Raw genomic sequence first — 410,946 nt, 5'->3', positions numbered from 1 at the left:
CCATGCGGAGCATGCAATGCTTCCATGTAGCTTGGTGGACTTCGTACAGCTCCTCCCTAAATCCCTCCATAGGAGGGACCCCAAAGGGCCGCCGGCCCTCTGGACACCCGGAATTTGAATAACGTTGGTGTTGCAGAGAAACGCTTGGTTGATGCTCCCTGCATGGATCGTTTTCGTCCCTTTGGGACACACTTCCACGCGGAGCTCCCAAGCCGCTTGGTGGACTTCGTACAGCTCCTCCCTAAATCCCTCCATAGGAGGGACCCCAAAGGGCCGCCGGCCCTCTGGACACCCGGTATTTGAATAACGTTGGTGTTGCAGAGATACGCTTTATTGATGCTCCCTGCATGGATCGTTTTTCGTCCCTCTCGGGACACACTTCCATGCGGAGCATGCAATGCTTCCATGTAGCTTGGTGGACTTCGTACAGCTCCTCCCTAAATCCCTCCATAGGAGGGACCCCAAAGGGCCGCCGGCCCTCTGGACACCCGGTATTTGAATAACGTTGGTGTTGCAGAGAAACGCTTGGTTGATGCTCCCTGCATGGATCGTTTTCGTCCCTTTGGGACACACTTCCACTCGGAGCTCCCAAGCCGCCTGGTGGACTTCGTCCCTTACTAACGTAGGAGGGACTGTGATGTTCAGGAGCGGCTTCCCTGCCTGGATCGTTTTCGTCCCTCTCGGGACACACTTCCATGCGGAGCATCCAACACTCCGTCCCCTAATAATATAGGAGTTACAGACAATGCTTGGGGTGGCTTTCTCATCCCTTTTGAATTACTGCGGTACACCCGCAATTCTTAATGTTTTTGCTGCTGCCAGGAATATCGAAAAGAATAAGTCATAATCTTTTTTATAGATGATCGAATCATCGGCATCTTATATAGATATGCCGACCCGCAGAAAAAAAACAGGAACCCTTCCTCCGGATCGAGGTGGATTCCTGTTTTTTTAGTGCATCTATGCGGCCGACGGGTTCGTTCGGGCATTTTTTGAAGAATTGGGTTAGCGGGCCAGGAAGGCAGCGACTTCGGCCAGCCGCGAGGCAAAGCCCCATTCGTTGTCGTACCAGGTGGCAATGGATAGAATCTCTCCCTGAACCTGCGTCAGCGGAAGATCAATAATGGAGGAATGCGAGTCTCCTACAATTCGGGAAGAAGCCCATTCGCCCTCCAAAACATCGATAACTCCCTTCAATACACCCTCTGAAGCAGCGCTTCTGAAGATATCGTTAATTTGCTCAACGGTACAGGACTTCTCCGCCACAAGATTCAATTCGGCAATGCTTCCGGTACGGGTCGGCACCCGGTAGGCCTTGCCCGTAATTTGCAGATCGGGCCAGATAAATTTCAGAGCTTTCGCCGCTCCTGAGGAGGAAGGAATGATGTTTTCCGCTGCTGCCCAGGAATCCCGGCGGTCCTTCATAGGCTGATCCGTCAGCGATTGGGTGTTCGTATAGGAATGGACCGTTGAAAAAAGTCCATATTTAATGCCGAAATTTTCTTTAATGATTTTGACAACAGGCGCCAATGCATTTGTCGTGCAGCTCGCCATGCTGATGATTTTATGTTTTTCCGGATCAAATGTATCCAGATTGATGCCCTTAAGCAGAACAGCATCGCAATCGTCAAGACTTTTGCTTGGCCCGCTTACGAGCACCCGCTTGGCCCCCCTGTCCAGATGAATCTGGGCAACAGCACGGGTAACGGCGCGGCCGGAACAGTCGATAACAAGATCCACATCCATGGCCTTCCAATCCGGCACTTCCTTGGATGAGTTGATGAACTGGATCTCTCTTCCGCCGATAACCAGCTGACCTTCACTTCCGGAAACGGACTCGTGCCAACGTTTGTAGTTGGTATCGACCTCGAATAACGCTGCGAGTGTCCCTTCGTCCTTGATATCGGAAACCGATACCGGAACAAATAGTTCTTCCTTCAGCGCCACCCTTAATAATTGTCTGCCTATCCGGCCAAATCCAAATACCGCAATTTTACCCATGTTACTTCCTCCCTGTATTCAATATGGTTTGCAGCTCCTACCCTAAAACCTGGGAATTCGTTTAGCTTGTCTTCAAATTCCCTCTCTCGCTAAATAACCAGCAATCTAGTTATACCGCATAATTTATTTCCTTGTCAACGCACAAAACCAATAGTTATTATGGATATTAGGAAATATAGATGTATAATATAAATAGTTAACTAGGTATTTGGGGGTTATATAGAATGGAAAACAAGATATGCCTACAGGTCGATCACCGCTTGACGTTCAGTGTGAATACGCAAATCAAGGAACAGCTCAAATGGCTGATCGGCACCGGGCAAATAGAAACGGGAGATATGCTGCCTGCCGCCAGCCAGTTGGCTGCCACACTGGGTCTTAATCGGAATACGGTCAATTGGGTCTATACCCAGCTGCGTGACGAAGGTCTTGTCTCCATGCAAAAAGGCAAGGGGACGCAGGTGCTGGGCAATGCGGAAACGGAGCAGCTGCGAAAGGAGCGCTCGCCGATGCGGCAGCTGCTCGAGCGCGCGATCAAGGAAGCGCAGGCTGACGGCATCAATCTGCACGATTTGTTCGTAGCCGGGCTTGCCTACAGCCTGCTGCAGAACGAACAGCCATCGGCTGCGCGGATCCTGTTTGTGGAATGCAAGGGACATGCTTACACCTTCTACCGGAGAGAAATCGAGAAAGCTACCGGCCGCGAAGTCCAAATGGTTTTCCTGGAGGATTTGTTGTCCGGGGGATTAAGCGCAATCGGAGAGGCCGGGCAAGCCGATATCATTGTTACAACCCTTAACCAGGCGGAGGAGGTCAAAGCCGTACTTGCGCCTTTTGATAAGAAAGTGCATGTGATCGGCGCCACAGCCGAACCTTCCGTCCTCCTGGAAATTGCCAGGCTGCAGCCGGATATGGAGGTATCATTTGTCTGTCTTGGTAAAAAGGGCGGAGAATGGATGGCGCGGCGCGTTAACGATGCCGGCATTACCAGAATCAAGTCTGCAGCATTCGGTCTCCTGGACAGTGAGCATCTGTCGGAGGCGCTGGACCGGTCGGCCAAAATTTACGCTTCCGAGGCCGTATTTCCGGAATTGATGAAAATGGCGCCGGACAAGGTCGAGCTCTTTCCCATGCGCCTGGAGCAAAGCAGCGTAAATCTGCTGCGGGAACTCGTTGGGACTGATCATACGAAGCATGCAGCAGGCATTAATCCTTAACATTTCAAGATTAGCAGAAAAAGCTTCGCTCCCATTCGGGGGCGAAGCTTTGTTTGCGCAGCCTGGCTGCGTCTATTTGAACCCATCCTGGTAGAGGCTTCAACAGCTCTTAGCCGCCGGAGTCTCTGTCCCTTACATGCATCAGCAGGACAAATAAATTTCCGGCAATTCTAGCCTGCCATCTTTTCTTTCAATCTTAAGGCGATGAGGCGGGCGCCAGCATTTTGCCAGTTGTATAAGGTTCGCTCGGGCACGTAAGCCCGGAACCACTCCAGAGCTTCGAGCGATGTGGCGTCCAGGAGCTCTTCGGAGAATTTGCGGTTATATGGCTTCAGTCCCGCAAGGTAAGGAAAATATAACGCATTGTAGTACCTCCACTCATCCGTAGTGCCGAACGGCTCATTCTGGCGGGGCTTCAGCTGCTCTATCGATTCGGTCAATACGGCCTTCAATTCTATGGCGCGTTCAATGACCTCTCCCTGTCCGTTTTGGCTCTGCATCCGCTGATCAATCAGCTTAAGCCGCGTCAAAGGATTGGATGCCAGACGCTCCAGATCGCCGAAGCTTTTCAGGGCGCTGCGGGTAAAGCGGAACAATGCCTCATCGTCCAGCTGCTCCGGAACCGCTTCTTCGTCCACACGGGGCGCAGCGCGGTCCACCATCCGCAGTTCGGCACTCTCTTCGCGGAGAGCGGGAAATGTCGCATATGCCACATTATCGAGCAGGGTGCGCAGCTGGTGCGAGAACACCTGCAGCCCTACCGACAGTGCGATAACCCCCGATAATAACCCCAGCAGCGTGATGTCGCTGCCTGTACCCCATATAATCGCCAACACAATCATACCGGAGAAGAGCAGCGCGTAGAAGGCGGAATAGTCGAGCGAACGGAAGAAATCAGGCAGCCAGGCCTCGCCCTGCCGCTTGATTTCGATTGAAACCGCTGCGGCTCCAAGCAGCAATAGCGCCACTCCATTTCCCAGCCAAGGGCCGCTATTGGTCATGTCAGCGTCAACGAGTCCGTTATACACACCAGCGAATAAATAGAGCAGAAGCAGCAGTCCGGCCAAACCCTTTGCGGCGGCGAGCTGTTTTCTCAGATAAGCCGAAATCATAAAAACAATAGACAAAAGAAGCAGTATGAGAGTGACCACAGCCGAAATATGATGGATTGCTGAAAGAATGGTTTTGGTTATTCCTCCCGTGGAAAACCGCATTAAAATAGATGAATTCAAGGAGACCGCGAAGGCAGCAAGAGCAGCGCCGGTGACAGACAGGCGCGGCTGGCCCGGTATTCGATTGAGCATATATAAGCCTAGCCAGAAAATAATCCCGAAACAGAAAAATTGATAAATCAGCAGTCCGTTTGACATCATAACACCCGTCCTTAAGCGTCAGGTTCAATGGGCGCTTGCCCATCCATTAGAGTTTACAGGGTTTCGCGGCAGAAAAAAAGAAGGAACGGGCGAAACAGTTTCCATTTTATTCAACTTGAATTCATCCGGATGCAACAGCAAAAAGACCACAATCCCGGGTTGGGGAGTGGCCCTTCCGTATCTTATTACAGCAATGCCTACTTCCGGACAACCTGTACTTTATCGACAAGCGAAATCAGCTTGCGCTCCCGCAATACCTGCTCCATCGTTTGCTCGGCCTCCACCATGACACCCTGGATCAGGCACTCTTCGCTGTTATGCTCCAATCCGCAATGGAACAATGAAGCCGTTCCTTCTATGGCATGGATCACGTCCAGGAAGGAAATGTCCTCTTTCCTCCGGATCAGCTTGTAGCCCCCGCCTGCCCCGGAAGCCGATTCAATCATGCCCGCTTTGACGAGCTTGGTCAATATTTTGGAAAGATAGGTTTGCGATACCTGCTGAATCTCGGCCAGCTGCTGAACGCCAACCGGATTCTCGGCAGGAGATGCGACCAGATGAAGCATAGTGTGCAGTGCATAATTCGTTGCTTTGGAATATTTCATATCACCGGGCTCCAATGCTAGATTTGATGGATTTATATTAACCTTGTTGATTGTTCAAGTCAATGAAACGTCCCAGTCCTTCCATTCTTTGGATAAGAGGAATAATCGGAGATTTCATGATAAAATAAGAGTTATCTATGGTCTGTACTGGAGGTTTTGCCTGTGAGTTTGCCCTCATGCCTGGTTGTTGAACGCGGTTACCCCTATGAATGCGGAACAATTCTGCCCTGCCATCCCTCTCATACGATCCTCGGAAGAAAAGGAGAGCAGTGGGAGCCTGACATGGCTTTCGAGAATGCCTTTGTTTCCCGGAAGCAAGCCTCGATCTATACCGAGCATAATCAAACCTTTATCATGGATCTGGACAGCAAGCACGGAACCGATTTGAACGGGAACGCGCTGATCCCGTTTCAGCCTGTGCCGCTAGAGCCGTCCGACAATATCTCCTTTGCCAAAGGCATGGTCGTTCTCACGTTCTCCCCGGTAAATTTGGAGGAGACGCTGGACTTTACACTTCTAAGCTCGGAGAACCGCAGTCTGCGCAGCGATTTCATGTTTGATCCCATCAGACAGACGATCCGGCTGCATGATCAGGATTATCGTTTTTCGGAAAAAGAATATAATTGTCTGGAGCTGCTTGTCCGCAAAGAGCATCAATTCGTCGGCAAGGACGAGATTATCCGCTGCGTCTGGCCCGAGCGCATGACCGGTGACACCGCGTCGCAAGTGTCGCCGGAAGAATTGAATTCGCTGCTCTACCGCATCCGCAAAAAAAGCAACGACACCTTTGCAATTGAAAGTATAAGGGGAAAAGGATATATCCTCCATGTTGTTCCGCCGCAGCAAATGCCCGTCGTTCCACCCCGCCTTCAAACAAAATAAGGAGCTGCGAATCGATCGCAGCCCCTCGCGGCCTACCCGTTATTCTGGAGCTGGAGCGTTTTTAAGAAAATATGCTTCACCTTCGGAGTCGTGTAGCCGCTCCCCCCGCGTTCCTTCACATCTTCGATCATCATCGCCAGCAGCAAATTCGGATTATCGGCATTAAAACCGGCAAACCAACCGTTCTCGCTGCCCTCTCCGCCTTTGCTCTGCTTCAATTCTGCCGTTCCCGTCTTGCCCGCGATGGAAGCCCCGGGGATATAGGCGCCGTGGCCGGCACCACCCGCGGTGCTCACTGCTTTGACCAGATCGCTTTTCAGAAGCGCTGCCGTTTCAGGCGCCATGACGTGTTCCTTCCAGTATTTGGCACTGTCTGCCCGGTCATCCTCCGACAATAACGGGTAGACCATATTCCCGTCATTGACGAGAGCGGAGAACATCAGCGCCACCTGCAGGGAGGTCATCGTCAGCTCCCCCTGTCCATATCCTGTATCCGCCAGTTGAATGTCATTTTGAATGCCGTCGTTGGCCAGCTGCGATTTCTTCAGAGGATAGGGAACCGGAATGGCTTCGCCCACACCGTATTTGGCCGTCTCCTCCGTAAAGGCGTCACGGCCGATGCCGAGCGCCGTCTGGGCAAAATAAATATTATCCGAATATACCAGGGCGTCCTGAAGATTGACCGGGTTCACATCATGCACCCGTTTCACATAATAATTCCCCCACGAGGGATCGGCGCTCCAGGTCAGACCGGAAATATTCTTCTTCTCCGCCGGATCAAGCTTCTTGGTATCCAGACCAATGGCGGCCGTTATCACTTTAAAGGCCGAACCCGGCGCGTAGCCCTGCGCGAAGCGGTTCAGAAAAGGTTTATCCGGATCATCATTCCACTGCTGGTACTGCTTGCCCAGAATTCCCCGCTGGAAAGCGTTGGGATCATAGGACGGACTGCTCACAAGCGCCAGCACGTCTCCGGACTGCGGATCGATCGCCGCTGCAGAGCCCGTATCGGATTTGAGCTCATCATAGATCGTCTGCTGCAGCTCTCCGTCTATGGTCAGGCGGATCGTCTCGCCGGCTGCGGCTTCACTCTGTGCGAGAACGGCTTTTTCCTTGCCCGCTTCATTGGCGATAATAATCCGCTTGCCGTCCTTCCCCCTAAGCCGCTTCTCGAATACCTGCTCCAATCCCGACTTTCCGATGAGGTCGCCCGTTTTATAGCCTTGGTCCTTATTCTGCTCCAGCTGCTCGGCGCTGATCTCGGCAATATAGCCAGTCAGATGGGCGGCGGCGGCTCCATACGGATAGGCGCGCACCGTTTTCTTCTGATAATCCACCCCGGGGATGTCCAGATACGGCTGCAGCGATTCTTGCGGAACAACGGCAATCGGGACGAAAAGATTATCCTTGACCCAGGCTGCGCTGAGCTTCTTGTTTATATCGTCCACCGTTATATCAAGCTTCTCTGCCAGCCTGGCTTTGGCCTCTTCGGGCTTGTCGCCTAATTTCCCGGGTACGATGCCGATTTGCGGAAGCTCGGCATTGACAGCCAGTCCATTCTCGGACCGGTCATAAAGCTCGCCGCGCTGACCTTCCGAGGTCAGCACACGAACTTTATCGCCCTCCGCCATTTGCGGAAAAATAAGCGACGGTTCCCACGCGATGAGCCACTTCGTTTCTTTATCGATGACGGACTTGAGCAGCTTTGCAGCGTGGCTGAATGTCACGGGACCTGCTGCCGTTTCCATTTTGACATTATACGTGTAGCTGATCTCCGCAACTTCTTCGCCTGGTTTGTCCTCCTCAGGAGGAACCGTGCCCGTAACCGACAGCTGACTGGCGGAAATGCCCTCATATATCTTGCTGTAGCGCTCGGCGAAATCCGTCTCTGTGATGGCGGTTTTGGCTGCCGGCGTCAATTTCGTATACATGCCAGTAAAATTCTGCTGCTGCCAGTCCGTCAAGTAAGCCTGAAACACATCCGAAGGCTTCTCCGTTTCTTCCTTGTCGCAGCCCGTGAGAAGCGCGAAGAGTACAACCAGCGCACCTGTCAAATAAAGCAACCCTTTTTTCAAGCTTCTCTCTTCCTCTCTCTATTATGTCTAAATAACCCATCCTCTCTAATCATAGCCTGCTGCGGGAAATCCGTACAATAGAGAAAGCATCATAATTTCGTGATAATGGCAGACAAATGTGAAAAAAACAAAAAACAGACGGTGAATCCGCCTGTTTTCCTCATGAAATAGAAGCAAAGTATAGCTATTTTCGACCTTTCTTATTTGTTGGAGCAATCGCTTCCTCTGCTAGCGCAGCAGCGCCGGATCAATTTCCGGAACCAGTCCTTCCTTTGCCGCTCTGCCGAGCAGAGCCGTAACGGCCGCATATCCATCCTCGCCAAGATTGGCCGTAAATTCATTCACATACAAGTCGATATGCGCCTGGGCAACCTCGGGAGACATCTCCTGCGCATGCTCAAGCACATAACCCTGTGAAGCATCGGGATGCGCCCAGGCATATTCGACAGAGGCGCGAATCCAGCCGGCGATGGCATTCAGATCCATGGAACGCCGGGCAATGATAGCGCCGAGCGGGATCGGCAGCCCCGTATCCGCTTCCCACCAGCTTCCAAGATCGGTTTGCAGAGTGAGGCCGTAGGAGGGATACGTAAAGCGGGCTTCGTGTATGACCAGACCGGCATCGATCAAGCCATCCCGCACAGCGGGCATAATTTCATGGAAAGGCATGACGACAATCTCGCCGACGCCCCCAGGAATATTCTGGGCTGCCCATAGGCGGAACAGGAGATAGGCCGTTGATCGCTCGCTGGGCACAGCTACGCGCTTGCCGCTCAGCGATGCCGGATCACTCGCGCTGCCATTACCGCCAGCGGTAAGAACCAGCGGCCCGCAGCCTCTGCCGAGCGCTCCCCCGCAGGGCAGCAGCGCATAGTCGGACAGCAGCCACGGCAGAGCTGCATAGGATACCTTCATGACCTCGGGCCCGCTGACCTTGGCAGCAAGATTATTGGTTATGTCAATATCCGCATAGGTTACATTCAACTCAGGCGCGTCCGGCAGGAGGCCGTGCTCCCATGCATGAAAAACAAAGGTATCATTGGGACATGGTGAAAAAGCAATATTCATTGTAACACCTCCGTTAAAATTGAGCTTGCAGCTTCCAGCGCTTTGAGCGCGTCCCCGATCCGCCAGGCGTCACGGTCGCGGGGGCCGACAATATTGGAGATCGCCCGGATTTCCAGCACCGGCACGCCACGCTGATATGCGGCAGCTGCAATGCCATAGCCTTCCATGGCCTCAGCTGCGGCACCGGGTACACGCTCGGCCAGCAAAGCGGCTGTCTCCGCTGTCCCGGTAACGGTGGATAAGGTCAGCACCGGACCGGTCTGAACGCTGACACCCGCCGCGCGGATTGCTTCCGTCAAGGCAGCCAGATGGCCGGAATTCACCTGAAACCGCGAGCTGCCGAAGCCAAGCTCGTCCACGCTGAGGAAGCCATCCGGCGTCTCGGCCCCCAGGTCGGCAGCGATAATCTCGCTGGCCATGACAATCGTGCCGATCTCCGCCTTATCCTTGAAGCCTCCGGCAATGCCTGCGCAAATAATCAAATCATAACGGGATAATGCCAGGGCGCCTGCCGTGCTGGCTGCCGCAGCGGCCACGCCGACTCCGCCAACGAGAACTTCGAACCGTTCTGCTCCTGTACCGCCGAGCCCCCGCAGTACGGCATCTCTCTCCGCGTTCACAGACGTTACAATAAGCACGCGCAAGCCTTGGCTTGTCTGTGCGGGCGGTTTCTGACTGTTTTCCATATCCGGTTTCTCTGTCATCGTCTAAATCCCTCCATTAGGAATTTTACACGATTTCCGATGCCTATACCAACAAAAGACGCTGTCAATCCCATGCAGCGTTGCCGCAGATCAGCCGACTGCCAAGCCGCCAAGCGCGATAGAATCACCCACAGCAGGCGTAAAAAGCCTGTGTCAGCTCCGCGGCGCCCATAAAATGACCGAAACGCCAACGAGGCAAATAAGCGCTCCGACCCAATCATACAGATCGGGCGTTTTCTTATCGACTGCCCATCCCCAAAGCACCGCCAGCACCACAAATACGCCGCCATATGCGGCATATACGCGGCCAAAGCTGGGGAACTGCTGCAATGTCGGGATAATGCCGTATACGAGGAGAATCAATCCCCCGACAATGCCAAACCATAGAGGCCTGGATTCACGCAGCCACAGCCATACGAGGTACCCGCCTCCTATTTCGGCCAGACCCGCCAGAACGAATAAACCGATAGCCATGCCGATCGCTCCCCTTTCTTTAGCAACTATTAAGAAGAGACAGCCCGGGCGAGTATGTTTCTTCCCTCATACTTTATAGAAATGTATAGGCGTGGACCTTATATTTTCTACAACGTAGAAAAAACACAGATCAGCCAATTACAAATCAGGTTTCTTCCGTCCCCGTATGCATCTTCATAATCGACTAACCTACCAACAATCCTAATGCGCGCATCCTTGTTTGACAAGCTGTTATTCACGAGTCCGGAGCAAGCTGCAAGAGAACCGTCAGCAGGAGTGCAGAGGCACATAAATAGCCGGCCTTCCTCTCCTTGGAGCGGAACACCGGCTTCAGCTTGCTATTTCATGAAGAGATCAATCATTACTTCATCATATGATTGCGCCATCCGCCGGAAGCTGTGATGTCTTCCGCGCCGGACAAGGCATATCCTTCGCATACAAAGCCGGGAACCTCCGTCCCGTCCTCCAGCTCGACCTTGCCGATCCCAAGGGGTGCGGGAATGGACGCCGCGAAGGAGCCGAATGCGGCAAGCGGCATCTCCCAGACCTCCAGTAGAACGGCAGAACCGCCGTCATTCACCTTGATCATGCCCGGTTTGGCAGGCGCCGTCGGCAGCTTGACCAGCTTATATTTCGCTGCGCTTGCCGCCTCGCGTACGAATCGCGCACCGCATGCCCGCATCTGCTTCTCCAGCGGAAACCCGCGCATATGCAGTCCGCAAACCGCCACCAGCGTTGCTGCTTCCTCCAAGGCAGCGGCAGCTTCCGGAGCTGCGGAATGATCAACTGCAGCATGCCCGGCGGCCGCCTTAACGAACCACTCTGCAGCTTCGCAAATCATCCCCTCTTCCCCCGAGAGGCCAAAGAACGTAATGCCGAAGGGAAGCCCGGCGGCCGCGTCACTTGAAGGAACTGCCACTGCCGACAAATCCAGCAAATTGCAGTGATTCGTATAACGTCCCATATCGCTGTTGGTGCTGACGGGATTTTCTCTGACCTGATCGCGCGTCCAGGTTCCGCCGCATGTCGGCATTACGAGAACGGCGTCCTTCAGCAGCCCGCCGGCTGCAAGCTTCAGGCGCTGCAGCTTGTGCATAGCCTGGAATACGGATGCCGCCGTGAAGCGGGGCGCTGCTCCGGTACGCAGTACCTGAGCGGTTACCGGAAATATGGCGTCCGGATATTCTTCGACGAACCCGCCCAGGCTCGCCCAGCGCTCCGCCACCAAAGGGCCGCCATACAGGATTTCGGCAGCTTCCGCGAACAGGTCCGTGTCTATATATTCAACAGGAATCTTAAGCTTCTCCACCGTCCTGACGGAAGCTTCCCAGGCCTGCCTGTAATCCTCCGCATAAGGTCCGAAGAATTCGAGCGGACCGCGCGGCAGGTAAATGAGGGCTGGCTTGCGGGCCTTGGGATGAGGCACGCTTCTGGACCACGGGTCTGTGAGATCCACGCCGCGCGCAATGGAATCGACGGATAATGCATCGGCCAGACTATGTGTGAACACCGTGATGCAATCCAGGCTTGCGCAGGCGGGCACAAGGCCCTTGGCCGGCCATGCGCCGAGGCTTGGTTTGAAGCCGACCAGGCGGTTGAGCGCTGCCGGCACCCGCCCCGAGCCTGCGGTATCGGTACCGAGGGCGAATGCCGCTTGCCCGCAGGCAACAGCCACGGCGGAACCTGAGCTGGAGCCGCCGCTGATCAGCTCTTCCCGCAGGGAATTACGGGTTTCGCCGTATGGGCTTCTGGTTCCGACGAGTCCCGTCGCGAACTGGTCCAGATTCGTTTTGCCCAGCGGAATGGCGCCCGCAGCCGTAAGCCGCGCAACGACCGCCGCGCTGTCATCCGGCGTATAGGCATATTCCACGCAGCCTGCCGTAGTCGGTATGCCGGCCAGGTCAATATTATCCTTGATGGCAAAAGGGATGCCCCACAGCGGCGAGCTGGCCGGATCAAGCGAATCCAATTTCGCCAGATAAGGCTCTATCTGCTCAATCGCCGGAGGAGTGATCCAGATATTCATTTCTTTGTCCCTGTCTGCACGCTTTAGAATTTCTGCGATTACCTGCCTTGGCGTCGCTTCCTTGCTGGCATACATCCGCCGCAGCCCGCTTATCGTGAGCTCCCGGGGAAGCTGAAAGGGTTTCATACTGCAGTCACCACGCTTTCGCTTTCATTGGTAATCCCTACAATCAGCTGTCCTGTAAACACTTCATCGCCCGGCTTCACCAATACGGCAGCGACAATGCCGTCGCATGGCGCCAGCTGGGAGAATTCCATCTTCATGCTTTCTTCGATGATCAGCACATCGCCTTTCCGGACTGCCTGACCGGGAGTGACAAGCACCTTCCACACGCTGCCAGGCATGGAACAGCGAACAGCCGTAGTGCCCGGCGGAAGTTCGTCCTCCGGCTCATTCTTCCCTGGCGATTCATGCTCCGAGATATATTCGGATAGCCCAAGCTCTCTCCAGCTTTCCCGTTCCGCATGAAAAGCCGTCTGCTGCTGCTTGCGGAAAGTATCCGTGCTCTCGCTGATGGAGTCCAGAAATTGCAAATATTCGTTCAGGTCAAAGGTCGTCTCCGTGATATCGGCTTCGAACCTGCCGCGGGAGAAATCCTCCCGCAGTTGAAGCAGCTCCTCCGCCTCTACCGGATAGAACTGGATCTGATCAAAAAATCGCAGCAGCCAGGGCTTCCCGGGCTGAAAGCTCGCGTTCTGCCGGTTCAAATTCCACATCTGGATCGTGCGGCCGACAAATTGATAGCCGCCAGGCCCTTCCATGCCGTAGACGCACATATAGGCTCCGCCGATACCGACAGCGTTCTCCGGCGTCCATGTGCGGGCCGGATTATATTTGGTCGTAACCAGACGGTGGCGGGGGTCCACAGGCGTCGCCACAGGCGCGCCCAGATAAACATCACCCAGACCCAGCACCAGATAGTTCGCGTCGAAGACGACTCTCTTCACTTCATCGATGGATGCAAGGCCATTCACACGCCTGATAAATTCCAGGTTGCTTGGACACCAGGGAGCGTCCGGCCTGACATTTTGCTGGTAGCGTTCAATGGCCAGCCGGGTCGCCGGATCATCCCAGGAAAGCGGGAGTCTGACGATCCGGGAAGGAACGCGAATGGAAGCAAGCGGCGGCAGCTGGCTGTCCAGCTCCAGAATGATCCGGCAGGCTTCCTGAACCGTTATCCGCTTGGAATCGATATGAACCTGCAGAGAGCGGATGCCCGGCGTCAGATCCAGCACCGGAATATCATCCCGTTCCTGGATCGCCTCCATCAGGGCATGCGCCTGAAACCTCAGCAGCAGATCCAGCTCCATGCTGCCGTACTCCACCAGCACATTCTCATCGCCGCTGCAGCGTATCGTGATCGGAAAGCGGCGGCCCCCCTTCTCCTGCACCAGCAGCGGATAGTCCGCAGACAGCTCCTCAACCTGGAGCGGAAGCTCTGCCGGGACAAGCTTCTCCCGGCTGCCGCTGCCGATAAACCCGAGATTCAGGTCCTGCAGCCTCCGCAGCTCATCAGCCTGCTCCAGCGTAAGCAGCCGGAAGCGGACCCTGTCGCCCGGATGAAGCTGGCCAATCTTCCAGAACTCGGCCGAAGCCGTCGTCACCGGGCAGACGAAGCCCCCAAGACTGGGACCATCCGGCCCCAGCAGAATCGGCATATCACCGGTTAGATCCAGAGTTCCGACGGCATAGGCATTATCATGAATATTGGATGGATGCAGCCCTGCTTCACCGCCGTCCTCCCTTGCCCACAATGGCGCAGGTCCGCTCAGACGGACGCCGGTCCTCGAGCTGTTGAAATGCACCTCGTAGCTTGTCGCGGCAAGCTCCTGCAAATAATCGGGCTGCAAATACTCTTCCGTACAATGCGGGCCGGGAATAACCCCGATCGTCCACTCCCTCGTCATTTGCGGGCGGTGGCTCTCTGCCAGCTCGACCCGGTTGACAGGGGCATCCGCTGTCTGCCTGACTGCCAGCACATCGCCGGTGCGCAGCGCCCTGCCGCCATGGCCGCCGAAACCGCCAAGCGTGAAGGTGGAAGAGCTGCCAAGGATGCGGGGCATATCGAAGCCGCCTGAGACAAGCAAGTACCCGCGCATGCCAACGGCTGCTTCACCGAAGCTGAGCACCTGGCCCCGCTCGGCATATACCGGTCGGTACAAAGGAAGAGGCTCTTCATCAAGATGCGCATCCATGTCGGCGCCGGTCACACAAAACCACATGCCGCCGCGGAAACGGTACGATCCTCCGCGCAGCGTCAGCTCAAGGCCGGATGCGTCGTCCGGATTGCCAAGCAGCTTGTTGCCGGTCCGGAAAGCCAGCGGGTCCATAGGACCGCATGGCGGCACGCCCACATCCCAGTGCCCGACCCTGCCCGGCCAGTCCTGAACGGTCGTCTGTATGCCGCCATCCAGAACCTCAACCGCGCGCTCGGACGGCTGGAAGCCATTTAACAATCGGGTATATACATGGCCATCCCGCACTTCCTCTTCTTTCAGCAGCTCCTGCACATAAAACAAATTAGTCGTTATGCCGTAAATCCGGGTCTCATCCAGCGCACGGATCAGGTTGTCAATCGCTTCCTCCCTGTCTCTTCCAGTAACGATGATCTTGGCGAGCATGGGATCATAAAGGGTCGTAACCGTCATACCGTCCCGGAGCCAGGTTTCGATGCGGGCATTCTCCGTGAACACGGCCTTATCCAGCTTGCCGGCGCTCGGACGAAAATCCTGCAAGCAATCCTCGGCGTAAATACGCGCCTGAATGCTGTGTCCCACCGGCCCCCGGACCAGCGAATGGATTTCCTTCAGCTCATCCGCCGCTTCCCGGACCATCCATTCCACCAGATCGATGCCCAGCACCTCCTCGGTAACGCCGTGCTCGACCTGCAGACGGGTATTCACCTCCAAAAAATAGAAGGCAAGAGATTCCGGATCATAAAGATATTCCACTGTGCCTGCGCTGCGGTATCCGGTCTCGGCCGCCAGACGCTTCGCCGAAGCGAACATTTCCTCACGCACATGCTCCGGCAGATGAGGTGCGGGGCTTTCCTCGATGACCTTCTGATTTCTGCGCTGGATAGAACAGTCACGCTCACCGAGCGCTGCTACCTCGCCAAAGCGGTTGCCGAAGATTTGCACCTCCACATGACGTGCCCGGGCTATATATTTCTCCAGAAAAATACCGCCGTTCTTGAAATTCGTCTCGGCCAGATGGCGCACGCCGTCATAAGCGGAGCGCAGCGCATTCTCATCCGCACAAACGCGCATCCCGATGCCGCCCCCGCCTGCGGTGCTTTTCAAAATAACGGGATACCCGATGCGGGACGCTTCCCGGACCGCTTCCTCCAGCTCCTGGATAAGCGGGGTTCCCGGCAGCAGAGGAACCTCGGAGCGCTCTGCCAGCTCCCGGGCGGAATGCTTCAGTCCGAACATCTCCATCTGCTCGGGGGTAGGACCGATAAACACAATCCCGCGCTCGCGGCAGGCGCGGGCGAATTCAGCGTTCTCACTGAGGAAACCATAACCGGGATGAATCGCCTCTGCGCCGGTTTCGACAGCGGTTTGCAGAATAAGCTCCGCATTCAGATAGCTCTCTTTGGCTGGCCCGCTTCCAATACAAACCGCTTCATCCGCGAATTCGACATGCAAGCTGTCCTGATCGGCTTGCGTATATACAGCAACGGAGCTAATTCCCATCCTGCGCAGCGTTCGTTCAATACGGACTGCGATGGCTCCCCGGTTGGCGATTAATATTTTCTTGAACATACTGTCCACTCCTCAATGTCGTATCTGCTTACCGTAATCCGCTGTCCCAGATCAAGAGCTGAATCGGCGTCGGATTATAGGCATTGCAGGGGTTATTCAACTGCGGACAGTTGCTGATGAGCGCCATTGTTCTGCACAGCGATATCAGTTCCACATAACAGCCGGGCGCCGAGACCCCATCGGCGAATTCCAGCCCCCCGTCAGGCGTTACCGGCACGTTCATGAAGAAATTGATGTTGGGGGCAAGGTCCCTCTTCGAGTAGGAAGCTCCCCCATGCCGGGAAAGCTGCAGCATAAACATGTCGCGGCAGTTATGCATTGGCAGCTTGTCGTGGGCGTAACGGACAGTATTGCTCTGCGCCGAGCAGGACCCGCCCAGTGTATCGTGCCGCCCGCAGGTGTCCGCCACGATGGACAGCAGCTCCTTGCCGGACTCGGAACGCAGGACAGATCCCGTTGTTAGATAGATGTTGCCTTGTCCGGCTATAGTAGCGACAGCGCTGTAGTGGTCCTCCGGGTTATCTGCATCATAGAACAACGTATCTGCAGCCTGGTTGCCCTCCAGATCGACAATCCGCAGCACCTGTCCAGGGAGCAGCTCATGCATCCAGCCCTCACCTGCGGGTATAATTTGACTATAAATGGCATCTTCAGCAAGAAGCGTGCTCTCTGCGCGGTTAAAACCAGTCATAAGATTTCCTCCTCCTTGAATATGGATCTTTAACCTGTTCAAGCCTTATGTGGAAAGAACGTAATAGTCCCAGGTATTCTCGAATGCCCGGCGGTTCTCCGGCCGGAAGTTCAGGCAGTAATCATCGGCTTCAAGCGGACTGGCCGCTCTGATATTAATTTCAACCGGTACGGATGGATAGACGGCGGCAGGATCAAGCGGATGCGGCGTGTTGGACAAGAGCAGCAGGACATCCATCTCGGTGCGGAGCGTGACGCTCGCCCCCGCCGCGCAATGACCGGAGCTGAAGTGCATATCGCCGTTCGCGTCGCAGATTACCTTCGAGAACAGATTCACGACAGGCACAAGATCCCTCGTGCCCAATCCGTTCCTTAGCAGCTCGACTGCAAAATTCTCCTGCCCGCTGCGCAGCCAGTCATTTCGCAGCTCCTGATAGGTGGTGACTCCATATTTCATATCCGTATGCTGGCGTGTGGTGTAACCGCTGATGGGATCATGCCATCCCAGTTCGTCCTCAACCAGACTTGCCATGGCGAGTCCATTGTCGCTCATCAGCACATGTCCTTTGCTTAAATGCGAGGTATGCTGCGCTTTGAGGGTATCGGACATATTGTAGCGCTCGGTCAGGTCTCTGGCGTTGTACAGCAGCATGGATAGATTGGCGCCTCCGCCCAAGGCAGTCAGCTGGATCAGCTTGCCCTTGCCTATCACGGCCGACCACTTTCCCCCGGCAGGCAAGGTCTTGCTCCATTGTTTGTCCATGTGTGATTTCCTCCCATATTCATCCTGTTATCCGGTTGAAAGCCCCGGATTTACAACAAAAAAGCCTGGGAGATCAATCTCCCAGGCTTTTATCCTTCCGTGTTATACAAAAGAGACAGCTGCGCTGACATCCTCTGTACACTATCTCTTGGACCAGACTTGACTAGCAGGCAGCGCCCGATAAATCGGTGAAACCCCTAATCAACGGAACCCTAGACAGTTTATCGTTCTCCATTCCGCATAGGGAGGAGAACCGATATGCAGTTGTTGAGTGCTGATATCCGTATTATAGGAGGTGAAAATCGGTGTGTCAATGTTCATGTTAGGTTTTATTACATAATGTTAAAAAGACCTTTGGCCCAAATCCATAAAAATCCGAAAATCAATAAACATCCGATAAATAGATACGTATCCCTCCGCTTCCAAAACTGGCTCCGGATAAAGGTCGGCTGGCGTGTGCCGATTCCCCGGCTCTCCAGGGCATCCGCCGCATGCTCGCCCAGACGGAACAGGGCAAGCATGAAAGGTATGGCAGTGTCTCTAAGCTGGCCGACAGCTCCAAGGATTGTTACCCGCGGGGCTTTGCCCCGGGCAACGGCGATACGGGAGAATCTCTCCCATTCCTCCAGCAGAATCGGCACGAAACGGAGCAGCAGCGTTATCGTCAGGATCAGGCGCTGCGCCCAGGGCGGAACACGTCCCGCCCAGGCAAATAATTGCTCCAGCGAGCGGCGAAGGCGCAGCGGCGTTATGGCAAGTGGCAGGCCAAGGCCAAGCAGCATGACAAGCCACGGACGCGCCAGCGATTGGAGCGATACCAGAAAGGCATCCGTATTCCACCAGCCGCCGCCTGCCGAGTTCCCCGCACCTGACAATATCGAGATCATGATCATAAAGAATCCGAAGCTTATAATCGGAATGCGCCAGCGGGCCAGAGGAATGTGAAATAAGATAATAGCGGTTAACACCAAGATCAATGACCATCCGGTTCCGGACCAGGATTTCTGCATAAATATGCCGCTGGAGACGAGTATATAGGACAGCCACACCGACCGGGGATCGAATAAGGGGAGCCGCGATTTTGATCTGGCAGCTGCCCCTGCTCTCGCAGCAAATGCAAGCGGCAGCTGTGCTTGATCTGCTTGATCTGCTTGATCTGCTTGATCTGCTTGATCTGCTTGCAGCGGCAGGCTCTCTGCCGGCGACCCACCGCTTTCAGATCTTCCCTGCATCTTCCGGCCGAGAGCCGGAAGTACGTCCGCCAGATCGGCCGGAGACCAAAGCTTGTCAGCCGGCACGCCTCTTTTCCACCATTCATGTGCGATTTCAAGCCATGCAGGGATTGGCATCCCGGCCTGCACCAGCCACTCCGGGTGAACGATTATATCATTCCTGCCGCATAACCTGGGCGAACCGCTGCTGTTCATGATCAGAATATAGTCCGCCAATGCCGCCGCCCAATCGCTTTCATGAGAAATCAGCAGAATTCCCTGGCCTGCGGCAGCCCGCTGCTTCAGCTGCTCTGCCAGCAGCTCATGTCCGGCGGCATCCAGACCGGCTGTCGGTTCATCCAGCAGCAGCCATCTGGCGGGAACGGCGAACAGGCAAGCGAGCGCCGTCCGTCTGCGCTCCCCGCCGCTCATGGCATACGGGTCCTTCTCCAGCCATGTATGATCCCAGCCGACCGCATGCAGGGCTGCAGCTATACGGCGGCGCTCATCCTGCTCAGACAGGTTATAGGGTTTGAGTACATAACGCAGCTCGCTCGCGACGGAACGGGCAAATAACTGCTCCTCCGGCGATTGCGATGCATATCCGTATGCAAGAAGCGCGGCTGGATTCCGGCGCCGTCTGCTCTTTCTGCCCCTAAGCCACATCCTTTCGTCTCCATAGGAAATATTCCATTCTTCCGTGTATCTCAAGCCTGCAGCCATCTCCAGCAGCCGGGTCTTCCCTGCGCCATTTGGTCCCATTACCAGCGTTATTGTTCCTTGGTTTAATTCCAGCCCTGTTCCCGGAGAACGCTGCGGATTCAACCCGTCATTGTCTCCGGTTAATCTAATCCCGTCTATTGTTAAAGGCAGCAGCCGTTCGCTCATGGACGCTTCAATACCTCCCGCCATTCTTCCGCCGTAACCGGAAGAGGTGAATGGGGATCCAGCTTGCCGAGCCGGTTCATCTCAATGGCCAGCGAAGCCAGGTACGGCAAGCGCAGCCCGCACTGCTCGCAGGGTGTTTGACCCTTGCCGCCAAGGCCGTCGCCAAGCAGGAACTGCCGACCTGTTCCGTCATAGACGATTTTGCCTCCGGCCAAGGCGACCACGCGCGAGTAAGGATCCAGTTCATTCAGCCGTTGGGTAACCCAGACAACCGCCGTTCCGCTGCGGCGTAGACGGTCGGCAACCTGCTGCACGCGTCCACGGGAGGCATCGTCCAGCATCGAAGTCGCTTCATCGAACACCAGCAGCGGTGTTTCCGCCGCGCCCGAAGCCGCGACCGCCGCAAGCTGGCGCTGTCCTCCCGACAGCTGATCCCATGGCCAATCCGCAACTGGCAGCAGCCCCGTCCAGGACAGAATATGTTCAGACCTGTCCGGAATTTCATCAGCCGGTACGCCCCGCCACTCCAGGGCAAAGCTGACCTCCTCCCTCGGATTCTCGCCGAACAGCTGCGCATCGGGATGCTGCATCACATAAGGCGACGGCCCGAAGCCGGCGAATCCGCGGTCCATCTCTCCATAGACGCCTTCCATCGTGAGTCCTGCCAGCAGACGGGCAAGTGTCGTCTTGCCGCTGCCGTTCACGCCGACCAGATTCAACCACTCGCCGGACGCCAGGAGCAGGTCGATTTGTTCCAGTCTTGCCGTGCTTCCCTCAGCCTCCGGATCTCCCGGGACCTTAATGCCTGAGAGCTTAAAATATCTATTCTTTAATTGCTCATTCACAAAATTCACTCTTCCCAAGTTGATGATCCCATGATAAAATGCGAATTGTTAACCTCGAATAAATAAAAGGTTAACATATGAAAGGGGATTAAACAATGTCCACATCGAATCCAATCTCACCTGCTACAGCATCCCAACCCGGCACGATCTACCGGATACGCGGGATCGTATTCACCGCGCTGTTCGCCGCATTATTCATTGCCTTCAGCTTTATTCAAATTCCGCTCTGGTACACGGCGGTCCCCATCACGCTTCAGACACTTGCCGTTATGCTGGCTGGCGGGCTGCTCGGAGCCGTGTACGGATTCTGGAGTATCGCTCTTGTCGTGCTCCTGACTGCCACCGGACTGCCGCTGCTTCATGGCAGCGGGGGCATGTCCGTGCTTCTGGGTGCCACTGGCGGTTTTATCTGGATGTTTCCATTTGCCGCTCTGCTGATCGGCTGGGTCAGCGATCTTGTGTTCCGCAGCGGCAATAAGTTAACCACCGTAAAATGGATCGCTCTTATAATCAGCATTATCGTCTTTGGCGTTCTGTTTGTCTATGCGTCGGGTGTTTTATGGTATGCGCATTTTGCCCATGTCTCCCTCGCCAAAGCCTTGGCGGCATGCTGTTACCCGTTCCTGACAGGCGATACGATCAAAACCGTCATCGCGGTCATCCTGATTCCGATCCTGCGGCCACTTCTTCCCAGGCTGCGCGCGGCCCGGCGTTAATAAGGAACAAGTAGAAACGCCCAATGCCCGTCCTCTCGCGGCCGAAGCAGGCTTCTTCCCACATAAATGCAATTTATGGTTAAGCTGAATTTCAATACTTACTTAATTTTTTAAGAAGAAACGGCTTCGTCGCCCTTTTGCGGCAGAGTCAATTTCTTCGCTCAAACCTTATGAAATGGATAAAAATGAAATCTTAAATTTTATAAGATCAAAAAATAAACCCGGCCGCAAGGGATTTCCCTGAGGACCGGGTTCAACTTGTTGACCAAAAAGATTAAACACTCAGCTTCCACATGGCGGTATCTGCTCCGTCTATTTGTTGATTGATTAACAAACGCAGCGTATTTGAGAATTCCTCCGCATTAAAGGCCGATCTGTCCATCGACGATACCATTATCGCTCCGCTGATAAGCATACGAAGCTGCGCAGACAGCACTTTGGCATCCTTCGCTCCAGCTTCACGGGCGATCGCCTCAATTCCATCCCACAGCTCCTGACGGAAAGCGGCAGCCTTCCTGTTGCCGGGATGATCCTTGTCCGGAAACTCCACAGAGGTGTTCATGAGCGGACATCCCCGGTAAGCTGCATTCTCCGCCTGTACGACCAAACCAAGGGCCAGTTCATACAGCTGTTTGACCGGATTATCCGGGTAATGGCGCTTCGCCTTGTCCATATTGTCCATATTGATTCCGTGGCGATATTCCAGATAAGCGACGACAAGATCGTCCTTCGCCGCAAAATTGCGGTAGAAGCTGGCTTTGGCTACGCCGGATTCCTCTATAATACGGTCAATCCCTACCGCACGCACACCCTCGCTGTAAAATAAGGCGGATGCTGTCCGCAGGATGCGCTCCTTGGCCGATGCTTTTTTTTCCATGCATTTACATCTCCATTCCCCGTGCCCCAGAGACGCCTGCGGCAAATTTAAATATTGACACGGTACAGATCTGTCTGTATCATTCAATTTACGAAGTGAGACAGAACTGTCTCTTTCATTTTATAAATAAACCCGTCTGCTGTCAACCTGGGTCATGATTCGGCCCTCGTCAAGCAAGGATACGGGTATAAAGGAGCAGATCCCATGTCAACATTAGTAAAAACAGCCGCACAAGCTCACCCTGCCCCGGCGAAAGAAATGCGTCCGCGGCCCCGTATTATGCTGAGCGTGATGCTGTTGTCCGTATTTATGGCTGTCGCCAATATTTTTGTTGTCAATGTGGCTACGCCTGCCATTCAAAACGGACTTCATTCCAGCTTTTCCGGCGTGCAGTTCGTCATAACCGGCTATACGCTGGCTTATGCTATCGCCCTGATTATTGGCGGAAGACTTGGTGACCGCTATGGACGGAAACGGATGCTAATGATTGGAGTTGCGGGGTTTACGCTCGCATCGCTGCTGTGCGGTGTCGCTTCCGGTGTCAATATGCTTATACTGGCCCGTATCATTCAGGGTCTGAGCGCCGCATTGATTTCGCCGCAGGTGCTGTCTCTGATCCAGGTCAATTATCCGGCCGAGAAACGCGCTTCCGTCTTCGGGCTGTACGGCGCCTCGCAGGGAATAGCGGCGTCAAGCGGTCAATTAATCGGCGGACTTCTGCTGTACTGGAACCCGTGGGACCTGGACTGGCGTATGGTATTCTTCTTCAGCGTTCCGCTTGGTCTGATCATCCTGTCCATGATTCCCTTCATTCAGGAATCGAGGGAACCGGTCAAGACCAGGCTTGATCTCTCCGGTGCCGTGCTTGTCGCAGCCGGCTTGCTGATGCTCGTTTACCCTCTCGTGCAAGGACAAAAAGAAGGCTGGCCAGCCCTGCTGATCATCAGCCTTATTATGTCTGTACCCGTACTTGCCGTATTCGCCTGGTTCGAGAAAAGGCTGCTGAAACGCGGACGGATGCCTTTCATGAATGTACAGCTGTTCCGTCATAAAATGTTTACAGTCGGCATGCTGATTGTCTTTATTCTGCTGTGCTCGCAGGCTGCATTTTTCCTGGTCACCGCTTATCTCCTGCAGGTAGGACTCGGTTTCAGTGCATTGAAAGCGGGATCCGTTATTCTGCCGATGGGACTCGGGTATTTTGCCGCATCCCTTATGTCTTCCAGAATTTCGGCCAGAATCGGCCCTCATGTGCTGACCATCGGCTCTGCTTTGACAGTTCTCGGCTTCCTGACCCTTGCATTGTCCGTCCATGCAACCGGAATTGGCTTCAACGGCTATGAATGGATACCTGCGCTAGCCGTGCTTGGTATCGGACAGGGGTTCGTCGCAGCTCCGATTACGAATATCGTGCTCTCCAAAATACGTCCTGGCGATATTGGCTCCGCCTCCGGGATTCTGACGACCGGCATGCAGGTCGCCTTCGCAATCGGCATCGGCCTGATCGGCATCGTGTGGTTGAACGCGCTGGGCAGCCCGGCAGCGAACGACGGTCCGCAGATATTCGCGCAATCGTATGCCGACGCCTATCTGCTATGTCTTTATTTGCTGGCTGGACTCACCGCTATCCTGCTCCCGCTTGTCCTTGTTCTGGCCAACCGGAGGAAATCTCCGGCGGATGGATCTGCGGCGGATTAAACTTTTCAGCAAGAAGAAACGCCCGCAGCCACCCTTCGTCGTGAAGGGGGGTCGCGGGCGTTCTTTTTATAATCCGTCGCGATTCTTTTACTTGTTCACGATTTTATTAAAGGACTGCACGGTCAGCACATAATAGATCAGATAAATAACAACATAAACAGCCATGGAAGTCATAATGGGCGTGGTCAGGCTGCCGTTGATGAGATTAATGCTGGACAAGGCTTTCAGAATCATGGAGCTGTGCAATATGCCTATGGCAAGCGGAAGCGCGAATACGAAAAAGGTTTGCTTCGCGACAGAGATCCGGATGTCTTTTCGGCTGACGCCGATTTTCCTCAAAATATCATAACGCCCCTGATCCGACCGGGCTTCGGTCAGCTGCTTGAAATAAATGATGCTGCCGGTTGCCGCCAGAAACACCAGACCCAAAAATCCAAGGACAAATATATTCAAGGCGGCATCTTCGAGTCCATCCCGGTATACCGCATAATAGGAGGACATCTGATTCTCTTCCGTCGCAAGCCTGGCTAATTGTTCGGAAGAAGCTTTCGCTGTCTGTTGATCCTCGACCTGATACACATGATAGACATCCGGGGGCACTTGCCCTGCTATTTCGTCAAACAACCGGTCGCTGACGACAATGGTCACATCAGGAAAAGTCCAGCGAAGCACATTGCTTTCAAGGAATTGTACGAAAGAGACATCCTTATCCCCCTGAGGGGCTTTAATCGTGATGGACCGGCCCGCATAATCGGAAGAGGTCAAATCCGTCGCATACCTTGGACGGATAGCAGCTGCCTGATTATCCGTCAGCTGAGCCCGTCCCTTCCGGCCGATCGCCGCGGAAACCTCATTGTATTTGCTTGCCGCAATCAATTTCAAAGGCGTGTCATCGGGCGGGAAATTCGATGGATTATAAGCCAGCGCTGCTGTATTCGCCTTTAGCCTTATAACCGGAATGGCAAAATTCTTCCTGACCGGATGCTCCGTATCCGCCGCCAGAATTTGCTCTACCTGCTTATCCAACGCGCCTCCATCCGAGATATAGCTGTAGCTGAAGGGAGCGGCGTCATCCGCATTGTTCTCATTGCTGTAGTACATGCTGTAGCCTACGCCGACCGCGCTCAAGGTGACCGCGCTGAGCAGGGCAATCATGGTCAGCGTACGCGTATTTCCCTTAATCCGGAACAGCAGCTGAGAGGTGGCGATAACGTTCATCCCGCGATAGTAACGCGACTTGTTGCTTCGCGATGCACGGAGCAGCCAGACGATGGCCGAGTGGAACAGGAAATAGGTTCCGGCAATAAGCGCCACAATGAACAACAACATATTCCTTCCCATTTGTTCACTGGTCGTCATCGGCTGGAAAACAAGCCAGTAGCTGAAGGCAAGCAGCAGAACGGCTAGAGACGCCACCATTACCGAGGCTTTGGGCGCTTGATCGCCTTCTTTTTCGGCCTGAAATAATTCAATCAGCCTGAAGCGGTATATCAGGCGATAAGCCTGAACCGATGTGAACAGAATCAGCACCGCAAATACGATGACCGTATTCAAAATCGCCTGCAGGGAGATACTGAAGCTTACATTGATCGCTGAATCCAGCAACTTCAGGAAAATCATCGTAAACAATTTGGACAATAATGTCCCGAACACGACGCCAATCGCCACACCGACTGCTCCCATGATGAGGTTCTCGTAAAACAGCATTTTGCCGATTGTCCGTTTCCTCATCCCAAGGAGCGAATACAGCCCTACCTCCTTTTTTCTTTTCTTCGTGAAGAAGGAGTTCGAATACCAGATAAATACAGCTACGAACAGAATCAATACAATGGATGCCCCCATAAATACCGAGCTCATGACCTGCGACGACTGCATCGTTGTCTGGATTTCTTCGGAATATTGCAGGGAAACGAAGGTGTAATAAATTACAACGCTGAAGATCATGGATACAAAATAGAGCAAATAGCTTTTAAAATTCCCGGTGACATTTTTCTTCGCGATATCAAACAACGTCACTTACGCCACCCCCGAGCACGGACAGCACATCGAGCACTTTATTGAAAAATTCCTTGCGGGTGGTGGCCTGCCCCTTCACCAGCTCCGTGAACATACGGCCGTCCTTGATGAACAGCACCCGCTTGCAGTAGCTTGCGGCAAAAGCGTCATGCGTGACCATCAGAATGGTCGACTGCGCCTGCTCATTCAAATCTCTGAGACTCTCCAGCAAATCGGTGGCCGATTTGGAATCGAGCGAGCCTGTCGGCTCATCCGCCAGAACCAGGCTCGGACTTGCCACGATCGCGCGTGATGCCGCCGTGCGCTGCTTCTGACCGCCGGATATATGATAAGGGTATTTGTCCAGCAGCTGCCTGATGCCGAACTTATCGGCGATCTCGTCCACTCTCCGCTCCAATTCCTTTACATTCATTTTGGCCAGCGCGAGCGGCAGCAGAATATTTTCTTTGACCGTCAGCGTATCGAGCAAATTAAAGTCCTGGAAGATAAAACCCAGTTTTTCCCTTCGAAAAACCGACAGCTGCTCCTCATTCATCTTCAGAATGCTGGTTCCATCAATGACAATGTCCCCTGAAGTCGGCTGATCGATGGTGGCCAGCATGTTGAGCAGCGTCGATTTCCCCGAGCCCGACGGACCCATAATCCCGACGAATTCCCCTTCCTGTACTGTAAGATCAATGCCGTCCAATGCCGTAAACACATTTCCTTTGGTTCCGTATATTTTTTTGATTTGCTTCGCTTCCACGATGGTTCTGCTCATCTGCGGCGCCTCCATTGCTATCATTTGTCGTGCTTATGGATTTATTCTACAAGATTCAAACCGCATGCGGACTTACAACATCCCCGCTTAACCTTACAAAACTGTCACATGGATTGCTTTCAAATCCGGTAAAATGGTATGTTTCATCATACAGCAGGCTTTATCCAGGGAGGTGCAGGCGTGAAAATAATGATCGTGGAGGATGACCGCGTAATTGGCGATCTGGTAGCGGAGACGCTGATCAAATGGGGCTTCGAGGTTGCCCTGGCCGATGACTTCGATCATATTCTGCAGCTGTTTGTCAAAGAAAATCCGCAGCTTGTCCTGATGGACATTAATTTGCCGGCGTTCGACGGCTTCTACTGGTGCAGTCAAATCAGGGAAATCTCGAAGGTTCCGATCCTGTTTATTTCCTCCCGGAACACGCCGATTGATATGGTTATGGCGATGAATATGGGCGGAGACGACTTTATCCAGAAGCCCTTCTTTACCGAGGTGCTGATCGCCAAAATCAATGCCCTGCTGCGCAGAACCTACTCCTATACCGAAAATGCCCTGAACGTGCTGGAGCATGACGGCATTGTCCTGCATCTGGGCGACGGAACGATCGCGGCCGGGGGACAGCGGGTGGAGCTGACCAAGACCGAACTTACCATTCTGAAGCTGCTGATGCAGCAGAAAGGTACAGTCGTTCACCGCAAAAAAATCATGCGCAGTTTATGGGAAGATGAAAGCTTCGTGGACGATAATACGCTTACGGTCAATATCACCCGGGTTCGCAAAAAACTTGCGGAGCTAGGCAAGGATTCCTTCATTGCCACCCGGAAAGGAGAGGGATATATCATCTCATGAGCTTTCTCGCCTATATGCAGGACAAGCGTTATTTTCTTGGCTTCTATGTAATCATCATGCTGTTTGTCAGCTCCCTTATGCTTGTGAGCGTCGGAGAACGTCAGCCTATCTATCATAATATCATGTATGCCAATGCGGGATGCTTCTTCTTCATGGCGCTGTACATCGTGATCGGCTACTTTTACCGCAGAGCCTTCTTCCTGGAGCTGAAAGCGCTGACCGGGAATGATTCGGAGCAGGCGATTGCAACCCTCTCCGAATCCCAAAATCATCAGCAGGCGCTTTACCTTGAGCTTGTAAAGACGCTTTATGAGGCCCATTCCCGGCAGCTGCAGCGCTCGGTCGACGAGCAGCGGGATCATCAGGATTTTATTATGTCCTGGATTCATGAAGTCAAGCTGCCGATTGCGGCAAGCCGCCTGCTGATGGATAACAGTTCAGGCAAATCGGTCGATTATCTGGTTGACAAGCTGGAGGATGAACTGGCTGAAATCGACAATTATGTGGAGCAGGCGCTTTATTACTCCCGGATCGATTCCTTCTCCAGGGATTATTTCATCACAGAGGTTCAGCTGGGTCAAAGGGTTAAAGAAAGCGTGAAAAAATATGCCAAGCTGTTCATCAACAAGGACATCGGCCTGCAATTGAACGATGTGCAGCAGTTTGTACAAAGCGACAGCAAATGGCTTGTTTTTATCATCGACCAGATCACCTCCAATGCCCTGAAATATACGCCGGGGGGCGGCAGCATTGTCTTCGGCTTCGAGGAGGACGGCAAAGAGAAACGGCTGTTGATCAAGGATACGGGAATCGGCATCAAAACGGAGGATATCCACCGCGTGTTTGAGAAGGGCTTTACGGGAGCAAACGGAAGAAGCCATGCCAAATCGACGGGAATGGGACTGTATCTTGCCAGGCAGATGGCTCTCAAGCTGGGACATGATCTATCCATCCAATCGGAAGAAGGCATATCGACAACTGTGACCATTCATTTTCCCAAATTGAGCCATTATTATCGGATGCAATAAGAAGAAGCCTGCGGCTGTCGCAGGCTTCTGATCGTTAATATACAGGCTCGCCGCCAAATGACGGTTATAGCTTCTTCATGTGCGGATTTATTTGTAGAATGCAAAAGACTCGAAGTTAATCTCATGGATCACAAGCCGCGGATCCATCTGCAGAACGAACAGCAGCACCTCCGCCACATCTTCGGCTGTCATGAATTTCTCCCTCGGGACCTGGCGCGTTCCCCAGAAGCCGGTATCCGTCGCTCCCGGATTCAGGGTCGTGACGCGAATATTCCGCTCGATCATCTGCAGGGAGAGCCCTTGCGAGAACATATTGACCGCTGCCTTGGCCGTGCAGTACAGGGGAGCATTGGCATTCGCGCGTTTGGCCGCCATTGATCCGACATTGACGATCAATCCCCCCGCTTCCTGATCCACGCAGGGAATAAAATGCTTCGAGCAAAGAAAGGTACCTCTCAAATTGACATCCATCGACTGTTCATACTGCTGGATCGTCATCTCCGAGATGGCTGAGGGTATACTGAGACCGGCCAAATTGAGCAGGGCATCGCATTGTCCGAACGCCGCGGCCGCATGCCCGAAGAATGCCTCTACCTCCTGCTCGTTTGTCACATCCACTTTCTTGTACGCCGCTTGGGCGCCGCTGCTTATCAGTTCTTCGGCCAGAGTCTGCAAAGCCGGCTCGTTCCGCGAACCGAGCACTACCCTTGCTCCCTGCGCGGCAAGTGCTCTTGCGGCCGCCTGCCCCATCCCGCCGGCAGCGCCTATGATTACGATCACTTTATCCTTCAACCGCTCATCCTGCACGTCAAATGTCTCCTTTCTCTAATCATGCCAGTCCTAAAATTCGATCAATATTTTTCCGGGAACTGTCCCTTCCTTCATCGTCTGGATAGACTGCGCGAGCTCCTCCAGGGAATGAACACCGCTGATAAGCTTCTCCAAATCATAGTGACCCGCCGCCTCCATACTCTCCAGAAGTCTCACGGCTTTCTGAAAATGGGAGTAGGTATACACGCGGCTGCCCACCATGGTCAATTCCTTGAAAATCCCCTGCATCACGTTAAACTGCGGAATGCCTCCGGGAAAACCGACAAAAACAACTGTCCCTCTGATTCTGCAGGCTTGCGTCGCCAACAGGAGGCCTGCCTGGGAGCCCGAAACCTCGATGACAACGTCGAACCCTTCTCCCTCTGTCAGCAGAGCAGCCTCTGCGGCGGCATCATTCTCGATCGGGTTAATGATGTCCGTAAAGCCAAAGGACCTCACCTGATCAATCCGGATCGGGTTGATCTCCGAGAACGCGACCTGTGCGGCTCCGCCTTCACGGGCAACAAGTCCCACGATCAGTCCGATCGGCCCTGCGCCGATCACCAATACACGGTCGCCGTTCTTGACCCCTGCCCGCTGGTTGACATGAAAGCCTACCGCAAAGGGCTCGGCCATCGCTGCGATCCGGTCAGACAATCTGTCGTTCACCTTGATGACCTTGCCTGCCGGCGCTCTCAAATACTCGGCGAACCCGCCGCCAGTATGAATGCCAAGCAGCTTGAGATTTTGACATACATGCCAGTTCCCTTCTCTGCACGCACCGCAGCTGCTGCAGCTGATTAAGGGCTCAACGACAACGCGGTCTCCTATCTTAAGGCTAACGGAACTTTTTGTGTTGATCCGCTCAATCGTGCCGACGAATTCATGTCCCAGGATAACCGGAGTTTTCGCCGTAGGATGGTGACCGCCATAAATATGAAGATCCGTGCCGCAAATCCCCGCATACCTCACCTTGATCAGACATTCCTCTTCCCCGATTTCGGGAACCGGAACATCCTGAATCTCAATATTTTCCCACGCTGTCAATACGGCCGCTTTCATCAAATTCCTCCCTTCATGAATATGCACATTCCTTAAAAGTAGCCGCCTTTTTTGATCACTTCAGAGGGGGTCAATCCTTCGAGAACCATCTGCTTGATCGCTTTCTCATTCTCTTTAATATATTCCGATTTGAGCAGCACATCATAAGCGATATCCCTTGGAATCACGATTACGCCGTCGATATCGCCGAAGATAATATCCCCCGGATAGATGAATACCTGGCCGATCATGACGGGAATTTGCCAATCGATCATCCGGAAGCGGCCGAGCATGCCGTTGGAGGTGCGGTACCTGCAGAAGACGGGAAAATCCAGCTCCAGTACCTTGTTCGTATCGCGGACGCCCCCGTCAATGACAGCCCCCCTGCAGCCCCGCTTCTGCGAAGCCATCGTCATCACCTCGCCCCACTGCGCAGACTCGTCATCCCCGCTCGTATCCCAGACGACAACGGAATTATCTCCGATTTCCTCCAGCATCTTGGCGCGCTGCTCCATCTCGCTTTCAATCGTCAGATTCTTCGAACCCTTAACCGTAAAGGCGACGGCGCATACTTTCATTTCCGGCTTCAAGGGCGCAATATTGCTGGGCAGCACCTGATGCAGCAGCCCATGCTCTCTTAATACATCGTTCACGGCCGCCGTAAACACCTCCTGGAAGCGATTGCACAGTTCTTTCTCCGGTATGGGAAGGGCACTTGGCTCCCTCCTGCCGCGTTTGGCTTTCAGATCGTCCAGATTCATATGATTTCCTCCTGTTTAGAGATAGACAATAATCCTGCCGCATAATTATAATGAATACCATGATCCCATTGGGCTGGAGCGATGCGTATATGTCTGGTATCCATGTACAAGATGATTTAGATTTCAACATACGGTTCATCGAGCACATCAATGAGAAAGAGCCTGATCCGCAGTGGCGCATTGATCAGATTGTTTATCACAATACCTACGTCATCGCATTTTGCTCCTCCGGCGAGGCCGTCTATCGTTATTTGAACCGTGAAGTTCCGGTTAAGGAAGGCGATCTGCTCTTCTTCCCCAAGGGATTGGTCCGCTCCGCAAGATCCAACCCGGACAATCCGTGGTCGTTCTATACGGTTTCCTTCGACATTGAATTTCTGAATGACAGCACAAGGGATTTCTTCAAGGGGTTCAAAAATGTCATCCGCAGCCCCCATCCCTTCAAGCTGCAGTCCCTGTTCGCCGAACTCAGCATGGTCTGGAGCGGCAGGCGAAGCGGATTCACGATCAAATGCAAGAGCATCATGATGGATATCCTGTACCAGATCATCAAGGAACAGGATCGGGCCGAGCATGGCGGCGCCCACTACTACGCGATTGAGAAAATCGCCAACCTCATCCTGTCCAGCTACAGGGACCACTTCTCGATAGACGAGCTGGCTGCGCTAAGCGGGTTAAGCTCCTCTCATTTCCGGCTGCTGTTCAAGAAAATAATCGGGATGACAGCCGTACAATACCAGAATCAGATTCGTATTTATAAAGCCAAGGATCTGCTGCTGAGCGGCGACTGCAATGTATCGGAAGCAGCAAGATCCGTCGGTTTTGAAGACATCTATTATTTCAGCAGGCTGTTCAAAAAGCTGACGGGCGCGTCCCCTTCCTACTACTTGAAGGACTAGCCTGTTGCCTCAATAGAAGTTCAATGGCTGGAATAGCAGATGGTCCGGACATTGCCATCCGGATGGCTTCTGACGACAAGCTCATCATTCTCCCCAAGCTCCAGCGAATAGCCGGTTAAACCGGCGGGCGGCTCCACATAGAACTGCCGGTCCGTCAGCGGAAGGATATGCCACTCTTTCACTGCCTCCGTATCGTCTCTGGCAGCGGCATATACATGGATGTGCTCCGACTGGCAGGAATCGCTTGCAAAGCGAAACGTGGATGCGTTCATTTCCACCGGCCCGCTGTAGGGCATATCTCCTATCCAAAGGCTGCTCCGGCTGGCTTCTCCTCCGGATGTGGCGCTAACCTGAAAGAACTTCATTCCCGCTGCGTTCCGCCTCAGAACAAGCTTCGTTTCGGCCGCCGCCTTGACCTTCATCCGGTTGTCGTCATCGTTAAGCATGAATGTGCTGGCGACCCTGACCGGCCTCTCCGCCTTCAAGCGGTCTATAATAAACAGGGTATGTGACATCGCAGTAATCCAGATCCGCTCCGCTTTAATGATCGGATACCCGTACAGCTCCGCCGCGTCCGAACGGATCACCTCAATACCGTCCCGCTCTGTGACCATACGCGCCGGTTTATGCGGCAATGCAGCTCCTTCCTTCTTCCATGCTTCCTCCACGGGCAGCTGCCTGATTCCATCCTCATCTGCCGCTTCAAAGCTCCATGTACCGGTATTCAACTCATGCTCATCTTTGAAAAAACGCTCCTGCAGATGTGGCAGCATCCTCTCATCCCTCCTGAGTGCAGCTTCTTGCATTCCTGGCACATGACGTTACACTTCAGATTTGTGGGGCAAATCGTACAGACCGTTCCGGTAAGCCTCCACCATCGCAAACATCAGAGGGGCGAAGCTGTGATGCTCGTCGCGGTGGGGAAGCATCAGCGTCACATAGGATTTGACCGTGCCTTTCTCGTCGCCTTCACCGGGACACAGGCAGCCCGGGCAGCTTCGCTCCGTTGAGAAGTCAGCATTAATGCTGATCTGATTCAAGCCCTCGACTCCCTTGCGGAATGCGGGCGAATAGATATCCCTGTCCAACAGTCCGCATCGCATGCCCACACCAATACCATAAAGGAACAACCCGGTGCCTGACGTTTCTTCATACGAATATTCGAAAGGAATTTCCTGTCTCCACAGTCCTCTCTCCGATTGATGAGGAAGGAGGGCAGCCGCCAAATCCCTGAAATATTTCTCCGCCTTCGGCCTGTGGCGGGAATGCTGCGGCAGATGCTGTACAAGCTCCGCAAGAGGCAGAAACCCCCAGCCATTGCCTCTTCCCCAATGATCCTGCGAGTATTTGCCGGGTCCTGCGAAGTTCTTGCTCTGATGGAGCAGGCCATTCTCGGGGTCACGAAACTCCTCATACATGAGAAAGCTTTGATTGGCCGCCTCATCGATCAATCGCTCTTCGCCAAGCGCCAAGCCTGCGAACAGCAAATACGGCGTTACCGCCATCGCAACGTCAATCCAGATCAATTCTCGCTCGGGTTCATAAGGGTTTGACATGATGCCGCTGCGGTCCCTGGCTGCCGTCATCATTTCCTCCGCATACTGCCTGACCTGATCCTCCGCTTCGGGCATATAGCCCTTCATTAACGCATAAGCCTTTGGAATTCCCCCGATCCGGTAGCTGGGAAAATTATAGCCCGGATGTTCAATCCGGTCAGGAAAGCGGGACAGGATCGTTTTGCATTTTTCCAGTAAAACGGGATCCTGCTTTTCTTCAGCGGTCAACAGCAGTGCATAGATGGCCAATAACCCGTAATAGTGTTTGACCTCTTCGACATGCTCATAGTGTTCATACAGCTTTTGTGAAATATAAAGCGGATTCACGAATCATTAGCCTCCTTGGCAGTGCGGACTGAATTACAACCCCATTCTATAATTTCAGGGCGCAGGGGAACATGAAGGAAACAACTAATTTTTGTCTCATTCGCTGAACAGCCGAAAAGAAAAGGAGCCCGCGAGGGGCCCCTATTATTTCTGCCCAGCTAAATAGTTGTCACATGCAGCGATCTGGGGTTAATGTTTGATAAATTTTCAAGAAGCAGGGGAGACAGGTTCTTTCCTCTCCGTGCAAAAAATCTCTCTGCCAGCATCCCCGGACTATGCCTGCTCCAGCTGTTCCTGTCCTTGCTGCTCCTGCGAACTATCTTCCTGCGCTGGTACCGGCTGCTCATCCGCCGGCTGCTCCTGCGGTGGCTCCTCCTGTGCCGGCTGCTCCTGCAATGGCTGCTCCTGTGCCGGCTGCTCCTGCGATGGCTGCTCCTGTGCCGGCTGCTCCTGCGATGGCTGCTCCTGTGCCGGCTGCTCCTGCGACGGCTGCTCCTGTGCCGGCTGCTCCTGCGATGGCTGCTCCTGCGATGGCTGCTCCTGTGCCGGCTGCTCCTGCGACGGCTGCTCCTGTGCCGGCTGCTCCTGCGACGGCTGCTCCTGTGCCGGCTGCTCCTGCGATGGCTGCTCCTGTGCCGGCTGCTCCTGTGCCGGCTGCTCCTGCGACGGCTGCTCCTGTGCCGGCTGCTCCTGTGCCGCTTCTCCTTGCGGCGCCTGCTCCTCCGGTGGAAGCTGTTCCAGCAGCTCCTGCTGAAGTGACAACTTTGGCAAAGCCAAAACCCTCAATTCAGTTACCGCCGCAAAATTCACAGCTTTAACGAACCTGATATACCGGAATGATTGTGAGGGCAAATCAACGGCCCAGGTTGCCTTGAAGGGCAATACTTCATCATTCTGGGAGCCCAATACGGTAAAATCAGCAAAATTGCTTTGGTTTGATCCTTGTATGGTAAATAATTTTCGTGTTGGCGGCTGATCGGCGTCCAACCGGGTTACGAATTCAAGACGGCTGAAATCGTAATAGCGATACGATTCTCCCAGATCAACGGTCAACGATCCCGTTCCACTGGTTACCCATAGCGTTCCGTTATTTCCATCGACTGCTTTCTCTGCCCCATAAGCCGCGCTGTATGCGGAAGTAGCAGTGGCAGGTTTCTTTTTGGCCAGATTAACGACCGCCGGTTTGGTTTGACCTGCTGCAACGATGAACACATCAAGTGTCGTCCTGAAAGTGCCCTCCTCATGTGTTCCGGTTATCTTTATTTGAGTATCCCCGCTTCCGACTGCATGAACTGCGCCGGTTGCGGGATCGGCTGTTGCGATAGCGGGATTAAGCGATTCATACTGCCAGGCTGTCGTTCCGGCAACAACGGTTCCGTCAATGTTTGTCAGGTTCGGCTCAAGCTGCAGCGATTCCCCGACATTCATAATTGGCGAGCCGCTCATTTCAAGTCCTATATAATAAGGCGGCCAATGCGCCATAAAGGTGGTGGACGGGCCATTCCTGCTTGACCGGCCAGACGTATCAACCGCCTCGACCTTGACCGTCACCGGGATGTTATCCGGCCAATTATTGATCGTTGTCGTATAGACGCTGCCGGCAACCGTCACTGGCGCAAGTCCGCTCATCGAGATGTTGTACGAGGCAATGTTCAGCGAAGGATCCAGCGGCGTCCAATCCAGACGGACCTTGGCGGCTTCATCCTGTTTGACTGCCTGCACCACGCTGCCAGCCGGCCAATTCAAGGATAAATCCTGGCCGGTGTCGAATTCGGCCCATACCCGCAGTTCGGCCACGGCGGCATAATCCGAAGGTTTGGAGAAACGGATAAACTGATAGGACTCGGGCTGATCCAGTGTGGCAGTAAATGTGGAACGATAAGGAAGAATATCTGCTCCTTGTCTGCCCAATACCTCATAAGTGGCGAAGTCCTTGCGGTTGGAGGCTTGAATTTCAAAATTTCGACGGGGGAACGAATGGTCGACATCTTGTCTTGTGACGACTTCTATGCGCTGAATTTTATACAAATGATACAAATCTCCGAGGTTCACTGTAAGAGTCGCTACTCCATTCGTCGTCCATATGGTTTGAATGCTGCCGTCTACCGCTTTCTCCGGACCGTAGCCCGCTCCTGCCAGCGTACCGGTATAGGTCCCGCTTTTCAGCTTGGCGATGTTAACGAAAGCGGGTTTGACCTGTCCGGCGGCAAAGACATATACATCCAGCCTAGCGGTAACCTCGATATCCTCATGAACGGTCGTAATCGTAATAAACGTCTCTCCGGGGGCCACAGCCTGGATATCGCCGGTCTGCGGGTCTACCGCAGCGATCGCGGGATTCGCCGATACATACTCCCAGCTGTCAGGTCCTCCTGTCACAGGCACATTGTCCCGCGTTTTCACAAAGGGCTCGACGGCGGTCGTTTCGCCTACGGTGAGAATGGTGGAGCCGGTAAGCTCCGCGTCGATCAGAAACGGATTTTGCACCTGATTCGTAACAAGAAAGTCCTCAAGAGGTGAGTTGTCATTCAATGCTGCGTCCTGCACCGCCCCCTGCTGCAGCGATAATGTAATAGGATGCAAATATTCCAGCTGTCCGTAGACATGCAGAGTAACCGATTTGTTATTGGGTATTGCGCTTGCGAACTCGACCGATTCGACGGTTGCGGCCGTTCCGCCCAGTACGAACCGATCCGGAACAAGCGATGTTGACGCTACCGCTTCACTGAAGGTGAGCTCGATTTTGGTTCCTTCCTCATCCGTAATGGCCTGCACGAGCTCCGGACGCAAATAATCGCGCGCTTTGGTGGAAACTGCCAAATCCCTGTATGGCTCTGTTAATCCCGCGTTGGCCTTGACCGAAGCGGAATCCCCGTAATTGTCGATATAGCTGTTTGCTCCCTGCTTGAAGCGATTGGGGAAAATTAAAGTGGGGACATCTATTATAACGTTCCGTTCAACCGCAAACCCCTCAGTGGCCTGATCCAGGTAGATTCCGACAACGGGGAACCAGTTGTTCGTAGGCACGGTTGGCGGCGCAGACCAGGGAGAGCGGTCAAAATCGTGAATGTAGTTTTCGTATATTTGTGAGTTTGGCTGTTTGGAAAGTGTATAAATGGCGCCTCCATCCACTAAAAGACGCATCACGCGATGAATATTATTGTATCGGATAATGTTCGAATCAGACGCAGTCGTATTTGTTGTCCATCCCCATCCAACGGAGATCGCGCTGTATGGTAAATCTGTCAGCTCATTGTTCTCGACTACCAGTCCCTGCGTATATCCTCCGAATATTCCAACAGCCCCATAATAATCCTGGCCGACCTTGGAAATAAAATTATTGGATACATGCGTCTGCTTGACTATCGTTCTCAAATCGGACGGTATCTGTTTGAGCGGAGACAATACGCTTTCTATATTCATGCCGTTGCCGGAAATATCCTTAAACAGGTTGCCGACAATATCCACATTATTCGTGGCGGAGACCAAATCGAGCCCAGTCCCTCCAAGATGCTGAAAATAATTGCGGTTGAAGGAAATATTCTCGGCCGCTTCGACCCAAACGGCAGACGGCACTTTACCGTCATCAATTCTCATAATCGGATAGAAGGTCGCTTGCGTGTTGTTGTAACCCTGCTCGGTCGGCAGATTCCATCCGCTGTGCTCGAACGATATACCGTTAAACTGTATATTTTTGACCGGATTATCAAGCGTTCCGTTCAATTTGACCAATGTCTCCAGGACCGGTGCAACCACATAGGATCTTGCCATTTCTTCACCGCTGCGCGGCCTGTAATAAAGCATTCCGGCAGCTTCATCCAGATAAAACTCGCCCCCGCTGTCCATAAATTCCATCGCATTCTCAAAATGGTAGGAGGCTTTGTTGTCAAGCGTCGGCGCAGTCCGGTTAAAAATAATATCCTTGCCCGGATTTCTTGGCAGAATGGTCGCTTCGCTGCCGCTGATATTCATGGATTCAACCAGCATATGCTGATCGGACCAATGCGTCTGGACAACCATCTCAACCTGCAGCGGATTTTGGAGCGATTCCACATCTGAAGCATTGACGATAATAGTCCTGTTCGTTTTATCCCAGCTTTTGACCCGGAAGAATTCGTCTATATTGGGTGTTCGCGCACGGATAGCGCGTCTGTCGTTAACGTACAGCTGGCGGAATTCCAGATCGCCTACAGGCGCTTTGAATGCCCCGTTGCCTGCGGCCTCCCATCCCGAAATTTCCCGCCCGCCGCTGATGACGGGGCGCTGCCCCGGATAGGCCTGATAGATGACGCTTTTCCCGTCTTTTCCCGAATCCTGCTGGTCCAGGAGGAACGTATCGTCCAGATAGTAGGTTCCGCCGTGAAGATACACCACGATATCCTCCGTTTGTGTGCCTTCCGCAAGCGTCTCCCGTACTTCATCGCGCGCTCTTTCCAGGGTTTGAAAAGGAGCCTCCTCCGAACCATCTCCAGAATCAGAGCCTCCGGGAGACACATGAATAGCTCCGGGAACGACCGCCAGCGTCGAAATCGTCGCCGCGGCAGATTCCATTGCGTCAGGCTCCTGCCACTCGACAGTTCCTTCCTCGCTCCCCGGCTCATACGCGTCCCCAGTTCCTCCTTCTCTCACCTGCTGCTCTGCTTCGCCGGCTGCTTCCTGGCCCGACGGCTCCTGTACTTCGCCTGCCTCACCCTGACTTCCGGGTTCCTGCGCGCCTCCATCTTCCTGCAGACCGGTCGCTGCCTGCTCGCTTCCACTCTCGAGCTCGCTAACAATTACGGCAGCATCGCCTTCTTCCGCAAAGGATCTCTCCGGCATGATCGTGATCGCCGAGAGAAACGTCAATCCAATCATGATCCATAACAGCGCTTTTTGCACTTTATACGGTATTGCCTCGTTGGTAAACATCCTCAATCACCCCTCATGAAGTCATATTTTATCCGTCTGAAGTTGTCACCCAGGCTTTTAGATGCATAGAATCCCTCCCTTCTATAATTTCCTTTTAAAATAATAATTGGTAATGACTGCGTTTTCATATATAATAAGAAAAAGAAGAAAGTACGACGGACATGTTTCATTTATGCGAATGTTCTCTGTAGCTGCCCGGCGTGATTCCTTCAATTTTCTTGAATATGCGTATAAAATAGGTTGGTTGATATCCGACTTTCTCCGCGATCGCGTTAATTTTCATATCCGTTGTGCACAGCAGCTCCTTGGCCTTCTCCAGACGGGTGGTCGTCAAATAATCGATAAAATTCGTCCCCGTATATTGCTTGAACGCCTTGCTCAAATTATAGGAAGTCACGCCATGCTCATCCGCACACGATTCCAGTGATATGGGAGTGGAATAATGTTCATGAATCGCTTCCGTCACCTTGCTGACAATCTGCTCCAATATCGTCTCCCTGGTCTCCGATAGCTCCTCGATATAAGGTTCGATAATGGTAAAGCGCAGCCAGCCTAGCATTTCATCCTGGTCCTTGATTCCGCTCAATTGTTCATAGAGATTGCCGCTCTGCATAACGGACGAGTATACTCCAGACCTCAGCAGCTCGTGTATGATGCTTCCAAGCAGCTGCAGCATCCCCTGCTGAAACTGCATTTCCCTGGAATGATTATGCTTTATTTGTTCGGCAAAATGGCCCAGCTCCCTGACCGCCTCATCTCTGAGCCCCATTTTCATGGATTGGATGATGGCATTCTCAAGGTTGAACGGATAGTTTACTTGAATGGTTTGCCGGGGCAGCAGATCGTCCATATCCAGAATCTCTTCGTTTTTGTCCAGATCCCTGAACTGGAGAGCGGCCCGCGTTTCCTCCAGGGATTTGTGAATATCCCGCGGATCATCTACCAGTTTTCCGACCCCTACCGTTATCCGCATCGTCGTATATTGAGTCAGCATCTGAATGAGCTCGCTGGAGAAGTGAAACAAATCGCTTTTGACCTGCTCCCTGGTCCGCTCTGCCGGAAAGGCAAATATGACAGCGAGGGACAGATCATGAAAATTAATCACTTCGGCGTCCTGCCGGCTGCTTTGCAGCACTTCCTGCGTGATATTGGCGGCTGCGAAGGTTGCCAGCTGTTCGTCGCCTTCATTAAACTTCCCTTTGTTATGGGCGAATCTGTCCATACGCACCAGCAGAATGGCGAAGATTTTATCGCTCGCCTTCCAGCCGTGAAACGTCATTTTTTCTTTGAGCTCCGTCTCTGTGAAGAAGTAGAGATGCCCTTGCACCAATTGAAGCAGGAAACCTTCCTTCAAAGACTGCCTGTTCTGCTCAAGCTTTGTCTCCAGCTGATGGCTTTCATCGATGAGCTTGCGCCACCTGCCGGCAATAAATTGGAACTCGTCGCTTTTATCGGATGTGGAGGGTATTCCAACTGTGTCCTTAAACAAACCGACAAGATGTTTAACCGGTCTGTATATGCGTCTTGATGCGAGCCAGGAGAGGATGACGGCAACCGCAAGGCCTATTAGACTGAAGACAAGGCCCAGCTTGGATACCAGAATGACAGGGGATGTTAGTTTGGAGAGCGGAGTGGCCACGACATACTTCCATTCGTTCCGCGATAATGCGCCTACTGTGACAGAATAACTGATACCTTTGCGGTTGAAGATAAAATCGCCTACTTCAAGCTTGCGGTCGATGACCTCGCTGCGGACGGCTTCGTCCAGATCGACGGCCTTCGCGCCTTGATTTCTGCCCTTTGTGATCCAATCGCCGTCCTGCCGGAGGATATAGGCTACACCCTCCCCATCGGGATTCAACGGGTACAGGAAATCGTCAATTTGGCTTTTGTCGAGGTACAGAATGATCGTTCCCAGAGGTTCTTCACCCGCGCCGAGAACCTTGTGGACAAGCGCAGCGTTCACATTGTTTTTATACTTTAGCGGACTAATGGGCTCATTCCACCACATCAAGGAGGATTTTCCGCTTTGCAGATCCTGGAATGTCCGCTTGACTGCCTCGTCTGTGATGGTATAGATGCCTTCTTCATCCGAAACAAGCAGCTCTTCCTTGTTCAGATAAAGCACGGCATTGCCGATGAGCGGATTCGATTCCTTCAAGATCCGCAGCGATACGAGCAGCTCCCGTGTCGTATTCGGCTTCTGCCTCAGATCGCCTTCAAGCAGCTCCTGATTGAATACCGGATTGAATACCCATTGATTCCCGATGATCTCAAGCTGGGACAGCTGCTTCTCCATGCTTTGGTATATTTCATCCAGCTGCAGCCGGTGATTCCGCTTCACTTCTGCCTCAATCTGTTTGACCCCGATAAAATAATTGCTTGCCGCAATGATTGCCATGGGAAGGCAGGTAACCATGAACACAATGATCAAATTCTTGTAGAAAAAATTCAGGTTAAGCTTCCTCATGGCAATCCGTCCATCCTTTAATCAACTTCATAATATTCCCATTATATCAAACCTTGCCTATCTATTTGCCTGCTTTTTTATGGTAAGCGTCATTTAATTCTTCCAGCGATTTTTTCCAGTTCGGATCCGCAAGCAGTTCAGCCGTTAAGGCATCCCATTTGTCCAGCGGCTCCGTGCCGAGCATGATTTTCACCTGCAGGTCGGTAATCTTCTTGAGAAAATCGTTGCGGTACTTGGTCCAGGTTTCCGAGTACAGCCCAAAGCTTGGATTGGAGACGCTGACCTTGCCGATTTCGTCAATGATGCCTTTGTTGCGGTTGTAATAATCTGCCGGAATATTCGGCGCTTTCGCATAGGCGTATTGATCATAGCGGGTAAATACTTGACCGAATGCGGAGGTGGAGACGATATCCTTCTTCGCCTGCTCCGTCTGCACGTAGAAGTCCCCGTCCTTCGTAAAATGCACATCCTTGAAGCCGTAAGCGCCAAGCTCATACCCTTCCTCCGACGCACCAAAATCGAGGAACGCGAGAATTTTTTTCATTTTCTCTTCGGGCACGGACTTCGGAATCGCGAAAACGCCGTTGAATCCAACGCCTTTGCCCACATACGGCGTGCCTCCTGGTCCGGTTAAGGAAACCAGTGGAAGCATATCGCCCGCAGGATTGGTGGTGCGGATTCCTTCGGTCATTACCCACGCCGCCGACACGGCTTCAAAGGCAATGCCCGCTTTGCTGGTCATGACAGCTTCCCTGGCCTGGGTATTCTTCAAGGTGGCAAAATCGCTATGGATTAGTCCTTCCTTATAGGCCTTGCTCAGCCAGGCAAGCGCATCCTTGGTTGATTTATCCCCTACCATATTCACCAAATTCCCGCTGTCGTCGACCTTCCAGCCGTCATTGGCGCCCTGGAACGCATTCAGGATCGGTGCGAAGCTTCCCAGATTCAAGCCATCGGAGCCGATGCTTCCGACAAGTCCCACGGTATCCTTCTTGCCGTTGCCATCCGGATCGTCGTTGGTGAAGGCCTGCATCACTTTATACAGATCATCGGTCGTTTGCGGTACGGGCAGGTTCAGCTTATCCAGCCAGTCTTTGCGGATGGAAGCAATACCTGCGTCCAGCCCCCTGACCCGGGGAATCGCATAGATTTTACCGTCCTGGTACTTGGTATTTTCCCAAGCCTCCTTGGGATAGGCATTAAGGTTCGGATAATCTTTAATATATGAGCCAAGCTCCCAAAAAGCACCCTGGGTTACCATTGTTCTTACATTCTGGGCAAAATTGTCCCCGATCAGCGTAAGATCCGGCATGTCCCCGGAGGCAAGCGTGACATTCACCTTCTCATTGTAGCTGTTGGGGGATACCCATGTAATGGTCAGCTTGGTATTGGTCCGTTTTTCGACTTCCTTAATCACCACATTATCCGGACCCGGCGGTTCCTCGCCAAAGAACTGGGTCATAATGCTGATGCCTGTTGGCTCTTCCTGCTTCTCGGGCTCCACGGCGGGCTCATTGGTTTGATTGCCGGTCTGGTTACCCGTTTGGCTGGCGGTGTTGTTGTCCGTTTGATCCGTATTGCCGGTGCTTGGTGTGTTGTTCGATGGGCTGTTGCTGCCGCTGCTGCAAGCGCTGAGCAGAGCCATGCCGGCAAGTGTGAAAACCAGAAGCACCGCAGCCATAGACCGCATCGATAAATGATTCTTTTTCTTCAATTTGCTTCCTCCCTTTGAAATATATTCTATCTGTATGTCATCATTCCTTCACAGATCCTACCATAACTCCTTTGGTAAAATGCTTTTGCAGGAATGGATATACCATCATGATGGGAACGGTCGCAATTATGACGGCTGCCATTTTGATTGATTGGGGATTAATGATTTGCCCTTCCTGGAGCACATTGCCGCCGCCCGCCGATGTATTGGAATCAATCAGCATTTGCCTCAATACAAGCTGCAGCGGCCATTTGCGGAAATCATTAATATACAGCACCGCATTAAAGAACACATTCCAGTGGGCAACGGCGAAGAACAGGCCGAATGTCGCCAGGGCCGGCAGAGACAATGGCAGAATAATGCGCCACCATACATGCAGATCGTTGCAGCCGTCTATGACGGCAGCCTCCTCAAGGCTTGCGGGAATGCTGTCAAAGAAGCTTTTCATCAGAAACACATTCCATCCGCTGCTGAGCGCGGGAAGAATGAGCGCCCATAAGGAATTCATCAGATTCAGATCCCGTATCAGCAAATAGTTCGGGATAATGCCGGGATGAAACAAAATCGTAATCAAAATTACCATGAGAATTGTTTTTCTTCCCAGTAAGCGCTTTCTCGATAACGTATAAGCAAGGGCCGATGTGACGATCAGCCCAAGCACCGTACCGGCTACGGCCAGAAAGGTCGATACGCCGATGGAGCGGATAAACAGCGGTGTAGAAAACAAATACCGGTAATTCTCCAATGTGAACCCGCGTGGATACCAGATGATTCCGCCCTTCAGATACTCCCTCGGATCCGTGAAGGATACGCTGAGCACGTAATACAACGGAAACACCATAACCAGACTGAGCAGGAGAAGCAGCAGCACATTAAGCCGGGAATATATTTTTTCGGCAAAGGTTTCTTTAATCATGATTTCTCCCCTTATGGATTTGCTTGAGCCAGGCAAGAGCCCATCCTCTTAATAGAGGCCATCCTGACCGAATAATTTGGCACATTTATTGGCTGCCATCACCATGATTAAACCGACAATCGATTTGAACAAACCGACTGAAGCGGTATAGCTGAACTCCCCGTTCAGTACGCCATTGCGGTAGACATAGGTGTCGAATACGTCGGATACATTCGATACTGCAGCGCTGCCCATCAGGAATACCTGTTCGAATCCGACGTCCATCACATCTCCAAGCTTCAGAATCAGCAGTACAAATATGACATTCCGGATACCGGGAAGCGTGACATGCCAGATCTGTTTCCATTTGCCGGCGCCGTCCATCTTCGCTGCTTCATACAAGGTAGGATCGATTCCGGAGACCGCCGCCAGGAAAATGACCGTCCCCCAACCGGCGTCCTTCCATATATTTTGCAGGGTCAGCATGGGCCAGAACAGATTGGGCGAGGTCAGGAAGGCTATTTTATCAATCCCCAATAACGCCAGGATGCTGTTAATGACCCCCTCCGACTGCCCCAGCATTATGAAGCTGATCCCGGCTATGATGACCCAGGAGAGAAAATGAGGGAAATAAATAACGGTCTGGATCAGCCGCTTCAGTATCACCTGCCGTACTTCATTGAGCATAATGGAGATGACAATCGGCGCCGGGAAAAACAGCAGCAGGTTCAGGAAACTGATCGCTAATGTGTTGCGCAGCAGGATATAGAAGTCCGAATTGCTGAAGAAGCGGATAAAATGATCCAGCCCCACCCATTCGCTGCCCAGAATTCCGGCGTATGGCGAGTAATTCTGGAACGCAATGACCAGGCCCCACATGGGGACATATTTGAAAATAAGAAAAAACAATAATCCGGGCAAAGCCAGCAGATATAAATAACGGTCCCGGAACAACACCCTCATTCGTGAATGGCCTTTACTGCTACTGCCCAAATTTGTAGTTGCCAGCGTTTTACCCATGAGCTTTGGTCCTCCTGTTCTTGTTCGGTCTCTGCTGCGGAATCTGGCTCGGACGTTTGGTAAACCCAATTTACTTGATGGATAAGCTCACCGTCTAGACGACTTTTTTGCCCTGGTGCAGAAGGAGAAAACCCTTGTTTTTCGCTGGTTGCATGAGCTGAGGGACTCCGGCGGCAAAAATGTTCACTGCTCCCCCACTGCACTTTTTTGCCATAGTGTTGGCTGTGCATGAAAGTGCAGTTATAAATTACGACAAAAGAATAAGGCTTTAGTCCGATTAACAAAATATGGATGTGATGGCATGCTGTTGTTAAGAGGCTGGCCAGCTGATCATGAGTATGAAGGAGGAATTATTTTGAAGCTCAAAAGCGTTCTTCTTGCTGTCTTGACAGGAGCCGTTCTTATGACGGCACAAACCGCGGCCGCTGCCCCCGTCATTCCGAAATCCTTTCTGGAAACGGTGGACTATGGCAATGAATTTGAGCTTGGCGCCGTCCGTTCCACTTTATCGAATCAATTCAATATGGGCTATATCGGCAACAGCGATGATCCTGCGGGATGGGATTTTGACTGGTACAGCTATACAAATACGACGGACCGCTATCAACGTGTGGAAAGCTGGCTGTATGTGCCGGCAGGATATGACTATGAGTTTCTCGAGGGGGCATACCGGCCCAGAGGCGATTCAGAGCGCATTGGCCAATATCGCCGCTACATCAGCTATTTGTCCCCGGGGCAAACGATTGTGCGCGGTGTAACGGAATGGGATTATCCTTACAAGACCAGCAAGACCAAAAATTATGTATTCTGGGTATTGGCGGAGCCTTATGACCTTTCAGCTCGATAAGTTTCGATAGGCTGTAGAAACAAATTATTTATTGCAAACGCAAGGGCTGCCTTGCGGCAGCCCCTATGAGTGTGGTACAGGTATAAACCGTTCTGCCTGGATGCTCTGGACTTATCCAAGCAAGCGGGCCACGTCGATTTCGCCGACAACCGCCAATCGGCCGGGCAGCGTGTTGACCAGAACCTTGCTGCCGTCCCGGGAGAAAACGGGATGATGGCATACCCGGTGAGGATTTCTGCCGCTGATTTCGGACTCTCCCAGGGTACGGGGAAGGAATAGACTTTTCACAACCGTGTCGGTCTGCAAATCTATGAACACCACTTCCCCCGGAATTCCTCCTGTATCGGTAACAAGCAGATTATAATCCGTTGGCGATATGCTCGGATGCCCTCCGCTGTCATGTTTGCTTATTTTCCTGTAACCGCTCCCATCATATCGGACCTGAGCCACGCACAGCTTCGCCCTGTCATCCGGGTCCTGCCCGTACCCGATCAGATGCTCCCCGTCAGGATGCCAGGACCAGTGAACGCCCGATCTGCCATAGCTTAAATCGAGAGCCAGATGAACGTCCTTCATGTCATGATCCGAAGTAAATACATACGCCAGCCGCGGCTCTTCCCGTCCCGCGTCCACGCAATGATTGCCAAAATAAAATAAAAAACGGCTGCTGTCCGCATTCCATCGGACGCAGTAGCACATCAGCGTCAATCCTTCTACATCCCCCAGCTTCTGTCTGAGCTCAAGCTCTGAATGCATCAGACGATCCAGCCGGGGATGCTTCTTGAGTATATCGGCCGTGCTCATGACCAGCGATGCTCGGTCCGGATCGAACGAGAACCGGAAAAGTCCGTGCTCACCCCGCCGCTGAAAAGGAACCGGACTAAGACCAGGCTCATAAACGCCAGTTCCGTACCCCGCCGCATACAGCATCCCCATCAAGCCTGAAATAATCGGCTCGCCGCGCGGCGGAACTCCTTCCATATCGCCCTCCAGAATTCGCTCTTCTCCCGTTTTCAACTCGCGCCTGACAATAAGGGGCCGGTTTAATGTGCCGCTCTGATAATATACATATCGCCCGTCCGGGCTCCAGGATTGCCATAGACCCGTATGGAAAAAGCCGGCATGCAGCGCAGTCTGTCCGAATCTGTCGACTACCTCTCCGTCCGAAGATACGACAAGCACCTCTCCAAGCCCACTGTCCAAATCTCCTCCGGCCAGCAATAACAATCCCGAGCCGTCCGGCGCATACGGACTAATCGTGTAGTAGGCATGCACGCACCAGCGATCTTGTACCGGAATCGGCCTGATAGAGGATAGCTCCGGCATTCCTGTCAGATTCATGACAACCGCCTCCGCCTTATAGGATAGATAAACCATTTTTCTACTTGTATTATTATATGCTCCTTTACAGCTGCGGACCATTCATGAAGTGCCCGCTGTTTGCACAAAATGATTTTCCCGATTTTTCTATCAGGTCGAAACCTTCTCTATTAAATATGCGTCTATTCTATTGGATGGCGGTTATATAAGCCCGTTATCTGCTCATATCCTTGTGCTCAAATGTTTACAAGCTTGAAACATTACTCGCCAGTCTCGAAACATCTGGCTTATATAATGGGTACAGATCATTCGGGAGGTATCGACAGATGAGAAAAAGAACGAGAAAAAAATCCGGCGGCCGTATAGCTGTCCTGATTGTGCTGATTTGTGCGGTTATCGCAGTTGTCACGATTCAGGAGATTAAAGCAGGCTCGGATTCAGTCAAAACCGGCCAATCGGCAAATGAGAGCCCTGGCCAGAATGAGAATGCTGCTGCCGGCTCATCTGACAGCAGCACCTCCGGCGAACCCGTGCAATCGGGCACGGACGAGCCCTCCAATACAGGTCAGGAAGAGCCGCCAGCAGATGATCAGCAGCCTGCTGACGCGAACCAGACTCCGGCCAAGCCGCCTGTGTCTGATTCAACTAACGATGATGACTCCATCGTTGTCGTTGCACAGCCCGATAGCGTCACCGCACTCATAAACAAACACTTTGCGCTGCCCGAGGACTATGAACCGGCCGATCTGGTCTATCCGGATGTTCCGTTCACATTCTCGGAGAAAATCGAAAAACGCAAAATCCGCCAGGTCGCTGCCGACGCGCTGGTTCAACTGTTTGCGGGAGCCAAGGAAGACGGCGTTCCGCTGGCCGGCGTATCCGCCTACCGTTCCTATTCCAGACAAAAGACGTTGTTTGATAATTATGTCCGCGAGGATGGATTGGAAAAAGCCCGCACCTACAGTGCGGTGCCGGGGACAAGCGAGCATCAGACCGGTCTTGCCATCGACGTGACCGGCAAGGATGGCAAATGTGCCGCATCAGACTGCTTTGCCGGTACGCCCGAAGCCAAATGGCTAGCCGAGCACGCAGATGAATATGGATTTATCATTCGCTACCCCGAAGGAAAGGATGACATTACCGGCTATAAATATGAGCCTTGGCATATCCGTTACGTGGGTAAAGAAATAGCCAAAGTGGTTGCATCCGAGGATTTGACGCTGGAGCAGTATATGGACAAATATGGAGACGGGGCGGTGCTCGTTACCGGGCAATAATCAATGGCCGCCGTATTATTTTCTGATATTCCAAGTCCAAGTCCCGTATGGATTAACAGTCGTTACCCATGCTGGACCTGGACGCTTTGATAGCGCAATTTCCAAATCATATCGGCAGCATCCGTTGCCGCCTGCCGCTTGGCAATTTGTCTTGCCTGCTCCCTCATCCGCCCCAAAATGGAGGGCTGACTGAAGCATTCCCTGATTTTGCTGCCTAAATCCCTGGTACTGTTTGCCAGCAGCGCCGTACCCGACCGGAGCAAATAATTGACGTTGTCTTCCTCCTGGCCGGGAAGCGGCTTGAAGACAATCATCGGCAGCTCCATGTTCAAGGCTTCCGAAATTGTCAGCCCGCCTGCCTTGGTCACCAATAAATCGGCAACCGCCATCAGTTCATGTACATAGTCGATATAACCCAGAATAAGCACCTTGTGACTGGATGATTTGAATTTCTCGGTTAATTGCTGCTTCAGTTTATGGTTATGCCCGCAAATAATAATGACCTGAATGGGATCTCCAAGCGATTCCAGCGCTTCGATCTGATGGGGACCCTCGCCGAAAAAACCATCTCCGCCTCCCATAAACAGCAGCGTTGGCCGGCCGTCATCCAGATGATGCTTTCTCCTCAGCAGTTCCAAATTACCCCTTTGGCTGAATTCCAGCCGAAGGGGTATTCCTGTTACAGATATGCTTTCACCCGGTATATGATGGCGGATCAGTCCCTGCTTGACCTCATCGGAGCCCACAATATAAAGATCCGTAAACGGATAAACCCAATAACTGTGAACGGTATAGTCGGTCATCACCGTTACGGTCGGAACATCCGTCAGACCGTGAGACTTGAGCAGCGACATTAGACCGGCAGCACCGGGGAATGTGGAGACCACGACGGATGGACGCATGCTCTCAATCAAATCCAACAGCTTCTCCTCGCCGAACCGGTTGAGTTTTTTGAGAAAATCCGACAAAGAATTCACATGCCTCGTTTTGCGATACAAATATCCGTACATAGAAGGAACTTTCTTCAAGCTTTGCAGAAAAAGATAACGGCCAATGGAATGAAAATAGGGGTGCGTCAAATCCATCACATCGACAATGACGGTTTCGGCCTGCGGATAGCTGAGCTTTAAAGAATGGCTGACAGCGGCTGCCGCCTGTTGATGGCCATCTCCGTAATTGCCGGTCAAAATCAGAATTTTGTCTTTATGCATGTCGATGAACTTTCCCCTTTCATAAACAGATAACCCTTATTCTATGTATTCTATTATTCCATTTTCCCATTCATTCGCATTTAACCAAAACATTATATTTCCTGGTGCTTTCATCCCATGCAGTCATAATAAATCTATTATTGTAATAATAGTTTCCTGCCTTGTCCACACCCAAACCATGAAGATTTTCTAATCAAAATCTCATAAACTCCTAAAAGCCGCAGAATCGCTCAAAATCTATAACACTATGTAAATAGTGGAAAAAATTAACGTGTTATAGTGGTTTATGCAATCCTTTACATTCTTGATTCATCCATTACATCCTTGGGAGGCAGAACAAATTGAATAAGAAAAACCTGTTTCGGAAAAGCATCGTCGGCATCACATTGAGCTTGGCCGTCCTGGCAAGCAGCACATTGGCAGCACCGCCAAAACCGGTTGCAGCGGCATCCGCTACCACAAGCTCAACTTCATCCAAAATCATCGCAAACGCCAAAAAGTATCTGGGCGTAAAATATCAGTTTGGAGCTTCGACAAGCACAACGAAACGCTTTGACTGCTCATCTTTCACCAAACGCGTATTGTCGACTGTCGGCGTGACTCTTCCGCGCACATCCAAAGCCCAGTCCAAAGCCGGTAAATATGTTTCGAAAAGCAACCTTAAAGTCGGCGATCTGGTATTCTTCTATTCCCCCATCCACCATGTAGGCATTTACATCGGGGACGGTAAAATCATCCATACATATGGAGCCCCGGGAGTTACCATCTCCAGCATCAACTCCGGCTGGTGGAAAGATCACTACGAAACTGCGCGCCGCGTACTGTAATCCACGTACCGCAAAGGGGATTATCCGATATCCTGTCGGATCGTCCCCTTTTTTTTGTTTCCGTATCCGAAAAGAGAAGTCCAGTGAAGAATCTGGCTGCGCATGCGAATGGAGGCATTATCGCTCTTCCAGTAAACCGACAATGAAGGCCATCGCTTCTTCCTCGTCATTTCCTTTTGTTTCAATCCGGATCTTCGTACCCGAATCAACTGGCACCAGCATGACGCCAACAAGGCTTTTGGCATCCACCGCATGCTCGATATAATGATGGTCAAAATAAATATGGATGTCGGAGGTGAACTGTGCAGCCTTCTGAAAAACCGCAATCAAATCCTCGCGTTGAATCTCGGAATGGATAATAAATTCATAAACCTTCATAGTATCAACCTCTTCATATCGTTTCGACTTGACGCGCTGCTATGGCAGCAGCCCGCTTAAATCCTCCAGCTTGGGCTTCTGGAACTCTACGACAAGGCTTCCATTATGAATCCTGATGTTTCGGACAACCAGAACTTCTGGCAGTTCTTCCCCGATTGGAATCACGACATTCCCGAAGTAACGGATGGGCAGCGTGATATCTCTCATCCGGGCCTCTTCGATGACAGCTGTCAGGTCCGGATTCCGCCACTCCAGCCGGTAGGTCAGCTTCAGTGCCGCGGGGATCCGGTCCTTGACACGAATGTTCAGATCGGCGATCAGCCTGTCCCCGGCCAGTTGAAATTTTGCACCCGTTACCACAATTCCGCTGCCGTACCGGGGTGCTTGAGCAAGCGCCTGTTTTCCAAAATTGTTAATATCCGTCTCTGACAGCATTAATTCCGTAGATAACCGTCTGACCATGCTCATAGCCCTGTCCATGAGAGGCACTTCCTCATAAGCCAAATCAAGCTTCTGGCTTGGGGAGACATACCATATGGCGCCGGTGACCGCCAGAGCTATGATAATGACGAAAATAACCAACGAAATCAACAACTTTTTCACGATTTCCTCTCAACTCCAGGTCTGCCGATCGTCCTGCTTATTCCAAAATCCGTTTCTGACACGATTATATCATGTTGAATGAGACGATGCACCGAGAGAGGGTGTTTCTCTATTCTAGACGATATTGCTCCGCTTAAGGTTGCGAAAGAAAAGCCGAACCACCGGCGCCTTAGCGCCTCGATGATCCGGCTTGAGCTGGATTTAAAAATAAATAACATACACAATGACGGCAAGCACGATCCGGTATATTGCAAATGGAACAAGCTTGACGCGGTTGATCAGCTTCAGGAAGAAGCGGATGGAAATGAGGGCGAAGACGAAGGCGCTCACGAAGCCGACAATAAAGAACGGCAGGGAATCCATGGTGAAATACTCCCAATTCTTGACCAGCGAGAGCATGCTCGCCCCCAGCATAATCGGCACTGCCATAATGAAGGTGAAATCGGCTGCCGCCCTGTGGCTCATCCCGAGGAGCACACCGCCGGAGATCGTGGAGCCCGATCTGGAGAATCCCGGCCAAAGTGACAGGCATTGAAAAAGACCGATCATGATGGCTTGTCTGTAGGAAATCTGGTCGACAGTTTGAATACTCGGAACAGCCGGAGCGAACCGGTCGGCTGCAATCATCAGAACCGCACCAAGCACAAGTCCGATCAGCACTGTTCCCGTGGAGAACAGATGATCGTCAATATAACTCTCCGTCAATACTCCAAGCACGCCGGCTGGAAGCAAGCCAACAATGACCTGCGACAGTCTCAGACGCTGTCGCGGGGCGGCAGCTTGACCCTCGCTGCGACGCCGCAGCCCAAGCAGGTCCATGAACCTTTTCCAGAAAATAATAACGACGGCTAATATGGAGCCCAACTGAATAACAATCTTGAACGTATTCGCCACATATTTGGTCAGAAATTGCTCGGACTGCAGCCACATATCATCCACGATAATCATATGTCCTGTCGATGAGACGGGAGCGAATTCCGTTACGCCTTCCACCAGGCCCAGCAGCAGTGCCTTCAACAATTCAATAAAATTCATTCCTGGCATCTCTCCCGTCCCGCTTAAGCTTAAGCTTTTCTCTGTCTGCGGATAAATAAGAATACTAATACGATCATTCCGGCACCGATGGCCGCATACGCAGCATGGGAATACAAGTCCATGAAATGGAGAATATCCGCCCAATTCTCTCCCAGCGCTGCTCCAATCATCACCAGAATAATGTTCCAGATCAACGTCCCCAGGGTAGTGAAAAGAAGGAACAGCCAAAATTTCATCCGCGACATGCCCGCCGGAATGGAAATCAGACTTCGTATTAGCGGAATCATCCTGCAAAATAACACGGTCCAATATCCATATTTTTCGAACCAGGTATTCGCTTTATGGATATCTGCCTTCTTGAGCCTCAGAACATGACCCCAGCGTTCGACGATTTTCTCCAGTCTTTCCACGTGAAGCAGCAACCCGATGCCATACAGGACAACGGCTCCCAGCACAGAGCCCGCCGTAGCAAAAGCGATGACGCCGGGTACTGTCAGACTCGTGTTGGTCGTCATAAACCCGCCAAAGGTAAGAATGACCTCCGAAGGAATGGGAGGAAAGACATTCTCCAGGGCGATCATCAGCATGATTCCCCAATAACCAAACTGCTCCATAAAATCAGTTATCCAGTTCTGCACCTTCTTTAGCCTCCTCACTAGTCAGGTGAAAGCCAGGCTGCGCAGGTGGAAACGTCTTCCGATCGCTGTTGTACCCTGAAATTTTTTTATTGTGGATACCTGTATCGGTTAAATTCGGGGTACAAAGGCGAACGCTTACGCTTCTCCAGACTATTTTCCGCCTGCTCCGCCAGTTATTCACCTGCCTTTAAACAAGCGTCTTCTTCAGGTTCCGCAAATAGCGGTTGCGGATGAAGAAGAAATATACTATCTGTGCCATGAAAAAGCTGATCAGCACGATCCCCATTTGATTTGCGATCGACAGGAAGAAAAACTTCTGCAGAGCAATAAACGCGAATATGCTGTGCACAACCGCAAACATAATCGGAACGAAGAACAGCAGGGCAAGCTGCCTTGTAACCATCCTCGACAGCTCTTTTTCCGTGAGTCCAATCTTGACCATGGTGAGAAATTGGCGGCGGTCATAATCCAGATCCGCATAAAGACGAAAGTACAGGAAGCTGCCGGCGGCAATAAAAAACACAGTGCCGACGAGAAGGGCAACGAACAGCATAATGCTGTACAGGCTGTTTTGCGCGGCCTGCAGCGTTCCGCTTACTGTAATTGCATAAGGCTGGCCCATGTCATAGCGCATCACCCCGAAGTCCGCAAGACCTTCCAGCATCCCGATCGTTTGTTCAATATCCTTGACATAGAAGCCGGTATAGTAATCGGTTTGGACCGGGGCGGTGATTCGGTTGAAAAGCTGATCGCTTACGACCATTCCGCTGAATTCTGTATCGATATCCTCCTCCAGCTCGGCCAAATCCCGATCATCGTCGAGATCCGTCATCAGATAATCCGGTATGGCAACCCGCTTGGTGTAGCCGGTCTCGCGAAGGCTTATACCGCTGTCCTTAAGGGTATATGTCAAGGGCTCCCGAACTTGGATATAGGCTTTATCCCGCAGCGAGCTCATCAGAACCAAGGCTTCATTGCCGCTTAAAGCCTGTTCCGCCGTGGGCACGCCCGCCAGAAGGGTCACTTCTCTGTAATCCGAGAATGAGATCAGATGCAGCTCTCTTTCTTGAGAGGAATCCGCTGCCGAATGGGTCTGAACCGCGACATATTTGACCGGCATGCGGTAGCTTTCATAGGGAATAGCTTTGTCGGCTAATTCATCCCTGATCTGCTGCAGATGCCCTTCCTCAAGCCCGCTTCCATCCTTGGCCACGTAGCCGATGGCGGCCGGATAATCATCGGCGAATTGACTGGTCAGGGTTTGCAGGGAGGTGAATGCGCCGACGCTGCAGAACGAAACAGTCGAGATGATGGTAACCATAAAGAACATCCGGGCATTGTCCTTCACCCGGTAAGCCAGGCTGGAAACCGTTATAATGTTCGTTTTCCGCAGGAAAAAGGAACGCTTCTTCTGCAGCAGCTTGATCGTGTATACACTTAGCTGCGTGTAGAAGAAATAGGTGCCGGTTATCGTCATCACGATAACCGGAATCATCCGCAGGATCACCGTGGACACGCTCGCGGACGCCGATAAATAATAGCTTGCGGTAAGCAGGACGACGGCAAGCAGAGACAGCAGAACAGAGCTCTTCGGCTGCGCTTTGGGCTTCTGGCCGGATTGAAACAATTCAATTAATTTGTTGGTGCGGATCAGGACCGCGGTACATAAGGAAATCAACAGAAACAAGACGATGAAGGACAGCGCCGTGAGCGCAAGAGCCTTACCCGACAGATAGAACGGCAGCGACGACAAGCCTACGAATTTCGAGCCGATCATCAGGAACAGTTTCCCCGTCAGCAGCCCCGCTGCAATCCCCGCGGCAATCGCTCCCAGGCCAATCAGCATATTCTCAAAGAAAATCATCCGGTTGAGCTGTCCTTTGGTCATGCCGTGCATCATCAATATGCCGAACTCACGCTTGCGCATTTTCAGAAAAGAACTGACAGAATACAGAACAAAGAAAAATGAGAACACATACATAATGCCTTCCGCTGCCACAAGCGCCTGTATCGCGGCATTGAAGATCATGCCCTCCTGAATGCCCGGATTAAAGATGAACAGCGCGCAGATGCAAAAGATCATCACCGAGAAGGAGCTGCTCAGAAAATAAGCCGCGTAGGTCCGCTTGTTCCGCATTACATTCCTATAAGCGAACTGACGAAAGGTCATGGCTGTCCCCCCCTAACAGCGACAGCATATCGATGATTTTTTGAAAAAAAGCCTGACGATTGTTCCCGCGGTAAATCTCGTTGTAGAACCTGCCGTCCTTGATGAAGATGACCCGGCGGCAAAAGCTGGCGGCCAGCACATCATGAGTGACCATCAGAATTGTGGCTCCATCCTGCTCGTTAACAGCCGAGAAGGTCTCCATCACATCCCTGGAAGCCTTGGAATCCAGATTGCCCGTCGGTTCGTCCGCCAGAATAAGCGAAGGGGCATGGATGATCGCCCTTGCTATCGCAGTCCGCTGCATCTGTCCGCCTGAGATTTCATAGGTCCGTTTCTTCAATATGGCCTGAATCCCAAGCTTCGCTGCCACTTCTTGGAGCCTGCGGTCCATCTCCGGCACAGCCACGCCATCGAGGGTCAGTGTCAGCAGAATATTTTCTTCCACTGTCAGCGAATCGAGCAGATTGTAATACTGAAAGACAAAACCCAATTCATGGCGGCGAAAAAGGGCGGTCTCCTGCTTGTTCAGCTGCTGCGGATCCTTGCCGTTGATGATGATTTCTCCTGATGTCGGCTCGTCGATGGTCGCCAGAAGATTCAGCAAGGTCGTTTTTCCGCTGCCCGACGGGCCCATGATCCCAACGAATTCGCCTGCCTGAACGTCGAAGTGGATATTATCCAATGCCCTGTACGCCACCTTGCCCTCATACAGCTTCGACAGATTACGAACCTTCAAAATAGACAATGGGCATAACTCCTTGTGCAGTGGAATGTCCTTATTATATAAAGGCAGGAGAAGTCTCTGCTATCGTTCAAGATTACATTAGCTTACAGCTTTGTAAGACTTGAAAAGAATCCGGACGGTCGTTCCCAGCCCGGCAGTGGATTCAAGCTTCACATCATGGCCCAGCTTTTCACAGATTTGCTTCACCAGATAGAGTCCCATTCCCGTCGACTCCTGGAACTGCCTCCCGTTCTCCCCGGTGAAATAGGGATCGAAGACACGCGGCAGATCGCTTTCGGCTATGCCTACCCCTTCATCGCGTATTTCCAGAACTGTTCCTTCCGTGCCGGAAAATCCCCGAAAATAAAGATGACGGTTGTCCTGTGCCGTATAACGGACAGCATTCGTAATGAGCTGATTGATGACAAAGGACAGCCACTTGTCATCCGAGGCGACTGCAAGCTTCCCCTCGATATGAATGACCGGAAAAATACGCCGGCGGATAAACAAGCGTTTCTGGCTGCTGGCCGCCGCACGCACGACGGCTTCCAGATCAAGCTGCTCCACGTAAAAATCATGCTCGAACATGTCCAGACGGGCAGTGTACAGGACCATCTCAAGACCTTTTTTGAGCTTGTCCATCTCGTCGCCGATGGCTGTAAAACGGGGCTCATCCTCGTTTTGGATCATCAAGTGAATGACCGACACCGGCGTTTTCATTTGGTGAACCCATTGGTTGATGAATTGAATATGATCCTCAATCCGCTGCTTATACTGCAGCAGATCCGTTTGGTAGTGCCGGAATTGGCTCTTGAGCAGAGCCTGCAGGCTTTCAGTCAGAGGGGTTTGATGGCGGGCTTTGAACAAATCTTCATTCGAGGCGAGCGGCTGCTCGAGCCGCTCATAGAAACTGCGGTTTGTGATATACCGGAAAGCCAGGTAGCCAATCAGCATGCAGGTGCCCAGCAGGGCGGCATATAAGCTGACGGCCGTATGACGGTAACCGTCCAGCCAATAGATAAAACCGATAACAAGCAGCTGCGAGAAATACAAATAGATAAAGGGCAGCTGCTCGCGGAAGAATAGCTTCATGCCTTACTCACTCCCCCAGTTCGGGTAAAGCCGATACCCCTGGCCGCGAATCGTCTGAAGCGAATCGTGAATATTCAGAGCCGTTAGCTTCTTGCGGACACGGTTCACATATACATTCAACGTATTATCGTCCACAAAAGTTTGCTCATCCCATATTTTGTCCAGCAGCCGGTCCCGGCTCACTACTTTCTCCGCTTTCTTCATCAGCTCATCCATGATCTTCGCTTCCGTATGGCTGAGCTCGATTTTCACATCATGCAGGGAAAGCAGCAGCCGCTCCACATCCAGCGTAAGTCCGGCAACGGAAATGGTCCGCTCGTTAGCAGCAATGGCATAGGAGCCGTAAGCCCGGCGAAGCAGACTACGGATCTTGGCGGTTGCGAGTTCATAATCGAAGGGCTTGGTAATATAGTCGTCCGCGCCGTTCTCCAGGGCCATCACCTGATCCATCTTGCTCTCGCGGGCGGAGATGAACAGAATGGGACATGTCGAGCTGCTGCGGATCTGCCTGCACCAATAGTAACCGTCGAATTTGGGCAAATTCACATCCATCAGCACAAGATGCGGCTCGAACTGTTCGAATTCAGCCAGAACCGCTTCAAAATTCATAACGGCCCTGGTCTCGTAACCGAAATTATGCAAATGCTCCTGCAGCAAGCCCACCAGTCCCTTGTCATCCTCAACAATAAATAACTTGAACATCGGCATTCTCCATTCTCTGGGGCGATCCTTTTGGGTAAAATCCTTATGTCATCTTCCCGTCTTTATTGACATCCAGGCATGCCTGCGCACGCGGAGGCCAACTATTCACGGGTATCCAATCAAGCTCTGCACATTGCCGCCAGCTTGTTTACGGTTTGCCAGTTGCGGGTCGTTGCGGTCACCTTGAGCTTCTTCTCGAGAAAGGCATTGGAGAATTGGGTAGTTCCGTAGTTGGTGCGGCACCAGAGGTAAACTTCCTTTCCCTGGACGCGGAGCTCGTCGGTCCCGTTCTGGAAGGAAAGCAAATTCTGAGTGGACTCTGCAGCCGGTTCATTAGCAAGAAACGCAATATACAGCTTCCCCTCGTCGTCATTGCCGTAGGAGGCAAATGGATTGCGGCCGATGACCTCGTCCAGCTCTTCCATGGTACGCACGATCACCGGCACATCGAATGAGAGCGAGTCCGCAAGCTTGTTCCCGATCTCTTCGGATAGCAGCTTCGTCTGCTTCTTTTGAGCCTGGAAGACCACATTTCCGCTTTGGATATAGGTTTGCACCTTCTGGACAGGCATGGATTCCATAATGCTTTTCAGTACATCCATCTTAATCTGTTTCTTCCCGACATTAATGCCGCGCAGCAAAGCAATATAAGTGGTCACGCGCATTCCCCTTCCCTGCAAGCTTTTCATATGCAAAATCGTAACACGTTCCCGTTCATGGAAACAAGCCTGCATCCGTATGGCCTTTCTTCACCCCTTAAAAACAGCCCCGGCATAACAAGAGCCTCTGGTCGACTGGACCAAAGGCTCTTGAGGGCAAGAATTTGCTTTTCTTATTGGGTTAATCCAGATTCAAATCGGTCACAGCCCCCGTCGAAGCGGAGGAAACAAGGCGTGCGTACTTGGCCAGAACGCCTGTGGTGAATCTGGGTATGGGCCTGGTCCAGGTCAGTGCGCGTCGTTCCAATTCCTCGTTGGAAACCGCAAACGAAATCTCCCGGGTTTCGCTGTCGATTGTAATCATATCCCCATCCCGCAATAAACCGATGGGGCCGCCAACCTGGGCCTCGGGAGAGACATGCCCGACTACGAAACCGTGCGAGCCACCGGAGAACCTGCCGTCTGTCATCAGGGCTACTTCCCCTCCCAGTCCTTTCCCAACGATCATGGCTGTTACAGAGAGCATCTCCGGCATGCCGGGGCCTCCCTTGGGACCGACATAACGGATGACCACGACGTCCCCCTTCAGTATTTCATCATTCATAATGGCCTGCGTCGTCTCTTCTTCGCTGTCAAACACGCGCGCAGGTCCGGAGAAGCGGAGATTCTTCAGTCCCGACATCTTGGCTACGGCACCCTCGGGAGCCAGATTGCCCCGGAGTACGACGAGCGGACCGCTCGGCTTAAGCGGATTATCGAAAGGCCGGATGACGGCTTGTCCGTCAGCCAATGGCCGGGCATCCGCCAAATTCTCAGCCAGGGTTCTTCCCGTGACAGTCAAACAATCGCCATGGAGCAGTCCTTCAGCCAGCAGCAGCTTCATGACGCCGGCGACACCGCCCACGTCATTGAGATCCTGCATGACATATTTGCCGCTTGGCTTCAAATCCGCCAGATGCGGCACCTTCAAGCGGATGCGCTCAAAGTCGTCAAGCTTCAAATCGACCCCGACGGAATGTGCCATTGCAATCAAATGCAGGAAGGCATTCGTCGAGCCGCCAAGCGCCATCACGACCGTGATCGCATTCTCAAAAGCTTTTTTGGTCATGATATCGCGCGGACGGATATTCTTCTCCAGCAGCTTGAGCACCGCTTTGCCCGCTTCCGCGCATTCCAGAGCTTTATCGGGCGAAATCGCGGGCGTGGAAGACGACCCGGGCAGGCTCATACCCATGGCTTCGACAGCGGATGCCATTGTATTGGCGGTATACATGCCCCCGCAAGCGCCAGGACCCGGGCATACCCGGCATTCCACCTGATGCAGCTGCTCATCGTTGATTTGACCGTTCTGATGCTGTCCTACCGCTTCAAAAGCCGTAACGATATCGACGTCTTTGCCGTCAAGCTTGCCGGGCTGAATCGTCCCCCCGTATACATAGACGGCAGGCAAATTCATGCGCCCGATCGCCATGAGGCACGCCGGGGTATTCTTGTCGCAGCCTCCGATGGCAACCAGCGCGTCAAAACGCTCCGCCTGGGTCACAATTTCAATGGAATCGGCAATCACTTCCCGGCTGGGCAGCGAGAACAGCATCCCCTCATGCCCCATCGATATTCCGTCTGATACGGTGATCGTATTAAAGATCAACGGAGCGCCGCCGTGGGCCTGTACGCCCTTCTTGGCTTCCCTGGCCAAATGGTCGATATGCATATTGCAGGGCGTCACTTCACTCCAGGTGCTGGCAACGCCGATCATCGGCTTTTTGAAATCGTCATCATTAAATCCCACAGCACGGAGCATCGCACGGTTTGGAACCCGGTTGACGCCTTCGCTGATCACGATGCTGCGAATCCTCAGATCCTGATTATCCGCCATTTTTCCACCACTCCTTCTCCATTGCCTGTATATCCGTTATTCCTTCATTAATACTGCCGCTAACATTCTGCCCTTCGCCGAAAAAAGTATACCGTTTCCCGATGCTATTCTCCGCTTCCATAAGATAATATAAAGTAATGGCACATTTTTCAAACCGGGAGGATAAGCCAATGGATCGATTTCTTGATGTCAAACAGGCGGCAGCCTTCACGGCCTACTCTCCGCCGCATCTGTTCGCTCTTCTTATTTTCGGCCTGGCCGTTATCCTGCTGTACCTGTTCCGCCGCTGGCTTCAGAAGGGCAGCCGGAGCCGGAACGGCCGGTATTTCCTGGCGGCTGTATTAGTGATCTGCGAAGCATCGCTGAATATCTGGTATACCGCGGAAGCCGTTTATCAGGTGAAAAGCTCTCTGCCGCTTGAGCTGTGCAGCATCACCTTGTATCTGTGCATCCTGATGCTGCTGACCCGGAGCCGCATGCTTTTTCAAATCGCATATTTTACGGGAATCGGCGGAGCCATTCAGGCCTTGCTTACGCCGGCGCTTGATTACGGCTACCCCCATTTTCGCTTCATTGAATTTTTCACCGCCCATATTGCCATTATTCTGGCCGTTCTCTATATGGTATGGGTTGAGCGTTTCCGGCCGACACTGAAATCCATAGGGCTTACCATGATCGTTCTGAATGCTCTGCTTGTTGTTGTCCTGTTCGTTAATGCCGCAACCGGGGGGAATTACATGTTTCTCTCCAGAAAGCCCGATTCCGCGTCGCTCCTCGATTTCCTTGGCCCCTATCCCTGGTACCTGCTTTCGCTGGAGGTCGTGGCTTTGGTGCTGTTCCTACTTCTATATCTGCCTTTCATTGCCATACCTTCTCACGGCAGGAAGAAGCATTCCTCCGAGAAATAGGCAATTCTACAGCAGAAGCCTGCTCGTCGATTCGGCAATCATCAGAATCTGCTCCATTATCTCTTCTTCCGGGGGCTGCAGATCATTTTTGAGCCAATACGTAAATACGCCGATAGCCCCGCCAATTATCCAGTTGATATAAAGCTCGGGGTTTACCTTGGTATTAACCGTGGCTGCTTTCCGGTAGCTGTTGTACATGGCCTGGTAGATGCGCTCATGGAACCTGGTTGCGAAATCCGGGACCCCCTGCGTCAGGAGCATGACTTTATAGAAAGGTGCATTATCCTTGATATGCCTGACTGACAGCTGGACGGCAAGGAACAAATCCGTCGGGGATGGAGCCGAAATGGCGGACATTTGATCGATTATTGCCGCATATTCGTTCAGAGTTCCGTCCATTACCTCTGACAGCAGCTCCTCTTTGGAGGAGAAATGATCATAAAAAGTGACCCGGTTGATACCGGCACGATCGGCAATTTCCTTTGTTTTCAGCTCATGAAAGCCTTTTTCCATCATCAAGCCCAGCAGGGCTTCTATTAGCAGCGCGCGCGTCCGCATAACGCGGATATCCGGATAAACACTCCCGTGCTTCAACATTCAATAACCACCCGTAAACATTAATTGACAGATTTCCGGCTTCTGTCGTAAAAACGACTGAATCGCTTGTTGTGTCATTGACCATTTGAAAGCTGTTGCTATCATTATAGATAACACCCTTAACACAAACAACTTTTGAATTCGAAGGGATGGGATTTAGATGAAACTTCAATCCAAATCAGCCGTCATCACTGGCGCAGGGTCAGGAATGGGACGGGCCATGGCGCTTTTGTTTGCCCAGGAGGGGGCCAGCGTCATTGTCGCTGATGTGAACGGCGATGCGGTTGACAGCGTTGTGCAGGAAATTACGGCTGCAGGCGGCAAAGCTGTCGGGGTCATATCCAATGTGTCCAAGGAAGAGGATGTACAGCGGATGATCGATCAGGCAGTGGACAGCTTCGGTTCTCTCGATATTCTGGTAAACAACGCAGGGATTATGGACAATATGGTTGCTGCCGGAAATTTGACGGACGAGCTGTGGAACCGTGTCCTCGATATTAACCTGACCGGCCCGATGAGAGCGATCCGCAAGGCGCTGCCCATCATGATCAAGCAAGGCAAAGGGGTCATCGTCAATACGGCCTCAATCGGCGGGCTGTTTGGTTCACGAGCGGGACTCGCTTATACAGCCTCCAAGCACGGCGTTGTCGGTCTGACCAAAAACGTCGGCTTCCAATATGCCAAGGCCGGAATCCGCTGCAACGCCATTGCTCCCGGTTCTGTCGCAACCAACATCGGCACCACCATGCAAACCCCGGATCCTTACGGTATGGAAAACGCCATGGCCGGTATGGGCCTGAACCGGGCCGAGCCGGCTGATCCCGCTCAAATTGCCCGTGTCGCCCTGTTCCTCGCCTCCGATGATGCCAGCTACATTAACGGCACCGTGGTGACTGCGGACGCTGGCTGGACCGCTTACTAAGCTTGTAAAGCTTCTAAATAACGAACAAAAACACCTCTTGCAAAAGAGGTGTTTTTGCATTTACAAAAGCCAGCCGTCAAGTCTGGTGCTCGTCAGCCTTCTTCCAGATATTTGACCATTTCGGGTGTGAGCCTGACTTCTGCCGCCTGCAGAGCCTCTTCAATCTGGGTCTGGGTATGGCTGCCGATGACAGGAATAACCGGGAATGGCTGGCTGATCAGATAAGCAAGGGCAATGGCGGATACCGGAACCGACAGCTGCCCGGACAGCTCCAGCGCTCTCGCGAGTCTGCCCAAATTGATCTCGTTATAGTAGGTTTTTTTTGTGGAATCCCGCAGAGACTCTCCGCCGCCTGCCGCCATCTTTGAAAAAAAACCTTTGGCCTGCGACGTGAAGGCGAAAAGAGCCATTTCCGATCGCTTGTGAAAATTCAGCTCCGCCCTGTCCATAACCACCATCGTGCGGTCGCCAATAGCCTCCTCATTGACTTCCGCGAGGCTCCATTGAATTTGACTGGCAAAAAAAGCTTGAATTCCTTTATCCTTCGCATAGGCATTAGCTTCCTCTATACGGTCGGAACGCCAGTTGGAGCAGCCAAAATAACGGATTTTGCCCTCCCGCACAAGCTGGTTCAAGGTTTCCAAAATTTCGCCGGCCGGTCTGTTCCGATCATCCCGGTGCAGCCAGTACAGATCAATCTCATCGACGCCGAGAGCGGCCAGGCTCTCATCCAGATCGGAAACAATATCCCGTGGCGACAGCCTGGATATGTTCATGGTCGACAGATCGGGATGGGCGCCCTTGGTGGAGATCTGAATTTGCTGCCGCTTGCCGGAGGCTTTCAGCCAGGCTCCGACCGTTTTCTCGCTCATCCCGTGACCGTCAGGCAGCCAGTCCGCATAGACACGGGCGCTGTCCACCACGCTGCCTCCGCCATCAACAAACTGGTCAAGCAGGCGGAAGGACTGCTCCCGGGATACAGCCGTTCCATAATCCGCCGTGCCCAGCGCGACAGGAAGCAGGGAGAGCTCGGTACCCTTGATTGTGATTCGGCTCATTCGTGGTTCCTCCTATTCGATTCCATATCTCTCGTTGATGATCTTCCTGTGATGGAGCTCATGACCGGCAATGATATAAGCCAATGCGAGAACATTGATTTCCTTCCCGTTGAGAATCCCCCTTCTGGACGGGGCATCCTCGGACAACCCCTTCAGCAGACATAAAGTGGACCGCCGCACCAGACTGTATTCCTCCATTAATTCAGACAATAGAAGCGAATCAAAATTTGCTGCCTCCACGTAATCGTCCTGTTCGAAGCCGGGGAGCGGCGTCTTGTCTCCTCTGGCAATCCGCAGCAGCCGGTAGCTCATGATTCTTTCGGTGTCCGAGATGTGGCCGATGACTTCTTTCAGACTCCATTTACCCGGCGCATATCTGAAACTCCCCTGATCCTCAGACAAATTCCTGAACTGCTCCAGCGTTTCCTCCAGCTGCTGTTCAAGAATTTTCGTGACGCTGCCATCCGGCACTAAGCCTATGTACGTACCATAATAGGGGTCATAATCTTGCTTTGATAACCGATAAGACATAAGGGCTTTCGCATCCTTCCATATTGGGATCCCAGCAAAAAACAATATTCGATGTATCCACTATAAACCTATCGCAAGGAATTCAAAAGCAATTTCATTAAAAAGGACCGGGGATCATGCAGATCCCCGAGTCCCTTCCCTCCATGAATACCCTTGTTCACAATCTGGATCGGCGGTGCCGCCTGTGATGGTCCGCTCAGGTCACGATAGCCGTAACAATATTAATAACAAGCGTCAAGCTGCCCAGACCGATATTTACCCATCCCAGCACATGTGCGATTTTATGCTCCTTTTGCAGCTTGTCCTTGGCCTGCTTTCTTCCATCGAAGCGAAGAATCAAGTAACCCGAGCCAATAAAAGTCAAAATAATAAAATTGACATACCCCACATTTTGAAGCAATTCATCACCTCATTTGATAAAAATCAGCTTGCCTTCATCCCGACCCTCCGCATCCGCACCTGGCATTGAATATCGACGGACAAGGTCTTGAAGGTCTCCGTCCATTTCTCATCCGTCCGGATATTGCGATTCCAGTAACCCGGCATCTTCGCCCGAAACTGTTCGCCAAAGCCGAATATATCCGACCCTGCTGCCTGCAATTCTTTAACGAATTCCGTGGTTCCCTTCACAGTCATGGAAGCCGAGGTGACAGCAAGCTCCTCCAGGCTCGCCTGTTTGTCGATTCTGGAGTTCTCGTTCGCATTCTCCTCAATTACCTCTTCCAGGAGCACATGCACCTGCACATGCGGCTTTCCATCCTTCACAGATACCTGCGTTCTGGTTCTTCGCTGCGTGGCTCTGATCATAATCATGTCCTGGCTCCCCTCTCGCCTTGGAATAAAGGCTGTATAACCTCCCCGCTTCCTGCCGGTCAAAGCCATATAAAACCCGATTTCAAGCGGCTTGGTGCTTCCAACCATTTTATCCGCTTTAAAATAGGCAAGTCCGGCAACTTCAATGCTTCCTTCCCTGTTCATATTGAGCAGCGGCAGGATCGGCTCTACCCCTTTGCTCGTACTCTTGCTCCAGAATATCCCGATAAATTCATTAGGGTATTTGCCCATCTCCACAGCATGATCAAACATGGCCAGCAAATACAGCGCAGGAACCCTTTCCAGCTGCGGAGCCGCCCTTACCACCTTCTCGGCTCTGCCTTTGGATATACTGAGCCATGCGAGTCTTCGCACCTCCGCATTTCTTCTCAGATAATCATTCAAATTCTCAAGTCCCACGCGTGCTACCTTCTCGGATACGATAATGACGCGAAGATGGCCAAGGAACAGCTTATCCGCCAGCTGTTGCTGCAGCACACTCATGGCATCATCCAAGGTATGTCCGCTTGCCGACAAGATCCAGACCGGCTTCTGCGAAGCCCCGGACCCCCCGCCTCCTTCGTTGCTTGGCCCCAGCGGAATACGTCCCGGCACAGCGATTTGCGCAGTAAGCTGGTACCCGATGCCCTCCGGCTCCGGAATGGAGTCCTTGACATGCGCCACCTCCGGTTCCTCCTCCTCCCCTTGAGGAGTTGCAACATCAATCGCTATAGCGAGCACAACTGCCCGCTCTTCGATTTCCAGGCGGTCCCAGCAGCCCGTCAGCAAAGGAACGAAGATGCTCACAAGCAGAAGTGAGCTACAGGTTCTTTTGATGGTCTGAACCGACATTTTCTTCGCCCCTTTTCTTGCGGATCATGGCCAGTATCAATAGCAGACACGGATACCCGATCGTAAGGATGAGTCCGGTTTGGCCAACAATATCAATAAAATCATACATTTGCAGCACGCTTTGCGGCAGCATGGCGCTCAGAAAGATAAATGGCAGCAGAAAATAAGAGAACATCTTGTGATCGCGGAGTCGGAACATTTGCGTAATGGATTTTATCGTCAAATAATAGGTCGAGAACAGCGTCGTGAAAACCGCGGTTACCCAGACAGCCAAAAATGCCGCATCCAGTCTTTCCAGGATATTGGCGGGAAGAGCAGTCGTTTTGGCCAGCTCCAGTGTTGGCCACATCAATACTTTTATTTCTTCAGGACCGAATACGGCAACTGCCGCAATTACAATCAGCAGATATAACACGCCAGATATTCCCCATCCCCATAGCATCGAAACATAGGCTCTTTTGGGGGAACGCATGAAGGGAATAATCAATGTGATGACGAAGGAACACTGGAACAGCGCCGCAATCGTCAGCAGGCCGCTGAATATCTGATGGTGCTCGTTTCCCCATATCGGAAGCAGGTTTAAGGCAAAACCATTTTTGAGCGAAAAAATAACGATGGCAATTCCCGGAACGAACATGAAAGGCAAATAGAACAGATGGACGCTGGTAAATGTGGCGATATCCGTTCTTACAATCACCGCTGCCAGCAGCAGCATCATGATCACCGTCACTTCCAGCGGAGTGCGCTTCAATACGGAGGTCACGACCACCTCTCCAAACTCGCGCGAGGCCAGAGCGGTCAGGATGGAGAAGAAAACGACGAGTGCCATATTGATAATGAAGGCAAGCCATCTGCCTATAATATCTTCACTGTATTGAATCAACGACTTTCTGGGAAAACGTACGCCAAGCACGGTTGTCAGTATCAATCCGACTAATCCGATAAGAGCTCCGATAAGCGTAAACAATGGAGCTCCCGAATCCATGGCATTAACGGACAGACGGGGCAGTTCAAGCACACCGACCCCAATGATGGTGCTAGCGATAACCGCTGCCGCCTGAACCATCGTTATCTGACGAGCTTCCATCCTGATTCCCTCCTTCCTCCGATTCGGTATTCTGCATCGGATCAAGCACATTGGATTGCTGTTCATGGTTGGGCTGCGACTTCTCCCCTACCCGGGTCGGATCAGGAGAATGGAGCATCGCGGGCCTCAGCTTCATCGACCAGATCGGAGCACGCGTAACCAAATCCTTGAAGCCTTGCATATCAACCGGAACTGCCGGGCTCATATACGGAACACCAAAGGACTTCAGGGAAAGCATATGATTCCCGATCACGATCAAGCCGATTACGACGCCATACAAACCAAACATACCGGCCATGACGATAAGCGGAAACCGCAGCATGCGCAGCGCGAAGGCTGAGTTATAGGCGGGCGTTGCGAACGATCCGATTGTCGTCAGCGCGATAACGACAACGGTAATCGGGCTTGCGAATCCGGCCGCAACCGCCGCTTGGCCAATAACAAGCACGCCTACGATGGATAATGCACCCCCGACCTGCTGCGGCAGCCTGATGGTAGCTTCCCGCAGCACCTCCATGGAGATCTCGACAATAAGCACCTCAAAAAAAGACGGGAACGGCACTCCCGCTCTCCCCCCGGCTACGGCAACGGCGAACTCCGTAGGAATCAGTTCGGGATTGAAGGAGATGATGGCAACATATAACGATGGAAATATGAGAGAAAAAACCAAGGCTATGACACGCACCACCCTGATGAAGCTGCCCTGCAGAAAACGCGATGTATAATCCTCGGTTACCTGGTAGAACTGGTTGAACACCGCCGGCACTATAAGCGCGAAGGGCGTTCCGTCCACCAGAATGGAAACCCTTCCTTCCAGCAGATTGGCAACGACTTTATCGGGCTTCTCGGTATTCTGCACCTGAGGGAACGGGGACAGATAGTTGTCTTCGATGAACTGCTCCAAATAGCCGGCATCCATAATTCCATCGATATCGATATTGGACAGCCGCTTTTCCACTTCCTGAACCAGCTCCGGATTTACAATCCCGTCCAGATACGTAATCGCGACATCGGTTTTGGTCACCCGTCCAAGCGTAATCACCTTTACCCGCAAATCCGGGGTCATCAGCCGGTACCGGATCAAGCCCAGGTTGTCGTCCAGATGTTCGATGAAGCCTTCTCTGGGACCTTGAATCACCTGCTCGGTCGGCGGCTGCTCGATCGCTCTCTTGCCAATATCCCGGCAGCCCATAATAAGCACTTCATCCAGACCGTCTATGGCAAGGACCGTTGATCCTCTTGAGATGCCATCCACCAGCTCGCTGATCTTGGAGGTCGTCTTGATGGGACTGTAAGTCAGCGTCTGCCGCTTAATCATGTCCGCAAGCTGTTTGGGGGTTTTGCGTTCCTCCTCTGGCGTCTCCACAATCCTCATCAAAGGCCGCAGCACGTCCTCATTGATTTGCGTTTTATCGGCCAAACTGAAGTAATAGAACAAAACCGCCGGATAATGGCCGTGAATATCGAATTCACGGATAATGAAGTCATCGCTGTCTTTAAGCAATTCCTGCAAGAAAAGAACCGTTTCATCAATTGACCGATGAGTTGGCTCATCCCCCAGCTTCTCCATAATCTTGTTGGGCGTCTCTATTTTCCTTCTCGACTGATCAGACCTTTGGATATGATTTGACTTTTGCTTGGATCTATTAATCATGGATCTCCAGACGGACATATCCGTTCCCCCTCACATACCGGAATAGAAAGCTTGCTCATCATCGATATTCTTCTCCCTGATAGGCTTCCATTTATTTCATTCGATTATGCATGCGGGCCTGTAACGGGTACGCAGGAAGCGGCGGCCAAAGTCATCTGCTGGCGGCAGAAGCAGGTTTCTTCGCTTATGCCTGACAGAAATTTATAGGGGTGAAGCCCATAACGCTGTGAGGCAGAAAAAAAAGCCAACCGGAAACCGCCGGTTGGCTTGATCAGACAAAAGACTGCCTCGCGGCAGTCCGTTATATATTCGTATTCATTTGGCATAAGCTTTCTGGTGAAATGAAATGATATAGCGGAATAAAGCTTCTCCATCAACAGGCAGACCGCTGCCAGGCTCAAACCAGTTGAACATGGCCCTGTATGGCTCAGGGACCCATCTGTATTGATGGACATAATCCGTTAAGGTAAATCCGCATTTCTCCCAAAAGCGGATCCGGCTGGCGTTTACGGCCGTCTCATCCGCTTCCGCCTCAATAACGATTCCCTCCAGAGCCTGCTCCTCCTGCGCCCAGCGGGAAATGGCCCGGACGAAGTCCGCCCCCGCACCTTGACCCCGCAGGTCTTCCCGAACGGCAAGATAATCGATAACCAGCACCCTGCCGTCATCGCTTCTGGCAGATATCGCCATAGCGGCCGCTTTCTGGTTAATCGACCCGATGTGCAGAAAACACAAATGCTTGTCGAACATCCGCTTGATCACCGCATCCGATTTCCGGCCTTCCTGCGCAAAAGCTCCGTGATAAATCCGCAGCGCCTCTGGCCATAACGGATGGTGCAAATCAGCTGATGTTATCATAATCAAATGGCTCGTACCGGCACCCCCTGCTGTGTTGGAGCTCCTTGCTCCTATTGAAGGAGAAGAACTATTTTCCCAGTGACATGTCTTTGCGATAATCGGGTCAGCGCTTCCGGCACCTGCTCCAGCGAGATAATCTCACTGACCATCGATTTGATCTTCTTCTCCAGCATCAAGGCCATAAACTCGTCCGCCATGGCTGCCAGATCCTCCTCGGCCTCCCGGCTTCCAGATCCATGGGCCCCGCTTAACATGATTTTGTGCAGCGTGAACGTCTTGGAGGAGGGCTGAAAATCCGCTACGGTTTCCGGAGCCCCCGCGATGCAGGCTAATTGCCCGCCGAACTTCAAAGCGGACAGATCCTCCTGCGCGGTTGCTCGGTTGACGGAATTCAGGATCAGATCCACGCCGCCTCCGTCAGTAAGCTCTCTGATCCGGCTGTACGTATCCTCCTTATTATAATCAATTCCGACATCGGCACCAAGCGCCCTCACATGCTCCATGCTTTTCTGGGAAGCCGTTGTCAGGATCAATGATGCTCCGGCCAGCTTGGCAAGCTGAATGGCATATCCGCCTACGCCTCCTCCGCCGGCATGAATCAGGATCGATTGACCCGCTTGCATATGCATTTTGCGAAATAACACCTGATAAGCGGTCAGGCCAGCGCATGGAAAAGCCGCAGCCTCGACGAAGGAGACGCCTTCAGGAATTCTCGCAGCCGTATGTGCGGTGGTCACGCTGAATTCAGCATATCCGCCCGGTTTGGTAAAATCGCCATGATAAACAACGCGGTCGCCAATCTGCCACTTCGTCACGCCATCCCCAAGCTCCACGACTTCGCCCGCAACATCCACACCCGGGACAAAAGGGTACACCCATGCGGGATGGCCGTTCAAAGCGAGCTTGTAATCAACCGGATTCAATCCGGCCGCGATTACCTTGACCCGGATTTCACCCGGTCCGGCCGCCGGAACCGGCAGCTCCGTCATTTCCAGGGATTCCGGCTTTCCCGGTCTGTTCCATACAAGTGCTTTCATAACGGTTACCTCCTGTGTGTTTTGCGCAGTAAAACCCTGGCTTCGCCAGCAGAAAAGCTTGAGTTTTACGCCGCAAAACCTGCTTCTTTCAGATACAATGCTATTCTGCCCATAATTCATATAACTAAGGAAAAAACAGGACCGGATAAGAGCCCTGTTTCCATTGTATAGGTAATTGCTCAGCATTGTCTATTCGGAAGCGGCAGGACCTTGCATTTACATTCTATAAGGTAAAAAAAAGACCCGCTCGGTAACCGAGCGGGCCTATGTATAGCCGTAAGCTGACAATTAGGGGATATACTGCTGAACGATGCGGACAACCTTCCCGTCCTTAATCGTCAAATGATAAGGAAAAGCGCTCAAATCCACGATATGCTTATCTCCAAAAATGGCATTAAACTTCTCGAGCGGGATTGCCTGATTAAAGACGGGCTGAAGATCTTCAAGCACACCATCCTGATCATAAATCTGCATCTCTACCTGTGCGTCTGGATCGATCTCGACCGCTCTGGTTTGATTATCGGAATTGACAATATAATAGCCATCCGGCGCGCCGTCCATTCCGGAATCCGGTTCATTCTCTAGAAAGGCCTCATCGGCGGCGGCACCCTCAAACCACTGAATATCGTCAACTGTCAGATACAGCTTGCCCTCCTTGTGATCAATATGATTGATAAAAGCGGTCACCGTTTCAGCTGACTGCCCGGCTGGCGCGCTTTCTCCCTTGCCTACGGCATTTGCACTTGGGATGGAAAATGCCAGAACGACTGCTATTACGGCTGTACATAACGATAATTTTTTCATACTTAAGCCACTCCCTATCAAGGACATCTGGTTATAGAATAACTATAACCGGGAATAGGCTCCAAATTGTTTCGAAAAGGTAACAATACCGTATAAATTAATTAAGATTGTAATAAGCCGTGAGCGCTTGAAGAAGTCCCAGCGGATTTTTGCGCAAATCCTTGGCGCTGAAGAACAGGTCGCCGCTGACTTCTTTAATCGAAGTATTGTAAGACAATTGATCGATAATCTCCTTGGCATTCTGCCACCCTGCCTCGGCAGTCCCCAGCTTGTAAGGTGAATGGCCGATATACAGCTTAACGTCTGTGCCGCGTACCTCATTCGCCCACCAATCCACCAGCGTGCCATAGGGAGCCGCCGTGAAAGAGAAGCTCCAGTATATCTGCGGAACGACATAATCGATCCACTCCTGCTTGATCCAGGTGCGTACATCCGCATACATGCTGTCATAAGCGGTTATACCAGCCTTGGTATCCGAGCCTGTCGCATCCAGCGCCTTGTTGCGCCACACCCCGAACGGACTGATGCCGAACTGCACCTGCGGCTTGGCGCTGTGGATGGATTCGCCCAGCTGCCGGACAAATTCATTAATATTATCCCGGCGCCAGTCGGCGAGCGTGGCGAGATTCTTGCTGTTGTATGTCCGGAAAGTAACATCATCGCCAAAGGTGCCGCCGGATGGATAGAAATAATCATCCAGATGGATGCCGTCCACATCGTATTGATGGACCACTTCCATGATCGTATCGATAATATGCTGCCGCGCCTCCGGGATGCCGGGATTAATATAAAACATGCTGCCGGATTTGACGATCCATTCGGGATGCTGCTTGACCACATGATTGCCGGCCAGCTTATCTGTTTTCGTATCAGTCGTTGCGCGGAACGGGTTGAACCAGGCATGGAATTCCATTCCCCGCTTATGTGTCTCCCCGATCATAAACGCCAGCGGATCATAATCCGGCGCTTTCCCGCTTGTTCCGGTCAGAAAGGCAGACCATGGAACAAGCGTGGAGGGGTATAAAGCGTCCCCTGCCGGGCGAACCTGAACAAATACCGCGTTCATGCCCATTCCTTGCAAATCATCCAAAAGCTTGATGAACTCATCCTGCTGCTTCGCCCTGTTTCCGAATGAACCCGTTGATGGCCAATCCAGATTGAAAACGGTCGATACCCAGGCTCCTCTGAGGCCTGCGCCGATGCCCCCCGTATTCCCGCCGCCGTTATTGTCAAGGGGCGGCAATGGAAAGGCGGGATCGACCGGCGGCTTTGGCTCCGCCGGGGCAACAGGATCGACAGGCTCGGATGGAGGCGGCTCAGCCAAACCTCCGCTTAGCATCGTGATCGTATGCACGCTCTGATTCCAGTTTACCTGCAGACCGAGCTGCTCTCCGACAAAACGCAGCGGGACCATAACTCTGCCCTGCTTGACTGTCACAGTCGTTCCCAAGGCAATCTTGCTCCCGTCCACGAGAGCGTAGGTTTGGCCGGCCGTCAGCGCAATCGACGTTTCAGGCCAGCTGATGGTCACGCTCTTGCTGCTCTGCTTCCAATCCACCGCCGCTCCCAATCCTTCGCTGATCACCCTGAGGGGAACCAGGGTTGTGTTCACTTTAGGAACAATATAAGGAGATACATCGCTTATGATTTCCTGCCCGTCCAAAAAGATCTTAATCGTACTGGAATTCTGGGCATGCACACTCAGGGCCGCAGCTTGCGACCATAAGACAACAAACAGCAAAACAGCCAGGCACTTGCGCAAGTTCATTAATAAATCCTCCAAATTTCGTTAGACTCTGCTTCTTCACTTATATATGGACGCATCATAATGGAAATTGTTGCTTCCCGAACAAGAAGAAACGGCTGAAGCCGTCTTTTGGCGGCAGAGTTAGTATCTTCCTCAAAAATATCAGAAAAGGTGAGGCCAAATTTAATAATTTCTGATATATCAAAAAAGAGACCTCCGAAGAGGTCCCTTATATGGGTTCGTATATGATTTTATTTAAGCTCCGGTTAGTAACGCGTGCATATCTTCGTCGCTTCTTTCAAATCTCAGCACTTCTTCCGCATGGATATCCCGCCTGTCAGGCTTCATAAACTTCTTCCCCTGCAGGTAGTACCCGTTCTCCCTTGCCATGGAGTAAAAAGCGCAGAGCTGATTGGCAATCCGAACGGCCTGTTCTTCCGTATGCGCGGAATACAGCGTGTTGCCGGAACCGAAAGGACTGTTATTGCTTTGAATGTTGACATCATATTGCCCAATGCTGTCATCTTCCTGCTTCACCGTAATGGTTGTGTTATAGCAGTTCACAAGATATCGGACCGTCATGTCATTCACCGCCTTGATTCAGTTTGTTTTCGGCTTGCCGTATTCCTTATTACACACATTGCTTCATAATTAACCATAATCGTATAATAAATATAGCAAAGGGGTAATTTCACTTTGACAAAAGTGGTATAATCCAATTAGTATTACTAAGCACACGCTTATGCAAATAAAAATCAAATATGTGAACAGGAGATAAACATGGCGCTTAAAATTCATATCAAAAACCTTGTAGTGGTGGACAGCAATGAAGCTGAAGGGCTTTACCATTTTGTTGCCACACTGACGGACAACACCAAATGCCGGCTTATTTACAGCAAAAAACCGGATTGGGAGTTAATCGGCGTTAACCGCCTGCTTACCGTTCCATGCCCGATTTGCCGTAAAGACTACTATTGCAACTGTATGTCCAAGCACGCTTCCGAGTTTGAGAATGAAATCAAAGAAAAAGGGCTGATCAAGATCTAACCCTTCATTCCCTGTCGACCCGCTAAACGCTTCGATCCGTTTGATTTGATGAATTCCTGCATTAGGCTTTACGATCAAATCATACGGGTCCAAACGTATGCGGACCCGCATTGCAGCCGCTCTTCCGCTAAGCTTTATTCAGTCCTTTGTCCGCATGCAGCAAATTCTCTCTCAGTTTCTTATCCGCCCTGTAATAGCTTTGACGCACAAGCTCATCCGCGCATGGCCGCTCCAGCTTATTTTCCTCTTTATTCTGATCCGGATTCGTACGGTTTATGATTTCATACAAAATTCCCATTCGGTCGCCTCCTGTCTCGCTGCCTTATTGCCTGCCTGGCCAGGAACAATGACTGCATTCGCCGGCACATGCTTTTTCTATGTATATGCGGCTGTATTCATTTTAATTGATAATGATTATCATTGTCAATTAAAAAACGGATTCGCCGTCCTTTAACGGCAAAGCAAATTTCTCCCGGAATTTAATTGCAAAAAAAAAGAACCGTACAGACTATGCTGCCGGTTCCAGGGTTAACGCTGTTATTCTTTTTCTCCCTGATTTTTTTCCTCGTGATCTTCCCATCTCTTCGAATACGCCTTATTGGTTACCCAAATGGTCAGCCAGACTACAATGACCCCAATAACAATTGCTCCAATCCAGACGCCTGCCGGTACCCCCATGCTGATCCTCCTTTATTGTTGGTATAATGGTAGCTATTTTCGATTGGGGAGAGAACGGACATATTGGTCCGAAAGCTCCATCAACTTGAGCACGTAATCGTAGTCTTTGCGGTAAGCGGAGAAATCAGTCACGGGCTTCAGCGTTGACAATGATGTAGCTTTGCCGTCCTCGAACCCTTTGCCGGGAACAAACAGGATGTCATTGTTAAAAAATGAGCCCGTCGGCAAATAGTAGCGCATGCCGAACACATTGTGATCAATATTCAGCAGATCGTGGCCAAACGCTGTAAATTTCTCTTCGCTGAGGGAGACTCCAAGCAGATTGGCGATCGTCGGCATGATATCAAGCTGTCCGCCAACTGTGTTTACAACCTTGCCGTCCGTCTCTCCGGGCATGTGGATAATGAGCGGGATGTTAAACCGGGAAACCTGCGGATCATACGTAATGCCAAGCTCAGAGCTGATAAGGGCGGGATCAATTTGATCGGGCTGCAGGCCGAAGTGATCTCCGTACAGAACCAGCACCGTGTTGTCCCACATGCCGTTTTGCTTCAAGCGGTCAATGAGCGTGCCGACCGCATAATCCGTATAGTTGACGGCGGCCAGATAGCTCCCAAGCTGCGTGCCTTTCAGCGCGTCCGGTATTTTCATTTTCAAACGATCCTCCGGCACCTCGAACGGGAAGTGGCTGGATACGGTGACGAATTGGGCGTAAAACGGCTTGCCCTGCTTGCTGAGCTCCGACAGCTTCTCTACCCCGATCCGGTACAGCTCCTCATCGGAAGCGCCAAAGCTGTTGAAATGATCATTGGTATAAAACGGCTTGTCATAATAATGATTGAAATTAAGCGCCGGATAGAGCTTGCTCCTGTCCCAGAAGCCCACATCATTGACATGGAACGTATCCGCTTCGTAATTGCGTTCCTGCAGCAGTCTTGGCATACTCGGCAGCATGCGGTTCCCGTAGCCTGTCGACATCGCAATTTTCCCCGTTGGATAAATGGACGTGTTCGACATAAACTCGGCATCGGACGTATTGCCCTGTCCGATTTGCTGGAAGATATGGGGGAAGTACATGCCCTGATCAGCCAATCCGTTCAGGACAGGCGTCAGCTCCTTCCCGTCAAGCGACAGATGGATCGGAAAATTCTGAAACGCCTCCATCTGGATGACAATGACGTTCTTCCCCTTGGCCTGCCCAAAAAAAGCAGGCGCTTCCCCCGGTTGATCCTTATACGCATAGGATGCCTGAAGGTCACTAATTTCCTGGGCGATCTCATCCGTATTGCCTTCCGCTGCTATGCTGTTATCCTTCACGGCCTTGATGGCCGACGCTACCTGATAATTTAGAAATCCATCGGTCTCGGCCGCCACCAGCTCATTCTCAATGGGCATGCCCAGCTGGATGTATCTGGCGGATATCGCGATGCAGACGACGAAAGTGATGAGTACGCCTATTTTCCAGATGGAACGGTTGGCGGGCAGGTGCACTCCGGTGATTCTGAGCACAAGCCAGCCTATAACGGCAATAACGATATCGATAAAATAGAGATAATTGCTTAACTCAATCGTGGACTGAACGCTTGATTTGATTTGCAGCACCTGATCCAGATTATAAAGCGCCGTATAGGTCGGCACCGAGCCAAAATGCGAGAAATATAAGGTGGCTGCAAACAAGGTGAGCGAATAGATGAAATTAAACAGCCAGAATACGATGGACTTCACCCTAAGCGGCAGAGCGAGCTCGAACAGGCTCAAAATAACCAGTAATGCGGCGGCGTCTGTCGTCAGCCGGCTCCAGGCAATATCATGAAAGAAAAAGCTGCGCAGCAGAATCATTTTCAGAAGCAGCAGCAGGAATATGATATAAAAGAGAGGAATACGGCGCCGCTTCTCATCCTGGAAGGACAGCGTATATCGTTGTTTTCTGAATAAAGCTTTTTCCACGAAAATCCAGATCCTTTCCTGTTCATTATTCATGTCCTCCAGTATAACATTTACGGACAGGCTCTTCTATAAGATCCGGCCCAATCATGCGCCATATGCCCCCAATCTGCAAGATTGACAAAAAATAGACACTTGGATTGATCTATTTACCAAAAGGGATAAATCTTTTATACTTAATCGTAATCCTTACTAGTTACGAAAGGTCGGTCCAATATGCCCAATTCGATTTACCGCTGGAGCCTGAACATTGTCACGGTCGGGATATTGGCCGCTCTGCTGCTGGTCTTCACAGGACATCGTATGCTATTGGCGGATCTGTTGCCTGATATTTCGGCAGCCCAGTGGCAGAGCCTGAAGACGGTTTTCGTCAGTATTTTTCTGGAGGCGCTGCCCTTCATTCTGCTTGGCGTGCTCGTTTCTTCCTTCATGAACCTGTATATTTCCGAGGAGCGAATGCGCAAATTTATCCCCAAGAATCCGCTGCTGGGCGTTGTATATGCCTGCCTGCTGGGGATTCTGCTTCCCGTATGCGAATGCGGCATGATTCCCATTGTGCGCCGGCTGATCAGCAAAGGCATGCCTGTCTATATCGGAATTACTTATATATTGGCTGCCCCGATCATCAATCCCGTCACTTTCGCAGCGACCTATATGGCCTTCCGGCTGAATACGGACATGGTATATTTCCGGATGGGACTCGCTTTCGCCGTTTCTGCCATAGTCGGTCTGGTGCTGTATCACCGGGTGAGAACCAGCCCGCTTAAGTTGGCCGCCGCTTCCCTGGAAGCGGGCGAATCTGCTGACGCCCTTTCCGGCCGTTCGCATGACCGTAATTCGCAAGTTCCAATTCATAGTGATTCCGCGCTCCGGCATGGCGCTCATGAACATGTCAGCGGCAGTCATCATCAGGCGCATATGCATGATCATCATATTCACGGGCATGGACATGCGCATGATCACGACCATGATCACAGCCATGCATCGGGAGGCAAATTCCTCTCCGTATTCACGCATGCCGCGGATGAATTTTTTGAAATGGGCAAATTTCTGATGCTCGGCGCTTTCCTGACAGCCCTGATCCAAACCTTTGTCAGCCGGGATTATCTCGTTTCGCTCAGCGGAGGCGATCTCGGCGCGCATGCTCTGATGATGGCTTTTGCCTTCCTGATCTCGTTATGCTCAACCTCCGATGCTTTTATCGCCGCTTCCTTCAACGGGGTATTTCCCAAAGGAGCCCTTTTTGCTTTTCTGGTCTTTGGACCGATGGTTGATTTCAAAAATACGCTCATGATGCTGGCGGTTTTCCGCTCGCGTTTTGTGTTTGGGCTCATTGCCCTGATTACAGCTGTCGTATTGATCCTGTCTATCGTTGCCGGACAGCTTTGGCCAAATCCATAATCAAGGAGGCGCAAGCCATGGAAGAACAATCCGTTGGACGCCAGGTCATCCATCCGATCATCCGTGCGGTTATACTGGGAGGTATCGCGTTCTATATTGCCCGGCTGCAGCTGACGGGGCATCTGACCTTGTATATCGCCCCGCGTATGACGATTTACGTCAGGCTCGCTGCAATTGCCCTCTACGGCGTAGCCGTTGTACAGATCTACCAGGCTTTCAAGCTGTGGAACGGCAAAGAAGACGACTGCGGCTGCGAGCATCCGCCTTCGCCTTCTCTCATCCGCAATATACTCGTATACGGCCTGTTTGTCGTCCCGCTTGCCGTCTTCATTTTCACCCCGGACACAACCATCGGCAGCGCGATGGCCGCCCAGAAGGGCATGACCTTGAGCACATCGGGCAGCATCAGGACGAAAGAAAAAAACGCCGCTGCCGACCCATCGCCGCTATCGGCTGACGCAAGCGTTCAAGCCGCCTCTGCTCCGCAATCAACGCCCGGCAGCCCGGAAGATGCCTCGTCAGCTGACGGTCCCCAATCGGAGCTTGCGAAGCTGTTCCCGGCAGATGAGTTCACCGAGGCATATTCCAAATACGGCATGGAGCTCTACCAGAAGCCGCTCATTACCGTTACCGAGAAGAATTATATGGAAATCCTTACTACTATCGATTTGTATCTGGATAACTTTATAGGAAAGAAATTGACCATGGAGGGCTTCGTTTACCGCGACGAAACGCTTGCTGCCAATCAATTCATTCTGGGCCGCTTCGCCGTCCAGTGCTGTACGGCGGATGCTCTCCCCTACGGCGTGCTGGTCAATGCGGCAGATGCCGGCGCGTATAAGAACGATACCTGGCTAAGAATGACCGGGACGATTAACAAAACCCAGTATAACGGCACAGATGTCATCCTCTTTACAGCCGGCAAATCCGAGAAAATCAAGCCGTCCGATGATCCCTATGTATATCCGGACTTTGATTTTGGCCTATAGTCATGGTTGCCCGTGTTTATCGCGCAGGTAAAAGCCGGACTGCATCAGCAGCCCGGCTTTTACCTGCGCGATTATAGCGATTATCTCGTTTCCCGGTGAATCGTGAATTTTTTCAGCCGCGGACTGTATTTACGCAGCTCCAGCCGCTCGGGATGGTTGCGTTTGTTCTTGGTTGTCGTATAGTTGCGGTCTCCGGTTTCCGTGCAGGCAAGTGTAACAACGACTCTCATGGTTATCAACCTTTCTTGGTTTTAATGATTTTGTTTTAGTGAAGCACTGCTTGCTCTTCCTGAACCGGATTCGGCAGATCATCCTGGAAGCTTCTCCAGTCCTGCTCAAGCTCCTCGTCCGACAGCAAGCAGTCGTCCAGGGTAGAGATGATCTGCGGTCCGTCCATCTCGATGCCGATGAATACAACCTTGTTAATCCGGTCCCCATGCACTTCATCCCAGTCGGTGAGCAGCTCCTGATCCTCAAGCAGAACCGCCTGCCTCTCATCCTCGGGCAGTGCGGCAACCCAGTAGCCAGCTGGTCCAAACTGGATGGATGGGCCTGCCTGGCTGATATTCTGGGCCATATCATTACGCGAGGACAACCACATCATCCCCTTCGCGCGGACTATGTCAACCGGCCAGTTCTCCATCCACTGCAGCAAGCGTCCGGGATGGAACGGTCTATGACGCTCGTAGACAAATGACGAGATGCCGTATTCTTCGGTTTCCGGCACATGAACAGGCTTGGCCATTTCCTTCATCCAGCCTGCCGACGTGCTCGCCGCGTCGAAGTCGAATAATCCGGTGTTCAGAATTTCCGCCGGGTCAATCATCCCTTGACTGCTGCGGATCAGCCTGGCGCTCGGCTGCAGCCTGCGCAGCACGCCTTCCAGCTCCGTCAAATCCTCTTCATCCACCAGATCGCATTTGTTCAGAATAAGCACATCGCAGAATTCAATCTGATCGATGAGCAGATCGACGACATCGCGGTGATCGTCGTCGCCAACCGCCTGACTGCGCTCCAGCAGCGTATCGCCCGAGGAGAAGTCATGCCAGAACCGGTAGGCATCCACAACGGTCACCATGCAGTCCAGCCGGCAAAACGCAGTCAAATCGATTCCATGCTCCTCATCGATGTAAGTGAAGGTCTGGGCGACCGGAAGCGGCTCGCCGACGCCCGTCGATTCGATGAGAATATAATCGAACCGGTTATCCCTGGCCAGCTTTTCCACTTCCTTGAGCAGATCCTCGCGGAGCGTACAGCAGATACAGCCGTTGGACATCTCCACCAGCTTCTCATCGGTCCGGGAGAGGCCTCCGCCGTCCTTGATCAGGTCCGCGTCAATGTTTACCTCGCTGAGATCGTTCACGATTACCGCAACCTTCAAGCCGCTCCGGTTGTTCAGAACATGATTCAATACCGTGGTTTTGCCTGCTCCCAAATAACCGCTCAATACGGTTACGGGAATTTTGGTCGTATTCATTAATCACAACGTCCCTTCAATTACGTAATTATTACGATAATGACCGAAATAAAAAGCACTATTCATTCAACGCTTTCTCCAGGCCTTCAAGATTGGATTTCATAACGGCGATATAATCCAGATTTTTGCTGATTTCTTCATCAGTCAGCCCTTCCAGAGGATTAAGCACATCTGTTTTGGCCCCTATTTCATCCGCGATGGTTTGAGCGACTTTCGGGTCAACCAAGGTTTCGAAGAAAATGGTTTTCACTTCGTTTTGTTTGGCGAACTCCACAATTTCAGCCATTTTTTCCGGAGACGGCTCTTCCTCCGGCGACAATCCGGCAATCGGAATCTGGGTGATTCCATATTCCTTGGCCATGTATCCAAAAGCCGCATGCTGGGTCACAAATCCTTTTCGTTTCGTATTGGCAAGGCCTGTCTTATAGGCATCATCCAGCTCCTGGAGCTTGGCAATATAAGCTTCGCCATTCTTCGTGTAATCCGCTTCATTGGCAGGATCAGCCTGAATGAGCGCAGCCTGGATGGCAGCCACTTCCTTCTGGGCAAGCGCCGGGTCAAGCCATACATGGGGATCAAGAACGGGACCGGCATCCGCTGGCGCCTCTTCCCCTTCTTCTTCCTCCTCCGCCGTTCCTTCCATCAGAGCAAGGCCCTTGCTGGCTTCAACGACAATCCGGTTGTCATTGGTTGTGCTGCTTATCGCGTCGTCCGCCCAGCCTTCAACGATTCCGTTGTAAACAAATACATCGGCTTCCTGCACCTGAACCATATCCTTGGCGCTTGGCTCCCAATCATGGGGCTCCGTACCGGAAGGGATCAGTCCAACGACATCGGCGTGATCGCCGGCCACCTGTTTGCTGAATTCCACCATCGGATAAAAGCTGGCGACGATTTTCAGCTTCTTGCCGCTATCCACACTTGAGCTGCCGTTTGCCCCATTCGAAGCAGTTGTGCTGTTTGCAGCCGCTGCATTGTTTTTGCCTGTGCTTGCCGTATTGCCCGTATTATTCGTATTTCCCCCGCAGCCCGCGATCAATACCGCTGAAGCAGCCACCACTGCCAAAGATTTGCTCAACCCGAATTTCATTTCTCTTCCTCCTTGTGATCTTTACCGGCCAGAAGGCGCCCGATTCGGCATCCACATACCCTATCGGGCCTTCAGGCCGGCTTGTTCTCTTTATACGGCTTAATGAAGCGATGAATCTTTAGAAAATCGGGGCAGCTGCCCTATTACGGCCGCCTCCGGTTCCTTCCTGGTTTTGCTCCTGCTTCTAACCAGCCATGCCGCGAATTTCTTGACGCCGATGCCGGTGATCAGAATGAACAGCAGCAGCAATGCAATCGTTCCGCCGGGCGGCGTGCTGAATTGATAAGAGGCGGTCAAGCCGGAGAAGACGCCAATCAATCCGATGATCATCGCGTAAATCAGCGCCGCCGTGAAGCTTGGGGCAATCCGGATCGCGAGCGCCGCCGGAAGAATGATGAGCGAGGAAACAAGCAGAACGCCGACAATCGGCATGGCCGCCGCCACAATCATGCCCGTCAGCACGCTGAAGCCAAGCGATATCCATTTTACGGGCAGACCGCTTGTTCTGGCTGTCTCTTCGTCAAACGTAATTTGATAGAGGGGTCTCCTGCAGAGAAAGAAAAATAATCCCCCGGCGATTGCCACCGCAGCCATTAATTTCAATTCCGTACTGTTTACAGCAACGACCGACCCGAACAGATAGGAGGAGAAGCTTTTGTTCACGCTATGGTTAAGACTCATCAGCACAACCGCGCTGGATAAGCCGCCGACCATAATAATGGCAATGGAAATCTCGCTGTAGGTTTTATAAGAGCGTCTGACATATTCCACTGCTATTGCGCCAATGATGGCAACCGCAAATCCGGTCAATGTCGGATTGATATGAAGATAAGCGCCGCCCGCAACGCCTGCAAGCGAAACGTGAGAGAGCATGTCTGCCATGAGCGCCTGGCGGCGCAGCATCAAATAAACGCCAAGCACCGAGGCCACCAGCGCAATCAGCCCACCGGCATAAAATGCCCGCTGCATGAAGTCGTAGTGCAGCATTTCCATCCGCCATCCTCCTTCCGAACGAGCTCGATCACCCGGTCCAGATAAGGACTGACCTCCGATAATCCATGGGTCACCATAATAACAGTCCTTCCGTACTCTTTCACCTGATGTCGCATGAGCTCATAGAGGCCGAATCGGCTCGCCTGATCCATACCGGTCGTAGGCTCATCGAGCACAAGCAGGTCCGGCTCCTGCGCCAGCGCCCGGGCAATACAGATACGCTGCTTCTGCCCGCCTGACAGCTCTCCGATCCTGCGGTGCCGCAAATCCCACATGCCGACCTGGCGGAGAGCCTGCTCGGTGCTGTCATGATCCTTGGCTTTCAAACGGCGCAGCCATGAACCGTGAACATACCGACCGGACCGCACAAATTCTGCGATCGTACTTGGAAATCCGCTGTTGAAAGCAGCAATTTGCTGCGGAACATAACCGATGACAAGCTTGTGTCCTGTGGCATTCATGGGGGATAAACGGACGTTCCCCTTCCACGGATCCAGCAGGCCCAGCACCAGCTTGAGCAGTGTCGTCTTGGAGGCGCCATTGGGTCCGGTTACGGCAACAAACTCATCCGAGTGGATCTCCAGACTTACATCTTCCAGACAGGGCACATCCCGGTATCCGAACTCAACGCCTTGCATTTCGGCAAGCAGCATGCTTGAACCCCCCTTCCTTTCTCTGATAGCACAAATTCATTCTATTTATATGTAAGTTTTACGATTTTAAGACAAGCAAGAAGAAACGGGTTTCTCCGTCCCTTGGCGGCGCAGTTCATTTCCTCCAACAGGAATATAAGCAAAGTATCGAGGTGATACTTTCTTATATTTTAAGAAGAAACGGCTCCTGCCGTCCTCCGTTTTTCTTAATCGTAATATTTACTTAATGAAGTTTACCAGCTAACACAGCATTAGTCAATGCCGCAGTCCGGCCGCCTTTTATTTCCTTTTCCGTGGCGGCGCAAGCCGTTCTGCCTCTCCAGCATGAACCTCAAAAAAATAAAAAGGGCCGATTCCCGCGTGGAAATCAACCCCTTAACCGCTTGCCGTCCTTTATTTAAACCGATTCCTTGCTGCAGCAAGGGGATCAGGCCGATGCTTCCACCTGGCAGGTTTCACATATCCCGTAAACCTCGAAGCGATGATTAATGATTTTGAAATTACCCGGCAGCTGCAGGGAATTTTCCATGGGACAATAATCAAAAGTCAACGTTTTCTCGCAGTTGACGCAAATGAGATGGTGATGGTGATGCGTGGTGCAGCTGCCCCTGAATTTGAGCCCGCCGTCCATAAAATAAAACTGCTCCAACGCTCCCATCTCGCTAAGCAGCCGCAAATTGCGGTATACCGTATCAAAGCTGAGGCTCGGATATTGGACAGTCATCAGATCATAAACGTCTTTTGGGGACAAATAGCCTTCACGCTTCGTAAAAATCTCCGCCATCATGCGGCGCTGCTCCGTTATTCTCCAGCCGTTCTTCACCATAACATCGATAATCTGCTGCATCCTATTTTGTTCAGCCATAGTAGCAATCCTTTCAAAATGAGTCTTCATTTCATCATGCCGCACTTTATGAAGATATGTCAAGACTATGAACGTTTACACGCGCCATCATGAGCCAGATGCAGGAAGGATTGTATATTCAAACCCAATTTGCAAAAGCTAACCCCGTGCCGAGAGCGATCGGCAATATGAATGAGGAGGCAACTGACAGTGTCCAATAACGTGAACAAGGATCGGAACCGCCACGGCGGAAGCGATAATAACGGGCAAAGCCAATCCGAAGTGCATGGCGGCGAGTTCCGCAATGGACGAAAAAGCATGTTCAAGAATAACAATCCCCAGGGGGATGAAATACCAAACGAATACATCAGCAAACTTGAGGACGATATTGAGGAAGAACAAAAGTAATCTTGCATCGCAAGTCGGGCAGCCGGGAAGCTCTTCAACATGGGGGCTTCCCTTGTCTGCTGCGGCATTATAAATAAGCGGAATAAACATAAAAAAAGAGCACCCTGTTTGGGGCGCACTACATCAATAAGATAACTTACCGGAAAGAAAAAGTCTACTCTTTTTTCGTTTTTTCCGTTATATTTTTTATGCTGCTTTCGCAGGCCTGCAAACAGCACCAATATTTCCGGGACTTCCTGACGGCAAGATAGAGGAAATCCTGAGAGACGGAGTGTGCGATATTGAAACAACATGCCCATATCAAATGGATTACAGCCGGGCTGCTGCTTGGCTTGGTACTGGCTTCCCTGGATCAGACCATCGTGTCCACTGCCATGCCGACAATTGTTAAAGATTTATCGGGACTTCATCTATACAGCTGGGTATTCGCAATCTACATGCTGGCCTCCACTACGACTATTCCCATCTATGGAAAGCTGGCCGACCTGTTTGGACGCAAAAAAGTGTATATGGCCGGCTTACTGGTATTTCTGGCAGGCTCTGGTCTGTGCGCCATGTCCGGAACGATGACGGAGCTCATTATATTCAGAGCCGTTCAAGGCCTGGGTGCCGGCGCTTTAATGCCCGTTGCCTTCACCATTGTCGGCGATCTGTATCCGCCTGAGCGGCGGGGAAAATTTCAGGGATTGTTTGGCGGCGTTTTTGCGCTGACCAGTACCTTAGGCCCCACGCTCGGCGGAATCATCGTCAATTATTGGCATTGGGGATGGATTTTCCTGATTAATCTGCCTATCGGGATCGCTGCGGTACTCATTATTCTGATCGCCATGAAGGAGAGCAAGGGCGCGGAGAAACGCTCCATCGACTGGTATGGGGCGGTCACGCTGAGCGGTGCGGTCGTTTCCGTTCTGCTCGCTCTGGTGCTGGCAGGCGGAGGACAGGAGGACGGGACTCATTTGGGATGGGGCTCCTGGCAAATCGTGTGCCTATTCGCAGCCAGCGCCTTGCTGTTGGGATTGTTTCTATGGATTGAAACGCGGACCCATGAACCGATTATCCCTCTACAGTTGTTCAAGCTGCGGGAAATCGCGTTCGGCAACATCGCCGGCTTCTTCATGAGTGCGGCCATGTTCGGAGCTATTGCCTACATTCCCTTGTATATTCAAGGCGTTATTGGCGTGAGTCCTTCTGTAGCCGGATATGTTCTAACCCCTCTGATGCTGTCTGTCGTTATCACATCAACCTATGGCGGACGGCTCATGGGCAAGGTATCCTTCCGGACCCTGCTTCTGCCAAGCCTGGCCATGATGGCCGGGGGTCTCCTGCTGCTGAGCACAATGACCGCAGAGACAACCCTGGCGCAAATTATTCTCTATATGATTGTGACCGGCCTTGGCATAGGCGCCGTTTTCCCTGTCCTTGGAACGGCCGCCATGAGCGCCGTGGATTTCAAAAACCGGGGAGCCGCCACCTCATCCTCGCAGTTTTTCCGTTCGATCGGGGGGACAATCGGAGTCAGCGTGTTTGGCAGTCTGCTGGCACAGCGGATGACTCTCGATCCGCAGCTGCTGCTGGATGGGGATTCCCGAAGCAAGCTTTCCGGCAACGAACTGCTGGAGCTTCAGCAGTTATTCAGCAGCGCACTGGATCATCTGTTTGCAATCGGCAGCGTGCTCGTCCTGATTGCGCTCGCGGCGAGCTTCTTCATGGGCAATGCGCGGCTTGTGCAGCGGCCCATCCGCACCAGCCCGCCTGCCGAGCAGCCGGCTTCCCTTACTGAATAACCTCATGCTCGCAATAAAGCATATCCCGCAGCAGATAAGGATCAATCAATCAGCTCATTTAGATAGCTTTTCCTGTTTTCCAGAAATCTTCGGGTGATCTGATAATGATCGGTATCCTCATAACGGATCATTGCCGGCGGCCTTGCGTCAAAGCTGTATATATCGGCGTTCGGATAGCCCAGAAGAATCGGGGAGTGGGTGGCAATAATAAGCTGCGCATAACGCTGCAGCTCATGAATCATGCTGAGGAACACCAGCTGTCTTGCCGGAGACAGCGCAGCCTCGGGCTCGTCGAGCAGATAAATTCCCCGCTGGCCGAATCGGTTCTTGAACAGGGAGAGGAAGGATTCGCCATGCGACTGCTCATGCAGCGATTTGCCGCCGTAAGCATCATAAACGGATGCGTGCTCCCTGGCAATGTCGTCGATATGGTTGGCAAAATTATAAAAGGATTCCGCCCGCAGAAAAAAACCATTGGTCAATTTGGGCATCCACGATAGCCGGATATAATCTCCGAGCTGTGCTCCCGCGGAGGCAAGCTCATATTGATTATTGCGCCCGCCTCCTGCTGTGTTGAAATGGCATTGATAAGCGATCGCCTCCAGCAGCGTTGATTTGCCCGATCCATTCTCTCCGACCAGAAAGGTTACATTCCTGCCAAAACGCAGCCGATCCAGAGACTTAATGGAAGGAATATTGAACGGATACCTGTTTCCCGCAGGTATCTTTTCTTTAAGCGTACTCACTTCAAGCAGCATCGTCAGCTTCCCTTCGTTAGACAGGATTGAGCAGCTCGTCACATTTCGACCCGATATCCGTCTCAGAATAACCTACATCCAGCCAGGACACGAGTAAATAATTGTAAAAAATATAAATTTTGCGCAGTTCATAAATAAATTTTTTATGAAAAGGTTCTGTTATTATTTACATTAATCATTGTAAATGATACGATTTGTATCGTAATAAACAAAACTAAATAGTAGGAGCTGGTGATATTGAAGAGAATGATTAAATTATTCTTAAAAAAACCGATTCTGCCAGCAGGGTTTCTAGTCATCATTCTTGTTTTCACATTATTTTTAGGCAGTCAAAATTTGCAGAACAAAATCAGGATGACCTCGACAGTAAATGCCGCTTCCCTACAGATTCAGCCAAATTCCTCGAGTGTGTACGACAAAATGAAGACAGGCTCATTCATCAACTATCTGGTGATCGGAGATGCTATCGGTCAAAGCGACGGGGCAGGCCGCAAGCGGGACAAGTGGTTTTACCGGTTCGAGGATCAGATGAAAACAACCCGCCAAGTGACGGCGCTGCGAACGCTGGTCACCAATCCCGCAGGTACTGTTTTCGGAGGATGGTATGACTACTGGAAGCTCTTGAGCGTCAATGCCAAATATGACCTGGCCATCATCAGCTTCGGCCAGAATGATCAGGCTGCACTGGACCCGCAAACGTACGGTGCGATCTACGAGAGCTTGATCCGCAATATCAAGAACCGTAACCCAAAAACTGAAATTCTGCTGTTTATCGAGAACACCGTGAAGAATAACGCTTACCCCGATATACTCAAAAAACTGAGCGCCTATTACGGGCTCACCGCAATCGATACCAGAAACGAATTCCTCTCCAACCAAAAAGAAGAACTGACGGATAACGGCACTCTTCCCAATAGCCGCGGATATGAGCTGTACACCAACCAAATCATGCAAGCCCTGGAAGCCAATCTGAACGCTGGCAAAACCATAACAGCGCTTCCTGAAACGCCTCTTTTCCCGGATTCGGAGCTGTTCCATACAGGAAATGAAACGATGATTTCCCCTTCTGACATGAGCTCGCAAGGATTTGTTGAAAACAACAACCGCTATACAGGCAGCCGCCCGGGGGACTATATCAGCAGTTCCTTCGAAGGGAACGTGCTGGGTCTCAATATCGAGACTTCAAACAGCGGCGGAATCGGCAAAGTATATATAGACGGAAAGTTCGCAGGCCTGGTGGATGCCTATTCCAAATTCTCCACGACAAAAAAGATGTTCATAACCAGCGGTCTGACATCGGGCACGCATTCATTTAAGCTGGTCGTCACCGAGAACAAAAAGAAAGAGTCCGCAGGGACGACGATCAGACTGCTTAATCTGATTACCAGCGATGACAAGTCATAAAAAAAAGCAAAAAGCTGTTCAGTTCGGCCGATATGCGCCAAGCTCATTGCCGAACGGATCGACGAATTTGATTACCCAGCCGAAGCCTTCATCCTGATACATACGGATGAAGGTATTATTTTTGTCCAGCTGCTGCTTCAATTGAACCATATTCTCCGTAATGAACATAAAAGCCGGCATTGGAAAATCCTCCTCCGACAGCCATTGAACCTTCGTTTCCTTATTGCTGTGGTGGAGCATCAAAAAGGGGCCTTTGGCAAAACGCAGCCATGCTGCATGCTTATGTACAGATTTAACCTCGAGTCCGAGCACCTCGGAATACCACTGTGTCGCTTTCTTCAAATCATTGACGGGCAATTGAACATGGTCTACTCCCTGGATGTAATGAGTGCGCAAGAAATTCCCCTCCCCAGCCGCTTCATACCCCTTTGACAGGGCAGTACAGATTATTGCAATCATACCATATTTGGCAATAATCTGAAAATAACCCTTTCAAAATCCTTACATGGAAGAAGCGGCCTTGCCGTCCCTGGGGGAAGGGCTGTCCCTATTAATTATCCGTCCGGTCGATTTCGCTCGTCCTGTCCTCCCATCTGCGGGAATAGGCTTTGTTCGTTACCCAAATGGTTATCCAGGTTACGATAATGGCAATAATAATGGCACATATCCATACAAAAGCAGGTACACCCATTTTGTACACCTCCCTTATCTATTGTGAAGCAGGCTGCCGCCAGGTCCTATCCCTTAAAACGGACGATGCTCTGCTTCGACTCGTTAACGGTCAGCTGGAACACGTCAGGACGGCTGTAATGGCCGACTGCGTCAAAGTCAAACCGGCTCTGCGTTACCAGCGCCATGTCCAGCTCGGCCATAATAAGGCCTTCTTCATCATACAAAGGCTGGGCGACATATTCGCCCAGCGGCCCTACAACCGCGCTGCCGCCACGGCACAGCACCTCCGGATCGCCTGCGATATTGTCATAGCCGTATAAATCCCCGGGATAGGTCGATTTTGTTGCATATTGATTGCTGGATATGACGTAGCAGCGTCCTTCGCAGGCAATATGCCGGAGGGTGGCCTGCCATGTGTCGCGGGCATCCGCAGTAGGCGTGACCAGAATATCGATACTTTTGGCGTACATGGCCGTTCTCGCCAGGGGCATATAATTCTCCCAGCAGATCAAACCGCCAATACGGCCAAAAGGCGTGTCGATCACCGTCAAGGTGCTGCCGTCCCCTTGCCCCCACAGCAGCCTTTCGGCTCCTGTCGGCATCAACTTCCGATGCTTGCCCAACACTTCCCCGTCCGGCCCTATATACAGGATGGTGTTGTAAAGCGTAGCGCCGCTGAATTCCCCGTCGCGCTCAACCACTCCGATAACCAGATAAAGACCGGTCTCACGGGCAATCTCTCCCAGGCGAAGCGTATCCTTGCCCGGAATATCGACAGCGCTCTCCCAGTATCTTGCGAAGTCCTTGCGGCCTTCCATCGTTCTGCTGCCGACCCGGGCGCCGAAGGAAAGCCCTCTCGGATAGCCGGCGACAAAAACTTCAGGAAACACAAGCAGACGGGCATCTTGAGATTGCGCTTGTGATGCGTAATCGGCGATACGCTCCAGTGCCGACTCCTTGTCAAATAGAACCGGCGCCGCTTGAACGACTGCAATCCGTACATTTTGCCCCATCCTGACCATCCTCTCCCGCAAGCCCTTATTCATGTCTGTTGAAGATGCAATTCTGTTCGATATGCCCTTATCATAGAAGCAAATGATCCCCTTGTAACCAGCCAATTGGATCAGAATAAACCCATCCATTTGAGGTGAATTGATGAATTGGATGGTCAATTGCAAATCCAATCGGCAGGCTGTATGATAGCTTGAGCCGGTTATGATTCGTTTGTATCGTTCAAAGCCTGTATTTTATTTGTCAGAGGTGTGACTTCTAGATGTGGAAACCTGACCGGAATTCGAAACAGCCGATATACCGGCAAATCGTGGAGCATTTGGAGCGGAGTATTGCATGCGGCGAGCTTCCTCCGGGCAGTCTGCTTCCGTCCGAGCGGAAAATGGCGGAGCAGCTGGATGTGAACCGCAGCACCATTGTTCAGGCCTATGAAGAGCTGCGCGCATCAGGATTGCTGGAAAGCGCTGTAGGCAGAGGCACCAGCGTCAGCCGCACCAAATGGGGGCTCACTCCATCCCATACGCCAAATTGGCGGCAGTATACGGAGGGAGGAGCTTTCCTGCCCAATCTCCCGCTGATGCGGCGTATCCGCGAAGTGATCCGTCATGACGCGAATTTGATCGATATGGCAAGCGGCGAGCTATCGGCCGATTTGTTTCCCAATGAACTCGTCCAGGAGCTGCTTCGGGAGCAGCCCTTTACGGAGCATCTGGGCTATGATCATCCCCAGGGAAGCCCGGCATTGCGCACGACTCTGGCAAGGTTTCTTGGCCGCCGCCACGGGATTGCCGCCACGGAATCCTCCATATTGATTACATCGGGTTCCCAGCAGTCCCTGTACTTGATCACCCAATGCCTGTTATCACCGGGAGATGCGGTAGCGATTGAGGATCCCTCCTACTGCTACTCCCTGCCGATGTTCCAGTCTGCGGGTCTTCGCATATGCCGGCTTCCAGTTTACAAGGACGGCATTGACCCGGAGGATGTCGCCAGGCTTTACCGCGAGCACCGGATTCGAATGGTCTTTCTGAATCCCAATTTCCAGAATCCCACCGGGAGTATTCTCAGTCTGACGAAGAGGAGACGTCTTCTGGAAATCGCCGCAGAACTCAGGATTCCCATTGTCGAGGACGATCCTTTCAGCCTCACCTCGATGCTGCCGGAGCCTCCGCAGACATTGAAAGCACTGGACAAGGACGGCATCGTGATGTATATCGGCTCCTTATCCAAAATTGCCGCCTCCGGCCTGCGGATTGGCTGGCTTGCTGCCCCGCAATCTGTCGTCAGCCGGCTCGCGGATGCCAGGCAGCAAATGGATTTCGGGCTCAGCATCGTGTCGGAATGGCTGGCGGAACAACTGATGCGCTCCGGACGTTTTGATGACCATATTATCCATTTGCAGATGGCGCTGCAGCAGAAGCGGGACGAGATGATCGACACCCTGAACAAATATTTGCCGGATGCCGTCACCTTCGACCTTCCGCATGGCGGTCTGAACCTTTGGTGCAAAATCAACCGGAAGGTAAATGACAGCCGTCTGCTGGAGGAAGGAATCCGCAGCGGAGTCGTATTCGTCCCGGGGACCGTATATGGATCAGAGGAAGGTTATATCCGGCTCAGCTACGCCAAGCCCAGGCTTGAGGATATAGAACCGGGGATCAGGGCTTTGGCCCAAGCGCTGCTTGGACAGTCAGCTGTCCGCTGAGCTCCTTCAGTAACAACCGGTATTTTCCTCCCTCCGAAATAAGCAAAGCCTAGCCAAATACACGCTTACTTATATTTCAAATAAGCCTTTCGGAACTGCATCCGAAAGGCCATAGAAATGAAGGGGGGATTCATTATATCTTATTACCGGCAATACGGCGGAGCAGATCGTCCCTTACATAAACATAGGCGTGCTCGTCATTGGTTCTGGCATAGAACCGCAGAGCATCAAGACCCTTGCACAGCAGAGCCGAGAGAAACCTCTCTTCAAAATGCCTGATCTCTTTGCCTTCGGCTTGACAATGCTTATAATAAAGCTCGGGAAGCCTGACATGCGGCGACCACAAATCAAAGGTGGCCAGGTCGTACATATAATCGCCATACATCGCCATTTCCCAGTCAATCACGCCAGTCAAGCGCGGCCCGTCTGCAATCAGATTTCCTGTATGAAAATCGCCATGAACCAGATAACGTTCCTCCTGGCTGTACGCAGCCAGCCTCATCATCCTGCCGTATAAGGCATCGAACAGTCCTTTATCCAGGAAACTCCCTTCAAACAAACCATGCCAGCCCTGCCAGAATCCCGGCTCTTTCTCATCGAAGGACGATTCCAGATGCGCCTGCCAGCTTGCTTGGCTGCCATTGCCGGAAGGCAGAATCCATCCAAACCCCTGTGTCTCCCCCACATTCAGCTTGTTTATCCCGGCAAAAAGCTTAATCAGCATGGATTGGAGCAGGGGCAGTTGATCCGCATCATATTGAACCAGGGTTTTTCCCGCAGCGCGCTTGGAGATCGCGAAGTACATCCCGTTAACTGGCCCGATTTCAATAATTGCCGGAATTGGCAGCTCATCTGAAGCGAAATGGTCGGACAAATAACGCTCTTTTTGAAATCCGCTCTCCCGGGCATTAAAACGAACAACATAATCCTGCTCCCTGAACCGGAAGAAATATGCGCGGTTGACCTCTCCCTGTTCAATAGCCTCCAATCCTGAAACAGGCTCTCCCCAATAATCCTGCAGAAAAGCAGCGGCGGACTGGCCGTCCATATCAGACTTGATGACAGACATATAAATCCCTCTTCTCTTTTTTTTAAATTGTCAGCTATTTGGTTAAACGGTAGATCGCGGGCTGAATCCCTTTCAGACTGATCCGCATCAGCTCCGTACAGTCAAGCCCGTATTTCTCCGCTGCCGAGCGAAGCAGTGCGCCGTCTTCCGCAAGAAGTACAGCTCTGCCCACAGGGTCAAGCAGCCTGGACATTTCCCTGAGCAGAGCGCCATACAGCTCCTGCAATGACTCGCGCTGGCCTATTTGCCTGCCGAACGCCAGGTTGCTGATAATCGTGCTGGCCCAGCCGTTGTCAATCGGCAGATTCCTTGCATCCCATTGATGAATAGCTGCCGGGAACCTCCCGGGCAAATTATGCCTGCTGGCCTGAACCGCATTCGCGGAACAATCCCCTCCCCTGATTTCCCGAAGAGGATAAGCCAGGCGTTCGCCTACTAATGTTCCGGATCCGCAGCACGGGTCGATGATGCGGTCGGCAGGCTGCGGCGATGACAGCCACACAAGCGCGTGGGCAACGGTTGGGCGAAGGGCACCGGGAGTGAAGATGCGTTCCCTGGAGCGGTATCTGAAGGTTGAATCCGTCATACGGAATGAAAAAACAGCCGCATCATCATCAATATCCAGGCGAAATTCGCAGCCGTGACTCTCAGGGCTTCCCTTTCTCCACCAGGGATAATGCCTCCCGATGCCGTACATGGCCGCCTCAGCCGCCTCAAACCGGCTGTAGCTGTGCGCACCCTTCCGGCTGGCATTGACCACGAATCCCCCCTCGCGCAAGCCGGCGGTATCTGCAAAAGACAGATCGCATGCCGCGACATTCTTCTGCAGACTGGGCAGGTCCGAGCGGTGCAGCCCAACGGAAAAGCAGCAGATTACACGGTATATATTATCTGCGGTGCGCAAGGACAGAAGGTCGCGGGCGGGCAAAGCCGTTACAAAAAAGATTTTTCCCCGTTTAATCGACTTGATTTGCGCCTCCGGAATTTTACGGCTCATTTCATCAGCCAGGACAGCTTCTATTCCGGGAAGCACCGTGGCCATATAACGAATTCTATTCATGCTGGGTTCCTCCGATAATGGAAAATCGGAAAACCGGCTGAACGCAAAAAAAGCCACAAATGAACAAATGTCCATTCACAGCTCAGGCATACAACGGGTAATAACTGAAATAACCCTGTTTATTTGCAGGAGCAACCGATTGACCGTAATGTTCAAGACATTTCCGGTATCCCAATCAAGCCATGAAAAATCAATCCGGCCATTCGACCGAATCTTCTCATCCCAACTTGGAAATACCGTCTATTCAGTTTATTAGGACTGAACAGCTGTCAAGAATACGGTCATCATCATCACGGCAAACTACCTCCTGCTTCAACGTACTTTTTATTCTATAGGAAACGCTTGCAGCAATCAAGATTTTTTGAGATAACGCCTGTAGCCAAGCTTTCCCAATATAAACAGGACACTTCCTGCCAGGACAATAAATATGAACATGCAGACCTCTTGATCCGGACTCTCCACCCGGCCAAAGGAAACCTCGCTTGCAGCCGGCTCCACTGTATTGTACGCCTCGGCAATGTCAGGCACATATTTCATGGTCATGTAGACGCCTTGTCCAATCTGCACCGCCAAATAAATAACGGCGAGCGCAGCACCTGCCAGCAGACTTTGCAGAATGGTCCTGATCAATTTCCCCCAACTCCTTTATGCAGATGCCAAAAGTTCACTTTTACAATTGTACCACAATCTGGGATTGCTCTCCTTCAAAATCCTGTAGAGACAAGGACTACAACAGGAATAATAAAAAGCCGCCGGCGCAAAGGCCGGCGGCTGCTCTATTGAATCGATTGGGATTACCAGTTGTTCAACGTATCCGTCAGAACAGGGACGATTTGCGATTTGCGCGAAACAACGCCCTTGAGGATTGCTTTGTTGTCGGCAAGCTTGACGTTATAAGCTTTTTCAACAGCACCGGATACTTTGCCAAGCGCAAGCGCAACGGAATCGTTATTGAGAATGTCGGTCACAACCAGCAGGAACAGGTCGAGTCCTTTATCGGCGATAATGCCGCTCAGTGCATCTTCAAGCTCGGCTTGGCGGGAAATCACATCATTGGTATCCACAGCGTTTACTTGAGCGATTTCCACTTTATAGCTGCCCATCGTAAACTCCTTGGCGTCAAGGGAGATCAGTTGAGCGATCGTTTTGTCGCTAAGGTCCGCTCCCGCTTTGAGCATTTCCAGTCCGTAGCTGTCGGCGTCCACGCCGGCAATCTCGGCAAGCTCGCGGGCTGCCGCAATATCCTGCTCCGTGCAGGTCGGGGATTTGAACAGCAGGGAATCGGAGATGATGGCGGAGAGCATCAGACCGGCAATCTCTTTGCCGATTTTCAAGCCGTTTTCCTTGTACATTTTATTGAGAATCGTCGCTGTACAGCCAACCGGCTCAGCGCGGTAGTATAAGGGCTGGCTTGTCTCGAAATTGGCAATACGGTGATGGTCGATAACCTCCACAACGCGAACCTGATCAATATCGGCAGCGCTTTGCTGGCGTTCGTTATGGTCAACCAGGATAACGCTGGAAGCTTCACCGGCAACCGTCTCCACAAGACGGGGTGCTGCGGTGTTGAACTGTGTCAACGCATATTGCGTTTCTCCGTTCACTTCACCGAGGCGAACGGCTTCAACATTCAGACCCAGCTGAGTTTTCAGATCGGCGTAAGCGATTGCGGAACAAATGGTGTCCGTATCCGGGTTTTTGTGTCCGAAAATAAGTATTTTTTCCATGGTTGTTCTCCTTAATAATGAAATTTTTGACGAGATCCCTTATATTATAACGAATTATTCGCCTTATTCCTATGCTTTATGTAAGAAATTGAAGAGCGGTTTGTTCACATTTCAGACGATTATGAATGCGCGGTCTGTTTCGCCGGTTTAATTACGGTCCCGTAAATCCATTTAAGAACGTCGCCATATACCTGCTCACGGCCAATCTCATTGAGGATTTCATGCCGCATGCCTTCATACAAGGTCATCCCCAGCTCCATTACCCCGGCTTTACCGAATGAACGGTAGGCTCTTTTCACCGTTTTGCCGTAGGCGCCAACCGGGTCATCCTGACCGGAGAGCATGACAATGGGCAAATTGCGCGGCATGTGCCGGATGTTGGATTTCTTCGTAATGTAGAGCAGTCCGTCAAACATATCCCGAAAGCCGGCGGCTGTAAAAACAAATCCGCACTGCTCGTCATCAATAAAACGATCCACCTCCGCTTCGTCGCGGGTGAGCCAGTCCTGGAGCGTTCTTGCCGGTTTAATCCGGCGGTTGAAGGATTTGTAGGTCAGCTTATTGAGAAAATGACTGCGGTACATGCAGCCCTTGGTCATGATCTCCCAAGCCGCAATTCCTCTTCCCAGATGAAGCAGCACCCGGGGCTGATGCGCCGTTCCGATCAAAATCATACCGTCCAGCTCCTCACCGGCTATAATGGCATAATGCCTGGCGAGAAAGGACCCCATGCTGTGCCCGACCAACGTCAGCTTCAAATCCGGATGCTCGGATCTGGCCAGGGCTGTCACACGCCTCAAATCGCTCACCATGCCCGCCCAGCCGTTCCGTTCTCCGAAGAAGCCGAGCTCCTCCCGCTTCTCCACTGACCAGCCATGACCACGCAGATCGCTGGCATAAACAACCAACCCCCGTTCTGTCAAATATCTGGCAAAATGCTCATAGCGCCTCGCATGCTCGCAGGAGCCATGGATCAAATGAATCAAACCCGTAATCTCTTCGCCTTCATCCGGCTCCCATTTGTACAGATGAATAGATTCTCCCGGCAATTGATGATGAGTGCTTCTCATGCAGAATTCCTCCGTTCTTAGAGTACTCCGTCTTTATTTTGCCGTTATTTTCAACATTTCAGTCTGAATAATCAACTCATGTTCAGCTGCCAAAGAAAAAGACCAGGATCTTGATCCCGGGTATCCAGTACACAACCCGCTTCATGCTAACCCCCCTTAAATTTATCGCGTGCGTGACGCACAAATCAAGCTTCCGGAACAAAAAAAAGATGTCACCCGTGTTTAGCGGCGACATCCCGTTTATCTATATAAAACGCAAGAGGCCGGTGATTAACCGGAGAGCAGGCAGAAAATTCTGCAGAAGCAGTTTTCTCCATTATTCAATCGTCATCATCATCATCTTTATGTTTGTCGTCTTTCTTATGTCCACCATGCTCCCGGTCGCGGGGATGATCATCATCTTTTTTCCCCCACGGGTTATGCCATTTTGGTTCCTTCTGATCCTTATCCGGGTTCTTGTGCCCCTTCTGATCCTGATTCTCAGCGTTGTCATCGACGTGACCGCCATGCGAATTGCCGCTTGATGTTCCAGGCGGATCAGGGAAATCCATGACCGGCTCGCCCTGCAGCGCTTCAGTCATCAGCACCTGAAATACTGCAGCCGCGGCTTTGGAGCTTGTGGTTAAATAATGATCGGCGTCCGTATGATCGTATCCGAGCCATACCGCTCCCACCAATTGAGGCGTGTAGCCGACGAACCAATTGTCCTTGGCTCCCGCCCCTCCGGTTCCCGGCATCTCCGTCGTTCCCGTCTTCCCGGCAGCCGGACGGCCAGCCAGTGCGGCGGCTTCCCCGGTTCCATCCTGCACGACCCCTTCGAGCTCTGCGGTCATCATGCGGGCAATAGCCGGATCGGTCGTCTTCTCTCCGGTTATATCTCCTGCATCAGCGAGAACCTCGCCGCTCGCAGTCTCGATCCGGATAATCGAATGTGCCGGCATACGGGTACCATCATTGGCAAATACCGCAAAGGCTTCGGCCATCTCAAGCGGGGATACGCCTTCCTGCAGACCGCCCAAAGCAAGTCCCAGCGTTCGGTCGGCATCCGTCAGCTCAAGCCCGAACCGGGCCGCCGCATCCATCCCCGCATCAATGCCCATATCGTTAAGCAGCCGGACCGCAGGAATATTATAGGACTCGGTAATCGCCTTATGAATCGTCACCTCGCCATGGTAAGCCCCTCCCGCATTCTGCGGCTGGTACCCACCGTAATTAACCGGTTCGTCGACGATTGTGTCTTCCGGGCGGTAACCCTTCTCGAAGGCCGGAGTATAGACCGATATCGGCTTCATGGCTGATCCCGGCTGCCGCTTCAACTGAACGGCGCGGTTGAAGCCGCGGAACGGCTGCTTGCCCCTGCCGCCGATAAGCGCCTTGATACCGCCATCGCGGGGATCGACCAACACGGCTCCGCTCTGGATCAATTGATCCGCCGCGCTTGGGGGAAACAGCTCCTCCTGCGCATAGACTTGTTCAGCCGCCTGCTGCATACGCGCATCCAGCGTCGTATAGATCCGCAGACCGCCATGCAGAATTTCATTCTCTGTCAGTCCGTATTTGGCGGACGCCTCGCGAATAATTTGATCGACATAATACGGATACTTCAATGCCGTATCCTGCTTGGAAGCAGGATTCCGCAGTATGATCGCTTCCTTGACCGCTTGATTGTAAACCTCCTCCGTAATCCGGCCCTGGTCCTTCATAAGCTGGAGCACGACATTGCGCCGGGCTTTGGCCTGGTCCGGTTTTTTGTAGGGAGTAAGCGCAGACGGGGCCTTGACAAGGCCTGCCAGCAGCGCAGACTCCGATACTGTCAGTTCCGGGGGGGATTTGCCAAAATAGGTTTCCGCGGCATGCTTGATCCCCCATGCCCCTTCTCCGTAATAAATCTGGTTGACATACATCTCCAGAATGTCGGATTTATTATAATTCTCCTCTATCTTCTTGGCGAGCAGCACCTCGTTCCACTTGCGGGACCATGTCCGCTCCTGGGACAGGAACACATTCTTCGCCAGCTGCTGTGTGATGGTGCTTGCGCCCTGTCTGGTTTCTCCGGATGTAAGATTGGTATAGAGCGCCCGGCCGATCCCCCAAATATCCATGCCGTCATGCTCGAAGAAACGCTTGTCCTCGACCGCCACCACAGCATCGATGAATGACTTGGGCAAGCTTTCGTAACGGACGGCTTCGATGGTGCCCAGGGCGATCCGGCTGGCCTCCTTGCCGCTCGCTTCATATAGAATAGTCGCCGCAGGCAGCGGCTCTGCCAGCTTTGAAATATCCTGCTTTGCAACCATCATGCGGAATATCTCCCAACCAGCCGCCGCCAAAATACATACGATCACAAATGCAATCATTATCACTTTCCAATGTGTATGCTTCGTCTTGTTCTTCATAACCGGATTCATATGCTGCCTCCAACCTTGATATCCCTTATGCCGTTCCTATAAAGATTCGCAGGAATCCGCCATTTTCAGTACGTTCAGGTTGTTATCGACGTGCATGGCATTCATGCATGCGGCTTGAGGATGTGGTTATACCCCGGGTTGCACCGCCGCACAGCGCTCTTCTGCCCGCACAGGGCGCAAATGAAATACACCCGATGCCATCGCGTAGATGACATCAGGTGTATGGGGCGGACTGGATTGCTGTTTACTTGCAGAGCGTGAAGATCCGTGAAGATCGCTGTCAGCCCTTGATTGCGCCGGCTGCAATCCCTTTTATAATATATCTCTGCATGAACAGGAAGAACACGATAATCGGGATCATCCCCATTACGGCGTAAGCAAAGGCCAGATTCAGGTCGCTGCTGTATTGGCCGAAGAAAAAATACTGCTGCAGCGGAATGGTGCGGTATGCCTTGTCCTGCAGAAACAGCAGCGGCAGCAAGAAGTCATTCCAGATATACAGCGCATTCAGCACAATGACAGTCGCGGTAACCGGCTTGAGCAGCGGCATAATGACCTTGATGAAGATGCCCGGCGTCGAGCAGCCGTCAATACGGGCCGCCTCTTCGATTTCCCTGGAGATGCCGCGGATGAATCCGGTATAGAACAGCACTCCCATCTGTACGCCGAGGCCTCCGTAGATAAGCGTGATTCCCCAGTGCGTATTGATCAGATAGAGCGTCTTGCCCATTTTGTACAGCGGCAGCATCGTCACCTGGAAAGGCACCATCATTCCCGAGAGCAGAATGACAAAGATCGCATTGTAGAACGGCTTGTTCCTCCTGGCGATCGAATACCCTGCCAGCGCCGAAGAAATGATAATCAAGGCGACGGAGATGACGGTTACGATCAAGCTGTTGGAAATGGCCGTCGGATATTTCGATGTATCCCAGGCATGCACGAAATTGGACAGGTTAAGTCCGGGCGGCAGCGCGTAAAAGGAAACGAACGTCTGCTGTGAGGTTTTCAGTGACATAAGCAGCGCGACATAAAGCGGGAACAGGAACACAACCGCCAGAATCGCGACGAGGATGAAGACCGTTATTCGGGATGCTTTCATATCAGAATTCCACTTCCCGTCTTCTGAAGATGCCCAGCTGGACAATCGTAACGATGACCAGGATGAGGAAGAAAATCATCGACAGCGCCATTCCGTATCCGGCTTTGAAATTGGCGAACGAGGTTCTGTAGATGAAGGTCGTCATCACATCGGTGGCAAAGCCCGGTCCGCTGTTTGTTGTGACGAATACAAGATCAAACACTTTGAGCGCTCCTGTCAGCACCAGCAGCAAATTGATGGTGACCGAAGGCGCCAGGAGCGGCAGCGTCACGCTTCTGAACGTGCGGAATACGCCCGCCCCGTCAATCTTGGCGCTCTCGATCAATTCGCCCGGGATGCCCTGCAGCCCGGCGATATAAATGATCATCGGAGAGCCGATGCCCTGCCAGACGGCAACCACGATCAGCCCAAACAAGGCATAATCGGGATTGCCCAGCGGACTGGTGACGTCCAGCCCGAAATAGGCTAGCAGCTTGGGAAAGCCGTTGCTGTAATTGTAGTTCCATACGAATCCCGACAAGACGACGGATATAACGCTTGGCAGGAAGAAGATCGTCCGGAAGAGATTCCGGAATTTCAGATAGGAATCAAGCAGCAGGGCGAGCAGCAGCGATAGAACATTAACGAGAATGGTGAGGATAAACGCATATTTGAACGTGTTTCCGAGTACTCTCCACAGATCGGAATCCTGAAGAGCTTGCACGTAATTGTCCCAGCCGATATAAGTAAGCTTGGGCGATATTCCGTCCCAGCTTGTAAAGGAATAGCGGACTCCGAGCAGCAGCGGAATAAACACCGCGATCAAAAATAAACAGATCCCCGGCACTAGGAACAGCAAATACCATGCCTCGCCGCGTATCATTCGTTTCAGGTTTCCCATAGGCCAAGTTCCCTTCCTTAAAGCTGACGGCATAGGCATCTCGCGCCTATGCCGTCAGCTGCTGTTTGCATCTGTTATTTATGGTTTTTGGCAATCCAGTCGTCAATATTCTTGATGACCTGATCCTCGGTTTCCTTGCCGAAGAACAGATTCTGCATATCCTGACCGAGCGGAGTCAGCCAGTCGATTGTCGTACGTGCCATATAACCTTGAGAATCATAGGTTTCGCCATTATCGAAGTAAGGCTTCAAATCATTAATGGCCGGCGCAATATCAGTCGAGGAGCCTTTTACATAGCTCAGGGAGTTGATGTTCTTCACCCATGCGTCGCCGCCTTCTTTACTCGCCATGAAGGCCAGGAATTTCAAGGCTGCTTCCTTATGCTCGGACTTGCTGTTGACCGCGAGCGACGCATCCGGATTGAATTCCAGCTTGTTCAGGCTTTCGTCATTGCTGAACGGGTAAGGGAAGACGCCCATACCGCTATTGTACAAATCGGGATTTTTCTTCTGGATATCAGCCAGCGGCCATGTGCCGGAGTACAGCATGGCGGCTTCGCCCTTGGCGAAGAGATCCACGCTGCCGTTGTAGTCTACGCCGAGCTGGTCCTTGTTGCCGTATTGGTAGAGCTGCATCGCATGCGCCAGTGTAGTTTTGATCGCCGGATTGTCAGCGAATTTGGCGGCGCCCGTCTCGATTTTGTCGAAGAAGTCGGGGATGTTGCCTACAAGCACCGTGTTGCTCGGCAGATCCCGTCCGATCCACATATTAAGCGTCCACAGATCTTTCCAGCCCAATGCGAAAGGCGTTTTGCCGGAATCCTTGATTTTCTGGGCCGCCGCCATCAGCGCGTCGTAGGTTCTTGGAATTTCAATACCCAGATCGCTGAAGATTTTTTTGTTATAGTAAACAGCGATAGGTCCTGCATTTACAGGCATAATGTAGTTTTTGCCGTCTGTTGCCTGCGCCTTCAGTACGCTGTCGTCGAAGTTTGACAAAAAGTCCTTGCCGGTCAAATCCTCCAGATAACCGCCGTCCGCGAACAGCTTCGTTTGGGCGCCGGAGTTCAGGGTAAACACGTCAATGATATCGCCGCCGGCCATCTTGGTTTTGAGCAGCGTGTAGTAATCATCATATTTGACAGGCTGCACATCGACTTTAATGTTTGGGTTCTCGCTTTCGAACTGTTCGACGATTTTGGCGACGCCGTCGGTCACATCGCTCTTGAAATGCATGAACGAAATGGTGACAGGCTCCTCGCTCGCAGCAGGCTCATTCGCTCCGGCATTGCCGGCGCCGTTCGCCGGTGCTGCCGGGGTATCTGCAGCAGGCTGCGGATTATTGTTGCCGCTTCCACATGCGGACAGCGCAAGCATCAGAAGAAGCGCGCAGATGCCAAGGCTTAAAAACTTTTTCATTTCGTTTCCCCTTCTCTTGTTTGGTTTGGGTTGAACGTGAAATTCCCCGTTCTGCCTTTATCTTACTTCCGCTCATGTACGCTGGTAATAAAATAAATGGTGCTTCCGATGTTCAATATTTTGGAGCATCATGTCCCAGGGGCATGATGCTCGCGGTACTCGGATGGCGTCCGGCCGGTGAATTTCTTGAATACCTGGCTGAAATAACGCTGGTTCTCGTAGCCTGTAAGCTCGGCGATTTCGTTGATCTTGCGGTCGGAGCCGCCGAGCAGCTCGCATGCTTTTTCCATCCGCTTGCGCGTGAGATACTCAATAAAATTCTCATTGGTCACGGTCTTGAACAGCTTGCTGAGATAGCTGGGGTCCATATGAAACCTTGTTGCCACATCGATCAGGCTGACATCCTCAAAGTAGTGCTCATCCATAAACTGCACCACTTCCCGGATTGTATGAACTGATTCCGATACGCCCAGACTTGCCCCGTAGTGACCCAGCGCCTCCGCCAGCTGGTCCAGAAACAACCGGAGCTGCTCCGCATCCAGAATAACCGCAATAGCCCTTGGATCAAAAAGCGATGGATGGGCCGCTCCGATGCCCTTCAGCTCCGAAGCGGCGATATCCAGTATTTTATGAAGATCCCGGTGGATGCCCTGGATCGTGATTGCGGGATCAGCAGCAGCCTTGCATAAAAAAACCTGCAGCAGCCTGCTGCTCTCCGCCGCTTTGCCTGCAGCGAAGGCCTGATGGAGTGTTTTCAGGTCAAATGAAGACAGCAGTTCCCCGTTCGTTGTCCCGGCAGGGCCGGCGGCGGAGGATATGCTCAGCCCGGAGTAATTCAACCGATTCCGGAACAGCTCGTCTTTGGCTTCGCGAAAGGCTTCCGGCAGTTTGTCCAGTTCCCGGTAAACCGAGCTGATCCCGGCAGCAACATCCGTTTTGAGTATCGAGTGCACGGCATGATGAAAGGCCGCTACCAGTTCCCGGCTCCGCGCGTCGTCAAAAACTTGCTCGGGAAGGATCAGGCAAATCCGCATCCGGTCGTCGGACTTGTACACCAGAGGCGGACTGCCTTGCATCGCCCCGGCGACGACTTCATTTAATATATTTTCGACGCTGAACATGAAGAGGTCCGCATTGCCGTGGAATTTGGTAGCGGAAATCTCATTGAACTGGCGAAACATGCAGATGGCCAACCGGTAGCTTCCGGCTGTCCGGGATATCTGCAATTCCTCCGCCTGCTTGCGGATATCCGACAAATTCGTGATGCGTCCGCCCGCAACATGCTGCAAGAATTCTTCACGGCGCAATTTTACGATATCCTGCGTTGATTTCTTCTGCTGCTGAAGACTTGAATAGTTGCGGCAGGCTTCGATCGCCTTGACCATCGCGTCTCTCAAATCGGCAACGGATACGGGCTTCAGCACATATTCGCATGCCTGATAGGTCAAGGCCGCCTTCAAATATTCGAATTGGGAGTATCCGCTCATCACGATCGTTTTGATTTCGTTATAATGCTTGTACAGGTTCTCCAGAAACAGCTGCCCGTCCATAATGGGCATATTCATGTCCGTCACCACGATATGCGGCTTATTGATCCGGATCAATTCAAGCGCTTCTTCCCCATGCTTGGCCTCTGCAATGACAAGGACATCCAGACCAAGCTCGCTGATCATCTTGCTGACGGATTTCCTCCCTACAGTCTCGTCGTCTACCACCATTACTTTGTACAAGCTCAAGCCCTCCGCTTTCTGTAAGGGATTCGTATCCGGATTGTCGTACCCAATCCGGGCTCGCTGTCAATCTCCAGTCCATTCGGACCGCCGTATACGAGCCGGATCCGTTCATGAACATTTTTAAGCCCGATGGAAATGCCGGAGAACACATCAAGCGACTTGCGGTCAAGTCCGGACCGCAGCGCGGCCAGCTTGTCAGGGGCCATGCCCGGACCGCTGTCTCGAAGCGTAATGATAACGGAATCCCGCTCGTGGATGGCACCGACACTGATCCGGAGCTGATCGCTCATCTCTTTGTCCCAGACGTGCACAATCACATTCTCCATGATCGGCTGGAGTACGAAGCGGATAATGGAGCAGTCCATTAAATCCGGCTGCACGTCAAAATCCGCTGACAGCGCATCGTCAAACCGGAACTGCTGGATATATAAATAATTGTTCACATGGGTAAGCTCCTGCCTGATCGTCGACTCCATATTGCCCTCATAGAAGCTGTAGCGGAACATATCCCCCAGCGCGCGGCACATCTCATGGATCTCATAGTCTCCCAACAGAACGGCCTTGCCGCCTATCGTTTGCAGGGTATTGTACAGAAAATGCGGATTGATCTGCATCTGCAGCGCGAGGATTTGCGCTTCCTTGCTGCGCAGCTGCATCTGGTAATCCTGCTCGATCAGATCGCGAATTTTCTCCGTCATAAAATTGAAGTTGCGCGTCAGCTCGGACAGGTCGTCCCTGTACTTGTAAGGCTTGAGGCTGACATGGAAATTGCCTTTGCGGACATCCTTCATCGCCCTGCCCAGCAGCTGGATCGGCCTGGTAATGTACTGCTGCGCCAGGATGGAACAAAGCAGGATGACCAGCATGACGAACAGGAAGGCTCCGACTGTAATATGCAGTGTATTTTTACGGTTTTGCGCCATCTCCGTGCTCGGATAAACAATTGTAAGTCCCATATTTGCATGATCGAGATAGGACGTGCTGACAAGGAGATTCGGCGTTTTGGAGAAGCTGATATCATAATCGTCGTTCACGTACGGGTTGGCGGGCCGCTTGAACGCAGCCACGACATCCGCGTACTTATCGTTCGTCCGATAGAACGCCTCCCCGTTGGCATTTTGCAGGACAATGACATTGGGCGGACGGTTGTTGGACTCCACGATTTTCGTCAGCTGCTTTTGCTGGATGTAGAAAACGAGCGTGCCGTATTTCTCTTTATAGAAAGGATTGTAGATCGTTATCGCGTATACAAAAAAATTCTGCTTCATGGTTTCGTCATAATAGGAAAGCATCATCGATTGCTGGAACGGCAAATCGAGCATCTCCTTGTAGCCCGGAATGCTCTTGAAATCAATCTGGTCATAGCTTCCGGCAATGGACCAGGAATCCTTCAATGTATTGTCCCTGCCGTAGATCATCGTCCTGATAATGTCCTTGTTGTTGTTCTGGATGAGCAAATAATAGTTCTGCAGCGTGTCCTTCAGATTAATGAAATCGGGGTCGTCATAGTTGACGCCATGCTCCATCAGATTGATGATCCGGGCGAACTTGTACACCTGAAGCGCCGATGTCGCGATATTATGAAAGTATTGATCCAGATATTTGGACAAATAGACAGCATTCTGATCGGAGCTGCGCAGCATCGTCCGTTCCAGAGAACGGGTGCTCGTCTCATAGAAGAGATAAGAAAGAATAAGCATCGGGATCAGTGAAATAAGGACGCTGCTCAAGACGATTTTGGTGCGGATGCTTCTGTTGATGAACAGCCATTTAAACATGAGCCTTCTCCCTGTCCGGCCTCGTACTGCCGCACAGCCTTCCTGCAGCAGCCAATTGTTCCGGAGCTTTGCCCTGCCTGGCAGGAATGCTCATTGTCCCGTCTTTCATAAATGCCCCTCCCTTGAAGCGGTTCCCAACATTCTACAATTCCCTCAACGAGGAAACAATAAAACAATTTGTGTTTAGGATGTTCAAAATCTTGACAGATACACATTTAATTTCTGCTGTGCTGCCCATTTTGAACAGACCTTTCCCATAATAAACGGACGGCGAATAAAAGAGCAAGATAGCAGCAGCACATATTTTGATTATTTGTGGTTTAATAAAGCTATACGAAAGGCGGGAATTTCTGCAATGACGAATAAAATGAACTTGAAAAAATGGTCCGACCATATAAGCAGCATGCTCCTTTATCCTCCAAAGCCATTCAGCTTCGATGCTGTTCTCGGTTATCTCAGCCGCTCCTCCAAGGAATGCATGTTTGCCATCCAAAACAGACAGGTCACCCGGCTTGTTCCGGTGAATGAAGAGCATGTGCTCATCCGGATCTCCGACGAGGATAACGCAGCCGTACGCATCGAATTCCTTGGCGATGCCCCGCTTCCGGAGCCTCATGCGCGCGAAGCCGTCGCCGCTTACGTGTGGGAGTGGTTTGATCTGGACAGCGATTTGACTCCCTTCTATGAGATGGCTGAGAGGGATCCTCTTCTGAATCGGGCCGTGACGGAGCATTACGGACTGCGGATTATCGGAATTCACGATTTATTCGAGGCTTTATGCTGGGGAGTTATGGGGCAGCAGATCAATCTTGCTTTTGCCTATACGCTGAAAAAAAAGTTCGTCGAAGCTTTCGGTGAATCCGTAGAATGGGAGGGCCGCTCTTACTGGATTTTTCCCAAGCCATCCACGATTGCGGGTCTCTCCGTCGATAACCTCACACCGCTTCAGCTCACGGGCAGGAAATCCGAATACCTGATCGGTATCGCATCCCTGATTGCCGGCGGACAGCTATCCAGGGAAAAGCTGCTTGAGCTCGGCGGACTGCAAGCGATCGAGAAAGAACTGGTCGGCATCCGGGGAATTGGCCCCTGGACGGCTAATTATGTTCTGATGCGCTGCCTGCGGATTCCTTCGGCCTTCCCTATTTCCGATGTGGGGCTTCATAATGCCATCAAGCATGTTATGCAGCTCGAGCAAAAGCCTACAATTGCAGAGATCAGGCAGCTCTCTTCGGCTTGGGGAGATTGGCTTTCCTATTCAACCTTCTACTTGTGGCGGATGATAGATTAGCCACACACAAAAAACCGGAAATCCGCTTTGTGGCGGAAGTCCGGTTTTTTTCTGCTGTAAAGTCCGTTTTATACCCAAGGCTTAGGGCTGTTTGACCTTCACCCATGACTTGCGCCGGTAACTTTCAACAATGGCCTCATTGATCAGCATAATGTAATGGCCATCCTCCATCGATGCGAATGTTCGGGGCTGCGCGGCAGGCTCGCCCTGCCCGGCGCGTTCCACCGCGTCATAGAAATCAATAAACAGATTTTTGACGCCATCAGGCCAGCCCTCTTCGTGGCCTCCTGGATAATGCACCATGGCAGCAGCCTCATCGGACAGCTCTTCCCGGTCGCTGCCAATTTCCCGATTCGAGGAGCCGCGCCGCCCGCTCCACAGCCGGTTCGGCTGCTCCTGATCCCACTGCAGCGATTCCGATGCGGCGGAAATTTCAAAGTAAAGCTTGTTTTTCCGCCCGGCGCTTACCTGCGAGACCGTGAAGACGCCTTGAGCGCCGCCTTCCATATGGATCATGACGATCCCGCAGTCCTCCGTATGAACAGGCACCTCCTTGTAAGTCTCCTGTCCGTTCTCCCCGGTCAGCACCTTGCGGACCGGATAGACGGTTTTCAGATCGGCAAAAACCTCCATGATCCTCTCCCCGGTCACATGCTGAACCAGGTCGCACCAATGGGAGCCGATATCGGCAATCGCTCTCGTTGCGCCGCCTCGCTCCGGGTACATGCGCCAATTGCTGTCCGTCTCCTCCAGCAGCCAATCCTGCAAGTACCCGCCTGTCACCAGATGGATCCCGCCGATTCTTCCCTCGGCTATACGACGCCTGGTCTCCGCGACCAGCGGATAATGGCGGTAATTATAGCATACGCCGCTAATAACAGGGGTCGCCTTGGCGAGGGCCACAAGAGCCTCCGATTCCTTGCTGTCCATAGCAAGCGGCTTCTCGGAGAGCAGATGCTTGCCTGCAAGCAGCGTCAGTTTGTTGATTTCATAATGAAGGTCATTGGGCGTGCAGTTGTGCACCGCTTCAACCTCCTGATCGCGGATAAGCTCTTCCGCAGAGCCGTAGGCCCTGGGTATTTCATATCGTGAAGCCACTTCCCCGGCCCTCTCCAGATTGCTTCCCGAGATTGCCACCACCTCAACATGCGGCAGCCGCCGGAGCGCCTCCAGATGAAAGCTTGCGGAAAATCCGGTCCCAACAATGCCAATTTTGATTTTTCCCATCACGGTTCACCCCAATCTCCACTCAGGCTAAATTCCCTCTATTTCAACACTGTTCCCATAATCAGAGCCTCCACGAAAGAAGCAAAAACCGCACCCACGCGAGTTGGCAGGAGCGGTTCCTTATTTTCTGTCTTCATCATCCTGGCAGCGGATGATCAGATCGCCGCATTCTGCAGAGAACGTATGCTCTCAAGGCAGATCAGCTCTTTGCAAATGCCGGCTATCGAACCTGCGGCCAGCGCTTCCCGCTTTTGTGAAAATTGTTCATACTGCATGCGTGCTATGTCATCCTCCGGGTAGCGGTCGAGGTAGATTTCAAGCTCAGCCAGCGTATCTTCCACTTCCTGCAGCGCATCCTTCTCATCGACTGTGCTCTCCGGGAGCGTATCCCATAGGTTCATTGCGTTATTCATATATTGTTACCTCCTGATAATAGATGGTGAAGTTGTCCCTCCTTCTATTACCACATTATTGCGGCTTCAAACCTTCTTCCGGCTGAATATCCGAATCCGGGTCGACAGTCCCGTCCGAGCTGCCGAAGCTCTCCACTTCCTTCCAGGCATCCGCATTATCGAATCGGCCCGCATGATTCTGACGGTTGGCGCCAGCCCCCTTCGGCGGCGGAGTCATAACCTGTTCTTCCACCGGCCGCTCCTCATTGAGTCCGGGACTGGAAGCATCCTTGATACAGGTTTGTGCGGTCGGAAGCGCCTGCAGACGTTCATATTCAATCGTCTCGCCGCATTCACGGCATTGACCGTAAGTCCCTTCCTCCATCCGGACGAGCGCTTCGTTCACTTCTCTTAGTTTATTCTCCATTGATTCGTCAACAGCCATGTCCCGCCCCCGCTCAAAGGTTTCCGTGCCCAGATCGGCCGGGTGATTGTCGTAAGCGGATAATTCCCCGGTGGAATCCGTCATCGTGCCCCTCTCATCGGCGTCTTCAAGCCTGAAATGGCTCTCCAGCTCTTCCTTTTCCTCCGCAAGCCTATGCTTCAGATCTTCCAGCTGCTTTTGCTTCAAATGTGTCATATCGGGCTTCCCCCTAACAAGGAATTCGGAATCCCGCCAAAGCGGATGCCGTTCTTTTCCTTACCCGTTAAGAGCAGCCGGCTAACAAGCTTGATGATGATCGACGGGCCAAAGCTTCAATCAGCCGGGCGCCATAAGCCCCGTATCCAGGCCAGCGTACCGCCGGTGACAGCATCCGGGCCGATCTTGTCCGCCGGAATGCGGATCTCTTTTCCTTCCACCTCAATAAAGGCAAATTCCGCCTCATACCGCAGAAAAACCGCTAGGCGTCTAATCACGCATTTCTCATTATCATCCATTATGCCAGGCCTCCTTTTACAAAAAAAACCAGTTTAATCCACGGTCCGGACGGCAAGAACTGGCCATGGGCACATGGGCAGTTGCGGCGAATAGCCATCTTCCCCATGACTTGAAGATCCGTGTCTTCCCCTGTCACTAGTTTAACCGCTGTGCCTGGCTTACTCAATCGCAGGCATATAATCGGCGAAGATAACTAAAAAAGCCCGCGATTTTGGAGCTGTTGTCAACAACCCCTAAATCGCGGACTTTAACTCAGACCAAGATCATGCCACCCGACAGAAGTGAATGATAAATGCCACCGGCAATGTCACAGTGAAGGTGGCGAAGCAGCTTTGAACTCCTTCAATGTGATCACTTCATCTTAGCAGCAAGCTGACGGCGATACTCCAGCACAGGCAGTCCGCCCCAACCCCAATTCTCGGTGTCAACCTCTTCGACAACGACGAAGGTAGCTTCTAACGGCTTGTTCAGAACGTTAAGCAGCAGCTCGCTGGCCCCTTTAATGAGCGCAGCCTTTTCCTCCGCCGTAACAGCCTGACGATCTGGAGCTGTGCCCTCGCGGGTCACTTGGATCGTAACGATTGGCATGGATATTCTCCTCCTTTTGTGTCTACTGCTGCCTTTGCTTAGTGACCAGCATTCTGACCGCCGTCGACATGAAGAATCTCACCCGTTACGAAGCTGGCTGTCTCCAGATACAAGACGGCATCGACGATATCATGCGGCTCGCCCATGCGTCCCATAGGATGAAGCTTGGCCAGGGCATCGTGGGTTTCCACGGGATGCATCGGCGTTTTGATATGTCCCGGAGAAACTGCATTCACGCGGATCCCCCTAGAAGCATACTCGATCGCTAATGATTTCGTTGCCGAGACCAGCCCCCCCTTCGTCAATGAGGCGAGTACCGAAGAAATGCCAGCTACCGGTTGGTCGACCAGACTCGTTGTAATGTTAATGATATGTCCCGTTCCCTGTTTCAGCATCTCTACCACCGCTCGTTGGGTAACGTGGAAGAATCCGGCAACATTAGTGGATAAAATCATTGCAAAGTCTTCTTCCGAATACTCCGTAAATGGCTTAGCCATGAAGATTCCGGCGTTGTTAACCAGAGTATCAATGCGTCCAAAATGAGCCAAACCTTCGTTGATTAAGCGCTGCGCGATCTCTGGATCCGCAATATCACCGGCAACAAAACGTACTTGTTTTCCTGCAGGATCGATTTCTTTTGCAGCCTCAACCAGCGCTTGTTCACGACGTCCATTGATAACTACATTCGCTCCCCGATTCACCATCTCAATGGCCATCGCTTTTCCAAGACCGCTGCTGCCGCCAGTTATGACTGCTACTCTTCCCTGAATATCCATGTGTTAGTTTACTCCTGTTTATGAAATTTTATTATGCCTGATAAATAGCCTGCATGTGTGACCGCAATAAGTGATGATTATTATGATTGTTCTAAGCCGTTCTTCATGGATTTAGCAACGGATACGGTGCGTTTTGCCTGATGTTCCGCAGCAGCGCGCACGTCTTCCTTCATCGCTCCATTTTGATCCACTGTCACACTTGTGCCATACGGATTCCCTCCGGCAGCAAAAATCGATGGATCAGTAAATCCGGGTGCTGCCACAATCGCACCCCAATGGTACATTGACGTATACAACTGAAGTATCGTTTGTTCCTGTCCGGCATTCGGATTTTGGGCGGAAGTCATGGCACTCACCACTTTATTCACCAGTTTGCCCTGGGCCCAAAGACCGCCTGCCGTATCGATGAACTGTTTCATTTGAGCTGGAAGATTGCCAAATCGGGTCGGCATACTGAAGATTACCGCATCGGCCCATTCCAGATCTGCCAAAGACACGGTTGGGATATGTTTGGTCGCTTCAAGATGAGTTTTCCAGGATGGACTGCCGTCAATAACGGATTGTGGCGCAGTTTCCGGTACTTTTAAAACTTTCACATCCGCCCCGGCTTGAAGACCTCCATCCGCTGCCCATTGGGCCAATTGAAAATTAGTTCCATTTGAGCTGTAATAGATGACGGCTAAATTCACTTTTGAAGATGACATCGATTTAATCTCCTTTTTCATTAATTTTTGAAATATACTCATTGGTATCGCTCCAAACTTTATTTGTTGTCGGCCAAACCAATATCCGCCGATATGATTCCTGTTTTTCATTTGTTCCCGAAAAATGCAACGTTCTTCATAAATATACTTTCTTGTCTGTTAACCAACGCACCGTCAAGCTCTGTAACTCGTTTTAATTCAATCCATTCAGGATCGTTGCGAAAACGATCATAATTAAGGTTGCGCATTGCCAAATCAGCATGCTCAACAACATAATAGAGGCGGTTATTCGCTTCATCTGAATCTTCCCAGAAGTGTGTTATCTTCATATTGTGTTTCATGAATAATTGAATGACATGATCTCTGAACCTATTTTGGATAACCTTCATTTTGCCTGGATTAACATGATAAATCCGCAGCTCATACAGCATCTTCTCACCACCTTCATTTCCTATTTTATCTATCTATTAAAAGGTAGATTGTACTTGTAAAAATATCCGCTTTCTTTTTAAGTTAAAGCGGATATTAATCCATCGGCAATTCTGTCAAACCTGCTTACATCCCGAAAACTTCTTGCAAGTAATTGTGCACCTTGAAGCGATGCAAGAAACTGATGAGCTTGAGCTTCCGCGGTACCTTCGAAATTTAGATGTCCTCCGGCCCGCCCCTGATCCAACACTCGTTCCAGCCACTCCAAATTGGCTGCGAAAAACTGAGCTACCCCTTCTCTTACATTGCCTGATAACGTAGCCAGGTCAGTAGCGAGCATTACGCTCAAACAAGTACAATACTCCTGAACAGGTGCATCGTAAAGTAAAACGAATTTGCGCAGTTTTTCCAAATTGTCCTGTGTGTCGGTATCAATTTGGGCGACTGAGGAAATAAAATTTTTGTAATACCGGGCTATCAGCGCTTCTCCCAAATCCTCCTTGTTAGGGAAATAGTAATGAATACTGGCAGTACGTATCCCTATTTTTTCTGCAATATGCGCATAGCTGAATCCGTTGAACCCGAATTCCTGAACAATCGACTGAGCAACGTCCAAAATAAGCTCTGCTGTATTTTTGTTTTTGTTCATGTTTGTCATTCTACCTTTTAGTAGATAGTCTGTCAACCCCGGTTAACCAGATTTAATCCGGCTGCTGCTCTATGAAAGGAAACGGTGTCGCCCAGCTACAGGCAATAATCAAACATATCAGGACACGCGGTATAAATGGAATGCGATAAGTCAATACTTGAGACACCTCTGCGAGGAAAGGAGCGCTGCGCGTAGATGGAAACAACGGAAAAAATCACGGGAACCCAGCTGGGCTTTTTACTATTTACCTTCGTCATTTCCACGATCATGTTAACCGTTCCCGGTATTATGACCATGTTCGGCAAACAAGATGCCTGGATGTCGGTTTTCCCTGCTTCTCTGACAGGCTTGCTGAGCATATGGGTGATGATTACCCTCTCGAATCGTTATCCGGGGTTGACTATTATACAATACAGTTCAAATATCGTCGGGAAATGGTTAGGGAAGCTTTTCGCAATTAATTACATTTATTATTGGTTTATTTCGATTTCAACTATTACCATGCAGCACGCCGGGTTTATCAATACGCTGCTATTGCCAAAAAGCCCTTCCATCGTTGCGAGCCTGATGTTCTTGTTCTTATGCGGTCTGGCCGCCAAAGCGGGAATTGAGGTCATGTCAAGATGTAGTGAGTTTATTACGGTAATCATTCTGTTTTTTTTGATTCCGCTCTTGATTCTGACAATCGGGGAAGCGAATCACAATCAACTAAAGCCGATTTTGGAAGAAGGAATTCTGCCTGTATTACAAGGTGCAGTCAGCCCCGGAGGCGGATATATGAATCAACTCTTTATTCTCGGATGGCTCCTGCCTTATTTGAATCAACCGAAAAAGGCCCGCAAGGTTTCGCTGATTGCGCTTTCCGGAATTGTCGTGCTTATTTTTATTATTGTATTGCTTACAATTATGGTCCTCGGTCCATTGACGGGTAAACTGACCTTTTCTTTTCTAAGCGTCATCCAATATATCGGTATTGCCGGATCCTTCGAACGTCTGGAAGCAATAGCGGTTTCAATGTGGGTAATGGGTTGTTTTGTGAAGGTATCGGTATCGTTGTTTATATTATGCCATTGCATAAGCCAGCTTTTCGGAATGAGAAGTTACCGCGAAATCGTATTTCCCATAACACTGTTATCCCTCATTGGATCAGTCTGGATATTCAAAAACGGAGCGGAGCTTCTTAATTATCTTGCTTTTACATTCCCGCTCTTGGCTTTCTTCAACCAAAGTTTCTTACCGCTGTTACTTCTGGTGATAGACACGATAAGAAGAAGAGTGGAGAATTCACGGCTCTGACAGCATTTTCCCGATGGGTTCAAAAATAATTTTGAAAGGGACAGTAAAGCCTGGCAGGTCGACCCGCGCGATTAATAAGGAGCCGATAATAGAGGCTGCTCCCATTAAACCACCGTATACGGCTGCTTCTTTGTTTCTTTGCTTGCTTAGCAAGGATTGTATACGAACGAAAGACCATCCCGCCAATAAAAGTACATAACCCGCTATTTGCACGATCATTTCTTGATCTCCTTTTCATTCAATTGCAGAGGGGGACCTCCCATGCCGGCTCCGTTTAAACTCAGCTTTGCAGCAATCGAAACGTCTACCTGAGGAAACTTCTTATCCCATTGTTCCTTCAACGATTTCCACTGTCTTGGCTTATTGCGGTGGATTTCTTGGCCGAAACCCACGCTATCTACTTTATAGCGCCCTTGGACTTTGAATAAAGCATCCCGAACTTGTTTCTCAACCGCTGCCTCCAATACTCGCTGCACAAGCTGGAGATTCTTCGGCCGACTGATATCCAGGGGGGTGTTATTTTCAACGAGACTTCCTTCCCCCTGCAATTGAATCTTCATTTTAATCTTATCCCCGTTTATATCGAAGGCAATTCTTCGTTCTGCATGATTTAACAACATCCCGACCATTCCGCCGCCTTCCGGTAAATAGGCATTGATCCTGCCGTTCTTCATCTGATTGGTAACCCAAATAAATCCATTGGTCTCATTTTCGTCTAAAAACCCGACTACTTTTAAATCCTTTAAAATGGCTGACCCCGAGAGCTTAAACAGGTCGTTTTTGCTTTTTTTTGTTCCTTCCGAATAATCCTTGGCCTCGATAACGCCCATAACCGGACTGATGCCTTCGCTTGATGCCGCGATGAAAAAGTCACGCAAGGTAACCGCCAGTTCGGTCTCCAGACTTTCCATTTCCTTGACCGCTTCGACAGGCACTTGTTCAAAGGGGTATTTCGCTTCGAGAATTTCCCGTCCTTCTCCTCCTTTTACCATCATGATATAGGTTCTTAACCGTTGGCGCGGATCATGATTGAAAACGTCAAGAATATCGTTGATCCCATGTCTGCCTAAGGATTCGCCTATAAAAATAACGCTGCGATGGGCGGTAAATAACCGGCGGGAGCTTTTTTTCTGAATCTTGTGGAACGCATCGTCGGCATTCTTTCCCGCGGCGGACAATACAAAAAACTTTTCTTGCTGTCCGCCTCCTTCGCTCCCCGCCCCCCCCAGACCGGAAGATGGGATTGCGATTTGTACCGACAATAAATACTCCCCGTCATCCGTCAAGTCAAATGCCGTACCCGAAATGAACGCAAGGTCATTGATCTCCGTTCGGTCCCAACAACCGCTTGTCAGCAATACGGTAAAAAGTAAGCCGATGTATAGGAATGCTTTCATTCTGAAGTTCCTTTCCTCACAGCGTTTCACGTCCTAATTGCTCTCGGATGGCCGCTTCCCTCGAGTTGGACTTGGTTTCTGTCCAGCAGGTTCGCGCACTGGATTGTTGAAATCCGCTGCCTGTGGACGGCGGGTTTTAGCCCATACGGGTGCACGTATGAAGATATCCTTCACATTCATGAAAGTGAGCGGTGCTATTGGTGTAAAATAAGGGATGCCGAACGAACGCAAGGAAGCAACATGCAGCAGGATGCCAAGAAATCCAAGTACAATCCCATAAAGTCCAAACGTACCGGCCAAGAACAGCATCGGAAAGCGCAGTAACCGGATGCCATTGGCAAAACTATATCGTGGAATCGTAAACGCCGCGATACCGGTGATGGATACGATAATGACGACCGGAGCAGATATAATTCCCGCCTGCACGGCCGCCTGGCCGATAACCAATGCCCCTACGATGCTTATCGCTTGACCAAGCTGTTTGGGTAAACGAATTCCCGCTTCCCGCAGTGCCTCGAAAGTGATTTCCATCAGAAAAGCTTCGACCAGAGCCGGGAACGGAACAGCCTCCCTTGAAGACGCAATACTCAGCACGAGATTAGTCGGAATCATTTCCTGATGGTAGGTCGTAACCGCAACATAGAGGGGAGGAGCGAATATGGCGATGAATATGAAGAGGAATCGAATCCATCGCACAAAGGTTGCAATGGGCCAGCGATCATAGTAATCCTCACTGGCTTGAAGTCCAGTCCAGAACGTCATGGGGACAATTAATACAAATGGGGTATTATCAACTAGAATAGCTATTTTTCCTTCCAACAGCTCTGCAGCTACCACATCAGGCCGTTCCGTACTATGTACTTGTGGAAAGGGCGAGTAAGGCAAATCCTCGATAAATTCCTCCACGTAGCCTGAGTCGAGAATTCCGTCAATTTGAATCCTAGTTACCCTTTTTCGAACTTCCTCGACTAATGATTCGGGAACAATACCCGCGATGTAAGTGATGACAACCTGGGTTTGAGAAAGCTCCCCAATCGTATTGGATTCCATTTTCAATCGCGATGTTTTAAGCCTGCTGCGCAGTAAACCTATATTCGTTGAAAGGTTCTCAATGAATCCATCCCTGGGACCACGAATAACGGGTTCTGAAGAAGGTTCTTCAAGACTTCGCTGTTTATTGCCATTTACCTTGACCATCATGGCATTGCTGTCCGCTCTCGTAAGAACGATAGCATGACCATTTAACACGTGACGAACAATGTCGGTTACGTCTGATGTAATATCTGTCGTCCCTACGGAGATAATCTCATCATCCAGAGCTGCTGCTTTTTCATTTATAAAATCATCTTTAGTGGAAAATTTAGCAATCATTGGCTTTAAAATATGATCGTCAATCATCTTTTCATCAACAAGACTTGGGAAATATAGGACAAGCCATTGATTTTCTCCAGCCAGCCGAACTTTACGGAACACGATATCGGAGCTGTTTTGAAATATACGCTTAAAAATCAACTCATTTTGCTCTAAATCCGATGTTAGCCTGGAGTTCTCTTCATCCTCAGAATAGTCCTCCTCCGGTATATTTAGATACCCGGGTTTAATGCGTACTCTCTTCTTAAACCGTTTCACTGAATAGGCCCCCCAAAGCAAACACTGATACATGTATTTTCCCAATTTTCGTCAGAAGTATTCTCGAGCTCACGAAGGTCAACGTATACCTATTTTCGTTGAATTCCGGAAGAGCCGGCAGACGTTATCGATTTAGTGAATAAATGAATACATTATTAGAACCTGCAAATAGGCCAAGTGGATAAGTCCCCTGCATGGGAATATCCATTTGGCCTGTTTTATTGGAATCATTAAGTCTTTATCCGACTGTTGCAGTATTCCCTATCTGAAGAAAGCTGCTGCTATATAGTAAAAGATTATGCCAGGTCGATTTTGGTTATTTTGCCGGGAAGCTCTTTGTTCATAAAATTGCTCATGGCCTCTGCAGCGATCATTTTTTTGATCTCCAGCTTGTCCTCAGCAGACAACTGCTCGAAGGTTTTCGTATCGCGCTTCTCCACCTTGATAACATGGTAGCCGAAATCCGATTTGACCGGCGCCCCGACCGTCCCGATTGGCTGTGTATTGGCTGCATCCTTGAATTCGGCAACCCATGCATTGGACTGCTCATTCTCATATAAACCGCCATTGCCGGAAGATCCGGGATCATCGGAATATTCCTTGGCCAGCTCATTCCAGTCCCCGCCGTCATCCAGCAGCCCTTTCACCTTATTGGCACGCTCCAGTGCTTCCGCATCCGTACGTACGGTCTCGCCTGTTTGGGGATCGGACGTGGTTACCAGAATGTGCCGGACGGAAACGATATTATAATCGCTTTTGGTCTGGTCAAACCGGCTCTTGATCTGCGCATCCGTTACTTTCTTCTGCATGCTGCCGAGTGCGACGGTAATCATCGTGTAGAACTTCTTCACATCGCTCTCGGCCAGCCCTGCCTTCTCGTTGCTTGCCTTCAATTCCGCATTTTGTGCGATGTAGGCATTGTACTGCTCCATGAACTGGGTTAACCCGTTCTGGTCTTCCGCACTCAGCGGTTTACCCGCAACCGGCCCGTACAGCAGCTTGTAGCCGATATATTCACGGAGGAACTGCTCTTTAGCCGCCGGATCATTCAAGTAAGCCGCGGTATCCGGGTTAACAATGCTGAAGAATAAGGCATATTTCGCAAATTCCGTGTTGGTGACCTTGCCGCCGGAGTAGGTAGCAATCACTTTCTCCGCAACAGCGCCGGGTGCGGCTGCGCCGCTTTTAATCTCGATGGTTTTGAGCTTCGTGTTCCAGTTCACACTTGCCCCGACCAGCTTCCCGATATCCTTCAGATAAACATAAGTTTTACCGTCGTAGGTTAAGGTGGGGTTTGCCAGAGTCGCGGCTTTGCCATTGACTGTAATTTTCGTGTTTTTGTTCAGCATTGCCTTGATCGCCTGAATGCCGTCATCGGCAAAAACGGCTGAGGAAGCGGTTAATAATGAACCGACAACCGCGCCGATTACAAACGGCCTTATGGACTTCTTCATTATGTAATTCTCCTTTCGGGTATAAAGAGCTCTGCATAATTATAGCATTATACCTATGGAAATATAGGCGGCTGCGGCAAATCTTTTTGCCTGCGGAATCGGTTCCTGTCAAGAGCGGATTCAAAGGGCCCGACAAGCCCACAGGCAGCAGACAAAAAAACCGCGCCATCCTTCCGGCGCGGTTCAATCCATTAATCCATAGGGCTTTCTCAGGCCTGGTAGAAGTTGCGGATCCAGCGATGCGCTCCCAGCTTCGCCACCTGCTCCTTCGGCAATCCATTGCCGTCGCCGAAGCTCATGTTGCTCTCGACATTGCGGATCGAACGCATACCCGGGATGACTGTCGAGACGGCCGGATGACTAAGAACAAAACGCAGCGCGGCTTCGGGAACCGCCTCCACTGCAATGCCCAGATCTGCGGCAATCTGCTGCACTCTGTCAAATACCTGCTGCTTCCGGTCGCCGCGGAAATAGCCGTTGCGGAAGTCTCCCTCTTCGAAGGTCGTTTCCGGCGTGATCCGTCCTGTCAGTCCGCCTTCATCCAGCGCTACACGGACAATAACGCCTACATCATGCTTCTCACAGGCCGGCAGCAGCTGATCCTGCGGACTTTGGTCGAAAATATTATAAATAACCTGAACGGTATCCACGATACCGGATTCCACCAGTTTAATCGCGCTCTCCGGCTGATGGTCGTTAATCGATACACCGAAGAAACGTATTTTGCCCTGCTCCTTCAGCTTGCGGACACCCTCGAGCCAATCCCCCTGCTCCAGCCAGTCATCCAACCATACATGAAACTGCTGAACGTCGATGCGCTCCAGACCCAGGTTGCTCAGGCTCTGTTCGGTGCTGGCAATTACATGCTCGGCTGTGAAGGTTTCATTGGCGGGAACACCTGCGCGTGCAGGCCATTGAAAGTTCTTCGGCGGAATCTTGGTGGCGACGTAGATCGTTTCCTTCGACTCCCGGACAACTTGTCCAACCAGCTTCTCGCTGTGCCCGTTGCCGTAACCAAGCGCGGTATCGATGAAATTAAGACCGAGCTCAATCGAGCGGTTCAATGCTTGCAGGGATTCCTCGTCAGATGCCCCGATCCACGACGTCTTGCCAATGCCCCATGCGCCGTATCCAATCTCCGATACCTTCAGTCCGGTCTTGCCAAGGGTTCTATAGTTCATCTATCCTGCGCCTCCATTTCATTTGGACCGGCAGCCCGTGCAAGCTCCGGTCTATCATCATTATAGAGAATACCATAATCTGTGGTAAGAGCTGAAATAGGATTCACTTACTTACTTTCAGTTTACCAAGAAGACGTAAAAAACAAATCCCCCTTCATTTCCTGCAGAAGAAAATGAAAGGGGATGCGATAAATGGATGTCAGGCGGGTGAGGCAACGGTATTTATTTGAACAGAGACAAATATTGCCCGTAGCCTTCCTGCTCCAGATCCATCTTGGGAATGAACCGCAGCGCGGCGGAATTGATGCAGTAGCGCAATCCGCTTGGACCGGGACCATCATTAAACACATGACCCAGATGGGAATCCGCTTCCTTGCTCCGTACCTCCGTGCGGATCATCATATGGGTGAAATCCTGTTTCTCCTTCACATGTCCGCTGACGACAGGCTTGGTGAAGCTCGGCCAGCCGCAATTGGAATCGAATTTGTCCAGCGAGCTGAACAGCGGCTCTCCCGAAACAATATCCACGTAGAGGCCTTCGCCGTTAAAATCCCAGAATTCATTGCGGAAGGGAGGCTCGGTTCCGTTATTTTGCGTCACCTCGTATTGAATCGGGGTTAGCTGCTCCCTGCGTTTTGCTTTATCCTTATCTGTATTCCAGCGGCTTTTGATAAACGCGTCGCGGCCGGAGCCCTTGCGGTACATCCGGTACCGCAGCGGATTCTTCTTGTGATAATCCTGATGGTAATCCTCTGCCGGGTAGAAAGGCTTGGCTGGGACAATCTCCGTTACGATCGGTCCGTCGAACCGCCCGCTCTCTTCAAGCTTGAGTCTGGATTTCTCCGCCGTCAAACGCTGCTCCTCCGTGTGATAGAAGATCGCCGTCCGGTAGGAGGAGCCGCGGTCGTGAAATTGCCCGCCGGCATCGGTGGGATCAATTTGCATCCAATACGTATCCAGAAACTTCTCATAAGAATAAATCTGTGGATCAAACGTGATTTGAACCACCTCGGCATGGCCTGTCGTTTCGGAGCACACCTCTTTATAGGTCGGGTTGACGGTATGTCCCCCCATATAACCGGAAACGACGCTGATAATGCCCGGCGTCTCCTCGAATGGAGTCACCATGCACCAGAAGCAGCCGCCGGCGAAAGTTGCCAATTCATACAGATCCGCTGCTTCATCCAGTTGCTGTTCATTTTCCAAACTCATTTTTATCCCCTCGCTTTTTTCTGGCTGAGCCAGAATGATTATATGCGGAACAATCCATAGCCATTGAGCGGAACTATCGGCTGTTCATCAATCTTGAGACCATCTTCCTGAGAGTCGAGAGCTACCTTCACGAGCCACTTGGTAAAGCCGGCTACATTCATCGTTGCCATTTCTTCAAGATTGTAAAACCCGGCCGCATCCACTTCAAACTGGTCGGGAGTCGGCTCGCCTGAGACATATTCCATTGAGAACGCAATATAAACATTATGAATCCGGCTTGGCTGATCGCGGACCGCTACAAGACTTTTCACCACGGCCTCAACGCCCGTTTCCTCAAGAACCTCGCGGCAAATCGTCTCATGAATAAGCTCGTTTTGTTCGATATAACCGCCTGGCGTGGTCCAGTATCCTTTGCCCGGCTCCTGGGCCCGCCGCACGAGCAGCACCTTGTCTTCCTTCACGACAAGCGCACCGACCCCTACGCTGTAATTACCCCAATGAACGAAGCTGCAAGCGGTGCATGCGCTGCGGGGTGTGCCGTCCACATCCCGGAGTTCCATCGCGCTGCCGCAGGTCATGCAATATTTTGCCTCCATAAGTGCTTCACCCTGTTCCATGTTTTATATATAGCGACTGTCACCCTGTGATATCCGTATGCCAGATTAATTATATACCATTATGTTCCCCAGCAAAAACATCAAAAAAATCCGCACCTGACAGGGCGGATTTTAAAGTTCGGGCATGCTTGCTGCTAGACGGCGAAGGAATGGCTGCCGATCTTCTCAAGGACCTTACGCGTAAAGATCCATTTCGAAGTGGCGGTATCAGGATTATAGTAATAAAGCGCATTATGAGTGGGATCCGAGCCTCTGACGGCGTCACGGGCCGCCTTAAAGGCAGTCTCGTCCGGAATCAGCCAATATTGGCCGTCAGCAACAGCCGAGAACGCATGAGGCTCCATGATGACTTCCGAGACCGAATGCGGAAACAAGGGAGAATGCAGCCTGTTCATCACAACGGCGCCGACGGCAACCTGTCCCTTGTAGTCTTCTCCCCTGGCTTCGCCGTAAATAACCCGGGCCAGCATCGCAAGCTCCGGCTTGCTGACCGTAACCTTCCTGAGCGCCGCCCAAGTCGCCGGTCCTGCGATTCCATCGCTGGTCAGCCAGTGAGCTTGTTGAAAACGCATAACGGCCTGCGAGGTCTCTTTACCAAAGGACTGCGTTAATGCACCTTTGAAATAATCCAGAAGCTGCAGCCTGAACTGCAAATCCGGCACATCCTGACTCTTGCTGCCAAGCTGAAGCGTCTTGGGGGCCATTGCCTCGGAATGACTGCAGGTTGCAGCCAGCGCTGCGGCCGTTAACAATATGACGAGCAGTGAAATTCGTTTGAACATTCCTGATAATTCCTCCATACTCCATTCAATTTGCCCGGTTCATCTCCTGCGGAAACGTTCGGCTGATGAATTGTAGCATGGATGCTGGTAAAAGATGCTTATTGCTAGTTTTTTTTAATCATCTTAAAAATCTCTCATATGGCCGGAAATATCATAACCTGCCACCCAATCCAGCCGGTTGGCCAGAAACCCGGGTGGGAGCGCCCGAAGGATCATATTGCGAAGGCCAAGCGCGGCCGGATGTTCCAGCTGAACCATCCTTGCCATGCGGCGGGACTGTCTGACGATCCGCGCCGTACGGGGAATTCGGCTCAGCTCGTAGTCGCGCAGTGCCGACATGATATCATCCCCGGACATGGAGACCTTCCGTAAATGATAGGCCAGCATAACAGCATCCTCAATAGCCTGCGCGCCTCCTTGACCAAGGTTCGGCAGCATGGGGTGCGCAGCGTCGCCAAGGAGTGTAACACGCCCGCTGCTCCAGGTATTAAGAGGCTCACGGTCAAACAGATCATGGGAGAGAATGGCTTCTTCGTCCGTGGCCGCTATAACGGCTTCAATCGGACTATGCCAGCCTTTAAAATACGTTAAAGCCGCCTTTTTCCTCTCTCCCGGCAGAGCCTGCGTGCCCCTCGGTGCATTGACGGCTCCAAACCAGAAGACGCGTCCCTCACCCAAATGGGAAAATCCAAAGCGCCTGCCTGGGCCCCAGGCCTCGAATCCGCCGCCAAGATCAATGGGATACCGGCTGTCCTGGAATTCCGCAATCCCTCTCAGCGCTGTGAAGCCTCCATATTGGAGAGGACTGCCGTCAAGTCCCAGGATCTGCTCCCTGACGACGGAATTCACCCCATCGCAGCCGATCAGCACAGCCGCCTCATGCTCTTCACCATTCTCAAATACGGCATGGACGCAATGTCCGCGGTTCTCCAGCCCCTTAAGTTTGACGCCCAAATGTATATCCGTCTCCGGCATCGATGCAAGATGATTATAGAGAATATGCTGAAGCGCTGCCCGGTGAATCAGATAGCCAGGTGTTCCATACCGGAGAGCTTGTTCTGCAGCCGGTAGAACGGTCAGTACCCGTCCGTCATGCGTGCGGATCTCTGCTTTGCCGACCGCGGCTCCCCTGAATCGGATCTCTCTACCCACACCCAGCAGATCCAGCGCTTTCATCGCGTTGGCCGCAAGCACAATACCGGCGCCAAGGTCAGCCAATTCATTCGCTTTATCAAACAACCTTACATGCCAGCCGCTCTGCCGCAGAGCTATGGCCGCGCTCAATCCGCCAATACCTGCGCCAATCACAATTGCCTCTCTGCTGATCGGCGGTGCAGCTGCAATCACATCGTTGTCCCCCTTATAACTCTCAGCGCCGGTTTTCCTCACTTACATTGGAACGAAGGTTTAAATTGCGATATCCGTCATGCGATCAAATGTTCCCCATTCCGGTTTACATCGACCAGTACCTGCATTACAATGAAGCTATCATCATACATATTGCTGCAACCTGCATCATGGATTGAAAGAATCATCCCAAGAAAACCTGAGGTGAGATGAAGTTGAATGTAATCAAGCTGAAGGACCGGCAGGAACTGGACCGCAAAACGCCTTCCATGCCATGGTATATAGAGAAATTTATCAATTATAAATTACCGGATCTTTCTCCGTCCTCCCTGCTTGAATACGTCAGGGACTACGAGACTTTTCTATCCTGGATGCTGGCGGAAGGGCTTGCTGCAGGTCCATCTATGCGGGATGTGCAATTGGAGGAGCTGGAGAAGCTGCATATGGACAGCATCGATCAGTTCAAGATGTTTCTGGCTACCCGCCGGGAGCATGCCAACAGCAGGACAACCATATCGCGCAAGCTTTCCTCCCTGCGCTCGCTTTTTCATTATTTGAGCCAGATTGCCGAGGACGAAGAGTTTTATCCGCTCTTGAAGCGCAATGTCATGGCCAAAGTCTCGATCAAACGGGCGAACAAGCCCAAGGATACCGCGGCCAAGCTTGAGGGCAAGCTGCTGCAGGAGCGGGAAATTGACGAGTTTATCCGGTATATTCATGAGGATTACGGTTCGGACGCCGCGGCGAACAAACAGGCCATGTATTCCTATATGCTCAACCGGATCCGGGATACCTGCATTGTCAGTCTTATCCTCAATTCCGGGCTGCGGGTGTCGGAGATCGTCAATATGAATACCGATGATCTCGATTTGAAGAAGAAGCTGCTTTATGTGTTTCGAAAAGGGAAAAACGATGACACCTTCAAAACGCCGGTTTATTTCCGTCAGGAAGCCATGCATGATCTGCAGCTGTACCTCTCCCAGCGCGAATCGCAATACAAGGCGCCGAAGAGGGAGAAGGCGCTGTTTCTGGCCATCGCCAACGGCAGAAGCGAGGGCTCACGCATGACCAAGCGGGCCATCCAGGAAATGGTGATCAAGTATGCCAAGCGGTTCGGCAAGCCGTATCTCTCGGTACACAAGCTGCGGCATTCCTTTGCAACCGATTATTACTTGCGCAACGACCTGTACAAGACGCAGGAGCAGCTTGGCCACGCTTCGCCGGAAACGACACAAATCTATGCCCATCTCACGGACCGTACCATGGCAGAGGCAATCGACCGCCAGAAGCGCGACGATTAATTGCTCAAATAAAGTCGATCTGCTGGTCCAGAATAATTTCCTCAACAGATGTTTCCGGAAACACCTGGGCAGGTATGAGCGAAAATTCCAGGGTCTTCAGGTCATCCGGCAGGGCAGGCGCAATATGAAAGGTCATTGTCGTCTGCGCTCCGTTACCGCCCATGCTGCTCCGCCTTACGGCATAATCCTGATCCCCTATGATTTCAAGGGTCAGATTTGCTTTAATGCGCGTATGGCTGCTGCTGTCGGCATTTTCTCTTCTGTTATTTATTTCCAGATAAGCGACACTTACATGCTCATGCTGCATGGCATGCGTCAATATATAGTCTATATGATCTTTTGTCACCTTCTTCATAATGGAAACCACACCCTTCAAATCGCCGGTACTGTCAGGCATAACGGGCCGGGTGCGTTCCTGGATATTCTGAAAAAAATAACTGATCTGCAAGTCCGCCATTTGAAACTGCTCGCCCCAGGCCTGCACCTGCTCCCAAGGCGGAAAAAACCTGCGGTTTCCGGTGAGTGTCTTCCTCTCCTTTATAAGAGACAACAGCTTCTCGTCAATTGATTTGATTTGATCATTATATTCGTTCGGAATTGCTCTTAGTTCGGACCACACCATTCAACATTCACCCTTTCGTAACATAATTGGCGGACCCTATCACCATCGCAGCCGTATAGATAGTAGAATCATATCATGATACGAAACGTGGAGGTATTTTAATTCAATGCTCAAAACTGCAATCGGACGATTAAGATGGATCGGCAATGTGGAAGGCGTCTCCTATCTCGTACTGCTGCTCATCGCCATGCCCCTCAAATATTGGGCCGACATCCCCATTGCCGTAACCATCGCAGGCGCGCTGCATGGACTGCTCTTCACGCTGTTTCTCCTGGCTCTGCTTCATGCCTGGATCGTCAGAAAATGGTCCTTCCTGTTTGTCTTTATCGCTTTTCTTTCCGCCTTTATCCCGCTCGGAACCTTCTTCCTGGACGCCAGGCTGCGCAAGGAAGCCTAGCGTCTAGCGTCTTCAGCCCATTCGCCTGCTAGTGCTCATAGATCATTTTACGGGTCATCCCGCCATCTACCGTCATGTTCAGGCCTGTCACAAAATCATTCTCCGGATCCGTCAAATACATGCATGCACGGATGATGTCGCCGGGATGTCCGACACGTCCTGCGGGATGCTGCTCATGATCAACCGGACGCAGTTCCGCATAATTGCCTGTTTCGATCCATCCCGGACTGATGCAGTTGACGGTAATATGATCAGGCCCAAGCGACACAGCCAGCGAATGAGTAATGGAGACTATGGCTCCCTTCGTAGCGGCATAAGCCTCGCTGTTAGGCTCGGACATGGCCGCCCGTGTAGAGGCAATATTGACAATCCGGCCGCCGCCGCCGGATTTCATCCGCTTCGCAGCCTCGCGGGAGCAGAGGAAGGTGCCGCGCAAATTGACATGAACGACACTGTCCCATTCGTCGACCGACAGCTCGTAAGGGGATTTCGTGATGCCGAATCCGGCGTTGTTAATAAGAATATCGACCGTTCCGTACAATTCCCCGATACTCTCAAACAGCTGCACAATCTGACCGGGCTGGCTCAAATCCGCTTCAATGAATTGGGCCAGAGCGCCGGTTTGCGTGAGTCTCCGGGCCAGAATTGGCCCCTTCTCGTTCTCGATGTCCGTCATAATTACCTGCGCTCCCGCTTCGGCGTAGGCTTTGGACAGTTCACTGCCAATGCCTCCTGATGCTCCTGTCACCACAACTACTTTCCCTTCATATTTCATGCGGATTTCAACTCCTTATTTTGTAGAAATTTAAGAACCTCAGCTGCTGCTTGACAAGACAACGCTAGCGGATACGTTGAATGCATTCCATGCGGTTGCCGAAGGGATCCCGAAATTCAAACCGCTCATAGCCCGGTATGGGTATTCCATCCAGAATCCCAATCCCCCGCTGGGCAAGCGTTCTTTCGATAAGCTTCAAATCTGTGACTTCATAGGCCATATGGGCCTTGGTACGGGTCCGGTCCACGCCGTCCTCCGTCCCGATATGCAGGGCAAGCAGCCCTACTTCAACCCAGAAACCGCCTCTCCCGGCAAGAGAATCCGGCTTGGGAATCTCCTTTAGCTGCAGCACCCCGCAATAAAAAGCTCTTGCCTGCTCCTCCTGACCGGGCGGAATCGTAATCTGGGCATGATGGAAGCCGATAATCATGATATTTCACCCTTTCCCCATCGCTAAATCTGTTCGAAATTGAAGTCATTCCAGCGAAGCTGATCGTATCGCGCATACACGGTCTATTACCTCTCCATGCCCGATTTGAGCTCTCTCGCCGGTTCGCTCCTTCAACTCCACCAAGCCCTGGACTATTCCTCTGCCGACCACAATCCGGATGGGCAGTCCGATCAGATCGGCATCCTTCAGCTTAACGCCCATCCGTTCTTCCCGGTCGTCGTAGAGCACATCGATTCCTTCCCGCTTCAGCTGTTCGTACAGAAGCTCAGCTGCTGCGAGCTGGGCTTCATCCTGGAGGGAAACGACAATCAGATGCACATGATAAGGCGCGGTCTCGATGGGCCAGATCATCCCGTCTTGATCATGATGCTGTTCCACTATTGCCGCCAGCAGCCGGGTGACGCCAATGCCGTAGCAGCCCATAATGACCGGCCGTTCCACGCCGCCCGCATCGAGAAAACGGGCATCGAAAGCATCACTATATTTCGTTCCGAGTTTAAATACATGTCCGAGCTCGATACCCCGCTCCATAACCAGCTCCATTGAGCAACGCGGGCAGCGGTCCCCCTCCTGCGCGTTGCGGAAATCGCCGACTTGTTCAAGCGGAAAATCCCGCCCGGGAAGCAGATGCCGCAAATGATAATCCGCTTCGTTCGCTCCCGCTACCGCATCGTCCATCGCCGCCACATCCCGATCGACCAGAACGGGAATAGAAGCTGCAAGTCCAACCGGGCCCGCAAAGCCCGGAACGGTTCCAGTCACGGTCTGAACGGCCGCGGGATCAGCCAGCTCCAGCTTTTCCGCGTTCAGCCACAGCTTGACCTTCGTTTCGTTCACTTCATCGCAGCCCCTCACGAGCACGGCGGCAAGGCGCCCATCTGCGGCGTAAATCAGTGTCTTGATCATCTCCTGTGGCTGCTGGCCGGTGTGAGCGGTAAGCTGATCAATGGTCTTGATGCCCGGAGTGTGGAATTTCACCGCAGCGGGAGTAACTGAGCCCTTGATGGCGGTAGAGCCGGAGCTTTGGAACTGGGCCTTCTCCAGATTGGCGGAGTAGCCGCAGGAGCGGCAAGACATAATGACATCCTCACCCGATTCGGCCAGAGCCATGAATTCATGCGTGCCGCCTTCACCGCCTATGGAGCCCGCATCTGCTTCCACCGCCCGGAATTTCAGCCCGCAGCGTTCGAAAATGCGGTGATACGCCTCATACATGGCATCGTAAGTCCGGCCCAGCCCCTCCCAATCGGTATCGAAGGAATAGGCATCCTTCATGAGAAATTCGCGGCACCGCAGCAGACCAAAGCGCGGACGGCGCTCGTCCCGGAACTTGGTCTGGATTTGATAAAGCAGAAGGGGCAGCCGTTTATAGGAGTTCACTTCCTGCTGAACGAGCGTCGTGATGACTTCTTCATGAGTCGGTCCCAGTACAAATTCTCTTCCGCTGCGGTCATGCAGCCGGACCAATTCGGGGCCATATCTATCGTATCTTCCGGATTGACGCCATAAGTCGGCCGGTTGAAGCGCCGGGAGCAGGATTTCCTGCGCCTGAACCTTGTCCATCTCCTCGCGGACGATCGTCTCTACCCTGCGCAGCGCCTTCCTGCCGAGCGGCAGAAGCGAATAAACTCCTGCGGCAAGCTGCCTGATAAATCCGCCCTTCACCATCAGCTGGTGGCTGATCGCCTCCGCGTCGGCAGGAACTTCCCGCAGTGTCGGGATAAACGAATGACTTTGTCTCATTTCTTTAGCACCTCCGCTACTATTGAAGTTCTCAGAATCCATCGGATACAATAAAACGCGCCCGTCCCCGGAAAGGGACGAGCGCGCTGTCTCGTGGTACCACCCTAATTTGACTATGCCAAGATTCGGCACAGCTCTCATTAGCGGATAACGGGAATTTCCCGGCTGCAGATACTATGATTTCCCTGCAGCAACTACAAGGCGGGGAGCAACAGGCGGATGCCGGGAATTTTTCAGCCGATGAATTCCCTCTCTGGACGCAGGCCGCAAGCTTTTCATGATGCTTCACTACCATCCGTTAAGGACGGCAAGTATGCAATCTATCGCTCATATCCTTGATAATCGTTGTTAACTATGCCTGGGGGCCAAACCCTGACCTTTTCCCAAGACCTGCAAATAAAATAACCCATCCCCATGGCAAAGTCAATCCCGGTACCTTACGCCAAGCCGTTTCCTCAGATATAGAATTGTAATTCGTAAGCGACGATATAAATTTTAATTGATAACGTATAATATTCCATGTATATTTGAACATATAGTAATTAAACATGTCATTTTGCATTCAAAAAGTCATATAACGGCCAGTACTTCTTTTAACCATCCCTATACTTCTATTGAAAGGAGCCTCCATTATGCAAATCTTGCCAAACGCAGGGAATCCCGCGATTCAGATCGATGAAACAGACCGTAGGATTATTAAAGCCCTCAACATGAACGGGAGAATTTCATACACCGATCTGGCCAAGGATATCGGACTTTCCCGGGTTGCGGTGCAATCCAGAATCAATGCCCTGATGGAGAACGGCGTGATCGAACGTTTCACCGCCGTCATTAATCCGGAGAAAATCGGCATTCTCGTCTCCGCCTTTTTCAACGTGGAAGTGGAGCCCAAGTTTCTGCACGAGGCCGCGACGGCGCTTGCCGATGAACCTGTCGTAACCAGCCTTTACCATATGACGGGTCCCAGCAAGCTTCACATGCACGGCCTCTTTACGAATAACCAGGAGATGGAGCAGTTCATGAAGGACGTGCTCTATAAGCTTCCCGGAATCATGAGCGTGGATTGTCAGGTACTGATCAACCGATACAAAAGCCGGATGGGAATGAGGCTATAGACGATGGCAGACTCTATTCAGAAAACCAGCAAACAGGATTATCGGGATTTGTCATGGGCCATGCTCAAAACCGGCATTATCGGATACGGCGGCGGTCCATCCGTTATTCCGCTCATCCAGTATGAAGCTGTAACCAAGTACAAATGGCTGGACCAAAGTGAATTCGGCGAGATATTGGCGCTTGCCAATGCGCTTCCGGGTCCTATTGCCACCAAAATGGCCGCTTATCTGGGATACCGGCTGCGTAAAAGTCCCGGCGCCTTAATCGCTCTGCTGTCGCATATTATGCCTACAGCTCTTGCCATGGTGGCACTCATCTCCATTGTCCGATGGCTCAGCGGCTCGGCTGTAATCGCCGGTATGATCGGAGCGGTCACCCCGGTGATCGCGGTTATGCTTGGAGTCATGGCCTATGAATTCGCAAACAGGGCGGTCAAGGGGCTTGGCATGACAGCAGGCCTGTTCTTCTTCCTGCTGGCTTTCCTGATGATGAACGTGATCCATATTCATCCGGCTATTGTCATTGCCCTTTTCATAGCATACGGGATTGTCCATATCCGGACAGTAGCCTATCTGAAGAGCAAACGGAAAGTGAGAATGCCGGATCAGGGAAATTAACAGTGGCTTTAAAAGTCCGGTGAAAATACAGGCTGCGCATGCGGAAACGTCTTCCGATCGCTGTTGTACCCCTGAATTTGTTTTATTTTGGATACCTGTATCTGATAAATTCGGGGTACAAAGGCGAACGCTTACGCTTCTCCAGACTATTTCCGCCTGCTCCGCCAGTTACTCACCGGACTTTTAAACCCCTCGCAGATTAATTAAAGTAACGAAAAAAGGATGTAGCGCATGGACTGGATAGAATGGATTCATCTTTTTCTGGGCTTTCTGATTTCCAATGTATTAGGCTATGGAGGCGGACCGGCTTCCATACCGCTGATGTATCAGGAGATTGTCACGCATTACGGATGGCTGACAGACCCGCAATTTTCCAATATGCTGGCGCTCGGCAATGCCCTTCCCGGTCCTATTGCGACCAAGATTGCCGCTTATGTCGGCTATGAAGTGGCAGGCTGGGCCGGCCTTGTCATTGCCTTGGCGGCTACCATCCTGCCCTCGGCGATAGCACTCATTCTGCTGCTGCAGCTGCTGCAGCGATTCCGCAAATCCAATGCGGTGAAGGGGATCACTATACTTGTACAGCCGGTTATCGCCATCATGATGGTAACCCTGACCTGGCAGATCGCCTCCTCGTCGATTTCTCTTATCGGCATCTGGCAGGCGTTAATCATCGCAGCGGTTGCCTTCTGGCTGATGCAGCGCAGGAAGATCCACCCTGCACTTGTCATTCTCTGTGCGTTTGCCTATGGCGGCATCGCGATTGGCGTGTTTCATTTATAGGCGCAGACGGGTTTTCGTAGAATGCAAACAAAAGAACCAGTCAACTTGGACTGGTTCTTTTTGAGCTCTTATTTTCTGGTCCGTTCGCTCATGTTCGGGAAGTGATAGGTAAGATGCGGTATTCAAATAATTACCGTTCAGAACGGCATGTTCATGCGTTGTCCGCATCCGCGCTGACCGTTGCGACCGCCGCTTCCAGCCCGGCGTCAAGCTCCGCTCTATAGCTTGAAGACTGAGCTTCCGTCCAGTTCAGACGTTTGCCCATCCAGGCATGAACGGCTTCCTTCCAGCGGTACACCCGCGAGATATCGAAGAACAGCGCGCCTGTCCGGCGGATCCAGAAATCCATCGGCGTGAGGGTCATTTCCTCATTGAGCGCATACTCCACAGACGCAAACAGCTCCAGAGGAAGTCCGGATTGTACCTGCTCCTGCTTCCGGTCCTTCATGATCTGATGCAGCGAGCCGACATTGGAGCCGTAGAAACGGGCGAGCCGCTCCGCCGCTTCCGTCGACAGACCAAGCTTGACGCCCCGGGATGTCTGATCCGCAATAAATGCGCCAAAGCCTTTCGAGCCTCCGACATCGCCTCCGGAGAGAGCCGCGTGCCTGGTCAGGCAGGCGGGGAAAGCTGCGCCCTGCTGGCGGGTCAGCTCCTCCGCCGCTTTATTCACGACTGCTTCGGCCATTTTGCGGTAACCGGTCAGCTTGCCCCCGGCAATGGACAGCAGGCCCGATGGGGAGCGGAAAATCTCGTCCTTGCGGGAAATTTCCGAAGGGTCTTTGCCCTCCTGGTGGATGAGGGGACGGAGACCGGCCCAGCTGGATTCCACATCCATAGCAGTTAAGCGGACTGATGGAAACAAGGCATTCACCGCGCGCAGCAGATAGTCCCTGTCCTCATTCGTCATCCGCGGCTTCTCGTAATTGCCGGTGTAGGTCGTATCGGTGGTCCCCACATAGGTTTTCCCCGCACGGGGAATAGCGAACACCATCCGCTTGTCGGGCGTATCGAAATATACGGCCTGATGCAGAGGCAGCCGGGATTGGTCGAAGACCAGATGGACGCCTTTGGTCAGATGAAGCGTCTTGCCCTGGCGCGAGCCATCCTTCTCGCGGAGAGTATCCACCCACGGACCGGCTGCATTGACAATTTGTGCGGCATGAATAACCACCCGTTTCCCCGTCAATTGATCGCTTGCCTCAACGCCTGCCATCTGCCCTGCTTCATATAGAAAATCATCAACCTTCATATAATTAATGGCCCTGGCGCCCTCGGCTACAGCCCGCTTCATGACTTCAAGCGTAAGCCGCGCATCGTCCGTGCGGTATTCGACATAATAGCCGCTCCCCTTCAGTCCTTCGCGCTTCAAGAGCGGCAGGCGTTTCAACGTCTCCGCCTGGCTCAGCATACGGCGGCGCTCGGCACGTTTCACACCAGCGAGCCAATCGTACAGACGCAGACCAAGCGACGTCGAGAACCAGCCGAAGGTTCCACCCTTGTAGATCGGCAGCACCATCCATTCCGGTGTCGTCACATGGGGCGCATTCTCATACACGATCGCCCGCTCTTTCCCGACCTCGGCCACAACGCCGATCTCGAGCTGCTTCAGATACCGGAGCCCGCCATGGACCAGCTTGGTCGAGCGGCTCGAAGTGCCCGCCGCAAAATCCTGCATCTCCACCAGCGCAACCCGCATGCCGCGTTTCTGCGCATCAAGCAGAATCCCCGCCCCAGTAATTCCTCCGCCGATAACAAGCAGATCCCAGCGTGTTTCCTCCAGTTGACTGATGATCTCCTCACGGTTAAAGCCTGAAAAGTTAGCCGTCATTAGGTTGTCTCTCCCATTTCCCGTCAATTAGGAAGAAAAGGCTTCTCCGTCCTTTGGGCCGCGAAGTTCGTTTCTTCCCTCAAACTTTGTAGAAATTTATAGGCGTAAAGCTCATGCACTCTGACAAAAAGGCTAGAAAAAAGAGAAGCCGCGACAAAACCTTCTCGCAAGCTTTGCGAAAGGCTATCACGGCTTCTCCATATCTCCGACCCATTATTAACTTGGTTTCATCCTACCACACATTTCAATTATTTGAAAGCCTGAGCTGCCCGGACGGCCCTGCCCCAGCCCTCGTATTTCGCTCCGCGGAGCGATTCCTCCATGCTGCTCTCGAATCGGATATCCAGCTTCCAGAGGCCGGCAAGCTCTGCCCTGGAGCTCCAGAAGCCAACCGCCAGACCGGCCAGAAAGGCCGCTCCCCTTGCCGTCGTCTCGCTGACTGTCGGGCGCTCCACGGCGATTCCCAGCATATCGCTTTGAAACTGCATCAGCAGATTGTTCCGGGAACCGCCGCCATCGACGCGAAAGCTGGCAAATGACAGCCCGGCTTCCCGTTCCATTACCGTGAAGACATCCTTCGCCTGATACGCGATCGCCTCCAGCGTAGCGCGGACAAGCTGCGCTTTGCTGGTACCTCTTGTCAGCCCGAATATGGCTCCGCGAACCTCATTGTCCCAATACGGAGTGCCCAGCCCGACGAATGCGGGCACCACATACACCCCGTCCGTCGAATCGGCTTGCTCCGCGACCTGCTCGCTTTCCTGGGCGGAGCCGATCAGCTGCAGCTCGTCGCGAAGCCACTGCACCGCCGATCCCGCCACGAAGGTGCTGCCCTCCAAGGCATACTCCACCCTCCCGTCGATCCCCCAGGCAATCGTCGTCAGCAGCCCATGCTCCGAGCGGACGGCTTCGCTGCCGGTATTCACCAGCATGAAGCAGCCGGTGCCGTATGTATTTTTGGCCATGCCTTTCTCGAAGCATGCCTGACCGAACAGGGAAGCCTGCTGGTCCCCGGCCGCGGCAGCAATGGGGATCGCGTGTCCGCCATACAGCTCATCTGTCGTGTGTCCATAAAGATGGGAGGTAGGCTTGACTTCCGGCAGCAGCCCCGGCGGTATATTAAGAATCGCCAGCAGCTCCTCATCCCATTTCAGCTCATGAATGTTGTACAGCATCGTGCGCGCCGCATTCGAATAATCCGTTACATGGACGGCGCCGCCGGTCAGCTTCCAGATCAGCCAGGTATCGATGGTGCCGAACAGCAGCTCCCCGGCCTCCGCTCTTTGGCGCACCCCCTCGACATGCTCCAGAATCCATTTGATTTTCGTTGCCGAGAAATAAGCGTCCACCATCAGCCCCGTTTTCTCCCGGATGAGCTCCTCATGACCATCCGCCTTCAACTGCGCGCAAATTCCCGCGCTCTGGCGCGACTGCCAGACTACCGCCGGATAGACCGGAATACCTGTGTCTTTATCCCAGATGACGGTCGTTTCCCGCTGATTGCAAATCCCGATTCCGGCAATTTGCTCCGGCCCGATGCCATTCTCCTCCAGAACGCGCCGAAGCACCGACCGGGCTGACTCCCAGATTTCCTCCGCGTCATGCTCCACCCACCCCAATTGGGGAAAATGCTGCGTAAATTCCTGCTGGGCGATCCCTCTCATCAACCCCTGCTTATCGAATAAAATGGCTCTTGTGCTGGTGGTACCCTGATCCAATGCCAATATGTAAGAATCCGTAGAATGTTCCGCCTGGTTCATCCTTAACCACAATCCTCTCCGGGGCTTTATTTTCGAGGCAAATTCCGTCTTACATAAAATGCTTCCACAATGCCGCATTGCTTGTGGTGACGGCAGTCGCACCCGCTGTAAGCGCTCTCTCCACATCCTTCGCCGTCCGGATGAAGCCGCCGGCAAGTATGGGAATGCCCGCCTCCTCATGCACTTCCTTGATGATGTCCGGCATAATCCCGGGCAGCACTTCAATATAATCCGGCTGCGTGCGCCGAAGCAGCGCATAATTCTTCTGGAGCGCGCCGGAGTCCAGCAGGAACAGTCGCTGAATCGCCAGCAGCTTGTTCTGCTTGGTTTTGGTGATGACGCCGGCGCGTGTTGACATGATTCCGGCCGGTTGGATCACCTGGCAGAGAAATTCAGCCGCATACTCGTCATTCTTGAGGCCTTCGATCAGATCCGCATGAATGAGCACCTGCTTACCGCAGGACTTGGCCAGCTGAACAAGCGACTGAAGCTGACTGATATGGCTGTCCAGCAGCACGATGTACTGATAGGAAAAATTCAGCAATTTCTCGAAATCCTTTATATTTCTGGCGGCAGGCAAAATGAGCTGTTGCTGAAATGGCATTCCGAATCCGTCCCCCCAAGCCTCGATCGCATCGCTATCTTGCAAATAAACAAAAAAACACATAAAATCATCCCTCACGCACGAGGCGCAGGAGTGTCTATGTGAATTTCTCCGATTCTTCCGTCACAATATGAACTTGAATCTAATTGTAGCTTCACCGCTGCCATGCGTCAAGCGCAATAACCCCGCATCAATCTTCGCGGGGTTATCTGCAATTCTTTCAAACGCCGGCTGCTTCGATCTCAGCCGTTGACATCAGCAGTCTTGTTCGCTGCCGCATAGCGGTTGGCCGGAACCGGAATGCCCAGATTGCCGCGGAGCGTATCCGATTCGTATTCCGTACGGTACAATCCGCGCTCCTGCAGAATCGGCACCACCAGTTCAACGAAATCCTTCAGGCCGCTCGGAATGGGAGTATGAATGATAAATCCGTCGGCCGCCTTTTCCTCATGCCACTGCTGGATCAAGTCGGCGATTTTCTCCGGCGTGCCGATGAAGGCCCCGCGCGGCGTTGCCGAGCGGAGGGCAACCTGCCGCAGGGTAAGATTTTGCTCCTTGGCCTGTCTTTTGATTTTATCCGTTCCGCTGCGGAAGCTGTTTTTGCCCAAATCGCCTACATCCGGGAATGCCTCATCAAGCGGATACTGTGAAAAATCATGATGCTCGAAGAAACGTCCCAAATAATTGAGTGCATTCTCAATGCTGACAAGTCCGGCAATTTCCTCGTATTTGCGTTCCGCTTCTTCTTCTGTTGCCCCAATGATGGGCCCTATGCCCGGCAGAATCACAATATCGTCCTCGGAACGGCCGTTCGCAATGGCGTTGTCCTTAATTTCCTTATAGAACTGTTTGGCTTCCTCTATGCTCTCATGTCCGGTGAAGACCGCATCGGCCGCCTTGCCAGCCAGCTTCTTCCCGCTCTCGGATGAGCCGGCCTGGAAAATAACCGGCTGTCCCTGTCTGGATCTTGCAATATTCAATGGTCCTTGTACAGAGAAATAAGTGCCTTTATGATTGAGCGTGTGCAGCTTGGAAGGATCGAAGAAAACGCCCGATTCCTTATCGCGGATGAACGCGTCATCCTCCCAAGAATCCCACAGTCCCTGCGTAACCTCTAGATATTCCTCTGCGATTTTGTACCGTTCATCATGGGACGGGTGCTCGGTTTTGCCATAATTTTTGGCGGAGCCCTCAAGCGGCGATGTCACCACATTCCACCCCGCCCGGCCGCCGCTGATATGGTCCAGCGAGCCGAACTGCCTGGCAACCGTGAAGGGCTCGCTGTACGAGGAGGACAATGTTCCTACCAAGCCGATATGCGAGGTAGCAGCGGCAAGCGCGGACAGAATCGTGATCGGTTCAAAGCGGTTGAGAAAATGCGGGATGGATTTCTCATTGATGTAGAGACCATCGGCGATAAATACCAGATCGAATTTCCCCGCCTCTGCCGTTTGCGCCTGCTGCTTGTAGAACTCAAAATTCACGCTGGCATCTACCGGAACCTCGGGATGCCGCCATACGGACACATTGCCGCCCACCCCATGAATCAGTGCGCCAAATTTGATTTGCTTGCGATTTGCCATGCCAAATTCCTCCTCTGTGGACTTCCGGTGAAAAAACAGGCGGCGCAGGCGGAACCGTCTGCCGGTTTGCTGCTTACGCTTCTCTATACTATTTCCGCCTATTCCGCCAGTTCATCGCCGGTATTTTGAGCAGCCTCTATAATAACAACGTGGTTTCGTTCATCTGCAGCCGGTAGCTCTTTACCAGCAGATTGCCATTCATAATATCTTTGTCAAACGCCCGTTCGAAGCCCAGGCGCTCATATAACCGCACTGCGGAGTCCATCATATCGGATGTGTGCAAATGAACCGTTTGGGCGCCCCACTGCCGGCATTCTCTGGCGCATGCGCGGATAAGCTCAGTCGCGACTCCAAGCCCGCGCGCTTTGCGGGAAACCGCAAGCAGCCGGATAACGGGATTTTGGATATCCAGATCGCTTCTTCCATAAGCGGCTTCGGAGGAATCAAACAGGAATACGCTGCCGACAATTTCCCCATGCTGCTCCGCAACAAAACGCGATTTCGTTGCCGCCTCGCTCACGGAGGAGATAATATTCTCCTTGTACTCTTCCCAGCGATCCTCGGGGAGCGTCTGTTCATACTGGCCGTATGCATCCAACAATACCGCCTGGACAGCATCCGCATCCTTGTCTATCGCCTCGCGAATGACAATCGTTTTCGTTGACATCGCATTCACCTGCTTCCCGAAGTTCTCACTATCTGTATGTGCATCATGCAATCCCACCTATTAGGCCTGCGTTAAAAGAACCTTGCTCTTGATGCGCTCGATTTGACCAATATGATTACCTGCATGATTGATAAAGGATTGGATAATCGTGGACAATGCCACCGGATCTCCCTTGAAATTCGAAGCCGTCTTCTCCCAATCCTCAGCGGACAAACGGCGAAACAGAAGGCTGTTATAGACCAGCAGCGCATGGAATACATCGAGAATATCCGAAGCATGACCGGCATTGGGCGTTTGCCCGGCCACCCAGTTATCCTGATTGAAGGCGGGCAAGCGGGCTTCAGAGCCTGCCAGTATTTCGCGGAGCCGGAAGGACACGACGATATTATGGTCTGCCAAATGGGCAAGCACCTCGGTGATGCTCCATTTGCCGGGGCCTTCTTTTTCAGTCAATTGTTCGTCTGTCAGGCCGGCAACGGCCTGCTTCAACTGCTCATACGTCTCCAGATAGGACTCTATATTAATAGTCGTCTGACTCATCTTAATTCCTCCTTATAAGTATCCGGTTTTTAGCCCTCACCTATCGCAAAGCAAACCGGGATAACGAAAATAATCCAATATCCTGTGCTGACTTGCCCTTCTCGATCAGGTCAGCCGCAATTTCACCGACCACGCTGGCAAACTTGAATCCATGTCCGGAGAAGCCGCCGGCGAGCAGCACATTCCGATGCTCCGGATGGGTGTCGATGATGAAATCCTCGTCCGGGGTCATCTCATATTTGCATACCGCGCCGCTCAGCAGCCTCCCTGCAGCCCCCGGCATGAATGCCGAGAGCGCCCTGCGCAGATCGCCTTCATCCTCCGGATAGAAGCCGAATGGAGCAAGCTCCTCGCCGGGCTTCCATTCCACTCCGGTGTCATGCCTTCCGATCTTGAGACCTTTACCGTCTATGCTTGGAAATCCATAATAACCGCCGTCCTTGGTTCCAAGCGTAAATCCGGGAAATACGCCGGAATCAAATCCGTTCCCTTCCGTTTCAAACCAGCCGACGACCTTGCGGACTGATCGGATAGGCAGGGAAATGAACGGTTCCAGACGCTTGAACCACGCTCCGGCGCTGATCAATACCTTCCCGGCGTGAAAGATGCTGTCTTTGGTACGGACGGTAACTCCACCCGCATCCGGCACAATATCCGTAACGAATGTATTCGTGAGCAGCCCGGCGCCTGCTTCTAAAGCAGCGCGTTTATAGGCGGCAACGCCTCTCTCGCTGTACAGGTAACCGGCATTCGGCTCATACATGCCTTCAAAGCCGTCCGGGAGCCGCACTCCTGGCCAGCGGCTGCGAATTTGCGCGGCATTGAGCAGTTCTGTGGTTACCCCAAGCGCAGCCGCATCATCAAGGCGGACATCGTAGGAATAGACATCCGGATCGGACATATTAAGCACGCCCGAGCGCTCCAGCAGCTTCTCCCCGGTCAATTTCTCCAGCTCAAGCCACCGCGCATCGGCGCGCAGCGCCATGGATACATAAGCTGCTCCGCCATGATAGGCGTGACGGATGAGACGCGGCTCGCCATGATGACTGCCCAGCGCATGCGGCGGATCAAATGCATCGATCAGCAGCGTCTTCAGACCGCGGCAGGCAAGCTCGTAACCTGCGCTCATCCCCATGGAGCCGGCTCCAATTACGATCGCGTCATATGTTCGTTGAATGGTAATGGTGAACCCTCCTGCCCGCTCAATCGATTGATGGCGTCAACAGCCAGCTCCGCAAAGAAAGATGCGGCGGCCGGCAGTGCCGCTTCATCCACATCAAAAGCGGGATGATGCCACTCCTGCGGCCCCGATGTCCCCATGAACACAAACACGCCGGGCACTTTTTTCAGATAAAAGGCAAAGTCCTCGCCAGCCGGGGACGGAGCGGGCCGGACTACCGTCAAGCCCAGCGATTCCGCTGTCTGCGCCGCCTGGGACGCCCACTTCTGATCGTTAATCACCGCCGGCGGCCCATCAATCCAGTTGATTCTGGCTTTGGTCCCGAAGGCTGCGGCTACGCCGCTGACCACCTGCTCGAAACGCTCCAGCACCCTGCTGCGCACATCTTCGTCAAAGGTGCGGATGGTGCCGTCGAAGATGGCCCTGTCGGCAATGACATTCCAGGCCGTCCCGCTGTGGAGACGGGTCACGCTGACGACGGCGCTGCCCAGCGCGCTGACATTGCGGCTGACGATCGACTGCAGGGCGGTAATCATATGCGCAGCCGTTACAATCGGATCAAGACCGGCTTCCGGAACCGCCGCATGTGTGCCCAGCCCTTCCACCGCAACTTCAAATCCATCGGCGGCAGCCATAATCGGGCCCTCTTTGATACCAATGGTTCCCACCGGCAGATCCGGTTTGTTATGCATGCCGAATACGGCTTGAACGCCTTCCAGAGCGCCGCTTGCGATAACCTGCTGAGCGCCTCTCGCCTTCTCCTCGGCGGGCTGGAAGAGGAAGCGCACCGTTCCGCGGAGCTCCTTCTCCCTGCTTTTGAGCAGCAGCGCCGTGCCGATAATGGATGCGGTATGAAAATCATGTCCGCAGGCATGCATCCTGCCGGTAATGCGGGACGCGAAGGGCAAGCCGGTCTCTTCCTGAATCGGCAGCGCGTCGATATCCGCCCGCACGGCAACAATTGGCCCGCCATGCAGTCCGCCGATTTCCGCGACAAGTCCGGTTTTGAGCGGATAGTCGGCGATGCGGATGCCGGCCTCCGTCAACCACCGGCGTATCGATGCGGTAGTCTCGAATTCCTCGCCCGACACCTCGGGATTCTCATGAAGATGACGGCGTATCGCAATCAACTGCTCCACCAACGGTTCTGCAGAAGACAAACTCATATCAACATCCTCCTTAAAGCTTTATACAGGAAGCTCGGTAAACGCCTGATTCAATAATTTGAACGAATGAATCCGTTTGTCGAACTCCTTCACGATCGTGGTGAAAATAAACTCATCCACGCCATAGATTTCCTTCAGCTCCAGCAGCCTTGCACGGACAGTTTCCTTGGTGCCTTTCGTAATATCCGCATCCCGGATTTCATAAGTAAAGGTCTCCCCGGCCTGCCTTGCGAATTCCTCCGCCTGCTCAAGCGTGCCGACATTCACCGTCTTGCCGCTGGCCAGCGTTACCCGGACATTCTTGAACTCTCCCGCCATTTCCACGGCTTCCTCATGAGTATCCGCTGCGATGACGGACAATGCAAGGATGGTTTTCGGCTGTGCGCCGGTTTCCCGATTAAAATGGCTCCGGTAGACTTCAAAAGCCTGCTTCGCCGTTTCCGGATCATTATTGATAAATAAGGCAAAAGCATAGGGGTAACCGCGCTCGGCGGCCAGCTCGGCGCTGCTTACGCTGGTGCCAAGCATATGAATGGCAGCCGGCTGCTGAGTGAGCGGATTCGCCTGAAGACCTGCGAGCGGGTGATCCTCCCCTGCCGGACTATGGAGAAACTGCTCCAGCTCTGTCAGCTTCTCGGCCAGGGACGGTGACTCCGTCTGCCCCTTCTGCAGCGCTTTGGTGGAACGCGGCAGTCCGCCGGGCGCCCGGCCAATGCCGAGCTCCACGCGGCCTGGCGCCAGTGCCGCCAGCACGTTGAAGTTTTCGGCTACCTTATAAGGGCTGTAATGCTGCAGCATGACGCCTCCCGATCCGATCCGGATCTTCTCTGTCCGGGCCAGAAGATAGGAAATCAGCACCTCCGGGGAGGACCCGGCCATCAGGGGCGAATCATGATGCTCAGACACCCAGAAGCGCTCAAAACCAAGCGATTCCGCCAGCTGCGCCAGTTTGACGGTATTGGCCAGCGCCTCGCCCGGCGTTTGCCCCGGGAATACTATGCTTTGATCTAAAATACCAAATTTGACAGCCATTTGCATCCGCTCCAATCGTTATATGGAATACACGCCTTCCGGCGTAATGCGCTTCAGGAACTGCTTGGTCCGCTCTTCTCTGGGCGAGCTGAAAATCTCTGTTGGCGTACCTTCCTCCACAATGACGCCGTCATCCATAAAGACGACATGGTTTGCGACATCCTGGGCAAAGCTCATCTCATGGGTCACGATAATCATCGTAATGCCTTCCCTGGCAATCTTGCGGATGACGGCAAGAACCTCTCCCACAAGCTCCGGATCAAGCGCCGAGGTCGGCTCGTCGAACAATATAACATCCGGATTGAGCGCCAGCGCCCGGGCAATTCCCACCCGCTGCTGCTGCCCGCCCGATAATTGGCTCGGATAGGCATCCAGCTTGTTTCCAAGGCCCACCTTCTCCAGATGCTCCATGCTTAATTTGCGGGCTTCTTCTCTGGAGAGCTTCTTGACGATGATCAGGCCTTCCATAACATTCTCAAGAGCCGTCTTATGGCGGAACAGATTGTACTGCTGGAAGACCATAGCCGTCTTCTGCCGAAGCTGGTGAATATCCGCTTTTGCCGGATTCCTGCAGTTGATGGTGAAGCCGTCAATGGAAATTTCCCCGCCGCCTGCTCTCTCGAGATAATTGATGCAGCGCAGCAGAGTTGTTTTGCCGGAGCCGCTTGGGCCGAGAATGGCGACGACTTCGCCTTTTTTGACCGTCAGATCGATGCCCTTGAGCACCTGGTGGCGGCCGAAGGACTTGGTGATTTGGGTCAGCCTGATCATGCTACTCCCCCCTTGTTGTAAACGTTGATCCTTCTCTCGATAAGACCCGTTGCCCGCTCGATCAGGAAGGTCAGTGCCCAGAAGATAAGCGCGGCCGCAATATAGGCTTCTGCGAACTTCCAGTTCGTCGAGGCGACGATCTGGGCCTGGGCGTTAAGATCCACAACCGATACCGTAAAAGCGAGCGTAGAACCGTGCAGCATGCCGATGACATTGTTCGAAAGATTCGGCAGTGAAGCGGCGAGCGCCTGCGGGAATAAAATCCGTCTCAGCGCCTGCGGGGTGGTCATTCCCACCGAATAGGCAGCCTCCATCTGCCCCTTGTTGACTGCCAGCAGGCCTGACCGTATGACCTCCGACATATAAGCGCTGGCTGTGATGGAGAAGGAGATATACGCAAAACCAATCATCGGGATCGAGGCCGAGTTGAAGGACCAGCCGAACTGCTTAGCCAGGCTGTCTATGATCAGCTGAAGCCCGAAATAGATGAGAAGCAAATGCGTCAGCATCGGCGTGCCCCGGATAAAGGTCACATAGGATGCCGCGACAGGATAGAGCACAGGCACTTTATAGATGCGGATCAGTGCAATGGCCGTCCCGATAATAAAGCCGCAGCTTACGGAGACAATCGTAATGTACAGGGTTGTCGGCAGCGCCGCGAGCAGCCCCACGATGGCGGTCCAGATGAATGACGGATCCAGCTTCATAATCTCGACTCCCCTCTGCCAATTCCGATTGCGCCCGTAACCTGACGGTAGACCATGTTTATTCCTTTGCGGCTCCGGGTCTTCTCAACAGCCTGATTCTCGTGACGGAGCAGCCTGCTTTCCAATTTGTTGAACATTTTCTCCAGAATAAAGCTGATAATAAAATAGATGATCGCCAGTGAAATATACGTTTCGATAAAATGCTGCGACAACGCCCCAAGCGTCTGCGCCTTGCCGGTCATTTCCATAATGCCGAGCGTGAACGCCAGGGACGTGTCCTTGAGCGTGGCAATAACCAGATTGGCGAACACGGGAACGGAGATCGCGAGCGCCTGCGGCAGCATAATGCGGGAGAATGCCTGATAGCCCGTCATGCCCACCGAGTAGGCTGCCTCCACCTGCCCCCTGTCCACGGCCGTCACGGCTCCCCGGATCGCCTCGGCCATATATGCCCCGCCATGCAGGGAATACGTCAGAATGACAAAATACAGGACAGGGACCCGGGATACATCCAGATCAATCAGCTTCAGGATCTCCGGCAGCCCGTAGTAGAACAGAAAGAGCTGGATCAGAACAGGCGTACCGCGAAAAAAGGAAATATACACCTGCGAGCAACGCTGCAGGACCGGAATCCGGTACAATCTGGGGAGCGCGACGAGAAATCCGACGACCATCCCCAGCAGAATCGAACTGGCCACAATGAGAAGAGTGATTCTCAGCGTAGGCAGAAGCTTGATCAGATACTCGAAGACATAGGAAATATCAAAGGGCTCGCCCATCTTGCGATCTCACCTTTCATAAGGTTTTACAGCCTTGATCTAGGTGTAATCTTGACCAAGCCAGGTGGTGCTGAGTTTGGAAAGCGTTCCGTCGGCTTTGATTTCCTTGATGGCTTCGTCGATTGCATCGGACAGCTTCTGGTCATCGGCGTCGTTCTTGCGGAATACAAACAGAATTTCAGCATCGCTGAGCGGCTCTCCGACGGTTTTGAGCTTGCCCTGCGGATCGATCAGAGACAGCGAGAAATCAGCTGCAAGCGTAGCGTCGACGCGGCCTGTGGTCAATTGGCTCACCGTATCATTGGCTGCGCCGCTCTGGTAGACGATGTTGATTTTTTTGTCATGATCCTTGTTGTAATTCTCCAGAATTTGAGCCTCCGCGCTGGTGGCGCCCGTCAGTACTTTCTTTCCCGCCAGATCATCCAGCGTCTTGATGGTGTCATTGTCCTTCGCGACGACAATTTTATTTTTCCAATGTGCGTAAGCCTCTTTGTTAAAGAGATATTTCTCTTCGCGCTCCGGATTTTTCTCCATTTCATGAGCGATGAAGTCGATTTTCTTGGTATCCAGACTGAGCAGCAGGTTGGCAAAATCCATCGTTTGCAGTTCAAATTCATAACCTGCAAGTCGTTTGTCGATTTCCTTCACAAGCTCCACATCAAACCCGGTAAGCTTGCCGTTCTCGTCCAGGAAGCAGACTTTTGGGAACTGCGTTCCCGTACCGACAATGATTTTTTTAACCTCCTGCGAAGCATCCGTACCGGCGGTACCGGTGGTGTTTACGTTAGCGGCGGCATTCGTTCCGTTGGCGGAACCTTCGTTTGTGTTGTTCTTGCTGCCGCATGCCGAGATGACCAGGACGATAGCGAGAATCAGGGAAAACACAGTAAATTTCTTCATCTTCAAACCCCTCCGATTATGTTTATATATTATGTTTATAATTCCTACCGGATAAGTAAGGATTATAGTTGAGATTTACTTTACACCCCGCCCCCGGCATCGTCAATAGGTGCGCTTATAGAAAGGTTCTATATGAACATTCAAATATCCAATCATCCCGCAGCGGCGGGGCTTCAGCGGATCGAAAGCTCCTTGCCAATGTCCAGAATAGCGTCAATAAACGCCGCATGCTCGCCAAGATTGGCGATCAGATTCGTCTGCATGGAAATGCCGTCCGTCTCTGGAAAGTAAATTGGAAACAGCTTGCCGCTGCGGATTTCCTGACGCACACACCAACCCGGAAGGAAGCACATCCCCGCTTTCTCGATGACGAGCTTCTTGGCCATTTCGGAGTTGTCCGTCTGGATCTGGATATTGGGCGGTTGATCCAGTTTATCGAAGATCCGGTGGATTCGCAGCCAGTCAAGAGCCCCGCACTCGAAGAAAACAAGCGGCTGCCCGGCAATTGCTTCGATCGTAAGCGTCGTTTCACTCAGAAACGGGTGGCCTTCATACGTATACAGCTGGATCGGGTCCTCATATAATTTAACCGACTGCAGATTGGGGTGGGAAACATTGCGGACAAAGCCGATGTCCACCTCTTTGTTAAGCACTTTATTGACAATATCATCTGTCACACCTGTGACGATTTTGTACCGGGTTGACGGAAAAATCCGATTCAGCAGCGGAAGCAGCTCCGGAATCAGGTAATTCGAAACCGACAGCGTACAGCCGATTCTGAATTCATCCGGGAGCGATTTCTTCTGGTTGATATTCTGCTTGCCTTTTTGATAAATCAGAAGCAGCTGCTGGGCATAAGGAAGGAACCGCTTGCCTTCTTCCGTAACCTGGATTTGCTTGCCGATCCGGTCAAACAGCTTGCAGTTCAGCTCACGCTCAAGCGATTGAATGCGGGCCGTTACGGACGGCTGCGACAAATACAAGGCTTCGGCAGCCTTGTTGAATCCTCCATAGTGAATGACATAAACGAAAGCTTCCATATTTTCTATATTCATTGGCGATCATCCCCTTTGATTCGATAGAAGCGGAGGCGTATGCCGTCCCGCTGTTTTCCCTGGATTAAAAGAAAACATTCCGTCTGTATGGACCGGAATGTTTTTTAGAATGGTTTCAGCTCTGGTTTATTAAACCGCCTGCTGCGTACGCTCCAGAAAGGAATCCAGAACATCCGCAAGCTTCCCTCTTCCGAAGGATATAAACTTGCCTGTACTGACGCCTTGATCACGCGCAGCAAATTCAAGAAATTGTATAATTGCTCTTCGTCTATCCATAATATCCTCAAGCCCATAATCGAATAGCCGCTGGTCGATTGTATTGTAGATGCCCCTGTTCAGCTTGAAATGAACCAGGCAGTATTCGTAAAAGGCCAGATCGGGCCGCTGCAGCACCTGCTTATCGATACCGGTTCCCATAGCCATTCATCCCGCAGCAATTTCTTTATTGCGTGCTTTCTTCCACTGCAGCTCGTCATGCAGCTGTCCCAGCGCGTCATCCAGACGCTGGCGGATTTCCTCCGATACCTCAAAAACATTGTTATCGAAGCGGCTGATCGCCTGGTCTACCGCGTAGACGCCGCCCAGAATATGATGCCCGCCCAATGCGGCAATAACAGGCTTCAGGGCATAGTCGATGGCCAACAAATGTGCAATGGAGCCGCCGATGAAATAAGGCAGCGTAATCTTGTCGCGCAGACCCTTCATCGGTATCAGATCCAGGAAGGTCTTCAAAACGCCGGTGTAGGACGCCTTATAGACGGGGCTGCCGATAATCACGGCATCCGCTTGTTCTACCCAGCCAACCGCCTCGATTATTTCGGGGCTGTTGAAATTGGCCTGAATCAGATCCTGTGCAGGCAGATCGGCGACATGGATCGTTCTGATCTCATGTCCCCATGCCTCAAGCCTGGGCTGGCTATATTGAATGAGTCCGTACAATCTCGAGCTCCGGTTCGTGCTGCCTGATATAATCACGATTTGTGCCATTGAATGACCTCCTGAAAGTTTTTAGGACGAAGGAGACAATACCTGCTTCCTTGAGCATGCACTTCTGCATATAATGGATATCATTTATTCACGACAAATACCTAGTATTCCAATAAGAATTAATGTTGAGCTAAATATAGCAAAATTTCTCTCCTTTGTCTATACATCTTCAGCTAAAGAATTGGCTTATCAGCCATCCTGAACCGCAAAAAAAACCATACCGGACGCGGGGGAGCGTGTCCGATATGGCCCCTATAATATACATATATTTTTTCACATTATCGGCAGCTGCAACGTCCGGATTAAGACCTAACCCCGTTCGTGACTTCAACCGCATGCAGCGTTTCACGGATAAAAGCGGGAAGGTCCTTCGGCGTTCTCGAAGTGATCAGATTGCCGTCAACGACAACTTCCTTATCTACAAAAGTGGCGCCGGCATTGCGCATATCATCCTGCAGCACCGGAACACTGGTGATCGTGCGCCCTTTGAGCAGTCCGGCGCTGATCAGCAGCTGCGGGCCGTGGCAGACCGCCGAAACGGTCTTGTTCGCCTGCAGCATGCCGGTGACGAATTTTTTCATACCTGCATCCAGGCGGATATTCTCCGGGGACGAACCGCCGGGAATGATGACCGCATCGAATTCCTCGGGTTTAACGTCGCCAATCGCTTTATCCGCGGTATAGCTTGCCTTCCCCTGCTTCCCTTTCAAGGTCTCACCTGCTTTCAAACCGACAATTACCGCTTCGTGCCCTTTTTGCCTGACAGCCTCATAGGGCTCTGACATTTCGGAGTCTTCGAACTCCTGACCTAATAGAAAAGCAATTCTAGCCATCGAAAACCAGCTCCTTCTTTGTCATGATATACTGCGAAGACGGTCCCGCCTACGATACGTATATTACCCTTGAGGCACAGCAAATAATCACACAGGCGGCAATAATTGGACTTTATGTCCTGCTGTCTGCTGCTAACTCTCCAGTTGAATAAAGGGGCTCCACTGCCCTATCGCATATAAATGCAGCTCATGCATGGCCCGCGTGCATACCGTATAGAACAGCCTGCGCTCGCTCTCCCGGCCATACTGTACAGCCGACGCATTATAGACAATGACAGCGTCGAACTCCACCCCTTTTGCCAGATAGGAGGGTATGACCACTACGCCGGATTCGAAGGTCGTGGATTCCCGTTCAACTAGATGAAGCCCCGGGATCACTTCGCTGAAGGCCCGGTAGGCCATCATGCTCTCCGCGGCTGTTTTGCAAATAATCGCAACCGTCTGATGTCCGGCTTGAAGCAAACCGGCAACCGTGCCGGAAATGAGCTTGTGCAGCTCCTCTTCGCCAGAGACAAGCGTCAGCGCCGGCTCCTCGCCATCCCGGTTGAATGGCTGGATAACCTCTCCTCCTTCTATGCAGCGGCTCGTAAACTCCACGATCTGCCGCGTAGAACGGTAGCTTCGGGTCAGCGTTATGGTTTCCGTTTCCTCCGGATCATAGAGAGCGGATAATGCCTTGAATCCGCTGCTTCCTGCCGCATTATGGGCGTTAATCGACTGGTTCAGATCCCCAAGCGCCGTTACTCTGCTGTGCGGAAACAGCCGCTTCAGGAAGGCGAACTGAAAAGCGGTATAGTCCTGCGCTTCGTCAATCAGCAGATGACGTACGGAAGTATTCGTATGAAAGCCGCGCACACGTTCGACCAGATACAAATATGGAGTTGCATCCTCATAGGCCATTTCACCCTTGTCCAGTCTCGCAATCGTTGCCGCGCATATTTCCTCCCAACGCTCCGGCAGGCCGCCCTCAACTTCGGAGGCGAATCGCCGGGCAAAGGCAGGATCGGCATAAAGCTGCCGGTAGGTTGCTTTCAGATTGACGAAGGCAAACTTCTTCACCCGCGAGCGGAGCGGTTTGAAGCTCTCGCCAAGGACATAATCGATCAGCTCCTCGCGTTCAAGGTCATGGTCATCAAAGGTCGAGCCGGAGTATTGTTTTTTTCGCTTCAGGTTCTGATAAATCCGGGCGTAGGTCTCATTATCCAGCAGCTCGATGGCATCCATCGCCCAATCCTCACCGCGCGCCTCCTTCTGGCGCTCGCTCAGACGCTGCAGCAGCCTTTGGGCCACCAGGCGGAGACGGTTCGGAACAGCCATTGACGGGTCCAGCGAATAGAAGGACTCCGCTATGCCCTCTGCCGTTACGACGGCCTTCCCGCGGAAGACAAGATCGCGGAAAAGCAGTCCCTGCCTGCCCAGTTCAGCCAAATAGCGGTCCATCAGCGCGACGAAGCCGCCCGAAGCCTTGAACCGGATCCCTTCAATGCGGGCTTCGTAGCCCGGCTGATCCATCCCCGTCAGCGCGTATTCCAGCTGGGCATACGGATTCTCCAGCCGGAAGGCCCTCCCGATCCGGTAGGCCAGATAGTCCTGGAAGGTCGTCTGCTCCATATTTTCCTCGCCAAGCTCGGGAAGAACGGTAGAAACATAGCTGTTGAACATCGGATTTGGCGAGAACAGCACAATTTGATCGGCTTTCAGAATGCCCCGGTACCGGTAAAGCAGATAGGCTACTCTCTGCAGCGCCGCAGAGGTCTTGCCGCTACCAGCGGCGCCCTGAACAACCAGCAGGCGGCTGCGCTCATTGCGGATGATCCGGTTCTGCTCCCCTTGGATGGTCGCCACAATGCTCTTCATCTGCGCGTCGGATTGTTTGCCCAGCACCTCCTGGAGCAGTTCATCCCCTATAGTCACACCGGTATCGAATAAGCTGACAATAATGCCGTCGCGGATTACAAATTGTCTTTTCACCTTCAGCTCGCCATGAATCGTTCCGGATGGAGTCTCGACCTCTGCAGGGCCAGGAGGATAGTCGTAATAGAGACTGGATATGGGTGCCCGCCAATCATAGATCAGATAATTCTCATCCGCGCGGTCACGAAGGGAGGCAATTCCCAGGTAAATGCAATCCTCCTGCTGCTCCCCGTCTTCCATAAAATCAATCCGCCCGAAGTAGGGGGAATTCCGCAGCTTCCTGAGCGTTCTAAGCTGTACGGACGCCTGGCCGTGAGTACGCTCACGCTCGGACAGCAGCTCGGCCTGCTGCTTCATGCTGGCAAAGGTTTCTGCGACTTCCGCAGTATCTTCAAAGTTGACGGTTACGTCTTCCCAGAAATTTTTCCGTATTTCGACCATTTCGGATTTTGACTCCAATGTTTCCTGCTCCAGCAGATCTATGCGTGAATCGATCTGTTCTACGACTTCATCCACGCGCCGCTGTTCCTCTGTCCAATCCTGATTGGTTTCGTTCATCGTCTGATCGCCCTCTCTATCCCAAAGAAACTATTGACATCCAAACAATTATTATGATATAATTATAGTGGATAACTACGAAAATTTATGATTTGTTCTTTTCAGTCCGTCTATAGATTTTACCAGACTGTCTTCAGAAGATCAATTCATTACTTACGCTTAATAAGCGGAGCGCCCTTCAGCGCTCCGCTTTCTTGTTTTTGCCGGTAGAACGGCAGGGCTTGCAAAGCGCTGCCTTATTTCTTTCCGGACAATCTGCCGGTCTCCGCATCGTAGGCATCGAAAATTTGCCGGGCGATCGGAGCCGCCCCCCAGCCGCCGAAGCCGCCGTCGGGAACGATGACCGCCACTGCCAGCACCGGGTCTTCGGCCGGCGCAAAAGCGATCAGCACCGCATTTTCCACTTTCTTGCGGTCTCCCGCGTCCTGCTCGGACGTGCCGGTCTTGCGCAGAAAGGTATAGTTGACGCCCTCAAAGCCCTCGACCTTAACCTGCGACATCCCTTTGTAAATTTCATCCCAGTACTTCTGGGGGAAACTGATGGTATTCAATACTTTGGGCTCAAAGCCCTGAATGATGCTTCCATCCGTGCCGCGGATTTCATTCACGAATTGCGGCTGCATTCTCTTCCCGCCATTGGCCAGCATCGAGGCATATTGGGCAAGCTGAAGCGCGGTGTACCGCCCCTGCTGGCCGAATGAGGCCCGGACAAGCGCAGACTGCCTGCTTGCTGCCTCGGCTTCGTGATAATAATCGACTACGCCGGTCGATTCCCCCGGCAGGCCGCTCTCCGTAGATACTCCCAATCCGAACTGCTTCATATAGCTGTCCCATACGTCCACGCTTTTCGCGCCGTACTTGTCCAGAAGCCTGTCTCCGACCATGGCCGACATGAAGGTGTTGGACGATTTTGCGATCGCCTGGTAAGGGTGGAGCTGACCGTAAGCATGGTTGTCGGAGTTATGGATCGGCACCTCATGGCCTTTCTTGCCAAAATAATATACCCCCGTATCGGAGTAGACGGAGCCGGTCGTGAACAAGCCCTCCTGCAGTCCAATCAAGACCGATAAAGGCTTCTGCGTCGACCCCAAATATACGAGCGAAGGCGGGTGGCGGTCCCGCTCCTTCTTGGAATCATAGGGGGCATAGACCTGCCGGATCGTGCCGTTGTATTGATAATATTCGATATTCTTCAAATCCTCTTCGGATATTTTCCCGCCTGCCCATACATTCGGGTTATAATCCGGCATGCTGGCTATGGCGACAACCTTGCCCGTGTTCACTTCCATGGCTACCGCATAGCCGGTCCTGGCATTCTTGCCTTCGTTCAGAGGCGAGCTTGCGGCGGTTTGGAGCGTCTTCAGCTGATCCGTAATGGCTTGCTCCGTTGACAGCTGGACATTCCGGTTGATGGTCAGATAGATATCATCGCCGCGCACCGGTTTTGTAATTTTGGGAGGCCCGATAATCAGGCTGCTGGCGTCAACCGGATAGGTTTTCAAGCCGTTTTTGCCGCGCAGCTGATCCTGATACATATATTCAAGCCCGTCCATGCCTACATCCTCATCGTCCAGAAGCTGCAGCGCCGGGTCTGTCTCTTCCTGCTTTTGTTTATACTTGTCCACGCTCTCCCGTACACCCTTATATTTCTTCAAATAGCCGACCAGCTGCACGGCAATCGTGCTTTGATCGTAATGGCGGACGCTTTCCTCCATGATATCGATTCCCGGATACAGTTCCCGGTTCTCGGAGAAATAAGCGATTTCCCCCTGCGACAAGCCTGATTTGATCCGTCGTGGCACCGTATACGAATTCCGGGTATGGCCCAGATCCATTTGACGGATGATGTCTCCGGAAGTCATGACAGGCTCTTCCTTGCTGCCGTATTCAGCAAAAGCTTCGCTCAGCCTCGCGGCAAGGGCCTCGGCATCCTCTTCTTTGAAGCCCGGCTGAATCGAGAAATAGAGGGATTGCGAGGATATGGAATACGCGATGGGCTGACCGGATGAATCCAGTATATTGCCGCGCGCAGGCGGAATTTCAATGTCTCTTTGTCCCGATTTGCTTTCCTCCTCCTGGAGGGCGGGACTTCTGACGAATTGCAGAACAGCCAGCTGAATAATGAGAATGGCGAACAGGATAAAGGAGGCAAAGAAAAACAGGTTCAAACGAAGCGCAAAATGCCGCCGGCTCATGTTTTTCTTAACCGGCGGGTCGGCATGAAGAGACATCAATAACAACTCCTTGGCTGTGAATAATCGAGGGAATGGCGATTGGGACATATTAACATTTTATAGACGAGAATCCACGTCCAAAAGTTGCAAAAAAAGAAAGAAACCAACTGTCGCCGTCCTTTGGCGGCAAAGTTAGTTTCTTCCCTTAATTCTTATTGATTTATATTGCTTGAAACTTATTCCCGTTCTATAAGGCAAGATGAAACGGCTTAGCCGTCCTTTGATGGCTCAGTTAGTTTCTTCCCTTGGAAGTATCAGTTGGATAATTTTATATTTTCTTATAATTCCAAAAAACTTGCCGCGCTTGCAATGCAGCGCAGCGAGCCTCTCGACTGTCGTCCATTCGAAGCACCGTCAGCCGTACACCCGGTCTCTCGTCCGCAGCAGATCAGCCAGGAAAACAAGCGCCAGGCCTTGTCCCCAGCCCTGCACCCGCTTATGCGATACGCCGCGATAGCCCTCGGCATCCCGCATCACAGCCGTTCCCGCCGAAACGCCGGTCACCGACCCGTCATCGGTAATGCGCTCCATGATGCCGCGTATCGACTTGTTTACGTATCTGTTGTACAGCGTCCCGGAATGAAGCAGCGCCGCAGCGATCCCTGCCGAGCCCGATGTTTCCAGGTAGGAGGAATCGTCAGTCAGCACGGTATGCCACATCCCCTCCTCCGATTGCAGCCGCACCAGCGCGCTGAGCTGATCGCGGAGCGAGCCCTCAATCATCATGAAGGAGGGATGGGTGACATGAATATGCGGCAGTGCCTTCGCCATCGTGAGCGCGGCCCATGCATTGCCTCTTGCCCAATAAATTCCGGACATATGATTGCCGGCCAGATTATCCCAGCCATGATAATACAGATTCGTGACGCCGTCCTGCAGGCAGCGCTCATGTCCATGATACTGCAGCAGACCATCCTCCAGATAATCCTTCCTCTCCAGCAGCGCGCCCATGCGTATCAGAAAATAACCCGCCATCATCATCGTGTCGACCCATGCCTGCTCCGGGAATTGATAGGTGACAGAGTTCACGGTATGCTGGAATATTCCTTCCGCGAAGCGCGGCGCATCGAGCCGCAAATATTCGGCCATCTGCTCGGCGACCTCCAGATACGACTTGTCCTCCGTCGCCTTGTAGAGGGTAATCAGGGTATGTCCGACAGATACTCCATTGACGGAAAGCTTGGGCAGACCGTCCTCCAGCTTCTCGTCCACCCATGCCTTCAGCAAATTCAGATACTCTGTTTTGCCGGTTGCCTCGTACGCTTCCGCAACGCCATAGAAGGCGACGCCCGCGGGCCAATCCCAATTGAAATCCATCCGGAATATGCGTTCGACGACCCGGTCGATCGCGCTTGCGACCTGCTCCTCATCAAATACCAGTGGCGGCATTTATGACATCCCCTTCCTGATCAGCCCTTCAAACCGCTTGTGCTGATTCCTTCAACAATAAATTTCTGAAAAGTAAAAAAGACGATAACGACAGGCAGCAGACTGAACGTGGACATCGCGAACATCGCTCCCCAATTGGACAATGAGTCGCTGTCGAGAAACATTTTCAAGGCCATGGACACGGTATACATGCTCGGCTTGTTCAGATAGAGCACGGGGCCAAGCAGATCCTCCCATCTCCAGTAGAAGGAGAAGATCGCCGCCGTCGCCATAGCCGGAGCCACCAGGGGCAGAATAATCCGGTAAAACAATTTGAATTTGCCGCAGCCGTCGATAGTCGCCGCCTCATCCAGTTCCGCCGGAATTGTCCGGATAAACTGGATCAGCAGAAAAATAAAGAACGGCGCGCCGAAGTAGCTCGGTATAACGATTGGCTTGATGGAATTAAGCCAGCCGAGTTTGGCGAAAAGGATATACTGCGGCACCAGCACCACATCATGCGGCAGCATCAGCGTAATCATCATGATCGTGAACCAGAACGTCTTCCCGGCAAACCGCAGTCTGGCGAAGCCAAAGGCCACCAGCGCCGAGGACAGCACCGCCCCGATCGTCGAGAGAATGACGATGATCAGCGAATTTTGCGTAAAGGTAGCAAAGGTATATCCCCCCACACCCTCCCAGCCCTCCTTGAAATTGGTCCATATCCAGGGAGAGGGAATCAGGGAACCTGCCGTGATGAAGATGCGCTCGCTTTGCTTGAACGAGCTCATAACCAGCCACAGAACCGGATAGAGCAGAAGAATCGCCCCGCCTGCTGTGAACACATGATAGAGGGACCATTTGAAGCGTTTGGACAGCATCATCATTGATCCCCCTTCGATTCGTAATGAACCCAGAAACGGGAGGTCTTGAACAATATCGCGGTCAGAATGGCGATAATAATGAGCATCACCCAAGCCATCGCCGAGGCATAGCCCATATTGGTGAATACGAAGCCCTGGCGGAACAGATACAGGGAATACAGCAGCGTGCCGTCCAGCGGACCTCCCTCGCCTTTGGAAATGATATAGGCCGGTACGAAGGTCATGAACGCCCCGATGGTCTGCATGATCGCGTTGAACAAAATAACCGGACTGAGCAGCGGCAGTGTGATCCGGAAGAAGCGGGAGAACGCCCCTGCCCCGTCAACATTGGCCGCTTCGTAGTAGCTGGACGGGATATTTTTCAGCCCCGCAAGAAAGATCAGCATGGAAGAGCCGAACTGCCAGACGGACAGGAATATCAGCATCCACAGCGCCGCGAGCGGGCTGCCGAACCAGCGGACGGCTTCCAGCCCTAGCGATCCCAGCAGGATGTTGACCACGCCTTCGTCCCCGAACAAATTGCGCCACATGATCGATACCGCGACGCTGCCTCCGATGATGGAGGGCAAATAAAACAGGGTCCGGTATAATCCGATGGCTCTGGAAGCCGTGTTGAGCAGCATCGCGATCATCAGCGCAAACAGCAGCCGCAGCGGCACGCCTCCCAATACGTAGAGAAAGGTTACCTTCAGCGAATTCCAGTATTTCGGATCATGCAGAAACATTTTTTTATAATTGGCTAATCCCGCCCATTCCGGGGCCGAGAAAAGATCGTAGTCGGTGAAGGAGAGGTACAGGGATACGAACATGGGAACAAGCGTAAATATAAGAAAGCCCAGAACGAACGGCCCGATAAAAGCATAGCCGGTGAGATGCTGCTTCCATGCGATTTTCAAATCATCAACCCCTACTGTTTAAGGCTTTCATGAATCCGCGAAGCGGCTGCCTGGTATGTGGACAACCGCTTCGCGTGCGTCATGAGCGGTTACTTGTTCTTCTCCAGAACGGCATTTGCTTCTTCGCGGAACCGTTTGGCCGCCTCTTCAGGCTTGATTTGATCGAAAGCCATCTGCTCGCTGTAGGTTTTGAATATATTGATGATTTCGGCTGAGCCTACCGGATCCGGGGGATCAACCGGCGTGCTGTTCGTTTCCGCCCAGGCGACATAGTCGAATACCTGTACCTGCGCGGGTTCGAGCATCGGCTTGAGCGCCTCCTTCACCTTGGAGGACACCGGCACGCCGCGCTCGCCTTTAATCAGCTTGTTGGCCTCGATGTCATTGACGAAGAAGTCGATGAATTTTGCCGCTTCCTCTTTATGCTTGGAGTTCTTGGAGACGGACAGATACATGCTCGGCTTCAGATACAGCCCTGCTTCCCTGTCAGGTCCCGGCATATGCTGCATTTCCAGCGGTCTTGCCGCCACCTGCTGCAGAGCGACGAATTGGTTCGTCCACTGCCAGATGCCGACTGATTTTCCTTTCACCACGGGATCGTCCTCCACGCCTTTGACCTGTGCCATATAATCGGGGTTCGGCACCGCGCCGCTGTGGACAAGATCAGCCAGCTTCCCGAAGAAATCGACGAACAGCTGGTCGTCCTCATAACCAAGCCCGGTTCCCTCGGCATTGTAGAGATGCTGTCCCTTTGTCCGCAGATAATAGCCGAAGAATACTTCCGGACGCATGCCTGTGTCGAAATAAAGACCGGCTGCTTTGGCTTTCTTGGCCAGCGTCACATAATCGTCCCACGTCCAGTCAGGATCCAGCTTATCGACGCCCAGCTTGCTGAGCAGCGCCGGATCATATTGAAAGTTGACGACGTTAACGCCGGCATTGAAGCCGTAAAGCTTGTCGCCCACTTTTCCCCCGGATACGGCATTGTCGGAGATATCCGCTACATTGATGATGTTCGACAAATAAGGTGTCAGATCCTCAAGCTGTCCTTTCTCACCGTACTGCGACAGGTAGGAAATATCCATCTGGATAATGTCCGGAAGCTCGTTGGCTGCCGCTTGCGGCGCAAGCTTCTTCCAGTAATCGTCGAAGTTGGCAAACTCCGGCTCAATCGTCACGTTGGGATGCTGGGCTTCATACATTTCAATAACTTTCAATGTGTAATCATGTCTTGGCTGACTGCCCCACCAGGTCATACGAAGCGTGACCGGTTTGTCGTCTGCCGTCTTCTCCGCAACCGTCTCATCGCCGGTATTTCCCGTGTTGTTCGTGGTTCCGGCATTGGCCGGTTCCGGATTGGATGCGCCGGTATTGTTTCCGTTTCCGCCTCCACAGGCTGCAAGCACGAACAGCAGCGTGAGAGCAAGCAGAAGCATCATACTCTTCCTCATATGAACAGTTCCCCTTCCCCAAGCAATAGAATTTGGTAGCCCTTACATATCCAATTATAAGAATTTACAGATGAAGGGGAATGCAATAAACCGTGTCCTTTGTTCAAAAAACAGTCTTTACAAGGTCCGCTTGAACTCCGAAGGCGAATAACCGGTGTGCTTCTTGAATACCTGGCTGAAATACTGCGGGTTGTCGCCAAAGCCGAGGCGGTCCGCCAGCTCAAACACCTTGACGTCATCCATCCGGTCAATCATCGCAATGGCTCGCTCCATTCTCAATCTGGTGACATAATGGGAGAATTTTTCCCCGGTTTCTTTCTTGAACAGCTTTCCCAGGTAATCGGCGTTCATATAGAGCATGTCGCCTGCCACCCAGAGCAGCGAGAGTCTCTGATCGGCCAGATTCGCCTCAATGCAGCGGATGACCTTGGCGATAATATCCGATCTGGCATGCTGGTGGACCGCCTCATTCGCCAGACAAATCTGTCTGGCCGTGGAGACAATAAACTCCCGCATCGCCTGCATGGTATCAAGCTCATCCCATTTCGCCAGCTCCTGCAAATAGCCGCCCAGCTTCTCCGGCCCGCCCGCCCGGACAATACCGACATAGAGGGGAACGAGATAAGATTTGACGAGAGCCGTCGCGAGGTATGACTGGGATAATGCCTCGAAATAAAGATCCAGCCCCGCCTTCGCCTCCTGCCACTGCCCGGATTTCACCGCGAGACACACGCTCTCCTCGTCAGGAAGCGCAGGCTCCGCCTGCGGTCTTGACGCAGCGGCAATATCCTTTCTGGTGATCAGACTGTCCTCCCCCAGGTAGAAACGGAAGGACAGGCATTCCAGCGTCTCCCTGTATAGCTGCCTGACAGCTGTAATGTCGCCGGGATCGCTCAAGGCAGCGGCGGCTTTGATTTTATAATAGGCGGTGAATATCCGCCTGATTTGGTGAATAAGCGCAAGCAGCAGCTCAGGCTCTGACGCTTCCCTGATGAGCAGCAGCACCTGCTTGCCAACGATGGCGCTGAGCAGCAGCCGTTTGCCCAGCAGCTCCTCGGCAATATTTTTGAGCGCGAACAGCTGCTCATATTCGCTGCCTCCTTCCGCAAGAAGCAGAAGCAGCCGGACCTCCCCGCTTCCTGTTGCGATGCCAAGCAGCCTGCTGAAATCCTCCCACTCCTCCCGGCCGTACGTCTTGTTGGTCACAAGCTCCCTCAGGAACTGCTCCCGCGCATGCGGCTTGACTTTCTTCAGTTCCTGCTCCATGGTTTGCAGAAACTGCTCCCTGCTGAGCCTCTGATTCAGTTCCCCGACGAGCTCATTCAGCGCCTCCATAATGGCCCGCTCATTGCACGGCTTAAGCAGATAATGCCTGACCCCGAGCTGCATGGCCGTGCGGGCGTAATTGAAGTCGCTGAAGCCCGAGAGCATAATAAACCGGATGGAAGGATCCATTTCGTACAGATGCTGAACCAGCTGCAGCCCATCCATGCCCGGCATTTTTATATCCGTAATTACGATATCAGGCCGCTCCTGCTCCGCCCACGCCTTGGCCTCCAAACCGTTGCGTGCGGTTGCGGCAAGGCGGGTTCCGCAGCCATTCCAATCGACAATCCGGGATATTCCCTCCAGAATAATGCGTTCATCATCGACGAGCAGCACCTTATACACGAACATTCCCCTCCCCGTTATCCAGCGGCAGCCGGAGCATAACCTTCGTGCCTTCTCCTCTGGCGCTCTCTATGGACAATCCGTAAGTCTCTCCGAAGAGCAGCTTGATCCTCTCCTCAATATTGCGCAGACCGACTCCCGAACCCTGCGGCTTGAGCTCGCCGCTCTGCAGCAGCACAAGGACGTCTTTCTCCATTCCGGGGCCGTTATCCGCCACCGTGATAGCAATTCCCGCTCCATCCGGCGCCAGGCTTGCATGCACATGAATCGTACAGACCCCGATCATTTGCTCAAGGCCGTAGTTTACCGCGTTCTCGACAATGGGCTGCAGCGACAGCTTCGGAACGGCGCAGTCAAGCAGCCCCTCCGCGATATCCAGCCGGAAGTCCAGCCTCTCCTCGAAGCGGAATTGCTGTATGGTAATATAATTCCGGATAATTTCCAGCTCATGGCTCAAAGGGATCAGCGGTTCCTTCAGGTTGATGGAGCTGCGCAGCAGAAAACCAAGCGACTCTACCATGCTCGAAATGTGGGACTGACCGCTCATCTTGGCGGACCAGTTGATCGTATCCAGGGTGTTGTAAAGAAAATGGGGGTTGATCTGTGCCTGCAGCGCTTTGAAGTCCGACTCCTTGATCGTGATCTGCTTCACATAATTCTCCTGTATGAGATCGTCGATCCTTCTGACCATGATCCGGAAATTCCGGTGAAGCTGTCCGGCTTCATCCATCGCCATCGGCATATCGTCCTGTTCCTCGAAGCGCTCGAAATTATCCAGACGCACCCGCTTCATCTTGTCGTTAAGCCGTTCGATGGGAATGGTAATGCCTTTGGACAAACGGAAGGAGAAGATCAGCGCCAGAATGACGAGCAGGCCGTAAATCAGGTATACATAATGCTTGACATCGCCGATCCGCTTAAAAATACCATCGTAAGGAATGACATTGATATACGTCCAGCTTGTGTTGGCAGAGGGCACATAAGTGATGAAGAATTGTTTGCCGCCGCGGCTTGCGACCGTATAACCCTGATTCGAGCGCATATAGGTTTTCAGCTCGCTGCCTGTGATGGACGGCTGCTCGGGATAGACGAAATGATCGCCGTCCGCAATTATAAATTCGGCCGAGCTCGTGTCAAGCCCCTTCATAAAATCGCCAAACAGCTTATCCATATCGATGCGGATCGCAATCATGCCAAGCGTCTCCAGATTCAGCTGGTCATAAGAGCGGATTAAGCGGGCCGCGCTCAATACCTTGTCGGATTTATCAGGCAGAATCCACGTATTGCCGCCCATGAGGAGGCCGGTTTCCCGCTTGATTGCCTCTGCGCGTTCCTTCGAAGTGGAGATCTGTTTGGCGCCTGTAGCGTATTCATCGTCCCGGTAATCAAAAATCTGCAGTGACAAAACAAAGGTGTCGAGACCGCCCAGATTGATCATCCGCTCGCGAATTTTGGCCGCCAGGATGAAGCGGTCATACTCCGTGCCGCCATGCTTGATCGTGGTCAGGTATGACTGCATCAGCCCGTCTGTTGCGATCCGGTAAGTCAGCTGCTCCATCTTCTTCAGCTCGTTCTCGATACTGAAGGAGGTCAGATGAAGCGCCTTCGCTGACTGCTCATAAATTTCTCCGTCGTACACCTCGAACGCCACCTGCTGCACCACCACGATCAGAATCCCCACGGTCAGCATCACTGCCGAGATGAGAACAAACAGCTTGTATTTGATGCGGAGATTTCGGTAAAGCGCTTTCATCGAAAGCAAGGATACGCCTCCTTTTTATAAAGTGCCCTCGCAGCACGGCCAGCCTGCGATGGGATGGTTCTTATCTTATAAGCAAGCTTCGTAGGCTGTCAACGAAGAATCCTGTTCCTGGCGCTTACTTCCCGTAAGAAGAAACGGCTGAAGCCGTCTTTTGGCGGCAAAGTTAGCTTATTCCCCCAAAAATATCAAAAAAGGCGAGGCCAAATTTTGTGCTTTCTGATATTTTGAAAAAAAGCCCGGCCCCGCATCAAAGCTGCGGGGCCGGGCTGATCAAAAGCAGGTTTTCGTGAGCGGCTGTCTATCAGCTCTGACGGGCCGCCTGATCCTGTTAACCATCCGGAAATGGAGTCAGCGGCAGCTAAACTTCATTGTCCGGAATTTCCGGTGCGGGGTCCGGCGGAATTTCCGGCAGATCCGTCGGCGGAAGCTCCGGAATGACATCCGGCTTGATTTCCGGAGGTTGATCGGGTTTGATCTCCGGTATGACCTTTGGTGGAACCTCTGGGGGACTATTCGGCTCTTGATTGTCTGACACCTTTTGATCTATCCTGCTTAGCATGATTACCGCCTCCTTCCCTACTTATTAACCATCTGCCGCTGATTCTAACTAGGCTCATGCCGGACTGGATTTCCCGGGGGCCGGAAGCTTGACCGTGAACGTCGTTCCAATTCCGAGTGTGCTGCTTACCGAGACTTCCCCGCCATGCATATCTATAATCCGCTTCACAATGGAAAGTCCCAGGCCGCTGCCGCTCGTCTGGCGGTTGCGTGATTTGTCCCCCTTGAAGAAGCGTTCAAAAATATAGGGGAGATCCTCCTGGGCGATACCGGTTCCGTTGTCCGAAATGCGGATTACGGCTCCGTCCTCAGCATCTTCGGCTTCGATCGTAATGGTTCCGCCTTCAGGCGTAAACTTAATGCTGTTGCTGAGCATATTCATCCACACCTGGGACAAGAGATCCTCATCGGCCGTAATGCTAATCTCCCCCAAATCCACGTCCATTAATATATCCTTCTCCACCCATTGCGGCTCACAGGCGAGAATCATGCTGCGCAGCTGCTTGTCCAGCCGGTAGCGCTTGATTTCAAACGGATGCTTGTCGGATTCCAGCGAGGTCAGCTTAAGCAGATTATCGCTGAGCTTGGACAGGCGGGCGCTCTCCGTCTCGATAATCGTGTAATAATGCTTGCGCTGGTCAAGACCCAGGCCTTCATCCTGCTGCAGAGCCTGGGCAAAACCGCGAATGGAGGTCAGCGGAGACTGGATTTCGTGAGAGACATTGGAAATAAAGGTCTGCCTCATCTGCTCCATCACATCCAGCTCCACCGCCATATCATTGAGACTGTTCACAAGCTGGCCAAGCTGGCCGGGCAGAGGCTTGCCTGTTCCAATAACCACTTTGAAGTCACCCTTGGCGATTCTTCGAATGGCGTCAAGAATTTGAACCCAGCCTTTCATATCCTGCCGCCAGGGGCGGAAGCACAGGATCAGGAGAAACATCACGACCAGGCTTGTGAACTGAATGATCATCTGTCTGCCGTAGTGATTATATAATCCCGGAGCTTCGCTCTGAATGAACAAAGCCAGCTGTTGATCCTGCATGGCGAACGGCTGGCCGACAGTGGCAACCGCCGTCTTGAACAGATTCGGCCGCTTGATATGCTTGACGATGCCTCCGGCGAGTACAGCCCGGATATCTTGCTCCTCCAGGTTTTCGGGAAAACGGTCGGCTTTGCTGCCATAGGTCCGCACTCTGCCGGCTTCATCCGCAATCAGAATACGGTACCCGTTATGCCCTGCAATCTGTTTCCAGACCTGGTCTGAGACCGGCTGTCCGGCTGCAGCCAAGCCAGTCATCATCTCCCCGTCATGCTGGATGATGGCAAGCGATTCAGACTCGTTTCCCTTCTCTGCCACATAGCTAACCACGGTATAGGCGATGCTCCAGCTGACTGAAATCATAAGCAAGAAACCCAGCAGGCCAAACACCACTCTGAGCCAGTTCGGCATGGCTATACCTCCAGCCGGTAGCCGAGCCCGCGTATCGTCTGAATGCGAAACCGGCACTGCTCCTCGGGGAACCGCTCGCGCAGCCGTTTGATATGAACGTCGACGGTCCGCTCGTCGCCTTCATAATCGAATCCCCATAGCTGCTCAATAAGCAGCTCGCGGGAGAATGTTTTGCCCGGATAGCTGGCTAATTTGAACAGCAGCTCGAACTCTTTGAGCGGGATCGTCATGCTGCAGCTGCCTGCAATGACTTCAAGATTGCTGCGGTTAAGCTGGACCTCGCCAATCTGTACCGTCTGGGAGGTGGCGATCCGGTAACGCTTAAGCAGCGCTTTGACACGGGCGATCAGCTCCAGCGGCTCAAAGGGCTTGACCAGATAATCATCTGCTCCAAGCTCGAAGCCTTTGACCTTCTGCGAGGTCTCTCCCTTGGCCGTCAGCATGAGAACCGGCAGATCAGCATAATCACGAAGCTCCCGGCACAGCTGCCAGCCATCCATATTGGGCATCATCACATCGATGATGGCCATATCAATCCGCTCCTTCTCCACCAGTGCCAGCGCATCCACGCCGTCAGCGGCTTCAAGGGTTTCAAAGCCCTCTCGACCCAGAAACAAACACACCAGCTCGCGGATATGCGGATCATCATCTACAATCAGCAGCTTCGTCATATCATCCATTCATCTCCGATTCCTGCCCGCGTAATAAGAAACGGCTGTCGCTGTCCTTCTGGCGGAGCAGTTAGTTACTTCCCATAGACCTTATAAACATAAAGAGGAGTAAAACTTATTCATGCTATAAGATGAACAAGAGGATCTCCTATAACTGTTCCAGCTCTTATCCATATACTGTTCGTGCTATCATGATCAATTATTCCAATAATGGCGTTATCCGGCTGTTTCGTCAACACCGGCCAACGGGCACTTCCTTACCCTTGCAGGCGGAGCGCCGGCACCGCTTTGAAATGTAGTATAAGATCACTTTATGAACAGAAGATGAACGAAGAATAAGGACAAACGCTAAACGCCTTTGACAATTCTGGCCGCCCTGTTCGCGACCTGGCTGTACAGCTCATCCTCATCTATCGTCAGCAGCTTTCTTGCCTGCATCAACAGCACCCCGTCAACCATTACACTGTCGACATCCGCCCCGCTTGCGCTGCACGCCAGCAGAGCCTCAACATCATGAATGGGCTGCAGATGCGGCTTCTTTAGATCAATCAGGATCAGATCCGCCCGCTTCCCGGCTTCAAGCGTCCCAACATCCCCATCGATATGCAGCAGCTTTGCGCTCTCTATCGTTGCCATGCGCAGTGCCTGACCGGCCGGCAGAAGCGTTGGATCGCCAAAATCCAGCTTTTGCAGCCAGGCAGCCGCCTTGATTTCCTCAAACATATCGAGCGTTGCCGCGCTGCCCGCGCCATCCGTACCAAGACCCACCGCAACCCCCTGTCTCTGCAGTTCGCTGACTGGAGCGATTCCGCATCCCAGCTTCAGATTGCTGACCGGATTATGAGCGACTCCTCCCTTCATTCCGCCCAGCAGACGAATATCCTTATGCGTCAAATGAACCGCATGCGCGAGCAGCACATGCAGCGAATCGAACAGCCCAAGCTGATGCAAATATTCCGTTGGTGTCCGGTCATACCTTTCGCGAATGCGTACAACCTCTTCCCGGGTCTCAGCCAAATGGATGTGAACCGGAATTCCGCGTTCCCTGGCAAAAGCGATCACCTCCTGCATCGGCTGCGGCGGGCACATATAGGGTGAATGCGGGCCGATCATCGTCGTTATGCGGCCGTCCGCCGCCCCTGACCAGCGGTCGATCAGATCCACCGCTTCCCGCATTCGCCTTCCGCCGTCATCCTGCATAAACACAAGCCCCCGGGTAAGAGAAGCCCGCATCCCCGTCTCCACAACTGCGCTTGCAATGCTGTCCATTTCGATATACATGTCGGCAAAGGCAGCCGTTCCCGAACGGATCATCTCGGCCATGGCCAGCTTTGCTCCCCAATAGATATCTTCCCGGTTCATGTTGGCCTCGGCAGGCAGCATCTTCTGATCCAGCCAGTCCATCAGCTTCAAATCATTCGAAAATCCGCGCAGCAGGCTCATTGGCGTATGCTGATGGGAGTTGACCAGGCCGGGCATCACGGCCATTCCCTTCGCTTCTATAATCCTATCCGGCTGTGAACAAGGCAGCTGTGAATTCTCCCTCCCCTGCTCTTCGGCCCTTCCCCGGCCTTCCCCGGCTTCGTCCGGATACCTGACGACCGCTGCGATCCGGTCGTCAACAATCCATATATCTCCCTGAAAGGGCAGCGCTCCAGTCTCCATCGTCAAGATCGTACCGCCTTTTATCAACGTCCGCATACATCCACTCTCCCTAACGCTTCATAGAGTAAGCCATTTCCGCATGGCCTCCACAAGTACGGTAAGCGTTGACCCGGGGTGAAGGTCAACCCCCAAAGTCCCGATTATTTGTGAACGACGACGACGCAATCCCCCTATGCGCTTGCCACGTCGCCGCGGAATGAATTAAGATGACAGGCATGCTATACGAAAACGAGCTTAACAGGAGGTTCGGTCAAAAAAAACAGCAGACAGGATTCAAATCCTGTCTGCTGTCCTTCCGTCAGTCCTGCCGTCGTTGGAGCGTCTGGACCGGCAGTTAATACCCTACCTCTACCGAAGCGATCACAACATAGATCAGATCATTCTTGTCTTCTTTATCCGGCAGCACAATTCCGCTTGAAGTCACCATTCCGCCGTCGACGATTTCAATCGTAACCTGACCGTACGGGAGCTCCGACCTGACCGCTTCCTCGTCCAGTCGTTCACGGTCGCAGGGGACGGCCAGTCTGACATGAACCTTCATCGCCTGCAAATCATTGCCCGGAAGCACGGAGCGGAGACCCGGCATGGAGTTGTGGTGGATTGCATTCTGAACGGCTCTCACTGCCGCTTTCGTAATGTTCTGTCCATGCAAGTCGGTACCCATACCCAGCTCTATGAAAAAGACGTTGTCCACGTTGATTCCTCCACCTTTGTTTTTTCTTGATTATAACAGATTGTGGAACTTCATGAACCTTGCGGCGGAGCCAAGCTTAGAACAAACGCAGCACCGGAATCCGGCGCTGCGTTTGTTCTCCTGATAAGCTGCCTGAAGTTTTATGGTGGGAACCTCATACTGTCGCCTTCAGGCGCCTATCCATTCCATGATGTCTGCCCGCGGCGCTCCCCCCACCTCTTCAGCCAGGATCTGCACCAGCTTGCCGTATTGATTTCTGGCGGCTTCCGCATCCCCGCACAGCCGGTACAGCTTCATCAGTTCGAAGTGAAGCTCTTCGGCGTGGGGAAACTTGTCCAACAGCTGGTTGTAAAGATGGATCGCTTCCGATACGCGATTCACCTGCGCCAGCAGCATCGCCACCTCCGATGTATGCCGGAACCATAAATAGCGGAGGCGCTGGCGTTCACTCTCGGCCCATAAGTAATCGTAATCCGCCAAATAGTCGCCGCGGTACAGTTCCGTAAGGGCAAGATGATGATCCAACGTATCCTTTGACAGCGCCGGTGTCCCCATTACGCCCTGCTCCCACACCTCGATATCAAGGGGAAGCCCGTTTACTTCAAGCTTGTAGCCCTTCTCATTGCTTTTCAAAACAAGCGTGACATCCAGCGCCGCGATGGTTTTGCGGATCTGATAGGCAGTTGTGTAGAGCTGGGTATAGCCTTTCTTGTAATCGACCTCCGGCCATAGAAGCTCCAGAAGCATATCCTTGCGGATCAACTGCTCCCTGTGCAGAAGCAGGAAGGAGAACAGCTCCTGCGCTTTAAAAGTGCGCCACGGAATGGACTCCTGTTTGCCGTTGTCAAGCTCCAGCGTCTGGAAGCAGCGAAGCATAGCCGGTGAGGCTGAGACGGGTGATACTGGTTGAATATCGGACGCTTCCGGCCTGCCGGCTGCCACAGCATGCGGCAATGAGAGCTGCAGCCGCTCCACAGTCCTTTTCAGCCGCTCGGCATTCACCGGTTTAAGCAGATAATCGATCGCGTTAAGCTCAAAGGCTTTGATCGCGTAATCGTCGTATGCGGTAACGAACACAACCTTCAGGTTCGGATCGCGCATTTGCAGAATCTCAGCCGCTTCAATTCCCCCCAGAGCCGGCATATCAATATCCAGGAAAGCGACGTCCGGTTTAAGGCTCTCCGCCTGATCGACCGCTTCCTGCGCGTCCCTTAACTCAGCGAGTATATGTATGCCCCCGATTTTCTCCAATTGTCTGCGTAAATAGTGGCTTGCCAGCGCTTCATCATCAACCAGTATCGCCTTCAATTGTATTCACCCCTATGCCATGTTCGAGCGTAAGACATCATATTGCAGCCGATTTCAAATTGGCTTATTCATCATTTATGAAGTGTATCAAGGATGCGAGAGGAATCTGTCGCATACACTCGATTGCTGTCAATACAGATTGTAGTTATTCGGAAAATGTAAAACAACCCCGATTTTTCAGACAAGGAAGAGCCGTGCTTCGAAAAAAAAGGCTGCTCTTTCTTTTATCGGTTTGTCGAGTGATGAATTCAATAGGGACTGGAAGAAACAATTATTTTCCTATTATATGGGTATAAAGTTGATTCGCAACCTTAGGAGATTAAAAGGTTAAGCGCTATACTTCTCGTAAAAATAAAGGGAATCCCGGTCATTCCGGAATCCCCTATCCCCTGCCTCTATGGATGAGACCGACTGTTAGTATGGCAGCTCGTTGTCTTCTGGACGAGACATATCTGCCTGCTGGCTATCGCTGCTCTTCCGCTCTTCTTGTGCACGGCCAACCAGCTCCAGCACTTCGAGCAAATCCGGCGGCTGCAGCAGTTCCACCGGCGATACGCTGCGGTCAAACTGAAACGCGTCGCCTTCAATGAGCGCAATATATCGTCCATTATATGTGGCAAAATGAATCGCACGCCCGAATTCCGACAGCGGTCCCTTGACCGAAACGCCATCCAGCTTGAAGGCCACGCTCAGGTTCGGCTGCTGCTCTACCAGCTGCTCCGCGGCCGCTGCAACCTGCTGATGGGTCCAGCTCTCCTGCAGCTCCCTCTTCTCGCTTGCCGCCCATGCCTCGAAGCGCTGCGCCTCCTGCTCCCGCTCCTCGCCGTCCTGGCCCTGCCACTTCTCATCCATATAGTCATGCACCATGGTAATCATCTGTTCGCTCATCAGCTCCGGCATCGCTTTCTCGTAGCTTACAAACCGCACAAAATCCTCGAAATACCGGGCATGCGAGGCTTGATGGATTTTCAGCTCCCAGGGCTCCAGCATTCCCTCCTCCGGCATGAAGGGATATTGAATGGACTTCATATTGCGTGCGCTGATGGCCATTTCCACATGTGAAATCAGGCTTTTCTCATCCGAGATCCGGGCTATCTTCGGTTCGAAATCGCATTTCAGGATGAACAGCAGGGGCTCGTCCGTATGCCGGTTCGGCGTTGCCTTCACAACGATCAATGCGCCTCCGCGGACGGCTGCGGCATCCATATAGAGACGGACAAGCTCATCCGCGTAGCTATGGTAATCCTGGTTGTTATCCGCTTCACGAAGCCGCTGAAACAAATTATAGTTCGGGTTGCTGTCCAAATCATATCCGGGTTCCGCTATAAATCGTCCGATTTTGGTTGGCGCGTTCTCCGTACTGGGATGGCGCTCCGCCTTGCGCTTGCATATCCGCTGAAACTCGCCGTCCAGAAAGGCTTTCAGCTCACTGTCGGCGTAATCGTGCTGGTCCATGGTTTGAAAATGCTTGAACGTCTTGGCGGCATTATCCGCTCCGTCTGCCTGAATAACAAAAAAAGATAGATGATGCACAATAAAATCCATAGGTGCGTCCTTCCCCTTTGCGGCTCATAATAGCTTGCTTGCAGCACTTGCAATTAACTGCTGTGTCGGAGCTGCAAACCCAAGCCAATAGCATAGCATAATTTTTCAGCCGTATTCCAGTGCTGTTTTCTTCCTTATGACCGCAAGTACGCTATTCTCAAAGGCTTTCGCGTCCGTGGGTATAAGAAATGCAACAGGAGCAGCCGGCGGATCACCTGCCTGTAGTGAGATGAAAAGAAGCCAGGAAACCCATAGGGGTTTGTCCTGGCTTCTCTCATTTCACTTGCGGCTCCGCGGTTTTCTAATGCTGGACATCCTCAAACGCGTTCAACCGCTCCAGCACCCGGCGTTTGCGGTACAGCATCGTTGCCGCTTCCGCCACATCCTTCAGCATGCCCCGGTTGATAAAGGCACCGAACAGGATACCTGCCACGGGAATGAGCTGAAACAGCTTCTTCCAGCCAAAATTGTCCCGGTAGGTGGCCACAACCTCCCGCCAGCCCTGAATCTGCGAAGCCATCTGATTATGGGATTCCGGCTGGCCGAAATGTCCGAGCTGCTCCAGTATCGCCTTTTTGCCGACAATGTCGGAGGAAGCAAACTGGAGGCATTTGATTACAAATACCCGTTCTTCCTTGAGCCTGGGATCGTAGCCGTAGCTGACCGCAACCTCCTGAATCGCTTTGAGCGAAATGCCCAGCAGCGCCGGAATATCGATGGCCAATGTGAAGATGCCGCCAATTCCCGTAGTCGCCCCCTGAACGGTGGCAAAGGCTGCCCTGCTCTGCGAAATTTCTTCCGCGGTCTTGTCCATAACCGCAAGCGGGCTGGACGCAGCTTCCTCCAGCGTATCCACACCAAGCTTGCGGAGCACCATATTCTCGGCGATCAGATATTTTCCGCCGGTCTGGACGAAGCTGCCGATCTCGTCAATGGCCAACCCGATTTTGTCCTGCAGAAAACGCGGGGTTAATTTGTCCAGCAGCATGAAGGGAAGCCGTCCCAGCTTTTCCCAGAACCAGAGGTCCTTCTGCGAGCTTTCCCATTTCTCGATTTCCGCAAGGACGCTTACAAGCTCCTCTTTCGTTTCAATCGTCATGAAGCATAGCAACTCCTCTGCTGTGCGGCGGCCCTTACTGATAATCAATGGTACGCACAGCCGGTAAATTCTGAATAACAAGAATCAGCTGATTGATCTGGAATGAGGGAGGCAGTATCATTTGGATATCGATCTCGATTTCGGCCGCTTCATTTTTCACCACATGAAAACCGGCAATCCGGATGCCCTGCTTCTCAATTTCCTGCAAAATGAGGTCCAGCATGCCGGTCTCGTTGTCCGCCCGGATGAAAACCTGCTCGGTTCGCGGGCTTCTCAGCCAGCTGAGCTTCAGGTGGAGCAGCTTTTGCCCGATGAAGATCAGCAGAGTGACACCGACACCCACCGTGTAGAGCCCGGCTCCAATCGTCAGTCCAATGCCCGAAGTCGCCCAAACGCCCGCAGCTGTTGTCAGTCCCTTCACCGTTTGCTTTTGCATGAAAATCATTCCGGCTCCCAGAAAACCGATCCCGCTGACGACCTGTGCGGCAATCCGCGCGGGATCAAGAGAGAGATTGTCCCAACTCAATTGATCCTGAAATCCGTATTTGGAAACGACCATCATCAGCGCAGCGCCCACAGCCACAATAAAATGGGTCCGGATGCCCGCTTCCTTCATCCGGCTTTTCCGCTCGTACCCGATAATCGCTCCACAGGCGCCTGCTATTACTACGCGAAGCAAATAATCCAGTTCCATATTCATTTCCCATCCCCCAATCATCATTAACAAAACCTGAAGCCGGCATACAGTTCATGTCCGCCAGCTTCAGGTGTTTTGTTACCGCCTTATGGGTAAAAGCCGCATCATCCTTCTGCTGCCAGCAGATTCGTAAGCGGACCGCGGTGCAGCAGCTTCAGCTTGTGAAGCGCGCGGGTGCAGGCCACGTAGAGCAGCTTTGCGTCATTGTCTCCGAAGCTTGCCGCATCCGCGTCGGCAATCAGGACGGCGTCAAACTCCAGCCCCTTGGCCAAGTATGCCGGTACAATGGTCAGACCGCCTCCGTAGGCCTCCTGCCTGCTTTGGATCAGAGAGGCCTCGATTCCTTCCGCTGCGAAATATTCGGCCAGCTCCAAGGCGGATCTGGCAGTTCGGGCAAGTACCGCAATGGTGCGGTAGCCGCCTCCATTTTGCCAATCCCGCACGGTTCGCACAGCTTCCGCGAGTCGTTCCCTGTCCGTCCCATGCTCCATCGTCTCCACGGGCTCGCCGCTGCGGAATACCGGAACGGCAGGCTTCACGCCGTCTCCCATGCTTCCGAGAATGCGGTTGGCAAAATCGATAATTTCCATCGTGGAACGGTAGCTGCGGTCCAGCTCGAAATAGCCCTGCTCCTGCTCATCGAACACATTTGTCAGCTCGGTCCAGTTTGTAATGCCCGCATACCGGTGAATTCCCTGCTGCAGATCGCCAAGGATGGTCATTGAGGAGTGCAGCTGGCACAGCTTTAGTGCCTCCAGTTGGAAGGGCGAGTAATCCTGGGCCTCATCGATCACGATATGATCGTAAACAGGCTGATCCAGACCGTACAACCGCAGTTGAATATAAACGAGCGGGGCCAGATCCTCCGGCTGCACGAGCTTTTGCTTCAGCGCTTTCATTGTTGCCGTACGCGCCTTGAGCGGAATGAGCTCAGCCGCTTCCGGGGTGCCCAGCAGATCGCCATACAGCTGCGCGGCGGTATAGGAGGAAATCTTTTTACAGTAGGCATTCAGCCTTGTATTGGCTTTACTCTTCAGCTGGCGGTCCGTGAAGCGGCGCGCCTTCCATTCCGATTCCAGCCATCGCTTGATCCGGTTAACGAGCCGTTCGCGGCGTTTCATAAACGGTTCATAGCTGTCCTCGATCAGCAGCCATTCACGAATAGCCTCGGGATGAAGCGTCAGACCATCAATTGGCTCAAAGGGGAGCTCCGGCAGGAGCGTCGACTCCAGCTGCTGCAGCCTGCTGTCCACAACCTGCTTGAACACCAGACTTCCCTTGATGCGGCCGGGAGCCTGCTCCATCTCTTCCCTTGTCCGCGGATGCTCGAACCAGTATGCCATCGTATCCGTCGATTCGTCCAGACGGACCGACTTCTCGAGCCGCTCGATCGCCCACTCGTTGTAGGTTGTCTGCAGAATATCACCGACCCCGAGCTCCGGCAGCACCCCCGAGATATAATCGAGAAACATCCGGTTGGGCGCAAAAATAACCATCCGCTCGGCCCGAATCCGATCCGCATACCGATACAGCAAATAGGCCAGCCGGTGAAGGGCAACCGTCGTCTTTCCGCTTCCCGCTACCCCCTGGATAAAGACGGTCTTGTTCTTCTCCGTCCGGATAATCCGGTCCTGCTCCTGCTGAATGGTCGAGACAATATCCCGGAGCCGGTTGTCCTTGTTCTCGCCAAGGCGGTACAAAAGGAATTCATCCGTGACCGACTCTTCCTCCTGGCCTCTTATATAGCTGTCAACGACTCGTTCCAGCACTCCGGCACGGACCATCAGATTGCGCTTAAGATGAACGGTTCCCTCTACGTCCCCTTCAGGAGACTCATAGGCTACCGGAGCTTCCCCTCCGCTGAACGCGTAGAACAGGCTCGCAATGGGAGCCCGCCAGTCCACCACCAGCAGCTCCTTGCTCGATTCGTGCGCTACGCCGGCTTTGCCGATATAGAGCGGCTTGGGGTCGCTGTGCGAATGCTCCTGGAAGTCGATCCGGCCAAAATAAGGCTCGCGCTCGGCGACCTCCAGCCGCTGCTGCCTTTGTTCGCGCTGCAATTGCAGCATTTGTTCCGTAAAATCATTGCCCGTGTAACGGGGCCCGATCGCAAGCAGCTGGCCGCGAATGTGCCGGAGCACCTCGTCGATCCGCACCGCTTCGTCTTGAAAGGCACTTTGAACAGACATGTCAGTTACCCTCCTGAAAGTTTATAGTTGTTGATCCTTGAGACCCGGCATGAGATAGAATAAGGCGGGAATAACCGGCTGACGCCATCCTCTGGGTGTGAAAAGCAGGATTCTACCCTCAAACCTGACCGGAATTTATAGAAATGAAGCGCTATAAATTCGATAAGGTCAAGAAAGCCGCATTCGCATGCGGCTTGTTCGTTCGTTCTTCTTTATGAGGTCTCCGCATCAGGCTTCCAGCCGTGGGAATCAATCGCTTATAACACGAATTAGAAATATAGCATATATAGAGCCGGCAGTCAATGATAATGAAGATATCCGGCAGTCTGATACAGCAAATAAGCACGTTTAAGCTGCAGTGCCTCTGTATTTCGGTGTTAGGTTAAGGATCCACCACGAGCTGCTTCCCCGCCTGCCCGTTCTCATCTTATGATCTGCTAGATGAGATAACGGTACACTGCTATCAGGATGGCGGCATGAATCACAACCATGACAGGCAGGCCTGCTGCAAAAGCGATATGCTTCGTTTTGTGGCGGAACATGCGCATAGCCAGCCAGCCGCCGAGTGCTCCGCCGGCTGCTCCGATTCCCAGAAGCCTCCGTTCGGGAATGCGGTGTTTGCGGCCGCTTGCGCTTGCGGAACGGGATTTGTCTACGCGCATAAGAACAAACGCAATTATATTTATAATGACCAGATAAAGCCCGAGCAGCTGCATTCTTTGAACCTCCGAATCTTTAAACGATTACAAGTATTTTCTTACATGCGCGGTTTGGTCCGGTTCGTCGGTTGGGCTTCAAGAGGGTTATCCGGCCAATAATGCTTGGGATAACGCCCCTTCAGATCCTTCTTCACCTCGAAGTAAGCCCCCTGCCAGAAGCTCGCCAGATCGCTTGTCACCTGCACCGGACGCTGGGCGGGCGACAGAAGATGGATCGTTAACGGCAGCTTGCCGCCGGCAATCCGGGGCGTCTGCTGCCAGCCGAACACCTCCTGCAGGCGGACAGCGAGTACGGGTGCTGACGGGTTGCTGTAATCGACGGGAATACGCGAGCCGCTGGGCACGGTCATATGGGTCGGAATTTCCCGGTCCAGCTCCTGGCGCTCCTGCCAGGAAAGCTGGGATTCGAGAATCGGAACCAGATTGATTCTTGCCAGATCCGATCGGCTGCGCATGCCGCCAATATAAGGGGCGAGCCACTTCGGCATCCCGGCCATCAGCGATTGGTCAGAAACATCAGGCCAGGTTCCGTTATGCGCATGCATCAGTTCAATACGGGCCTGGAGCTGTCTGGCCTGCCTCGTCCAGGGAAGGATCTCGAGCCCAAGCTCGGCTATGCCGTTCATGAGCGCCTGGGCCACCAGGGCAGGATCCGCATCGGACAGCTGGCTTTCCTTGAGCACAAGCGCGCCCAACCGCCGCTTGCGCCTGGCGCGGACAGCTTGTGCCGAACGGTCCCATGTCACTTCGGCTTCGTCAATGATCTGCTTGCCCATTATCTCCTCCAGCTCTGTCAGGGTGACCGGTGCGGCGAGCAGCATCCTGCTGTCCGTCCCGCTGTCTTCAAGCTCGGCCGCAGCCAGATAGGCCGCTCCCGACAGCGGCTGCAGCTCCCGGACGACTGCGCCGCGCCCGCTGCGCAGCAAAAAGCGGCCGTCGTTCCGGCGCTGAGCAATCCGGTCCGGATAGGCCAGCGCCAGCAGCAGCCCGCAGCTGTCTATACCGCCGGCAGCGGAATTCGCGCCTGCCGCCGGGGGAGAAATCCCCGCCGCCCGCCTCCATTCCCGGGCTTCGGAGGCAATTCGCCTCATCGCCGCATCATCCATTGCGCCTGGAGGATGGCCATGCAGCGCTTCCAGCCGCAGCCGCATATCAATGCTGCGGACAGCGCTGCGGAGCGGGTCACGATCGCTGAGCAGCGCAGCCAGCTCGCAGGCGGTGGCGCCATAGCCCAGCTTGTCCGCCTCCAGCACCATATGGGCCAGCCGCGGATGCATGCCAAGCTCGGCCATAGCCCGGCCATGCCGGGTCGGCTTGTTCCCGGCATCCAAAGCGCCAAGCTCGCGCAGCAGTTCCCTTGCCTGCGCATACGCCGCAGCCGGAGGCTGATCGAGCCAGGCGAGATCGTCCGGCTCGGCAGCGCCCCAAACCGCCAGCTCCAGCGCCAGCGGTGCCAGATCGGCTTCCAGCAGCTCCGGCTCGCTCTGCGGCCTCAGCTGCCGGTGCTCATGCTCCGTCCACAGCCGGTAGCAGACGCCCGGCGCTTCCCTCCCTGCCCGGCCCTGCCGCTGATCGGCAGACGCGGCCGAAACAGCAACCGTCTCCAGCCGCGACATGCCCGTCCGCGGCGAGAATCTCGGCACACGGCTGAGACCGCTGTCGACAACAATACGCACACCACGCACCGTCACGCTGGATTCCGCTATGGTGGTAGCCAGTACAATTTTACGCTCGCCCGGCCGGGACGCGGCAATCGCCAGATCCTGCGCCTCCGCGGACATGCTGCCGTGGAGCGACATTACACGCACATGGGCTCCAAGTGCCGCCGATGCCCCGCCAAGCAGTCCCTGGACACGGCGGATCTCGCCAGCCCCGGGCAGGAAGACAAGCACATCCCCGTCATGACTGCGGACAGCGTCGGTTACGGTCCGTGCGACAGCTTCCTCGATGCGGCCCTCCAGCCGTTTTGGAGCATAATGCGTCTCGACCGGAAAAGCGCGTCCCTCGCTGCGGACAACCGGAGCGCCGCCGAGCAATGCCGATACCCGCCCTCCTTCCAGTGTGGCGGACATGACAAGCAGCCGCAGATCCTCCCTCAAGAGCGACTGCATCTGGAGACAGAGTGCAAGTCCCAGATCGGCATGCAGATGGCGCTCATGAAACTCGTCAAATATAACGATCCCGACGCCCTCTAGCGAAGGATCCGATTGAAGCATTCGTGTCAGCACGCCCTCGGTAATGACTTCAATACGGGTCGCCGGCCCCACCTTCGTGTCCATTCTTACCCGGTAGCCGACCGTTTCGCCAGGCTGCTCGCCCAGCGAAGCTGCCATATAGCGGGCTGCCGCGCGGGCCGCCAGACGCCTGGGCTCCAGCATCAAGATACGCTGTCCTCCAAGCCATGGCGCATCCAGAAGCGCAAGCGGGACGCGCGTTGTCTTCCCGGCGCCGGGAGCGGCAATCAGCACCGCGCTGTGCCCGATCAACAGATGTTCCCTCAGCTCCGGGAGCAGGGCATCGATCGGAAGCACCTCATTGTCATGATTGGTATGCTGAAGATCCATCCATTTCATTCTCCTCTATCAAATCAGCATAGCTGCCATGCTTATGGTCAAATCAATGTTTCTATTATAGTGTTTCACAACCGGAAGAGATAATCAAACAGGGCATTCAAGCGACGTATCGCCCATTATACACTTTCTAAAAATATAATAAATAAATAGACATTGCGCATGGGCAGGCTGGCATGGTATGATATGCCTTGTCTTATTGCATGGAGCTGTGGTGTAGTGGCCCAACATGCCTGCCTGTCACGCAGGAGACCGCGGGTTCGAATCCCGTCAGCTCCGCCACTTATGAATGTTATGCTATCTAAATCAAGAGCAGGAACTGCGGTTCCTGCTCTTTTTGTGCTTCCTGCAAGACTGACAGGCTGGTCATAAAGCTAAGACGCCTCTGATCCATATTCATGGACGGTTCCAGAAGGATTGCTATTCCTTTTGCGTTGAGACAGCCTCGTACACACTTTCATAAACCATTCGTCCAACCGCGTTGCCGATTGTTGTCGCTGCTCCAGCATAGGCATGAAGTCCGTGATAACGCTCCGACTGGCTTGCGCCAATCACGATCGCGTCGGTTGTCGTGCCTGTGGCGGCAAGGCCATGAAGCGAGTCGGCTATACCGAGGTCGGCGAGCGCAGCCGCCTTGGCTTCCGTTGCGGTAATCACGGCATTCACCATTGCAGGCGGCGTCATCCGTCCGTCAATCAGCACAACCGAATTTATCGTTCCCGCCGTATAAGAAGAGAAGACAGGGCGAAGCAATCCTGCTCTTGCCGCATTGCTAGTGCCGGCGGTGGTGCAGCATACGATGGTGAATTCATCGCCACGCATCTCGGTAATGGAGGCATGCGTCAGCTTCGCGGCTGTCAGCAGACCCGCCGTGGATTGCGGCGGATATCCCCGCTCGCTCAGCATCATATGCAGATCATGTACAGGATCCGAACAGTCATAGGCGAGCGGAACCTTCCAATTGATGATCCGTTCGGTTATCGAGAAACCACCGCCGAGCACTGCGCTGCTGATCGTCTCCAGCGGCCTGGCGCAGGTAATGATAATCGCATCTTCTTCAAGCCTGATCTGGATCTCCCGCCAGCACTCCGATAAATAACTTCGTCTATCCGCACTTCGAAAAGGCTGGGTCATTTACGCTTCGCCTCCTCTGTCTGTCCCCGGCTCCTTCAGTCCCATAATGGCTGTGATCCTTGATATATCCACATGCGCCCTCACATGAACGGCAAGCCGGTTGAACGCTTCCTCGCGAAGCTCATTGACGCGTACGCCAACGGATAAAGGCTCCCGGCCTTTCGCCAAGCGCAGCAGATTCAACCAGCCTCTGCGGAAATCATCATTATGCAGCACGCCATGCAGAAAGGTTCCCCATACGCGGCCGTCCTCGGAAACGCAGCCGTCATAATCGAAGGCGGCCTCTTCACCGACGGTTCGTTCAGCAGCCGACTGACGCCTGGACAGGCGGAGCTCTTCACTCCAAGCTTGTCCACCAGCCGAATGATGCCCGGACAAGCGAGGCTCTTCACCGCAAGCTTGTTCACCAGCCGAATGATGCCCGGACAGGCGAGGCTCTTCACCGCAAGCTTGTTCACCAGCCGAATGATGCCCGGACAGGCGAGGCTCTTCACCGCAAGCTTGTTCACCAGCCGAATGACCCCTTGACAGCTGGTTCACTTTATCGCCGGCTCTTGCAGCTTCCGAATCGTACCGCGTCAGCTGGTCTTCTCCTGCCGGCTGCCGGGGCAGCCGGACCTCTCCATTGCCTGGTGCATCCAGCCCGGCTGGTGTCAGCTTAAAGGGTCTTCGTTCCGCCGGGTTAAGCCATCCTCCTGAAGATATCCTGCTTCCGGCATCCACCAGATCCCCAGCCGTACGCCAATTCACCCGGCCCGTATGGATTTCAAAGCCTTCCACGGGATAATCGCGCTCCAGGCCGGGAAGCCAGGCACTTCCCTTCACTCTCTCCGTCCGTTTCTCAGCGGCGAACGTCACGTCGAAACCAAACCAGCCGAAGCCAGGAGTCTCGCCGCGGTCGGATTCGGTATGAAGCGGGTCCAGCAGCCGTTCTCCGATCATCTCATATCCTCCGCATATTCCGACTGCATACCCGCCGCTGCGGACATGCTCCTCCAGACGCGCGGCGAGCCCGCTTTCGCGCAAATATAGCAGATCATCGACTGTGTTTTTGCTGCCGGGGATGATTACCGCGTCCGGCTCGCCCCATTGCTGCGCCGAGGAGACGAACCGAAGCTGTACATCCGGCTCGCTGCGCAGCGGATCAACGTCTGTAAAATTCGAAATATGCGGCAGACGAAGCACGGCGATATCCAGTTTGCCTTGAGCTTCTGCTGCGGGGTATGCCTGAGCTGCCGCCGCCATTCCCCTTACCGCATTATCAAGCGATAACGAATCCTCATCTTCCAGCCCGACATCCGGCAGATAAGGCACCACGCCAAGCACAGGCTTGCCGGTTTTCGCTTCCAGCCAATCCAGCCCGGGCTGCAGCAGCGAAACATCGCCGCGGAATTTGTTTACGATAAACCCGCAGACGCGTTCACGCTCGTCCTCCTCCAGAAGCTCGAGCGTGCCGACGATGGAAGCGAACATGCCGCCGCGATCAATATCCGCCACGAGAATGACAGGCGCTTCGGCCCACTTCGCAGCCTTCATATTCACAATGTCCCGATCCTTCAGATTGATTTCCGCAGGGCTTCCGGCGCCTTCCAGAACGACAACGTCATAAGACTCGCGCAGCGTGCGCAGCGACTCTTGTATAATGGGTCCGGCGCTAAAGAGAAACTTCTCCCGGTATACGGCGGCGGCATAATCCCCCAGCGGCTTGCCGTGCAGAACAACCTGCGAGACCATTTCCTTCTTGGGCTTCAGCAGAATCGGGTTCATATCCGTTGTAGCCAAAATCCCGCAGGCATCCGCTTGCATGCCCTGTGCTCTGCCAATTTCTTTGCCGTCCCAGGTCACATAGGAGTTCAAGGACATATTTTGCGATTTGAAGGGTGCCACACGGCAGCCATTCTCTTTGAAAATGCGGCACAGGGCAGCAGTAAGCAGGCTTTTGCCCACATCTGAAGCGGTTCCCTGCAGCATAATGGTTCTCGCTTGTTTCGGCAAAGCCTTGTCGTTGTCCATCTTCACCTGTCCCTTCTTTATTTGCAGACTAATCGGATCGGCGAGTATACTCCTGCTCATCCAATTTGAACCGGTCCGGGTATTTATATATCCGGTGACAGGTCTTCTCAAGCGTTCCGTTCATCCCTGTTCCAGCAAAGGCTTCAACGCCTCCAGCAGCCGGATATGATCCTCCCGGAACCGCACCGCTACCCGGCAGTAGCGCTCATCCAGACCGTCGAACAGCGAGGCATCACGGATCAGTATGCCGCGAAGTCCCAGCTGCTGCTGAAGGGACCTTGCATCAAGCGGATGCTGCCGTGGCAATGCAAATAAAATGTAATTTGCGGCTCCTTCGTACACCGCCAGACCGAGTCGCTTCAATTGCACGGCCAGCCATGGGCGCTCCTCCGCAAGCCAATCCATGGTGCTTCGCCGGTATTCCTCATCGCCAAGCACCGCTTCGCCGATTTGCTGAGCCAGCGAATTTACGCTCCAGGGCACTTGAAGCGCCTTGAGCCGGGCAATCGTTGCCGGAATTGCGACCATGTAGCCCAATCGAATACCGGGAATCGCGTAAAATTTGGTCAGCGAGCGAATGACGATCAAATTCCCATGAATGGCCGCTTCCTTCAGTAAGCTGAATGCCGCCGCCCCCGGAACAAAATCCATGAAAGCCTCGTCCATCACAACCCTCTCGCCTTCTCCCAGAAGCTCCCGGATAATCGCAGGATCTGACAGTTGGCCGGTCGGATTATTGGGTGAGCCCAGAAACCATAATGCTTCCCCGGCGCCGACTCCCTCCGCGCGCAGGGAGGCCAGCATATCGGATACCTGCTGCAGCGTCAGCCGGAACCCCTCTTCCTCCGACAGCGCGAGCTTCTTGACGGCACTTCCGCATTTTATGGCGGCATCGCCGTACTCGACGAAGCTCGGAGCAGTCACGATCGTCACCTTCGGCCGCAGCAGCCGCACCGTCAGATCGATCAGCTCCGCAGCACCGTTGCCGGCCAGAATTGCGCTCCCGCTTACCCCGTGATGATCAGCCAGTTTGTGAATGAGCCCTCTTGCTGCGGGATCGGGATAATGTCCAATCGTTCGTGCGTAATCCGCCAGAAGACTGGCAACACAGGCAGGCGGACCCTGCGGGTTCATATTGGCGCTTAAATCGGTAAAGCTCCCGGCCCCGATGCCGAACAGCTCCTGGGCGGTTAACAGGTCTCCGCCATGACCGAATCTCTCCAGCATCCAGGACTGGCCTCCTTATATGAGCAAAGATATTATTTAATGATGGATAAGTCCAGCTTTGACTGCCTCGCTGAACGCAGCAGCCGCAGCTATCGAACCAGCCAAAGCAGGGCAAAAAGCAGCATGCATTCCAATATTTCATTGAGCGCACCATAGGTATCGCCGGTCAATCCGCCTAATTTGCGGGTGAAGTACCGGGAAAGCAACGTCCCGCAAAGCAGCGCAAGCCCTCCGTGGACAACGAGAATCAGTCCGATATCCTGCCATGACCAGCCGCATGCGATGCCGATAATGATAACAAAAGTAAGCTGCATTGCAGACGCAGCCGTTACGTGCTTTTTGCGCACGGCCCGGAATAACACGGCAAGCCCTTCGCCCGGTCTGGCGAACGGCCATCCCGCCATCGAGCACACCACCCACAGCCGGCTCCAGCCGCATACCATAACCACTAGAGGCGCAGCCTCCACCCATCCGCCCTCACCCTCCAGAAGCGCCGAGAGCGTGGCAAATTTCAGCAGCAGCAGAAAAAAAGCAGCCATGACGCCCATAGCCCCAACCCGGCTGTCCTTCATAATGTCAAGCATTCGCTCCCTCGGGCGATGGCTGAGCACGCCATCCGCGCTATCCATCAGTCCGTCCAGATGAAGAGCGCCGCTGAGCGCCGTCCAGATCAGCAGGATCAATACGGCAGCTGGAAGAGCGGGAACAGCCAGCGTCAGAAGCCATCCGGCAGCAGCGGTAATGCCTCCTATCACAAGCCCGACAAGCGGATAATAGACTGTGCTTCTTGCCAGTACGGCAGGAGTGAAGGGGATTTCAACGGGAACCGGAATACGTGTCATGAATTGAAAGGCGGCCCCGACAGCCTGCAGCTGTGCTTTCAGCGAATCCCGCACCATAGCAGAACCACCCCCGCAAACCAAAATAGACTTACCAGATAAAGCAGCCGGATGGTCAGGATAATATCCCCTGCTTCGAGAGTCCGCAAGGGCCAACCAAGACGCGCCCGTTCGCTGACTTTTCCAAAATAAATATTGCGCCCGCCCAGCTCGATCCCCAGCGCTCCTGCGACAGCCGATTCGGGAATGCCGCTGTTTGGGCTTGGATGAAGGCTGGCAAATATACGGATCGCACCGAGCGCCCTGCCTGCCGACAAGCCTGGTGTCAGCCAGGCAGCCAGAGCCAGCAGCAGTCCGCATATCCGGGCCGGAATGAAATTCAGGATATCGTCCAGCCTGGCGGACGCCCAGCCCAGATGAAGATAGCGGTCATTGCGGTAGCCTACCATGGAATCCAGTGTATTGGCCGATCTGTACAGCATCGCAAGCGGAGCCGCCCCGATGAGGGCGAAGCATAAAGGAGAAACAAACGCATCCACGGTATTCTCCGCGACCGTTTCCACCGCAGCTCTGGCAGCGTCGGCTTCCGTCATCCCCTTGGTATCCCTGCTGACGATATAGCCAGCGTACTTTCTCGCCTGCTCGAGATCCCCCGACACAAGAGGACGATATACCTGCATCGCGGCGTCCTTGAGCCCCTTTACAGCAATCGTCGTGGAAATAAACCAGCAAGATACGGCATATCCGACCCAAGGGTGGATCCAGTCCGCCACAGCCGTAATCAGCCACATGATGGCGAAAGACAACAGCGTGGTGACTGCCGCAAGCAGAATCCCCCGTCCCTTCAACGTAAGCGGAGGAAGCTCCGCCCCTGTCGGATATAGCCGTTTCTCCAGGGCGCTGATGAACTTCCCGATCCAGATGACCGGATGCGTCGGCCATTTCGGATCGCCAATAATCCAATCGATGACAATCGCGGCCGCGACCAGGAGCAGGGTTTCAGGCAGCGAATAGAACAGCACCTTCAGCGCTCCTCCAATCGGAAAGCATGTGCTTTCAAATCCAGCGCAAAACCGGCCACAACAAGAAAGGCTTGATCGCATTGCGCCGCCAGCCTGCGGTTGAGGCGGCCCGCTGCGTCGCGAAACCGGCGGCCGAGCGGATAAGCCGGAACAATGCCGCTCCCCACTTCATTGGTTACCAGCAGCAGCGGGCCACTGTATGCAGCAATCGCGGACAGCAGCTTGTCAACAACGGCTTCAATGGTATCCGGCTGCATCAAACCTCCGTATTCTCCTTCATCGGCAGCGTCCGCTGCGGAAGTATTCTGTCCGGCGGCATCCAGCCGGAGCATCCAATTAGTCAGCCACAAGGTCAGACAATCCACCAGGACGGCAGGCCTCCGCCAGTCTGGCCCTCTCTCTGCGGCATCTTTCTCCAAGCGCAGCAAAACCGGGGCAAGCTCAAGCGGCTCCTCGATGGTTTGCCAGCGAAAATCGGCCGCTTCACGCGAGCGTTGATGCTGTGTTATCCGCTGCGTCATCTCGTCATCCCAGCTCTGGGAGGTGGCAATATAGATGCCGCTGTCCGCCATCTGCATGGCATAGCGCTCGGCAAAATCGCTTTTTCCGCTGCGTGCGCCGCCTGTAATCATTACCGCCATTGCTATTCTTCCTTTCTCTGTCCCATCCTCGTGAACCGGAATTACCCGCGAGAGATTCCGGCACTCTCAAAAGTCGCCATCTCTCTCATTACAGCAAGCGCAGCATCAACAAAATGAAAACCCAGCACCGCCCCGGTTCCTTCACCCAGACGCATGTCCAAGTAAATCATCGGCGAGATCCCGATGCGTCCCAGCAGCTCGCCATGACCCTGTTCGTTGGAGAGATGGGAGCCCAGCATATAGGGAAGCGCCTGCGGCGCCAGCCGGCAGGCCACCAGCGCGGCAGCCGAGGAAATATATCCGTCAATGAGGACAAGGCAGCGGCTGGCTGCTGCCCCGAGAATGACGCCGACCAGACCGGCAATCTCGAGTCCGCCGACCTTGGCCAGCACATCAAGCGGATCTGAAGGATCCGGCTTGTTGACCGCGATCGCCCGGCGAACCACTTCGACCTTATGCCTGCGGCGTTGTTCATCGATACCGGTACCCCGTCCGACCGCGGCATCCGGATCCATTCCGGCCAGCAGCGCGGATATAGCTGCGCTTGCCGTCGTATTGCCAATTCCCATCTCGCCCGTTGCAAACATCCGATACCCGTCCGCGGCCAGCTCTTTCGCCAGTTCTGCGCCTGCTGCAATCGCCTGCAGGGCCTCCGAACGGGACATGGCTGGCCCTTTTGCCATATTAGCCGTGCCCGCGCGTACCTTCCGCTTGATCAGATGCGGATGCTCAAGCTCTGACTTCACGCCGATATCGACGCAGCTGACCAGCGCTCCTGCCTGACGTGCCAGAACATTAACTGCCGCTCCGCCTGCCAGAAAATTCAAAACCATCTGTGCTGTCACCTCGGAAGGGAACGCGCTTACGCCCTCTTCGCAAACCCCATGGTCGGCCGCCATCACGACAACCGCCCGCTTCGACAAGTCCGGTGCCAGTTCGCCGGTTATTCCGGCTATTTGAGCTGCTATCGCCTCAAGCCTGCCGAGACTTCCCGGAGGCTTGGTCAGATTGCTCAGATGCTGCTCTGCAGCCTCAACCATCTCCTTGCTCACAGGATCAATGCCCTGGATGAGGATATTCAGCTTCGCTTCATTCATTTTTCGTTATCTCCCTTCCTTTATCCCTGCCTGGCAGACGCTCTGCCCGGCAGCAGTAGAAGCTGCGGTACGCCGGTCTGCGGATGCGGCAGCACAACGGACCTTGCTCCGTACACGCGCCAGATCATGTCCTCGCTCATGACAGCAGCCGGCGTCCCAAAAGCTTCGACTCGTCCTTCGCTGAGCACAAGCAGTTCCTCGCAATACTGGGCCGCCAAATTCAAATCATGCAGCACAGCCACTACCGTCATCCCGCGTTCCTGCTGCCAGCTCTTTACCGTATCCAGCATCTGCATCTGGTAGCCGATATCCAGATATGTAGTCGGCTCATCGAGCAGCAGAAGTCTTGGCTGCTGCACCATGACCTTGGCCAAAGCAACGCGCTGCCGCTCCCCGCCGCTCAGCTGATCTATCCGCCGATGCTGCAGCTCGTCAAGCCCCATCGCGGAAATAGCCTCATCGAGCAGCGGACCGGTATCTGTCTTCTCATCGCCCATCCAGTTCTGGAAGGGATACCGTCCCATGCCGATTACCTCGCGGACTGTGAAGCCAACAGCCGCAAGGCCGCCCTGCTGCAGCACCGCGAGCCATTTGGCCAAGGACTTGCGGCCGTACCGCTCCGCAGGAATACCTTCAAGAAGCAGCTTACCGGCTGTCGGCGATTCAACGCCAGCCAAGAGCTGCAGCAGAGTCGATTTGCCAACGCCGTTCGGACCGATAATCCCGTACATCCGCCCGGCTTCCAGCTTGAACGATATTCCGTTCAGGATGCTTGTCCCGTCGATTGATTTCTCAAGCCCGATCGCATCGATCATAATGCCCCTCCCCGCTGCACCTTGCGCCTGTACAACAGATAAGCGAAGAATGGCGCTCCGATCAAGGCTGTGACTACACCCAGCGATATCTCCTTCGGACTCAGCGCCGTCCGCGCCAGCGTATCGGCCCACAGCAGATAGATGCCGCCGCCAACGGCCGACAGCGGAATAATAATACGGTAATCCGGTCCGACCAGCAGCCTCAGCAGATGTGGGACAACCAGCCCCACAAACCCGACCACGCCGGAGATCGATACCGCCACAGCGGTCAGTAACGTAGAGACAATAAGTACAATGATCTTCGTCCGCTCCACGTCAATCCCCATATAAGCCGCGTGGCGCTCGCCAAAAGCAAACATATTAAGCGGCTGTGAATAGCGGATGAGTACAGGAAGACCGATGATCAGAAACGGAAAAATGAGCTGCACATGCTCCCAGCCGCGCGCACTCAGACTGCCCATCAGCCAGAACATAATTTCATTGACTACCCCTTGCGACAAGGAAACCATAAATGTGACGAAAGCGCCAAGAAAGGCCTGCACGATCACGCCCGATAAAATCAGGGTCTCCACATTCACCGCTCCGCGCGCACGCGAGAGGGCAAACACAATAATCAACGTTATGATGCCGGTGATAAAAGCAACCAGCGGTATGGACCAAATCCCGATAACCGTCTGATAGCCGAAGAGAATCAGGAAGGATGCGCCGACCGCGCAGCCCGATGCCACGCCAAGCGTGAATGGATCTGCGAGCGGGTTGCGCAGCACACCCTGGAAGCCGGCCCCGGCCAAGGATAAGCTGGCCCCGACCATCACAGCAAGCAGCACGCGGGATAGGCGGAGCTGTGTGACAATAGCAATGTCCCCCGCGTCCCATTTGCCCTCCGCGCCGCCCATCCATGGAAGCTGATGAACGAGAATGCCCCATACGTCGCGCAGCGGAAGTCCGGCTGAACCGATCGACATACTGACCACAATAGATGCGACAAGGAGGAGCATGGCTGCTCCTCCGAATACGTACAGTTTAAGTTTCATTTACTTGATCAGGTCAGGATGCAGCTTTTTGGCTACCTCCAGCAGTCCTTCCGCAAGACGGGGGCCAACCCTCACAAGAGGATCTTGGTCGACCTCGTAAATCTTCTTGTCCTTGATCGCCGCAATCGTGTTCCAGCCCGGACGGCCTTCAATTCCTGTCAGGATCGGATTTTTCTCGCCTTCCTTGACGATCATGGAAGCGTAGATGATTACATCCGGATTCGTTTTCACGACCGATTCGGGATCGATTTCATACCAGCCCTGTTGATCGGCAATATTGGTGCCGCCTGCGATCGTAAGCAGCTCGTCAAGAAATTCGCCTTTCCCTACCGTCCAGCCAGGGGAGAATTCAAGGAATACCTTAGGCTTTGGCGCATCCTTTACCGCATCTGTCACCTGCTGGCGAACGTCCTGCATATGCCCGGTTACTTCAGCTGCTTCCTTGGTCTTGTCCATAATGGAACCGATTTGCGTGATTTTAGCTATGACATCATCATACGTTTTCGGATCGCTTGCATATACAGTCAGCTTCAGTGAACGCAGCTTATCGACAATCGGCTGGTTCATTCCCGAAGAAGCAAGCACCAGGTCCGGCTTCAGGCTGACGATTTTCTCAACATTCGCTTCCATGCCGCCGATTTTCTCTTTGGCTGCAGCATCCTCCGGGTAGTTGGAGAAATCATCCACAGCCACGACCTGCTCGCCTGCTCCAATAGCATAAACGATTTCCGTTTCACTTGGTACAAGCGTCACGATTCTGGCAGGCGCCTGGTCAAAAGTAAGCTCTGTATCTGTAGCATCCTTGACGGTCAACGGATAAACGGTTGCTCCTGCGGCTGTTTCCGCATCGGCCGCTTCTTCCGTTCCGGATTGATCCGTACCGCCGTTTGCCGTGGTTTCTGTCGCCGTTGCCGGATCTTCCACGCTTGTTGCTGACCCGCCCGTGTTATTGGTATTGCTGTTTCCGCATGCTGCGGTAAGCAGCAGCATGGCTGCGAGAAGCAGCATAAGAGAATATTTCGTCCAGGATATTCGTTTTACAGTATTCATCAATTCGTCTCTCTCCTAAAAAAATATAATTTTGTACAACTCAAACTAAGAAGAAACGGCTGCCGCGGCCTTCCGGCGGTTATGCCAAGCTTCTTCACCTCAGAAATATAAGCAAAGTATGGTGGGATTTATACTTCCTTATATCAAAAAAAAGCATCGCCGACATGGAAATGTCAGAAATGCTCTAGTTCTTTCGAACAGCGGCTTGTTGACGGAACGCCTCGTCAGGCGGAGCGTTCATAATATGAACCCGTGTCAAAGCCAATCTTTAAGCACCTCCCTAAGTCCTCGTAGGTAGCGTTTATATAAAAACAGGCAGGTGGTCTGACTTGAAGCAAGCCCGAATCCAAGCGGATCATCGGGAGCTCCTTACAGTGGCGGGTCCGTGCCGGCTTCTCACCGGTCTTCCCCTATTAAGCCGAATCGCAGAGAATCTTAACAAAAAAGCGGATTGCGGCACCTGTTTTTAATCCTATTCAGTTGTGCATGTGTAAATATATCACTCTCATACGCCGCTTGTCTATATCAACGAAGCAGCAGCAGGCTGAGGTTTGCTATATTTATCTGCATACCGGATGCTAACGCCAATCTGATGTCTGAAGCTGCACGACAATGGATTAGATATTTTTCAAAGTCAAACAGGCTGCTGATCGACCCTCCTGGCTTCGCTGCTTTTTCCCAACGCCCTCTTCATCTGCCCGTTAAGCCGAAGCGCGTTTCCGACAACAGATACCGAACTAAGCGCCATCGCCGTTCCCGCCATCCATGGCTCCAGTCCGCCGAAGGCCGCAAAAGGGATGACAACCATGTTGTAAACAAAGGCAAAGCCAAGGTTCTGGCGGATATTCCTCACCGTCAAACGGCTGATGACCAATGCCTCGTGTATTCCGGTAAGTCTCGGACGCAGCAGCGTCAGATGACCCGCATCCAGCGCAGCGTTGGTCCCGCTGCCCATCGCCATGCCGACATGGGCTGCGGCCAGCGCTGGCGCATCATTCCAGCCGTCTCCCGCCATGCCTACTACCTGTCCCTTCTTCTGCAGACTGCGGACAAGCTCCGCCTTATGCTCCGGCAGCATGGACGGATGGAAATCCGCAATGCCGACAGCATGTGCGGCATGCCTGGCAGCAGGCAAATGGTCGCCTGTCGCCAATTGGACGGAGACCCCCGCGGCTTGCAGCAAACGGACTGCCTCCGGAGCCGACCGTTTCACCGGATCGGCGAAAGCAAACGCGCCAGCGCATATCCCGTCCCGCGCCGCGTAGATAATGGTTTCGCCGGCCAGCTCCCTGTGGCTGGCGAACATGGCTGTGCTCGGGCTAATTTGCCAGCCCTGCTCTGCGGCAAAAGCCGCATTGCCGATCTGGACCTGCTCTCCCTCCACAACCGCCCCAATGCCCTTGCCGGGCATAGAATGAAACGCTTCCGCCTGCGGCACGTCAATCCCGGCCCGCTCCGCTGCGGTTCTGATTGCCGCGGCAAAAGGATGCTGCGCCTGGGATTCCGCGGCGGCGGCAAGCCGCAGCAGCGCATTCCTGGAGCCGCGCAGCGGGAATATCGCGGTAATGGCAGGACGTCCTTCGGTAAGTGTGCCCGTCTTGTCAAGCACAATCGTATTGAGCTGTGCCAAACGCTCCAGAGCGCCTGCCTCTTTGAGCACAATCCCGCGCCGCGCAAGCTTGCCTGAGGCCAGAACAAGCGATATGGGTGCAGCCAGTCCCAGCGCGCAGGGGCAGGCCGCCAGCAGTACCGCGAGCGCGTGGATTCCCGCCGCCCCTGCGTCGCCCGGGCGCAGCACAAACAGCCAAAGCAGCAGAGTTGCAAGGGACAATCCCAGCATGACGGGTACGAAAATTGCGGAAAGTCGGTCCACTTTCCGGCCGATCGTCGATTTGGTCGACTGGGCCTGGCGGGTCAATGCCGCGATTCGGCTCAGCAGCGTATCGTCACCGGCAGCTGTGATTCGCACATGCAGTCCGGAGACCGCAGCCGTCGTACCGGCAAATACCTGATCGCCTGCTGTTTTCACCACAGGCATGCTTTCGCCGGTCAAAAAGGATTCATTGATCTCCGTCTCTCCGTCCAGCAATACTCCGTCAGCAGGCAATGGGATACCCGCTTCAGTCAGCAGATGTTCGCCGGTCCGGATTCGCGCAAGCGGCACTCTCTCCTGGATGCCGCCGCGCACGATAACCGCGTCCTTGGGCTGCAGCTGCGCAAATGCCTCTCCTTCCGACATCACCCTCTCGGAAGCAGCGGCTTCCAACAGCTTTCCCAGCAGAACGGCTGTGATAACAACAGCCGAAGTTTCAAAATATAGCGGTTTGCCGGTCATCATCGCATAGTAGCTGTATCCGAAGGCAGCCGTCGTCCCGATGGCTACAAGCACATCCATCGTGGCTGTCCGCTCCCGCAGCGCATAATAGGAACCAAAATAAAAAGGCATGCCGATGAAAAACTGTATGATGGAGGCAAGCGCAAACTGCAGCAGAGGCTCCTGCAGCATGACAGGCAGGGGAACCCCCTGCAGCCAGCTGTAATGATGCGCCATAGTCCAGAGCAAAGGGAGTGTGAGCAGCGCAGAAATAATAAAACGCATACGCAGAGAACCGATTTCGGATAATCCTGTCTGTTCCTCGCCGAAAGGGAACGCATGGAACCCGAGCTGGGCAATGCGCTCAATAACGGAGGATGAGCTCACCAGCCCTTCGGCGACACGGATGTTGGCTGATTTTCCGGCATAATGGACGGAGACTCCGTATACGCCATCCATCTTGCCCACAGCCTTCTCAATTCTGACCGCGCACGCGGTGCAGCTCATCCCCTCAATGCGTAGATCCAGCACTTCCTCTGCGCCATACTTTTGCATCATGCATCCCTCCTTCCCCCAGATAAAAACTTTGTCTGCCATCTGCGAAACCGTTCAAGGATTGTCCTATTCCTCACTATATGGCGGAATTCCGCTCCTCATGATTATCCGGGTGATAATCTTGCCTGGTTCACGAGCCACCGTCGTTCAATACGGCGTCTGTCCAGGCTGGCTGCTCCCGGGATCCCGGCTTTATTCAACTTGCCGTTCCTGAACAAACAAAAAAACACCGGCAATTACGCCGATGCTCCTCTTATATGCTGCTATGGCTATCAAACCGGTTATCGAGGCTTGCCTTACTCTCCTGTTACTACATCCCCAGGCCAGCTCAGCATCCCGCCAGCCATGTTCACAACCTCATAGCCCTGAGCGGACAAATAATCGCAGGCTTTGCCGCTGCGGTTGCCGCTCCGGCAAACCAGGTAGATCGGTTCCTCAAAATCAGTCAGTTCCCCTACACGCTCCACGAACTCGGACAACGGGATGCTGACCGCTTCGGCGATATGGCCCGATTGCCATTCATCCGGCTCTCTGACATCGATAACGCTCAGCTTCTCTCCTTCGCGCAGACGTGTTTCAAGCTCGCTTGCCGTTATTTCCCCATACATACACAAGCATCTCCTTCTTATAGGTCCATTCAGGATCGAAGTTTATTCAGCAATCACATTTGCATTGTACCGTTGTCCGCAGCCGATGTCCAGTCATCCGTAAAAACGCGCTTTACGCCTCAAATCAAAAAAGAAACGGATGTTTTTCAAAAAAAAGCACCCGCCCAGAAAAGGCAGATGCTTGAACAGCATAATCCTATTTATCCATTTCTACACGCGGACTGCCGTGCCGCTCACGGCAACCATGAGCATTCCTTCACGGACCACCTCATAATCGATATCAATCCCGACAATCGCATTGGCTCCCATACGCGAGGCATTAGCGGACATTTCGCTGAAGGCTACATCGCGCGCTTCCTTCAGTTTGGTTTCATATGCTCCTGAGCGCCCCCCGACAATATCGGTAATGGATGCGAACAAGTCGCGCATGATGTTGGCTCCCATAATGGCTTCGCCAGTTACGACACCCAAATAATCCTGAATCGGCTTTCCTTCAATCGTCGGCGTTGTTGTGAATATCATTCTTCACTCTCCCAGGCTCAAATTATTTTATAATGAGCGGCCTGCTTGGCAGGCTTGCCATCCTCCGTAAAGCGGATCATAATAACTTTCTCGGTCTTGCGATCGAACCAGATGCTTACCTTTACAGCGAGCTTCCGGTTTCCTTTATCAACAATTAAACGGAATGATTCGGAGAGAACGCCTGCCTGCTCGGTTCGTCTTCCCAAATGCTTGTAGTCCACTATATCGGCATGATACCGTTTGATTGTTTCCTTTACCGCAAGTCTTCCCCATTTGGCATAATCGGGTTCAGCTGAAGCCGCATGCGTACGGCAGACCATTAGAATCAGCAGAGCCGCTGTTAGAATCATTGTTTTTTTCATAAAAGGACACCTCCACTATTTGGAAAGTAGAGTGCCCGCACAAGCTTTATTCTATTCGTGAAACGTCAGTTGAATGCCTAGTACTTCCCCGGAAAGGTTACCCTTTGTTTCAAGGCTTTTCCTTGGTCACCGTTCTTGCCGTTGGCTCTTACACATAACATGCAGGATATAATCAGCAGAACTGCCCAGGCCAGGTAAAAGCAAAACCAGATAACCTGCTGTTCATTCTGAACATGCCGCCAATCCAGGATGGTACGGCTGGCCATCAGCCGATGCTCCAGCCAGACCTGTGCCGCTTTATAGGAAAGAATCGTGATTCCGATAAGCACAAGTGATGCAACAGCAGCGATGATCCGGTTGTTTCTGGCCGCGATATACAGCAGCGAGGAGGCAAACCAGCCGAACAGCATCGCTGACATGGGAGCCACGATCCATACCCCAACCCAATCAAGATTATCGGCGGACAGCCCCTTGGCCAGAAACAGGAGAGCCCCAAGGACCACCGCACAACCCCATAGTAATTTACGCGTCATGGGAATGGCCAGAGGCTGCAGCGCGATGGGGGAAACGGTCCTTAACCATACGATATAACGCCGGAGCAGCACCAGTGCCGGTACAAGCAGCCCCAGAACAGAAAATCCATACTGCAGCCATGAGTAAACGCCTTTACCTGCTATTATGGTCCGCAGAACAGGGAAATCGCTGACAAACCCTCCTGTGTGCGTCCAGCCGTCCATGAAAATATGGGTCAGGAAGCCGATAAACAGCGACACGAGAAGGACCGACCATTCACGAAAAGAACGGACACGCCAATCCTTGAGCATGCTTTGAACGAAATGATCAAGGCCTCCCCGGGCAGGCATAAACTTTGGCAGAACAGGCTTGACGACCAAATGAAATACAAAAGCAAGCGCGATTGACAACGGCATTCCGAGCAGCAAAAACCCTTTCAGGGAATGACCGATGGTACGATACGGCTCCATGGCAATAAAATACTCCATATCAGGCGCCATACTGCCAAGCACAAGTCCAGTCACACTTAGCCATTTCGGGGCAATGCGGTGCAGCGGTGCTGCATATAACGGATGCGCGAATGTAAAAGGCATCGTCTACCCCCTTTTTCAAAAATCAATTCAGCAGTCCGAATTTATTAAGCGGCCACAAGCGGAACACCGCTCTGCCCTCCAGGCTTGATATTGAGATGGGGCCGAGCTCCCGGCTGTCCTGGCTGTTCTCGCGATTATCGCCCATCACGAATACTTTTTTGTCCGGAACGGTATAGGGGATGCTCAACCCGTTGCTGAATGTCAACCCCTTTACATAAGGCTCTTCCAGCACGGTTCCATTAATAAGAACATGTCCATCCTTGATATCGAGCACGTCCCCTGGCAGTCCGATGACCCGTTTAACCAGTCTTTTATCGCTTTCAGGTCCCGAAATAATGACAATATCACCGCGGTTAGGCTGATCAAAATGATAGGACAATTTGTCCTCGATCAGCCGCTGCCCCTCAAAAAGGGTATGCTGCATGGAAACATTTCTAACCTCGGTTTGGGCAAATGCATAATTCTGAATGAGAAGTGCTGCGACCACTGCAATCGTTAATGATAATAACCAGTCTCTGACCTCGCGTACCCATTTCCTGGTCCTTGGCTGCTCCGGCTCCACTTTCAACTTCCATTCTCCTCTCTGTCCTTCAAGGATATCCAGGCTAAGCATCTGTCATTAATACGATTGAACCTGGTAATTAGTTGCTTTGCACATCCAAATCTTCAATAAAAAAAAGGATTGCCCCTCCTAAGCGCCATGCGATAGAGTATAGAGACAAAACCCTCTATGCCAAGGAGTGAAACAGCTTGCAAGTTGAAACTGCCGCCCGCCTGAGCCGGACCAGCCTGGCCTTAAGCCGGTTTGATCATGCTGTCTTTATCGCCGTTACATTACTTTATTGGTCGACTCTGTACATTTATGTTCCTATATTGACACCTTTTATGAAAGAAGGCGGCTATTCGGACATCCTGATCGGTGTTGTGCTCGGGAGTTACGGTTTTACGCAGATGTTCATCCGTTTCCCGCTGGGATTGTTGTCGGACAAGATGCACAAGCGCAAGCCCTTCATGATGCTGGGTCTGTTGAGCGGAGCCCTGAGCTGTCTCTTGTTTATGATTCCGGGTTCATGGATGTGGCCGCTGGCTGGAAGGATCATGTCCGGCGTATGCGCATCCGCCTGGGTTGCCTTTACAGTGCTCTATGCCGCCTACTTCTCTGCTAATGAAGCGACCAAAGCGATGAGCAACATCAGCTTCCTGACGGTCATCGGTCAATTGATCGGAATGACGCTAAGCGGTTGGCTGGCTGGCGCTTACAACTGGAATGCGGCTTTTATTACAGGTGTGGGACTTGGACTCTTGGGTTTGATTCTGACCTTTGCCGTAAAAGAGCCGCAGGGCGGTGTCTCCCGTGCCCCGATATCGCTCAAATACTTGCGGGAGATCGTTCGGAATCCGACCCTGCTGCAGGTATCCATACTATCCATTCTGGCGCACAGCGTGCTGTTTATTACCATGTTTGGCTTCACGCCGCTGAAAGCGACCTCGCTGGGAGCGACAAGCGGCCAACTCACTATTATCGTTATTGCGTTCATGGTGCCGCATGCAATTACATCCCTGCTAAGCGGACGAATTATTGCGCCCCGCTTCGGAACCTGGAATGTTGCTGCAGCCGGATTCGCGCTCAGCGCGGTATTCACGGTCGCCATCGCATACTCGCCGTCACTGGGGTGGCTGGCAGCCACGCAGGCGCTGAACGGCTTTGCCCAGGGCCTTCATTTCCCGCTCCTGCTGGGACTCGCCATACAGCCGTTTGAGCCGTCTAAACGGGCGACGGCCATGGGATTCTACCAGGCGGTCTATTCTGTAGGCATGTTCGCAGGACCTTTTCTTGCCGGCTTTGTTAATGACGGCTTCGGCCGGGATTACGGATTTTGGCTGGGAGGGGCATTTGCGCTCAGCGCCGTCATACTTACCTTGATCTGGAAACGCTCACCCAATCAAACCATTCGTTAAAAGCTGCTCCATCTCGTAACGGCTGCAACTCTTCGGCTGTTAACAAAGCTTTCTTTATTTTACCAAACGGCTGCCTTCCTGTCAGCTTGCCGGCAGCTATGGAAGTATGAGTGTTCTACTTTTTTACCGCCGCTTTACTTCTAAACAGCGGGTAAAGCGGCGACGGAACACAGCTGTCCCCCGGCAGCGCTGCAAAGCTTGCTCCCCCAGCGCAAAGCATGGCAAACTTTATATTTTAGAAAAGCTGGCCCGATAAGAATCGGGCCAGCTTTTTTTTGTGGAGATCGGGGACGGATGTTCCTTCTTATTCGATACATTCCTCCGGATCATCGGCAGGCGATGCATCCTCAACATTGATTTTCTCGGCGACTGTGTCACGAATGACGGACACGACCGTTTGCAGCAGATAATTGATATCCGCCTGGCTTTGCTGAAATTCCGTAATAATCGGAATTCCATCCAGCTCATCCTGCAGTACTTCTATTTCTTTTTCGATCTTGGCGACCATATCCGTATTTTTGAACGTGGTTTCAAATGCCACGATTTCCTTCTGCTTCTTCTTGATCAGCGCAATCAGATCCTGAATGCGCGTATTGCCCTGAATCTGCTTCTCCGCGCGGCGGAAATGCTGAACTTCCTCGGATGTATACAGCATGTCGGCCAATTCCTTGGTTTTGAGCATAATATCTTTACGAACGATTATATCTTCCGTATTAAACGAAGGTACATTATAACCTTCTCCATGCGCATGATCATGTTCATGCTCATGTTTTGCCGCTGTCTGTTCGTTAGCCATGTTCATTCCAACTCCTCAATTTTTTGCGCAGCCATTGTCCTTATGACACCGCTTCTTGCGCAGACGGTTCTATAATCGGTTCTGCTTTGATATACCAGGTTTGTGAATCGGTAACACGCGCCTGGATGAACTGTCCGATCCATTCCCTGGGCCCTTCCAGATGAACCAGCTTATTCGTGCGCGTCCTTCCGGACAATACATGGGCATTGTTCTTGCTTTCGCCTTCCACGAGCACTTCCACCAGTTGGCCGACCATTCTCTCATGGCTGACCCGGCTCAGCTCGGCTATCAGACTGTTCAGACGCGCCAGACGGGCTTTCTTAACCTCCATGGGGATATTATCTTCCATATCAGCTGCCGGAGTCCCGACACGGGGCGAATAAATAAACGTATAGGCGGAATGAAATCCGACCTCGCCCACAAGCGACAGCGTATCCTCAAACTGCTCATCGGTCTCGCCGGGAAATCCTACAATGATATCCGTCGTTAACACGGCATCCGGAATCGCCCGTTTGATTCTGCCGACCAGCTCCAGATACATCTCGCGTGAATATTTTCGGCTCATCCGCTTCAGGACTTCCGAACTGCCCGATTGGACCGGCAGATGGATATGCTCAACCAGGTTGCCGCCTCCGGCCAGAACTTCAATCAGATGATCGTCGAAGTCGCGCGGATGGCTTGTCGTGAAGCGCACACGCGGAATATCGATCTTCGAGATATCCGCCATCAGATCCCCGAATCGGTATTGAATATCCTCAAAATCCTTGCCGTAGGCATTCACATTCTGGCCGAGCAGCGTTATTTCCTTAAAGCCTTGGCGGGCCAAATCCCGTACCTCGGCAATTACATCCTCCGGACGGCGGCTGCGTTCCTTCCCGCGCGTATACGGTACAATGCAATAGGTGCAGAATTTATCGCAGCCATACATGATATTAATCCAGGCCCGCATGCCTTCGCGTTTCTTCGGAAGGTTCTCGATAATATCGCCTTCCTTGGACCACACCTCGACGACCATTTCCTTGCTGAACATGGCATCCTGCAGCAGCTGAGGCAGCCGATGGATATTATGCGTACCGAAGATGATATCCACGAACGGATGCTTCTGCATAATGCGGCCTACCACTGATTCCTCCTGGGACATGCAGCCGCAAACGCCAAGTATCAGCCCTGGCTTCTCAATCTTCAAATGCTTCAAATGACCAAGCTCGCCGAATACTTTATCCTCTGCATTCTCTCTTACCGCACAGGTATTGAGCAGGATTACATCAGCCTGCTGACGGTCTTCCGTCGCCTGATAGCCCATCTCCTCGAACAAGCCTCTCATCACTTCCGTGTCATGCTCATTCATCTGGCAGCCGTAAGTGGCGATCAAATAAAACTTGCCTTGACCAAGCTTGGCAATCTGGGGCGGTATAGCAAAATCGTAGTGCACCTGAATCTCTTCCTTGCCGCGGCTCTTCTCATTCTTGTAGCTTGGCGCAGAGTTGATCGTAATATCCCGGCCCTTAATCCGGTATGTCGTCTTGCCTTCAGTCTCCTTGATGACTTTGGCGCCTGAGAAATCGAAGTATTTGGAGTAGTCTTTTTCGCTCTTTACGGATTGCAGTTCCGCAGCGTTCTGGCTCTCCTTGCTCACGTTGTGTTTCACTTCCTTCCAAATATACGTGCACCAATTGCTTGATTGTGTCGGTCCATTCCCTGATTATATCAAACTGCCGTCTGTTAATAAAGAAAAATGAGGACCCGCATTCGGGCCCTCACGCACCATCATCAGTCTTCTTATCCGATGATTTCCGCCTGATCTCCTGTCTTTGCCCCGGCCGCATTGGCTTCATCCGTATCAATATGCATATCCAACGCATAGTCCGGTGATACGCGGGCGATCACCTGGTCAAGCACAAGGCCTCTTTCGCCGTGCAGTCGCACGGATAACCGCTGCTTGTCCGTTATTCCGTATCGCTCGGCATCGCTTGTGTGAAAATGGATATGTCTGGCGGCCACTATAACGCCTTCTTCTATCTTCACTTCCCCCGCCGGACCTTTAATCACAATACCGGCAGATCCGGCAATATTGCCCGACTCCCGCACCGGCGGATTCACTCCGAGAGCGAAAGCGTCCGTACGCGACACTTCCAGTTGGGTTCGCCTGCGTACAGGTCCAAGTATGCGGACCTTCGGGAAGCTGCCTTTTGGTCCGATGATCTCAACGGTTTCGTTTGCCGCATATTGGCCGGGTTGTGATAAAGGTTTAAACTCGGTAAGAGCGGCACCCTCGCCGAATAACAAGACCAAATCTTCTGGAGATAAATGAATATGCCGGGCGGAAACACCTACAGGTACTGTTCTCATGCTGAATTCTCCTATTCATCTAAAAGTATTGACCCGCTTATCTTATATAAAAGGCATACAGCCCGAGTGGGTTGTATGCCTTCATAAGCTGCCGCGCCGTCTTATTTGAACTCGGCAAGCAGTTTCTCGAATTGATCCTGCGGAAGCGTCAGATCCTGGTTGGCCAAGCCTTCTTCTTTGAAGCCGACAATCAGGTCATCGTAGGCTTTCCGCTCTTTATTCTGGTATATCAGGCCGGTCAGCATGCCGCCGGTCTCCATGATTTTGTTCATCGCCAGCATCCGGTTGGAAGAATCATATTCAGGAAATTGTTCCAAATTGACGATATTCTCTTTGAACCAGTCGTAGGTGTTTACTTTATTGAAGGTTACGCAAGGGCTGAAAACGTTGATCAGCGAGAAGCCTTTGTGATTCAGGCCTGCTTCTATCAATGCAGTCAACTGCTTCAAATCGCTGGAGAATGATTGGGCTACGAATGTTGCTCCTGCCGACATTGCAATTTCAAGCGGGGACAGCGTCGACTCGATCGATCCTTCAGGCGTTGACTTGGTTATGAAGCCTTCCGCGCTGCGCGGGGAGGTTTGCCCCTTCGTCAAACCGTATATTTGGTTATCCATAACAATATACGTAATGTCCAGGTTGCGGCGAATGGCATGTACGGTATGTCCCATACCAATCGCAAAGCCGTCCCCGTCGCCGCCTGAGGCAATAACGGTCAGCTCGCGGTTGGCAAGCTTCACACCCTGCGCGATCGGGAGCGACCGGCCATGGATCCCATGCAGCCCATAGGCATTGATATAACCGGAAATCCGGCCGGAACAGCCGATACCGGAAACGACTGCCAATTTTTCAGGCTCCAGGCCCACATTCGCTGCCGCACGCTGAATCGCCGCTTGTACGGAGAAGTCGCCGCAGCCAGGACACCAGTTAGGCTTTACGTTATTACGGAACTCTTTGAATGTCGCCATCTCTAGACCAACTCCTTACAAGCTTTGTAAACTTCGGAAGGCAGGAACGGATTGCCGTCATATTTCAGCAGGCTGTGTATTTTTTCGGCTTGGCCGACGTGCAGCTTCACTTGGGAAGCAAGCTGCGCTGTCGCGTTATTCTCAAGCACAACCACTTTTTTCGCGCTCTGCATATACGAGTTTACCAGATCGGTAGGGAATGGATGGATTTGGCGAATAGTAATGTGATTGATTGTATGTCCATCCTTATCCAGTCGGGTGCGCGCTTCGTCTATCGTCCCGCCGGTGGAACCCATTCCAATGACAAGCAGATCTGCTTCCTCATGTGGAGCATCAGCCCGGACCGCATCGCGGATCAGCATATTGTCAAGCTTCGAAAGTCGTTTGTCCATCATTTTCTTGCGGTTGACGGCGCTCTCGGATGGACGCCCGGTCTCATCATGCTCAACGCCTGTCACGTGATGGATACCATTCTTGTCGCCTGGAATAACGCGCGGCGAAACGCCATCTTCCGTCAGCTCGTAACGCTTGAACAACTGATTGGTTTCAAGCTCCGGCAGGTCTCGGGTAAGCTTGCCGCGGCTTATTTTCACTTTGTCCAGATCAAGCGTCTCGCAGGACTGCTTGCCCAGCGAAAGCTGCAGGTCCGTCATCAGAATGACCGGAACCTGATATTCCTCGGATAAGTTGAAGGATTCAATAGTGTCATAGAAGCAGTCCTCTATCGATGCAGGAGCAATGACAATCTTCGGAATTTCCCCATGCGTTCCGTAAACCATGGCGTTCAAATCGGATTGCTCCTGTTTCGTAGGCAGCCCTGTTGAAGGTCCGCCGCGCTGGGTATCAACGATAACGAGCGGCGTTTCGGTCATGCCCGCAAGGCCGATGGCCTCCATCATCAGCGACAGGCCAGGTCCCGCGGAAGCGGTCATTGTCCGCACACCTGCGTAGTTGGCTCCGATCGCCATCGTTACTGCTGCAATCTCATCCTCGGTTTGGACAACAGTCCCGCCGAGCTTGGGCAGCTTTTTGATCAAATATTCCATAATTTCCGAAGCGGGGGTAATCGGGTAAGCGGCCATCAAGCGGCATCCGCCGGCCAGAGCACCGAGTCCGATTCCTTCATTGCCGATCATGAACAGCTTTTGCTTGCCGTCTGCAGGCTCAAGCTGGAATTCCTCCAGCGGACCACCGGCCAGATCCAGTACAAAATCCGAGCCGCGCTTGACCGCCTCCACGTTCTTCTCGACGATCGCCGGACCTTTGCGTCCGAACTCCTCTTCCACCGCTTTATTAAATACATCGATAGGCAGGCCAAGAAGCGCCCAGGATGCGCCGGACGCCACCATATTTTTCATAAGGGAGGTGCCAAGATCCTCTGCAATCGATGTGATTGGAACAGGAAACAAACGGGCGTTGGTACCCTCCGGCAGAACGGGACTGAATTTTGCGTCAGCTACGACTACGCCGCCTGCACGAAGTTCATGTGCGTTCAAATCGATGCTTTCTTGGTCGAACGCGACCAGAATGTCCAAATCATCGGATATCGCCCGAATCGGATTCGTGCTGATCCGAATTTTGTTATTCGTATGCCCGCCCTTAATACGGGAAGAAAAGTGACGATACCCGTACAAGTAGTAGCCAAGTCGGTTGAGCGCCGTAGAGAAAATACGGTCCGTACTTTCAACGCCTTCCCCTTGTTGTCCACCGATCTTCCAAGACAATTGACTGATCAAAATGCCCATCTCCTCTTTTTGATGAACGTTCTTTCTCGACAAATTATAACGAAATACATGCTGTATGTTCATGGAAATTATATAGAGTCTCATAAATAGTATGATGACAGGTACTAAAAAGCAAGATGTAAACGCTATTTTCTAATATAACTCTTTTCGATGGAATCCATACCGGAAAGAGATCGAATGGCGAATAATTATTCAGGCAGGCAGATGTTTCATTAAAAAACGAAGCGCATTATCAGCAAAAAAATCTTGAACTTGCTCTGCATTATACTGTTTCAGCAGCGTTTCTTTCAAATTCATCAGCTCCCCGGGATTCGATAAGCCCGTCACATGGGTATCGATACCATCAAAATCGGAACCAAAAACCAATTGTTTTCCGCCCCCCAGCCCGCATATCCGCTCCACATGCCGCAGGACATCATTAATATCAGCGCGGCCGCCTTCACGCACGAACTGCGGTACAAAAGTAATACCGATCAATCCGTCCATCGCAATAAGAGCTCTTATCTGATCATCCGACAAATTGCGAGGATGGTTGCAAATCTCCCTGGAGTTGGAGTGGGAAGCAATAATGGGTCTGCCTGAAGCATCCACTACATCCCAAAAAGAGCGCTCGCTCAAATGCGAAGCATCCAGCAGTATGCCTAATCGGTTGCATTCCGCCACAAACTCTCTGCCTTTGGCCGTTAGCCCCCCCTGCCTGGGCTCCATGACACCGTCAGCCCCCCAGTTGGCATTATTCCAGGTCAGACCTGCCGCGCGGACGCCAAGCTCAAACAGGATGCGCAGCATGGCCATATCTCCCTGCAGTCCATCTGCCCCTTCGAGTGAAAGCATAGCGCCGATTGCCCCGTCCTTGCGCAAATTCCGCACATCCTCCGGAGACCGCACGAAGCGCATATCGGGTGCCGCGAGCACCTTTTGATGAAACAAATCGATGCTTCGCAGAATTGGAACCATTGTTTTCTCGCTGCGCTCGGAGACATAGATAGCAAAGATCTGGAGGATCGAATCCGCCTGCTGCAGTCTTGGCAATGACACATCAAGCGTCAAATCGGGGTTATCTATGAAGGACAACCGGTCATTTTCAAGCAGCTTCCACAGCACATCGCAATGAAAATCAACGGTGGGTATCATATTCATATAAGCTTTCCTCCCAAGCTTTCCCATATTTGCATGCAAAAAAACCTGTCTACGCCGTAAACAGGTTTCAAATTGAATATTTAGGCAGTATCCTTATCGCGGCTCCACAATAAGCTTGATTGCCGTACGATCTTCTCCATCAATGACGATGTCTGTAAAAGCCGGAATGCAGATCAGATCCACCCCGCTGGGAGCCACAAATCCACGGGCAATAGCAACCGCTTTTACCGCCTGGTTCAAAGCACCAGCCCCGATGGCTTGCAGTTCGGCCGCTCCGCGCTCACGCAGTACACCCGCCAACGCCCCTGCAACGGAATTAGGATTGGACTTTGCTGAAACTTTTAATACATTTACGTCCATGTAAAGTACCTCCTCGGGAATGATGGATGGATACCACTATTTAAATAGTATTCGAGAGAGGCAATAAAATTCCTTCTTTATTGGCGAACACTTTACAAAATGTTCTGAATTATGAGAATTTTCAATGATTCATATTGGAAACCGCTATGATTACATCATGGCCAAGTCTGTCTCGGTCATGCGTATTTTCTGAATCCGCTTCGCTTGTCCGGTAGATTCATCGATATCAATCAAGGCCGCATGAAAATGCCAGTCTCCTTCATCCACCACGAACCGGGTCGGAAGCTGCGTTTTGAATTTGTAAATAACCGCTTCACGTTCCATACCGAGAACGCCTTCCTTGGAGCCCACCATGCCGACATCGGTTAAATATGCAGTGCCCCCAGGCAAAATCCTATCATCATTGGTTTGTACATGGGTATGTGTACCAACAACAAAAGAAGCTCTGCCATCCAGATACCAGCCCATGGCAATTTTCTCCGAGGTCGCTTCCGCATGAAAATCTACGAGGATGCATTTGGTTTCCGCTCGCATCTGATCCACCAGCTCATCCGCCTTGCGGAAAGGACAATCAATCGGAGGCAGGAATGCCCGGCCTTGTAGATTAATAATCGCGAGCTCCTTGCCATTCGCTTTTATAATCGCTGCCCCTTTGCCAGGAGCCTCATCAGCAAAATTGGCGGGACGGATGATACGCGGCTGATCATCGATCCATTCAAATATATCTTTGTTGTCCCATGTGTGGTTCCCCATGGTGATGCCATGAACGCCTGCATCCAATAATTCTTTAACAATCGCGGCTGTGATTCCTCTTCCTGCTGCTGCATTCTCACCATTTGCTATGATGATATGGGGATTGTATTTGCTCTTGAGTGACGGCAGTATTTTTTTGACCGCAGTGCGGCCGACGCTGCCGACGATATCACCGATAAATAAGACGTTCATCACATAACCTCGCTTATATAGACTAGAAAAGTGGCCGACAAGCAGCCACTTTTCCAGTTTCTTTCTGATTTTGTTATTTTGCGTACTCGACTGCACGCGTTTCGCGAATGACTGTCACTTTGATATGACCCGGATAATCGAGCTCACTCTCAATTTTCTTCGTAATATCACGCGCCAAGCGGAATGCTTCGGTATCATCAATCTTGTCCGGTTGAACCATGACGCGAACCTCGCGTCCTGCTTGTATAGCATACGACTTCTCAACGCCTTCAAACGATTCCGAGATGCCCTCAAGCTTCTCCAGACGCTTGATGTACGTTTCGAGCGTTTCACGTCTTGCTCCCGGTCTTGCAGCGGACAGAGCATCTGCAGCTCCAACCAGCATCGCAATAACCGATGTCGCTTCACAATCGCCGTGATGGGATGCAATACTGTTGATAACAACGGGATGTTCCTTATATTTCTTGGCCAGCTCAACGCCAATTTCCACATGAGAGCCTTCCACTTCATGATCGAGTGCTTTACCGATGTCATGAAGCAATCCGGAACGTTTGGCGAGCGTGATATCTTCCCCTAGCTCCGCTGCCATAAGTCCTGTCAAATAGGCGACTTCCATGGAATGCTTCAATACGTTTTGACCATAACTCGTCCGATACTTCAATCGGCCCAAAATTTTGATCAAGTCCGGATGTAAGCCATGCACGCCAACCTCAAAGGTAGCCTGCTCCCCGTATTCGCGGATTCGTTCATCCACTTCCTTACGCGATTTCTCGACCATCTCTTCGATGCGGGCTGGATGGATTCGTCCATCTGCAACCAGCTTCTCAAGCGATGTCCGGGCAATCTCGCGGCGTATCGGATCAAATCCGGACAAGATGACCGCTTCCGGTGTATCGTCAATTATGAGATCGATACCGGTCAACGTTTCCAGGGCACGAATATTGCGGCCTTCACGCCCGATAATGCGGCCTTTCATTTCTTCATTAGGCAGGGTAACGACAGATACGGTTGTTTCCGCCACATGATCTGCTGCGCAGCGTTGAATCGCAAGCGAAATGATATTGCGGGCTTTCTTATCGGCTTCCTCTTTTGCTTGTTGTTCAATTTCTTTAATCATTTGCGCTGTTTCATGACGGACTTCCAATTCGACATTGTTCAGGATGATCTGTTTGGCCTCATCCATCGTCAAGTTCGAAATACGCTCAAGCTCACTAAGCTGCTGCTTGTAGAGAGAATCGATCTGTTCTTGCGTCTCCTCGATCCGTTTCTCTTTGTTGGCTACTTGTTCTTCTTTGCGCTCCAGCGTTTCTATCTTTTTATCCAACGACTCTTCCTTTTGAACAAGCCGTCTTTCAAGACGCTGTACCTCATTGCGACGTTCGCGAATATCTCTCTCTGCCTCGGTACGGAGCTTGTGGACTTCGTCTTTCGCTTCGACCACTGTTTCTTTCTTGAGCGCTTCTGCTTCTTTACGCGCACTGTCAACGATCTGACTTGCGGCTTGCTCGGCGCTAGAAATCTTGGCCTCGGCGATTGACTTTCGAATAAAATACCCGATACCAAAGAAAATCACACCAACAACGAGAGCGATCAGGATCCAAATCCAATCTGGCATCTTCTCACCTCCTCGTTGCTCACCAAAGCAAACGCTTGGGACTATTTTGTTTTTCCAGCCGGTTTTTAACCCGATCCATACATAGCATTTTGACGAAATAAATCGTTTCGAATCAATTTTTGGAAGAAAAATCGACTCTGGAAGAAGGAATACACACTCATTTTATCTTTTGTGAAAATCAATTGTCAAGGGTATGCCCGTTTTCGTCGTCTTCACCGGACCGGCTTGCCTCGTTAACGGCCTGTTTAACCACCGCGCTCGGGAATCCTCTGCGCAGCAGAAATGCCATCAGTTTCCGTTTTCGGTCCCGGAATTCCCCTTTCACATAAGGCCATTTCTTCTTGGCTGCGCGTATTGCAACCTCGGTCTCCATCTGCGAATCGAGTCCCTGAGCGGCCTCCTTAGCTGTGCCGCTGGCTATGCCGCGATGCGTCAGCTCCTGCTGCAGCAGTCGTCTTCCCTTTAATTGGCTTCGCATTCGCTGCTCGGCAAACTGATTGGCATAAGAGATATCATCGACCAGCCTCTCGCCCTGCAATCTCGCCAGAGCTTTGCCAATTGCGGATTCATCAAGCCCTTTGCCTGAGAGATAACGCGAGATTTCCTTCTCGGTGCGGGGCCTTGGCCCCAGATAAATCAATCCCAAAATATAAGCGCGATGATCATTGTCCTTCTCCACAATCTGCTTCAGCTCATGCGGATCAATCTGCCTCCCCTTCAAAAGCCTGTGCGTGACAATTAAATCTTCGTGAACAGAGGTAAAGGGCTCATCATTGCCATCCATATACAAATGGTAACGCCGCTTGTCCTTGCGTTCCTGTTCAATAGCGGTTATAAGCATCATACCTGCCTCGGTTTGTTCTTCCTGCTCTTCTTGCTCATCTTGCATCCGTTCATCATCCTTCATCTTATGGCTGCTCCTTCCCTGCCATTTCCCTTGAGCTTCTCCCTAAAATGAATGGCATCAAATAAATAAGTTCATGTTCTATATCATGCAGAAAAGCACCCGCGAAGGTGCTCTTCCGAATCTATTCACAGCCAAGGGTAAATAGTTATTCCAACTCGAGATCAAGATCCAACTCGTCTTCGTCCTCATCATCCACGGCAGAAGCTGTGAGCGCGGCGGCTGACAAATGGCTTGCTTCCCGAATTTGATTCTCGATTACAGTTGAAGTATCAGGGTGATCCTTCAGGAACTGCTTGGCATTCTCCCGGCCTTGTCCCAAACGTTCTCCGTTATACGAGAACCAGGCTCCGCTCTTCTGTACAATATCCATCTCAACGCCGATATCGACAATGCTGCCTTCCTTGGAGATGCCTTCGCCATACATGATATCAATCTCAGCCTGTTTAAAGGGCGGGGCTACTTTGTTCTTAACGACCTTGATACGGGTCCGGTTGCCGACAATGTCATTGCCCTGCTTGATGGATTCGATCCGGCGCACATCAAGTCGAATTGTGGAGTAGAATTTCAATGCGCGTCCACCAGGGGTCGTCTCTGGATTACCAAACATAACGCCAATTTTCTCACGCAGCTGATTGATGAAAATCGCGATGGTCTTGGATTTGCTGATGGCGCCTGACAGCTTACGCAGTGCTTGCGACATCAATCGCGCCTGCAGGCCGACATGGGAATCTCCCATTTCACCCTCGATCTCAGCTTTGGGCACAAGTGCCGCAACCGAGTCAATAACAACAATATCCACTGCGCCGCTGCGAACAAGCGCCTCAGCGATTTCGAGTCCCTGCTCTCCGGTATCGGGCTGAGAGAGCAGCAACTCATCGATATTAACGCCAAGCTTGCTGGCATACAGAGGATCAAGAGCATGCTCCGCATCGATGAAAGCGGCTTGTCCACCCACACGCTGTACCTCAGCAATAGCGTGAAGAGCTACTGTCGTCTTACCGGAGGATTCCGGTCCGTACACTTCAATTATCCGGCCTTTGGGCAAGCCGCCGATACCAAGAGCAATATCCAGGGCAAGGGAACCAGTGGATACTGTTTCCACTTTCATATGATTCGACTCCCCGAGTTTCATGACGGAGCCTTTCCCGAATTGTTTCTCTATTTGACGTAATGTCGTTTCAAGCGCAGCGCGACGATCTGACAACGCGTTCACATCCTTCATTATTTATAATGTAATGATACCTTGTTTCTCCTCTAATGACAATAGTTTTTACGAACATATATTCTTATTTTTTTCATCGGCCGATGAATGAAAAAAAGAACCGCGGCAAAGTGATCTTCGCCACGGTTCTTCCGTCAACTAATGACGATTATATTTCATTTTCCGTATTCTGACAAGCATAAATCATCATCTGCCTGGCTGTTCGGCAGACAGCAGCTGCCAGAACCTGTACAGGAGCGACTTCACCGATCTCACTCTTATAATATCGCGCGTTCCGCTCAGCTGCGCCTTATGCACAATTGTCGGTTTGCCGCGCTCGGCAATGCCAAAATAGACCAGACCGACAGGCTTGCCTTCGGCTTCACTCGGGCCTGCAACCCCGGTGAGGGACAAGCCGAAGTCGCAATCCGTCAAATCGCGCACCCGCTCCGCCATAAGTGCTGCCGTTGATTCAGATATGGCGCCAGGCGCGCCTGCTCCTTCCAGCTGGGACAACGGGATGCCCAGCAGCTTCTGCTTCATCTCGTTGGTGTAGGTAACGACGCCACCGACGAATTCGCCGCTGCTTCCCGGCAGGGTGGTCACAAGCTCAGCCAGCAGCCCTCCTGTAAGACTTTCGGCACTGGCAAATTTGCGTCCCGTTACTCTAAGCAGGCGTATGACCGCTTCCTCGAGGGGAATATCCTCGTTCGCAAACAAATATTGGCCAACACGCTCCTTTATCTGCAGCTCCGCCTGATCCAGTCTGGCATCCGCCTCATGCAAGGAAAGCGCTTTGGTGGAAAGTCGGATGGCTACCTCGCCCTCTTTGGCATACGGGGCAATTGTAGGGTCGGACTGGACCTCGATCAAATCAATAATCGCCTGCTCCAGACTGGATTCTCCAATGCCGGCAAATTTCAGCAGACGGGAGAAGAGCCTGCGCTCCTCGCCCATTACGCTTCGCAGCCAGGCTTTGGCCGGACCGTCAAACATCGGCTTCATTTCCCGGGGCGGCCCCGGCAGCAGCACATAATGAGTACCCTCGACAATCAAAGCGTTGCCTACAGCAAGACCGGCGTCATTCACGAGCGGATCGCTGCCTTCAATCTGATTCGCCTGTCTGCGGTTGCTTTCCACCATATGCATGCCGCGCGAAGTGAACAGATTCTCAATTTTCACCATGGACGGCTGATGAATCGAAATTCCGCGGTTCAAGTAACCGGCAAGCGCGTCCTTGGTCAGGTCATCCTGGGTCGGTCCAAGTCCGCCCGTAAATACGATCAGATCGGCTCGGGTGCGGGCAATCTCGACCGCCTGCACAATACGGACGGCATTATCCCCTACTACCGTCTGAAAATAGACATCGATTCCCAGCTCGGCAAGGCCTGTTGAAATATATGTGGCATTGGTGTTCACCGTTTGACCCAGCAATAGTTCCGTTCCGACTGCTATAATTTCAGCGCGCATATAAACCGCTCCATTCCATTAGGTAATGAAAAGCACCATTCCCATATAATGACAGAGAATGATGCTTTACAAACAAATTGTCCTACTCCGTAAGCGGAATAAGATTTTTATTTTTGATGAAATAATCAATTCCCGAATAGACCGTAATAAGGGCAGCAGCCCAGCTTGAAATAAGATCGAATCGGAAATCGAGAAACGTAAACGGAAAATTATTCAGCAGCAAATCGATGATCATCGTAATTTGCACGGCTGTTTTCCACTTGCCCCACGTACTCGCCGCCAGCACCTTGCCCTCCAGCAGCGCAATTTGGCGAAGCCCGGTCACCGCAAATTCGCGGCTTATGATCACAATTGCAATCCAGGCATCCAGCTTATCCATTTCGACAAGCGAAATAAGCACCGCCGCCACAAGGAGCTTATCGGCTAATGGATCAAGCAGCTTGCCCAGGTTAGTCACGATTTTGTTCTTGCGTGCGATATAACCGTCTAGTCCATCCGTACTGGCCGCAACGATAAATATCAATGCAGCCAGGATCTGATTCCAGGTTATCGAGAAGTCATCAAAGCTAAGCGGCTTTAAATCCACATTGATGAGCAGCAAAAACATAATAATCGGGACTAAAAATATGCGAATCAATGTGATCCGGTTGGCTAAATTCACGATTATAGCCCCTCCCCGGACATATCAAATTCATAGGCATGCGTTATGCGCACTCTTTGAATTTCGCCAATTCCAGCCGTACAGTTGGAAATAAAAACTTCACCGTCAATTTCCGGCGCATCATAAGGCGAACGACCCACGTAGACGTCGCTGCGGCCATCGTAGCGCTCAACAAGTACATCAATATCATTGCCAACGTATTTGCCGCTGATGTCCTTGGATACCTGCCGCTGGATTTCCATCAGGGTATTGGCTCTCCACTCGATCACTTCGCTTGGCACATGATCCGGAAGCCGGACAGCAGGCGTATCTTCCTCGCTTGAATAGGAGAACACACCCAACCGGTCAAATTTCATTTCCCGGACAAAATCGCACAGACGGTTAAAGTCTTCCTCGGTTTCCCCTGGAAAACCAACGATAATTGAAGTACGCAGGGCGACATCCGGAATTCTGGAGCGGATTTTGGCTACGAGCTCCCGTGTATCACGCTGCCGGCCAGGTCTGCGCATCCGCTTCAGGATAGAATCTTCACTATGCTGCAGCGGCATATCAATATAGTTGCAAACCTTTGAATTGGAAGCGATCGTATCAATCAGCTCATCCGTGAAAAATCCCGGATAGGCGTAATGAAGCCGGACCCAGGCTATGCCTTCCACTTCGCTGACACGATTAAGAAGCTCCGGAAGCATGAATTTGTCATACAAATCCGTTCCGTAGTTCGTTGAATCCTGTGCAATCAAGCTGACTTCCTTCACGCCTTGATCTGCAAGCATCTGAACTTCGTTTACAATGGATTCGATAGACCGGCTGCGGAACTTGCCCCGCATAATCGGTATCGAGCAGAATGTGCAAGCATTATCGCAGCCTTCCGCGATTTTCACATAAGCGGTATAACGGGGAGTGGTAACCAGACGAGGAAGCTTCTGGTCATAGTCAAAAGCAGGATTGCCTACCTTGACCGGTCTCTTCCCGCGGAGTGCCTCATCAACGATATCGGTTATGTGATGAAAATCACCCGTTCCAACGATGCCGTCTATTTCCGGCATCTCTTCCATCAACTGCTTCTTATAACGCTGGGTCAAACACCCGGAAACAATAAGCGCCTTCAGCCGGCCCGTCTGCTTGAACTCCGCCATATCCAGAATCGTATTAACCGATTCTTCCTTGGCCGCGTCAATAAATCCGCATGTATTGACAATAATTACTGTAGCTTCATCAGCCTGATCGACAAGCTGATAACCGCGTTCATCGATTAATCCAGACATAATCTCTGAATCGACCAAATTCTTTTCACAACCTAATGTTACAACTTTCACTCGTTCCGTCATCATGTATCCCCCAGATTCCTCCGAAAAGCTATCTCAACAAGTATAATACAAGGCCCAAGGCGTGTCAAAACAGGAAAAAGTCCTTTCCTACGCGCTCTCAGGCGTTAAAAGAGGACTTCATCCACGTTCACAGCAAAAAAAGTTATCGGTAGTTTGTGAATTGCAATTCTATTTGCAAATCCGCACCGCGGAGCAGCGCCATTACAGCCTGTAAATCATCGCGGCTTTTGCCGGTAACCCGGATTTGATCTCCCTGTATCTGGCTTTTTACCTTCAGCTTGGAATCCCGGATAAGGATATTGATTTTTTTTGAAATATCCTGCTCAATCCCCTGACGCAATTTAACCCGCTGTCTGACCGAAGAGGCGGAAGCGGATTCGACTTTGCCAAAATCCATGTTTTTGATGGGCACGCCGCGTTTGATCATTTTGGATTGCAAAATATCAATGACGCTCTTTAGCTTGTATTCATCGTCGGAGACAAGAATGATGTCTTCTTTCTCAAGCGAAATTTTGCTTTTGCTTCCTTTAAAATCAAATCGGGTCTCAATCTCTTTCTCTGCCTGGTTGATCGCATTGGTTAATTCCTGCATATCCACCTTTGAAACAATATCGAATGCACTTTCCGAACTCATTTTCGTAAGCAGCTCCTTTTTCCAATTATTACTTGAACCGTATTATAACCGATCCTTATGTATAAGAAAAGACATCCATCCTGGAAGTCCACAAGGATTGGATGTCTTTAATCTGATTTATTCACTTTCCTGGTTGCCATCCTGTGTTCCCTCTGCTATATCCTGCGATTGCCCGTTTTCACCGGAATCATCAGCAGGGGTTAACAGCATTTTGTGAGATCCGGTTTGATCCTTATCATCGATCAGAACGCCGTCAATCGTCACCTCGACGATGTTGGCATGGGCTATATTGATATAAATTTTACCCTCGACTTCAGCTGAGCCGGTCTCTCCATCCTGAAGGGTTTTCTGGTAAAGGCTTTTGCCCGATACGCTGTTCTGATTAATTCCCACCCAACTGCTTCCTCCCGTGAGCTTGAAAGTCACAGTATGCGTTCCTGCACTCGGAGAGTAGAAGAAATAATCGGTTTTTCCGGAAGAGCGGTCTAATGTCAGCGCAATCTTGTCAGGTGTTTCTGGAGTGTTATTGGGAGTTGAACCATCAGTGCCCGTATTTGTACCATTTCCCTGGTTCGTGGTTTGATCCGGCTCGTTCGTGTTGGTCGTCCCCGATGGATCGGCAACGCCTCCCGTAACAGGCGGCTCGGTTTTGTCTGTCATTCCTGTTTGATCAACAGATTCAGTACCGTCCCCGCCGGGTCGGTTGATAGCGAAAATGTACACAACCACAACAATAAGCAGCAGAAAGGACCACATGAGAACGCGGAACCCAAACCGGCTCCAGCGGTCGGAGGCTTGGGTTTGGGCGCGGCGCGGCCGCTGTACAGGTTCGGCAATTTGCTCTGGAGCTGCCGATGGAATTTCCCTTTGATACAAGCGCAGCACTTCTTCAGCATCAAGACCAACATTTTCGGCATAATTTTTTACAAAAGCGCGCACGTAGAATGTACCCGGCAATACGGAATAGTTTCCTTCTTCAATAGCTTCCAGGTAATGCTTGCGAATCTTTGTCAAATCCTGAATATCATCCAATGACAGCCCGCGCTGCTCACGCGCCTTGCGGAGTAAAGCGCCCAAATCCGACATGACCACACCTCCTATTCTTAAAATTCATGAAATCCGGATGTAAAGAGATCATATGAAATCTCTTCATCCGGTGTATTGCGCAGTTCGATAATATAATCAAAAGCGCTGTAATCATATTCCGACTCTTTAATAAACATATCCGGATGTTCAATTACCTTCGTTGAAGGCATAGCCATGATTTCCTGAAGAAGAGCATGATGTTTCTCATTGGAACGCACCGTGCTGACGATCCCATCGATAATAAAAATATTATTCGGATTCATTTCTTCCTCGGACAACTGGCTGCGGACAGTCTGACGCAGCAAGGTTGAAGAAACGAATGTCCAGCGTTTATTGGAGCATACACTGCCCGCAATGATAGACTCCGTCTTGCCTACCCGCGGCATGCCGCGAAGCCCGATGATTTGATTGCCGTCACGCTTGAACACTTCACCCAGAAAATCCACCAGCAGCCCCAGCTCGTCTCTTGTAAAGCGGAATGTTTTGCGGTCATCCGAATCACGTTCAATATATCGGCCATGACGTACAGCCAATATATCAACCAATTTAGGCTCTCTGAGCTTCAGCACGGTGATATTGTCGACCTTTTGCAGCATTCTGCCGAGAATTTCGATCTTCTCTTCATCATTCGTCTGCAGCAGCATGCCTCGCGTCCTATTTTCTACCCCATTAATCGTGACAATATTGACTTCCAGCATACCAAGCAATGAAGCGATATCCCCCAAAAGTCCCGGTCGGTTTTTATGTATTTTATATTCCATATACCATTGTTTAACTTCCAAATTTGACACCTCATTCGAGGAAATAAGTTCAACCGTTCAAGAAAGATTATTCTACAATATTCGCCATATTCCTGCAACACATCTATAAAAGATTGCAGAAAAGCCCCCTTTAAGGGAGGCTCTTCCGCAAGCAATCTGCTTACGATCTTTGTACAAGCTTGACCATCAGCCCGGCGATGGTTTTGCGTTCATCTTCATTGCCGACTTCCCAAATTTCTTTGAGCGCCTGCTCCTGCTCATTCTTGGGGTCGACCTTCTCGCCAAGGAAAGCCCCGATTTCATAAGCAAGATCCGAAATGGATTCCTCGCTCAAACCGATTTTCTTTCCCTGCTCCACCCGACCGGCCAAAAACTTTTTCCATGTGTCGAAATTAGAAAGGACGTTTGACATGTGTTTGACGCCTCCTCTGCGTGTTAGCCGTTATCCGGCAACATAACGTATTTTGCGCGCAAAGGTTCTTTCTTATACGACGAATTTAACCGCCATAAAGTTTCGATTCCTTGAAAATTCACCATATGACACCTTGAACTCTAAGTTAATTCCAAGTTGGTCAAGTGAGCCATCCGCCGTTGGGACTGATGATCTGCCCTGTAATATACGCCGATTCGGGCAGGGCCAGAAAATAGACCAGAGAGGCAATTTCATCAGGTTGTCCAAGTCTTCCCGCCGGGATTTCCATCTCCAGCGCCGAAATCTCCTCAGCCTCCAGGTTATCGAGCATCACTGTATTGACAGCGCCCGGAGCGACTGCATTAACGGTCACACCGGAAGGCGCAAGCTCCTTGGCCAGCGCCTTCGTAAATGCATTCATACCGCCTTTGGTTGTGGAATACAGCACCTCGCACGACGCTCCCGACAACCCCCAAATCGAAGACACATTAATAATGCGCCCAAAACGCTGGGTTACCATAGCGGGCATAAAAAGCTGGGTACATAAAAACATCCCTTTTAAATTAACCGCCATCACGTCGTCCCATTCTTCCTCCGACACATCTGCAAGCATCCCATTATGGGAAATACCAGCATTGTTGACGAGGATATCCGGTATCATGCCTCGAGCATCCAGCTTCTCCTGCATCCGCAGCAAATTCTCCTTTGAACGCAGATCAGCCGAGACGGTGGTTACATTAGCCGCACCAAGAAGCAGGCAGCTTCTGGCTGTTTCATTGGCCGCCTCATGAGCTTCATTGTAATGGATCACGACATTCATGCCTTCCTTGGCAAAGCGACGCGACACTGCCGCTCCAATCCCGCGGCTTCCCCCGGTCACGAGCACCGTCATCTCATTTAATGTTTTCAAAGTGGAGCTTTGGCCACGATCGAAACTGCCATGCGGTCCCAGTTGAAATGCTCACGCAGCCGTTCGTTGACTTCCTCTAAAGTAATGCTCTCATAAATAGGCACCAGCTTGAACAAATCGGCGCCGCGGAACCGATAACGCGTAAATTCTCCGGCAATCGCTTCGGGAGAATTCAGCATGCGGAGATAGCCACCGATCTTTTTGCGGCGTGTCCGCTCGAAAGCACTTTCCTGAAGACCGCTTGCACGGGCTGCTTCAATTGCTGATTTGAGCCGCACAAGCAGCTCGTCAGGGTTTGGGGTCTCTCCGCCGATCACTGAGAATGCGTAATCCTCGCTGCTGTTATATTCATGACCGAAGGAATCGGAAATCAATTTATCGTCATACAGTGTGTTATAGATCGGAGAGCTGGAACTGAGCAGGGCATCCAGCATCAATTTGGTAGTCAGCTCTTTGCGGAGAAGTCCGGCCGGATCCAGCGGCTTGGGATCCTCTTTAAAGCCGATCATGCATTTTGGCATGGATACGGGCAGAACAGCTGTTTTGCGTGCATTCTTGACGGAAGAAGGCTCGGGATCAAAAAAGCGGTTGATTGCCCCCTGCGGCTCGAAGGATTTCCGGGCCTGGTTATTCCGTACAAGCTCCATCATCTTGCCTGGATCAACTCCTCCAACAATGAATAAAAACATGTTGGATGGATGGTAAAAGGTTTCATAGCAGCGGTAAAGGGTCTCCTTGTCAATCTTTCCGATGGATTCCGCCGTTCCGGCGATATCGATGTGAATCGGATGATTGTTGTACAAGGCGTCGATCAGCCCAAAATAAACCCGCCAGTCCGCATTATCGCGGTACATGTTGATTTCCTGCTCGATAATGCCTTTTTCTTTCTCCACATTCTCGTCGGTGAAATAAGGGTTTTGTACGAAATTCACCAGCGTTTCCAGATTCGCCTCAATCTGCTCCGTTGCGGAGAACAAGTAAACCGTACGGTCAAAGCTGGTATACGCATTGGCCGACGCTCCCTGGGAAGCGAATGTGGCAAACACATCACCCGTTGGCTCCTCGAACATTTTATGCTCAAGAAAATGGGCGATTCCATCCGGTACGGACACCGGCTCCTCTCCGCCAACTGAAAAGCGGTTGTCTACCGAACCATAACGCGTTGAAAATGTGGCGTAGGTTTTGCTGAAGCCCGGTTTCGGTAAAATAACAACCTCCAGTCCATTCGTTAGAACTTCCCGGTATATCGTTTCTTGAACGCCTGGATAAGCTAATGTTTCCACAGGCTTAGTCCTCCTTCCCGTCGCGCAGGAAATATATCGTATCCAGCTCTGTTTTTTGGGCAATAGCCGCAATCTGCCCGGCCGTTACCGCCTGCACCTGGCGCATCAATTCATCTGCAGAACGCTCACGCCCGGTTAAAATCGCATTGAAATCGAACCCAATCATCTCATTGGCCGAGTCCTGCAGCTCACGAAGGTGATTGGCAATCATCGCCTTGGTCTGATTCATTTCCAGATCGCTGTAGGTACCGGTTCGCATGCTCGCCAGCTGCTCTTCAATTATAGCGGTCGCTTTGTCGAAATTATCGATTTCAATACCGGATTGTATGGTGCAGATGCCTTTATGCCCATCCAGACGGGAAGCCGCATAATAGGCCAGGCTTGCTTTTTCCCTGACATTCAGGAACAGCTTGGAATGCGGATAGCCGCCCAATATCCCGTTATACATCAGCGCTGCCGGGTAATCCTCATCACCGTACGAGGTATTGATCCGCAGACCCATATTGAGCTTGCCTTGACTGACATCCATCCGCTCAATGACGGTTCGCACATCGCCAACCTTGCGCGCAACAGGCGGCATCGTGTAAGAGGACGGTGTCCCTGAACCTGTCTGGAAAGCTTCCGCTACAAGCGATTTGACTTCTTCAAGCGTCGTATCCCCAACCACATACAAATCGAAAGCAGCTTCGGATAATAAGGATTGATATCTCTGCGTTAAGCTTTGCGGCGTTATGGCATCAATATCGGCCATTTGTCCAAGCGGATGGAGGCGGTAAGGCTCATCGCGGCACATTTCCTCCAGACAGCGTTCCGCTGCGTAACGGATTTTATCGTTAATGATCGCTTCGAGACGTTTGCGCAGCGTCTCTTTCTCGGCCTGGACGTACTTATCGCGAAAATATTCATTCTCTACTGCCGGTGCAGTCAGCACCTCACCAAGAAATTTAAGCGAGGAAGCCAGAAGCGGCTGTTCGGAAGTAACAAACCGGTCATTGATAACATCCATCCGGAACTGGATGATTTGCGAATCTCCACGCTTGTACACGTCGAATCCGAAACCTGCGCCATAAAGCTCATCCAGACGTTCGCGGAACGTGATGGTCTCGGGTGTAGAAGCGGTGCCGCGCCGCAGCACGAAGGGTATCAATGCGTTGGCTGTCACTGTTGCTTCCGTTAAGGGAGACCCCATATAAAGCGAAATGGAGAATGTCTTGAATCGTTGTGTCGGTAAGACGTGCAAACGTATACGGTTAAGCTGTCCTCGTTCAAATGCAGATTTGGTCACGCCTCGCGTCCCCTTCCGCTAATAGTTTCTTATTCCTAAGTCAATCTATTCCATTTTTCAAAGCTCTATTCCATTCTAACTGATGAGAAATGGAAGAAGCAACCCGCGTTCATAAACGGGCTGCTTCGGGTGAACATGCATCACATGCAGAAAATATGTTTACCGATCGTTTTGACCTGCGGACGGGACCATATCCATTTGGAAGTCGCCGTCTCAGGGTTGAAATAATAGGTACAGCCCCCTGATGGATCCCAGCCGTTAATGGCGTCGTTGACGGCTTTTGTGGCGCTCTCGTTGGGAGTCAGCCAAATTTGTCCATCCGCAACAGCCGTGAATGCCCCCGGCTGAAAAATAACGCCTGATATCGAATTCGGAAAGCTTGGCGATTTGACGCGGTTTAGAATAACAGCGGCAACGGCAACCTGACCGACGTACGGCTCACCGCGGGATTCCCCATATACGGCGTTGGCCATCAGCTTCAAATCATTAGCGGATAATCCCAGCTTCGAGGACTTCGTTTCATTGGATCCTCCGTCCGAGGACCCCGTCTTCCCGCCATCCCCGCCTGATGCAGGCGCCGGAGCGTCCGCGGCAGTTGGCTTCCAGCTCTTTGTAGCCTCCCAAAGCTTCAGCTTGGTCTTTGCCCCGACAACGCCGTCGGATTTCATTCCGAATTTCCATTGAAACCACGTGACGGCATTTTTCGTCGTGGACCCGAACTGGCCGTCCACCTTGCCATTAAAATATCCCAAATACTTCAGACGGCCCTGCAGCTCAATGACATCTTTTCCGGATGATCCGGGCTTTAACGTGGCGCTGCTGAAGGTTTCGGCGGTTTTCCCGCTGTTGCCATGCTTAAGCGTGAACGCGCCGAACAACAGGAGAACGATGACGACGGTCACCATTATTAATCGATTTCTCATCTTTGGAATCTGCCTTTCTCTTGCGGATTCTAAAAGCAAGCGAAGCTTATTCCTAGTATGAGAAATCGGATTGCCTTCTATGCACGAATTTGACTTACGAGCTAATCTTTCCTGCATCATACTGATCCACTGTCAGCAGAACCTCACGCGGTTTGCTGCCTTCATAAGGTCCTATAATGCTGCGCGCCTCCATTTGGTCAATCAGCCGGGCCGCGCGCGTATAGCCTACTCGCATGCGTCTCTGAAGCAGGGATACGGATGCCTGCTTGGCTTCAAGAACAATACGGACAGCCTGATCATACAGCTCATCCATCTGTTCATCCGCTTCCGGCATGGAATCATCCACTTCGGGTACCAGATCATTCGTATACTCCGCTTCGGCCTGACCGCGCGAATAGTTTACCACGGCTTCCACCTCCTGGTCGGAAAGGAACGCCCCCTGCACCCGGATGGGCTTGGACATTCCAACAGGCAGGAAAAGCATATCCCCGCGTCCCAGCAGCTTTTCCGCTCCAACCATATCCAGAATCGTCCGGGAATCGACCTGAGACGAAACGCCAAAGGCGATCCGGGATGGTATATTCGCCTTGATCAGTCCGGTGATGACATCAACGGACGGGCGCTGTGTCGCGATAATCAGATGGATGCCGGCGGCACGGGCCATTTGGGCGAGACGGCAGATCGCATCCTCGACGTCATTGGCTGCGACCATCATCAAATCGGCTAATTCATCCACGATGACGACAATATAAGGCAGAACCGCGGATGGATTCTCCGCCATCAGATTATTATAGCCTTCTATATTGCGCGTGCCCGACTTGGAAAACAGCTCATAACGTTTCTCCATCTCCACAACGATCTTCTTCAAGGCAAGCGACGCCCGTCTCGGATCGGTGACAACAGGCGCCAGCAGATGGGGAATGCCGTTGTACACATTAAGCTCAACCATCTTCGGATCGACCATCAGAAACTTGACTTCATCCGGCCGCGCCTTGTATAGAATGCTGGTAATGATTCCGTTAATACAAACGGATTTACCCGAGCCCGTCGCCCCGGCGACGAGAAGATGGGGCATTTTCGCAAGATTTCCCACAATCGTCTGGCCGGAAATATCCCTTCCAAACGCGATGGACAGCTTCGAAGGCGCATTCAAGAAAGCAGGCATCTCCATAACCTCGCGCATCGTAACGACAGATACCTCGGTGTTCGGCACCTCGATGCCAATGGCGGATTTGCCTGGAATAGGCGCTTCCATTCTGATATCCTTGGCAGCCAGCGCGAGGGCGATATCATCGGTCAGTCCGACAATCCGGCTTACTTTGACGCCTGTCGCGGGCTGTACTTCATAACGGGTTACCGCCGGACCGCGCACAACATCCAACACCTTCGCCCGTACCCCAAAACTCTCAAGCGTAGCTTCCAGCTTCCGGCGGGAGTCATTCGCATCCGCAGCTTCCCCCGCTCTGCCGCTGCCGCTCGGCTTGGTCAGCAGCGAAAGTGACGGCAGCTGGTAGGGCTTGACGGCAGGCACACGGGGAACGGGATTTGCAGCGGCGGAGCCCTCTGCCAGTTCGCCAGTTTCGATTGCCGGACTTACGGGAGGCGAGCTTGGAGAAGAGATACTGGTAAATTCATCATCTATTACTTCCCCATCAATAAGGTGCGGTGCCAGATCTTGTCCTTCAAAAGCCGTATTATCGATCAGTCCCCTGCTGCTGTCTATTGCAGGCGGAAGCTCTATTTCGCCTGCAGGATCAAAAACTTCCGGCACCACTGCCGGACTGCCTTTGCCGGCATTATAAGCCTGCCATTCAGCACTGCCCTCTTCATCATCGTCATCCCACTGCGGTACTCTGCTGCGGCTGCTTCCGGCAGGCTGAACCAGATGGTCGTCATCCATTTGCCAATCATCCTTGTCGCTGCTTGAGTGCTCCTCGGGATCCGATGTTTCGTTAAACCAGGAGAAAAAAGGAATTTTCCTCCTTGCCGCCCGGGGACGCGGCTGATAAAGATCATCCTCATCATCTTCCAAATCATCATCCTGAATAATAGGAGCTGCGCCCTTGCCTCCTCTTGCCGGTGCTGCTGCAAGCTGCGCCGATCGTCTGGCAGCCAGCTTTGCCCGCATTAGTGACCAGAAACGTCCGCCTCGGACGCGCAGAGCTTTCATCAGATCCACATAGGACCGGCCTGTCATCAACATAATTGAAATGGCAAACATAACGATCATAATGAATTTGGCGCCAAAATAACCAAATAACCAATAAAGCAGCGTATATTGGATCGCCCCTGCATAACCGCCGCTGATTGCTCTCGGTGCCACGCTGCCGTCATCCAGGACAGGAGTATCAATTAACGAAGCACGTATATCTCCGCCTAATTGACTTAATATGTAACCGGAAGTCAACCCCCCGGTAGGCTCTGTTTTCTGATCCATTACCGTAATCGAGCTCATCAGCGTAAATGCCAGCACCAGCAGCAAAATCCCGGTCTTGCGGGTGGACCAGCCGGATGGCCAGGTACGTTTGATCATAACGGTCAAACCGACGTAAATACCTACAAGAGCCAGGGCAAAGTAAAACTTTCCAAGCATCAGTCCAAACAGTTTGGACAATGAACGTCCTACCGTAGCTTCACCCGAAAGCGCGATGACGGACACCGTAATCAACAAAATACCATAAACCTCATATTTTAGGCTCGTCCCAATCGAGCTCTTTCTTCTTCGCTTTTTTTTCGCCAACTTCAGTCACCTCTGGTTGCCATTATACCATACGAGGCCTCTGGATGCCGCTACTAATCTCCAATCCAGGGTAGAGCTGCCAACTGCGCATAACCCCACCCCGAAGCTGTGCTATGATCAAAACAGCTGTTTCAGGAGGAGCGGGAGCCAAATAAAATAACCGTGCCCGGTGAATACTGCGGCTGCAAATAAGCGTCCAATGGACACTCGAGGAGACGGACGATTTTACCGATTCCCGGTGAGATCGGCTCAATTTGCATTCTTACATTGCCGATGGTGATGTCCACATATGGACCAGGCTGTTCATCCATTCCATCCAAGACAAGCTCCAGCGGCATCGTCGTGTACAGCGTCATTGCGTCAGTCCTCCCGGCCCCATTCTCTTGCGTTCCGCAATAAAACCATCCAGCTCGCGCAGCGCCACTCCAATCCCGCCTACCGCATCGATCAATCCATACTTGACCGCATCCACCCCGATTACGGTTGTCCCGATATCGCGGTTAAGCTCCCCGGTCTTGAACATCAGTTCTTTGAACATCTCGGTGCTTATGTTCGAGTGTGAAGTCACATACCGTACCACCCGCTCCTGCATTTTCTCCAAATATTCAAAGGTTTGCGGTACTCCGATAAACATGCCGTTCATCCGGATAGGATGGATGGTCATCGTCGCGGTCTCGGCGATAAATGACTTCATTCCTGCTACGGCAATGGGTACGCCAATGGAATGGCCGCCGCCCAAAACAAGGGTAACGGTCGGCTTCGTCAACGAGGAAATCATCTCGGCAATGGCAAGACCGGCCTCTACATCCCCGCCCACCGTATTCAACACGATAATCAGGCCTTCGATTTTTGGATTCTGCTCCGCCGCCACCAGTTGTGGAATAATATGCTCGTATTTGGTCGTTTTATTTTGTGGAGGGAGCACCATATGCCCTTCAACCTGTCCAATGATGGTCATGCAGAATACATTAGATTCTGTTGTGGGTATCGTCGTTTGTCCCAGCTGCTGCAGCGTTTCCAGCGTGGGATTCACCATTTTCCGGTCGCCGCCTTCAGGATCCGGCTGTTCCGATTTTTGAAGCACATCAATTTCCCGCATGTGATTTGTCCTCCTTATGCTCATTAGCCAGGAATCAATCCTGTTCTTTCATGTGCTCTGCATAGTATGGAAGGACGGAGAATTATTATACGGTTTATACGGAATTGACAACCTGTGACGTCCCTCTGCCGCTTTCGTGAGAACAAGTTTTATGTATAACAAAAAACGGTTTACTCCCGCCCGGATGAACCGGGCAGGAGAAAACCGTTTGCATGTATATCAGTCTTGGCTGAAAATCATTATACTTCCATGATGATAGGCAAAATCATTGGGCGGCGGCGCGTCTGTTCGTATAAGAAACGGCCGAGCGCATCCTTCACATTGGTTTTCAGCGAAGCCCATTCGTTCACCTTATCATTCATTAATTTATGCAGGGTCGAAGTCACGATGCGGTTCGCTTCCTCAAGCAGCCCTTCGGATTCACGCACATACACAAATCCGCGGGAAATGATATCCGGACCGGACAAAATAGCGCCATCTTGTTTGCTGAGCGTAACCACAACCACAAGGATACCATCCTGCGATAGCAATTTACGATCACGAAGCACGATATTTCCTACATCGCCGACACCCAAACCATCAATCAATACATTACCGGCAGGTACTTTGCTGCCTTTGCGGGCTACTCCACCCTGGACATCGATCGTATCCCCGTTGTCGATAATGAAAATGTTCTCCCGTTCGATGCCAACCGCCTCTGCAAGCAGGGAATGCTGACGGAGCATCCGGTATTCACCATGGATCGGAATAAAATATTTTGGACGGATCAGATTGAGCATCAGCTTCAATTCTTCCTGACTGCCGTGACCGGATACGTGAACGCCGGAAACAGATCCCGGACCGTAAATTACATTGGCACCCAAGCGGAAAAGCTCGTCCACCGTGCGTCCCACATAACGCTCATTCCCTGGAATAGGCGTAGCTGCAATAATAACCGTATCTCCCGGCAGGATGTCCACTTTGCGATGCGTAGAACGAGCCATACGCGTAAGAGCCGACATGGGCTCGCCTTGACTTCCTGTGGAGAGCACAACGACGCGGTCAGCCGCCATCTTGTTGATTTCTTCCGGCTCGATCAGCATGCCTTCCGGAATGGTTAAATAACCCAGTTCAGAAGCAATAGATACCACGTTCACCATACTGCGGCCAACGACAACTATTTTGCGTTTCGTAGCCATAGCGGCGTTAATAACCTGTTGAATCCGGTGCACGTTGGAAGCAAAGGTAGCAATGACTACACGCTGTGTAGCTTTGCGGAAAATATCCTCAAGAGAAGGACCGATCATGCTCTCCGACGGTGTAAACCCTGCGCGTTCCGCATTCGTACTGTCCGACAATAGAGCGAGCACGCCCCGTCGGCCAATGTCCGCAATACGCTGAAGATCCGCATATTGATTATTAACCGGCGTGTGGTCGAATTTGAAATCGCCTGTGTGGACAATCGTGCCTTCGGGCGTATCGAGACAAACACCAACCGAATCCGGAATACTGTGATTCGTTTTGAAGAATGATGCCTTGATCGTGCCGAGCTGGATTTCGGAATCGGCATTAATCAGAATGCGTTTCGTTTCACCAAGCAGACCTGCCTCTTTCAACTTGCCTTCAATCAATCCAAGTGTCAGCTTCGTGGCATAGACAGGAACATTCAGATGCTTCAATACATAAGGCAGTCCGCCAATATGATCCTCATGTCCGTGCGTGATAAGAATAGCCCGTACCTTGTCCTTATTTTCCGTTAAATACGTAATATCCGGAATCACGATATCAATACCGAGCATATCTTCTTCCGGAAATTTCAAACCTGCATCGACTACGACAATATCGTTCCCATACTGAACGACATACATATTTTTTCCGATTTCGCCGACGCCGCCCAAAGCAAATATGAGCAGCTTATCTTGGCTGTTTTTCTTTGACAATTGTATCCGTACCTCCTAATTTTTACGAAGTAAAACCAAATTCATAAGTGTAGAATCAATCACCCTCACGAAATAAAGTCGCTTCGTTAGCATGTTATATTTTTTACGAAGAAAATCTTCGTAACCATGGTCAAATATTAATGAAACTTATAAAACTTTAGTGAATAAGCAAAGCAAAACAATGTCCGGTGACCCAGCTTCATGCTTGGGCGGGACATGGGATGCTTCCGATTGCAAAATGCCTGATAGAAGCGGACATCAGCCTGCCTGATCAGATTCGCATCATTCTATCAAGGAAGCCGTGTCTTATGCTGTTGTATGCCGCTCAAAACAAGGGGAAGGATTCGTTATTATTTGCCGCACACCATCACTTGTCCCCATTATACATGATTGAATTTATGAAACACAAGTAAAGGCGAAGACTGTTTAGAAAATATAGGTTAAACAGGATCGTTTATCTGTCCGGACTCATGTCATGATTTATACTATTTCATGTATGCAGGAATAACCGGCTCTCGCCACCCTCCGGCGTCGGAGCTCGTTTCTTCCCGTTGTTTAAACCTATATATACGACAATAAAAAAACCGATGCAAACGCACCGGTTTTTGGCGAGTGCTGCATAAAGAGCTGCAAGCAACTCAAGAATTCAATAACTCACGAAGAGCAGCAAGCTCTCCTTCCGTGGGTCCCACAAGCGGCAAGCGCACTCCGCCGACAGGAATGCCCCGAATCGCCAGTGCCGACTTGACCAGAACCGGATTGGGAACGAGATGCGGCAGTTCAAACAAGCCTTTGAAAATCGGATGACAGGATGCGTGAATCCTGGCAGCTCCCGCAACGTCTCCGTTGACGAAGGACTCAATCATCTGTTTCATTTCACGGCCGATAATGTGGCTGGCTACGCTGACGATACCATATGCGCCGACAGACATCATTGGAAGTCCCGCTCCATCATCACCACTGTACACCCGGAAGCCTTCAGGAGCTGCAGCAGCAATTTGAGTCACTTGATCCGTCGATGCGCATTCCTTGGTTGCCACGATATTAGGTATCTGCGCCAGACGCAGCGTCGTTTGGGCTGTCATGCTGACGACCGTGCGGCCAGGAACATTATAAAGCATAACCGGCAGCGAAGTGCCCTCGGCAATACATTTAAAGTGTTGGTAAATGCCTTCTTGACTTGGCCGGTTGTAGTAAGGAACCACGAGCAGAACGCCATCTACGCCGCATTGTTCAGCAAGCTGGGTCATTTGAAGGGAATGGGCTGTATCATTGTTGCCGGTTCCCGCTATGACCTTGCAGCGGCCGTTAGCGCGCTTGACAACGTATTTGAACAAAGCAATTTTCTCATCATCAGTCAGCGTCGGTGATTCCCCGGTGGTTCCGGAAACCACGATGCTGTCGTTCAATTGTTCATCAATCAAATAATCGACAACGCGGCCGGTCGCTTCCCAGTCAACCGCTCCTTCCGCATCGAACGGAGTTACCATGGCGGTAACCAATCTTCCGAAATCCATTATGACTCCTCCTAAACATCGTTTCAAACATTTATTCGTGCAGCGAAAATTTCGCATGCAGGGCCCTTAAGGCATCTACCATGAAACTCTCGCTCACCAGCACCCATATCGTAGTGTTGGAGTCGGCCGATTGCAGAATCGGAATTCCCTGAGCTGTTAGCGCCTCCACGATTTTGGCCATAATCCCGGGAACACCGTTCATTCCCCCGCCGATTACAGATATTTTGGCGCAGCCGCTAACTGCGATCGGTGCATATCCGATCGCCTGCAAAACCGCAACCGCCTGCCGGGCATCCTGATCAAAAACCGTATAAACCGCTCCGCCAGGTGTCACATTAATAAAATCCACACTGATATGATGCCGCGCCATCGCCTGAAATACCTGAAGCTGAACATCATTATGCCCGTCCTGCGCATAAACCGTAATTTGCGTAACTCCGCTAACATGAGTTACGCCTGTTACATAGCGGTCGCGAACCATCGCGGACTGAGTGAGATTCATTGTGTCGGTCACCAGTGTCCCTTCATCCTCCGAGAAGGTTGAGCGGACGCGAAGCGGGATCCGGGCCTGCTGGGCAATTTCAACGGCACGGGGATGAATCACTTTGGCTCCCTGCCTGGCCATATTGCAAATTTCCGTATAACCGACAACCGGAATCGGGCGCGCATCCGCCACCAGGCGCGGATCAGCCGTTAATATGCCGTTGACATCGGTATAGATATCGACCCTTTCCGCCTTCAAGGCGGCACCTATCGCGGTGGCTGAAGTATCGCTGCCCCCACGTCCCAGCGTCGTTGTCTCACCGGCTTCCGTCATTCCCTGAAATCCGGTGACGATCACTACATTGCCGTCCTGCAAAAATTGGAGTATTCGCTCCGTACGTATTTCGACAATTCGTGCACGACCGAATTGATTATCAGTCAAAATACCCGCCGCACCTCCTGTCAAAGCAACAGCAGGTATCGAGTGTGCACGTAAAAGTCCGCAAAGCATAGCTGCCGATATGATTTCGCCGCAGCCAAGAAGCATATCACGCTCTCTGGCCGGCAAACCCGCTCCATGATCGGGAAGAAGCGAGAGCAGCGTGTCCGTCGCGTAAGGATCACCCTGACGCCCCATAGCAGAGACGACAACGACAAGCTGATGCTGTCGTTGCCGCTCTCTTTCGATATGACGAAGCACAAAGTCTCTTGCTTCCCCGGTGGACAGCGAGGTTCCACCGAATTTCTGGACGAGGATGCCCATTGTCAAACCTCCGTATCCGCACCTTTAGATGCCGGATCATTCATGTTTGACCATCTGCCCATGCTGCTTATCCTATCATTTGCCGATTGCGATATATTCCGCAATTTGAACTGCGTTCCATGCTGCGCCTTTGAGCAGATTGTCGGAAACGATCCACATATTGAGACCGCGGGAGGAGCCAAAATCACGACGCAGACGACCGACGAATACATCCGGTTTACCGGCAGCATCCGTCGCCAGCGGGTACAGCTGATTGGCCGGATCATCTACGAGAACAACGCCTGGGGCGTCTCCCAGCAGCTTTTTGACATCTTCAAGGTCGTAATCATTCTTTAATTCAACATAAACGGATTCCGAGTGGCCGTAGACAACGGGTATGCGCACGCAGGTCGCCGTTACCTCAATCGAATCGTCCCCCAGAATTTTTTTGGTTTCCCGAATCATCTTCATCTCTTCCAGTGTATAGCCATTATCCTGAAATTTATCGATTTGCGGGATTGCATTAAAGGCGATTTGATGTTTGACCGGAAGCGAGCCAACCGGCAAAATATCCGGAACAAGCTCATTGCCGTCAAGCACTTCGCGAGTCTGGCGCAGCATCTCTTCTATAGCCCGGCTTCCAGCTCCGGATACGGCCTGATACGTCGAGACGATAATACGGGAAATGCCGTAACGGTCCAGCAGCGGTTTAAGCGCGGCAACCATCTGAATGGTTGAACAATTAGGATTTGCGATAAGACCTTTATGCTCGCTTATTTTATCAATGTTCACTTCCGGCACAACAAGCGGAGTGTCGGGATCCATCCGGAAGGCATTCGTATTGTCGATGCAGACCGCCCCATGCTCGATTGCGTGAGGGGCAAGCGCCTTCGTCACATCGCCGCCAGCGCTGAATAATGCGATCTCCACATCTTTAAAGCTCTCCGGCGTTGCTTCCTCCACTGTATGCTCCTGACCCTTGAACATAATCTTCGTGCCGGCTGAGCGTGCGGATGAAAGCAGCTTTAGCGCGGCAATCGGAAAATTCCGTTTTTCAAGCAGACCTATAATTTGTTCTCCTACTGCGCCTGTTGCCCCAACTACGGCAACGTTAAACAATTTTTGATTCGACATATGTCGTCTCCTCTCAAAATGAAACTTATGTCAAGGATTGCTCCAATTGCATACTAAAATACCGGAAGAAACTTGGAGGAAAGGTCTCTTCCTCTTCCCTCGCAGCTTATAGAAATAGATATCGGATGGGAATATAAATATTCTATAATGGAGCTGCCATAACCATCCTGCTTATCCCAGGGAACGGTCAATCAATAACGGCTGCAGCTGTTTACCTTGAAGAGCCGCTTCGCAGGCTTCGGGTATCAAATCCATCTTGGCTACAAGCGAATTCGGCTTTTGCACCGGATTGTCTTGCCCGAATGGAACAAAATAAACATTTTTGCAAACAAGCAATTTGGCGATATTCGCCGCATTCAGTCCGAGCCCGTCATTGGTGGAAATGGCCAGCACGAGCGGCCGCAGATTACGCATCTGGGCTTTGGCAGCCATTAGTACGGGACTGTCTGTCATTGCATTGGCCAGCTTGCTCGTTGTATTTCCTGTGCATGGTGCAATAACCAGCACATCGAGGAGCTTTGAGGGACCAAGCGGTTCAGCCTCTACAATGGTCGAAATAATATCATTGCCCGTAATCATCTTCAACTGCCTCTGCCAATCCTCCGAAGTGCCGAAACGGGTGTCTGTCGTCATAAGTGTTTGAGTTACAATCGGAACGACATTCGCACCTTCATCAACAAATCGCTGGATGACCGGCATTACTTCCGCAAACGTACAATGTGAACCGGATAAGGCATAGCCTACCGTTTTGCCCTGCCATTTCATTGCGCATTCCCCCGTTGCCTGGTATCTTCCGTAATCAACCGACTCAAACAATCCGCAATGATGCGTCCAGCGGTTTTCGGTGCGACGATACCTGGTAGACCGGGGGCGAGCAACGCTTTAATGCCCCGCTTCTCAGCGAAGCGAAAATCCGTTCCGCCCGGCTTGGAAGCGAGGTCGATAATGACCGCTCGCGAAGGCAAATTCGCTATAATTTGCGCTGTGACTATCATAGTCGGAATTGTGTTAAAAAGCAAGTCAATATTACTCACATGCTGCTGCAAATCCGTGATATAAAAAGGCTCAAAACCCATCTCCAAAGCCCTTGCAAAATGCTCTTCCCTTCTTACGCCAACCTTTACTTTTGCCCCTAGTCCCTGGAGCGTCCGGGCCATCGTCATTCCCGTCCGTCCAATACCCAGCACCATGCAGGATGAGCTGTGGATGGTAATGTCCGTATGTTGAATCGCCATCATTACGGCGCCTTCGGCTGTCGGGATTGAATTGTAAATCGCCACATCATCACGATCGAAAAGCTCTACCAGCGCGATTGACTGCCTCTGGCAAGCCTCACGCAAATAAGGCTTCGCCATGCCTGTGTAAACCTTGCAGTGTTTTGGCAAAAGAGCAATATGTTCTTCCGTCAAAATAAGCTCGCGGTCGCTAAAAACAGCCGGAATCGTTCCGTCATCATCGGTCCCGACCGCCGGGAGCACGAGCGAATCGGCGCCTGGAAATAAATCAGCGCTCAATTCGGCGTGTACTGCTCCATCCAGCGGGGTGTGAAGCTGATCAAATCCGGCAACCGTTACAGCCGCATCCAGCTCCGTCAGCTTGCGGATAACCTCAAGCTGCCTGGCATCGCCACCCAGCAGCACGACCTGAACCCCTGTCAGCATAAGGGTATCACTCCTTTCTCCCTTCATCCGTCACGACTTTCGTATCCTCGGATATAGATTATCTTATGCCAAGGCCCAAAAGGGGTGAAAAGGAAAATACGCCATTTGAGGTTTTCGCATTGGTTTGAAAGCCGCAAGGCCAGATACTTTGCCGATACTAAAGGCGAAAACAGGCAAAATAAAAACCCGATGCATCCGCACCGGGTTTATTATTGCCGCTATATCCTTGATATGAATCGGATGAATATCGAGTTATGCTAAACTCCGGTGTGGCCGAAGCCGCCTGCTCCGCGAACCGTGTCCGGTAATTCCTCTGCTTCCGTAATTTTGATTGCCGGCACGATCTGAAACAGCATTTGAGCAATCCGCTCCCCCCGCTCGATGACGAATGGCACCTGTCCGAGGTTGACGAGAAGCACTTTTACTTCACCCCGATAATCAGCATCAATCGTTCCGGGTGAATTCAGGCAGGTGATCCCATGCTTGTATGCCAGACCGCTGCGCGGGCGAATCTGGGCTTCCAGCTCCGCCGGCATGGCCATTGAGAAACCGGTCGGAATAAGCTTGCGTTCGCCTGGAGCGAGCGTCACGGGTTCATCAACAGCCGCCTGCAGGTCAAATCCCGCGGCCAATTCCGACATCCTGCGGGGAAGCACCAGTTCTTCATTGCCCGGCAATCGTTTAAACAATACTTGAAACAAGACTATCCCTCCCAAGAGCGGAAGCCGCTTTATCATTGGATCCTACCATTGCTACTGCAAACGGAACGGAGAGCATTTGCTTGGTAACGGCTTGAATATCGCTCATTTGCACTGAATCGATCCTTAGCAGCATCTCATCAAGCGTGTAATGACGGCCGATCATAAGCTCGTTCTTCCCCAGCCGGTTCATTCGGCTGCTTGTGCTTTCCAGACTGAGAATCAAACTGCCCTTGAGCTGTTCCTTGCCCCGATGCAGTTCGCTGTCGGAGAGGCCCTTGGCTGCCAGATCATGCAATTGCTCCAGCGTGAGATCGAGCACTTCCTTCGTTTGTTTGGGTGCGGTTCCGGCATAAATCGTAAACAAGCCGCTATCCGCATGGGAGGAGTGATACGAATACACCGAATAAGCCAAACCGCGTTTCTCGCGAATTTCCTGAAAAAGCCTGGAGCTCATTCCGCCTCCCAACGCGTTGTTCAGCAGAATCATCGCGTACAGCTGAGGGTCGGCGATCGAGCATCCGGGAAAGGTTAGGCAGATATGGTTTTGCTCTGTTTTTTTCTTATGAAATAAATATTGGCCGTTAAAGTCAGGCGCTTCCAGAATGCTTTCCGAGCCTTTATTCTTAAATCCGCCGAACTGTTTCTCCAGCAGCTCAAGCAGAGGACCTTCCTCGACGTTGCCCGCGACACTGATTACAGTGTTGTCGATCCGGTAATGATCACGCATATAGCCGCGGAGTGTATCGCCATCCATGGCATTCAGACGCTCCTCCAGCCCAAGAATCGAGTAGGCAAGCGGATGGTCGCCATAAGAAGCGCGTGATGCTTCATCATGCACCTTGTCATCAGGCGTATCCTCGTACATGGATATTTCCTCAAGAATGACGTTCTTCTCTTTGCTTAATTCACCGGCGTCCATCACCGACTCAAAGAACATATCTGCCAAAGCATCAACCGCGATAGGCAGATGCTGATCCAGCACCTTGGCGTAATAGCATGTATATTCTTTGGCTGTGAAAGCATTGATATTGCCGCCTATGCCATCAAACAAATCGGCAATGTCCTTCGCGCTTCGTCTGGCTGTTCCTTTGAAAAGCATATGCTCAATAAAATGGGAAATTCCGTTATTGACGGGCGTCTCATTACGCGAACCCGTCTTAACCCATATCCCGAAAGCCACGGAACGAAAGGTTGGTATGTATTCCACCACTACCCGCATCCCGTTGCTGAGTGTATAATTGTTCACTTATTTTCCTCCTAAAAGTTTTGCTTGCAAAACTGGCTTCGTAAGCAACTGCTTTGAGTTTTCTGCTTTCTTCGTGAATTATTTCTCTGCAAGCAGAAAAATCACTTCGTAAGCATAATCTTAAGTTTTGCTTGCAAAACTGGCTTCGCAAGCATTTGCTTTGAGTTTTCTGCTTTCTTCATGGAACCGCTTCTCTGCAAGCAGAAAAATCATTTCGAAAGCGCAGTCCTCGTTCATATTGCCAAAATCAGTGATTTCACTATAACAAAATTAAGGCCCCGCCTCAACTAAACGCACCCGCTTGGGGGATAATGTTTCGCTGACCGTCCCTAAGGAAAGTCCTTTTTGCCTGATTGCGGCAATTATACCCGGCAGCGCCTGACTTGAAGAATCGGTGGGATGCATGAGAATCAGTGATCCCGGTTCGACACGGGTCCGGATTTTGTTCACAATCGATGCGGCCGGAGGATGCTGCCAATCCACGGTATCGAGGGTCCAAAGCACAGTTTTTAACCCCTGCTCCGCCGCCACCTCGATCGTCATCTGATTAAAATCACCGGAAGGCGGCGCAAACCACACATTTGACACATTGAAGGTTGACTTCAGCAGCGCTTCCGTTTTGGCGATTTGATTGTAAGCGGATTGCCGGTCAAGCTTGCTCATATCAGGATGAGAATAGGCATGATTGGACAGCTCATGTCCCTTGGATTGAATAAGACGGGCCATGTCGGTATTTTTTTTCAGCCACGATCCATCGAAGAAGAAGGTCGCCTTTACATTTTGCTCCTCCAGCGTCTTGAGCATCGGTTCAAGAAACTCATTGCCCCATGCTACATTGATCATAAGCGCTGCCATCGGCTTATTGGGATTGCCCTTGTAGATCGGCTGTCTTCCCAACTGCTCCAGGCTGACCGTTGGAGAAATTTCCTTATACATGAAACGGATTGGGCTGTTCTCCGGCGCATCGCGCATCAGCCGATAGGTTTGATCCACATCAACCTCTAGCCCGTTATAACCCGGAATAGCCTTCCATACGCGGTCAAGCCTCGCATCAACAGGGGCAATGCGGCGTTTGACAGCTTCCTTCTCTATGGTGTCCTTCAACTGCTGCCTGACAGGATCTGAGGAAATATCGATTCCCAAAGCTGTAGCAGCTTTTCCCTGTTTCAATTCAGCCAGGTAGGCCGATAAATCACCGCTTAACCCGAAAATCAGCAGCAGCGCACACATGAAAACCGTCATTATGATCGCTTTCTTCAGCTTCATCGCTTTGTCCCACCCTTCTTATTCATCATATTATGGCTTGGTCCACAATATGTAAGAGGTGTAGAAGAACAGAGCTGCCGGACGATGTTTCTTTATTACGGCTGATATTATGTACAAAATAAAAAGAGACAGATGAAATCTGGCTCTCTCTTCTTGAATATCCAAAAATTATGGTTTGTGAGTATACTTGTTACGATTGAGCAGGAGCCTCGGCCGTCAGAACTGCTTTACGGGAAAGATTAACGCGTCCTTGCTGATCGATTTCCGTCACTTTAACTGTGATTTGATCGCCGACTTTGACGACATCCTCAACTTTGGCGACACGCTCAGTCGACAGCTGCGAAATATGCACCAGTCCATCCTTACCCGGTAAAATTTCGACGAAGCAGCCGAATTTCTCAATGCGTCTGACCGTTCCCAAATAAATCTCGCCGACAATTACCTCGCGGACAATGCCTTCAATGATTTGTTTGGCCCGGTCAATGGCTTCCGCGTTCGAGGAGGCGATAAAGACAGTACCATCCTGTTCGATATCGATTTTTACGCCGGTTTCGTCAATGATTTTGTTAATAACTTTACCGCCGGCACCGATAACATCACGGATTTTGTCCGGGTGAATATTCATAATCACGATTTTAGGAGCATAAGGGGACAATTCTTTGCGCGGCTGCTGCATAACCTCAAGCATTTTGCCAAGAATGTGCATGCGTCCCTGACGCGCCTGTTCAAGTGATTCCTCAAGAATGGCACGGTCTATACCGTCAATTTTAATGTCCATTTGGATCGCGGTAACGCCTTTGGCTGTTCCAGCTACCTTGAAGTCCATATCCCCGAGATGGTCTTCCATCCCCTGGATATCGCTGAGGATCGCAAAATGGTCTCCGTCCTTGATCAGACCCATCGCAATACCCGCAACAGGCGCTTTAATCGGCACCCCTGCATCCATCATTGCCAGCGTGCTTGCGCAAATACTCGCCTGGCTTGTCGAACCGTTGGATTCCAGCACCTCAGACACCAGACGAATCGCGTAAGGGAACTCCGTTTCCGAAGGTATGACCTTCGACAAGGCTCTCTCACCAAGTGCACCATGTCCGATTTCACGACGTCCCGGCGGACGAAGCGGTCTGGCCTCGCCTACGCTGAAAGGAGGGAAATTATAATGGTGCATGAAGCGTTTGGTTTCAGCCAAATCAATACCGTCGAGTATCTGTACATCTCCAAGCGGTCCAAGCGTACAAATGCTAAGCGCCTGCGTTTGGCCGCGCGTGAATAATCCCGATCCGTGCGTGCGCGGCAGGATAGCAACATCGCAATCGATAGGGCGGATTTCACTCAATGCCCGTCCATCCGGACGTACTTTATCATGCGTGATCAAACGCCTTACTTCTTCCTTGACAATATCGTAGAGAACTTCTTTCACATCGCCAAGAAGCTCCGGTGTTTCAGCATATTGCTCTTCGAAATGAGCAACAGTCTCGGCATTGACAAGGTCAATTGCTTCTTGTCTGGCGTGCTTCTCAATAATGCGGACAGCTTCGACCAGACGGGCCGACGCAAAAGCGCGAACCGCTGCGTTCACTTGCTCATCACTGGCATGCAGCTTGACTTCCATTTTTGTTTTACCAGCCAAACCATGGAGTTCTTCTATCGTCGCAACGATTTTCTTGATCTCATCATGGCCGAACATGATTGCTTCCAGGATAATCGATTCCGGCACTTCATTCGCTTCCGCCTCAACCATCATGATGGCATCCTTCGTACCGGAAACGACTACATAAACCTCGCTCTTCTTCTCCTGCTCAACCGTAGGGTTGATGATAAACTCCCCGTCGATGCGACCGACAATGACGCCGCCAATCGGTCCGTTAAACGGCAAATCCGAAATCGTCAAGGCTGCGGATGTTCCAATCATGGCTGCGATTTCCGGAGCGCAATCCTGGTCCACACTCATCACGATATTGGCGATCTGCACATCATTGCGGAATCCGTCTGGAAACAATGGGCGAATCGGACGGTCTGTCAGTCGGCTGGAAAGAATGGCCTTCTCGCTCGGACGTCCCTCCCGCTTAATGAATCCTCCGGGAATTTTACCGACCGCATATAAACGTTCTTCATAATTGACGGTTAACGGGAAAAAATCGAGCGGCTTAGGCTCATTGGACGCCACGACCGTACAGAGTACGACAGTTTCACCGTATTTAACCGTAACTGCTGCGTTTGCCTGCTTGGCAAGTCGACCCGTCTCAAGCACGAGCGGGCGTCCGCCTAACGTCATTTCTACACGTTGTAACATTGAATCCCTCCTCACTGCAACCGATAGGCCAATAAAGGGCCGGGCTGCATGGTCTATTAGATTTTCATTCGACAGCTATATAGGTTCTCCTGCTGCAAGAAGACTTTTTAGGATAACAGAAATGGGGCAAGTTTCTTGAGAGGTTATATACAAAATACCGTTACATTTACAAAAAGCAACCCGGAGCAGCCAAACCGGAACCCCGGACGGCTGGACAACCAGGTTGCTTTTATCCTCGCATCTTTTATCGGCGCAAGCCGAGTCTTTCGATCAATGCGCTGTAGCGTCGTACATCCTTGTTTTTCAGATATGCCAACAGCTTACGACGTTGACCGACCATTTTGAGCAGGCCGCGACGGGAGTGATGATCTTTCTTGTGCACCCGAAGATGGTCTGTCAAATTGACGATGTTTTGCGTCAGGATAGCGATTTGAACTTCCGGAGAACCGGTGTCGTTCGCATGGGTTTTGTGCTCGTCGATCAATTGATTCTTACGTTCTTGAGTAAGTGCCATCCTTGTTCACCTCCTTTATCATAATCGCCATTAGCCTCGCCGCCGTCGGTGAGATCGAGCAGGCCAAGCCAAGGTTCTTGCCGCTTATGTGATGAGCAAAAATGCATCATCTCTCCGCAACGACTAGAAGTATATCATAATCGCCCATATAAAGTAAATGGAGCAGGGTTATTTATGAGATGATGATAGGCTAACGCTGCCCTTGGGACAAAATCGCTCTGGCCTTATCGGCATCGGCATGAATTTGACCAACCAGCTCGTCAATCGAATTAAATTTCTTCTCTGTGCGGAGAAAAGAAATAAAATGGATCGCAATCGACTTGCCATAGAGGTCGCCGTCAAAGTCAAATAAATGAGCCTCCATGACCGGTTGCGTCAGATTCTCATGGAAGGTTGGCTTCACTCCGATGTTCAATACACCGGGAATCCGCTCTCCGTCCACTTCCGCCATGATGGCATATACACCCTGACGGGGAACCACATATGCCGTTTCCGGATCCAGGTTGGCGGTCGGAAATCCGATCTTGCTGCCTCTGCCTTCACCATGGACGACAGTTCCCTGTACATGATAGGGCTCCCCGAGGAATTGCTCGGCCATTTCCAGCTTGCCTTCTTCCAGCGCTTCGCGGATAAGGGTACTGCTGACTTTCTTGCCGTCGATCATGAGCGGCTCTACGATTTCCACAGCGATATCCGGATCGCCAAGTGCGACAAGCGTGTCCGCTTTTCCCGCACCCCGGGATCCAAATGCAAAATCAAAACCGACGACTGCCTTCTTGACCTGCAGCGGACGCAGCACATGCTCGACAAATTCATCCGGCGTTACTGCGGAGAATTCCAGGTCGAATTGAACGATATACACGACATCCACACCGAGGGAACGGAAACGGTTGATCTTCTCCTCTAGTGGAGTGAGGCCATTCACATATTGATCTCCCTGCCCCAGCACCTCCTTCGGATGCGGGTAAAAGGTCATTACCGCAGCCTCAATGCCTGTACTGCGTGCAGCTTCGACAGAGCGGCGGATGACATTCTGATGCCCCTTGTGGACACCATCGAAATAACCGATGGCAAGCGTCTTGGGAAGGGCTGATTTTGCGGGCTCAGAGGATTGAACCGGATATTGTAATGAGATTATTTTCACTGCCGTCACACCTGCTTTATGAGCTTCACTTCATTTTAAACGGACGTAAATACTTTGACCGCTTTCAACGAGCCTGTGTCCTTATCTGCTTCAAACAAACCAAGAAACAATCCGTCATCACGATATAAACAAACTAACGACTGGTCATCTATATGCTGCAGCGCCTGAATATTTTGTAACGGAATACGCTTGCCTTGAAAAGCATGCTGAGCGATAGCTGCATTTACTGATCCGCTGGGCAGATGGCTGAGCGCCGAGTCGGCCGGCAGCAGCTTAGGCCCGAGTTCTCCCGCGGCATGCAGCTTTTGAATCTCTTCCATCGTCAGACAGTGCTCCCGCGTGAACCCGCCTGACATCGTGCGTGTAAGTTCAGCCATAACCGCAGGAACTCCCAGCGCTTTACCGATATCCACGCACAAGGTGCGGATATAGGTGCCTTTGGAGCATTGAACGGAAAAACGGATCCGGGGATGCGCCATTCCAAGCTCAAGCTCAAGCAGCTCAAGCCGATAAATGGTTACGGGACGCGCTTGGCGTTCAATGATATGACCCTCCCGGGCCAGCTCATAAAGCCGCTTCCCCTCGACCCGAACGGCCGAATACATCGGTGGAACCTGCATAATCTCGCCTACGAAGGAGGCCAATGTACGGCGGATCTCCGATTCATCAATGGTAATGTTGTCCACCTGCGAGATGACAGCGCCTGTCAAATCCTCCGTATCTGTCGCCAAACCAAGCTGCAGAACAGCCTCATAGGCTTTTGGCCGTTCCTGGACATATTCAACGACACGCGTTGCGCGTCCGATACATAGCGGCAGCACGCCGGTAACCTGAGGGTCAAGCGTGCCGGCATGACCAATTCTTTTCACACGGAGTATCCCTCTTACCTTGGCAACAACATCATGAGAGGTCCATCCTGCCGGCTTCCAAACGGGTAGAATTCCCTCCATCATTGGGCCAACGCCTCACTGACCGCATTCACCAGTTTAGTCATGGCAGCTGAAAGAGGTCCCTCAAGCTGACAGCCGGCTGCTCTGATATGCCCGCCGCCTCCGAATGATTTGGCGATAGCCGCAACATCCGCTTTACCGGAGGAACGCATGCTTACCTTGACGTTTCCATCTGCGGTTTCTTTGAACAACACGCCAACCTCAACGCCTTCTACATTGAGCGCGTAGTTCACCAGGCCTTCCAGATCATCGCCTATCGCTCCGGTTTCCGCCATATCTTCATAGGCGATATAAAGCCATGCAATTTGGCTGTCATCGGAGAACATCAGCCTGCTGAGTCCGCGCTGCAGCAGCAGAAGCTGCGGTTTGGTCATACGTTCCAGCAACCGGTCTGCAATAGAATGGCTGGGAATGCCAATCGCCAGCATCTGCGAGGCCACCTGCATCACATAAGGGCTTGTATTGGAGTAACGAAAGCCGCCCGTATCCGTCAGCAATCCGGTATAAATAGCTGTTGCTGCTTCAGAATCAGGCGCAAACCCTGCATGGATAATCAAATCGTATAAGATCTCAACAGTTGCCGCTGCATCCGTGCGAATCAGATTGACCGCCCCAAATGCGTCATTAGTAGGATGATGGTCAATATTGAGGAGCATAGCCCCTTCGGCAAATAGACCGGATACGAGGCCGATGCGCCGAAAATCGGCACAATCGACCGCGATGATCCGGTTGTATGTTTCTGAGAGAGGCTGCTCTTTGCTCAAATTAATAACAGCAGCCGATTGTTCCATGAAATCAAGTCTTACCGGCACAGCTCCCTCATTCATCATGACGTACTGCTTGCCAAGCTGACGCAGAATCCAGCCTGCCACCAGCGTGGAGCTGATGGCATCACCGTCAGGCTGAACATGTGAAACAATCAGAAACCGGTCTGCCCCATGAAGGAATTGCAGAGCCTGGTCCAGCTGCCTGGTATAATCAGCAGGGAAAGCTGCTGCTTGCCCCGCGATCATTTGCCACCGCTGCCGCTATTGATTTGTTCGAGCAGGGATTCAATCCGGCTCCCGTACTCAATGCTGCTGTCGAATTTAAACAGCAGCTCGGGCGTATGGCGAAAACGGATTCTTTTGCCCAGTTCCGACCGTAAAAAGCCGGTGCCGCGCGCCAAAGCTTTGAGCGTTTCTTCCTTTTGCTCATCATTGCCCAGTACGCTTAAATACACTTTAGCCTGCGACAAGTCGCCTGTCACTTCAACCCCGGTAACGGTGATAAAGCCGATCCGCGGATCTTTAAGCTCCATCTGGATAAGTGTACTCAGCTCTTTCTTGATTTGTTCACCTACACGTCCTACGCGAACCTTCGCCATAGGTCAATCACCTCTCTACTGTTTCCATAACGTAGGCCTCGATCACATCGCCTTCTTTGAGTTCAAAGTTCCGCTCAAGCGTAATTCCGCACTCATAGCCCTGCGCAACTTCCTTGGCATCATCCTTGAAGCGTTTGAGCGATTCGATCTCGCTCTCGAATACGACGATTCCGCCGCGGATCAAGCGGGCTTTTGCAGATCGGGCAATTTTCCCCGAAGTAACCATACAACCGGCAATCGTACCCACTTTGCTGACTTTGAAGATATTGCGGACTTCCGCCTGGCCGATAACGACTTCTTTGAATATCGGATCCAGCATCCCCTTCATAGCATGCTCAATTTCGTCGATTACATTGTAAATAATGCTGTGGAGACGAATATCAACCTTTTCCTGCTCAGCTGTCGCAAGCGCCTGCGGCTCAGGTCGTACGTTAAACCCGATCACAATCGCATTGGAAGCGGAAGCCAGATTAATATCGGATTCGGTAATCGCACCTGCGCCGCTGTGAATGATTTTGACGCGGACGCCCTGAATATCGATCTTCGCAAGCGAACCTTTGAGGGCTTCGGAAGAACCTTGAACATCGGACTTGATGATGACATTCAGGTCCTTGATTTCACCTTCAACAATGTGTTTGTACAAATCTTCAAGCGTTACACGCGAGTTGGCGCCCAGCTCGGATTCACGTTGTTTGATCGCTCGGCGGTCGGCGATTGCTCTTGCTTTGCGCTCATCCTCGAACACGAGGAACGGATCTCCGGCAAGCGGAACCTCAGTCAAGCCCGTAATTTCCACAGGCGTACTCGGTCCGGCTTCCTTGAGCCGTCTGCCTTTATCATTGACCATGGCGCGCACGCGTCCGAAGCAGTTGCCTGCTACGAAGGCATCGCCGACCTTCAATGTGCCGTGCTGCACGAGAATACGTGCTACCGGACCTTTACCTTTATCCAGCTCAGCTTCAATAACGGTACCGCGAGCCCGTTTGTTGGGGTTCGATTTGTAGTCGTTCACTTCAGCAACGAGCAGGATCATTTCCAGCAGTTCTTCAAGTCCGATGCGCTGTTTGGCCGATACATTAACAAAGATCGTATCGCCGCCCCATTCTTCCGGGATGAGCTCGTACGGAGTCAACTCCTGCTTGATTTTGTCAGGGTTGGAATCCGGTTTATCGATCTTGTTAACCGCTACAATGATCGGCACGCCTGCAGCTTTGGCATGGTTGATTGCCTCTACCGTTTGCGGCATAACGCCATCGTCAGCTGCCACAACGATAATCGTAATATCCGTTACCTGCGCACCACGTGCCCGCATGAGCGTGAACGCTTCATGGCCCGGTGTATCGAGGAAGGTTATCTTCTTGTGATTGATTTCGGCTTGATAAGCACCGATATGCTGGGTGATGCCGCCTGCCTCGCCGCTGGTTACACTGGTATGGCGAATGGCATCGAGCAGAGTTGTTTTACCATGATCGACGTGACCCATGATCGTTACAACCGGTGGACGGGATTCCAGGTCCTCCGCTTCATCCGTTTCTTCAAACGTTTCAAAAGCATCCTCTTCAACCGGAATCTTCACTTCAACCTCTACGCCATATTCGCTGGCGATCAGTTGAACCGTGTCGAGATCGACCTCCTGGTTAATGGTTGCCATGACACCCAGAACGATCAGCTTCTTGATGACTTCAGAAGCATCCTTATGAAGCAATTTGGCCAGATCGCCTACGGTCATTGTACCGCGTACAATGATTTTCTTCGGCGTATTGTCGATTTTCTCTCTGCGTTCCTGCTGCTGGTTGCCTCGTCCGCGCTGGTTTTTACCGCCGCGGCTGCCTTTGAAATTGCTGGAACGGCTGTCGTCAAACCGTTTGCCGCCTGCTCCAGGACCGCCAGGTTTCTTCTTCGCGCCGCCTCTGTCATCCGAGCCCGGTGCCGGACGGGAGTCAAATGCACGTCCTTGTGTACCACGGTTCTGCGGCGGCGTATTGGAACGCGCGCTGCCTTGTGCGCCTGTGCTGCTTCCGCTGCTCTGGCCGAAACGCTGGCCTCCCGGGCCGCCGCTGCTGCCTTGACCTGACGGACGTTGTCCACCGCCTTGACCTTGGCCGCTCGGACGCTGACCGCCCTGGCTGCTTCCTTGGCCGCCGGATGGACGCTGACCGCCTTGGCCTTGGCCGCCCGGACGCTGACCGCCCTGGCTGCTTCCTTGACCGCCGGATGGACGCTGACCGCCTTGGCCTTGGCCGCTTGGACGCTGACCGCCCTGGCTGCTTCCTTGACCGCCGGATGGACGCTGACCGCCTTGGCCTTGGCCGCTTGGACGCGGGTTATTGCCTTGATAGGAAGATGGACGCTGCTGTTGTGGTTGCTGGGATTGCTGCGGCTGACTGGACTGCTGCGGCTGTTGCGACGGTTGCGATTGGTTCGTGCTGGCTGTTGGCGTACTTGGTCTGGTTATGTTCATATTCCCCTGTCGTTCCTGGTTTGTATTTTTGTTGGCATCTGACTGGTCTGTGGAGACATGTTGCGCCGCTCCCGCATTCTGCGGCTGGGCAGGCAAGCTGTTTTGCTGCGGCTTGCGCTCAAGCTGCGGTTGGGCTGGACGGTTAGTGGATTGTGCCGCTGCCGATACTGTCGCATTCTCTTGAGCGCGTTTGGCTGCCGCATTGGATTTGATGTCGCGGAAAAACCCCTCGACTTTACCTACCATTTCATTCTCCATAACACTCATATGGTTGTTGACCGGCAGATTGAGACGCTTCAAAATCGTGATGATTTCTTTGCTGCTCATATTAAGTGATTTTGCGTATTCATAAACCCTTAATTTATCTTTATTGTCCTTACTGTCTGTTTGTTTAGTCAATATACTCCACCTCCGAAGGTTGGGTTAAGCTTTGTATAATTATCTTGGAGAACCCCGCTTCCGTTACGGCAATGATCACCCGCTCCGACTTGCCGATTGATTCTCCCAGCGTGATTCGGTCAAACAGCTCCACCATCTTCACATTGTAAGTTCCGCACTTGTCCTGGAATTTCTTCTTTGTATTATCCGAAGCGTCGCCGGCCACAATGACAAGCTTTGCTTTGCCTTGGCGAACCGCCTTTAGTACGATCTCATCGCCGGAAATGACTTTTCCTGCACGCATCGCCATACCCAGCGACGACAGCGCCTTATGCCTGGGAATCATCATCATCTTCATCATCCATCCGATCTTTTTCCGCATTAAAGCGGTCCTCCATGGCAATAAAATCCTGTTCAAGCTGATCGTAAATGTCCATCCCAACAGGCTGTTTAAGAGCCCGGTCGAGCGCCTTGGTCTTCTTCGCCAGCTTGAAGCAGGAGACTTTGCCGCACAAGTATGCGCCGCGTCCTGCCTGTTTGCCCTTCAAATCGATCAATATCCGCTCATCCGGAGTACGGACAATGCGAATTAATTCCTTTTTGGGCTTCATTTCCTGGCAAGCCACGCATTTGCGCAGTGGAATTTTTCTGGGTCTCATCTTCCATCCCTCCTGTGGCGTCAGGCGCTTCAAACAGCAAACGCCGTATCAAGCTTACGCTAATCGACGGAGACGGAATCCTGATGCATGGTGCTCATTGCAGATTTCGGGCGACCATATTCCTGCTCGGCTTGCGTTTCGCTTTTTATATCGATTTTCCATCCTGTCAGCTTGGCTGCCAACCGGGCGTTTTGTCCTTTAATACCGATGGCGAGCGATAGTTGATAGTCCGGCACAATGACACGCGCCATCTTTTCCTGCTCGTATACGATAACCTCCAGCACTTTGGAAGGGCTGAGCGCATTTGCCACATACTCTTCCACGCTGTCCGACCACCGGACGATGTCGATCTTCTCGCCCTTGAGCTCCGTCACAATCATTTGCACGCGCATCCCTTTTTGTCCTACGCAGGAACCAACCGGATCCACCTCGTCATTGCGCGAATGAACGGCTATCTTCGAGCGGAAGCCCGCTTCCCTGGCCACTGAACGGATTTCCACAACGCCATCATAGATCTCCGGCACTTCCAGCTCAAACAGACGCTTAAGCAATCCCGGATGCGTACGGGAAAGAAAGATTTGCGGTCCTTTTGTCGTGTTCTCAACCTTGGTTATAAACGACTTGACGCGGTCGCCATGCTTGAATTTATCTGTCGGCATCAGCTCGGTAAGCGGCAGCACAGCTTCAACTTTGCCCAGATCAATGAACAAATTGCGGACATCCTGACGCTGCACGATACCGTTGACGATATCTTCCTCTTTATCGATAAACGCATTGTAAATGAGCCCCCGCTCCGCTTCGCGGATACGCTGGGTCACCACTTGCTTGGCCGTTTGTGCGGCAATGCGTCCAAAGTCACGCGGCGTCACTTCAATTTCGGCAATATCATCCAGCTGGTAATGCGGGTTCAGCTCGCGGGATGCTTCAACCGAAATCTCCAGGCGCGGATCGAAAACCTCATCCACAACCGTCTTGCGGGCATAGACTTTAATCACTCCGGTAAACCGGTTAATATCAACCCTCACGTTCTGGGCGGTGTTAAAATTGCGTTTGTAGCTGGAAATGAGAGCAGCTTCCAGCGCTTCTATTAAAATATCTTTGCTTATTCCCTTTTCCCGCTCGATTTCCGACAGTGCTTCTATAAAATCCATGCTCATTGGAAATGAGTTCCCCCTTTCGAATCGTACCATGTGTTTAGGTCATGCCTGTTATAAACCAGATGCGCGGCTATCGTATTAGAAAACGATGGCCAAACGGGCGCTTGCCACTTTCGCATATGGAATGGTGTACTTCTTTTTGCCCATATCAATGACAACTTCTTCACCGTCAAACGAAAGAAGCGTACCCTCAAACTCTTTGGCTCCGCTTACCGGCTCATAGGTTGTAACAAACACATGCTTGCCGATTGCTTTGCTGACATCTTGAGGCTTCTTAAGCGGTCTTTCCGCGCCGGGCGATGATACTTCGAGAAAATAAGCCTCGGTAATCGGATCGCTCTCGTCAAGCTTCTCGCTTATAAACTCGCTGATTCGTCCACATTCATCAATATCGATGTTGCCTTCCTTGTCGACAAAGATGCGAAGAAACCAATTGCTGCCTTCCTTCACATATTCCACATCAACAAGCTCAAATCCATGTTCGTCAAAAAAGGGCTGAACCATTTCTTCGATGACGGTTTTGATTTTCGCAGTGCTCAAAAATGATGTACCCCCCACTGCAACTGCTAGCTGCTGATTTATGCAGCTCAGTTGTCAGTCCAAATTCTGCAACTGCTAGCTGCTGATTTATGCAGCTCAGTTGTCAGTCCAAATTCTGCAACTGCCAGCTGCTGATTTATGCAGCTCAGTTGTCAGTCCAAATTCTGCAACTGCCAGCTGCTGTTTATGCAGCTCAGTTGTCAGTCCAAATTCTGCAACTGCCAGCTGCTGATTTATGCAGCCCAGTTGTCAGTTCAACTTTGCAACTGCCAATTGCATATACAAGCAATCCAGGCGCCGCATCGGCAACTGTTAATTGCGCACATATGCAATTCAGTTGCACGTAAAAAATGCTATAACTGTTGGCCGATATCATACCGGCCAATCGGTTAATCGTAACCGCAAAAAGCTATTGACAAAACGTAAAGAGTGGGTTTCCCCACTCTTCTGCGAAAAAGTCGTATCATCAGCATTGCCAGAAAGATTATACCATAACCATGATGTGGTGACAACAAAGGAATTACATACACTCTTGGAAACACAGGCATTGTACCATTGTAATCTCCAGACTATTTTAGAATAAGGACAGCTGGTTCGATTCCGGAAGGCCGCGGAAGCAGCCCATTGTTCCGAGCACTTCAATGATCGTTTTGGATGCCTTGGACTTCTGCTGAAAGTCTTCCACGGAGAGAAATTCACCTGACTCCCGCGCAGCAGCAATGTTTCGGGCCGCATTATCCCCGATTCCGGCAATGGCCGCAAACGGCGGAATAAGTGAACGATCGTCAACGATAAATTTCGTGGCGTCCGAGCGGTAAAGATCAATCGGCTTGAATGAGAAGCCGCGTGCCGTCATCTCAAGCGCCATCTCGAGCAGCGATACGGATCCTTTCTCCTTGGGCGTCGCTGTAAAACCCTTTTGCTCGATTTCAATCAGCTTGCGCAAAATCGCGTCATAGCCTTGACAGAGCAGCTCCAGATCGAAATCCTCCGCACGAACGGTAAAATAGGTCGCATAATAGGCAATTGGATAATAAAGTTTGAAAAAGGCCGTTCTGACAGCGGATATAACATAGGCGGCGGCATGAGCCTTCGGAAACATATACTCGATTTTCAGACAAGAATCAATATACCACTGAGGAACCTTGCAGTTCTTCATTTCCTCGATCCATTCCGGCGTCAATCCCTTGCCCTTCCGCACGCTTTCCGTAATCTTGAACGCAAGCCCTGCATCCATACCCGCTTTATAGATCAAATAAAGCATGATGTCATCCCGGCAGCCGATAACCGTCTTGATCGTGCAGGTACGGTTCTTGATCAGCTCCTGGGCATTGCCGAGCCAAACACCAGTTCCATGCGACAGGCCGGATATTTGGAGCAAATCGGCAAATGACGACGGCTTCGTCTCCTCCAGCATTTGTCTGACAAATTTGGTGCCCATCTCCGGAACGCCATATGTAGCTACCGGGGTCCGGATTTTCTCGGCTGAGACACCAAGCGCTTCCGAGGAATTGAACATGCTCATGACCTTCGGATCGTTCATTGGTATGGTTGTCGGATCCACGCCTGTCAAATCCTGCAGCATCCTCATCATGGTCGGATCATCGTGCCCGAGTATATCAAGCTTGAGCAGATTGCTCTCGAAGGCATGATAATCAAAATGCGTTGTTTTCCACTCGGAGCCCGTATCGTCGGCAGGATACTGAACCGGAGTGACTTCCTCCACTTCCATATAATCCGGCACAACTACGATCCCGCCCGGATGCTGGCCCGTGCTCCGTTTCACCCCGGTAAAGCCCCCGGCCAAACGCAGAATCTCGGCACCGCGCCACTTCTTGCCATGGTCTTCCTCATACTTCTTGGTATAGCCGTATGCCGTCTTCTCCGCGATCGTACCGATCGTTCCTGCCCGGAATACGTTTTCCGGACCGAACAGCTCCTTGGTGTAATTATGGGCAATAGGCTGGTATTCACCGGAAAAATTAAGATCGATATCGGGCACTTTATCGCCCTTGAAGCCCAGGAAGGTTTCGAACGGAATGTCCTGGCCTTCACCCTTGAGAGGCTTGCCGCAATTGGGACATTTTTTGTCGGGCAGGTCAAAACCGCTCGGGTAGCTCCCGTCCAGGAACCATTCGCTGTATTTGCAGGCCTCGTCCAGGCAGCTGTAGTGCGCAGGAAGCGGGTTAACCTCGGATATCCCGAGGAAAGTGGCCACAACCGATGATCCTACCGATCCCCGCGAGCCGACGAGATACCCGTCCTCATTCGATTTTTTGACCAAACGCTCGGATATCAGGTAGTTGGCTGAGAAACCGAATTTAATGATGGGCACAAGCTCTTTCTCCAGACGCTGGACGACGACATCCGGCAGTTCTTCCCCATACAGCCGTTTGGCCGTATCGTAGCATTTGCTGCGTATTTCCTCATCCGCCCCGTCGATGATGGGGGTGAACAGTTTATCCGGGAACATATCGAACGGCTCAAAGCGGTCGGCAAGCTCCGAAGTATTTCTGACCACTACCTCAAATGCCCTCGCCTCTCCGAGAAAGGCGAACTCCTCCAGCATTTCCCTGGTCGTCCTTAAATGAGCATCAGGCTTGCGGATATCTTTAAGCGGGCTAAAACCCGTAATTCCATGAATCGTAATATCCCGGAACAGCTTTTCCCTTGGCAGTAAATAATGCACATTGCCAGTAGCGATTACTGGCTTGCCCAGCTTATCGCCGATCTCGCAAACGCGGCGCAAAGCCTGCTCGATTTCGGCACGGCTGGCAACAAAGCCTTTGTCGACCAAATGCATATAGAACCCGACAGGCTGAATTTCCAGCACATCGTAATATCGCGCCACTTCCTCCGCTTCCTCCAGCGATTTATTCATAACCGCCTCGAAGAACTCACCCTTCTCGCAGCCCGAAATAATCAAGAGCCCTTCACGAAGCTCGGAGAGCTTGCTTTTGGGAATAGAGGCAACCCGCTTAAAATGCTCCGTATGCGACAGGGAGATCAGCTTGAACATGTTTTTCTTGCCGACTGCATTAAGCGCATATATACAGCAGTGGAACGGCCTCATATTTGACAAATCGAGTCCAACATAATCATTGAGCATATGTAAGCCGGTCACATTGCGTTTGGCTGCATCGCCAATCAATCCATACAGGATGCCGCCCAGCGCGATGGAATCATCGATCGCCCGGTGATGGCTTTCCAGACTTGCTTTATATTTATCGGCCAACGTATTCAGCCTGTGGTTCTTCATCGCCGGATGGAGAAAACGGGCAAGCTCGAGCGTGTCCAGCACGGGATTCTTAAATTCCGGGAATCCGTTCTGTTTGCAGGCTGCCTGCATAAAGCCCATATCAAATCTTGCATTGTGCGCGACAAGTACAGCATCGCCGACAAATTCGATGAATTCCCGCAGCTTGGGTGCGAGCTCAGGAGCATCCTGTACCATCTCGTTCGTAATATTGGTCAGCTGCTGAATATTATAAGGAATGGCTTCATGAGGATTGATAAAGGTCGAGAAACGGCCGATTTCCTTGCCGTCCTGCATTTTCACGCCGGCCAGCTCGATGATTTTATTATTGACAACTGACAATCCCGTCGTCTCGATATCAAATACTACATAGACAGCGCTCTGCATGGCTTCTTCACGCGAGTTCATCACCATAGGTATCGCATCGTTGACAACATTGGCTTCTAACCCGAACAACACCTTGACCCCATGCTTCTTGGCCGCCTTCGCTGCTTCCGGGTAGCACTGCACGTTTCCGTGATCGGTAATCGCAATCGCCTTATGTCCCCATTTGGCTGCCTGCTTGATGTAAACATCAATAGGGGTAACAGCGTCCATCGTGCTCATCGTGGAATGGAGATGAAACTCAACACGCTTCTCCTCGGCATCATCCTTGGCTTCCTTGGGAGAAACCACTTCATGAAGGTCCGAAGGCATCATCACAAGCTCCGGTTCCTGCATGAACCGGTCATATTCTACGCGTCCCCGCGCTTTGATCCATTTGCCATTGGAAAGCTGACTGAGAACTTTCACATCGTCCTTCGTCTTGGCAAACATCTTCACCGCGATAGAGTCTGTAAAGTCGGTTACATTAAAAGTAAACAGCGTGCTGCCGTTACGAAGCTCCTTCACTTCAAGGCCGAAGACGGTTCCCTGTATGGTGACCTTCTTCTCCTCCTCGAGGATATTCATAATCGGAACCGGTTCCTCACGGATATCGTAGCCGACGACCAGCCGCACATCGCCTTCCGCCACCTCAGGAGCTTCCGCGGCGGCGCTTGTCATCATCTGCTGGATTACTTCACGCTCTTCCAGATCACGCCTCTGGGCGAATTGCTCATAGGCTTCCTGATTCTTTACGCCAACTGATAACTTCACCCTGCAGGTCCGGCCGAACTGATCCTCAAAAAACTGCACGGCCATTTCATCAATCTTCTTCTTTCGTGCCAGCTCAAGTCCCATGTCGTCAAGCAGCGCAAGCGTCGCAAGCCCATTCTCTACTTCCAGCCGGGCCTTGCCCAGCCAGCCGTTTACCGAAGCATTATGCTTCTGAACCCATTCTACAAATGCCGGCCAATATTCAATCAGGAGCTCATCGGTCTTTACCCCTTCTTCATACGTGAAGCAGAAGGAGACATCTGCAAGATGGGCGAACTTGGATTGAATGGTCCGGCAAAAAACGCCAAAAGCCGCTAGAGGAACCAAAGACGTTTTGCTTATGCAAAACGTCCACTCCCGGTTGCTCCGGCTTACGATCACTTTGTCGATATATCCGTCCCCAAAATGCTCATCGGTCAGTTGCTGCGGCAGCTCTGCCTGCTTCATCATCAGCTCAAAGCGATGCCGCTTTTCCCCGGTTTGGCTCATCGTTTCCTCCCCTATTCAAGTCAAACAATCAATAAGCGCGGGCAAATACAACCGTATGCTGCGCCTTGTCTCCGCAAACGAGACATTTGGTTTTGTGCTCGGAAGGCTCAAACGGAATATTGCGGCTTGTAGCGCCGGTCTCTTCTTTGACCTGTTTCTCACAGGCTTCCGAGCCGCACCAGCCGGCAAGCGCGAAGCCGCGCTTCTCTTCCATCAGCGTCTTCATCTCATCCAGCGTCTCGACCGAATAGGAATGATCCGCACGGAACTGCTTCGCCCGCTCGAGCATGCCGCTGTGAATCTCGGCAAGCATTCGTTCCACTTCAACCACAAGATCGGCTTGAGCAACCATTCTCTTCTCACCGGTCAAGCGGGAAACCAGAACAACCTGTCCATTCTCCATGTCGCGGGGCCCAAGCTCCAGACGAAGCGGCACACCGCGCATTTCATATTCATTGAATTTCCAGCCGGGACTAACATCGCTGCGGTCGTCCACTTTAACCCGGACGCCAGCCCTTTTCACTTCCTTGTACAGCTCGTCCACACGGCCGACAACCTGCTCCCGCGTCTTCGGCGGTCCGATCGGGATCATCACGACCTGGGTTGGCGCTACCTTCGGAGGAAGCGCCAGTCCCCGATCGTCGCCATGGACCATAATGAGCGCGCCGATCATTCGGGTCGTCATGCCCCAAGAAGTCGTATGTGCAAACTGCTGTGTATTTTCACGGTCCAAATATTTGATATCAAAGGCAACGGCAAAATTAGTGCCCAGATAATGCGAGGTTCCTGCCTGGACCGCACGCCCGTCCTTCATCATCGCTTCGATGGAATAGGTATCAACCGCACCGGCAAACTTCTCCGAAGGCGTTTTTTGTCCAACGATAACAGGGATCGCCAGGAAGTTCTCCGCGAAGTCCTTATAGATACCCAGCATTTGATCCGTCTCGGCTCTTGCTTCCTCTTCCGTTTCGTGGGCGGTGTGGCCTTCCTGCCAAAGGAATTCCGTTGTCCGCAGGAAGGGAAGCGTCCTTTTCTCCCAGCGCACAACGTTCGCCCACTGATTGATGAGCAGCGGCAGGTCGCGATAGGATTGCACCCATTTGGCATACATATGACCGATAATGGTCTCGGAGGTCGGCCGGATGGCCAGTCTCTCTTCCAGCTTTTCCCCTCCGGCCTCCGTTACCCATGGAAGCTCAGGGTTAAAGCCTTCTACATGCTCCTTCTCTTTTTGGAAAAAGCTTTCGGGGATCAGCATGGGAAAATAAGCGTTGCGATGACCCGTTTCTTTGAACCTGCGGTCAAGCTCGTCCTTCATATGCTCCCAAATTTCAAAGCCATCCGGGCGGAACACAATACAGCCCCGCACCGGGGAATAGTCCATTAATTCAGACTTCTTGATGACATCAATATACCATCTGGAGAAATCCTCGCCTTGCGGCGTAATTTCCGTGACAAACTGCTTCTCTTTCGACATAACCGGACTCAGTGCTCCCCTCGTACCAATCGCAAAATGTCATTATAGGTGACGGCAAGCATAAGCAGCATCAGCATTGCAAAGCCGATGAAATGCACCATGCTTTCCCGGTTTGGATCAACCGGCCTTCCCCGGACAGCCTCAAGACCCAGGAAGATTAAACGGCTTCCATCCAGCGCCGGCACCGGTAAAAGATTAAATATCCCCAGGTACAGGCTGAGAAGCGCCGCCCATGAGGTCAGTTCCGCTATCCCCTGCTCGGCGATTTGACTGGTTACCTGCGCAGTACGAACAGGTCCGCCTAAATCATCAAGCTTGAACTCGCCAAAAATCAATTTCTTGAATCCTTGAAAAATGCTGATTGTCATCGACTTCATGGCTTTTCCCGCCAGGGTGAAGGTTTCTCCGAATCCTGCAGCCCGCGTCGGGTAAGCGGCCGTAATTCCCACCTTGCCGTCCCCTGAAGCAGGATCGGGCGCAGGTGTGAGTTTGAATGCAATCGGCTTTCCATCGCGAATGATATCCAGAGTAATCGGCTTGTTTGGGGACTCGCTGATGAGCTTGATCATTTTATCGTAATCAATGCCGATCTTCTGTCCATTGATGGAAACAATGACATCCCCTGACTTCAAATCGGCCTTCTCTGCAGGCATGCCTTTGCTTACATCGCCAATAAGCAGACGATCAGGATTATCCACGGGCACTCCGGCCATTTGGAAATAAAGCCCGAACAGCACGAAAGCCAAAATAAAATTCATCATCGGCCCGGCAAAGATCGCAATCGCCCGCTGTCCGACTGTCTTGCTGCCGAATTGACGGTCAACCGGAGCAATCTGTGTCTCCCGGTTCTTGGATATCATCTGTGCCTGAGGATCGATCGCGAACGTCTCCGACTCGCCGTCAGAGAGCAGCGTCAGCTTAAGCTTTCGTTCAATATCAATGGCTTCGACCTCGCCGCGTATAACGTTGGAACGCTCGTCAAGACGGTCCAGATACAATCTCGTCACGACATTGTCAACCAATCTGACAGCAACGGTCTGACCTGGCTGGACTTCCACCAGTTCCGGGTCCTCGCCCGCCATCCGCACAAATCCTCCTGCAGGCACCAAGCGCAGGGTGTACCTGGTTTCACCGCGTTTTATCGAGAACAGCTTCGGTCCGAACCCGATGGCAAATTCTCTCACCAAAATTCCGGCCCGCTTCGCAAAATAGAAATGACCCCATTCATGGATAGTCACAATCACGAAGAAAACCAATACCGTCATAAAGACGATCTGAATCATATGCATCGCTGCTCTAGCCTCCTGTCCGTAACGGCCTGTACTAAGATTATCATTATTCTCACGTCCGTTACAAGAGAACTAAACGTTAGATCGATGCAGCTTCCATTCGGGCCCAAGCATCCACCTCGGCAATCGCCTCCACATCCGGCACTTCCAGAACCGTGTGGCGTTCAAGCACCTGTTCGATAACGCGTTCAATATCCAAAAACGTGATCGCACCCTCGAGGAACCGGGCAACCGCCGTTTCGTTGGCCGCATTAAATACCGTAGGAGCAGACAGCCCCGCCCGGCCGCACTCATAGGCCATTCTCAGGCAGGGATATCTTGCAAAATCCATCTCCCGAAAATGCAGCGCTCCTACCTTCCTCAGATCAAGAGCTTCTGTCTGTATAGGGCGGCGCTGCGGATAAGTGAGCGCATATTGGATAGGCACGCGCATATCCGGCATGCCCAGCTGGGCGATGATACTGTTGTCCACATACTCTACATAGGAATGTATGATGCTTTCTGGATGAATCAGAACGCCGATCTGCTCATAATCCAAATCAAACAACCAATGGGCTTCAATCACTTCAAGCCCCTTATTCACCATGGTCGCCGAATCGATCGTGATTTTCGCTCCCATCGCCCAATTGGGATGGTTGAGCGCCTCCTCAACCGTTACGCCTTCAAGCTGCTGCCGAGTGCGTTCGCGAAACGAACCTCCGGAAGCGGTTAACGTGATTCCCTTTACCGCCGATCGGGCTTCTCCGTTCAAGCATTGAAAAATAGCCGAGTGCTCGCTGTCGATCGGAAGAATGGCAACTCCCTTTTCGGAAGCTCGCTTCATTACAATATGCCCTGCCGTCACCAGCGTCTCTTTGTTTGCAAGACCGATATCTTTGCCGGCTGAAATTGCCGCAAGCGTCGCATTCAAGCCCCGGCTACCCATAATGGCAGTCACGACCATGTCGGCTTCGGGAGCACCAGCAATCTCGATAAGCCCTTCCTCACCATAAACAACCTTCATGCCGGATGGCAGATGAAGCTTAGCTTCTTCCGCAAGCGCTTTTGTTGACAAACATACTGTACGCGGCCGAAATCGCTTGGCCTGCTCGATCAGCAGCCCGATATTGCCGCCGGCCGCTAATCCGATTACCTCATAAGCCTCAGGCTCGCGGCTGACCACATCAAGCGTTTGCGTGCCAATGGAGCCCGTTGAACCCAGAATCGTAAGTTTTTTCATCGTTCACCTGTCCTTCTAAGCTAACGGCAGCAGCCCGGTCAGAACCAGAAGCGGAAACACTGCTATCCAGCTGTCGCAGCGGTCGAGAACACCGCCATGACCGGGAAGAATGGATCCTGTATCCTTGATGCCGCGAACCCGTTTATAGGCCGACTGAATGAGATCGCCCAATTGACCTGCCACGGCGGCGACAAGTCCGATCAGCAGCGCCTGTCCCATGCCAAGGGCATCCGGGGCTGCCAGCGCAAACACAGCGGCGACAACAAGGGATAGCGCTACGCCCCCAAGTGATCCTTCAATGGTCTTATTGGGGCTGATAGCCGGCCACAGCTTATGTCTGCCTATCGCTTTGCCAATAAAATAAGCACCAATATCGGATGCCCAGATCGTTCCAAATGCAAGACAGGTCGTCAGCAGTCCATAAGCTTCACCGCTTCGCACTTCATACATGGACTCAAATCCGAAACCGACATAAAGAGCTCCGAGCAGCAGCAAAGCCGCGCTGTCAATCGTCATTTTGTTTTTCGTAAGTACCGTAACGGCCAGTGCCAGAAACATAAGGAGCCACAACATATGTAGAGTTTGCGGAGGAACGGTTCCAAGCTCTTCCCAGGGAATGAGCAGAAACAGCATACCTGCAAATCCAATCAGAGACGCCGGATGGTGCCATGCAAGGCCGTTCATTTTCGTGAATTCCGCATATCCGATCAATGCGAGCAGCAGCAGCAGCCCATAGAAAAACCAGCCGCCAAGAACGGTCAGAATAATAAATATGGCGCCACCAATGACGCCAGTTACGATACGTTGTTTCAAGATTAGGCACACTCCCGTACAGCCGTTTACACTCCGCCGTATCGACGCGCTCGACGTTGATATTCGCGAACGGCATCGTAAAAATGCTCGTCTGTAAATTCAGGCCAATAAACATCTGTAAACCACATCTCGCTGTAAGCAAGCTGCCAAAGCATAAAGTTGCTCAGTCTCAGTTCACCGCTGGTCCGAATAAGCAGGTCGGGATCAGGAACACCGGCTGAGAGAAGATGCTCCGTCATATGGGATTCTTCAATGTCCTCCGGATTCAGACGCCCGGCTTGCACATCTTCCCCGATTTGTCTGACGGCTTCAATCATTTCTTTGCGGCTGCCATAATTCAAAGCAAAATTAAGAACGAGTCCGGTATTATCCGCCGTCTGACGAATAGCCTCTTCTACAGCCTCAAGTGTATGTGAAGGAAGTGCCTGCTTATAGCCCATCATACGTACCTGCACATTTTTTTCCATAAGCTCTTTCAATTCAATAGCCAGAAACTCCTGTGGAAGCTTCATCAGAAATTCCACTTCCGCTTTGGGCCGCTTCCAGTTTTCAGTGGAAAAAGCATATAAGGTCAAATACTTCACGCCAAGCCGGTCGGCAGCCATTGTAATCCGCTTCACCGTCTTCATTCCGGAATGATGGCCTGCCATCCTGGGCAATCCCCTGCTCTTGGCCCATCTGCCGTTGCCGTCCATAATGATTGCAATATGCTGCGGTATGTTGTCTGTATCAAGCGTCTGCAACGGTGTCGCCGGCGCTTTACCGAATAAGGCTCTCAGTCGCTGAAACACATGTTCGTCCTCCCACCGCTAACGTCAAATTTATGCAATAAACCCCACCTGTCGGAGGGGCCGGTGAGCTTGCATTATACTTCCATAATTTCTTTTTCTTTGGAGACGAGCACCTTGTCGACTTCAGCGATAAATTTGTCCGTCGCCTTCTGAACATCTTCTTGATGGCGGCGTGATTCATCTTCGGAAATATCGGTTTTTTCGAGCTTCTTAATATCGTCGTTCGCATCGCGGCGGACGTTTCGGATGGCAACCTTGGCTTCCTCACCAAAACGCTTGGTCATCTTGACCAGTTCCGTACGGCGCTCTTCAGTCAGCATCGGTATACCGATGCGAATGGTGCTGCCGTCATTGGATGGGGTAAGTCCGAGATCCGACTTCAAAATAGCCTTCTCAATGGCACCCAGTGACGTTTTGTCCCATGGCTGAATGATGAGCGTCCGCGAATCCGGAGTATTAATATTAGCCAATTGGGCTACCGGGGTCATGGTTCCGTAATATTCAACCTGAACACGATCCAGCAGGGCTGGAGTAGCGCGGCCTGCACGAAGCGTTGAGAGATCGCGTTTCAATGCGCCTATCGCTTTATCCATCCGCTCTTCAGCGTTTTTCTTTATCGTTTGAGGCATTAATCGACACTTCCTTTCACGATGGTTCCGATTTTCTCGCCCAGCACAACCCGCTTAATATTTCCCTGTTTGGTAATAGCGAATACCACAAGCGGAATATTATTGTCCATACAAAGTGAAGTTGAGGTAGAATCCATAACGCCGAGATTGCGGTTTAGTACATCCAGGTAAGTCAACGTATCGAATTTTTCCGCCGTCGGATCCTTGAAAGGATCTGCGGAATAGACGCCATCCACTTTATTTTTGGCCATCAGAATGACCTCTGCTTCGATTTCGGCTGCACGAAGAGCAGCTGTTGTATCTGTTGAGAAGAACGGGTTACCTGTACCTGCGGCAAAGATGACGACCCGGCCTTTCTCCAGATGGCGAATCGCCCTGCGGCGTATATAAGGCTCGGCAATTTGCTGCATGGCGATCGAAGTCTGTACCCGAGTAGGCACTTCCATCTGCTCCAGAGCATCCTGAAGCGCCAGCGAGTTCATTACCGTAGCTAACATTCCCATATAATCGGCGGTCGCCCGGTCAATTCCTTTGGCAGTACCTGCAATCCCCCGCCAAATGTTCCCACCGCCAACGACTATCGCCACTTCAACCTTTAATTCTACAACTTCCTTAACTTGCTCGGCTATAGATGCAATCACTGCAGCATCGATTCCGTATCCATTATTACCCGAAAGCGATTCGCCGCTTACTTTTAATACAATACGTTTGTACACGGGACTTTGCAACGTGGTATACCTCCATCTTTGACCTTGTTTCAAGGCCGTATACTTTTATTCAGTGAACATCCATTGCTGCTATCGGGAGCTGCTTCAGGGCGATAAACGGAACTTGAACCCATGTATAAACCTATTTGAAAGATTCTTCAATGCGAGGCAATGATGCGTCTTCAAACGAATAGGCGGGGCGGACGCCCCGCCCCATCCTGGCACGTTCGGATTTATCTTTTTACTTGCGACATAACTTCAGCTACGAAGTTATCTTCTTTTTTCTCCAAGCCTTCACCCAGCTCGTAACGAACAAAGCGGCGGATCGTAATATTTTCACCGATCGTGCTGATTTTCTCGTTCAGCAGGGCCGAGATTGTTTTGTCAGGATCTTTAATGAACGGCTGTTCCAGCAAACAGAACTCTTCATAGTATTTACCGATGCGGCCATCGACCATTTTCTCAACGATATTGGCAGGTTTGCCTTCGTTCAGCGCCTGAGCTTTCAAAATCTCACGCTCTTTATCCAGTTCTTCCTGCGAGACTTCCTCGCGGCTGACGAACTTAGGGTTAGCCGCTGCAATTTGCATGGCGATATCACGGGCAAATTCGCGGAACTGATCCGTTTTTCCCACAAAGTCGGTTTCGCAGTTGATTTCTACCAATACGCCAATCCGGCCTCCGGCATGAATATAGGATTCAACAACGCCTTCTGTAGCAATACGGCCTGCTTTGTTCGCCGCTGCGGAGAGGCCTTTCTCTCTGAGAAGATCAATAGCTTTTGAGATATCACCGTTTGCTTCTTCGAGAGCCTTCTTGCAATCGAGCATCCCTGCTCCTGTTTTCTCACGTAGTTCCTTAACTGCACTAGCATTAACCGCCATCTTGATAAACCTCCTATAATTCTTGAATGTTTGCCTACTGATTTGCTTGTTGTTCCTAAAAAAAGGGCGGTGAGAGGTTTTACACCGTCTGACCACCCTTTTTCATGCTGACTCTATTAAACGAGGACTAAGCCGTCGTTTGTTCACCTTGGTTAGCTTCGACGATGGCATCTGCCATTTTAGCCGTAAGCAGTTTAACTGCGCGGATCGCGTCATCGTTGCCTGGAATGACATAATCGATTTCATCCGGATCACAGTTGGTGTCTACGATACCGACAATTGGGATACCCAGTTTGCGGGCTTCAGCAACTGCGATACGTTCTTTACGGGGATCAATGATGAAAAGCGCGCTTGGCAGGCTTCTCATGCCTTTGATGCCGCCCAGGAACTTCTCGAGGCGATCTTTCTCTTTGCGGAGAATGATAACTTCTTTTTTCGGCAGCACGTTGAATGTGCCGTCCTCTTCCCACTTCTCAAGCGTGCGCAGACGTTCAATACGTTTTTGGATGGTTTGGAAGTTAGTCAGCGTTCCGCCGAGCCAACGTTGGTTAATGTAGAAGTTGCCGCAACGCTCAGCTTCTTCTTTAACCGAATCCTGTGCCTGTTTTTTCGTGCCGACGAAGAGCATTGTGCCGCCCTCTTCCGCTACCGAGCGAACGAAGTTGTAGGCTTCTTCGACTTTCTTGACTGTTTTTTGCAAGTCAATGATGTAAATTCCGTTCCGTTCCGTGAAGATATAACGATCCATCTTTGGGTTCCAGCGACGAGTCTGATGACCGAAGTGCACCCCAGCTTCAAGCAGCTGCTTCATGGATATAACCGCCATTCTTCAACACCTCCTGTTAAATGGTTTTTTTGGTTTCCTCCGCAAATATCATTTCCCGTTAAAACTTCGACCGAGCCGAAGCACCGTTAACGAAATTAATTTGCGTGTGTTTTTAACACCGTCAATTAATATACCATATCTGCATGTCCACGTGCAACATCGTTTCCCTTGAATCTCAAGGCGTCATTATTGAAATCCATCGGTCAATAAAAAAAGAGCAAAACCTTCCGGCTCATGCCTTATTAGCCAGTTCCGCTTCAGCTTCATCCGGGGGCATCGGCTTGCTGGTAATTATCTTCTTTACCTCCTGGACAGAAGGGCTGCCTGTAAATAGAAAATAGCCTGCACGCACTTTAAGATTACGCATCAGGTCTATGAATGTGGTCTTATCCGTAATGATATTGTTCTTGTCCAGCAGCTCAGCTGCCTCCGTCAGGCTGGTATTCGGGGGAATGCGAACGATGACTCGCTTATCCACCACTGTTCCCGGATCTGCCGGTCCGTTTCCGTCCGCAGGCCTGCCACCGGCCGTCTCCTGCCCGGTTGGAGGCTGCTGTTCCTGCTGGCTGTTTCCTTCGATGGCCGAATTGGCGGCCTTCTCAGATTGCGGCTCGTTATTATCCCCTGCTGAGGGTCCGTTCTGTTCCTGCTGCCCGACAGAGCCGCTGCTGCCTTGCTGGGCATGCATCTTCTCCCGCTCCGAATCAAGCTGCTCATCAAGCTCAGACTGGGTGTACAGCTTCTCGCCGGCGTCTTCCTTTTGAAACGAATCCAGACCGCTGGCTTGCCTCTCTCCGACCATCATCAACTGCAGCAGCAATGCCCCTATGATGATTCCAACACCGAGTCCAAATAGAAATGGCCTTTTATTCATAGCGAGCGGCTTCCTCCTGTTTGGATAACTGGAGAATAAGCTGCACTTCTCCTTTATTCATCGCGAGCTTTCTGGCAATCGAGTCAACCGACTTTCCGCCGTCATGCAGCTCAAAAAGCTCCAAATAACGGCTGCGTATCGTCGGTTTGATTTCGACGGGAGCCAATGGCTCAACAAACTCGGGCACCGCCGGCTGTCCTGCTCCGGAATGGACGGCAAACACTCCATAATCAGTCTCAGCCGCGGCAGCAGGCGCTGACGAGACTGATGCCGCAGCGAGCAGAAGCTTCGCCTGGTCGGCAAGCGAGTTCTCAAGCTCGAGGCATCGCTGTTCCAGCTCCTTGATCCGGTTATCACGTCTCAATGACTGCTGACTTGTTTCCTGCTGCGCTTTGGTAACGAGATTCGCAAGATCTCGGTTGTCCGCTTCCATATTTTCCATGAACTGCTCGAGCGCCGTCTCCATATTACGTACAGTCTGTGATTGATTGTCCTGTCTGCCTCGTCTTGGTATCATTACCCCTCCGACAATAGCAAGCGCCCCCAGAAGTACAATGATCTGCCATGATTCCATTACCTTCACCTGCAATTCGCTGATTCATGCGGTCAAAGAGAGATATCAATATGTTTGCCTTTGTAAGGATGATTGTGTGCAGCCTGTTCAGAATGACCCCCTTCTTCCTGAATCGAGCCATCCCCGGCATTCCCGCGCCGCTTCTGCTTGGAGTGATTCCCTTGCTGAGGCTGGTCCTTGATACTCATTTTCACGCTCTGCTCGATCTCACTGTTTTTGCTCCGCAGCTGCTCCGTCTGTTTCACCGAATCGCCTTCGAGCCGGGTTTGATCGATGACCGGCTTTTGATTCAATTGGTTTTGAAGGTTTCCCTTCTCTTGTGTCCGCGGAATGGATACTTGCAAGTCTATAGACCGATAGGTCATCCGCTTCCCCTCCTGCACATAGCAGATCAAAGCTTACTTGAAGATATCCGCTATGATTTTAGTGATAAGGCGCTGTAATGATATCTCCATCCGAATAGCGGAACGATACGCGCTCGATAGGTTCCTTCACAAAACGCGTGTAACGTCCAATGACAATTTTGGTTCCGCCATAGATGATATTGACCGCATCCACCTTGGCGTTGTCCGTGTCCTCCAGTGATTTTTCGATTTCCAGAATCCGTTCACGAAAACCGGACATCTCTTCATTCGATTGGCGCTTGGTTGCGCCAAGCTTGATGCGCATGCCCATCTTATCCTGAGGCAGCTGCCCGGCCGCCGCCAATTGATCAAGAAGCGTCAGTGCCTTATCGGTCTTGTCCAGATTATCCATCAGCTGTTTAACCTGGCGGCGCAGTTCAAGCAGCTCGCTTCTCAGCTCAGGTCTGACCCCTACCTCAATGGCGGTTGCCGTAGACATTGTATTGCCGATCGTGCGTGCGACTACACGCTCTCCCGCCTGCACCATACCGCCAACAATCAATCCTTTTGCCCCGCTGCATACGACGCTATGTCCCGCTCTTACATGTGAGTGCATGATGCTTTGGGTTACCAGAACATCCTCCATAGCGGAAACATTTCCGTCTTGAATGAAGGAGCTTTTTATATTCTTGCCTGCCCGCACATATCCTTTATTGCTGGCCAGAATGCCGCCAGTTACCTCGATCGATCCATCCGACTCCAGCTCGGCCCCTTCAACACCGCCGATGACCCGGATATCTCCGGAAGCTTTTATACGAAATCCCGTCAGCACATTGCCTCTTACGACAACAGTGCCGACAAAATCGATATTGCCAACCCTATAGTCAATGTCCCCGTTCACCTCATATACGGGAAACACATTGATTTTGTTCTTGTCTGTCATGGTAATAAGACCGTCAATTGCTGCATACAACGCTGTTTGCTCCGGATTGACAACAACATTTTTGCCTAATTTAAAATAAGCCTCTTTGCCATTTTTACAAGGCAGATCTTCTCCAGTAACGGTTTTCCCCATTTGACCCTCGGTCGCAGGAATTTTCTCTGCGATGAGCTGCCCGCGAAGAACATTTTTCAGCTGATTCACTTCTTTAAAATCAACCTTGCCGCCTTCAATCTCGGCAGGTTTATGCTGTTCTTCCTTCATGCTCTGAATGAAACGAATGGCCCCGTCCTGCCCGTTCTTGGCCGGCAGCCCTTGTGCAATAACTGTTTGCTTATAGAAAAAAAGGCTTGGCTGCTGCGCTATCTGCTGAATCACCTCGGTTTTGAGTCCGTAAAAAATCCCGTGGCTGCGTATATATTCCTCAAGCTGGTTCGGCGAACAGGCGAATTTCTCGTCCGCTGCGTTGAATTGCAACAATGATGTCAGTTTGTCCTGCGACAACTGGACGACAATGTAAGCTTCGAGCGTTTCGGAAATTGACACTGCTGATCCCCCTTCAAAGCTAATTTTGCATCAATTGATCCTTCTGTTTATCAAGTGCCCCCCGTAACCGTAAAATAGCCTTTGAATGCAGTTGGGAAATTCGAGACGGAGACAAGGACATGACTTCAGCTATTTCACTTAACGACAGCTCTTCATAATAAAATAAGGAAACGACGGTTCTTTCTTTCTCGGTCAGACGCTCTATACCGCGCACCAGCGATTCCTTCAAAAAAAACTCATGCACCTTATGGTCGGGGTTTTTGGCTTTTTCATCAACCAGCAGCGATAACCGGGTCTCCGAATCTTCCTCCCGTATCGGATCTTCCAGTGAACAAACCGTCGTCACTGCAATTTCCTGCAGCATATGCCCGAATTCCTTCTCGCTGACGTTCAGATAATTGCTTATCTCGGAATCTGTAACAGACCGCAGCACTTTTTGCTCCAGCAGCTGGTAGGCCTCTTCGATCTTTTTCGCTTTTTCCCGCACGGAGCGCGGCACCCAGTCTCCCTGGCGCAGTCCGTCGATAATAGCTCCCCGGATTCTCCATGATGCATACGTCTCGAACTGCAGGCCCCGGCGGTAGTCAAACTTCTCAATGGCATCAATAAGGCCCATTACCCCATTGCTGGCCAGATCATCTTTGGATACATTTTTGGGCAAGCCAATCGCCATCCGGTTGCTGACATATTCAACCAGCGTCAAATAAAACTCAATCAGCCTCTTTTTTGCTTCAATGTCTCCGTCTTCTTTCCATTTCCGCCAAATCTCGATGTTAGACAAATGAGGCGCTTTCGGCTCAATCATCGTTTCACCCTCCTGTCAGGTGACGAATGGCTTTTGCCAATTCTTCAGGCTCTTTGTTTTGTGTTGATACAAGCTTGGGAGGCGTAAGAGGCTGAAAGGGCGCTCGCTCATCCTTTTCCGTCTTTACGTTCCCATCCAATTGCATTTTCAACATATCATGTAACTGATCGGTTTCATCCGGCGTCGACACATCAAGGGTGCTGCCTTTATTCTCATCCATGGACTTGCCAGGTTCCTCGCCGGCCTCCCGGGTGTTTCCCCGCAAGCTGGCAGCTAATAATATACGGAATAGAAACGCCAGCGCAAAAAATGCGATAAAGGCATAAACAGACCGCAGAACGGAAACTTCAAGCCCATTGCTGCCGAGCGAAAATAATAACGTAAGCACGCCCCCGAACAGGCCGAGTCCAACGTTCCAGCGCCATGTTCCAATCATGTTAAATCTCCTTTACACCAAACTGGACGCTTCTGATGCTTAAAACGCCGCTAAAGCCGTCAAACTCGATGGTTCTTCCGTAATTCCCGCCCGTATCCTCCGATTGAATCGGGATGGATAGTTTTGCCAATACAAGTTTGCATGACTCTACATTGCGCGGGCCAATCCGCATCGCATCGCTTTGCGAGGCAAAAGCGAACATCTGAGCGCCGCCAGCCATCTTGGCGATTAGTCTGGCAGAGACGGCTCCAGCCTGCTTCATTTTCTCAATAAGCTCTGGAATCGCAGTATCCGCGTATTTGGCGATATTAAAAGAAGCTTCACGCGCAATACCCGAAGAAGGCAGCATCACATGCGCCATACCGGCGATCTTCGCCCGTTCGTCAAAGAGGGTCAGGCCCACACATGATCCAAGGCCGGATGTTTTGAGTGTGCTTCCATCGCTTACAATATTCAGATCGGCCATGCCTACTTTTACTACATTCTGCTGTATCATTCGATCGGCACTCCCAGGGAGCAGAAGATTTTGTCAAACGACTCCGGATCCGGTATGAGAAAGAAATGCCCTTCGAGCTCTTCTTGCCCTTCCAGAAACGTTGTATCAATCAGAAGTGCCGAATCGCCCATCTCCCCGTACTGTGTAATTCCATAACTCATAATGGCACCTGCCATATCGACCGTAATGGCCGGAACAGTTGGCGTCATCGAAAGCTTCGTGAAGTCCGCAAGAGAGGAGAGATAGGAGCCAGCCAATATGTTGCCGATCTCAGACAAGGCGGAGAATTCCATTTCCGAGTAGCCGGAATCCGCCTCAACCGGTATGGACAGCAGGTTCCCGAGCAGCTTCTTGGCAGAGTCCTCTTTAATGAGAAAGAACATGCTTCCCGGAGCGTCTCCTTCTACCCGGAGGAATACGGCTACGACAACTTGTTCGAATCCTCCGACTCTGTCGGCGACCTGCTCGAAAGGAATTAGGCTGACAGTAGGTACATTCATATCAACTGGCTTGTCCAGGAGTCTCGAAAGAGCAGTCGCGGCGTTTCCGGCGCCGATATTTCCGACTTCTTTCAACACATCCATTTTAAAGCCCTCTAGCTTCAGCAGCGGGTTCACCTGGTTAATCCTCTAACTGCTCAAGCTGAATGATTTCCTTTTTATTCAACACTTCGGACAAATTCAGCATAATGAGCAGCCGGCTATCTCCAATCTTGGCAACCCCCTGCAAATATTTGGCCTGAATGCCGCCAACGACTTCAGGAGGAGTGTCAATATTGTCTGTATCAATGTCGATGACGTCATTTGCCGTGTCTACAATAAAACCCACTTCCAGATCATCAACAGCGACGATGACGATTCTGGAGCTTTCCGTGGCTTCCGATTCCTCAAGACCAAATCGGCCCCGCAAATCAATGACGGGAAGAACAACGCCGCGCAGATTAATGACACCCTTGATGAATGCAGGTGTTTTGGGAACCCGGGTAATCGGAATCATTCGCTCAATGGTACGAACTTTTTCAACTTCAATACCGTATTCCTCCGACGCAAGTCCAAAGACGATCACTTTTATTTCCTCACCCATGCTTAAATCCCCTCCCGAGAGTATCTGTGATTCATCTTGATGGCCTGCTGCAGACAGTAAGCCTTGCAATTACTTGATAAGCGCATTCGGATCGATAATCAGGGCTACCTGGCCATCCCCGAGTATCGTCGCTCCGGAGACAGCTTCGATGTTGGTCAAATACTTGCCGAGTGATTTCAATACGATCTCGCTCTGGCCGATAAACTCATCCACCGTAATGGCGCCCATTTTATCACCTTTGCGAATGACGACAATTTCCGTTTCATCCTCTTTATCCTCAAAGAACGTCGTGGACTCCATAACCTGGCTAAGCGATATAACCGGGATAACGGCGCCGCGGTATTCAATCATGCGGTTGCCATGAATTTTACGGATATGCTCTCTGCGGATAATGCCTGTCTCTACAATAGAAGAAAGCGGAATTGCATACTTCTCGCTGCCTAATTTAATCAGCATAGCCGAGATAATCGACAGGGTCAGCGGAAGCTGGATCGAAAACTTGGTTCCCTTGCCAAGCTCCGATTCGACGGTTACATGCCCGCCAAGCGTTGCGATTTTAGACTTTACCACGTCCAGGCCGACGCCCCGCCCGGAGATATCGGAGATTTTGTCAGCTGTGCTGAAGCCTGCCGCAAAGATCAGCATATTGACTTCGTTAACCGTCAGACGCTTGGCTTCATCCGGTGTAATAACTCCGTTCTTGATCGCTGTTTGCTTGACTTTCTCGCGGTTGATGCCGCGTCCGTCTTCCTCAACTTCGATGAAAACATGATTGCCGCTGTGAAATGCCCGCAGATTGACGCTGCCTACCTCAGACTTGCCTGCAGCAATGCGGTCGGCAACCGGTTCGATTCCATGATCAAGCGAATTGCGAAGCAGATGAACGAGCGGATCGCCTATCTCATCCACGACCGTTCGGTCAAGCTCCGTGTCCGCGCCGGAAATAACGAGATCGACTTTCTTATCCAAGGATTTGGCAAGATCGCGCACCATCCTTGGAAACCGGTTGAAAACGGACTCCACAGGCACCATCCGCAGCTTCAGTACAATATTCTGCAGATCCCCGCTGACTCGGGTCATATGCTCGACTGTTTCATTTAGATCGTTGCGCCGGATTTCGCTGGCCAGCTGCTCCAGCCGGACGCGGTCGATAAGCAGCTCACTGAAAAGATTCATGAGCGCATCCAATCTTTCGATATCAACGCGGATCGTCCGGGATGCATTGCCTGGGGCCGTTTGTGCCGGAGCTGCCGTGGTCTGGGGCCGGACAGCAGCGGCAGAGGAATCAGCAGCAGGCGGTGCAGCTTGAACGGCGGCAGGTGCCAGAACTGTACTTTGCATGCTTGCTGCCGTCTGCAAAACAGCTCCGCCGATCTGCATCAGTGTGTCACGATCAAGCGCTGTAACCGCCGCGCTTTCAATTTCAGAGACGGATTCGATGCCCTTTTGCAGCTCGTCACCGCTAATACTTGCGATCGTGAATACGGTAAACGAACGTTCAAACTTTTCCTGCTCGATATCCTGTACGCTTGGAGAGGATTTGACAACTTCCCCGTTTCGCTCCAGAAAGTCAAAGACCATGTAGGCTCTTGCCGCTTTCAGTACGCAGTCCTCACGGATGGTAACCACAACGTGAAATACGGAGAGTCCGCTTTCTATGGACTGCAGCAGGATCGAGGACTGGAATTCATCGAGCATCGCAGAGCTGTCTCCAGCTCCGCTTGGTGACGATTGTGCAGCAGAACCGGACGGCTGATCCTTCTGGTACTCCCCTTTGACAATGGCTTTGAGCGCAGCCACGATTGGCGTAACATCGGCTTTACCTGTTCCGCCGGCAATAATGTCCTGAACCATCGACTCAAGGGCGTCCAGACCTTTAAACAGCGTGTCAAATATAAAGCTGTCCATTTTGAGCTTGCTGTTGCGGACCAAATCCAGAACATTCTCCATCTCATGGGTGAGCGATGCCAAATCTTCATATCCCATTGTCGCCGACATCCCTTTGAGCGTGTGGGCAGAACGGAAAATGACCTGGACAATGCTGATGTCCTCAGGATCGCCCTCCAGTTTTAGCAGGTTTTCATTAAGCGACTGTAAATGATCATTCGATTCATCAATAAACATTGATAAATAGGCGTTCATATCCATTTCAAGGCACCTCCTGTTGAAATATTTTCCAGGCGAATAATGGTTGCTTCTATCTCCTGACCGCTTCTATGAGCGCAGGAGCAATTTGCCGCAGTGGAACAACCGACTTGGCAACACCCGCTTCCACCGCTGAGCGGGGCATGCCGTAAACAACGCAGGTCTCCTCCGCTTCCGCAATGGCGCTTTCCCCGCCGCTTGCATTGAGAGCACGCATCCCTTTCATACCGTCGCTCCCCATGCCTGTCATAATAACGGCATGGCGTTTTAATTCGGGGAAAGCGGCACAGGATTCAAACATGACATCCACTGAAGGACGGTGTCCTCCCTGCGGAGGCTCCTCGGTAAGCTTGATGAAGTACCCGCCCGCATCCTTCACCAGCTTCATATGGTAGCCTCCGGGTGCAATGTAAACCACCCCGGCATACACACGTTCATCCTGCTCCGCTTCCCTGACGTGGACGGAACTGAATGTGTCCAGCCGCTGGGCCAGCGAGCGTGTAAACTTAGGCGGCATATGCTGGACAACCAGCACCGGCGCCGGCAAATCCCCCGGCAGGGCTGAGATGACTTCGTGCAGGGCACGGGGCCCGCCTGTTGAGGTGCCGATTGCAATAAGATGGCGAAACGTGCTGGCAGGCGCGAGCTTCGTTTTCAGGCGTGGTACTTCAAGCTCCATCTCTTGAAATGGTTCCAGCGGACAGGATTCATCCGTCTGAGGATTAGGAAGCTTATCCTTAGACTCCCTATCCACCGCGTTCTTCGTTGTTTTTGCAGCAGGCAAAGCATTGTCTTCTTTATTAGAAACAGGCGGTTTCGCCGGTTTGCGCGGTTTCAGCACTTGCTGCAGATCTTCCATTGCCCTGGCTGCCGCCGCAGCCGGCTTTTGTGCCGGTTGTACAGGGTTTGCCTGACGTTTGGTCATGACGGCAATCCGCATTTTTTCCAGCAGCTGCTCTGCAACGGTATGAATATCAGGCGACAATGGCCCCGATGGTTTGCGGATGAAATCGAAAGCCCCATACTGCAGCGCCTTGATCGTTTCTCTGGCGCCATCGTCGCTTATGCTGGAAAGCATGATGATCGGAGCCCTGTAAATACGCATGATTTGTCTTAAGGCTTCCAGGCCGTTCATCTCCGGCATTTCCAGATCCATCGTGATGACATCCGGCCTCCATCGTGCAACAGACTCAATCGCTTCCCGCCCGTTAGCCGCGGTGGCAACAATCTCGAACTTGGGATCAGTGGCGATGATATCGCATAAAATTTTGCGCATGAATGCGGAATCATCTACCACGAGTACCCGATGAGCGTTCATAGGTGTTTTTCCTCCCTGTAATCAAAGGATTATTTCATCAGCCTGAACATCTTGTGTAAAAATCCTTTGACTCCACTGTTGGCAGAACCCCCAGCATCCGGGACTGCCATGAAACGATTCGCAATATCCAGTATGGATTTGGTGGCGTCGCTTCCTGGATAGGCAATGGAGAACGGAACCTGTTTTTTGACCGCTTTGGTCACATTCGGATCATCGAGAACGATACCGAGCATAGGCAGCTTTATATCCAGAAACCGTTCAGCGACCATGCTTATTTTGTCGGCAGCAGCCTTGCCTTCTTTATGGTCCATGGCCCTGTTCACGACAAGCTTGAATTCGATTTGATGCTCCATCGCTTTTACCATTTTGATCAGCGCATAGGCATCTGTGATGGATGTGGGCTCCGGTGTTGTAACAACAAAGGTTTCCTGGGCCGCGACAATAAACTTGACGGTTTCCCTGGAAAGCCCCGCTCCGGTATCAAAAATGATGACGTCATACTCGCCGTGCAGTTTGCCGATCTGTTCCTCAAAATAGTCCAGCTCCGCAGGCGTCAAATCCAGCAAATCCTTGAAGCCCGAGCCTCCCGCAATAAAATGCAAACCGCCAGGACCTTCTTCTATAATGTCCCAGATCGTTTTTTGCTGTTTGAGCAGATGGTACAGGTTATACGGTGCGGAAATGCCCATCAATACATCAATGTTGGCCATCCCGATATCAGCATCGAAGACCAACACCTTGAGTCCCAGCTTCTGCAGGACCAGGGAGAAATTCAGGCTGAAATTCGATTTCCCCACACCGCCTTTGCCGCTTGTCACCGTTATGACCCGGGTTGTCCTGCCTTGATTTTGCAGCTCCCGGTTGCGCACCATGTGACGGAGCGCTTCCGCCTGGTCATTCATCCCTTGCCGCCCCCAGTAACTGTTCAATGTATCTCTCGGTGCGGAATGCGGCAATATCATCGGGAACGGTTTGTCCGTAAGCTATGTAAGCCGGTTTCAGACCGTGCTCCATGATAAGATTCAGAATGGCTCCATAGGAGCTGGTTTCATCCTGTTTCGTAAAAATGGCGCTTCGTATGCCATATTTGGCAAAGTTTTCTGCAACTGCCGACATATCCTTATACTTGCCGGTTAAACTGAGCACCAGGAAGGATTCAGCGTGTTCGCTGGATTGAAGAAGGCTGTTTACTTCCGATACGTAAAGCTCATTGCGGAAATTCCTGCCTGCCGTATCCATAAACACCAGCTCCCGATCCTGAAGCTGAGTGAATGCCCGGGCTACCTCGGAGGGTGAGAAGACCACTTCGAGCGGCACATTCAGAATGGTCGCATAGGTTCTAAGCTGATCGACAGCGGCTATCCGATACGTATCGGAAGTGATGAATCCAACCTTCCTTCCCGCCTTCAATGTCTGTTCCGCAGCAAGCTTGGCAATTGAAGTGGTTTTTCCTACTCCGGTAGGACCTACGAAATGAACGACTCTCGTTGACTTGTTGATACCGGAGCCTTCGAAGTCATCCAGCCACTGACCCAGCGTTCTGCCCGCCGCCGCCCAAACGGCCTGATGGCTGGGTTCTGTCAGATTCTGTGCTTCCAGCTGCTCCTGAACAGCATCCATGCATTTGTCAATCCAGGCTGCTTCAACCTCCTGACCGTCCAGTCGGTCATACAACGCCTGCAGCGGCTCCGGCCAGGTTTTCAGCTGCTGCTGCTTGGACATTTTGACAATCCAATGCTTCATATCCATGATTTCATCCATCAAATCGCTATCGGAGATCTTCTTGACGGAAGCCGCTGCAGTTCTTTCCACTGAAGGCTCGGTCTTCGGTATTTGCTGGTTCAAAGCAGTATCATGGGGAGCCTGTGCGGGCTTGATCTGTACGGATACAGGCGAACCGGCTGCCTGCTTCTGAATCGAATTCGCGTATTGGGCAGCTGCGTTATTCATGCTTGTTGTCTGCTGGGCGCCAAGTGCCGCAATCTTCCCCAAAGCTGTATGGGCTGCAGCTGATGCCTGCCTGGGCTCTACAGGCTGCTGCGGGCGGGCCGCAGGTGCAGGCTTTGCGCTGCCTGCACTTTCCACAGCAGCGATTACTTCCATCTTCTTCTTGCTGAACATCCCGAGGAAGCCGCCAACACGGATGACTTTTGTCCCCAGGATGACGGCATCGACACCAAGCTCGCTGCGGATCATGGGCAGAGCATCGGGCACGGCGTTTACTATATAGCGTTTCACCTTCATAGATTAACCACCCCGATGCTCTGGACTTCAACACTGGGCTCAAGCTCGCTGTAGGAGAGTACCGGAATGTCCTGCATCGTCCGTTCCACGATTTGCCGCAAATACATCCGGATGGTGGGCGATGCCAGAACAATGGGCTGATAGCCGGATTGAATCAGCTTGCTTACCTGCTCATTCAGCTTCTGATAGATCGTTTGGGTAGCCATTGGATCCATCGCCAGATAGCTTCCCTGTTCGGAGCTTTGAACCGATTCCGCGATTTTCTTCTCTAATGAAGGACCGACCGTTATGACGCGCAGCGTATCGCCATTTTGCGAGAACTGCTGTGTGATTTGGCGGGACAATGACTGTCTCACATACTCGGTCAAAATATCGGGGTCCTTGGTATAGGTGCCATGATCGGCCATCGTTTCAAATATGGTAACCATGTCGCGAATTGAGATTTTCTCACGAAGAAGCTTGGATAATACTTTCTGAATATCGCCTATCGTCAATATGGAAGGGATAAGCTCATCGACGAGCGCCGGATAAGCCTCCCTGACATTGTCCACAAGCGCCTTTGTTTCTTGTCGTCCAATCAGTTCATGCGCATGCCGTTTAATGATTTCCGTCAAATGCGTTGCCACAACAGACGGCGGATCTACGACAGTGTATCCGGTAAGCTCAGCCCGTTCCCTGTTCGCTTCATCAATCCAGATGGCCGGCAAGCCAAATGCCGGCTCCGTCGTCTCGATGCCAACAATCGATTCGTCATCGAATCCAGGGCTCATGGCTAAATAATGATTAAGCAGCAGCTCGCCTCTGGCGACCGTATTTCCTTTAATCTTGATCACATATTCATTTGGCTTCAGCTGAATATTATCGCGGATCCGGATAACCGGCACCACCAGCCCAAGCTCCAGAGCGCATTGTCTGCGTATCATGATGATACGATCCAGCAAGTCGCCGCCCTGCTGCGTATCCGCAAGAGGAATCAGACCGTAACCGAACTCAAACTCAATAGGGTCAACCTGCAGCAGGCTGATCACACTCTCTGGACTTCGCACCTCTTCAATTTGCTGTTCTTCCACCATCATATCTTCTTCAACCTGCCGTTTGACGAGCGATTTCTGCATCCGGTAGCCCGCAAAAGCCAGCAGTGCGGCAAAAGGCAAGGTCGCAACAGGGCCAATTGGCGTGAAAATTCCAAGTAAAGAGATAGTTCCCGCAACAATATAGAGCAGCTTCGGATAACGGAACAATTGATCGGTGAGATCAGAGGCAAGATTGCCATCCGATGCCGCCCGCGTAACAATCAGGCCTGTTGCCGTGGAGATCAGCAGTGCAGGAATTTGACTGACAAGCCCGTCACCGATCGTCAGGATCGAGAAGGTATGCAGCGACTCCGAGAAAGACATGCCGTGAATCGCCATCCCGATAATAAAGCCGCCCAGCAAGTTGATGATGAGAATAATGATGGATGCGATCGCATCCCCCTTAACGAATTTGCTGGCACCGTCCATGGAACCGTAGAAATCGGCTTCCCGTTCAATCTTATGGCGGCGTTCTCTGGCCTGCTGCTCATTAATGAGACCCGAATTCAGATCCGCATCGATGCTCATTTGTTTTCCCGGCATTGCATCGAGGGTGAACCGCGCCGCGACTTCAGCAACACGCTCGGACCCTTTGGTAATAACAATAAATTGGACAACCACGAGAATTAGAAACACGATAAAGCCGATCGCGATTTCCCCGCCGGCCACCCAGCTTCCGAACGTATGAACGACTTTGCCTGCTTCCCCGTACTGCAAAATATTACGGGTCGTCGAAATATTGAGCGCCAGCCGAAACAGGGTTGTAATCAAAAGCAAAGCAGGAAAGATGGAAAACTGCAGCGCATCCTGCGTGTTCATGGATATGAGCAAAATTGCCAGCCCAGCGGAGATATTGACGATTAATAATACATCGAGCAGTCCGACGGGTATCGGGATGACCATCATGAGAACGATGCAGATGATTCCGATTAAAATGGTCAGGTCCCTTGCCTTCATGACTTTCCCTCCCCACTAGAAAATACTTCAAGTCCGTCAAAAGCAGATTTTTTTGTAACCTTTTCATTTCACTCTGCCTTTAAGCTTATATACGTATGCCAGTACTTCTGCCACAGCTTGGAACAAATCAGCCGGAATCGTCTCTCCGATTTCCGCTCTTTCATATAAAGCTCTGGCAAGCGGCTTATTTTCCATTGTGATAACGCCGTGTTCCTTCGCCGCTTCCCTGATTCTCAAAGCGACAAAATCCATACCCTTGGCGACAACTGTAGGAGCTTCCATTTTGGAACTGTCATACTGCAGGGCGATAGCAAAGTGAGTCGGGTTGGTAATAACGACATCGGCCTTAGGCACATCCTGCATCATCCGCTGCAGCGCCATTCTGCGCTGGCGTTCGCGAATCTTGCCCTTGATGAGCGGGTCGCCCTCGGATTTCTTGTGTTCATCCTTAATGTCCTGCTTGGACATTTTCAAGCTTTTCTCATGCTCATACTTTTGATAAAGAAAATCGAAGACGGCGAGTATGATCAAAACAGCGCCGATTTCAAGACCGAGCCGTATCGTGATGCTGGCCACATAGCTGAATATACTCTCCACCGGAACGCGCGCAAGCGATAGAATATGACCGCGTTCATTCCATAGGGTCAAATAGACGATGAGTCCGATCACAAGCAATTTCAAAATATTTTTGACAAATTCGGCAACCGAGCGCATGGAAAATATATTTTTAAAACCTTTGAGCGGGCTAAGCTTGCCGAGGTCCATTTTCAGGGATTCGCCTGTCAGCAAGAAGCCAAACTGCAGATAATTGCCGAGCAGCGCCACGATAATGGCAATGGCAAACATCGGCGCCAGCAGCATCAACCCCTGCATGATCAAATCGGAAAACATGCTGATCACATTGCCAACCGATACATCCATCAAGAGATCCTGTTCCAGCATCAGACCGAACATGAGGATAAGCCGCTGCTTGTAATAACCGCCCAGCATGATGAAGCTAAAAAAAATGAACATCATGATGAATGCGCCGGGAAGCTCGTGACTTTTGGCAACTTGACCTTTTTGGCGGGCTTCATCCCTCTTTTTAGGCGTTGCACGCTCCGTTTTTTCCTGTGAAAACAGCTGTAAGTCGAGCGTCCAACGATACGATCGCATGATCGTGAGCCCTCCTTGCCTTAAGTTGCCGGATTTCGAATGATGCCCAGCAGTTCTTGAATGGCGGCGAATAATTGCGAGAACAAATGTTCAAAGATGGCCAGCATACCCGGAAGCAATATAACGAGCATAAGCAGCCCGATAATGATTTTGAGCGGAATGCCGATAACAAACACATTATATTGCGGGGCCGTGCGCGCAAGAAAACCAAGCCCGACATCCGCCAGAAACATGGCAACCACAATCGGCGCGGACATTTGCAAGGCAAGCATGAAGGTTTCAGCAAATGTATGGACGAGAAAGGTTGAAATGTTGCCATTATAGATATGGCTGAACAACGAATTCGACAGCGGTATCCATTCATAACTGTCTAGTAAAGCCATAATCAGAAAATGATGACCGTTCACGGATAAAAAAATGAGGGTTGCCATCATAAATTTCAGATTTGCAATCAATGGCGATGAAGCCCCTGTCATGGGATCTATGACATCCGCGATGCCAAAGCCAATCTGCAGATCCATAAATCCGCCGGCGGTCTGAATCGCAGCAAAAAATAGATAAGCTGTGAATCCCAGCAGGACACCCGCCAATATTTCGCGAATGATCGCGAGAATAAACAAGGCATCCGGTACGACAGTTTGCTTCAATCCATAGGTCATGAACACGATGATCGATAACATAAAACAAAACCCGATTTTGAACGTCGTCGGCACCGTTCGCGTAGAAAAGACAGGAGCCACGACGAAAAATGATGTTATTCGACAAAAAATAAGCAAAAAAACAGGGAAACCTTGTACGAACACCTCCATCGATTCACAGCCTATCCGATGTATTTATATAAATTATTCAGCAGATTGTAAGTGAAATCGACCAGCGTGTTCAAAATCCATGGACCAAACAGCAAAATCGACAGCAGAACGGCGACTATTTTCGGGATAAAACCAAGTGTCTGCTCCTGAATCTGGGTCGTCGCCTGGAAGATACTCACAAGCAGCCCTACCAACAGACCAAGCACCAACATGGGTGCGCTAGCTTTAAGCACCGTGTATACCGCTTGCCCAGCTAAACCGATAACAAAGTCTGAACTCACGGCTGTACTCCTTCCCTGACAGGCATTACGTGTTGAAACTTAGCAGCAGCGACCTGACAATCAGATACCACCCATCGACGAGAACGAACAGCAGGATCTTGAACGGGAGTGAAATCATGACCGGCGGAAGCATCATCATTCCCATTGCCATCAGAGTACTGGCCACAACCATGTCGATGATCAGAAACGGAATAAAAATCATAAATCCCATCTGAAACGCCGTACGCAGCTCGCTCAAGGCATAGGCCGGAATGATAACCGTAATCGGGATGTCCTCATAGGTTTCAGGCTTCGCGGTTTTGGTATAATCCATAAACAGGAGCAGATCTTTCTCCCGTGTCTGGTTAAACATAAATTTCTTCATCGGTACTGCCGCTTGGGAGAGCGCCTCGGTTTGTGTCAGTTCACCCTTCAGGTAAGGCTGCAGGGCCACATCATTCACTTGCCCCAGCGTCGGGGCCATGATAAAAAAGGTAAGGAACATGGCCAACCCGATTAAAACCTGATTGGGCGGCATCTGCTGCGTACCGAGTGAGGTACGGACAAATCCCAGTACAATAACAATCCGTGTAAAGCTGGTCATCAGAACAAGTATAGCCGGCGCCACACTGAGCACGGTAATGATCAGCAGCAAGGAGATCGCGCTTGTTCCCGGACTCTCCCCGCCGTCGCCGATATCCAGACTGATGTTGGGCAAAGGCTCGGCAAAGGCGTGAGATCGAAACAACAGCGCCATCAACTGGATTGCAAGAAACGAGAGTATGATTTTTTTGTTCATTCATCCAACAACCGATCATTATGATTTTGCTCTTTAAGCAGATCTTCCACCTTTTGCTTCTGATCCGATTGACGCTTCATCTTGCTCTGGAGCAAATCCTGAAATGAGGATGCTGCTTGCCAAGGTTCGTCCGATGGCCCGGAAGACTCCCTCCGGTTGCGGAAACGGTTCAGGAAATCCGTGACGGATGGGGAATTCCACTGGCGCCCATTCTGCAGTTCAATCGCATCCAATATGGCCATTGCGGCTTCGGGATCATCTATTTTATCAAGCAGCGTAATGCTGTCAGCCACACCAACAACATAAACGCGGCCGGATAGTTCAACCACCTGCAGTGACTTGTTCTGGCCCAGCGGAATTCCGCCTAATGAACGAAGAGCCCGGTTGCTTCCCCAACCCCGGTTCTTGTTGGAAAGCCACTTGATCAGAAGGACAATCAGGCCGATTACCAGGGCGAGAGCGACAATAACCCATATCAGGTAACCAATGCCTGGTCCGGCAATATCTCCGGGCATCTCATCATTTACTGCCGCCGCTGCTGACACCTTTGCCGTCATTATCCATCCGCCCGCTGCAAATCCCGCAAGCCTTAACCCGCTAATTTGTTTCATAAGCAACTAACCGAGCGTTTTCTTAATGGCTTCTATTACCCGGTCAGCTTGGAACGGCTTAACAATAAAATCCTTGGCTCCCGCTTGAATGGCGTCGATAACCATAGCCTGCTGCCCCATGGCGGAGCACATAATAACTTTGGCATTGCCATCGATTTTCTTGATTTCTTTCAGTGCCACAATACCGTCCATCTCGGGCATCGTAATATCCATCGTAATCAGGTCGGGCTTTAATTCCTTGTACTTCTCAATTGCCTGTGAACCGTCCTGCGCTTCTCCGACTACCTCGTAACCATTCTTCGTTAAAATGTCGCGGATCATCATTCTCATGAACGCAGCGTCGTCTACGATCAAAATGCGGTTTGCCATCGTTTGTTCCCCCTAATTGTTTGTGCAACTGGATGTTATTGAAGCTTTGCAATACGATCCCATTGGCTGACGATATCAGTGACCCGGACGCCAAAATTCTCATCGATAACGACAACCTCGCCTTTGGCGATCAATTTGTTATTGACCAGAATGTCGACCGGCTCTCCAGCAAGCTTGTCCAACTCAATGATCGAACCCTGCGACAACTCAAGAATATCCTTAATTTGCTTTTGAGTTCTACCTAATTCTACTGTGACTTTAAGCGGAATGTCGAGCAATAAATTCAAGTTTGAATCATCCGGCTGAACGTAATTCGCACCCTGAAAATTAGCGAACTGCACAGGCTGTACGTTAACGTTCCGATTCGGCATTCCACCGTAGGTTTGCGGTCCATTTTGCGGTGGTACGGCGTACTGCGGCGGCATTGGAGGAACATTCGCAGCAGGCGGCGCCATTGGTGCTTGCGGCACTTCCGGGGCTGCGGCATAGGCTGGCTGTCTCGGCGGTTCTGAATAAGCTGCAGGGGCTATCGATGCGGCAACCGGTGTCGGATCGCCGACGCCTCCCATAAGCGTATCAACCATTTCCTTGGCGAACGGAATAGGCAGAAGCTGCATAATAGTAGAGTCGATCAGATCGCCGATCGTCAAACGGAATGCAATTTTAATGAAGGTATCATCAGGCGGAAGCTGATCCACCCCTTCACCGTTGGAAATGTTCAAAATATCAATGCCCGGAGGAGAGATATTGACAAACCGATTAAAAATCGTGGACATGGACGTCGCTGACGATCCCATCATCTGGTTCATGGCTTCCTGTACGGCACTGATATGAATCTCGTTCAAAGCCTCCTCCGCCGGATTCCCTTCACCGCCAAGCATCAGATCCGCGATGATTTGCGCATCCTTGGTTTTAATGACAAGTGAGTTGATCCCTTGAAAACCATCCACATAATGAACGGAAACGGCAACATGCGGTTTCGGAAACTCTTCATCAAGCTGGGTGCGCGTAATGATCGAAACCTCCGGCGTTGTAATATCAACTTTCTTGCCGAGCAGTGTAGATAACGCAGTAGCCGCGCTTCCGAAGGTGATATTGCCGATTTCCCCGAGAGCATCCTGCTCCATGGCATTCAAATACTGGTTAAGCTCCTGCTGGTTCCCCTTCGAATCCGGCATGTCCGGCATATCGGAGGATTGACGCAGCAGGGCATCAATTTCTTCCTGTGATAAATAATCTTTACTCGTCATAGTCGTCCTCCACTCCCTCACTGACCACTTCATCGATTTGCACAGCCAAGCGATCCTTGACTGAACCCGGACTGCCGATAAATTTTAACTTATCGCCGACCTTCAGATCCAGTCCCTGACCGATCGGTTTATTCAATGCGATAACGTCTCCTACCGCAAGACCCAGAAACTCACGGATCGAAATACTGGATTGACCAAGCTCGGCCACAATCGGCAGCTTTGCTTTGCTGACCCGCTGTTTCAGCACTTCTACCTCTTCCGGAGCACGTGTTTTCTTCTGTGATACAAACCAATGATGGACAGAGAGTCTTGGCATAATCGGTTCGATGACAACATGCGGTATGCAAAGATTAATCATCCCCGTCGTATCGCCAATCTTCGTACTCAATGAAATCAGAGCGATCGTTTCATTGGGAGAAACGATTTGCATGAATTGCGGGTTGGTTTCCAGCGCTTCCAGCCTTGGCGATATATCGACAATCGTCTTCCATGCTTCCTGGAGGCTCTCAAAGGTACGGCTGAAAATCCGCTCCATGATAATGGTTTCGATCTCTGTCAGCGCATTGATCTTGGATGGGGCGACACCCTGGCCGCCGAGCATCCGGTCCAGCATCGCATACGCAACATTGGGGTGAACCTCCATAACCATCCGGCCTTCAAGCGGCTCTGCTTCGAAGATATTCAGGATCGTCATCTTCGGAATGGAGCGGATAAACTCATCATAGGGCAGCTGTTCCACCTGGACGACACTAATTTGCACAAACGTACGAAGCTGTGCCGAGAAATAAGTCGTCAAATATCGCGCGAAGTTCTCGTGTATCCGCGTAAGGCTTCGGATATGATCCTTCGAAAAACGGACCGCACGCTTAAATTCGTAAGAGCGAATTTTCTTCTGCGTCTCTTCCTTTTTCAGTTCTTCCGCATCCATCTCTCCGGATGATAAAGCAGCAAGCAACGCGTCAATCTCGTTCTGCGATAAAACATCAACCAACTATTTCACCCCCTTCAATGGAATGCTCTTTAAGCCTTATAGCTACAGTTTGGTTACGATAAAGTTTGTGATCTCCACTTTTATAAGCTTGCCTTTTGGCAGCACCGGATTAATCAGATTGAGCAGCTTGGAGCTCAGCTCGTCTTTTCCCTTGGAGCCATTGATTTGCTCAGGCGTCATGTCTGAAAGTGTACGGATGATGATCGGACGAATTTGGATTTCTTTTATTTTGTCGAAGTCTTCTTTGGTTGATTTCTTATCCATCTGAAAAGCCAGACCCATTACAGCAATATAATCGGGTTCGGATAGATTGGTCTTGATATCGGTCAGCTCGCTGGTTACTTCGACCCGCTCGTCGGCGTTAAGCTTCTCCACCTTCACGCTATCCGCGTTGCTTGCCGCTTTGGCAGCGGAGTCTTTTGGCTCGTCTCCGCCTATTAAAGATTTGTATAAAATAACAGCTACAACTGCGATAAGCGTTATCGCGAGCAAAATCGTAATTAACCAGGGCAGCATTTTCTTCATGTCAAAGGTCCCTCCGTTTGTCCGCTCTTAACGTTCGCCGCATAGACGCCGATAGAGTGAAGATAAGCCTGCATGGAGGATATCACTTCAGTCGCTTTCTCCAAAACCAATATTTTTTTCCCCGTTGTTAGCGTAATAAGGGTATCCGGTGTCTCTTCGATCGTTTCAATGAGAAGCGCGTTAATGTAAAAATGTGCTCCGTTCAAACGCGTTACGTTAATCATGGGCTCCCTCCCCTAACCTGTCAGGGAGACATCAATGTCTCCCCTACGGCATCCTGCCTATCGTTTTAAGTTAACTACCTCTTGCAAAATTTCATCGGATGTGGTGATAATCCGCGAGTTAGCCTGGAATCCGCGCTGCGCCACGATCATCTCCGTAAATTCGGAGGTCAGGTCAACGTTTGACATTTCCAGCTGTCCGGCTATTAGAGCTCCTGTTCCCGCTTCAAGATCGCCAGGGAATGTCAGCGTCTGATCGTCGCCCTCCGGGTTGGCATTTTGCGTCACTTTATACAAGCTGCCTCCGATCTTCTCAAGTCCTGAAGGATTGACGACTTTCATCGCGGCTAACTGGGCAATGACTGAACTTGTGCCATCCGGTGCCACACCAATGACAGAACCATCCTGTGCGATCGAGAAGGATTTTACAGCTGCAGGATCCATAACGATCTGAGCCCCGCCACTGTCCAGCACGAACAGTCCGTCACCGTTCACAAGCTGTCCAAGCGCATCCACTGTAAAATTACCGGCCCTCGTCAAATACCTTGTTGTACCGTCATCCGGGGAAACGACAAAGAATCCGTCCCCGTCAATCCGTACATCGGTTGGAACATTCGTCGTCATGGCACTGCCCGGCGTATGGATGGTATCAATGGAGCCAATCGCAACGCCCAGACCAATCTGCTTGGCGTTCACGCCGCCTGTAGTCGCATCTTCAGGGCGTGTAACACCCGATACCGATTGACTCAGGATGTCTTTGAACATGACGCGCCCGGCTTTAAAGCCGACCGTATTCACATTCGCAATATTGTTGCCGATAACGTCAAGCTTGGTTTGAAATCCGCGCATACCCGATACACCGGAATACATCGATCTTAACATGCTTGTTTTGCCTCCTCATTTGTTCTGGTTTCGAAATCCATTCCATCCGGCCGCTTCCGTCGATCAGCGGCTAATTGGCTTCCTCCATGAGGTCCAGCCGTTTCGTTTATGAGACAATTACCGCGCTGTCGATCTGGGTAAATACGTTGCCCTGAAGCGAACTGCCGTCAAGTGCAGTGACCACCGTTCGGCTTGGAATGTTCACGATCATGGCAATATCCCGATAAACAACCAATGAATCCTTGGCCCCTTTTGTAGCAGCCTGGTCAATCGCGTTCACGATTTTGGTCAGCGTTTCGGGCTTGAATGAGATCCCCCGCTGCTCCATCCGCTGCTGCGCGTGATGGCTGAACTTCAGAACATTTCGGTCCAGAACTTCCTTGAACGATGCGGCTCCTGCCGTCTTTTCCTGCGCTGGCGTTTTGCGCAAGCCAGGATTCGTATTGGACAGGCTAAGATGGCCAATTTTTATCTGGTCATTCATGGGCAGGCTCCTCACCGCCTTCGGCGGCTGGGTCGCCACTTTCTGCGGGCTGCTCGTCGCCTTCACCGGCAGGTTCCCCGGCATTGGTGATTGAAACTATGTTGTCCAGGTTGATATCCTGGTCGCCTATTCGGGCATACTGCACGCCTTCGGTGACGATGATTGAATCTACGATTCCGGTCTTCGGAACAAGCTCCCCGTTCTCCCCATTCTCATACCATTGAACCTCCTTGCCGATCATCGTCGAGGCCATCCCGAGATTCTGGCGGAGCTTGGTTAATTCCCCTGACATGCTCATGAGCTGCTCAACGGATGAGAACTGTGCCATTTGAGCAATAAAATCTTTATCTTCAAGCGGCTGCATGGGATCTTGATTCTGCAGCTGAGTGAGAAGAATACGTAAAAATTGATCTTTTCCAAGTGTGTCGTCTTTAGGTTTGGCCGCAGCATTTTGCACATTGCTGGAAGAGTAGTAAGGCCATACATTGCTGGTTGAGATCGCATCATTCGCCATTCTCGCTTCACCTCCATTCCTTAAAGCATTTTGCAAACCCGGTTAATTCCTTACGCTCTTGCATGAATTCCACGGCCCAGACCCATGTGACGGTCCATAGCCTGATCAACAGCCAGTTCCTCCAAATCCGTATCAAAGCTTGATATACCGCCGAGTGCGTCATCCTTCCCCTTGCCGCGCTTGCCGGTCTGCTGCTCTCTTCCGCTTTGCCCCTGACGATCCTGGAACAGACTGGTTTGAACCGTGTTCTGCGAAACCTCAAGCTTGTCCACCTGAAGACCTTGTGTCAGCAGCGAAGCACGCAGCTGAGCCATCTGGTTCTCCAGCATATCCTTGGCTGCTGACGTATCCGTCATAAACATAGCAGTCAACAAACCGTTCTGGACGGTAATCCGCACGTCAACTTGTCCCAAATGCTCCGGAAACAAGGAGATGCGTGCTTCCGATACACCATCTGCCGACGAAACATGAAATTGTTTCACAATCAGATTTTGCATGTTTTCAGCAAACTGCTGGACCGGAACGGGCTGTACTAGAAGCGGTTTGGCCATTTGGATCTGACGCTGCAGCTCCTGATTGGCTGTAACAACCGGCGTTTCCGTTCCAAGGCCCTCCGCGATCGCCGCTCCAGGGTCTTCCGCCGCCAGTACCTTCTCCTCGGAAGAAGCATGGTTCGTCAACACTCCAACATGGAACAATTGATGAGCCATCCGCTGCAAGTGTACGTTGGAAGCCGGTGCTGCCGTTTGTATGGGACGAAGAGAATCAAGCACTTCCTCGCTTATCCCCGCAAAAGCCTGGGGCAGGGCAGCAGTCTGTTTCTTGCCGTCCAGTTTTTGCTCAACCTCGGTCAGCTGTTGGCCTACCGCCGCGAGCAGGTCGCGATTTGTTTTGCCGTTTTTCCCCTGCTGAAGCAAGGATCGGAGATCAACAAGCGCATCTTGAAGACCGGCTTTGAGCACAGCAACCGCCTCGCTATTGTCCACTTCAGGAACAACCGGCGGCTGTATAGAAGGTTGGACCGCAGCGGCAGACGGCATATTGAGGACCGGCTGAACAACAGCGGCTGTGGCTGGGCCTGTCACCACATCGACCTGAATTGACAAGTCAGTGGCCGGAAGCTGTTCATTCTCCGTTCCGCCAGACTCAGCAGCAGGATCAGTAACAGGCTGCGGGATAAGCGGAACAGCACCAAGCATGGCAAGCAAATCCTCAACCTGCTTAAGCGCATCCGTCAAATCCTCTTTGGATACCGACGTATCTCCATCTTCCTCACCCAGGGAATCCAGCTTCTTCAGAAGTTCGGTAATGGCGGCGATCAAGTCGGCCGCTGAGACATTTTCGCCGAGCAGCGCAGTCAGCTGGGCGGCATCCATCATTTTTCCAGTGGAAACTCCGCCTTCTGCGGCTTGCGAAGTCCCCGCATTGGTGCCTGTAATGGTTTGGACTAAGGTTTGGACAAAAGCATCGCTTCCGGATTGCTTGGCTGAAGCCGCGCCAGCCTGTGCCGAAGATGCACCGGGTGCCGCTTGAGAAATAGGCATTTGCATTTTTAATTCACCTCCTTTCCAAGAAGCCCTCGATAGGCGCAAATCCCTACTTGCCTGTCATCAATTTCGAAACAAGCTGTGCAGTAACATCTTTATTCAAGCCTGACATGGCTGCGACAATTCGGGATCGTGCAGCGTCATCCACTGTATTTAGAATGCGAAGTACCTTGCTCGGACTTACATCGGCCATTTTCAGCAGCAAATCTGCCGCGCTGTTGGCGTCCATGGTGTTGAAGGTTGCCTTGAGCTGATCCTTGTCCAGCACAGTTACCGTTTGTGTGGCGGCCGTGTCCTGCTGCTTGATGCGCGCCTGCAGCGCTGCAATCTGGCGGTCCTTGGCGGTCTTGCCATCCTTAAGCATGACAGTTGCATCAGCCGCGACCTTTGGGGTCATTTTCTCCAAAATTTTCACACGGTCATCCGGACGCATGGCATCCAGGACGAGCACAGCCTCTTCGATTGTCATACTTTCCAGAATCGGAGCCGCTTTGCTCGGTGTAATTTTGGCATACATACTTGCCAGCTCAACGATTTTGTTTTGATACTGCTCATCGTCCAGCTGCTTGGCCGAGTTAGATGCCTTAAGCTGATCGACCTCCGCCTGCAGATCCTTGATTTCCTGCGACTGCTTCGTCTTGACTTCTTCCGCCTGTTTAAGCGATGCATCCTTCGCAGCAATCGAAGCCGTCAGCTCGGCAATCTTGGCTGTATTGTTAGTATTGATTATTTGTTCCTGATTCTTGTCGCTCTCCTCGCCGGCAACCGACGGCTCAGGGAGAACGTCTCTCAGCAAGGGAATCGCATTACCTGCCTCAAGCGCCTTATTCCGCAAATCGAAATCAAACAAAGTAACCAGTACGCCAAGCAGTACAATCGTAAATAAAATAGGGGTAACAAAAAACATAAACTTCTCAAAACCGCTGTACCCTTGCTTTTCATTCTCAATATCCGCCAAGTTTACCCCTCCCTCGGGAACTAATATCCCGATTCGTCAAGCTGGATTTTTCATCATCGGGCCGCAGCTATGAAGCGTACTGTCGCCATTTCATCGAGTTCATTCTGCTCTTTTGTCTGGATTACCGAACGAAAGCGGTCAAGCGCCCGTTCCTTGGATTTTTGCCAAACCTTCTCATCCATCATCTTGCCGCTGAGCACCGTACGGCTGTCATCCACTTGCCTTTGGGCCTGCTTGACATCCATCTGCTTGCGCGCGATACACGCATCCACATAATCAACATACTGCTGCATAAGCAGCAGCTCCGAGAGAGCTACAGCCGCCTTGGATGCATCATGCAGACGTTCACTCCATGATGCCCTCTCCTGAAACAATTGCCCGAGCGTCATCTCTTCCGCCTGCAGTTTGCCGATTGCTGCCGACAGCAGCCATTCCGCTTGTGTTTTTTCACTGGCCTTAAGATCGACGATTTTCTGATAAGCATAATGAAAGCTGGCCATTATCCATCATCATCTCCTGCGTACGGTTATTTAGGGTGGAAATCAGAAATCAGCCGCTCCTGCGCTTCCTGATAATCTACTTTTTCCGATGTCTTCTGGCGGGTAAAAGCTCTTATGGACTCGTTGGAATCAATTGCCTTGTCGATTTCCATATTGGATCCGCGCTGGTACGCCCCAATATTGATCAGATCTTCCGAATCCTTATATATCGCCATTAATCGTTTCATCTCATTCGCTGCGTCCTGCTGCTCTTCGGGCACAATTTCTTTCATGACCCGGCTGACCGACGAAAGAATATCAATGGCTGGAAAATGTCCTTTGTTGGCCAATTCCCGACTGAGCACGATATGTCCGTCCAGAATGCCGCGAACGGCATCCGCTATAGGTTCGTTCATATCATCACCATCAACCAGCACGGTGTAGAAAGCGGTAATGGAGCCCTTGGGCCCCGTACCTGCTCGCTCGAGAAGCTTGGGCAGATTCGCAAATACAGACGGTGTGTAGCCTCGTGTGGCCGGCGGTTCGCCGATGGCAAGCCCCACTTCGCGCAGTGCCATCGCGTAACGGGTAACCGAATCCATCATCAGCATCACATTCAATCCCCGGTCGCGAAAATACTCGGCTATCGTGGTGGCAATCAATGCCCCCTTGATGCGGATAAGCGCCGGTTGATCGGATGTCGCAACAATTACAACAGACCGGGCAAGTCCTTCCGGGCCGAGATCCTTCTCGATAAATTCGAGCACTTCCCGTCCACGTTCACCGATCAGGGCGATGACATTGACGTCAGCCGATGTATTGCGGGCAACCATCCCGAGCAGGGTACTTTTTCCAACTCCCGAGCCCGCGAAAATACCAACACGCTGTCCTTGTCCGATTGTCAGCAGTCCATCAATGGCGCGGACGCCAATACTGAGCGGATTCAGAACACGCGGTCGGCTGAGAGGATTACTCGGTATGTTATGCGTTGAATAATGCGGCATCCGGCTGGAAACAAATGAACCGTCAAGAGGCTGTCCCAGTCCATCCAGCACTCTTCCGAGCAATTCGGAACCAACCTGCACGGTCAGCGGTTTTCCCGTACCCACCACATCGCAGCCGGGACCGATCGACTGAAGCTCGCCAAGCGGCATCAGAATAACTTTATTATTGCGAAAGCCTACAACCTCCGCTTTGAGAGGCTTGGCGGATTTTACCGGATAAATATAACAGACATCGCCGATACTGGCGTCAGGACCTTCCGACTCAACGGTAAGTCCGATAACCTGCGTCACTTTTCCGTTAACGCGTACGGGATCGATTGATCTCATATGCTCAATATATTTTGAAGCATCCAATTGTTTAGTTTTCATCAGCCTGCCCCCGCTCTTCTGCCTGCAGGGTCAGATGGATCAGCTCACGCTTGATCTCGGATAGCTGGGTATCGATTCTGGCGTCGATGCTTCCGAATGCGGAGCGGATGACGCAGCCAAAATCCTTGACTGACACATCCGGCACAATCTGCAGCTCCGCCTGCGAATCAATCGCCAGGCTTAGCTCCTCGCGCGCTGCCTGTACAAAGGTCAGCTGCTTGGGAGATACACAGAGAATAATGACTCCCTGTTCCCTTCTGCGCTCCAGCGACTTGCGAATCAGCTCCAGCGACCAATCCGGGGAAACCGTCAGCTGCCTGGCGATGATTTTCTCGGCAATTGCGGCGCTCAGCTCTACCAGGAAAGGCTCGGATTCCTGAATGATCTGTTCCTTCGTCTGATAAGCGGAATCCAGAATGGACTTGGCCTCGGTCAGCATCGACTCCCAATGGGCCCGCACCTCTTCCTCTGCCTGCGCCTTGCCTTCACTATGACCCTGACGGAAGCCTTCCTCCCGGATCTGAGCGAGCTGCTGTTCATCCTGCAGGCGCCGCTCCAGCCACCAGCCGTCGATTTGATCATTGGCTTCCTGGTACATCGCTTCAATCTGCTGGCTTGATTCATCAATACGCTGTTTGGCAAATTCCTCGGCATCCGACAGGATCTGATCGCGAAGGGAGATCGTCTCTTCATCGGCCACTGGCTCTGCCGGCTCCTCTGCATTTACTTGTCGGGCTGCATATTTGTTGTACCATTCCAACCGTTTGAGCTCTTCAACTGAAATGACATCAGAGGACTTGAACAGTTTAGACAATGATGTCATCTCCTCCGCCGCGCGCGATGATGATCTCTCCTGATTCTTCAAGTCTGCGGATTGTGGCTACGATACGGGTCTGAGCCTCTTCAACATCACGCAGTCTGACAGGTCCCATATATTCCATTTCTTCCTTGAAGGTCTCCGCCATACGTTTGGACATGTTCTGGAAGATCGCTTCACGAACTTCTTCACTTGCCACTTTAAGCGCAAGCTGCAAATCGGCATTCTCGATATCCCGGATAATCCGTTGAATCGAGCGGTTGTCGATATTGACGATATCCTCGAAAACGAACATCCTTTTTTTGATTTCTTCGGCCAGCTCCGGATCCTGAATTTCCAGCGCATCAAGGATTGTACGTTCCGTACCCCGATCGACGCCATTTAATATTTGAACAATTGATTCAATTCCACCTGCACTGGTGTAATCTTGAGTAACGGTAGCTGAAAGCTTCTGTTCCAGTATGCGTTCTACCTGTGAAATCACCTCTGGCGAGGTACTGTCCATCAGCGCAACTCTCCTTGCCACATCCGCCTGTTTTTCCTGCGGAAGCGAAGAGAGGATTTGCGCGGACTGTTCCGCCTGCAAATAAGAAAGCACGAGTGCGATGGTCTGGGCGTTCTCATTCTGGATAAAATTGAGAATTTGACTTGCCTCCGCTTTACGGGCGAAATCAAATGGGCGCACCTGCAAGGTAGCTGTCAGACGGCCGATAACCTCCGATGCCTTCTGTTCGCCAAGCGCCTTCTCCAAAATTTCTCTGGCATAGGCGATACCGCCTTGCGATATATATTCCTGGGCAAGGCAGATCTGATGAAACTCGCCCAGAATCGTTTCTTTGTCAATCGTATCAACCTTGCGTACATTGGCGATTTCAAGGGTTAGCTGCTCGATCTCCTCGTCCCTCAAATGCTTGAAAATTTGAGCGGATACTTCAGGCCCTAGTGAAATTAACAAGATAGCTGCTTTTTGCCGACCACTGAATCCTTGTGATATTCTCGCCACCTGGGCCACCTCTATTCATCAACAAGCCAGGTACGGAGTAGATTAACAAACTCCTCTGGTTTACGTTTAGCAAGTGTCTCAAGCTGCTTACGTACCTGGCTCTCATTGTTAACAGCATCAAGATCAATCGTCGGATATTCCACTTTACCGGGAACGACGAGATCATCCTCTTGAGCTGCGTTTTGTTTACGGCGACGAACCACCACAAAGACAAGGCCGGCAATGATAGCCAGCGCTGCAAGGCCAATCCCGATAAGCCATCCTGTGGATAAACCAGATGCCGAAGCATCGCTGCTGGTACTGGCAAATGTTTGTCCAATAACTGCAACCTTTTTCGCTATTAATACGTCATCATTTACATCCTGGCCGGATTCGATCAGCTGCGACCGCACGAGGGAAGTGAGGAAGGCATTCATCCCGTTTGTCGTATCTTCATCCAGCCTCGTCTTCTCAACGCCGACGCTGATTGACAAATCTTTAATTACATAGGGTCCTGATTCGATTTGGCTGTTGATTCGATTCACTTCATAATTCGTGGTCTGGGAATTCTCTTCAGAGCTCCCTGCTCCGCCTCCGTCTGTGGCCTGATAGCCTGGAACATCCGTTGCACCGGTTCCCGCCACCCCGCCGGCAGCGCTTGAGCCTGTGGATGTTTTGCTGTCGGATTGCTCGCTTATAATAATGCCATTATTGCTGTTGTTCGGAAGCGGCTCTACCAGCTGCTGATCAGTCTTCTTCTTGTCAAAATTAATGGTGCTTTGGACATTGACGACCAAATTGTCCATACCGACCATACGGCCTAAAAATTGCTGAATATTACGTTTTAAATCGGCTTCGTATTTATGCTGAATTTGATAGTGGGTTTCCAAAGCAAGTGCGCTTCCAGCTGCACTTCCGCCGACACCAGTCGAGGCAAGCAGCTCTCCTTCTGGGCTGGAAATGGTAATATTATCGACACTTAAATTGGGGACGGCTGTTTTTACCAGATTGTAGTACCCGTCTACTTCTTTTTGTGATGGTCGGTAACCTGGCTTGAAATCCATCATGATAGAGGCAGATGCTTGTTCCTTCTCTTCTGTCGAAACAAACACGCTGGTTTCTGGCAAGTTGACCAGAACGTTGGATTTCTGAACACCCTGCATATTATTAAGGAGCTGCTGAATCTCGCCGTTTAAAGCGTTGCGGTATTTCACATCAAACTCACGATCCGTCGAACCGAACATCGATCCACCCGCATTGAAAGCTTCAAATCCGATCGATCCATTTTGCACAAGTCCCTGAGAGCCGGCTTCCACCTTGGCCTTGGCAGCGTCGGCGGAGGGAACGGAAATCGTCGTTCCGCCATTCTCAAGCTTGTAAGGAATTTTATTCGTATCCAGATAACTCATTACCGCAGCGGAATCCGTACTGTCCAGATCTTGAAAAGCCACTTCATACTGGGTTCTGGAAAAAAAGATGGTAAGCAAAATCACGGAAAGCAGCAGGACCCCGACAGACGCACCAAGCAATATTTTCTGATTCTTCCCCATTGCATTCCAATACTGGGCAATTCTCCCCCGATATTGGGCGAATTTCTCGTTCACAATTCCACCCCAATCATGTGCTATGACTCCTCAAGAAGTAGGTATTACACTTGCATTCGCATTATTTCTTGATAAGCTTCTATCACCTTATTCCTGATTTGAGAGGTTAACTGCAAACTGAGCTCCGCTTGCGAAGAAGCAATCATTACTTGTGAAACATCTACTTGTCCCAGCATGAACTGGTCCGTTAATGCCGAAACATTCGATTCTTGAGCGCTGACTCCGTCAAGCGCATTTTGGAGAAAATCCCCGAAGCTTTGCGTCATTTCCGCCGGTGTTGCTTTCTCGCTGACTGGATTTATATTGGTCAAGCGGCTTGACAGCACCGGACTAATCGTTGCTTGATTAATCACTGGAATCCCTCCGTATTATATCTGTTAGATTTGATTTTAACTTCTGCCAATCTCAAGCGCCTTCGTAAACATGCCTTTAGTCGCATTCAATGCCGTGACATTAGCTTCATAAGAACGTGATGCAGAGATCATATCGACCATTTCCTTCGCAATATCAACATTAGGCATATTCACATACCCATTGGCATCGGCATCGGGATGAGTTGGATTATAAACCAATTTGGAAGGGCTGCTGTCCTCCATAATGCGAACCGCTTTTACTCCACCATTGCCGGTACCGTTCAACTGACCACTCATAATGCTTGAGAACGAAGGTTGATTCGGCTCAAGCACAACCATTTTTCTTTTGTAAGGCTCGTATCGGCCATTGACAAAGCTAGCTCTGGTCGTTTCCGCGTTGGCAATGTTGGAAGAAATGACGTCCATCCGCAAACGCTGCGCCGTCAGAGCTGATGCGCTGGCATTAAATCCGTTCGTCAGCTTCATCTCTTCTATCTCCCTTCAATTGCTGTTCTCATCATTTTGACATCATGGTTAACCTGCTGAATGTAGAAATTATAGGATAGTTGATTTTCGGCAAGAAGCGACATTTCTCGATCAATGTCGACATTATTGGAGTTGTTATTCATCACACTATTCTCATCCGTCACAACTTTGGGAGCAGGTATTGAAGAAGATGAGCCGATTGGAATATGGCGTGCATTCGTCCGCCTTCCTGCCAGTGCAGGCGTTCCATTGCTCAGACTCTGATCCAAAAGTTCCTCGAATGAAACGTCAGAACGTTTGTATTCCGGCGTGTCGGAGTTGGCTACATTATCAGAAAGGACACGCTGACGCATTTCTGCAGCACTAATTGCACCCTGCAGCCGGTTGAAACCCGGGCTGTTCAATAACATGGATGAGACCCCACTTTCTAATCTTGTCTGCTTCTGTTAATATTCAACAGATTTTTCCTCATTCCTGCTTCGTTCGACAAAAGAATATTAAAAAAATGAGAACTACTTGTCGATAAATGCCGTTAAATTAATATTCCTTAATTTCCTAATTTATTACAATAAGAAAAAAGCCCTATCTTTTTGAAAGATAGGGCTGAAAATCGGGATTTTAGGACTGCTTTTTACATTTCCTGTGTCCTCAGGCTTTATTTTTGGCCAATTCCTGCAGGAGCATCGTATTTAAAGTTTTTATATAGGTCCCTTTCATGCCTAAAGAACGAGTTTCGATTACACCCGCACTCTCCAGTTTGCGCAGCGCATTAACAATAACCGACCTTGTAATACCTACCCGATCCGCTATTTTAGATGCAACGAGAAGTCCTTCCTTGCCGTCAAGCTCTTCAAAAATATGCTCAACCGCCTCCAGCTCGCTAAAGGACAGCGAGCCAACCGCTACAGCTACCACCGCCCTGCTCCTTGCCTCGACTTCGATTTCTTCCGCACGCTCGCGAAGAATCTCCATGCCGACAATAGTAGAACCATATTCAGCAAGTATCAAATCATCATCGCCAAAAGGCTCAGAGCTTCTCAGCAGCACTAAAGTTCCCAAACGGTCTCTTCCGCCAACAATGGGAACAACCGTCATTTTCTCATGACCGGCCATCATCGGGAACGCATCACATACACCTTCATCAGGCTTGGCATTGGTTACCGTCTCCTGCATGCTCATGAAACGGTCATTGCATTCGGTTGAGAAACGCATGTCCTCAATCGGCAATGCCCGAAGCTGCTCATGCTGGTAAGGTCCAACGGCGGCACAGCCCAGCACCTTGCCTCTGCGGCTGACCACAAATACATCCGCTTGTATGGTTGTGCACAGCACCTCCGCCATTTCCCGGAAATTGAGCGCCCCTCCGGCCGCACGCTGCAGCAGCCGGTTCAGCGTTCTCGTTTTTGCAAGTAAAATCATTACCTCTTCCTCCTACTTTCCACTCCGAGCCTTTACAAAATATATTGACTCAAATCTCTGTTTTTCGCAATGTTGCCCAGCTTCTCCCGGACATATTCCGGTGTTATGGTCATCTGGTCGAGCGATAGCTCAGGAGCTTCAAACGATAGATCCTCAAGCAGCTTCTCCAGCACGGTATGCAGTCTTCGTGCGCCGATGTTCTCCGTATTCTTGTTCACCTCTGCCGCAATGGATGCCAGCTCATGAATCGCTTCCTCAGAAAAATCAATACGTATGCCTTCCGTTTCCAGCAGCGCCGTATACTGTGTTGTCAGGGCGTTTTTGGGCTCGGTCAGAATCTTCACAAAATCTTCAAGGGTCAAATTGGTCAGCTCCACCCGAATCGGGAACCTCCCCTGCAGCTCCGGAATCAGATCGGACGGTTTGGCAATATGGAAAGCGCCGGCGGCAATGAACAACACAAAATCTGTCTTTACCGGCCCATATTTGGTCATCACGGTCGAACCTTCGACAATGGGCAGTATATCCCGCTGAACGCCTTCGCGCGAAACGTCGGGACCCGAGCCTCGCGAACCGCTGGCGATTTTGTCAATTTCATCGATAAAAATAATTCCTGACTGCTCGGCCCGGCTTACGGATTCCGCAATCACATCATCCATATCAATCAGTTTATTCGCTTCCTCTTGTGTAAGAGCCTTGCGGGCTTCTTTTATCGGCAGCTTTCTTTTCTTCGTGCGCTTGGGCATCAGCTGGCCGAACATTTCCTGGATATTCATCCCCATGCCCATTCCTTCGCCGCCTTGCCCGGACAGCATATCAAGCATATTCGGAGAAGAATCCTCCACTTCGATTTCAATGATTTCCTGCTCGAGCTTGCCTGCGAGAAGCTGCTCCTTAACCTGCTTTCTGCGATCCAGAATCGACTCGCTCTCCTGCGGCTCTTCCTGCGGCTCCTTTGCGCCCGAATTACCGCCGAACAGCATTTCAAGCGGGTTTTTCTGCGCTTTGGATTTGGATGCGGATGGCACCAGCATGGACACGATACGCTCATTTGCCAGTTCTTCCGCCCGGTCACGGACCTGCTCTGTCCTCTCTGACTTGACCATACGGATTGACGTTTCCACCAGATCGCGAACCATCGACTCCACATCGCGGCCTACATAACCGACCTCTGTGAATTTGGTAGCCTCCACTTTAACGAACGGAGCCTTCACGAGCTTGGCCAGACGTCTGGCAATTTCGGTCTTGCCGACTCCTGTCGGCCCGATCATCAAAATATTTTTCGGCACAATTTCATCACGCAGCGTCTCGTCCAGACGATTTCTCCGGTAACGGTTGCGCAGCGCCACGGCCACCGATCGTTTCGCCTGCTTCTGACCCACAATATATTTGTCAAGTTCCGTGACTATTTGTCTCGGCGTCATCGCTTCGTTTACCATCGATTATCCCTCCACATAGGACCTCACGGGCCGCACTACTCAATTTCTTCAACAATAATATTACGGTTGGTAAATACACAAATATCGGCGGCAATTTCAAGCGCAGACCTCGCCATATCTCTAGCTTCCAAATTCGTCGCATGCAGACTGAGCGCACGGGCTGCAGCAAGGGCAAAGCTTCCTCCTGAACCAATTGCCAATATGCCGTCATCAGGTTCAATTATTTCCCCATTGCCGGAGATAAGCAGCATTCCGGTTGCATCCATGACAATCATCATCGCTTCCAGCCTGCGCAGCACGCGGTCCGAGCGCCAATCCTTCGCCAGCTCCACAGCCGAACGCTGCAAATTTCCATGATGCTCCTCAAGCTTCGTTTCAAACTTCTCGAATAACGAAATCGCATCTGCCACTGATCCGGCAAACCCCGCTACAACCTGGCCGCGGTACAGCCGCCGGACCTTCTTCGCATGATGCTTCATCACCATGCTGTTGCCGAAGGTTACCTGGCCATCTCCTGCGATGGCCCCTTTGCCGTTATGGCGAACTGCGCATATGGTCGTCGCATGAAACTGCATTTCCATCAGAATCATCCCCTTCTTCATTTCCGCATACCCGCAAGCTAGGGCTCTAACGACTATTCGCCAACAATGCCTGCGGGTGCACCATTTATGTACTGCTCTTTGAACTGCGCAAGCTGATCCAGTGCGCGCCCGGCGAGGGCTTCATTCTTTTCCTTCTTGCTGCGTGCCCGTTTCTCCGGAGCCGGGAATAAACCGAAATTAGCATTCATCGGCTGGAAATGCTTGAAATCGGCAGTTGTTATATAATTCGCCATGCTTCCGAGCGTCGTGCCTACCGGAAAGACGAGCGGCTCAAGCCCCTTGGCCAGCCTCCCTGCGTTAAGACCGGCAATAAGACCTGACGCCGCTGACTCCACATAGCCTTCCACGCCGGTCATTTGCCCTGCAAAGAAGAGGCTTTCCCGGTTGATCAGCTGGTACGTTGGCTTCAACAGCTTCGGCGAATTGATGAATGTGTTGCGGTGCATAACTCCGAACCGAACGAATTCGGCATTCTCAAGTCCCGGAATTAAAGATAATACCCGTTTTTGCTCGCCCCATTTAAGATGAGTTTGAAAACCGACCAAATTGTAAAGCGTTCCCGCAGCATTGTCCTGACGCAGCTGGACAACGGCATGGGGCAGCTTGCCGGTATGCGGATTGACCAGACCGACCGGCTTCATCGGTCCGAAAAGCAGCGTCTGTTTGCCACGGCTGGCAATGACCTCAACAGGCATGCAGCCTTCAAAATACTGCTCTTTCTCAAACTCCTTCACTTCGGCTTTCTCTGCTGTCACGAGCGCCTCATAGAAAGCTTCAAACTCTTCTTCGCTCATGGGACAATTCAGATAAGCCGCTTCTCCTTTATCATAACGGGAAGCCAGGTAGACTTTGCTCATATCGATAGAATCTTTCTCAACAATCGGCGCGGCGGCATCGTAGAAATAAAAATACTCCTGGCCCATCAGCGCCTGGATTTGAGCGGACAGCTTAGGCGCGGTCAACGGGCCGGTAGCGATAACCACGATCCCGTCGGCAGGAATATCGGTTACTTCTTCACAGCGCACCTCAACTAGCGGATGCTCATGCAGGCGTCTGGTTACCTCCCCGGAGAAGCCGTCGCGATCAACGGCGAGCGCCCCGCCCGCAGGTACGGCATGCAGATCGGCACATTCCAGAATAAGCGAGCTTAGGCGCCTCATTTCTTCTTTGAGGACACCCACTGCATTCGCGAGACCATTGGCCCGCAGGCTGTTGCTGCATACGAGCTCGGCAAATTGATGGGTATGGTGGGCCGGTGTCTGGGTTTGCGGTCTCATCTCATATAGAGTCACGGGTACACCCTGGGACGCGATTTGCCAGGCAGCCTCGCTGCCGGCAAGGCCCGCTCCTATAACGGTGACGCGTTGTACATCGGACAATGAACTTACCATCCTTTCCTATAATACGGAATTGTTATTCGGCTTGATCCTGATCTTCCAGCACCTCTTCGGTGTGGTCGCACTGCGTGCACTGCAGACGGGCGCCGCTCCTGTTGCGCTTCTCGACCATTAAGCCGGCGCACTGCGGACAAGGCTTGCTTGACGGTTTATCCCAGGAGACATAATCACAGCCAGGATATTGATCGCAGCCGTAGAAGAACCGGCCTTTCTTGCTTCGTCTTTCAATAATTTTGCCGACCGCGCATTTGGGACAGGTCACTCCGATATCCTTGACGATAGGCTTCGTGTTGCGGCATTCCGGAAATCCCGAACAAGCCAGAAATTTTCCGAAGCGGCCCATTTTATAGACCAGATGCCTGCCGCATTTCTCGCAAATTTCATCGGATACTTCATCCTGGATCTCGATTTCCTTCATTTCATCTTCGGCCACTTCCAACCGTTTCTCGAATGTCTCGTAGAAGGCTGCCAGAACGCGAACCCAATCCTCTTTGCCATCCTCGACATGGTCCAGATCCTCTTCCATATGGGCGGTAAATTCGGCATTGAGTATTTCCGGAAAAAACTCCTCCATCAGTTGGATAACCAGGTCTCCCAGCTCTGTAGGAATGAATTTTTTCTCTTCCATCGCGACATAGCCGCGCTTTTGGATTGTTTCAAGCGTAGGGGCATAGGTGCTCGGACGGCCGATGCCGACTTCCTCCATTGTACGGACCAGACGCGCTTCCGAATATCTTGGGGGAGGCTGCGTGAAATGCTGTTTGGGATCTACGACTTCCGGCTCGGCGATATCGCCAACCGCAAGCGGGGGCAGGAACTTCTCTTCATCCGTAGCTCCATCGTCATTGCCCTCGACATAAATTTTCATAAAGCCCTGGAACTTTATTTTGGAGCCGTTTGCCCGGAATACGGCCGTACCGACATTCAGATCAACCGTCATCGTATCCAGTACCGCAGAAGTCATCTGGCTGGCAACGAACCGTTCCCAAACCAGTTTGTATAGACGGAATTGATCGCGGCTCAAAAACTCTTTCATTGAATCCGGATCGCGGAGCACAGAAGTCGGTCTGACCGCTTCATGGGCATCCTGCGCATTGCTGTTCTTCTTGACATAGACACGGGGCTGATCCGGAACGAAGGAAGAGCCGTATTTCTCCTCGATATAGCCCTTTGCTTCCTCTTGAGCTATCGGGGAAATACGGGTCGAATCGGTACGCATATAAGTGATGAGACCTACCGTTCCTTCTTTGCCAAGTTCCACACCCTCATACAGCTGCTGCGCGACGGACATGGTCTTCGAAGCGCGGAAACCGAGCTTGCGGGCAGCCTCCTGCTGAAGCGAGCTTGTAATGAAGGGGGGCGCCGGATTGCGCAGTCTCTCTTTCTCCTTCACATCTGCGACGGTATAGGCGGAAGTCCCCATCGCCTGAAGAACCTCCTGCACATCCTGTTCGCTTCCCAGCTCCCGTTTCTCGCCATTCAAGGAATGATACTTGGCTTCGAAGGAGATATCATTATGCTTGAGCTGCGTGGTGATCGTCCAATACTCCTCGGGAATGAACGCATCGATTTCGTTCTCCCGATCGATAATGAGCTTGACCGCTACCGATTGGACGCGACCTGCAGAAAGGCCTTTTTTTACCTTTTTCCACAGCAGCGGACTGATTTTATAGCCGACAAGTCGATCCAGAATCCGGCGTGCCTGCTGGGCATTTACCAAATCCATATTAATGGGACGCGGAGTCTTGAATGCATCCTTGACTGCTTGCTTCGTTATTTCATTAAACACAACGCGGCAGGAATCGCCTTCGTTGATTTCCAGATAGTGCGCCAAATGCCAAGCGATCGCTTCCCCTTCGCGATCCGGGTCAGCCGCGAGATATACTTTTTTGACTTTCTTGCTGGCGTCCTTAAGTTCCTTGAGAACGCTGCCTTTCCCGCGGATCGTAATGTATTTGGGATTGAAGTCATTGTCGACCTCAACACCGATCTGGCTTTTCGGCAAATCGCGTATATGTCCCATCGATGCTTTTACGATGAATTTGCTGCCTAAATATTTTCCGATCGTTTTCGCTTTTGCCGGTGATTCGACGATTACAAGTGAATCCGCCATTCATGCGTCCCCCTTTCTGCTGCATATTACCTAACACTATATATGGAACCAGGATGCTGTTCAATCTTCCGTTTTACAGTTAAATTTATCAGAGTTGCGTGTAAAAGTCCAAACGGGAACGATGTCAGCTCGTGGAGCTCATCCGATGAGAGCGGTTTATCCTTCAGTAAAGTATAGATGAAAGCCTCATCCTTGCTCAGTGTAATGTCTTCCCGGACGTCCTGTTCCCTGTCTCCTGCACTTTCCTCATGCGGGAGCGGCAGCCGGCCTTCATACTCCTCCAAAACATGCTCCACGGAAGATATAAGTTTGGCGGTGCCTGTTCGGATAAGCATATTCGTGCCTCCGCTCTTTGGTGACGATATCGGGCCCGGCACGGCAAAAACCTCTCTGGACATATCAAAAGCCTGATCGGCCGTAATGAGTGAACCGCTCCTCTCGGCTGCTTCAATCACGATTGTTCCCAGCGACAAACCGGCAATGATCCTGTTGCGCAGCGGAAACAAGCCGGGATGAAAAGATGTGCCAAGCGGTACTTCCGACACGATCAAGCCATTGCCTCCATATCCAATCTCGCGATATAGTGAACGGTTCTCGGCAGGATACACTTTATCAATAGGCGTGCCCAGCACAGCGATGGTGCCTCCTGGTGAAGGGAGCGCCCCTACGTGGGCAATGCTGTCTATGCCTCGAGCAAGGCCGCTGACAACGGTCAGCCCGCGCCTTGATAACTGACCGGCCATATCGGCTGCCGCCCGTCTACCGTACGATGTAGGGCCTCTGGTGCCTACGATTGCCATCGTCGGCCGGTACAACAGATCTATGTGCCCGATTAAATATAAGACCCAGGGAGGCTGCGGTGTGTGCGCCAGAAGCGTCGGATAGCCGGGGTCAAAGAAAGTCATAACTTTTATACCCAGCTTCTCGAAACGCTCTCTGCGGGTATTTTTGTCCAATTGCCGGAAGGCTTCTGTAATTTTCTTCGCCTGTTCCGGCTTCAGGCCAACCGACGAGCACCAGGCCTCCTCCGTAAATCGTTCGTAGCAGGACCATGCGCCGCAAGAAGCCGCTTTTTGAATTGTATGCCAGCCAACACCCGGCGTTTCATGCAAGGTGATCAGAACTTCTCTTCGCATCTCTTCATTAAAGTTATCATTCAACATAATCGTTATCGCCCCTTGGTGAGGGGCTCACATCCTTACCCTATTTTGCTTGACATGGAATCAGAATGCAAGCCGCCCTGAATATTAGAAACAAAAAAAGCAACCTTTCGAGCCCATTACGGGCTGGCGAAAGGTTGCTTACCTTTAGGTTGAAGCTTATTTAAGCCAATCGAAAAGGTTACATTCGGTATCCTCTCCGCAATCATTGACGGATAAGCTTATTTATTGGTTGTGCATTTCTCCAGAAGTCCTTGCTCCTCCAGAACGCTTACCAAAGTTGATCCCATTTCAGAAGGCGTAGGCGCAACTTTGATGCCGCATTTCTCAAGAGTGGCAATTTTCTCGGCTGCCGTTCCCTTACCGCCGGAGATAATCGCGCCGGCATGGCCCATGCGTTTGCCCGGAGGCGCCGTTGCGCCCCCGATGAAACCAACGACAGGTTTCTTCATGTTGGCTTTGACCCACTCGGCCGCTTCTTCTTCTGCGGAACCGCCGATTTCACCGATCATGATCACGGCATAGGTGTCAGGATCGTTATTGAACATATCCAGAATATCGATAAACTCGGACCCTTTGACAGGGTCTCCGCCGATACCGACAGCGGAAGACTGGCCGATACCGCGCGCAGTCAGCTGGTGGACCGCTTCATACGTGAGCGTTCCGCTTCGCGAAACGACGCCTACATGGCCTTTGGTATGAATATAACCCGGCATTATGCCGATTTTACATTCACCCGGAGTGATGACACCCGGACAGTTAGGACCGATGAGACGCGTTTTGCGCCCTTCCAGGTAACGGGTTACCTTGATCATATCAATAACCGGGATGCCTTCTGTAATGCAGATGACCAGATCCAGTTCAGCGTCAATCGCTTCCAGGATGGAATCCGCCGCAAATGCCGGTGGAACATAGATGACAGATGCCGTAGCGCCTGTTTTTGCAACCGCGTCAACAACCGTGTTGAAGACCGGCAGAGAAACGGTTTCGCCGCTCTCCAGCGTAATATCAACGTTCGTTCCGCCTTTGCCCGGTGTTACACCGCCAACCATCTGTGTGCCGTATTCAAGGGCGCCTTTCGCATGAAACAGCCCGGTAGCGCCTGTTATACCTTGGGTGATTACTTTTGTATTCTTGTCGACCAAAATACTCATCGAAACTCACATCCCCTAAAATGAATTCGTATGCCGCAATGCTTATGAAGAGAAAACGACTACTTCACCAGCGCGACGATTTTTTGTGCGCCGTCGGCCATGGAGTCTGCGGCCACGATGTTCAATCCGGATTCGTTCAACATTTTTTTGCCCAGCTCCACATTTGTTCCCTCAAGGCGAACAACGAGCGGACGATCCAGTCCAAGTTCTTTGGCAGCTGCAATAACGCCATCAGCAATGATGTCGCATTTCATGATTCCGCCAAAAATGTTAACGAAGATACCCTTCACTTTTTCATCGGAAAGAATGATTTTGAAGGCCTCCGTGACTTTCTCCTTCGTAGCACCGCCCCCTACATCGAGGAAGTTGGCCGGGTCTCCGCCATAATATTTGATAATGTCCATCGTCGCCATAGCAAGTCCCGCACCGTTGACCATACAGCCGATATTGCCGTCCAGGGCGATATAGCTAAGGTCGAATTTGGAAGCTTGAATTTCTTTGGCATCCTCTTCATCCAGATCGCGGAGCTCAAGGATATCCTTGTGACGATAGAGCGCATTGGAGTCAAAGTTCAGTTTGGCGTCAAGCGCCATGACATTGCCGTCGCCTGTGACAACGAGTGGATTGATTTCCGCAATGGAGCAATCCTTGTCCACAAAAGCCGCATAAAGCGCAAGCATGAACTTGGCTGCTTTATTGACCAGCTCATTAGGAATGTTGATGGCGTAAGCCAGCTTCTTCGCCTGGAATGGCTGCAGCCCGATAGCCGGATCAATCACTTCTTTAAAGATTTTCTCCGGGGAGTGCTCGGCGACTTCTTCAATCTCCGTGCCGCCCTCTTCGGAAGCCATCATGACAATACGGCCTGTTCCACGGTCGACCACGACACCGACATAATATTCTTTCTTAATGTCGCAGCCTTGCTCGATCAGCAGGCGCTTCACTTCTTTACCTTCAGGACCTGTCTGGTGCGTTACCAGCACTTTACCCAGGATTTCGCCCGCATATGCGCGAACCTCGTCCAAATTTTTGGCAACCTTGACGCCGCCCGCTTTACCGCGTCCACCTGCGTGGATTTGGGCTTTTACCACAACAATCGGTGTTCCGAGCGCTTCAGCAGCTTCTACTGCTTCATCGACAGAAAATGCCACTTTACCCTCTGGAACGACGACCCCGTACTGTTTCAAAAGCGCTTTTCCTTGATACTCATGGATATTCATTACGAGAATCCTCCTATCCGCAGTCAAATCCTACGATCTCTAGACAAAAGAATAACAAGCAAAGTGCAGCAGAAGCGGCAGATTCCAGTAGAAAGGAAGCCGACCTCATGCGGACCTTACTTATATTTCTGTGGGGAAGAAAACTGCTCGAACATCATCAGATGCCAGCGCGGCTCTCCCTTGTCTTCGCTTAAAACCCTTACTATTGTAGCACGTTTCGGCAGGGCTTTCCTAATTATTTGTGATAAAGATCGAGCTTTTTTGATATTAGTTCCATCTCGAATCGAGATGGGATTACAGGCAATTGACCTTAATATTGGACGGCTTGAACGTCTGATTCTCGTCCGCTATATTATGACCTATTGTCAGAAATATATCGGTCATGAATTGATATCCATTTGCCTCTTCACACAAAGGAGCTTATATTGACAACCATTTATGGTCTGGACTATTATGGGGAAATAGCAAGCTTGATACGGACACGTGAGGAAGCACCTTCATCCGATATGACGATGGGGGTGTTTTTAATATGTACGGAAGTATGTTCAGCGCCAGTGTGTACGGAGTTGAAGGCAGACTGATTACGGTTGAGGTGGATATATCGAATGGCCTGCCGCAGGTAAATGTAGTGGGACTCCCCGACCCGGCGGTGCGCGAATCCATCGAGCGTGTCAGAGCCGCAGTCAAAAACTGCGGATTTAAATTTCCTATGGAGCGGATTACGGTCAATCTTGCCCCGGCGGATCTGCGCAAGGAAGGTACCGCCTTTGATCTGGCCATTGCCGCCGGCATTCTGTCCGCGAGCGGCCAGCTTCTTCCGGAGCTGTATCAGGGCACGCTTGTCCTGGGCGAGCTGTCTCTAAGCGGGGAGATCAGACCTGTTAACGGCGTGCTTGCCATGGTGGAGCAGGCAAGAACAGCCGGTATGGGGCGTGTTCTACTACCGGAGGAGAACGCTGCGGAAGCCGCTTGCATTGAAGGTATGGAATTGTTCGGTATCCGGCATTTGCGCGAGCTGGGGGATTACCGGCAAAATGGAACAAAACTCGGCAATTGGGAAGCTCTCCGCTACGATCACAGAGCCGCATCGCGGCTTCGCCATCCGGATGGCGAAGCCGGCAAGCAGCTGTTTGAACAAGGTGACTACGGCGATGTCCTTGGTCAGCACCATGCCAAGCGTGCCATGCTCATTGCCGCTGTTGGCCAGCATAATGTGCTTCTGTCCGGTCCGCCGGGTACAGGCAAAACCATGCTTGCCCGCAGGCTCCCGGGCATTATGCCTCCTCTTGAGGAATCGGAGGCACTCCAGGTGACCAAAATATACAGCGCGGCCGGCAAGCTCGGACACGGACCGGCCTTGATGAGGGAGCGTCCATTCCGTACTCCCCATCATACGATTTCGGCTCCAGGCCTTATCGGAGGAGGATCAGTACCAAGACCCGGCGAGGTCACGCTTGCACATCGCGGCGTTCTGTTTCTGGACGAGCTGCCCGAGTTCTCGCGTACAGCTCTGGAGGTGCTCAGGCAGCCGCTTGAGGACCGGGAGGTTACAATCGCCAGATCCAGAGCCGTTTTCCGCTTTCCGGCTTATTTTCTGCTGGCAGCTTCCATGAATCCATGCGCATGCGGCTATTATGGGCATGAAACAGATGACCATCTTTGCCAATGCAGCCCTCAGCAGATCGCCCGCTACCGCACCAAAATTTCCGGACCTCTGCTCGACCGCATCGACATGCATATCGAGGTGCCTCGGCCGCCGACAACCGAAGGACTGAAAACCGGAATGAACTCATCACAAATGCGGAGTATCGTTCTGGAAGCATCCGCACGCCAGCAGGAGCGGATGAAAGGCTTGCGTCCAATCGCAGAACTGGCAGGCGATTCGCTGAGGCGTGCCGTCGATTTGACACAGGAAGCCGACCGGATGCTCAAGCTGGCTTTTGATTCACTCGGCGTAAGTCTTCGCGCCCATGACCGGATATTGAAGCTGGCGCGGACAATCAGCGATATTGAGCAATCCGATCTGGTGGAGGCCGAGCATATCGCGGAAGCGGTTGGCTACCGCAGCCTCGACCGGAATTTGCTTACATTATAAAGGCAGGCATAAATCATAGAAGGCTCTCGTAAAGCTTCCGGGTCAGGAAGCTTTACGAGAGCCTTTGTCTGTAATAGGAGAACGTATAAATTCCATTACACGCTGGATATTTTTTTATGGGAATGAAACCTGGATTGCCCCCAGAGGCAGGCAGCCGTTTCTTCCTGCAGCGTGTATTTTAAAACGCCGCTTCTATATGATTCAGCTCTACGACGCTGCCGCTGCCGCGGTCGACCATCACGGCAATTACATCGAAACGCACATGCATCCCATACGTCCCGGTTGCCTGCATGTAAACCTCGGCAATGGTGCGTACCTGCCGCTGTTTGCGCGCATCCACGGATTCTGCCGCTGTACCAAAGCGTCCGCCGCTTTTTCTTGTTCTAACCTCCACAAACACAAGATCAGCACCCTGTCTGGCGATAATGTCCAGCTCGCCGAAGCGGCAGCGCCAATTGCGGTGCAGAATGGTGCAGCCTTCCTGAAGCAGCAGCTCCACAGCCGCTTCCTCACCCTGCCTGCCGGTAGCACCTCTGTCGTCCGGCTTCAACGGACTGCGTTTGTTCCTGGAATTGTTCACTTCCCGATATCCCCCGCTCTTCGGTCCGAACGATAGACGAAGGACAAGATTTCTGCCACCAGCGTATACAGCTCAGGAGGAATTTCCTGATCGATATCGAGCTTAGACAGCACCTCGACAAGTGACGAATCATGCTGGACCGGGATGCCGTTTTCTGCCGCCTTGCTTAAAATCGCTTCCGCAATCGTTCCGCTGCCCTTGGCGATAACGACAGGCGCACTGCGCTCGTCCGGTTCATATTTCAGGGCCACCGCTTTCTTGATCGTCCCTTTCTCTTTTGCCTGCCTCATGCGCGGAAGTCCACCCCTTTGTATGGCTTCATTGACCAAGCCGGAACAGCTGCAACGGAGGAATCCTCCACCGAAGATCCGTCTGCACCCTGCCGGCTTCTGTCGGGCATTGGCGTTGCACGCAGCGACAAAAGCTGGAAGCCCGCTTTCTGAAGCGTCTCGTTCATCTCGGGTCTGGATGCTTCAAGCAGCTCCGAAATTGCTGGATGATCATTCCATAGATTCAAACTGACTATTTTATTGACTACCTGTACATCAACAACCGTCTCTCCCAGCGTCTTCATGCGCAGATCAAATAAAAGCCGGCAGTTCTCCGCATCCAGCTCCCCCTTGCGCCCGCGTCGGGTCTGGATATGTATGGATGCGGTTTGGCTTCCATCCTGCCCCTGCATCGGAATGAACAGCGTGACATGCGAAAATAGCGAGGCGGTACGTTCAGGACTCAACAGAAGCTGCTGGCCTGTAATATGCTGGACCAGCTGCTGCGCGGTATCTTTCAGCACCTGCGGCACGTCATCCCCTGCAGCAAGCGTGATCAGCGCGCTCTTGAGCGTATCTGCAGCGGCTGGCTTGTCAGCGGTTAACTGACTAGGCCCGGGCAGAACTCCTTCATCTGCGGCAGCATGAACCGGCAGCGAAGAGGACCCAGGCTGACGGGACATATCCGCCGGCGAAGGGATATTTGCGCCTTTCTGCTCAAGGGGAGCATGGGTCTCTTGATGAGCAGAGGCAACAATCCGCGCAGGCTGCTGGTTGTTCTCCGGCGGTTTGGATGCACGCGCCTCGTTTGCGGGCGGCTCTGCCGCTGTCCCGTCTGTTGGAGACGAGCCGGCGGAGGCAGCCAGGAGATGCTCGTGATCGACGCCAAGCCATTTGATAAGCTGGCCGACCCAGCCGCCTGTGCGCGGCGGGTTCCCCGCCGCAGCGGAATCTTCGGCCGCTGCGCTCGGGGCTTGCTGCGCCGTGCCTGCAGCGGCTGCTGCGCGCTCAGCGGGGGGCGCCCCGGCCGCGCTGCCGGGTACCGGCGCGGCCATTGCTGCGCTTCGCGCAGCTGAAGGAGCAGCGGCTTCGCCCGCTGCTCCCGCCTCGGGCGCGGCGGCTGTGCCCGCGCCCGGACCTGCGGCGGGCGGCTGCGCCCCGCCCGCGCCCTGCGCTGCGCGCATCAGCGCTGCCCCTTCGGGCAGCAGCGCCGCCAGCTTCGCTGCAGCCGCCTGCGCCGCAGTACGCGGCTGCGCGGGGTCGTCCGCGTTATCACCCGCGGACGCGCCGCTCCAGGCGGCCAGACCCTGCTCCAGCGCCTCCAGAAGAGCATGCGCCTGCGTACCGCTCATCACCTGCTGCAGCGAGCCGATCGTCGCTGCGGTCATCGGCAGGCCGCGCTTATAGCCAAGCGCAGCCGCCTGCATCCACAGCCTGGCGTCGCCACCGGCAGGCATGGCGGCCCTGGCCTCTTGAAACTGCGCCGCTGCATCCTTCAAGGGAGCCGCGCCTTCCCGGCGCAAATCGCGAACCAGCGCAAGGGACCATTTCTGATCCGGAAGCCCCAGCGCCTTTACCCATTCCTTCAGACTGCCCTCCGGCAGATCAGCGGCCTGCTGGTCAACGGGCTTCAGCACCAAAGAGCCGCCGCCGGACTGGGGCTGCACCTGGAGCAGCGTGGACTGGCCTGGCTGCAGGGGCACCTCCAGCTTGGCGCGAACCTGAACGCCATTGATCTGCACAAGCGCATCCTGATTATCCAGCACCTGCAGCAGAACGCCGCGCACAATTTGTCCGATTTTCAGCTCCAGCGCCTTGCTGTCAACCGGCTGGGCATCGCCGATCAGTCCTCTCATCAATTGTCCGATATTCATTAACCGCCACTTCCTTCCCTTAGCCGCTGCTGCGCATTCACCGCTTTATATGGCCCAACCATTCGCTGATATCCTTATCCTTTCAATATCGGCTGAATCCTCTATCTGCATTAGAATATGGGTATATGGCGGACAAAAACCGCCCTCACAATGGCGGCAGTAAACCCCGGTACGGGCTTATTGCCGCCAAAACGGGCGGTTTTAGTTGAATTATTGAAAAGCCGGTCCTTTTTAAAACAACACCTGCTGTTCCACGAACAGCTTGCCCAGGAAGGACTGCCGGTGCATGGGACTGGGACCGTATTCCAGCAGTTTTTCCCGATGCTGCCTGGTTGCGTATCCTTTATGTATGGCAATACCGTAAGCGGGATATAAGGCATCCCATTCCTTGACGCACAGCCGGTCGCGGGTCACCTTGGCCAGGATGGAAGCTGCGGCAATGGACTGGCTTCTGGCATCCCCTTTAATAATGGCCAGCTGCGGAATATCGCAGTCAACCTTCTCAGCGTCGACCAGCAGATGGTTTGGCTGCACACAAAGCTGCGAGACCGCCTGCTTCATAGCAAGGCGTGCCGCCTGCTTGATATTAATTTCATCCACGGTTGCCGCGTCGACTCTGGATACAGCCCACGCGACGGCATGGTCGATAATGACAGCATAAAGCTCCTCGCGTTTCTTCTCTGAAAGTTTTTTGGAATCGTTAATACCCTCGAGCACCAGCCCTTCCGGCAAAATAACGGCAGCTGCCACAACATCCCCAAACAGACAGCCCCGTCCTACTTCATCGATCCCGGCAATATAAGGACAGCCCTGCTCCCACAAGGGCTGTTCAAATTCCAGCATCCGCTTCTCCCCGTTTCCCCTCTTTACGCAAAAGTACCGAGCGCGAAAGATTAATTCCCCCATCTATGTATACAGTATCAATAGCTTGCCGTTCAGGTTTACCCTTGATTTTAACCTAAACGGCCGCCCCCATGAACAAGGCAGCCGTCATTGTTTCCTTCATCCGGTGCCTTATTTCAGGTCATCCGGCGTTTCCAGCGAAATCCGGCCCAGGCTGCCTGAACGCAGCTCACGCAAAATAATGCCGGATACCTTCTCCAAATCGACGCGCCCACCGCTGATGAGACAGCCCCGCTTGCGGCCGATATCCTCCATCACCCGGACGATTTCATCAGCATCGTCAAGATCCTTGGGAGGGTCGGTAATCCCAAACCGCTCCGAAGTCGGCCCCCAATAACGCCTGACCAATTCCTTAACGGCAAAGAAGGCGATATCCTCCACGTTAAGGATTTGCTCCCTGATCGCGCCGGTCATCGCAAGGCGGTATCCCACCAGAGGATCCTCGAATTTGGGCCACAGAATCCCAGGTGTATCGAGCAGCTCCATCTCTGTGCCGACCTTGATCCACTGCTGGCCCTTGGTGACGCCCGGCCGGTCTCCCGTGGCGGCAATATGCCGTCCGGCCAGACGGTTAATGAGCGTGGACTTCCCCACATTGGGTATGCCGACGATAAGCCCCCGCACAGCCCGGGGATTCACGCCCTTGGCGATTTGCCGCGCGATTTTCTCATGCAGCAGCTGCTTCGCGCGGACCGGGATTTCATTCACCCGCGTCCCCGTCGACGAATCCACCGCCAGCGCGGCATGTCCCGCTTTTGTAAAGAATGCGATCCATTGCTCCGTCGTACGGCTGTCCGCCAGATCTGCCTTGTTCAGGACAATAAGACGCGGCTTATCCTTGAGGATTTCATCAATCATGGGGTTGCGGCTCGAAATCGGTACCCGGGCATCCAGCAGTTCTATCGTTAAATCGATCAGTTTAAGCTTGTCTTGAATTTGTCTCCGGGCCTTCGTCATGTGGCCGGGAAACCATTGAATTGTCATGCAAACAGCCACCTCATCCGTGTTTCACAAACGTAATTTTGCTCATCGGCCAGAAAATCACATCTGCCCTGCCAATAATTTGCTTGTCCGATACATAGCCGATCATCCTGCTGTCCCGGCTGTTCCGGCGGTTATCCCCAAAGGCCAGAATCGTGCCGTCAGGCACAATATCCGTCTGGAAATTTTCATTCGGGAAGTTGCGGTCAGCGCCCTGATTATTAAATATTTCACCCTTTGCGATGGCCGCATCAATGGATTCCTTCAGATAAGGCTCTTCCACCTTCTCGCCGTTTATGTACAAATTATCGCCATCATATTTCACTTTGTCTCCGGGCACGCCGATAACCCGTTTAATGAAATCGCGATTTTCTTCCGGCACGTGGAAAACGACGACTTCACCATGCCTCGGCTGGCGGATATCGTAAATGATTTTGTTTACAATCAGACGCTCGCCAGTATAAAAGTTAGGTTCCATCGAAGGACCGTCGACAATAAACGGGGCAAACAAAAAGTAGCGAATGACAACCACCAGTATCGCGGCAATCGCCAAAGCCTTGACCCATTCAAATACTTCCTTTTGCGCCTTGCCGCCGCCTTGCTTGGCTGGTGGGGTTATCGTCTCCACCTCCTTATGCCCGGTAGTTGGGGTTTCATTTGATTTTGTCGTCATTTCATTCAACTGCTGACCATTCTCATCAAGATTATGCGGTTGATCCATGATTTACACCCTCTTCTGCAGCAAGTTCATTACGTCGTCCTGTACGTCCGATGCAAGTATCTTCCCTTTGAAATATCAGAAAAGTATTCAAACGAACCTTATGCCTTCTGATATATGAAAAAACGAAAAGGGACTTGTTTGAGCAAGCCCCTCCCCAGTCATTACATTAACGAATTTCTTTAATTCTCGCAGCTTTACCGCGAAGATTGCGAAGATAGTACAGTTTAGCGCGGCGTACTTTACCGCGACGCATAACTTCGATCTTCTCGATTTTCGGCGAGTTAAGCGGGAAAGTTCTTTCCACGCCCACACCATACGAAATTTTACGCACGGTAAACGTTTCGCTGATGCCGCCGCCGCGGCGTTTAATAACGACGCCTTCGAAAAGCTGGATCCGCTCACGAGTTCCCTCGATAACTTTAACGTGTACCTTCAGCGAATCGCCTGGGCGAAAGTTAGGAAGATCCTTACGTAAATTTTCTTGAGCAATCAGTTGTACAAGATTCATTGTAATCACTCCTTCCACCATAGACGTTCATATAAGCTCATCGGTCCTCATATGGACCGGATCATCGCTTAGTAGCGGACCGTCCGACTATACAAAAGCAACACCAGAAATTTTACCACAATCGCTTGTATAAAACAATGACTTTATTTCCAGAATCCAGACAGGCGCCAATCTGATGACTCCCATTAACACCCTCATCTGAAAATCAAGTCTTTACAGCCTATTTCTGCACGTTTCCGGTTTCCCGGTCAGCCATCAAACGGCGTAGCCACTCCCGTTCCTTCTTGCTTAATTCTACCTGCTCCAGGAGCTCGGGACGACGCTGCAGCGTGCGAAGGAGAGATTGTTCCCGTCTCCATGCCGCCACGTTCGCGTGATGGCCGGACAGGAGCACATCCGGAACCTCCATATCGCGGAAAACAGCCGGTCGCGTATAATGCGGATGCTCAAGCAGCCCTGTGCTGAAAGAATCGGTAACCGCCGAATTCTCATTGCCCAGAACGCCGGGCAGCAACCGGACGACACTGTCAATGACAACCATCGCGGGCAGCTCCCCGCCGGTCAGCACATAATCGCCGATGGACAGCTCATCTGTTACCAGATGCTCGCGGATCCGCTCATCGTAGCCTTCATAGTGGCCGCACACAAATACAAGATGCTCGGCAGCCGACAGCTCTTCCGCTTTACGCTGCGAGAACGTCTCTCCCTGCGGGCACATCAGAATGATACGCGGTGGCGTGGAGCCTTCGGGCTTCAAATCTTCGACAGCCGCAAAAATCGGCTCAGGCTTGAGCACCATTCCGCCGCCTCCGCCATAAGGGTAATCATCCACCGTATTATGCTTATTATTGGCATATTCACGAAAGTTAATCGCTTGAAGACTAACCAGTCCCTTGTCGCGCGCTTTTCCCAAAATGCTGGCTCCGAATACGCCATCGAACATTTCCGGGAACAGGGTTAACACGTCGATTCGCATCCCTTTAAATCAACCCTTCCATCAGGTGCACCGTGACCGTTTTCGTCTCAATATTGACATCCAGAAGCACATCATCGATCACCGGTATGAGAATTTGTCTGCCCTTGGGCTTTTGCTCCTGCACAACCCACACATCATTTGCGCCCGGCACGAGGATCTCTGTTATGATGCCAAGCTCCTCACCCTCATCCGTCACAACCCGGCAGCCGATGATCTGGTATTGATAATACTCGCCATCTTCAAGCTCAACCATGTCGTCCTTGGTTACAGCGAGCACCCAGCCTTTATATTTCTCCACATCATTAATGTTATCGAAGCCTTTAAGCTTCACGATAAACATGTTTTTCTGCGGTCTGGCGGTCATGATTTCCACGATCAGCTTCTGCCCGGTCTCCTGATTCATCAGCGTCAGCTTGTTGCCTGCCGCAAAACGCTCCTCCGGAAAATCCGTCTGGGAGTACACTTTCACTTCCCCGCGTATGCCATGCGTGTTGACCACCTTGCCAACCATCAGCCATCCTTGTTCCATCGCTGTTACCTTCCTCTTTCCATTTTTCCGCTTATCGTATACTTGTCCCCGTACAAGGCTAAAAAAAAGGGCTAGGACGTTGATCCTAACCCTCTCTTGATGTACGATCTATGAAATAATATCGACGATCACACGTTTTTGCGATTTCACGGCAGCCGATGTTACCACCGTCCGCAGCGCTTTCGCAATCCGCCCCTGCTTGCCGATTACCTTACCGATATCGCTGGCATGAACCGACAGCATGTAGACCGTGCCGCGATCGTCTTCCTTCACATCGACGCGTACATCCTCCGGGTAATCCACTAAAGCCTTAGCTATGACAAGAATCAAATCTTTCATCATCAAGGCCCCCCGTAAAAGTGTCCTACTTCTGAAGTTTCAGCTCATGAAGCTTCGTCATAACACCAGCTTTGGAAAGCAGGTTACGAACGGTATCGGATGCTTGCGCTCCGTTTTGAAGCCATTTCAATGCCTTCTCTTCATCAATGTTCACCTGTGCCGGTTGGGAAACCGGATTGTATGTGCCGATCTCTTCAATAAAACGACCATCACGCGGGGAACGGGAATCGGAAACAACGACGCGATAAAAAGGCGCTTTGTGCGCTCCGATACGTTTCAAACGAATACGTACTGCCAAGAAAATCACCTCCTTCAAAAATTTACAAAGTGAATATTCATACCCGGATGCCGGTCGATTTCAAGATTTGATGTGTAATCCCGCTTCAGGAATAACAACGAAGATCCAATTTGAATTTTAAGGACATCCCCTAGAAAGGAAACTTCATGCCTTTGGGAAGCATCCCTTTAAGACCCTTCATTCCGCCCTTTGGACCCTTAGGCCCCATCATCGAGGAGAACTGCTTCATCATTTTGCGCATGTCGTCAAACTGCTTGATCAGCCGGTTCACATCGGCCACCGTCGTGCCGCTGCCTGCCGCTATGCGCTTGCGACGGCTATGATTAAGAATCTCCGGTTTGCGCTTCTCATCCTTGTTCATCGATCTGACGATCGCTTCGACACGGTTGATCTGCTTTTCATCCACCTTGAGATTTTTCATTTCTTTCATTTTGCCCATGCCGGGCATCATGTCCATCAGTTGATCCAGCGGACCAAGCTTGCGGACCTGCTCCATCTGTTCCAGGAAGTCATCGAATGTAAATTCGGCCGTACGCATCTTGCGCTCCATCTCGGCGGCTTTATCCGCGTCGATGCTGGACTGCGCTTTCTCGATCAGAGACAGCATATCGCCCATGCCCAGAATACGGGAAGCCATCCGCTCCGGATGGAACGGCTCAAGCGGCTCGATCTTCTCGCCGGTAGCCACGAATTTGATGGGACAGCCCGTTACGGCCTTGACCGACAAAGCGGCACCGCCGCGCGTATCGCCATCAAGCTTGGTCAGTACAACGCCGGTCAATTCAAGCTGGCTGTGGAAGCTCTGTGCTACATTGACCGCTTCCTGCCCCGTCATCGCATCCACGACAAGCAGCACTTCATCGGGCTGCGTCACTTCATGCACCTGACGAAGCTCATCCATCAGGGCTTCATCAATGTGAAGCCGTCCGGCCGTATCCAGAATGACATAATCCAGTCCGTTGTCCTTGGCATGCTGAAGTCCGGAGCGGGCAATTTCGACCGGAGAGGTCTGATCACCGAGCGTAAATACCGGCACTCCGATTTGCTCACCAAGCACCTGAAGCTGCTTGATCGCAGCCGGACGGTAAATATCTGCTGCCACGAGAAGCGGCTTATTGTTGCTCTTCTGGAGCATCTTGGCAAGCTTCGCAGAGGAGGTCGTCTTACCGGCCCCTTGCAGTCCCGCCATAAGAATAACGGTCGGCGGTTTGTTGGCCTTGGCAAGCTTGCTTTGGGTTCCGCCCATCAGCTCCGTCAGCTCTTTGTTGACGATGTCGACAACGACCATCCCGGGAGTGAAGCTTTTTGCCATCTCCAGACCGATTGCCCGTTCCTTGACCTTGGCGATAAAATCTTTCACGACTTTGAAGTTAACGTCGGCTTCCAGCAGCGCCAGACGCACTTCACGCATTGCTTCGTTTACGTCTTCCTCCGACACCTTGCCCTTGCCCCGCAGCTTGCCGAACACATTCTGCAGCCGGTTGGATAACCCTTCAAACGCCATTTTCATCACCTCTAAAAGTTCTGCTTACATATCCCGGATGCCTTGAGCAATCCGCCGCAGCTCATCTGCCAGATCATCCATCCCGCTAAGACCGTCTGCGCAAGCCTCCAGCCTGCTCAGCCATTCCTTGCCGGCTTCATGCTTCTGCAGAAGATGCAGCTTGCTCTCGCAGCTCTCCAGAACGGATTCTGCCCGCTTAATATGCTCATATATAGCCTGGCGGCTGATTTCAAACTCCTCGGCAATCTCTCCAAGCGAATAATCATCGTGAAAGTAGTATTTAAGAAACGTCCGCTGCTTCTCGGTGAGCAGCAGCCCGTAAAAGTCAAACAGCATGTTGATTCGATTTGTTTTGGTCAGGGCGTCAGGTTCAATTGCGGTCAACTCAGCCACCTCTTCCGTCAAGGGAAAAACCTTTACACCCTATCTGTCGTCGTCTATCATAGCCCAGCAGACCAGCGGCTGTCAAGTGCAATCCCTTGTCACCATGTAAACGGGATTACTAGGCCGTTTCGTTCTCTTCCGATTTCTGGATCAGACCGGCAAACAGCGCATGTACAAACTGCTCGGAATCGAATTCCTGCAGATCGCTCATTTTTTCCCCCAGCCCAACGAGCTTGACCGGCAAATTCAATTCATTGCGGATGGCAATGACGATGCCGCCCTTCGCCGTTCCATCCAGCTTCGTCAGCACAAGCCCCGTAACTCCGCTTTTTTCGCCAAAAAGCTTGGCCTGACTGAGCGCATTTTGCCCGGTCGTCGCATCAAGCACGAGCAGCACCTCATGCGGAGCACTGGGTACTTCACGCTGGATTACGCGGTATATTTTATTGAGCTCATCCATCAGATTGGATTTGTTCTGCAGCCTTCCAGCCGTATCGCATAACAGCACATCGACATTACGCTGCTTGGCTGCCTGAACGGCGTCGAACATGACCGCGGCCGGATCCGCACCCGACTGCTGCTTGATTACATCCACGCCGACCCGCTGCCCCCACACTTCCAGCTGCTCGATCGCTCCCGCGCGGAATGTGTCCCCTGCCGCCAGCAGCACTTTTTTTCCTTCGGATTTAAACTTATGGGCAAGCTTGCCGATTGTTGTTGTTTTGCCGACCCCATTAACACCGACAAACAAAATGACAGTCATTCCGGAAGGCGCCATCTGCAGTCCGGTCTTCTCTTCGCTTTTGAGCAGATCGACCAGCTTCTCCGAGAGAATCGGCTGCAGATCGGCAGCATTTTCAATTTTGCGCTTCTTCACTTCAATCCGCAGTTCCTCGATCAGCTGCATCACGGTATTCACGCCAACATCGGCGCCGATCAGAATCTCCTCAAGCTCTTCATAGAACTCCTCATCGATCTTCTTGCGGCGGGTGATCAGCTCCTCGACCTTCTCGACGAAAGCGGTTCTTGTCTTGGTCAGCCCTTCCTTGAATGCATTGGTGACCGCCTCGGTTTTGCTTGAGATACTTTCCTTCAGGCGTTTAAAAAAACTCATCGATTTTCCTCCATCTCCTTCATTTCATCAGGCAGAAACGGCTTCCTCGTCCTCCAGACGCACCGAGACAAGCTTGGACACGCCGCCTTCCTCCATCGTTACCCCGTACAGGACATCGGCTTCTTCCATCGTGCCTTTGCGGTGGGTAACCACAATAAACTGGGTAAGCTCCGAGAATTCGCGCAGGTATTGCGCAAATCGGGATACATTGGCTTCGTCCAATGCGGCCTCTACCTCGTCAAGCACGCAGAACGGCACAGGCTTAACCTGCAGAATGGCAAACAACAGGGCGATAGCCGTCAGCGCCCGCTCCCCCCCGGAGAGAAGCTGCAAATTCTGCAGCTTCTTGCCTGGAGGCTGCGCCACAATATCAATTCCGCTGTCAAGCACCCGTTCAGGTTCAACCATGATCAGATCCGCCCGCCCGCCGCCAAACAGCTTGGCAAAAACAATGACAAAATGCCCGCGAATCGCTTCGAAAGTGGTCCTGAAACGCTTGCTCATCTCTTCATCCATCTCACGGATGACGTGGTACAGCGTCGTCTTCGCTTCAATAAGATCATTCTTCTGATCGTTCAGGAAGGTAAAGCGCTCCTTCACTCTCTCATATTCTTCAATCGCTCCGAGATTAACCTCGCCAAGGGCAGATATCCGGCGCTTCAGCTCACGGACCTGATTCTGCGTCTCCTGGACATCCTCGGGTACCGGATAACGCTCTTTGGCCAATTCATAGCTAAGCTCATATTCCTCGCTCAGCTTGCGGAGCAGATTATCCAGCTCTACGTCCAGCCGGTTGGCTGCAATTTCCGTCTGCCTCAGCTGATCGTCGACCGAGCGCAGCTGCGAGCGCTGCTCCTTCGTTTCGCTTTCCCCCTCCTCAAGCTCTCGTATAAGCTCAGCCCGCTGCGAGCGCTTGATATCCGTCTGCTCCGAACACGAGTCCTTCTGCAGCTTCAGATGGTTGAGCTGCTCGAGCTGCCTGACGCTCTCCTCGCCATGCTGGCCGGCGTCCTCTTCCTGACGTGTCAGCATATCGCGTAGTCCCGCAAGCTCCTGCTTGGCTCGTCCAATATCGGAGCGCACCCTGGCTGCCTGGTCCTCGAAGGAGTTTTTTTCCTGATCCGTCTTGGCGACAGCGATCTTGAGATCCGTCAATTGATCCTGCAGCTGCTCCTTGGCCGTCTCCCCTTCTTTGCGCCGGGTCTCGGCGATCCGGATAGCTTCCTGCAGCTTCGCTTCCTCAAGCGTCAGTTCAGCCAGACGTTCCCTGGCAGCCGCCTCCGATTTGGCGATATTCTCGCGTTCAGCCTGCTGACCGACATTATCGGCATCGAACAGCTGACGCTGTTCGACCAAATGCCGGTTCTCATTATCCAGCTGCTGGAGTTCGGCGCGGACATGCTGCTCTTCAATACGACGCTGCTCGCCCTGGGCGCGCAGGTCATCCACGTTCTGATTCCGTATCGACTGCTCCTTGCGCAGATCGCTTATTTTGTCGCGCAGCTTGGCTAATTGGTCATCCGTCGCTTTGAGCTCCTCGCTCAGCTGCTCAATTTGCCGTTGGCGGCCAAGCAGATTCGCGCCTTTCTTCTGCAAGCTTCCGCCCGTCATGGATCCGCCCGCATTCACCACATCGCCTTCCAGCGTAACGACCCTGAAGCGGTACTGGCATTTTGCCGCGATCCGGTTGGCATGCTCCAGCGTTTCGGCAAGAAGCACATTGCCAAGCAGATTATTGATAATCGAAGAATATCTCGGTTCACAGGAGACAAGCTCTGCGGCCACTCCGACAAACCCTTCAATGCTCTCAATCATCCGTTTGTCATGGTCGGGAATATTCCGTCCGCGAATGACATCAAGCGGCAGAAATGTCGCCCGCCCCAGCTGACGCTGCTTCAGGAAAGCAATCGCTGTCCGCGCGCTTTTCTCATTCTCCATCACGACATGCTGCAGTGCGCCGCCGAGGGCGGTTTCTACGGCCAGCTCCACCTTTTCCGGCACACGCACAAGCTCCGCTACTGCTCCATGCACGCCTTCCAGCCCGCCCGAGGTACGGCGGGAAGCCTTCAGCACCTCACGGACACCCTGCATAAAGCCGTCCAGGTCGTCCTGCATTTCCTTCATTGTATCCCGGCGCGAGCGGAGCGCTTCGAGCTTTTGTTCCCATTTTCGCGCTGATGCCTGGGCTTCCTCCAGCAATTTCTGACCGGATTGCAGCTGCTCGCCTTCATGAATATAGCGGTTGCGGAGTGTGGTTATTTCCGTGAGCGTTGCTTCCAGCTTTTGCTCCAGCTCCGCCTTGCGGACGGTGAGCTTCCCGTTCTGCTCACGCCATTTGGCATGCTCCTCGTCGAGCCGCTCCATACGCCGCTGCAGCGCTTCCTCCTGCTGAACCGCATAGCGGATTTCGTTGCGCAGCTGGGCCATGGAGCTGAGCACGTCAAGCAGCTCGCTTTTCAACGATTCTTCCGCATCTCCTGAAGCCGACGCTGCTGTTCCCAGCAGCCTTGCCTCCTCGCTTGCCAGCTTGGCGCGCAGAGTCTGAAGATCATTCTCAAGCGACGCAGCCTTGCCTCGGAACTCCGCTTCTTCCCTGGCCAGCTGCGAAATCCGCTCGTTCTGCGCGGTGATCGAAGCTTCCAGCTGAGAACGGTTCTGCTCCAGATTGCGTTTTCTCTCTTTGAGCACCTCGCCGTAGCCTTCGCATTTCTCGTAATCCTCGCTGTACTGCAGCATGGCCCCATGCAGTTGGTCAAGCGCTGCCTCCAGCTCGCGCAGCTTCTGCCGATCCTTCTCCAGCAAGGCATCATGCTTGCTGACCACTGTTGACAAAGCCAGCTGTTCTTCCTGAAGCCTGGCCATCCGTACGCTTGCCTCGCTCCAGGAGGTGTGTACGGCTTGAATATTATGTACATACATGGAAATTTCCGATGTCTTGAGCTGTTCCTTAAACTGCTTGAAGGATATCGCTTTCTCTGATTGAACCCGAAGCGGTTCCACCTGGTCCTCGAGTTCCGAGACCAGATCATGAATGCGCAGCAAATTCTGCTCGGTATCATCGAGCTTCCTCTGCGCTTCACGTTTGCGTGACTTATATTTCACGATGCCCGAGGCTTCCTCGAAGATTCCCCGGCGATCCTCTGAGCGTGTACTGAGAATTTCTTCAATACGGCCTTGACCGATAATGGAATAGGCTTCTTTGCCGATGCCCGTATCCATGAATAATTCCGTAATATCCTTCAGTCTGCAGGGCTGCTTGTTAATCATATATTCACTGTCCCCGCTGCGGTGAACCCTGCGCGTAACGGTAACTTCATTGAACTCCAGAGGAAGCGCGTTGTCCGCGTTATCCAGTGTCAGCGACACCTCGCTGAAATTTACCGCTTTGCGGGCATCACTGCCGGCAAAAATGATATCTTCCATCTTGCCGCCGCGCAGACTTTTGGCGCTTTGCTCGCCAAGCACCCAGCGGATGCTGTCGCTTATATTGCTTTTTCCGCTGCCATTGGGCCCGACAACAGCCGTAATGCCTTGAACGAATTCAAGCTCCGTCTTATCGGCAAATGATTTAAATCCTGCTAATTCAATCCTTTTCAGGAACATAGCTTAGCCTTCACCTCATCGACTATTGTATCATAAAAACATCCAGGCCCGCTCTGTCCAAGAAGAAACGGCTGCCCGCCGTCCTCTGGCAGCCAAGCCAAGTTTCTTCCCTAACGAAAATAGAAGCAAAGTATGATGGAAATTCAAACTTTCCCATTTGAACAAAAATCCCGGTACGCTTAAGTCAGCGACCAGGATCTTTTCCACAGCTATTCAAGTAAAGGAGTTCAACCCGGCAGCTTGCGCCATGCTTCCGCAGCAGCCTGCTGCTCCGCTTCCTTCTTTGTTCGTCCGATTCCCGTTCCATACAGAACATCAGCAATATAGACCTCCACGACAAACTCTCTGTCATGGGCAGGTCCGCGCTCTTCCGTAATCCGATACTCGATCAAACCCATGCCGCTGTGCTGAGCCCGCTCCTGCAGCGTCGATTTGTAATCCTTGACAAGCATGCCGCCATCGCTGTCGATATGGGGAAAGATGTGCCGGGCAAGAAATGTCCGGACAGCCTCCAGTCCCTGGTCGAGATAAATCGCGCCGACGAACGACTCAAACAGATCCGCAAGCAGCGCAGGCCGAAGCCTGCCCCCGAGCTGTTCTTCCCCGCGCCCCAGCATAACATGGGCTCCAAGTCCGAGCATATCGGCGAATCTGGCAAGCGATGGCTCACAAACAATCGAAGCACGCATCCGGGTCAATTGACCCTCAGGACGCTCCGGGAAAGTCCGGTACAGAAACTCCGATACCGTCAATTGAAGAACGGCGTCGCCCAAGAATTCAAGCCGCTCATTATGTTCAAGCACGCTTTGACGGTGTTCATTCACATATGAGGTGTGTGTGAACGCTTGTCTCAGCAGACGGGTCGTACGAAATCGAAGCTGCAGCCGCGATTGGAGCTCCTCAAACTTTTCAAGCTTCATATTTCTTCATCACGATCGTGGCGTTATGACCGCCGAAACCGAACGAGTTGGACAATGCGATCTGCACATCCGCTTCACGGGACGTGTTCGGCACATAATCGAGATCGCACTCCGGATCCGGAGTTTCCAGGTTAATAGTGGGCGCAATCCTGCCATTCTGCAGCGTCAGGCCGAGAATGACGGCTTCGACGCCTCCGGCGGCTCCCAGAAGATGGCCGGTCATCGACTTCGTCGAGCTCACAGCCAGCTTATAGGCATGTTCACCGAAAGCCTTCTTGATCGCAATCGTTTCCGAGCGGTCGCCAATTCCCGTTGAAGTGCCGTGAGCATTAATATAATCGATAGCCGACGGATCAATAGCCGCATCTTTGAGCGCTTTCACCATGCACCGGGCAGCGCCGTCAGGATCGGGGTCCGTCATATGATGAGCGTCGCCGCTCATACCATAGCCGATAATTTCTGCATAAATCCGGGCTCCCCGCTTCTGTGCATGCTCCAATGATTCAAGAATCAGCACGCCTGATCCCTCGCCCATAATAAATCCGTCGCGATCAAGATCAAACGGCCGGCTTGCTTTTGTCGGTTCGTCGTTGCGCGTTGACATAGCGCGCATGGAGCAGAAGCCTGCCATTCCTATAGGACGAATCGTCGCTTCCGCACCGCCGCAAATCATCGCGTCGGCATCGCCGCGCTGAATGATTTTGAACGAGTCGCCGATGGAGTGAGTCCCGGTTGCACAAGCGGTCACCGCCGTGCTGTTGGGGCCTTTGGCTCCGGTTGTAATGGAAACCTGGCCTGATCCCATATTGGCGATCATCATCGGAATAAAGAATGGGCTGACCCGCTTGGGGCCTTTCTCCAGCAAAATATTGTGCTGGTCTTCCCATGTGCCGAGACCGCCGATACCTGATCCAATCGCGACGCCGATTCTCTCGGGATCCATATTCTCCCCAAGCGTAAGACCGGCGTCTTTGACGGCAAGCTGGCTGGCAACAACCGCAAATTGCACAAAACGGTCCATGCGGCGCGCTTCCTTTTTGCCCAATAATTCATCGGGCTGGAAATCCTTGATCTCAGCTGCGATCTGGGTCGTATATTCAGACACGTCAAACGCCTCGATATGCGAAACGCCGGACTTGCCTTGTATCAGATTCTCCCAAAACTGTTCCAAATCAGAACCGAGCGAGGTCATGACCCCCATGCCCGTAACGACCACTCTCTGTTTCATTCAACTCACCTCAGATGGACAACGATAATGGTTACCGTACCATATTTATAATAATCTATTAAAAACGCTTACCTGCGCTTACTCGCTTTAGATAAATCCATGTGAAAGTCGAAAAGGAGAGAAGTCCCGCTGTGAACGGGACCCGTAATTTTACGTTTAGGTATGAGAAGATATGTACTTCACTACTTCTCCCACACTGGTAATTTTCTCTGCATCTTCATCAGAGATCTCCATATCGAATTCATCTTCCAGTTCCATGACTAGTTCGACGACATCTAAAGAGTCAGCGCCAAGGTCGTCTTTAAACGACGCTTCAAGCGATACTTCCGATTCGTCAACGCCAAGGCGGTCGACAACGATGCGTTTCACACGATCAAATACATCGGACATCCGGTTCACCTCCTCCATGGTATTATACGAGAATCTTGGACAAATTGCCATACGTCTGTCATCGGCCGGAAATAGCCTGAAACAGCAGGCTCCGGTTCATTTACATGTACATGCCGCCGTCCACATGAATCGTCTGTCCGGTCATGTAGGAAGCGGAATCGGACGCCAGGAACCGGACTGCTGACGCAATGTCTTCCGGTGCTCCAAGGCGGGCCAGGGGTATGTCCCCTTGCAGTTTGGTTCTCATCTCATCCGGCAGCTTGTCGGTCATATCGGTTTCTATAAAACCCGGCGCCACACAGTTTACCGTAATGAAGCGTGATGCCAGCTCACGGGCTGAAGCTTTCGTCAGGCCGATTACCCCTGCCTTGGCCGCTACGTAGTTAGCTTGCCCAGGATTGCCAAGTACGCCCACAACGGATGAAATATTAATAATCCGGCCGGAGCGCTGCTTCATCATGGGGCGCGTTACCGCTTTGATCCCGTTGAAGACGCCTTTGAGATTGGTCTCGATGACCTGGTCGAACTCATCTTCCTTCATCCGCATAATGAGATTATCGCGCGTGATTCCTGCATTATTGACCAAAATATCGATGGTGCCAAACGTTTCGACAACCTGCTTGACCATCGCTTCGAACTCGTTTGACTTGCCGACGTTCGCCTGGATTGTGATGGCGCGGCGGCCCAGGGCCTCTACGGCCTGTGCGGTTTCGGCTGCTGCCGCTTCACTTCCCGCGTAATTGATCGCTACGTCCGCTCCGCCTTCCGCAAGAGCAATTGCGATGGCCCGGCCGATGCCGCGGGATGCGCCTGTGACGAGGGCGATTTTGCCTGTTAGGTTTGCAAACAAATGGTTTGGCTCCTTTCTGTTTGGACGATGGGGACTGGCTGGTCCCTCAGTGCGCTCCCCCGCTATGGGGATATATAGGGTGCGCCCCCTAAATCCCCGGAGGGGGACCCCAAAGGGCCCCGGCCCTCTGGACTCCCGGATGGTTGTCCGCGTTGATGCTGCGGCGCTCCCTTGCCCATCCGTGCCCAGTACCCGTTTTCGTCCCTGCGGGACACACTTTACTGCCAGTGCTCCTTAAGGTGCTTCGCACGAGGATTAACTAACGCGTGTGCCATTGAGTCGCTTTGTTGAGTTTCTTCTTAAGTGTGAGTCTGCCTGAGGCCTTAAATGAAGAATCAGGTTATGACTGAACCTTATTGTTTAACTTCTTATAACTGCTGCTCCTCAGGTGCTTCGCACGAGGATTAACTAAAGCATGCGCAGCCTATCTTCCCGGCAACCTTTAAATCACCGCGGCCTCGATGGATGATGCCGAGTTGATGGAAATGATTTTAAGGGATTTATCGATTTTTTTGATCAAGCCTGCCAGAACGGTGCCGGATCCGATTTCGATGAAGGTATCCACGCCCTGACCGATCAGATATCGGATGCTGTCCTCCCAAAGTACCGGTGAGTAAACCTGCTCGGCCAGCAAACGGCGGATCTCCGATGCCTCCACTGCCGGACCTGCTGTAACATTGGCTATGACCGGCACAGCCGCATCGCCTAGTTGAATGTTGGCTAATACTTCAGCCAGTTTCTCGGCAGCCGGCTTCATTAAGGAGGAATGGAACGGTCCGCTCACTTCCAGCGGTATGACCCGCTTGGCGCCCGCTTCCTTGCCGCGCTCAACGATGGCTTGTACACCTGCCGATGTGCCGGATATAACGATTTGTCCCGGACAGTTTATGTTGGCCAGTTCCACTGCGCCTGTCACTGCTGAAACTGCTGCACACAGCGCCGCCAGATCATCGCGTTCTGCGCCAAGCACCGCTGCCATAGCCCCTTGTCCACTTGGCACGGCCTGCTCCATGAATTCGCCGCGCGCTCTGACTGTGCGAACTGCGTCCTCGAACGACAGCACACCTGAGGCAACTAGGGCGCTGTACTCGCCCAGACTGTGGCCTGCGGCATAATCCGCTGTGATTCCCTGCTTGCGAAAGGCTTCCAGAAGCGCAATGCTTACCGTCAGCAGTGCAGGCTGCGTATTCACTGTTTGTTTTAGCGCTTCGTCCGGACCGTTGAAGATCAAATCGCTCAGCTTGAAGCCGAGCGCCTCGTCCGCCCGCTCGAAGACGGCTCTTGAAGCGTCAATCGTATCGAAGGCGTCCTTGCCCATTCCTACCGCCTGCGCACCCTGACCGGGAAATACAAATGCTGTTTTGCCCATAACGATGCACCTCCTTATTTAAATCTTCAAGCCTTTCGCCATTACCAGACCAATACGGACGCTCCCCATGTAAGCCCGCCGCCAAAGCCGACCATTACAAGACGATCTCCATCATGGACGCGGTCCTGCTCTACCGCTTCGGCTAGCGCAATCGGTATCGATGCGGCCGAGACATTGCCGTAATTGTGAAGATTAATCATGCTTTTCTCTTCCGGAAGACTCAGCCGGTTCAATGCGGATTGAATAATACGGATATTGGCCTGGTGGGGGATTAAGAGATCGATATCCCCTTTGTCCATCCCGGCTTTACGAAGCGCTTCCTCTGCGGCATTGCCCATAATCCGGACGGCAAATTTGAATACCTCGCTGCCAGCCATATAAATAAAATGCTGTTTGTCGGCTATTGTTTGCGCCGTAGAAGGGTTGCGCGAACCACCGCCGGAAATTTTAAGCAGATCGCCGCCGCCTCCATCCGCACCAAGCTCGAACGATTTGAAGCCCCGCCCTTCCGGCACGGCCCCGACTACAACCGCCCCCGCCCCGTCTCCAAACAGGATGCAGGTGTTGCGGTCCGTGTAATCCGTAATCCGGGACAGACATTCTGCGCCGACTACCAGCACATGACGGTACATGCCGGTTGAAATCATACTGGTTGCCGTTGCCAATCCATAGATAAAGCCGGAGCATGCGGCCGACAAATCAAACGCGGCCGCCCGCTTCGCTCCCAGCTTCTCCTGCAGCAAGCAGGCGGTTGAAGGAAAAAACATATCCGGCGTAATCGTTGCCACAATAATAAGATCCAGCTCTTCGGCTGTAATGCCGGCTGCCTTAAGAGCAGCTGTCGAAGCATGGAATGCCAGATCCGATGTCGCCTGTTCCGGAGCGGCTATCCGGCGTTCGCGGATTCCGGTCCGGGAGACGATCCACTCGTCGTTGGTATCGACCATTTGCTCCAGTTCATGATTCGTTAAAATTCGTTCAGGCACATATTTGCCCGTTCCAATAATGCCAACTGATGATTGCAGCATGATTCACTCTCACTTCCTGCCGATTTCAGCCGCGATTGAAGGAATCAGCTGGCTCTCTATCGCTATTTTTGCCTGGCGGATGCCATTCTTCACCGCTTTGATATCTGATGATCCGTGACATTTGATGACAAGTCCGTTTACGCCCAGCAGCGGTGCGCCGCCATGCTCCTTGTAGTCCATTTTTTTGCGCAGCTTCTGCATGCTGGAGCGAAGAATCGATGCCGCGATTTTATTAATGAAAGAGCTGGTCAATGTGTCCCTCAGGGTGCTGAACAACATCCCAGCCGTTCCTTCCATGGTCTTGAGCATAATGTTGCCGGCGAAGCCGTCGCAGACAAGCACATCGCAATTATGCGCCAGCACATCCCGCGATTCCACATTCCCGATAAAATTTATCGGTGCCGCTTCCAGCAAGCTATAGGCAGCCTTGGACAATTCATTGCCTTTCATGGCTTCCGTTCCCACATTCAGCAGACCAACGCGCGGGTTCTTCAGGCCCTGTACCTTGGTCCGGTAAATGCTGCCCATAATGGCATACTGCAGCAGATGCTCCGGCTTGGCATCCATATTCGCGCCCAGATCAAGCGCAAGCACGCCAACATCGTTCACCGTCGGCAGCATATAAACCAGCGCCGGCCGTTCAATGCCCTCAATTCTGCCCACAACGAGCAGTCCTGTGGTCATCAACGCACCGGTATTGCCGGCTGAGAGCATCGCCTCTGCCTCGCCTTCACGAACCAGTCTGCCTGCTACAACCATGGAAGCTTCCTTCTTCCGGCGCACAGCTTTCACCGGTTCTTCATCGGGACCGATAACATCCTCTGCATGAACGATTGTCACGTTGGACGGCAGCGCCCCCGCAATATGCTCTTTAATCCGGACTGTGTCGCCGACGAGCAGGAGCTTCGTATCGGGCCATTCTAACGCTGCCTCCATTGCTCCTTTGACGATGAGCTCAGGCGCATGGTCTCCTCCCATCGCATCAATTGCGATCCGCACTTAATTTCCTCCCTCGATGGCCGTCTCTCCCGCGGACCGGTAAATGACGAAGTGGCCCTGAAACACCATTTCATCTCCCACATAAGAAAACACTTCTACTTTTGCTTTGCTTTGCCTGCCGGATATGGACCGTACATAGGCCTTGGATATACACTTCTCTCCCAGTTTCACCGAACGCAAAAAACGGATGTCCGCCGTTGCCGTCAATGCGATCTCATCGTTAATAACAGCGACAGCCAGCGAATTGGCCTGCGCGAAAATATGATGTCCGCGGGCGATGCCGGTTCGGGAGAAAACATGTTCAGCCCGTATTTCAAATATGGAGATACCGCTCTTATCCAGCTGCAGATCAACAATATCCCCTATGACTTCATGCAGCGGCAGGGAACGGACCGAATCATAGGAGCGTTCGGCCATCAGCTTAATGCGCTCCCGCAGCTCGGGAATGCCGAGCTCCATTCGGTCAAGCCTTACGGTCTGAATGCTTACTTTCAATTGACGTGTAAGCTCACGGTCCGTAATGAACGGGTTCTCCTCAATAAGCCGGGAGAGCTGCTGGTGCCGTTGTCTTTTCGGAAGACGCTCGATAATCCGCACCACCCTTTATCTATGATTTTGCATGGCCTTTTGCGGACTTTTTATATTTTTTCGTCCTTGTTAGCGGGTATCCATTTGAATCCAGCTATTATAACCTGGTCCTAACAAGTATATATAAGAATCCGATGGGAAGCAATGACAACACGGTTAAATTCATCAATTGATCCCATGCCGGATGAAGGAGACAAAAAAAATAGCACCTCACCGCGGGATGAAGTACTACTGGTCAATCGTACTATTGTTTGATGATTTCTCTCGTTTTGTAATATCCGCAAACTTTGCACACCCGGTGAGCCAATTTCAACTCTCCGCATTGCTCACATTTCACCATGCCCGGCACAGCCAGTTTGAAATGCGTGCGGCGTTTGTCACGACGGGTTTTCGATGTTCTTCGTTGTGGTACTGCCATATTTCCCACCTCCTTAACAGAATTCGCGTTAGACGCCTGCCCGTAAGCAGCCGCGTCTACTTTTCCTTGAACAAATCTTGCAACGCGGCCAAACGGGGATCAATAACATCCTTCGAGCATCCGCAATTTTCCACATTTAAGTTGGCGCCGCATGTGTGGCAGAGTCCCTTGCAGTCCTCTTCGCACAACGGGATGAAAGGCAGGGAGAGAAGCATCGTTTCTTCGACGAAAGGCTCAAGATCCACCTTGTCCTCTTCTACCGCAATAATTTCTTCCGCATTCTCAAGATTCTCAGGATTCTCAATCTTGGCATTGGCAGGCTTGAAACGTTCATCGAAGGAAGCCGTAATCTGTTCCTTCGTCGGTTCCAGACAGCGGGAGCATGCAAATTCGACTTCAACGGACAACTTGCCCTCCACATGAGCAATACCGTCTGTCACGCTGGCCGTCATATCAACCTCAAGCGGACCTGCGCTGATAACGTCGCTGCGAACCTGCTGAAGCCAATCTGCGTTTAAACTCTCGCGAATCGGAATCGTTGCCCCTTTGGACAAAAATTCACGAAGCTGAATCTTCATAAGATCACCCCAAACAAACAAAGTTTATTATATCGATTCTTGAATCGTTTTGTCAACAATTTCACTCCATGATATAGTGAAAAAAATACCAGCACTATTCCGGAGGGTCATTGCGATGCGTACAGTCGGTCTAATCGTTGAATATAATCCGTTCCATAACGGACATTACTATCATTTACAACAATCGGTCAAAATAACGAACGCGGACGCGGTTATTGCCGTAATGAGCGGAAATTTCCTGCAACGCGGCGAACCTGCGCTGCTGGATAAATGGACGCGGACCGAGATGGCGCTCCGCGGGGGCTGCGATCTGGTCATTGAACTGCCTGTCGCCTATTCCACGCAGGCGGCGGAATGGTTCGCCTATGGCGCCGTCGCGCTCCTCGGCGCGACCGGCGTCGTAGACGCCCTCTGCTTCGGCAGCGAGGCCGGAGATATCGGGCCGCTGCGCCGCATTGCCCGCACGCTCGCGCATGAGCCGGAGCCATTCGCCCGGCTGATGGCGGATACGCTGGGCGGCGGCGCCAGCTACCCTGCGGCTTACAGCGAAGCGGTGCGCCTCCACATGGCCCAGACGGGCGATCAGGAGGCTGCCGCCTTCCCCCTGGAGCAGCCCAACAATACGCTTGGGCTGCATTACCTGCTGGCGCTTGAGCGGCTGGACAGCCGCATCGAGCCCTATACGCTCCGCCGCGAGAAAGCCGGGTACTCGCAGGCGGACATAACGGACCGCCGGATCGCCAGCGCCACGGCGATCCGCAAGCTGGTTTCGCAGCAGGGGACGCCCGATGAGGCGGCTCCCTATGTGCCCGAATCCACAATGGATCTGCTGCAACGGGATTATGCAGCAGGCCGCGGCCCCATCAGCTGGTCTTCTTTTACGAAGCCGCTGTTTCACAAAATTATGACCGAATCGGCGGCATCGCTTGCCGAGTATCATGAAATGAGCGAAGGACTTCAGCATAGGCTCAAGCATTCCGCAGCCGCGCTTGCTTCCCTGGAGGTCGATGCCCTGCTTGAAGCTGTCAAGACGCGCCGTTATACGCGGACGAAGCTGCAGCGCATGCTGCTTGCCGTTCTGCTCGGGCACCGCAAGCGGGACATGACGCCGGAGCGGCTGAGAAACGGCCTCCAATACCTGCGCGTGCTTGGTTTTACCGGCAAAGGCCGCGAGCTGCTTCGAAGAATGAAAACGACGGCCCACCTTCCGGTTCTGCACAGCGCCGCAAGGCCTCCGGAGCTCTTCCCTTACCTCGATCTCGATGTGCAGGCCACCGCCGCCTACACACTGGCCAGGGGCAATGCAGCGGCACGCGATTGTTTTCGCGATTACTATGAGAAGCCGATTACGATTTAACAGGTCTAATGCGGACAAGTCCAGCGTACAATGTAGTGGCTGTTTATGTCCAGCTACTATACTTGTAATGGAGTGAGTCCCAATGAAAAGAACGCTGCTGATCGGCTTTCTGTCCATTGTTTTGGTCGGAGCGATCATATATCGTCCCGATGACGCTTTTCAGGCTTCGCTGCAGGGCCTGACCATCTGGTGGAATATTGTTTTCCCGGGCCTGCTGCCTTTCCTGGCGCTGCTTGAGCTGATGCTTGCCTTCGGAGGGGTCCATTTTCTCGGAACGCTGCTCAATCCGCTGATGAGAAGGCTGTTCAGGCTGCCTGGCGAAGCGGGCTTCGCCATGGCGATGGGCTGGACGGCCGGCTCCCCGTCAGGTGCGGAAGCCGCCTCCGCGCTCAGACGGAGCGGCCTGGTCTCCCGCACGGAGGGACAGCGGCTGCTCGCCCTCTCCCATATGCCAAGCCCCCTGTTCATGCTGCTTGTCGTCGGCGCCGGGTTCATGCACCGGCCGGAGCTGGGTATTGTAATCGCCGCTATCGTATGGCTGGTTGGGTTGGCCAGCGGTCTTGTCCTTGCCAGAATCACACATGCCGGCGAACAGAGCACTCCTGCCGTAACCGATACCCGCCCTTTGTTTCGCCGGGCCGCGACCGCAATGGCGGATGCCCGCAAAGCCGATGGCCGAACCTTCGGCAAGACACTGGGCGACGCTGTCACCACATCGGTGTACAAGCTGATGGCAATCGGCGGGTTTATGATGATCTGCGCCGTCCTTGTCCGGCTGCTTGAACCGATCATGCCAAGTCAGCTGCCTTCATATATTTTGCCAGGGCTTATTGAGAGCCATATAGGCGCATATGCGGCCGCGGTTTCCGAACAATCAGGCGGACTTGCCTGGAATGCGGCAGCGATTGCAGCTGTGCTCAGCTGGGGCGGAATCAGTTCGCTCCTCCAGGCCGCAAGCTCCGTATCCGGAACCGATCTGTCGGTCCGGCCGCTCCTTCTGATGCGGCTGGCCCAATCGGCTCTCGCCTTCGCCGCAACAATCGCCTTATGGAGGCCGGTTACCGGTGCTCTCGCCGCATTCTTTCCCGCCTCCACCACGACGCTTGAGCATATGGGCGGCAGCGTGCACCCGTTCACGCAAACCGTACAAGCCGGAGATTTGTTCAGCCTGTGGCCGTTCATGCCTCTGGTGCTGCTTCTGTTTGCCGGCGGAGTGCTTGTGCTCGCAATCGCCTCTGTCAGCGCCCCGCGGAAGTGGACGCGCTAAAAAACGCCGCGGCGCAGCGAATTTCCTTTTCGTTCAGGCAGCGGTCATGTTTCTTTGTTTTTATATTTCACAGCCAGCGCTTTTTCGACCTCAGGCGGAACCAGATCCTGCACTTTGCCATGGAATTTGGCGATTTCCTTGACAATGCTGGAGCTGAGATACGAGTACCGGGGGTTGGTCATCATAAAGATCGTTTCGATCTCTCCGTCCAGCTGATGGTTGGTCGATGCCAGCTGAAGCTCGTATTCGAAATCCGTCACGGAGCGGATACCCCGGACAATCACGTCCGCATTGCGCGAGCGCATGAAATGAACCAGCAAATCGCGGAAGCTGTCAATGGACACATTCGGCAAATCCCGGGTCACTTCCTTCAGAAGCACCTTGCGCTCCTCCACGGTAAAAAGCGGATTCTTGCTGGAATTATTCAGCACAGCCACAATCAGATGATCAAATTGCCTGGCGGCTCTGCGGATAATATCCATATGCCCGTATGTGACAGGATCGAAGCTGCCTGGATAGACAGCTACCCGCTGACCGGCGGGCGTTCCTTCCACCGGGATAAGCGGGTTTATGGAAGGCGCTGCGCCTATTGAACCGGCTGCGGGATTAGATGAGAAAGGCATGCATTATTCCTCCATTTGTACAGTCGAACCGTCTGCATGACGGTAATAATAAATCGTAACTGCCGTGTCGCCGTATGTTGAATGTTTCGCCTGCTCAAAACCGTCGATCGCTTCCGGATAGGTATGTCCGGCATCATGCTCGACGACAATAACCGCGCCGGGACTAAGCAGCCCAAGCCCGGAGAGCGACTGCATCATGACATCCATGTTCCTGATTTTATAAGGCGGATCCAGAAAAACGATACGAAATGCCGTCCCACGTTTGGCGAGGGCCTTCAATGCGCGCAAGCTTTCATTGCGGTATATTTCGGCCTGCTCCGTGAACCCGGCAGCTTGTACATTCCGTTTGACCACATCGATGCTGCTCTGCTCCAAATCGACAAATACCGCATGATCCGCACCCCTGCTCAACGCCTCGATGCCAAGTCCGCCGGTACCGGCGAACAGATCAAGCGCCCATCCGCCTTCAAAATAAGGACCGATCATGCTGAAAATTGCTTCCTTGACCTTGTCGGTGGTCGGACGCGTATTCATCCCGGGAACTGCTTTTAAAGCACGGCCTTTAGCCGTACCTGCAATAACTCTCAACTTCTTGCCCTTCCCCTTTCGAAAGCTCTCGTTAAGACTGCTGCTATCTTAACATACTTCCCGGCAGTTGTTAAAGCGTTTGGGGCGCTCTACATTCGCTCCGAAACGACGTTCGCCTGAAGAAATGGAAGCAAATAATCGGGTCCGCCGGCTTTGAAGTCGGTTCCCCTAAGACTGTTTTTGAATGATAAATAAGGTAAACGTTCATTATAAGCATGGACCATTCCTTCAAACATTCTTTATCATTTTCAATAGCCTCATCCGTCTGCTTAATGGAAACTTATTATGCTTCGATCATTTTTTGTCATGTCATCGGCGCATATGGTCTATATATAAGCATGACGGCCGGTAAAAATGACAGCTTGTGTGCGCGAAGGCGGCGAGCGGGAGTTTTTCGGCTATAGGCGTGAGGAGTGTGTTCGGATGGATATCGGAAACCGATTGTTCCGCTCGGCGCTGCTCGGTCTTGCCGGCAACCGTGCGGCACGGGCACTGTCACAACGATATGGGATGAAGCTGGGGGCCAGGCGCTTTGTCGCAGGCGAGACCATGGAAGAGGCAATCGTTCAGGCTAAACGGCTGAATGCGGAAGGCATTGCGGTTACGCTGGATTTTCTGGGCGAGAGCGTAAGCAGTCTGGAAGAGGCAAAAACAAGCGAGCTTGGGTACCTGGAGCTGCTCAGGACAATTGAGCGGGAGGGCATCAACGGCAATATATCGCTCAAGCCGACTCAATTCGGACTGGCGCTGGACCGGACCGCATGCGAAGAAGGAATCCGGACCGTTGTGAAGGAGGCCGCCAGGCTCGGGCTGTTCGTCCGGCTGGATATGGAGGACAGTCCATGGACCGATTCCACAATCGGCATCGTCCGGAAGCTGCATGAGGAAGGATATTCGAATGTCGGCACCGTTATTCAAGCCTATCTGTACCGGAGCGGTCGTGATGTTCAAGCCATGACGGCAAATAAAATGAATCTGCGGCTCGTAAAAGGCGCTTATAAGGAGTCCCGCCGCATTGCTTTCGAAACGAAGCGGGAGGTAGACGACAATATGCGGCGTTTGATCAAAGCGCGGCTGGACAGCGGCGTTTATACAGCGATTGCCACCCATGACCAAAGCATCATCAGATGGGTGCAATCCTACACGCGCATGCGCGCCATTCCCCGAAGCCGCTTTGAATTCCAGATGCTCTACGGCATCCGGAATCCGCTTCAGCGGTCCTTGGCAAAGGAGGGCTACACGGTTCGCAGCTACGTTCCGTTCGGCCGCAGCTGGTATCCTTATTTCGTCCGGCGTCTGGCCGAACGGCCCGCTAATGTGATGTTCGTCGTGAAGAGCGTCGTGCTGCGCAAATAATATTGCCAATTATGCACAGGGAGGCCAAAAGAATGAAACAACAGCAAATCGCCGTCCTCCCTGTTCCTTTTGACTGGGGAGCCAGCCGGCGCGGAGCCGAAGGCGGACCGCAAGCCGTTCTCATCGCAGGCCTTGAGGATAAGCTGCAGCAGCTAAAGCTGGATTATGTCATCCTGAAGGATTCCTACCTGCCTGATCCAGCGGCTGACGAACGGACCTCAGAGCGCATGAAACACTGGGGACGCGTACTTGCCATGAGCAAGGCGGTCGCGTTCGAGGTATCGCGGCTGTCTGCCAGCGGCTCCTTCCCGTTGACGATCGGCGGCGATCACAGCATTGCCATCGGTACCATTGCCGGACTATGTCAGCATAAAAAAAAGCTTGGCGTCATCTGGATCGACGCACATGCTGATCTCAACACTCCTCTCACATCGCCCTCCGGCAATATGCACGGCATGAGTCTTGCTGCCGGCCTTGGGTATGGGGACCCCGGCTTTGTCCAGCTTTGCGGCAGCAGCCCCAAGCTTGAGCCCAGCCGCGTAGTGCTCGTTGGAGCCAGACAGCTCGATGAAGGAGAGAAACAGCTCATCCAGGCGCTCGGGGTCACCTGCTTCACCATGCATGATATCGACAAACTAGGCATGGGCCGTATCATGGAGCAGGCGATTCGGATCGCCGCCAACGGTGCAGACGGCGTTCATGTCAGCTTCGATATCGACAGCGTTGACCCCGGCGAGGCTCCGGGAACCGGTACCCCTGTGAGGGGCGGCTTGAATTACCGGGAGGCTCATTTGGCCATGGAAATGCTGCATGATTGCGGTGCGGTAACCTCCGCCGATGTGGTTGAGGTCAATCCGCTGCTGGACAGCACGCATGGAACAGCCAAGCTTGCCGTCGAGCTTATCAGCTCTCTGCTCGGAGAGAAAATCCTGTAAAAAAAAGGCCGTTTGTCTTCTGCGCATGAAGCGTCGCAAAAGGCAAGCGGCCTTTGTACTGAAGCTGTTTCCTTTACCGGATGCTGTTTAGCCCGCTGGAGTCTCAGCAGCCGGATCTGCAGGAGGTGCATTTGGATCTGCAGGCGCATCTGTTGCTGCCGGTTCTTCCAGTGTATTGGTGATTTTGGCTTTGGCTTTGATATCCTGAAGCCATGAAGAGGACAGCTCAGAAACCTGCTGAGCAAGCAATTGGTCCTTGATTTTCGCTTTTTCCTCATCCAGGGTAGCCGTGTGGGCTGCTTTGCGGTCTGTGAACTTGATGATATGGAAGCCGTTGGCACCCTGTACAATCGGACTAAGCTCGTCCTTGGTTTTGAGAGCGAACGCCGCATCCTCGAACGGCTTGTCCATCACACCGCGCGGGAAGAAGTTCAAATCTCCGCCGTTATCCTTGCTGCCCGTATCAATCGATTTCTCGGAAGCCAGCTTAGCGAAATCTGCGCCGCCTTGAAGCTCCTTCAGAATCGCTTCCGCTTCCGCTTTGGTTGCTACAAGAATATGGGAGACGCGAACCTGCTCCGGCGTATCGAAGGATGCTTTGTTTTGGTCAAAATACTGTTTGATCTGGTCGTCGGTAACCGTTGCCTTCGGTTCCAGCAATTTGCGGATACGAAGCTGAGTCGGCATTTCCTTGCGGAAATCCGCTTCTGTCATTCCGTTCTGCTGCAGCCATGCATTGAAGTCGTCCGCTGTAGGGAAACGTCCCTCCCAAAGCTTGACCTCGCTGTCAATATCGGCTTCTGTCGCCGTGATGCCCGCTTTATCGGCTTCCTGTTTGACCAGCTCTTCCTGAATCATCTGATCCAGCGTCGACTTGCCGCCCAGACTGATCATTTTGTCAAACAGATTGTCCTGCGTGATTTTGACATCATTGACGGTTGCCACAACTTCATCACTGCCGCTTGCGCTGCCAAAAGGCGGCTTGATCAGCGCTACAACAAGCAGCAGTGCCAGTCCGATCGCGATGAACATCCAGGGCTTGCTGCTGTTGCCCCTGCGGCTTGCCTCCGGTGCTGACGGGCCTGCTCCAACCGGAACGGGCGTGAGCGGCTCGTCTTGAGCACCATCAGTCTCTTCACGCTCATCTGCAAGCCCGGACTCTATGTCCCGGTCCGTGACATCCTCCGTCAAGTCCGAGGGCGTTTCCTTCTCGAGATTTAAGCCTTCCTTGGCCGTGGAATCAACGTCCGTTTCTCCGTCAAGCTCGGGGCTTGCCGAAGCTTCCTTTTCTTCCTGTTCAATCTCTTTATCTAGATCCTTGTCTTTCTCGTTCAATGCGTAAAACTCCCTTCTGAAAATGGATGCAGTTATTGTTTCTGCTGCAGTCAAATATACCAGATTAAAAATTAAAAAACCTTAAGAGAAGATAAAATGTCGGCAGTTTCTATAAAAGAAACCAATGAATCGGCAGCAGCAAAACCGGGGTAAACACAGCGCAGGCGGCCATGGAAAACCCGCTCACGCCGCCCTCCTCCTGGGAATCGGCGAGCAGTCTGGCGGAGCCTATTCCGTGCGCAGCGGCACCAATGGCGATAGAAGCGGCTACACGGTCGTGCACGCCAACGAGCTTGAGCAGCACAGGGCCGGCCACACTGCCGAACAATCCCGTCATCACGGTAAGCGCTGCGGTGAATTCCGGCGATCCGCCCAGCCAGCGTGAAAGCTCGACCGAGACGGCCGCGGTCACTGATTTCGGAAGCGATGATCTCAGCAGCTCCTCGGTGCCGCCTAAAGCGATTACGCACAGGGCGTTCACGCCAATGCCCAGCGCGCTCCCCACGAAGGCTCCAAGCAGGAGGGAGGGCAGAAGCGGCTTCAACCGGACGGCTTGTTTATAAAGCGGAATAGCCAGCGCTACCGTTGCCGGACCGAGAAAGAAAGTGACCATATCCCCGCCAACCTTGTAATTCGAATAATCAATGCGTCCAAGCTGCAGGAATCCATAAACAAGAACAGGTGCCGTGATAAGCGGATGCAGCCGCGGAACCCGTTTCCGGACAAGCAAGGCGACTGCATACGCGACAACGGTGACGCATACGCCAAAAAGCGGATCACTATAAAGACTGCTGCCGTTCATGCGGAATCTCCTTCCGCTTGTTCGTTAAAAGCTGCGTGACCAGACCGGTTAGAAGCGTAACAACGGCTGTACCTGCCGTCAAGCTGATCAATGCGGCAAGCCAGGATTCCTGAAGCAATGGGAGGAAGGTCGACACGCCGGCAAGCAGCGGCACAAAAAAAAGCATCATATGCCGCGTCAGCAACGTTGCGCTGGCTTCCACCCATTCCAGTTTAATGACATTCAAAAACAAAGCCGCCGTCAGCAGCAGCAGCCCCAGCACATGAGAAGGAAGCGGCACACGGGCAATTGAATGCAGCAGCCACCCTAAACCATCAAAACCGATAATAATGACAAATCCGCGCATCAAACTCTCCTCACTATCCATTTTCGCCTTATTTTCCTCGTTTATTCCCTTGCGCTTTCACGTTATTCCCGGTCCCCCTGGGACTCCATCCCTTCCGGGTGCGCCGCATGGAAAGTGGGTCCGCAGGACGTAAACGGGCATTCCGCCCAATCGCCATCAGGTGCGTCTCTGCACCTTCTACGTTATTCCCGGTCCCCCTGGGACTCCATCCCTTCCGGGTGCGCCCGCATGGTAAGTGGGTCCGCAGGACGTAACGGGCACTCCGCCCAATCGCCATCAGGTGCGTCTCTGCACCTGGCCCCCCTGGGACTCCATCCCTTCCGGGTGCGCCGCATGATAAGTGGGTCCGCAGGACGTAAACGGGCATTCCGCCAACTGTTGTCAGGTGCGTCTCTGCATCTCCCTCGTTACACCGTCCGGGTGTCCAGAGGGCCGGGGCCCTTGGGGTCCCCCTCCGGGGGATTTAGGGGGCTATATCACCCCACCTGGTTCCTCACCGCACCATCCATAAATGATTGCAGATTCCCTGCAGCCAGACTCATCAGGCTCTTTCTCGACTCAACGGTAGCCCAGCCCATATGAGGGGTCAAAAAGCAATTTGGCGCGCCAATTAGCGGATGGTCAGCAGGAGGCGGCTCCACGGACAATACATCCAGACCTGCGCCGGCAATCGTGCCTGCCTGCAGAGCATCCACCAGATCCTGTTCCACAATATGGCCGCCGCGAGCCGTATTAACGAGGAACGCCGTCGGTTTCATCAGACCGAGCGTCCGGCTGCTCACAATCCCCTTCGTTTGATCGGTTAGCGGGCAATGAAGAGAGATAAAATCAGACTCGCGGAACAGCTCGTCCTCCTCTACAAATCGAACATGCTCAAGGCCCTCAACCTGCTTGGCGGTCCGGGTGTGGACCACCACACGCATGCCGAAGGCTGCTGCGATCTGAGCGACCTGCTGGCCGATTTGGCCAAAACCGATAATGCCCATCGTTTTATGAACCAACCCATGAAGCGGGGATAAGGAGAACGTAAAATCTTTAATGGCCGACCAGCGCCCTCCATGAACGGCATCGCTATGCTTTTGAACCTGATGGCAAAACTCCAGAATCAAGGAAAAAACCAGCTGCGAGACCGAGAATGAGCTGTAGTCAGGCACATTGGTGACCGTGATCCCCCGCAGTGCAGCGGCTTTGGTATCAACGATGTTATAGCCGGTAGCGAGAACACCGATATATTTCAGCTTGGGAAGCCTGGCGAGCGTTTCAGCCGACAACGGGGTTTTGTTGGACAGCACAACTTCGGCATCCTCCGCGCGCTGGACAATTTCTTCCTCCGTGGTGCGGTCGTATACCGTCAGCTTGCCCAGTCTGGATATTTCCTCCCAGCTCAAATCTCCCGGATTCAGGGTATAGCCATCCAAAACAACAATATTCATCGAAATTTAGCCCTCCATCATATTCTTATGAAAACTAGCCCTGCTGACGAAGCAAATCATACAGGGTAAACGTGACAATCCGCGCGGCTGCCGCGACATCCTGGAGCCGGACATGCTCATCCGCCCGATGGCCGTTCGCTTCCTCCAGCGTTCGGGGACCTGCACCGAACATGACCGTCGGGATACCCGCCTCCGTGAAATGCCGCGCATCGGCATAAAGCGGTACCCCCTGCACGGGCAGTTCCCCTTCTCCCATGACCTGTGTCCAGTTGGCGCGGAGCGCCTCCAGCAGCGGCCGGGTCCCTTCAAGCTCCTTAAAGGGCAGAGCAAGCAAAATACGCCGGATTTGGAGTTCGATGTCCGTGCAGCACTGAACGGCCAACCCGATGACTGCCTTCAGTTCCTGCTCGACCAACCCGGGATTCTCCTCCGGAATGATGCGCCGGTCCAGGCGTATAACACAGCGGTCCGGCACCACATTCGTGTTGATGCCCCCCTGAATAAGTCCAACGGACAAAGTCGGGGATTCAATGCCCTCGACTGCAGAATGGATGCCGGATAAATGATTGCGGTAATCGTATAAAGCGCTCAGTACTTTGTTCATAGCTTCAAGGGCATCGGCTCCGGTATTCGGGATAGCCGCATGGGCTGACCTTCCCTTGAGCGTAACTTCAAGATGCAGACAGCCATTGTGAGCGGTTACCGCCGAGTAAGTGAAACCTGCTGCGACTGCGTAATCCGGTGCAATTAAGCCTTCGCGAAGCAGCCGCTGCGGACCAATTTCGCCGCCCGTCTCTTCATCGAAAGTGATAACCAGACAAAGCCTGCCGTCTGCCTCTACCCCGCACTCACGCAGCGCCATGACCGCATAGGTATAGACGGCGATATCGGACTTGGATACGGCGGCTCCTCTGCCATAAAGCTTTCCTTCCGCAATAATAGACCCGTAGGGGTCATATGTCCAGCCTTCTCCGGGCGGCACCACATCGCCATGTGCGTTAAGCGCAATTACGGGACCTGTACCAGTGCCAAATAGAGTATCGGCAACCACATTTCTCCCCTCTGCCATACCAGCTGCCAGCGTCTCTTCTTTCGGAACGACATCCATAAACGGTTCAAAGCCTCTGTCTGTCAGCTCCCTGACAACCACCTCAGCGATTGAAGCGCAGTTCCCCGGCGGATTGTCGGAAGGGGTGGATACAAGTTTGCCTAGCAGGTCGATCATCCCGGATTCATGATTCCGCAGCCAAGCCGCAAGCTTTGCTTTATCGTCATTCATAAAATAATCCCCCTAATTAAGAAACTCGAGATCATCCTATTACCCATGCGGCGTGATAAATCCACCTGTAATAATAAGAGTCTGACGATAGCGCTTGCATCATATTTAGTATTATTTTAGCACATAAAATGGGGGGTCAGGGGTCAGGCTGCAGGACAAAACATGGATTTTATTCGTTCAGGCTGGCCGCTCTTTTCTCATCATGGTCCTGTTTATCCCTCTCGGCCAGCTCTTCTTTAAACAAATTTGCCAGGTCTGCCTTATTGCCGTAAACATAAATGAGATCCCCGCTGCGCAGTTCGGTGGATAAACGCTCTTTACGAATGGTTTCTTTACCCCGCTTGATAAAAAGAAGATTAATATCATGCTGATCTGTCAGCAGCTCCTGAACGCTTTTGCCAACATGCCGGGAATTTGCAAAAAGAGGAATATCGATAAATTGATCATTCTCGCCCATCTCAAAGATTTCGGAAACCGGCAGTTCCTTCAGATCGAAGCTTTGCTGGAGCTCACCATGAAACCATTTTGTCAGAAAGGTGTGGACCGGCGTAAAACGCAATATCAGCAATAATAAACCAAGTACAGCAGCAGTCCAGACAAGCTGGGGTACGTGAAAGCTCTCCGTCATGATTGCACTGATGGACGAGATAATAACCGCTAGGGAAAACACACCGAACAAAATAAGAAACATACCGATGTTCCGCCGAACCGGATGCCTTAATATGAGCTCAGACTCTTTGGTCGTGAAGCCTGTCCCCGTCATCATGGAGATCACCTGGAACCGGGATATTTCACGCTTGAGTCCCGTACTGCGGAAGAGAATAACCGCAATCTCGAGTACCAGGAAAATAATGATGAAATAGATCAGGATAAACTTGAATCCCATGATGATCCCCGCCTTTGCTCATTTCTCTCGATTACCATTACCCGAATTGTCCGAAAAAAATCGCGAGATGTATAAATCCCCACAAATCGGCAATCCTATCTGTATCGGCGTCGAGAGATGCCGTAGACAACCGCGGAGAAGACTTACGTTTCCCCATAAGCTCTTCGTCCGGTTTCTCCTCTCCCATGAAAAGGGGCTCTCGAAAGAGAGCCCCGGTTTTTTTATGTAGATCTTCGTTTCCGGAAGGAGACATTTGAAAGGCTTGCCTATGGTCAAACACATTTGAAGGCGGATCAGCGGTCCAGCCGGGACCGTTATTACCATCCCTGTTATCATGCTGACGCCTTTTCGGAAAATTGTTTTTCATCCCCCGGTTGGGTTGAAAAAGCGTTTGAGGATGCCAAAAAGCGTTTTGAACAAGAGCGGAACAACTCCCGCCGGTCACATGGGCCAGCGGGAGTTTTGCGTACGGCTTGCATGGTAGACATTGGGTCGATTAGATTAGCCCAATCAGATCAAGCCTTTGCGGTGCAAGATCGTCAGCACCCGGTAGAAGTCGCAGGAGCCGCCTGGCGTAGTATCGACAATGCCTGCTTTCTTCGCAGCGACTGCGCCTCCATGGCCCATTCCGGAATCGTTTCCATAGATTGTCTGCCCGCGAGCTCCGCTACTTTTGCTTTCAATTCTTCAAAGGCGGCTTTTTCTTCCTTGGTCATCTCTTCGTCACCCTCCTCCTCCACAATCCCGGTCTCGTCGTATTGGATCAGTCCATTCAACTTAATAATGGAGATCAGCTTGGCGGCATAGTCGGGATCAGTCGCATACCCGCACATATAGAAAGCCCAGCACTGCCCGGCTGGTGTTGTCGCAGCTCTTACAGGGGCATAGCGGCTTCTGGCAAGCAACAGATCCTGATCCTTATAAAAAGCTGTAGACGCTATCGTAAGCTCTGAATGAAGTGACGACATTAACCGCCTTGCCCCCGTATATTTCCCAGGTTCCTTTGCTTGCCATTTCTCCCGTCCAATAAGCGTTTGGCGCGCCGCTGCCCACCTTGTAGCCGCCCAGGTTGTTCCAGCTGTTAAGGTTTCCTTCCGTTTCCAGCCAGCTTTGGGCAAGACGCACCGAGGGCAATAGCGGCGATTCTTCCCGCCTGACCTGGAGAACGACAGGAGCCAGGAGTGCGAAGAAATCCGCTTTTGTATATCTCATCGTGAAATTTTCTCCTTGTGATAAGCTTGTCACGCTTGTCATACTGTTTCGTATTCAAACACACCTACTTTAATCGCGGCATGTGTGGACATCATGTACTCTTCATTTTCCGGACTGTACAAGTCTGTCAGAGTAAACTTGCGAGTTTCATTCTACCCGTCCGCCATACTCAAGTCTGTACTCAAAAAAATGAGTATTTATTTCATCCGGAATATGTGCTGATCGGCTGATGGCTGCAGCAGGATCTATGGAATTCTAATGGGAATTTTCGGAAAATCATGCTACCATGAAGGAAAACCCGCCGCTTAGGGTGGATTGACGGGTAGGAAAATAAAATATGATCTATTCGGCCATTATTGATCTTTTACTCGCAGCCATGATTTATTTCTACGGCCGCAAACACGAAGCGACCAAATGGGCGGTATTATTTCTATTTTTCGCTGGGCTTGGCAGTTTTTCGGATGTCGCTCAGGCACCTGTATGGCACAGTCTCTTCTTCTTCATCCTCCAGGCCTGCACCCCTTACGGCTTCATCATGTTCTCGATCGTTTATTCCGAAACCGCGATTCCCCGCGTCAAAAACATACTCACCTACGCGCTTGCGCTACCGATTATCATGACGCTGCTTATTACGCCGATGAGACCCGATATCCGGATGGATTTTCTCCTCCTGCTCTTCTGGGCGGTTCCCTATTATCTGGCCGGATGTTTTCTCATTATCTACGCCTATCTGAAAGAAAAGAACCCGCTTAAAAGAAGAAACCGTCTCATAACCGTCTGTTTTGTTGTTCCTCCCGTCATTATGATTGTTGTGGTCAATCACTTCGAAAGAGCTGTGAATACGTTTGGCAGCTACCGGTATATCAGTTATTTCGTCGTCATCGCTTTTGCCGTATTTATTGTGTCTGCGATCCGGTTCGGCGTGCTTGGCGTAAGAATCAAATTTGAAAAGCAGCTTCACGATCAGACGATAAAGGGAATTGCATCGGGGGCGGCCATGCTTAACCATGCCATGAAAAATCACATCACAAACATTGATATGCTGACAGGCCGTTTGAAAGAGCATGTACAGAACCGGCTGCATGAACAGGCGGACGAGGATATTGCGGTTATTCAAGCGGAGACGAGACAGATGATGCATATGGTGAAACGCATCAAGAAACATATAGAAGATATCGAAATTGTCGAAGGACCTGCAAGCTTGTCCGACATTGTCGCCCAGGCGCTGCTATCCAACCGTTATTTGCTTGAGCATAAAAGGATTTCCGTACTGACGGACTATTCTTTGCCCTGCAATTTGATTTGCGACAAGCTCCACCTTCAGGAGGTATTCGCCAATCTGATCCGCAATGCTGTTGAAGCGGTGGAAATGGACAATGGCATGCTGGCAATAAGAATACATGAGAGCAAGAAAGACTTCCTGGTTGATTTCTCCAACAATGGCAGGGGAATTGACAAGGAGACCCGCGCGCAGCTTTTCGAGCCGTTTTTCTCCACCAAGCACCATGAGGATAATTTTGGGCTGGGTCTGACTTATTGCTACCTGATCATGCAAAAGCACGGCGGAAGCATTGATGTGTCAAGTCAGCAGGCAGGAGCTACTTTTTCCATTCATTTGCCGAAGACACGCCGGGCATAAATAAATGAAAATGAAGAATAACGATTTGATTCAATGTCATTTGGCGCGGTTAATATTGTTACATGACCCCCCATTGATATAGTTTCATTTGGTCCGCGAAAGCTGCGGGCCACTTTTTTTGTTCACTTACTGACACAATCGGCCATTCCAGTGCGCGCTCACCCGGCTCATCTTGTTGGGGAAACTGAATCCTGACGCAGATAGAAGAGCGATTATGAACAGTTTCATCGATTGATTCCGTTTCCATGTACGAAATAGGGTCAAAAACCCGCAAATACCCGCCAAAATTGAATTTTACTTTAAAGGGTGGAAGGCGTATTATTTCTCTCAACAACTTCATACTCGTATGAAAACGCTGAATTCCCGCTAGGGAAACGGGGGAACCAATTAGAAACCATTCTATGGTTTCACGGGGTTAATCCTACTATTTGCTTGGCAAATACAGGGACGGGCACTCTCAAGCCCGAATCCGGCAGCTAACCTCGTAAGCGCATTGAGAGAGAACCGCACTCAAATCCGCCCGCAGCCCATATGTGCTGCCAAGCAGCCTGGGAGTAGAGATTCTCTGCTTTTCGGGCTTTTTTTTGCCTAAATTTGTTAAAGAACAAGGAGAGCGGTCAATATGATCGTATTATCAGATTCCCTGCCCCGTCTGAATGTCCGGCTTCAGCAAAAAATTTGTTTTATGGAGATGTTTCTGTATGACAGCATAACTGTCGCGAAGGCCGTACCGCCGGGAGCTGAGGCTCGCGGAACCGGTATTATTTTGCTCAATTTGACCAGCAGTGGCATATCCGGCTGGAGCGGATGCCCCGTTCCGGATGCACAGCAGCGATTCGATATTCTTCAATGGTCATCCGAATTTTTGCAAATGAAGGGTTTGTCTGTTGGCGAATGCCTTTACCATGTCCAGACGAAATGCGGCTCATGGAGCAAGGAGAGAAGAGAGCTTGCCGAATCTGCACTGCTTGCGCTTGAATTTAAGCTTGATCATCCCATTCATCTGAACACGGGCAAAAACAAGAAATGGGACCGTGCCGAGCTGTTTGATCGATCGCAATCATACTGTTATTATGCTTTGGACTAATCAGAGAAGGGAATGAGAACGGATGCTGGAACAGCTCTATCACGAAATTGAAAAAGCTTATATGGAATGCGAAGCGGAAATTTCGGAGATTCGTCCGGAGGAGATAGAAGTCAGAATCATCCGGAAATATCTTGTCATCCTGGCCAAATACGGCCCTGCTGCGGAAGATTCGGTTCCAGTTCTGGAGGGAGCGGGAATTTCCTTTCACCCTTTGAATGATCCGGAGCTCGAACAGTTCCATTCCCGGCTGAAATTGAAATTGGCGGAGCTGACGGAATGCCCCGTTCTCTCCATTCAATCGGATATAAGCGCCCACAAAGGGGAGAAAATGGAGCTGATTCTGTTTGGCTGCGATATTGAGAGCCTGTATATTCAGGATTGATTCTTTGGAAAACCACCTTGCGTCACCAAAAAAAACTTGCCGCATCATATCCAGCGAACGCCTATGGCACAAGCTGCATACAATGTATGACTTTTTACAGGCAAGAGAGGGTGATTCCAGGTGGAATTTCAGCTTGTCCCGCTGCATTGGGTTTACCTCGCCTTTATCGTCTTCATAATGGCTCTGCTCATCAAAAGGCGGGATACGACCTTAATTTGTGTGGTTGGTATTTTGGCGCTTGGTCTGCTGGCAACAGAAAGCCTCAGCGGATCAGTCAGCGGTATTTTCAACAGCTTTATCTATGCAACAAAAGAGCTGATCGGCACGATTTTTATTATTTCCATCATCGTCGCCATGAGCCGAATCTTGATTAAAACCGGCGTCAATGAGGTAATGGTAGCTCCACTTACGCGGTTCTTAAGGACGCCCGCTCTCGCCTATTGGGGCATCGGTTTGATTATGATGATTACGTCCTGGTTTTTCTGGCCTTCTCCCGGCGTTGCGCTTATCGGCGCTGTTCTGCTGCCGGTTGCCGTAAGAGTGGGGCTGCCGGCGCTCGGCGCGGCCATGGCCATGAACCTGTTCGGGCACGGGATTGCGCTTTCCGGAGATTATATTATTCAAGGCGCTCCGAAGCTGACTGCAGATGCAGCCGGGCTGCCGGTCTCGGAAGTAATGGAGGCGAGCATTCCCCTTGTAATCGTCATGGGTCTCGTCACAACGGTAACGGCATTCTGGATGATGCGGCGGGATATGAAGAAGGGAACGTGGAGAGACGGCCTTGTATCAGGGACAATCAGCGGGCACACGGCGAACCAGAGCGAAGGGCGCATCACCCTGCCTCACAAACAAAAGCAGCTGCTTGCCGTGCTGATTCCCGTGCTTTTCGCTATCGACGTGGCAGCCATGTTCATTCTGAATCTGCAGGGCGGGGACGCCACGGCGCTTGTAGGCGGCACTGCCGTGTTGATCCTGATCGGGGTCACGATGCTTGCTCACCGGAACCGGGGTCTGGAGGAAACCACAGCTTATTTGATCGAAGGTTTCCAATTCGGCTTCAAGGTGTTCGGTCCAGTCATTCCGATCGCGGCATTCTTCTATCTGGGAGACGCCGCTTTCACGGAAATGTTCGGCAATGTGCTGCCGGAGGGCTCTCACGGCATCGTAAATGACCTCGGGGTCGCGCTTGCCAACCATGTGCCGCTTAATCAGGCAATTGGTGCCGTAACGCTTACCGTGACCGGCGCGATTACGGGGCTGGACGGCTCCGGCTTCTCCGGACTATCATTGGCTGGTTCGATCGCCCAATTATTCGCATCCGCAATCGGAACCGGAGCGGCTACGTTGACGGCTCTCGGTCAGGTTGCCGCAATCTGGGTCGGCGGCGGAACCCTCATCCCCTGGGCGCTTATTCCGGCAGCCGCCATCTGCGGAGTTGATCCCTTCGAGCTGGCCCGCCGCAATTTGAAGCCGGTGCTGCTCGGACTTGCCGTGACGACGCTCGTCGCGATGTTTATCATTTGAGGTTGACGCTTGTTATGAGCGGTGGGCCGTTATAAAACGCAATAAACCCGATAAAGAAGCATAAGCTGCCCCTTTATCGGGTTTATCCGTCTTCGGCAAAGTTAAAGCTTATGTCCGCTCTTTACTGCGGCCGCGTAAGCCTACCAAACCGAGAAGTCCAAGCAAACCAAGCCAGCCCCAGTCCATATCATTGTTGTCATCGGCTGCATTGGCTCTTATGTTGTTGGCTGTAGTTGTCCCATACGTATTCATTCTAGGGTTTGTGCCAACACCTGCGGTATTGCTGGTTCTGTCAACCATTCCATTGTCCGTCCCCAGGTTTGTACCGGGATACGTTGTGCTGTTGTTCATGTTGGAGCGGTTCATGTCATGAGCAGCAAAAGCTGGCACCAGCAGCATAACAGAAAGTACCGCACATACGAACAGGCTTGCGATCATCTTTTTCAAGAGAAGACCTCCATTTGGGATACATGATTGTGTTCCCTCTTGTTTTCTCCTCTTGGCGATGCTTTTATGCAAAAATTTAATCCAAACTTATCCGCTCCGTTGGATTAGCTATAGAAATCCCGTGCATTATGAAGCAATATGGAAGCTGCCTCACCGACAGGTAAATCTTTCAGGGAGGCGATTGCCATAGCCACGTCCCGTACCATGGCCGGCTTGGTGATTTGCCCGGTGAAAGGACCTTCGAACGGCCAGGGACCGTCCGTTTCCGTCATCATCAGTTCAATGGGATAAGCGCTCACCATCTGCCGGATTTCTTCTTCATAAAGCACATCCGGTGTTACCGACAGAAAGTAGCCGGCTGCACGCATCCGCTCCAAAGTGGCTTCGGAGCCTTTGAACCAATGGAAATGCGCTCGCCGGACGCCGTGCTTCTCCAGAATATCGCAGGCTTTGTCTCCATCCTCGTAGACCGCGTGCAGAACGACCGGACGGTCCAGTTCGGCAGCCAGAACGGCAAATTGATCAAGCGCCAGCAGATAAGGACTCTCATCAAAGTCCAATCCCGCTTCACGGGCTTCCATACGCGAATAATAAGGCAGCCCAACCTCCCCGATTGCAAAAACCTCATCGGCCAGATGGCGCTCTCTGATCCATTGTACAAGCTCCTGCAGCTGACCCTCGCCAGGAAGAAGCTGCTCGGGATGAAAGCCATAAGCCGGAATCACTCTTCCCGGATGCCTTGCGGCAATTTCCCGGTTTATTTTGCAGGAATCCAGATGCATGGATACGGCAACGACTGCGGCAATTCCGTTGTGGAAAGCTCCATTCAGCAAACTCTCCCGTTCCTCCGGCGCATATAAATCCACATGCACATGCGCATCGATATACAAGCCTTCGTTCAAGCCGGTATTCCCTTTCAATGCATAGCCTCCTCCTTGCGCTTGCTCTCAAACGTTCCATCCGGCTTGAGAAGCTCATAAATTTCCAGCTTCATGGCATTGAATACCGGTTCATTCCACAGCTGCTCCCCGCTGCGCGGGCGCGGGAAAGGAACCGCAACTTCCCGGAGAACGACGGCCGGAGAAGCCGACAGCACAATGATGCGGTCCGAGAGCAGGAGCGCCTCTTCAATACTGTGAGTGACAAACAGGACAGACCGGCGGTGTTCCTCCCACAGGGACAGGAGCCAGGTTTGCATTTGCAATCTGGTCAGCGCATCCAGAGCACCGAAAGGCTCATCCAGACACATCAGGGGCTGAGGGGAAAGCAAAGCACGCAGGAACGAAACGCGCTGCTGCATGCCTCCGGAGAGGACATGAGGATATGAGTCAGCCAATCCGCTTAGACCGACGCGTTCCAGCCAATCCTTTGCCAGGGTCCGACCTTCTCTGCGGGGGATGCCCGCTATGGATAAAGCAAGCTCAATATTGCCCGTTACGGTCAGCCAAGGCAGCAATGCAGCCTGCTGCGGCATATAAGCGATTCTGCCCCGCTCGCCGAGACTGATTCGGCCGTCAATCCGGATCTCTCCTGAAGAAGGCCGCTCAAGTCCGCCAATAATTTGAAAAAGAGTCGTTTTCCCGCTGCCGGATGGTCCAATTAACGAGACGAATTCACCTTCCTTCACATGAAAGGTCACATCGGACAATACAAGCTTGGAAGAGTTTCCTTCATTAAATCGCTTGGATACGGCCTTCAGCTCAAGCGCATTCCGGGTCATTAGGTAATGTCACGCTCCTTTCTCGGGTTTGCGCCTGCTTCCGCGCACCAGTATTTGCTCAGCCAAACTGATAATTCCAAACAGAATGAGACTCAGAACGACAATGATCGCGATAGCGGAAAATACATTAGCCGTTTGCCAGCCCCGTTGGGACACCAGCATAAAGTTGCCCAGTCCCTCGCTTCCGCCAATCGATTCGGCGTAGATTGCGCTGATCACGCTGTAGGAAGCGGCGATTTTCAGGCCCGAGAACAGATAGGATACGGCGTTGGGAAGCTCCAGGCGCCAGAACAGCTGGCTCTTGGACGCACCGATCATCTTCATATAGTCGACCAGCTTGGGATCGCTTTGCGTAAGTCCCGTAAGCATGGCTACAACAACGGGAAAGAAACAGACGAGCATGATCAGTATGAGCCGTGGGAGTATGCCAAAGCCAAACCATACCACCAGTAGCGATCCCAGTGCGATAACGGGCACATTCTGGGTCAGAACGAGCAGCGGGTAGAAACCGGCTTTGGCTCCCGGTATAAGATGCAGCAAAGCGGCGAGCATGAAGCCCGCCGCCGTTCCTGCCGTAAAGCCGAGCAGAGTTACGCCCAGCGTTGACAGCGTATGATGAAACAGACGCGGCGCCTCCGTGACTGTGTTGGACGCAATCGCAAGCGGAGACGGGAGAATGTAGGGCTCGATATCAAAAACAGCCACCGCCGCCTGCCACAACACAATAAAAACAGCCAATACAATTACAGGAGGCCCATATTTGCGAAGCTTACTGACCATCTGGATATTTCTCCAGCAGCCTGCCCATGGATGCGCCGCTTTCGGGATTATAGTACACCTTGATTTGTGAGATTACGGATGGGCATCCCATTATGGTCATCGCATCATTCATCTCCTGGACGATAGACAACAGATGATTCAATTCCCCTTCCATCGTCGTTTCAAGCGGCGCCACGCGGTAGGGCACGCCGGATGCTTTAATAATCTCGATGGCACGGTCCACATACGGGATGACACTTTCCCCTCCAGGTGTGTGCGGCAGTATTTGAATGCTTAATAAGGCGTTTGCCATGTCGTTTCCTTCCCCTCTCGCTATTTTGAGTTCCCTCCGGCCTTTATCGGCTATTCGGGCAAAAATTCATTTGTGAAGGCTTTATCCGCCTCGAGTTTTTTATCCAGCAGCTTATGCTCAAACATCCAGTCGGCATAATTCGTCCATACTTCCGGTTTTTGCTCGCCCCAGCGGGCTGCATCATCCCGATAGCGCGGGCTGAGCCATTTCTGGCTGGCCCGGACCAGATCGGCGTTCAGATCCGGCTCCGCCTTGATCAGAATTTCCGCCGCATCCTCGGGATGATCGATCGCAAAGATATACCCTTCGGATGCTCCGGCTACGAATGCTTTTACAATGTCGCTGCGCTCGGCAATCATCTTCTCATTCGTTTCCAGCACAGGCGTATAATAGTCCAGCTTGTCGCTGTAATCGGTCAAGTAAACCATGTTGATTTTATCCCCGCGAAGCTCGGCCTCCACGCCGGTCCAGGCATAATAGATCCAGGCAAAATCAATGTTTTTCTTCACAGCGGTGAAGAAATCAGCATCGCCGATGTTCACGATTTTCACTTTGCCCGCATCCGCCTTCTGCTCCTGCATCAATGAATCGATGACGGCCTCCTCGGCCGGAGAGCCCCAGCCGCCGTAGGTTTTACCCTCAAAATCGGTCGGCGTCTTGATATTCTTGTCCGCGGGCGAAGCGAAGCCCGAGGTGTTGTGCTGGATGACGGCGGCTATGGAAACCAGCGGCACACCCTGAATCCGCGCTTGTGTAATCCCTTCCTGATAACCTACTCCGAAATCCGCCGCGCCCGTGGCCACCATTGTGTCGGCACCGGCTTCGCCGGGTTGGATGATTTCCACATCAAGTCCGTGGTTTTTGAAAAAACCGTTGTCCCGGGCTACATACAGCCCCGTATGATTCGTATTCGGCGTCCAGTCTAGCACCACCTTCACCTTCGTTAAGGCAGCGGTCTGTCCGGCATCCGAGTTGCCGGATTGCTGGCTGGCTCCGTCCGCATCCGCACCGCTGCTGTTTGTACCCGCCGCATTGTCTGCCTGCTCCGTATTATTCTCTTTGGCTCCGCAGCCCGCAAGCGTGAGCAGCAGGACAAGCACCGCTATTCCCCATTTTGCCATTGTGAACCGTTTGTTAACTGCCATGATCTGCGCTGCTCCTCCCCAATATCGTTCAAATAAGCGACAACATCTTCACATACCCTGATTTATCCATAAGAAAAAGCGCCCTCCCGATGGAAGACGCTTGTAAACGGCTTTGTAAAATCCGCCCCCCTGCTTTCACTTAAAACCATGAAAAACGGGCTGCTACAATGCAATTCCTACGCTGGCATTATCCAGATCAGGTCAAAGGGTCGGGATTGTAACGGTATCCCCTCTCAGCCGGCCTACTCCAGCTCCCCATGTCATATTCAGTTATGTCGCACCTCCTATTATAGCAAACAATGCGCAAAATGCCACCTGAATGTTGACATATAACTGGTTGCTTGATCCGTTAAATATACGGGGGCCTTGGGGTGATTTAACAACAGTTTGCCTATCAGTCTCATAAAATCCGCAAATAGAGGCCATTCTTGGCCTACTCCATTACGGAGAACTTGGAATAGCATGTAAGATCTACGAGGAAAGGGGGAAATCAGCATGGGAACTTTTCTTGATCAACGCAGCTCGATGAATGCAAATGCTTCCGGCTCCATCAACGTTGCGCTTACAGCAGCTCCGGTATTGTTCGGTGTTGTTGGTCTGCAAACCCGCAGCGTAGCGAACCCGATTGTGGATCTGACAGGAACAATCGGATTTAGCGCTACTGCTCCAGGCTCGACCGTTGCTGTCCAGGTTGTTCGCGGAACCTTGATTACAGACACCATTATTTATTCCGCCATCTTCACAGCCGGTATTGCAGGCGCTAATACACGCAGCTTTACCGTACAAGACCTATTGGCACCCGCTGCTGCACAAACGACTTACTCTGCTTTTATAAACAGTCTCGCCGTTGGTGTATCACGGATCGGCCCCGAAGTATTCTGGGGAATTGCCTCTTCAACGGTCTAATTCTTCAAAGAAGCTATACGGCCTAGACCGTGTAGCTTCATTTTTTACCTATTTACGCACTGGAAAGGGTGAATTGAATTGATTTCGGTCAGTTTATGCATGATCGTGCGTAATGAAGAGAAGGTAATCGCACGATGTCTCGATTCGATTGCGGATTTGATGGACGAAATTATTATCGTCGATACCGGATCGTCGGATCATACGAAAGAAATCGTATCCAGGTATACGAATCATATATACGACTTCGAATGGATTCACGATTTTGCCGCCGCGCGCAATTTTTCCTTCAGCCATGCTACCAAGGATTATATTTGCTGGCTTGATGCGGATGATGTTTTGCTGGAGAAGGACCGTCAGGCATTCCTGAAATTGAAAGCCGGCCTGACTTCCGATTATGATACGGTCCTGATGGATTACGTCCTGTCCCGGGACTTTCAGGGAAATGCCCAGCTGTTTACACGCCGCAACCGGCTGGTTAAACGTGCGCGCAGTTTTCAATGGGTCAACCCTGTACATGAAGTGCTCGTTGTCGACGGCAAGGCGCTGTCTTCCGGCATCGAAGTTACCCACGCGCCTATGCGCGAGCATAAAGACCCGCTTCGGAATATTTCGATACTGGAAGAAACGATCCGCAAAGAACAGGGGAACATGAGCGCCCGGGTCCATTTCTATTATTCTAATGAGCTCATGGATCACAAACGCTGGGATGAGGCGATTGACAGCTATGAATCCTTCTTAAGGAGAGAAGTCGATTATTTTGAAGACCACCACGCAGCCTGCGGACAGCTTGCGCATTGTTATCATGCAAAAGGCGATGCGAAGAAGGAACTGCAGAGCCTGCTCAAATCCTTCGAGTATGACCTCCCCCGCGCGGATATTTGCTGCAGAATTGCCTATTGGCACGAGGAGCACAGCGATTACGAGAAGGCCATATTTTGGTATGAGATGGCGCTCGCACGGGAAATGCCCCCGAACCATTTCGGATTAATGAACAAAATATGCTGGACCTGGGCGCCGCACGTGCAGCTGGCAATCTGTTACGGGAAGCTCGGTCAGCTGGACAAAGCCTACGAACATACTGAAAAAGCTCTTGAATACTTGCCGGGCGATGCGAATCTGCTTGCCAACAAAAGCCAGTTGGAAGGCGCTCTCCGGTCACTGAAAGCTGCAGAAACCAAGGCTGCGGCAGAAACGGCGGCAATTAAAAACGAAGGAGGCGGATGATCCCCGTGAAGACGAGCATCATAGTCCTGACATGTAACGGACTCCCTTATACACAGAAGTGCATAGAGAGCATACGGGCATTTACGCCGCCGGATGCTTATGAACTGATTGTGGTCGATAACGGCTCGTACGACGGAACCGTGAAGTGGCTTCAAGATCAACCGGACCTTAAGGTCATCTATAATCAAGAAAATCTCGGTTTTCCGAAAGGCTGCAACCAAGGGATGGAGCTGGCCACGGGAGAGAATCTGCTCCTGCTCAACAATGATACGGTGCTCACGCCAAGATGGCTCGACCAGCTTCTTGCCTGCCTTTACAGCAGCGGAGAAGTCGGCGCGGTTGGTCCCGTCACCAACGCTGCCGCTTATTATTCGGCCCTTCAAGTGCCTTACAGCTCGTTGGATGAGATGATCCCGTTCGCCGAACAATATAACCGTTCTGATCCTTCGAAATGGGAGGAACGCCTCAAGCTGATCGGCTTTTGCCTGTTGATGAAGCGAGAGGTTTACGATGCCGTCGGCTTCCTGGATGAGCAGTTCACGCCAGGCAATTACGAGGACGACGACTATTGTCTTCGTATCCGCAATGCCGGCTACCGGCTTATGATTTGCACGGATACATTCATCCATCACGAAGGCAGCGCCTCATTCAGGGGTGACCCGCAGGCTTATTACGGGCTTATGCAAACCAATAGCCAGAAGTTTAATGAGAAATGGGGCTTCAGCCCGGAATATTCCCTGCTGATCCGTCATGAAATATTACAGCTTCTCGACGATCCTTCAGCGGAGCCGCTACGGGTGCTTGAAATCGGCTGCGCCTGCGGAGCTACGCTGCTCGAGCTTAAAAATTGGTATCCGAATGCCGAGCTGCACGGGATCGAGTTGAATTCGAGCGCAGCTGATATTGCTTCCCGATTAGCAAAGGTCCGCACCGGAAATATCGAAACAATGGATATCGAATATCCCGGGCTTTATTTTGACTATATCATCTGTGCGGATGTTCTTGAGCATTTAATGGAACCCTGGAATATTGTCCAGAAGGTACTTCCGCTTCTGAAAGAAGAAGGCAAACTGCTGGCCAGCATTCCGAACGTCGGCCATTATTCGATTATCCGCGATCTGCTGAAGGGGCAATGGAATTATACGGACAGAGGGCTTCTGGACGTGACGCATCTTCGGTTCTTTACCCGCTCCGGCATTGAGCGCTTATTCGCCGGAACCGGCTATGCCTACTTGCAGTTTCGCCGCAACATCATCCAGCCTTCGAAGGAAGACGAGACATGGATGGAGAACATGGCGGGTCTATTGGGCAGCGAGATGCATGAAGAATGGCGTACGTATCAATATTTGGTGAAAGCCTATAAGAAACAGCCGCTAATCACATCATCACGGACTGAAGCCAATGAGAGGCTGAAATCCGTAGTCCGCCGGATCGAATGGGATATTGAAATGGAGGATAGCCGTAAGGCACTGGTTGAAATGTTCCGGCAGCATGATGTAAGCGAACAGGATTTGGCCGAAGTTATCGGACAGGATCTTGTCTTTCCCGCGAAAACCGCTTCAATCGTCGCTGACATTCTGGTCGATAGCGGGATCTTTGATTCCAAGGAGGAGCTCCTCCAAAAACTGTTGAAGGAAATCGGCTGATATGAACGGTAAGGACCCGCGGAAAATTGCCGTCATCAGCTGTGTGAATAATGAAGCTAAATATGCGGAATGTCTGACATTCATTACGGCACTGAAGGTCCCGTCCGGGTTCACAGTCGAACCGATTGCCGTGAGGCAAGCCGAAGGTATGGCCGCCGGCTATAATCAGGCAATGGGCAGCACCGATGCCAAGTATAAGATCTATCTTCACCTGGATGTGCTCATTTTGCACCGGAATTTTTTTATCGACCTGATCAATTTGTTTGAAAATAACCCGGATATCGGGCTTCTTGGCGTTGTCGGCGCAAAAACGCTTCCTGTAAGCGGCGTCTGGTGGGAAACAACCGAGAAGGTCGGGAAAATCTATGACTCCATAAGCGGAAAAGCGGTGTTATCCGATTGGGGAGGGGTTGATGGAGCCTTAACAAGGGTTCAAGCGGTGGATGGCCTGCTGATGGCAACGCAATACGATATCCGGTGGCGCGAGGATCTATTCGGCGGCTGGCATTTCTATGATACCTCGCAATGCATGGAGTTTCTCCGTGCCGGTTATCAAGTCGCCGTTCCTTATCAACCAGATCCATGGTGCTGGCATGATTGCGACATCACGCCCCTCGGTGAATCCTATCGTCAAGACAGGAAAATATTTTGTCTGAATTATTTCCACCCGGAACAGCGAACATGACGATACTGCATGACAAACGACGAAGCCGGTCTCCTTCATGGATAAACCGGCTTCGCCGTTATGGGCAGACAGCTTAATTTTCTCTGAAAATATGGGACAGCTTGGATTTCACAATCTGTTTGGAGTCAAACTTTTTCTTGATTTTATGGGACCCGCTTATTCCAATTCCCAATGCCTCCCCGAAGTTCGCCTTAATCCATAGGAGCGCATCGACAAAGGCTTGCCCGCTTGGCGCCACTTCGATAAAATCCACGCCGGCTTCGAGGTTGAACCGGTCATTCCGGGGATTAGTCGAAACCAGAATGCAGCCGGTCGACATCGCATCGACAGCCGCCGTTGTGGGAAACCCGTCCAAGGCAAACTGATCGACCGTACTGCAGTTCAGAAATACATGCGTTTTCTCGTAAACGGATTTTAATTCTTCCGGACTTAATACCCCATAGCAGGTATAGCTCGTATTCTTCAGCAAATGCAAATGATCATGCCAGTCGCCCACCAGATTCAAATGAAACCCATCCGGAAGCCCGTTGAAGGCCTCGGCTAATAAAGGAAATCCTTTTCTTACGGAATTATAAGCGCAGAAAGTTAATTGTATCGGGGAGCTGATGGATTTCTCCGAATAGTTATACAAATCGGTATTAATGACAACCGGATGGTACAGACTCCCCGGAACAGCCTTCAGCACTTCCTCTATATTTGTGAACACCGTCGAACTATGCCGGGCCGCGATGCGCAGAAACTCCGCTTGTGTCCATGGGACAAGCCCTCCCCCGGGATATATCGTCGTATGGAGTCTGATTTTCCGTTCATCCATAAACGGCTTGATGTTCCAGTACGGATTCGAGCCAGGCATGTAGCTTCCATCCGGCAGAAAGCACTTGCCCAACAAGCTTAATGTAAGGTTTAGAAAAACACAATAAACATCGGTAATGCCCTCCGATGCCGCAATCCGGGTAAATTCGGAAAAGGGATACACAGGGGCGGGAAAGCTGTCATCAAACGGTTCAGCCGCAAAGAAAAGCGTATCCGGTTTTTGGCTGAACAGCTCCATGCTTTCCCAATAACGGAACCCGCTCAATTTCCATGGGAATCTGGTATCGATCACAGCCAGACGGCGCGAAGAGGATAGATAAGAAGAATCCTGCCCTTCTGCTGTCATGGAGCGCTCTCCTCCAATCCGGGAGATACCGCAAAGAGGACCGTCTCCTGCGCATAGATCGTATAATGTCCCAAATAAAAGCGGTAGCCTAATTGCAAGTCGTCAATATATTGTGCAATATCCCCGAAATCGCTTATTTGATGATAAAGGGTGATGGCCAGCTTTGGAGTGAACGCCTCCAACGTCTTCCTGGCTCCCTTCAAGGCGTTCAATTCGGCGCCTTCGACATCCATTTTGATAAAATCGACCTTTTGAATACTTCGTTCCCGGACCAGATCGTCGATTGATAGAGTCAACGTCTCTTCACAGGCCTCCGGAATTCTGTTAAACGAAACATAACTGGCCGGTCCCTGATCCGCATAATACAGCAATTGTTCCGAATGGCTCCAGACAGGACGATCCACGATTGAAATACAATCTTGAAGCTGCGCGTTCATGGACAGGTTGCGTTCCATAATCTTCAAATTGCTCGGTATGAACTCAATTGTATATACATGACCCTCAGCCCCGACTTCATGCGCGAAATAAAGCGCCGTGTCTCCGAAACACCCGCCGGCGTCAATTACAATATCGCCAGGGCCAGCTTTGATTCGAAAAGGCGGATTTGCATATTCATACTGTTTCTCAGCGAACGTGGCGCTCAAGCCGACCGATAAACCATACAGCTCAAGCTCATAGCCCAATGGATGCAAATCAAACCGCTGCAAATCCCATTGATGATAATGGGTCCTGATTGTGTCCCCAGCCCTGCCCAATTTCCTTACAAATTGTCTGCTGCTCCAATACGCGGGCGAGTTTAAAGGCAGCTTTACTTTTTTATTGCCCAATATGCGGAATGCCATCAGCTTGACGAGCAGATCACGCGAGGGCTGGTCGGCCAGAAGAGCATAGAGCCTGGAAATCCCGGTCAGATGTTTCAAGATGCCTGTCTGTTCCTGAACCGTATTGACAACGATCGCATCCGACGGAGGAACGTGCATCAATTCAAACAGTTCGATATCGATATTATAGAAATGCTCATTGGCCGAATTTTCCAGCAGCTCTATGACCAGCGAGTCCAAAAAATCTGCGGGTTTGCAGGCTCCCTTCCCCGCATCATACTGAACCGAACGCTCTGCCTCGAGCAGCTCCTGATTCCACTTTCTCCCGAGGTTCGGATCGGGAGATACTTCGACCGCTTTTGCATAATAGTACACAGCCTCCTGGAAACGTCCAAGATAATAGCAGAGAACGCCGAGCTTATACAAATGCATTCCGTTTCTGCTGTCTGCAATAAGCCCTTCTTTTAAAGCTCTTTCCACTGACTCGGCATTATCCGTCATCGCTTCAAGCTCACAACCTTTCAAATAATAGGCTTACCCGTACGCGTTAGTCCCCCTGAATCAGAGTATGACAGGCAATGTTCCGCGGAAACGGTATGCACCTATCGGCGATCCCCTGCTATCGCCAATTTTTACATCAATGAGTTTCCATTCATGCCTCTCACGCATACACTTTTTTAACAGAAGAATGTCCAAAAAAATTATGCAAAGGAGCTTCAATCGGATGATCGAGAAGGAGAAAGAGATGCCTGGTACAGGTTTGCCGCTTGTCAGTATCTTGATTCCTGCTTATAACAGGCCGCATCTCCTGGAGCTTGCACTGCGGAGCGCGCTGAATCAAACCTATCCATATACGGAAATCGTCATTTGCGACGACAGTTCTCATAACGGAGTTCAGGATATGATCAAGCCGTATTTATCCAAGCATTCCAAAATCCGATACTTCCGCAACGAGAAAAATTTAAGAGAAGACAATTTCCTGCGGTGTCTGGAGCTGGCATCCGGAGAATACATCAATTTTCTGAACGATGACGATTTGTTTCATCCTGAAAAAATAGAGAAAATGGCTCGCTGGCTTATCAGCAGGCCGGATGTGACGCTCGTTACTTCTTACAGAAAAAGAATAGACGAACACGGAGAAACGCTGCCGGACATCGTCAGTACGGCTCGAATCTCGCAAGCGGACATCCTTATGAGCGGCAAGGAGCTTGGCAATTATTGCTTGCTGAACGGCCTGAACATTATCGGCGAGCCGACAACTGTACTATTCCGAAAACATGATTTAACTGAAAAGTTCGGACACTATCAGGGCTATAAATATGTATGCATTAACGACCTGGCTTCCTGGCTGCATCTTCTGGGCAAAGGAAACGCCGTATACCTCGCCGAGCCTTTAAGCTGTTTTCGTCAGCATTCCTCGCAAAATCAGAACGATCTTGGGATGATCCTTCCCTCTGTGGAGCAGTGGTTTCAGCTTATTCAAGATACCCGGGCAAATGGTTTTATACCTTCCGAGCGGGATTTCAAGAGCGCGCTGCTTTCCTATTTGCGGAATTCCACCTATATTTTGCAATCGGTAATCGATGCCGGCCGTGAGGAGATGCTGCAGAGCCATCCCATTGAATCCACGATCGCGTCTTGTATGGGGGCGATCGTCCGGCCTCTTGGCGCAAAGCATGTCTGTGCATTCTGCCGGCAGAAGTTCAATGCCTTTCTTCCATGGCCGGATCACTTTGATTCTCCCGGTATCGCGTATGAAATGTGGAATAAAGAAACCGCTCTCTGTCCGGTATGCCATTCTTTGGACCGTGAGCGGCTGTTTCGGGAGTATATCGAGAGGGAAACCGAACTCTTGCTTCGTCCCCATAAATTGCTGCACATCGCTCCGGAGCCCAATTTACGCCGCTGGCTCAAGCAGTACCCGCATATCGAAAGCACATACGGCCAATTGGAGCCAACCGACGAGGAAATAGAGGATATGGACATTACATCCATACCCTACCCTGATAACTGCTTCGACGCCATTATATGCAGCCACGTTCTTGAGCATATTCCCAGCGATACAATCGCGATGCAGGAGCTTCACCGGGTGTTGAAGCTCGGAGGTTGGGGACTTGTTCAGGTACCGATAGCCTTGAATCTGGAGCGGACTTTGGAGGATGAAACCGTTTCGACACCCGAAGGCAGACGCGCCTTATTCGGACAGGACGATCACGTTCGGCTGTATGCAAAGGAAGATTATGTGGAACGGCTGATGGGAGCCGGGTTTGACGTTAGGCTCTTCAACTTGTCTGCCGCCTATGGGATCGAGGAAGCGAAAAAGGTTGGATTATCGGAGTCGGATAACTTGTACGTCGTGAAAAAAAATGAGGAAAGGATCTTCAGACATGACTGAAATCCCCTTTTTAAAACCCAACCTGGTCAAAAAAGAAGATTATCTGGATTTGCTTGCTGAAATGGACCTCTCCCGGATCTACAGCAATTATGGTCCGCTGAACGAACGATTCGAGAAGCGGCTATTATCCAAGCTGTTTGATGATGCCGGCAAGCTGACTACCGTCAATAATGCCACAACAGGGCTCATGCTGGCCATTTCGCGCTGCAAGCGCTCCGGAGGAAAATTTGCCCTGATGCCCAGCTTCACGTTTCCGGCGGCTCCGCTTGCCGCCATGTGGTGCGGGCTGGAGCCTTATTTTGTGGATATCAGGCCCGGCGACTGGTGTATGGATGAGAATCGGCTCGAGGAAGCAATCAACAGACTTTCCAACCAGGTTGCCGTTATCGTCCCCTATGCCGCGTTCGGCACCTGCATGGATTTGTCCGCATACGAATACTGGCAGCAAAAAGGAATTCCCGTAGTCGTCGATGCGGCTGCAAGCATGGGCTCCACCTGCCCTGATGGTCATTTCGGCAGAGGCTTCACAGGTGCTGTGATATACAGCTTTCACGCCACCAAAACATTTGGCATCGGAGAGGGAGGTCTCGTATACAGTGCCGATGCGGAGCTGGTCGCCGACATACGGAAGGCGGCGAACTTCGGATTTTCCGATAACCGGGAATCGACTATGCCGGGAATGAACGGCAAGCTGCCCGAATTCGCTGCAGCAGTCGGAATATCCACCTTGGACAGGTTTGCAAGCAAAACCATGGAAAGACGCAGGGTGTATAATCTTTATCTGGAGCAAATGGACCAAAAAGGCTTAATGAACAGAGGCTGGCGCACTCAGCAAGTAAAGGGGGGGATCGGATCCTCTTTTCTGCCTGTGCTTTGTCCCGAAAACCAATGCAATACGGATTATGTCAAGGGACTTGCCGGTCAAGGGGTGCAATCCCGGACTTATTTCTCCCCCGCCTGCCATCGTCAGACCATGTTTGCACATTGCCCTTCAGGGCCGCTCGATATGACAGAACAAATTGCCGGCCGCATCCTGAGCCTGCCCCTATGGGAAGAAATGGACGCCGGGCATGTGGAAAGGATCGTTCGGGAGGTCGATAACGTTGAAAGAGCTCGTTATATGGGGATGCGGGGGCCAAGCGAGGGAGGTTCTTGATTTATGCGATCAGCTTGGGCTTCCTGTTATGGGTTTCCTCGATGAACGTCCGGAAATGCGCGGGATCATTGTGGACGATCACCCTGTACTCGGCGATCTTGGCGACATCGGTCATCTTAAGGAGCGCATCCAAATTGTTATTGCAGGCGTAGGAAGTCCGGCGTTAAAACGAAGGCTCGCAGACAAAACAATCGCAGCCGGCTTTGATCCCGCACCTCCGCTTATCCATCCCGCAGTGCGAATTTCCAAGAGGAATCGTATCGGAACCGGCAGCATTCTGTGCGAAGGTTCAGTCTTGACCGTGAACATTGAGATCGGGAGCCATGTCATTGTAAACCGCTGCAGCACAATCGGCCATGATTCATCTCTGGGTAATTATGCGACCGTATCTCCCGGTGCCAATATCAGCGGCAATGTCACCGTCGGAGAAGGCGTCTATATCGGTACCGGCGCTTCAATTCGCGAGAAGATCAAGATCGGAGCATGGTCCGTTATCGGCGGGGGCGCTTTTGTAAAAGATGATTGCCGGGAATCGGCCCTGTATGCCGGTGTGCCGGCTGTATGGAAGAAAAATGTGTCAACTTGACAGAACTCCCGGATAAAAAGAAAACGGCATGAACGAACGTCGTTCATGCCGCTAGCTCTGAAGATGAGACGACCCGCGGTTACGATGAACCGCGGCCGCCGCGAAATTTTGCGGTGTGCGCTTTTGCCTCATCCGTGTTGGTCACCCGGTTGCGGCTCCATTCGATAAGGATGCGGTCAATATAGCGGAAATGAAGCTTGCCCGCAAACACAGCTTCCTTCAAGGCGAAAAGAATCAGCTCTTCCGCGTAATGATCCTGATCCAGCCAGGCGCTGATCGTCTCGCATTCCATGGGAGACAGCGGACGACCGAATTCCTGCTCGAACACCGAGAACAAATCTGCTGATTTCGCTGCGGCCGAACGCCGCTTTCCGCGGTCCGACTGAATGGCCTGCTTGGCTTCCTCAGCAAGCCATTCGGCACAGCGGATTATAAGTCCGTTCCAATTGTAGCGCTCCGACGGAATACCGCTGATGGGGTCCATATCCTCATCAATCATCAGCAGTCCCTCTTTCATCAATCTCCCAAGCTGCTGCCCCACCGCCTTGGAGCTTGTCCCGAGCCGCTCGGCCAGCTGCTCCGGGGTGGGAAAATCAATCTGCTCCAGCTGCCTGAAGCTCATCAATTGTATAAACAGCAGCATATCGCCATCGGAAATGCCGATGGCCTTATAAGAGCGCAATAACGCGGCAGGGACAACAACGCCGCCGCTGTTCATAGCGGCGGCCATTCCCCGGGCGTATGCTTTCCACATTTCATTTTTCAAAGGTCGCCCTCCAGCCCTGCAACCTGTCATTCCGCCTGCTGGAACCGGTCGTCAGCAATATAGTTAAGGATATAATCGGTAAAGGGTGCGCGGGAACGCGATCGTCTCGCGGACATGCTCCAGCCCGCAGATCCAGGCTACCGTCCGTTCCAGCCCGAGCCCGAAGCCCGAATGGGGTACCGTCCCATATTTTCTAAGATCCAGGTACCATTGGTAGGCCTCCGTTGACAGCTCATGCTCGGCAAAGCGCTCCGCCAGCAGCTGCGGATCATCAATCCGCTGCGAGCCGCCGATAATTTCCCCATATCCTTCGGGAGCAATCATATCGGCGCATAACACAACCTCCGGCCGGTTTGGATCCGGCTTCATGTAGAAAGCCTTGAAAGAGGTCGGATAATGGGTGATGAATACCGGACGATCGAAACTTGCGGCAATAGCCGTCTCATGCGGTGCGCCGAAATCCTCGCCCCAGGGAATCTCAAAGCCTTGATCGTTCAGCATCTTGATGGCCTCGTCATACGTAATGCGCGGGAAAGGCGCCTGGATGGCTTCCAGCTTCGAGACGTCGCGTCCCACCGTCTCAAGCTCCCGGCGGCAGTTCACCAGAACCGACTGCACGACATAAGCAATAAACTGCTCCTGGACGCGCAGGTTCTCCTCATGGTCGACAAATGCCATCTCCGGCTCAATCATCCAGAACTCGATCAGATGGCGGCGCGTTTTGGATTTCTCCGCCCGGAAGGTCGGACCGAAGGAATACACTTTGCCGAGTGCCATAGCCGCCGCTTCCATATATAATTGGCCGCTCTGCGTCAAATAAGCGTCTTCATCAAAATATTTGGTATGAAACAGATTCGTCGTACCCTCGCATGACGACGGCGTCAGCACCGGCGGATCCACCAAAGTGAACCCGCGCTCATCGAAGAACTGCTGAATGGCCCGGATGATCTGGGCACGGATAACCAGAATCGCCCGCTGCTTGGTGGAGCGCAGCCACAGATGACGGCGGTCCATCAGAAAGTCGACCCCATGCTCCTTCGGGGTAATCGGATAATCCTGCGTGAGCTGGATGATCTCGATTTCCTGCACGGTCAGCTCATAGCCGGACGGACTCCGCGGCTCCGCACGCACTTCTCCCTTTACATACAGCGAGCTCTCCTGCGTCAGCTGCTGGGCTGCTGTCCACACTTCTTCCGGCACCTCGCTTTTGACTACAACGCCCTGCACATATCCTGTGCCGTCGCGAAGCTGCAAAAACTGGATTTTGCCGCTGGAGCGTTTGCCGCCGAGCCAGCAGCCGATCCATGCCGATTCGCCGGTATGCTGGGCCAATTGTCCAATCGTCGTTAATGCTCTCATCTATTTATCCCGTCCTTTGTAGCGGAAGCGGCCTCTCTCAAGCAAGCGGCTTCGCCAATTGATAGGTATCCCGTGCGATCAGAAGCTCCTCATTCGTGGGAACAACGAGCACGCTCACTCGCGAATTCTCTGCCGATATATAGCGGGCTTCCCTGCTCCGCTCTGTATTCCGCCCGTCATCCAGCTCAATCCCCAGGAAAGTTAGATTATCGCACACCGCTTTCCTGACAGCAACCGAATTCTCTCCGATCCCTGCAGTAAATACAAGAACATCCAATCCGTTCATCCCCGCCGCATAAGCCCCGATATATTTGCGAAGCCTGTAGGTAAACATGTCAAAAGCCAGCTTCGCCTGCTTGTCGCCTTCATTCATCGCTTCCGTGATTTCCCGCATATCGCTGCTGATGCCGCTGATCGCCTGAAGTCCGCTATGCTTGTTGAGCATGGAATTCACTTCGTTCAAGGTCAGCTCTTCCTTATTCATCGTGAATGGCACAATAGCCGGGTCCAGATCTCCGCTGCGCGTCCCCATCATCAAGCCTTCAAGCGGCGTCAGCCCCATACTTGTATCGTAAGAGCGTCCATTCATAATAGCGGCGCAGCTGGCCCCGTTTCCAATATGGCAGGTGATCATTTTCAAGGATTCCAGAGGCTTGCCAAGCTTCACAGCCGCCTGCTGGCTGACATAGTTATGGGACGTCCCGTGAAACCCGTAACGGCGGATCTTATGACGGCGGTACAGCACCATCGGGATGGGGTAAAGGAAGGTTTCCTGCGGCATTGTCTGATGAAAAGCAGTATCGAAAACGACGACCTGCGCCACTTGCGGCAAATTCGTCTCCACCGCCGTAATGCCCATCATGGCTGGCGGATTATGTAAAGGCGCCAGATCAAACAGCCGCCGGATTTCCTGCTTGACCTCCTGCGTAACCAGGGTCGATTGTTTGAAGCTCTCACCGCCATGCACTACCCGGTGGCCTACGGCTTTGATCTCGTCCAGGGAGCGGATCACCCCATGCTCAGGATGAGTCAGCATTTCGCTGACCTTCCTCACAGCCGCATTATGATCGAGAATCTCGCTGACGTCCCGCGTCTCCGGCTTGCCGGCCGTTTCATGGGTGATGATCGACGAATCCATTCCGATGCGCTCCACGCTGCCGTGAGCAAGCACCGCTTCATTGACCATATTGTACAATTGATATTTCAGCGAGGAGCTGCCTGCGTTCATAACAAGTATAATCACTGCCTGATCCCATCCTTATCATAGTTGAAAAACCCTGCGCCGCTTTTTACACCGAGCTGGCCTCCGCGCACCATTTTCTTGAGTACGATGGAAGGGCGGTATTTCAGCTCGCCATATTCGCGGAACATCCGTTCAAGCGCCGCCAGCACGGCATCAAGGCCAAACCGGTCAGCCATCTCGAAAGGGCCGTTCTGGAAGGCATAGCCGATTCTCATGGCGCTGTCGATATCTTCGGCCGAAGCGACGCCTTCTTCCAGTACATGAAGCGCCTCATTGATAAACAGGCAGATCAGCCTGGTGGTAACGAACCCTGGTGATTCGAATACCATGATGCCCTTCTTTTGAATGACATGCTCAACAAAATCTTTGGTCTGCGTGAAGGTTTCATCCGAGGTTTTCAACCCGCGCACGATTTCCACCAGATCCGTCCGGTTAACCGGATAGACAAAATGCATGCCTATGACGCGCTGCTGATATCGGGTCACACTGGCCAGCTCCGTCAAGCTGAGCGTTGACGTATTGCTGGCCAAAATAACCTCAGGTCCGCAGAGCTGATCAAGCCGCTCAAAAATCATTTTCTTGCTTTCCAGATCCTCGGTGATCGTCTCGATGATAAGCTCGCATCCCGCCAGCTCGGCCAGCTCACCGGTAGGATGAATCCGGTTCAGCGCCAGCTTCTTCTCCGCCTGGGTCAGCGCCCATTTCTCAATTTGGCGATCAAGATTCTGCTCAATCTGAAGCAGCGCCTGCGACAGTTTCTCTTCCGAATGCTCAGTCAGATAAACTTCAAGGCCATGGAAAGCCAGCATTTCGGCAATGCCTTGACCCATGGTACCGGCGCCTACAACACCTATTTTACGCATAATCAATTATGTCATCCTCCAGCAATGCTTCTTTTTCAGGAGCAATTTGTGAGCGTGCCAATCGGTATCATCTTAATTATAACGTTTTTGCGCAAAAAAAGAAGGCGGACCCTAAGTCCGTCTTCTCAATATGAATTTTAGGCCATACTCATGTGGTCGCGTTCATCCGATGCAGCTTCGTTATCCTGAAGCAGGGAGCGGAAGCGGTCCCCGCCCAGCGTTTCTTCGGCAACAAGAACATCAAGCGAATGCAGGAAAACCTTCTTATGTTCAGCAAGCATCTTTTTGATCCTGTCCATCTGCTCGTCGAGTATCGATCTGGTGATGGTCGCCCAGCGGTCAGGCGTCATCATGGACCCGTCTATGATGCCAAGCTCCGTCAGGCCGGATTCCACCATCGACCGGACGATGCTCATCGCCTGATCAAAGTCGCCCCGCGAGCCTGTGCTGCGGCCGCCATAGAATAACTCTTCCGCCGCAGCCCCGCCCAGCGCGATCATAATTTGACCTTCAAGGAACTCCTGGGTATAAAGATAATGGTCCTGCTGCGGATTGTGGCGCACATAACCGAGTGCTTGCCCCCTTGGGGACAGCGCTACCTGCGATACACTTCCCGGCCGCACCAGCTCTGCGGCGATGGCATGCCCAAGCTCATGAAGCGCGACGCGTTCCCGCTCCTCCTTGGTCGACTCGCGGTCCGTTTTCTCGCCCATCATCACCTTATCGATCGCCATCGACAGATGGCGCTGGGAGATAGCCTCGCTCTCCTCGCGCATCGCGTAGATGGCCGATTCATTCATAACACTCTCAAGCTGGGCGCCGGAGAAACCAAACGATTCCTCCGCAATCTTCCCCAGATTCACTTCGTCATGCAGCGGCTTGTTGCGGGCATGAATCCGCAGAATATGATCACGGCCCTTCTTGTCGGGCAGATCGACGGTGATATGCCGGTCGAACCGTCCGGGACGGAGCAGGGCGCTGTCCAGCGTTTCCTTGCGGTTCGTCGCTCCGATTAAGAGAATACGCGGCTTGTCGGCCGTATGAATGCCATCCATCTCCGTCAGCAGCTGATTCAGCGTCTGGTCGTATTCCTTATGCTGACCTCCGTCGCGTTTGCCGCCGATCACATCAATCTCGTCGATAAAAATAACGGCGCTTCCCTTGTCGGCTTTGGCCGCCTTCTGCCTTGCTTCCTTGAACAAATCGCGGATCCGGCTGGCGCCGACACCCACATACATCTCCACGAATTCGGAGCCCGAAGCTGCAACATAGACAGAATCGGTGTAGGTTGCGGCCGCTTTGGCAAGCAGCGTTTTGCCTGTACCGGGAGGCCCTGCAAGCAGGATACCCTTGAGCGGTCTAATTCCGAACTTGGATATCCGCTCTTCCTGCACGAGAAAATCAAGCGCCTCGACGAGCTCCTGCTTGGCCCTTTCCTGACCTCCGATTTCGTCAAAAGAAAGGGGCGCAGCCGCTCTCGGCTTGCTTTTGCGCTCGCCGCCGATCGTTGCCAAATTGCCGCGGGAACGCACGACATACAACAAACCGATGACCAAAGCCATAAAAAACACAAGAGGAACCATATTCAGACCTACAATAAATTGCAAAAATAAAATCAGAACCGGGAAAAAACCAAGCGCTATTTCCTTGATATAATTACGCATTCGGCCACGCTCCCAACTGCTCCGGCGCTCTCGGCAGAACGACATGCTTGACGGAGTCGCCGTCTTTCAACGTAATATAAACATTCTCGTTATCCATTTCCGAAACAGCCTGAATGCCGTCGAACCGCTGCTCTGCCTGCTTTAGCGTCTTAGGAATATCCGCATAGTTGCGGTGATCCATCGCCTGGGCAATTCCGAAGAGCATGGAGGACCATACATCGTTTAACTTGTCCTGATTGGTGCCCTCCTTAATTTGAAGACGAAGCTCGCGGCTGCCAATAACGGATTTTCCTTCACTGGTGATCTTGTCATAGACCTCTCTGACATCGGCATTCTTGTCCAGCGTCAGTTCAACGGTTACGCTATTTTGATTAATGTCCGGCTTTGCTTCCGTTACGCCGGGGATTTGCGACAGAATCTGCTCAAATGGTTTGACAGTTGCCATATTTCTGTACATATACCAGCCGCCGACAAGCAAGCATGCTGATAATACAGCAGTAATTAAAGTGGGAATCCATTTAATTTTCATGGCATGAAGCCTCCTTTGCCGAACGATATGATATATTTGTATCTATCATCTTTGCTATACGATAGTATATCATATTTTCAGCCCGATAGGCATGAGAAAAAACAGGGAATGCCTGGCCCGATTGCGGCTGCATTCCCTGTTAAGAGGTGTTTATCCAGATGATAATGTATAAGTGATGATGAATGAACCATCTCTGAATTTATAAAAATCATAATAATTATATTGCGCGGACGCCTGCTTGCCGGAATAAAACACTTCCCAAACCGGCTCTCCTCCCAGCATTCCGAGCTTAATATGATAGAGCTCCGCCGCCTGTTTGTTTTGCAGAAAACGGGATTTGATCTCCGACTCGGACACGCCTTCTTTGGCTTTGAGTTTAAGCGGCTCCTTCGTCATCCATACATAAGCGTCATCGCCGTCCTGATCCTTTCCTTGCACAACCCAAACAGGCTGATCCCAGACAAACTTGTGTGAATCGGTTGCTTCCTTAAGCTCACCGGCTTTTACCGCCGATGCTTCTATGCTGCGTTCTTCCTCCCAGAGCGAGGATTGCACCGAGCGGTAGTACGTGTTCAATCCGACAAGGATCAGAATGACGATCACGATACCAAACAGGAACCACTTGCCCTTGCTCATGACGGACGGTCGCCGTTGACGGTTCCTCCGCATTACCGATGGAGCAGCCTTTCAAAGCTTTGCTGTGCTTCAGCCCGTATTTTAGCCTCATCCATGAGCAGGCAAACACCGCCGGAAACCACCTGCCTGCCATTAATCCACACATGCTTCACATCGCGGCCCGATGCGGCATACACCAGATGGGAAACCAAATCGGTCTGCGGATAAAAATGCGGCTGCTCCGCATCAAGTGCGATAAAATCTGCTTTCTTGCCAACCTCGAGCGTGCCCAGCTCCTTCTCCTGCCATACGGTCTTCGCGCCGTTCACAGTTCCCAGCTTCAAAGCCTCATACGCCGGAATAACGGTGGGATCGCCGGAGATGCCTTTATGAATCAAAGCGGCCAACCGGATCTCGTCGAACAGATCCAGATTATTATTGCTGGCTGCGCTATCGGTCCCCAAGGAAACCGTAACACCTGCCTGAATCAATTCCGGTACGCGTGCTACACCGCTAGCGAGCTTCAGATTGCTGGCCGGATTATGCGAAACACCGACATTTTTCGCGGCAAGCAGCGAAATTTCCTCATCCGTCAAATGTACGGCATGCGCAACGAACGACGGACGCGCGAAGAACCCGAGCTTATCCAGATGCTCGACAGGGCGGCAGCCGTAGTCATTGACATTCTGCCGCACCTCTGCAGCCGTCTCGGACATATGGGTATGTAACGGGACATCGAGCTCATGCGCCGCATCTATAATGCGTTCAATATAATCGGGAGGACAAGTATAGGGTGCATGCGGCGACATCATCGTGGTAATCCGTCCATCCGCTTTGCCGTTCCAGTCTCTGGCGAAGCTCTTGGCTTCCTCCAGCTTGGCCGTCTGCACATCCGGCGGGCATAAGCCGATAACGCCGCGCGTCAGCACCCCTCTGATACCCGACTGCTCCACAACCTCGGCCACGATATTCATCCGGTCGTACATATCCACAAAGGTTGTGGTGCCGGATTTCAACATCTCAATCACGGCAAGCGAAGTTCCCCACCGGGTATCCTCATCGATATATTTGCCCTCCATTGGCCACATCTTCTGCTCCAGCCATACCTGGAGATTCTGATCATCCGAGTAGCCGCGCAGCAGCGACATTGCCGCATGACCATGCGTATTTATCAGGCCAGGCATGAAGATAAGGCTGCTTCCGTCCATACGCAGCGCACCTTCCGGCAGCGGGCTTGGCGGCTGTTCGCCCAGATAAGTGATGCGGTCATTTTCAACCACCATATGCCCCTTCAACACGGGAGCCTTATCGTTCATTGTCACAAAGGTGCCGTTCTCAATCCATAACCGGTTCATCCGTTTCGTTCCCTTCTTTTTCCAGGTAATAGGCCAAGCTGAGCAGCTCCGTCGTAAAATCGGCATAATGGATGCGAACATGCTCCGGGACGCGAAGAATCGTGGGGGCAAAATTCAAAATGCCCTCCACACCGGCTTCCACAAATCCGTCCGCTACATTCTGCGCTTCTGCAGCAGGTACCGTAATGATGCCGATGCGGATATTGCGGGCAACGACGATATCCTTCAACTGATCCATGGGCATGACGACCAGACTGTTGATCGCTACCCCGATCATGGCCGGATTAGCGTCAAAAACAGCGGTAATTTTCATATTATCTTTTAAATACGTATTGTAATTGCACAAAGCCCGACCCAGGTTGCCGGCACCGACAAGTCCGACATTCAAACCTTGGTCCAGCTTGAGGATTTGGCGAATTTTCTCTATCAGATAGGATACATCATAACCGATCCCCTTGCGTCCAAATTCACCGAAGTAGGCGAGATCCTTGCGGATTTGGGCCGGATTCAGATCCAGTTTGTTCCCAAGCTCCTGGGAGGAAACCGTCTGCACGTCCCTCTTGCTCAAATCGCTGAGAACCTGCAAATAAACCGGGAGCCTGCGGACGACTGCTTCGGATATTTTCTTCATGACTTCACCCCTTCTTGACCTACGGACAACCATTCCCCGATTCGCGGAACGATCTGTTCCAAATGCATATGCTCAATCTTCGGCCCTGGAAGCGAGTAAAGAAAATACTTGCCATAATACGTATCGATGACCCGTGTATCATAGATCAGGACAATCCCCCGGTCCCGGTTGGTGCGGACCAACCGCCCGAACCCCTGCTTGAAACGGATAACCGCCTGGGGAATGGACAGTTTCATGAATGGATTCTGCTTCTGCTCCTGCAGCAGCTCCGATTTGGCTTCAACGAGCGGATGATTGGGAGGTTGAAAAGGCAGCCTCACAATAGCCAGGCAGGTGAGCGCATCGCCGGGAATATCGACTCCTTCCCAGAAGCTGCTCGTTCCCAGCAGCACCGATGCCGCCTGCTGCTGGAATCTGCGCGTAAGCTTGCTGCGGTTCCCGCTGTCAATTCCCTGTCCAAGCAGTTGAATTCCGCTTGGAGCCAACAATTCCTTGAGCGGATCATAGACCTGGCGCAGCATCCGGTAGGAGGTAAACAGAACCAGCATTCTCCCCTTTGTCTGGATAGCGGCTTCGGCCAGTGATTTGATCAGCATTTCATTAAACAGCGGATCGCCCGCCGCTCCTTTCAATACGGGAAAATTGCGCGGAATGATGACCAGCGCCTGGTCCCGGTAATTAAATGGAGATGGCAGCTGAACCGTTTTAAGCCGTCCGCTTTGTTCATCCTGGTTCAGGCCCAGCTGCTCACAGGCATATTGGAAGGACTTCTGCACCGACAATGTTGCCGAGGTCAGCACAACGCTCCGTTTCAAATCAAAAAAATAATTGCGCAGCTGCTCGCTGACATTGGCAGGCACGGCGTACAAATGAATGGACTTGGCCCGATAGTTATTATTCGCTTCGATCCAGTAAACCATTTCCTTCTTGTCGGCCTTCATAAACTGGCGAAGATCATCCCTTGCTCTGGCCAGATCCTTGACCGTGCCGCTCAAATCCGTAACAAGCGCGGCAATCCCCGAATCATCCAGCTCCTCTTTGATCTCTGTGAAGAGCTTATCCAATGGCCGGATAATTTGGCTCAGATAACCATGGACAACCTCTTCCACAGCCTGTGCTTCCGACCATTGACCCGGCAGTTGGCTGCTGCGCAGACGCAGTACCAGCTGGCCGGATTCGCCTGAAGCCTCCTGAGCCAATGCGCTTCCCGGTTTGCCGCCTGCCGCACCGAAGCCCAGAAAGGTGAACAGCATATCAAACAAGCGATCCCATTCATCGCGGAGTTCCCCAAATACGGGAACGACTTCGTCGATTTGCTCCCGCCATTTGGCCGTACGTTCCATATCTTCATTGGACAGCTTGTGCCTAAGCTGAATAAGCTGGCCATTACGCGCATCTTTGCACAAGCGGCCAATGGGATGCTGAACGGTATGATAGGAAACCTGGGTTCCCAGATGCTTGCCCGCCACTTCCTCCAAATGATGCGCCTCGTCCACAATCAGATGATCGTAACCGGGAAGCAGGCGGTGATCGGCGCGGATATCCGTAAACAGCATGGAGTGGTTCGTGATCACCACATCCGCGATGTTGGCCTCCTGCTTGGCCCGGTGGTAATAACAGCGCTTGAACCATGGGCAGCTTCGGTTAAGGCAGGAGTCGGCATCGCTTGATACCGTGCTCCAAAAATCGCTGCCCCTGTTGCCGAAATTAAGCTCCTCCTGGTCGCCATGCTCCGTCTCGCTCAGCCATACCACCATCTGAGCCGCCGTGATCCTGTCTTCGTTGCGCGAAACAAAATCCTGCGTCTGCACCTTGGCTTCATATTTTCGCAGGCAAAGATAATTCCCGCGGCCTTTAAAAACAGCCGCCCTGAAAGGATACGGCATAACGGATTGCAGCAGCGGCAGATCGCGTTGGCGGAGCTGTTCCTGCAGATTAATGGTATGTGTGCTGACGACTATCTTCTTGCCCTGCTGGACACCATAGTAGAGAGCCGGTATCAAATAACCCAGCGATTTCCCCGTGCCTGTGCCTGCTTCTATCATCAAATGATGGTCGTGCTCGAAGGCATCGATCACTTCCTGAAACATCATATTCTGGGGCTCCCGCTCCTCGTAACCGGGATTCAGAGCGCGAATTCCATCTTTTATATGCGTCAAAAAGTCATCGAACGACCAGTCATGAACCGACTCCGCCTCACCCGCCTCGCTTCGTGGAGGCTGCTCCTCCGTCCAGTCACCCGCCTTCATGGCAAATTGGCGAAAGTACGTATAAGCATCCAGATCTACGGAAGCCTGCATTTCCTTAAGCGTTACCATTTGCCCGATAAACCAGGCCATATCGTCAATATCGTCATCAAATAAGCTGACTAGCCGCTCAAGCGTCATAAGCGGCAGCTGTTCCAGCTTCTTGTAGCATTCAATGAACAGCTCAGCCGTAGCCATTGCATCGCTGTCGGCCCGGTGATGCTGATCATGATCAATGCCGAATAATTCAGTAACCGCACCCAGCTGATACGTGGTAAGAGTCGGATACAGGACACGCAGCAAATCGATGGTATCCAGTCTTCTTCCGGCAAAAGGCATATAGCCGCTGCGGTCGAGCGCCGAGCTCAGAAAACCGGCGTCAAAGCCGACATTATGCGCGACCAGGACAGCGTCATCCAGAAGAGGAATGAGCTCAAGGAGCACATCCTCCACCGATGGCGCATCTTGAACCATGGATTCATCGATTCCGGTTAATTGGGTAATAAATGGCGGGATCGCAATGGTGGGCTTGACGAATGAATTATAAGAACGGGATATTTGCATCGATTCATCTATAATAACAAGTCCAACCTGTATAATCTCATCGCCGGCACTATGTCCGGTCGTTTCCAAATCCAGTACCGCATAATTCATCCGGCTATTACGTCCTTTCGCAAAAACTAAAGCTGCCCGCTCCCGAAATATAACGACAAGTGGCCGGCCGAATGCTGCTGGCAGGACTTGATATTGGAGATGGGATCGGGAAATTCGGGATCGGATTCATGCGCTTTTACAAAATAACGCTCAGCCTGCTCCAAATTCATTCTGACAGCCTGTATGCATCCCAGCGCATTGAGCCCGAGAGCCCGCCATTTGGGATTATCCGTTATTTCAACAAGCAATTGAAAATGCCGCTGGGCCTCGTGCCATTCCTGAAGATGCATAAAGGACATTCCCAGAAAAAGCTTTGCCTCATTATGCTCGGGTGAATAATGCAGAGCTTCGGTAAAATGCTCGGCAGCTTCTTTGAACATAAACAGTTTAAAGTATCCTTCGCCCCTGGTCATGGCCTGCTCTGAAGCTGTCTCGTCATTCTCTCCGGCCGCATCTTGTGCAGCACACACAGCCGCTTCAGAAGGAGCAAACGGATGCTGCTGCAGGTGAAGGTACTTCTCGGCTTCCTGCAGGCTTGCAAGCTCCTCAGAAGGCGCTGTGGCAGCCGTCATAGCCGGAGCCTGAAGCTGAGCGGACTGCAGCTCGCGGAAATCAGCCATTTTCTCTTCAAACTGCAGCCAATGCTCAATGAAGCAGTCGCTGAACTCCTTCAGGAAAGCAAGCTTTTCATCCAATTGTTTTTTTTGTTCGGCATTTGCATGAGGATAATGAATCATAATTTCGTCCAACGTTTCATGCAGCGTTCCAAACACCTGTTTAATCATCGCCTGCATCCCACCTTCACTTGATATCGTGAATTTGTTATGCTCATTCTTTGCCCCGGCCCCTGTTTTCATACCCCATCCCAGAGGTTACACAGGCTTGGCATTGCATGCGGCGAGGATTGGACAGCTTACAAAATTGTGGCGTGAATTTCTTCCGTCATTGTCTGCACAGGGCGGTTGGCCTCATCGACGATGACGACTTTAGGTTTGTAGATTTTTGCTTCTTCTTCACTCATCATAGCATAACAGATAATGATCACATTATCTCCAGGATGCACAAGTCTTGCCGCTGCTCCGTTCAAACAGATCACACCGGAGCCGCGCGGCCCGGGAATCACATACGTTTCCAGACGGGCGCCGTTATTATTATTGACGATCTGCACCTTTTCATTGGCCCAGATGTCGGACAGCTCCATCAAATCTTCATCAATGGTGATGCTGCCTACATAATTCAGATTAGCTTCCGTGACGGTTGCCCGGTGTATTTTTGATTTCATCATTGTCCTAAACATTGTTTTAAGCACCTCCATACGGTTCCACGATACGATTGTCAATCAGCCGGGTTTTCCCGAATTTGACAGCCAGTGCAATAATAAGCGCATGGGGATAACTTTTGAGCTCCATATCCGCACCTGGCTCGCTCAAATCAGGAAATTCCAGCAGCTCGGCGTAGTCGATTTCGGCAAGCGGCGCCTGTCCGATAAAAGCGCTTAGGCGCTTTTTTAGCTCGGGAGCCGTCATGCCGGGCTCAGCTATCCAGCCCTCTGCCTGCTCCAGCGCCTTGAACAAAATGACAGCCTGGGCACGCTCCTCCCCATTCAGAAACACATTGCGCGAGCTCATGGCCAGCCCGTCGGATTCGCGCAGCGTTTGGCAGCGGACAATCTCCACGGGAATATTCAGGTCGAATACCATCCGCTCCACAACCGCCACCTGCTGCGCATCCTTCATTCCGAAGTATGCCCGATCCGGCCGGATCAAATTGAACAGCTTGCTGACCACGGTTCCCACTCCGTCAAAATGGCCCGGCCTTGAGGCGCCGCACAGCCGCTCCGTTACCTCGCTGATCAAAACCTTGGTCAGCGGTTTCTTCGGATACATCTCTTCCAAACTTGGCATAAACAATAAATCAATTCCGTTGTTTTCCGCAATCGCAGTATCCCGTTCCCGGTCGCGGGGGTAACGGTCAAAATCCTCATTTGGACCGAACTGGAGCGGATTAACGAATACGGACAAGACGACATAGCCGCATTCCTCTTTGGCCCGTTTCATCAGGCTTGCATGCCCGTCATGAAGAAAGCCCATCGTGGGCACAAGTCCGATTTGTTCATCAGGATATTTGCGTCTTCGCTGCTTGAGTTGCTGATTTAGTTCATTCAGGGTTGTGGATACGATCATGGGATCTTCGTCTCCTTCTTCCCGGCTGATTCCGAAGTGGACGAATTGCTTCCGTATAAGTGCTTAAGCGGCTCCTGCTCCGATAAAAATACATGCTCCTGCTGGGGGAACGCCCTGGATTTCACATCCGCAACATACGCTCCGATCGCATTGCGCACAGTCGTACCCAAATCCGCGTAAGTTTTGACAAAGCGTTTCTCCCGGTAGGGTGAGGCATACTGCAGAATATCATGGTAGACCAGCACCTGCCCGTCACAGCCGCGCCCGGCGCCGATTCCAATGGTCGGAATGGTCAGGGCTTCCGAGATGGCTTCCGCCAGTTGCTCGGTTACAAGCTCCAGCACAATAGCAAACGCGCCTGCTGCTTCAAGTGCCTTGGCATCATCGATCAGCTGCTGGGCTTCCTTCGGAAGCTTGCCTTGAACCTTGTAGCCTCCGAGCTGATGGACCGATTGCGGCGTCAAACCGATATGGCCCATAACCGGTATGCCGGCCCGTACGCAGGCTGCAACCTCCTCGGCGATGTCAGCGCCGCCCTCCATCTTGATGGCGTGCGCATAGCCTTCCTGCAAAAGTCTGGCCGCATTGCGCAGCGTCGTCTCGCTGCCCAGCCGGTAAGTCATAAACGGAAGATCCGTTACAATAAAGGTATTCTGCGCACCGCGGGCCACCGCCCTGGAATGGTACACCATATCATCCAGTGTTACAGGTATTGTCGTATCGTAGCCAAGCACAACGTTGCCCAGGGAATCGCCGACGAGAATAACGTCGATGCCGGCTTCCTCGGCCAGCTTGGCGGATGGATAATCATAGGCAGTCAGCACTGAAATCGGCTCGCCGCTCTGCTTCATTTTTTTCAACTTCGTAATAGTCAACGGTTGTTTCATGAGCTTTCTTCCTCCTTCTTGGTAGTATGCTTATAAACGCAAAAAAACCTTTCAGCTGCCGCTAAAAAGGTCCCCATCCAAAAAGGAACGTCTTGATTGCCACAAGCGGCTTCCTTCTGTCTCGGTCCCTAACGGCTCAGAGCAGAGTACGCACTGCCATGCAAAAGACATCAAACAACCACTATGATTGCCATGAGTTGATTCCATCGGTGCGGTTCTTTTCAAGAATGATACCGCCCTGAAATCAAGCTTTGATGAATACCTTGAGTATAGCAAATAAACGTCTTCCCGTCCATCAACGGTTCGCGGACGGAAAGCTTATATCTGCCGAGAATACGGGAACTACCGAACCATCGCTGCACTGCACAAGCAGCGCCCCGCGGTCGTCAAGACCAATCGGCATTCCTTCGACAACGCCTGAGGGCGTGGTCAATCTGGCCGGCTTATGAAGGGTAACGGCGAGCGCTTCCCACAACGTGCGTATCGGGGTGAAGCCCTCCTTATGGTAGACCGTGTAGAGCTGCTCGAATTGCACAATGAAAGCGGCGATAACCTCAGACCTCTCCACAGGCCGGCCGAGTACAATCCGCAGGGAGGTAGCAATCTCCAGGAGCTCCTGCGGGTAATCCGCTTCCTCCAGATTCACGCTGATCCCGATTCCGGCCACCACATATCGCAGCCGTTCATCCTCCGCTGTTGACTCCAGCAGAATGCCGCTGATTTTCTTGCCTCCAATAAGCAGATCATTGGGCCACTTGATGCCGATATCCAGCGGTGCGATGGACTTGAGCGCGCGGCAGAGCGCCACCGCTGCAAGCAGTGTCAGCTGCGGCGCAAACTGCAGCGGGATCCCTGGACGGAGCACCATGCTCATCCAGACTCCCTTGCCTGAAGGCGACACCCAATTGCGTCCCATCCGGCCGCGGCCGCTGGTTTGCTGCTCCGCAATAACCAGCGTCCCTTCAGGCGCGCCCTCCTCAGCCAGCCGCTGTGCAACATTTTGCGTCGAATCCACTGAATCCAGCAGCTTGATGGAGGGGACGAAAGAGGTATCTCGCAGCTTGTCCAGTAGCTCAGGCATCGTCAGCTTCGAAGGTTTGCCGAGCAGCCGGTACCCCAGTCTGCGCGAAGCTTCGATCTGATAACCCAATGCTTCCAGCTTTTTGATATGCTTCCATACCGCTGTGCGGCTTATATTCAAATCCTGGCTCAACACTTCGCCGGATAAATAACGGCCTTCCTGCTGCTCCAATAGCTCAATAATCCGATTATCCATAACTGCTCCTTGCCGGCGTTTGATCAGCCTTCCGGTGAATTAGACCTGTATAGTCGCTCCGCATATTGCAGCAGCTGTTCCTTTTCGTTGGCCACTTCTGCGAAAGCCGCAGCCTGGAGAAGCCTGTTTAACAGCAGTCCCAGCCAGGGCCCTGCAGGCTTCCGGAGCCGCTGAAGAACTTCCGAACCGTCCACAGCAAGCTCAGACAGCATAGCTGCCGGCAGAGCAGAGAGTTCATGAGCCAAATGAACAAGCAGAGCTTCATTTTCGGCTGTCAACGTCCTGCCGTGATCAGTTGTATCAGAATTCCCCTTCTCAGAGCTGTCAATTCCTCCTGCTATGAGCATAGGAAGCACTCCTGAAATCCGCAGCCATGCGCTGCAGGCAGGCTTGCCCTGCTGCAGAATCAACAGCTTCCACTTGCGGTCCAGCTCGTCCCGCTTAATGTCCTCCCGCAGCAGGCAGGCTTCAATTGCTTGAATCATCGAAGCCTGAACTGCAATAACGGACGACAAATGCGCCGTTCGTTTGACAGAGAATCGGAAGGCCTGGAACAGCTGCAGCGCGTCCTGCCTGGACAAGGCCATTGATATGCAAACAGCTGCCCAGCGGTCGTCAAGGTCCACGATATGTGGAAGATCAGCGAAGATCTCTCCGGCCGTTCTAGTCCATCGTCGATCCTTCATGGCAGCAGGCAAGGGAGCTTTTGTATAATCCAACAGCCCGCTTGATATCAGCCAAGCCCCTGCCCTGTCCGGTTGCGCACCGGCAACCATTTTGTCGCATTCTGCGCCAATCCGCTCCATGGCAATATGGACAAGCAAGCCGCGGTGCCTTTTCATTGCCCGCCAGGTTCCCAAAGCAATCCGCAGCTTGAATTCGGCAGCGAATCTTACCGCACGAATCATTCGCAGCGCATCCTCCTGAAATCTTGTATCGGGATCGCCGACACAGCGCAGAATACCGCGTCTGATATCTTCCATGCCGTTCAGAGGATCCACAAGTTCCCCATTTGAACGCAAAGCCATGGCATTGATTGTAAAATCACGCCTTTGCAAATCCGCTTCCAGCTCGCTGACGAACTGCACGGAGGCCGGTCTGCGAAAGCCCTCATAATCCGATTCTGTCCGGAAGGTTGTCACTTCATACAACTCATCGTTCAGGATCACGGAGACCGTTCCGTGTTGAAGCCCGGTAGGGATCGTCCTGCCAAACAGCTCCATAACCTGATCCGGCGTTGCTGCCGTGGCGATGTCAACATCCTTCAAGGGACGTCCAAGCAACGAGTCGCGTACGCAGCCGCCGACAAATACAGCTTCAAATCCATGGGATTCCAAGGTTTGCAGAACAGGGAGCGCAGCAGTCAGGGACTCGTTCCATATACTCCTCACAATTAATCGCACACCGGAACCGGAATTTCGGCTTCAATGCCAAGCACCCGGTAATAGATCCGCTCATATTCCGCTGTGATCAGATCATTGCAGAATTGGGTGCGCGCTCTATGCAGGCATGCTTCCCGGAACTGCTGGTACATGGTTTCATCCTGCAGCAGTTGAATGGCATGGTGCGCCATATCTTCCGTATCCCCGATCGGGGAGAGAAAACCGGTTTCTCCATGTGTGACAAGCTCAGGTATTCCCCCTGCAAATGAACCGATCGTAGGCACACCGCACGCCATGGCTTCAAGCGCGACAAGACCGAAGCTTTCTTTCTCCGAAGGCAGCAGCATAATATCGGCAATGGAAATCACATGCGCCACATCATCCTGCTTGCCCAGAAAATGAACCTTGTTCTCGAGCCCAAGACTGCGGATTTTATGCTGGACCTTGGGCAGATCCGGTCCTTCTCCCACCAGCAGCAGACGGCTGGGTACTTGCTCCGAGACCTTTGCAAATATATCCACCACATCACTGACCCTTTTCACCGGCCGGAAATTGGATATATGCATGAGAATTTTTTCGTTCTTGCCGACAAAATCACTGCGCAGCGAAGAACATTCCCGGGGGTAATACACCCGTTTGTCGACAAAATTATAGGTCAGATCAATCGGTTTATTTATATCCAGCAGATCACGGGTTTCCTGAATAAGATCATTGGAGACCGCAGTGACGGCATCGCTTTTATTAATAGCCAGGCGGATTAAATCCTTCAGCGATTCATCCTGTGCAAGCACGGTAATATCGGTACCGTGAAGCGTTGTAACGGTCTTTAGACCTTCTCCCACCATTTCTTTGGCCAAATAAGCGCAAATGGCATGAGGAACGGCATAATGGACATGGAGCAGATCAAGATTTTGCATTTTGGCTACTTGAGCCATTTTACTGGCCAGGGACAAGTCATAAGGCGGATAACGGAAAACATAATAATCGTTCACTTCAACCTCATGATAAAAAATATTTTTCTGAAAATGGCCAAGCCGGAATGGGACACTATGCGTAATGAAATGAATTTCATGTCCTCTTTCAGCAAGCAATTTGCCAAGCTCCGTTGCCACAACCCCGGATCCGCCCAACGTCGGATAACAGGTAATTCCGATTTTCAAACGTCTTTCCACCTTTGACACCCCCGCTGTACGCTGATGTTTGGATCTATGTAACCATATGACCTTGAATAAGAAACGGCTGCAGTACTTCTTTGGTTTAAAATAAGGTTACCCGATGTGGGGTCTTGATTGCAAAGCCCTCGGCGTAAGCATAGCCGCGTGTCTGGCCGAGCAGCAAGTCCCGTGCTTCCACCCGCTGTGTATAGCGGTCCGTGAGCGGTGTGCTCACCCGGTCTTCTCCCTCTCCTGGGGGGGCGAATTGAGAACGGTAGCAGCGGAGCGCCTGCTGCTTCTGCTCCTGAAACTCGCTGATATCCACAATCAAAGAAACTTCACTGCTGTCATTAATGTAATAAAAGTACAATTGCTCCACCTGAACGGGCGGCAGCTCCGGCAGGAAATTGCGAAGCTTCGCATTGAATACCGCCGCCTCCACCAACCTGCTGCAGTCCGTATGGTCGGGATGACGATCCACCCAATAAGGGGCAAATACGATTCGCGGCCGCAGCCGGCGGATTTCTGTCACAACCGCTTCCAGCTGATCCTGTGAGCCGGTTATCCCCCGGTCGGGAATTCCCAGACACGAGCGGGAGGATAGACCAAGCACCGCGGATGCCTCGGCAGCTTCCTGCCGCCTCGTTTCTACGGTGCCGTTAGAGGACATCTCCGCCCGGGTCAGGTCGCAGATGGCGACCTTGATGCCCGCGTGCGCGTGCTTGGCAAGCGTTCCGCCCATCCCGATTTCCACATCGTCCGGATGCGCGCCAAAGGCTAGAATATCTACGGTTTCCATTATATAGGGTCTCCAGGTTTATATTTGTGAACCAATTCGCGCCATCCGAATTCCCCCCGCTCTAGCGAGTGAACCAGCAATTCTCCTGTTGCGATATTGGTCGCCACCGGAATTCCTTGAACGTCGCATAAGCGAAGCAGGGCGATAATATCGGGCTCATGCGGCTGAGCCATGAGAGGATCGCGCAGAAAAATAATCAAATCCATCTCATTTTGCGCGACCATCGCCCCAATTTGCTGGTCTCCGCCGAGCGGACCGGACATAAAACGATGAATCGATAATCCCGTTTGCTCCATAATGCGTGTTCCGGTTGTACCGGTGGAGTAAAGTGTATGGTCTTTAAATACATACTCATAGGCAATGACGAAATTGACCATTTCTTCTTTTTTTCTATCGTGTGCGATAAACGCGATATTCATCCTGAACGTTCTCCTCTCGCGATTCAAGAAGAAACGGCTCTCGCCTATTGCGCAGGACCGTTGACATGCAATATGTCCTAAACGGTTCTGCGCCAGCTTTGGCGGCGGTGGGCGATGCAGGTTTCTTCCCTCTGTAATATCCGAATTTGTCCAGGCACAGCCTAACCTTTCTGATATTCCAAAGAAGGTTGTTGTTAATCCATAATGTGCTCAAATCCATATATGAGTCCCGTATAGGTCATGACTTTCTTAACCGCAACACTCACCCCCGGCATATAACCGGCTCTGTCATAGGAATCATGACGAATTTTGAGCGTTTGGCCAAACCCTCCAAAAATAACCTCTTGCTGTGCAAATACGCCTGGCAGGCGTACGCTATGTATGCGGAACCCGTTGTAGTAGCCGCCGCGCGAGCCCTCAATGGTTTCTTTCTCCTGAGGGTTGCCCTGGCGCAGCTCATCGCGCACCTCGGATATCAGCTCCGCTGTTTTGACTGCCGTTCCTGATGGAGCGTCGAGCTTCTGGTCCCCATGGTATTCAATAATTTCGACATGAGGCAAATATTTGGACGCCTGCGCGGCAAATTTCATCATCAGTATGGCGCCAATCGAAAAATTCGGGGCAATGAGTCCCCCTATCCCCCGGCTTTGGCATTGCCCATCCAGCTCTTCAATTTGTTCCGGCGTGAAGCCCGTCGTCCCAATGATCGGTCGTACACCGTACTCGATAGCAGTGCGCGTATTATGATAAGCCACATGCGGCACCGTGAAATCAACCAGCACATCGGCAGCGGATTCTCTCAATGCCGTATCCAGATCCGCCGAGACCACTACCCCGCTAGGCCCAAGTCCCACAAGGGTTCCGGCATCGACCGGACCTCCGGACGGTGCGACGGCAGCGACCAATGCAAGCTGCTCATCCTCAAGCACCATTTTTACAACTTCCCTGCCCATACGGCCGCTTGCGCCTGTTACGGCTACTTTGATTAACTGCGTCATAGCTGCATCACCTGTTCCTTTTTCGTTTTCTTCGCTGTTCTCGAGTCAGCGCCTGCCGGTTCCGCTTTATATTGGCAAACAGCCGCTTGGCGGCTGAATGCTCGGGATCAAGACGCAGCGCCCCGCGCGCATATATGAGAGCTTCATCATAACGATTGAGTGACACATATGCGGCTCCCAGCAGCAGGAGCGCCTCCATATTAAGCGGATCGAGGCGCGAGGCTTCCAGCAGCATATTCAGGGCATATTCGGTGTCCTGAGGAGTATGCGCAAGCAATTCCTCCGCATCGCTCACAAGCTGCTTGGCCTGGACCGTGCGCAGATGGAAGCGATACTCTTCCAGTTCCGGCGCAAGCTTGACGGCTTCCTCGGCATATTGCAGCGCTTTGGGCCATTTGCCGCTTCGTGCGCAGGTTATCGAGCATCTGTAGTATGCCGCCGCATTGGTTGGCTCCAGCGCAATCGCCTCTTCGAAGCGAGCGATCGCAAGCTCAAAGTCACCGCCGAGGATGGCTTCATATGCTTTTTTAATACTTTCAGCTCCGTCCATCCGCCCATCCTCCTGTACATAGAGTGATGGTACAGCATATGTCCGGAAGCTGTTTACGGTTCGACGTTTTTTCGTGTCCACCTGTCAGCATCGCGCGTATTGAACTTGCTCAGCACACGGTCATGCGCCTCCGCAAGGTCGATGCCAAGCGAGTTTGCAAAGCATATGACTATAAATAAAACGTCGCCAAGCTCCATCTCAATGGAGTTGTCGGCTTCATCCGCTTTTTTCGGTTTCTCCCCAAAGCGATGATTAACCTCGCGGGCAAGCTCCCCCACTTCCTCGCTCATTCGGGCCAGCATCGAGAGTGGGCTGAAATAGCCTTCCTTGAATTGCGAAATGTATCTGTCAACCTCGCGCTGCATTTCGGCAAGTGATTTCTCCGTCATCGCTATCTTTCCTTTCGCCCCTCATGGTTCACTCCATATGTTATCGCAAAGCGGGATTGAAAACAACGTTTTTGATTGTTCCCAAATTAGCCATACTAGCAAGTACAGGCTCGATGACCGCTATTCTAACCCAACTTTGGATTGAAGCTGCGGACCCCCTTCTCTTTGCGGAGTGTATACGATATGGTTAGTGAAGCAAGCATGATTACATATGAAAGGAGCTTTAGTCGATGACCCTCCGTACGTCAACGCTGCTGCGGACGCTGCCGGTTATTATGCTGGGCACCGCCATTTATGCCTTTGGACTTCACTATTTTATCCTTCCCAACGAATTGATGGAGGGCGGAGTTACCGGGATAGCGATACTGCTTCATTATGCGTTCAACTGGCCCTTGTCGGTCTCTACCCTGGTATTGAACATTCCTTTATTTGCAGCAGGCTGGCGCTTCCTGGGACGGTCGCAGCTGGGTTATTCCCTGTTCGGGACCCTCTCGCTGACGTTTTTTCTCGCTCTGCTCGAGAAGCTGATCGCCATCGGCTGGATCGTTCCCTTCCGCACTTCAAACGACTATATTCTTGCAGCCCTCTACGCGGGAGTAACATTGGGACTTGGTCTGGGGCTTGTATTCCGGTTCGGCGCCACAACCGGCGGAGCCGATATCATTGCCCGGATTGCATCCAAGCACAGGGGCTGGAGCATGGGACAAATCATCTTATTTCTTGATGCGGCCATTATCGGCTCCTCCCTGTTCTATATCTCGAAGGAGAAGGTGCTGTATACCCTGGTTGCTGTCTTTATCGGTTCCCGGGTGATTGATTTCATACAGGAAGGGGCTTATGCAGCCAAGGCCTTCTCTATTTTCACGGAGGATGGCGAGCATCTGGCCAGACTGATTACGCAGGAAATGGATCGGGGAGTGACGCTTTTTCCGGCAAGAGGAGCATTTTCCGGGAATCAGAAGGAAGTTGTCTACTGCGTAGTTGCCCGCCATGAAATAAGACAGCTGAAAACGCTCATACACAGTCTGGACCCGCTGGCATTTATCGTTGTAACAGATGTGCATGATGTACTTGGAGAAGGATTTCAGCAGAAATGAAGCAAACAGGGCTGTCACGGATACCTTGGCTTAGAAGGTGTCCGTAACAGCCCTGCTGCCTGATGATTTGGTCAGCGCTGCTTTTTGGTAGGAAGGGTGGTACCGTGCTTTTGTTCAAAAGCATATCTGCGCCATCCGGCAAATGCCAGAATTCCCATCACAATTGCCGAAATATACAGCACTGCCAGCTGCTCGCTAACCGGAGCTCTTCCCACATCGTCAGGCATAACCGGAAGATGCTGGTTTATGGCTGCTTCCGCCTCATCGATGCCAAATAATGAGCTTGCCGCTTCTTCAAGCGAAGCAAGCGCTGTCGAAACAGCAGCAGTGCTTCCGCTCCCCTGCCGGCTGGCTTCCAGCATATGCCGGATGTATTCCAGACTGCTCTGCAGATGTGTATTCAATAATTCTGGCCTCTGCATCAGAGCAGCCATTTCGATTCTATCTATATGCCGGCTGTAGGTTTCAAGCTGCTGCAGTGCTGCCAATGCATGATCGTTGCCTTGCGACTTCCAGGCGAGATGAACCCGGCGCAGGTCATCCTGCAGCACATCCTCATACTGCAGCCAAAGCGGAGCTTTAGGATTGATCAGCACATCAACAGCAAGCTTCATCCTCGCAGCCTCGTTTATCCATTCCGGGCTGGTCCGGTTATATGTCAGGTCTTCCATGACCTTGTTCACACTTTGATCCCATGATTTCCAACCGGTCTGACTGCCCAGCTGACGAATCTCCGAAGATTTTGCGGCCTGCCGGATCCTGCTCAGCAGCGTATAGGAAAGCTGCCGGTTGCCATTATTCGCAGCCGTGTAGAACGCCTCCGAGAGCATCTGCAGAGATTCCAGCGAGGCGGGAAGACTTCCGGCAAGTCCGGTCACAGCTTGTACATGCTGGACCTGGTTTGGCCCTTTATCGCTGCATCCAACAACCATGAGCATCGCCGCGATGCCGACTATTAACCCTGACAACGATAATTTCACGCTCATCCCCTCCAATATTACTTTATGGAGGGCTGTCCCATTTTAGACCTTGCGAAATTTGAGCGTCAGGTTTGTCACCAGCAAAGTCAGGATCGATAATCCGATAGTGAAATTGCGAATCGCATCCAGATCATCTTCGAGCACGTTTGGAAGCCAAGGGAAGATATCACTGCTGTAATCCAGAATATCGTTCAAGAGCATCCACATAAGCGCAATCACAGCGGCAGTTCGTCCGAAAATCATAAATCTCACGAACAATAGACCTTCGAGCGCCATCCCCAGATGAGATACAACAAGCATATAGTCCTGCCACACGAGCGCATCACCCTGTTCGGCGCCGGCAGCAATCATCGTAACCGCCCATATTCCATATTTAAAGGAAGTCAGAACCGCAAGCGCCTCGATGATGGAGCGAAGTCCGATATAAGCCGAAGAAGGACTTCCTGCTTTGGGGAAAAGCAAAAATAAGAGCGCCAACGTAAAAAACAGGCTTCCAGTCGGACTGTCCGGCACGAAAACCACCTGCCAGAGCGGATTATTTTCGATGGTATATTCGATTTGATTCCCGTACCATATGTAGCCATAAACCGTTCCTGCCGCATTCACGACAAACAGCAGCCACAGCATGGCACGGTTGGTCAAAAACGATCTGCTCCAGAAAAAAGAGAGAGAAGACAAGAAAGCCACCCTTTCATTGGTGAGGTCGGATTGATTTACAAAAAAAACCTGATCGAGTCTTCCGATCAGGTTTATCATGCAAGCTGTATTACTCAGGTTTCTTCTGCTTCGCAAGCCAGGTTGTTAATTGATCGATCTCTTCCGCACTCAAAGTATCCTTGAAGGCAGGCATTTTTCCTCCGCCTTTACCATTGGTTACCGTATCAACCAATTCTTCTTTGGTCAGTATGTCGCCAATGCCGTGAAGCGATGGTACCTGGGAACTTTCATTACCTTTGAGATCTGCGCCATGGCAGGCAATACATTGAGCTTTCTTCGTAATTTCTACAGCCGGATCATCTGCGTCCACCAGCGGAATGCTTGCCGCTTCCTGCTCAGCCTGTCCCGGCTCCTGGCCTTTGGAGGCAGCCTCGCGGGCCTTCTCTTCACGAACGATATGCTCAGGAACCGTATTGGTCAGAGCCAGCTCATGCTGATAATGATCCCAGGATGTTTTCGTCAAATAAAAAACCGAGATCAGCGATAAAATCATCAGGATCGAAGTAATTGGACGCTTGTAGAAACGGCGTTCTTTGCCGGTATCGAGGAATGGCGCAAGCAGCAGCGCCCCAAATGCGACACCAGGTACACCAACAGTTCCCAGTACAACATAACCTCCGGAAACGTAAGGAAGCTTCAGAAATTGATACAGGAACAGGAAGTACCAGTCCGGCATCGGAATAAACGCCGCGTTCGTCGGATCTGCCGGATAACCGAGCGGTGCCGGTTCCGCAATCGTCAGGACGAGGAAACCCACGAGTACAACAACCCCGACCATCCATTCTTTAAGCAGGAAGTTCGGAATGAAGGCTTCCGATTTCCCCGGATAGGCGGAATAGTCAGGTGGTACGGCCGGAGTCCGAACGCGCTGTCGAACACGCGAATCGCCAACGAAGACGACCTTTTCCCCAGTTTTCTTTTCATGTGCCATTCGCAAATTGCCTCCCTTCGACTTATAGTGGTCCCGAAATACCTTGCTTCCGGATCATAAAGAAGTGAGCCGCGAGAAGCGCAAGCAATGCGCCTGGTAAGAAAAAGACATGGATGGCGAAAAAGCGTGTTAACGTTTCGGCACCGACAATTTCTCCGCCCTGCATCAGTTCTTTAATATATGTACCTATGTAAGGTACCGATTCAGCGATTTGGATACCAACCTTTGTTGCAAAATACGCTTTGTTATCCCAAGGAAGCAGGTAACCTGTGAAACCGAGACCCAGCATAATGAAGAAAATAAGCATGCCGACAACCCAGTTCATTTCACGAGGCGCCTTGTATGAGCCTGTAAAAAATACCCGCAGCGTATGCAGGAACATCATAACGATAACAAGGCTCGCTCCCCAGTGATGCATCCCCCGCACAATACCGCCAAAAGCGACCTTATGCTGCAGATAGTCAACACTTTTGTATGCGTTGATAATATCCGGCACGAAATACATCGTGAGGAACATACCAGACAAAATTTGGATAACCGTGATGAAAAACGTCAGTCCGCCGAAGCAATACACGAATGCGGAGAAATGATGAGCAGGGTTAACGTGCTCCGGCACCTCATGGTCGGCGACGTCCCTCCACATCGGCGTAATATCAAGACGTTCATCAATCCAGTTGTATACACCTTTTAACATCTGAGCTTACGCCTCCTTATTTGAACCGTGTATTCGGCATAACCGGGCCGAGATAGATCCATTCATTCTCAACCTTCAATTCATACTCATCAAGCGGTTTTGGCGCAACGACGAGATTCTTGCCCTCCTGTGTATAGTGGGCACCATGGCAAGGACACACATATTGATTGTTTTTTTCCGTGTTCCAGCCAATCGTACAGCCCAGATGCTTACACACTGGCGACAAAGCAAACATTTTACCCTGTGAATCTTTTGAAATCCACGCGGTCAATTCAGGGTCACTGATATACCAGCCGTCAACCTGGTGGATTTTGAATTTAAATTCCTGCGGTTCATTGGTTATTTTGGATGCTTCAACTACTTTAACGAAGGTACCGGTTTCTTTTTTCTGCAAAATCGGATCAACCGCGAACCGCACCATCGGGAGTATCATTCCTGCGCCCATGAATGCGCCTGCGCCTCCGAGCGTATACGACAGAAATTGACGCCGGGACATTCCGTTTCGTTTTACCGGACGGTGTGCGGTTTCTTGATGTTCGTGATTACTCATCTACTGTTCTACCCCCTTTGCGAGCCATATCTTGTGTTCTGCCGGAGAAGGCAAAACGTATTACGAACTAGGACATTACCTATAATAGCCTAGGTGGTTTGGAGCGTCAAGAATGAGGTGGGCAAATTGCAGATCGTACGAAAATCGTTCTTAAATTTGTTATCATTTTGTCACAATTGACCTTGTCTGGCATTTGTTTTTCCCCATCATGCCCTACCTTATGCAAGCAAACATGAAAGTTTATGAAGTTGTCTGGCCCAGCCACAAATGTCGAATCGACTCGCTTACAGCTTCTGAACTTGGCATAGCACCCGACAAATCCAATCCGATGAACAGGTCCGCTTCCTCTGCCTTCAGGAGGGCGGGTTCGGCAAAAGCAGCCGCGACAATCACATATTTAAATCCGGCCGAACGTTTTAAATTCAGGCATGCGCCGGCGACTTGCCTCATGGTTTCTTTGTTCCATTCTCCATAATGGCAGGCTGGATATGTAACGGTACGGCCCTTGAACGGCTTTTCGATCAGATCAAGCACATCCCTCAGCTTCTCAAGCGCTGCCGTAGCCTGATACGGCGTCTCAGCTCCGGAAAGACCGGTTACCGGCAGGATTGCCGTATCCAGATAAGGCTGAAGCTCCGCCCATTGCTCAGGGGTAAGATCGCTGAATTTCATCGTAATTCATTCACCTTTCTTTGTTCCATTCTGTTAATAATATCGCTTCGCTTAACTTATCCTATTATCCTATCACATAATGATGGACAAACAAATGGCCCGCAACCGCTTTCGGATCTTCATCCGGCGGTGCAGGCCAAATTGGCTGTATGGAGCAGTATATCGCCCACTTATGCGTGCAGCAGTTTCAGTTCTTCTGTCAAACGCTGGAACGTATCCCTGTCTCCAGAGATAAGCGCCTCATCGATCGCCTGGTACAGCCGGTCTTTGCGGAATTTAAGCACAACCTCGTCCAGCATCATTTCCGCAGCAAGTCCCAGCATTGCTTCATACGTCACTTTCATTTTGTCCATAGGATACACCTCCAACACCGCGCCTAAGAGATCCTATATTCATTCCTTTCGCCATGAAGGCTTCCATCGTCCGTGTCTTATACGTTGCAATCGTCTTTTTTGTCCGGTTTTCGACGATTAAAGCAGGCGATTCAAGTGAAGACATATAGGTTGAACTTTTCTTCTAAACTAACCGACGAGCGAACCGGCTCTTACTTTACTATATTCAGGGCAGCCAGCGCCGCTAAGGACGTTGGCCCTTACGAGCAACGAATGTGCGTTTGCCCGTCTGTGTCAGGGTTCTTCAGTTCAAAACAATAGCGTCGTTCTCGATGCTTAATCCCGCTACGATGGAACGTCCAATCGGTGTCATGCGGACAACCTGCCCGCTTGCCGGATCATCTCCGATCCTGAGCAGCCCCAGATGCATCATCATCCCGAGCAAGCGCTGTTCCAGTATCGTTTCCGGTTGATCGTAGTAGAAAGGTTTTATATAGGGAGTCAGCACCGTTTGCAATGAGGCATGCTTCACCCATTTGTGCGACAGCTGGTCAATCCAGTGTACGATAGCCCTGATGTTGGGAATAGCGCCTTTATACAGACGCAGCCAGAACACATAAAGCTTGTCCGACGGCTCGGGGATACGCTCCAGCTGGCGCTCCTTCCCAGCAGATGTCAAAGTCAGCAGGGAATCAGCCTCGGATAACCAACCGTTATAGTAGCAGTAGTCGTAAATCAGGGACAGCCGGTTGGGGTAATCTTTAATCCGCCGCCCATAACCAAAACGCCATTCGCCTCTTGCGGGAAATGCCTCCTTCACGCCAAAGCGGTCCATGATTTGCATCATGCTGCGCTTATACATGACACTATCAGAAGTCAGAGGGATTTCATTATGGTAAACAAAATCCAGGAAATGCATGACATCTTCACCCAAAATAAGCTGTTCATCCCGGTAAGCGTGAGGCTCTTCCTCCACATAGACCGCTTGGGCAAGAAACTGTTTGCCCAGCGTTTCCTTGAAACGTTCCTTCAGATCGCTGGGAACTTGAAACAAATACCGGTTGGGCCCTTCATAGCCATTGAACAGCCAACCATACTGCTTGAATCGGGATATCGTCTCGCGCGGCCCGCTTTCCACAACGGGTCCTGGCGACTTTTTCGAACGCTTGGCAGGCTTTTTCGTTTCCTTGGCTGTGGGCTGCGGCAGAACACTGGGTGTTGCAGCCGCTGGCTCTGCAGAAGTCTGACCGAACTTGCTTTGCTGCACACGTGCGATCAGTTCTTCCAGGCTGAACGAATCTCTGGAGTCAAAGAGCAGCGAGTTGATAAAACGCAAATCTTCCATTTTCATTGAGCCGATTTGAGTCTCAAACACTTCCCTGCGGTTTACCGTTGATAAAATAGACTGGATCAACTCATTCTTTGAATTACCGCTGCACTCGCATCGGTAGGTTGTCGCAATACGGCTTAATTGACCGATGTCCGCGTAACTGAGCATATCCGCCAATTTCAACTTGTCCGCCCCCATTCCCGGTTTCTCTTGCAGGTTTAATACCATTATGGGAACTTTAACGGATTTTATAACCTCGGAACATAAAAAAAAGCCGCCCGACCGTCAGGACGGTCAAGCAGCTTAGGCAGATAAAGGTCGGGACTTAATGACGCTCGGCATGGATCTGCTCCAGATGTATAGCGCAGTTATGGAGCAATGGTATCCACTGTTTATCCGAACGCTCCATAATGGAAAAAGACATATTCACAATGGGTTTATCCTCCAGATCACCGCACATCGCCTGCATTAATTGAGCCAGCAAACTTCCGTGTGTGACAGCAAGAATATTGCCTTTGGAGTTATTCTCCGCTGCCTCTTCAACAAAAGAAAGTGCGCGGATGCGAAGCTCTTCATCCGTTTCCTGCCCGCTGTCGCTTTTCCGCCAATCCGGCCCCCATCGTTCTATACGCTCTGATTCCGTTGTGCCCTCGATAGCGCCGTAATACCGCTCTCTCAGACGCTCGTCTGCCGGCAGCAGCGGGATGCCAAGCTTCTCTGCTATAATCCGTCCTGTTTCGCGGGCACGGCTCAGATCGCTTGTTACTACCCCGTCCCAGCGCATCTCTTCACCGCTAAGCCTCGCCGCTAGGGCATGAGCCTGCCTGATCCCTTCCGCATTAAGCGGCGTATCCGTTTGACCCTGGATTTTACCAAGCGCGTTCCAATCGGTTTTGCCGTGACGGATAAGTCCGAGTCGCAATCAAAGCCCTTCTTTCTTGTTGGACATATACTTAATTTCGCGTTCGCGAAAACCAGTTCAGGATAAGCAGCGTCATAATCATCCCAAGCAGGGAAAAAGCAACCCAGTACTGCGGGATGGTCGGTACAACATTAAGTATTATGGGATCACTGATGCTGGCCACTGGAACATCCGCATAAAAAGCGGCGCTGATGACCGAGCTGTCGTTGGATGCGTCTGCTGTATCCAGCATCCCTGTCATTTTGGCTACATCGGCAGTAGAAGACCCATCATAGCCAATCATAAGGTAAAATAAACCGCAAACGAATATAGCCATACAGCAAGCAATGACCGCTGTCATGTTTCGGCGGAATGTCCGGGTGAATTGATAGCTGCGGGTAGGAATCGGCATCAGCCAGCTTTGCTCGCTGTAAATCCGCTCCATCACATCGCGGTTCACATGATCAATGGGAGCTATTTCGTCCTCATTGTCAGAGAAATCACGAATCAATTCTTCACTTTCCTGCCATATGCGAAAATCCTCCCTGCATGCTTCACAGGTTAGAAGATGCTCATCTACCATTATACGTTCTTTATCATTCTCGGGCAAATCCCAATAGATGCCAAGCGACTCTTGAACTTGGAGGCACTTCATCACGTTTTCATCCCCTCGTATTCCTCCAGCAATGGCGAATCGCCGAAATACGGTTCGAGCTGTACTTTAACGCTGCTGCGTGCACGAAACAATAAGGATTTGACCGAGCTTACCGTCTGTCCGAGGATACTGGCAATCTCCTGATAATCCAGTTGATCGTATTCCCGTAGAATAAGCGCGGAGCGTTGTTTCTCGGGCAGACTGTTGATCGCTTCCCTTACCATCGACATCCGCTCATTTTGCAGCAAACGATGCTCAGGCACCGTATCGAGAGCTGCTGTGGGCATAAAGCCGATTTCATCAAGCGACACATTGCCCGTCTTCTGCTTGCGCAGCTCGCTTAATACCGTATTTCTTGCAATGGTGTACAGCCATGTGGAAAAGGAAGCATCAACTTCCCTGAACGAATGCAGGCTGCGGTACGCTTTGTAAAAGGATTCCGAGCATAGATCCTCAGCCAGAAGCTCAAGCTTTGCGCTCTTGAGCATGTGATAGATGAAAGCAAGGATTTTACGTTGGTAGCGCCGCATCAGTTCCGAATAGAGCTGTACGTTACCGTCTTTGATTTCGCGTATTAACTGGGAATCGGTCATTCGCGGGCGACCCTCCTTGGCCATAGGAGTACTCCGCTTCGGTATAATATTGTACCGAAACAGGAGGAAAAAGTTGCGCGGCTAAGGCAAAATAATGAATTTTTTTATAGAAGGCAGAAACGGCTTACGCTTCCGTGGGACAGCACGGCAAATTTCTTCGCCATGGAAATATGCAGAGTATAGACAAAAGTTTATAGATTTTTATATTTTAACGAATAGAATTCGGGGAATGAGACCAAATTCCTGCTTCTTTCGACATGTTTTATCAACCCACATTTTTACAGACGATACGTTCATTGTAACATAGAGGTCCATATTGAAAGATAAATTTTTCTCAAAATTATCGGGTCGAACGGATAAACGCGAGTATGTAAAAACCCCGAGCATATGTCTGCCATAAGATTAGACGGAAGAAGTACCGTTAAAGTTTCACTTTAGAAGGAAGCGGATCACGAAAAAAATGCACAGGACTTGAAACTGCTTCAGTTTATAGAAAAAAGCATAAAAAAAAGGCCGCCTCTAGAGGCGGCCTCGCACATAGTGCGAAGGATTGGATAGGAGTGGAGAGAAACCATACTGTACCTTTATTATATGTATACGTTTTCATTTTGTCAATAAGCGTTTTCATAAATAACAGATTTATTTTAAAAATGGACAGGAAATCCAATTTCATCCAGTTTGGCCACAGCCTGATCCAGATCCTCCTGAGTACGAAAAGACAACCGAAGCACGCCGGGTACATCTTCCCTGCTCTCGATAATATGGATATTGCTCAAATTGATTCTGCTGTTGCCGAGCTCAGTCGCCACTTTGCCGATGATTCCAGGGTGGTCGGGCACGTCGACATAGCATTCGTAGATCGAATGAATCATGCCTTTGCGTCGTTCAGGCAGCTGGCTGCGGAAAATTCCCGCTTCCTGAAAGGCTCGCTCTATCCCCTCGCCATCCCCTGATTCAAGCATGTGAATGAATGTCTGAATTTCAAGATTCCAATCCTTGAGCAGCTTGAGCAGCACACCGCTGTTATTGATCAGAATATCGCGCCATACAACAGGATCGCTGGATGCAATTCGGGTAATATCGCGGAATCCGCCTGCGGCAAGCACGCTGTTCAGCGGATTCTTCTCATTATAGCCGCGCACCTGATTGACGAGCGCCACAGCAATGATATGCGGAAGATGGCTGATAGCCCCGACAATTTCATCATGCTCCTCGGGATTCACGTGAACGATGTGCGCCTTGGTCAGCTTGATCAGTCCGGTCAGCTTGTCCACATCGCTGCTCGGCGTACCCGCTGCGGGGGTCAACACATAAAACGCATTCTCAAACAAATATGACGAGGCTGCTTCAACGCCTGAGCGCTCCGATCCTGCCATGGGATGTCCGCCAATAAAGGTGACGTCCTTGCCGAATAATCTGCTGGCCGTCAAAGCAACAGATGCCTTGGTGCTTCCGACATCCGTAATAATGCAGCCGGGCTTCAGCTTCATGGCGCTAAGCTCGCGCACATATTGCTCCAGGTTTCCAACCGGTACGCACAGAAAAATAAAATCCGCACCCTCAGCAGCATCATGCATGGACGTTGTCGCATAATCGACAACGCCTCTCTCCATGTACTTGGTTGCGGATGATTCGCGTACAGAATGACCGACGACGGTGAGCCCCGGCTTGCCCTTGAAGCACAAAGCCAGCGACCCGCCCATCAGTCCGACACCGAATATTGCAATTTTAGTCATAATATTAACCCAGCACCGCCGCTTCTTGAAGCACTTCTTCCAGAGCCCGGATAAACGACTGATTCTGTTCCTGACTACCCACCGTTATGCGGATATAAGTCGGGTAATACGTCCAGCGGGCACGGGAGATGATCCCTCTGCGCAGCAAACCGTCAAATACCTGCTGAGATGGCAGCTTGGCATCGAACATCACAAAATTGCCTTGCGATTCGAAATAGCTCAGACCCAGACGATCAAATTCCTGGTACAGATAGCGCCGTCCCTCTTCATTGCGGTCCCTACAATTGTTCAGGAAATCAAGATCAGCCAGGGAAGCGACGGCAGCAGCCTGAGCGAACCGCGTAGTATTGAAGGGCTCACGCACCTGGTTCACATGGCGGATCAGGCCGGAATGCGCAACTCCATAGCCGATACGAAGCGAAGCCAGGCCGTATACTTTGGAGAATGTCCGCAAAATAATAATATTCTCATGCCCGCGCAGCAGCTCAAGGCTGTTCGGATATTCAGCATTTGTCACATATTCGAAATAAGCCTCATCCAAGGCAATAATGATATTCTTCGGCACCTGATTTACAAAATGGGCCAGTTCGTCTTCATTGTTGATCGTTCCGGTTGGATTGTTGGGATTGCAAATCCAGATGATTTTGGTGCGGTCCGTGATCTTCGCCAGCATCGCCGGCAGATCATGCGTACCGTCCTTGAGCGGCACCTCAATCGCAGTCCCTCCCTCAATGACCGTATTATGCTTGTACTGCGGGAAGGTTTCATCCGCCATGATGGTCTCGTCTCCGGGAGACAAATATGCGCGGGCCAGCATCAGGATAACCTCATCAGAGCCGGCACCGAAAATAAGCTGATTGCGTTCCACCTGAAGATAATCGGCAACAGCGCTGGTTAATGCCGTACTGAAGCTATCGGGATAAATGGAGATGTTCGCAAGCTCATCCTGGATTGCAGCTTTCGCATGCTCCGAGCATCCGAATGGATTTTCATTGGAAGCAAGCTTAATGACTTCAGTAAGTCCAAGCTCACGTTTAACCTCTTCAATCGGTTTGCCGGGTTGATACACAGGTAAATTTACGATACTTTGTTTAGGCTGCACCAATAGTCACCTCTTTGATTAATGAATTTAACATTCAAGCTTCATTGTCTCATAAGTCGCTTTCATTTTAAAGGGAAAGATAAAACAGCTCCATTTTCCAAAAATGACCTTGAAATGTCGGGAACTATTATTGCTATAGACAAGCCGGACCGTTACACCGCTTCGGATGCCTATTTACAGCTTATGAATTGAACATTAGCCAACAACCATCGAAAAAAGCTCTGCAGGAGCGGCCCGAAGGCATCACTTGCAGAGCTTTTTCTAAATATCGGCGGCCACATGGAAAGAGCAATCCGGCAATTCGCCGCTAGCCTTTGAGGGCGCTGACGAATGCGCGGATCTGCTTCAGACCTTCGGCCTTTGTTTGCGGCTCGTGAAGCAGAGGCAGCACCTCTTCGATTTTACGGACAATCGCGCTTCCGACGATCACACCGTCCGCCTGCTTCCCAAAGCGTTCAACCTGCTCGCGGCTGGAAATCCCGAAGCCGACCGCGATAGGCACCGACGAGTTATTCCTGACCGTGGCCAGAAATTCGTCGATTCCCTGATGAAAATCGGCACGGACCCCGGTAACGCCAAGAGAGGATACGCAGTAGACAAATCCGCGCGCTTTGCTGGCAATCCGTGCGACGCGGTCGTGAGAGGTTGGAGCGACGAGCGGGATCAGATGTATATTCGCCTGCTCCGCCATGGAACGGACTTCCCCGTCCTCTTCGATCGGAAGATCGGGAATAATAAGACCGCTGATGCCCTTGTCCACAATAAAGCGGAAGAATGGCTCAAGGCCGAACTGGAGAATCGGATTAAAGTAGGAAAATAGAATAAATGGAATCTGAACGCCCGCCTGCCGCGCGGTTTCAGCTACCTGTACGCAGTCCGCAAGCGTGACTTTGCCGTTCTTCAAGGCGCGCTCGGAAGCCCGCTGAATGACCGGTCCGTCGGCCAGGGGATCGGAATACGGCACGCCAAGCTCAATCATATCCGCTCCCGCAGCCTCAAGCGATTGAATAATTTCAATCGAGGTCTCAATATCCGGATCACCAATCGTGAGGAACGGGATCAGAGCGGTCCCGCCCTCCTTGCGAAGAGCCTCGAAGGCTCCGTCTATACGATTCAAGCTGCTCATCCCTGCTCGCCTCCCAGATAGCCCATGATGGCCTGAACGTCCTTGTCGCCACGCCCCGAGAGGTTGACGACGATCATTTGATCCGGGCTCAGCTTGGGAGCCAGCTTCGTGACTTCGGCAATGGCATGGGCCGATTCAAGCGCCGGGATAATACCTTCAGTGCGGCACAGCAGCTGCAGCGCATCCAGTGCTTCTGCATCCGTAATCGGCACATATTGGGCGCGTCCGGTATCTTTGAGATGGGCATGCTCCGGTCCGATACCGGGATAGTCCAAGCCTGCGGAGATGGAATGCGCCGGCTGTACCTGTCCATACTCATCCTGCAGCACGTAGCTGAGCGAACCCTGGAATACCCCATGCCTGCCTTTCGTCATGGTAGCCGCATGCTCCTCAGTGTCCACGCCTTTGCCTGCGGCTTCGACGCCGATTAGCTTGACCGATTCATCGCCAATGAACGGATAGAACATCCCGATCGCGTTGCTGCCGCCGCCGACAGCTGCGACGATATAGTCGGGCAGCCGGCCGGCTTCTTTCTGAATCTGCTCCCTGGTCTCATCGCCAATAATGCGCTGGAAGTCGCGTACGATCATGGGATACGGATGCGGACCAGTAACAGAACCCAAAATATAATAAGTGTCATCAACATGGCTGACCCAGTAACGCAGCGTCTCATTGCAGGCGTCCTTAAGTGTGCGGGTGCCGGACATGACCGGAATAACCTCAGCACCCAGCAGCTTCATCCGGAACACATTCAACTCCTGCCGCTTGGTGTCCTCTTCCCCCATGAATACCTTGCATTCCAGCCCCAGAAGAGCGGCCACCGTCGCCGATGCGACACCATGCTGGCCTGCACCGGTCTCAGCGATGATCTTGGTCTTGCCCATTCGTTTGGCAAGCACGCCTTGTCCGATGGTATTGTTGATTTTATGTGCCCCTGTATGATTCAAATCCTCACGTTTCAAATAAATCCTGGCTCCGCCAAGATGCTTGGTCAGCCGCTCCGCATAAAATAACGATGTCGGACGGCCTGAATACTTGTTCAGCAAATACCGGACCTCAGCAATGAAATCCGGATCCTTGGAGTAGTGCTTGTATGCTTCTTCCAATTCGAGAAGCGCGTTCATCAATGTTTCCGGCACGTAACGTCCGCCGAATTTGCCAAAACGCCCGTTTGCATCCGGGACCTGGTTCATACGCCTTTCACCCTTTCCACAAAAAGCCTGATTTTCTCTATGTCTTTCATTCCATCCGTTTCCACTCCGCTTGACACATCAACGCCATCCGGCGAATATCGCTCAAGCAGTCCGGAGACATTATCCGGATTGAGTCCTCCCGCCACATAAAGCGGAACACCGATCCCGCGTGCCGCCTCACGATAGCGGTCTATCACCTGCCAGGCAAATGAACGGCCCGTACCGCCGCCTGCCGTGTCGATCAAGATAGCGTCAACAGCGCCCCGGTAAGCCGCCAAACGGTCAGGTCCGGAAGATTGACTGTCTGCAGCCTCACCATTGCCATCCTCCCCTGAAGGAGAATTCCCCGCCTGGTCGTATTCGGTCACGCTCAGCGCCTTCCATACTTCTACGCCCAGTTCCGTCTTGATTGCAGCACACAGCTCCGGGGATTCTCCGCCATGGAGCTGGACAATGTCCAGCGGCGCAACGGCAAGCAAATCGCGGAGTGTCATCAGGTCGGCATTGACAAAGACTCCTGCTGTCCTGGGAGCTTTACCCGCAGGCGTGCGCAGCTGGCGCACCACATCAATAAGTTCGGCAGCCAGCTCCGGCGCAACCTGACGCCGGCTGCTGGCAAACACAAAACCGATTTCATCGACAGGCAGACCATTCATGAGTCGAATGGTTGCTACATCGCGCAATCCGCAAATTTTCACCCGTGTACGTCTGGCCTGATTCTCTCCACCGTTCATTAATGATTCACCGGTCCCATAAGCTGCTCAACAGCCACGCCGACATCAGGCTGACGCATGAAATATTCGCCGACCAGAACGCCTTTGGCTCCTACAGTTTGCAGATAGGAAATATCCTGCGGGGATGATATGGCGCTTTCGCTGATAACTGTGATACCAGGAGGAACTAATCCAATAAGCTGCTCCGTCGTTTTCAGATCAGTGGCAAAGGTTTGCAGGTTGCGGTTGTTGATTCCGATCAGCGTCGCCTTGCCAAGTCCAAGCACCGACTCCATTTCTTCCTGATCATGAACCTCAAAGAGGACATCAAGGCCAATCGACTTGGCCAGATCATGCAGCTCCGACAATAAGGTGGGACGCAAAATAGCGGCAATCAGCAGGATGGCATCTGCGCCAATGGCACGGGTCTCATACACCTGACGGTAGTCAACGATGAAATCCTTGCGCAGCAGCGGCAGCTTCACAGCGGCTCTGACTTCCGTCAGAAACTCATTGCGGCCTTGAAAATAATCCGCATCCGTGAGTACTGAAATACAATCGGCTCCCGCTTCTTCGTAGGTCCGCGCCAATTCAACGGGATGAAAATCAGGCCGGATCACCCCTTTGGAGGGCGATGCCTTCTTCACCTCCGCAATCAGACCAAGGGAACGTTTGGTTCCTGCGGCGAGCGTGCGCTCGAACCCTTTGCAGGCAGGCAGCTCGGCAATGATTCGCTCATATTCATTTATTGAAAAATGCTCGGCCAGATCATCGACTTCTTTGCGTTTGGAAGCTACGATTTTATCCAGAAACATAGGCAAGCTCTCCTGTCATTTCAATTAATTGCTGCAGCTTGGACGCTGCCTTGCCAGAGTCAATGATGCTCTCGGCCGCCTCAACACCCGTCCGCAGCGAATCCGCAGCACCGCCCATAAACATACAGGCTCCGGCATTGGCCAGCACAATATCACGATAGGCGCCGCGCTCTTCTCCGTTAAAGATCCTTCTAATGATCGACGCGTTAACATCAGCCTCGCCGCCGACGATTTCACTCAGCTCATGCCTTGGCAAACCAAGCTCCTCCGGCGTAATCGCATAGGTACGGACGACGCCACCCTCAAGCTCCGAAATTTGGGTAGGCGCGGAAATGCTGATTTCGTCCAGCCCGTCAAAGCTGCTGACAACCATGGCCCGTTTGAGCCCCAGCTCGCCCAATACCTGAGCTACGGTTGCTGTCCGCGCCATATCGTAAAGCCCCAGCAGCTGACGGTCCGCTCCGGCCGGATTGGTCAGAGGTCCCAGCATATTGAATATGGTGCGGAACCCGAGCTCCTTCCGCGCTGCCGCCGCATGCTTCAAAGAGGGATGGTACAGTTGGGCGAACATGAAGCATATTCCGATCTCCTCCAGGCATTTTGCCGCCTGGTCTGCGGACAGATTGATCTGAACGCCAAGCGCCTCCAGCACGTCCGCGCTGCCTGCTTTGCCAGACATCGCACGGTTGCCGTGCTTGGCCACCCGAACGCCCGCAGCTGAAGCGATCATCGCGGAGGCTGTGGAGATATTGAACTTATGAATGCCGGAGCCGCCTGTTCCGCAGGTATCCAGCAGTCCCTCCTGCAGCGTTTCCACCCGGTTGGAGTGGGTACGCATGACCTCGGCGAAGCCGGTGATTTCTTCCTTGGTCTCGCCTTTCATCCGCAAAGCGGTGACGATTGCGCCAATCTGCGGTCCTGTTGCCTCACCCTTCATAATAATGCTCATAACCGATCTCGCATCTTCACGGGACAAATCATTACCGGCAATTACCGCCGCCAGCGCGCGCTGCATCGATATCGTTTCGGTTTCCATGCTCCGCTCACCCTTTCGCATTGGCGTAATAGTCCGTATTGATCATGTTCACGCCCCGCTCCGGAGCGGAGAATACCGCTTCGGCTGCGCGAACCGCCTTCAGCATCGCTTTAGCCTTGTTAATCGTCTCCACATATTCATTCTCCGGCACCGAATCCCATACAATTCCGGCCCCTGCCTGCACATAGGCCTTGCCATTCTTGAAAATAAGCGTACGAATGGTAATGCAGGTGTTCAGGCTTCCGCCAAAACCGAGATACCCGATGGCCCCGGCGTAAGCGCCGCGCGCCTCGTTCTCCAGCTCTGCTATGATCTCCATAGCGCGCAGCTTCGGTGCGCCGGATACGGTGCCGGCCGGCATACAGGAGACAAATGCATCGAAGAAATCTTTATCCGGTCGCAGCTTGCCCGATACATTCGAAACAATATGCATCACATGGGAATAGCGTTCAATATCCATATAGGCATCGCAGTGGACGCTGCCGAATTGGGATACGCGGCCGATATCGTTGCGGCCAAGATCAACAAGCATCAGATGCTCGGCCCTCTCCTTCTCATCGGCAAGAAGCTCCTGCTCAAGCTGCAGATCCTCCTCTTCCGTCTTGCCCCGCGGACGCGTACCGGCGATGGGCCTGGTCTCCACCCGATCGCCATCCACCTTGACAAGGGCTTCGGGTGAAGTGCCGACGATGACCTCATCATCCATTTTTAAATAGTACATGTAAGGAGATGGATTCATATTACGGAGTATCCTGTAAACATGCAGCGGCTCGACATCCGTTTCGATGCTGAAGCGCTGGGACAACACCACCTGGAACACATCGCCTGCGCGGATATACTCCTTGGCCTGATCCACATTTGCGATAAATTGCTCCTTGGTCAGATTGGATTCAACTTCGCCCAGATCCGGATCGGCAGGTATGGTTCCTCCTGCCATCAATGGCGCAGGCAGCGGCTGCTGAATGCGTTCGATAGCGGCCTGAATCTTCGCCAGCGTTTCTTCATAAGCCTGGGCTATGACGCTGTCCGTCGCGGCATTCGGGATATGGACATTGCCAATAACCTGAATCTGCTGCTTGAAGTGATCAAAAACGATGACCTGGTCGCAGAACATAAACTGCAGGTCATTCATATTCATGTCATCAATACGGTGAGGCGGCAGCTTCTCATAATACTGCAGCAGATCATAACCGAAAAATCCGATCGCTCCACCGGTGAACGGAGGCAGCTCTGCGATTGACGGACTTCTGAACGAACGCAAATGCGCCTTCAGCAGCTCGATCGGTTTATCGCGGAGAATTTGCTCCTCGCCTCTTTGCTCCACAACCATCTCGCCGTTCTTGCCGCGGATGAGCATGAAGGGATCCGTGCCGATAAAGGAATATCGTGCCCATTTCACTCCGCCTTCTACGCTTTCAAGCAGGAAAGCGCGGGGTTCCCGGTAAAAATGCTGAAACAGCCTGATCGGTGTTTCGGTATCCGCCATAACATGGCGTACGATCGGGATCAAATTGTAGGTCCCTGCAAGTCGAATAACCTGCTGCAGCTCCTGATTCATGTCAATCGCTCCTCTTTTTATGAAAATAAAAAAACTCCCGCCGTAGCAGGAGTGTTCATGTCGGAAGATGGAACATGAGTGCTGGAACGCGAATTAGAGGGCGTCGTCAATTCATTACGGCCTTAAGCGGCACAGCAAATGAACGACTCATCCTGCTTGAAATCGTGTTGGTACCTCAACTACTCTCAGCTCTACTCATCTCATCTGACAACATAAACGCTGCCTTTGCTCAGCTCTGCTCTAACTATTGCATCATTCGTATTTCCACACTATACACCAGGGGTTATAAATCGTCAATATGGATTGGGTTCAATTGTGCAGAAGCGGACCCTGTCTGGTATTCTTGACTCTTTGCCGATTATTTATTAGTTAAATCCGGCCGGAGCGCCTGGGCGCCTCCATAATAGACATGCTCGATCTGCTTCTGCGTTTTGTCCGTATTGACCAGGACCATCAGCCTGATGCATTTTTCCAGACTTCCCTTGACCGGTACTTCAAGCGCGCACATCAGAGGAACAAGCTCCCAGCCGGCCATCTGACGGATTGCGCTCGCCGGGAAGGTTGCGTCAAGATCATGAGTGACGGTTATGAAAACATTGCATATATCATCCGGAACCAGCGCATTGGCATTCACAATACCCTTCAGCAGCTCCAGAGTTGCTGTTAAGATAGGTCCTTCTTCATTAACATCGACTGTAATGGCACCGCGTATTCCTCGAACACTCATGCTTGAACGGCCTCCTGTTTCAATTGCTCCACGATTTCTCTTACAAGAGCCGTGGAGACGGATTTGTTGATTTCCACTTGACCAATTGCAGTCGGGACAATAAAGACCATCGTACCTTCGAGAAATTTCTTGTCATGGCTCATCGCTTCCATGATCCGATCGGTATCCAGATGCTCCGGCAGACGAACAGGCAGTCCAACCCTCGTCAACACGCGCTTCGTAACCGTCAGCACCTGTTCTGGGGCACCCAGCTTGACCGCCAGGAGGGCTGAGCCTACCATACCGATGGAAATCGCTTCGCCATGAAGCAGTTCATTATAGCCCGCCACAGCTTCCAGCGCATGTCCGATCGTATGGCCCAGATTCAGAATCATACGCAGATCGTTTTCCTTCTCGTCCCGGGAGACGACAGCCGCTTTCACACCGCATCCTTTGTAGAGGGCATAGCCCAGCGACTCGGGATCCAGATCGAGCAGACGCTCCGCATGATCATCGCACCATTGAACAAATTCCGCGTCCCAGATCAAGCCGTGCTTGACGACTTCAGACAGACCCGCACTAACCTCGCGCGGAGGCAAGGTTTGCAGCGTATTTAAATCATAGAGGACAAGCTCTGGCTGATGAAAAGCGCCGATGATATTTTTGGCCAGCGGATGGTTGACCGCAACCTTCCCGCCCACACTGCTGTCGTGCGCAAGTATCGTTGTTGGCACCTGTACAAATTTGACCCCTCTCATATAGGAGGCAGCCACGAAACCGGCAAGGTCCCCTACAACGCCGCCCCCAAGCGCAACAACCGTCGATTTCCGGTCAAGACCCGCCTGCAGCGCTTTGGTCATCAGCGACTCGAACACAGAGAGTGACTTTGAACTTTCTCCCGGAGGAACAACGGCGGATGTAACCTGATAGCCGGCTTCTTGCAGAACCGCCGCAAGCTTGGCCAAATGCCGCTCCGCTACGCGTTCGTCAGTCACAATCAGCATTGGCGATTTCTTGCCGATTCCCTGCTTTGCAAACAGCTCTCCTGCCTGATCAAGCAGCCCTTCCCCGATATAGATCGGGTAGGATCGCTCTCCCAGTTCAACAGTCAGCTCACGCATCGCGCTCATTAGTAGCGCCCTACTTGAGCAAGATAGTTGTCATAATTGGCGCGAATCTCTTCCATCGAATCGCCTCCGAATTTTTCTAGGAATGCCTTGGCCACTTCCCAGGCGACAACATGCTCCATGACGACGCTGGCAGCCGGAACCGCACAGCTGTCCGAACGCTCCACCTGGGCTGTAAAGGGCTCCTTCGTATCGATATCAACACTTTGAAGAGGCTTGTAGAGCGTCGGAATAGGCTTCATTACGCCGCGTACTACTATCTGCTCACCGCTCGTCATTCCGCCCTCGAAACCTCCCAGACGGTTGGATGCGCGGTGGTAGCCCCTCTCCTCCGAATACATGATTTCATCATGAACCTTAGAACCTTTCATCAGCCCCGCTTCAAAGCCAATCCCGATCTCGCAGCCCTTGAAAGCATTAATCGATACAACCGCCTGGGCAATCCGTCCGTCCAGCTTGCGGTCATATTGAACATAGCTGCCCAGTCCCACAGGGACTCCTTCGACGATGCACTCGACGATCCCGCCGATCGAATCGCCTTCCAGCTTGATTTGATCAATGTAGGCCGTCATCTTCGCTTCCGTTTCCTTATCCACCACACGAACCGGCGATTCCTCTGTCAGTGCAATCAGCTCATCAACCGGCAAATTGTTGGCCGGAGCTTCAATCTCTCCGATCCGGATAACCTGGCCTGCTACCTTAATGCCGAAAGCAGCCAGAAACTGCCGCGCCACCGCTCCAACCGCTACACGTGCAGCCGTCTCGCGGGCGCTAGACCGCTCCAGCACATTGCGCAGATCCTTCAGATTGTATTTGAGTCCCCCGTTCAAATCGGCATGACCCGGGCGAGGACGATGAACTCTGCGCTTCTCCTCATCTCCCCCTTCAATGGGCTCGATGTTCATCACGCTTGTCCAATGCTTCCAGTCCTTGTTCTCCACGACAAGTGCAACCGGTGCTCCGGTTGTCTTGCCGTGGCGCACACCGCCTACTATGTTCGCCGTATCCTTCTCGATCTGCATGCGGCGTCCGCGGCCATGACCCTTCTGCCTGCGATGGAGCTGAAAATTCAATTCTTCAAAATCCAATTGCAGGTTGCTTGGCAGCCCTTCAATAATGGCCGTCAGCTGCGGACCATGGGTCTCTCCTGCTGTCAAATAACGTAAACTCACGTTAGTGCTCCTCCTTCAAACCGAACAACGAAAATCGTCACCAGGCTTCTCTTGTTTTACGCCCAAATATCTTTGCTCATTATAGTATAGCCTTGCCGGTTTGACAAGGAATTGGAGGCGCTTGCCCGAAATACAAAAAAGCCGTCAATCGCGCTTGTGACCAAGCGTGACAGACAGCTTCTCCAACCTTTTCCCTAACTGTTAACGGATTGCTTGTCCAGCCTGACTTTCGGATCCGCCGACAAATAAGGATCAGTCATCAATCCTGAAAGCTGGGCCATATCAATGCCAAGAATCTGTGCGCACTCCTGGACATTGATAAATCCCCGTTTGTAAGCTGCTATGACTTTCCGTTTATCCATTATGAAACCTCCAACGCCGTTTGTTTCTAATTGTTAGTATTGGAGAAATTGGAAAACGATATACCCTGCTCACAGCTTGCGGCGGTAAAAGAATGTTTCCTCGGTTTCGAAATCATACTGCGAAGGATTGAATATCTGCTCTGTACTGCCGACAAACAGCAGTCCTCCGGGACGGAGCGCCTGCGAGAACTTGTGATAGAGCAGCTGCTTGGCTTCCTCGGTAAAATAGATCATAACATTGCGGCAAACGATAATATCAAATTGACGCTCGAAGGGGTCATTCAGCAGGTTCTGCTGCTTGAATGTGATGGCTTTCTTCAACCGGTCAGTTATGCCATAATGATCCGTCCCCTGCCTGGTCATATATTTTTGCAGGTAGTTCTTCGGCACATCACGGACAGACCGCTCATGATACACGCCAGCTGCCGCCTTATCCAGAACAATCTGGTCCAGATCGGTAGCCAGAATGGAGGACCGGTCCAGCGCTCCCAGTTCGGCCGTGATCATCGAGAGCGTATAAGGCTCCTCGCCGGTGGAGCAGGCAGCGCTCCACATCTTGATGCGCCCCCCGCCTTTGAGCATCTCCGGAATAAATCGTTTCTCCATCGCTTCCCATCTGCCGGGATTCCGCCAGAACTCGGAAACATTGATGGTCATGCGATCAAGGAATTCATTCATCAGTTTAGCATCATGCTCGATTGCCTTCCAATAGGAGGCGAAGGAATCAAAGCCGTACTTCTGCCGCAGCGTTGTCAGCCGCCGTTTCATCTGCGCTTCCTTATACTGCGTCAGGTCGATATCCGTCTTGTCTTTTATTCGCTTTGAAAAAAGAACGAAATCCATATCCTCCAACCGTCATACCTCCGCTGCCTGCCATGCTCCGTTAAATCCAGTTCTGAATGATCTGCTCATACTCGATCAGCTCATCTTGTCTGAAGAAAATGCCGATCTCCCGTTCAGCACTTTCCGGTGAATCCGATCCATGAATTAGATTGAAATTCGTATGTACGGCATAGTCGGAACGAATGGTTCCGGGGGCTGCTGCGATGGAATCCGTCTTGCCGATCAGCGCACGGGCAAGAGCGATGACATTATCCCCCTGCCAAACCATAGCAAATACAGGACTGGAGGTAATAAAATCAACAAGCGGCGGATAAAACGGCTTGCCGATATGCTCTGCGTAATGACGCTCGGCGAGCTCCGGAGTGATGCTCATGAATTTTGCTGCGACGAGTTTCAGTCCCTTGCGCTCAAAACGGGAAACGATTTCGCCGATCAATCCCCGCTGAACGCCGTCTGGTTTGACCATCAAAAATGTCTTTTCCATCATAAATTCCTCCTCGCTGATGCTAATAATTCCGTTTGGCTACAAAATGCGCGATATCCGTCAGGTTTTTCTTTGCAGGTATATCCGGCAAATCAGCAAGGGCCTGGGTCGCTTTGCTGATATAGCGGGCTGCCAGTTCCTCGGATGTCCTTATTCCTGCGCTCTTACGTATAATGTTCAACGCTTTTTTCGTATCCCCTGCTCCGTCGGACTCGCGAATTTTATTTAATTCGTGAAGCAGCTGCTCCCGCCCCTGTTCCTGCAGCGCAAGCAGAACAGGCAATGTGATATTTCCCTGTCTGATATCCGAACCGGGCGGCTTGCCAATCTGCTTCTCTGTTCCAAGCAGATCCAGCAAATCGTCCCCGATTTGAAACGCCATTCCCACATTGTAGCCAAAACGGTACAGCCTGTTGGAGACCCACCATTCCGCTCCCGATGCAATAGCGCCAAGCTGGCAGCTGGTGGCGATAAGCAGCGCCGTTTTGCGGCGAATCCGCAACAAGTAATCGCGGATCGACTGTTCCGTATTGAAGAAATCGCGAATCTGCTCCATTTCACCGATACACATCTGAACCATCGCTTTGGACAAAATCTGATGGATAAGCGGATTTTTGAGCTCAGTCACAATAGTGAGCGCTTTACCAAAAATATAATCGCCCGTGTACATGGCGATCCGGTTATCCCATTTGCTTTTGACCGTCAGCTGTCCGCGTCGTGTGTCAGCATTGTCAATCACATCGTCATGAACAAGCGAGGACATGTGAATCAGTTCAAGCGAAACCGCGATTTTTTCCAGCGTGTCCAGGCGGTATTCGCCGAATTTACCGGAAAGCAGCACGAATACGGGCCTGATGCGCTTGCCGCCGGCTTTCAGCAGATGAGTGGAGGTTTCGCTCAGAAGGGAGTGATCCGATGTGACGCTTTGTGCCAGCTTCCCTTCGAGAATATCAAGATCGGATTTCATTTTGGCATAGATATCAAGTAGTTTCATTCGTTCACCTGTAGGGCAGTATGATCTGCAAAAAACTCCATCCGGACATGATGGTCAAGCAGGCCAAGTGATCGGGCATATTCAAAATACAGCGACAGCCCCTTCTGCTCCTTCGTTCCAAAGTTATAGGTCAATTCCTGAAAATAGCGCTGCCAGTATTTCTCAGTTCCGCCCAACTGGGCTCTGGCTTTGCTGACTAAAGGCGCAGTGTCCGCGAGGCTGCGGCGCTTGCTGTCCGTTAATGCCTGCAGCACCTGAGATACCGCCTTCGGGTATGCTGCTGCCGCAGTCTTATGCACCGCGAACAAGGCAAAGGTCATGCCAAGGCCTGTCCAGCTGCTCCATAGTTCACCAAGATCAATGACTGTAAATCCCTCGCTGCGCCATGATGCCTGAATGGCCGGATCACCGATGAGAAGAGCGGCATCCGCACTGCCCAGCATCTCGTCAAGCGAAGGGTCCATCGTAATATAGTCCGGTGAAGCCTTGTAGTACAAGGACATCAGGATTTTGAGCAAATTGACCGAAGTCGCCGAAGTGGATGTCAGAGCGATCGTCCCCTTCAACACTTTCTCCAGCGGTTCTTTTGTAATCAGCAGTATTGAATTGACCCGTCCTGCCGCGCTGACTGACAAATCAGGCAGCAGCAGAAAATTGTCCGCATACTGCGCATAGGCGAACGATGACATCGAGGTGATATCGATTTCTCCCCGCTGCATGGCCGTATTAAGCGCAGAGGGCACTCTCCTGTCGATAATAAAACGGTCAGCCGGCAGCTGCTCCTCGGCATAGTGAAAAATCGGCCAGACGTTCGTATAGTCAATGCGTCCGATGGTGATCGGGCGGTTCAGCCCCATGCTACTCATCTCCCCATCTTCTGTACAATTGATGTTCGATCGGCAGCTGGTCCAGTACTTTTCCCACGAGAAAGTTGACCATATCCGCGACTGTTTGCGGTCCGTTATAAAAGGCGGGCATCGCCGGAATTATTTTGACGCCAAGCCTGGCCAGGGTCAGCATATTCTCCAAATGTATCGCATGAAGCGGAGTTTCCCGCGGAACCAGCAGCAGCTTGCGCCCTTCTTTCATCATGACATCCGCCGCGCGCGACATTAAATTATTCGAGCTTCCATGCGCGATTGAAGCAAGTGTGCCCATCGAGCAGGGCATCACGATCATTCCCTCGACCCGGTAGGAGCCGCTGGCGATCGTGGCGCCTATGTTGGCATTAGGATGAAAAACAAGCCTGCCCTCATCAAGCTCCGCTTTGAATTTGTCTTCGAGCGCCGCTTGCCTGCGGGTAGTGTCCCATCCCAATTCTTCCTTCAGAACACGCCAGCCGGATTCCGTGACAACCAGATGAACCTCCACATCAGATGCAAGCAGAACTTCAATCAGGCGTATGCCATATACAGAGCCGCTTGCTCCCGTGATTCCGACAACCCAACGCTTGCGCACCTCTGGGGTGCCTGCGCCTACCATTGGTGAAGCACCATCAGATCGATTAGCGTAAAACCGAATAATGTGATGCTGAGCGCCCCGTTCATTGTGAAGAACGCGGTTTGGACGCGGCTTAGATCGGCAGGCTTTACAATCAGATGCTCGTAGAACAGGATGCCCAGTGCGATGACCACCCCAAGCAAATAACCCCAGCTTAAGTTGGTCATCCAGAATAAGGTAAGGAAGCCCGCAGCCGTAATCAGGTGAAAGAGACGCGCAAGCCAGAGAGCGCCTGATAGACCAAAGCGCGCGGGAATCGAATGGACGCCTTCCTTGCGGTCGAAATCGAAGTCCTGGCAGGCATAGATAATATCAAATCCCGCCAGCCAGAAGGTTACCGTTCCGAAGAGAATCCATGCCGGCCACGCGAACTCTCCCGTTACCGCCACCCAGGCGCCAAGAGGGGCGAGACCGATGGTCAGTCCAAGCACCAGATGACAAAGCCATGTGAAGCGTTTGGTGTACGAATAAAAAACCAGCATGAGCACCGCAATCGGCATCAGCTTGATGCATAAAGGATTGAGCTTGGCTGCTGCAAAAAACAAGACAATAAATGATATCGCGATAAACAGGATAACTTCTGAGGTTTTCAACAAACCTGCGGGTATGGCACGTTTCTCCGTACGCGGGTTCTTCTTGTCAATCACTCTGTCAATCACCCTGTTAAGTCCCATTGCGGCGCTTCTCGCGCCGACCATGGCAAGAAGCACCCAACCGATCTCACTCCACTGCGGAAGCCGGTTTTCCATAACGACTGCTCCAAGCAATGCGCCAATAAAAGCAAATGGCAGGGCAAACACCGTATGCTCCACCTTGATCATTTCCAAAAAAATTCTGAATTTGCGAATCATGCTTCCTCTGTTCCCTTCGTTCCGATATGCAGCGCGGCAATACCACCAGTCAGCGGGTACGCGCGAACGTCTCGGAGACCAATCTCCCGGTATACAGCCGCCAGCTGATTTTGGTCCGGGAAAGCCTTAAGCGATTCCGGAAGCCATTTGTATTGCTCATAACGCTTGGCAAAAAGTTTGCCCAGATTCGGTAAGATACGTTCGAAATAAAAATAATAAATCGACTTGAAAGGCTGCCATACAGGCTTGGACAGCTCAAGACAGACCACTTGGCCGCCCGGCTTGACGACGCGCTGCATTTCTTTGAGCACCTGCACAAGATCCGGCACGTTGCGAAGCCCGAATCCGATGGTTGCATAATCAAACCGGTTGTCCTCGAACGGCAGTTCCATAGCGTTTCCCTGCACAAGCGAGATCTGGTTGTCCAGACTCTCCCGGTCGACTTTTTGCTGACCGACATCAAGCATATTGCGGCTGAAATCCAGCCCGATCATCTTGCCTGTCCCGCTTGCGCGCGCGAGCGCAATCGTCCAGTCGCATGTGCCGCAGCACAAGTCAACGGCCGTTGCGCCCGGTTTGACGTTCATTTTGCGCATGGTGAAGGAGCGCCATGCCTTATGTCTGCGAAAACTGAGCAGATCGTTCATCAGATCGTATTTGGGAGCGATGCTCTCGAACACAGCATGAACATGCGTTTCTTTGGAATTGGATTGCATTATCTTTGATCACCTTCTCTCGCCGTGGACGGAAGCCGCAGGCATCAGCGGACGCCGGAATGATTCTCCGATCTGCAGCAGCTCGCGCACGAGCTTGTCGGACTCAAGCCTGGAAGCGGCCGCTTGAACATGCGCCACGGCGTTTTTCAATTTATCAGCCAGTTGGCTGCGTATATCATACTTGGCAAGAAGAGCGTCGATAAAAAAACTGTCGGCGGTCTTGTCGGCAAGTCCCTGCTTCTCTTCTTCGCTTCCCTCATCCAGGACATGCCAATAGCCCCAGCTGCCGCCGAAACGCTCCGGCTTCTCGCTGCGGGCCAGTTCGTCCAGAATAACCTCGCATCGGCCGAAGCCCTGCAGAAGCACCAGCCAGTCACGAACTGCTTTATCATCCAGAATGTCCGTAAAAGCCTGGAACAATTCGGTTTTCAGCTGAATGCACTGGTTCAGATAATCCTCAGCCGTCACCCGAAGATGCTTCATCTTCACGTACAAATTCATTTTCAGCTTATTGACTTCACAAACTCCTTCGCTGATGCGCCTGATCATATCCACCTGTCCGGCCTGTGCCAGCAGATGATAAAACCGGCTGCTGAAGTAGTCCCCTGCGAGCACCTTAAGCTGGCGCGATCGCATCTCACGTTCAGGGACATGTCCGGAATCGGAATCAATCATATCGTGGGTATCCATACCAAGCTGTACAAGAGCGGCAACCAGCGAGTAAAGCTCACTGTGCAAAAGAGGCGTGCGTTGGTTGGCCAGAAAAGCGAAAAGCAGCCGAATCCGCGAATCAGGAAACTCCGGCAGCTCCGTGTGCGTCTGAATCATCTCATGATCCGTGTACTTCTTGGCTAGTTCAGGTATTCTGTATGGTTTCATAAGGTCAAGCCTCCGGACAGATCAGCGAAAACAGTGCTGTTCTATAATCTAAATTATTATATCATTTTGTCAAGCGTTGCGCTACAAGCCGCCACCCCCATGTGAATGGGTTATCCAAAAGAGGGGCATCTGATTCAGTCAGCTGTCCCCAAACGGATAAGTCCTTCCTGGGATACCGACAAACGCAGCCTCTGTCTCCACTCCGGGCTTGACAGCAGATCCGTCTCTGCGAGGCCGGTCAGCCCGGTAGCCAGCCAATCATCTGTCTTCCTGACGTCGGCGGCTGCCAATACCCGCGCGGCTGACCGTGCTGTATCCCCTCCAGAGGGGACCGGCTCGACAAAACGCACAAGAACACGGTTCACGTTATCCGTCCGCACAAAGGCCAGTTCCAGCAGCCTCTGCAGATCAGCCGCCCATTCCCTGTTTTCATTGCCCCGGCCATCCACCACCAAATCTATCGAGAGAGCAGCCTGGTTCCAGGCTACTTTCCTGATCGCAAGCGACAGCTGCAGACCGATCATGGAATCGACCAGATTTCCGCTGGTCAATTGCTTGATGGGCGTCAGTCGAAAAACGGCTATATCTCCGCTGCGCTGCGGCATGTCCTGCCGGAAATGAGGAAGTGCGGTTAAAAGAACGGTTATTGCCAGCGTCACCACTAATGCAAGGATAAGCCTCTTCCATACGGACATGCTTTCAACGCCTCCGCAACCAGAATGGTCTTCTCCTTACATTGTACAAACTAAAAAAGCAGGCTATGCCTGCTTTTACAATTAGTCTTCGGTGTCGACGGTTCCGTACTTTGTCAGAACAGTGGCTTTTCCGCGGATTTTGATCGCTGACGTATGATCGGTAAACTGGCAGATGAGCACTTCACCCTTGTCCAGCTTCTCGGTGTGATGAAATTTTGTATCCTGTCCGCGTGTGAGTCCGATTACTTGCACGCCCTGGGCTTTCGCTTTTACGACGATGTAATCCCCATGCAAATCACTCATAGAACCGTCCTCCTTGAATTTAAAAAACCGCCTCCCGAACGAAAGCGCTCAAGGGCAGCAGTTTATGGTTAGTTGTATAAAATGGTCGGGTGTACCGGATTTGAACTGGCGACCTCTACCACCCCAAGGTAGCGCTCTACCAAGCTGAGCTAACACCCGCCATGAATCGGGTCAGTGCAAGCATCTTTCAGACACTTTCAAAACTGCACCCGTCAACCGCAAAGCCCAGTTTACTGGAATTAGAAGGGATTGTCAATAGGGATTTCACTCGAAAAACGCCCGAATGCTAACAAGCATCCGGGCGCCATCAGCGGCAGTGCCGCGCTATTATTTGGAGACTAGGTCTTTAAGCGATTTACCTGCTTTAAAGCTCGGGATTTTGCTGGCCGGGATATCAATCTCCTGACCCGTTTGCGGGTTGCGGCCTTTACGGGCTTCGCGGCTCTTCACCTCGAAGTTTCCGAATCCGACAAGCTGTACTTTATCTCCGCCTTGCAGCGAATCCGAGATGGCATCAAATACAGCGTCAACCGCTTTGGATGCATCCTTCTTGGAAAGCTCAGTCAACTCGGCTACCTTGGCAATCAGTTCCGTTTTGTTCAATTCTTTCACCTCCCCTTAAGTGCAGTTCATAAGCACATCAATATCATTCTGTTTTACCGAAACCTGAGAAATTATACCTGCAGGCTGTAGTAAAGATGAATTTGCTGTCCTTTTCGTAAGATAAGAGCCAGCTTGCCGCACACTTGAAAATCAAAATTTGGATAAGTGTGCAGCTCCTGCATACTGTACGACGAACAGATTTATAGTAATACAGCGTCTATATAATTTCAAGGGGGAGGGCGTTTTTCCCATGGAAACCATGGGTTTTTTATGTTTTTTTGCGGTTTAAGTGCACAAATGTAACAGCCAGAGCGAGCACAAGCACACAACCTTTCACAATATCATTGGTATAATATTGCAGGTTCATCATGGTCATCCCGTTGAGCAGCACTCCAATCAGCACCGATCCAATGAACGTTCCGATCACATTCGGGCGTCCCGCGCCGAGCACGGAATAACCGACAAAAACCGCCGCCACCGCTTCCATCAAGACGGAGGATCCCGCGTCGATTTGGCCTGTTCCGACCCTGGCCGAGAACAGAATGCCGCCAATAGCCGCGAACAAGCCCGAAGCGACATAAGCCGCGGTGCGGATCCGTTTGACCCGAACGCCCGACAGCCTTGCGGCTTCTTCATTGCCGCCGGTCATTTGCATTTGGCGTCCCCAGCGCGTATAAGTGAAGAACACATGCACGCCTGCTACGGCGATCACCATGAGGATGACCGGAATCGGGATTCCCAGCCATTTGCCCTGTCCCAGCCACAGGAAATCCTCCCGAAATACGCCGGGAGCCGTCGTTCCGTCGGTCAGCTGCATATTGTTGTAAATGGAGTAGCCTTTGGTGAACGTTTTATGAACACCCGCCACAATATACATTATAGCCAGTGTCGCAAGCAGATCCGGAATCCGGATTCTGACGATCAGCAGGGCATTGATCAGCCCTACCACAACACCGATAAGCAGAGGAAACACGATGACCACAATCAACGGCTGTTCATACCAAACCATCAGGGCTGCGGAGACAACCGTCGTAAGCGACACCGTGGAGCCTACCGAAAGGTCAAAGCCGTCCACAGTCAGCGAGAATGTGACGCCGATTGCAACGAAGGTAACGATCGAGATGGAACGTAAAATATCCGTTATATTGCTGTAGGTAAAAAAGTGCTCATTCCAAAAAGAAAAAAACAGGATGACGATACCTATAACCATTATAGAGCCGTATTTAAAAATAAAATCCATCGGTTTGCTGATCATGCTGTACCTTCTCCTCCCCCGCTGGCATAGTAGAGCAATTGCTCTTGGGTCGTTTCTCCCCGCCCAAAGGAAGCCACAATCCGTCCATCATACATAACCAGAATACGATCGGCAATACCCAGCGCCTCTGAGAACTCGCATGTTAAATAAACAATTCCCCTGCCCTGCTGCGCCAATTCCCCTATGATGCGGAAAATATCGCTTTTGGCGCCAATATCGACGCCTTTTGTCGGTTCATCAAACAAAAATACGTCTACCCCTGCATTCAGCCATTTGCCGATTGCCACCTTTTGCTGATTGCCCCCGCTTAAATACATCGTTTTCTGGGCGGGAGACGGAGTCTTGATGCCCAAACGGCTGATCACCGATGAAGCATTGCCCTGTTCGCCTGAGCGGGAGAGAAACCCGAAACGCGAGAGCAGCTTCAGAATCGGCAGACTGAGATTGCGCTGCACCGACTCAGAGACAAGAATCCCCTGACTCCGCCGCTCTTCGGGTACCAGCGCGATACCTCCGTTTATGGCCGTGGCCGGCTGGGAGAGATTCATCCTGGTTCCATTGACGCGGACTTCGCCGGAATCGACGGCATCTGCGCCAAACAGAAGCCGGGAAAGCTCCGTCTTTCCTGCGCCGACAAGTCCGACAATCGCAACAATTTCCCCCTTCTTCACCGAGAAGCTGACATCCTGCACAGTACGTGATGCTGTCATACGCGATGCTGTCAAGCCTTTCACTTCGAGCACAACTGACCCGATTTCTGCCTCAGCTTTGGGGAATTCCTGCTCGAAGCTTCTCCCGAGCATTGCCTGAATGACGCCGTCCATATCGGTTTCCTGCTTGTCCTCCGTAAGTACGCGCTCGCCGTCTCGCATGACAGTAATCCGGTCGCACATCTCGAACACTTCCGGCAGACGGTGGGTAATGAAAATACAACCGATGCCGTCGTCCCTCAGTTGCCTCATAACACGGAACAACCGCTCAGCCTCTTCAAGGCTGAGCGGTGCGGTCGGTTCGTCGAAAATGACAAACTTTGCTTGTTCGGTGAGCAGGC

394 protein-coding genes, 2 tRNA genes and 4 riboswitches (1 of these 400 running past the window's edge) are annotated in these 410,946 nt (G+C 52.1%); of the genes, 45 read left to right on the top strand and 351 right to left on the bottom strand.

The window, feature by feature from the left end:
- Positions 1-1,005 precede the first annotated feature (1,005 nt).
- Complete coding sequence (locus AC0YOB_RS15585; RefSeq protein ID WP_475793548.1) at positions 1,006-2,001, bottom strand: type I glyceraldehyde-3-phosphate dehydrogenase; 996 nt, start codon at positions 1,999-2,001, stop codon at positions 1,006-1,008.
- A gap of 224 nt (positions 2,002-2,225) precedes the next feature.
- On the opposite strand from AC0YOB_RS15585, the gene AC0YOB_RS15580 reads away from it, so the two are divergent.
- Positions 2,226-3,218 (top strand): GntR family transcriptional regulator, encoded by a 993-nt coding sequence (locus AC0YOB_RS15580; protein WP_475793547.1) that lies wholly within the window; start codon positions 2,226-2,228, stop codon positions 3,216-3,218.
- Positions 3,219-3,388: 170 nt separating this feature from the next.
- On the opposite strand, the gene AC0YOB_RS15575 is transcribed toward AC0YOB_RS15580, so the two are convergent.
- Both AC0YOB_RS15575 and AC0YOB_RS15570 read right to left on the bottom strand, forming a co-directional pair.
- Positions 3,389-4,591: a hypothetical protein gene (locus AC0YOB_RS15575; RefSeq protein ID WP_475793546.1), complete on the bottom strand. Its 1,203-nt coding sequence runs from the start codon at positions 4,589-4,591 to the stop codon at positions 3,389-3,391.
- Positions 4,592-4,788: 197 nt separating this feature from the next.
- Entirely contained in the window at positions 4,789-5,196 is a 408-nt protein-coding gene (locus AC0YOB_RS15570; protein ID WP_475793545.1) for an Rrf2 family transcriptional regulator, read from the bottom strand.
- Positions 5,197-5,358: 162 nt separating this feature from the next.
- Here AC0YOB_RS15570 and AC0YOB_RS15565 point away from each other — a divergent pair, with 162 nt between their 5' ends.
- The gene (locus AC0YOB_RS15565; RefSeq protein ID WP_475793544.1) at positions 5,359-6,078 is read left to right on the top strand and encodes an FHA domain-containing protein; all 720 of its coding nucleotides are present in this window, start codon (positions 5,359-5,361) and stop codon (positions 6,076-6,078) included.
- A gap of 32 nt (positions 6,079-6,110) precedes the next feature.
- Here the strand turns inward: AC0YOB_RS15565 and AC0YOB_RS15560 are convergent, their stop codons facing one another.
- The 10 genes from AC0YOB_RS15560 to AC0YOB_RS15515 all read right to left on the bottom strand — a co-directional run bounded on the left by AC0YOB_RS15560 (position 6,111) and on the right by AC0YOB_RS15515 (position 20,589).
- Positions 6,111-8,153: a penicillin-binding transpeptidase domain-containing protein gene (locus AC0YOB_RS15560; protein ID WP_475793543.1), complete on the bottom strand. Its 2,043-nt coding sequence runs from the start codon at positions 8,151-8,153 to the stop codon at positions 6,111-6,113.
- A 228-nt stretch (positions 8,154-8,381) separates the two neighbouring features.
- Complete coding sequence (locus AC0YOB_RS15555; protein ID WP_475793542.1) at positions 8,382-9,221, bottom strand: 1,4-dihydroxy-6-naphthoate synthase; 840 nt, start codon at positions 9,219-9,221, stop codon at positions 8,382-8,384.
- Complete coding sequence (locus AC0YOB_RS15550; RefSeq protein ID WP_475793541.1) at positions 9,218-9,925, bottom strand: futalosine hydrolase; 708 nt, start codon at positions 9,923-9,925, stop codon at positions 9,218-9,220. The genes AC0YOB_RS15555 and AC0YOB_RS15550 overlap by 4 nt, the downstream gene beginning before the upstream one ends.
- 153 nt (positions 9,926-10,078) lie before the next feature.
- Positions 10,079-10,405: a YnfA family protein gene (locus AC0YOB_RS15545; protein WP_210040003.1), complete on the bottom strand. Its 327-nt coding sequence runs from the start codon at positions 10,403-10,405 to the stop codon at positions 10,079-10,081.
- 355 nt (positions 10,406-10,760) lie between these two features.
- Complete coding sequence (gene atzF / locus AC0YOB_RS15540; RefSeq protein ID WP_475793540.1) at positions 10,761-12,551, bottom strand: allophanate hydrolase; 1,791 nt, start codon at positions 12,549-12,551, stop codon at positions 10,761-10,763.
- Positions 12,548-16,192 (bottom strand): urea carboxylase, encoded by a 3,645-nt coding sequence (gene uca, locus AC0YOB_RS15535; protein WP_475793539.1) that lies wholly within the window; start codon positions 16,190-16,192, stop codon positions 12,548-12,550. Before uca ends, atzF begins: the two co-directional genes overlap by 4 nt.
- A 28-nt stretch (positions 16,193-16,220) precedes the next feature.
- Positions 16,221-16,883, bottom strand: coding sequence for an urea amidolyase associated protein UAAP2 (locus AC0YOB_RS15530; protein ID WP_475793538.1), 663 nt, complete (start codon positions 16,881-16,883; stop codon positions 16,221-16,223).
- A gap of 45 nt (positions 16,884-16,928) precedes the next feature.
- Positions 16,929-17,645, bottom strand: a complete 717-nt coding sequence (locus AC0YOB_RS15525; protein ID WP_475793537.1) for an urea amidolyase associated protein UAAP1 — start codon at positions 17,643-17,645, stop codon at positions 16,929-16,931.
- 76 nt (positions 17,646-17,721) lie between these two features.
- A riboswitch (guanidine-I (ykkC/yxkD leader) is annotated at positions 17,722-17,872 on the bottom strand.
- A 105-nt stretch (positions 17,873-17,977) separates the two neighbouring features.
- The gene (locus AC0YOB_RS15520; protein ID WP_475793536.1) at positions 17,978-19,744 is read right to left on the bottom strand and encodes an ATP-binding cassette domain-containing protein; all 1,767 of its coding nucleotides are present in this window, start codon (positions 19,742-19,744) and stop codon (positions 17,978-17,980) included.
- Positions 19,741-20,589: an energy-coupling factor ABC transporter ATP-binding protein gene (locus tag AC0YOB_RS15515; protein WP_475793535.1), complete on the bottom strand. Its 849-nt coding sequence runs from the start codon at positions 20,587-20,589 to the stop codon at positions 19,741-19,743. Before AC0YOB_RS15515 ends, AC0YOB_RS15520 begins: the two co-directional genes overlap by 4 nt.
- 95 nt (positions 20,590-20,684) lie before the next feature.
- Between AC0YOB_RS15515 and AC0YOB_RS15510 the strand changes: the two genes are divergently transcribed.
- The gene (locus AC0YOB_RS15510) at positions 20,685-21,305 is read left to right on the top strand and encodes a biotin transporter BioY (protein WP_475793534.1); all 621 of its coding nucleotides are present in this window, start codon (positions 20,685-20,687) and stop codon (positions 21,303-21,305) included.
- Between the two features lie 274 nt (positions 21,306-21,579).
- On the opposite strand, the gene AC0YOB_RS15505 is transcribed toward AC0YOB_RS15510, so the two are convergent.
- Positions 21,580-22,182 carry a TetR/AcrR family transcriptional regulator gene (locus tag AC0YOB_RS15505; protein ID WP_475793533.1) on the bottom strand — a complete coding sequence of 201 codons (603 nt, stop codon included), beginning with the start codon at positions 22,180-22,182 and terminating at the stop codon, positions 21,580-21,582.
- Positions 22,183-22,386: 204 nt separating this feature from the next.
- On the opposite strand from AC0YOB_RS15505, the gene AC0YOB_RS15500 reads away from it, so the two are divergent.
- The gene (locus AC0YOB_RS15500; protein ID WP_475793532.1) at positions 22,387-23,880 is read left to right on the top strand and encodes an MFS transporter; all 1,494 of its coding nucleotides are present in this window, start codon (positions 22,387-22,389) and stop codon (positions 23,878-23,880) included.
- 87 nt (positions 23,881-23,967) lie between these two features.
- Here the strand turns inward: AC0YOB_RS15500 and AC0YOB_RS15495 are convergent, their stop codons facing one another.
- Both AC0YOB_RS15495 and AC0YOB_RS15490 read right to left on the bottom strand, forming a co-directional pair.
- Positions 23,968-25,896, bottom strand: coding sequence for an ABC transporter permease (locus AC0YOB_RS15495; RefSeq protein WP_475793531.1), 1,929 nt, complete (start codon positions 25,894-25,896; stop codon positions 23,968-23,970).
- Positions 25,883-26,656 (bottom strand): ABC transporter ATP-binding protein, encoded by a 774-nt coding sequence (locus AC0YOB_RS15490; protein WP_475793530.1) that lies wholly within the window; start codon positions 26,654-26,656, stop codon positions 25,883-25,885. Before AC0YOB_RS15490 ends, AC0YOB_RS15495 begins: the two co-directional genes overlap by 14 nt.
- A 180-nt stretch (positions 26,657-26,836) precedes the next feature.
- On the opposite strand from AC0YOB_RS15490, the gene AC0YOB_RS15485 reads away from it, so the two are divergent.
- Positions 26,837-27,508: a response regulator gene (locus AC0YOB_RS15485; RefSeq protein WP_475789143.1), complete on the top strand. Its 672-nt coding sequence runs from the start codon at positions 26,837-26,839 to the stop codon at positions 27,506-27,508.
- Complete coding sequence (locus AC0YOB_RS15480) at positions 27,505-28,536, top strand: sensor histidine kinase (protein WP_475793529.1); 1,032 nt, start codon at positions 27,505-27,507, stop codon at positions 28,534-28,536. The genes AC0YOB_RS15485 and AC0YOB_RS15480 overlap by 4 nt, the downstream gene beginning before the upstream one ends.
- Positions 28,537-28,623: 87 nt before the next feature.
- On the opposite strand, the gene AC0YOB_RS15475 is transcribed toward AC0YOB_RS15480, so the two are convergent.
- Genes AC0YOB_RS15475 through AC0YOB_RS15465 form a run of 3 tightly spaced genes read right to left on the bottom strand, consistent with a single transcriptional unit; the run spans position 28,624 to position 31,148 of the window.
- Positions 28,624-29,343, bottom strand: a complete 720-nt coding sequence (locus AC0YOB_RS15475; protein WP_475793528.1) for an SDR family oxidoreductase — start codon at positions 29,341-29,343, stop codon at positions 28,624-28,626.
- A 33-nt stretch (positions 29,344-29,376) separates the two neighbouring features.
- A complete protein-coding gene (locus tag AC0YOB_RS15470; RefSeq protein ID WP_475793527.1) occupies positions 29,377-30,408 on the bottom strand; it encodes a zinc-dependent alcohol dehydrogenase in 1,032 nt (343 codons plus the stop codon).
- A gap of 32 nt (positions 30,409-30,440) precedes the next feature.
- The gene (locus AC0YOB_RS15465) at positions 30,441-31,148 is read right to left on the bottom strand and encodes an RraA family protein (RefSeq protein WP_475767406.1); all 708 of its coding nucleotides are present in this window, start codon (positions 31,146-31,148) and stop codon (positions 30,441-30,443) included.
- An 89-nt stretch (positions 31,149-31,237) separates the two neighbouring features.
- Here AC0YOB_RS15465 and AC0YOB_RS15460 point away from each other — a divergent pair, with 89 nt between their 5' ends.
- The gene (locus tag AC0YOB_RS15460; RefSeq protein WP_475793526.1) at positions 31,238-32,047 is read left to right on the top strand and encodes a helix-turn-helix domain-containing protein; all 810 of its coding nucleotides are present in this window, start codon (positions 31,238-31,240) and stop codon (positions 32,045-32,047) included.
- Positions 32,048-32,067: 20 nt separating this feature from the next.
- Here AC0YOB_RS15460 and AC0YOB_RS15455 read toward each other — a convergent pair whose 3' ends face one another.
- The 7 genes from AC0YOB_RS15455 to AC0YOB_RS15425 form a co-directional block, all read right to left on the bottom strand.
- Positions 32,068-32,820, bottom strand: a complete 753-nt coding sequence (locus AC0YOB_RS15455; protein WP_475793525.1) for a hypothetical protein — start codon at positions 32,818-32,820, stop codon at positions 32,068-32,070.
- A gap of 48 nt (positions 32,821-32,868) precedes the next feature.
- The gene (locus AC0YOB_RS15450; RefSeq protein WP_475793524.1) at positions 32,869-33,930 is read right to left on the bottom strand and encodes a glycoside hydrolase family 88 protein; all 1,062 of its coding nucleotides are present in this window, start codon (positions 33,928-33,930) and stop codon (positions 32,869-32,871) included.
- Positions 33,931-34,203: 273 nt separating this feature from the next.
- Positions 34,204-38,838 carry a discoidin domain-containing protein gene (locus AC0YOB_RS15445; protein ID WP_475793523.1) on the bottom strand — a complete coding sequence of 1,545 codons (4,635 nt, stop codon included), beginning with the start codon at positions 38,836-38,838 and terminating at the stop codon, positions 34,204-34,206.
- 166 nt (positions 38,839-39,004) lie between these two features.
- Positions 39,005-41,308 carry a helix-turn-helix domain-containing protein gene (locus AC0YOB_RS15440; protein ID WP_475793522.1) on the bottom strand — a complete coding sequence of 768 codons (2,304 nt, stop codon included), beginning with the start codon at positions 41,306-41,308 and terminating at the stop codon, positions 39,005-39,007.
- Positions 41,309-41,369: 61 nt separating this feature from the next.
- A complete protein-coding gene (locus AC0YOB_RS15435; RefSeq protein ID WP_475793521.1) occupies positions 41,370-43,022 on the bottom strand; it encodes an extracellular solute-binding protein in 1,653 nt (550 codons plus the stop codon).
- A gap of 40 nt (positions 43,023-43,062) precedes the next feature.
- Positions 43,063-43,938: a carbohydrate ABC transporter permease gene (locus tag AC0YOB_RS15430; protein WP_475767420.1), complete on the bottom strand. Its 876-nt coding sequence runs from the start codon at positions 43,936-43,938 to the stop codon at positions 43,063-43,065.
- Between the two features lie 48 nt (positions 43,939-43,986).
- Positions 43,987-44,937 (bottom strand): ABC transporter permease, encoded by a 951-nt coding sequence (locus tag AC0YOB_RS15425; protein ID WP_475793520.1) that lies wholly within the window; start codon positions 44,935-44,937, stop codon positions 43,987-43,989.
- Between the two features lie 355 nt (positions 44,938-45,292).
- Between AC0YOB_RS15425 and AC0YOB_RS15420 the strand changes: the two genes are divergently transcribed.
- Complete coding sequence (locus tag AC0YOB_RS15420) at positions 45,293-45,784, top strand: hypothetical protein (RefSeq protein ID WP_475793519.1); 492 nt, start codon at positions 45,293-45,295, stop codon at positions 45,782-45,784.
- Positions 45,785-45,895: 111 nt separating this feature from the next.
- Here AC0YOB_RS15420 and AC0YOB_RS15415 read toward each other — a convergent pair whose 3' ends face one another.
- On the bottom strand, positions 45,896-47,125 hold the full coding sequence (locus tag AC0YOB_RS15415; RefSeq protein ID WP_475793518.1) for a YncE family protein: 1,230 nt from the start codon (positions 47,123-47,125) through the stop codon (positions 45,896-45,898).
- A gap of 305 nt (positions 47,126-47,430) precedes the next feature.
- Here AC0YOB_RS15415 and AC0YOB_RS15410 point away from each other — a divergent pair, with 305 nt between their 5' ends.
- Positions 47,431-48,381: a M15 family metallopeptidase gene (locus tag AC0YOB_RS15410; protein WP_475793517.1), complete on the top strand. Its 951-nt coding sequence runs from the start codon at positions 47,431-47,433 to the stop codon at positions 48,379-48,381.
- 62 nt (positions 48,382-48,443) lie between these two features.
- Here the strand turns inward: AC0YOB_RS15410 and AC0YOB_RS15405 are convergent, their stop codons facing one another.
- Positions 48,444-49,592 carry an MGDG synthase family glycosyltransferase gene (locus AC0YOB_RS15405; protein WP_475793516.1) on the bottom strand — a complete coding sequence of 383 codons (1,149 nt, stop codon included), beginning with the start codon at positions 49,590-49,592 and terminating at the stop codon, positions 48,444-48,446.
- Positions 49,593-49,933: 341 nt separating this feature from the next.
- Between AC0YOB_RS15405 and AC0YOB_RS15400 the strand changes: the two genes are divergently transcribed.
- Positions 49,934-50,419: a C40 family peptidase gene (locus tag AC0YOB_RS15400; protein ID WP_475793515.1), complete on the top strand. Its 486-nt coding sequence runs from the start codon at positions 49,934-49,936 to the stop codon at positions 50,417-50,419.
- Between the two features lie 117 nt (positions 50,420-50,536).
- On the opposite strand, the gene AC0YOB_RS15395 is transcribed toward AC0YOB_RS15400, so the two are convergent.
- The 10 genes from AC0YOB_RS15395 to ilvD all read right to left on the bottom strand — a co-directional run bounded on the left by AC0YOB_RS15395 (position 50,537) and on the right by ilvD (position 60,296).
- Entirely contained in the window at positions 50,537-50,797 is a 261-nt protein-coding gene (locus tag AC0YOB_RS15395; RefSeq protein WP_210039787.1) for an HPr family phosphocarrier protein, read from the bottom strand.
- Positions 50,798-50,836: 39 nt separating this feature from the next.
- The gene (locus AC0YOB_RS15390) at positions 50,837-51,400 is read right to left on the bottom strand and encodes a hypothetical protein (protein WP_475793514.1); all 564 of its coding nucleotides are present in this window, start codon (positions 51,398-51,400) and stop codon (positions 50,837-50,839) included.
- A gap of 201 nt (positions 51,401-51,601) precedes the next feature.
- Positions 51,602-52,435 carry an undecaprenyl-diphosphate phosphatase gene (locus tag AC0YOB_RS15385; RefSeq protein ID WP_475793513.1) on the bottom strand — a complete coding sequence of 278 codons (834 nt, stop codon included), beginning with the start codon at positions 52,433-52,435 and terminating at the stop codon, positions 51,602-51,604.
- Positions 52,436-52,464: 29 nt separating this feature from the next.
- A complete protein-coding gene (locus tag AC0YOB_RS15380) occupies positions 52,465-53,073 on the bottom strand; it encodes a DedA family protein (protein ID WP_475793512.1) in 609 nt (202 codons plus the stop codon).
- A gap of 187 nt (positions 53,074-53,260) precedes the next feature.
- Complete coding sequence (locus AC0YOB_RS15375; RefSeq protein ID WP_475793511.1) at positions 53,261-55,243, bottom strand: ABC transporter permease; 1,983 nt, start codon at positions 55,241-55,243, stop codon at positions 53,261-53,263.
- A complete protein-coding gene (locus AC0YOB_RS15370) occupies positions 55,218-55,988 on the bottom strand; it encodes an ABC transporter ATP-binding protein (RefSeq protein WP_475793510.1) in 771 nt (256 codons plus the stop codon). Before AC0YOB_RS15370 ends, AC0YOB_RS15375 begins: the two co-directional genes overlap by 26 nt.
- A gap of 78 nt (positions 55,989-56,066) precedes the next feature.
- Complete coding sequence (locus tag AC0YOB_RS15365) at positions 56,067-57,059, bottom strand: sensor histidine kinase (RefSeq protein ID WP_475793509.1); 993 nt, start codon at positions 57,057-57,059, stop codon at positions 56,067-56,069.
- Between the two features lie 3 nt (positions 57,060-57,062).
- Positions 57,063-57,761: a response regulator transcription factor gene (locus AC0YOB_RS15360; protein ID WP_210039780.1), complete on the bottom strand. Its 699-nt coding sequence runs from the start codon at positions 57,759-57,761 to the stop codon at positions 57,063-57,065.
- Between the two features lie 119 nt (positions 57,762-57,880).
- On the bottom strand, positions 57,881-58,426 hold the full coding sequence (locus AC0YOB_RS15355) for a DUF1697 domain-containing protein (protein WP_475793508.1): 546 nt from the start codon (positions 58,424-58,426) through the stop codon (positions 57,881-57,883).
- Between the two features lie 175 nt (positions 58,427-58,601).
- Entirely contained in the window at positions 58,602-60,296 is a 1,695-nt protein-coding gene (gene ilvD / locus AC0YOB_RS15350) for a dihydroxy-acid dehydratase (protein ID WP_475793507.1), read from the bottom strand.
- 170 nt (positions 60,297-60,466) lie between these two features.
- On the opposite strand from ilvD, the gene AC0YOB_RS15345 reads away from it, so the two are divergent.
- Complete coding sequence (locus AC0YOB_RS15345; RefSeq protein ID WP_475793506.1) at positions 60,467-61,204, top strand: YwaF family protein; 738 nt, start codon at positions 60,467-60,469, stop codon at positions 61,202-61,204.
- A gap of 6 nt (positions 61,205-61,210) precedes the next feature.
- Here the strand turns inward: AC0YOB_RS15345 and AC0YOB_RS15340 are convergent, their stop codons facing one another.
- On the bottom strand, positions 61,211-61,801 hold the full coding sequence (locus tag AC0YOB_RS15340; protein WP_475793505.1) for a TetR/AcrR family transcriptional regulator: 591 nt from the start codon (positions 61,799-61,801) through the stop codon (positions 61,211-61,213).
- A 160-nt stretch (positions 61,802-61,961) separates the two neighbouring features.
- On the opposite strand from AC0YOB_RS15340, the gene AC0YOB_RS15335 reads away from it, so the two are divergent.
- A complete protein-coding gene (locus tag AC0YOB_RS15335) occupies positions 61,962-62,723 on the top strand; it encodes an SDR family oxidoreductase (RefSeq protein ID WP_475793504.1) in 762 nt (253 codons plus the stop codon).
- A gap of 92 nt (positions 62,724-62,815) precedes the next feature.
- Here the strand turns inward: AC0YOB_RS15335 and AC0YOB_RS15330 are convergent, their stop codons facing one another.
- The 11 genes from AC0YOB_RS15330 to AC0YOB_RS15280 all read right to left on the bottom strand — a co-directional run bounded on the left by AC0YOB_RS15330 (position 62,816) and on the right by AC0YOB_RS15280 (position 73,746).
- Complete coding sequence (locus AC0YOB_RS15330; RefSeq protein ID WP_475793503.1) at positions 62,816-63,781, bottom strand: aldo/keto reductase; 966 nt, start codon at positions 63,779-63,781, stop codon at positions 62,816-62,818.
- 12 nt (positions 63,782-63,793) lie between these two features.
- The gene (locus AC0YOB_RS15325) at positions 63,794-64,312 is read right to left on the bottom strand and encodes a DinB family protein (protein WP_475793502.1); all 519 of its coding nucleotides are present in this window, start codon (positions 64,310-64,312) and stop codon (positions 63,794-63,796) included.
- Between the two features lie 196 nt (positions 64,313-64,508).
- A complete protein-coding gene (locus AC0YOB_RS15320) occupies positions 64,509-64,712 on the bottom strand; it encodes a CLC_0170 family protein (RefSeq protein WP_210039772.1) in 204 nt (67 codons plus the stop codon).
- 23 nt (positions 64,713-64,735) lie between these two features.
- Positions 64,736-65,977 carry a Ger(x)C family spore germination protein gene (locus tag AC0YOB_RS15315; RefSeq protein WP_475793501.1) on the bottom strand — a complete coding sequence of 414 codons (1,242 nt, stop codon included), beginning with the start codon at positions 65,975-65,977 and terminating at the stop codon, positions 64,736-64,738.
- Positions 65,946-67,064 carry a GerAB/ArcD/ProY family transporter gene (locus AC0YOB_RS15310; RefSeq protein WP_475793500.1) on the bottom strand — a complete coding sequence of 373 codons (1,119 nt, stop codon included), beginning with the start codon at positions 67,062-67,064 and terminating at the stop codon, positions 65,946-65,948. Before AC0YOB_RS15310 ends, AC0YOB_RS15315 begins: the two co-directional genes overlap by 32 nt.
- A complete protein-coding gene (locus AC0YOB_RS15305; protein WP_475793499.1) occupies positions 67,015-68,736 on the bottom strand; it encodes a spore germination protein in 1,722 nt (573 codons plus the stop codon). The genes AC0YOB_RS15310 and AC0YOB_RS15305 overlap by 50 nt, the downstream gene beginning before the upstream one ends.
- 297 nt (positions 68,737-69,033) lie before the next feature.
- A complete protein-coding gene (locus AC0YOB_RS15300) occupies positions 69,034-69,576 on the bottom strand; it encodes a GNAT family N-acetyltransferase (RefSeq protein WP_475793498.1) in 543 nt (180 codons plus the stop codon).
- A gap of 50 nt (positions 69,577-69,626) precedes the next feature.
- Positions 69,627-70,613: a zinc-binding dehydrogenase gene (locus AC0YOB_RS15295; RefSeq protein ID WP_475793497.1), complete on the bottom strand. Its 987-nt coding sequence runs from the start codon at positions 70,611-70,613 to the stop codon at positions 69,627-69,629.
- Between the two features lie 288 nt (positions 70,614-70,901).
- On the bottom strand, positions 70,902-71,417 hold the full coding sequence (locus AC0YOB_RS15290) for a hypothetical protein (protein ID WP_475793496.1): 516 nt from the start codon (positions 71,415-71,417) through the stop codon (positions 70,902-70,904).
- 97 nt (positions 71,418-71,514) lie between these two features.
- The gene (locus AC0YOB_RS15285; RefSeq protein ID WP_475793495.1) at positions 71,515-73,185 is read right to left on the bottom strand and encodes a family 10 glycosylhydrolase; all 1,671 of its coding nucleotides are present in this window, start codon (positions 73,183-73,185) and stop codon (positions 71,515-71,517) included.
- 234 nt (positions 73,186-73,419) lie between these two features.
- The gene (locus tag AC0YOB_RS15280; protein WP_475793494.1) at positions 73,420-73,746 is read right to left on the bottom strand and encodes a hypothetical protein; all 327 of its coding nucleotides are present in this window, start codon (positions 73,744-73,746) and stop codon (positions 73,420-73,422) included.
- Positions 73,747-73,944: 198 nt separating this feature from the next.
- On the opposite strand from AC0YOB_RS15280, the gene AC0YOB_RS15275 reads away from it, so the two are divergent.
- Complete coding sequence (locus tag AC0YOB_RS15275; protein ID WP_210039765.1) at positions 73,945-74,211, top strand: hypothetical protein; 267 nt, start codon at positions 73,945-73,947, stop codon at positions 74,209-74,211.
- 127 nt (positions 74,212-74,338) lie between these two features.
- Here AC0YOB_RS15275 and AC0YOB_RS15270 read toward each other — a convergent pair whose 3' ends face one another.
- From AC0YOB_RS15270 to AC0YOB_RS15260, 3 genes are all read right to left on the bottom strand, one after another.
- Positions 74,339-74,509: a hypothetical protein gene (locus tag AC0YOB_RS15270; RefSeq protein ID WP_210039764.1), complete on the bottom strand. Its 171-nt coding sequence runs from the start codon at positions 74,507-74,509 to the stop codon at positions 74,339-74,341.
- A gap of 239 nt (positions 74,510-74,748) precedes the next feature.
- Entirely contained in the window at positions 74,749-74,889 is a 141-nt protein-coding gene (locus AC0YOB_RS15265) for a hypothetical protein (protein WP_475793493.1), read from the bottom strand.
- Between the two features lie 33 nt (positions 74,890-74,922).
- Entirely contained in the window at positions 74,923-76,728 is a 1,806-nt protein-coding gene (locus tag AC0YOB_RS15260) for an LTA synthase family protein (RefSeq protein ID WP_475793574.1), read from the bottom strand.
- Between the two features lie 321 nt (positions 76,729-77,049).
- On the opposite strand from AC0YOB_RS15260, the gene AC0YOB_RS15255 reads away from it, so the two are divergent.
- On the top strand, positions 77,050-78,234 hold the full coding sequence (locus AC0YOB_RS15255) for a permease (protein WP_475793492.1): 1,185 nt from the start codon (positions 77,050-77,052) through the stop codon (positions 78,232-78,234).
- A gap of 17 nt (positions 78,235-78,251) precedes the next feature.
- Positions 78,252-79,223, top strand: coding sequence for a TIGR03943 family putative permease subunit (locus tag AC0YOB_RS15250; RefSeq protein ID WP_475793491.1), 972 nt, complete (start codon positions 78,252-78,254; stop codon positions 79,221-79,223).
- Positions 79,224-79,303: 80 nt separating this feature from the next.
- Here the strand turns inward: AC0YOB_RS15250 and rpmG are convergent, their stop codons facing one another.
- From rpmG to AC0YOB_RS15220, 6 genes are all read right to left on the bottom strand, one after another.
- Complete coding sequence (rpmG, locus tag AC0YOB_RS15245) at positions 79,304-79,453, bottom strand: 50S ribosomal protein L33 (RefSeq protein WP_210039760.1); 150 nt, start codon at positions 79,451-79,453, stop codon at positions 79,304-79,306.
- Positions 79,454-79,488: 35 nt separating this feature from the next.
- The gene (locus AC0YOB_RS15240; protein WP_475793490.1) at positions 79,489-80,700 is read right to left on the bottom strand and encodes a GTP-binding protein; all 1,212 of its coding nucleotides are present in this window, start codon (positions 80,698-80,700) and stop codon (positions 79,489-79,491) included.
- Between the two features lie 58 nt (positions 80,701-80,758).
- Positions 80,759-81,790 carry a metal ABC transporter substrate-binding protein gene (locus AC0YOB_RS15235; protein WP_475793489.1) on the bottom strand — a complete coding sequence of 344 codons (1,032 nt, stop codon included), beginning with the start codon at positions 81,788-81,790 and terminating at the stop codon, positions 80,759-80,761.
- 99 nt (positions 81,791-81,889) lie between these two features.
- A complete protein-coding gene (locus AC0YOB_RS15230) occupies positions 81,890-82,783 on the bottom strand; it encodes a metal ABC transporter permease (RefSeq protein WP_475793488.1) in 894 nt (297 codons plus the stop codon).
- Positions 82,729-83,436 (bottom strand): metal ABC transporter ATP-binding protein, encoded by a 708-nt coding sequence (locus tag AC0YOB_RS15225; protein WP_475793487.1) that lies wholly within the window; start codon positions 83,434-83,436, stop codon positions 82,729-82,731. Before AC0YOB_RS15225 ends, AC0YOB_RS15230 begins: the two co-directional genes overlap by 55 nt.
- A gap of 427 nt (positions 83,437-83,863) precedes the next feature.
- Positions 83,864-84,301: a Fur family transcriptional regulator gene (locus AC0YOB_RS15220; RefSeq protein ID WP_210039755.1), complete on the bottom strand. Its 438-nt coding sequence runs from the start codon at positions 84,299-84,301 to the stop codon at positions 83,864-83,866.
- 189 nt (positions 84,302-84,490) lie between these two features.
- Here AC0YOB_RS15220 and AC0YOB_RS15215 point away from each other — a divergent pair, with 189 nt between their 5' ends.
- Both AC0YOB_RS15215 and AC0YOB_RS15210 read left to right on the top strand, forming a co-directional pair.
- Complete coding sequence (locus tag AC0YOB_RS15215; RefSeq protein ID WP_210040028.1) at positions 84,491-84,688, top strand: hypothetical protein; 198 nt, start codon at positions 84,491-84,493, stop codon at positions 84,686-84,688.
- Between the two features lie 281 nt (positions 84,689-84,969).
- Positions 84,970-86,472 carry an MDR family MFS transporter gene (locus tag AC0YOB_RS15210; RefSeq protein WP_475793486.1) on the top strand — a complete coding sequence of 501 codons (1,503 nt, stop codon included), beginning with the start codon at positions 84,970-84,972 and terminating at the stop codon, positions 86,470-86,472.
- 41 nt (positions 86,473-86,513) lie between these two features.
- Here the strand turns inward: AC0YOB_RS15210 and AC0YOB_RS15205 are convergent, their stop codons facing one another.
- Positions 86,514-87,230 carry an AAA family ATPase gene (locus AC0YOB_RS15205; RefSeq protein WP_475793485.1) on the bottom strand — a complete coding sequence of 239 codons (717 nt, stop codon included), beginning with the start codon at positions 87,228-87,230 and terminating at the stop codon, positions 86,514-86,516.
- Positions 87,231-87,476: 246 nt separating this feature from the next.
- Between AC0YOB_RS15205 and AC0YOB_RS15200 the strand changes: the two genes are divergently transcribed.
- Positions 87,477-88,634, top strand: a complete 1,158-nt coding sequence (locus AC0YOB_RS15200) for an SGNH/GDSL hydrolase family protein (protein WP_475793573.1) — start codon at positions 87,477-87,479, stop codon at positions 88,632-88,634.
- An 18-nt stretch (positions 88,635-88,652) separates the two neighbouring features.
- Here the strand turns inward: AC0YOB_RS15200 and AC0YOB_RS15195 are convergent, their stop codons facing one another.
- From AC0YOB_RS15195 to AC0YOB_RS15185, 3 genes are all read right to left on the bottom strand, one after another.
- The gene (locus AC0YOB_RS15195; protein ID WP_475767490.1) at positions 88,653-89,030 is read right to left on the bottom strand and encodes a VOC family protein; all 378 of its coding nucleotides are present in this window, start codon (positions 89,028-89,030) and stop codon (positions 88,653-88,655) included.
- Positions 89,031-89,184: 154 nt separating this feature from the next.
- Complete coding sequence (locus AC0YOB_RS15190) at positions 89,185-89,325, bottom strand: hypothetical protein (RefSeq protein ID WP_210039751.1); 141 nt, start codon at positions 89,323-89,325, stop codon at positions 89,185-89,187.
- Positions 89,326-89,371: 46 nt separating this feature from the next.
- Positions 89,372-90,328, bottom strand: coding sequence for a carbon-nitrogen hydrolase family protein (locus AC0YOB_RS15185; protein WP_475793572.1), 957 nt, complete (start codon positions 90,326-90,328; stop codon positions 89,372-89,374).
- A 251-nt stretch (positions 90,329-90,579) separates the two neighbouring features.
- Here AC0YOB_RS15185 and pdxR point away from each other — a divergent pair, with 251 nt between their 5' ends.
- Positions 90,580-92,022, top strand: a complete 1,443-nt coding sequence (pdxR, locus tag AC0YOB_RS15180; protein ID WP_475793484.1) for a MocR-like pyridoxine biosynthesis transcription factor PdxR — start codon at positions 90,580-90,582, stop codon at positions 92,020-92,022.
- A 133-nt stretch (positions 92,023-92,155) separates the two neighbouring features.
- Here pdxR and AC0YOB_RS15175 read toward each other — a convergent pair whose 3' ends face one another.
- The 11 genes from AC0YOB_RS15175 to AC0YOB_RS15125 all read right to left on the bottom strand — a co-directional run bounded on the left by AC0YOB_RS15175 (position 92,156) and on the right by AC0YOB_RS15125 (position 106,264).
- A complete protein-coding gene (locus AC0YOB_RS15175; protein WP_475793483.1) occupies positions 92,156-93,091 on the bottom strand; it encodes a phosphotransferase family protein in 936 nt (311 codons plus the stop codon).
- 34 nt (positions 93,092-93,125) lie between these two features.
- The gene (locus tag AC0YOB_RS15170; RefSeq protein ID WP_475793482.1) at positions 93,126-94,151 is read right to left on the bottom strand and encodes a THUMP domain-containing class I SAM-dependent methyltransferase; all 1,026 of its coding nucleotides are present in this window, start codon (positions 94,149-94,151) and stop codon (positions 93,126-93,128) included.
- A gap of 351 nt (positions 94,152-94,502) precedes the next feature.
- A complete protein-coding gene (locus tag AC0YOB_RS15165) occupies positions 94,503-94,781 on the bottom strand; it encodes a hypothetical protein (protein ID WP_475793481.1) in 279 nt (92 codons plus the stop codon).
- A 164-nt stretch (positions 94,782-94,945) separates the two neighbouring features.
- A complete protein-coding gene (locus AC0YOB_RS15160; RefSeq protein ID WP_475793480.1) occupies positions 94,946-95,878 on the bottom strand; it encodes a manganese-dependent inorganic pyrophosphatase in 933 nt (310 codons plus the stop codon).
- Between the two features lie 119 nt (positions 95,879-95,997).
- A complete protein-coding gene (locus tag AC0YOB_RS15155; RefSeq protein ID WP_475793479.1) occupies positions 95,998-96,948 on the bottom strand; it encodes an alpha/beta fold hydrolase in 951 nt (316 codons plus the stop codon).
- A 320-nt stretch (positions 96,949-97,268) separates the two neighbouring features.
- On the bottom strand, positions 97,269-99,356 hold the full coding sequence (locus AC0YOB_RS15150; protein ID WP_475793478.1) for a transglycosylase domain-containing protein: 2,088 nt from the start codon (positions 99,354-99,356) through the stop codon (positions 97,269-97,271).
- 280 nt (positions 99,357-99,636) lie between these two features.
- A complete protein-coding gene (locus AC0YOB_RS15145; protein WP_475793477.1) occupies positions 99,637-100,455 on the bottom strand; it encodes a carbohydrate ABC transporter permease in 819 nt (272 codons plus the stop codon).
- A 1-nt stretch (position 100,456) separates the two neighbouring features.
- Positions 100,457-101,335 (bottom strand): carbohydrate ABC transporter permease, encoded by an 879-nt coding sequence (locus tag AC0YOB_RS15140; protein WP_475793476.1) that lies wholly within the window; start codon positions 101,333-101,335, stop codon positions 100,457-100,459.
- Positions 101,336-101,409: 74 nt separating this feature from the next.
- Complete coding sequence (locus AC0YOB_RS15135; protein ID WP_475793475.1) at positions 101,410-102,753, bottom strand: ABC transporter substrate-binding protein; 1,344 nt, start codon at positions 102,751-102,753, stop codon at positions 101,410-101,412.
- Positions 102,754-102,881: 128 nt separating this feature from the next.
- A complete protein-coding gene (locus AC0YOB_RS15130; RefSeq protein ID WP_475793474.1) occupies positions 102,882-104,483 on the bottom strand; it encodes a helix-turn-helix domain-containing protein in 1,602 nt (533 codons plus the stop codon).
- A 2-nt stretch (positions 104,484-104,485) separates the two neighbouring features.
- On the bottom strand, positions 104,486-106,264 hold the full coding sequence (locus AC0YOB_RS15125) for a sensor histidine kinase (protein WP_475793473.1): 1,779 nt from the start codon (positions 106,262-106,264) through the stop codon (positions 104,486-104,488).
- A gap of 355 nt (positions 106,265-106,619) precedes the next feature.
- Between AC0YOB_RS15125 and AC0YOB_RS15120 the strand changes: the two genes are divergently transcribed.
- The gene (locus tag AC0YOB_RS15120) at positions 106,620-107,555 is read left to right on the top strand and encodes a DNA-3-methyladenine glycosylase family protein (protein ID WP_475793472.1); all 936 of its coding nucleotides are present in this window, start codon (positions 106,620-106,622) and stop codon (positions 107,553-107,555) included.
- An 81-nt stretch (positions 107,556-107,636) separates the two neighbouring features.
- On the opposite strand, the gene AC0YOB_RS15115 is transcribed toward AC0YOB_RS15120, so the two are convergent.
- The 9 genes from AC0YOB_RS15115 to AC0YOB_RS15075 all read right to left on the bottom strand — a co-directional run bounded on the left by AC0YOB_RS15115 (position 107,637) and on the right by AC0YOB_RS15075 (position 113,260).
- Positions 107,637-108,782: a Gfo/Idh/MocA family protein gene (locus AC0YOB_RS15115; RefSeq protein WP_475793471.1), complete on the bottom strand. Its 1,146-nt coding sequence runs from the start codon at positions 108,780-108,782 to the stop codon at positions 107,637-107,639.
- 155 nt (positions 108,783-108,937) lie between these two features.
- Positions 108,938-109,195, bottom strand: coding sequence for a hypothetical protein (locus AC0YOB_RS15110; RefSeq protein WP_475793470.1), 258 nt, complete (start codon positions 109,193-109,195; stop codon positions 108,938-108,940).
- Between the two features lie 55 nt (positions 109,196-109,250).
- A complete protein-coding gene (locus AC0YOB_RS15105) occupies positions 109,251-109,814 on the bottom strand; it encodes a TraR/DksA C4-type zinc finger protein (protein ID WP_475793469.1) in 564 nt (187 codons plus the stop codon).
- A 116-nt stretch (positions 109,815-109,930) separates the two neighbouring features.
- Complete coding sequence (locus AC0YOB_RS15100; RefSeq protein ID WP_475793468.1) at positions 109,931-110,113, bottom strand: hypothetical protein; 183 nt, start codon at positions 110,111-110,113, stop codon at positions 109,931-109,933.
- 352 nt (positions 110,114-110,465) lie between these two features.
- Entirely contained in the window at positions 110,466-110,702 is a 237-nt protein-coding gene (locus AC0YOB_RS15095; protein WP_475793467.1) for a tautomerase family protein, read from the bottom strand.
- A gap of 38 nt (positions 110,703-110,740) precedes the next feature.
- On the bottom strand, positions 110,741-111,478 hold the full coding sequence (locus AC0YOB_RS15090) for an SDR family NAD(P)-dependent oxidoreductase (protein WP_475793466.1): 738 nt from the start codon (positions 111,476-111,478) through the stop codon (positions 110,741-110,743).
- Positions 111,479-111,558: 80 nt separating this feature from the next.
- On the bottom strand, positions 111,559-112,224 hold the full coding sequence (wrbA, locus tag AC0YOB_RS15085; RefSeq protein WP_475793465.1) for an NAD(P)H:quinone oxidoreductase: 666 nt from the start codon (positions 112,222-112,224) through the stop codon (positions 111,559-111,561).
- Between the two features lie 65 nt (positions 112,225-112,289).
- Positions 112,290-112,613, bottom strand: coding sequence for an NIPSNAP family protein (locus AC0YOB_RS15080; RefSeq protein WP_475793464.1), 324 nt, complete (start codon positions 112,611-112,613; stop codon positions 112,290-112,292).
- 77 nt (positions 112,614-112,690) lie between these two features.
- The gene (locus AC0YOB_RS15075) at positions 112,691-113,260 is read right to left on the bottom strand and encodes a TetR/AcrR family transcriptional regulator (RefSeq protein WP_475793463.1); all 570 of its coding nucleotides are present in this window, start codon (positions 113,258-113,260) and stop codon (positions 112,691-112,693) included.
- Between the two features lie 195 nt (positions 113,261-113,455).
- Here AC0YOB_RS15075 and AC0YOB_RS15070 point away from each other — a divergent pair, with 195 nt between their 5' ends.
- On the top strand, positions 113,456-114,556 hold the full coding sequence (locus AC0YOB_RS15070) for a GerAB/ArcD/ProY family transporter (RefSeq protein WP_475793462.1): 1,101 nt from the start codon (positions 113,456-113,458) through the stop codon (positions 114,554-114,556).
- Here the strand turns inward: AC0YOB_RS15070 and AC0YOB_RS15065 are convergent.
- The 9 genes from AC0YOB_RS15065 to AC0YOB_RS15025 form a co-directional block, all read right to left on the bottom strand.
- Positions 114,545-114,775 carry a hypothetical protein gene (locus tag AC0YOB_RS15065; protein ID WP_475793461.1) on the bottom strand — a complete coding sequence of 77 codons (231 nt, stop codon included), beginning with the start codon at positions 114,773-114,775 and terminating at the stop codon, positions 114,545-114,547. The genes AC0YOB_RS15070 and AC0YOB_RS15065 overlap by 12 nt on opposite strands.
- Complete coding sequence (locus AC0YOB_RS15060) at positions 114,772-115,953, bottom strand: Ger(x)C family spore germination protein (RefSeq protein WP_475793460.1); 1,182 nt, start codon at positions 115,951-115,953, stop codon at positions 114,772-114,774. The genes AC0YOB_RS15065 and AC0YOB_RS15060 overlap by 4 nt, the downstream gene beginning before the upstream one ends.
- Positions 115,954-115,986: 33 nt before the next feature.
- On the bottom strand, positions 115,987-117,582 hold the full coding sequence (locus tag AC0YOB_RS15055) for a spore germination protein (protein WP_475793459.1): 1,596 nt from the start codon (positions 117,580-117,582) through the stop codon (positions 115,987-115,989).
- A gap of 296 nt (positions 117,583-117,878) precedes the next feature.
- The gene (locus tag AC0YOB_RS15050; protein ID WP_475793458.1) at positions 117,879-119,036 is read right to left on the bottom strand and encodes a peptidylprolyl isomerase; all 1,158 of its coding nucleotides are present in this window, start codon (positions 119,034-119,036) and stop codon (positions 117,879-117,881) included.
- Between the two features lie 209 nt (positions 119,037-119,245).
- Complete coding sequence (locus AC0YOB_RS15045) at positions 119,246-120,217, bottom strand: aldo/keto reductase (protein ID WP_475793457.1); 972 nt, start codon at positions 120,215-120,217, stop codon at positions 119,246-119,248.
- 222 nt (positions 120,218-120,439) lie between these two features.
- Positions 120,440-121,429 (bottom strand): peptide-methionine (S)-S-oxide reductase MsrA, encoded by a 990-nt coding sequence (gene msrA / locus AC0YOB_RS15040; protein WP_475793456.1) that lies wholly within the window; start codon positions 121,427-121,429, stop codon positions 120,440-120,442.
- A 38-nt stretch (positions 121,430-121,467) separates the two neighbouring features.
- Complete coding sequence (locus AC0YOB_RS15035) at positions 121,468-122,025, bottom strand: NUDIX domain-containing protein (RefSeq protein ID WP_475793455.1); 558 nt, start codon at positions 122,023-122,025, stop codon at positions 121,468-121,470.
- Between the two features lie 155 nt (positions 122,026-122,180).
- Positions 122,181-122,828, bottom strand: a complete 648-nt coding sequence (locus tag AC0YOB_RS15030; protein WP_475793454.1) for a cell wall hydrolase — start codon at positions 122,826-122,828, stop codon at positions 122,181-122,183.
- Between the two features lie 123 nt (positions 122,829-122,951).
- Positions 122,952-124,175, bottom strand: coding sequence for an FAD-dependent monooxygenase (locus AC0YOB_RS15025; protein WP_475793453.1), 1,224 nt, complete (start codon positions 124,173-124,175; stop codon positions 122,952-122,954).
- 215 nt (positions 124,176-124,390) lie between these two features.
- Here AC0YOB_RS15025 and xerS point away from each other — a divergent pair, with 215 nt between their 5' ends.
- Positions 124,391-125,476 (top strand): tyrosine recombinase XerS, encoded by a 1,086-nt coding sequence (gene xerS, locus AC0YOB_RS15020; RefSeq protein WP_475793452.1) that lies wholly within the window; start codon positions 124,391-124,393, stop codon positions 125,474-125,476.
- Positions 125,477-125,480: 4 nt separating this feature from the next.
- Here xerS and AC0YOB_RS15015 read toward each other — a convergent pair whose 3' ends face one another.
- Positions 125,481-126,098, bottom strand: a complete 618-nt coding sequence (locus AC0YOB_RS15015; RefSeq protein ID WP_475793451.1) for a hypothetical protein — start codon at positions 126,096-126,098, stop codon at positions 125,481-125,483.
- Between the two features lie 106 nt (positions 126,099-126,204).
- Between AC0YOB_RS15015 and AC0YOB_RS15010 the strand changes: the two genes are divergently transcribed.
- On the top strand, positions 126,205-126,495 hold the full coding sequence (locus tag AC0YOB_RS15010) for a DUF3817 domain-containing protein (RefSeq protein WP_475767556.1): 291 nt from the start codon (positions 126,205-126,207) through the stop codon (positions 126,493-126,495).
- 28 nt (positions 126,496-126,523) lie between these two features.
- Here AC0YOB_RS15010 and AC0YOB_RS15005 read toward each other — a convergent pair whose 3' ends face one another.
- From AC0YOB_RS15005 to AC0YOB_RS14995, 3 genes are all read right to left on the bottom strand, one after another.
- Positions 126,524-127,270 carry an SDR family NAD(P)-dependent oxidoreductase gene (locus AC0YOB_RS15005; RefSeq protein WP_475793450.1) on the bottom strand — a complete coding sequence of 249 codons (747 nt, stop codon included), beginning with the start codon at positions 127,268-127,270 and terminating at the stop codon, positions 126,524-126,526.
- A gap of 64 nt (positions 127,271-127,334) precedes the next feature.
- Entirely contained in the window at positions 127,335-127,700 is a 366-nt protein-coding gene (locus AC0YOB_RS15000; RefSeq protein ID WP_475793449.1) for a VOC family protein, read from the bottom strand.
- Positions 127,701-127,745: 45 nt separating this feature from the next.
- Positions 127,746-129,464, bottom strand: a complete 1,719-nt coding sequence (locus AC0YOB_RS14995) for a proline--tRNA ligase (protein WP_475793448.1) — start codon at positions 129,462-129,464, stop codon at positions 127,746-127,748.
- 632 nt (positions 129,465-130,096) lie between these two features.
- Here AC0YOB_RS14995 and AC0YOB_RS14990 point away from each other — a divergent pair.
- From AC0YOB_RS14990 to AC0YOB_RS14980, 3 genes are all read left to right on the top strand, one after another.
- Positions 130,097-130,579 (top strand): Lrp/AsnC family transcriptional regulator, encoded by a 483-nt coding sequence (locus AC0YOB_RS14990; RefSeq protein ID WP_475793447.1) that lies wholly within the window; start codon positions 130,097-130,099, stop codon positions 130,577-130,579.
- Positions 130,580-130,582: 3 nt separating this feature from the next.
- Positions 130,583-131,197 (top strand): chromate transporter, encoded by a 615-nt coding sequence (locus tag AC0YOB_RS14985; protein ID WP_475793446.1) that lies wholly within the window; start codon positions 130,583-130,585, stop codon positions 131,195-131,197.
- 231 nt (positions 131,198-131,428) lie between these two features.
- Positions 131,429-131,980 (top strand): chromate transporter, encoded by a 552-nt coding sequence (locus AC0YOB_RS14980; protein ID WP_379113297.1) that lies wholly within the window; start codon positions 131,429-131,431, stop codon positions 131,978-131,980.
- 151 nt (positions 131,981-132,131) lie between these two features.
- On the opposite strand, the gene AC0YOB_RS14975 is transcribed toward AC0YOB_RS14980, so the two are convergent.
- The 37 genes from AC0YOB_RS14975 to hrpB all read right to left on the bottom strand — a co-directional run bounded on the left by AC0YOB_RS14975 (position 132,132) and on the right by hrpB (position 176,275).
- Positions 132,132-133,811, bottom strand: coding sequence for a glycerol-3-phosphate dehydrogenase/oxidase (locus tag AC0YOB_RS14975; RefSeq protein WP_475793445.1), 1,680 nt, complete (start codon positions 133,809-133,811; stop codon positions 132,132-132,134).
- Between the two features lie 248 nt (positions 133,812-134,059).
- A complete protein-coding gene (gene glpK, locus AC0YOB_RS14970; RefSeq protein ID WP_475793444.1) occupies positions 134,060-135,571 on the bottom strand; it encodes a glycerol kinase GlpK in 1,512 nt (503 codons plus the stop codon).
- 49 nt (positions 135,572-135,620) lie between these two features.
- The gene (locus tag AC0YOB_RS14965) at positions 135,621-136,175 is read right to left on the bottom strand and encodes a glycerol-3-phosphate responsive antiterminator (protein ID WP_475793443.1); all 555 of its coding nucleotides are present in this window, start codon (positions 136,173-136,175) and stop codon (positions 135,621-135,623) included.
- 242 nt (positions 136,176-136,417) lie between these two features.
- Complete coding sequence (locus AC0YOB_RS14960; protein ID WP_475793442.1) at positions 136,418-137,758, bottom strand: LLM class flavin-dependent oxidoreductase; 1,341 nt, start codon at positions 137,756-137,758, stop codon at positions 136,418-136,420.
- 136 nt (positions 137,759-137,894) lie between these two features.
- Positions 137,895-138,425, bottom strand: a complete 531-nt coding sequence (locus AC0YOB_RS14955) for a GNAT family N-acetyltransferase (RefSeq protein ID WP_475793441.1) — start codon at positions 138,423-138,425, stop codon at positions 137,895-137,897.
- A 60-nt stretch (positions 138,426-138,485) separates the two neighbouring features.
- A complete protein-coding gene (locus tag AC0YOB_RS14950; RefSeq protein WP_475793440.1) occupies positions 138,486-138,965 on the bottom strand; it encodes a DinB family protein in 480 nt (159 codons plus the stop codon).
- Between the two features lie 40 nt (positions 138,966-139,005).
- Positions 139,006-140,100: an N-methyl-L-tryptophan oxidase gene (solA, locus tag AC0YOB_RS14945; RefSeq protein ID WP_475793439.1), complete on the bottom strand. Its 1,095-nt coding sequence runs from the start codon at positions 140,098-140,100 to the stop codon at positions 139,006-139,008.
- 14 nt (positions 140,101-140,114) lie between these two features.
- Positions 140,115-141,311 (bottom strand): M20 peptidase aminoacylase family protein, encoded by a 1,197-nt coding sequence (locus AC0YOB_RS14940; protein ID WP_475793438.1) that lies wholly within the window; start codon positions 141,309-141,311, stop codon positions 140,115-140,117.
- A 21-nt stretch (positions 141,312-141,332) separates the two neighbouring features.
- On the bottom strand, positions 141,333-142,343 hold the full coding sequence (locus tag AC0YOB_RS14935) for an LLM class flavin-dependent oxidoreductase (RefSeq protein ID WP_475793437.1): 1,011 nt from the start codon (positions 142,341-142,343) through the stop codon (positions 141,333-141,335).
- Between the two features lie 18 nt (positions 142,344-142,361).
- On the bottom strand, positions 142,362-143,114 hold the full coding sequence (locus AC0YOB_RS14930; protein WP_475793436.1) for an amino acid ABC transporter ATP-binding protein: 753 nt from the start codon (positions 143,112-143,114) through the stop codon (positions 142,362-142,364).
- On the bottom strand, positions 143,111-143,821 hold the full coding sequence (locus AC0YOB_RS14925) for an amino acid ABC transporter permease (protein WP_475793435.1): 711 nt from the start codon (positions 143,819-143,821) through the stop codon (positions 143,111-143,113). Before AC0YOB_RS14925 ends, AC0YOB_RS14930 begins: the two co-directional genes overlap by 4 nt.
- Positions 143,818-144,600 carry an amino acid ABC transporter permease gene (locus AC0YOB_RS14920; protein WP_475793434.1) on the bottom strand — a complete coding sequence of 261 codons (783 nt, stop codon included), beginning with the start codon at positions 144,598-144,600 and terminating at the stop codon, positions 143,818-143,820. Before AC0YOB_RS14920 ends, AC0YOB_RS14925 begins: the two co-directional genes overlap by 4 nt.
- A 39-nt stretch (positions 144,601-144,639) precedes the next feature.
- Positions 144,640-145,500, bottom strand: coding sequence for a transporter substrate-binding domain-containing protein (locus AC0YOB_RS14915; RefSeq protein WP_475793433.1), 861 nt, complete (start codon positions 145,498-145,500; stop codon positions 144,640-144,642).
- A 173-nt stretch (positions 145,501-145,673) separates the two neighbouring features.
- Positions 145,674-146,555 carry a LysR family transcriptional regulator gene (locus AC0YOB_RS14910; RefSeq protein WP_475793432.1) on the bottom strand — a complete coding sequence of 294 codons (882 nt, stop codon included), beginning with the start codon at positions 146,553-146,555 and terminating at the stop codon, positions 145,674-145,676.
- 129 nt (positions 146,556-146,684) lie between these two features.
- On the bottom strand, positions 146,685-146,972 hold the full coding sequence (locus AC0YOB_RS14905) for a hypothetical protein (protein WP_475793431.1): 288 nt from the start codon (positions 146,970-146,972) through the stop codon (positions 146,685-146,687).
- Positions 146,973-146,978: 6 nt separating this feature from the next.
- Entirely contained in the window at positions 146,979-147,542 is a 564-nt protein-coding gene (gene ssuE, locus AC0YOB_RS14900) for an NADPH-dependent FMN reductase (protein ID WP_210039697.1), read from the bottom strand.
- A gap of 302 nt (positions 147,543-147,844) precedes the next feature.
- Positions 147,845-148,375, bottom strand: a complete 531-nt coding sequence (locus AC0YOB_RS14895) for a type 1 glutamine amidotransferase domain-containing protein (RefSeq protein ID WP_475793430.1) — start codon at positions 148,373-148,375, stop codon at positions 147,845-147,847.
- A 132-nt stretch (positions 148,376-148,507) separates the two neighbouring features.
- A complete protein-coding gene (helD, locus tag AC0YOB_RS14890; protein ID WP_475793429.1) occupies positions 148,508-150,847 on the bottom strand; it encodes an RNA polymerase recycling motor HelD in 2,340 nt (779 codons plus the stop codon).
- A 236-nt stretch (positions 150,848-151,083) separates the two neighbouring features.
- The gene (locus AC0YOB_RS14885) at positions 151,084-153,078 is read right to left on the bottom strand and encodes a peptidoglycan D,D-transpeptidase FtsI family protein (protein WP_475793428.1); all 1,995 of its coding nucleotides are present in this window, start codon (positions 153,076-153,078) and stop codon (positions 151,084-151,086) included.
- 357 nt (positions 153,079-153,435) lie between these two features.
- Entirely contained in the window at positions 153,436-154,470 is a 1,035-nt protein-coding gene (locus AC0YOB_RS14880) for a glycoside hydrolase family 88/105 protein (RefSeq protein ID WP_210039691.1), read from the bottom strand.
- Between the two features lie 20 nt (positions 154,471-154,490).
- Positions 154,491-155,330, bottom strand: a complete 840-nt coding sequence (locus tag AC0YOB_RS14875) for a carbohydrate ABC transporter permease (protein ID WP_475790236.1) — start codon at positions 155,328-155,330, stop codon at positions 154,491-154,493.
- A 2-nt stretch (positions 155,331-155,332) separates the two neighbouring features.
- Complete coding sequence (locus tag AC0YOB_RS14870) at positions 155,333-156,229, bottom strand: carbohydrate ABC transporter permease (protein WP_475790164.1); 897 nt, start codon at positions 156,227-156,229, stop codon at positions 155,333-155,335.
- 89 nt (positions 156,230-156,318) lie between these two features.
- Positions 156,319-157,680: an ABC transporter substrate-binding protein gene (locus tag AC0YOB_RS14865; protein WP_475793427.1), complete on the bottom strand. Its 1,362-nt coding sequence runs from the start codon at positions 157,678-157,680 to the stop codon at positions 156,319-156,321.
- 117 nt (positions 157,681-157,797) lie between these two features.
- Positions 157,798-159,357, bottom strand: a complete 1,560-nt coding sequence (locus AC0YOB_RS14860) for a response regulator (RefSeq protein WP_475793426.1) — start codon at positions 159,355-159,357, stop codon at positions 157,798-157,800.
- Positions 159,344-161,104 (bottom strand): cache domain-containing sensor histidine kinase, encoded by a 1,761-nt coding sequence (locus tag AC0YOB_RS14855; RefSeq protein ID WP_475793571.1) that lies wholly within the window; start codon positions 161,102-161,104, stop codon positions 159,344-159,346. The genes AC0YOB_RS14860 and AC0YOB_RS14855 overlap by 14 nt, the downstream gene beginning before the upstream one ends.
- Positions 161,105-161,471: 367 nt before the next feature.
- On the bottom strand, positions 161,472-161,672 hold the full coding sequence (locus AC0YOB_RS14850; RefSeq protein ID WP_475793425.1) for a hypothetical protein: 201 nt from the start codon (positions 161,670-161,672) through the stop codon (positions 161,472-161,474).
- Between the two features lie 54 nt (positions 161,673-161,726).
- The gene (locus tag AC0YOB_RS14845; RefSeq protein WP_475793424.1) at positions 161,727-163,124 is read right to left on the bottom strand and encodes a sensor histidine kinase; all 1,398 of its coding nucleotides are present in this window, start codon (positions 163,122-163,124) and stop codon (positions 161,727-161,729) included.
- A gap of 2 nt (positions 163,125-163,126) precedes the next feature.
- Complete coding sequence (locus AC0YOB_RS14840; RefSeq protein WP_475793570.1) at positions 163,127-163,795, bottom strand: response regulator transcription factor; 669 nt, start codon at positions 163,793-163,795, stop codon at positions 163,127-163,129.
- Between the two features lie 348 nt (positions 163,796-164,143).
- Positions 164,144-165,496 (bottom strand): amidohydrolase, encoded by a 1,353-nt coding sequence (locus AC0YOB_RS14835; protein ID WP_475793423.1) that lies wholly within the window; start codon positions 165,494-165,496, stop codon positions 164,144-164,146.
- Positions 165,497-165,794: 298 nt separating this feature from the next.
- A complete protein-coding gene (locus AC0YOB_RS14830; protein ID WP_210039685.1) occupies positions 165,795-166,154 on the bottom strand; it encodes a Lin0512 family protein in 360 nt (119 codons plus the stop codon).
- 168 nt (positions 166,155-166,322) lie between these two features.
- The gene (locus AC0YOB_RS14825) at positions 166,323-167,462 is read right to left on the bottom strand and encodes a response regulator (protein WP_475793422.1); all 1,140 of its coding nucleotides are present in this window, start codon (positions 167,460-167,462) and stop codon (positions 166,323-166,325) included.
- A gap of 414 nt (positions 167,463-167,876) precedes the next feature.
- The gene (locus AC0YOB_RS14820) at positions 167,877-169,007 is read right to left on the bottom strand and encodes a DUF3900 domain-containing protein (protein WP_475793421.1); all 1,131 of its coding nucleotides are present in this window, start codon (positions 169,005-169,007) and stop codon (positions 167,877-167,879) included.
- A gap of 301 nt (positions 169,008-169,308) precedes the next feature.
- Positions 169,309-170,106: an EcsC family protein gene (locus AC0YOB_RS14815; RefSeq protein WP_475793420.1), complete on the bottom strand. Its 798-nt coding sequence runs from the start codon at positions 170,104-170,106 to the stop codon at positions 169,309-169,311.
- Positions 170,107-170,140: 34 nt separating this feature from the next.
- The gene (locus AC0YOB_RS14810) at positions 170,141-170,806 is read right to left on the bottom strand and encodes an MgtC/SapB family protein (protein ID WP_475793419.1); all 666 of its coding nucleotides are present in this window, start codon (positions 170,804-170,806) and stop codon (positions 170,141-170,143) included.
- A 101-nt stretch (positions 170,807-170,907) separates the two neighbouring features.
- A complete protein-coding gene (locus tag AC0YOB_RS14805) occupies positions 170,908-172,992 on the bottom strand; it encodes a HelD family protein (RefSeq protein ID WP_475793418.1) in 2,085 nt (694 codons plus the stop codon).
- 437 nt (positions 172,993-173,429) lie between these two features.
- Positions 173,430-173,708 (bottom strand): DUF1294 domain-containing protein, encoded by a 279-nt coding sequence (locus AC0YOB_RS14800; RefSeq protein ID WP_475793417.1) that lies wholly within the window; start codon positions 173,706-173,708, stop codon positions 173,430-173,432.
- Positions 173,709-173,749: 41 nt separating this feature from the next.
- Positions 173,750-176,275 (bottom strand): ATP-dependent helicase HrpB, encoded by a 2,526-nt coding sequence (gene hrpB, locus AC0YOB_RS14795; RefSeq protein WP_475793416.1) that lies wholly within the window; start codon positions 176,273-176,275, stop codon positions 173,750-173,752.
- A gap of 211 nt (positions 176,276-176,486) precedes the next feature.
- On the opposite strand from hrpB, the gene AC0YOB_RS14790 reads away from it, so the two are divergent.
- Positions 176,487-176,563: transfer RNA gene (locus tag AC0YOB_RS14790), tRNA-Asp, on the top strand.
- 138 nt (positions 176,564-176,701) lie between these two features.
- Here AC0YOB_RS14790 and AC0YOB_RS14785 read toward each other — a convergent pair.
- The 16 genes from AC0YOB_RS14785 to lepB (AC0YOB_RS14710) form a co-directional block, all read right to left on the bottom strand.
- Positions 176,702-177,415: an adenosylcobinamide amidohydrolase gene (locus AC0YOB_RS14785; protein ID WP_475793415.1), complete on the bottom strand. Its 714-nt coding sequence runs from the start codon at positions 177,413-177,415 to the stop codon at positions 176,702-176,704.
- Positions 177,416-179,428, bottom strand: coding sequence for a cobyric acid synthase (locus AC0YOB_RS14780; protein ID WP_475793414.1), 2,013 nt, complete (start codon positions 179,426-179,428; stop codon positions 177,416-177,418). It lies immediately after the preceding gene.
- A gap of 120 nt (positions 179,429-179,548) precedes the next feature.
- Positions 179,549-180,655, bottom strand: a complete 1,107-nt coding sequence (cobD, locus tag AC0YOB_RS14775; RefSeq protein ID WP_475793413.1) for a threonine-phosphate decarboxylase CobD — start codon at positions 180,653-180,655, stop codon at positions 179,549-179,551.
- Positions 180,656-180,744: 89 nt separating this feature from the next.
- Positions 180,745-181,554 (bottom strand): adenosylcobinamide-GDP ribazoletransferase, encoded by an 810-nt coding sequence (cobS, locus tag AC0YOB_RS14770; RefSeq protein ID WP_475793412.1) that lies wholly within the window; start codon positions 181,552-181,554, stop codon positions 180,745-180,747.
- Positions 181,536-182,516 carry an adenosylcobinamide-phosphate synthase CbiB gene (gene cbiB / locus AC0YOB_RS14765; protein WP_475793411.1) on the bottom strand — a complete coding sequence of 327 codons (981 nt, stop codon included), beginning with the start codon at positions 182,514-182,516 and terminating at the stop codon, positions 181,536-181,538. Before cbiB ends, cobS begins: the two co-directional genes overlap by 19 nt.
- A 2-nt stretch (positions 182,517-182,518) precedes the next feature.
- Complete coding sequence (gene cobU, locus AC0YOB_RS14760) at positions 182,519-183,157, bottom strand: bifunctional adenosylcobinamide kinase/adenosylcobinamide-phosphate guanylyltransferase (RefSeq protein ID WP_475793410.1); 639 nt, start codon at positions 183,155-183,157, stop codon at positions 182,519-182,521.
- Positions 183,158-183,198: 41 nt separating this feature from the next.
- Positions 183,199-184,254, bottom strand: a complete 1,056-nt coding sequence (gene cobT / locus AC0YOB_RS14755; protein WP_475793409.1) for a nicotinate-nucleotide--dimethylbenzimidazole phosphoribosyltransferase — start codon at positions 184,252-184,254, stop codon at positions 183,199-183,201.
- Between the two features lie 20 nt (positions 184,255-184,274).
- Positions 184,275-185,069, bottom strand: a complete 795-nt coding sequence (locus AC0YOB_RS14750; protein ID WP_475793408.1) for an ABC transporter ATP-binding protein — start codon at positions 185,067-185,069, stop codon at positions 184,275-184,277.
- Positions 185,066-186,103 carry a FecCD family ABC transporter permease gene (locus tag AC0YOB_RS14745; RefSeq protein ID WP_475793407.1) on the bottom strand — a complete coding sequence of 346 codons (1,038 nt, stop codon included), beginning with the start codon at positions 186,101-186,103 and terminating at the stop codon, positions 185,066-185,068. Before AC0YOB_RS14745 ends, AC0YOB_RS14750 begins: the two co-directional genes overlap by 4 nt.
- Positions 186,104-187,153 (bottom strand): ABC transporter substrate-binding protein, encoded by a 1,050-nt coding sequence (locus AC0YOB_RS14740; RefSeq protein ID WP_475793406.1) that lies wholly within the window; start codon positions 187,151-187,153, stop codon positions 186,104-186,106.
- Between the two features lie 306 nt (positions 187,154-187,459).
- Positions 187,460-187,622, bottom strand: a riboswitch (cobalamin riboswitch).
- A 165-nt stretch (positions 187,623-187,787) separates the two neighbouring features.
- Positions 187,788-190,025 carry a heavy metal translocating P-type ATPase gene (locus tag AC0YOB_RS14735; protein ID WP_475793405.1) on the bottom strand — a complete coding sequence of 746 codons (2,238 nt, stop codon included), beginning with the start codon at positions 190,023-190,025 and terminating at the stop codon, positions 187,788-187,790.
- Positions 190,026-190,318: 293 nt separating this feature from the next.
- Positions 190,319-190,630 (bottom strand): rhodanese-like domain-containing protein, encoded by a 312-nt coding sequence (locus AC0YOB_RS14730; RefSeq protein WP_210041047.1) that lies wholly within the window; start codon positions 190,628-190,630, stop codon positions 190,319-190,321.
- Between the two features lie 210 nt (positions 190,631-190,840).
- On the bottom strand, positions 190,841-191,152 hold the full coding sequence (locus AC0YOB_RS14725) for a heavy metal-binding domain-containing protein (protein WP_210041049.1): 312 nt from the start codon (positions 191,150-191,152) through the stop codon (positions 190,841-190,843).
- Positions 191,153-191,169: 17 nt separating this feature from the next.
- Positions 191,170-191,514 (bottom strand): DUF3889 domain-containing protein, encoded by a 345-nt coding sequence (locus AC0YOB_RS14720; protein ID WP_475767641.1) that lies wholly within the window; start codon positions 191,512-191,514, stop codon positions 191,170-191,172.
- Between the two features lie 77 nt (positions 191,515-191,591).
- Positions 191,592-192,620 (bottom strand): DUF4184 family protein, encoded by a 1,029-nt coding sequence (locus AC0YOB_RS14715; protein WP_475793404.1) that lies wholly within the window; start codon positions 192,618-192,620, stop codon positions 191,592-191,594.
- 22 nt (positions 192,621-192,642) lie between these two features.
- Entirely contained in the window at positions 192,643-193,182 is a 540-nt protein-coding gene (gene lepB / locus AC0YOB_RS14710) for a signal peptidase I (RefSeq protein ID WP_475793569.1), read from the bottom strand.
- A 188-nt stretch (positions 193,183-193,370) separates the two neighbouring features.
- Between lepB (AC0YOB_RS14710) and AC0YOB_RS14705 the strand changes: the two genes are divergently transcribed.
- Positions 193,371-194,579: an MFS transporter gene (locus AC0YOB_RS14705; protein ID WP_475793403.1), complete on the top strand. Its 1,209-nt coding sequence runs from the start codon at positions 193,371-193,373 to the stop codon at positions 194,577-194,579.
- Positions 194,580-194,883: 304 nt separating this feature from the next.
- Here the strand turns inward: AC0YOB_RS14705 and AC0YOB_RS14700 are convergent, their stop codons facing one another.
- The 100 genes from AC0YOB_RS14700 to sucC form a co-directional block, all read right to left on the bottom strand.
- Positions 194,884-195,375, bottom strand: coding sequence for a YlbF/YmcA family competence regulator (locus tag AC0YOB_RS14700; RefSeq protein ID WP_475793402.1), 492 nt, complete (start codon positions 195,373-195,375; stop codon positions 194,884-194,886).
- A 40-nt stretch (positions 195,376-195,415) separates the two neighbouring features.
- A complete protein-coding gene (gene miaB, locus AC0YOB_RS14695; protein WP_475793401.1) occupies positions 195,416-197,011 on the bottom strand; it encodes a tRNA (N6-isopentenyl adenosine(37)-C2)-methylthiotransferase MiaB in 1,596 nt (531 codons plus the stop codon).
- Positions 197,012-197,154: 143 nt separating this feature from the next.
- Complete coding sequence (gene pduL, locus AC0YOB_RS14690; protein ID WP_475793400.1) at positions 197,155-197,724, bottom strand: phosphate propanoyltransferase; 570 nt, start codon at positions 197,722-197,724, stop codon at positions 197,155-197,157.
- 101 nt (positions 197,725-197,825) lie between these two features.
- Positions 197,826-198,692 carry a 2-oxoacid:ferredoxin oxidoreductase subunit beta gene (locus AC0YOB_RS14685; protein WP_475793399.1) on the bottom strand — a complete coding sequence of 289 codons (867 nt, stop codon included), beginning with the start codon at positions 198,690-198,692 and terminating at the stop codon, positions 197,826-197,828.
- A 2-nt stretch (positions 198,693-198,694) separates the two neighbouring features.
- On the bottom strand, positions 198,695-200,428 hold the full coding sequence (locus AC0YOB_RS14680) for a 2-oxoacid:acceptor oxidoreductase subunit alpha (RefSeq protein ID WP_475767652.1): 1,734 nt from the start codon (positions 200,426-200,428) through the stop codon (positions 198,695-198,697).
- A 201-nt stretch (positions 200,429-200,629) separates the two neighbouring features.
- On the bottom strand, positions 200,630-201,577 hold the full coding sequence (locus AC0YOB_RS14675; protein ID WP_475793398.1) for a dipeptidase: 948 nt from the start codon (positions 201,575-201,577) through the stop codon (positions 200,630-200,632).
- Positions 201,578-201,670: 93 nt separating this feature from the next.
- Complete coding sequence (locus AC0YOB_RS14670) at positions 201,671-201,937, bottom strand: stage V sporulation protein S (protein WP_188992461.1); 267 nt, start codon at positions 201,935-201,937, stop codon at positions 201,671-201,673.
- A 150-nt stretch (positions 201,938-202,087) separates the two neighbouring features.
- Positions 202,088-202,882, bottom strand: a complete 795-nt coding sequence (locus AC0YOB_RS14665) for a TIGR00282 family metallophosphoesterase (RefSeq protein ID WP_210041073.1) — start codon at positions 202,880-202,882, stop codon at positions 202,088-202,090.
- Between the two features lie 73 nt (positions 202,883-202,955).
- Positions 202,956-204,497 (bottom strand): ribonuclease Y, encoded by a 1,542-nt coding sequence (rny, locus tag AC0YOB_RS14660; RefSeq protein WP_210041075.1) that lies wholly within the window; start codon positions 204,495-204,497, stop codon positions 202,956-202,958.
- A 178-nt stretch (positions 204,498-204,675) separates the two neighbouring features.
- Complete coding sequence (locus AC0YOB_RS14655) at positions 204,676-205,404, bottom strand: RecX family transcriptional regulator (protein ID WP_475793397.1); 729 nt, start codon at positions 205,402-205,404, stop codon at positions 204,676-204,678.
- Positions 205,405-205,549: 145 nt separating this feature from the next.
- Positions 205,550-206,608: a recombinase RecA gene (gene recA, locus AC0YOB_RS14650; RefSeq protein WP_475767659.1), complete on the bottom strand. Its 1,059-nt coding sequence runs from the start codon at positions 206,606-206,608 to the stop codon at positions 205,550-205,552.
- Positions 206,609-206,812: 204 nt separating this feature from the next.
- Positions 206,813-208,075: a competence/damage-inducible protein A gene (locus AC0YOB_RS14645; RefSeq protein WP_475793396.1), complete on the bottom strand. Its 1,263-nt coding sequence runs from the start codon at positions 208,073-208,075 to the stop codon at positions 206,813-206,815.
- Positions 208,076-208,157: 82 nt separating this feature from the next.
- Complete coding sequence (pgsA, locus tag AC0YOB_RS14640; RefSeq protein WP_210041083.1) at positions 208,158-208,736, bottom strand: CDP-diacylglycerol--glycerol-3-phosphate 3-phosphatidyltransferase; 579 nt, start codon at positions 208,734-208,736, stop codon at positions 208,158-208,160.
- Between the two features lie 2 nt (positions 208,737-208,738).
- Positions 208,739-210,064 carry a 30S ribosomal protein S12 methylthiotransferase RimO gene (gene rimO, locus AC0YOB_RS14635; protein ID WP_475793568.1) on the bottom strand — a complete coding sequence of 442 codons (1,326 nt, stop codon included), beginning with the start codon at positions 210,062-210,064 and terminating at the stop codon, positions 208,739-208,741.
- Positions 210,065-210,206: 142 nt separating this feature from the next.
- Positions 210,207-210,698: a YajQ family cyclic di-GMP-binding protein gene (locus AC0YOB_RS14630; RefSeq protein ID WP_475793395.1), complete on the bottom strand. Its 492-nt coding sequence runs from the start codon at positions 210,696-210,698 to the stop codon at positions 210,207-210,209.
- A gap of 117 nt (positions 210,699-210,815) precedes the next feature.
- Entirely contained in the window at positions 210,816-211,784 is a 969-nt protein-coding gene (locus AC0YOB_RS14625; protein ID WP_475793394.1) for a RodZ domain-containing protein, read from the bottom strand.
- Between the two features lie 17 nt (positions 211,785-211,801).
- Positions 211,802-212,566 (bottom strand): DUF3388 domain-containing protein, encoded by a 765-nt coding sequence (locus AC0YOB_RS14620; RefSeq protein WP_379112710.1) that lies wholly within the window; start codon positions 212,564-212,566, stop codon positions 211,802-211,804.
- Positions 212,567-212,705: 139 nt separating this feature from the next.
- Positions 212,706-212,957, bottom strand: a complete 252-nt coding sequence (locus tag AC0YOB_RS14615; protein ID WP_475793393.1) for a DUF3243 family protein — start codon at positions 212,955-212,957, stop codon at positions 212,706-212,708.
- A gap of 160 nt (positions 212,958-213,117) precedes the next feature.
- Entirely contained in the window at positions 213,118-213,849 is a 732-nt protein-coding gene (gene ymfI / locus AC0YOB_RS14610) for an elongation factor P 5-aminopentanone reductase (RefSeq protein WP_475793567.1), read from the bottom strand.
- Between the two features lie 14 nt (positions 213,850-213,863).
- On the bottom strand, positions 213,864-215,150 hold the full coding sequence (yfmH, locus tag AC0YOB_RS14605) for an EF-P 5-aminopentanol modification-associated protein YfmH (protein ID WP_475793392.1): 1,287 nt from the start codon (positions 215,148-215,150) through the stop codon (positions 213,864-213,866).
- Positions 215,151-215,154: 4 nt separating this feature from the next.
- On the bottom strand, positions 215,155-216,435 hold the full coding sequence (yfmF, locus tag AC0YOB_RS14600) for an EF-P 5-aminopentanol modification-associated protein YfmF (protein ID WP_475793391.1): 1,281 nt from the start codon (positions 216,433-216,435) through the stop codon (positions 215,155-215,157).
- Positions 216,436-216,575: 140 nt separating this feature from the next.
- The gene (gene sleB, locus AC0YOB_RS14595; protein WP_475793390.1) at positions 216,576-217,358 is read right to left on the bottom strand and encodes a spore cortex-lytic enzyme; all 783 of its coding nucleotides are present in this window, start codon (positions 217,356-217,358) and stop codon (positions 216,576-216,578) included.
- A gap of 94 nt (positions 217,359-217,452) precedes the next feature.
- Positions 217,453-220,098, bottom strand: a complete 2,646-nt coding sequence (locus tag AC0YOB_RS14590; RefSeq protein ID WP_475793389.1) for an FtsK/SpoIIIE family DNA translocase — start codon at positions 220,096-220,098, stop codon at positions 217,453-217,455.
- A gap of 131 nt (positions 220,099-220,229) precedes the next feature.
- Complete coding sequence (locus tag AC0YOB_RS14585) at positions 220,230-220,454, bottom strand: YlzJ-like family protein (protein ID WP_210041097.1); 225 nt, start codon at positions 220,452-220,454, stop codon at positions 220,230-220,232.
- On the bottom strand, positions 220,451-221,197 hold the full coding sequence (locus AC0YOB_RS14580; RefSeq protein WP_475793388.1) for a ClpP family protease: 747 nt from the start codon (positions 221,195-221,197) through the stop codon (positions 220,451-220,453). The genes AC0YOB_RS14585 and AC0YOB_RS14580 overlap by 4 nt, the downstream gene beginning before the upstream one ends.
- A 239-nt stretch (positions 221,198-221,436) precedes the next feature.
- The gene (locus tag AC0YOB_RS14575; RefSeq protein WP_210041099.1) at positions 221,437-223,116 is read right to left on the bottom strand and encodes a ribonuclease J; all 1,680 of its coding nucleotides are present in this window, start codon (positions 223,114-223,116) and stop codon (positions 221,437-221,439) included.
- Between the two features lie 638 nt (positions 223,117-223,754).
- Entirely contained in the window at positions 223,755-224,633 is an 879-nt protein-coding gene (gene dapA / locus AC0YOB_RS14570; protein ID WP_475793387.1) for a 4-hydroxy-tetrahydrodipicolinate synthase, read from the bottom strand.
- Positions 224,634-224,664: 31 nt separating this feature from the next.
- Positions 224,665-225,879, bottom strand: coding sequence for an aspartate kinase (dapG, locus tag AC0YOB_RS14565; protein ID WP_475793386.1), 1,215 nt, complete (start codon positions 225,877-225,879; stop codon positions 224,665-224,667).
- A gap of 75 nt (positions 225,880-225,954) precedes the next feature.
- Entirely contained in the window at positions 225,955-226,992 is a 1,038-nt protein-coding gene (locus AC0YOB_RS14560; protein ID WP_475793385.1) for an aspartate-semialdehyde dehydrogenase, read from the bottom strand.
- A gap of 171 nt (positions 226,993-227,163) precedes the next feature.
- Entirely contained in the window at positions 227,164-227,757 is a 594-nt protein-coding gene (locus AC0YOB_RS14555) for a dipicolinate synthase subunit B (RefSeq protein WP_210041107.1), read from the bottom strand.
- Positions 227,754-228,653 (bottom strand): dipicolinate synthase subunit DpsA, encoded by a 900-nt coding sequence (gene dpsA / locus AC0YOB_RS14550; protein WP_475793384.1) that lies wholly within the window; start codon positions 228,651-228,653, stop codon positions 227,754-227,756. The genes AC0YOB_RS14555 and dpsA overlap by 4 nt, the downstream gene beginning before the upstream one ends.
- Positions 228,654-228,910: 257 nt before the next feature.
- Positions 228,911-229,390, bottom strand: a complete 480-nt coding sequence (gene dut / locus AC0YOB_RS14545) for a dUTP diphosphatase (RefSeq protein ID WP_475793383.1) — start codon at positions 229,388-229,390, stop codon at positions 228,911-228,913.
- Entirely contained in the window at positions 229,335-230,600 is a 1,266-nt protein-coding gene (locus tag AC0YOB_RS14540; protein ID WP_210041113.1) for a M16 family metallopeptidase, read from the bottom strand. The genes dut and AC0YOB_RS14540 overlap by 56 nt, the downstream gene beginning before the upstream one ends.
- Before the next feature lie 270 nt (positions 230,601-230,870).
- A complete protein-coding gene (locus AC0YOB_RS14535) occupies positions 230,871-231,866 on the bottom strand; it encodes a polysaccharide deacetylase family protein (RefSeq protein ID WP_475793382.1) in 996 nt (331 codons plus the stop codon).
- A 190-nt stretch (positions 231,867-232,056) separates the two neighbouring features.
- Positions 232,057-234,159 (bottom strand): polyribonucleotide nucleotidyltransferase, encoded by a 2,103-nt coding sequence (pnp, locus tag AC0YOB_RS14530; RefSeq protein WP_475793381.1) that lies wholly within the window; start codon positions 234,157-234,159, stop codon positions 232,057-232,059.
- A gap of 244 nt (positions 234,160-234,403) precedes the next feature.
- Positions 234,404-234,673, bottom strand: coding sequence for a 30S ribosomal protein S15 (rpsO, locus tag AC0YOB_RS14525; RefSeq protein ID WP_188992490.1), 270 nt, complete (start codon positions 234,671-234,673; stop codon positions 234,404-234,406).
- A gap of 190 nt (positions 234,674-234,863) precedes the next feature.
- The gene (locus tag AC0YOB_RS14520) at positions 234,864-235,817 is read right to left on the bottom strand and encodes a bifunctional riboflavin kinase/FAD synthetase (protein ID WP_475793380.1); all 954 of its coding nucleotides are present in this window, start codon (positions 235,815-235,817) and stop codon (positions 234,864-234,866) included.
- A gap of 35 nt (positions 235,818-235,852) precedes the next feature.
- Positions 235,853-236,767 carry a tRNA pseudouridine(55) synthase TruB gene (truB, locus tag AC0YOB_RS14515; protein ID WP_475793566.1) on the bottom strand — a complete coding sequence of 305 codons (915 nt, stop codon included), beginning with the start codon at positions 236,765-236,767 and terminating at the stop codon, positions 235,853-235,855.
- Entirely contained in the window at positions 236,767-237,780 is a 1,014-nt protein-coding gene (locus AC0YOB_RS14510; RefSeq protein ID WP_475793379.1) for a DHH family phosphoesterase, read from the bottom strand. Before AC0YOB_RS14510 ends, truB begins: the two co-directional genes overlap by 1 nt.
- Positions 237,777-238,133: a 30S ribosome-binding factor RbfA gene (gene rbfA / locus AC0YOB_RS14505; RefSeq protein WP_210041123.1), complete on the bottom strand. Its 357-nt coding sequence runs from the start codon at positions 238,131-238,133 to the stop codon at positions 237,777-237,779. The genes AC0YOB_RS14510 and rbfA overlap by 4 nt, the downstream gene beginning before the upstream one ends.
- 7 nt (positions 238,134-238,140) lie before the next feature.
- Complete coding sequence (gene infB, locus AC0YOB_RS14500) at positions 238,141-240,993, bottom strand: translation initiation factor IF-2 (RefSeq protein ID WP_475793378.1); 2,853 nt, start codon at positions 240,991-240,993, stop codon at positions 238,141-238,143.
- Complete coding sequence (locus tag AC0YOB_RS14495) at positions 240,986-241,354, bottom strand: L7Ae/L30e/S12e/Gadd45 family ribosomal protein (protein ID WP_475793377.1); 369 nt, start codon at positions 241,352-241,354, stop codon at positions 240,986-240,988. Before AC0YOB_RS14495 ends, infB begins: the two co-directional genes overlap by 8 nt.
- Positions 241,302-241,631 (bottom strand): RNase P modulator RnpM, encoded by a 330-nt coding sequence (gene rnpM / locus AC0YOB_RS14490; protein ID WP_475793376.1) that lies wholly within the window; start codon positions 241,629-241,631, stop codon positions 241,302-241,304. The genes AC0YOB_RS14495 and rnpM overlap by 53 nt, the downstream gene beginning before the upstream one ends.
- A 59-nt stretch (positions 241,632-241,690) precedes the next feature.
- Complete coding sequence (gene nusA, locus AC0YOB_RS14485; protein WP_210041129.1) at positions 241,691-242,788, bottom strand: transcription termination factor NusA; 1,098 nt, start codon at positions 242,786-242,788, stop codon at positions 241,691-241,693.
- Positions 242,789-242,866: 78 nt separating this feature from the next.
- Positions 242,867-243,328: a ribosome maturation factor RimP gene (rimP, locus tag AC0YOB_RS14480; protein ID WP_210041131.1), complete on the bottom strand. Its 462-nt coding sequence runs from the start codon at positions 243,326-243,328 to the stop codon at positions 242,867-242,869.
- Between the two features lie 574 nt (positions 243,329-243,902).
- Positions 243,903-248,210: a PolC-type DNA polymerase III gene (locus AC0YOB_RS14475; RefSeq protein ID WP_475793375.1), complete on the bottom strand. Its 4,308-nt coding sequence runs from the start codon at positions 248,208-248,210 to the stop codon at positions 243,903-243,905.
- A 28-nt stretch (positions 248,211-248,238) separates the two neighbouring features.
- Complete coding sequence (gene proS, locus AC0YOB_RS14470; protein ID WP_475793374.1) at positions 248,239-249,687, bottom strand: proline--tRNA ligase; 1,449 nt, start codon at positions 249,685-249,687, stop codon at positions 248,239-248,241.
- Positions 249,688-249,695: 8 nt separating this feature from the next.
- Complete coding sequence (rseP, locus tag AC0YOB_RS14465; RefSeq protein WP_475793373.1) at positions 249,696-250,976, bottom strand: RIP metalloprotease RseP; 1,281 nt, start codon at positions 250,974-250,976, stop codon at positions 249,696-249,698.
- A 79-nt stretch (positions 250,977-251,055) separates the two neighbouring features.
- Positions 251,056-252,195, bottom strand: coding sequence for a 1-deoxy-D-xylulose-5-phosphate reductoisomerase (locus tag AC0YOB_RS14460; protein WP_475793372.1), 1,140 nt, complete (start codon positions 252,193-252,195; stop codon positions 251,056-251,058).
- 15 nt (positions 252,196-252,210) lie between these two features.
- Positions 252,211-253,008 carry a phosphatidate cytidylyltransferase gene (locus AC0YOB_RS14455; RefSeq protein ID WP_475793371.1) on the bottom strand — a complete coding sequence of 266 codons (798 nt, stop codon included), beginning with the start codon at positions 253,006-253,008 and terminating at the stop codon, positions 252,211-252,213.
- Between the two features lie 26 nt (positions 253,009-253,034).
- Entirely contained in the window at positions 253,035-253,787 is a 753-nt protein-coding gene (locus AC0YOB_RS14450; RefSeq protein WP_379112719.1) for an isoprenyl transferase, read from the bottom strand.
- An 86-nt stretch (positions 253,788-253,873) separates the two neighbouring features.
- Positions 253,874-254,428, bottom strand: a complete 555-nt coding sequence (frr, locus tag AC0YOB_RS14445) for a ribosome recycling factor (protein WP_475767696.1) — start codon at positions 254,426-254,428, stop codon at positions 253,874-253,876.
- Positions 254,428-255,156 (bottom strand): UMP kinase, encoded by a 729-nt coding sequence (gene pyrH, locus AC0YOB_RS14440; RefSeq protein ID WP_210041145.1) that lies wholly within the window; start codon positions 255,154-255,156, stop codon positions 254,428-254,430. The genes frr and pyrH overlap by 1 nt, the downstream gene beginning before the upstream one ends.
- A gap of 212 nt (positions 255,157-255,368) precedes the next feature.
- Positions 255,369-256,019 carry a translation elongation factor Ts gene (tsf, locus tag AC0YOB_RS14435; protein WP_475767698.1) on the bottom strand — a complete coding sequence of 217 codons (651 nt, stop codon included), beginning with the start codon at positions 256,017-256,019 and terminating at the stop codon, positions 255,369-255,371.
- Positions 256,020-256,146: 127 nt separating this feature from the next.
- Positions 256,147-256,845, bottom strand: coding sequence for a 30S ribosomal protein S2 (rpsB, locus tag AC0YOB_RS14430; RefSeq protein WP_210041149.1), 699 nt, complete (start codon positions 256,843-256,845; stop codon positions 256,147-256,149).
- 232 nt (positions 256,846-257,077) lie between these two features.
- Positions 257,078-257,719, bottom strand: coding sequence for a hypothetical protein (locus AC0YOB_RS14425; RefSeq protein ID WP_475793370.1), 642 nt, complete (start codon positions 257,717-257,719; stop codon positions 257,078-257,080).
- Positions 257,712-258,293 (bottom strand): hypothetical protein, encoded by a 582-nt coding sequence (locus AC0YOB_RS14420; RefSeq protein ID WP_475793369.1) that lies wholly within the window; start codon positions 258,291-258,293, stop codon positions 257,712-257,714. Before AC0YOB_RS14420 ends, AC0YOB_RS14425 begins: the two co-directional genes overlap by 8 nt.
- Positions 258,294-258,325: 32 nt before the next feature.
- A complete protein-coding gene (locus AC0YOB_RS14415; protein ID WP_475793368.1) occupies positions 258,326-258,658 on the bottom strand; it encodes a hypothetical protein in 333 nt (110 codons plus the stop codon).
- Between the two features lie 58 nt (positions 258,659-258,716).
- Positions 258,717-260,123: a DUF342 domain-containing protein gene (locus tag AC0YOB_RS14410; RefSeq protein WP_475793367.1), complete on the bottom strand. Its 1,407-nt coding sequence runs from the start codon at positions 260,121-260,123 to the stop codon at positions 258,717-258,719.
- A gap of 19 nt (positions 260,124-260,142) precedes the next feature.
- A complete protein-coding gene (locus AC0YOB_RS14405; RefSeq protein ID WP_475793366.1) occupies positions 260,143-260,928 on the bottom strand; it encodes a FliA/WhiG family RNA polymerase sigma factor in 786 nt (261 codons plus the stop codon).
- 4 nt (positions 260,929-260,932) lie between these two features.
- Positions 260,933-261,364 (bottom strand): hypothetical protein, encoded by a 432-nt coding sequence (locus AC0YOB_RS14400; protein ID WP_475793365.1) that lies wholly within the window; start codon positions 261,362-261,364, stop codon positions 260,933-260,935.
- Between the two features lies 1 nt (position 261,365).
- Positions 261,366-261,860, bottom strand: a complete 495-nt coding sequence (locus tag AC0YOB_RS14395) for a chemotaxis protein CheD (RefSeq protein ID WP_210041163.1) — start codon at positions 261,858-261,860, stop codon at positions 261,366-261,368.
- Entirely contained in the window at positions 261,857-262,444 is a 588-nt protein-coding gene (locus tag AC0YOB_RS14390) for a chemotaxis protein CheC (protein ID WP_475793364.1), read from the bottom strand. Before AC0YOB_RS14390 ends, AC0YOB_RS14395 begins: the two co-directional genes overlap by 4 nt.
- A 37-nt stretch (positions 262,445-262,481) precedes the next feature.
- Positions 262,482-262,943: a chemotaxis protein CheW gene (locus AC0YOB_RS14385; protein WP_475793363.1), complete on the bottom strand. Its 462-nt coding sequence runs from the start codon at positions 262,941-262,943 to the stop codon at positions 262,482-262,484.
- Between the two features lie 69 nt (positions 262,944-263,012).
- A complete protein-coding gene (locus AC0YOB_RS14380; RefSeq protein WP_475793362.1) occupies positions 263,013-265,091 on the bottom strand; it encodes a chemotaxis protein CheW in 2,079 nt (692 codons plus the stop codon).
- A gap of 49 nt (positions 265,092-265,140) precedes the next feature.
- A complete protein-coding gene (locus tag AC0YOB_RS14375) occupies positions 265,141-266,406 on the bottom strand; it encodes a protein-glutamate methylesterase/protein-glutamine glutaminase (protein ID WP_475793361.1) in 1,266 nt (421 codons plus the stop codon).
- 29 nt (positions 266,407-266,435) lie between these two features.
- Positions 266,436-267,308 (bottom strand): MinD/ParA family protein, encoded by an 873-nt coding sequence (locus AC0YOB_RS14370; protein ID WP_475793360.1) that lies wholly within the window; start codon positions 267,306-267,308, stop codon positions 266,436-266,438.
- Positions 267,301-268,650: a flagellar biosynthesis protein FlhF gene (gene flhF / locus AC0YOB_RS14365; RefSeq protein ID WP_475793359.1), complete on the bottom strand. Its 1,350-nt coding sequence runs from the start codon at positions 268,648-268,650 to the stop codon at positions 267,301-267,303. The genes AC0YOB_RS14370 and flhF overlap by 8 nt, the downstream gene beginning before the upstream one ends.
- A complete protein-coding gene (flhA, locus tag AC0YOB_RS14360; protein WP_475793358.1) occupies positions 268,647-270,680 on the bottom strand; it encodes a flagellar biosynthesis protein FlhA in 2,034 nt (677 codons plus the stop codon). The genes flhF and flhA overlap by 4 nt, the downstream gene beginning before the upstream one ends.
- Before the next feature lie 63 nt (positions 270,681-270,743).
- Positions 270,744-271,835 carry a flagellar biosynthesis protein FlhB gene (gene flhB / locus AC0YOB_RS14355; RefSeq protein WP_475767725.1) on the bottom strand — a complete coding sequence of 364 codons (1,092 nt, stop codon included), beginning with the start codon at positions 271,833-271,835 and terminating at the stop codon, positions 270,744-270,746.
- A 20-nt stretch (positions 271,836-271,855) separates the two neighbouring features.
- Positions 271,856-272,644, bottom strand: coding sequence for a flagellar biosynthetic protein FliR (fliR, locus tag AC0YOB_RS14350; RefSeq protein ID WP_475793357.1), 789 nt, complete (start codon positions 272,642-272,644; stop codon positions 271,856-271,858).
- A gap of 11 nt (positions 272,645-272,655) precedes the next feature.
- On the bottom strand, positions 272,656-272,925 hold the full coding sequence (gene fliQ / locus AC0YOB_RS14345; protein ID WP_475793356.1) for a flagellar biosynthesis protein FliQ: 270 nt from the start codon (positions 272,923-272,925) through the stop codon (positions 272,656-272,658).
- Positions 272,926-272,950: 25 nt separating this feature from the next.
- Positions 272,951-273,703: a flagellar type III secretion system pore protein FliP gene (fliP, locus tag AC0YOB_RS14340; RefSeq protein WP_475793355.1), complete on the bottom strand. Its 753-nt coding sequence runs from the start codon at positions 273,701-273,703 to the stop codon at positions 272,951-272,953.
- Positions 273,700-274,260, bottom strand: a complete 561-nt coding sequence (locus AC0YOB_RS14335; RefSeq protein WP_210041188.1) for a flagellar biosynthetic protein FliO — start codon at positions 274,258-274,260, stop codon at positions 273,700-273,702. Before AC0YOB_RS14335 ends, fliP begins: the two co-directional genes overlap by 4 nt.
- A gap of 60 nt (positions 274,261-274,320) precedes the next feature.
- Positions 274,321-274,683 carry a response regulator gene (locus AC0YOB_RS14330; RefSeq protein ID WP_188992526.1) on the bottom strand — a complete coding sequence of 121 codons (363 nt, stop codon included), beginning with the start codon at positions 274,681-274,683 and terminating at the stop codon, positions 274,321-274,323.
- A gap of 35 nt (positions 274,684-274,718) precedes the next feature.
- Positions 274,719-275,933 (bottom strand): flagellar motor switch phosphatase FliY, encoded by a 1,215-nt coding sequence (gene fliY / locus AC0YOB_RS14325; protein ID WP_475793354.1) that lies wholly within the window; start codon positions 275,931-275,933, stop codon positions 274,719-274,721.
- On the bottom strand, positions 275,923-276,924 hold the full coding sequence (gene fliM, locus AC0YOB_RS14320; RefSeq protein ID WP_210041192.1) for a flagellar motor switch protein FliM: 1,002 nt from the start codon (positions 276,922-276,924) through the stop codon (positions 275,923-275,925). Before fliM ends, fliY begins: the two co-directional genes overlap by 11 nt.
- A gap of 42 nt (positions 276,925-276,966) precedes the next feature.
- Positions 276,967-277,449 carry a flagellar basal body-associated FliL family protein gene (locus AC0YOB_RS14315; RefSeq protein ID WP_475793353.1) on the bottom strand — a complete coding sequence of 161 codons (483 nt, stop codon included), beginning with the start codon at positions 277,447-277,449 and terminating at the stop codon, positions 276,967-276,969.
- Entirely contained in the window at positions 277,446-277,673 is a 228-nt protein-coding gene (locus AC0YOB_RS14310; RefSeq protein ID WP_475793352.1) for a flagellar FlbD family protein, read from the bottom strand. Before AC0YOB_RS14310 ends, AC0YOB_RS14315 begins: the two co-directional genes overlap by 4 nt.
- Before the next feature lie 57 nt (positions 277,674-277,730).
- Positions 277,731-278,552, bottom strand: a complete 822-nt coding sequence (gene flgG, locus AC0YOB_RS14305; RefSeq protein ID WP_210041198.1) for a flagellar basal body rod protein FlgG — start codon at positions 278,550-278,552, stop codon at positions 277,731-277,733.
- 106 nt (positions 278,553-278,658) lie between these two features.
- Entirely contained in the window at positions 278,659-279,036 is a 378-nt protein-coding gene (locus AC0YOB_RS14300) for a TIGR02530 family flagellar biosynthesis protein (protein ID WP_475793351.1), read from the bottom strand.
- Positions 279,029-279,550, bottom strand: a complete 522-nt coding sequence (locus AC0YOB_RS14295; protein ID WP_475793350.1) for a flagellar hook capping FlgD N-terminal domain-containing protein — start codon at positions 279,548-279,550, stop codon at positions 279,029-279,031. The genes AC0YOB_RS14300 and AC0YOB_RS14295 overlap by 8 nt, the downstream gene beginning before the upstream one ends.
- 50 nt (positions 279,551-279,600) lie before the next feature.
- Positions 279,601-281,100: a flagellar hook-length control protein FliK gene (locus AC0YOB_RS14290; RefSeq protein ID WP_475793349.1), complete on the bottom strand. Its 1,500-nt coding sequence runs from the start codon at positions 281,098-281,100 to the stop codon at positions 279,601-279,603.
- Between the two features lie 46 nt (positions 281,101-281,146).
- The gene (locus AC0YOB_RS14285) at positions 281,147-282,055 is read right to left on the bottom strand and encodes a MotE family protein (protein ID WP_475793348.1); all 909 of its coding nucleotides are present in this window, start codon (positions 282,053-282,055) and stop codon (positions 281,147-281,149) included.
- A gap of 53 nt (positions 282,056-282,108) precedes the next feature.
- Positions 282,109-282,555 (bottom strand): flagellar export protein FliJ, encoded by a 447-nt coding sequence (gene fliJ, locus AC0YOB_RS14280; protein ID WP_210041207.1) that lies wholly within the window; start codon positions 282,553-282,555, stop codon positions 282,109-282,111.
- A gap of 26 nt (positions 282,556-282,581) precedes the next feature.
- Positions 282,582-283,907 (bottom strand): flagellar protein export ATPase FliI, encoded by a 1,326-nt coding sequence (gene fliI / locus AC0YOB_RS14275; protein WP_475793347.1) that lies wholly within the window; start codon positions 283,905-283,907, stop codon positions 282,582-282,584.
- Positions 283,897-284,721, bottom strand: a complete 825-nt coding sequence (locus AC0YOB_RS14270) for a FliH/SctL family protein (RefSeq protein ID WP_475793346.1) — start codon at positions 284,719-284,721, stop codon at positions 283,897-283,899. The genes fliI and AC0YOB_RS14270 overlap by 11 nt, the downstream gene beginning before the upstream one ends.
- Positions 284,714-285,727, bottom strand: coding sequence for a flagellar motor switch protein FliG (fliG, locus tag AC0YOB_RS14265; protein WP_475786587.1), 1,014 nt, complete (start codon positions 285,725-285,727; stop codon positions 284,714-284,716). The genes AC0YOB_RS14270 and fliG overlap by 8 nt, the downstream gene beginning before the upstream one ends.
- Before the next feature lie 11 nt (positions 285,728-285,738).
- Positions 285,739-287,310 (bottom strand): flagellar basal-body MS-ring/collar protein FliF, encoded by a 1,572-nt coding sequence (gene fliF / locus AC0YOB_RS14260; protein ID WP_475793345.1) that lies wholly within the window; start codon positions 287,308-287,310, stop codon positions 285,739-285,741.
- 44 nt (positions 287,311-287,354) lie between these two features.
- Positions 287,355-287,612 carry a flagellar hook-basal body complex protein FliE gene (gene fliE, locus AC0YOB_RS14255; RefSeq protein WP_475768401.1) on the bottom strand — a complete coding sequence of 86 codons (258 nt, stop codon included), beginning with the start codon at positions 287,610-287,612 and terminating at the stop codon, positions 287,355-287,357.
- Between the two features lie 87 nt (positions 287,613-287,699).
- Entirely contained in the window at positions 287,700-288,149 is a 450-nt protein-coding gene (gene flgC, locus AC0YOB_RS14250; RefSeq protein ID WP_475793344.1) for a flagellar basal body rod protein FlgC, read from the bottom strand.
- A 5-nt stretch (positions 288,150-288,154) separates the two neighbouring features.
- Positions 288,155-288,559 carry a flagellar basal body rod protein FlgB gene (flgB, locus tag AC0YOB_RS14245; protein ID WP_475793343.1) on the bottom strand — a complete coding sequence of 135 codons (405 nt, stop codon included), beginning with the start codon at positions 288,557-288,559 and terminating at the stop codon, positions 288,155-288,157.
- A 238-nt stretch (positions 288,560-288,797) separates the two neighbouring features.
- Positions 288,798-289,568 carry a GTP-sensing pleiotropic transcriptional regulator CodY gene (gene codY / locus AC0YOB_RS14240; RefSeq protein WP_475793342.1) on the bottom strand — a complete coding sequence of 257 codons (771 nt, stop codon included), beginning with the start codon at positions 289,566-289,568 and terminating at the stop codon, positions 288,798-288,800.
- 32 nt (positions 289,569-289,600) lie between these two features.
- The gene (hslU, locus tag AC0YOB_RS14235; RefSeq protein WP_475767752.1) at positions 289,601-291,007 is read right to left on the bottom strand and encodes an ATP-dependent protease ATPase subunit HslU; all 1,407 of its coding nucleotides are present in this window, start codon (positions 291,005-291,007) and stop codon (positions 289,601-289,603) included.
- A 35-nt stretch (positions 291,008-291,042) separates the two neighbouring features.
- The gene (gene hslV, locus AC0YOB_RS14230) at positions 291,043-291,588 is read right to left on the bottom strand and encodes an ATP-dependent protease subunit HslV (protein ID WP_210041225.1); all 546 of its coding nucleotides are present in this window, start codon (positions 291,586-291,588) and stop codon (positions 291,043-291,045) included.
- 53 nt (positions 291,589-291,641) lie between these two features.
- Positions 291,642-292,988 (bottom strand): FADH(2)-oxidizing methylenetetrahydrofolate--tRNA-(uracil(54)-C(5))-methyltransferase TrmFO, encoded by a 1,347-nt coding sequence (gene trmFO, locus AC0YOB_RS14225; RefSeq protein WP_475793341.1) that lies wholly within the window; start codon positions 292,986-292,988, stop codon positions 291,642-291,644.
- Between the two features lie 34 nt (positions 292,989-293,022).
- Positions 293,023-295,119, bottom strand: coding sequence for a type I DNA topoisomerase (topA, locus tag AC0YOB_RS14220; protein WP_475793340.1), 2,097 nt, complete (start codon positions 295,117-295,119; stop codon positions 293,023-293,025).
- Positions 295,120-295,145: 26 nt separating this feature from the next.
- Positions 295,146-296,282: a DNA-processing protein DprA gene (gene dprA / locus AC0YOB_RS14215; protein WP_475793339.1), complete on the bottom strand. Its 1,137-nt coding sequence runs from the start codon at positions 296,280-296,282 to the stop codon at positions 295,146-295,148.
- Between the two features lie 218 nt (positions 296,283-296,500).
- Positions 296,501-297,433, bottom strand: coding sequence for a succinate--CoA ligase subunit alpha (gene sucD, locus AC0YOB_RS14210; protein WP_475793338.1), 933 nt, complete (start codon positions 297,431-297,433; stop codon positions 296,501-296,503).
- 59 nt (positions 297,434-297,492) lie between these two features.
- Positions 297,493-298,653: an ADP-forming succinate--CoA ligase subunit beta gene (sucC, locus tag AC0YOB_RS14205; protein WP_210041234.1), complete on the bottom strand. Its 1,161-nt coding sequence runs from the start codon at positions 298,651-298,653 to the stop codon at positions 297,493-297,495.
- A 529-nt stretch (positions 298,654-299,182) separates the two neighbouring features.
- Between sucC and AC0YOB_RS14200 the strand changes: the two genes are divergently transcribed.
- A complete protein-coding gene (locus AC0YOB_RS14200) occupies positions 299,183-300,748 on the top strand; it encodes a YifB family Mg chelatase-like AAA ATPase (protein WP_475793337.1) in 1,566 nt (521 codons plus the stop codon).
- Between the two features lie 178 nt (positions 300,749-300,926).
- Here AC0YOB_RS14200 and AC0YOB_RS14195 read toward each other — a convergent pair whose 3' ends face one another.
- The 25 genes from AC0YOB_RS14195 to AC0YOB_RS14075 all read right to left on the bottom strand — a co-directional run bounded on the left by AC0YOB_RS14195 (position 300,927) and on the right by AC0YOB_RS14075 (position 323,699).
- The gene (locus tag AC0YOB_RS14195; protein ID WP_475793336.1) at positions 300,927-301,328 is read right to left on the bottom strand and encodes a YraN family protein; all 402 of its coding nucleotides are present in this window, start codon (positions 301,326-301,328) and stop codon (positions 300,927-300,929) included.
- Entirely contained in the window at positions 301,325-301,618 is a 294-nt protein-coding gene (locus tag AC0YOB_RS14190) for an EscU/YscU/HrcU family type III secretion system export apparatus switch protein (protein ID WP_475793335.1), read from the bottom strand. Before AC0YOB_RS14190 ends, AC0YOB_RS14195 begins: the two co-directional genes overlap by 4 nt.
- Positions 301,615-303,471: a flagellar hook-length control protein FliK gene (gene fliK / locus AC0YOB_RS14185; protein WP_475793334.1), complete on the bottom strand. Its 1,857-nt coding sequence runs from the start codon at positions 303,469-303,471 to the stop codon at positions 301,615-301,617. The genes AC0YOB_RS14190 and fliK overlap by 4 nt, the downstream gene beginning before the upstream one ends.
- Before the next feature lie 231 nt (positions 303,472-303,702).
- Positions 303,703-304,314 (bottom strand): ribonuclease HII, encoded by a 612-nt coding sequence (locus AC0YOB_RS14180; RefSeq protein WP_475793333.1) that lies wholly within the window; start codon positions 304,312-304,314, stop codon positions 303,703-303,705.
- 171 nt (positions 304,315-304,485) lie between these two features.
- Entirely contained in the window at positions 304,486-305,358 is an 873-nt protein-coding gene (gene ylqF, locus AC0YOB_RS14175) for a ribosome biogenesis GTPase YlqF (RefSeq protein ID WP_475793332.1), read from the bottom strand.
- Positions 305,359-305,371: 13 nt separating this feature from the next.
- On the bottom strand, positions 305,372-306,076 hold the full coding sequence (gene lepB / locus AC0YOB_RS14170; RefSeq protein ID WP_475793331.1) for a signal peptidase I: 705 nt from the start codon (positions 306,074-306,076) through the stop codon (positions 305,372-305,374).
- 166 nt (positions 306,077-306,242) lie between these two features.
- Complete coding sequence (gene rplS, locus AC0YOB_RS14165) at positions 306,243-306,584, bottom strand: 50S ribosomal protein L19 (protein ID WP_210041246.1); 342 nt, start codon at positions 306,582-306,584, stop codon at positions 306,243-306,245.
- A 220-nt stretch (positions 306,585-306,804) separates the two neighbouring features.
- Positions 306,805-307,560, bottom strand: coding sequence for a tRNA (guanosine(37)-N1)-methyltransferase TrmD (trmD, locus tag AC0YOB_RS14160; RefSeq protein ID WP_475793330.1), 756 nt, complete (start codon positions 307,558-307,560; stop codon positions 306,805-306,807).
- A gap of 4 nt (positions 307,561-307,564) precedes the next feature.
- Positions 307,565-308,089, bottom strand: a complete 525-nt coding sequence (rimM, locus tag AC0YOB_RS14155; RefSeq protein WP_475793329.1) for a ribosome maturation factor RimM — start codon at positions 308,087-308,089, stop codon at positions 307,565-307,567.
- 108 nt (positions 308,090-308,197) lie between these two features.
- Positions 308,198-308,428: a KH domain-containing protein gene (locus tag AC0YOB_RS14150; protein WP_210042239.1), complete on the bottom strand. Its 231-nt coding sequence runs from the start codon at positions 308,426-308,428 to the stop codon at positions 308,198-308,200.
- 25 nt (positions 308,429-308,453) lie between these two features.
- Positions 308,454-308,726 carry a 30S ribosomal protein S16 gene (rpsP, locus tag AC0YOB_RS14145; RefSeq protein ID WP_188992563.1) on the bottom strand — a complete coding sequence of 91 codons (273 nt, stop codon included), beginning with the start codon at positions 308,724-308,726 and terminating at the stop codon, positions 308,454-308,456.
- Between the two features lie 130 nt (positions 308,727-308,856).
- Complete coding sequence (ffh, locus tag AC0YOB_RS14140; RefSeq protein WP_475793328.1) at positions 308,857-310,230, bottom strand: signal recognition particle protein; 1,374 nt, start codon at positions 310,228-310,230, stop codon at positions 308,857-308,859.
- 24 nt (positions 310,231-310,254) lie between these two features.
- Positions 310,255-310,566 carry a YlxM family DNA-binding protein gene (gene ylxM, locus AC0YOB_RS14135; protein ID WP_379112716.1) on the bottom strand — a complete coding sequence of 104 codons (312 nt, stop codon included), beginning with the start codon at positions 310,564-310,566 and terminating at the stop codon, positions 310,255-310,257.
- A 166-nt stretch (positions 310,567-310,732) separates the two neighbouring features.
- Positions 310,733-311,728: a signal recognition particle-docking protein FtsY gene (gene ftsY / locus AC0YOB_RS14130; RefSeq protein ID WP_210041254.1), complete on the bottom strand. Its 996-nt coding sequence runs from the start codon at positions 311,726-311,728 to the stop codon at positions 310,733-310,735.
- Between the two features lie 27 nt (positions 311,729-311,755).
- Positions 311,756-315,331, bottom strand: a complete 3,576-nt coding sequence (smc, locus tag AC0YOB_RS14125; RefSeq protein WP_475793327.1) for a chromosome segregation protein SMC — start codon at positions 315,329-315,331, stop codon at positions 311,756-311,758.
- A 227-nt stretch (positions 315,332-315,558) separates the two neighbouring features.
- Positions 315,559-316,251, bottom strand: a complete 693-nt coding sequence (rnc, locus tag AC0YOB_RS14120) for a ribonuclease III (protein ID WP_475793326.1) — start codon at positions 316,249-316,251, stop codon at positions 315,559-315,561.
- On the bottom strand, positions 316,241-317,479 hold the full coding sequence (gene fabF, locus AC0YOB_RS14115) for a beta-ketoacyl-ACP synthase II (protein WP_475793325.1): 1,239 nt from the start codon (positions 317,477-317,479) through the stop codon (positions 316,241-316,243). Before fabF ends, rnc begins: the two co-directional genes overlap by 11 nt.
- 156 nt (positions 317,480-317,635) lie before the next feature.
- The gene (gene acpP, locus AC0YOB_RS14110; RefSeq protein ID WP_188992569.1) at positions 317,636-317,869 is read right to left on the bottom strand and encodes an acyl carrier protein; all 234 of its coding nucleotides are present in this window, start codon (positions 317,867-317,869) and stop codon (positions 317,636-317,638) included.
- A 100-nt stretch (positions 317,870-317,969) separates the two neighbouring features.
- Positions 317,970-318,719 carry a 3-oxoacyl-[acyl-carrier-protein] reductase gene (fabG, locus tag AC0YOB_RS14105; RefSeq protein ID WP_475793324.1) on the bottom strand — a complete coding sequence of 250 codons (750 nt, stop codon included), beginning with the start codon at positions 318,717-318,719 and terminating at the stop codon, positions 317,970-317,972.
- A gap of 442 nt (positions 318,720-319,161) precedes the next feature.
- The gene (fabD, locus tag AC0YOB_RS14100) at positions 319,162-320,088 is read right to left on the bottom strand and encodes an ACP S-malonyltransferase (protein WP_475793323.1); all 927 of its coding nucleotides are present in this window, start codon (positions 320,086-320,088) and stop codon (positions 319,162-319,164) included.
- Positions 320,089-320,129: 41 nt separating this feature from the next.
- Entirely contained in the window at positions 320,130-321,116 is a 987-nt protein-coding gene (locus AC0YOB_RS14095; protein ID WP_210041265.1) for a beta-ketoacyl-ACP synthase III, read from the bottom strand.
- 9 nt (positions 321,117-321,125) lie between these two features.
- Entirely contained in the window at positions 321,126-322,115 is a 990-nt protein-coding gene (plsX, locus tag AC0YOB_RS14090) for a phosphate acyltransferase PlsX (RefSeq protein ID WP_475793322.1), read from the bottom strand.
- Complete coding sequence (fapR, locus tag AC0YOB_RS14085; protein WP_210041269.1) at positions 322,116-322,715, bottom strand: transcription factor FapR; 600 nt, start codon at positions 322,713-322,715, stop codon at positions 322,116-322,118.
- Positions 322,716-322,947: 232 nt separating this feature from the next.
- Positions 322,948-323,121: a 50S ribosomal protein L32 gene (rpmF, locus tag AC0YOB_RS14080; RefSeq protein ID WP_188992574.1), complete on the bottom strand. Its 174-nt coding sequence runs from the start codon at positions 323,119-323,121 to the stop codon at positions 322,948-322,950.
- A 56-nt stretch (positions 323,122-323,177) separates the two neighbouring features.
- Positions 323,178-323,699, bottom strand: a complete 522-nt coding sequence (locus AC0YOB_RS14075; RefSeq protein WP_210041271.1) for a YceD family protein — start codon at positions 323,697-323,699, stop codon at positions 323,178-323,180.
- A gap of 115 nt (positions 323,700-323,814) precedes the next feature.
- On the opposite strand from AC0YOB_RS14075, the gene AC0YOB_RS14070 reads away from it, so the two are divergent.
- Entirely contained in the window at positions 323,815-325,056 is a 1,242-nt protein-coding gene (locus AC0YOB_RS14070) for a nucleotidyltransferase (protein WP_475793321.1), read from the top strand.
- Positions 325,057-325,138: 82 nt separating this feature from the next.
- Positions 325,139-326,323 (top strand): nucleoside recognition domain-containing protein, encoded by a 1,185-nt coding sequence (locus tag AC0YOB_RS14065; protein ID WP_475793320.1) that lies wholly within the window; start codon positions 325,139-325,141, stop codon positions 326,321-326,323.
- Positions 326,324-326,367: 44 nt separating this feature from the next.
- Here the strand turns inward: AC0YOB_RS14065 and coaD are convergent, their stop codons facing one another.
- Together coaD and rsmD are read right to left on the bottom strand one after the other, a co-directional pair.
- Positions 326,368-326,946, bottom strand: coding sequence for a pantetheine-phosphate adenylyltransferase (gene coaD / locus AC0YOB_RS14060; RefSeq protein WP_475793319.1), 579 nt, complete (start codon positions 326,944-326,946; stop codon positions 326,368-326,370).
- A gap of 3 nt (positions 326,947-326,949) precedes the next feature.
- On the bottom strand, positions 326,950-327,534 hold the full coding sequence (rsmD, locus tag AC0YOB_RS14055; protein ID WP_475793318.1) for a 16S rRNA (guanine(966)-N(2))-methyltransferase RsmD: 585 nt from the start codon (positions 327,532-327,534) through the stop codon (positions 326,950-326,952).
- 423 nt (positions 327,535-327,957) lie between these two features.
- On the opposite strand from rsmD, the gene AC0YOB_RS14050 reads away from it, so the two are divergent.
- Positions 327,958-328,890, top strand: a complete 933-nt coding sequence (locus AC0YOB_RS14050; protein WP_475793317.1) for a proline dehydrogenase family protein — start codon at positions 327,958-327,960, stop codon at positions 328,888-328,890.
- A 32-nt stretch (positions 328,891-328,922) separates the two neighbouring features.
- The gene (rocF, locus tag AC0YOB_RS14045) at positions 328,923-329,825 is read left to right on the top strand and encodes an arginase (protein WP_475793316.1); all 903 of its coding nucleotides are present in this window, start codon (positions 328,923-328,925) and stop codon (positions 329,823-329,825) included.
- A gap of 87 nt (positions 329,826-329,912) precedes the next feature.
- Here rocF and AC0YOB_RS14040 read toward each other — a convergent pair whose 3' ends face one another.
- The 8 genes from AC0YOB_RS14040 to AC0YOB_RS14005 form a co-directional block, all read right to left on the bottom strand.
- Positions 329,913-331,160, bottom strand: coding sequence for a foldase protein PrsA (locus AC0YOB_RS14040; RefSeq protein ID WP_475793315.1), 1,248 nt, complete (start codon positions 331,158-331,160; stop codon positions 329,913-329,915).
- Between the two features lie 109 nt (positions 331,161-331,269).
- The gene (locus tag AC0YOB_RS14035) at positions 331,270-331,962 is read right to left on the bottom strand and encodes an LrgB family protein (RefSeq protein WP_475793314.1); all 693 of its coding nucleotides are present in this window, start codon (positions 331,960-331,962) and stop codon (positions 331,270-331,272) included.
- The gene (locus tag AC0YOB_RS14030) at positions 331,940-332,308 is read right to left on the bottom strand and encodes a CidA/LrgA family protein (RefSeq protein ID WP_475767802.1); all 369 of its coding nucleotides are present in this window, start codon (positions 332,306-332,308) and stop codon (positions 331,940-331,942) included. Before AC0YOB_RS14030 ends, AC0YOB_RS14035 begins: the two co-directional genes overlap by 23 nt.
- 476 nt (positions 332,309-332,784) lie before the next feature.
- Positions 332,785-333,741 carry a D-2-hydroxyacid dehydrogenase gene (locus AC0YOB_RS14025; protein ID WP_475793313.1) on the bottom strand — a complete coding sequence of 319 codons (957 nt, stop codon included), beginning with the start codon at positions 333,739-333,741 and terminating at the stop codon, positions 332,785-332,787.
- A gap of 34 nt (positions 333,742-333,775) precedes the next feature.
- Positions 333,776-335,020, bottom strand: coding sequence for an ArgE/DapE family deacylase (locus AC0YOB_RS14020; protein ID WP_475793312.1), 1,245 nt, complete (start codon positions 335,018-335,020; stop codon positions 333,776-333,778).
- 169 nt (positions 335,021-335,189) lie between these two features.
- Positions 335,190-335,906 carry a TrkA C-terminal domain-containing protein gene (locus tag AC0YOB_RS14015; protein ID WP_475786562.1) on the bottom strand — a complete coding sequence of 239 codons (717 nt, stop codon included), beginning with the start codon at positions 335,904-335,906 and terminating at the stop codon, positions 335,190-335,192.
- A 539-nt stretch (positions 335,907-336,445) separates the two neighbouring features.
- Positions 336,446-336,874, bottom strand: coding sequence for a hypothetical protein (locus tag AC0YOB_RS14010; protein WP_475793311.1), 429 nt, complete (start codon positions 336,872-336,874; stop codon positions 336,446-336,448).
- Positions 336,825-337,118: a hypothetical protein gene (locus AC0YOB_RS14005; protein WP_475793310.1), complete on the bottom strand. Its 294-nt coding sequence runs from the start codon at positions 337,116-337,118 to the stop codon at positions 336,825-336,827. The genes AC0YOB_RS14010 and AC0YOB_RS14005 overlap by 50 nt, the downstream gene beginning before the upstream one ends.
- A gap of 337 nt (positions 337,119-337,455) precedes the next feature.
- On the opposite strand from AC0YOB_RS14005, the gene AC0YOB_RS14000 reads away from it, so the two are divergent.
- The 4 genes from AC0YOB_RS14000 to AC0YOB_RS13985 all read left to right on the top strand — a co-directional run bounded on the left by AC0YOB_RS14000 (position 337,456) and on the right by AC0YOB_RS13985 (position 341,750).
- A complete protein-coding gene (locus AC0YOB_RS14000) occupies positions 337,456-338,757 on the top strand; it encodes a sensor histidine kinase (protein ID WP_475793309.1) in 1,302 nt (433 codons plus the stop codon).
- 343 nt (positions 338,758-339,100) lie between these two features.
- Positions 339,101-339,264: riboswitch (cyclic di-AMP (ydaO/yuaA leader) on the top strand.
- Positions 339,265-339,379: 115 nt separating this feature from the next.
- Complete coding sequence (locus AC0YOB_RS13995; protein ID WP_475793308.1) at positions 339,380-339,844, top strand: hypothetical protein; 465 nt, start codon at positions 339,380-339,382, stop codon at positions 339,842-339,844.
- A 22-nt stretch (positions 339,845-339,866) separates the two neighbouring features.
- A complete protein-coding gene (locus tag AC0YOB_RS13990; RefSeq protein ID WP_475793307.1) occupies positions 339,867-340,226 on the top strand; it encodes a hypothetical protein in 360 nt (119 codons plus the stop codon).
- Between the two features lie 177 nt (positions 340,227-340,403).
- The gene (locus AC0YOB_RS13985; protein WP_475793565.1) at positions 340,404-341,750 is read left to right on the top strand and encodes a hypothetical protein; all 1,347 of its coding nucleotides are present in this window, start codon (positions 340,404-340,406) and stop codon (positions 341,748-341,750) included.
- Positions 341,751-341,858: 108 nt separating this feature from the next.
- Here the strand turns inward: AC0YOB_RS13985 and AC0YOB_RS13980 are convergent, their stop codons facing one another.
- From AC0YOB_RS13980 to AC0YOB_RS13955, 6 genes are all read right to left on the bottom strand, one after another.
- Positions 341,859-342,188: a WGxxGxxG family protein gene (locus AC0YOB_RS13980; RefSeq protein ID WP_475786653.1), complete on the bottom strand. Its 330-nt coding sequence runs from the start codon at positions 342,186-342,188 to the stop codon at positions 341,859-341,861.
- A 113-nt stretch (positions 342,189-342,301) separates the two neighbouring features.
- Complete coding sequence (locus AC0YOB_RS13975) at positions 342,302-343,117, bottom strand: TatD family hydrolase (protein ID WP_475793306.1); 816 nt, start codon at positions 343,115-343,117, stop codon at positions 342,302-342,304.
- Entirely contained in the window at positions 343,114-343,917 is an 804-nt protein-coding gene (locus AC0YOB_RS13970; RefSeq protein WP_475793305.1) for an ABC transporter ATP-binding protein, read from the bottom strand. The genes AC0YOB_RS13975 and AC0YOB_RS13970 overlap by 4 nt, the downstream gene beginning before the upstream one ends.
- A 9-nt stretch (positions 343,918-343,926) precedes the next feature.
- Entirely contained in the window at positions 343,927-344,697 is a 771-nt protein-coding gene (locus AC0YOB_RS13965) for an ABC transporter permease (protein WP_475793304.1), read from the bottom strand.
- On the bottom strand, positions 344,687-344,989 hold the full coding sequence (locus AC0YOB_RS13960) for a thiamine-binding protein (RefSeq protein WP_475793303.1): 303 nt from the start codon (positions 344,987-344,989) through the stop codon (positions 344,687-344,689). Before AC0YOB_RS13960 ends, AC0YOB_RS13965 begins: the two co-directional genes overlap by 11 nt.
- A gap of 50 nt (positions 344,990-345,039) precedes the next feature.
- Positions 345,040-346,110, bottom strand: a complete 1,071-nt coding sequence (locus tag AC0YOB_RS13955; RefSeq protein WP_475793564.1) for an ABC transporter substrate-binding protein — start codon at positions 346,108-346,110, stop codon at positions 345,040-345,042.
- 180 nt (positions 346,111-346,290) lie between these two features.
- Positions 346,291-346,402, bottom strand: a riboswitch (TPP riboswitch).
- 227 nt (positions 346,403-346,629) lie between these two features.
- On the opposite strand from AC0YOB_RS13955, the gene AC0YOB_RS13950 reads away from it, so the two are divergent.
- The 4 genes from AC0YOB_RS13950 to AC0YOB_RS13935 all read left to right on the top strand — a co-directional run bounded on the left by AC0YOB_RS13950 (position 346,630) and on the right by AC0YOB_RS13935 (position 350,595).
- Positions 346,630-347,040 carry a hypothetical protein gene (locus AC0YOB_RS13950; protein WP_475793302.1) on the top strand — a complete coding sequence of 137 codons (411 nt, stop codon included), beginning with the start codon at positions 346,630-346,632 and terminating at the stop codon, positions 347,038-347,040.
- Positions 347,041-347,118: 78 nt separating this feature from the next.
- A complete protein-coding gene (locus tag AC0YOB_RS13945; RefSeq protein WP_475793301.1) occupies positions 347,119-348,264 on the top strand; it encodes a glycosyltransferase in 1,146 nt (381 codons plus the stop codon).
- A 5-nt stretch (positions 348,265-348,269) separates the two neighbouring features.
- Positions 348,270-349,910, top strand: a complete 1,641-nt coding sequence (locus AC0YOB_RS13940; protein ID WP_475793300.1) for a glycosyltransferase — start codon at positions 348,270-348,272, stop codon at positions 349,908-349,910.
- Between the two features lies 1 nt (position 349,911).
- Positions 349,912-350,595, top strand: coding sequence for a glycosyltransferase family protein (locus tag AC0YOB_RS13935; RefSeq protein WP_475793299.1), 684 nt, complete (start codon positions 349,912-349,914; stop codon positions 350,593-350,595).
- A gap of 73 nt (positions 350,596-350,668) precedes the next feature.
- Here the strand turns inward: AC0YOB_RS13935 and AC0YOB_RS13930 are convergent, their stop codons facing one another.
- Positions 350,669-351,754, bottom strand: a complete 1,086-nt coding sequence (locus tag AC0YOB_RS13930; RefSeq protein ID WP_475793298.1) for a glycosyltransferase — start codon at positions 351,752-351,754, stop codon at positions 350,669-350,671.
- Positions 351,751-353,007, bottom strand: coding sequence for an FkbM family methyltransferase (locus tag AC0YOB_RS13925; RefSeq protein ID WP_475793297.1), 1,257 nt, complete (start codon positions 353,005-353,007; stop codon positions 351,751-351,753). Before AC0YOB_RS13925 ends, AC0YOB_RS13930 begins: the two co-directional genes overlap by 4 nt.
- A 292-nt stretch (positions 353,008-353,299) precedes the next feature.
- Between AC0YOB_RS13925 and AC0YOB_RS13920 the strand changes: the two genes are divergently transcribed.
- The 3 genes from AC0YOB_RS13920 to AC0YOB_RS13910 are packed head-to-tail and all read left to right on the top strand — an operon-like array spanning position 353,300 to position 356,712.
- Positions 353,300-354,970, top strand: a complete 1,671-nt coding sequence (locus AC0YOB_RS13920; protein ID WP_475793296.1) for a glycosyltransferase — start codon at positions 353,300-353,302, stop codon at positions 354,968-354,970.
- Positions 354,963-356,126, top strand: coding sequence for a DegT/DnrJ/EryC1/StrS family aminotransferase (locus tag AC0YOB_RS13915; protein WP_475793295.1), 1,164 nt, complete (start codon positions 354,963-354,965; stop codon positions 356,124-356,126). The genes AC0YOB_RS13920 and AC0YOB_RS13915 overlap by 8 nt, the downstream gene beginning before the upstream one ends.
- Positions 356,074-356,712, top strand: coding sequence for an acetyltransferase (locus tag AC0YOB_RS13910; RefSeq protein WP_475793294.1), 639 nt, complete (start codon positions 356,074-356,076; stop codon positions 356,710-356,712). Before AC0YOB_RS13915 ends, AC0YOB_RS13910 begins: the two co-directional genes overlap by 53 nt.
- A gap of 79 nt (positions 356,713-356,791) precedes the next feature.
- Here the strand turns inward: AC0YOB_RS13910 and AC0YOB_RS13905 are convergent, their stop codons facing one another.
- From AC0YOB_RS13905 to AC0YOB_RS13800, 22 genes are all read right to left on the bottom strand, one after another.
- Complete coding sequence (locus tag AC0YOB_RS13905; RefSeq protein WP_210041327.1) at positions 356,792-357,478, bottom strand: DnaD domain protein; 687 nt, start codon at positions 357,476-357,478, stop codon at positions 356,792-356,794.
- A 63-nt stretch (positions 357,479-357,541) separates the two neighbouring features.
- Entirely contained in the window at positions 357,542-358,837 is a 1,296-nt protein-coding gene (gene asnS / locus AC0YOB_RS13900) for an asparagine--tRNA ligase (RefSeq protein ID WP_475793293.1), read from the bottom strand.
- 37 nt (positions 358,838-358,874) lie between these two features.
- Positions 358,875-360,080, bottom strand: a complete 1,206-nt coding sequence (locus AC0YOB_RS13895) for an acetate kinase (protein WP_475793292.1) — start codon at positions 360,078-360,080, stop codon at positions 358,875-358,877.
- Positions 360,077-360,943 carry a 3-hydroxyacyl-CoA dehydrogenase family protein gene (locus AC0YOB_RS13890; RefSeq protein ID WP_475793563.1) on the bottom strand — a complete coding sequence of 289 codons (867 nt, stop codon included), beginning with the start codon at positions 360,941-360,943 and terminating at the stop codon, positions 360,077-360,079. Before AC0YOB_RS13890 ends, AC0YOB_RS13895 begins: the two co-directional genes overlap by 4 nt.
- 137 nt (positions 360,944-361,080) lie before the next feature.
- Entirely contained in the window at positions 361,081-362,607 is a 1,527-nt protein-coding gene (locus AC0YOB_RS13885) for an AAA family ATPase (RefSeq protein ID WP_475793291.1), read from the bottom strand.
- The gene (locus AC0YOB_RS13880; RefSeq protein WP_475793290.1) at positions 362,600-363,136 is read right to left on the bottom strand and encodes a hypothetical protein; all 537 of its coding nucleotides are present in this window, start codon (positions 363,134-363,136) and stop codon (positions 362,600-362,602) included. The genes AC0YOB_RS13885 and AC0YOB_RS13880 overlap by 8 nt, the downstream gene beginning before the upstream one ends.
- A 150-nt stretch (positions 363,137-363,286) precedes the next feature.
- On the bottom strand, positions 363,287-363,772 hold the full coding sequence (locus tag AC0YOB_RS13875; RefSeq protein ID WP_475793289.1) for a cell wall elongation regulator TseB-like domain-containing protein: 486 nt from the start codon (positions 363,770-363,772) through the stop codon (positions 363,287-363,289).
- Between the two features lie 32 nt (positions 363,773-363,804).
- The gene (locus AC0YOB_RS13870; RefSeq protein ID WP_475793288.1) at positions 363,805-365,106 is read right to left on the bottom strand and encodes an amidohydrolase; all 1,302 of its coding nucleotides are present in this window, start codon (positions 365,104-365,106) and stop codon (positions 363,805-363,807) included.
- Complete coding sequence (locus AC0YOB_RS13865) at positions 365,087-365,737, bottom strand: redox-sensing transcriptional repressor Rex (protein WP_475793287.1); 651 nt, start codon at positions 365,735-365,737, stop codon at positions 365,087-365,089. Before AC0YOB_RS13865 ends, AC0YOB_RS13870 begins: the two co-directional genes overlap by 20 nt.
- Positions 365,734-368,637: an ATP-dependent DNA helicase DinG gene (gene dinG, locus AC0YOB_RS13860; protein WP_475793286.1), complete on the bottom strand. Its 2,904-nt coding sequence runs from the start codon at positions 368,635-368,637 to the stop codon at positions 365,734-365,736. Before dinG ends, AC0YOB_RS13865 begins: the two co-directional genes overlap by 4 nt.
- 26 nt (positions 368,638-368,663) lie before the next feature.
- Positions 368,664-369,422, bottom strand: coding sequence for a tetratricopeptide repeat protein (locus AC0YOB_RS13855; protein WP_475793285.1), 759 nt, complete (start codon positions 369,420-369,422; stop codon positions 368,664-368,666).
- A gap of 128 nt (positions 369,423-369,550) precedes the next feature.
- Positions 369,551-369,934, bottom strand: coding sequence for an aspartate 1-decarboxylase (gene panD / locus AC0YOB_RS13850; RefSeq protein WP_475793284.1), 384 nt, complete (start codon positions 369,932-369,934; stop codon positions 369,551-369,553).
- A gap of 4 nt (positions 369,935-369,938) precedes the next feature.
- Entirely contained in the window at positions 369,939-370,820 is an 882-nt protein-coding gene (panC, locus tag AC0YOB_RS13845) for a pantoate--beta-alanine ligase (protein WP_475793283.1), read from the bottom strand.
- Positions 370,817-371,707: a 3-methyl-2-oxobutanoate hydroxymethyltransferase gene (gene panB, locus AC0YOB_RS13840; RefSeq protein WP_475793282.1), complete on the bottom strand. Its 891-nt coding sequence runs from the start codon at positions 371,705-371,707 to the stop codon at positions 370,817-370,819. Before panB ends, panC begins: the two co-directional genes overlap by 4 nt.
- 295 nt (positions 371,708-372,002) lie before the next feature.
- Positions 372,003-372,983: a biotin--[acetyl-CoA-carboxylase] ligase gene (locus tag AC0YOB_RS13835; protein WP_475793281.1), complete on the bottom strand. Its 981-nt coding sequence runs from the start codon at positions 372,981-372,983 to the stop codon at positions 372,003-372,005.
- A 23-nt stretch (positions 372,984-373,006) separates the two neighbouring features.
- Positions 373,007-374,374: a CCA tRNA nucleotidyltransferase gene (locus AC0YOB_RS13830; RefSeq protein ID WP_475793280.1), complete on the bottom strand. Its 1,368-nt coding sequence runs from the start codon at positions 374,372-374,374 to the stop codon at positions 373,007-373,009.
- A gap of 2 nt (positions 374,375-374,376) precedes the next feature.
- Positions 374,377-375,537 carry an N-acetyl-alpha-D-glucosaminyl L-malate synthase BshA gene (gene bshA, locus AC0YOB_RS13825; protein WP_475793279.1) on the bottom strand — a complete coding sequence of 387 codons (1,161 nt, stop codon included), beginning with the start codon at positions 375,535-375,537 and terminating at the stop codon, positions 374,377-374,379.
- Between the two features lie 85 nt (positions 375,538-375,622).
- Complete coding sequence (gene bshB1, locus AC0YOB_RS13820; RefSeq protein WP_475793278.1) at positions 375,623-376,318, bottom strand: bacillithiol biosynthesis deacetylase BshB1; 696 nt, start codon at positions 376,316-376,318, stop codon at positions 375,623-375,625.
- On the bottom strand, positions 376,318-376,737 hold the full coding sequence (locus tag AC0YOB_RS13815) for a methylglyoxal synthase (protein WP_210041363.1): 420 nt from the start codon (positions 376,735-376,737) through the stop codon (positions 376,318-376,320). The genes bshB1 and AC0YOB_RS13815 overlap by 1 nt, the downstream gene beginning before the upstream one ends.
- A gap of 194 nt (positions 376,738-376,931) precedes the next feature.
- Positions 376,932-377,735, bottom strand: a complete 804-nt coding sequence (dapB, locus tag AC0YOB_RS13810; RefSeq protein ID WP_475793277.1) for a 4-hydroxy-tetrahydrodipicolinate reductase — start codon at positions 377,733-377,735, stop codon at positions 376,932-376,934.
- Positions 377,736-377,742: 7 nt separating this feature from the next.
- On the bottom strand, positions 377,743-378,285 hold the full coding sequence (locus AC0YOB_RS13805; protein WP_210041366.1) for a tetratricopeptide repeat protein: 543 nt from the start codon (positions 378,283-378,285) through the stop codon (positions 377,743-377,745).
- A 53-nt stretch (positions 378,286-378,338) separates the two neighbouring features.
- Positions 378,339-378,674: a nucleotide pyrophosphohydrolase gene (locus tag AC0YOB_RS13800; RefSeq protein WP_475793276.1), complete on the bottom strand. Its 336-nt coding sequence runs from the start codon at positions 378,672-378,674 to the stop codon at positions 378,339-378,341.
- A 230-nt stretch (positions 378,675-378,904) separates the two neighbouring features.
- Between AC0YOB_RS13800 and AC0YOB_RS13795 the strand changes: the two genes are divergently transcribed.
- Entirely contained in the window at positions 378,905-379,771 is an 867-nt protein-coding gene (locus tag AC0YOB_RS13795; RefSeq protein ID WP_475793275.1) for a YitT family protein, read from the top strand.
- 71 nt (positions 379,772-379,842) lie between these two features.
- On the opposite strand, the gene AC0YOB_RS13790 is transcribed toward AC0YOB_RS13795, so the two are convergent.
- The 37 genes from AC0YOB_RS13790 to AC0YOB_RS13610 all read right to left on the bottom strand — a co-directional run.
- Positions 379,843-380,751, bottom strand: coding sequence for a sporulation protein YpjB (locus AC0YOB_RS13790; RefSeq protein ID WP_475793274.1), 909 nt, complete (start codon positions 380,749-380,751; stop codon positions 379,843-379,845).
- A 42-nt stretch (positions 380,752-380,793) separates the two neighbouring features.
- On the bottom strand, positions 380,794-381,378 hold the full coding sequence (locus tag AC0YOB_RS13785; RefSeq protein WP_475793562.1) for a DUF1405 domain-containing protein: 585 nt from the start codon (positions 381,376-381,378) through the stop codon (positions 380,794-380,796).
- Positions 381,379-381,517: 139 nt separating this feature from the next.
- Positions 381,518-382,399 carry a c-type cytochrome gene (locus AC0YOB_RS13780; RefSeq protein ID WP_475793273.1) on the bottom strand — a complete coding sequence of 294 codons (882 nt, stop codon included), beginning with the start codon at positions 382,397-382,399 and terminating at the stop codon, positions 381,518-381,520.
- A 22-nt stretch (positions 382,400-382,421) separates the two neighbouring features.
- Positions 382,422-383,093 carry a menaquinol-cytochrome c reductase cytochrome b subunit gene (gene qcrB / locus AC0YOB_RS13775; protein ID WP_090976689.1) on the bottom strand — a complete coding sequence of 224 codons (672 nt, stop codon included), beginning with the start codon at positions 383,091-383,093 and terminating at the stop codon, positions 382,422-382,424.
- A 16-nt stretch (positions 383,094-383,109) separates the two neighbouring features.
- On the bottom strand, positions 383,110-383,643 hold the full coding sequence (locus AC0YOB_RS13770; RefSeq protein ID WP_210041377.1) for a Rieske (2Fe-2S) protein: 534 nt from the start codon (positions 383,641-383,643) through the stop codon (positions 383,110-383,112).
- Between the two features lie 240 nt (positions 383,644-383,883).
- Positions 383,884-384,315 (bottom strand): DUF2487 family protein, encoded by a 432-nt coding sequence (locus AC0YOB_RS13765; RefSeq protein ID WP_475793272.1) that lies wholly within the window; start codon positions 384,313-384,315, stop codon positions 383,884-383,886.
- A 170-nt stretch (positions 384,316-384,485) separates the two neighbouring features.
- A complete protein-coding gene (locus tag AC0YOB_RS13760; protein WP_475767869.1) occupies positions 384,486-384,668 on the bottom strand; it encodes an IDEAL domain-containing protein in 183 nt (60 codons plus the stop codon).
- A 283-nt stretch (positions 384,669-384,951) separates the two neighbouring features.
- On the bottom strand, positions 384,952-386,160 hold the full coding sequence (locus AC0YOB_RS13755; RefSeq protein ID WP_475793271.1) for a hypothetical protein: 1,209 nt from the start codon (positions 386,158-386,160) through the stop codon (positions 384,952-384,954).
- Positions 386,161-386,302: 142 nt separating this feature from the next.
- A complete protein-coding gene (locus AC0YOB_RS13750) occupies positions 386,303-386,899 on the bottom strand; it encodes a histidine phosphatase family protein (RefSeq protein ID WP_475793270.1) in 597 nt (198 codons plus the stop codon).
- 31 nt (positions 386,900-386,930) lie between these two features.
- Positions 386,931-387,533 (bottom strand): anti-sigma factor family protein, encoded by a 603-nt coding sequence (locus tag AC0YOB_RS13745; RefSeq protein WP_475793269.1) that lies wholly within the window; start codon positions 387,531-387,533, stop codon positions 386,931-386,933.
- Positions 387,533-388,126, bottom strand: a complete 594-nt coding sequence (locus AC0YOB_RS13740) for an RNA polymerase sigma factor (protein WP_210041386.1) — start codon at positions 388,124-388,126, stop codon at positions 387,533-387,535. Before AC0YOB_RS13740 ends, AC0YOB_RS13745 begins: the two co-directional genes overlap by 1 nt.
- Positions 388,127-388,770: 644 nt before the next feature.
- A complete protein-coding gene (locus AC0YOB_RS13735; RefSeq protein WP_475793268.1) occupies positions 388,771-389,862 on the bottom strand; it encodes a prephenate dehydrogenase in 1,092 nt (363 codons plus the stop codon).
- Positions 389,863-389,866: 4 nt separating this feature from the next.
- Positions 389,867-390,964 carry a histidinol-phosphate transaminase gene (gene hisC / locus AC0YOB_RS13730; RefSeq protein ID WP_475793267.1) on the bottom strand — a complete coding sequence of 366 codons (1,098 nt, stop codon included), beginning with the start codon at positions 390,962-390,964 and terminating at the stop codon, positions 389,867-389,869.
- 307 nt (positions 390,965-391,271) lie between these two features.
- A complete protein-coding gene (trpA, locus tag AC0YOB_RS13725) occupies positions 391,272-392,081 on the bottom strand; it encodes a tryptophan synthase subunit alpha (protein ID WP_475793561.1) in 810 nt (269 codons plus the stop codon).
- A gap of 5 nt (positions 392,082-392,086) precedes the next feature.
- On the bottom strand, positions 392,087-393,283 hold the full coding sequence (gene trpB / locus AC0YOB_RS13720; RefSeq protein ID WP_475793266.1) for a tryptophan synthase subunit beta: 1,197 nt from the start codon (positions 393,281-393,283) through the stop codon (positions 392,087-392,089).
- Positions 393,280-394,017, bottom strand: coding sequence for a phosphoribosylanthranilate isomerase (locus AC0YOB_RS13715; RefSeq protein WP_475793265.1), 738 nt, complete (start codon positions 394,015-394,017; stop codon positions 393,280-393,282). The genes trpB and AC0YOB_RS13715 overlap by 4 nt, the downstream gene beginning before the upstream one ends.
- On the bottom strand, positions 394,017-394,811 hold the full coding sequence (gene trpC, locus AC0YOB_RS13710; protein WP_475793264.1) for an indole-3-glycerol phosphate synthase TrpC: 795 nt from the start codon (positions 394,809-394,811) through the stop codon (positions 394,017-394,019). Before trpC ends, AC0YOB_RS13715 begins: the two co-directional genes overlap by 1 nt.
- On the bottom strand, positions 394,798-395,847 hold the full coding sequence (gene trpD / locus AC0YOB_RS13705; protein ID WP_475793263.1) for an anthranilate phosphoribosyltransferase: 1,050 nt from the start codon (positions 395,845-395,847) through the stop codon (positions 394,798-394,800). The genes trpC and trpD overlap by 14 nt, the downstream gene beginning before the upstream one ends.
- Positions 395,848-395,854: 7 nt before the next feature.
- Positions 395,855-397,405, bottom strand: a complete 1,551-nt coding sequence (trpE, locus tag AC0YOB_RS13700) for an anthranilate synthase component I (protein WP_475793262.1) — start codon at positions 397,403-397,405, stop codon at positions 395,855-395,857.
- A gap of 358 nt (positions 397,406-397,763) precedes the next feature.
- Positions 397,764-398,132: a chorismate mutase gene (gene aroH, locus AC0YOB_RS13695; RefSeq protein WP_210041403.1), complete on the bottom strand. Its 369-nt coding sequence runs from the start codon at positions 398,130-398,132 to the stop codon at positions 397,764-397,766.
- Complete coding sequence (gene aroB, locus AC0YOB_RS13690; protein WP_475793560.1) at positions 398,129-399,232, bottom strand: 3-dehydroquinate synthase; 1,104 nt, start codon at positions 399,230-399,232, stop codon at positions 398,129-398,131. Before aroB ends, aroH begins: the two co-directional genes overlap by 4 nt.
- An 8-nt stretch (positions 399,233-399,240) precedes the next feature.
- On the bottom strand, positions 399,241-400,410 hold the full coding sequence (gene aroC / locus AC0YOB_RS13685) for a chorismate synthase (RefSeq protein WP_475786520.1): 1,170 nt from the start codon (positions 400,408-400,410) through the stop codon (positions 399,241-399,243).
- Between the two features lie 194 nt (positions 400,411-400,604).
- On the bottom strand, positions 400,605-400,772 hold the full coding sequence (locus tag AC0YOB_RS13680; RefSeq protein WP_210041407.1) for a hypothetical protein: 168 nt from the start codon (positions 400,770-400,772) through the stop codon (positions 400,605-400,607).
- Between the two features lie 69 nt (positions 400,773-400,841).
- On the bottom strand, positions 400,842-401,624 hold the full coding sequence (locus AC0YOB_RS13675; protein ID WP_475793261.1) for a CheR family methyltransferase: 783 nt from the start codon (positions 401,622-401,624) through the stop codon (positions 400,842-400,844).
- Between the two features lie 31 nt (positions 401,625-401,655).
- The gene (gene ndk, locus AC0YOB_RS13670) at positions 401,656-402,099 is read right to left on the bottom strand and encodes a nucleoside-diphosphate kinase (protein ID WP_475793260.1); all 444 of its coding nucleotides are present in this window, start codon (positions 402,097-402,099) and stop codon (positions 401,656-401,658) included.
- A gap of 22 nt (positions 402,100-402,121) precedes the next feature.
- On the bottom strand, positions 402,122-403,093 hold the full coding sequence (locus AC0YOB_RS13665; protein ID WP_475793259.1) for a polyprenyl synthetase family protein: 972 nt from the start codon (positions 403,091-403,093) through the stop codon (positions 402,122-402,124).
- Positions 403,090-403,950 (bottom strand): menaquinone biosynthetic enzyme MqnA/MqnD family protein, encoded by an 861-nt coding sequence (locus AC0YOB_RS13660; RefSeq protein WP_475793258.1) that lies wholly within the window; start codon positions 403,948-403,950, stop codon positions 403,090-403,092. The genes AC0YOB_RS13665 and AC0YOB_RS13660 overlap by 4 nt, the downstream gene beginning before the upstream one ends.
- Before the next feature lies 1 nt (position 403,951).
- The gene (locus tag AC0YOB_RS13655; RefSeq protein WP_210041432.1) at positions 403,952-404,575 is read right to left on the bottom strand and encodes a UbiX family flavin prenyltransferase; all 624 of its coding nucleotides are present in this window, start codon (positions 404,573-404,575) and stop codon (positions 403,952-403,954) included.
- Positions 404,569-405,444 carry a UbiA-like polyprenyltransferase gene (locus tag AC0YOB_RS13650; RefSeq protein ID WP_210041434.1) on the bottom strand — a complete coding sequence of 292 codons (876 nt, stop codon included), beginning with the start codon at positions 405,442-405,444 and terminating at the stop codon, positions 404,569-404,571. The genes AC0YOB_RS13655 and AC0YOB_RS13650 overlap by 7 nt, the downstream gene beginning before the upstream one ends.
- Positions 405,441-406,160, bottom strand: coding sequence for a demethylmenaquinone methyltransferase (locus tag AC0YOB_RS13645; RefSeq protein ID WP_475793257.1), 720 nt, complete (start codon positions 406,158-406,160; stop codon positions 405,441-405,443). The genes AC0YOB_RS13650 and AC0YOB_RS13645 overlap by 4 nt, the downstream gene beginning before the upstream one ends.
- A gap of 9 nt (positions 406,161-406,169) precedes the next feature.
- On the bottom strand, positions 406,170-407,039 hold the full coding sequence (locus tag AC0YOB_RS13640) for a heptaprenyl diphosphate synthase component 1 (RefSeq protein ID WP_475793256.1): 870 nt from the start codon (positions 407,037-407,039) through the stop codon (positions 406,170-406,172).
- A 134-nt stretch (positions 407,040-407,173) separates the two neighbouring features.
- Positions 407,174-407,734, bottom strand: a complete 561-nt coding sequence (locus AC0YOB_RS13635) for a hypothetical protein (protein ID WP_475793255.1) — start codon at positions 407,732-407,734, stop codon at positions 407,174-407,176.
- Between the two features lie 81 nt (positions 407,735-407,815).
- On the bottom strand, positions 407,816-408,037 hold the full coding sequence (gene mtrB, locus AC0YOB_RS13630; RefSeq protein WP_210041449.1) for a trp RNA-binding attenuation protein MtrB: 222 nt from the start codon (positions 408,035-408,037) through the stop codon (positions 407,816-407,818).
- Between the two features lie 82 nt (positions 408,038-408,119).
- Positions 408,120-408,196 (bottom strand) — tRNA-Pro (locus AC0YOB_RS13625).
- A gap of 168 nt (positions 408,197-408,364) precedes the next feature.
- A complete protein-coding gene (locus tag AC0YOB_RS13620) occupies positions 408,365-408,640 on the bottom strand; it encodes an HU family DNA-binding protein (protein WP_210041451.1) in 276 nt (91 codons plus the stop codon).
- Positions 408,641-408,908: 268 nt separating this feature from the next.
- Positions 408,909-409,895: an ABC transporter permease gene (locus tag AC0YOB_RS13615; protein WP_475793254.1), complete on the bottom strand. Its 987-nt coding sequence runs from the start codon at positions 409,893-409,895 to the stop codon at positions 408,909-408,911.
- Positions 409,892-410,946: the 3' portion of a sugar ABC transporter ATP-binding protein gene (locus AC0YOB_RS13610; RefSeq protein WP_475793253.1), read on the bottom strand. 475 nt of this gene lie beyond the right edge of the window; the window shows 1,055 of its 1,530 coding nt (coding positions 476-1,530); its start codon lies beyond the right edge, outside the window; its stop codon occupies positions 409,892-409,894. Before AC0YOB_RS13610 ends, AC0YOB_RS13615 begins: the two co-directional genes overlap by 4 nt.

It is taken from the genome of Paenibacillus sp. JT31N17, assembly GCF_056269255.1.
Note: the sequence above shows the minus strand (reverse complement) of the source record. Positions and strands in the feature narration are given on the sequence as shown.

What these genes read in the sequence shown, in the direction of transcription:
- AC0YOB_RS15585 (WP_475793548.1), bottom strand. Translation starts at nt 2,001, where the DNA reads ATGGGTAAAATTGCGGTATTTGGATTTGGCCGGATAGGCAGACAATTA.
- AC0YOB_RS15580 (WP_475793547.1), top strand. Translation starts at nt 2,226, where the DNA reads ATGGAAAACAAGATATGCCTACAGGTCGATCACCGCTTGACGTTCAGT.
- AC0YOB_RS15575 (WP_475793546.1), bottom strand. Translation starts at nt 4,591, where the DNA reads ATGATGTCAAACGGACTGCTGATTTATCAATTTTTCTGTTTCGGGATT.
- AC0YOB_RS15570 (WP_475793545.1), bottom strand. Translation starts at nt 5,196, where the DNA reads ATGAAATATTCCAAAGCAACGAATTATGCACTGCACACTATGCTTCAT.
- AC0YOB_RS15555 (WP_475793542.1), bottom strand. Translation starts at nt 9,221, where the DNA reads ATGAATATTGCTTTTTCACCATGTCCCAATGATACCTTTGTTTTTCAT.
- AC0YOB_RS15550 (WP_475793541.1), bottom strand. Translation starts at nt 9,925, where the DNA reads ATGACAGAGAAACCGGATATGGAAAACAGTCAGAAACCGCCCGCACAG.
- atzF (WP_475793540.1), bottom strand. Translation starts at nt 12,551, where the DNA reads ATGAAACCCTTTCAGCTTCCCCGGGAGCTCACGATAAGCGGGCTGCGG.
- uca (WP_475793539.1), bottom strand. Translation starts at nt 16,192, where the DNA reads ATGTTCAAGAAAATATTAATCGCCAACCGGGGAGCCATCGCAGTCCGT.
- AC0YOB_RS15530 (WP_475793538.1), bottom strand. Translation starts at nt 16,883, where the DNA reads ATGACTGGTTTTAACCGCGCAGAGAGCACGCTTCTTGCTGAAGATGCC.
- AC0YOB_RS15525 (WP_475793537.1), bottom strand. Translation starts at nt 17,645, where the DNA reads ATGGACAAACAATGGAGCAAGACCTTGCCTGCCGGGGGAAAGTGGTCG.
- AC0YOB_RS15520 (WP_475793536.1), bottom strand. Translation starts at nt 19,744, where the DNA reads ATGAGCGAACGGCTGCTGCCTTTAACAATAGACGGGATTAGATTAACC.
- AC0YOB_RS15510 (WP_475793534.1), top strand. Translation starts at nt 20,685, where the DNA reads ATGTCCACATCGAATCCAATCTCACCTGCTACAGCATCCCAACCCGGC.
- AC0YOB_RS15505 (WP_475793533.1), bottom strand. Translation starts at nt 22,182, where the DNA reads ATGGAAAAAAAAGCATCGGCCAAGGAGCGCATCCTGCGGACAGCATCC.
- AC0YOB_RS15500 (WP_475793532.1), top strand. Translation starts at nt 22,387, where the DNA reads ATGTCAACATTAGTAAAAACAGCCGCACAAGCTCACCCTGCCCCGGCG.
- AC0YOB_RS15490 (WP_475793530.1), bottom strand. Translation starts at nt 26,656, where the DNA reads ATGAGCAGAACCATCGTGGAAGCGAAGCAAATCAAAAAAATATACGGA.
- AC0YOB_RS15480 (WP_475793529.1), top strand. Translation starts at nt 27,505, where the DNA reads ATGAGCTTTCTCGCCTATATGCAGGACAAGCGTTATTTTCTTGGCTTC.
- AC0YOB_RS15470 (WP_475793527.1), bottom strand. Translation starts at nt 30,408, where the DNA reads ATGAAAGCGGCCGTATTGACAGCGTGGGAAAATATTGAGATTCAGGAT.
- AC0YOB_RS15465 (WP_475767406.1), bottom strand. Translation starts at nt 31,148, where the DNA reads ATGAATCTGGACGATCTGAAAGCCAAACGCGGCAGGAGGGAGCCAAGT.
- AC0YOB_RS15460 (WP_475793526.1), top strand. Translation starts at nt 31,238, where the DNA reads ATGTCTGGTATCCATGTACAAGATGATTTAGATTTCAACATACGGTTC.
- AC0YOB_RS15455 (WP_475793525.1), bottom strand. Translation starts at nt 32,820, where the DNA reads ATGCTGCCACATCTGCAGGAGCGTTTTTTCAAAGATGAGCATGAGTTG.
- AC0YOB_RS15445 (WP_475793523.1), bottom strand. Translation starts at nt 38,838, where the DNA reads ATGTTTACCAACGAGGCAATACCGTATAAAGTGCAAAAAGCGCTGTTA.
- AC0YOB_RS15440 (WP_475793522.1), bottom strand. Translation starts at nt 41,308, where the DNA reads ATGAGGAAGCTTAACCTGAATTTTTTCTACAAGAATTTGATCATTGTG.
- AC0YOB_RS15430 (WP_475767420.1), bottom strand. Translation starts at nt 43,938, where the DNA reads ATGATTAAAGAAACCTTTGCCGAAAAAATATATTCCCGGCTTAATGTG.
- AC0YOB_RS15425 (WP_475793520.1), bottom strand. Translation starts at nt 44,937, where the DNA reads ATGGGTAAAACGCTGGCAACTACAAATTTGGGCAGTAGCAGTAAAGGC.
- AC0YOB_RS15415 (WP_475793518.1), bottom strand. Translation starts at nt 47,125, where the DNA reads ATGAATCTGACAGGAATGCCGGAGCTATCCTCTATCAGGCCGATTCCG.
- AC0YOB_RS15410 (WP_475793517.1), top strand. Translation starts at nt 47,431, where the DNA reads ATGAGAAAAAGAACGAGAAAAAAATCCGGCGGCCGTATAGCTGTCCTG.
- AC0YOB_RS15405 (WP_475793516.1), bottom strand. Translation starts at nt 49,592, where the DNA reads ATGCATAAAGACAAAATTCTGATTTTGACCGGCAATTACGGAGATGGC.
- AC0YOB_RS15395 (WP_210039787.1), bottom strand. Translation starts at nt 50,797, where the DNA reads ATGAAGGTTTATGAATTTATTATCCATTCCGAGATTCAACGCGAGGAT.
- AC0YOB_RS15385 (WP_475793513.1), bottom strand. Translation starts at nt 52,435, where the DNA reads ATGAATTTTATTGAATTGTTGAAGGCACTGCTGCTGGGCCTGGTGGAA.
- AC0YOB_RS15375 (WP_475793511.1), bottom strand. Translation starts at nt 55,243, where the DNA reads ATGACCTTTCGTCAGTTCGCTTATAGGAATGTAATGCGGAACAAGCGG.
- AC0YOB_RS15365 (WP_475793509.1), bottom strand. Translation starts at nt 57,059, where the DNA reads ATGAAGCTATTCTTCCGCGAGCAGCTGCCCTTTATCTATTTGTATTTC.
- AC0YOB_RS15360 (WP_210039780.1), bottom strand. Translation starts at nt 57,761, where the DNA reads ATGTTCAAGTTATTTATTGTTGAGGATGACAAGGGACTGGTGGGCTTG.
- AC0YOB_RS15355 (WP_475793508.1), bottom strand. Translation starts at nt 58,426, where the DNA reads ATGCGCGTGACCACTTATATTGCTTTGCTGCGCGGCATTAATGTCGGG.
- ilvD (WP_475793507.1), bottom strand. Translation starts at nt 60,296, where the DNA reads ATGGCGGATAATCAGGATCTGAGGATTCGCAGCATCGTGATCAGCGAA.
- AC0YOB_RS15345 (WP_475793506.1), top strand. Translation starts at nt 60,467, where the DNA reads ATGGATCGATTTCTTGATGTCAAACAGGCGGCAGCCTTCACGGCCTAC.
- AC0YOB_RS15340 (WP_475793505.1), bottom strand. Translation starts at nt 61,801, where the DNA reads ATGTTGAAGCACGGGAGTGTTTATCCGGATATCCGCGTTATGCGGACG.
- AC0YOB_RS15335 (WP_475793504.1), top strand. Translation starts at nt 61,962, where the DNA reads ATGAAACTTCAATCCAAATCAGCCGTCATCACTGGCGCAGGGTCAGGA.
- AC0YOB_RS15330 (WP_475793503.1), bottom strand. Translation starts at nt 63,781, where the DNA reads ATGAGCCGAATCACAATCAAGGGTACCGAGCTCTCCCTGCTTCCTGTC.
- AC0YOB_RS15325 (WP_475793502.1), bottom strand. Translation starts at nt 64,312, where the DNA reads ATGTCTTATCGGTTATCAAAGCAAGATTATGACCCCTATTATGGTACG.
- AC0YOB_RS15315 (WP_475793501.1), bottom strand. Translation starts at nt 65,977, where the DNA reads ATGTCGGTTCAGACCATCAAAAGAACCTGTAGCTCACTTCTGCTTGTG.
- AC0YOB_RS15310 (WP_475793500.1), bottom strand. Translation starts at nt 67,064, where the DNA reads ATGGAAGCTCGTCAGATAACGATGGTTCAGGCGGCAGCGGTTATCGCT.
- AC0YOB_RS15305 (WP_475793499.1), bottom strand. Translation starts at nt 68,736, where the DNA reads ATGTCCGTCTGGAGATCCATGATTAATAGATCCAAGCAAAAGTCAAAT.
- AC0YOB_RS15300 (WP_475793498.1), bottom strand. Translation starts at nt 69,576, where the DNA reads ATGATAACATCAGCTGATTTGCACCATCCGTTATGGCCAGAGGCGCTG.
- AC0YOB_RS15295 (WP_475793497.1), bottom strand. Translation starts at nt 70,613, where the DNA reads ATGAAAGCACTTGTATGGAACAGACCGGGAAAGCCGGAATCCCTGGAA.
- AC0YOB_RS15290 (WP_475793496.1), bottom strand. Translation starts at nt 71,417, where the DNA reads ATGAAAAAATTATCGTTATGTACAGCCGTAATAGCAGTCGTTCTGGCA.
- AC0YOB_RS15285 (WP_475793495.1), bottom strand. Translation starts at nt 73,185, where the DNA reads ATGAACTTGCGCAAGTGCCTGGCTGTTTTGCTGTTTGTTGTCTTATGG.
- AC0YOB_RS15280 (WP_475793494.1), bottom strand. Translation starts at nt 73,746, where the DNA reads ATGACGGTCCGATATCTTGTGAACTGCTATAACACAACCATTACGGTG.
- AC0YOB_RS15275 (WP_210039765.1), top strand. Translation starts at nt 73,945, where the DNA reads ATGGCGCTTAAAATTCATATCAAAAACCTTGTAGTGGTGGACAGCAAT.
- AC0YOB_RS15270 (WP_210039764.1), bottom strand. Translation starts at nt 74,509, where the DNA reads ATGGGAATTTTGTATGAAATCATAAACCGTACGAATCCGGATCAGAAT.
- AC0YOB_RS15265 (WP_475793493.1), bottom strand. Translation starts at nt 74,889, where the DNA reads ATGGGGGTACCGGCAGGCGTCTGGATTGGAGCAATTGTTATTGGGGTC.
- AC0YOB_RS15260 (WP_475793574.1), bottom strand. Translation starts at nt 76,728, where the DNA reads ATGATTCTGCTGCGCAGCTTTTTCTTTCATGATATTGCCTGGAGCCGG.
- AC0YOB_RS15255 (WP_475793492.1), top strand. Translation starts at nt 77,050, where the DNA reads ATGCCCAATTCGATTTACCGCTGGAGCCTGAACATTGTCACGGTCGGG.
- AC0YOB_RS15250 (WP_475793491.1), top strand. Translation starts at nt 78,252, where the DNA reads ATGGAAGAACAATCCGTTGGACGCCAGGTCATCCATCCGATCATCCGT.
- rpmG (WP_210039760.1), bottom strand. Translation starts at nt 79,453, where the DNA reads ATGAGAGTCGTTGTTACACTTGCCTGCACGGAAACCGGAGACCGCAAC.
- AC0YOB_RS15240 (WP_475793490.1), bottom strand. Translation starts at nt 80,700, where the DNA reads ATGAATACGACCAAAATTCCCGTAACCGTATTGAGCGGTTATTTGGGA.
- AC0YOB_RS15235 (WP_475793489.1), bottom strand. Translation starts at nt 81,790, where the DNA reads ATGAAATTCGGGTTGAGCAAATCTTTGGCAGTGGTGGCTGCTTCAGCG.
- AC0YOB_RS15230 (WP_475793488.1), bottom strand. Translation starts at nt 82,783, where the DNA reads ATGGAAATGCTGCACTACGACTTCATGCAGCGGGCATTTTATGCCGGT.
- AC0YOB_RS15225 (WP_475793487.1), bottom strand. Translation starts at nt 83,436, where the DNA reads ATGCTGCTTGCCGAAATGCAAGGCGTTGAGTTCGGATACCGGGATGTG.
- AC0YOB_RS15220 (WP_210039755.1), bottom strand. Translation starts at nt 84,301, where the DNA reads ATGGCTGAACAAAATAGGATGCAGCAGATTATCGATGTTATGGTGAAG.
- AC0YOB_RS15205 (WP_475793485.1), bottom strand. Translation starts at nt 87,230, where the DNA reads ATGCTGCTTGAAGTGAGTACGCTTAAAGAAAAGATACCTGCGGGAAAC.
- AC0YOB_RS15200 (WP_475793573.1), top strand. Translation starts at nt 87,477, where the DNA reads ATGATTAAATTATTCTTAAAAAAACCGATTCTGCCAGCAGGGTTTCTA.
- AC0YOB_RS15190 (WP_210039751.1), bottom strand. Translation starts at nt 89,325, where the DNA reads ATGGGTGTACCTGCTTTTGTATGGATATGTGCCATTATTATTGCCATT.
- AC0YOB_RS15185 (WP_475793572.1), bottom strand. Translation starts at nt 90,328, where the DNA reads ATGGTCAGGATGGGGCAAAATGTACGGATTGCAGTCGTTCAAGCGGCG.
- pdxR (WP_475793484.1), top strand. Translation starts at nt 90,580, where the DNA reads ATGTGGAAACCTGACCGGAATTCGAAACAGCCGATATACCGGCAAATC.
- AC0YOB_RS15175 (WP_475793483.1), bottom strand. Translation starts at nt 93,091, where the DNA reads ATGTCTGTCATCAAGTCTGATATGGACGGCCAGTCCGCCGCTGCTTTT.
- AC0YOB_RS15170 (WP_475793482.1), bottom strand. Translation starts at nt 94,151, where the DNA reads ATGAATAGAATTCGTTATATGGCCACGGTGCTTCCCGGAATAGAAGCT.
- AC0YOB_RS15160 (WP_475793480.1), bottom strand. Translation starts at nt 95,878, where the DNA reads ATGGAAAAAATACTTATTTTCGGACACAAAAACCCGGATACGGACACC.
- AC0YOB_RS15155 (WP_475793479.1), bottom strand. Translation starts at nt 96,948, where the DNA reads ATGAGAAGCACTCATCATCAATTGCCGGGAGAATCTATTCATCTGTAC.
- AC0YOB_RS15150 (WP_475793478.1), bottom strand. Translation starts at nt 99,356, where the DNA reads ATGAATCCGGTTATGAAGAACAAGACGAAGCATACACATTGGAAAGTG.
- AC0YOB_RS15145 (WP_475793477.1), bottom strand. Translation starts at nt 100,455, where the DNA reads ATGAAAGCATCCCGAATAACGGTCTTCATCCTCGTCGCGATTCTGGCG.
- AC0YOB_RS15140 (WP_475793476.1), bottom strand. Translation starts at nt 101,335, where the DNA reads ATGGGAAACCTGAAACGAATGATACGCGGCGAGGCATGGTATTTGCTG.
- AC0YOB_RS15135 (WP_475793475.1), bottom strand. Translation starts at nt 102,753, where the DNA reads ATGAAAAAGTTTTTAAGCCTTGGCATCTGCGCGCTTCTTCTGATGCTT.
- AC0YOB_RS15125 (WP_475793473.1), bottom strand. Translation starts at nt 106,264, where the DNA reads ATGTTTAAATGGCTGTTCATCAACAGAAGCATCCGCACCAAAATCGTC.
- AC0YOB_RS15120 (WP_475793472.1), top strand. Translation starts at nt 106,620, where the DNA reads ATGACGAATAAAATGAACTTGAAAAAATGGTCCGACCATATAAGCAGC.
- AC0YOB_RS15115 (WP_475793471.1), bottom strand. Translation starts at nt 108,782, where the DNA reads ATGGGAAAAATCAAAATTGGCATTGTTGGGACCGGATTTTCCGCAAGC.
- AC0YOB_RS15110 (WP_475793470.1), bottom strand. Translation starts at nt 109,195, where the DNA reads ATGAATAACGCAATGAACCTATGGGATACGCTCCCGGAGAGCACAGTC.
- AC0YOB_RS15105 (WP_475793469.1), bottom strand. Translation starts at nt 109,814, where the DNA reads ATGACACATTTGAAGCAAAAGCAGCTGGAAGATCTGAAGCATAGGCTT.
- AC0YOB_RS15100 (WP_475793468.1), bottom strand. Translation starts at nt 110,113, where the DNA reads ATGGATGATAATGAGAAATGCGTGATTAGACGCCTAGCGGTTTTTCTG.
- AC0YOB_RS15095 (WP_475793467.1), bottom strand. Translation starts at nt 110,702, where the DNA reads ATGCCAATCGTTACGATCCAAGTGACCCGCGAGGGCACAGCTCCAGAT.
- AC0YOB_RS15090 (WP_475793466.1), bottom strand. Translation starts at nt 111,478, where the DNA reads ATGGATATTCAGGGAAGAGTAGCAGTCATAACTGGCGGCAGCAGCGGT.
- wrbA (WP_475793465.1), bottom strand. Translation starts at nt 112,224, where the DNA reads ATGAGTATATTTCAAAAATTAATGAAAAAGGAGATTAAATCGATGTCA.
- AC0YOB_RS15080 (WP_475793464.1), bottom strand. Translation starts at nt 112,613, where the DNA reads ATGCTGTATGAGCTGCGGATTTATCATGTTAATCCAGGCAAAATGAAG.
- AC0YOB_RS15075 (WP_475793463.1), bottom strand. Translation starts at nt 113,260, where the DNA reads ATGAACAAAAACAAAAATACAGCAGAGCTTATTTTGGACGTTGCTCAG.
- AC0YOB_RS15070 (WP_475793462.1), top strand. Translation starts at nt 113,456, where the DNA reads ATGGAAACAACGGAAAAAATCACGGGAACCCAGCTGGGCTTTTTACTA.
- AC0YOB_RS15065 (WP_475793461.1), bottom strand. Translation starts at nt 114,775, where the DNA reads ATGATCGTGCAAATAGCGGGTTATGTACTTTTATTGGCGGGATGGTCT.
- AC0YOB_RS15060 (WP_475793460.1), bottom strand. Translation starts at nt 115,953, where the DNA reads ATGAAAGCATTCCTATACATCGGCTTACTTTTTACCGTATTGCTGACA.
- AC0YOB_RS15050 (WP_475793458.1), bottom strand. Translation starts at nt 119,036, where the DNA reads ATGAAGAAGTCCATAAGGCCGTTTGTAATCGGCGCGGTTGTCGGTTCA.
- AC0YOB_RS15045 (WP_475793457.1), bottom strand. Translation starts at nt 120,217, where the DNA reads ATGAACTATAGAACCCTTGGCAAGACCGGACTGAAGGTATCGGAGATT.
- msrA (WP_475793456.1), bottom strand. Translation starts at nt 121,429, where the DNA reads ATGAGTTTGGAAAATGAACAGCAACTGGATGAAGCAGCGGATCTGTAT.
- AC0YOB_RS15035 (WP_475793455.1), bottom strand. Translation starts at nt 122,025, where the DNA reads ATGGAGGCAAAATATTGCATGACCTGCGGCAGCGCGATGGAACTCCGG.
- AC0YOB_RS15030 (WP_475793454.1), bottom strand. Translation starts at nt 122,828, where the DNA reads ATGTTCAAACGAATTTCACTGCTCGTCATATTGTTAACGGCCGCAGCG.
- AC0YOB_RS15015 (WP_475793451.1), bottom strand. Translation starts at nt 126,098, where the DNA reads ATGGTGTGGTCCGAACTAAGAGCAATTCCGAACGAATATAATGATCAA.
- AC0YOB_RS15010 (WP_475767556.1), top strand. Translation starts at nt 126,205, where the DNA reads ATGCTCAAAACTGCAATCGGACGATTAAGATGGATCGGCAATGTGGAA.
- AC0YOB_RS15005 (WP_475793450.1), bottom strand. Translation starts at nt 127,270, where the DNA reads ATGAAATATGAAGGGAAAGTAGTTGTGGTGACAGGAGCATCAGGAGGC.
- AC0YOB_RS15000 (WP_475793449.1), bottom strand. Translation starts at nt 127,700, where the DNA reads ATGATTATCGGCTTCCATCATGCCCAGATTACGATTCCGCCCGGTCAG.
- AC0YOB_RS14995 (WP_475793448.1), bottom strand. Translation starts at nt 129,464, where the DNA reads ATGAGACAAAGTCATTCGTTTATCCCGACACTGCGGGAAGTTCCTGCC.
- AC0YOB_RS14990 (WP_475793447.1), top strand. Translation starts at nt 130,097, where the DNA reads ATGCAAATCTTGCCAAACGCAGGGAATCCCGCGATTCAGATCGATGAA.
- AC0YOB_RS14985 (WP_475793446.1), top strand. Translation starts at nt 130,583, where the DNA reads ATGGCAGACTCTATTCAGAAAACCAGCAAACAGGATTATCGGGATTTG.
- AC0YOB_RS14980 (WP_379113297.1), top strand. Translation starts at nt 131,429, where the DNA reads ATGGACTGGATAGAATGGATTCATCTTTTTCTGGGCTTTCTGATTTCC.
- AC0YOB_RS14975 (WP_475793445.1), bottom strand. Translation starts at nt 133,811, where the DNA reads ATGACGGCTAACTTTTCAGGCTTTAACCGTGAGGAGATCATCAGTCAA.
- glpK (WP_475793444.1), bottom strand. Translation starts at nt 135,571, where the DNA reads ATGAACCAGGCGGAACATTCTACGGATTCTTACATATTGGCATTGGAT.
- AC0YOB_RS14965 (WP_475793443.1), bottom strand. Translation starts at nt 136,175, where the DNA reads ATGCCATTTCAGCAACAGCTCATTTTGCCTGCCGCCAGAAATATAAAG.
- AC0YOB_RS14960 (WP_475793442.1), bottom strand. Translation starts at nt 137,758, where the DNA reads ATGGCAAATCGCAAGCAAATCAAATTTGGCGCACTGATTCATGGGGTG.
- AC0YOB_RS14955 (WP_475793441.1), bottom strand. Translation starts at nt 138,425, where the DNA reads ATGTCAACGAAAACGATTGTCATTCGCGAGGCGATAGACAAGGATGCG.
- AC0YOB_RS14950 (WP_475793440.1), bottom strand. Translation starts at nt 138,965, where the DNA reads ATGAGTCAGACGACTATTAATATAGAGTCCTATCTGGAGACGTATGAG.
- solA (WP_475793439.1), bottom strand. Translation starts at nt 140,100, where the DNA reads ATGGGGATGAGCGCAGGTTACGAGCTTGCCTGCCGCGGTCTGAAGACG.
- AC0YOB_RS14940 (WP_475793438.1), bottom strand. Translation starts at nt 141,311, where the DNA reads ATGAGTTTGTCTTCTGCAGAACCGTTGGTGGAGCAGTTGATTGCGATA.
- AC0YOB_RS14935 (WP_475793437.1), bottom strand. Translation starts at nt 142,343, where the DNA reads ATGGCTGTCAAATTTGGTATTTTAGATCAAAGCATAGTATTCCCGGGG.
- AC0YOB_RS14930 (WP_475793436.1), bottom strand. Translation starts at nt 143,114, where the DNA reads ATGATCAGGCTGACCCAAATCACCAAGTCCTTCGGCCGCCACCAGGTG.
- AC0YOB_RS14925 (WP_475793435.1), bottom strand. Translation starts at nt 143,821, where the DNA reads ATGAAGCTGGATCCGTCATTCATCTGGACCGCCATCGTGGGGCTGCTC.
- AC0YOB_RS14920 (WP_475793434.1), bottom strand. Translation starts at nt 144,600, where the DNA reads ATGGGCGAGCCCTTTGATATTTCCTATGTCTTCGAGTATCTGATCAAG.
- AC0YOB_RS14915 (WP_475793433.1), bottom strand. Translation starts at nt 145,500, where the DNA reads ATGAAGAAATTTACTGTGTTTTCCCTGATTCTCGCTATCGTCCTGGTC.
- AC0YOB_RS14910 (WP_475793432.1), bottom strand. Translation starts at nt 146,555, where the DNA reads ATGAATATAGAAAATATGGAAGCTTTCGTTTATGTCATTCACTATGGA.
- AC0YOB_RS14905 (WP_475793431.1), bottom strand. Translation starts at nt 146,972, where the DNA reads ATGGGAACCGGTATCGATAAGCAGGTGCTGCAGCGGCCCGATCTGGCC.
- ssuE (WP_210039697.1), bottom strand. Translation starts at nt 147,542, where the DNA reads ATGGCACAAATCGTGATTATATCAGGCAGCACGAACCGGAGCTCGAGA.
- AC0YOB_RS14895 (WP_475793430.1), bottom strand. Translation starts at nt 148,375, where the DNA reads ATGGCTAGAATTGCTTTTCTATTAGGTCAGGAGTTCGAAGACTCCGAA.
- helD (WP_475793429.1), bottom strand. Translation starts at nt 150,847, where the DNA reads ATGAACGAAACCAATCAGGATTGGACAGAGGAACAGCGGCGCGTGGAT.
- AC0YOB_RS14885 (WP_475793428.1), bottom strand. Translation starts at nt 153,078, where the DNA reads ATGTCTCTTCATGCCGACCCGCCGGTTAAGAAAAACATGAGCCGGCGG.
- AC0YOB_RS14880 (WP_210039691.1), bottom strand. Translation starts at nt 154,470, where the DNA reads ATGCCGCCACTGGTATTTGATGAGGAGCAGGTCGCAAGCGCGATCGAC.
- AC0YOB_RS14875 (WP_475790236.1), bottom strand. Translation starts at nt 155,330, where the DNA reads ATGCTGTCCAAACGCTTCAAATGGTCCCTCTATCATGTGTTCACAGCA.
- AC0YOB_RS14865 (WP_475793427.1), bottom strand. Translation starts at nt 157,680, where the DNA reads ATGAGGAAGAGTATGATGCTTCTGCTTGCTCTCACGCTGCTGTTCGTG.
- AC0YOB_RS14860 (WP_475793426.1), bottom strand. Translation starts at nt 159,357, where the DNA reads ATGTTCGTGTATAAGGTGCTGCTCGTCGATGATGAACGCATTATTCTG.
- AC0YOB_RS14855 (WP_475793571.1), bottom strand. Translation starts at nt 161,104, where the DNA reads ATGAAAGCGCTTTACCGAAATCTCCGCATCAAATACAAGCTGTTTGTT.
- AC0YOB_RS14850 (WP_475793425.1), bottom strand. Translation starts at nt 161,672, where the DNA reads ATGCTAAGCAGGATAGATCAAAAGGTGTCAGACAATCAAGAGCCGAAT.
- AC0YOB_RS14845 (WP_475793424.1), bottom strand. Translation starts at nt 163,124, where the DNA reads ATGCCGAACTGGCTCAGAGTGGTGTTTGGCCTGCTGGGTTTCTTGCTT.
- AC0YOB_RS14840 (WP_475793570.1), bottom strand. Translation starts at nt 163,795, where the DNA reads ATGACGAAGCTGCTGATTGTAGATGATGATCCGCATATCCGCGAGCTG.
- AC0YOB_RS14835 (WP_475793423.1), bottom strand. Translation starts at nt 165,496, where the DNA reads ATGCGGACGTTGATAAAAGGCGGTACGATCTTGACGATGGAGACTGGA.
- AC0YOB_RS14820 (WP_475793421.1), bottom strand. Translation starts at nt 169,007, where the DNA reads ATGGATTTTATTGTGCATCATCTATCTTTTTTTGTTATTCAGGCAGAC.
- AC0YOB_RS14815 (WP_475793420.1), bottom strand. Translation starts at nt 170,106, where the DNA reads ATGACGATTGAAACGAAAGAGGAGCTTGTAAGCGTCCTTGCGGAAATC.
- AC0YOB_RS14810 (WP_475793419.1), bottom strand. Translation starts at nt 170,806, where the DNA reads ATGAATATGGAACTGGATTATTTGCTTCGCGTAGTAATAGCAGGCGCC.
- AC0YOB_RS14805 (WP_475793418.1), bottom strand. Translation starts at nt 172,992, where the DNA reads ATGTCTGTTCAAAGTGCCTTTCAAGACGAAGCGGTGCGGATCGACGAG.
- AC0YOB_RS14800 (WP_475793417.1), bottom strand. Translation starts at nt 173,708, where the DNA reads ATGCAGCTGCTCGGGCTTTATCTGGTCATTATAAATATAATTGCGTTT.
- hrpB (WP_475793416.1), bottom strand. Translation starts at nt 176,275, where the DNA reads ATGGATCTTCAGCATACCAATCATGACAATGAGGTGCTTCCGATCGAT.
- AC0YOB_RS14785 (WP_475793415.1), bottom strand. Translation starts at nt 177,415, where the DNA reads ATGACCCAGCCTTTTCGAAGTGCGGATAGACGAAGTTATTTATCGGAG.
- AC0YOB_RS14780 (WP_475793414.1), bottom strand. Translation starts at nt 179,428, where the DNA reads ATGGACAACGACAAGGCTTTGCCGAAACAAGCGAGAACCATTATGCTG.
- cobD (WP_475793413.1), bottom strand. Translation starts at nt 180,655, where the DNA reads ATGCTGGAGAGATTCGGTCATGGCGGAGACCTGTTAACCGCCCAGGAG.
- cobS (WP_475793412.1), bottom strand. Translation starts at nt 181,554, where the DNA reads ATGGTGCGGGATTCGCTGAAAGCACAGCTGCAGGCTGTCGGGGCCGCC.
- cobU (WP_475793410.1), bottom strand. Translation starts at nt 183,157, where the DNA reads ATGGCGGTAATGATTACAGGCGGCGCACGCAGCGGAAAAAGCGATTTT.
- cobT (WP_475793409.1), bottom strand. Translation starts at nt 184,254, where the DNA reads ATGAATGAAGCGAAGCTGAATATCCTCATCCAGGGCATTGATCCTGTG.
- AC0YOB_RS14750 (WP_475793408.1), bottom strand. Translation starts at nt 185,069, where the DNA reads ATGATCGATGCGATCGGGCTTGAGAAATCAATCGACGGGACAAGCATC.
- AC0YOB_RS14745 (WP_475793407.1), bottom strand. Translation starts at nt 186,103, where the DNA reads ATGAAACTTAAACTGTACGTATTCGGAGGAGCAGCCATGCTCCTCCTT.
- AC0YOB_RS14740 (WP_475793406.1), bottom strand. Translation starts at nt 187,153, where the DNA reads ATGAATACTGTAAAACGAATATCCTGGACGAAATATTCTCTTATGCTG.
- AC0YOB_RS14735 (WP_475793405.1), bottom strand. Translation starts at nt 190,025, where the DNA reads ATGATGCAAAAGTATGGCGCAGAGGAAGTGCTGGATCTACGCATTGAG.
- AC0YOB_RS14730 (WP_210041047.1), bottom strand. Translation starts at nt 190,630, where the DNA reads ATGTATGGGGAAATAACGGCAAGCGAGCTTGAAACACGTCTGCGCGAA.
- AC0YOB_RS14725 (WP_210041049.1), bottom strand. Translation starts at nt 191,152, where the DNA reads ATGATATTCACAACAACGCCGACGATTGAAGGAAAGCCGATTCAGGAT.
- AC0YOB_RS14720 (WP_475767641.1), bottom strand. Translation starts at nt 191,514, where the DNA reads ATGAAAAAAACAATGATTCTAACAGCGGCTCTGCTGATTCTAATGGTC.
- AC0YOB_RS14715 (WP_475793404.1), bottom strand. Translation starts at nt 192,620, where the DNA reads ATGCCTTTTACATTCGCGCATCCGTTATATGCAGCACCGCTGCACCGC.
- AC0YOB_RS14700 (WP_475793402.1), bottom strand. Translation starts at nt 195,375, where the DNA reads ATGGCTAACGAACAGACAGCGGCAAAACATGAGCATGAACATGATCAT.
- pduL (WP_475793400.1), bottom strand. Translation starts at nt 197,724, where the DNA reads ATGAGAACAGTACCTGTAGGTGTTTCCGCCCGGCATATTCATTTATCT.
- AC0YOB_RS14685 (WP_475793399.1), bottom strand. Translation starts at nt 198,692, where the DNA reads ATGGCGACATTCAAAGAGTTCCGTAATAACGTAAAGCCTAACTGGTGT.
- AC0YOB_RS14675 (WP_475793398.1), bottom strand. Translation starts at nt 201,577, where the DNA reads ATGAATATGATACCCACCGTTGATTTTCATTGCGATGTGCTGTGGAAG.
- AC0YOB_RS14670 (WP_188992461.1), bottom strand. Translation starts at nt 201,937, where the DNA reads ATGGACGTAAATGTATTAAAAGTTTCAGCAAAGTCCAATCCTAATTCC.
- AC0YOB_RS14665 (WP_210041073.1), bottom strand. Translation starts at nt 202,882, where the DNA reads ATGAACGTCTTATTTATCGGTGATATCGTCGGCAGCGTCGGCCGCACT.
- rny (WP_210041075.1), bottom strand. Translation starts at nt 204,497, where the DNA reads ATGCCAGATTGGATTTGGATCCTGATCGCTCTCGTTGTTGGTGTGATT.
- AC0YOB_RS14655 (WP_475793397.1), bottom strand. Translation starts at nt 205,404, where the DNA reads ATGAAGGATGATGAACGGATGCAAGATGAGCAAGAAGAGCAGGAAGAA.
- AC0YOB_RS14645 (WP_475793396.1), bottom strand. Translation starts at nt 208,075, where the DNA reads ATGCGCGCTGAAATTATAGCAGTCGGAACGGAACTATTGCTGGGTCAA.
- rimO (WP_475793568.1), bottom strand. Translation starts at nt 210,064, where the DNA reads ATGACGGAACGAGTGAAAGTTGTAACATTAGGTTGTGAAAAGAATTTG.
- AC0YOB_RS14630 (WP_475793395.1), bottom strand. Translation starts at nt 210,698, where the DNA reads ATGAGTTCGGAAAGTGCATTCGATATTGTTTCAAAGGTGGATATGCAG.
- AC0YOB_RS14625 (WP_475793394.1), bottom strand. Translation starts at nt 211,784, where the DNA reads ATGTCGGATTTGGGCGCTTTACTCCGCAAGGCGCGTGAGCAGCGCGGG.
- AC0YOB_RS14615 (WP_475793393.1), bottom strand. Translation starts at nt 212,957, where the DNA reads ATGTCAAACGTCCTTTCTAATTTCGACACATGGAAAAAGTTTTTGGCC.
- ymfI (WP_475793567.1), bottom strand. Translation starts at nt 213,849, where the DNA reads ATGACGGTGCTCGTGACCGGGGGAAGCCGCGGGATTGGAGCGGCAGTG.
- sleB (WP_475793390.1), bottom strand. Translation starts at nt 217,358, where the DNA reads ATGAGAAATCGATTAATAATGGTGACCGTCGTCATCGTTCTCCTGTTG.
- AC0YOB_RS14585 (WP_210041097.1), bottom strand. Translation starts at nt 220,454, where the DNA reads ATGACGCTGTACACGACGATGCCGCTGGAGCTTGTCTTGGATGGAATG.
- AC0YOB_RS14580 (WP_475793388.1), bottom strand. Translation starts at nt 221,197, where the DNA reads ATGCGGGAAATTGATGTGCTTCAAAAATCGGAACAGCCGGATCCTGAA.
- dapA (WP_475793387.1), bottom strand. Translation starts at nt 224,633, where the DNA reads ATGGATTTCGGAAGATTGGTTACCGCCATGGTAACTCCGTTCGATGCG.
- dapG (WP_475793386.1), bottom strand. Translation starts at nt 225,879, where the DNA reads ATGGGCATCCTCGTCCAGAAATTCGGTGGAACCTCGCTGTCCACCGGG.
- AC0YOB_RS14560 (WP_475793385.1), bottom strand. Translation starts at nt 226,992, where the DNA reads ATGTCGAATCAAAAATTGTTTAACGTTGCCGTAGTTGGGGCAACAGGC.
- AC0YOB_RS14555 (WP_210041107.1), bottom strand. Translation starts at nt 227,757, where the DNA reads ATGAAATGGCAGGGCAAAACGGTAGGCTATGCCTTATCCGGTTCACAT.
- dpsA (WP_475793384.1), bottom strand. Translation starts at nt 228,653, where the DNA reads ATGCTGACAGGGGTTCAGGTCGTGCTGCTGGGTGGCGATGCCAGGCAG.
- dut (WP_475793383.1), bottom strand. Translation starts at nt 229,390, where the DNA reads ATGATAAAGCGGCTTCCGCTCTTGGGAGGGATAGTCTTGTTTCAAGTA.
- AC0YOB_RS14535 (WP_475793382.1), bottom strand. Translation starts at nt 231,866, where the DNA reads ATGAAGCTGAAGAAAGCGATCATAATGACGGTTTTCATGTGTGCGCTG.
- pnp (WP_475793381.1), bottom strand. Translation starts at nt 234,159, where the DNA reads ATGTTACAACGTGTAGAAATGACGTTAGGCGGACGCCCGCTCGTGCTT.
- rpsO (WP_188992490.1), bottom strand. Translation starts at nt 234,673, where the DNA reads ATGGCACTTACTCAAGAACGTAAGAATCAATTGATCGACGAGCACAAA.
- truB (WP_475793566.1), bottom strand. Translation starts at nt 236,767, where the DNA reads ATGGAGGGAATTCTACCCGTTTGGAAGCCGGCAGGATGGACCTCTCAT.
- AC0YOB_RS14510 (WP_475793379.1), bottom strand. Translation starts at nt 237,780, where the DNA reads ATGATCGCGGGGCAAGCAGCAGCTTTCCCTGCTGATTATACCAGGCAG.
- rbfA (WP_210041123.1), bottom strand. Translation starts at nt 238,133, where the DNA reads ATGGCGAAGGTTCGCGTAGGACGTGTAGGTGAACAAATCAAGAAAGAG.
- AC0YOB_RS14495 (WP_475793377.1), bottom strand. Translation starts at nt 241,354, where the DNA reads ATGCGGAAAAAGATCGGATGGATGATGAAGATGATGATGATTCCCAGG.
- rnpM (WP_475793376.1), bottom strand. Translation starts at nt 241,631, where the DNA reads ATGAGACCCAGAAAAATTCCACTGCGCAAATGCGTGGCTTGCCAGGAA.
- nusA (WP_210041129.1), bottom strand. Translation starts at nt 242,788, where the DNA reads ATGAGCATGGATTTTATAGAAGCACTGTCGGAAATCGAGCGGGAAAAG.
- AC0YOB_RS14475 (WP_475793375.1), bottom strand. Translation starts at nt 248,210, where the DNA reads ATGAGCCAAACCGGGGAAAAGCGGCATCGCTTTGAGCTGATGATGAAG.
- proS (WP_475793374.1), bottom strand. Translation starts at nt 249,687, where the DNA reads ATGTCGAAAGAGAAGCAGTTTGTCACGGAAATTACGCCGCAAGGCGAG.
- rseP (WP_475793373.1), bottom strand. Translation starts at nt 250,976, where the DNA reads ATGCATATGATTCAGATCGTCTTTATGACGGTATTGGTTTTCTTCGTG.
- AC0YOB_RS14460 (WP_475793372.1), bottom strand. Translation starts at nt 252,195, where the DNA reads ATGAAAAAACTTACGATTCTGGGTTCAACGGGCTCCATTGGCACGCAA.
- frr (WP_475767696.1), bottom strand. Translation starts at nt 254,428, where the DNA reads ATGCCTCAAACGATAAAGAAAAACGCTGAAGAGCGGATGGATAAAGCG.
- tsf (WP_475767698.1), bottom strand. Translation starts at nt 256,019, where the DNA reads ATGGCGGTTAATGCTAGTGCAGTTAAGGAACTACGTGAGAAAACAGGA.
- rpsB (WP_210041149.1), bottom strand. Translation starts at nt 256,845, where the DNA reads ATGGCGGTTATATCCATGAAGCAGCTGCTTGAAGCTGGGGTGCACTTC.
- AC0YOB_RS14425 (WP_475793370.1), bottom strand. Translation starts at nt 257,719, where the DNA reads ATGAATAAAAGGCCATTTCTATTTGGACTCGGTGTTGGAATCATCATA.
- AC0YOB_RS14420 (WP_475793369.1), bottom strand. Translation starts at nt 258,293, where the DNA reads ATGGAATCATGGCAGATCATTGTACTTCTGGGGGCGCTTGCTATTGTC.
- AC0YOB_RS14415 (WP_475793368.1), bottom strand. Translation starts at nt 258,658, where the DNA reads ATGACCTATCGGTCTATAGACTTGCAAGTATCCATTCCGCGGACACAA.
- AC0YOB_RS14405 (WP_475793366.1), bottom strand. Translation starts at nt 260,928, where the DNA reads ATGATTGAGCCGAAAGCGCCTCATTTGTCTAACATCGAGATTTGGCGG.
- AC0YOB_RS14400 (WP_475793365.1), bottom strand. Translation starts at nt 261,364, where the DNA reads ATGATTGGAACATGGCGCTGGAACGTTGGACTCGGCCTGTTCGGGGGC.
- AC0YOB_RS14395 (WP_210041163.1), bottom strand. Translation starts at nt 261,860, where the DNA reads ATGATACAGCAGAATGTAGTAAAAGTAGGCATGGCCGATCTGAATATT.
- AC0YOB_RS14390 (WP_475793364.1), bottom strand. Translation starts at nt 262,444, where the DNA reads ATGGATGTGTTGAAAGAAGTCGGAAATATCGGCGCCGGAAACGCCGCG.
- AC0YOB_RS14385 (WP_475793363.1), bottom strand. Translation starts at nt 262,943, where the DNA reads ATGGGTGAGGAAATAAAAGTGATCGTCTTTGGACTTGCGTCGGAGGAA.
- AC0YOB_RS14380 (WP_475793362.1), bottom strand. Translation starts at nt 265,091, where the DNA reads ATGGATATGAACGCCTATTTATCAATGTTTATTGATGAATCGAATGAT.
- AC0YOB_RS14375 (WP_475793361.1), bottom strand. Translation starts at nt 266,406, where the DNA reads ATGAACGCTCATCGGGTACTCGTGGTAGATGATTCCGCATTCATGCGC.
- AC0YOB_RS14370 (WP_475793360.1), bottom strand. Translation starts at nt 267,308, where the DNA reads ATGAATGACCAGGCGGAAGCGCTCCGTCACATGGTGCGCAACCGGGAG.
- flhF (WP_475793359.1), bottom strand. Translation starts at nt 268,650, where the DNA reads ATGAAGGTGAAACGCTATATAGTAAACGCCGTGCCCGATGCTCTGCCC.
- flhA (WP_475793358.1), bottom strand. Translation starts at nt 270,680, where the DNA reads ATGAAGGCAAGGGACCTGACCATTTTAATCGGAATCATCTGCATCGTT.
- flhB (WP_475767725.1), bottom strand. Translation starts at nt 271,835, where the DNA reads ATGCGATCGTATCGTTGGACGCTCGACTTACAGCTGTTTTCACAGGAA.
- fliR (WP_475793357.1), bottom strand. Translation starts at nt 272,644, where the DNA reads ATGGAGGTGTTCGTACAAGGTTTCCCTGTTTTTTTGCTTATTTTTTGT.
- fliP (WP_475793355.1), bottom strand. Translation starts at nt 273,703, where the DNA reads ATGAACAAAAAAATCATACTCTCGTTTCTTGCAATCCAGTTGATGGCG.
- AC0YOB_RS14335 (WP_210041188.1), bottom strand. Translation starts at nt 274,260, where the DNA reads ATGACGGCAAAGGTGTCAGCAGCGGCGGCAGTAAATGATGAGATGCCC.
- AC0YOB_RS14330 (WP_188992526.1), bottom strand. Translation starts at nt 274,683, where the DNA reads ATGGCAAACCGCATTTTGATCGTAGACGACGCTGCGTTCATGAGAATG.
- fliY (WP_475793354.1), bottom strand. Translation starts at nt 275,933, where the DNA reads ATGACGAGTAAAGATTATTTATCACAGGAAGAAATTGATGCCCTGCTG.
- AC0YOB_RS14315 (WP_475793353.1), bottom strand. Translation starts at nt 277,449, where the DNA reads ATGAAGAAAATGCTGCCCTGGTTAATTACGATTTTGCTCGCGATAACG.
- AC0YOB_RS14310 (WP_475793352.1), bottom strand. Translation starts at nt 277,673, where the DNA reads ATGATTAACGTAACGCGTTTGAACGGAGCACATTTTTACATTAACGCG.
- flgG (WP_210041198.1), bottom strand. Translation starts at nt 278,552, where the DNA reads ATGTTAAGATCGATGTATTCCGGTGTATCGGGTATGCGCGGATTTCAA.
- AC0YOB_RS14300 (WP_475793351.1), bottom strand. Translation starts at nt 279,036, where the DNA reads ATGAATGACCAGATAAAAATTGGCCATCTTAGCCTGTCCAATACGAAT.
- AC0YOB_RS14295 (WP_475793350.1), bottom strand. Translation starts at nt 279,550, where the DNA reads ATGGCGAATGATGCGATCTCAACCAGCAATGTATGGCCTTACTACTCT.
- AC0YOB_RS14290 (WP_475793349.1), bottom strand. Translation starts at nt 281,100, where the DNA reads ATGCAAATGCCTATTTCTCAAGCGGCACCCGGTGCATCTTCGGCACAG.
- fliJ (WP_210041207.1), bottom strand. Translation starts at nt 282,555, where the DNA reads ATGGCCAGCTTTCATTATGCTTATCAGAAAATCGTCGATCTTAAGGCC.
- fliI (WP_475793347.1), bottom strand. Translation starts at nt 283,907, where the DNA reads ATGAAAACTAAACAATTGGATGCTTCAAAATATATTGAGCATATGAGA.
- flgC (WP_475793344.1), bottom strand. Translation starts at nt 288,149, where the DNA reads ATGAAGCTGACGAACGGATTTAATGCCAGCGCATCAGCTCTGACGGCG.
- flgB (WP_475793343.1), bottom strand. Translation starts at nt 288,559, where the DNA reads ATGTTATTGAACAGCCCGGGTTTCAACCGGCTGCAGGGTGCAATTAGT.
- codY (WP_475793342.1), bottom strand. Translation starts at nt 289,568, where the DNA reads ATGATTTTACTTGCAAAAACGAGAACGCTGAACCGGCTGCTGCAGCGT.
- hslU (WP_475767752.1), bottom strand. Translation starts at nt 291,007, where the DNA reads ATGGTAAACGAAGCGATGACGCCGAGACAAATAGTCACGGAACTTGAC.
- hslV (WP_210041225.1), bottom strand. Translation starts at nt 291,588, where the DNA reads ATGGAAATGCAGTTTCATGCGACGACCATATGCGCAGTTCGCCATAAC.
- topA (WP_475793340.1), bottom strand. Translation starts at nt 295,119, where the DNA reads ATGGCGGATTCACTTGTAATCGTCGAATCACCGGCAAAAGCGAAAACG.
- dprA (WP_475793339.1), bottom strand. Translation starts at nt 296,282, where the DNA reads ATGTTGAATGATAACTTTAATGAAGAGATGCGAAGAGAAGTTCTGATC.
- sucD (WP_475793338.1), bottom strand. Translation starts at nt 297,433, where the DNA reads ATGAGTATTTTGGTCGACAAGAATACAAAAGTAATCACCCAAGGTATA.
- sucC (WP_210041234.1), bottom strand. Translation starts at nt 298,653, where the DNA reads ATGAATATCCATGAGTATCAAGGAAAAGCGCTTTTGAAACAGTACGGG.
- AC0YOB_RS14200 (WP_475793337.1), top strand. Translation starts at nt 299,183, where the DNA reads ATGTACGGAAGTATGTTCAGCGCCAGTGTGTACGGAGTTGAAGGCAGA.
- AC0YOB_RS14190 (WP_475793335.1), bottom strand. Translation starts at nt 301,618, where the DNA reads ATGAGGCAGGCAAAAGAGAAAGGGACGATCAAGAAAGCGGTGGCCCTG.
- fliK (WP_475793334.1), bottom strand. Translation starts at nt 303,471, where the DNA reads ATGAATATCGGACAATTGATGAGAGGACTGATCGGCGATGCCCAGCCG.
- AC0YOB_RS14180 (WP_475793333.1), bottom strand. Translation starts at nt 304,314, where the DNA reads ATGCTGGAATTTGAACAGCCCTTGTGGGAGCAGGGCTGTCCTTATATT.
- ylqF (WP_475793332.1), bottom strand. Translation starts at nt 305,358, where the DNA reads ATGACAATTCAATGGTTTCCCGGCCACATGACGAAGGCCCGGAGACAA.
- lepB (WP_475793331.1), bottom strand. Translation starts at nt 306,076, where the DNA reads ATGGATCAACCGCATAATCTTGATGAGAATGGTCAGCAGTTGAATGAA.
- rplS (WP_210041246.1), bottom strand. Translation starts at nt 306,584, where the DNA reads ATGAATCTTGTACAACTGATTGCTCAAGAAAATTTACGTAAGGATCTT.
- trmD (WP_475793330.1), bottom strand. Translation starts at nt 307,560, where the DNA reads ATGCGAATCGACGTGTTAACCCTGTTCCCGGAAATGTTCGATGGCGTA.
- rimM (WP_475793329.1), bottom strand. Translation starts at nt 308,089, where the DNA reads ATGGAACAAGGATGGCTGATGGTTGGCAAGGTGGTCAACACGCATGGC.
- AC0YOB_RS14150 (WP_210042239.1), bottom strand. Translation starts at nt 308,428, where the DNA reads ATGAAAGATTTGATTCTTGTCATAGCTAAGGCTTTAGTGGATTACCCG.
- ffh (WP_475793328.1), bottom strand. Translation starts at nt 310,230, where the DNA reads ATGGCGTTTGAAGGGTTATCCAACCGGCTGCAGAATGTGTTCGGCAAG.
- ylxM (WP_379112716.1), bottom strand. Translation starts at nt 310,566, where the DNA reads ATGCTGTTTGACTTTTACGGGCTGCTGCTCACCGAGAAGCAGCGGACG.
- ftsY (WP_210041254.1), bottom strand. Translation starts at nt 311,728, where the DNA reads ATGAGTTTTTTTAAACGCCTGAAGGAAAGTATCTCAAGCAAAACCGAG.
- smc (WP_475793327.1), bottom strand. Translation starts at nt 315,331, where the DNA reads ATGTTCCTGAAAAGGATTGAATTAGCAGGATTTAAATCATTTGCCGAT.
- rnc (WP_475793326.1), bottom strand. Translation starts at nt 316,251, where the DNA reads ATGAAGCTTGAAAAGTTTGAGGAGCTCCAATCGCGGCTGCAGCTTCGA.
- fabF (WP_475793325.1), bottom strand. Translation starts at nt 317,479, where the DNA reads ATGAAACAGAGAGTGGTCGTTACGGGCATGGGGGTCATGACCTCGCTC.
- acpP (WP_188992569.1), bottom strand. Translation starts at nt 317,869, where the DNA reads ATGTCCGATGTATTTGATCGTGTGAAACGCATCGTTGTCGACCGCCTT.
- fabD (WP_475793323.1), bottom strand. Translation starts at nt 320,088, where the DNA reads ATGGGCAAAACAGCATTTGTATTTCCCGGTCAGGGTGCGCAGGCGGTA.
- AC0YOB_RS14095 (WP_210041265.1), bottom strand. Translation starts at nt 321,116, where the DNA reads ATGCTGCAATCATCAGTTGGCATTATTGGAACGGGCAAATATGTGCCT.
- rpmF (WP_188992574.1), bottom strand. Translation starts at nt 323,121, where the DNA reads ATGGCAGTACCACAACGAAGAACATCGAAAACCCGTCGTGACAAACGC.
- AC0YOB_RS14075 (WP_210041271.1), bottom strand. Translation starts at nt 323,699, where the DNA reads ATGAAGATTCAGCTTCGTGAATTTTTGTCCAAAGGGGCAACGATTCCG.
- AC0YOB_RS14070 (WP_475793321.1), top strand. Translation starts at nt 323,815, where the DNA reads ATGCGTACAGTCGGTCTAATCGTTGAATATAATCCGTTCCATAACGGA.
- AC0YOB_RS14065 (WP_475793320.1), top strand. Translation starts at nt 325,139, where the DNA reads ATGAAAAGAACGCTGCTGATCGGCTTTCTGTCCATTGTTTTGGTCGGA.
- coaD (WP_475793319.1), bottom strand. Translation starts at nt 326,946, where the DNA reads ATGCCTTTCTCATCTAATCCCGCAGCCGGTTCAATAGGCGCAGCGCCT.
- AC0YOB_RS14050 (WP_475793317.1), top strand. Translation starts at nt 327,958, where the DNA reads ATGGATATCGGAAACCGATTGTTCCGCTCGGCGCTGCTCGGTCTTGCC.
- rocF (WP_475793316.1), top strand. Translation starts at nt 328,923, where the DNA reads ATGAAACAACAGCAAATCGCCGTCCTCCCTGTTCCTTTTGACTGGGGA.
- AC0YOB_RS14035 (WP_475793314.1), bottom strand. Translation starts at nt 331,962, where the DNA reads ATGAACGGCAGCAGTCTTTATAGTGATCCGCTTTTTGGCGTATGCGTC.
- AC0YOB_RS14030 (WP_475767802.1), bottom strand. Translation starts at nt 332,308, where the DNA reads ATGCGCGGATTTGTCATTATTATCGGTTTTGATGGTTTAGGGTGGCTG.
- AC0YOB_RS14025 (WP_475793313.1), bottom strand. Translation starts at nt 333,741, where the DNA reads ATGAATATTGTTGTTTTGGATGGCTATACCCTGAATCCGGGAGATTTG.
- AC0YOB_RS14020 (WP_475793312.1), bottom strand. Translation starts at nt 335,020, where the DNA reads ATGAATGACGATAAAGCAAAGCTTGCGGCTTGGCTGCGGAATCATGAA.
- AC0YOB_RS14015 (WP_475786562.1), bottom strand. Translation starts at nt 335,906, where the DNA reads ATGGGATTCAAGTTTATCCTGATCTATTTCATCATTATTTTCCTGGTA.
- AC0YOB_RS14010 (WP_475793311.1), bottom strand. Translation starts at nt 336,874, where the DNA reads ATGTCGTCACTTCATTCAGAGCTTACGATAGCGTCTACAGCTTTTTAT.
- AC0YOB_RS14005 (WP_475793310.1), bottom strand. Translation starts at nt 337,118, where the DNA reads ATGAGATATACAAAAGCGGATTTCTTCGCACTCCTGGCTCCTGTCGTT.
- AC0YOB_RS14000 (WP_475793309.1), top strand. Translation starts at nt 337,456, where the DNA reads ATGATCTATTCGGCCATTATTGATCTTTTACTCGCAGCCATGATTTAT.
- AC0YOB_RS13995 (WP_475793308.1), top strand. Translation starts at nt 339,380, where the DNA reads ATGATCGTATTATCAGATTCCCTGCCCCGTCTGAATGTCCGGCTTCAG.
- AC0YOB_RS13990 (WP_475793307.1), top strand. Translation starts at nt 339,867, where the DNA reads ATGCTGGAACAGCTCTATCACGAAATTGAAAAAGCTTATATGGAATGC.
- AC0YOB_RS13985 (WP_475793565.1), top strand. Translation starts at nt 340,404, where the DNA reads ATGGCTCTGCTCATCAAAAGGCGGGATACGACCTTAATTTGTGTGGTT.
- AC0YOB_RS13980 (WP_475786653.1), bottom strand. Translation starts at nt 342,188, where the DNA reads ATGATCGCAAGCCTGTTCGTATGTGCGGTACTTTCTGTTATGCTGCTG.
- AC0YOB_RS13970 (WP_475793305.1), bottom strand. Translation starts at nt 343,917, where the DNA reads ATGACCCGGAATGCGCTTGAGCTGAAGGCCGTATCCAAGCGATTTAAT.
- AC0YOB_RS13965 (WP_475793304.1), bottom strand. Translation starts at nt 344,697, where the DNA reads ATGGTCAGTAAGCTTCGCAAATATGGGCCTCCTGTAATTGTATTGGCT.
- AC0YOB_RS13960 (WP_475793303.1), bottom strand. Translation starts at nt 344,989, where the DNA reads ATGGCAAACGCCTTATTAAGCATTCAAATACTGCCGCACACACCTGGA.
- AC0YOB_RS13955 (WP_475793564.1), bottom strand. Translation starts at nt 346,110, where the DNA reads ATGGCAAAATGGGGAATAGCGGTGCTTGTCCTGCTGCTCACGCTTGCG.
- AC0YOB_RS13950 (WP_475793302.1), top strand. Translation starts at nt 346,630, where the DNA reads ATGGGAACTTTTCTTGATCAACGCAGCTCGATGAATGCAAATGCTTCC.
- AC0YOB_RS13935 (WP_475793299.1), top strand. Translation starts at nt 349,912, where the DNA reads ATGAACGGTAAGGACCCGCGGAAAATTGCCGTCATCAGCTGTGTGAAT.
- AC0YOB_RS13930 (WP_475793298.1), bottom strand. Translation starts at nt 351,754, where the DNA reads ATGACAGCAGAAGGGCAGGATTCTTCTTATCTATCCTCTTCGCGCCGT.
- AC0YOB_RS13925 (WP_475793297.1), bottom strand. Translation starts at nt 353,007, where the DNA reads ATGCATTTGTATAAGCTCGGCGTTCTCTGCTATTATCTTGGACGTTTC.
- AC0YOB_RS13920 (WP_475793296.1), top strand. Translation starts at nt 353,300, where the DNA reads ATGATCGAGAAGGAGAAAGAGATGCCTGGTACAGGTTTGCCGCTTGTC.
- AC0YOB_RS13915 (WP_475793295.1), top strand. Translation starts at nt 354,963, where the DNA reads ATGACTGAAATCCCCTTTTTAAAACCCAACCTGGTCAAAAAAGAAGAT.
- asnS (WP_475793293.1), bottom strand. Translation starts at nt 358,837, where the DNA reads ATGAGAGCATTAACGACGATTGGACAATTGGCCCAGCATACCGGCGAA.
- AC0YOB_RS13890 (WP_475793563.1), bottom strand. Translation starts at nt 360,943, where the DNA reads ATGCGTAAAATAGGTGTTGTAGGCGCCGGTACCATGGGTCAAGGCATT.
- AC0YOB_RS13885 (WP_475793291.1), bottom strand. Translation starts at nt 362,607, where the DNA reads ATGCGTAATTATATCAAGGAAATAGCGCTTGGTTTTTTCCCGGTTCTG.
- AC0YOB_RS13880 (WP_475793290.1), bottom strand. Translation starts at nt 363,136, where the DNA reads ATGAAAATTAAATGGATTCCCACTTTAATTACTGCTGTATTATCAGCA.
- AC0YOB_RS13875 (WP_475793289.1), bottom strand. Translation starts at nt 363,772, where the DNA reads ATGAGCAAGGGCAAGTGGTTCCTGTTTGGTATCGTGATCGTCATTCTG.
- AC0YOB_RS13870 (WP_475793288.1), bottom strand. Translation starts at nt 365,106, where the DNA reads ATGAACCGGTTATGGATTGAGAACGGCACCTTTGTGACAATGAACGAT.
- AC0YOB_RS13865 (WP_475793287.1), bottom strand. Translation starts at nt 365,737, where the DNA reads ATGAAGAAAATATCCGAAGCAGTCGTCCGCAGGCTCCCGGTTTATTTG.
- dinG (WP_475793286.1), bottom strand. Translation starts at nt 368,637, where the DNA reads ATGAATTATGCGGTACTGGATTTGGAAACGACCGGACATAGTGCCGGC.
- AC0YOB_RS13855 (WP_475793285.1), bottom strand. Translation starts at nt 369,422, where the DNA reads ATGATTAAACAGGTGTTTGGAACGCTGCATGAAACGTTGGACGAAATT.
- panD (WP_475793284.1), bottom strand. Translation starts at nt 369,934, where the DNA reads ATGTTTAGGACAATGATGAAATCAAAAATACACCGGGCAACCGTCACG.
- panC (WP_475793283.1), bottom strand. Translation starts at nt 370,820, where the DNA reads ATGATCGTATCCACAACCCTGAATGAACTAAATCAGCAACTCAAGCAG.
- panB (WP_475793282.1), bottom strand. Translation starts at nt 371,707, where the DNA reads ATGAAACAACCGTTGACTATTACGAAGTTGAAAAAAATGAAGCAGAGC.
- AC0YOB_RS13835 (WP_475793281.1), bottom strand. Translation starts at nt 372,983, where the DNA reads ATGGATAATCGGATTATTGAGCTATTGGAGCAGCAGGAAGGCCGTTAT.
- bshB1 (WP_475793278.1), bottom strand. Translation starts at nt 376,318, where the DNA reads ATGGAAACCGTAGATATTCTAGCCTTTGGCGCGCATCCGGACGATGTG.
- AC0YOB_RS13815 (WP_210041363.1), bottom strand. Translation starts at nt 376,737, where the DNA reads ATGAATATCGCGTTTATCGCACACGATAGAAAAAAAGAAGAAATGGTC.
- dapB (WP_475793277.1), bottom strand. Translation starts at nt 377,735, where the DNA reads ATGACGCAGTTAATCAAAGTAGCCGTAACAGGCGCAAGCGGCCGTATG.
- AC0YOB_RS13805 (WP_210041366.1), bottom strand. Translation starts at nt 378,285, where the DNA reads ATGGACGGAGCTGAAAGTATTAAAAAAGCATATGAAGCCATCCTCGGC.
- AC0YOB_RS13800 (WP_475793276.1), bottom strand. Translation starts at nt 378,674, where the DNA reads ATGACGGAGAAATCACTTGCCGAAATGCAGCGCGAGGTTGACAGATAC.
- AC0YOB_RS13795 (WP_475793275.1), top strand. Translation starts at nt 378,905, where the DNA reads ATGACCCTCCGTACGTCAACGCTGCTGCGGACGCTGCCGGTTATTATG.
- AC0YOB_RS13785 (WP_475793562.1), bottom strand. Translation starts at nt 381,378, where the DNA reads ATGCTGTGGCTGCTGTTTGTCGTGAATGCGGCAGGAACGGTTTATGGC.
- AC0YOB_RS13780 (WP_475793273.1), bottom strand. Translation starts at nt 382,399, where the DNA reads ATGGCACATGAAAAGAAAACTGGGGAAAAGGTCGTCTTCGTTGGCGAT.
- qcrB (WP_090976689.1), bottom strand. Translation starts at nt 383,093, where the DNA reads ATGTTAAAAGGTGTATACAACTGGATTGATGAACGTCTTGATATTACG.
- AC0YOB_RS13770 (WP_210041377.1), bottom strand. Translation starts at nt 383,643, where the DNA reads ATGAGTAATCACGAACATCAAGAAACCGCACACCGTCCGGTAAAACGA.
- AC0YOB_RS13765 (WP_475793272.1), bottom strand. Translation starts at nt 384,315, where the DNA reads ATGAAATTCAGCGATCTTACCCCTGAGCAATGGGCGGAGCTTCAGCCT.
- AC0YOB_RS13760 (WP_475767869.1), bottom strand. Translation starts at nt 384,668, where the DNA reads ATGGACAAAATGAAAGTGACGTATGAAGCAATGCTGGGACTTGCTGCG.
- AC0YOB_RS13745 (WP_475793269.1), bottom strand. Translation starts at nt 387,533, where the DNA reads ATGAAGTGCCTCCAAGTTCAAGAGTCGCTTGGCATCTATTGGGATTTG.
- AC0YOB_RS13740 (WP_210041386.1), bottom strand. Translation starts at nt 388,126, where the DNA reads ATGACCGATTCCCAGTTAATACGCGAAATCAAAGACGGTAACGTACAG.
- AC0YOB_RS13735 (WP_475793268.1), bottom strand. Translation starts at nt 389,862, where the DNA reads ATGACTAAAATTGCAATATTCGGTGTCGGACTGATGGGCGGGTCGCTG.
- trpB (WP_475793266.1), bottom strand. Translation starts at nt 393,283, where the DNA reads ATGAACCAGGTCCCGGATGCAAACGGGCGTTTTGGCAAATTCGGCGGA.
- AC0YOB_RS13715 (WP_475793265.1), bottom strand. Translation starts at nt 394,017, where the DNA reads ATGAACGGTGGAGAGAATCAGGCCAGACGTACACGGGTGAAAATTTGC.
- trpC (WP_475793264.1), bottom strand. Translation starts at nt 394,811, where the DNA reads ATGTTTCTGGATAAAATCGTAGCTTCCAAACGCAAAGAAGTCGATGAT.
- trpD (WP_475793263.1), bottom strand. Translation starts at nt 395,847, where the DNA reads ATGGAAACCGAAACGATATCGATGCAGCGCGCGCTGGCGGCGGTAATT.
- trpE (WP_475793262.1), bottom strand. Translation starts at nt 397,405, where the DNA reads ATGAATCAGGAGCTGCAGCAGGTTATTCGACTTGCAGGGACCTACAAT.
- aroH (WP_210041403.1), bottom strand. Translation starts at nt 398,132, where the DNA reads ATGAGTGTTCGAGGAATACGCGGTGCCATTACAGTCGATGTTAATGAA.
- aroB (WP_475793560.1), bottom strand. Translation starts at nt 399,232, where the DNA reads ATGCGTGAGCTGACTGTTGAACTGGGAGAGCGATCCTACCCGATCTAT.
- AC0YOB_RS13680 (WP_210041407.1), bottom strand. Translation starts at nt 400,772, where the DNA reads ATGGATAAACGGAAAGTCATAGCAGCTTACAAACGGGGATTTATCAAT.
- ndk (WP_475793260.1), bottom strand. Translation starts at nt 402,099, where the DNA reads ATGGAAAAGACATTTTTGATGGTCAAACCAGACGGCGTTCAGCGGGGA.
- AC0YOB_RS13665 (WP_475793259.1), bottom strand. Translation starts at nt 403,093, where the DNA reads ATGAAACTACTTGATATCTATGCCAAAATGAAATCCGATCTTGATATT.
- AC0YOB_RS13660 (WP_475793258.1), bottom strand. Translation starts at nt 403,950, where the DNA reads ATGGGGCTGAACCGCCCGATCACCATCGGACGCATTGACTATACGAAC.
- AC0YOB_RS13655 (WP_210041432.1), bottom strand. Translation starts at nt 404,575, where the DNA reads ATGGTAGGCGCAGGCACCCCAGAGGTGCGCAAGCGTTGGGTTGTCGGA.
- AC0YOB_RS13650 (WP_210041434.1), bottom strand. Translation starts at nt 405,444, where the DNA reads ATGATTCGCAAATTCAGAATTTTTTTGGAAATGATCAAGGTGGAGCAT.
- AC0YOB_RS13645 (WP_475793257.1), bottom strand. Translation starts at nt 406,160, where the DNA reads ATGCAATCCAATTCCAAAGAAACGCATGTTCATGCTGTGTTCGAGAGC.
- AC0YOB_RS13640 (WP_475793256.1), bottom strand. Translation starts at nt 407,039, where the DNA reads ATGAAACCATACAGAATACCTGAACTAGCCAAGAAGTACACGGATCAT.
- AC0YOB_RS13635 (WP_475793255.1), bottom strand. Translation starts at nt 407,734, where the DNA reads ATGTCCGTATGGAAGAGGCTTATCCTTGCATTAGTGGTGACGCTGGCA.
- mtrB (WP_210041449.1), bottom strand. Translation starts at nt 408,037, where the DNA reads ATGAGTGATTTGCATGGGGATTACATCGTCGTAAAAGCGAAAGCCCAG.
- AC0YOB_RS13615 (WP_475793254.1), bottom strand. Translation starts at nt 409,895, where the DNA reads ATGATCAGCAAACCGATGGATTTTATTTTTAAATACGGCTCTATAATG.